A 451,758-nucleotide genomic window follows, 5' to 3' on the forward strand; every position below is an offset into this window, starting at 1 on the left:
GGTACTCCGGGGATAACAGGCTGATACCGCCCAAGAGTTCATATCGACGGCGGTGTTTGGCACCTCGATGTCGGCTCATCACATCCTGGGGCTGAAGCCGGTCCCAAGGGTATGGCTGTTCGCCATTTAAAGTGGTACGCGAGCTGGGTTTAGAACGTCGTGAGACAGTTCGGTCCCTATCTGCCGTGGACGTTTGAGATTTGAGAGGGGCTGCTCCTAGTACGAGAGGACCGGAGTGGACGAACCTCTGGTGTTCCGGTTGTCACGCCAGTGGCATTGCCGGGTAGCTATGTTCGGAAAAGATAACCGCTGAAAGCATCTAAGCGGGAAACTTGCCTCAAGATGAGATCTCACTGGAACCTTGAGTTCCCTAAAGGGCCGTCGAAGACTACGACGTTGATAGGTTGGGTGTGTAAGCGCTGTGAGGCGTTGAGCTAACCAATACTAATTGCCCGTGAGGCTTGACCATATAACACCCAAGCAATTTGCGTCGAATGACCAGATTGCGGTGTTGTGAAGATGACATGCACCGAAAGTTTGCAGATTCACAAATACCATCACATACCCGATTCGCTGGAATGCCTCCCAAGGCATCCTGGCTACAGAATTTCTTGACGACCATAGAGCATTGGAACCACCTGATCCCATCCCGAACTCAGCAGTGAAACGATGCATCGCCGATGGTAGTGTGGGGTTTCCCCATGTGAGAGTAGGTCATCGTCAAGATTAAATTCCGAAACCCCCAGTTGCGAAAGCAGCTGGGGGTTTTGTCTTTCTGGCGAGTCCAGGCGCTGAGCTGTACCGGCATATCTCCAATCCACGATGTTATTCCCGCTGAAAATGAATCATCGCGGCCGCTATGGTGTGGATGCTTTAAACCACATCAGGAGAAATTGAAATGGTATTCACCGAGCATCCCGAATTCAGCTTCAACGCGTTGATTCAGTGGCACCCGGACAGCCGCAGTAGCCGCACGATGGTCGTGATGGATGAATCATCGACTGCGCCGGGCCATCTGGTTGGATCAGTTGGCACCCCTGGAACCAACAGCGCAATGGCCCGGTTCACCTGCGGATCCGCCGGTGGGGTTTACTACTATGAGATCACTGGCGATCAACGGGTTGAAAGGTTGCAAGATACAGTACTGGTAGCCGGCGCCGACGGTTGGGTACGATTTGTTGACCTGGAGAGCGCAGTGCTGGGGCAGACGACATGGAGCCTCGGCGCAGACCCGAAAGCGTTCAAGATAGGATCACAGGTTGATATCGTATTGAAGGACGGTCGCGGACGGACTGTGAAAGGTGTAACAGAGGGCGGGACGGTTCATTTGAATCTGAACCGTGGCGAGCCAGTAAAGCTGTCGCTGGTCGTCAGGGGGCGTGAAGACGGGTCGTTCTTTGATAAAGTGACGCTTGGCTCCTGACAGACACTAGTGCCAAAGGCGCCCCCTTGAAGTAACCGAAAGGCTATTTAAGGGGGCGCCCTTTCACGCTGTTACTTCTTCAGCTTCACCATCTGCTACCACCGCCTTCACTACCTCATGACGACGAATGTACTTCCAGTCGGACTCATCAATGTAGATGCCGGCAGGCCCACTACCTCCTTCCAGGTCGATGGCCACATGCGCCGACACCTGCGGCTTCACGCTCGCCAGAATCGGCACGAAGCCTAGTTGCTGGCTGGTTTCCAGCAGCGCTGACTGGTTGCGCTCGTCGATGTCTGCCGCTTCGTCCAGGTAGTACGGCAAGCGAATGCGCCCGGCCAGGTCGCGGTCCATCAGGTGCAGCAACAAGTACATGTTGGTCAGCGCCTTGATGGTCATGGTGGTGCCGTTGGACGCCGCGCCGTCGATGTCGGTGTGGATGACCGGCTGGCCATTGACCTTGGTGATCTCGAACGCCAGCTCGAACAGGTCCTTGAGGCCCAACTGGTTATGGTTGGCGGCCACCAGGCGGGCCAGGTATTCCTTGGCCTCTTCGTTCTTGTTGTCCTGCTCGGCACTCTGGCTGAGGTCGAACACCGACAGGGTTTCGCCTTCTTCGTACTGGCCGGCGCTGTGGATGATCTGGTCGATGTGCTTGAGCGCTTCCTTGTTCGGTGCCAGCACGATACGGAAGCTTTGCAGGTTGGAGACCTGACGCTTGTTGATCTCGCGGTTGAACAGCGCCAGTTGGTGTTCCAGGCTGTCGTAGTCACTGCGGATATTGCGCAGGGTACGGGCGATATCGGTGACCGCCGCGCGGCGTGCCTTGGCCAAGGTCAGGGCTTCGTCAGTACGGTGGTCATAAGCGTTGATCAGCAGCTGCAGGCGGCGCTCCATGTCGTCTTCGCTGTCGAACTTGGCCACGCCCTTCAGGCGTACCTGGGCATAGAGCGCATCGATCTGGCCGTCGACGCGCTGCAGCCCTTGCCAGCTATCCTGATAGTCATTGAGCAGCGGCAGCAGGTTGTCCATGGAGTCATCCACTGCGTCCATGAACGGCGTGCCGAACGGCAGGTCCGCCGGCAGCAGTTGGCGACGGCGCAGGGCATCGTCCAGGGTGCGTTGCTTGGCTTCCATGTCGGCGATCTGCCGGCCTACCAGTTGCAGCTTGGCGGACAGTTGCTGGACGCGTTCGGTAAAGGCATCACTGGAACGCTTGAGTTCGTCCTGGGCGGCTTCCATCTGCGCCAGTTGCTCCAGCTTGTCGCCTTCCTCGGCGCTCAGGGTCTGGGTACGGCGGAAGTCTTCCAAGGCTTTCTGAGCATCGAGCACCTGTTGGTACAGGGTTTCGGTTTGCTCCTTGCTCGCCGCACGGTCGGAAGCCACGGCCTGTTGAGTCTTGAGCTGCTTGAGCTCTTTCTCCAGGCGCTCCTTCTGCTCGCGCAATGCGGCGCGGTCGGCCAGGGCCTGCAAGGCCGGCGGGTCGATGTGCGACAGGTCGATGGAAATGCCCGGCACTTCGAAGCGCTCGCCCTTGAAGCCGTCAAGAATGGCTTCCAGGGATTTGACCCACGCGTCGCTGTCGTCCAGGGCGATACCTTGCTCACCCAGCGGCAGGCTGAACAGTGCGCTGTTGAACAGACGCATAAGGCGCTCGACATCCTGCTGCGAGAATTCTTCGCGCAGGCGGGCGTAGCTGTTGTTGTCGGCGTGGTCGAGTTGCTGTTTCACCGACTTCAGGCGTTTTTCCAGGTCGCGCAAGCGCTCTTCCAGGTCTTCGGCACTGAACTGGCGCGATTGGGCCAGGGCGCCGGCCAATTCATCGTGAGCGTCCTTGGCGGCCAGCAGTTGCTGCTCCAGGGTTTTCACGTCGTTGACCAGGGCAAAGCGATGCTTGAGCACCGACAGCTCGCCCAGCCAGCGTTGCACGCCGGTGATCTCGCGCTCCAGGCGCATGAGCTCCTGGGTACCGCCGCGCTGGTTGTTCTGCAGGGCGTCCTGTTCCTTGCGGTAATGCTCGGCCTGGATGACCAGCTCTTCCTTGCGCGCGCCGGAATAGTCCTGCCAGGTGCCAAGCAACGAGTCGAGGACCGGCGAAATACGATGCAGCTTGCCGCGCAGGATATCGCGCTGGCGAACACCGTTCGCCAAGGCTTCCACCAGCGGCCCGGCGGACACCAGCGAGTTGTAGTCCTGCTCCATGCGACGCACGTCGCGGAAGGCTTCTTCGCAGGCAGCGATGTAGTCCACGCTGCCCGAGCGCAGGCTGTGCTCGAAGGCATCGAGGAACAGTTGCTTGAGCTTGGCGGCGGTGATCTCGCGCATGTGCAGCAAATTGATGAACAGGGCGCGGAAAGTCTTCAGGCTCTGCTCACTGGTGGAGCGCAGCGGAATCAGCGTCAGGTCCAGGGGCACCGACGTGTGGCCGCCAACCAGCAGGCGTCGCAGTTCATCAGGCTTGAGCTCGTAGGCTTTCAGGCCATTGCGCTCAAGGTTGGTGAACAGCTCTTTCTGCCGCAGGCAAGTATCGTTCTTCTGGTAGTGAGCCAGGTCCAGTTCGCCTTTGTAGGCGAAGAACTGGTGGCCGAAACCACCGCCGGGGCCGCGGCCCACCACACCGATGACGTGGGGGCCGTGGGGCAGGGAGACCTCGCAGAGGATATAGCTGGTGTCGCTGGCGAAGTAGAAGCGCCGCGACTGTTCCAGGCTGTATTTGCCGAAGCTCATGTCCGACATGCGTGCCAGAATCGGAAACTGCAGGGCGTTGATGGAGGCAGACTTGCCCAGGTTGTTGGCGCCGTACACCGATAGCGGGTTTTCCAGCGGGAACAGGCCCAGGCTGTAACCGGCGGTGTTCAGCAGGGCGAAGCGGCGGATGCCATAGCGTTCCTGGCTCATGCATCGATCTCCTGTTCTTCGGCAATGGCGCGTGCCAGGGCCTCTTCTTCCGACTCGTCGTTGTCCTCGATCACCACGATGTCGTCATCGTCCACCAGTACCGGGGTTGGCAGCGGCAGGTCGCTGTGCAGGCTGGCCGCCAGGTTGCGGTCCTGCTGCACCGACAGGCATACGTCGAGGAAGCGATGCATGGGCGGCAGGAAGCGGTACACACCGTTCTCTTCGCCGGCGAAGCCCAACTGGGTCATGCGGCGCATGATTTTCTCTTCCAGCTCTTCGGGCGTCTGCACTTCGGCCTGCAGGAACAGGTCGCGGTATTTCTCCAGCAGCGAAGGCAGTTCGTCGCGGCCGATGCTGCCGCCGTCCAGCACGGCCATGGGGTCGCGGCCCTGGTCTGCCAGGTGTTCCACCAGAATGAAGGTGAACAGCGAGAGGCGTTGGGCGGTCTTGTTGACCTGGGCGGCAGCCTGCTCGGGCACGAAGTAGAAGAAGCCACGGGTGTCGCATACCAGGTCGAAGCCCAGGGCGCGGAACAGGCCGCGGTACTGGTCCTGCAGGTTGGACAATTGCGCGTACAGCTCCGGGTCCCTGCGGCTGATGTGGAAACCTTTGAACAGCTCGCGAAAGATCGGCGCCAGCTGGGACATTTCGGACAGATCAAGATTCATGTGCAGTGCTCGCAGAGGGTTCCAGCGGCGCGGCCTGGGCCGCGGCGGCGCTGGAAAGCAGGGCGAAGGAGCGCAGGCTCACGCGGTGCTCCAGGGTGTGGTACTCGCGGCGCTCCAGGCGCTCACGGGCAAAGCGTTTGTCCCGGGACAGGCGCGAGAACCAGTACAGCAGTTCGTCAGTGGCGCCTTCGGGCTCCTGTTCCAGCAACCAGGTCATCAGGTCGGGCAGCGGCAGGGCGTCTTCGCAGCGATCGAGCATTTCCTTGACCGTGCGCGGCGCCTTGGGCGCATCGCCCTGGCGGGTCTTGTGCGCCTTGGGGAACTGCGCCGGCTTGGCTTCGAAGCGGGCCAGGGCGTAGACATAGGCTTCCACCTGGCTGGCACTGCCGAGAAACGTACTCTGGGGCCGGGTGAACATTGGCATCGCCGCTTGCGGTACCGCGTCCAGGCCCTTGCGGCGAATCGCTGACAGGGCCAGCGCGGCGCCACGGGTCACGGCGTTGTGCCGGCGCGCTTCTTCGCGCAGCGGCAGCAGCAATTCGCGGGCATGGCGCAGGGTCAGCTGGGCGCGGGTCTGCATTTCGAGGATGCGTGCGTGGGTGCGCAGCAACATGTCGTCATCCACCAGGTGGCCCAGGCGTTGCTGCTCGGTGAGCATGCGCAGCAGCACGTTCTCGACCTTGCGCACGCCTTGCTCGAATGCGCCGTCGGCGTTCACCAACTGGATCATCGGCTCGACGTACTCGTCCCAGGTGGCCAGCACTTCGGCGTAGCGCTGGCGCAGGGGAATCTGCCGGTCGCTGGTCTTGGCGCGTTCGGCCACGGCTACCAGGGCCTGCTCATCGTTGTCGAGCTTCTTCAGCACGTCGCGGATACGCATATCCAGCAAGCGCAGTTGGCGGGCCAGGTCGTTGCCGTCGCGAATATCGAACGCGTCCTGGATGTGCCCGGCCAGACGTTCCAGGTGGCGCAGGTAGGCTTCGATCTCCAGGCACAGGCCCAGGCGGTGCTCGCGGCGCAGGTAAGCGAGGAAGTCGTGGATCTGGGCGTTGAGCTCGAAGCGGTTCGGGCTCTTGGCCACCGGCACCAGGATATCCAGGCGGATCCACACGTCGAGCACGGCGGTGATGTCCTGCGGCGTGCTGTCCAATTGCTGGGCAGCGACCTGCTGGCGCAGTTCGCTGAGGCTCAGGGTGCCCTGGTCGAAATGGGAGCACAGCGGTTCGAGCAATGCCCAGTGTTCGGCGAGTGCGCGCAAGACGCGCTTGGGTTCGATCATTGGATGGCCGACTCGTTGCCAGATAAAAGGGGCGATTGTACTGCATCAGCCACCCGATCATTGAGCCCCTGATCGACTTGGCAGCGGTTTGTCGCGATCAACTGCGGCACGGCGCACAGAACGGCGGTAGAATTGGCGTTTAACTTATCCACAGATGGCCGCGCTTTGTTAATCGAGTCCAGTCGCCGCGCTTACCTGGCAGCCATGCAAGTGGTGCAATGGCTGCCCCGTACCGAATTGCCGTTCGCTGCGCCCTCGCGCCCTGAACTGCTGGCCCCGCCCACCCCGGTGGAACCGCCGCCACAGGCCGCCTCGCCAGCGCCGGCCAGCGCCGCCGTGCCCGTGGCGCGTGCACCGGAAAGGCTGAAAATCGAAGTGCCGCGACCCACGCCCAAGGTGGCCGCCAAGCCGGTACCCGAACCCGAGGCCGCCCCCTTGGCGCCGAAAGTGGTGCAGGCACCGCCGCCGCGCTTTGCCCTGCAACTGCTGCGCGCCGGCAGTTGCCTGGTTCTGGTCGAACTGCCCACTGGCGAACCGTTCCAGAGCCGCGACCCCGCCTACCTGCTGCTCAAGGACATGCTGCGCGCCGCCGGCCTGCCTGACGCCCCGCAGATCATCGGCGAGCCGGTGCGCTGGCCGCTGCTGGTGCGCGGCAACCTGGACCAGGGCCCGGAAGCTGCGCGCGATTTCGTCCAGGGCTTTGTCCTGGCGCGCCTGGAAGAAGCCCCATGCGCCTGTCTTTGGCTGGTGGGGTTGCCCGCCGTGCGGTTTGCCGGTGAAGCCAATGCCGAAGACTACAACCGTGATTTGCAGGTCGAGGGCCTGGGCGACGCCTGGTGCCTGCCGGGCCTGGAATTGTTGATGGACGAGCCGCAACGCAAGGCGGACGTCTGGAAAGCCATGCGCCGACTGATGGCGCGCTGGAAACCGAAGAATGACTGATGCCGTGACCTTCCGCCGGATGACCGAGGCGGACCTTGAAGCCGTGTTGAAGATCGAATACGCCGCCTACAGCCATCCGTGGACGCGGGGTATCTTCCTCGACGGGTTGAAGTCATACGAGATCTGGCTGATGTTCGAAGGGCAGCAGCAGGTGGGGCACGGGGTGATCAACGTGATCATCGATGAAGCGCACCTGCTCAACATCACCGTCAAGCCGGAAAGCCAGGGGCGCGGGTTGGGGTTGCGGCTGCTGGAGCGGCTTATGAGTCGTGCCTACGAAATGAATGGGCGTGAGTGCTTTCTGGAAGTGCGCGACAGCAATCGCTCTGCATACCGGTTGTATGAACGCTTCGGCTTCAACGAAATCGGCCGGCGCCGGGATTACTACCCGATAGCGGGCGGACGCGAAGATGCGCTGGTGATGGCCTGCACCTTGTTCGAATAACCTGGGTGCCCCGTCGCAGGACCGGGCGCTGCGGTGTATCAGGCGCAACGCGGTGAAGCCTTCCCGAGCTTCGCCCGGTCCCACAGGGTAATCCCCACCTCCGCGGCCATCCTCTGTGGGACCGGGCGCCAGCTCGGGAAGCCGTCGCCGCGGTGTATCAAGCGCAACGCGGTGAGGCCTTCCCGAGCTTCGCTCGGTCCCGCAGGAGCAGCATGTTCAGCGCCGTTCGGGTTTACCGTCCAATGGGTCCAACTGCGCCAGTTCAGCCTCGTCCAGGCCATCGCCGCCGCCTATGTCGTCCTCGTCGACAATGCTCAGCGCCAGGTCCGCCGGCCGGCCACTGCCGACTTCGTGGGGCGAGCGCGCGCCATCTTCATCGATCAGGGTTTCGGGGCTCATGTCGTCATCGGTGGGGTTGTGGTCGTCCATCGATGCGCCGGTCATGCCGGCTTCTCGCACCCGGCTGGGCGGCTGCTCCTGATCGATCTCGGCCTGGGTGATCTCGTCACCAATCTTTGCCGTGGGCTCGTCCTCGTCCAGATGCAGCTCCTCCATGGAGCCCATGCGGTCTTCGTTGTCATCGATGGGCGCCGGTTGCGGGGCGTGCATCGGGCGGTGTGACTCGGTCATGGTAATTCCTCATGTTTGGGGCCTTAATAGGGTGGACCCGTGGCCTTCATGAAGATTCCGCCTGTTTTGCATCGGCCATCGCCACCGCGCGTGACCCGCCAGGCGCGGCGCCAGTCATAGCTTGCGCACCAATATCGAGGCTAGAACATGAACGATCTACAGGAACTGATTGATAACAACGCCCGCTGGGCTGAAGGCATCAAGCAGAAGGATCCCGACTTCTTCGCCAAGCTGGCCCGCCAGCAGACGCCCGAGTTTCTCTGGATCGGCTGTTCCGATGCACGGGTACCAGCCAATGAAATCGTCGGCATGCTGCCGGGCGATCTGTTTGTACACCGCAACGTTGCCAACGTGGTGCTGCACACCGACCTCAACTGCCTGTCGGTCATCCAGTACGCGGTGGACGTGCTCAAGGTCAAACACATTCTGGTCACTGGCCACTACGGCTGCGGCGGCGTGCGAGCGTCCATGCAGGACCGCCAGTTCGGCTTGATCGACGGCTGGCTGCGTTCAATCCGCGACCTGTATTACGAGCACCGTCTGGCGTTGGCCGAATTGCCAACCGAGGAGGAGCAGGTCGACCGGCTGTGCGAACTGAACGTGATCCAGCAAGTGGCCAACGTTGCCCACACCAGCATCGTCCAGAACGCCTGGCACCGCGGTCAGAGCCTGTCGGTGCATGGTTGCATCTATGGCATCAAGGACGGCCGCTGGAAGAGCCTGGGCGCCAACATCAGCGGCTTCGAGCAACTGCCGCCGCAATACCGTTTGCGCCCGCTTTAATCTGTAACCTCCCGCAGACAGCTACAGGCTTGAGTCCGGCAGCGCCATTGGTGCTGCCAGGCTTTTCAACGCTCGGCTGGCCGGGGCCGCCGCGCACGCTTGCTTGGCCTTGTCTGGGGTATCGCCACGCACGCTGGTGTAGAACAGCTCACAGGTCTGCTGCTTCTGCGCTACCTGCCACTTCTGCGTGCAGCTACTCAAGGTAGCCTGGGCATCCGCTTTCGGGTTGCTGCCCATTCCCGCCTGCCAACAGGCCGCGCTCAAGTCCTGCCCCATCACTTTCAAACCGGCTTCGTCGGCCTGCTGCTGATTGCCATCGTGGTTGGCAGGGTCTGCCGCGTACCAGATATAGCTCGGGTGGTTCGCGCCCAGTACCGGGACATTCTTGCCAGGGTTGGGGCTGATGGTCGCAAGCCCGAGCACGGCCACGTTCTGGCCGTACTGTGCCTTGATCCAGTTGCGCACCGGTGCGCCGAACGCCACCATCGGCAAGGTCTGCCCCGCCAGGTTCTGGCTGACTTCCTTGACCATGGTGGTCTGGTAGTCCTTGAAGTAATCGTAGACACCGGCCAGGTCGCTGCCCGCGGTGGCGGGCGCGGCGATCGGGGCAATGTCTATGATGGTCTGGTAGCCGGGCGTCTGTTCGGCGGGCACGCCGTTCTCGGTCAGCAGGGTAGCCCAACGGTCGGTGGTCTTGGAGTTCAGGTAGTCCTGGAACTGGGTCAGCGAATAGTCTGGCGGGAAGTGCAGCAACTCGACGCTGCGGCGGTTCTCCAGGGCCATGCCCAGCGGCAGGAACAGCGACCAGTTGTAGGCCCACTTGTTGTCGGCATTGAGTTGGCTGGCACCCTTGTAGGCCAGGTCGCCGGCGTTGAGCAGTTGCGTCAGGGGCTGGTCGTAGTTGTCCGGCACCCCGCTCAGGGTCGCGAATACCTGCTGGTTGTCGCGGGTTACGGTCACCTTGGCCTGGGCATAACCGTCACGCTGCAGGCTTTGGGTCAGGTAGTGCTCCACGGTCTGCTCCAGCGTCCAGTTGCGGTAGCAGATAACGTTGCAGTTGTTGGGGTAGGCGAACAGCTGGCTTACACGCTGGGTACTGCCCAGGTCGATCTGGATATCGGCGTGGGCGGTGCCCGCCAGGGTCAGGGCGGCAAGGGCGGTGGCGAGCGCTGAGGCTTTTTGCATGCATAACTCCGTGTCAGTGTTGGCCCCCTGTGTGCGGGGTTGGCCGGTGCATAGTGCGCGAGTGCGGATGGCCGGGGAATGGCTGGAGGGGAAAAATTTTGCATGCAATCGTGAAAACCCTGTGGGTGGCGCTGGCACTCGCATGGTCAATGGTTGGCGCCGCTGATGAGCGCGATGAAACGCAGTTCGTGCACTGGTTTCGCGATCACGACACCGCCGCCTTCGAGCGGTTTCTGGTGCAGCGCAAGGTCGATGCTGTGGTGCCGCTTTATCAACTGTTGCGCAGTGCCAGCGACTGGCAATCTTGTCACGCCCAGCCCTTTGCGGTGCCTCCGCCCAGCCACTGGCCGGCAGTGGAGTCGACATTGCGGCTGCTGGATGCGTTGCGCCAACAGGGCGTACTGACACGGTTCGAGGTGGTCTCCGCTTACCGCAATACGCGTTTGAACGCTTGCGCGGGCGGCGCTGCCCATAGCGCCCACACCCAGGCATTCGCCGTGGACCTGGAGTTTCCCGATGCCAGCGCCCAGCCGCAGCGCCTGTGCGACTTCTGGAAACAGCATGGCGGTGAGTGGAACCTCGGCCTGAGCCGTTACCCTTCCGGGCGCGTGCACTTGGACACGACGGGCTACCGCACCTGGGGGGATGACTACCGCGCGGCGACGTCATATTGCCTGGCGCCGACGTCAGACCAGATGGGGCCTGAGCATACTCAGGACGTCCCGGGCCAGTGAGCCGCTGTGTTCGTTCACGCGCGCACGGAATTGCACGCTGGGCAGCGCCGGCAGTTGCCAGTGAGCCGGCACCGGGACCACGCCGGGCGGGATCGACGACTCATTCAGGCACGCCACCCCCAGCCCGGCGCTGAGGGCCGATTGCAGTCCTGCGACCCCCGATGCCGAATGCGCCACCAGGTAAGGCTGGCGCGCGCGCTGAAGGATATTCAAGGCCAACCCTTGCAGCGAGCAAGTGGCCGGCAGAATCACCAGCGGCAGGGTGGCGGGGCGGTCTTGCAGCAAGTGCTCGGCCACCACCCACTGCAGCTTTTCGTTGCGTACCGCCTCAACACCCTCGGCTGGCGCGGGTGTGTCCTCCAGCACGATCTGCATGTACAGGCCGATGTCGAAGTCATCAGGCTGGGCCTCGATCATCGCACTCTTGCGGATAGTGACGTGCAGGCGCAGGCCGGGGTAACGGTCGGTCAAGCGCTTGAGCAGCGGCGCTATAGCGTTGGGCCGGAAATAGTCGGTAATCAGCAAGCGCAGGTCACCGCTCAGGCGCGTGCCGCGCATGTCGTGAAACGCCTGTTCATTGAGGTCCAGCAACTGCCGGGCATGGGCCAGCAAGCGTTCGCCCATCGGGGTCAGGCGGGTGCCACGCTTGCTGCGGCTGAACAACTGCTGCCCGCAGAAAGCCTCCAGTTTCTGCAACTGTTCACTGACGGCGGACTGGGAGCGGTGCAGGCGCTCAGCGGCAGCCGACAGAGTACCGGCTTCGGCCACCACGGTGAGGGTATGCAACAGGTCCAGATCGAAACGACGCATGATTATCCAGCCATTTTCCGATGGATGTCTTCTGAATATCCCGCTTTTACGATGGTTGAGCAAGGGTGATCATCGCCCTCCATACCACACACGAAGGAGCGACATCATGCCTGGACTTTCCCTGTTGATTTCCGGTGAACCTAACCTCGACCTGATCCCTTTGCTGGCGCGGGAGTTGACCGAGCTGACCTGTGCAGTGCTCGACAAACAGCAGCAAAGCACCACGGTGTTGATTGATTTTTTGCCACGTACCCAGTGGTTTATCCACAACCGCAGCCTGGCCGAACTGGGCAAGGACGCCTTCCGCCTGCAAGTGACGATCACCGACGAGACCACCACCAAAGACCAGAAGGCGCGGTTCCAGCGTGAAGCCTATGCACTGCTGGCCGAGCGCATCGGCAATTTGCACTCGCACTCCAACGTACACCTGATCGATTGCCGTGCGGGTACCTACAGTTACGCGGGGGTTACCCAGGAGTACCGTTACCAGCACCCCCTGGCCTGAGACTCAAGGGTAGGGAATGGGCGTGAGCACCGGCTGGCCGGCGAAAAAAGCCAGCAGGTTCTGGTTCACCAGGCTCACGGTCGCTTCCGACGCCTGGGGCGACAGCGCGGCGACGTGCGGGGTCAGGACCACGTTATGCAGGGCCTTCAGGGCTTTGGGCACCTGTGGTTCGTCGTCGAATACATCCAGGGCGGCCCCGGCGATGGTGCCCTGCTGCAAGGCGTCGATCAGGTCGGCGGTGGCGATCACGCTGGCGCGCGCAATGTTGACCACGAAGCCGTGGGGGCCCAAGGCTTGCAAGGCGGTCTTGTCGATCACATGGCGCGTACCGGCGCCGCCTGGGGTGGCGATGATCAGGTAATCGCAGCTGGCCGCCAGCTCCATGGGCGAGGCGCAGTAGTGGTAGTCCACGTCCGTGCGCGGGCGACGGTTGTGATAGCTGACGGACATGTCGAAGCCCGCTGCCGCGCGCTTGGCGATGGCCATGCCCACAGCGCCAAGGCCGAGAATACCCAGGCGCATGCCCTCCAGGGTCGGCCGGCTCAGCTTGCGCCATTCGCCACGGCGCACCGAGGCATCGGCCTGGGGAATATCGCGCACCAGTGATAGCAGCAGGGCCATGGCGTGGTCGGCCACTGATGAAGCGTTGGCACCCGCACCGTTGGTCACGGTGATTCCTGCAGCGTGAGCGGCGGCCAGGTCAACCTGTTCATAACCGGCACCAATCACGCAAATGATCTTCAGGTACGGCAAGGCCGCCATCTCGTCGGCGAAAAAGCCCAGCGGGCCCCGGGTCAGCACGGCAGTGATGCTATTGCCATGTTCCTGGATGGCGGCGGCGCGCAGTTCGCGGCTTGGCGCGCGGATCAGGGTAAAACCACTGTCTTCCAGGATGTGCAGGTAGTCGTTGACGGCTTCGACCAGTACCAGAACCGTGGCGCTCATGAGTGCCCTCCGTGTGGGATGTCAGGAGTGATAAAGCGCCGGCTGAATCCGGGCGCGCGAGTGACGCTCCAAGGCTGTGAAAGCAAAGGAAGGCGCACGCCAGTCAGTATCCCCGAAAAAGCGCGAACGCAGCCTACGGCTTTGGTTTAATGTCAGGCGTTCAGGGGAGGGGGGCGATGTGCGGACTCGAGCAGCGGCCGCCAGGCCGCGTCTCGTTCGCCAGTATCACGCTTAACGCATGAGGGCAGACGCGGCTGTTGTCGCGCGGTTTAGAATTTCAGGGCATTGGTCAGGTCACCCATGGGTTTCTGCCCACGCGCCACCATGGCGTCGTCACGCTGCTTGAGGCCGTCCAGGGTCTCCAGCTTGAACACCCGGGTAATCAACCTCAGGATCGAAGCGGTGTCGTACACCGTGTGGTCCACCGTGCCCTTGCGGGCGAACGGCGACACCACCAGGGCGGGGATCCGTGTGCCCGGTCCCCAACGGTCGCCCTTGGGGGGCGCCACGTGGTCCCACCAGCCGCCGTTCTCGTCCACGGTCACGACCACCACCATGTTCTTCCATTGGGGGCTGTTGCGCAGCACCTTGAGGGCTGTGGCGATGTGGCGGTCGCCGGCGGCCACGTCGGCATACCCGGCGTGCATGTTCAGGTTGCCCTGGGGCTTGTAGAAGGTTACCGCCGGCAGCTTGCCCGCCGCGGCATCGGCGAAGAATCTGTTGGTGCCAGGTTCATCCCCCAGCCCGCCGTCGCGCAGGCGCTTCTGGCGCTCGGCCGGGTTTTCCGGGCCTTGCTGCTTGAAGTAGTTGAAGGGTTGGTGGTGGTACTGGAAGTTCGGGATCTTGGGAATGCCGCCCGAGTCCTTGAATTCGTCCAGGGTGGCCTGCCAGGCGCCGGCATACCAGGCCCAGTCGACGTTCTTCTTGCTCAGCTTGTCGCCGATGTGTTCGTGGCTCTGGGGCACCAGCACGCTGGGCAGGTCCGGTTTGGAATAGTCCGGGCGTTCGGGGTCGCGGATCCAGGTGGGCCAGTAGGGCGGGGCCATGGTGTTCACGGCGAAACCGTCCGGGGTCAGGGCGCTGGGGCCGAACGCCGGGGCGCCGGTCATGGCACTGGCTGGGGTCTTGTCCAGCGGCTTGAGGCGTGGGTCGAGCGGGTCATCGCTCTGCAGCGTGGCGATCTGCTCCTTGGCCGCCGAGGTGGTGGCGTTGGGGTAGAACGGCGCCGTCGCACTGATCAGATACTGATGGTTCAGGAACGAACCGCCAAACGCGCCCTGGAAGAAGTTGTCGCACAGCACGAATTCCCGGGCCACGTCCCACAGGCGCAGGGCATATTGCGTCTGGTCGTAGTAGCCCATGGTCAGGCCGCCAGAGTCGGCCCAGGCAACGAACTGATCGTTTTTGCCGCCATTGATCTGCATCTGGTTCTGGTAGAACACATGCCACAGGTCGCGGGTGATGATACCCAGCGGCAGGTCTTCCTTGTTCGGGCCTTTCAGCGCGAACGGTGCATTGGGCAGGTTTTCCTGGTACTGCACGCCGGCGGTGTAGGTCACTCCATCCACGGACTGGGGGCCGATCTGCAGGGTGCCGCCCCAGGCCGGTGGCAAGGTCTTGAGCAGGCTGCCGTCGCGGTCGCGCTGCTGGTAGTCCTCGGGTTTGAGCGACGACAAGGGCTTTTCCACCCCGGGGAAATTGCCGAACAGGTTGTTGAAGCTGCGGTTCTCGGCGTAGATCACCACCACGGTCTTCACATTGTCGGCCAGCGCCTTGTCCAGGTCGGTGGCCGACAGCGGATGCTCGTCCGGTTTGCCGGGCTGGTCACTGGCGCTGCCGCAGCCGCTCAGCGCTGCGGCACCGACGCCCAGCACCGCCACGCCGCCCAGGAAGCGGCGGCGGCTGGTGTCGGGAAGTCGGGGGGTGGTGGCGTCTTTCGTCTCGTCGGTCTTGTCGCTCATTACGGCATCCCTGGTCAGGTGCAACAAAATAATTCTGGCGGCGAGGCTAGCAGTGGATTGTGACGGTTTTGCGGCGGGTTGATGTCCGTGGCCCTGGGGCTCAATGAGCTGGGGTCATTGAGGGCCGGGCGCGAGCACCATGCCTCACTGATGGAGGTTGCGCCATGGGGCAGGCCCGAAAGAAGGGTAGGAGATTTCCGAAAGCGCCTGATGGCTTCCGTTTTCGACCCACAAAAAAAAGAGCCTACCTTTCGGTAAGCTCTTTTTCGTACTTGGTGGTTACACAGTCTGGCACGGCGTGTAATACAGCCTGGTGTTGCTCGCAAGCATGAAGGTCGCGTCGCTGTTGCTACTAGCAACACTCGATGGGGTTCCGATGGGTTTGAATTTCGCTGCGACGACGGCGTCAAGTTGAGTGTGAGCTTCGCCTTGGACTGCTGCGACCGAGAGGCGATTGGCTGGGTGGCCAGTCCAACCGGCTACAGTGGCGACGATGTTCGTGACCTCATGCTGGAAAGCGTAGAGAAGCGGTTTGGTGATCAGCTCCCCAGCACGCCTGTGCAGTGGATGAGCGATAATGGCTCGGCCTATGTCGCAGAGCAGACTCGGCTCTTTGCACAGCAAATCGGCTTGCAGTCTGTAACGACGCCGGTTCGCAGCCCGCAGAGTAACGGGATGGCCGAGAGCTCCGTGAAGACCATCAAGCGCGACTACGTGGCCCCCATGCCTCGCCCGAACCGCGAAACGGCGTTACGCAACCTGGCAATCGCTTTCGAGCATTACAACGAGCAGCATCCACACAGCGCGCTGAAATACCGCTCTCCCAGAGAGTTCAGGCGTATGAAGACGGCATCAAGTTAACGGGGTGGCGGTGTCCGGTTTTGTAGGGGGCAGTCCAGGTTGCTAAGAGCAGTCTCTATTCAACACGCTATACCGTGGAGGGGCATTGTGTGTCTTTGCCTATTACTTGTAGATCACTAATCTGCGTTTCAAGGTCGCTAGACTTCGTCCAATGAATAGCGTTCCACCCTGACTCACGTGCGGCTTGAACATTAGCTTTAGTATCATCTATCAAGAGTAACTCTTCCGGTAGAAATCCGGACAGTTCGGTAATTTTTTTATAAAAATCAAGGCTTGGCTTTCGGCAAGACAGCGCCGCCGAGTAAAAGATGCCATCGCAGTAGTGCTCCAGACCAAGCGATTTCATTAAAAAATTTGCGCGTAGGTGTTCTTGATTGGACGCGAGAAATACTTTCACACCACGACGACGATGACGGGCCAGATCCGACAGCAACCCAAGGTTGAGCCGAGCATCGTTTTCAAACCAATAACTCAATAATCTATGCCGAGAAAGTTTCGGAGCAATGTCTGCCAGCACTGACTCAAGCCTCTCCTCCAGGCATAACTTGCCTGTAACTATAGCATCCCAGTAAGGCTCGAAGAGCGCCTTGTGGAGATCTGAGCTTGCTAGCCCGAGATCTTCCTCAAGAGATGAATCCCAGCCCTCACCGTCGGAGGGGCGACCATCAACGACGACACCATCCACATCAACCATAAAAGCTTGAATCAACGTAGCCTCCGTCTGGCATCCCGTACTCCGCATTGCGAACAGATCCCAATGCTTTCAGTTGGCATACTTCCCGAGTCGCAAGCATATGAGAACGGCTTGGATAGGTATAAGACTTGTTATGCATAACCTTAGCGCGCACTCAGTTGCCAAGTGAGTTCGCCGAACGCTTACGGTCGATCTCCATTCGTCATACCACTCTTATGATTACTAAGGCAGTGCCTTCCTAGAGGTAAGAAGCGACTCTATCCGCAGTCATGACGATTCGCCAATTTGATGGGGGGCGGTTACTTTGTTGTTTCCAAATTGTCGAGATGATCGGCGTACCACTGCATCATCGTTGTACGTTGCTCCAGGTACTGAGCCTTGTAGATGCCTCTAACGCCTGGAGCCTTATGACTGAGTTGCGCCTCAATGTGGTCCGCTGGAAAACCGTGCTCGTTGAGTACGGTGCTTGCAATATGACGGAAGCCATGTCCAGTCTGTCGTCCATAGTAACCAAGGCGCCTTAGCACCATCAGAAAAACGGTTACGACGCCGAAGCGCTACGCCGCTACTGCGACCAATATCGAATGCAACCCGTCATCCCGTTGCGCTCGATGAAGCGCAAAGCCAAGCCTGGCTTACCAAGACTGTTTGATCGGCCCAAGTACCGACAGCGCAACATCATCGAGCGCATGTCGGAATGGCGGAAAGAGAACCGCCGGATCGTAACGCGCTTCGACAAGCTTGCAAAAAGCTATTCCGCTATGGTTTCGCTGGCTTGTTCCATGCGGTGTTTGCGACAGCTGTTTTCGTACAGAGCCTAGTGCGGTATCGGAAAGAGGACGGCGTTGAACATCGCTGCGTTTCATCCGTGTATGCCTCCCGTTCAATTTTTATTGAAGCATGGGGGCATACAGGATGTGAAAGGATGTGGGTGGATCAGTTTGGATGTCCAGACACAAGAAAGCCCGCACGAGGCGGGCTTCTTGAGGTGATTCATAGACTGCTGTAGACATCTATGGATCGGCACTTGGTGGCTACACAGGGACTTGAACCCCGGACCCCAGCATTATGAATGCTATGCTCTAACCAACTGAGCTATGTAGCCAAGATGGCGCGCATTATTCCCTCAGAACGAAGATGCGTCAAGCATCTTTTTGAAATTTTTTTACGCCTGATCAAAAGCTTAGCCCAAAACGCACAAATGGCCACCGCCGGAGCGCGTGCGACAGGGTGGCTTCAGCCCCGGGGTCAGACATAATTTGTTTCATTGTTAGCAATCGCGCATAGAAAAATGGCACATTAGCGATTCCTTGCGCTGGCCGTGCACCCGTATGCGGCACGCTGAACAGCGTTCCTCCCTGTTGTCCGGAAGACTGCTCCATGGCCCTCACCAACATTCAACCCAGCGCTACCGCGGCTACCGCAGCGCCGCCCCAGACCAGCCCGCTGGTGATGCGCATCATCGGCGCCTGCGCACTGGCGCATCTGATCAATGACCTGATCCAGTCGGTGCTGCCGTCGATCTACCCGATGCTCAAGGCCAACTATGGCCTGAGCTTCACCCAGATTGGCCTGATTACCCTGACGTTCCAGATCACTGCCTCGCTGTTGCAGCCGTGGGTGGGTTTTTACACCGACCGTCATCCCAAGCCCAACCTGTTGCCCCTGGGCACTATCTGCACCCTGGTGGGCATCGTCATGCTGGCGTTCGTTGGCAGCTTCCCGATGATCCTGCTGGCGTCGGCGCTGGTAGGCATCGGCTCTTCGACCTTCCACCCGGAGACCTCGCGTATCGCCCGTCTGGCCTCCGGTGGCCGTTATGGACTGGCGCAATCCACCTTCCAGGTAGGCGGCAACGCCGGCTCGGCGTTCGGCCCGCTGCTGGCGGCGGCGTTGATCATTCCGTTCGGGCAGGGCAACGTGGCGCTGTTCGGCATTTTCGCGTTGTTCGCCCTGGGCGTGACCTGGGGGCTGAGCCGCTGGTACAAGGAACACCTGAACCTGTTCAAGGCCAAGAAGGGTGGCCAGGCCACTCATGGCCTGTCTCGGCGCCGGGTCACGTGGGCACTGGTGGTGCTCGGCCTGCTCGTGTTCTCCAAGTACTTCTACATGGCCAGCTTCACCAGCTACTTCACCTTCTACCTGATCGAGAAATTCCACCTGTCGGTCGCCAGCTCCCAGATGCATCTGTTCCTGTTCCTGGGCGCAGTCGCGGCAGGCACGTTCTTCGGGGGCCCCATCGGCGACAAGATCGGCCGCAAGGCAGTGATCTGGTTCTCGATCCTGGGCGTGGCGCCGTTCACCCTGGCGCTGCCTTACGTGGACCTGTTCTGGACCACGGTGCTGAGCATCGTTATCGGGTTCATCCTGGCGTCGGCGTTCTCGGCCATCGTCGTGTATGCCCAGGAACTGGTGCCCGGCAACGTCGGCATGATCGCCGGCGTGTTCTTCGGGCTGATGTTCGGCTTCGGCGGTATCGGCGCGGCGCTGCTCGGGCATCTGGCCGACATTCGCGGTATCGAATACGTGTACGGGCTGTGTTCGTTCCTGCCGTTGTTCGGCATATTGACGATTCTATTGCCCAATACTCGCAAGGTGTAAGCCAACAGCAAGCCCGCATGAAGCGGGCTTGCTGTCAGACAGCTTGCGCAGCTTTCCAGGCAGTGAATTCTGACAGACGCAACCCATAGCGTGCCAACACGCCTTCATGCAACCTGCGAAGCTCTTCGATGATCAAGGCTTGCACATTCGGCTGCTCTGGCGTCGGCACGCTGGCCATGACATGCCGCTCAATGATTGCCACAGCATCTTCGCCAGGGGCGACTACCACGTCTCGGATGGTTTGCTTGATCAAGTTGCGCCACGCCAACCGCAACGGATCTGGTGCTGCCAGTTCCTGGCGAATGGCCAGATACTCCTGCGTGGATCGTTCGTATGCCCATACATAGAGATCCCTGAGAAGCTCCACCCGCGTCAGTTCGTACAGTCCCAGGGTCGCCCTGCTATAGGCCTGTTCAGGTACGTCGAGAAAGGTCAGCGGACACAGATTGGCGCGAAACAGAGGCAGGTTGGCCGCCAGCCGCGAGGTGCGTTTGTTGATGTCTGCAAAGGGTTGCAGGTAGGGAATGTGGACCATGATGAAAAACGATTGCTCGAAGGGGTCTTCAATAGCGGCAGCCTTGGCCAGCACTTCATCCAATGCTTCATCGATCTGCTGTGGAGCGGCCAGTGGGCGGTACACGCTCTGGCCGATTTCCACCCCGTGTTGGCGCACGCGGCCTTCGTCGGCGCTGTTGGGCAGCAGGTTTTCCGAAAGCGCGCTGTGCAAGTTCAGCAATGTGTAGCGATTGAATCCAACACTATCGATATTCTCCACCAGCAACTCGATAGCCGATTTGTGATTCAGGATCATCTGCGTCTCGAGTGTCGCCTTGCCTTGCGCCACTCTGCCGAAGTCAATCAACTCCACCGTATCCAACCGGGTGTAGGTGTTGCCCTCCAGGTGACTGGATGCCCAGGACAAGTCGATCAACAGACGGTTGAGAATGGCGCGGCTATAGGTGCCGGCCGGGGCATGGGCATCAGGGGTTTTGCCAATGCTGTGCAACTGGCGCCGTTGGCTGGCCGACAGATAGAAAGTAGCGTTAGGCTGGTAAGCGTGCAGAAATTCCCGCTGGTAGCCCACTGGTTTACGCGCCTGGAGAGGCTGATCTACGTAAGCCAGGATGTCACGGCTGTCGACCGACAAGGGGATGAAGGTGGGAAAGCTAATTTCCTGCGGTGCAGGCCAGGCGGCTTTGGCACTGGCGTGATAACGGCGCGAGGGGCCATTGCCGGTAGGGATCACCTGGCCATTCCTGACTAGTTCGCTAGCCCATCGCTGCGCAGTGCGCCTCGGCACACTCGGGTGTTTTGCCAGCCAGTCGCTCAGCATCAGGCCCGCGGGTGAAGCGTGGATTTCATCGAGCAGGTCGGTCAGTGTACTCATGGCAGTGGCGCGATTTCAGTGAGGAGATGGCGCAATTGTGGCGCGATTACTGGAATCGCGCCACTCCAAGGACCTATCGCGCCATAATCGCGCCACTCGCCACCCCTATCGCGCCACCAGCAACGGCGACCGCACCCGTGCAAACCACTGGCTCACCTGTTCGTAGGCATGCGCCATCTGCAGCACCGCCATGTCCGCCTGGGGCCGGCCGATAATCTGAAGGCCCATGGGCAGGCCCTGTTGATTGAACCCTGCCTGTACGTTGGCCACCGGGCAACCGCTGAGCGAGCCAGGTATCACGACTTCCATCCAGCGGTGATACGTGTCCATGGCATGGCCGCCGATTTCAGTGGGCCAATGCACGCTTTTGTCGAACGGGAATACCTGGGCGCTGGGCAGCAGCAGGTAGTCGTAGCGCTCGAACAGCCTGCGGATGGCGCGGTACCAGTCGGTGCGGGTGGCGGACGCCTGGGCGATATCGCTGGCGCTGAGGCGCAGGCCATTTTCCACCTCCCAGCACGCCTCGGGTTTGAGCAGCTCGCGTTTGCCGGGTGTGTGGTAGTGCTTGCCCAATGACGCGGCCACCAGCCAGTTGCGCAAGGTACGCCAGCAGTCCCATAAGCGTGCCGGGTCAAACCCCAGGGTGGCGTGCTCCACGTCGCAGCCCAGTGCCTTGAAATCGCCCAAGGCTTTTTCGCACAACGCCAGCACGCCATTTTCCATGGGCAGGTAACCATTCAGGTCGCCCAGCCAGCCTATTCGTGCACCCTTGAAGTCGCGGCCCAGGGGGGCGGTGAATTCGCTGCCGTCGCCCGCCAGCGACAAGGGCGCGCGTGGATCGTGGCCTGCCTGTACCGAAAGGAGCAGGGCGGTGTCCTGAACAGTGCGACCCATGGGGCCTTCGTAGCCCAGCTGGTCGAAGAACAGGTCGGCGGCGTCATCGAAGGGTACGCGACCCTGGGACGGGCGAAAGCCGATGATGTTGTTGAACGCGGCGGGGTTGCGCAGCGAGCCCATCATGTCGCTGCCGTCAGCCACCGGTACCAGGTGCATGGCCAATGCCGCGGCCGCACCGCCGCTGCTGCCACCCGCGGTGCGGGACGGATCGAAGGCACAGCCGGTAGCCCCGAACAGCGGGTTGTAGGTTTGTGAGCCCAGGCCGAACTCCGGGGTGTTGGTCTTGCCGATGATGATCGCACCGGCCGCCTTGATCCGCTCCGGCATGATGCCGTCATGCTCGGGCACGAAGTCGCGGTAAAGGGGCGAGCCCAGGGTAGTGCGTATGCCGCGGGTGAGCGACAGGTCCTTGATGGCATGAGGCAGGCCGTGCATCCAGCCCAGGTAGTGCCCCCGTGCCAGTTGCCTGTCGCGCTCGTCGGCCTGGGCCAGCAGTACGTCGGCCGGTTGCAGGCTGATCAGGGCATTCACCTGTGGGTTGAAACGCTCGATATGGGCCAGGTAGGCCTGCATCACTTCACGGCACGACAGTTCCCGCCCGTGGATCTTGCTCGCCAGTTCGTGGGCGGGCAGCAGCACTACGTCGTCGAGGGGTTGAGTATTCATGGCTGACCCTTTTCGGCTGGGATATCCCCATCGGGCGATGGGCTATTGTTGTTATGCACTGCCGGGATTATCAGCCGGGGGATTGCCGGCGCGAAACTTCAATTTTAACATGGCAGCTGTCAGGAAATTTAATAGCCAGCGAGGCCCGGAACGGATGTCGAACCTGCGTTTGCCTCCCTTGAATGCAGTGCGCGCCTTCGATGCTGCAGCGCGCCTGGGCAGCTACGTGGAGGCCGCCAAGGCCTTGCACGTGACCCAGCCAGCGGTGGGCCGGCACGTGAAACTGCTGGAAGACTGGCTAGGCGTGCAGTTGTTCGAGCGCACCCCGCGCGGTGTGGTGTTGACCCCTGCCGGGCGCCAATACCACCACAAGATTTCCCGCGCGCTGCAACAGATCGCCGACGCCAGTGAGGCGTTGCAGCCCATCCCCAGCGAACGCTGGTTGCGCATCCTGGTGGTGCCCGGGTTGGCCAAGCGCTGGTTGACCTCGCACATCGAAGCGCTGCGCCAGGCGCGCCCCGGGCTGAAGGTGGCCATTGAGCCCAACTCCACGTTCACCGAGGTCGATGCTCGTACCGCGGACCTGGGGATCGCCTATGGCATGCCGGGGCAGTACGCCAACAGCCGCGCCACGCTGATGTGCCCCCGGGTATTTCCGGTGTGCACGCCCAGGTATCTGGCGAGCATCAAGCCCGTTCGCCGGCTGGAAGACCTGATGAGCCTGGACCTGATCCACTTCGATGATGGCGAATGGTGGAACATGTGGTTCAACGCCTTGGGCATTGATTCGCAGCTGTCCTGTGACGTGCTTTACGTCAGCAATGATCATGCGCTGGCGGTGGCCGAGAGCGGGCAGGGCATCGCCCTGGCTAACGAGGTACTGGTTCGCGATGAATTGAAGGCCGGCACGCTGGTGCGCGCCGTGGAGGCCGAAGTGGCCCTGGAGAGCTACCAATTGCTGACGCCCGCGGGGCAGATGTCAGCGGATGTGCAATGGTTTTCGCAGTGGTTGAGCGATGCACTGCGTGCCGAGTTCCCGCAGGCATTCGCTGTGGCCGAGCGCGACCCTTTATAGGCGCTGGTTTATTTCGAGCGCGCAGCGGCGCTGAAGATGGGGCGAATGCCACGGCACTTGGGGTAGTCGGCACAGCCCCAGAAGTCGCCACCGGCGTTGCGGCCGCTGCGGGCCACACGCACCACCATGGTCTTGCGACAGTGCGGGCAGGCCGGGGCCTGGGGCGCCTCCGAGGGCGCTGGCGCCTCCGGCTGCGGCTTCGCGATGGGCGCCTGGGTTTTGGCGGCGGGTGCCGGATTTTTCGCCGCCGCGATCCACCGGCGAAGGCGGGCGCCATCGACCAGTTTCAGGTTGCGCCCACTGGCGAATTCCCGCGCAGGTTCCGTGAAGCGCCCACTGGTCACCACGAAACCACCCACCGCACCTTCGGCGGCCATGGCGCCGTACAGCTCACGCACCACCGGCACGCCCACCTGCAGCGCGCGCCAATGCTTGCATTGCACCAGGTACTTCTCACCGTCCTTGCGGGCGATCAGGTCGATGCCGTCATCGGCGCCGCTGCCGCCGGTTTCCTGAATGCTGTAGCCCTGGCGGCGCAACGCTTCGCCTACCAGCAGTTCGAACTCCTGCCAGGTGAAATCGTTGACCGCGTGACCCGTGTTCAGCAGCGCCTGGCGCTTGCGGCGGCCCAGCACGGAGGTAATGGCCCCAATGACGAAAATCAGGGGAACCAGGTATTGGCCGACGGCGGCCAGCGTCTTGAACATGCTGTGCATCATCATGGACTGCAGGTGCTGCACGTCATTGATCATTGCAACGGGGGCTGCCGCCACACCATGCAGGTAGACACCGAAGGCCACCGCCAGTATCAGGCTGGACCACCAGGGGAGCTTGCTGGCGATGAAGATGAGATCGTCGAAGGTGGAGGTTTTCTTGGCCATGTCCGTGGTCTGGTAGGTTGTGGATGGATCTGCAATTCCAAGGCGTGCCCCGTGCTCGCCGGCCCTCACCCGCGTAGCAGCGGACCTGGCCGTCCAGAGCCCCGAACAAGGCCCCAGTGAGCCGCATCACGAAAAAGCCCCGGCTCTCACGAGACCGGGGCTTCGACACTGCCGTGCGTGGTTACACGTTAAATCGGAAGTGCATCACATCGCCGTCCTTGACGATGTATTCCTTGCCTTCCAAGCGCCACTTGCCGGCTTCCTTGGTGCCCGCTTCACCCTTGTACTGGATGAAGTCGTTGTAGGCGATGACTTCGGCGCGGATGAAGCCTTTTTCGAAGTCGGTGTGGATCACACCCGCGGCCTGTGGCGCGGTGGCGCCGACCTTCACGGTCCAGGCGCGTACTTCTTCGACGCCGGCGGTGAAGTAGGTCTGCAGGTTCAGCAGCTCGTAACCGGCGCGGATCACGCGGTTCAGGCCAGGTTCTTCCAGGCCCAGGGCCTCGAGGAACATGTCCTTTTCCTCGCCATCGTCCAGCTCGGCGATTTCGGCTTCGATCTTGTTGCACACCGGCACCACGATGGCGCCTTCTTCTTCGGCGATGGCGCGGACCACGTCCAGGTGCGGGTTGTTGTCGAAGCCGTCTTCAGCGACGTTGGCAATGTACATGACCGGCTTGGTGGTCAGCAGGTGGAAGCCACGGATGATGGCCTTCTCGTCGGCCCCCATGTTCTTCATCAGGCTGCGAGCGGGCTTGCCGTCGGTGAAGTGGGCGATCAGCTTTTCCAGCAGGCCTTTCTGGGCCACGGCGTCCTTGTCACCCCCCTTGGCGTTACGCGCGACCTTCTGCAGTTGCTTCTCGCAGCTGTCCAGGTCGGCGAAGATCAGTTCCAGGTCGATGATCTCGATGTCGCGCTTGGGGTCGACGCTGTTGGAGACGTGAATCACGTTCTCGTCTTCGAAGCAGCGCACCACGTGGGCGATGGCGTCGGTCTCGCGGATGTTGGCCAGGAACTTGTTGCCCAGGCCTTCACCTTTCGAAGCACCAGCCACCAGGCCAGCGATGTCGACGAATTCCATGGTGGTCGGCAGGATGCGCTTGGGGTTGACGATGGCCGCCAGGGCGTCCAGGCGGGCGTCAGGCATCGGCACGATACCGCTGTTGGGCTCGATGGTGCAGAAGGGGAAGTTCTCGGCCGCGATACCCGATTTGGTCAGGGCGTTGAACAGTGTGGACTTGCCGACGTTGGGCAGGCCGACGATACCGCAATTGAAACCCATGGTGATTCCCTCTTCGTGGAGTCAGGCCTTTTGGCTGTGCAGGTTTTTCATCGCGCGATTCCACTCGCCGGCGAAGATATCCGGCAACACGCCGAGGGCAAAATCGATACTGGCGTCCAGCTTGTCCTGTTCGGCGCGCGGCGCCCGGCCCAGAACGAAGTTGGATACCTGACTGGCCACACCCGGGTGGCCGATGCCAAGCCGCAGACGGTGAAAGCCGTTGTTGTTGCCCAGCTGCGCGATGATGTCGCGCAAGCCGTTATGCCCGCCATGGCCGCCGCCGAGCTTGAGCTTGGCAACGCCGGGGGGCAGGTCGAGTTCGTCGTGGGCCACCAGGATGGCGTCTACCGGAATGCGGTAGAAATTCGCCAAGGCCGCGACGGCCTGGCCGCTACGGTTCATGTAGGTGGTGGGGATCAACAGACGAACATCATGGCCCTGATGGCTGAAACGCGCCGTCAGGCCGAAATACTTGCGATCGGCTACCAGGCTGACGCCGTGTTTGGCAGCAATGCGCTCAACGAAAAGAGCCCCTGCGTTATGCCGGGTCTGTTCGTATTCCTGGCCGGGGTTACCCAGGCCAACGATCAGTTGAATGGCGGTCACGACAGGGGCTCTTCCTTGGAATCGAATTGAACATCGCCACCGGCAGGGCCGGTGGCACGGGTGGACGAGTCGGTTGTGTAAACTTCGCGATCTCGTCCGCTCATACTACCGCGATGTCATTACAACTCCGGCGTACCGAGTGAATTACTCGGCAGCGCCTTCTTCAGCTTCTGGAGCTACACGTGGCGCGTGGACGTTGGCGACAGCCAGGTCGTTGCCGTGAGCCAGGGCTACGAATTCAACGCCTTTAGGGGCCTTGAGGTCGGACAGGTGAATGATCGAACCGATCTCGGAGGCAGCCAGGTCCACTTCGATGAACTCAGGCAGATCCTTGGCTTCGCAGGAAACTTCGATCTCGTTGACAACGTGGGAGATCTCGCCGCCTTTCTTCACGGGTGCTTCTTCGTTGATGAAGTGCACAGGAACGATAGCGGTCAGTTTCTGGCCGGCAACAACGCGTACGAAGTCAGCGTGCAGGATGAACTGCTTGGCTGGGTGACGCTGCATGGCCTTGACCACGACGTTCTGCTTCTTGCCGTCGACGTTCAGTTCGATGATGTGGCTGTAGGCAGCCTCGTTTTCGAACAGCTTGGCGATTTCCTTGGCCAGGATGCTTACGGATTCAGCTTCTTTGTCGCCACCGTAGATAACGGCAGGAACTTGGGAGGCGAGACGACGCAGGCGGCGGCTCGCACCTTTCCCCAGGTCGGTACGCGCTTGGGCGTTCAGGATGAAATCAGTCATTTTACATCTCCAAAATAGCCATCCCCGGGTGACGTTTGCGACCAGCGTCAAAGCGGGGTGGGCAAAAAAGCCCCGCCCCAACGGTATTGTTGGGGCGGGGCGCTTTTCGTCAACGGGGTGTTCGCGGGGCAGGGCCCTTAGCGGAACATCGCGCTGATCGATTCTTCGTTGCTGATGCGGCGAACCGCTTCGGCCACGACCGGTGCGATATCCAGTTGGCGGATACGTACACAGGCTTGTGCTGCAGCGGACAGCGGGATGGTGTTGGTCACCACCAGCTCGTCCAGCACGGAGTTTTCAATGTTCTCGATCGCCCGGCCCGACAGCACAGGGTGTGTGCAGTAGGCAAAGACCTTGGCAGCGCCATGCTCTTTCAGGGCTTTCGCCGCGTGGCACAGGGTGCCGGCGGTGTCGACCATGTCATCGACCAGAATACAGGTACGCCCTTCGACGTCGCCGATGATATGCATCACTTCGGAGTGATTGGCTTTCTCACGGCGCTTGTCGATGATACCCAGATCGACGCCCAGGGACTTGGCAACAGCACGTGCACGCACGACGCCGCCGATGTCCGGGGACACGATCATCAGGTTCTCGAAGCGTTGATCTTCGATGTCATCCACCAGAACGGGGGAACCGTAGATGTTATCTACTGGAATATCGAAGAAACCCTGGATTTGGTCAGCATGCAGATCCACCGTGAGAACACGGTCGATCCCCACCACGGTGAGCATGTCAGCGACGACTTTCGCGCTGATAGCCACACGCGCGGAACGCGGACGGCGATCCTGGCGGGCATAACCAAAGTACGGAATCACCGCAGTGATTCGGGACGCTGAGGAGCGGCGGAAGGCATCGGCCATCACTACCAGTTCCATCAGGTTATCGTTGGTCGGAGCGCAAGTCGGCTGAATGATAAAGACGTCTTTACCGCGGACGTTTTCATTAATCTCAGTGCTGATTTCACCGTCGGAGAATTTACCGACAGAGACGTCACCCAGTGGGATATGCAGCTGACGTACGACACGCCGAGCCAGATCGGGGTTAGCGTTCCCCGTAAAGACCATCATCTTGGACACGCGCAGTACCTGCCGGCTGAGGGTATACCTGGATGAGTATAAGGAAAATGGCAGGGGCGGCTGGATTCGAACCAACGCATGGCAGGATCAAAACCTGCTGCCTTACCGCTTGGCGACGCCCCTGTATCTATTGCTACGAGTGGATGGCACTCGTTTCCTGTGACAGATTTTGCAGCGTGCGATGCAACATCGAAATGTTGCTTCCCTTTGCTACAAACCCTGTAAGGGTCTCTGCAAGAAGGTGCGAAACTTTATCAGCTTCCGCTTTGCTTGGGAAGGCCCCAAACACACAACTTCCAGTTCCGGTGAGTCTTGCTTCAGTGAATTTCTTCAATGAATTCAATGCGTTAAGTACTTCTGGATAACGCCTTGAGACTACCGCTTCGCAGTCATTTCTGCTGTTTCCCTTGGGAACGGGGCGCACTTTAATGGGAAGTGAATCGCGTGTCAACAACGGATCTGAAAAAATTTCTGCTGTACTTACAGAGACTTGCGGAATCAGCACCAGGTACCAGGGTTCCTCGGGCTCCACCGGGGTGAGGATTTCCCCCACGCCCTCGGCGAAAGCCGCGTGGCCGCGGACGAAAACCGGCACGTCGGCGCCCAGGCCCAAGCCCAGTGCGGCCAGGCGGTCGACGTCGATGCCCGTGTTCCACAGGTGGTTGAGGCCCAGCAGTGTGGTAGCGGCATCCGAGCTGCCACCGCCAATGCCGCCGCCCATGGGCAGCACTTTGCGCAACCAGATGTCGGCCCCCAGGGCGGTGCCCGACAAGTCCTGGAGTTTGCGCGCCGCTTTCACGATCAGGTTGCTGTCGTGGGGCACGCCCTCGATTTCAGTGTGCAGGCGGATTTCGCCATCCTGGCGCAGGGCGAAATCCAGCTCGTCACCGTAGTCAAGAAACTGAAACAGGGTTTGCAGCTCGTGGTAGCCATCGGCGCGGCGGCCAAGGATGTGCAGCATCAGGTTGAGCTTGGCCGGGGCGGGCAGGGTCAGGCGTGGGTGGGTCATGTCAGTGCCCCAGTTGCCGTGGTTGCCAGCTCTTGACCACCAGGGTCACGTCCAGGTCGTGGCCGTGCAGCTTGATGCGCTCGGGCAGGGCGTAGCCGTTCTGCTCGGTATAGCTGAGGTATTCCACGCTCCAGCCGTCCTGTTCCAGGCTGGCCAGGCGGCTGTCGCCGTCCAGGGTGAGCTTGCTCCTGGTGTCGGGAGCGGGCAGGCCACGGACCCACCAGACCAGGTGCGACACGGGCAGGTCCCAGCCCAGTTGCTCGCCCAGCAATTGCTCGGGGCTTGGGGCTTCATAACGACCCTGATTGGCGACCTCCAGCACCACCTGGCCCGGACGGCCAGTCAGGCGGGCGGCGCCACGGCCCAAGGGGCCCGAGAGGCGAATGTCGTAGTAGTCCTGGCGTTGCAGCCAGAACAGGGTGCCACTCCCGGAGTCCTTGGGGGCGCGAATGCCGACCTTGCCATCTATCTGCCAGCCATCGAGCTGGGTGAGTTGCGCCTTGTGGGCGCTCCATTGCTGGGGGTTGCCCTGGCCCTGCAGGGCCTCGCGGGAACCGAAGCCGGCACAGCCGGCGAGCAGGGCGATCAGGGTGAACGTAACTACATGGCGCAAAAACATAAGCTTATAAAGTCTCGGATCCGGTCAGGCGCAGCACGGTGTTGCGCAGGGTAGGGCTCTCGGGTTGTTCTTTCAGGTACTTGGCCCATACCTGGCGGGCTTCGCGCTGCTTGCCGTTGGCCCACAGCACTTCGCCCAGGTGGGCTGCCACTTCCTGGTCGGGGAAGCTGTCCAGCGCCTTGCGCAGGTAGGTTTCGGCCTCGTTCAGATGACCCAGGCGGTAATTGACCCAGCCCAGGCTGTCGAGCACGGCCGGGTCGTCGGGGTTGATCTTGTGGGCCCGTTCGATCAGGTCCTTGGCTTCGGCATAGCGCGTGGTGCGGTCCGACAGCGTGTAGCCCAGGGCATTGAGTGCCATGGCGTTGTCGGGTTCGCGCTTGATGATGGCCCGCAGGTCCGCTTCCATCTGCGTCAGGTCGTTGCGCTTTTCGGCCAGCATGGCGCGGGTGTAGAGCAAGTTCAGGTCATCGGGGTAAAGCGTCAGCGCCTTGGCCAGCAGTTGCCAAGCGGCTTGTTGCTGGTCGTTGTTGGCCAGGGTTTCGGCTTCCACCAGGTACAGCTGGATGGCGTAGTCGGGCTGGGCCTCGCGGGCGGCTGCCAGGCGCTTGCGCGCTTCGGCGACACGGCCGCTGGCCATGAGGATGTCGGCTTGGCGCAGCTGCGCGGGCAGGTAGTCATTGCCGCCACCTACTTGCTCGTATTCGGCCAGGGCGCCCTGTGGGTCACCTTTTTCTTCGGCGATGCGGCCCAGGTTCAGGTGAGCGGAGTCGACGTGGGCGCCGCGGTCCACCAATTCCTGCAGGTAGCCGGCCGCTTCGTCCCATGCCTTGGCTTCCAGGCAGACCAGGGCCAGGGAATAGCGCAGTTCGTCATCCTCGGGGTACTGCTGCACCAGGCTGGCGAACTGCACCTTGGCGTCGGCCATGCGGTTCTGTTCCACCAGCATGCGGGCGTAGGTCAGGCGCAGGCGCTTGTCATCCGGGTTCTGGCGAATGCTTTTTTCCAGCAGCGGCAGCGCTTCCTTGCCACGGTCGAGCAGTTGCAGCAAGCGCGCATGCAGCAGGATCGGGGCGATTTCACCATTTTGTGGCGGGTGGTCTTCCAGCAGTTTCAGCGAGCCCTGATTGTCGCCGTCCTGTTGCAGGAGCAGGGCCTTGCCAAAGATCAGCTGGTTGTTGTCCGGGTATTTGGCCAACAGGCGGTCAAAACTTTGCAACAAGCCGTTGCGGGTGTCCTGGTCGGTGTCGGCCGCCGACAGTGCCAGGAAGTCGAAATGGGTGTCGCCCTGCCCTTGCAGGACTTTCTCCATGTACACCATGGCCTCGTCGTAACGGCCGTTGCGCGCCAGCTGGATGGCGGCGGCGCGCTGGGCGTCGAGGTCCTTGGGCGCGTTTTTCGCCCACACCAGCGACGTGTCCAGGGCTGCCTGGTCGGCGCCCACGTACTCGGCGATGCGGAACGCGCGCTCGGAGACGCCAGGGTCCTGGGTCTTGTTGGCCTGGTCCACGTAGTTGCCCAGCGCAATGTCGAAGCGATTGCGCTGGCCGGCCAGCTCTGCCGTCAACAGGCTGAACACCGTGTCTTCGCTGAACGAACCATACACCTGCGGTTTTTCCGCCGGTTTGGGCGTGCTGTCCTGCACGGCGACGGTGTCTTGGTGCTTGCCGGGCGGCCAGGCCTGACAGCCGTTGAGCAAGACAAAAGCTAGAAACAACGCGGAGGATCTATTCATAAGGACTTTTGGCGACTTACCTGCGGTCGGATCATCATGACACAAGCCTGTGGGCAAACCCATAAGCGATGGCATCTGCGGGGGTAGACTATTAGGACAATAGACTGCGGTAGTTGTTCTGGGGCGGACTAAGTAGGACAATTGTCGGCTTATCTACATCATCAGCGACCTTGAATGGCCTTCCTTGCCCTCGGTATCAACCATAAGACTGCTTCGGTGGACGTGCGCGAACGCGTGGCCTTCACCCCTGAACAGCTGGTTGAAGCCTTGCAGCAGCTCTGCCGCCTGACCGACAGCCGCGAAGCTGCGATCCTCTCTACCTGCAACCGTAGTGAGCTGTACATAGAACAGGACCACCTGGCCGCGGAGACCGTGCTGCGCTGGCTGGCCGACTATCACCAGCTCAGTTACGAGGAATTGCGTGCCAGTGCCTACGTGCACGAGGACGATGCGGCCGTGCGCCACATGATGCGCGTGGCCTCGGGCCTCGACTCGCTGGTGCTGGGCGAGCCGCAGATCCTCGGCCAGATGAAATCGGCCTATGCCGTGGCCCGCGAGGCCGGCACCATCGGCCCATTGCTGGGGCGGCTGTTCCAGGCCACTTTCAGCGCCGCCAAGCAGGTGCGTACCGACACGGCCATCGGCGAAAACCCGGTGTCGGTGGCCTTCGCCGCCGTGAGCCTGGCCAAGCAGATCTTCAGCGACCTGCAGCGCAGCCAGGCCTTGCTGATCGGCGCGGGTGAAACCATTACCCTGGTCGCCCGCCACCTGCATGAGCAGGGCGTGAAGCGTATCGTGGTGGCCAACCGCACCCTGGAACGCGCCAGTATCCTGGCCGAGCAGTTCGGTGCCCATGCGGTACTGCTGGCCGACATTCCCCAGGAACTGGTCAACAGCGACATCGTCATCAGTTCCACCGCTAGCCAGTTGCCGATCCTGGGCAAGGGCGCGGTGGAAAGTGCCTTGAAGTTGCGCAAGCACAAGCCCATCTTCATGGTCGACATCGCTGTTCCACGGGATATCGAGCCGGAAGTCGGCGAGCTGGATGACGTCTATCTGTATAGCGTCGATGACTTGCACGACGTAGTGGCCGAGAACCTCAAGAGCCGGCAGGGCGCTGCCCAGGCCGCCGAGCAACTGGTCAGCGGGGGTGTCGACGACTTCATGGCCCGCCTGCGCGAGTTGGCGGCGGTAGACGTGCTCAAGGCGTACCGGCAGCAGAGCGAACGCCTGCGCGACGAGGAATTGCAAAAAGCCCAGCGTATGCTGGCCAACGGTAGCAGCGCCGAAGAGGTGCTGGTGCAACTGGCCCGCGGCCTGACCAACAAATTGCTGCATGCCCCCAGCGTGCAGCTCAAGAAGCTGTCCGCCGAAGGCCGCGTCGATGCGCTGGCCATGGCCCAGGAACTCTTTGCCCTCAACGAGGGCTCCACGGATAAACCCCCGCAATGAAAGCGTCACTGCTCAATAAACTGGATACCATCCAGGACCGATTCGAGGAACTGACCGCCCTGTTGGGCGATGCCGAGATCATTTCCGATCAGGCCCGCTTCCGCACCTTTTCCCGCGAGTACGCCGAACTCGAGCCGGTCGTGGCCGGTTACAAGGAGTGGCTCAAGGTACAGGCCGACCTGGAAGGTGCCCAGGCACTGCTCAAGGACAGCGACCCGGACATGCGTGAAATGGCCGTGGAGGAAGTGCGCGAGGCCAAGGATCAGTTGGTGGTGCTGGAGGGCAACCTGCAGCGCATGCTGCTGCCCAAGGACCCCAACGACGGGCGCAATGTGTTCCTGGAAATTCGCGCCGGCACCGGTGGCGACGAGGCGGCGATTTTCTCCGGCGACCTGTTCCGCATGTACTCGCGTTACGCTGAGCGCCGTGGCTGGCGGGTCGAGATCCTGTCGGAAAACGAAGGTGAACACGGCGGCTATAAAGAGGTGATCGCCCGCGTCGAGGGCGAGAACGTGTACGGCAAGCTGAAGTTCGAATCCGGCGCCCACCGCGTGCAGCGCGTGCCGGAGACCGAGTCCCAGGGCCGTATCCACACTTCGGCCTGCACCGTCGCCGTGTTGCCAGAACCCGACGAGCGCGTGGCCATCGAGATCAACCCGGCGGACCTGCGCATCGATACTTTCCGGTCCTCGGGCGCGGGCGGCCAGCACGTCAACACCACCGACTCGGCCATCCGTATCACCCACTTGCCGACTGGCACGGTGGTGGAGTGCCAGGAAGAACGCTCGCAGCACAAGAACCGTGCCCGCGCCATGGCCTGGCTGTCGGCCAAGCTCAACGACATGCAGACCAGCGCTGCGGCGAATGCCATCGCCAGCGAGCGCAAGCTGCTCGTAGGCTCGGGCGACCGTTCCGAGCGCATTCGCACCTACAATTTCCCCCAGGGCCGGGTAACGGACCATCGCGTCAACCTGACCCTGTATTCCCTGGACGACATTCTCGCGGGTGGCGTGGAAGCGGTGATCGAGCCGCTCCTGGCCGAGTATCAGGCGGACCAACTTGCGGCATTGGGTGAGTAAATGACGATCATTGCCAGCCTGCTCAGAAACGCCGAACTGCCGGAGTCGCCGACGGCGCGCCTGGACATCGAATTGCTATTGGCCGCGGCCCTGGGCAAGAACCGCAGCTACCTGCACACCTGGCCGGAGCGCATCGTCACCACCGAGGCGGCAGCTACCTTCGACGATTACCTGCAACGGCGCCGCCGTGGCGAGCCGGTGGCCTATATCCTGGGCCAGCAGGGATTCTGGAAACTCGACCTGGAAGTGGCGCCACACACCCTGATCCCGCGCCCGGAAACCGAATTGCTGGTGGAAACCGCGCTGCAGTTGCTACCCGCCACGCCTGCCAAGGTGCTGGACCTGGGCACCGGCACCGGTGCCATCGCCCTGGCGTTGGCCAGCGAGCGTGGCGGCTGGCAGGTGACCGCGGTCGACCGGGTGGCCGAGGCCGTGGCCCTGGCCGAGCGCAACCGCGAACGCCTGCGCCTGGGCAACGTGCGGGTGCTGGAAAGCCATTGGTACGGCGCGCTGGCCGGCGAGCGCTTTCACATCATAATCAGCAACCCGCCATACATCCGGGCCACCGACCCGCATCTGGTCGCCGGCGATGTACGTTTCGAACCCGCCAGTGCCCTGGTGGCCGGCACCGACGGCCTGGACGACCTGCGCACCATCATCGCCCAGGCGCCGGCGCACCTGGAGCCGGGCGGCTGGTTGTTGCTGGAACATGGTTACGACCAGGCCGCGGCGGTGCGCGAGCTGTTGGCCAAGCACGACTTCGAACAGATCGAAAGCCGCGAAGACCTCGGTGGCCATGAGCGCATCACCCTGGGGCGCCTCACATGCTGAGCGACGAGGAGCTGCTGCGCTATAGCCGGCAGGTGCTGCTGTCGCAGGTCGATATCGACGGCCAACTGAAACTCAAGGCCGGCCGTGCGCTGATCGTCGGCCTCGGGGGCCTGGGGTCCCCGGTGGCGCTGTACCTGGCGGCAGCCGGTGTGGGGGAGTTGCACCTGGCAGACTTCGACACCGTGGACCTGACCAACCTGCAACGTCAGGTGCTGCATGACACCGCCAGCGTTGGCATGAGCAAGGTCGACTCGGCGTTGCAGCGGCTGGCGGCGATCAATCCCCAGGTCAAGCTGGTGGCCCACCGCCAAGCGCTGGATGAAGACTCCCTGGCTGCCGCGGTCGCCGCGGTGGACCTGGTGCTCGACTGTTCCGACAACTTCGGCACCCGCGAGGCGGTCAACGCTGCCTGCGTGGCGGCTGGCAAGCCACTGGTCAGCGGCGCGGCCATTCGCCTGGAAGGGCAGCTGTCGGTGTTTGACCCGCGCCGCCCCGAGAGCCCCTGCTACCACTGCCTGTACGGCCATGGCAGCGAAGCCGAACTGACCTGCAGCGAAGCGGGTGTGGTCGGCCCATTGGTAGGTCTGGTGGGCAGCTTGCAGGCCCTGGAGGCGCTGAAGCTGCTGGCCGGTTTCGGTGACCCGCTGGTGGGCCGCCTGCTGCTGGTGGACGCCTTGGGCACGCGGTTTCGCGAGTTGCGCGTCAAGCGCGACCCGGCGTGCAGTGTCTGTGGGCCGGCCCATGGCTGAGGCACCGGTCGGCGTCTTCGACTCCGGCGTCGGTGGCCTGTCGGTGCTGGGCGAGATACACGCCCTGCTACCCCAGGAGTCGCTGCTCTATGTAGCCGACTGTGGACACATCCCCTACGGCGAGAAGTCCCCGGTGTTCATCCGTGAACGCTGCGTGGCGGTCGCCGAGTTCTTCCGCGAGCAAGGCGCCAAAGCCCTGGTGCTGGCGTGCAACACCGCGACCGTGGCGGCGGTGGCTGACCTGCGCGAGCGTTACCCCGACTGGCCCATCGTCGGCATGGAACCCGCGGTGAAGCCGGCAGCAGCAGCCACTCGCAGTGGGGTGGTGGGCGTGCTGGCCACCACCGGTACCCTGCAGAGTGCCAAGTTCGCCGCCTTGCTCGACCGCTTCGCCAATGACGTGAAAGTGGTCACCCAGCCGTGCCCAGGCCTGGTCGAGCTGATCGAGACCGGGCACCTGCACAGCGACGCATTGCGTACCCTGCTGCGCCGATACGTGGAGCCGCTACTGGCTGCCGGTTGCGACACACTGATCCTCGGTTGTACGCATTATCCCTTCCTCAAACCGCTGCTCAGGGGCATGATCCCGGCCAACGTTATCCTGATCGATACGGGCGCGGCCGTGGCCCGGCAACTCCAGCGGCTACTGGCCCAACGCGACCTGCTCGCCAGCGGGCCGGCGCGGCCAGCGCAGTTCTGGACCAGTGCCGATCCGCAACACTTTCGTGAAATCCTACCTATGCTTTGGAAAAAATCCGACATTGTCAGTAGCTTTGTACGATAAATAATCGTAAAAAAACCGTAGGTGGCAATGAACCATCACCGATGTCCGGATTTCTATAGCGTGTCTTTTCCAGACGTATAAAACCAAAAACGGTATTACAGACATAGGATGTTCCCTGATGAAAAAACTGGTCGGCTTGGTTGCGCTTGCAGCCTTAACGTTTGGGCAGAGCATGGCCGCGCATGCGCTGGATGGGTCGGTGTCGGTAGGGACCACAGGTGATGGGGGGATGGTGTACCGGCTGGGGTTGCAGTCGGACTGGGACAAAAGCTGGCTGCAGTCCAGCACGGGTCGGCTGACCGGCTACTGGGACGGTGGTTACACCTATTGGGGGTCGTCCAGCCACGGACCGTCGAACAACACATTGTCGTTCGCACCGGTCTTTCGCTATGAATTCGATGGTGGCTCGGTGAAGCCATTCGTGGAGGCGGGCATCGGCGTGGCGTTCTTCTCCAGTCTGGAAGTGGGTGACAACAAACTCGGGACTTCCTTCAACTTCGAAGACCGTGTCGGCTTCGGCCTGCGTTTTGCCGGCAACCAGGAAGTGTCGGTCCGTGGCATCCACTATTCCAACGGTGGTATCAGGGAGCCGAACGACGGTATCGAGGCCTACTCGCTGAACTACCGGATGCCGCTGAACTTCTGAACACCCAGGTTTACCCCGTGGGCCTGATCCCACGGGGTAACCCGATGCTACAGGGGTTGCTCAGCTTGCCAGGGCCATTGCTCGCCGGTGCAAGCATACGAACACCACCGCCCAGATCAGCGCCAATACCCCCACTGTGACCCCCGTACCATGGGGAAACCCCACTCCCGCCAACCGCCCGCCAGCGTAGTACGACATTGGCCCCGCTACCGCCCCAAGCCCCGCTGCCAGCCACCACGGCCGTGCCGTCCAGGCCAGGCAATGGCGCAACGTGGATGCCAGCAACGGCCACAGCAATGCCAGCCACAGGGGCACCCATTTGCCGTTGGGGTTGAAGTCGAACAGGTTCAGCCACATCAGTGCACTGTCCAGCAACAGGCCGAATAAAAAGGCTTCGGCCATCAGGCGGCCCTCACCGTGCCAGATCCAATGGGCGACCAGTATCACCACGGGCACTATCAACCAGCCGCTATTGCCCCCCAGCACGCAGGCAAACCAGCCGGCCTGGAACAGCACTGCATTGGCGGCCTTTTCAAGCATCGAAGCGCCCGAGCAATGGCTGCGGTTGCGCCGACGGCTTGGCCAGCAGCAATTGCGCGGTGCCGATGGTGCGCTCCAGGAACCCGCCTTCGCAGTAGCACAGGTAGAACTCCCACAGGCGCAGGAAATAATCGTCGTAGCCCAGTTCCCGCAGACGGTTGTGGGCCCGGCGGAAGTTGTCGTGCCATAGCCGCAAGGTGCGCGCGTAGTGCAGGCCAAAGTCCTCCATGTGCAACAGGTTCATGTCGGTGTCGCGCCCCACGATCTGCAACATCGCTTGCACCGAAGGCAAGGCACCGCCTGGAAAGATGTAGCGCTGAATGAAGTCGACGCTGTGTCGGGCCTGCTCGTAGCGTTGTTCGCGGATGGTGATGGCCTGCAGCAGCATCACCCCGTCGGGTTTGAGCAGGTCGGCACATTTCTGGAAATAGGTGGGCAGGAAGCGGTGGCCCACGGCCTCGATCATTTCGATGGACACCAGTTTGTCATAGCTGCCCGTGAGGTCCCGGTAGTCGGACAGCAATAGCGTGACACGGTCTTGCAGGCCTTGGGCATCGATGCGCTGGCGGGTGTACTCGTACTGCTCGCGCGACAGCGTGGTGGTTGTGACCCGGCAGCCATAGTGGCTGGCCGCGTACAGCGCCATGCTGCCCCAGCCGGTGCCGATTTCCAGCAGGTGGTCGCTGGGCACCAACGCCAGTTTCTGGCAGATGCGCTCCAGTTTGTTCAGCTGCGCCTGTTCCAGGCTATCTTCGGGACCGGCGAACTGCGCGGCCGAGTACATCATGGTCGGGTCGAGGAACTGCTCGAACAGCTCGTTGCCCAGATCGTAGTGGGCGGCGATGTTCTTCTGCGAGCCTTTGCGGGTATTGCGGTTGAGCCAGTGCAGGGCCCGCACCAGCGGCCGATTCAGGCGCGCCAGGCCGCGCTCCATGGCGTCGAGCACGTCAAGGTTGCTGACGAATACCCGAACCACCGCCGTCAGATCCGGGCTGGTCCAGTAACCATGGATGAACGCCTCGCCCGCGCCGATGGAACCGCCGCTGGCCACCAAGCCCCAGGCCGCGCTGTCATGCACATGAATCTCGCCTACCAGTGGCGAGCTGGCGTTGCCGAACTGCAATCGGTCATCACCTTCCACGATCAGCAATTGCCCATGGCGCAGTGAGTTCAATTGGTTTAGAACCCCGCGGCGCAATAGCGAGCTGGTCAGGCCATGGGTGCTGAATGGGAGGGCCTTGGCCGGTGAACTATTCATGGCGTCGTTCCTTTGCTTGGGCGGTGGCTGCGCGATATGAACCGTCCGCCGCGCGATGGTCGAAAAGGGGCATTCGTTTGAGGGCCAGGCGCAACGCTTGCCAATAGATGGCCAGGCAGGTCTTGGCGGTCATCCAGGGGAAACTCGCCAGTTGCCGATGCAGGCTGGCGCCGCTCATGGCCTGGCGTTGCAGGTTCAGGGTGGCGTCGAATACTTTGTTTTCACCCTGCCAGTCAGCCATGTGCACGCCGAGGCGTTCGCCGGGCGGGCTGAAGCTCATGCGGTATTCCAGGTCGCGAGGCAGGAAGGGTGAAACGTGGAAGGCCTTGGCCACGGCAAAATGCTCGAAACCCTCGCCCTGGGCGGGCAGCACGTAGTGGTAGCGTTCGCGCCATGGGGTGTTGGTCACTTCGCACAGGATCGCCGCCAGCCGCTCATCGGCATCGAAACAGTAGAAAAAGCTGACCGGGTTGAACGCCAGGCCGAAGCTGCGTGCCTGGGTCAGCAGGCGGACGGCCCCCTGGGGCTCAGCCCCCAGCGCCTTGCCCACGCACTGGCGCACAGCGGTGGCCAGGGGCGTGCCCTGGCGGGTGTATTCACGCAGATAATCCGTTTCCCGGAACGCGAACGGGGCCCAGCGGCTGGTTCCTGACAACGGTGACAGGCCCAGCACCTGTGCCTGTTCAGCCAGGTCCAGGTACAGCAGCCCGATGCGGTAGCGGAACTGGTGGCCGCGGGGCAGAAAGCGCCGGTGGCTCACCCAGCCGCTGTACAGGGCACTGTTCACAGGGCTTCACCGAACGCGTGCGCTACCCGCAGGGCGCTGGTAACGCCGTCCTCGTGGAAGCCGTTGGCCCAGTAGGCGCCGCAATAATAGCTGTGGCGTGCCCCCAGCAATTCCTGCCAGCGTGCCTGGGCGGCCATGCCCGCCAGGCTGTATTGCGGGTGTGCGTAGGTGTAGCGGGCCAGGATGCTGGCCGGGTCGATGTGCGCGGTCTGGTTCAGGCTAACGCAGAAGGTGGTATCGCTGCGCAGCCCCTGCAGGATGTTCATGTCGTAGGTGACCGCGGCCGCCTGGCCTTCAGTCAAGCGGTAGTTCCAGCTGGCCCAGGCCAGCCGGCGTTGCGGCAACCGGCGCGTGTCGGTGTGCAGCACCACGTCATTGTCGGCATAGGGCAGGGCGCCGAGGATCTGGCTCTCTGCCGTGCTGGGTTCGGCCAGCAACCTCAGGGCCTGGTCGCTGTGGCAGGCAAACACCACCTTGTCGAAACGCTCGGCGCCGCGGGGGCTGTGCACGGTCACGCCGTCGTCGTCCCGCTCGACGCGGCTGACCGGGCAGTGCAGGTGAATGCGCTCGGCGAAACTGGCGGTCAGCGGCGCTATATAGCGGCTGGAACCGCCTTGAACCACATACCACTGGGGGCGATGGGTGACCGAGAGCAGCCCGTGGTTCTTGAAGAAGCGCACGAAAAACTGCAGCGGAAAATTCAGCATGTCCTGCAGCGACATCGACCAGATCGCCGCGCCCATGGGCACGATGTAATGGTCGATGAACCGTTGCCCGTAACCCTTCACCCTCAGGTACTGGCCAAGCGTGGTCTGCGCGGTGATGCGGTGGTTGGCCAGGTCGTCGATGGCTTCGCGGTTGAAGCGCAGGATGTCCTTGAGCATGCCCCAGAAGCCCGCCGACAACAGGTTGCGGCGCTGGGCGAACAGGCTGTTGAGGTTGTTGCCGTTGTACTCCAGGCCGCTGGCCGGGTCGCATACTGAGAAGCTCATTTCGGTAGGCTTGAATGCGACGCCCAGTTGTTCGAGCAGGGCGATGAAATTCGGGTAGGTCCATTCATTGAACACGATGAAGCCCGTATCGATGGCGTGGCGTTCGCCCTGGTGTTCAATGTCCAGCGTGTGGGTATGGCCGCCGATCCAGGCGCCGGCCTCAAACACCTGTATCTCATGGCGGCGGTTCAGCAGGTAGGCGCAAGTAAGGCCAGCGATGCCACTGCCGACGATGGCAATTTTCATCAGGCGTCCCCCTGCGTGGTGGCCTGGCGCACCAGACGCTTGCCTATCCACACGCGCAGCCAGGCGGGCAGCCAGGCCAGCAAGCGCAGCGCGCCGATGAACAGCGTGGGAAAGGCAATTTCCAGCGGGCGGCGTTCCAGGCGCGCAGCAATATAGGCTGCCGCCTGACGGGCGCTGACCAGCATGGGCATGGGGAAGTCGTTCTTGCGCGTCAGTGGGGTGTCGATGAAGCCCGGGCTCACTACCGTGACGTCGATATGTTCGTGGGCCAGGTCCAGGCGCAGGGATTCGAACAGGTAGCGCTGACCGGCCTTGGACGCGCCATAGGCTTCCGACCGTGGCAGCGGCAGGTAGGTCACGCTGCTGGCCACCCCGACCAGGTGCGGGCGCACGCCTTGGCGCAGCAAGGGCAGGGCGGCCTCGATGCAGTAGCCGGTGGCGAACAGGTTGGTGCGGATCACCCGTTCGAACAGTTCGGCGTCGAAGTGCCGGGTGTCCACGTACTCACAGGTGCCGGCGTTGAGGATCACGGTGTCGACGCCACCCCAATGTTGCTCGATCGCGGCGCCCATGGCCTGCACCTGCTGGCGGTCGGTCAGGTCGCCGGCCACCACCAGTACCTGGCCGGGAAAGCGCAGGGCCAGTTGCGCCAGGGGCGCTTCGGTGCGCGCGCTCAGGGCCAGGTGGGCACCGCTGTGCAGCAATGCCTCGGCCAAGGCCGCGCCCAGGCCACTGCTGGCGCCGGTCAGCCAGATGCGCCGCGGGGTTTCAGCCATGCTGGCCACCGCTGACCTGCCGGCTGGGCAGGTTCTTGAAGGCACTCAGCGCCCGGGCTCGGCTTTCGCTCAGGTCAACGATAGGCTGGGGGTAGCCCGCCGGGCCGAACAGGCCGCCCGCCTTGGCCGGGTTGTGGATTTCCTTGCTGCCCAACCCGTTGAGTTCCGGCAGCCATTGCTTGAGAAACACGCCGTGGGTGTCGAAGCGCTCGGACTGGCTGTGGGGGTTGAATATGCGGAAATAAGGCGCCGAGTCGGTGCCGGTGGAAGCGCTCCACTGCCAGCCGCCGTTGTTGGCCGCCAGGTCGCCATCGATCAGATGGCGCATGAAGAAGCGCTCGCCTTCACGCCAGTCGATCAACAGGTTCTTGGTCAGGAACATCGCCACGACCATGCGCAGGCGGTTGTGCATCCAGCCAGTTTCGACCAGTTGGCGCATGGCCGCATCGATGATCGGAATGCCGGTACGGCCTCGCTGCCAGGCTTCCAGTTCCCGTGGGGCATGGCGCCACGCCAAGGCCTCGGTTTCACTGCGGAAGGCGCGGTGCATGGATACCTGCGGGTAGCCCACCAGAATGTGCTTGTAGAACTCGCGCCACAGCAGTTCGTTGACCCAGGTGGTAACGCCGACATTGCCGCTGTCGAATTCGCCGTGGTTATGGCTGAGCGCGGCATGCAGGCATTGCCGCGGGGATATGACCCCGGCCGCGAGGTAAGCGGACAGTTGGCTGGTGCCAGGGCGCGCCGGCAGGTCGCGTTCTACGTGGTAGTCCTCGATGGGCTGGTCGACGAAGTGCGTCAGCCGCCGCCGCGCTTCGTCTTCGCCGGCCGGCCACAAGGCTTGCAGCGCTGCGCTGGGGGCTGGAAAACTGTCGACGTGCCCGGGTACCTTGTCGGCAGCGATGTGCAGCGGTTGCTGGGCCTGAGGCGCGCGGACAATGGCGGGAACACCGTGGTGCAGGCGTTCGTAGCACACCTTGCGAAACTGGCTGAACACCTGGAAGTAATTGCCGCTCTTGGTCAGGATACTGCCGGGCTGAAAGAGCAACTGGTCCAGACAGCTATGGAAGTCGATGCCTGCCTTTTCCAGGGCGGCGGCCACCGCCTGGTCACGGCGGGTCTCGTTCACCCCATATTCCTGGTTGCAGTGCACGGCTTGCACCTGATGCTCTCGGCACAGGTCCAGCACCACGTCGGCCGCCTGGTCCCAGGTCTCGGCATGCCGAATCAGCAGGGGAATGTGCTTGGTGGCCAGGGCCCTGCTCAGCTCATCGACGTTGCGCAACCAGAAATCGACCTTGCAGGCGGCGTCGTCATGCCGCTGCCACTGGGTGGGGCTCACCAGCCATACGGCCAGCGTCGGCCCCTTGGCGCACGCGGCGGCGAGGGCGGTGTTGTCATGCAGGCGCAGGTCGCTGCGTAGCCAGATCAGTTGCATGGGGCTTCCTGTTCGGGTCATGTCAGAGCACCCCCAGTTGCTGCAGACGCTGGTGCGCGGCCAAGGGGGTGTCGAGCAGGTGCAAGTGTTCGGTCTCCTGTTGATGTACGGCCCAGTCAGCTCGGTGGATGCATACCGTTGGTCCGACGATCAGGGTGGGCGCGGTGATGCCCGCCAGCAGGCGCGGCAGCTGCGGCAGGTTCAGCGGCTTGCGCGAATACAACAGCACCGCGCGGGCGTTGAGGCGCTCGGCGGCCAGCGCCAGTTCGCCGCCGGGCAGCGGCCAGTCGAAGACTTCCACCGGGCAGTCGGCACTGCTGGCCAGCCAGGCACATAGCCACAGGCACGGCTCCAGCGCCAGGTCGCTCTGGTTCACCAGCAACAGCGGCGCGCCGTTGAGCTGGCGGTTATTGTGATAGATGCGCGCCCCGAGTTTGCTGCGCAGCCAGGACAGGAAAAACACCCGCTCCATCTGTGCGCCGAACTGCCCTTGCCAGCGTCGTTCCAGGTCGGCCAGCAAGGGCAGCAACAGGTGCTCGCACAAAGTGATGGGCGGGTACAGGGCCATGGCCTGGTTGAAGGTGTCGTCCACCCGGCGTTCGGCCAACTCGCCAATGGCCTGCATCAGGCTGGCGCGCAGCGGCTGCCAGTCACCACCCCCCAGGTTGACGGCCAGGGGCGCCTGGGCATCATCGAGCAGCGCCTTCACCTGGCTTACCGCCACGCCGCGGCCCAACCAGGTGAGAATCTGCTGGATACGCTGCACATGGTCCGTGCCGTACAAGCGATGGCCCTTGGCGGTGCGGTGCGGCACGATCAACCCATAACGGCGTTCCCACGCGCGCAGAGTCACAGGGTTCACGCCGGTCTGGCGTGCCACTTCGCGAATGGGCAGCCAGCCATCGTGCATGGCTTCGATGGCATCGTCGTCGTGGGCAGGCGGGTTGTGCATGGTGTCAGATCGCATTTCGAAGGCTGAGGTTTTCCGGGTGCGGCTGCAGGTAGACCTGCTGGCTTACATACGGGTCGGGGTGCAGGCGAAAGTGGTGCTTGAGCAAGGTCAGGGGAACGACCAGGGGCACGATGCCCTCGCGGTACTGTTCGATCAGGTGCTGTATCTCTTGCTTGTCGGCACTGCTCAGGGACTGTTTCAGGTAGCCGCTCAGGTGTTGCAGCACGTTGCTGTGGGTGCCGCGGGTGGCGCAGCGTTTCAACGCTGCCATCAGCTGGCTGAAATAGCGTGGGCCTATCTCACTGGCATCGCCGCGGCCCATGGTCCCCAGCAGGTGGCCGATCACCTTGTACTGCACGGGGTTGTTGGCCATCAGTTGGTACTTGTAGCGCGAGTGGAAGCGCATCAGGCCACCACGGCTCAGCCCTTCGGCGAGCAGCGCCTGCCAGTCGGCGTAGGCATACACCCGCACCATGAAGTTTTCCCGCAACACGGCATCGCACAGGCGGCCATCTTCTTCCACGGGCAGGTCGGGGTGGGCCGCGCAGAACGCCTGGGCGTAGATACCGCGGCCGCCTTCATGCTGGGGGGCGCCATTGTCGCGGTACACCTTCACGCGTTCCAGCCCACAGGACGGCGACTTATGCATGAAGATGTAGCCGCTCAGGTCCTGGAGTTCATCGGCCATCTGCTGGCCGTAGGCAGCCAACGGGGCGGTGACGTTGAGCGCGGGATCCACGGTGCCCAGCGCTTGCGGTTGGCTGGCGTCGCCAACCAGGCGAATGGGTTGGCGGGGTATGCCCATGCCGATGGCGACTTCGGGGCATACCGGCACGAACTCGAAGTGCTCGGCCAAGCTGTGGGTGCACAGCCGCGACTCCTTGTGGCCGCCGTTGTAGCGCACTTCAGCGCCCAGCAGGCAGGCGCTGATACCGATACGGGGTTTGGCCGTGATGGACATTGGGCAGGCCCTTGTACGTATGGAAATATTTGTACAGCTTCACTCCATGTTAGGAGTTAACTTGTACAAGTCAAACCATTTGTACAATTTTATGGCGCCTGCGGCTCAGCGCCAACCCAGCAACCAGGTCTCGGCGTCCTGCAGGCGCTGCCAGGCCAGGCGTTCAGTGCGTTGGGTGAGCACCGCCTGCAATTCGATATCGATGACGGTGCCTTCTTCGTCACGAAACAGAGCCGTGACCAGAAAATGCTTTTCGCGGTTCACGGGGTGAGCTGCCGTCCATTTGGACAGCAGCAGTTTGCGCGGGTTGAGGCGGTGGGGCGCGGTCGTCATTCCAGGTGTTCAAGCAGCCGTCGCGAGGCTTCCAGGCCGCTGAGCCAGGCGCCCTCCACGCGGCCCGACAGGCACCAGTCACCGCAGGCGTACAAGCCAAGGTCAGCGTCCGCCAAGGCGCCCCACTCATGGGACGACGCCGGCCTGGCGTAGAGCCAGCGGTGGGCAATGCTGAACACCGGGGCCGGCATGGCGCAGTTGGCCAGTTCGGCGAACGCGCCGTGCAAGTGCTCGATCACGTCTTCCTTGGGCAGGTCGATGTGCTGCTTGCTCCAACTGCTGGTGGCGTGCAGCACCCAGGTATCCAGGGCCGTCTCGCGTCCCGGCTTGCTGCGGTTGCAGGCCAGCCAGTCCAACGGGCTGTCCTGCACGAAGCAGCCCTGCATGGCGGTCTCCAAGGGCTTGTCGAAGGCCAGGGCGATGGCCCACGTGGGTTCCATCTGCACGCTGGCGGCTACTCCAGCCAGCTTGGGTGCGGCGGCCAGCAGTGCCGTCGCCTGGGGGGCGGGCAGGGCGATGATCACATGGCTGAACGGTCCATGGCTGCAGCCTTCGGCGTCCAGCAGGTGCCAGTGATGCTTGCCACGAAACACCTCGGTGATGCGGCAGCCGAACACCGCGTTCATGTCCCCGAGCATGGCCTTGGCGATGGCACCCATGCGTGGCGTGCCGACCCAACGGGTCTGCTCGTCGGGGGAGGGGCTGAGCTGCCCGCCATGGGAGTTGAACAGTTGCGGTTTCCACTCCTCGACGCAGCCACTGGCTTGCCAGCGCTGCACCTGGTCGACGAAGCGCCGGTCGCGGGCGGTGAAGTATTGCGCGCCAAGGTCCAGGGACCCGGCGTCGCTGCGTTTGCTGGACGCGCGCCCGCCTGGGCCGCGGCTCTTGTCAAACACATGGGGCGTGTGCCCGGCCTTGAGTAGCGCCTGGGCGGCAGAGAGTCCGGCGATGCCGGCACCGATGATGGCAATAGGTACGGTCATGGTGGCCTCGTTACTTCTTTGCACAGACTACGCTGAAGGACAAACCTGTACAATAATCATTATTGGTATAAGTTGTTGCTGTCCTTTTTTCGCTTGCTCTGTATCTGATCTGAGAGCTGTCCGTTGGCAAAAGTGCCTCTCTCTTAAAAATAGACTAGCGATTTGCCGTCAACGCCACAGGAGGAACCCGTCATGCACATTTTGCTGACCGGCGGTACAGGCCTCATCGGCCGCAAGCTGTGCCAGCACTGGCTGGCGCAGGGGCATCAGCTGACCGTATGGAGCCGACAGCCGGCAAGCGTTGCCCGCTTGTGCGGGCGCGCCGTGCGCGGCATTGGCCGGCTGGAGGACCTGGGCAGTGAGCCTGTCGACGCCATCGTAAACCTGGCCGGCGCCCCGATCGCCGACCGGCCCTGGACCGACACCCGTCGCCAGTTGCTATGGAAGAGCCGCATAGGCCTCACCGAGCAGTTGCTGGCCTGGTTGGAGCAGCGCGAGCAGCGGCCAGCGGTGCTGGTATCGGGGTCGGCGGTTGGGTATTACGGCGACGGCGGCGAACGCGAACTCACGGAGCAGTCGCAACCGGTGCGCAAGGACTTCGCCAGTGACCTGTGCATCGCTTGGGAAGAGACGGCGCAGCGCGCCGAGGCGCTGGGCATCCGCGTGGTGCTGGTGCGCACCGGCCTGGTACTGGCGAGCGAAGGCGGCATGCTCAAGCGTCTGAAAGTACCCTTCAAGCTGGGGCTGGGCGGGCCCATCGGCAATGGTCGACAGTTCATGCCCTGGGTGCATATCGATGATCAAATCGCCCTGATTGATTTTCTTGTGCACAAGGCCGACGCCAGCGGTCCTTATAATGCCTGTGCGCCAGAGCCGGTGCGCAATCGCGAGTTTGCCCGGCGCCTGGGCCGGGCATTGCATCGCCCGGCCTTCATGCCGCTCCCTGGGCTGGTGCTGCGCGCCACCCTGGGCGAAATGTCTGATTTATTGCTGGGCGGCCAACGTGCACGCCCGGTGCGTTTACTGGCGGAAGGCTTCGGCTTCCGTTTCAATGACCTGCAAACGGCGCTGGACGACCTCGCCCGGCGCCTCTGAAATTAGGATGTTGCATGACCGATCACGCTTTGCTGCTGGTCAACCTGGGCTCCCCGGCTTCCACCTCGGTGGCCGATGTACGCAGCTACCTGAACCAGTTTCTCATGGACCCCTATGTCATCGACCTGCCGTGGCCGGTGCGCCGGCTGCTGGTGTCGCTGATCCTCATCAAGCGCCCGGAACAGTCGGCCCACGCTTACGCCAGCATCTGGTGGGACGAAGGCTCGCCGCTGGTAGTACTCACCCGCCGCTTGCAGGCGGTGATGCGCGAACAGTGGGCCCACGGCCCGGTGGAGATCGCCATGCGCTACGGCGAGCCGTCGCTGGACACCGTCCTCACGCGTTTGTCTTCTCAAGGCGTGCGCAACATCACATTGGCGCCGCTGTACCCGCAATTCGCCGACAGCACCGTGACCACGGTGATCGAGGAAGCGAAGAAAGTGGTGCAGGCGAAAAAGCTGCCGGTGCAGTTCAAGCTGTTGCCGCCGTTCTATGACCAGCCCGAGTACATTGATGCGCTGGTGGCCAGTACGTCCGCTTACCTGGAGCAATCGTTCGACCACCTGCTGCTCAGCTTCCATGGCCTGCCCGAGCGCCACCTCACCAAGCTCGATCCCACCGGCAGCCACTGTTTCAAGGACGCCGACTGCTGTCGCAACGCCTCGCCGGCGGTGCTTGCCACCTGTTACCGGGCGCAATGCATGCGCACCGCTGCAGCCTTCGCCGAGAAAATGGGGCTGCCGGAGGGCAAGTGGTCGGTATCGTTCCAATCGCGGCTGGGTCGTGCCAAATGGATCGAACCCTACACAGAGGCGCGCCTGGACGAGTTGGCCAAGCAGGGGGTCAAGCGCCTGCTGGTCATGTGCCCGGCGTTCGTGGCGGACTGCATCGAGACGCTGGAAGAAATTGGCGATCGCGGCAGGGAGCAATTTGTCGAAGCAGGGGGCCAGGAACTGGTCCTGGTGCCATGCCTGAATGACAACCGGCAGTGGGGTGAAGCCCTGAACCTACTGTGCGAACGCGCACCCGCCATGGCCTGAGGCCGAACGCCCTGGCATTCAGGCAGGCGCGGGTGAAGGTTGAGAGTCAGGTGGCGCGGTCTGCCTGACCCCACGCTCCACCTCGTTCTCGGCGCGGCAAGCGCTCACGTCATGGCAGTTGAGTTTCTGTCGGCGTGGGAAGTAGCTGACATTGTAGGAAACTTCAACAGATATAGTTAAGTGGTTCCTACGTCCTACTCGGATTAGACCCTCTTCCGTATCGGAGTCGTCGCGCATACAAATGGTTTAATCAAGACCATTATTATTCCAGAAGTGTCAGTGCTGCAGCGCTATACATGAGTGGAAGAAGGTGCCGGGCCGTCCGAAGTAGGGTAGGCCTGCTGAACGGGCGCGTCGACAACTCAAGGCGTTGGCGGAAAAAAAAGGGCTGGTCAAATGACGGTTTCCATAATTGATTATATTAATGGGCTGGGGAAGCGATGGCGCGTGCTTGCAGAAAATGGCACCTTGACTAATCAGCGTCCCGTTGGGCTTTATGCGGGCGCGCAGGTGCTTTGCCTCTTTCCAGTTACCGGCGTGGCGCTGGAATTCGACCTCGAGGATGAAATTCTTCAACGGGTTCATGTGATTACGCAGGCGTCTGAATTAAGAGGGCCTTCCTATCAAGGAGCGCTCCCAGGTGACCTGGACGGTGTTTGTAATAAAGCCGAGGTCAGGGCCAAATTGGGAAAAGCTGTGAAGGAGGTAGGCCCGGTGAAACTTTCAGAGCCCGTAGGTATGGTGGGTGGATGGGATGGGTTTCATTACGCAATGAAAGACGGTGAAGTGTTATTTCTGATGGTGCGATACACCTTGAGTGATAGTGTTGAATCAATCACCTTTGAGAAAGCGCGTGCCCTACAGCATTAACTATTGTGAGTGCCCGGGGCTTTAAGGTGTGAAATGAAGTTTCGGAAATATGGCTCGGTCAGCGAAGGTGGCGATAGGGGGCGGCGCGAAGGTCATAACCTACTCGGCAACCCGTTGTCGATATATTAAAGGCGCAAAGTGGAGGTCAGCGGATACTCAAGGGCGAACAACCGCAACCCCTGCGAACGACTTGCCTGAGCGTTAAAGAGGTCCAAGTAAAATGGCTAACGCTAATTGCGAGCCTCGCTTTTACCTGTCAAGCGTCCAACACTTGCCGAAGGGAAAACAAAAAGCTCTTCACGGAAGCCTGGGGAAGTTGGTGATGCCGCCACAGATATGCAGTGAACAAACATAGCGGACCAGGTGATGCCTCAGGCATAACTGGCCCGAAATAGATGTGGGACCGGCCTTGGCCGGGAAGCGCCGCGCGGGCGGCGCTCGATTTAAAGGGCGCAGGAGAAACCAAGACATGCACCTAGTGGCCCTGTTGCGGATTTCAAGCCGTGCCAACAGAATGTTCAGCGGAGCTTCTGGCTGGAGATTGCAGCAGGGCTACCAAGCGCCAGGCGATGTTGTTGTCTCGCTGTTAAGATCGAGCGCCGTCCGCACGGCGCTTCCCGGGCAAGGGCTTGGCGCCCTGCCATTCCTACATCTGTTTCGGGTCAGTTATGGCTGTGAGATCACCTCGCCCGCCTTGTTTGCTCACTACAGATCTTTGTAAGCACCACTAACTTTCCCGGCAATCCGTGAAAAACCAAACAAAACGGGTACGAATTATGAATTTCAAGGCAGTTGTGGATGGCTTGTCGCCTGAGGAGGTCGTTAGATTTTTGGCAGGTTTGAAAACTGGAATGAACTACCCGCATATTGATCGGATGCTAACGTGGCATCGTACTCCAAAGTTAGGTAATGTCGAAGTCTTGAGATTAGTGAAGGGGTTAGTAGACCGAGGTGTGATACAGCACGATTCGACTGGTGCTCGATATGTTAAAGGTATGAATTGGAGCCCCGTGGATATCTCTCGGTTCATCGAAAATGACGATAGCGTGGCTGGCTCCGCGCCTTCAAGTCAATAAGGAGTCCAGGTATGAGTAGGTTGGCTTATTTAGACCTTTTTACCCCACAGGAAATAGTCCAGGTGCTCGCGGGTGCTGAGAACGGTATTGATTACCCGCATCTTGACCGACTATTAACGCAAGTTCGCTTGCCAAATTTGGGGGTGGTCGAGGTCATGAGGTTGCTGGATGATATGGTCGACGCGGAGGTCATAATTTACTCTGGAACCCTTGGGCGTTATGTCAAAGGCGCAAAGTGGACGCCAGTGGATACCTCAAGGGCAAAAAAATCGAAACCTCCAAGTGACTTGTCTGAGCCTTGATGAGGTCAAGGTGAAATGGCTAACGGGAGTGGCTAACCCTGGTAGCAGAAGTTTCTGCAAAAAGTGATGCAATCACTACTCGGCCGCATCGTTAGCTTTTTTTGCAGCCTTGAAATAGCTGGGATGCAGTACGCCCATTTTGGGGAGTGGTGTAGCTGCGTAAATCCCGGGAGTCTGTTTGAACCAGTCCGAATCAAACGGGATTTTATGGTGGTTGCCCAGATCGAAATTTGTTCGGAGACTTAACCCGCTTGCGGGGAAGCCTGCGTCGCTTGGGTCCATGACAAACTCGCACGGATAAACGGGCTCAGTCTTCTGACTTGTACCGTATGCGACCTGTACCTCGTTGGTCGAGGGTGACACCGAAAGAACGATAGCAGGGCGCGGTTTGGGTCCAGGCTTCCCTACTTGCTGACGAAAATGACGCTTTCGTCGTAGAGGCGTGCTTCAGAGGCTCCAAGATTGCCGAGTGCCCGCGCCACTTTAGGTGCGTCTGCCACCCAATGAAAACGCCGCTATCCCGTCACGTGCGGATAGCGGCGTCGAATGCAGCAAAGCATCAGGTCAGAAGATCACTCCCCCACCTTCTCCTTCCACTCTCCATTCCCTGGCAGCAGCAGGTTCAACGCAATCGCCACCACCGCGCACAGCGCGATCCCTTTCAGCCCGAAGTCGTGCGGGCCGGTGCCGGTGCCGATCAGCACCCCACCGATACCAAACACCAGTGTCACCGAGATGATCACCAGGTTACGGGCTTCGCTGAGGTCGATCTTGTGGCGGATCAGGGTGTTCATGCCCACGGCGGCGATGGAGCCGAACAGCAGGCACAGGATGCCGCCCATCACCGGCACCGGGATGCTTTGCAGCAGGGCGCCGAACTTGCCGATGAACGCCAGGCTGATGGCGAAGATCGCCGCCCAGGTCATGATTTTCGGGTTGTAGGCTTTGGTCAGCATTACCGCGCCAGTGACTTCGGCGTAGGTGGTGTTGGGCGGGCCGCCGAACAGGCCGGCGGCGGTGGTGGCGATGCCATCACCCAGCAGGGTGCGGTGCAGCCCTGGGGTTTTCAGGTAGTCGCGGCCGGTCACGGTGCCCACGGCGATGACACCGCCGATGTGCTCGATGGCCGGTGCCAACGCCACCGGCACGATGAACAGGATGGCTTGCCAGTTGAACGCCGGCGCGGTGAAGTGCGGCAGTGCCAACCACGGGGCGGCGGCGATCTTGACGGTGTCGACCACGCCGAAGGCGAACGACAGGGCGAAGCCCACCAGCACGCCAGCGATGATCGGCACCAGGCGGAAGATGCCCTTGCCGAAGACCGCGACGATCAAGGTGGTAAGCAGCGCCGGCATGGAAATGAACATGGCGGTGCTGTACGGCAGCAGTTCGGTGCCGTCACCGGCCTTGCCCATGGCCATGTTGGCCGCGATCGGCGCCATGGCCAGGCCGATGGAGATCACCACCGGGCCGATCACCACGGGAGGCAGCAGCTTGTCGATGAAACCGGTGCCCTTGATCTTCACGGCCAGGCCCAGGAACGTATAGACGAAGCCGGCGGCCATCACCCCGCCCATGGTCTCGGCCAGGCCGAACTGGCCCTTGGCGAGGATGATGGGGGTGATGAAGGCAAAGCTCGATGCCAGGAACACCGGTACCTTGCGGCCGGTGACGATCTGGAACAGCAACGTGCCGAGGCCTGCGGTAAACAGGGCGACGTTCGGGTCCAGGCCGGTGATCAGCGGCATCAGCACCAGGGCGCCGAAGGCGACGAAGAGCATTTGCGCGCCGGACAGCACCTGGCGCCAGAGCGGGTCGTTGAACTCGTCGGCCATGCTCAGGCGTCCTTCTGCTTGGTGCCGAAGATCTTGTCGCCGGCATCGCCCAGGCCAGGGATGATGTAGCCGTGTTCGTTCAGGCGCTCATCGACCGAGGCGGTGTAGATCTGTACATCCGGGTGGGCCTTCTCGACCACGGCGATGCCTTCGGGGGCGGCGACCAGGACCATCGCGCGAATGTCCTTGCAGCCGGCTTTCTTCAGCAGGTCGATGGTGGCGACCATGGAACCGCCGGTGGCCAGCATCGGGTCGATGATCATGGCCAGGCGCTCGTCGATCTCGGGCACCAGTTTTTCCAGGTAGGTGTGAGCTTCCAGGGTTTCTTCGTTGCGGGCCACGCCCACGGCGCTGACCTTGGCGCCCGGGATCAGGCTGAGCACGCCGTCGAGCATGCCGATACCGGCGCGCAGGATCGGCACCACGGTAATCTTCTTGCCGGCGATTTTCTCGACCTGGACGGTACCGCACCAGCCTTCGATGTCGTAGGTCTCCAGCGGCAGGTCCTTGGTGGCTTCATAGGTCAACAACGCGCCGACTTCCTGGGCGAGTTCGCGAAAGTTCTTGGTGCTGATGTCGGCACGGCGCATCAGGCCGAGCTTGTGGCGGATCAGCGGGTGGCGAATCTCGAGGATTGGCATGGGGAAAGACTCCGGGCGGGCAAAAAAATCGCGCTAGATTAATCTATTCAGGTGGCACTGTCGTGCAGACATACTGGACGTTAGTCCAGAAAAGCTTGATCTGTACCGAGCGGATGCGTACCTTTGCCCGCTTTTCTCAGACCACCCCCCTTTGGAGAGCGTCATGTCCGCTGATCTCGAGCATATCCGTCAAGTCATGGACGAAGCCGACTGCCTGTACACCGAAGCAGAAGTCGAGGCGGCCATCGTCCGTGTGGGCGCACAGATCACGGCCGAGATGGCCGACAGCAACCCGGTGGTCTTCTGCGTGATGAACGGGGGCCTGATCTTCGCTGGCAAACTGCTCACCCAGCTGCGTTTCCCGCTGGAAGCCAGCTACCTGCACGCCACCCGCTACCGCAACGAAACCAGCGGCGGCGACCTGTTCTGGAAAGCCAAGCCGGAAGTTTCGTTCATTGACCGTGACGTGCTGATCATCGACGACATCCTCGACGAAGGCCACACCCTGAGCGCCATCATCGACTTCTGCAAGCACGCCGGCGCCCGTGCCGTGCACACTGCGGTGCTGATCGACAAGGAACACGAGCGCAAGGCCAGCCCGGGCCTCAAGGCCACCTATTCGGGCCTGCCGTGCATCGACCGCTACATCTTCGGCTATGGCATGGATTACAAGGGCTACTGGCGCAATGCGGCCGGCATCTATGCCGTGAAAGGCATGTAAAAAACCGCATCGGCCGGTTTCTTCTGGTCGCGGCCGCCCGGCCGCGTCACGAACACCGCGCAACATCACGCCCACCGCATGCACCGCCGACGCGGCCAGGTCCGCTGCTACGCGGACGGGGTAGCAGCGGACCCGGCCGCGTCACGAACACCGCGCAACATCAGGCCCACCGCGTGCACCGCCGACGCGGCCAGGTCCGCTGCTACGCGGACGGGGTAGCAGCGGACCTGGCCGGGTCACGAACGCCGCGCAGCACCAGGCCCACCGCACGCACCGCCGACGCGGCCAGGTCCGCTGCTACGCGGACGGGGTAGCAGCGGACCCGGCCGCGTCACGAATGCCGCGCAGCACCAGGCCCACCGCGTGCACCGCCGACGCGGCCAGGTCCGCTGCTACGCGGACGGGGTAGCAGCGGACCCGGCCGCGTCACGAACGCCGCGCAGCACCAGGCCCACCGCATGCACCGCCGACGCGGCCAGGTCCGCTGCTACACAGAGAGGTGGCTCCCGGATGTATCTGCTAGAGTGCTGGGCTGCCTTCCAGGAGCTCGCCCATGCGTTTGATGATCGCCGCACTTGTCCTGCTTACCAGCCTTCCCCTGGCCGCCGCGCCGCTGCATTCCCAGTTCCTGCCGCCCGATGACCTGGGCCTGCGCAAGGAGCAGCCCGAGCAACAGCAACTGCTGCAGGTAACCGACTATTCGGTAGTGGTGGGCAACCAGCGCCAGTCCAATCAGCAACCCATTCCGGTGACGTCCTCGCTGCTGGTGCGCCTCAAGGGCAAGCCGCTGAACAAGGGCGCGACCATCGCGCAGGTGCTGCTGACCTTCGATGCCGAGAGCAAGAGCCTGAAGAAGCCCGCGTTCGACGAGGCCAGCAAGACCCTGACCCTCAACTACCCGCTGGGCCAGTACCGCACCATCGTCGACCTGTTGCGCAATGGCACTGTATACGTGCAATTTCTCAGCTACCCCAACGGCCACATCTGGGCGGACCTGCACACCGGTGCCGAACACGCGCGTTGAGCCGTCAGGCCCGCGGGGGTAAACTCGCGCTCTTTCCAGGAGCTGGCCAGCCAGCTCTCACCCCCATAGCAGCGAAGTTGGAGTGGGCAATGCGTAAAGACAAGAAGCAGCTGATTGGTGATGAAATCGGCGACGAGCAGGTCAAGTTGTTCCTGGAGTTCGAACCGGTCGACGCTACTTCGCCGTCGCTGCACAAGCTGATCAAGGCCTATCGTGGGCTGCGCGTCGATGACTTCGAGCGTTTCGTGGGCTTTTTCGTCGAGGCCGGCTATGACCTGAACGGCAAGGACGAGCACGGCAATGACTTCATCGCCCTGATCCGTGACCAGCGCAACGCGCCGGAATACATCGAGATCATCGAGAAAGCCCGCGGCTGATTTGCCCCCGGCCATGAAAAAACGCCCCGAGGGGCGTTTTTTCATGGCCAGCGCCTACACGATCAAGCGTAGTGTTCGGCGGCGGTGTTGGCGGGCGCCAATTCCAGCGCTGCGTCACTCTGCGCGCTCACCCGGCGGTACAGTGCCGCGTCGGTTTCCAGGGCCTTTTCACGGGCCGGGAAGATTTCCTTGAGCTTGGTGGTCCAGGCTTCGGAGCGATACTGCTCGGGGAAGCAACGCTCGATCAGTTCCAGCATGATCGACACGGTCACCGAGGCGCCAGGGGACGCACCCAGCAGGGCCGCCAGCGAACCATCGGCCGCCGAGACCAGCTCGGTGCCGAACTGCAGCACGCCGCCTTTCTTCGGGTCTTTCTTGATGATCTGCACCCGTTGGCCGGCCACTTCCAGGCGCCAGTCCTCGGCCTTGGCCTCGGGGTAGAAGCGGCGCAGGGATTCCAGGCGCTGCTCCATGGACTGCATCACTTCGCTCATCAGGTACTTGGTGAGGTCCATGTTGTCCCGCGCCACGGCCAGCATCGGGCCGATGTTGCCAGCACGCACGGACTTGGGCAGGTCCAGGAACGAACCGTGCTTGAGGAACTTGGTGGTGAAGCCGGCGTAAGGGCCGAACAGCAGGGACGTCTTGCCGTCCACCACGCGGGTGTCCAGGTGCGGCACGGACATGGGCGGCGAGCCCACGGCGGCCTGGCTGTAGACCTTGGCCTGGTGGTGCTTGACCACCTCAGGGTTGTCGCAGCGCAGCCACTGGCCGCTGACCGGGAAGCCGCCGAAGCCCTTGCCTTCCTCGATGCCCGACTGCTGCAGCAGCGGCAAGGCCGCGCCGCCGGCGCCCAGGAAAACGAACCTGGCGTCGACTTTACGGCTGTTGCCGCTGTTGACGTCCTTGATGGTCACGGTCCAGCCGCTGCCGTTGCGGGTCAGGTCGGTAACGCGCTTGCAGTACTTGACCTGGGCGTCGGCACCGCTGGCCAGGTGCTTGAGCAGCTTGTTGGTGAGGGCCCCGAAATTGACGTCGGTACCGTGCATGACGCGGGTGGCGGCGATGTGCTGGTCGGCCGGGCGGCCAGGCATCATCAGCGGCATCCACTCGTTCATCTTCGCCTTGTCTTCGGTGTACTCCATGGTTTCGAAGGCATGGTGCTGCTTGAGCATCTCATAGCGCTTCTTCAGGAAGTCGATACCCTTGTCGCCTTCGACGTAGCTCAGGTGCGGCACCGGGTTGATGAAGGCACGGGCCGAGCCGAAAGTGCCTTTCTTCGCCAGGTAGGCCCAGAACTGCTTGGACACCTCGAACTGGGCGTTGATGTGCACGGCTTTCTTGATGTCGACCGACCCGTCCTTGGCCTGCGGCGTGTAGTTCAGCTCGCAGAGGCCCGCGTGGCCGGTACCCGCGTTGTTCCACGGGTTGGAGCTTTCCGCCGCACCGGAGTCCATCAGCTCGACGACTTCCAGCTTGATCGTCGGGTCCAGCTCTTTGAGCAGTACTGCCAGGGTGGCACTCATGATGCCGGCCCCTACCAATACCACGTCGACTGCTTCGTTATGCGCCATTAACGCGTCTCCAAAATCTTCAGCACCAAATTGACAGCACGGCTCCCGGTACACCATCAGCAGGCCAGGAATGCCATGTCCGACTTTTCGCAAAATTCGCAAGCTCGCGCGGACGCTACCAACCGGTCCAACAAGTCCCTATGAACTCATTTCAAGGGCCGGCAGGCAATTCGACTTAGGTCAATGCGCCCGCGTTGCAGTTCAATCGACCTCAGGCTCCTGACTGGCAGGCGCGGCAGGGCCGACCGTACGGTGCTGAACCGGACGTTGTTGATGCATGTACAGATGCAAAACTGTTCATTTGCTCGCCACACTCTTGTGAAGTTGTGAAAACCGTTTTTTTTCACGCTCTTTTGGAGTCGTGAACCTCAAAAAGGCTGCCATGAAGACGCGGGCAGCGGCAGGTCCAACGAAGGGCGAAGTGCCGAAAGCGCGGGCACACCGGCTTCGAATGGCCTGTGTGGGCGGCTCTCTGTGGGCATTGGCTGGGCTGGATGCAGGGCATCAGCGGTGTTGCGGGGCCCGATCAGGAGACGTCCTTATAATCGGGGGGAGATTATAACGATGAAACGCGCAGAAAAGATCCTTATTCCTGGAGTTTTCTTGCGGTGGGCGTCAAGCGGCGCCGCCGTGACCGATTATCGCACCCTTCCTGCCTTTTTACCCTGCGTTTGAACGCTGGTTCCCGATACGCGGGGGCCGTTATACTGCGGCACTATCAATGCCTATTCCCGGAGAGATGAGCATGTTGCAACGCCTGTTGTTCGGTTTGATCGCTGTGACCACCCTGACGCTGGCCGGTTGTGCCAACAGTCCGCAGCAACTCAGCCCGCAACCCGTGCTGACCTCGCAACTGGCGCCTGTCGGCCAGGGCCAGCAAGTGGTCGTGCGCGTGGTGGATGGCCGTCCGTCGCCGGTGCTGGGTACCCGTGGCGGCCTGTACCCCGAGACCAGCTCGGTGACCGTACAGGCCAATGACATCATCCCCAAGCTGCAAGCCCAGGCTGAAGCCGCCGTGCGCCTGCTGGGCTACACGCCGTCGGCCAATGCGGGCGGTGCCCCGGTGTTGACCGTGACCCTGGCCAACCTCAGCTACCAGTCACCCAAGGAGGGCATGTACGTGACCGAGGCCACCATCGGCGCCAACTTCAAGGCTGACGTGAACAACAACGGCCGTCACTATGCGGGTGCCTACGGTGCTTCGCTGAACCAGCGTTTCGGCATGGCGCCGAACGTCGACACCAACACCAAGCTGGTCAGCGACGTGTTGAGCGATGCCTTGACCCGTGTGTTCAAGGACCCAAGCATCGGTCGTACCCTGAGCAACTGATCGCCCGTAAAAAAGCCCGCGTTCCCTCATGGGGGCCGCGGGCTTTTTCATGGCCGCGGTTCAGGCGGCTTCCACATAGAACTCCAGGAAACTGATGCCGGTGTCGGCATCCAGTTCGGGCCCGTCATCGTGGGGGCAGCCGGCCAGGGCGCAGTACACCAACCAGTGGCGGTCGTGAACATTGAAAGACAACCCGTTGATCAGCGCTTCCTGCTCGTCACTCGGGGGATCAGGTAAAGGCGGTCCTGGTTCTGTGCATGCAACATGACAAGCTCCATGTCGTGGGCGAGGGAACACAGGGTGACCGGTTCTGATGACGGCTGTATGACGCCCGCGCCTGCCGCAAGGGGCCGTGGCCGCGGCGTTCATGACACGGCCAGGACCGCTGCCTGTCAGAGTGGGAGGCCGGCCTTTACGCGGTACTGATTGCGCACAGGCGTGGCGTACTGCAGCACCAGGTAGGGCCGCTGCTCCGGTGGGCAGGCTTCCAGGCGGCGTGTCCATTCGGCGCGGGCCTTTTCCAGCTCCTCGGCGCCGAACACTTCGCTGGCCGCAGGCACCGCCAGGCTCGCGTCGGCGTCAGCCCACTGGGCGTAGGCCAGGTAGTGCACCGGGAACAGGCGATAACCGGCCAGGATCTGCCGGTCGATCTCGGCCGCCAGTTGCTTGGTGTCCTCGAACGCCTGGCTTACCGGCGGGGCGAAGTTGATGTGCACCCGGCCCTTATAGCCGGTGATGCCCTGGGCGATGCTGATGTCGTCTTCGCCGGGGGCCTTGGTGTAGCTGCCCGTGGTGGCGCGGGTGTACAGCTCGCGGGCCTTGGCCAGGTCGCACGGGTCGTACTCGTAGCTGATCGACACCGGGGTCAGGTTCAGTGACTGGATCACCTCGCCGAACGCCTCGTCCTTGCGGCTCATGTGGAACATCTTGAGGATGGCCGAGTCGGTGCGGTCGTCACCGTCCTTGGCGCGGCCTTCGGCCTGGGCGATCCAGATCGACTGGCAGTCGTTGCGGATCGAGTGGTTGATGTAGGCCGACAGCAACTGGTAGGCGGCCAGTTTCTCGCGCCGGCCGCTGAGCGAGCGGTGCACGATGAAGCTCTTGTTCAAGCGCATCAGGTCGCTGACGAAGGGCTTCTGCAGCAGGTTGTCGCCGATGGCGATGCGCGGCGTGGGCAACCCGGCGTGGTACACGGCGTAGTTGACGAAGGCCGGGTCCATCACGATGTCGCGGTGGTTGGCCAGGAACAGGTAGGCACTGCCGGACTTGAACTGCTCGACGCCGGTGTAGGTCACACCGTCGGTGGCACGGTCGATGGTGTGGTCGACGTAGACCTCCACCTTGTCCTGCAGGGTGGCCACGCTCTGGATGCCGGCGAACTCTTTGCGCAGCCGATGAGCTATAAGAGGTTTGAGCAGCCAGCCGAATGCACCGGCCATGCGCGGAAAGCGGAAGTGGGTGAGGATATCGAGGAACGCCGGGTCGCTGAGCAGGCGTGCCAGAACGGCAGGGACCTCGGCGTCGTCGTACGGTCGGATGGCATCGAATTCGCCCATCATGCTCTCTTGTTGGAAACGGCTAGGGTAATAAGGTAAGGGTCTAACGATAGCCCTTCAAATAGACCGGCGATTATACGCACAAGTCACCACGGGGAGACGGCCATGCTGTTTCAGGAAAGTGAAGACATCGAATGCCCATACTGTGGTGAAACGATTCCGGTATTGCTGGACCTGTCCGGCGGCGATCAGGAGTACATTGAAGATTGTTCCGTATGCTGCAAGCCGATCCGTTTCATCTTGCAGGTGCACGACGATGAATGGATGTTGGATGTGAAAGGCGAGAACGATTGATGCAAAGAATCTACGACCCGGAGAGCCTGCTAGAAGCGGAAATGCTGATCGGCATGCTCGATAGCGAAGGGGTGGCGGCCCATCTTGTGGGGCGCGACCTGGTGGGCGGCATCGGTGACCTGCCGGCCATCGGGCTGCTGGGCCTGACCGTGGCCAATGACCAGGCCGATTACGCACGCCAGCTCATCGCCGCGTACAATGCCGCCTTGCCGCTGCCGGGCGAAGAACCGGAGAGTTTCCAGGGCGTGCTGGTGTGTTGAACCGTGCGCCTGTCATCTGAAGAGTCTTTTGCCCCATGTGTGGACGTTATGCGCTGTTTCGCTGGTCGCCGTCTTTTGCCGCGCTGCCTGGTTTCCCTGCCGACCAGCAGGCGCAATGGAATATCTCCCCGGGCGATTCGGTGCTCATCCAGCGCCAATTGGAAGGCCGCCTGCAACTGGCGCGCGCCCGCTGGGGGCTGACCCCGCCGTGGTTGACCGACCTGTCGCGCACCCCTGCCCATGCCCGTGCCGAGACGGTGGCCGAGCAGCCGATGTTTCGCGAGGCGCTGCGGTTGCGGCGTTGCCTGCTGCCGGCGAATGGTTTCTATGAATGGCGCGGCACTGTGCGCAAGCGGCCGTTCTGGCTGACGCCGGGGGAGGGCAGTTCGCTGTTCTTCGCGGCGGTGTGGGAAGCCTACCCCGTGCAGGAGCAGGTGTGGCTGAGCACCGCGGTGGTCACCCAGCCGGCCATGAACCAGCGCCGCCCGCTGATTCTCGATGCGGCCGGCCAGCAGGCCTGGCTGGACCCCGAGACGCCCATGCCGGTGTTGCAGTCCTTGCTGGCCAGCAACCCTGTCGCCTTGCGTGAAAGGCCGCTGGCCAACCTGGTCAATGATCCGAAGCTCAACGCCCCGGAATGCCTGACCCCGGCATGACCCAACGCCCGTAGCAGCGGACCCGGCCGCGTCCAGGACGTCGCATAGTCGCAGGTGTCCCCACGCGGTCAGCCTACCCAGCCGCTGACTTGCATGGCCTTGTAGACGGCCACCACCGCCAGCACGAAGAACGCCGTGGCTGCCAGGCGACGGATCAGGGTCAACGGTAGTTTCTCGGCGGCGAAGTTGCCCGCCAGTACCACCGGCACGTTGGCCAGCAGCATGCCCAGGGTGGTACCCAGGATCACCAGCAGCAGGTGCGGGTATTGCGCAGCCAGCATGACGGTAGCCACCTGGGTCTTGTCACCGATCTCCGCCAGGAAGAAGGCGATCAGGGTGGTCAGGAACGGGCCGAACTTGCGCTTGGTGCTGGCTTCGTCGTCGTCCATCTTGTCGGGGACCAGGGTCCACAACGCCGTCGCCGTGAAGCTCGCGGCCAGGATCCAGTGCAGTGTCGCGTCCGAGAAGAAACTGCCGAACCAGGCCCCTACGGCACCAGCGGCGGCGTGGTTGGCGAGGGTGGCGGCAACGATACCGGCGATGATCGGCCAGGGCTTGCGGAAGCGAGCGGCCAGGATCAGCGCGAGCAATTGGGTCTTGTCGCCGATCTCCGCCAGGGCAACGATCGCGGTAGGGACAAGAAGTGATTCCAGCATCAGGGTTTCCTATGGGGGCGGGTCGACACGGCTATGACACGTACAGCCTCCCCGCCCCGGGTAAGGTGTGCGTGTCATAGGTCTTGTCAAACCCTGAGCCCGTCTGATGCGGACTGTGGGTCGCATGCGCCATGGTCTGTGGACCAAGTATGTTGACGCATGCCATGCGAGCAAGTGGGCTCGGCGGGAGACTACTCCCCTAGGACGGAGCGGATTCTGCCTAGGGTTTTTCGTTTGGGCAAGCGAAGTTTTTCAGCCGCGTTTGGCCCGGTAGATTCTGAAACCCTGCCCCTCGGCGCGTATTGCGCACACGCCCAGATGTTCTTCGATCAATGGCTGGTAGCGCAGGAAGCTATTGGCGACGATTCGCAGTTCGCCTCCTTTTCTCAGGTGTTTAGCCGCTTTTCGCAGCAAATTTTCCGAAGCCTGATAGTTGGTGTGCACCCCCGTATGGAAGGGAGGGTTACTCACGATGGCATCCAGATGAAGGGGCGCGGCATCGATGCCATCACCGGTGATGACCTCGGCCTCCAGGCCATTGGCCTCAAGGGTCATGCGACTGCTTGCCGCAGCAAAGGCGTCCACGTCGAGCAAGGTCAGCTGGCTTTGCGGGTAGCGGCGCTTGAGGCTGGCACCCACCACCCCGGCACCGCAACCGAAGTCCAGGACCTGGCCGCCGGGCAGGCCGTCCAGGTGTTCCAGCAGCAGCGCGGTGCCACGGTCCAGGCGGCCATGGCTGAACACGCCCGGCAGGCTGATGACGGTCATTGGGCCATCGGCCAGGGCCAGTTCGTAGCGCTGGGCCAGGCTTGCCAGCGGCACGCCGACTGGGGCAGATTCGACCGTGACCTGCCACAGCTGGCAATGCCGTGCACTGTCGAGTTTGCGTGGCTTGCCCAAGGCATGCAGCTGCTTGGCCGCGCCCTCGATGCCGCCGCGCTTCTCGCCTACCAGGTACAGGTTTTTGCCCGCCAAACGTGAGGCCAGGGCATTGAGCAGGTAGTTGGCCAGCTCACGGGACTTTGGCAGGAAGATCACCGCGGCGTCGAAATCCGCCTGTGGCGCTTCGGTGCCGAAGTGGCTGCGTTCGCCAAAGCGGGCCGCCAGGGCCTGCTGGTCCCCTGCGTGCCAGCACCAGCCCTGGGCTTCGGGCAATGTGCCCAGCAGGTCGTCAGCGGGCAGGCCTGCCAGCAGCACGCGGCCCTGGAACAAGTCGGCCTGGCGAAGCAGCACTTCACTGCGCGGGTCCATGGTGGGGGCTCCTGGTCAAAAAAGCACCCATTCTACCAGAGCCTCCGGCCCTCAGTTGACCTGGCGTACCGGCGTACCGCTGAAATGCCCCTGGGCGTTTTCGGCCACCTGGGCGACGATGCGCTGGCGCGCCTCGCGGCTGCCCCAGGCACTGTGGGGCGTGACGATCAGGCGCGGAATGTCATCGGCCAGCAGCGGGTTCCCGTTCACCGGTGGCTCGACGCCGAGCACATCAGTGGCGGCGCCGCCCAGGTGCCCGGCCCGTAGCGCGTCGGCCAATGCCTGCTCATCCACGATGCCGCCGCGGGCGGTGTTGACCAGGAAGGCTCCCGGCTTGAGCAGCGCCAGTTCAGCGGCGCCAATCATGTTGCGGGTGCTGTCATTGAGCGGGCAGTGCAGGGTCAGAGCGTCGACCTGGGGCAGCAACTGTGCCAGTGCAATACGATCTTCTCGCGGCGGCCTGCCGGGGATCTGGCCCAACAGCACGCGCATGCCGAAGGCTTCGGCCAGCCGTGCCACCGCGCCGCCCAGTTCGCCGTGACCCAGCAGGCCCAGGGTCTTGCCTTCCAGTTCGACAATGGGGAAGTCCAGCAGGCAGAACTGGCTGGAGCGCTGCCATTGGCCGGCGGCGATGGCCTTCTGGTAGTCCGGCAGCCGCGTGGCCAGGGCCAGCAACAGCATCAAGGTATGCTGGGCCACCGACGGTGTGCCGTAACCCTGGCAATTGCACACGGCGATGCCACGGCTGCGGGCGGCGGCCAGGTCGACGTTGTTGGTGCCGGTGGCGGTGATCAGGATCAGTTGCAGGTCCGGGCAGGCCGCGATGGTGTCGGCGTCGACCACCACCTTATTGGTGATGATGACCTGGGCGTCGCGGCAGCGCTCGATCACGTGCTGCGGCGGGGTGGCGGCGTGCAGGTCCAGGGGGCTGAAGGCCTGGTGCAGCGGGCCCAGGTCGAGGTCCCCCAGGTCCAGTGAGCTGTAGTCGAGAAACACGGCGCGGCGCGGATCGGTCATCGGGGCAGACTCCTTGTGATTGGCGAAAAAGCCTACATGAAATTTGGGCGTATGGGCGTCCGTCCAGGTTTCTTGGCCCCGCCTCGATGGCCTGCACCCGGAGCGCGGGGTCCCCGCTTTCACAGCCGGTGCTACATTGGGTGCACCGGGCCATGGCCCGTCAGTTGGCGTGCGCGCTTTGTCGTCATTCAGGATTACACCATGAACAAGCAGTCTTCGAGCTCCTCGGCCCACCCCGACCTGTTGAGTGAGGTCCGCGCCTTTCGCGCCGCCCACCCGCAGGTGCGTTACGTCGACCTGATCGCCCTGGACATTCCCGGGCATTTCTACGGCAAACGTTACCCGGTGGAGATGCTCGAGAAAGTGGCCGCCGGCAGTCCCCTCAAACTGCCGCAAAACTGCGTGCTGCTCGGCGCCCAGGGCGGGCTGCACCCCATTGGCGATTACTGCTTCAACGACGGCGACCCGGACGCGCCGCGGCGCTTGATACCCGGCACCCTCAAACCCGTGCGCTGGGAAGGCCAACCGCTGGGGCAAATGCTGATCAGTTCGGATGGCACCGCGGCGCCCATCGAATTCGAGCCGCGTGAAGTGCTGGCGCGGGTACTTGAGCGGCTGGCACGGCGCGGCATCTACCCGGTGGTGGCCTTCGAACTGGAGTTCTACCTGTTCGACCGCGCGCTGGACAAAGGCTTGCCGCAATTTCCGCGTGACGGTTTGAGCGGCGATGAAGATGACCAGCCCAACATGCACATCGAACGCCTGTCGCGTTTCGCCCCGGTGCTGCACGACATGGTCGAGGCCGCCAATGAACAGGGCGTGGAAGCCAATGTGATCACCGCAGAGCTGGGGCCGGGCCAGTTCGAGATCAATTTTGCCCATTGCGACGACGGCCTGCGCGCTGCCGATTGGGCGGCGCTGTTCTGCCGCAGTACCCGTGGCGTGGCGCTCAAGCATGGCCACCGCGCCAGTTTCATGAGCAAGCCCTACCTGCATGCCCCGGGCAGCGGCATGCATGTGCATGTCAGCCTGTATGACGCCGCGGGCCACAACGTGCTGGCCGCCGACGACCAGCAGCCGCTGCGGCACGCCGTCGCGGGCTGCCTGGCATTGCTGCCCCACTGCATGCCGATCTTCGCCCCCAACCACAACGCGTTTCGCCGCTACGGAGCCATGGTCAACGCAGCCAGCCGTGCCAGCTGGGGGTTCGAAGACCGTGACGCCTGCATCCGGATCCCCGAGTCCGACCCGCGCAACGTGCGCATCGAGCACCGCCTGGCCGGGGCCGACGCCAACCCCTACCTGGTGCTGGCGGCGATCCTCAGCGGCATGGAGCATGGTCTGGACGCGAAGCTCGAGCCCATCGCCCCGCTCAACGAAAACCGCCACAGCGGTATCGACTTCCCCAAGGACATGCTCGACGCCGTGCGGCACATGCAGGGCCACCCGGCGGTGCGCGAGGGGCTGGGAAGCGAGTTCGTGATGGTCTACTGCGAGAACAAACGCCATGACCACCTGGCGTTCCTCGATGAAATCAGCGCCCGGGAGTATCGTTGGTTCCTGTGAACCTGAGCCTGCCGGGCTGGACGAGCAGAAGCGCCCCGCACGCCCCGCGCAGCTTTGGTAAGGTAGGCGTCTTGTAACTGCCTATGACAATGCCTTGGGAGGCCCCATGTACTGGACGGAGTTCTTGACCGTTGCCTTGATTCACCTGCTCGCCGTGGCCAGCCCCGGCCCGGACTTCGCCGTGGTCGTGCGCGAAAGCGTGGCCCACGGCCGTCGCGCCGGCACCTGGACCGCCCTGGGCGTGGGCACGGCGATTTTCCTGCATGTGGGCTATTCCCTGCTGGGCATCGGCCTGATCGTCTCCCAGTCCATCGTGCTGTTCAACGCCCTGAAATGGCTGGCCGCCGCCTACCTGCTGTACATCGGCTTCAAGGCGATTCGCGCGAAACCGGCGGCACCGGGGGCTGAAACCCTGAAGGCTGAACCGGTTGAGCGCACTGCCAGGGGCGCCTATGTGGCCGGTTTCATGACCAATGGCCTGAACCCCAAGGCCACGCTGTTTTTCCTGTCGCTGTTCACCGTGGTCATCAACCCCCATACACCGCTGTGGGTACAGGCTGGCTACGGTGTGTACCTGGCGTTCGCCACTGCCGCCTGGTTCTGCCTGGTGGCCATGCTGTTCAGCCAGCAACGCGTGCGCGCAGGCTTCGCGCGCATGGGGCACTGGTTCGATCGCACCATGGGCGCGGTGCTGATTGCCCTGGGCGTGAAGATCGCTTTGACAGAAATGCATTGAGCATCAAGGGGTAACGCTCCCCGGCAACATCGCCATTCATTTGTCCGATGAATGCTCTGCGTCAGAGGGTCTAAAGTGTGAAAGTATTTGCCATGCTCTTGCACTCATTAAAGGGATCCTCATGATGCAGACTCGCGTTATTCCGCCGGCCGAAGGTGCGTATCAATACCCTCTGTTGATCAAGCGGCTGCTGCTGTCGGGCAGCCGTTACGAGAAAACCCGCGAGATTGTCTACCGGGATCAGCTGCGCTACACCTACCCGACCCTGTCCGAGCGCATCGCGCGCCTGGCCAATGTGCTCACCGCAGCCGGGGTCAAGGCGGGGGATACCGTGGCCGTGATGGACTGGGACAGCCACCGCTACCTGGAAGCGATGTTTGCCATCCCGATGATTGGCGCGGTGGTGCACACGGTCAACGTCAGGCTCTCCCCGGAGCAGATCCTGTTCACCATGAACCACGCCGACGACAAGCTGGTGCTGGTCAACAGCGATTTCGTCGGCCTGTACCAGGCGATCGCGCCGCACCTGACCACTGTCGAGAAGACCCTGCTGCTCACCGACGGGCCGCAGAAGACGGCGGAGCTGCCGAACCTGGTCGGCGAGTACGAGCAACTACTGGCGGCTGCCAGCCCCACCTACGACTTCCCCGATTTCGATGAAAACTCGGTGGCCACCACCTTCTACACCACGGGCACCACCGGCAACCCCAAGGGGGTGTATTTCACCCACCGCCAACTGGTGCTGCACACCCTGAGCCTGGCCACTGTCACCGGCAGTGTCGACAGCACGCGCTTCATGGGCACCAACGACGTCTACATGCCCATCACGCCCATGTTCCATGTGCATGCCTGGGGTGTGCCCTATGTCGCCACCATGCTGGGTATCAAGCAGGTCTACCCTGGTCGCTACGAACCCGACATGCTGGTGCAGCTGTGGAAAACCGAGAAAGTCTCGTTCTCCCACTGCGTGCCGACCATTCTGCAGATGCTGCTCAACTGCAAGAACTCCCAAGGGGTGGATTTCAAAGGCTGGAAAATCATCATCGGCGGCAGTTCGCTGAACCGCGCCCTGTATGAGGCGGCCAAGGGCCATGGCATTCAGCTGACGGCCGCCTACGGCATGTCCGAGACTTGCCCGCTGATTTCTGCTGCCCACATCAACGAAGAATTGCTCGCGGGCCTGGAAGACGACCGCACCACCTACCGCATCAAGGCGGGTGTGCCGGTGCCGCTGGTGGAGCCTGCGATCATCGACGCCGACGGCAACTTCCTGCCCGCCGACGGTGAGACGCAAGGCGAACTGGTGCTGCGTGCGCCCTGGCTTACCATGGGCTACTACCGCGAACCGGAGAAGGGCGCGGAGCTGTGGAAAGGCGGCTGGTTGCACACCGGCGACGTGGCGACCCTGGACGGCAATGGCGCGATCGATATTCGCGACCGCATCAAGGATGTGATCAAGACCGGCGGCGAGTGGGTATCGTCGCTGGAGCTTGAAGACCTGATCAGCCGTCACCCGGCCGTGCGCGAAGTGGCGGTGGTGGGTATCCCCGACCCGCAGTGGGGCGAGCGGCCCTTCGCCCTGCTGGTGGCGCGTGACGGGCAGGGCGTCGATGCGCGAGGCATCAAGGACCACCTGCAGCCTTTCGTCGAATTGGGCCACATCAACAAGTGGGCCATTCCCAGCCAGATCGCCGTCGTGGGCGAGATCCCCAAGACCAGCGTCGGCAAACTCGACAAGAAGAAAATCCGTCTCGACATCGCCCAGTGGCAGGCCGAAAACAGCGGCGTACTGTCCAGCCTCTGACGCCTCGCCTACACGCGGCGCTCCTGGGCCTTACGGCTCAGGGGCGCGTGGCTGACATACAGCCATGCGGCCCGGACCTAGAGTGCATTCCTTTGCCAGGCAAGGGAATGCATATGACACTTCAACGCTCTCACGCCCCCGACGTTTTGCGCGTCGGGTTGTTCTTCGACGGTACCGGCAACCACGCCGCCAACGCGCCTTTCGACGATGTAGTGCCTGCAGGCATGGACGGTAGCCACGCTTCGGCGCTGACGAATGTTCATAAGTTGTATCAGCTCTACGGCGGGCCGGTGGGCACGCTGGCCATTTATGTCCCAGGCATCGGCACCGACGCCGGTGAAGCCGACAGTTTGCTGGGCAGTGCGCTGGGCCGTGGGCGTACCGGGGTGCTGGCGCGGGTGGAATACGCGATGGCCCAGCTGCGCCAGGCCATGGGTGCCAGCGGTTCCAAGGCCGAGGTGACGGTCGATCTGTTCGGCTTCAGCCGCGGCGCCACGGCGGCACGCCATTGCGTCAACCAACTGCGGTCCCTGCCGGGCGTGCGGGTGGGCTTCGTGGGGCTGTTCGACACCGTGGCCGCCGTGGCGGGCGCCCGCAAGCTGGACCTCGCTCTGGACCCCGCGCACGTCCCGCAGGTGGTGCACCTGGTGGCACGCGACGAGTACCGGCGCAATTTTGCCTTGGCGCAAGTGCACCTGTCCCACACTGAAATCGAGCTGCCCGGCGCCCATGCGGATATTGGCGGCGGCTACCTGGGCCAGATGCGCGAGCAGGTGCTGGTCTGGCCCATGCAGGCCCTGACAGTGGTGAAGGGCACGAAGGTGGAGACCACCTCCATCTACCGTGCCGCCGAACAGGAAAGGCAACTCTGGTTGGCGCGCGGGTGGCCGGCGCACTGGCTCACGGTGCTCACCCCGGCCCCGACCCTGGTAGTCGACCGTACCCAGGTCCCGCAACAGCAGGTGTACGCGGCATTGCAACTGGAGCGTGACGTTCGCGGCGAGCTGTCGCGGGTCTACCTGCGGGTCATGCACGGGCTGGCGCTGGCCCAGGGGGTACCGATGCGGCCGGTGCCCGCCACGGGGGATTGCGCCGTGCCGGCCGAACTTGAGCCCCTGTGCCAGCGTTTCCTGCAGGGCGATTACCGGGTCAGCCCCGAGGAAGACCTGCGCCTGCGGCTGGGCTATATCCACGTGTCGGCCCACTGGACACCGCCGGAGGGAGTGCGGGGCAACCAGCCGCGGCTTGGCAGCCGGCTGCTGTACATCAACGCACCGGCTGCCGATGGCGTGCGCGAACGCTATCGTTGCTGAGCGTGCAGCACCGGATAGCGCTTGAGCGCCTGCATCGAACTGTATTTGTGGTGCGGTGATCGGCGGGCTATCGTTGGTTGCATCAAGGAACGGTTGTACCGCCTGGATGAAGACCCCACCGTGGTGCCCGGCCATGGTCCGGGGACTCGTCTGGGTGATGAAGTGGGTGAAATCCATTCGTTCGTAACTGAATGTATCTTCACTGAATTATTGGCTGCGACGAGGTCTAATCGTCGCAGCAGTCCGTTCGCCAACAGCCGCTGCTTCACAACTGTAAGTACAGGAGTTTCCTGAATGTCGCGTCGTCTGATTATCGCCGCCACTGCCGTTGCCCTGCTGGCCGGCTGTGCGTCACAAAACCCCTATGACAACCAGGGCCAGGGCTCTGGTGTGAACAAGACCGCCACCTACGGTGGCCTCGGCGCCCTGGCAGGTGCCGTGGCCGGTGCCGCCATCGACCACAACAACCGTGGCAAGGGCGCGCTGATCGGCGCGGCATTGGGCGGTGCCGGCGGTGCCGGTTACGGCTATTACGCCGACAAGCAGGAAAAGGCCCTGCGTGCGTCGATGGCCAACACCGGTGTGCAGGTGCAGCGCGAGGGTGACCAGATCAAGCTGATCATGCCGGGCAACATCACCTTCGCCACCGATTCGTCGGCCATCGCGCCCAGCTTCTACACCCCGCTGAACAACCTCGCCGGTTCGTTCAAGCAGTACAACCAGAACCTGATCGAGATCGTCGGCTACACCGACAGCACCGGCAGCCGCCAGCACAACATGGACCTGTCCCAGGCCCGTGCGCAGAGTGTGGCTACCTACCTGACGTCCCAGGGTGTGGACCCTTCCCACGTATCGGTACGCGGCGCCGGCCCTGACCAGCCGATCGCCTCCAACGCCGATGCCAACGGCCGGGCGCAGAACCGCCGCGTCGAGGTCAACCTCAAGCCGTTGCCGGGCGCCACCTACCAGCAACAGCAGTAAGCACCCCCCGCTTTGCAGCGGCCTCCTGGCCGCTGCAAGTCAGCCCTTCATGCGGTCGAGCAGGCTATCCTTGGCCACCCACAGCTCATTGACCCACTGCTGAAACTGCGCCCGGTACTGCACGTCCTGGTCATAACTGCGGCCAATGAATGCCGCGGGTATGGCGATCTCCTCGAAATGCACCACCACCGTGCGCACACGCCCGCACAGCAGGTCCCAGAACCCTGGGCGGCCGTCGGGGTAGCTGAGCGTCACGTTGACGATCGACTGCAGTTGCTCGCCCATGGCATCCAGCACAAAGGCAATGCCGCCGGCCTTGGGTTTGAGCAGGTGGCGGAACGGGGATTGCTGCTGCGCGTGTTTGCCCGGGGTGAAGCGCGTGCCTTCGGCGAAGTTGAAGATGGCCGTGGGTTTGCCAGCGAATTTCGCGCAGGTGCGGCGGGTGGTTTCCAGGTCCTTGCCCTGTTTTTCCGGGTGCTTGGCCAGGTAGGCCTTGGAGTAGCGCTTCATGAAGGGGAAGCCCAGGGCCCACCACGCCAGGCCGATCACCGGTACCCAGATCAACGCCTGCTTGAGGAAGAACTTCAGCGGGCGGATGCGGCGGTTCAGCACGTACTGCAGCGCCAGGATATCCACCCAGCTCTGGTGGTTGCTGGTCACCAGGTACGAGTGCTGGTAGTCCAGGCCTTCGAGCCCGGTCACCTGCCAACGGGTGCCGGTCAACAGTTTCATCCAGCCCTTGTTCAAGGTGATCCACAACTCGTGAATGTGCCGCAGCAGTTCGTCACAGATTTTCTGCGCCATGGGGAACGGCAGGCACAGCTTGAACAGGCTGACGATGAACAGCGGGGTGCAACACAGTACGGTATTGCACGCCAACAGCAGCGAGGCGACCACGCCTCGCAGTGGCGGTAAAAAGTCCTTCATGGGGTTTCCTGAGTGGCCACGCTACGGTGGGCTTGAATGGCAGTGAGGGCGATGGTGTAGACGATGTCGTCGACCTGGGCGCCACGGGGCAGGTCGTTGACCGGTTTGCGCAGGCCTTGCAGCATCGGCCCCAGGCTGACGCAGTCGGCACTGCGCTGCACCGCCTTGTGGGTGGTGTTGCCGGTGTTGAGGTCCGGGAACACGAACACCGTGGCCCGGCCGGCCACTTCACTGTCGGGCGCCAGTTGCCGGGCGATGGTTTCATTGGCGGCGGCATCATACTGCAGCGGCCCATCGATCAGCAGGTCCCGTTGGCTTTCGCGGGCCAATTGGGTGGCCTCGCGTACCTTCTCCACCTCTTCGCCGCTGGCTGAGTTGCCGCTGGAATAGCTGATCATCGCCACCCGGGCCGGTATGCCGAACGCCTCGGCGGAGTCCGCGCTCTGGCGGGCGATTTCCGCCAGTTCCTCGGCGCTGGGGTGCGGGTTCATCACGCAGTCGCCGTACACCAGCACCTGGTCGGGAAACAGCATGAAGAACACCGACGACACCAGGCTGCAGCCGGGTGCGGTCTTGATCAATTGCAATGCCGGGCGAATGGTATTGGCGGTGGAGTGCACCAGCCCCGAGACCAGGCCGTCGACCTCGTCCAGGGCCAGCATCACGGTACCGATCACCACCGGGTCTTCCAGTTGCTGTTCGGCCATGGGGGCATTCAGGCTCTTGCTCTTGCGCAGGGCCACCATGGGCTCCACGTAGCGTTCGCGAATCACTTCCGGGTCGAGGATTTCCAGGCCTTCGGGCAACACGATGCCCTGGGCGCTGGCCACCGCATGGACGTCCTCGGGCTTGGCCAGCAACACGCAGCGGGCGATACCCCGCGCCTGGCAGATGGCGGCGGCCTGCACGGTCATGGGCTCGGCGCCCTCGGGCAGCACGATGCGCTTGTTGGCCTGCTGCGCGCGCTGGATCAACTGGTAGCGGAACACCGCCGGCGACAGGCGCAATTCCCGTGGTGCGCCGCAGCGCTGGTGCAGCCAGTGCGCGTCCAGGTGGCTGGCGACGAAATCGGTGATGATCTCCGCGCGTTCGCGGTCATCGATGGGAATCTCATTGTTCAGCTGGTTCAGCCGCGTAGCGGTGTCGTAGGAACCAGTGCTCACCGACAGTACCGGCAGGCCGGCCTGCAGGGCGCCACGGCACAGTTCCATCAAACGCGGGTCGGGCACGGTGTCGCTGGTCAATAGCAGGCCGGCCAGGGGCACGCCGTTGAGGGCCGCCAGGCTCACGGCCAGAATGATGTCCTCGCGGTCGCCCGGGGTCACCACCAGTACGCCCGGCTTGAGCAGTTGCAGGGTGTTGAGCACGGTGCGCGCGCAGATGATGATCTTGGACATGCGCCGGGTTTCGTAGTCCCCGGCGTTGATGACCTGCGCGCCCAGCAACTCGGCCACGTCACGGGTGCGCGGCGCGTTGAGGTCGGCCTGGTAGGGAATGCAGCCCAGCAGGCGGAAGTCGCCGCCACGCAGCAGCGGGGAGTGTTCCTTCAAGCGCGCGGCGAAGGTTTCCAGGCTCTCGTCGGTACGCACCTTGTTGAGGATCACGCCCAGCACCTTGGGGTCGCGCGGGCCGCCGAACAACTGTGCCTGCAACTCCACGCGGCCGGACAGCTCGGCCAGCACTTCGGTCTCGCTGGCCGCCGACACCAGAATCACATCGGCGTCCATGCTCTTGGCCAGGTGTTGGTTGACCCGCGCCGCGTAGCTGGCATGGCGGGTGGGCACCATGCCTTCGACGATCAGCACGTCCTTGCCCACGGCTGCCTGCTGGTACAGCGTGATGATCTCTTCGAGCAGCTCGTCGAGCTGGCCGTCGCCGAGCATGCGCTCCACATGGGCCAACCCCAGGGGCTTGGGTGGGTTGAGGCCGTGGGTGCGGGCCATCAATTCGGTGGAGCGTTCCGGCCCCGTATCGCCGGGGTGCGGCTGGGCAATGGGCTTGAAGAAGCCCACGGTCAGGCCGGCGCGCTCCAGGGTGCGCACCAGGCCCAGGCTGATGGAGGTGAGGCCGACGCCGAAATCCGTGGGCGCGATAAAAAATGTCTGCATGCGAGCTTCCCGAAGTGAGCACTGCAAGGGCCTCGGCCTATGGCTGGCCGATGGCGAAATCAAGCGCCAAGGGTATCGTTATCCAGCCCCTGTGCGCACCAGCCACAGTGAAAGGTTTTGCCGATCATGGCCGCGCGTTGCGCCGGGTCCAGCACCCAGGGGCGTGACTGCCAGGGCGGCTGGTGGCGCAGGTGCTGGGTATGGCCGCACGCGAGCACCGCCACCCAGTGGCCGTGCTCGTCGCGGATGAAATCTTTGATGAAGGTGTTTGCCATCGGGTCCGTCTGTCCGGGTTGCGTTCGCTTTCGGGCGGCGCGTTGGTTACACTTGTTCGTTCTACATACTTATGCAAAAAGGTGTCGCCCCATGCCGATCGCTGCCAACAAGGCTGTCTCCATCGACTATACCCTGACCAACGACGCTGGTGAGGTCATCGACAGCTCCGCCGGCGGCGCGCCGCTGGTGTACCTGCAAGGCGCAGGTAACATCATTCCTGGCTTGGAAAAGGCCCTGGAAGGCAAGGACGTCGGTGAAGAACTGACCGTTGCCATTGAACCTGAAGAAGCCTACGGCGAGTACTCGGCCGAACTGGTCAGCACCCTGAGCCGCAGCATGTTCGAAGGCGTCGACGAGCTGGAAGTGGGCATGCAGTTCCACGCTTCCGCGCCGGACGGCCAGATGCAGATCGTCACCATCCGTGACCTGGACGGCGACGACGTCACCGTCGACGGCAACCACCCGCTGGCCGGCCAGCGCCTGAACTTCCAGGTCAAGGTCGTCGCCATCCGTGACGCCAGCCAGGAAGAAATCGCCCACGGCCACGTGCACGGCGAAGGTGGTCACCACCACTGATCGGAGCGCTTGAGCCCGATTAGCCAAGGGGCGCCCGTTCAAGCAGGATGAAATCTCCACACGGGGATCATCTGGCTTGGACGGGCGCCTTTTTTGTCTGCTAGTGTTCCACTCGCAGAGCGCTTTCGCGCCACAGGGATATGGATAGGGGAGTCCGTCATGAGTATTTTCCACGACCTTAAACTGCAGGCGCTCGATGGCCGGGAATTGCCCCTGGCGCCCTTCAAGGGCAAGGTGGTGCTGGTGGTCAACGTGGCGTCCAAGTGCGGCCTGACGCCGCAATACGCTGCCTTGGAGAACCTGTATAACACCTACAAGGACAAGGGCTTCAGCGTGCTGGGCCTGCCCTGCAACCAGTTCGCCGGGCAGGAGCCGGGCACCGAGCAGGACATCCAGCAGTTCTGCAGCCTCAATTACGGCGTCACCTTTCCGCTGAGCAGCAAGCTGGAAGTCAACGGCCCGGGCCGTCACCGGCTGTATCAACTGCTGGCGGGCGAGGGTGCCGAATTCCCGGGCGATATCACCTGGAACTTCGAGAAATTCCTGGTCGGCAAGGATGGCCGCGTGCTCGCGCGTTTTTCCCCGCGCACCACCCCGGATGACCCCACTGTCGTGCACGCCATCGAAAAAGCCCTGGGCTAGGCCGAGTGTGGCCGGGCCCTGCGCCCGGCATCACGCATATCAATAGTGCTGGGCCGTGCCCTGGCGGCGTTCTATGCTGCGGATCTTTGAACCCACCCTTCAGAGGATCTGCACATGTCGGTCAACGCTCTGTTCAAACCCTTCCAGCTGGGTGCGCTGCGCCTGCCGAGCCGCGTGGTCATGGCGCCCATGACCCGCTCGTTCTCGCCAGGGGGCATTCCCACGGCCAAGGTCATCGAGTACTACCGCCGCCGTGCAGCCGCCGGTGTAGGCCTGATCGTCACGGAGGGCACCACCGTGGGCCACAAGGCCGCCAATGGTTACCCCCATGTGCCGCGTTTTTATGGTGAAGATGCCCTGGCCGCGTGGAAACAGGTCGTCGACGCCGTGCACGCGGAGGGCGCCAAGATCGTCCCGCAACTCTGGCATGTGGGCAACGTGCGCCGCCTGGGTACCGAGCCGGACGGCGATGTACCGGGTTACGGTCCCATGGCCAAGGTCAAGGATGGCAAGGAGTTGGTGCATGGCATGAGTCATGAGGACATCAATGACGTGATCAGGGCCTTCGCCCAGGCCGCTGCGGATGCCAAGGCCATCGGCATGGACGGCGTGGAAATCCACGGCGCCCACGGCTACCTGGTGGACCAGTTCTTCTGGGAAGGCACCAACCAGCGCGATGACGAATACGGTGGCAGCCTGGCCAAGCGCTCGCGTTTCGCCATCGAGCTTATCCGCGCGGTGCGCGTCGCGGTGGGCGAGGGCTTTCCGATCATCTTTCGCTTCTCTCAGTGGAAGCAGCAGGACTACAGCGCCCGCCTGGTAGATACCCCCGAAGCGCTGGGGGCGTTCCTGCAACCGCTGGCCGATGCTGGGGTGGACATTTTCCACTGCTCCACCCGGCGCTTCTGGGAGCCGGAATTCGAAGGTTCCAACCTCAACCTGGCCGGCTGGACCCGCCAACTCACGGGCAAGCCGACCATCACCGTGGGCAGCGTGGGCCTGGACGGGGAGTTCCTGCAATTCATGGTCGATACCGACAAAGTGGCGCAGCCAGCCAGCCTGGAAAACCTGCTCACGCGTCTGGAGAACGATGAGTTCGACCTGGTGGCCGTGGGCCGTGCGCTGCTGGTGGACCCGGACTGGGCCGCCAAGGTGCGCGATGGCCACGAGCAGGACATTCTGCCCTTCAGCCGGGAAGCGTTGACGACCCTGGTTTGAGGCCAAAGCTACCCATGCGCTGCGCGGCGGCCTGGCAGGCGCCGCGCAGTTGCGCCTCGAACTGCTCGATGATCGTGGCCCAACCCTGGCGGCTGGCGTGCTGGCGGGCATTGAGGCGGATGCGGCGCAGGGTTTCACCGTCTTCCAGCAGCCAACCGGCCGCATCGATGAACGCTTCTTCGTCGCCGGGCATGGCCAGGGCGCCGTTGTGGCCGTGGCGAATATGCTGCCCGGCGGCGGCTTCGTCATAGGCCACGACCCCCAGGCCCGAGGCCAGGGCTTCCAGGACCACATTGCCGAAAGTCTCGCTCAGGCTCGGGAACAGGAAGATGTCGCCGCTGGCGTAGTGCACCGCGAGCTCCTCGCCGCGTTTGGCGCCGCAGAAAATCGCCTCGGGGATTTGCTGCTGCAACTGGGCCCGCTGTGGGCCATCACCGACGATGACCAGCCGCAGGCGCTGCAGCGGGTGGTGCAACTGCAAGGTATCGAGGCTGTGCTTGAGCAGCCCGAGGTTCTTTTCCGGTGCGAGGCGGCCCACATGGATCAGCGCAATGTCATCGGGCGCCAGGCCCCAGCGGTCGCGTAGCGCCTCGCTGCGCCGGGCAGGGTGAAACAGTTGGCTGTCCACACCGCGGGACAACAGCGCCAGGCGCTCGAACCCGCGTCGTTCCAGGCTGTGCCGCAGGGTAGCGCTGGGCACCAGGGTCAGTTGCGTGCGGTTGTGGAACCAGCGCAAGTAGCCGGTGAGCACACGCGTCAGCAAGCCCAGGCCGTAGTCGCGGGTGTACTGCTGGAAGTTGGTGTGAAAGCCGCTGACCACGGCAATCTTCAAGCGCCGCGCAGCGCGCAGGGCGCTGAGCCCCAGCGGGCCTTCGGTGGCGATATACAGCACGTCGGGCCGTGCCCGGCGCCAGCGCCGCAATAGCTTGTGCATCGATGCCTGGCCCCACTGCAACCCTGGGTAGCCCGGCAGCGGCCAGCCGCGGCACAACAGCACGTGGTCGTCCACCCGGCTGCTTTCGTCAGCGGTTTGCCGTGGCCGGACGATTTCCACGTAGTGCCCCCGGGCGCGCAGGCCCTCGCTCAAGCGGCCAAGCGTATTGGCCACCCCATTGATTTCGGATGGGTAGGTTTCGGTGACCAGGGTGATGCGTAGCGAAGGCTCTGTCATGTAACCAGTGTCGGATCAACCGATTGCGACTATGTGTCATAGCGATGACGAATTAATGACGCACTCCGGGCGGCTGGAAATCGCCTACCGTAAAAGGACCACCTGCGCGCACCTGGGTAATCGCCATGTCCGATAACCTCTACGCACCGCCCCAGGCGGACTTGCGTATGCCCGCGGTCAGGGAGCCCGCGTTCTACACCGTTTCGGAAGGAAAATTCTTCACCTTGTTCTTCGCCAGCCTGGGCCTGTACCTGGTGTACTGGTCGTGGAAGCATTGGCGCCGGTACCGTCGGTTCACAGGGGCGCAGGTGTCGCCACTGGCCCGTGGGTTATTACCGGTGTTCTTTACCCATGCCCTGTTGTTCAGCGCCCAGGACCTGCTGCACCAGCGCGGCCTGCACTATAGCGAGCCGCCCCAGCGCTGGGCCAACCGCTTCGTGCTGTCCACGGTAATGGGGCTGGTGCTCAATGCCCTGGCGCGAAACGACATCGGTTACCCGCTCACCGACCTGGGCTGCCTGGCGATGCTGGTGCTGCAGGGGTTGGCGGCGTGCAAGGGCCAGCAACTGCTCAACTTCGCCGCCGATGACCCGCTGGGGGAGAGCAACGCCCGGTTGAGCTGGGTGGATTACCTGTGCCTGCTGCCGGGGTTGCTGGTGTGGGTGTTCATCCTGCTGGTGTACTGGGCCGACGCGGCCTGACAGCCGCTTGCCTCAACCGCGCTCGCGCACCCAGAACAGCGTGGCGCCGGCCACGGCGGCGGGCATCATCAGCAGGTTGACCACCGGAATCAGCAGCACCAGGTAAACGATGCCGCCAAAGCCCAGGCTCTGCCAGCGCTTGTGCCGCAGCCAGGCGAGCATGTCGGGCCAGCTCATCTTGTGGTTGTCGGCCGGGTAGTCGATGTACTGGATGGCCATCATCCACACGCCGAACAGCAGCCACAGTGGCGCGGCGATGACGTTGACCACCGGGATCAATGAGAGCACGAACAGCGCCAGCGTGCGCGGCAGGAAATAACCCAGCTTGCGCATCTCGCGGTTCAGCGTGCGTGGCACTTCGCGGCTCAGCTCGCTCCACTTGAACGGCGGGAAATCGTCCTTGCCGCGCACCACCACTTCCACTTTCTCGGCCAGGAAGCTGTTGAAGGGCGCCGAGACGATGTTGGCCACCAGGGTGAAGCAGAAGAACACCATCAGCACCACCAGTGCCACGAACAGCGGCCACAGGATATAGCTCAGGAAGCTCAGCCACGAGGGCAGGGTGGGCATCAGGTGGTTCACCCATTGGCTGAACGCGTGGCCGGCGAAGTAGATCAGTGCGGTGAACAACACCAGGTTGATCGCCAGCGGCAGCAGGACAAATAGCCGCAGGCCGGGACTCAGGACCAGTTTAAGGCCTTCGCGCAGGTATTGCGGGCCAGACAGGACAGGGGCTTGCATGGTGTGCTCCGTGTAGAAAACTCGCCGACATTAGCGCCTTTGCCGCCCGCGGGAAAGTGAACCCTGCACGCCGAAATGCACTGTAACAAAGCGGCCGGTCGACATCAGGGGTATGAATAGAGGTGGCCTATGAGGTGGATTGTGAAACGATATTTCCTTACCCTTGGCCCCCTCGCTACAGTGCGCACATCACATTTCAAACCCTTCCCAAGTCTTCAGCTCCAAGGAGTTTTCATGAGCATTCTGGTCAACAAGCAGGCCCCCGACTTCGACGCCCCGGCCGTGCTGGGTGATGGTTCGATCGTCGACAGCTTCAAACTGTCCTCGCTGCATGGCAAGTACGTGGTGCTGTTCTTCTGGCCCCTGGACTTCACCTTCGTGTGCCCGTCCGAGATCATCGCCCACAACAACCGCATCGCCAAATTCCGCGAGCTGGGCGTTGAAGTCGTTGGCGTTTCGGTCGACTCGCAGTTCACTCACTACGCCTGGCGCAGCACGCCGGTGGAGAAAGGCGGCATCGGTGAGGTCGAATTCACCATGGTGGCCGACGTCAAGCACGAGATCACCCGTGCCTACGGCATCGAGCACGAAGACGGCGTGGCCCTGCGTGCCTCGTTCCTGATCGACCAGAAAGGCGTCGTGCAGCACCAGGTGGTCAACAACCTGCCGCTGGGCCGGGAAGTCGACGAGATGGTACGCCTGGTCGAGGCGCTACAATTCACCGAGCAGTATGGCGAAGTCTGCCCGGCGGGCTGGCGCCCAGGCCAGAAAGGCATGAAGGCCGACGCCAAGGGCGTGGCCGACTACCTGGCCGAGAACGCCACCAGCCTGTAACGGTTTCCAGGACGGGTGAGCAATAGCCTTCCCCAAGGTGTCAGCCGTCCTTTTTTAATTCCAGCCGGTTCGCCGGCACTGCGGCCCTGGCGCTACAATGGCCGGTCCAAAGGAGTCAGCCATGTCTGAAGCACGTCATTCCCGAGTGATCATCCTCGGTTCCGGCCCTGCCGGTTACAGCGCCGCCGTGTATGCGGCTCGCGCCAACCTCAAGCCACTGCTGATCACCGGCATGCAGGCCGGCGGTCAACTGACCACCACCACCGAAGTCGACAACTGGCCGGGCGACGTCCATGGCCTGACCGGCCCGGCGCTGATGGAGCGCATGCGCGAGCACGCCGAGCGTTTCGAGACCGAGATTGTCTTCGACCACATCAACTCGGTTGATCTGGCCGGCAAACCCTTCTCGCTGACCGGCGACAGCGGCACCTACACCTGCGACGCACTGATCATCGCCACGGGCGCAAGCGCCCGGTACCTGGGCTTGCCGTCGGAAGAAACCTTCATGGGCAAAGGCGTTTCGGCCTGCGCGACCTGCGACGGTTTCTTCTACCGCAACAAGCCGGTGGCCGTGGTGGGCGGTGGCAACACCGCCGTGGAAGAGGCGCTGTACCTGGCCAACATCGCCAGCAAGGTGACCCTGGTGCACCGCCGCGAGACGTTCCGCGCCGAGAAGATCCTGATCGACAAGCTGCACGCCCGTGTGGCCGAAGGCAAGATCGAACTCAAGCTCAATGCCACCCTGGACGAAGTGCTGGGTGACAACATGGGCGTCACCGGTGCCCGCCTGAAGAACAACGATGGCAGCTTCGACGAATTGAAAGTCGACGGCGTGTTCATCGCCATCGGCCACACGCCGAACACTGCTTTGTTCGAAGGCCAGCTGGCCCTGAAGGACGGCTACATGGTGGTCAGCGGCGGCCGTGAAGGCAACGCCACCGCCACCAGCGTGGAAGGTGTATTCGCCGCTGGCGACGTGGCCGACCATGTTTACCGCCAGGCCATTACCTCGGCGGGTGCTGGCTGCATGGCGGCGCTGGACGTGGAACGCTACCTGGACGGCCTGCAGAACGCTTCGTTCTGATAGGCCTTGTATGGGCCCGGTCCTGCAAAGGGCCGCGCCAGGCACAAAAAAACCGGCCACGCAGGCCGGTTTTTTTGTGCCTGGGTTTCAGGCCTTGCGGGTCAGTGGCTGCGCGGCAAACTTCACCCCGGCCAGGCCGTGGGCGATCAGGTTGCGGATGTTGCCGTGGTCAGTGCCCTCGGGAGTGGCCACTACCGAGCGGTAATGCTCGCCGAACGCCAGTAGCGCGTGCTGGTCGCTCCAGCCTTCCAGCACCGCCAGGCCCAGGGTCTTGCAGGAACCTTCGTTCTGGCCAGCGGCGTTTTCCAGCGCGCCATTGGTGAAGGCCTGGGGCTGGTAGTCGTAGTGCGCGGCCACGAAGGCCAGGGTGTCGGCGAACAGGTGTTCGCCGCTGTCGAGGCTGGCGCGCAGGGTGTTCAAGTCAGTCATGCTGTTTTCCTTTGGCGAACGCCGCTTGCTGCTCGGCGCTGGCTTCTTTCTGATAGAGATTTTTCCACTCGTTGTACGGCATCCCGTACACCACTTCGCGGGCGTCATCGAGGCTCACCTCGATCTGGCGCTCGTCGGCCTCGGCCTTGTACCACTTGGACAGACAGTTGCGGCAGAACCCGGCCAGGTTCATCAGGTCGATGTTCTGCACGTCGGTGCGCTTGCCCAGGTGCTCCACCAGGCGGCGAAAGGCCGCGGCTTCGAGCTCCAGGCGTTGTTGCTCGTTCATGTTGATTTCCTGTCAGCGGCGCCCGGCGAGGGTGATGGACACCGACTCGGCGAAGCGCAGGGCATGGGGCTTGTCGACCTCGACCTCGGCGTACTGCACGGCTTCATTGGCCATGACCAGGTCCAGCAGTTCCTGGGTCAGGCGCTCGAGCAGCGCGAAACGATTGCCCTCCACGTGCTGGATCACCGCCTTGGTGATGGTGCGGTAGTTCAGCGCGTGGTCGATGTCATTGTCGCGCACGGCTTCCTGAGCCGCATAGAGGATGGTCAGGTTGATCAGTACATCCTGCTTGTTGAGGATTTCTTCCTCGTTGATCCCGATAAACGTGCGCAGGCGCAGGTCCTTGACCCGGATACGCGCGGTTCCTGGCTCCAGTTGTGGCATTGCTACTTGCTCCGTCCAATCAATTGCAGGAATTCCTGGCGGGTGGTGCTGGAGTCGCGGAAGGCGCCCAGCATCACCGAGGTGTTCATCACCGAGTTCTGTTTTTCCACACCGCGCATCATCATGCACATGTGCTGGGCCTCGATCACCACGGCCACGCCGGCGGCCTGGGTCACGTCACGCACAGCCTCAGCGATCTGGCGTGTCAGGTTCTCCTGGATCTGCAGGCGGCGGGCGAACATGTCGACGATGCGCGCGATCTTCGACAGCCCCAGTACTTTGCCCGTAGGGATGTAGGCCACATGTGCCTTGCCGATGAAGGGCAGCAGGTGGTGTTCGCACAGCGAGTACAGTTCGATGTCCTTGACGATCACCATCTCGTCGTTGTCCGAAGCGAACAACGCACCGTTGACGATCTGCTCCAGCGTCTGCTCGTAGCCATGACACAGGTACTGCATGGCCTTGGCGGCGCGCTTGGGCGTGTCCACCAGGCCTTCGCGGTCCGGGTCTTCACCCAGGTCCTTGAGAATCTCGCGGTAATGCTGCGGCAGGCTTGAATTCATGAAGGCTGCTTCCTCGCGCCAAGCGCTTATTTTACGTGCCGGCCGCCGTTGACGGTCAAGGTAGTGCCGGTGACATAGGGGTTGTCCAATAGGTAGCGCAGGCTCTGGTAGATCACCTGCGGCCCGGGCTCGATGCCCATGGCCGACTTGGCCAGGGTCTTGGCGCGGTACGCCGCGTCGTCGTCTTCGTTGAACAGCAGCAGCGCCGGAGCGATGCCGTTGACCTTGATGCGCGGCGCATACTTGGCCGCGAACGACAGGGTCAAGCTGTCCAGCCCGGCCTTGCTCGCGCAGTAGGCAATGTGCTTGCTGCTGCCCTTGCGGGTCACGTCGTCGCTGATGTGCACGATGTCGGCCCGAGGGCTGGCGTGCAGCAGGTCGGCGCAATGCAGGTTGATCAGGTACGGTGCCAGCATGTGCACGTTGACCATCTGCGCGAACGCCTGGGTTTCCTGGCCCGGCGTCTCGGCCTGCCAGCTGGAGGCATTATGAACGATGGCGCGCAGGGCGTCGGTGTGTTTCTTCAGGGCGACGATGAACGCCAGGATGCCGGCCTCGTCGCTGAAGTCGGCGAACAGGGTCGTGGCCCCGCGCTCGCGCAGGCGCTCAAGGCTTTCACGTTCGCGGCGGTAGCTGACGATCACCGGTTGGCCATCGTCCAGCAGGCGCTCGGCGCAATGCAGGCCGACGCGCTGGCTGGCGCCGGTGATCAGAATGGGGGCGGTAGGCATGCAGAAGCTCGCGGCAGAGGGCTACCGGAAACTTATACCAGTGGGCCCTCAAGTACAACGCATGCGCAGTGTGGGGAGCTGGCCCGCCAGCCAAGCGCCGAATTCAGCGTGGCTGTGCGGCGAGCGGGCGTTGAGGTGCCGCATGCAGCCACGGGTGCAACAGGCGCGTGGACAATGGAATGAAGAAATACACCATGAGCGGCGTCAGAGCCAAGGTGCTGACGAAGATGCGCGGCACCAGGCTCAACTCGCCCAGCAGCGGCGCCAGCACGAAGTTGAACAGCAGCGACACCGGGAAAAACGCGATCCAGATGGCCACCGCCTGTTTCCAGCGCGGCGGTCGCGCGTGGCCGGTATCGCCAAACCAGCCGTCGATGCCACTGACCCGATGTTCATGGGGCTGGGCGAACAGGCCGCTGCCACGAGCCAGCCAGGCGCTGCGCGACGCCGAATGCTCCCAGGCATGCAGCGTGCTTTCATCGGCAAAGCGGAAAATGATCTGGAATTCGTCGTCATCGGGGGGCGGGGCCAAAACACCCGAACCCAGGTAGCCAGCAAAGTCGGTGGCCAATTGTTCGCCTTCGCGTAGCCAGGCAATCAGGTCGTGGTAGCGGCCATGGGCAACGCGGCGCGCGACCATCAGTGTGACGGGAGCAGACATGGTATATCTCCGTGCAAATCGGCCTCCCGGGTAGGGCATGCCTCTGTGGTGCAGGCCGGGGTGGTGGCCTGCACGCAATATCAAGCAAGGATTATTCCTGTTCGACGAAATTACGCCAGCGTTGTTTTCGTGGCGCCAATATTTTAGCGTCTTGGGTGCTCGGCCAAAGGCGCGGTACACTAGTGCGGTGTCCCTCAAACCCCCGGCAAACCGACGATGTCAGATACCGTTCCCGCTTCCACCGCTGCCAGCGAGTTCTCGCGCCAGGAACTGTTTCCCATCCGTGAAGTAGCGCGCCTGACCGGCATCAACCCGGTAACGCTGCGCGCCTGGGAGCGCCGTTATGGCCTCATTCAGCCCACGCGCACCGAAAGCGGGCACCGCTTGTATTCCCAGGCCGATATCGATGAGGTGCGCAGCATCCTGGGTTGGATCGAGCGCGGCGTGGCGGTCAGCAAGGTGGGCAAGATCCTGGCTCGCAGCCAGGCCCTCAAGGTGCAGGCGGCACCAGTTCGGCGCCCGCCGGCCAGCGGCGAATGGGACGAATGGCGGCAACAGGTGCGGCGCGCCGTGCACGGCTTCGACGAGCGCCGCCTGGAACAGATCTATGGCCAAGTGTTCTCCAGCTACCCGATGGTGGTGGTGTTCCAGGACGTGTTGATGCCGGTATGGCACGAGCTGCTGGTACGGCAAGAGGCATTTGGCCAGACCAGCGAGTGGCTGATGCTGGACAGTTTCCTGCGTGCCCGCACGCTGCAGCGGCTGCAATGGCTTCAAAGCCAGGGGCAGGATTGCACCGTGTTGCTGGCCGCCGTGCCCGGCCAATGCCGTGAGCTGGAGCTACTGGTAACGGGCTTGCTGATGGGCAGCAATGAGGTCGCCGTACAGGTCCTGGCGCTGGGCCAACCACTGGAGGAATTGAGCCTGGTGGCCGAGAAGCGCGGCCCGCAGGCCGTGGTGCTCTACTCCAACCATCCGCCGACGGTCGACATGCCCAAGCGGCTGCGCAAACTGGGCCTGACCCTGGACTGCCCGCTGATGTTGGCCGGAGACGCCAGCGACCTGATTCAGGACGCTTTGGCAGGGACTGAAATTGCCTGCCTGGGCAGCGAAGGTCAACTGATGCAGCGCCGTTTGCAGCAATACCTGACCGGCCACCTGGATACCTGAAGGCTCAGGCGTGCATCTGCGGGTGGGTGCGACGGTGCTGGGCGAGAATGTACTGGCGCAGTCGCTCGGTTTCCTGGGGGTTGTCCTGGCGCAACTGGTAGGCGTAGTGGCCCTGTTCGGTTTTGCGCCGCAAGGTACCGTGCAGCGGCATCGGCTCATGCCCCTCGGGGCTGAACCACAGGGAAAACCGCCGCGGCGGGCGGTGGCCGTCGCGCACTTCCAGCAGCACGCCTTCGCAGGATATCTCCCGCACCCAGTAGTGGCTGATCTGGCCCTTTTCCGTTTCCAGCACCACCGGCTCCTTGAGCATCAGTCGCCAGGGGCGAACCATCGGGCCTTCTTCATAGATGCTGGGCGCGCCGAGTTGCAGGTGCAGGGCATGGAATTCGTCCTCCACCAGCTGCAGCGGGAAGCTCATCTGCTGGTTTTCGAACTGCGCCTGGATGGTGACCTGCTCGTTGGCAGCCAGGCGTGTCAGCAGGTCGCGAATCTGTGTGCCGCCATTGACCAGCAGGCTCGCGGTAGTGTCGCGAACATTGAGCTGCGGGTTGTGCTGCATCGTTCGAATGAAGTCCAGCTCATCCTGGGTCAGGAGGGCATCAACTGGCATGATCGGGCTCAAAGGCTATTAAGACGGTTGTTCGAAGGGTAGACAACGGGATGGGGCTTTAGTTACCGCCGCTGGTCGTTTTCCAGCGCACGCACCCGCGCTTGTGCTTCATCGAGCTGCCGTTGCAGTTCGGCAACGCGCTCAAGGGCCTCGACCTGCTCGGTGACATCCTTCTGGATACCGATGAAATAGGTGAGCTTGTCTGCTTCGTTGTACACCGGGGTAATCGATAACTCGTTCCAGAATGCCGTGCCGTCCTTGCGGTAATTACGCAGGCGCTGGCGGCATGGCTGGCCATTGGTAATGGCCAGGCGGATCAGCTCCAGCACCGGCTCGTCGCGCTCGCCGTTTTGCAGAAAGCGGCAGTCCTGGTAGAGGATTTCATTGGAGCTGTAGCCCGTCAGGCGTTCAAACGCACTGTTGACGTAGATGAGAATGGTGTCACTGCCTTCCTGTTCGGCCACGACAATCCCGTCGTTAGAGGCATCCACCATCCGTTGCAGCAGCTTGGCGTTGATCATTTGCAGGGCGTTCCACGGCAATCAGGCCGTCATTCTAGAGCATCGCCAAGCGTTGGCACATCCCCATCAGTGGCCGTTTGCCATAGGCCTGAGCGTCTGCAGGTTCGGCGATCGCCTGATATGATCGGGCTTTTTCCGCCCTGCCCAGGATTCCCTTGATGAAAGTCGCCTTGTTGTCCGGCTCCGTGTACGGCACCGCCGAAGAAGTCGCTCGCCACGCCAAGCAACTGCTTGAGGCCGAAGGTTTCCGGACCTTCTACAACCCCCGCGCCAGCCTGGAGGAACTGCTCAATGAAGCGCCGCAGGCGTTGTTGGCGGTGACCTCGACCACCGGCATGGGCGAGTTGCCCGATAACCTCATGCCGCTGTATTCGCAGTTGCGTGAGCAACTGCCGGCTGCATTGCGCGGTCTTCCGGGCGCGGTCATCGGCCTGGGCGACGCCAGTTATGGCGACACCTTCTGCGGTGGCGGCGAGCAGCTACGCGAGTTGTTCGCGGAGCTGGGCGTCAACGACGTGCAGGACATGCTGCGCCTGGACGCCAGCGAGTCGGTCACCCCGGAAACGGACGCCGAGCCCTGGCTGGCGGAGTTCATCGGTCATCTGCGCAGGAGGTGATCACGCCGCGCCTGGGCAGGCCCGTTCGCCTGTTCAGGCGTCTGACTCGCAAGGCCAATAAGCTGGCTGCCAATGCAATTACTCCCAGGCGAGCGGCTGAGTAGACTGCTGCCCAGAGAGCACGAGACAGTGCCGAGGGAATTGCCGTGACCATAGCCCCTGTTCCGTCCACCACCGGTGGCCGTGCCCGCACCCAGCGTGCCGACTGCGTGGCGCAAGCCGCGGGCCTGGGGCTGGGCCCCAGGCCCGTGAACCCCTTGAGCGAAATACCCCTGAGCGTGTGGCGCAGCCGCGGGCAGACCTTCGATTTCAAGGGGCACGCCATTCGCTACTGGGTCGCGGGGCAGGGCGAGCCATTGTTGTTGCTGCACGGTTTTCCTACCGCCAGCTGGGACTGGCATTACCTGTGGCAACCCCTGGCACGGCATTATCGGTTGATTGCCTGCGACATGCTCGGCTTCGGCGATTCCAGCAAACCGCAGGAGCACCGCTACAGCCTGCTGGAACAGGCCGACCTGCAGCAGGCGTTGCTGGCGCATGTGCGCGTCGACACCCCCGTGCACGTCCTGGCCCATGACTATGGCGACAGCGTGGCCCAGGAGTTGTTGGCGCGCCATCGCGATGGCCTGGCGAGTATTGCCAGCTGTGTGTTTCTCAATGGCGGCCTGTTTCCCGAGGCGCACCATGCTGTGCTGATCCAGAAGCTGTTGATCAGCCCCCTGGGGTGGCTGGCCGCCCGCGCCTTCAGCCGCGATACCCTGGTCAACAGCGTGACGCGCATTTACGGCCCTGCTACCCGGCCCAGCGAAAGCGCGCTGGATGATTGCTGGAGCCTGATCCAGAGCAACCAGGGTACGCGTGTGCTGCACCGCCTGGCGTGTTACCTGATCGAGCGGCGCCTTCGGCGTGACCGCTGGGTGACTGCCATGCAACATGCCGGTGTGCCCATGCGGTTCATCAACGGTGGGTGGGACCCGGTGTGCGGCAAAGCCATGCTGGTGCGCTACCGCGAACTGATCTACAGGGCCGACACCATCTTGCTGCCCGACATCGGCCACTACCCGCATACCGAAGCGCCGGTTCAGGTGCTGCGCCATTACCTGGCGTTCCGCGCCGGCCTGCGCCCAGCCGGCATCTGCCACACCGGGTAGGGGCAATGCCGGGCCATCATCCCGAGGCCTTATCACCGCCCATTCATCAGGCCGCCACATCGTTGTTCCAGGCACGCACGTACCGGAAACTGCCCCCATGACCTAATCCGGCCGGGAGTTGCAGCATGAGCGATGCCATCCGTTTCGAAGATAAAGTAGTGATTGTCACGGGCGCCGGTGGTGGCCTTGGCCGCGCTCATGCGCTGTTGTTCGCCCGCCACGGTGCACGGGTGGTCGTCAACGACCTGGGTGGCACCGCCAACGGCCAGGGCGCCAACGCTTCGGCGGCCAACCTGGTGGTGGCGCAGATTCGCGAGGCCGGCGGCACGGCGGTGGCCAGCCATGACTCGGTCACCGCGGGCGACAGAATCGTCGAACAGGCGCTGGATACCTTCGGCCGCGTCGACGTGCTGGTCAATAACGCCGGCATTCTGCGTGACAAGACGTTCCACAAGATGGACGACGCTGACTGGGATCAGGTCTACCAGGTGCACGTGCAGGGCGCCTACAAGCTTACTCATGCGGCCTGGCCGCACCTGCGTGAGCAGAACTTTGGCCGGGTGATCTTCACGTCATCCACGTCCGGCATCTACGGCAACTTCGGCCAGTCCAACTACGCCATGGCCAAATTGGGCCTTTACGGCCTCACCCGCACCCTGGCCCTGGAAGGGCGCCGCCATAACATCCTGGTCAACGCCATCGCCCCTACTGGCGGCACACGGATGACCGAGGGGTTGATGTCCCCGGAGGTATTCGCCCTGCTCAAGCCCGAACTGGTCAGCCCCGTGGTGGTGTACCTGGGCAGCGAACAGTGCCAGGACACCGGCGACCTTTATGAAGTGGGCGGCGGGTGGGTGGGCAAAGTCCGCTGGGAACGCAGTCTGGGCGTGGGCTTTGATCCGCATCAGGGCATGAGTGTCGACGCCATTGCCAAAGAGTGGGCGAATATCGGCAACTTCGAGGATGCGGTACACCCACGCGATAACGTGGAAGCCCTGGAACAAATGATGGTGAACCTGAAGAAATATTAAGAAAAGCGCGTGCGTCGCCCGATGGCACTATCCTGTGGGCATAAAAAAGGCCGCTGTAACACAGCGGCCAAGTAAGACGTTAGATCAAGGAGCTTCAAATCAACGTCGGTGAACAGGGTGTCGCCAGGCCAGGCAGGCCGGGGATATGCAACGGACAGTACACAGTGAAAATTAACTCAACATTAACCTTTGGGGTTCAGGTTAGTTCCCTGGGCGACTGCACAAATATTAAGCGTTAGTTGTAGATTGAAAAATAGCAGTTTGCGACAATGACTATTACCGTCACTGCAATAGTCCTGACATGTCGCCCAAACGATCGCCACGCATTGCTATTCGCCCCGTATGTTTCGTGGCTGCCGCCGTCTTCTTCACGCCAGCCGCCCAGGCGTTGCCGTTCAATGTCGGCGACGTGGAAGGTGCATTCGACACCCGGCTCACCTTCACCACCGACTGGGGCCTGGCCAACCGTGATCATGCTCTGGTGGGCGCGGCGAATGGCGGTAGCGGCCACGCCAGCCTGGGTGACGATGGGCGCTTGAACTTCGACCGCGGCCAGGCGTTCTCCAAACGCCTGCAAGGCGAGCACGCGTTGACGCTCAAGTACGGGGACAGCGGCGTTTACGTGCGTGGGCGGTATTGGTACGACTTCGCCGAGCAGGACGGCGCCCAGGATTTCAAATCCATCAGCGACCATGGGCGCGAGGAGGGCGCGCGTGCCGCAGGCGGCCAGTGGCTCGATGCCTATGTTTACCACCATTACAGCCTGGGCGGGCAGCCCGCTACCGTCAGGGCGGGGCGCCAGGTGGTGAACTGGGGCGAAAGCCTGTTCATCGGCAACGGTATCAACAGTATCAACCCCGTGGACCTCGCCACTGTGCACGCGCCCGCGCAGAAGGTCAGTGACAGCCTGCTGCCCACCAACCTGCTGTATGTGTCCCAGGGGCTGACGGATACCCTGACGCTCGACGCTTTCTACCAACTGCAGTGGGACGCCTCCGAGGCGGAAAACTGCGGCACTTATTTCGCCGATGACATCACTGCCCGGGGTTGCAGCCGTGGCTTTACCCTGGCCTCGCCGCTGGCACCACAGACCGGCCCCGGCTACGTGGTCACCTCCGAGGGCGTGGTGGTACCCCGTGGGCACGACCAGCGCGCCCGCGATGGTGGGCAATGGGGCACAGCGTTGCACTGGCTGGCCAGCGACGTGGATTACGGCCTGTACTTCATGAACTACCACAGCCGCCAGGCGTTCCTGCAGACCCGCAACGCCAGCGCGGCCACGCTGGCCAGCCTGTCGGCCATCAGCGATAGCGCCGTGGCCCAGGCGACCCAGTTGGGTGGCAGCAGCTACAACCTGCAATATCCCGACAATATCCAGCTATACGGCGCCAGTTTTTCCACGACCCTGGCCGCGGGTGCTACGTGGCGTGGCGAGTTCAGTTACCGGCCCGATGCCCCTGTGCAGCGCAACCTGGCCGACCTGAGCGCGGCGTTGCTTGACCCTGTGGCCGGGCAGGTCAACAGCGGCTATGAGCGCAAACCCACCACCCAAGTGCAGAGCAGCCTGGAGCAGGTATTCGACCAGGTCATGGGAGCCGAGCGCTTGACCGTGGCGGGGGAGGCCGCGTGGGTACACGTGGGTGACCTGTCCGGCAGCGACCGCCTGGGCCGCGACGCGGTCTATGGCACGGCCGGTGACAATGGTTTCGTCACCCCCAACGCCTGGGGCTACCGGCTGCGGGCCGAGTTGGACTACGCGAACGTGTTCCAGGGGGTGTCACTCAAGCCCAGCCTCGCCTGGTCCCATGACGTCGAGGGCTACGGCCCCAACGGCCTGTTCGTGCAGGGCGCCAAGGCCGTGACCCTGGGCGTGGCGGCCGACTACCAGAAAACCTACACCGCCAGCCTGGCCTATACGGATTTCTTCGGTGGGCAGTACAACGTGCTCAAAGACCGCGATTATCTGGCCATGACCCTCGGCCTGAATTTCTGAAGCAGCGCTTCAGGATTCATGACCCATGCGCCAGCTCACGGTTCGGCTGGCCGCCAGCAGGCGCTCCGCAGCAGGGCCGTGGGCATCGGCATGGAACATCGAGGTAGGGCCTACCACGGTCAACACGGCAGCGAGGCGCCCAGTGGCGTCGAACACCGGCGCCGACAAGGCATCCACCCCCGGCAGCAGCAAGCCATGCACGTGGTGCAGGCCGCGCGCGCGAATCTCCTGCAACAACGCCGCAGGGTCTTCCACACCCTCCTGCAAGCGTTCCGCAGCCACCAGGTCGGCCGTTTCCCGCTCGGGCAGGTAGGCCGTGAACACCAGCCCCGTGGAGGACGTCAGCAGCGGCAATACCGAGCCCACCTGGGTGACCACGGTCACCGCGCGCACCGCCGACTCCACCTGCACCACGGTGGGCCCGCGGTTACCCCACACTGCCAGAAAACAGGTTTCGTTGAGCGCGTCGCGCAAGTCCGAGAGGGGCATCGCCGCCAGCTTCAGCACGTCCATGCTGCCCAGCGCGGCCAGCCCCACCCGCAAGGCCTCCCGGCCCAAGCCATAGTGGTTGGTGGCCGGGTTCTGCTCGGCGAAGCCGCTGGCGATCAGTGCTTGCAGGTAGCGGTGCACCTTGCTGGCAGGCATTTGCACGTGCTCGGCCAGGCGTGACAGCGACGTGGACGGCGAGAGCTCGGCCAGCGCCTTGAGAATGTCCGTGCCGACCTCCGCCGAGCGGACTTTCTGCTTATTGGGTCCTTCGGCGGGCGGGGTGGGGGCTGGCATGGTGGCAGTATCTCGGAAACAGGTGGGCGCCTTTATAACTTGACGGCCTGGGGCAATCAAATTACGTTATTCGTAATTGGATTACGATAAAAATAATAGCAGCCTCGCTTCGCGCCGTGTGCTGCCCAACCCGGAGGTTTCATGGACGTTGATCCTGGCACCGTCGCGCCCCGCTACCACAGCGGCTTTGGTAACCAGTTCAGCAGCGAGGCCCTGCCCGGCGCGCTGCCGACAGGGCAGAATTCACCGCAGAAGGCCCCCTATGGCCTGTATGCCGAACAATTCTCCGGCACTGCATTCACCGTGCCGCGGCACGAGGCTCGGCGCACCTGGCTGTACCGCATCCGTCCCTCGGCCCTGCACCCGCGTTTCGAACCCCTGGCGCGCCAACTGCAAGGCGGGCCCCTGGGTGAACCCACGCCCAATCGCCTGCGCTGGGACCCGCTGCCGTTACCTGCCAGCCCTACTGATTTCGTCGACGGCTGGGTGGCCATGGCCGCCAACGCCGCGCCCGATCAACCCGCCGGCTGCAGCCTTTACCACTACGCCGCCAACCGCGACATGGACCGCGTGTTCTACAACGCCGATGGCGAACTGCTGCTGGTGCCGGAACTGGGCCGCTTGCGTGTGCTCACCGAGCTGGGCGTACTGGACATCCAGCCGCTGGAAATCGCCGTCATCCCCCGCGGGTTGAAATTCCGCGTGCATCTGCCCGATGGTCAGGCCCGTGGTTACCTGGCAGAAAACCACGGCATGGCACTGCGCTTGCCCGACCTGGGGCCCATCGGCAGCAACGGTCTGGCCAACCCACGGGACTTCCTGGCGCCGGTGGCACAGTTCCAGGACAGCAGCGCGAGCACAGTTCTCGTGCAGAAGTTCCTTGGCCGCCTATGGGGCTGTGAACTCGACCACTCGCCGCTGGATGTGGTGGCCTGGCATGGCAACAACGTGCCGTACAAATACGACCTGCGGCTGTTCAATACCCTGGGCACGGTGAGCTATGACCACCCCGACCCCTCCATCTTTACCGTCCTGACCTCGCCCGGCACCGTGCCCGGCATGGCCAACATGGATTTCGTGATTTTCCCGCCGCGCTGGATGGTGGCGGACAACACCTTTCGCCCGCCCTGGTTCCACCGCAACCTGATGAACGAATACATGGGCCTGATCCAGGGGGCGTACGACGCCAAGGCTGAAGGCTTCGTGCCGGGCGGCGCGTCGCTGCACAGTTGCATGAGCGCACATGGGCCTGACGCCGAGACCTGTGCCAAGGCGGTGGCGGCCACACTGACGCCCAGCCGGATCGAGCAGACCATGGCATTCATGTTCGAGACCAGCCAGGTGCTGCGCCCCAGCCGCCATGCCCTTGAATGCGCGCAACTGCAACCTGGCTATGACGCGTGCTGGGCATCCTTGCCCAGTACCTTCGACCCGAACCGGAGAACACCATGAACGAGCAGCACAGCTGGGTCGCCAGCGCCAACGGCCATGCCGATTTCCCCTTGCAGAACCTGCCCCTGGGTATCTTCAGCCCACCGGGTGGGCGGCCCCGCGCCGGGGTGGCCATTGGCGATTCGATACTGGACCTGGAGGCGCTGCTCGCCACCGGGCTGCTGCAAGGCGACGCTGCCACCGCGGCACTGGCCTGCGAAGGCGGGCGCCTCAACGGGTTCTTCGCCCTCGGCCGCCAGCCGCGCCTGGCCCTGCGCGAACGGTTGTCCGTGCTGCTCAGCGAGGGCAATGACAGCCGTGCGGTGGTGCGGGACTGCCTGCACCTGGCCAGCGAGTGTGAAATGGCACTGCCGGCAAGCATCGGCGACTACACCGATTTCTACGTAGGCATCGAGCATGCGAAAAACGTCGGCAAACTGTTCCGCCCCGACAACCCCTTGCTGCCCAATTACAAGTACGTGCCCATCGGCTACCACGGCCGCGCATCCACCGTGCGCCCCTCTGGCACACCGGTGCGGCGGCCGAAGGGCCAAACGCCACCCAAGGAGCAGGGCGGTGGCCCGGGTTTCGGCCCTTGCGCACGGTTGGACTTCGAGCTGGAACTGGGCATCTGGATCGGCCGCGGCAATGCCATGGGCGAATCCATTCCTCTCGACCGGGCCGAAGAGCACGTGGCCGGTTACTGCCTGCTCAACGATTGGTCGGCACGCGACATACAGGCCTGGGAGTACCAGCCGCTAGGGCCGTTTCTGTCGAAAAGCTTCATCACCAGCCTGTCTCCCTGGGTGGTCACGGCCGAAGCGCTGGAGCCCTTCCGCTGCGCCCAGGCCCCGCGCCCCGAAGGCGACCCGCAGCCGTTGCCGTACCTGTGGAACGCTGCCGACCAGGCCGAAGGCGCACTGGATATTCAGTTGGAAGTGCTGCTGCAAACCGCGCACATGCGCGAGCAGGGCCTGGCGGCCGAGCGCATCAGTCTCAGCAACACGCGCAGCATGTACTGGACCGTGGCCCAGCTCGTCGCCCACCACAGCGTCAACGGCTGCCAGTTGCAACCGGGTGACCTGTTTGGCTCCGGTACGTTGTCAGGCGCTGCGCCTGGCCAGTTCGGCAGCCTGCTGGAGATCACCGAGGGTGGCAAGCAACCGTTGCTGTTGGCCTCGGGTGAAAGCCGGCGTTTCCTTGAAGATGGCGACGAGGTGATCCTGCGTGCCCGGTGCGTGGCCCCCGGCCAGGTGTCCATCGGTTTTGGCGAGTGCCGTGGGCGGATAGTCGCCGCATCCTGAGGGCCGGACCATGCAGCTGTACACCTATTACCGCTCCACATCGTCCTACCGGGTACGCATCGCCCTGGCGCTGAAGGGGCTGGCGTACGAGGCGGTGCCGGTCAACCTGCTGGCCGGTGAGCAGCGCCAGCCTGCCTACCGGGCCATCGACCCGCAGGGCCGGGTGCCCGCGCTGCGGGTCGATGGCGGACCTGTGCTGATCCAGTCAGGTGCCATTCTGGAGTACCTGGAAGAACGCTACCAACAGGTGCCCTTGCTGCCGGCTGAACCCCTGGCACGGGCGCAGGTGCGCGGGGTCGCGGCCTTGATCGGCTGTGATATTCACCCCCTGCACAATGTCAGCGTGCTCAACCAGTTGCGTAGCCTGGGCCATGATGAGCCGCAAGTGCAGGCCTGGATAAGCGCGTGGATCACCGAGGGGCTGGCGGCCGTGGAGCGCTTGATAGGGGACCAGGGCTTCTGTTTCGGACCCGAGCCGGGGCTGGCCGACGTGTACCTGATACCCCAGGCCTACGCGGCCCAGCGCTTCAATGTGTCGTTGGCGGCCTGGCCGCGCATACAGCGGGTGGTTGGCCTGGCAGCGGTGCACCCGGCGTTCGTCCAGGCGCACCCTTCCTGCCAGGTGGATACCCCCTGAGGTCAATGCAGCGATGACGGCGGCAGCGGCAGTTCCTGCAGGCGGGTGGTCAAGCGCAGGCGCTGGATGGGGTCTTCACTGAGCAGCAACGCATGCTCCAGGTCGAAGCGCTCGCCGCGCGGGCATTCCAGCCGCTGGTAGATGCTGGCGCGCGCCACATAGTCGGCTGCGCTGGGCGGCGCCAGCTGCAACACTCGCTCGGCGTCCTTGAGCGCCGCTACGTCATCCTCATGGCTGCTGTGCAGCTGGCGCAGGTTGCGCGAAAGGCGTTGCAGCATTTCCCGCGGGCTGGCCTGCGCCATGTGCTCGGCCAGCAGCGGCACTTGCGGGCCGAACTGGCGGCCCAGCAGCTCGCGGCAGTCGGCGGGGTACAGGCGCCTGCCGCCGCACGGGTCCAGTTGGTGATCGGCACCGGGAACGCGCAGCAGGAAATGGCCGGGGAAATTCACCCCCACCAAAGGAATGGCCAGGCGCCGGGCCATCTCCAGGGCCAGCAACGCCAATGCCAAGGGTTGCCCACGCTTGCGTTCCAGCACCTTGTTCATTAATGCGGCCTGGGGGCGCAGGGGGTGGAAGTCATCGGCCTGGTAGCCCAGCGACGCGATGCGCCGCAGCAGCGGTTGCGCCAGTTCATTGACCGGCAGCATGGGCAGGCCGACGCTGATCTGCAGTTGCAATTCACGCAGGGTTTCGTCGCACTGTTGTGGTTGGAAGCCGCTTTCATGTTCGGCAGCCACCCACAACGCGGCCTCGAAAGTCGCGGGCGGGCTTTGCTCAAGGCACCCCAGGCAAGCCTGGCGTGCGGCATCGAAGGTGGGCTTCATAGCTTCTCTTGTAGCCCCGGCGCGCCGATCCGTCCAGTGGAGCCGCGTCGACGGCGCAGGTCTGCCTGCGTGGCCATCGACTACACTGGGTGAAATAACAAGATCGGGAGCCTGTCGATGTTCGCTCTCATGCAAAGCACCCGTACCCACGCCCTGCACTTGGCTGTCGACCCGGTGACCGGCCTGCGCGCCGTGGTGGCCATTCACGACTGCCGTGCCGGGCCGGCGCTGGGCGGGTGCCGTTACCTGGCCTACCCCGACGACGAAAGCGCCATGGTCGACGCCATTCGTCTGGCCCAGGGCATGAGCTTCAAAGCGGCGCTGGCCGGGTTGCCGTTCGGCGGTGGCAAGGCTGTGATCATCCGCAGCCCTCACGTGGAAAACCGCGCCGGGCTGTTCGAAGCCTTTGGTCGTTTCATCGAAAGCCTGGATGGCCGGTATATAACGGCGGTGGACAGCGGCACCTCGACCACCGACATGGACTGCGTGGCCCAGCAGACCCGCCATGTCACCAGCACCACTGCCGCCGGCGACCCCGCTCCTCACGCGGCCATGGGCGTGTTCGCCGGCATTCGCGCCACCGCCATGGCCCGCCTGGGCACTGACAACCTTGAAGGGCTGCGCATCGCCGTGCAAGGGCTGGGCAACGTTGGCTACGCCGTGGCCGAGCAGCTGCATGCCGCCGGGGCGGAACTGCTGGTCAGCGACCTGGACCAGGGCAAGGTGCAATTGGCCATGGAGCAACTGGCCGCCCACCCCATAGAACCCAGCGCCTTGCCCAGCACCCCCTGCGATATTTTCGCACCCTGTGGCCTGGGTTCGATCCTCAATGGCCAGAGCGTGTCGCAACTGCGCTGCGCCGCGGTGGCCGGTTCAGCCAACAACCAGCTGACCAGCCTGCAAGTGGCCGACCAGCTGGAAAAGCGCGGCATTCTCTATGCCCCGGACTACGTCATCAATTCCGGCGGGCTGATCTACGTGGCGCTCAAGCATCAGGGCGAAGCGGTGGGCACCATCACCGCGCACCTGGCGCGCATTGGCACCCGCCTTACCGAAGTCTATGCCCATGCCCAGGCCGAAAAGCGCTCACCCGCGCGGGTGGCCGAGGCCCTGGCGGAGAAACTGATTTACGCTTGACAGCGAGCCGGCGCCCGACCGGCGCCAGCTCCGAAAAAAGCCTGCGGCCACAAGCGGCAGGTCAATGAAACCACACCCACCCGGTGTGTTCAGGAGTTGTGCAATGACCTCAAACAAGATCGAGCTTGCCTTCACCCGTTATCTATCCCCCGATGGCCGCCTGCTTGGCCCGTTGCCCGAATGGGCCGATGACTTCAACCTGCTTACCCGCCTGTACCGGCAAATGGTGCTGACTCGGCTCTTCGACCAGAAGGCCGTGGCCCTGCAGCGCACCGGCCGCATCGGTACCTATGCGCCCACCCTGGGCCAGGAGGCCATAGGCGTCGCCATCGGCAGCCTCATGCAGCCCCAGGACGTGCTGATCCCCTACTACCGCGACACCGCCGTGCAATTGATGCGTGGCGTGCGCATGGAGGAGATTTTGCTGTACTGGGGCGGCGACGAGCGGGGCAGCGATTACGCCGAGCCCGCGGTGGCCCAGGACTTTCCTCTGTGCGTGCCCATCGCCACCCAGGCCCTGCATGCCTGCGGCGTGGCCAGCGCCTTCAAGATTCGCGGCGAACACCGGGTGGCAGTCACCACCTGCGGTGATGGCGCCACCAGCAAGGGCGATTTCCTCGAAGCCTTGAATGTCGCCGGTGCCTGGCAGCTGCCGGTGGTGTTCGTGATCAACAACAACCAATGGGCCATCTCGGTGCCGAGGCGTATCCAGTGCGGCGCCCCCACCCTGGCGCAGAAGGCCATCGGGGCCGGCTTCCACGGTGAACAAGTGGACGGCAACGATATCCTCGCCGTCTACGACCGCATGGGCGTGGCCATCGAACGTGCCCGCCAGGGCAAGGGCCCCGTGCTGCTGGAATGCCTGAGCTATCGCCTGGGCGACCACACCACCGCCGACGACGCCACGCGTTACCGCAGTGCCGAAGAGGTCAAGCAGGCCTGGCAGGAAGAGCCGATCAAGCGCCTGCAGTCGTTCATGGCCGGGCAGGGCGTATGGGACGAGGGGCGTGAGCAGGCACTGATCGGCGAATGCCAGGCGCTGGTGCAGCAGTCGGTGGACAACTTCGAGGCCGCGGGCACCCAGGCGCCGGCGTCGGTGATGGATCATGTCTACGCCAAATGGCCGGCGGTGCTGGCCGATCAGCGTGAAGACTTCCTCGAACGGGTGGCGCGCCGCGAGGGAGGGCAGGGCCATGAATAATGAAAAAGTCAGCCTGCTGGAGGCGGTAAACCTGGCCATGCACCGGGCCATGGCCGAAGACGACAACGTGGTGGTGCTGGGCGAGGACGTGGGCGTCAACGGTGGTGTGTTTCGTGCCACCCAGGGGTTGCGCGACAGCTTCGGTTTCAAGCGCGTGATCGACTCGCCCCTGGCCGAAACCATGCTGGGCGGGCTGGTCGTGGGCATGGCCGCCCAAGGTCTCAAGCCTGTCGTCGAAATCCAGTTCATGGGCTTCATCTACGCCACCATGGAGCATCTGGTGTCCCACGCCAGCCGCCTGCGCAACCGCACCCGTGGCCGGTTGAGTTGCCCCATGGTGTTGCGCACGCCCATGGGCGCTGGCATCCGCGCGCCCGAACACCACAGCGAGAGCACCGAGGCGTTGTTCGCGCACATTCCCGGCCTGCGGGTGGTCATTCCCTCATCCCCGGCCCGCGCCTATGGCTTGCTGCTGGCGGCCATCGATGACCCGGATCCGGTGCTGTTCCTGGAGCCCACGCGGCTGTACCGCATGAACCCGCAACCCCTCATGGACGATGGCAAGCGTTTGCCCCTGGACACCTGCTTCACCCTGCGCGAAGGCAGCGACCTGACGCTGATCAGTTGGGGCGCCAGTGTGCATGAAACCCTGCAAGCGGCCGATGCCCTCGCCGAACGCGGGGTGTCGGCGGAAGTCATCGATGTCGCGTGCGTGAAACCGCTGGACCTGGATACCCTGGAAGCGTCAGTGCGCAAGACTGGCCGCTGCGTCATCGTCCATGAAGCGCCGCGCTCCTGCGGTGTCGGCGCTGAAATCGCCGCCAGCCTCTACGAGCGGGCACTGCTGGATCTGCAGGCACCCATTCAACGGGTCACGGCCCCGGACATCCCGCCCCCGCTGTACAAGCTCGAACAGCTCTACATTCCGGCGGTGGCTGACATTCTCCACGCCTGCGACACCGTGCTGACATTCGCCTGAGGAGGCTGCGATGAAATATTTCAAATTGCCCGACCTGGGCGAAGGCTTGCAAGAAGCTGAAATCGTGCAATGGCACGTCAAGGCCGGCGACACGGTCAAGGCCGACCAGCTGTTGGTGTCGGTGGAAACTGCCAAGGCCCTGGTGGATATCCCGGCGCCCTACGACGGCGTGGTCGCCAAGACCTTCGGCGGCGAAGGCGACCTGCTGCACGTGGGCGAACCCCTGCTCGGGTATGAAGGCGAGGCCGACGCGGGCACCGTGGTGGGCCGCCTGGAAGGTGGGGGCACTGCCAGCGCCGATCAGTTCTTCGTCGGTGCGGCCCCCTCCACCCGCGAACACCTGGCCACCCGTGCCACCCCGGCGGTACGCCAATTGGCGCGTCAGCTGGGTGTGGACCTGACGGCGTTGTCCGGTTCTGGCAGCGACGGCCTGATCACCCGCGCTGACGTCGAGGCTGCGGCCCAGAGCGCCCAGGACCGTTTCGGCGGCGAAAAGCTGCGCGGTGTGCGCCGCAGCATGGCGTTGAACATGGCCAAGTCCCATGCCGAAGTGGTACCGGTTACCCTTTTCGGCGACGCCGACCTGCACCGCTGGGGCCAAGCCCGCGACCCTTTGATCCGCTTGGGCAAAGCCATGGCCGCCGCCTGCAAGGTAGAACCGGTGCTCAACAGCTGGTTCGACGGCCGCAGCCTGTCGATCCGCACCCACGAAACCCTGGACCTGGGCATCGCGGTCGACACCCCGGACGGCTTGTTCGTGCCGGTATTGCGCGACGTCGGCAACCGCAGCGCCGAAGACCTCCGGGAGGGCATGAGCCGGCTGCGCGCCGACGTCAAGGCGCGCTCCATACCGCCACGGGAAATGATGGGCGCCACGATTACCTTGTCCAACTTCGGTACCTTGTTCGGGCGCTACGCCAACCCCGTGGTGGTACCGCCTCAGGTGGCGATCATTGGCGCAGGGGGCATCCGTGAAGAACCGGTGGCGGTGGAAGGGAAGGTGGTGGTGCACCCGATACTGCCGCTGTCGCTGACGTTCGACCACCGGGCGGTGACGGGCGGGGAAGCGGCGCGGTTCATGCGGGCGCTGGTGGAGGCATTGCAAGCGCCCGAGTGAGACCTGCCCGCATCCACCACCGACGCGGCCCGGGCCGCTGTTACAGGCCCTGGCCGTTATTCGGCGCCTTCGCCGCTGATCAGCTCGTTCAGCGCATCCGGCTGGCTCTTGAACGCCTTGGCGAACACATCGCGGTTCTTGGCCATGTAGATGCCCGCGTCTTCAACCTGCTGCTCACTCAGGGACGGGACGGCCTTTTTCAGGACTTCTGCGAGCAGTTCAGCCAGCTCGAGCATTTTGTCATGACGGTCAGCTTCGGCTTTATCCATGAACAAACGCTCCAGATCTCGGCTGCTGCGGTATACCACTTCGACGGCCATTCACCACCTCACATGCCTTTACGATAGTTGTCGGTTACGACTACTGTTTGTTTATACAGTGAAAGGATAAGGGATTTCGTTGCCGCTGGATAGTGGCAATTTACCTGGAGCTTTGTGACAGGGTGAGACAAATTGCCGTCACTGCAAGGCCAGGCCGCTGATGCACAATGACCTGGCCTTTTACCTGCATGGCGTGGGTGTGCCTGTAGATGAAAGCATCCGTTACCCACGAGTCAAGGAACCTGTACCGTGAAAAACAATTGGGCTGATGCCATGCGCAAGAATGTCCACCACCTGGCCGGGTCGCTGGGCAACCTGCTGGTCGAGAGCTTTCACTACCTGGCGTTGTTCGCCATTGGCGGTATCACGGCCTGGGCGGCGGTGATGGCGTTTCTGGGCATGATGGAGAAGGGCAACATCACGGTCGATGACATCCTGTTGCTGTTCATCTACCTGGAGCTGGGGGCCATGGTGGGTATCTATTTCAAGACCAACCACATGCCCGTGCGCTTTCTGATCTACGTGGCCATCACCGCGCTGACGCGCCTGCTGATCTCCGACGTGTCCCACCACGGGCCTGCGGACCTGGGTGTGGTTTACCTCTCCGGCGCGATCCTGCTCCTGGCGTTTGCCATCCTGGTGGTGCGCTATGCCTCGTCGCGCTTCCCCTCGGCCAAGGTGCCGGACCCGGACGCCACGGTGAAGGGGGCTTTGACCGAAGAGAAAGGTGAGACTTAAGGCAACTGCACCTTGAGGCCCCGGGCTATCTGATCCGCGATATAGAACGCATCCTTGAGCGCTTCGCACAGTTCGGGGTCGGTTTCCTCGAACTCCTTGACCGCTATGGCGCCCAGGGTGAGGTCATGCAGGCGTGCCTTGTCCGTTTCACGCTTTTCCAGGATGGCCTTGATGAAGTAAAGCTGGTCGAGGGCCGATGCATAGACCTCGAAAGCCGGGATGCGGCGATAGCGGTCCTGGGCGATGGCGATGGCTTTGTCGATGAAGTCTAGGGCGGTCATGGGCTTCCTGGGTTGAACAGGGTTTTCTGGTTGGAGAACAGCTGCTGCGCGCCACCCTCGGCCGGGAAGGGCTGGCCCTTCACGGACCAGGTGTCGATGACTTTGGCCGAGGTGCTGCGCAGCACCTGTATCTTGTCGGCGGTCTGGTAGCTGTTGAGCACCTTGGGCTCGATGATGTTCAGGGCGCGGTTGGTACCCATGGGGTTGATGCCCAACTGCGTGGGTTGCACCGTGGGGCTCAGGGAGTACCAGTTGCCTTGCGGGGCGCCGGGTGACTGATATTGCCACAGGTTCTTGCTGCTGTTGAATGTCTGCACCTGCACGGGGTAGTCGAAGTCCAGGCCATTCATGTATGAGGCGGCATCCCTGGCGCTATAGCCCTGCTCCTTGAAGAAGTTGGCCGCCACTTCGCGATTGGCGCGGATGTTGATGTCGCGGTTGATGTCACCGGTGCGCTGGTAGCGCTGGTTGAGGTATTCGCGGCGCGACAACTGCGGTTTCGCCGGCTCGGCGGTCGGTGGTAGCGGCTCCACCGGCTTGGCCGTCTCGGCCTTGGGTTGCAGGCGGATGGGCTCTTCGGCCTGCTTGACCGGGGCGCTGGTGCGCGGTTGCAGTGAACGCTCTGCCAGCAGTTGCTGTTCATTGCGCGCCAGCCAGTCGGCCAGGCGGCGCTCGCTGATCTGTTGTTGCAGCAGCGCCGAACGGGCTGCGATGCCTTCGGCGCTGCTGGCAAGGGCGCCCTTGACCTGCCCGCGTGTCAGGTAAGTAACGATCGCGGTCAACAGCAGCATGACCAGTTGTTCCTGGCCGCGGGCCAGCTCGCGGGCGGCCTGGTTGATGCGTGCCTGGCGCGTGCTGGCGTGGCCGCCGCCGGGTTCCAGCCGGCTACCACTGGTCTTGTTGTCCACCCGCCAGGCGGTGACGATGCCGTTCTGCAGGGTTTCCAGGCAGGCGGGAAGGCCGTCGTAGAAGTACTCGGCAATCGCCGACAAGCCCAGCCCCAGCAAAATCAGATTGCCTATTTCCAGGCCGATACCGGCGCCGGCTGCCGCACCTGGGGCGGCGCCTACGCCTGCGCCCAGTACGCCGCCGGCCACACCGCCGGCAATGCTGCCCAGCGTCACGCTGCAACCCAGGATGAGTACAACCTGTTTCACCAGGTCGAGCAGTACATCGACAATGTCCTCGATGTGGAGGCTGGCCCAGCGATGAGTGAGGTCGTGACGGATGAGCGGGTAGGATTGTTGCAGTGCCTGGCGCACTACTTCTATTCGTTGGCCGCCCAATTGCGCATAGACATGGCTGGCGCCGTGTTCCAGGCGCTGGCTGACGCCATTCCAGGTGGCGTGCAGGCCGCTGCTGGCGCTGCTCAAGCCGTGATCAAGGGTGTGGTGGAAATCGCTGAACCGGTGGTTCAGATTACGCTCGATCTCCGCCCAACTGGGAATGCGCGAGGAAAAATCCATTGCCGTGATGCTGTCCATGATGGGTTCGCAGGGCGAACCTCATCATGAACCGGCGAACGTTGCAACGTTTGGCAATGAAAAAACGAGAGGGTCAGATACCCACTTGCAGGCCCGGTTTATCGCTCAGCCAGCCCTTGGCCGGGGGGGTGGGCAGCTTCAAGGCATCGCCGTCGGTCATGGCGGCGAGGATTGCCATGGCGCTGTGCCCCTGCTCGATGGCAATGCCGAACTTGATGCTGTCGATCAGGCGTTTGACCCGCTTGGGGTCATTGCGCTGGGCGGCGCTGATCATGCGTTTAGCCACGACCCCGGTTTCATTGGACAGGGTCAGCATGATGCTGCCGTCCAGACGCTCGATGCTGAGGTTGACCCGGTACTCGGGCTGAAAGGCATCACTGATCACTTGAAAGGGGTTTTCCATGGTGCGTCACCTGAAAATATAAGACCTGCATCAATTGACTGGGTTGGGGCGTGTTAGTTCGACAACCCGGGCCACATGGGTCAGTGCAAGCGCCATGCCGCCGCCTGGGAAACTTCGCGTGCGCGGGCGTGTGTGCGGACGGGGGTGGGGCGGGCTGGGAGGGCGCGCGGTGTCTGGGACGCGGCCAGGTCCGCTGCTGCAAGCGGTTTGAGCATGAAAAAGGCGAGCCTTTGGCTCGCCTTCTTTTGTTGCAGCATGTGTTTAGCTGTTCAAGGCCTGTTCGTTTTCCAGGAATTCTTCCTGTAACAGGGCATCGGCCTCGCCTGTCGCACCATTCTGGCTATTGACCGCACGCTTGCTGCGCAGCTTGCCGAACAAGTGCTCAAGGGCGTTGTGCAATTTGCTGGCGGCCCCTTCCACTGCCTGATCCAGCGTGGCGGCCTTGTGGGTCACGGAAATCGGTTGGTGGCCTTTTGGCCGCGCTTCCATCTGGCAGCGCTTGTCGTGGGGGCCGGGCTTGTCGCCGTTTTCATCGGCCAGGTGAACCTCGATGCGCGTGAGGTCTTCTTCGAAACGGTCGAGCGTGCTCTCTACGGTACTGCGTACCCACTCCTCCAGTCGAATGCTGCTTTGAATATGGTTGTCGCTATTGACTTGGATTTGCATAGTTCATCCCTTATTCAGCTAGCTCGCAAGAGATGCGCCGAGGGTGGAAATCAGCGCCTCTTGATTACAAGGTCGGGCAGTTGGACGAACAATTCAACCCCCCGGTGAAGATAAATATTTTGCAACCTATTGGATCAAGGCGCGGGTTTATTTCAGCCACCGCCGATCGTTTCGTAGGAGCGGATGCGCTTTGCTTTGCGCATGAGAATATTTATCATTAATATCGAGTCATTGTGTTCCAGCCTTCGAGCCTGCCACCTTCATGAAAACCACCTCCGTCGGTCTGCCGGTCGTCTACCGCCTCGGGGTCTGCTCGCGCATCGTCGCCGCGGCCCTGGGCGGGTATCTGCTTGCCTCGTTGACGGGCATCAGCCTGGCCGCGCTCGTACCCCTGGCGCGTGGCGAGGCGATGATCAGCGGCATGATGCTGTCGTTCCTGGTGTACGTGGTGGCGGTGCTGTGGTGCTTCGCCTGCCATTCGGCCTGGCGTGCCTGGTTGGGGCTGCTGGTGCCGAGCCTGGTGCTGGCGGCGCTCAATGGCTTGCTGTTGTGGGGGCGCCACTGATGAAAGAGGGCTTTCGTCAGGCCATGGCCTGGCTGCACACCTGGGCCGGGCTGGTGTTCGGCTGGCTGCTGTTCGCCATCTTTCTGACCGGTACGCTGAGTTACTTCAAGGACGAGGTCAACCACTGGACCCACCCGGAAATCGTCCTCCATCCACTGGACGACGCGGCGGCCCTGGACAAGGCCCAGCGCTACCTGGAGCAGCACGCCGCGGGGGCGAAGACCTGGTACATGAACCTGCCGGATGAGCGCCAGCCGTATATCCAGGTCATGTACCAAGAACCGTCCGGGCGCTTCGCCAACCAGCTCCTGGACGCCGCCAGTGGCCAGCTTGCGGCGGCGCGGTCGTCCATGGGGGGTGAGTTCTTTTACCAGTTCCACTATCAATTGCAGCTTCCGTACCCCTGGGGCCGCTGGCTGGCCAGCCTGTGCGCGCTGGTGATGCTGGTGACCCTGGTCAGCGGCATCATCACCCACAAGAAGATCTTCAAGGAGTTCTTCACCTTCCGCCCGCGCAAGGGGCAGCGTTCGTGGCTCGACGGCCATAATGCCGTGGGGGTACTGGTCTTGCCGTTTCATCTGATGATCACCTACAGCAGCCTGGTGATTTTCATGACCATGCTGCTGCCGGGCAACATCCTGGCCCAGTACGGCAAGCAGACCAGCGCCATCTACGATGACCTGATGCCAAGCAGGGGCGTGCCAGCCGCTGCCAACCAGCCGGCACCGCTGGTACCCCTGTCGGAGCTGTACCGAGACTTCCAGCAGCAGGCCCCCGGCAGTCGTCTCGGCCTGATCGAAGTGGACCACCCCGGCGACGCCAATGCCTCGGTGGTGTTCGGCCGTCACGGCGGCGACCGCATCGTTCACCAGATCGGCTATGGGCGCGTGTATGACGGCGTTTCGGGGGCACTGCGTTTCGATCGTCAGGTCAGCTCGGTGCCCATGATGATCGCCGGTGGTTTGTATGGCATGCACATGGGCCACTTCGCCGGGCCGGGGCTGCGCTGGCTGTATTTCCTGGCGGGTATCGGGGGCACCGCGATGATCGGCACCGGCCTGGTGATGTGGCTGGGCAAGCGCCAGCTCAAACATGCCAAGAGCGCCCGCCAGCCGTTCCACTTGCGCCTGGTGGCAGTGCTCAATGTGATGAGCATGGGCGGCCTGATGCTGGCGGTCATCGGCTTCTTTTACGCCAACCGCTTGCTGCCGCTCGAACTGGCGGGGCGCAGCGGCCTGGAGGTGCGAGTGTTCTTCTGGATCTGGGCATTGTCGGCGCTGCACGCGGCCCTGCGCCCGGCACGTCAGGCGTGGCTCGAACAATTGGGGCTGGCGGCGCTGCTGTACGCCGGGTTGCCGTTGCTCAATGCCCTGACCACCGACCAGGGCCTGAACCACTCAGTGATAGAGGGCGACTGGGCCATGGCGGGCGTCGACCTTGCCGCGCTGGCCTGGGGCCTGCTGCTGGCCTGGGCGGTGCACAAGTTGTGGCGCAACGTGCCGGTCGTCAAGGCACGCAAGGTCGCCATGCGCGCGGAGGGTGAGCCCACATGATGGCGGTCGTCGGCTTGCTGTGTTATTCGGGCTTCGCTGCCCTCTGCCTGGGCATGGAGCGCCACTACCGCGACCTGGTCGGGCGCCCCCCGCAGGCCCGTGTCAGCCTGGCCCTGCGCCTGGTGGGCGGGATGCTGCTGGCGGCGGGGTTATGGCTGGCCGTGGTGCTGGATCACGGCTGGAGCATGGGCTTGGTGCATGGGTGCGCCGCGCTCATGGCCAGCGTGATGCTCTGGGTGTTCATGCTGCCGTACCGGCCACGGCTGGCGGTGGGGCTGGCCGGTGCCGCCGGGGTGCTGGGGCCGATACTCGGGGTGGTCCTGTAGGGGGCCGGGCGCCGGTGTGGCGCCCAGCGTTACTCAACCCTTGAAGGTCTGCGGGTTCACCAGGTCCTGTGGGCGCTGGCCTTTCAAGGCCGCGGTCAGGTTGCTGATGGCGCGGTTGGCCATGGCTTCGCGGGTTTCCGAGGTGGCCGAACCGATGTGCGGCAGGGTCACCGCATTCTTGAGTTGGAACAGCGGCGATTCGGCCAGGGGTTCCTTTTCGTAGACGTCCAGGCCGGCACCGCGGAGAGTGCCGTTCTGCAGCGCTTCGATCAGCGCCGGTTCGTCCACGATCGGCCCGCGGGCGATGTTCACCAGGATGGCCGACGGCTTCATCAGCGCCAGCTCGCGGCGGCTGATCAGGTGCTTGGTCTTCTCGCTCAATGGCACTACCAGGCAGACGAAGTCAGCTTCGGCCAGCAACTGGTCCAGGCTGCGGAACTGCGCGCCCAGTTCCTGTTCCAGGGCCGGCTTGCGGCTGTTGCCGCTGTACAGGATGGGCATGTTGAAGCCCAGGCGCCCACGGCGCGCAATGGCCGCGCCAATGTTGCCCATGCCGACGATACCCAGGGTCTTGCCGTACACGTCGGTACCGAAGTGGGAGGGGGCGATGGTGGCTTTCCACTCTCCGGCCTTGGTCCAGGCGTCCAGCTCGGCGACCCGGCGGGCGCTGCTCATGATCAGCGAAAAGCCCAGGTCGGCGGTGCTTTCGGTGAGCACGTCGGGGGTGTTGGTGAGCATGATGCCGCGTTCGTTGAAGTAGGCCACGTCGTAGTTGTCGTAGCCCACCGATACGCTGGACACCACTTCCAGGTTCGCCGCGTTGGCCAGTTGCCTGGCGCCCAAGGGGCGACCGGCGCCGATCAGGCCGTGGGCATTGGGCAAGGCTTCATCGAACTGGGCGGCGATGTCGCCCTTTTTCGGATCAGGCACGATCACGTCGAAGTCCTGCTCCAGGCGCTCGACCATGGGTGGGGTGATGCGGCTGAAGGCCAGTACGGTCTTTTTCATTGGACTTGTTCTCCTGAGGGCAGCGTTTAAGCGACAGGCTGCAAGCTACAAGCTTCAAGTGGCGAGTCGCAAGACCCCACTTGCAATGCAATCAGCGTGAAGCTCGAAACCTGGCGCCTGGGGCTGCCTCACAGGGCCATGTTCAGTTCATGGATCTTCAGGTCCGCCTCATGGGCCGCCAGAATGTCCGGCAACGACCCGCGCAGGTATTCCACCCAGGTCTTGATCTTGGCATCCAGGTACTGGCGCGACGGGTAGATGGCGTACAGGTTCAGCTCCTGCAACCGGTAGTCGGGCAACATGCGCACCAGGGTGCCGTTACGCAGGCCATCGATGGCCGCGTAGATCGGCAACACGCCCACGCCCATGCCGCTGATGATCGCGCTTTTCATGGCGTCGGCGGAATTGACCTGGAAGGGTGCGTTGCTGATGTTGACCATCTCCTGCCCTTCGGGCCCGTCGAACAGCCATTTTTCCAGTTGCACCACGGGGCTGATCAAGCGCAGGCAGGCATGGGCCATCAGGTCGCTGGGCTTGCGCGCGGCGCCGTGGGCCTTCACGTACTCGGGTGAGGCGCAGACGATGCTGTAGGTGATGCCCAGGCGCTGGGACACGAAACCCGAGTCCGGCAGCTCGCTGGCCAGCACGATGGACACGTCATAGCCTTCATCCAGCAGGTCGGGCACGCGGTTCGCCAGTGTGAGGTCGAAGGTCACGTCCGGGTGCGTCTTGCGGTAACGGGCGATGGCGTCGATGACGAAGTGCATGCCGATGCCGGTCATGGTGTGCACTTTCAACTGCCCGGCCGGACGGGCGTGGGCGTCGCTGGCCTCGGCCTCGGCCTCTTCGACGTAGGCCAGGATCTGCTCGCAGCGCATCAGGTAGCGCTTGCCCGCTTCGGTCAGGGCAATGCGTCGGGTGGTGCGGTTGAGCAGGCGGGTTTGCAGGTGCGCTTCAAGGTTGGAAACCGCCCGCGAGACGTTCGCGGTGGTGGTATCGAGCTGCACGGCGGCGGCAGTGAAACTGCCCGCTTCGGCCACGCAACTGAAAGCACGCATGTTTTGCAGGGTGTCCATGGGTCACTCTCTAAATAGACGGCAAATTGTCGCATGAAGTAACAATTGTCGTCTCGCGGCTTTACACCGATTATCGCTTTTTCCGTAACAAAGAATCGCACGAATACCCGCTTATCGGCACCCGTTTCACCCCCTAGAATCGGCGCCTCAAGGTAATCCCCTCTCTTTCAGTCAGGAATTAGCAGCTGTGCCGCGTCGCCTATTTGCAAAGCTGAATGCTTTCAGCGTTTTGGCCTTAACTTTGACCATCAGCGGCTGCATCGGTACCGGAGGCATTGCCCCACAGGGCAAGGCCCTGTCTGCCAACACCCTGGCCACCGACGAGGCCATCCAGGCCGCCGCCAAGGACGCCCATTGGCCAGCCAGCCAATGGTGGCGCGCCTATGGTGACGCGCAATTGAACCAGTGGGTGGACCTGGCGCTGCAAGGCAGCCCGACCCTGGCCATGGCCGCCGCGCGCGTGCGTCAGGCCAAGGCAGCCGCGGGCGTAGCCGAATCGGCTGAATCGCTGCAGGTCAATGGCAAGGGCTCGATGACCCGGCACAAGTGGCCGACGGATAATTTCTATGGCCCGGGCGAGCTCAGCGGCGTGACCGACTGGGACAACAGCGCCGGGCTCGGCCTGAGCTATTCCCTGGACCTGTGGGGCCGCGAAAGCAACGCCACCGAACAGGCCGTGGACATGGCCCACATGGGGGTGGCCCAGGCGCGGCAGGCCCAATTGGAACTGACCAACAACATCGTCAAGGTGTACATCCAGTTGTCCCTGCATTTCGCCCAGCGCGACATCGCCGAGGCCACCCTTGCCCAACAGGAGCAGATCCTGCAACTGGCCGAGAAACGCCTGGCCCATGGCATCGGTACCCAGTTCGAGGTCAGCCAGGCGCAGACGCCGCTGCCCGAAACCCACCGGCAGATCGACGCGCTGGATGAAGAGATCGCCCTGAGCCGCAACCAGCTGGCCGCCCTGGCCGGCAAAGGCCCCGGCGAGGGCGCGCGCCTGCAACGGCCGAGCCTGGCCCTGGCGGCACCGCTGAAGTTGCCGTCGGCTCTGCCGGCCGACTTGCTGGGCCAGCGTCCTGACGTGGTCGCCAGCCGTTGGCAGGTGGCCGCCCAGGCCCGCGGCATCGACGTGGCCCACGCCGGCTTCTACCCCAATGTCGATCTCACGGCCAGCTTGGGCTACATGGCCACCGGCGGGACGATGCTCGGCTTTCTCAATGCCTCCAAGCTTAGCTACACCGCAGGCCCGGCCGTCAGCCTGCCGATTTTCGACGGTGGCCGCCTGCGCAGCCAGTTGGGTGAGGCTTCGGCCGGCTACGACATCGCCGTGGCACATTACAACCAGACCCTGGTCGAAGCGCTGAAAAGCATTTCCGACCAGTTGATCCGCCGCGAGTCCATGGACAAGCAGCAGGCGTTCGCCGCCCAGTCCGTGGCCTCGGCGCAGAAAACCTATGACATTGCCCAGGTAGCCTTCCAGCGTGGCCTCACGGACTTTCTCAACGTGCTCAACGCCCAGACCCAGCTGTTCCACCAGCAGGAAATCCAGCAGCAGGTACAGGCCGCGCGCCTGACCGCTCAAGCTGAGCTGGTGACCGCCCTGGGCGGTGGCCTGGGTGCCGGCAATGACGTGCCGACCGAGCAGCAGACCGTGGCGCCGAAAACCCCGGCGGCCCTGGCCATCCTCAACCACTGACGGACCGAACATGACTTCTCTGTCTGCACCGTTGCGCCGCCTCGGTGAATTGCAGTGGCGCCGTGGCCTCTTCGAATGGGCGCGCAGCGACGGCGTCACCTGGGTCTACATCTTCAAGACCCTGTTGGCCGCGTTCGTGACCCTGTGGTTGGCGATGCGCCTGGAATTGCCGCAACCGCGCACCGCGATGATCACCGTGTTCATCGTCATGCAACTGCAAAGCGGCCACGTGTTCGCCAAGAGCTTCTACCGGTTCCTGGGCACCATTGCCGGGTCGGTGGTGACCGTGGCGCTGATCGCGCTGTTCGCCCAGAACACCGTGCTGTTCCTGCCCAGCCTGATGATCTGGTTTGGCATCTGTTCGGCCGGCGCGGTACGCCATCGCAATTTCAAGGGCTATGGCTTTGTGCTGGCCGGCTACACCGCGGCCTTCATCGGCCTGCCGGCCCTGGCGCACCCGGAAGGGGCGTTCATGGCCGCCATGTGGCGGGTGCTGGAAATTTCCCTGGGCTTGATCGTTTCCACCGCCGTCAGCGCGGCGGTCCTGCCGCAGTCAGCCAGTGCGTCGATGCGCAATGCGCTGTATCAGCGCTTTGGCGTGTTCGCCGGTTTCGTCGCCAGTGGCCTGCGCGGCGATAGCCAGCGCGAGGCGTTCGAGAGCACGAACGTGCGCTTCATCTCCGAGGCCGTGGGCCTGGAAAGCCTGCGCGGCGTGGTGGCCTTCGAAGACCCGCACATGCGTCGGCGCAGTGGCCGTGTCAGCCGCCTGAACAGTGAGTTCATGGCTATCACCACGCGCTTCAACGCCCTGCACCAGTTGCTCGAACGCATCCGCGCCCGCGGCCACGCCGAGGTGGTCACTGCCATCGAGCCTGGCTTGCAGGCACTGGCCACGTTGCTGGACGGCTATGCCGGCCGTGCGCTCACCGATGCCGACGCCAAGCAACTGGCCGAGCAGATGGCGCTGTACAAGGAGGAACTGCCCTCCCATGTGCGCCGGTTGCGGGCAATCTTCGTGGAGAGCGCCCCCAGCGAAGACGATCTGCTGGATTTCCACACGGCCTATGAGCTGCTGTACCGCTTTGTCGATGAGCTGCTCAGTTACGCTCAGACCCACGCCTCGTTGGCCGACCATAGCCACGTCAGGGAAAAGTGGGACGAACCGTTCATGCCCCAGACCAGCTGGTGGGTGTCGGCCGCCGCTGCCTTGCGCGCGATGTCGGTACTGGGCCTGCTGGGCAGCTACTGGGTCGCCACCGCCTGGCCCAGCGGCGCCACCATGACCCTGGTGGCCGCGGCCACGGTGGGCCTGTCGGCGGCAGCGCCAAACCCCAAGCGCATGTCGTTCCAGATGGCCTGCGGGACCATGCTGGGCGCGGTAGTGGGGTTTGCCGAAACCTTTTTCGTGTTCCCGTGGATCGACGGTTTTCCGCTGCTGTGCATGGTGCTGGCCCCGGTGATCGTCTTCGGTGCTTTCCTGGCCTCCCGGCCCCAGTGGGCGGGTTACGGCCTGGGCCTGCTGATTTTCTTCAGTATCGGTTCGGTGCCTGACAACGTCACGGTGTACAACGCCTACGCCTTCATCAACGACTACATCGGCATGATCCTGGGCATGCTAGCCTGCGCCGCCGCAGGCGCCATCATCCTGCCGCCCAACAGCCGCTGGCTGTGGAGCCGCCTGGAGCACAACCTGCGTGAGCAGGTGGTGTTCGCCATCAGCGGCAAATTGCGAGGCCTGGGCTCGGCGTTCGAAAGCCGCACCCGTGACGTGCTCAACCAGGCCTATGGCCTGGCGGCGGGCAAGCCCGAAGTGCAGCGCAACCTGCTGCGCTGGATGTTCGTGGTGCTGGAAGTGGGCCATGCCATCATCGAGCTGCGCCGCGAACAGGCCATTCTGCCCGTGCACCCGGCCTATGCCGAATCGCAGCCGTGGCGCCAGGCCATCCGGGTGATGGGCCGTTCGCTGATCCGCCTGTTCATCCAGCCCAGCCGCGCCAACCTCGAGCGCAGCCTGGCCGCGGTAGATCAGGCCATTTATTGCGTGCGCGACACCGACGAGCCGTTCGCCCGCCACTTCGATACCTCGGCGCTGCGCCGGGTGCAGAGCTACCTGCACTTCATCCGCAGCAGCCTGCTGGACCCGCAATCACCGCTCGCCGAGCTGGCGCCGCCGCGCCCGCCCAAGGACTGACCCATGCCGCGTGAAATAGCCTTTCATGGTGTGTACATGCCCACCATGACCCTGATGTTCCTGATTGCCCTGGGCGTGGGCTGGGCCCTGGACCGCTTCATCAGCGGCCTGGACCTGTACCGCTTCTTCTGGCACCCGGCGCTGCTGCGCCTGAGCCTGTTCGTTTGCCTGTTCGGCGCCATGGCGCTGACCGTTTACCGTTGAGACTGACTTGATGAAAAAGTTTTTCAGCCTGATCGCCACCTTGCTGATCCTGGCCCTGGCCGTGTTCATCGGCCGCGAGCTGTGGGTGCACTACATGGAAACACCCTGGACCCGCGACGGCCGGGTGCGCGCCGACATCATCAACGTCGCCCCCGACGTGACCGGTTACGTGGTGGCCGTGCCGGTGCGTGACAACCAGTTGGTGAAAAAGGGCGACGTGCTGTTGCAGATCGACCCCGAGCACTACCAGATCGCCGTCAAGCAGGCCCAGGCCCTGGTTGCCTCGCGCAAGGCCACCTGGGAAATGCGCAAGGTCAACGCCAGCCGCCGGGCCGACATGGACAACCTGGTAGTGTCCAAGGAAAGCCGCGAAGACGCCGGCAACATCGCCAGCAGCGCCGAGGCCGACTACCAGCAGGCCGTGGCTGCCCTGGAGGCCGCGCAGTTGAACCTGTCGCGAACCAAAGTGCTGGCCACCGTTGACGGTTATGTCACCAACCTCAACGTCCACGTAGGCGATTACGCCCGCACGGGGGAAGCGAAGATGGCGGTGGTCGACAAGCACTCGTTCTGGGTTTATGGGTTCTTCGAAGAGACCAAGCTGCCGAATGTGCACCTGGGCGACAAGGCTGATTTGCAGATGATGAGTGGCGAGGTCTTGAAGGGGCACGTCGAGAGTATTTCTCGCGGTATCTACGACCGGGACAACCCTGAAAGCCGTGAGCTGGTGGCGGACGTGAACCCGACGTTCAACTGGGTGAGGCTGGCGCAGCGGGTGCCGGTGCGGATTCATATTGATGAAGTGCCGGACGGGTTTTTGCTGGCGGCCGGGACGACGTGCACAGTGGTGGTCAAGCAGGGAACGGCTGGGGCTCTGTAAGATTTCTCGACTTGGCAGCAGGTGTGGGATGACGACCCGCTGCCAGGTGAAGATGTTCTGGCGCCCTTGAGATCAGGCGTTCTCGAAATGCCTCAACTCATCGAGAAGCGGGCTTCGCGCCTCAGCACATCTGCTACCCACTGGTTGATGCTCTTGTGGGCCAATTCGGCTTCGACCGCCACGCTTGCATGGAGACCAAGCTCCAGGCGCAAGCTCAATTTTCCGGAATAGATCGCTGTTGTGGGAAAAATCTGAGATTTCCCCCTGTCCCCCACAAGCGTCAACAGGGCCTCTGGAACGTCTAGAGCACCCGATCCAACCCGAACCTGCGCTTCAACACCCCCTCCAGAACCCCCGCGGGTACCCACCGCGCCAGCCACGGCAACGCCCGGCTGCCGTTGCCGATGCGCACTACCCGCGCCGGCGCGGGTTTTTCCACCGCCGCCAGCAACGCCTGGGCGAACTCCAGCGCCGGTGTCGGCCGGTTCTGCGAGGCCTTGGCCCGGGCGCGGATCTGCGCTGCGAGCGGCCACCACGGCGAGCCCTCGGCGATGACCTGCTCGGCCTCGCGGCTGGCGTTGTTGGCGAATTGAGTGTCGATGGCCCCCGGCTGAACTTCCATGACCCGCACCCCGAACGGCGCCAGTTCCATGCGCAGTGCTTCGCTCAGGCCATGCACCGCGGCCTTGGACGCGCAGTAGGCACCGGCGAACGGCGTGACCAGCACGCCGGAAACGCTACCGATGTTCACCACCAGGCCGCGGCTGGCCCGCAGGTGGGGGAACAGGGCGCGGGTGACGCCGACGATGGAAAACACGTTGGTTTCGAACTGCTGGCGGATGCCGGCCACGCCGCCGTCCAGCAGCGGGCCCATGGCGCCGTAGCCGGCGTTGTTGATCAGGATGTCCAGGTTCGGCAACTCGGCCGCCAGGGCGGCCGCGGCAGCTTCATCGTTGACGTCGAGCTGGCGGGCCTGGAAGCCTTCGGCGGCCAGGCGGTCTACGTCCTGCGGTCGCCGCGCGGTTGCCCAGACGCTGTGGCCAGCTTGCTGGAACGCCCGTGCGAGGGCGAGGCCGATGCCGCTGGAACAGCCGGTGATGAGGGTGACGGGCATACGGGGTCCTTGTTCTGCGAGTCCGGTGTGAGGTCAATCAGGGCGCAGTTTAGCTGTTCATCCTTGCCCCCTGTGATCAATAACCCGCGGCCATCGGCGTGCACCACGAATTGCGCCGGCACCCCGGTCACGCCCAGGGGCTGCCACAAGGCGCCATTGCCTTCGGTGGGCATGCTGAAAATGTCGACGTCCGGGTGCTGGCTGGCGATGGCCGTGAGGTGTTGTAGGCGCATGCTGCAGCTCGGGCAGCCAGCCGAGTGCAATAACAACAGGCGCCCCCGGCGTGCCGGGGCAAAGGCATATTCATTGGCGCCGGTCTGCTTGCCTTCGCCGAAATGTTCGACGAAGGCTGCAGCGTTTTCGAGCGGTTTGATGGCGTTCATCTCGCTGTCCCCATGATGAATAACGTGACGAGCTATTCAACGCTGATGGGGGCGCAACGCGAAACTGTAAGAACTGACAGGTACCCCGTCAGTTGGCAAAGCTGCCTTGCACCCGCTCGGCACGCCATTCCAGGGTCTGCGCGCGGTAGCCGGGGCGCAACGGCGGCACCGGCAGGCAGTCGGCCCATTCGGCACCGGGCTGCAACTGCCCTGGCCCTCGATAGCGCGGGGCGTCGTAGTCGTCCTGTACCAGGTTCACGCTGTCGCCAGGGGCGAAGGCCGCCAGGCGCCATTGCAGCTCCACCAGTGGCACGCTGTTGCCGTTCTTCATGCTCACCCGCACCGGCCGGTCGGCTGCGCACTGCTCGGTGTCGTACTGGAAGTGCAAGCCCATGCGCGCCAGCTGCGCCAGTTCGCGGTTGTCTTGCCACAGCACGCTGAGGCCGACCATGGCCAGGCCCGCCAGGGCGACCAGGGAAATGGGCAAGGCTTTTTTCGGGTAGCGCACCAGCAGGAACAGCCAGGCGATGATGAGGAGGGTGCCGATTAGCATGGGGTGACCACAGGTGAATAGACAGGCCTGTCATCCTACCCTGTGACAGCACGGCTTGTGTAGGCGAACCCAGAGCCGGCGCCCATGAAAAAGCCCCTGCCTCACTGGCTGCGGATAGGGGACGCAGCGAATGAGGCAGGGGCTTTCATACCCGCGGTGATGCCTTATTGAGCGATGGTTTTCACCGACACGCCACGCTCGATCGGAGTGGAACGACCGTAGATGTCCTCGAAGCGCTCGATGTCGTCTTCACCCAGGTAGCTGCCCGACTGCACTTCGATGATTTCCAGCGGGATCTTGCCCGGGTTGCGCAGGCGGTGCACCGAGGCGATCGGGATGTAGGTGGACTGGTTTTCGGTGAGCAGGAACACGTTCTCGTCACAGGTGACTTCGGCGGTGCCCGATACCACGATCCAGTGTTCGGCGCGGTGGTGGTGCATCTGCAGGCTCAGGCAGGCGCCCGGCTTGACCGAGATGTGCTTGACCTGGAAGCGGCCACCCATGTCCACCGAGTCGTACGAGCCCCACGGGCGGTACACTTCACAGTGGTTCTGGGTTTCGCTGCGACCCTGTTCGTTGAGGGTGGCGACCATCTGCTTCACGCCCTGGACCTTGTCCTTGTGGGCGATCATCATGGCGTCCTTGGTTTCCACCACTACGATGTTTTCCAGGCCGATCACCGACACCAGCTTGCCGTTGCCGTGGATCATGCAGTTGCGGCTGTCCTGTACCACCACATCGCCCTTGGTGACGTTGCCGTTGCTGTCTTTCTCGTGCACGTCCCACAGCGACGACCAGCAGCCCACGTCGCTCCAGCCGGCAGTCAGCGGCACCACGCAGGCGCGCTGGGTTTTTTCCATCACCGCGTAGTCGATGGAGTTGTCCGGGCAGCAGGCGAAGGTGGCTTCATCGATCTCGATGCTGTCGCCATCCTTCACGCTGCGTTCCAGGGTCAGCATGCAGGTGTCGTAGATGTCCGGGTCATGCTTTTTCAGCTCTTCCAGGAAGCGGCTGGCGCGGAACAGGAACATGCCGCTGTTCCAGAAGTAGCCCCCGGCCTGGACGAATTCGGTGGCGCGTTTTTCGTCCGGTTTTTCCACGAAGTGCGACACGCGGCTGACGCCTTCAGGCAGCAGGGCATCGTTGCTGGACTTGATGTAGCCATAGCCGGTTTCCGGCTTGGTGGCCGGCACGCCAAACAGCACCATCTCGCCACGCTCGGCGGCCACGGTGGCCAGGGCCAGGGCGCGCTGCAGGGCTTTCTGGTCGTCGATGACGTGGTCGGCCGGCAGCACCAGCATCAGTTCGTCGCGGCCTTCGTTGACCAGCTTCATGGCGGTCAGGGCCACGGCCGGCGCGGTGTTGCGGCCGAAGGGTTCCATGAGGATGCCCTGGGTTTCCAGCTTCAGGTTGCTCAGCTGTTCATTGACGATGAAGCGGTGGTCTTTGTTGCAGACCACGATGGGGGTGTCCATGCCTTCGAACACCAGGCGCTCCAGGGTTTGCTGGAACAGGGTGTGCTCGCCGGTCAGGGCCAGGAATTGCTTGGGGAATTGCTTGCGCGAAAGCGGCCACAGACGAGAGCCACTACCACCTGACAAGATCACCGGAATCATGTTGTTTCTCCAATAAAGCGAATGGTTGTTAGACGTTTGCGTTGCCGTTTCTGTCTTGTTTTTGTTCCCTGTCAGCCACCCGCTTTCACGGGTGGCCAACTCGATTCATTCAGCGCGTGGACACCGGGCGCTGTACCCACACCGGCGACAGGCTGGAGCCTTCGCCGGTCACGTACAGCACGGCCGCTTCGCCGCGCTCCAGGGCCACCGGCTTGAGGTCGCTGACCTTCTTGTCGCCTTCGTACAGCGCCAGGCTGACCTTCACCGGGTTGATCTCGCGTTCGCCGGTGCCCTTGGCGGCCACGTCCTTGACCACGTCGGTCTTGCCGTCGGCGGTCTTCAGGGTCAGGGGCTTGTCGCTGAGGTTCTGCACGCGTACCAGCGACTTCTGCTTGTTCTTGAACGGCGGCTCCTCAACCAGTTGCGGGTTGCCGTTGGTGTTGTTGACCACGGTGTAGTAGTGGTCGGAGGCCAGCTTCACCGGCAGGGTCTTGGCGCCTACCTTGGCGCTGTAGTCGCCCTGGGGCAGGAAGCTGAAATCGCTGCTGGCCAGCGGCGCGACTTCGTTGAGGTTGGTGTTGCCGACGCTGGCGCTGACTTCCTGGTTGCTGGCGTTGTAGACGCGAACGAAGGCGGAGCCTTTGGGCGCGGTAGGGCCGTAGAGCGCGGCGTCGCCACCGGCGAACGCCTGGGTGGAGAGCAGGCCGGCAGCGGCGATGACAGCGGCGGCGAGACGGGTTTTGACGGTACGTGCGGTCATGTGCGATTCCTCTTTGCTTGTAAAGTCGAGCGCTCTTGACGAAGGCTCAGTTGGATTGGCCCACAGCCAGGTTCTGGTTGGTGTTCGGGTCTTTTTTCAGCTCGCCGATCCAGTTCGGATCAAAGTCGCTGAGGTCGTTTTTCATCGGCAGATATCGTTCCGGGAATTCCCAGATCAGCACTTGTGGAGGGCTGTTCTTGAATGCGTCGGTTTGCAGGTACTTGAGCATTGGCAGGATCGGGCCGTGGCCGTCTTCGGCGTAATTGACCACGTCGCTGTGCAGCGACTGCTGCAGGGCGCCCAGGAAATTCCAGTGCGGGTTGGCGCTGTAGCTGGTGCCCACCAGGGCGACCGGAATTTCGCTGCCACCGAACAGGGCGTCACCGCTGGCGGCCTTGTCACCGGCCTGGGTGGTGGTGCGCTGGGCCAGTTCATCGGGCTTGGGCAGCAGGTTGCTGAACAGCGGGTCCAGGGGCAGGAAGTTGGTCAGGTCACCCTTGTAGGGCTTGGCCTGCTCGCTGGCGGTGACGAAGGTTTGCGGGTCGCCGCTCAGCGGCGCCTTCTGGGCAATGGCGGTGCTCAGGTTGTGCGCCACCACTTCGGCGCCCATGGGCGTCCAGTGGGTGTCAGTGCGCAGGAACACCTGGCCCTGGGCCTTGGCCTGTTGCAGCGGGGCCAGCAGGTCGGGGGCGAGGATGCCCGCGGCCGCAGCCTGGGCGTGGAACTGCTGGTACAGGTCCTTGTGCAGTTCGGCCGGTGCGGTGGCACCGATGTGTTCGGGGTACAGGCGGGCCTTGGCCGGAACGATGGCCAGTACCAGTTGCACACCGTGTTGCTTGAGCTGGTCACGCACGCCTTTGATCAGGGCGAAGTTGTCGGCCTCGATCTGCTGGCCGCCGGCCACCGGGTCGAACTCCTCGTCGCTGTACAGCCACTGGTCGCGGCCCAGCACCACGCCGGGGCGGCCTTCGTTGAACAGCTTGAAGTCCACCGCGGCCCACAGGTTGGTGCCCAGGCGCTTGATCGGGAACTGGTCGTCGTAGTGGGTTTCCACCGCCTTGGTGAACTTGCCGTTGAGCACGGTCATCTGTGCGGTTCGGTTGAAGCTGGCGAAGCTCCACAGCGACCAGATGCCCAGGCCCAGCAGCACGGCCAGGAACAGCAGAATGTAGAGGATGCGTAATGATCGGGTCATGGTCGGCTCGCTCAAAACTGGAAGTAAAGGAATGGCGAGAAACTCTGCGCCGACAGCTTCAGGATCGAGGCCACGAACAGCAGCAGCACCAGGGCGCGCATCAGGTAGCGGCTCCAGTCCACGGTCCAGTACGAGGCTTGCACCTGATGGCCATGGGCATGGGCGGCCAGGGCAGCCGGGTTGTCGCCCGGGGTGGCGCGGTACAGGCCAGGTTGCGCGGTGGCCGGGCCGTTGGCTTCGGCCACCGGCGCTTTGGCTTTGGGCTTGGGCGGGTTGCTGTACAGGTCACGCAGGCCGAAGAACGCCAGGGTGAGGTAGGCGACCACCAGGGTGGCGACTTGCAGCCCGGTGAGGCTGGCGGCGTTGAGTTCCGACAGGTGCCAGTCGCCGAAGCTGAACATGGCGCCGTACATACGGTAGGCCACGTGCAGGTTCTCGGCGCGGAAGATTACCCAGCCCATGATCACCAGCAGGAAGGTCAGCGCCCAGCGGATGGGGTTCAGCGAGCGTGGCGTGGTGTTGATGCCCAGCAGCCGTTCGATGGCCAGCCAGGCGCCGTGCCAGGCACCCCAGATGATGTAGGTGAAGTTGGCGCCGTGCCACAGGCCGCCCAGCAGCATGGTCAGGAACAGGTTGCGGTAGGTGGCCAGGGTGCCTTTGCGGTTGCCGCCCAGGGTGATGTACAGGTAGTCGCGCAGCCAGGTCGACAGGCTGATGTGCCAGCGGCGCCAGAACTCGGTGATCGACTGGCTGATGTAGGGTTGCTTGAAGTTTTCCATGAAGCGGAAACCCATCATCAGGCCCAGGCCGATGGCCATGTCGCTGTAACCGGAGAAGTCGAAGTACAGTTGCGCGGTATAGGACAGCGCACCCAGCCAGGCGTCGCCGGTGGTGGGGTTGGTCAGCGCGAAGCAGTGGTCCGAGACAGTGGCCAGGGTATCGGCGATGAACACCTTCTTGATGAAGCCCTGCATGAAGCGGGTGGCGCCTTCGCTGAACTTGTCCAGGGTGTGGGTGCGGTTGTTGAACTGGTCCACCAGGTCGGCGAAGCGCAATACCGGCCCGGCGATCAGGTGCGGGAAGATGGCCACGAACGCGGCGAAGTCGATCAGGTTGCGCGTGGCCGGGGTGTCGCCACGGTACACGTCGATGATGTAGCTGATCGATTCGAAAATGTAGAACGAGATGCCGATGGGCAGCAGCACGTGGGTAAGAATGAACGGCTGCATGCCGAACGAGGTAATGATGGCGTTGATGCTTTCCACGCCGAAGTTGGCGTACTTGAAGTAGCCCAGCACGCACAGGTCCACGGCCACGCCCAGCAGCAGCCAGCGCTGCGCGGGTTTGGTGCGGATGCCGGCGGCGCCTACGCGCAGGCCGATCCAGTAGTTCCATAGGGTGACCGCGGCGAACAGCGCCAGGAAATCCACGCGCCACCAGGCGTAGAACACATAGCTGGCGACCAATAACAGCAGGTTGCGGTAACGATTGCCGCACAGGTAGTACAAGCCGAGAAAGACCGGCAAGAACAGGAACAGGAACACGTTAGATGAGAAAACCATCCCGATCTCTCCTTGTTTGATCCATACACAAGGGCCTAAGCCCCCCCAAACCCCCCATTTATTCCAGGGGGTGATTACGTCCGGTTACCGCCTGTAGCCGCTGCCTGACGGCAGCGGCTACAAGTGCTATGAGCCCTTGTTACCTTTCTCATGCTCGGGGTCGTAGACCTTGGTCAGGTCGCCGCCCAGGCGGAAGGTCTTGAACGGCTGGCCTTCATGCTTGCGCTGCAACGCATCGGGTGGGCAGCTGTAAAGGCTGCACCAGGGTTCGAGCCAGGCGAATTTGCTATCCACCTTCAGGTCGGTCATGTCCTGGTCCTTGCCGTTCTTCGCTTCGAAGATGCTCGGGTCTTTCACCCCTGCCAGCACCTTGTCGCCCAGGCGCTTGAGAGCACCATTGTTTTCCTGGCGCAAGTCCACACCGTTGGCCTGGGCAAAGCTGGCGATCATCGACAGCGGTGGCAGGGCGTAGTTGTGGTAGGCCAGGGCGCGCTGCTGGCGCTTGACTTCATTGGGCAGGAAACCGTCGGCATCGACCTGGTTGGCGCCGATCTTGTATTCCTTCACTGCCCAGTCGAACAGGTCGCGGCGGTCCAAAGCCACGGAGGTAGCCATGACCGACCAGGCCGCCCAGTACGAGTGGTTATTGGTGTGGTCCAGCGGCAGGTTGTTCCAGTCGCTTACCACCTGGTCGGCCAGGCGCCCGAACCAGGCTTCGATGACCTGGGTCTGCTGCTGGTGGTTGGCCAGTGGGTGGGAATCGGAGAACTTCAGGCGCACGTAGGCCGAGGCCATGCTACCCAGTGCCCATTTGCGCATGGACTTGCCGGTGTGGTTGAAGTCCTTGGACATCAGCGCGTCGGCCTGGGCCCAGGCGGTCAGCCAGTTCAAGGTGCAGTCCAGTTCCTGCGGGTTGCCGTCGCGCATGTACACCATCACCTGCTTGCTGATGCCGCGCTCCATGTTGGTGATGTCTTTGGTGGCATCACGGAAGGCTTTATCGGACGAGGCATTGAAGGTCGAACGGGTCTTGTCCGAACCTTCGTACTTGCTGCGAAACTGCAGGCTCTGGGTGTAGGGCGCCGGCATGGCCTGGCAGCCCTGGTCGTTGGGGCTGGTCTTGAACTTGTCCACGGCCGCCAGGTAACCCTGTGGCGGGTGCAAGGGCGCGGCAGCCTGGGCGTTGGCGGCGAACATGGCCAGGCCCAACAGGGTCGGGGCCAGCAGGTGCTTGAGTACGTTGGCGCGGTTCATGATTGACCTCACAGTCCGGCTTGGGCGTTCTGTTGTTTCGGTGATTGCTGAACGCCGGGGAAGACGTTGCGCTTGCACACGGTGGCTTCGACTTTCTGCGGTGCCTGCCCGGCGTCCGGGCCTTGCACCTCAAGGGCCAGCAGGTTCTGCGAAGCCCAGTCCTCGTCGTTGCGCAACTCGAAGGCAAAGCGCCCGTCGGTTTCGGATGTTTCGGGTTTCTCGATTTTCAGGTCCTCGTGGCGGCCGTTCAGGTACCAGAGGGTGGCGTGCAGGGTTTTCACCGAGGTGTCGGCGAACTTGATGTCGATCTGGTGGTTGCCGTTGTGCAGGTCCTTGATGCCGTTGCGCCCGTTCACCAGCAGTTCGTTCTTGCCGGTCTTCAGCGTGGCACTGGCTTGCAGTTCGGCCGGCTTGCCTTCGCAACCGTTGTCCAGCATCGACATCATCTGCCGGTAGATGGTCTCCTGGTCCAGGCGGTACAGCGGCGAGAATTCCCAGATGAGGATCTTCGGCGGGTGCTTCTGGAAGTCGTCGCTGCCCAGGTACTGCAGCATCGACCCTTCCAGGCCGCCGCCGGGGAAGGCCACGTTGAGGATGTCGGCGCCAATGTCCTGTTCCAGGAACCCGGAGAAGTTGTAGTTCTTGCCACTGTGGCTGGTGCCCACCAGGGTGATCTGCGGGGTACCGGCGTCGCTGAACAGGTCGCTGTCGGAAGCCTCGCCCTTGGGTTCGGTGGTGAACTGGTCCATGTACTGGATGGCGTAGCTGGTGCCGCACAGCTGGCCTGCCATGTTGTGCAAGGTGCCGGTCTTGCCCATGCGCCCGGACAGGTGGGTTTCGAATTCACGCTTGGGCACGTCGGCGAACGCCGGCATCTTCTTCACGGTCTCGGCCACGATCTTGGCGGTGCGCTGGGCGCCATACGGGGTCCAGTGCTGGTCGCCGCGGAAATAGAAGTCGTGGGCCTGCTGTTCGTTGGTCAGCGGCGACAGGTCCGGCACGTTGTAGCCCATGCTGGCGAAGCGCTTGAGCATGGCCTGGTAGTTTTTCAGCGCCTTGTCGTAGTCGAACTTGTCGCGGTCGGCCGGGAACAGTTTGTTGCGGTCCACCAGGCCACGGGTGGGCTGGTACACCAGCACCAGCTCGATGCCCTTGCTCTTGAACGCGTCGTGCAGTTGCTGCAGGCGGCGGTAGCCTTCGGGGGTGGTGTCGAACTCGGTACGCAGGTCTTCCTGGGTACGGAATAGCCAGTCGCCCTGGGCCTGTACCAGGGTGGTGAAGTTCTGCTGGTAGCGGGTCACGTAGTTCTTGGCGTCATGGGCCGCCGGGCACAGGCTGCAGCAGGGGGCGGCTTCGTATTTGGGCGCGGCGAAGTCCTGGGCCTTGGCGCCGTTGGCGGCCAGCATCGCGGCGGCAAGGCCCGACAGGCTGAGCAGCTTGATCAATGTGGGGTGCATGAAATTCATCCTCAGTCCTGCATTTCGGTCTGGCGTTCGACGGGGTCGATCAGCACGGCTTTTTGTTGGCGTACCATCAGGTCCATGATTTCCGCCTGGCGGTCACCCAGGATGCCGGTGAAGCTGATGCCGCTGGATTTGGTCGGCGCGAGCATCGACACCCGGTACATCTCCACCGACAAGGGCGAGTCGATGGACAATGGCCCGGTACCGTTGCCGGCCAGTTCGCCGCCCACCAGGATCAGCGACACCTGTGCATCGAAGGGGTCGAGCTTGATGTTGCGGTCGGTGTTGCTCAGGTCCTTGATGTGCCCGTACACACCGGTCAGGCCGTTGGCCAGCGCCTTGTTCTCGTAGAGGCGGATGTTGGTGCTGTTGCGCACGCGAATGCCGTGGCGCTTGTTGCCCAGCAGCTCGTTGCCCCACAGCAGGTTGTCGGCGCTCTCGTACAGGGTGATGCCGTCGGTGTGGTTCTTGTAGATCTTGTTGTAGGCCACCAGGTTGCCCACGCTGTTACGGTCGATCACCACGCCCGAGAGATGGTTGTCGTAGCTGCGGTTGTTGATGATGAAGCTGTCGTTCACTTCCCGTGACACGATGATGCCGTGCTTCTTCTTCGTCCCGTACACGGTGTTGTCGGCGATGATCAGGCCGTGGGAACGGTCGTGGGGGTCGATGCCGTAGATGATGTTGTCGTGGTAGGTGTTGCTCTTGACCACGAAGTCGCGGGTTTCATAGCAGTAGAAGCCGTACCACATGTCCGAGAAGGTGCTGCCGATGATCCAGCCGGTGGGCTGGCCGCGGCCCATCTGTGCACTCATGTTCGGGGTGTACTGGGAAATGCTCACGCCGTAGGACTTGGACTGGTTGTAGCCCATGCTCGCCATCACGGTGTTGACCATGTAGGTCTCGGTGCCGCCCCAGGCCAGCAGGAACGGGCGGAACTCCTTGGGCTCGCGGAAGGTGGAGGGGCCGTTGTCAGCCTCGCGCCAGCCCGTTACCCGCGTATCCCGGATGAACAGCTTGCCGTCGTTGACGATGAACGAGCCACCTTCCTGGGACAGGCGCAGCTCCTTGGCCTGCTTGTCGATCTCGAACACGGCGTTGTGCCCGACCACGATCGGCAGCCGTGCCAGGTAGACGCCCGGCGCGGTTTCGCGGATGTACTGCTTGGGCAGCTTCTTGACCAGTTCGGTGAGGTTGACGTAGCCGTCTTCGACGAAAATGGCCTGGGGAATGCCGTGCTGGCGGTTCACCCATTCGGCCATCTTGTTGTCGCCGCCGATGAACTCCTTGAGCACGTCTTCCTGCAGCATGCGCTTGACCATGATCTTGCCCGGCTTGCGACGGTCGATCTTGGCGGCCACGGCCTGGGCGGTGTAGCCCGTCAGGTCGGGCAGTTTCGGCGCCGCCAGTTCCAGCGACTCCGGTGGCGCGGTGGTCACGGTGTAGGTCTTGGCCTGTTGCAAGGTCTTGGCCTCATCGGCCGCCGGCGCGGGCGCAACAGCCGGGTGCGCGGCCGGCGCGCTGGCCAGGGCAGCGCCACTGGCCAGCAGCAGGGCAGTGACCAGCAACGTCCTGGGCAACGGTAATCTGTGGGTGTTCATCATGTCATCGCACTCCCTTCGCAGTCGCATCAGAAGCGCCAGATCACGTCGATGAAGGCGCGGTGCATGTAGCTGTCCACTTCGCTGCCATACGCCGAGCCCGGTTTGAATACACCGGCGCGCAAGCGCACCAGCGCCGATGGCTCGTCGAGGGACTGGCTCAAGGCTGCCGGCAGCAGGCCTTGCTTGAAGTACTTGGACACCACCAGGTCCATTTCCTGGCCCAGGTCCTTGTCCCCGTCAGCCAGTGGTAGCGAGCTGATGGAGGTGACGTCCGTGGGGTTTTCCGGGTCGAAGGTGGTGTTCACCGCGTCCAGGGTGTTGGTGCCGATGCCCTGGTTGCCGTCGACACGCCAGAATTTGTGGTAGATCAGGCTGGCGTCGTATTCGTCGCGCAGTTGCCAGGAGGCGAACAGCGAGGCGGTCTGGGTGTTGGCCATCTCGGCCTGGTAGGCTTCGCCGAAGCGGGCGACGCGGGCACGGGTACCGGTCCAGGTCGAGCGGTTGCTTTGCAGGCCGTTCTGTTCGTAGTCGCGGCTGGCACGCGAGTAGGCGCCGCCTACCTGCCAGTTCGGGTCAAGGTGCACGCGCAGGCCCAGGTCGGTGGCCCAGCCGTTGACGTGGCCGCTGCTCTTGTCGCCGGCCACGGTCTGGCCGTTCACCACGTTGCTGCCGATGCTGTCGCGGTTGCCGGACATGAACGTCAGGCTGCCCCAGTAGTTGATGTTGTTCAGGTTGTCGTGGTTGTAGGCGTCGCTGTCGGCTTCAAGGCCCAGCCAGGTCAGGTCGCCGGTGCTGCTCTTGTCCGAATCGTCGATGGCCTCGCCGGTATGGGGCAGGCTGCCGCTGTCATGGGTGTGGTGGGCGCGCAGGCCGACCCATTGGCCGGGGGTCCACTGGTACGAGACATCGCCGTAAGCGTGCAGCACGTCCTTGTCGCTGGCCGACAGCTCGGTGAGGTCGGTGCGGTATTCGCTGAAGCGCTCGGCAACGCCGGCATGGGCACGCAGCAGGGTGGTGTCGAAGTCCCAGTTCAGGGCTTCGATGTTGGTGTCTTTCCATTCGCCGTCGTCGTTGCGCAGGCGTTGGCGGCCGAACTTCAGGATCTCGCCGGGGTAGGGCGTGAAGCCGCTGTAGCCGACCCAGAATTCGCGCATGGCCAGGTAGTTCTTTTTCTGCTCGCGGCCTTTGGCGGTGCTGTCGCTGGTGACATTGGATTCTTGCAAGGTATCGGTCTGGATGGTGTCGGTGGCGGTGACCAACTGGCCCATCGCATAGGCGCTCCAGTCACCCCATTGGCCGTAGGCCCAAGGGCGCAGGTCCAGGCCCAGGCCGTTGACGTCGCCGCCGGAACGGGTGCCCAGGTCGCGGTCATCTTCCGATTGCAGGGTACCTTTGATCTCGATACCGAAATTCTGGTCGGCGGTCAGTGCCGCCAATGTCGGGCAGGACCACAGGGCGGCGAAGCCGAGGCCGATGCCGGCCTTCATCCATTGGTTCAACTTCATAGCGATTTGTCCTCACCGTCTTCGTCTTCCAGCGTCTGCAGGGCAATGCTGCTGTTCTGGTTCATGGCACCGCGCACTCGCTGTTCTTGCTGCAGCAGTTGCTGGGCCTGGGCGCGCTGGTCAGGTGACAGGGTGGTTTCCAGTTGCGTGGCCAGGTCCAGCACCGGCTGGGCCGGTTCGGGCTGGGCCTTGGCCAGTTGCACGAACAGGTAGGCGTACACCGGGTTTGGCTGGGTGCCACGGCCGCCCGAATACAGCTGGGCCAGGGCGAAGTCGGCGCTGGCCTGGCCACCGCGGGCCGCGACCAGCAGGTTGTCCACGGCCTTCTGTGGCTCGGGTTCGCCCAGGTAGCCACGGCGGTAGATCTGGCCCAGGTAGTAATGAGCGCTGACCTGGGTGGGCGCGGCAGCCTTGAGGTGCTGCTCGGCCTTCTTCGCGTCCGGCAGCACCAGCTTGCCTTCGTAGTAGACCTTGCCCAGCAGTAGCTCGGCGCGCGGCTGGTCGGCGTTGCGGCCCTTGTCCAGGTATTCCATCATCTTGTCGACGTCACCCAGTTCCGGGAAGTCGTACAGCAACTGCGCCAGGCTGACCCACGAGGCCGGGTACACCGGGGCGATCTTTTCCAGCATCGCCTGGGCGGTTTTTTCGTCGGTCTGGCCCAGGGTGGCATCCCCCAGCACGCGAGCGACGGCGTCCACGCGCATCGCTGGAACCGCGCCGCGAGCGTAGGCGGCCTGCAACTGCGCGAGCAAGGCTTGCTGGCGGTCGGTCTGCTGGCGTTTCTGGTACACGGTGGCCAGTTCCACGTAGCACACGTCAGCCACGTTCAAGGCCTTGCGGCACAGGTTTTCGACGTCGTCCAGGTGCTGGTCGTAGGTGCCCTGGATGCGGTACACCAGGACTTGCGCCAGGTTGGCTTCGGCGTAGCCGGCGGCCTGCCACTGGTTGATCTTTTCCTGGGCGTTCACGCCCGGGAAGGTATTGGGGTATTGCAGGTAGAGCATGGCCAGTGGCGTCAGGGTGTTGCCCTCGCCATTGGCAAACGCTTTCTTCAGCAGGCCTTCGGCTTCACGCTGTTCGGCCTCGGTGGGGTGCGGCTTGAGGGCCAGCAGGCGGCCCAGGCGAGCCTGGGCCCGCGGCGAGGTATCGGCCGCGGCGCGGTAGGTGGCCTCGGCCTGGCGCAGTTGCTCGGGGTCGCGGGTGCCCACCTGGATATCGGCCAGGCCCACCTGGGCTTCGGTGTAGCCCAGGTCTGCCAGTTGCTGATAGTTCTGCTGGGCCAGCGCCGTGTCGCCACGTTTCAAGGCTTCGTTGGCCAGACGCTGGTCCGGCAGGCCCGCGCAACCGGCCAGGCCGATGGCGACGGCCAGGCCCAACAGCGCCGATCCTGGCAATATTCTTAGAGTGCTAGCCACAGGTGTTCTCCTCGATTCCGGCTTACTGGCCAGCGGCCATGGCTTTGTCCATCAGCCAGTTCAGCGACGGCCCACGGTCGCTGCTGACATCGACGGCACGGCCGGTGAGGTTGCTGTTCAGTGGCTCGTCGGGCTGGATCTGCACGCGCAGGTCCGAGGACAGGTCCAGTGGGTTGATGCTGGTGGCGTTGACCACCTTGCCGTGGCGTACGGTGTCGTCGCCGGCCACCTGGAAGTTCACCGCGGTGCCCGGGGTGATGTCGCCGAACTGCCGGTAGGCAAAGCGTGCTTCGACGTTGGCGGTGGTGTTGCGCGGTACCAGGGTGAAGATCACATCGCCCTTGCTGGCGTACTGGCCGTCGGCGACCAGTTGCTGGCCCACGGTGCAGTCGCAGGGCGAGGTGAGGGTGCCGGTCATTTGCTTGCCGAACAGTTCGGTGATCTTCTCGGGTTGCAGCTGGTCGGGGTCCAGGTTGCCTTTGAGCACGTCGAGCATGCTGGTGCTGAACGTGGCCAACGGTGCGCCCTTGGGGGCCACGCCGTTGGCGCCTACCAGACTTTGCACAGTGCCGTCGCGTGGCATGGTGATGTTCATCGAGGGCGCCGACACCAGGCCCGCCTGGGCATGGGTCACGAAATACAGGCCATACACCGACTTGAGCACGAAACCGAAAGCTGCCAGGCCCACCACGAACACGCCGGCGCTGAAGGTCACGGCGCGCAGCCGGGCCATGGCCGACTGGCCGGCACCGACTTTCTTGTCGCGGCGGGCCTTGGTGAAGTTGTCACGTTGCAGGGTGCCCAGCACGTCGCCGACGCTGATGATCTCGCCACTCAGGTGCGAGGTGATCAGGTGGCGCATGGTGGCGATGTCCTGCTGTTCCAGGTTCTGGAACTGGCAACCGACACGGCCGGTGGCATCGTTGTAGGAGCGCACCTGGAATTCGATATCCATGCCCAGGCCCAGGGTGTCGATGACGAACATCAGGCGCCCGCGGTGCACTTCGCCTTCTTTCAGCGGCTTGGGCGCGTTGAACGCCAGGCCGCCGGCCGACAGGTCTTCGATGCGAACCTCGATGGTTTCGCGGTTGGGCCCCTGGTAGCGCAGCTTGGCGGGCAGCTTGACCCGGGCATGCTGGCGCTGGGCTTCGGATTCATGCACAACGTTCACGTTCACGGCATTATTCATGGCGGTATTTCCTACTTAATCCATTAGTGTCCGGCTCACACGATCACGAACAGCACAGCGACGAAGATGCTGGCGGCCGAGAACGTCATGGTCCGGGAAGACCAGGTGTTGAACCATTGTTGAAAGCTGGCGAGATCACGTTTGAGCACGGTGGGCTGGCGCGTCCAGGACTGCTTGTCGAGGCGGAAGAAGACATAGATCTTCATCAGTGCGCCGACGATCTGGTTGTAATACAGGATCACCGGATAGGCAGGCCCCACCGAGTGCCCTGAGCACAACAACATGACGGTCAGGATCAATCGGGTGATGCCGATCCACAGCAGGTAACCCAGCAGGAACGCGATGTTGAATTTCAACGTGGCGATGATGGCCACGGTCAGGCCCAGCAGGCTGGTCCACATGGACACACGCTGGTCGAACAGCACGATGCTGGTGAACACCCCCAGGCGGCGCACGCCCAGGCCCAGGGCACGGGAGTTCTGGCGCAGGTTGTTGCCATACCAGCGGTACATCAGTTTGCGGCTGGCCTTCAGGAAGCTCTTTTCCGGCGGGTGTTCCACGGTGTTGATCGCGGCATCCGGCACGTAGAAGGTGTCGTAGCCAAGGCGCATCAGGCTGAACCAGCTCGACTTGTCGTCGCCGGTCAGGAACTTGAAGCGGCCCAGGCGCCAATGTTCAAGCGAGTCGCTTTCCACATCGGCGATGAACTCGGGGTTGGTGACCACGGTGGCGCGGAACACCGACATGCGCCCGGTCATGGTCAGCACGCGCTTGGACAGGGCCATCGAGCACATGTTGATGTGGCGCTGGGCGAAACGCAGCTTGTGCCATTCGCTCATGATGTAGCCGCCGCGCACTTCGCAGAATTCGTTGGTGGTCAGGCCGCCGACGTTTTCGTAGAGCTTGAACCAGGGCACGGTCTTGCGCACGCAGCCCTCGGCCAGCACGGTGTCGCCGTCGATCACCGCCACTACCGCGTTTTCGTCGGGCAGGTGGCGGGAGATGGCACGGAAACCGAAGGCCAGGCCATCGCGCTTGCCGGTACCGGCGATGCGCACGAAGTCCAGGGAGACGCGGTCAGGCGGGGCCATCTTGGCCCACAGCGCCTTGACCAGCAGTTCATCGGACATTTCCACCAGCGAGCAGACCACCGTGGTGGGGTAGCCACACTCGATGGCCTCGCGGATCACCGAGCTGTACACCTGGGCGGTGGTCAGCGCGTCGATGCGAAAACTGGTGACCATCAGGAACACATGGCTGGGGGCGGCGGCGTCGCCCAGTTTCTGCACCTTGCGGCGCAGGTGCGGGTAGACCACGTACAGGAACAGCATGCCCCGCACGAAGTGCGTGGCGCCCATGGAGTAGCGCCAGATACCCACGGCGCCCACCAGGAAAATGAAGTCTTTCGACTGCGAGTCGAAAAGAGTCGTTGGCAACGCCAAGGCGATTGCCATCAGCAATGTCAGGTAGAACAACCATCCGGCGGCCTGGAGAAGACCGTGTTTTAGCCTGTGCATGATCTGCGTCCGTATCGATTGTCGGGCAAGGGGTAGAGCGGGCCTGCCGGCGAACCGGCAGGCCCCGCGGCCTTACCAGCAGATGCCTTCGGTGCGAGCTTCCGGGCAGGTGGTCTTGGGCATGAAGCCCACCAGGTCGATGACCTGCTTGCCGTGCGGCACCGCCTCGACCAGCGAACGGAATTTCTCGTCGCGGTTACCCAGGATGATCACGTCGGAGTTGTTGATCACGCCGTCGAAGTCCGAGTCCAGCAGCGAGGACACGTGCGGGATCTTCGATTCGATGTAGTCCTTGTTGGCACCGTGGACGCGGGCGTATTCGACGTTGCTGTCGTAGATCTTCAGCTCGAAGCCCTTGCCGATCAGCATCTCGGCCAGTTCCACCAGCGGGCTTTCGCGCAGGTCGTCGGTGCCGGCCTTGAAGCTCAGGCCCAGCAGGGCGACCTTGCGCTTGTCGTGGCTGGAGATGATGTCGAAGGCGTTCTGCACCTGGGACACGTTGCTGCGCATCAGCGAGTTGAGCAGCGGGGCATCCACGTCCAGGGAGCTGGCGCGGTAGGTCAGGGCACGCACATCCTTGGGCAGGCACGAACCGCCAAAGGCGAAGCCTGGGCGCATGTAGTACTGGGACAGGTTCAGGGCCTTGTCCTGGCAGACCACGTCCATCACTTCACGGCCATCGACGCCCACGGCCTTGGCGATGTTGCCGATCTCGTTGGCGAAGGTCACCTTGGTGGCGTGCCATACGTTGCAGGTGTACTTGATCATCTCGGCCACTTCGATGTCCTTGCGGATGATCGGTGCGTCGAGTTCTTCGTACAGCGATTGCAGGGCATCGCCAGAGGCCTGGTCGAACTCGCCGATGACGGTCATCGGTGGGTGGTCGTAGTCCTTGATGGCGGTGGATTCCCGCAGGAACTCAGGGTTTACGGCCACGCCGAAGTCGACGCCGGCTTTCTTGCCCGAGCAGTCTTCCAGAATCGGGATGACCACGTTCTTGACGGTGCCTGGCAACACGGTGCTGCGCACGACGATGGTGTGGCGCGACGTCTTTTCACGCAGCACGAAACCGATTTCACGGCACACCGATTCGATGTAGTTGAGTTCCAGGTCGCCATTCTTTTTGCTGGGGGTACCGACGCAGAGCATCGACAGGTCAGTGGCGCGAATGGCCTCCGAAAAGTCGGTGGTACCGCGCAGGCGGCCGCTCTGAATCCCTTGTGCCAGAAGTGCTTCCAGGCCCGGTTCGACGATAGGCGATTTGCCGTTGTTGATTAGGTCAATCTTGGCCTTGGAAATATCCACGCCAACAACGTCGTGACCGCGTGCAGACAGGCAACCGGCACAGACTGCACCGACATAACCCAAACCGAAGATGCTGATACGCATCGCATTCACCTCATGTGTTATCGCGCCGACTCAACAAGTAAGAGCCGGACCGGGTTTTAATTAACCAGCAGTATTCGCGCACTCGGAAACGTGACAAATAGATGTCATGGTCCCGCTTGCAGGCATATTTAAATATTGAGTGCGCACCATAATGCACTCAACAAGAGCAGCGCTTGGCCGTTTAGTGGGCGTGTGCCCTGATGTGTAGCCAGCCTGTATTACAAAGACGACTTCCCAGCTTGCAGTGCCGACTGCGATCTTGGCGGAACGCCAATGAAATCAAGCACTAAGACGCTTTGCAGGAGCTCGGTATACGAGGCTCTGGCCTGGCCAATTCGAAGACTACTTTTGGTGCGTTCTCTCCTGAGATCAACTTTGGGTCATTCACACTCTGTGTAATCAAAGTTTCACGAGCTCCCTGCTCAACACTATTTCCCATCTTGCTGTAGGTCATCTCTCACATGGCGCTCAAGAATCGTTACGGGTGGTATGAGCAGCAGTCTTTGCGATTAGTTCCTGACCCCATTCGCGGCCAATGACAAAATCTTCACGTTTTTCATCTGTACAAATACTTGCACAGTGATAGCACGGTCAGGTTTCGCCCTTTGGATCAGGGGAGTTGCGCGAGCGTCATATTTTTGTGCCAGTACTCAAAAAAAAGTCGTCAAAAAAAGCGAAGTTTCCTGAACCTGAGCTGAATAGCGGACGGCAATCATCTAATTTGACGACTTATTGGCGCCAAAATACTGACCGGTAGTGGCAATGTGGACTTTTTGGTGGGGGTAACGGTGCGCGTTTTGTAGGACAAAAACACGCACCGAAAAGAGGCTTCAGTCGGCGGGATGGTCGCGCAGAAACACCAGATGATCCGGTTTGGAATGGTCGGCACTGAAGTAGTATCCGTGCGCGTCGAAACGCTTCAGTGATTCCACGTCGTTGATGCGTTCCTGGATGACAAAACGGCTCATCATGCCCCGCGCTTTCTTGGCATAGAAACTGATGATCTTGTAGTGGCCGTTCTTCAGGTCCCTGAATTCGGTGTTGATGATGCGTGCCTTCAGAGCCGTTCGCTTCACCGCCGAGAAGTACTCGGTGGAAGCCAGGTTCAGCAGCAGGTCGTCCCCTTGCTCGGCCAGCGCCTCGTTCAGCCATTCGCTGATGCGTGTGCCCCAGAAGGCATACAGGTCCTTGCCACGGGCGTTGGCCAGCTTGGTGCCCATTTCCAGGCGATAGGGCTGCATCAGGTCCAGCGGGCGCAGGAGGCCATACAGGCCGGACAGCATGCGCAAGTGATCTTGGGCATAGGTGAAATCGGCGTCGGCCAGCGTGGTGGCATCGAGCCCGGTGTACACATCCCCCTTGAACGCCAGCAGCGCCTGCTTGGCGTTGTCGGGCGTGAACGCGGGGTTCCAGCTGCCGAAGCGCGCGGCGTTCAGGCCGGCCAGTTTGTCGGACAGGTGCATCAGCTCGCTGATCTGCGCCGGCGCCAGCTCGCGCAGGATCTGGATCAGTTCCTGGCTGTGGTCCAGGTACTGGGGTTGGGTAAAACGGTCGGTGACCGGGGTTGTTTCGTAATCCAGGGTCTTGGCGGGGGAAATCACCGTCAGCATGAAATCGTCTCCATTTATCGTGGGCGCGATTTTAGGGGGTGGGGGCTGGGAACTCCATCTATTAGGGTAATAGCGTTTATGATCCCCACACCCCCGATCATGGAGCGTTCGCCCTTGCGCATTGCCAGCCTGTTCTTCGCCGCCCTTGCCAGCTTCCAGGCCCAGGCCGCCGTGCCGCCTGCCGTGGCCACCATCGACCGCAGCACCTGGCCGGAAACCCTCAGCTCGCCGGCGCTGTTCGACGTGGCTTCGCGGGCCGAGATTCTCATGTTCGCGCACACCCTGCTGCAGTCCGAGGCCCTGGATGACGCCGCCCTGGCCGACCGTCTGGACCTGCGCACGGTGAACATGCCAGCCATCAAGGATCTGCGCCAGCAGCTCTGGCAGCGACTGTGGCAGAACTACAACCAGGCCCAGCAGAGCTGCGGGCAGGACGCTTCCTTCTGTTTCGCCGTCGATAGCCTGGACGACCTGCGCACTCAGGCCAACAACTTCGCGGTAGCCCCTGACTCTTTTTATGCCAACTGGGGAGCGCCGGCACGCGTGTTCGACCTGATCTACCTGGACGAGCTGCTGCGCAAGGCGGCCCTGTCACCACAGATCAGCAGTGAAGTGCTGAAAGTTTCTGCGGATGAAATCAACGGCAGCGACTTCAACGACCGGGTATTCCTGCTCACGTTCGACAGCGGTCCCAGCATTGCGGTCGGCAGCACCGAGTGGGTCGCCGACTTCCTGCGCACCCAGAGCATCAATGCCACGTTCTTCGTTCTGGGGCAGAACTTCGCCGGGCGCCGTGAACAAGGCGAGCCAGGCAGCCTGGAAGCCCTGTACAAGGGCCAATGCGTAGGCATCCAGGGTTGGCAGTACCGCTCACATGCCGACTGGAATGACTGGGAAGGCTCGATCACCCGCACCACCACGGTGGTTGAGAATGAATTGCCCGACAATTATGTACCCCTGTTCCGACCGCCATACGGTACCCGCCGAGCAGACGCGGGGGTGTTCCTGGGGACGCAACAAATGAAGGTGGCCCTCTGGGACATTGACTCGCAGGACAGCAACAGCCAGCTGACGGCCGAGCAGAGTGCTCAGCGGGTGCTGACCTTGATGCTGCTGTGGCGCCACGGGGTCATCGCATTCCACGATACCCAGGCGAAGGTGCAGACGGCATTACCCTGGTTGCTCACGCAGACCGCGCAGGCAGGCATCGGTTGGCAGGAATGTCGGCAATTTCAGTGAACGTCGGGAAACGCCGAGAAAAATAAGCGTGAAGGGCGGGGCTGAAAAGGATTTGAAACAGCGTTGGGGTGGGGTGGACTTTTGACTTTACCGGTGCTTTTCGCCTGCGCCAAGCGTTATTCGTCATGCAGAAAAATAAACTTCAAAAAAGCGTCAAAGTGCTTTTTAACGTCATGGGTTTTGCGGTATTACGAAGACAGATCGCCGAACCCTGCAGCACAGGTGGCGTCACCCGGCCCACCGTCCATTGCAGTTCCGTTCGTCCACAGCCCTCTGGGTCGTGCGGAAACGGCGGTCACTTCGCGGCGCAGCACCGTTCAGGTATTGCGTCGAACGGCTCTCTCAAAGGTGACCGAGTATGGATGATCAAGGACGCACCATTTCTTCCGACAAGCCAATCCTTTATGTGCTCGATACCAATGTACTGATCCACGATCCAAACGCGCTGCTGAATTTCGAAGAACACCACGTCGCCGTCCCCATGACCGTGCTGGAGGAACTGGACAAACTCAAAAGCGGCAAGCAATCGGTGGCTGCCGAATGCCGTCAGGCGATCCGCCTGATCGATCAGACCCTGGGCGATGCCAGCCCGGCCGATGTCGAGCTGGGCGTGCCTATCCAGCGCGGCAAGGGGGCCCCGAAAGGCTTCCTGTCCATCCTCATGACCAAGGGCGGCCCACCCACCACCGTGCTGCCGGGCAACCTCAACGACAACATCATCATCAACCAGCTGGTCGACCTGCACGAGCGCAAGAAGGACTGGGACGTGGTCCTGGTCACCAAAGACATCAACATGCGCCTCAAGGCCCGTGCCTGCGGTATCGCGGCCGAGGACTACAGCACCGACCAGTTGGTGGATGACGTCTCGCTGCTGTCGCGTGGCTACCACGAGATGACCGGCTCCTTCTGGGACCGCGTCAGCAAGGTCGAGACCCGCCAGGACCACGGCCGCACCTGGCACCGCGTGCAATTGCAGGAGCAGTTGCCCGCCGTGCACATCAATGAATTCATCATTGATGAACAGGGGTTCGTGGGCTGGATCAAGGGCGTGAAAGACGACGAACTGATGCTGCTGGACCTGCACCAGGAGCCGTTGCTGCACCAGGAAGCCTGGGGCCTGAAACCCCGTGACATCCACCAGGCGTTGGCGCTGTTCGCCTTGCTCGACCCGGACATCCACCTGGTCAACCTGACCGGCGCCGCCGGTTCCGGCAAAACCATCCTGGCCCTGGCCGCGGCCATCGAGCAGACCATGGTCAGCAAGCGCTACCGGCGCATCATCGCCACCCGCAGCGTGCAGGGGCTGGACCAGGAAATCGGCTTCCTGCCGGGCACCGAAGCCGAGAAGATGGAGCCTTGGCTGGGCGCCATCACCGATAACCTCGAAGCGTTGCACATGGACGATGAGAACACCCATGGCAGTGTCGATTACATCCTCAGCAAGGTGCCGCTGCAGTTCAAATCCCTGAACTACATTCGCGGCCGCTCGTTCCAGCAGAGCCTGATCCTGATCGACGAATGCCAGAACCTGACCCCGCACCAGATGAAAACCATCATCACCCGTGCCGGTGCCGGTTCCAAGGTGATCTGCTTGGGCAACCTCGCGCAGATCGACACCCCATACCTGTCGGCGCCCAGCTCGGGCCTCACCTACCTGACCGAGCGTTTCAAGGACTTCCCCAACGGCGTGCACATTACCCTGCAAGGCGTACCGCGCTCGATACTGGCCGAGTACGCGGAGTCGCATCTGTAACCCATGCCCAAGGCATCGCCCGCTCCCGTACGGGGCGGGCGGTGGCCTTTTACCCGTCGAACGCTTCTTCGCGGCGCTGCGCGCCTTCCTCGATGATAAATCGGTAGCTGCGCCCAGTCTGTTTTTCGAATACCAGGCGTCTGCCCGGCAGCACGTGGTGCTTGGTGGGTGGCCGACAGTCCTTGCCGTCCATGGAGCAATCGTTGAAGTGGTCGATCACCACCGTGGCGTTACCGCCGTTGGGCACGATGAAGCGCTGGGGCTCATGAACCACCTGGGTGTCATAGCGCGCTTGGGCCGGTTTCACGAACACTACCGCGCCGTAGCCGGCCAGAATACTCACCCCGGCCTGGAGTGAGTCGTCATATTCCCGTGCTTCCTCGACCGTGAGCCCGAAACCGTCATTGATCTCCGGCAATACCGGGATAAACCGCAAGCGGAAGTAGCGTTCCCTGTCCCGCGTCCCGCGGTACAGCAGGCGCACCTGCTGCATGCCCTTGGCTGGCACGATCAGCCGCGCCGGGCTGGCCACCAACGCGCGTTCATCCACCCCCAGCCCGTCCATCGACACCTCGGTGGCCTTGCCGTCGGCGCCATAAACCAGTTCGGCGACCATCACCTTGACGAAGGCCGTGCGGTCGCCGCCGTTGTAGATCTTTTTCAGCGATGTGCTGCGCTGTGGGTCCAGATAATCGTAAAGGCTGCCGATGTTCAGTTCCGGGCCGGCCTGAACGGAGAGTGACATCAAGCCAAGCAGTAACAGCGCGTATTTCATGGAAGCGACCTCAAGGGTTGGCGTCGAATATCAGGATGATGTTGCCTTGGTACTTTTCACCCCGGTACCGGATCATCGCGGCCAGGTTGCTGCCGTCCACGTCAAAATGCAGCGTGCCGGGCTGACTGGACGCCTGGGCGGGGGGCGTGATCAACGTGGCGTTGGCCGCGCCCACATACAGACGGGCACGCTCTACGGCCTGGGGTCCCATGCTGAACGTCCCGGGCAGGGTGAGGGCAGTGGTGACCGGTACGTATTCGTCCAGACGCGGATGTTTCATGGCGCAGCGGGCGTTGCTCACGTACTGGCAGGTGAGGTACACGGCAAAGGTACCGCTGGCCCACAACCGCAGTGGCGCGTTGTGGTACAGGCGCTCGGGCAGTCGGTTGGTCATCAGGTAACTCTGCCAGCCGCCGGGCGGGTTCAGCGCCACTTCGGTATTGGCGGCGGGCAGGTCCACGCGGATGTCGTGCATCACGGTGAACCGGTAGCGGAAGGTAATGGTGTCGCCGCCCTCGCGGAGGGTGCCGAAGTCGAACCCTTCTCCTGCCAGCAGGGGGTAGTCGACGGTGCCCTCCCAGGTGCCCGGGCTTAGGGTGGCTACCTCCGGGAATTGCGGCTCGAACGCTACGCCATTGTCACTGATGACCACCTCCTCTATCCGCCCGTTGCCTGTGGCCATGCTGCTGCAAGGAGCGGGATTGGTGGGCGAGGACACTATCCACAGGTATTGGGTCCAGCCGCCGCCGTCGATGGGGCTGCTGGCCCTGGAACAACCGCCGGTGACATCGATCAGCATGGTCACTCCGGACAGGTAGGTAACCTTCTGGCTGATGGAGCTGAAGGTCATGTTCATGGTGGCCGTTTCGCCGTTGCTCAGGTTACGCAAGGTCAACTGCCGCTTGGGGGGCAGGTGAGCGTAGACCCTGTCCCGGGCATTGGTGGAAGCGAGGTCGACGGATTTGCTGAAGCTGCCGGGCAAATCGACCGTCCACCTGACGTTGCAGTAACCAGGGCCGAACCGGTTGCAGAAGGCTGCCTGCGGGGTGGTATTGACGTATTTGCTGCCCTCTACCCGAGCAGTGACCAAAACCTCGGCGGCACTGGCCCACGGTCCGGCCAGGCAGGCCATGGCGAGGGCGAGGCCAAGTGCCGCGCGGGTGAGCATGGCCCCGGGCCGTCTGAACATGTTCTTCATCCTGCGTCCTCTTCGTCGTTCACCCCAGCTGCGGCCAGGTTATCGGGGCTGCAGCGCTGGTCGCCGACCAACAGCACCTCGTTTTCGCGGCGGGTGTTCTTGCCGTCGAGTTTGAGCAGGCACAGGTGGGTGCCGCGGTGGCGCACTTCCAGCGTTGGGGTCGATTCGCTCATTTCCACCGCGAAGAAGCCGTCCGCTTCGCTCAGCCCGCGGCTGGCATGGTTGATCACCAGTGCGCCCTTGATAGGGGCGCCACCGGCATCGAGCAGGCGCCCCAGCACGGTCACCGTGCGCATGATGCGTACCTTCTTGTAGGCGACACCGCCGCGGTTGAGGTGGTAGCTCAGGCTCGTGGGTTGAAGGGTTGCGGCATGGGCATGGGGGCCGTCGAAGTCCAGATTGACCTGCCCGGGGCGGTAGGCGCTGACCGGGATGATATTGCGCCCCGGGCGTAGTTCGGCGCTGGGACCGTTGCGGTCGTCGGCGCGCAGCCTGACGGCGTCGAAGTCGGTCTCCACATCAACGATCATGCCCGCCTCATAGGGTTGCAGGTCACCGCTGATAGCCATTTTTCCTGCGCCCAGGGCCACGGTGCTCTCCAGGTTGATGCCTGCGCTCAGCTCATTGTCGTAGGATGAGTTCTGCAGGTAGGAATCGCCATATACCGCGCGGTTCTGGACCTGCGCCATCGCCGCCAGTCCCGTGCCATAGCGATCCGCGCTGACGGTACCCAGCACATTGCGTAAGGTGTGGTGTTCTACCGGTTGCTGGTAGGTGATTGAGACGTTCTGGTCGCGTGTGCCGTCTCGGGCCGTGGTGGTGCCCAGGGTGCCGGACAGTCGGCGACCGTCAGTGCCCAAGCTCATGCTCAGGGTGAGATTGACACCACGGTTACGCTCGCCGTTGGTGCCTGGGGTGGCGGGTCGGTCGAACACCGACGCTCGCCAATGGGCGTTGGAACCCAGCAACCGTCCGTGATACATCAGGCCCAGGTCCAATGAGGTACCACCGTACAGTCCATCGCTGCGGCCGACCCGAGCAGTGGTGCTGATTCTGCTGTCCACCCGATGCAGCCACGACAGCGAGCTCTGCGTGACAACCTGGTCAGGCGGGCGCTGCCGTTCGCCAATTAGCCTTGGGTAGCGCTGCCAGCTCTGGCTCTGGCTCAAGACCAGGTTGCCGGCGGCGTAGGTCCATAAGCCTTGCAGGTCATAGCCCTGGCCATGGTGATCGGTCTGGAACAGGTTGGCGTACAACTTGAGGCTGTTGGCCGCATCCCAGTCGATCGAGGTGCCGTACTGGTCGTAGCCACTGACCTGCTGTAGATATCCACCCACCACGACCCGCGAGTGCAGCAAGTAGTTGAACAACGCACCCGCACTGAGGCTGTGGTCGTTGTCGTCTTCCCAATTGCTGAGCAGCGTGCTTCGTTGCCCCAGGTAGAGGTTGTAGCGCCAGCGCTCCAGGGGGTTATGCCAGTTCGCGGGTTTGTAGATGAACGCCTCGTTGCTGGCTGTGACTTGGCCGTCTTCCAGCACTCGCACCTCCACGTCATAAATACCCCCAGGTAGTACCCTGGTATCGATGGCTTGCAGACCGGGTTGCACAGGCTGGCTGTTGATCAATACGCCGTCACGGTAGATTTCTACCACGCCAGGCCGGTTGGGAGTGACATGGATGGGGGTTGCGGAGGGGCTCGCGTTATTGACCGCCAGACTGTCGCTGGTGCCATACATCAGGCCCAGCGTGGTATCGGGCGTGTCACCCAGCAGGCGTGGCTGGCGCACCAAGCCTTGGGCATTCGGGGTGAAATAGCCGAGGCGGTAGAAGCGGTCCTGGTCCAGTCGTTCGGCATAAAGCTGGTCCAGGCGGTGCCGGGTCCGGTCCAGGCTGTCGCTGCTACGATCTACCTGGGCCTGGCCCAGGGTGGTCCAGGCGCCCAGGCTGCCCTTGCCTTGCAGGGCGTAGCGGCCGTTCTGCTCGCGATCACCGCCGGCGATGTTGAGCTGGTTGCGCAAGAGCAGGCCATGGCTGCCGTGGGCAGGTGGGGCGTGGTAAAGCGCCGCGGTAGTGGGCTGCTCCACGGCCTGGGTCAGAATCGAGAGTTGCGAATTGCTGAGGTCGTAGTGCAGGGCCACCAGGCCGTTATCGCAGTGCTGGCTACAGTTGCCCAGGGGTTTTGCCGTGGCGAGATACTGGGCCCAGCGCTGGCGCTGGCTGTCGGGTTCCTGACTGTCCTCGGTGGCGGTGAACTCGATCAGTTGCACTTGCTCACGGCGGTCCAGGGTGATCATGGCTTCGCCCAGCAACCGGCTGTCCAGGTCGACGCGCACTGCCAGGGGCACTTCGAAGAAATGCTCGGAGAATTCGCGCGGCAGTCCTTCGGCCTGGCTGAGCAGGCCTGACGGCGCGCGCGGCGCAGGCACGCTGTCCGCCCAGGCGGGTGCGATTGGCAGGGTCAGCAACAGCAGGGCCATTGCCGTGCGTTCGGCTTTCGCCAAGGTGCAGGTGATCAACATAGGTTTACACAGGCGAAGGGCCGCCGAACCTGCCGCTGGGGCAAGGGCAGGCTGGAGGGCAAGGGGTATTCAGGAAGGGGCAGGGCTCATCGACTCACGGGTCCGGCGTTTCAAAGACGACGTTGACGATGCCCTGATAGTTACCGGCCACGTACCCGGTGCCAGGTTTCGCGCCGGCGGTCACGCGGAAGTCGACGACGGTGCCCGCCGACGCATCAGCGGCAGCGACCACGTCCTGTCCGGCCAGCGTCAAGTTCTTGCCGCCCACCGAAACGGTCAACGGAATGCTGTTGGTGCCGCTGGTCATGGACGCCTGGTTCAGTACCTTGGCCTGGATGGCACCCGTGCTGCTCTTGACCGATAGTTGCTTGTGGATGGGTTCAAGGCCGCCGTCCGCGGGGCGGAAGCTCATGTTTTGCGGGTCGTTCATCCAGTTGCCACCCAGTGGTTCCACGTAGAAGGTATCGGTGGGGATCGTGGCGGTGACGGTGACGGTGTGGTCGATGCGCTGTGCGGCAAATGCTGAACCGGCGACCAGCAGGGCCAAGGGTAAAGCGAGCAAGCTGCGTTTCATGGGTTGAAAACTCCTGTCAGGGTGAGGTCGCGATGGCGTGGCAGTGCCATGGGGCATGCTTGCCAACAGACAGTTAAGAATTGTCCAGTGGGCGGATCAGTAGGAAAGTCGGACAAATCCCAAACTTTCTGCGAAATTTCCTACAGGCGCTTCAAGGGGCTCATGCACGGTTCGGGCATCGGGTTTACAATCGAACATTCATTCTCAGGAGCAGGCCCCGTGCTGACCCATCTCGATTCCCAAGGCCGTGCCAACATGGTTGATGTCACCGACAAGGCGGTGACGTCACGTGAAGCGGTGGCCGAGGCCCGGGTGCGGATGCGCCCGCAAACGCTGAAAATGATCGTCGACGGCGAGCACCCCAAGGGCGACGTGTTCGCCGTGGCGCGTATCGCCGGCATCCAGGCGGCAAAGAAGACCAGTGACCTGATTCCCCTGTGCCACCCGCTGATGCTCACCAGCGTCAAGGTCGAGCTGAGCGCCGACGGCGAAGACGCCGTGCTGATCCGCGCCCGCTGCAAGCTGGCCGGGCAGACCGGGGTGGAAATGGAGGCGTTGACGGCCGCCAGCATCGCCGCCTTGACGATCTATGACATGTGCAAGGCCGTGGACAAGGGCATGGTCATCGACACCGTGCGGCTGCTGGAAAAGCTCGGCGGCAAGAGCGGCCACTACCAGGCGGACCCGGCATGAAGATCAAGGTGGTGTACTTTGCTCGTTACCGGGAAGCCATGGGCATGGATGGCGAGGAATTGGTGGGTACTTTCGCTACCCTGGCGGACGTGCGCCAGGAGTTGCTGGAGCGTGGCGGCAACTGGAGCGTGCTGGGCGAGAGCGCTGTGATGTGCGCCCGCAACCAGGATCTGTGCAAGCTCGAAGAGCCGGTAGCCGACGGCGATGAAGTGGCTTTCTTTCCACCCGTGACCGGAGGCTGACCATGGCCGTGCGAGTTCAGCCAGGCGCATTCGACCCCGGGGCCGAGGTCAATGCCATGCACGCAGCCAACGTCGGCGTCGGCGCGGTGGTGAGTTTCGTCGGGTATGTGCGCGACTTCAACGATGGGCTGGAGGTGTCAGGGATGTTCCTGGAACACTACCCGGGCATGACCGAAAAGGCCCTGGGCAAGATCATCGTCGAGGCCGAGCAGCGCTGGCCGTTGCTCAAGGTCGAAGTGTTGCACCGCATCGGCGCCCTCGAGCCGGGGGAGCCGATCGTGTTCGTCGGCGTGGCAAGCGCCCACCGCCAGGCGGCGTTCGATGCCTGCAACTTCATCATGGATTACCTGAAGACCCGCGCGCCGTTCTGGAAGAAAGAGCAGACCACCCACGGTGAGCGGTGGGTAGACGGCAAGGCCAGCGACGACCAGGCGGCCGAACGCTGGCAGCAGCGGTAATCGTTCCCGAGCGTTGCTCGGGAAGCAGGCGGTCAGGAATGCTTGCGCTGCACCGGCCGCAACAGTTCGGTCGGCGGCATCTCGCAGCTGATCTTGCGCCCCAGCAGCGCCTCGATCGACGGCAGCTGATAGGAGTCGTCCTCGCCGGCAAAGCTGATCGACACACCGTTCGCCCCCGCGCGGCCGGTGCGACCAATGCGGTGCACGTAGTCGTCCGGGTCTTCCGGCAGGGTGAAGTTGATCACATGGCTGATGCCGTCGATGTGGATGCCACGGCCGGCCACGTCGGTGGCCACCAGCACGCGGATCTTGCCTTCGCGGAAGCCTTCCAGGGTCTTGATGCGCTTGTGCTGCGGCACGTCGCCTGACAGCTGCGCGGCGTTGACGCCGTCACGCACCAGCTTTTCCTCGATGCGCCGTACCTCGTCCTTGCGGTTGGCGAACACCATCACCCGCTCCCAGCCGTTGTCGTTGACCAGGTTGTACAGCAGCTTGTACTTGTCGCTGCCGGCCACGGCGTAGACATGCTGCTCCACGGTTTCGCTGGCGACGTTCTCTGGCTCGATCTCGACGATGGCAGGGTCGGTGGTCCACTGCTTGGCCAGGTTCATCACGTCGTCGGTGAAGGTGGCGGAGAACAGCAGGGTCTGGCGCTCGCTTTTCGGCGGGGTCTGGCGAATGATCTGGCGGACCTGTGGAATGAAACCCATGTCCAGCATGCGATCGGCTTCGTCCAGCACCATCACCTCGACCATGTCCAGGTGCACCTCGCCGCGCTGGTTGAAGTCCAGCAGGCGGCCAGGGGTAGCGACCAGGATGTCGCAGTGGCGGGCTTCCAGCTGCTTGAGCTGCTTGTCGAAGTCCATGCCACCGACGAAGGTCATGACGTTCAGGCCGGTGTACTTGGTCAGCGCCGCGGCGTCCTTGGCGATCTGCACCACGAGTTCGCGGGTCGGGGCGATGATCAATGCCCGCGGCTCGCCCATGTAGCGTTCCTTGGGCGGTGGGGTCTGCTGCAACTGGGTGATGATCGAGATCAGGAACGCGGCGGTCTTGCCGGTACCGGTCTGGGCCCGGCCGATCGCGTCCTTGCCCTTGAGGGTAAAGCCCAGCACCTGCGCCTGGATCGGCGTGCAGTAGGGGAACCCCAGGTCATGAATGGCGTGCATCAGGTCCGCGGATAGCTTGAAGTCGTGAAAGCGGGTCTTGCCTTCCTGCGGTTCGACCTTGAACTCTTCCAGTTTCCACAGGGCGCGGGGAGGCTTGGGCTTGCGCTCGCGAGGGGAGGGTTTGACCCGCTCGGCGTCCAGGTTTGGCTGGGGGGCGACGGCAGTTGCTTCCCGTGCTGGCGCCAGCACGACAGGGGCTGGGGCCTCTGGCTCCGGCGGTTGGGGGATGGCCGCTTCCCGAGCCGGGCTCGGTGCCACAGGAGCAGTCATTTCGGCTGCGAGCGGCTCAGCCCCGCTTTTTCCGAACAGGTTCTTGAGTGCTTTGAGCACGGTCTTCTCATTAATTGGTTAAGGAATGTACGCCGGGCAGTGTAATGCAAGAATCGGGCGCGGTGTAGCAGCGGCCGCATGGCCGCGTCACAAGCGCCCAGGTTACCAGGCGAGGCGCGGGGCGCTGGGCGCAGCCTGGCGGCAGCCGCTGCGGATCACGCCAGTTTTTTGCCCAGCCAGGTGGCGATGTCGCGAATTTCCTCGATCACCACCTCATGCCCCATGGGGTACTCGTGCCATTCAAGCTGCACGCCTTGGACGGCGAGGAAGTCGTGAGCCATGCGCCCCATGGCGTGGAATACCACCTCGTCCTGGGTGCCGTGCAGGCACAGCACCGGCGTGGCCTTCTGGGCTGCACTGGGTCGCACGCCATCATGGAACCCGGGCGCATAGGTAGACAGGGCGAGCACGCCGCCCAACGTCCCGGGGTATCGGGAAAACGCCGTGTGGTACACCACTGCGCCGCCCTGGGAGAACCCGGCGATGAATACGCGTGAGGCCGGGACGCCCGCGGCCACTTGCGCTTCGATCAAGCCCTTGACCATGTCGGCGGACTCATCCAGCTGGTGTTCGTCAATGGCCCGCGCGGGCGTCATTGCCTTTATGTCGTACCAGCTCGGCATTTCATAGCCGCCGTTGATGGTCACTGGCCGCTTAGGCGCCTGGGGCAGGATGAACCGGGTGCTGGGCAGGTTGGCCTGCAGCGCTTCGGCCACTGGCAGGAAGTCGTAGCGGTCGGCGCCAAGGCCGTGCAACCAGATCACACAGGCATCGGCCGGCTGGGTAGGTTCGAGGATCATCGGGTTGCTCATGGCTGCTCCAAAAAAGTGCGAACGCTCCCATAAAGTGCGTTGCAAAGGGGCGTATCAGGGCGATACAGGAAAAAGATGTCGCACGGTGGCAAGTTTTCCCATTGACGAGGGCTGAAACGCTTGCGCGCTGTAACGTGGTACGCGCTTTGCTATGTATCCGCCAAGTGGAAGGAAAACCCCATCCGGTAACACTAACAGGCTGGGAGCCGGGAGGCCAAAGCGGTTCAACCGCCATTGGGTGGTCTACCTTCCACGGGTCACGCGAAACGACAGGGGCGAAGCATAACGCCTCATCTGTTCGACCGATCAAGGAGCCGTGAGTTTGCACAACGCCCGAAGGCGGCCTGCGCTCACACAATCAAAAAATGAGTCCTGAAACGCTTGACCCAAAAACAAGCCGGCACGGGGTCGAAATCGCCTCAAAAGGGTGCGACAGGACACACGCTCTACACAACAAGAGCAATTTGGAGGTTTGAATGAAAATGCTGAAATCCACCCTGGCTGTCCTGACTGCCGCCACCGTTCTGGGGGTAAGCGGTTTCGCCCAGGCAGGCGCCACTCTGGACGCGATTCAGAAGAAAGGTTTCATTCAGTGCGGCGTCAGTGACGGCTTGCCTGGCTTCTCGGTTCCGGACTCCACCGGCAAGATCCAGGGCATCGACGCCGACGTCTGCCGCGCCGTGGCCGCCGCCGTGTTCGGTGATGCTACCAAGGTCAAGTTCAGCCAGCTGAACGCCAAGGAGCGCTTCACCGCCTTGCAGTCCGGTGAAATCGATGTGCTGTCGCGCAACACCACCTGGACCAGCTCCCGTGACGCCGGCATGGGCCTGATGTTCACCGGTGTCACCTATTACGACGGCGTGGGCTTCCTGGCCAACAAGAAACTGGGCGTCAAGAGTGCCAAGGAACTGGACGGTGCAACCATCTGCATCCAGGCCGGTACGACCACCGAACTGAACGTGTCGGACTACTTCCGCGCCAATGGCCTGAAGTACACCCCGATCACCTTCGACACCTCCGATGAAAGCGCCAAGTCCCTGGAAAGCGGCCGTTGCGACGTGCTGACCTCCGACAAATCGCAGCTTTACGCACAGCGTTCCAAGCTGGGTACGCCGGGCGACTACGTGGTATTGCCGGAAACCATCTCCAAGGAGCCTCTGGGCCCGGTCGTGCGCAAGGGCGACGAAGAGTGGTTCAGCATCGTCAAGTGGACCCTGTTCGCCATGCTCAACGCTGAAGAGGCAGGCATCACGTCCAAGAACGTGATGGAAGAAGCCAAGTCCACCAAAAACCCTGACGTGGCGCGCCTGCTGGGCGGCGACGGCGAGTATGGCAAGGACCTGAAGCTGCCCAAGGACTGGGTCGTGAAGATCGTTTCGCAAGTGGGCAACTACGGCGAAGTGTTCGAGAAAAACCTGGGCAAGAGCACGCCGCTGGCCATTGACCGCGGTTTGAACGCCCTGTGGAACAACGGCGGTATCCAGTACGCACCACCCGTACGTTAAGCCGGCCCCGCGCCTGGCGGCCCGTATGCCGCCAGGCGCTGTTACATTCCCTTTCTTCCGGGGCACTTCATGCAAAATCAAATCGGCGCACCCAAAGGGTTTTCCCTGACCGATCCACGTGTGCGTGCGTGGCTATTCCAGATCATCACCATCGTGGTGGTGGTCAGCCTGGGCTGGTACCTGTTCCACAACACCCAGACCAACCTGCAACATCGCGGCATCACTTCCGGTTTCGACTTCCTTGAACGCAGTGCCGGCTTCGGCATCGCCCAGCACCTGATCGACTACACCGAGTCGGACAGCTACGCGCGAGTGTTCGTCATCGGCCTGCTCAACACCCTGCTGGTGACCTTCATCGGCGTCATCCTGGCTACCTTGCTGGGTTTTATCATCGGCGTGGCACGGCTGTCGCCGAACTGGATGATCAGCAAGCTGGCCACTGTGTACGTGGAAACCTTCCGCAACATTCCGCCGCTGCTGCAAATTCTGTTCTGGTATTTCGCCGTGTTCCTGACCATGCCAGGGCCACGGGGCAGCCATAACCTGTGGAACATGTTCTACGTCAGTAACCGCGGGCTGAACATGCCTGCCGCCCTCAAGGCAGATGGCATGTGGCCGTTCCTGATTGCCGTGGTGGTGGCGTTCGTGGCCATTGGCGTGATGGTCAAGTGGGCCAACAAGCGTTTCGAAGACACCGGCGTGCCGTTCCACAAGTTCTGGGCCGGCCTTGGCCTGCTGGTGGTTATCCCGGCGTTGAGCGTGCTGGTGTTCGGCAGCCCCGTGCATTGGGAAATGCCAGAGCTGCGCGGCTTCAACTTCGTCGGTGGCTGGGTGATGATCCCGGAACTGCTGGCCCTGACCCTGGCCCTGACGGTGTACACCGCGGCGTTCATTGCCGAGATCGTGCGTTCGGGCATCAAGTCGGTGAGCCACGGCCAGACCGAGGCAGCGCGCTCCCTGGGCCTGCGCCCCGGGCCGACACTGCGCAAGGTGATCATCCCCCAGGCGCTGCGGGTCATCATTCCGCCGCTGACCAGCCAGTACCTGAACCTGGCGAAGAACTCTTCCCTGGCCGCCGGTATCGGCTACCCGGAAATGGTCTCGCTGTTCGCCGGCACGGTGCTCAACCAGACCGGCCAGGCCATCGAAGTCATCGCCATTACCATGAGCGTGTACCTGGCGATCAGCATCAGCATTTCCTTGCTGATGAACTGGTACAACAAGCGCATTGCGCTGATCGAGCGGTGAGGAAACGCCCATGACGACGTCGCACGTATTCAAACCCAATATGCCCCCGCCCAACCTGGCGGTCGGCCCTGTCGCCTGGATGCGCACCAACCTGTTTTCCAGCTGGTTCAACACCCTGTTGACCCTGCTGGCGCTGTACCTGATCTACCTGATCGTGCCGCCGCTGCTGAGCTGGGCGTTCCTGGACGCCAACTGGGTGGGCACCACCCGCGAAGACTGCACCAAGGCGGGCGCCTGCTGGGTGTTCATCGAGCAGCGCTTCGGCCAGTTCATGTACGGTTACTACCCGCCTGAACTGCGCTGGCGCGTGGACCTGACCGTGTGGCTGGCCGTGCTGGGCGCCGCGCCGCTGTTCATCCCGCGCATCCCGCGCAAGGTGGTGTACGGCCTGAGCTTCCTGGTGGTCTACCCGATCGTTGCCTTCATCCTGCTGCGCGGTGGTTTCTTCGGCCTGGAGAACGTGGCGACCAGCCAATGGGGCGGCCTGATGCTGACCCTGGTGATTGCCACCGTGGGCATCGCCGGCGCCTTGCCGCTGGGTATTGTGCTGGCCCTGGGCCGGCGCTCGAAGATGCCGGCGGTGAAGGTGGTGTGCGTGACCTTCATCGAGTTCTGGCGCGGCGTGCCGTTGATTACCGTGCTGTTCATGTCCTCGGTGATGCTGCCGTTGTTCCTGCCCGAAGGCATGAGCTTCGACAAGCTGCTGCGAGCGCTGATCGGCGTCATCATGTTCCAGTCGGCCTACGTGGCCGAGGTGGTGCGTGGCGGCCTGCAGGCGATTCCCAAGGGTCAGTACGAAGCCGCTTCGGCCATGGGCCTGGGTTACTGGCGCAGCATGGGCCTGGTGATTCTGCCGCAAGCGCTCAAGCTGGTGATTCCGGGTATCGTCAATACCCTGATCGCGTTGTTCAAGGACACGAGCCTGGTGATCATCATCGGCCTGTTCGACCTGCTCAACAGCGTCAAGCAAGCCGCCGCCGACCCCAAATGGCTGGGCATGGCCACCGAAGGCTATGTGTTTGCCGCCGTCGTTTTCTGGATTTTCTGTTTCAGTATGTCCCGCTACTCCGTGCACCTGGAGCGCAAGCTGGACACTGGCCACAAGCGCTAGGAGTGTCATCATGAGCGAAGCAATCAAACAGCCTGTGGGCGCCGATGGCATTATCCAGATGCAGGGCGTGAACAAGTGGTATGGCCAGTTCCACGTATTGAAAGACATCAACCTGAACGTCAGGCAGGGCGAGCGTATCGTGCTGTGCGGCCCGTCGGGCTCGGGCAAATCCACCACCATCCGCTGCCTCAACCGCCTGGAAGAGCACCAGCAGGGCCGCATCGTGGTCGATGGCGTGGAGCTGACCAACGACCTCAAGCAGATCGAAGCGATCCGCCGGGAAGTGGGCATGGTGTTCCAGCACTTCAACCTGTTCCCGCACCTGACCATTCTGCAGAACTGCACCCTGGCCCCCATGTGGGTGCGCAAGATGCCCAAGCGCAAGGCCGAGGAAATCGCCATGCATTACCTGGAGCGCGTGCGTATCCCGGAGCAGGCCAACAAGTTTCCGGGCCAGCTCTCCGGTGGTCAGCAGCAGCGCGTGGCCATCGCCCGGGCCCTGTGCATGAAGCCCAAGATCATGCTGTTCGACGAGCCGACCTCGGCGCTGGACCCGGAAATGGTGAAAGAAGTACTCGACACCATGATCGGTCTGGCCGAAGACGGCATGACCATGCTGTGCGTGACCCACGAAATGGGCTTCGCCCGCACCGTGGCCAACCGCGTGATCTTCATGGACAAGGGTGAGATCGTCGAGCAGGCAGCACCCAATGACTTCTTCGACAACCCGCAGAACGAGCGGACGAAGTTGTTCTTGAGTCAGATTTTGCACTGACCTACCCCTCCCAGAACCCGGCCACTCGCCGGGTTTTTTATTCCCATGATCCGGTAGCAGCGGACCCGGCCGCGTCGACGGTCCATTCGGTTTGCCTGATGCTGCGCGGTGACCGTGACGCGGCCAGGTCCGCTGCTACCAGGCTGGACTCTCCTGCCGACAAATGGCTAGCAATTTTTCTTGCCTAGCTATGCCGCGTTCTTTACCCTACCTATCTACTTGAATTCATCGGATGATTGGACGATGTCCACCCTGATAAAACGTTCCCTGGTTGACCAGGCCCTGGACCAGTTGCGCGAGCGCATTACCCGTGGCCACTGGGCGGTAGGCCAGCGCCTGCCCACCGAGCCGGAGCTTGCCCTGGAACTGGGTATCAGCCGCAACACCGTGCGTGAAGCCATGCGTGTGCTGGCCTTCAGCGGCATGATCGATATTCGCCAGGGCGACGGCAGCTACCTGCGCGGCAGCGTCGACCCGTTCGATACGCTGAGGGTGCTGTCCAATTGCTCCATCGAACAGGCACGGGAAACCCGGCGCATCATCGAGGTGGAAGCCATCGGCCTGGCCGCTCGGCGGCGCACTGAGCAAGACCTGCAAGCGCTGCATGCCGCGCTCGAGCACAGTAGCGCCCACTACCACACTGACCTCGACAGTTACATTGCCTGCGACCTGGTGTTTCACCGCTTGCTGGTGGACGCCGCGCACAACCCCACGTTGAGTCAGCTGTACCGGTTTTTCTCCAGCGTTGTCGGCGAGGCGATTCTGCATTCGCTCAACCACACCCCACGCAACCTTCACGTATTCGACTTGCACGGCGAACTGCTGGCCGCCATTGAAGCAAGCGACCCGGAACGGGCCATGTCGATCTGCCGCGAGCTGATCGACTGCCCGGACCTTTGATCGAGGAACTGCCTTATGTCCACTCCAACCACCGAGGCGCTGAAGATGCCTGCCGATCAAACTGCCGCCGTGCCGCGGCCCTGGCTGTTGCTGCTGGGCCTGGTGCTGGTGGCCCTGAACCTGCGCCCGGCGCTTTCGAGCATGGCGCCGTTGCTGGGGCAGGTTTCCCATGACCTGGGCCTGAGTGGTTCAACCGCGGGGCTTTTGACCACACTGCCCGTGTTGTGCCTGGGGTTGTTCGCGCCGTTGGCGCCCCTGCTGTCCCGGCGTTTTGGCGCCGAACGCGTGGTGTTGGGCATTCTGCTGGTGCTGGCGGCGGGCATCGCCCTGCGCAGCCAGCTGGGGGTGGTTGGGCTGTTCGCCGGCAGTATCCTGTCCGGGGCCAGTATTGGCATCATCGGTGTGCTACTGCCCGGCATCGTCAAGCGCGACTTTGCCAAGCAAGCGGGCACCATGACCGGCGTTTACACCATGGCGCTGTGCCTGGGCGCGGCCCTTGCCGCAGGCGCCAGCGTGCCCCTGGCCGAGGCCTTTGGCCACCGCTGGGCCATGGGGCTAGGGTTCTGGGTAGTGCCCGCACTGCTGGCCGCGGTGTTCTGGTTGCCCCAGACGCGGGCCCGGCATGGCGCCCACCATGCGCGCTACCGGGTGCGTGGCCTGTTTCGTGACCGCCTGGCGTGGCAGGTGACCCTGTTCATGGGGCTGCAGTCGTCGTTGGCCTACATCGTGTTTGGCTGGTTGCCGTCGATGTTGATGGGGCGCGGCCTGGATGCTGCCGAAGCGGGGCTGGTGCTGTCGTTCTCCATCCTTGTTCAGCTGGGCAGCTCGTTGATCGCACCGTGGTTGGCCACCCGCGGTCGTGACCAGCGCATCGCCATCGTTACCGTGATGGGCTTGACCCTGGCGGGCTTGTTCGGCTGCCTCTACGCGCCGCTGGGCGGGCTGTGGTTCTGGGCCGTGGTGCTGGGGTTGGGGCAGGGCGCCATGTTCGCCGTGGCCCTGACCTTGATCGTGCTGCGCGCCAGCGATGCCCACGTGGCAGCCAACCTGTCGAGTATGGCCCAGGGTATCGGCTACACGCTGGCCTCTATGGGCCCGCTGGCCGTGGGCCTGGTGCATGACTGGAGTGGCGGCTGGAACGCGGTAGGCTGGATCTTCGCGGTGATCGGCACCCTGGCGATCATCGCGGGCATGGGCGCCGGGCGGTCGCTGCACGTGAACGTCACCAGCGAAAAGATCTGAAACCGACATGCCCTGGTCCTGCATCTGAAAGGGCATGTGGCGCGATGCGGTGCATTGCCGGACGGAACTGCTAGGATGGCAGGACTTCAACCAGAGTCCTGCCCATGAGCGAAGCCAACGCAGCCCTGATCACCCGTTTCTACCTGGCTTTCCAGCGCCTGGATGCCGAGGCCATGGCCGCCAGCTACACCGACGACGTGGTGTTCAGCGACCCGGCGTTCGGGACGTTGCGCGGCCAGGACGCAGGCGACATGTGGCGGATGCTGGCAGCGCGGGCCAAGGACTTTTCTCTGACCTTCGACCATGTCCACGCCGGTGACCACCACGGCAGTGCCAACTGGACGGCGACGTACCTGTTCAGCCAGACCGGCCGCACGGTGGTGAACCACATCCATGCCCGCTTCGTTTTCCGTGACGGCAAGATCTGCGAACACCACGATCACTTCGACTTCTGGCGCTGGTCGCGCCAGGCCCTGGGTACCCCCGGCCTGCTGCTGGGCTGGACGCCGTTGCTCAAGGGCAAGGTGCGCGGCCAGGCACTCAAGGGCCTGCGCGCCTTCCAGGCAGGCCGCTGAGCAAACGGGCCATGAGTGAAGTGACTTCCCTGTGCAAACCTTGGTACGTCTATCTGGTGCGCGCCGCGAACGGTTCGCTCTACTGCGGGATCAGCGATAACCCCCAGCGCCGCTTCACCCAGCACCAGAGCGGCAAGGGCGCGCGTTTCTTCAGTTCCAGCCCCGCCGTGGCGCTGGTGTACGTGGAGTGCTGGCCGGACAAGGGCGAGGCGTTGCGCCAGGAACGCTTGATCAAGCGCCTGCGCAAAAGCGCCAAGGAGCGCCTGGTGGCGTCCTGGGTGCCAATTGATCCGGTTGATGAGCCACTATCGGCGTGAGTGGCTAGGCCCTGTCGGGGCGGGCGAGTAAGCTTGGGCTTTTAGCCCTGCGGCGGAGCCGAAGATGACCGAGCTGATCCTTCACCATTACCCCACGTCCCCGTTCGCCGAAAAGACCCGCCTGATGCTGGGGTTCAAGGGCCTGTCCTGGCGTTCCGTGCTGATCTCACCGGTCATGCCCAAGCCTGATCTGGTGGCGCTCACCGGTGGCTACCGCAAGACCCCGGTGCTGCAGGTAGGCGCGGACATCTATTGCGACACCGCGCTGATCGCTCGCCGCCTGGATCAGGAAAAAGCCCTGCCGGCGTTTTTTCCGGAGGGCCAGGAAATGACCGTGGCGACCTTCGCCGCCTGGGCCGATTCGGAGTTGTTCAAACACGCGGTCAGCCTGGTATTCCAACCCGAATCCGTGGCCGTGCGCTTCGCGCGCCTGCCCCCGGAAGCGGTGAAAGCGTTCATTGCCGACCGTACCCAGCTGTTCAGCGGTGGCTCGGCCACGCGCGTCCCGTTGGAACAGGCCAAGCACCAATGGCCGGTGTTCATGGCGCGCCTGGAGCAGCAACTGCAACGCGAGGAGGGCGACTACCTGTTCGGCGAGCCGTCGGTGGCCGACTTCGCGCTGGCTCATCCCCTGTGGTTCCTCAAAGGCACCCCGGTGACGTCACCCCTGGTGGACGAATACCCGGCGGTGCACGGTTGGCTGGGCCGGGTGCTGGGCTTCGGCCATGGCGCCAACAGTGAGCTGAGTGCCGAAGAGGCATTGACAGTGGCGCGCACCAGTGTGCCGGCGCCGTTGCCGGATGATGATTTTGTCGACCCCAATGGCTTCAAGGCGGGCGATCAGGTGACCATTGCTGCGATCGACTACGGCGTTGACCCCGTGGCAGGCGAGTTGCTGTTCGCGGGGCGTGAGGCATTGATTCTGCGCCGCGAAGACCCACGCGCCGGGACCGTGCATGTGCACTTTCCGCGGCTGGGTTTCAAGCTCGACAAACACTGAGGCGCGGCGCACCACAGTGACATCGTAGTCACGGGGTAGTTTGACAGGGAATCCATGGTCGAGTTGTCAGACCGTGACTTCCCTGCGTGCATTGACTATAAATCAACAATGATATCAACCTTGGACTCTAAGTTGATGCGTATGTAAGGCAAGTTGCTGGCGCCCATGGTTACGTCCAATAGCCAGCCTGCTGGGATCATACCTTGGACGACCGGTCCTTTCTTGACCAGCGCCACGCCCCCTTCTTCCCAGCTTGCTATGAAATGACCCACCTGCCATCCCGACGCAGCGTCCAGAGTTTGTACATCGGAGGTCCCATAGTGGTACTCGGGATCATCCCAGAATTTCAGCAGTACCCGGAAGAAGATGCCTGTCACGGAGGTAGGATAGTCGATGGTATTAGGAATGTATTGCCCAAGATAGTTTCGATTGACGGCTTGCAGCGGCAGGCTGTCAACACGGACGAAGGTCTTGCGTTGCAGTGGCGCTACCGATTGAAAAAGAGGTAGCTGATCCTCCGTCGCTCTGGTGATGGTTATGCTTGTAGGAGGGGAGATTGAGATTACATTCATGCTTGATTCCGCTGCATAACTTGCAGCGCCTACAAGAGCGGGCTCGTCGATGAAAGGCTGACCGCGCTGTGCTGCAGCCGCAGGGTTAAGGGTAACCACGCTGCCGGGAACAAATTGCTTTGTCATATTCCACCTCGGAAATTACAATATGGCGCGCCAAAGGCGTGTGTTTGGTCGTGCGAATAAGGATGCCGTCAACACGTCCGAAGGTACCCGAGAGAGGCGGGCATGAGTACTGCTATATTTGACAGTAAATAAAGTGTGTGCGGTCTGATGTGATGGACATTTCAATCGTTATTTCTTGAATGAAATTGTTCGGTTTTCGTGGGTCGTAATAAAGCGCGTCGATATGAGCAACGGTTCCTCCAGGTGTTGTGCCAGTTCGCTTTTCAGCATTTCCATATGTCCAGTTGCGTACCGGCTCGCGTCGAGGTCTCCTTCATCGGCAAAAGTTGACAGGCATTATGAGGTGGGTTGTAGGTTTCTATTCACCATCAATAGGATGCATTGATATATACAGGATCGCTATCGAGTGGTGCTGGAGTTGGTTTGGAATGATTGAAGGGCATGAATGATATCCGCTTCTCTATACTGTCGCAGCAGCACGCCATTGACATCCAGCACGGGAATACCCCGCCCGCCCAGTGCTTCATAGCGCTGGCGGGCCTCTGCGTTCTTGTCGATGTCGAACTCCTGGTACGCCACGCCCTGGCGGTCCAGGAACCGGCGAAAGTCCTTGCAGTACCCGCACCAGTCAGTCGAGTACAACGTTACCTGGGCGTGGGCGCGTGCCTGCGCGGTCAGCTGCGAGGTGGGGCTGAAGAACGCTTCGATCTTGCCCCACTGCTGGGCGATCACCACCACCAGCAGTATGGGCAACACACGTTTCAGGGTCTTGTTCAGCACCTGCTCAGTCCTTGCGGCGCTTGAGCTGGTCGGTCAGCTGGGTGGGCAGGCCCTTGATGATCAAGGTGCCGGCCTCTTCGTCGTACTCAATCTTGGAGCCCAACAGGTGGGCTTCGAAGCTGATGGACAGACCCTCGGCGCGGCCGGTGAAGCGGCGGAACTGGTTCAAGGTGCGCTTGTCGGCCGGTATCTCCGGGGACAACCCGTAGTCTTTGTTGCGGATGTGGTCGTAGAAGGCGCGCGGACGGTCTTCGTCGATCAGCCCCGACAGCTCTTCCAGGGCCACGGGTTCGCCGTGCTTGGTCTGGCTGGTGGCGTACTCCACCAGGGCCTGGGTCTTCTCGCGGGCGGCTTCCTCGGGCAGGTCTTCGCTTTCGACGAAGTCGCTGAAGGCCTTGAGCAGGGTGCGGGTTTCGCCCGGGCCGTCAACCCCTTCCTGGCAGCCGATGAAGTCGCGGAAGTACTCCGAGACTTTCTTGCCGTTCTTGCCCTTGATGAACGAGATGTATTGCTTGGAGTTCTTGTTGTTCTGCCACTCGGAGATGTTGATGCGCGCGGCCAGGTGCAGCTGGCCCAGGTCCAGGTGGCGCGACGGCGTCACGTCGAGCTCGGCGTTCACCGCCACGCCTTCGCTGTGGTGCAGCAGGGCGATGGCCAGGTAGTCGGTCATGCCCTGCTGGTAGTGGGCGAACAGCACGTGGCCGCCGGTGGACAGATTGGACTCTTCCATCAGTTTTTGCAGGTGCTCGACAGCCTGGCGGCTGAAGCGGGTGAAGTCCTGCTCGGCGTCCAGGTACTGCTTCAGCCAGCCGCTGAAAGGGTGGGCCCCGGACTCGGCATGAAACAGGCCCCAGGCTTTGCCTTGCTTGGCGTTGTAGTTGTCGTTGAGGTCGGCCAGCAGGTTTTCGATGGCCTGGGATTCGCCCAATTCCGAATCACGGGCGTGCAGCACGGCAGGGGTGCCGTCGGGTTTCTTTTCGATCAAATGGACAATGCTGTGACGGATCGGCATGGGCTTCTCGGTGCGTCGAAAGGGGAAGGCCAAGGGCGAGCGTGTCGGCCTTGTGCAAAGGCGCCAAGTGTAACGCAACTGGGGGTTTGGCGGCCTGGCGCGGTAGTTTCAGCCCGTGAAATCGAGACTTTTGTCTATTTTTCAATCAATCAGGCGATAAACCTGAACAAATGGCCAGGTAGTGGCGGATATTTCTGTTTCTGTGTGCTAGTTTTGCCCGGTCTTGCGCTCCATAAGGGCGCATCGCCCGCAGATAGCTGCCGTCAGGTCGAACCAAATACCGATTTGTGCATCTACATTCGCGATTGGCGTGGCTGTAGACCGATTGCCGAACCCTGGGGGTTACGGCGTTTTTGACTGATGTTGCACTCTGCAATCCAACTGAATTTGATAGGGAAGGAACACCACCATGGCATTGACCAAAGACCAACTGATCGCCGACATCGCTGAAGCCATCGACGCGCCAAAAACCACCGCGCGCAATGCTCTCGAGCAACTGGGCCAGATCGTTGCCGACCAGCTGGAAAATGGCAGCGAAATCACTCTGCCAGGCATTGGCAAGCTGAAAATCACCGAGCGTCCTGCTCGCACCGGCCGCAACCCTTCGACTGGCGCCCCGATCGAAATCGCCGCCAAGAAAGTCGTCAAGTTTGTTCCAGCCAAAGTGCTGACCGATTCGGTTAACAAGTAATTTTGTAACCAGTCGTTAAAAAGCCGTGGCCGGGCAACCGGTCACGGCTTTTTTGTACCTGCGAGTTTCGCCCAGCGGCTACCGGGTGTTGGGTGTGTACCAGGCTTTCTGCTGTGCCTCGGTCTGGAAGGTCCAGGCCACGAAGCGGCTCTGCTTCTGCCCTTGGCCCATTTCCACCACCCGCACTTGCACCGCACCGGCCTTTTTCAGCGCCGATTGAATCGGCGGCAGGTTCGATGCCTTGGACACCAGGGTGCTGAACCACAGCACTTGTGAGCCCACCGCCACGCTTTCGTTGATCAACTGAGTAACGAAGCGAATTTCCCCGCCTTCGCACCACAGTTCATTGTGCTGCCCACCGAAGTTGAGCACCGGCAGCTTGCGCTTGGGGTCTGCCTTGCCCAGCGCGCGCCATTTGCGTTGGCTGCCGCGCGTGGCCTCTTCCAGTGAGGCGTGGAAGGGTGGGTTGCACAGGGTCAGGTCGAAACGCTCATCGGCCTTCAGCAGGCCGTTGAGGATGTGCTGGGTGTTGCCTTGCTGGCGCAAGCTGATGGCCTTGTCGAGCTTGTTGGCCTGGACGATGGCCTTGGCCGAGGCCAGGGCCACCGGGTCGATGTCCGAGCCCACGAACTGCCAGCGGTAGTCGCTGTGGCCCAGCAGCGGGTAGATGCAGTTGGCACCCACGCCGATGTCCAGTACGCGCACCGAGGCGCCGCGGGGTATTTCGCCGCCGCTGAGTTCGGCCAGCAGGTCGGCGGCAGCGTGGATGTAGTCGGCGCGCCCGGGGATGGGCGGGCACAGGTAGCCGTCGGGGATGTTCCAGTGCTGGATGCCGTAAAGCGCCTTGAGCAAGGCGCGGTTGAACACCTTGACCGCCGCCGGGTTGGCGAAGTCGATGCTTTCCTTGCCGTACGGGTTGAGGATCACGAACTGGCCGAGCTCAGGGCTGCTCTTGATCAACTGGGGGAAGTCGTAACGGCCCTGATGGCGGTTGCGGGGGTGAAAGCCGGGTTTGCTGGGGGCGGACATGTGCGCGCTCCGGTAGAAGTGAATGTGGGACCGGGCGAAGCTCGGGAAGGGGGCGCCGCGGTATATCTGCTATACCGCGGCGCCCCCTTCCCGAGCTCCGCCCGGTCCCACATGGGCCCGCTGAAGATTTACAGGCTGGCGATGCGCGCGTGCTGTTCGGCGAGCTTGCTCAGGGCCTGCTCGGCTTCAGCCAGCTTGGCGCGCTCTTTGTCGATGACCGCCGGTGGTGCCTTGTCGACGAAGGCGGCGTTGGACAGCTTGCCGCCCACCCGTTGCACTTCGCCCTGCAGGCGCTGAATTTCCTTGTCCAGACGGGCCAGCTCCGCGTCCTTGTCGATCAGACCGGCCATGGGTACCAGCACTTCCAGCTCGCCCACCAGTGCCGTGGCGCTCAACGGCGCTTCGGCGCCGGCTTGCAGCACGGTGATGGATTCCAGCTTCGCCAGCTTCTTGAGCAGGGCCTCGTTTTCCACCAGGCGGCGCTGGTCTTCGGCGTTGGCGTTTTTCAGGAACAGCGCCAGGGGCTTGCCCGGGCCGATGTTCATCTCGCCACGAATGTTGCGCACGCCCAGCATCAGGCCTTTGAGCCATTCGATGTCGTCTTCGGCCGCCTGGTCGATGCGTGCTTCCACGGCCACTGGCCACGGTTGCAGCATGATGGTCTTGCCTTCGGCACCGACCAGCGGCGCCAGGCGCTGCCAGATTTCTTCGGTGATGAATGGCATGAACGGATGCGCCAGGCGCATGGCCACTTCCAGCACGCGCACCAGGGTGCGGCGGGTGCCGCGCTGACGCTCGACCGGCGCGTTCTCGTCCCACAGCACAGGCTTGGACAGTTCCAGGTACCAGTCGCAGTACTGGTTCCAGATGAACTCGTACAGGGCTTGGGCGGCCAGGTCGAAGCGGAACTGGTCCAACTGGCGGGTCACTTCGGCTTCGGTGCGCTGCAGTTGCGAGATGATCCAGCGGTCCGCCAGCGACAGCTCGTAGGCTTCACCGTTCTGGCCGCAGTCTTCGCCCTTGTCCAGCACGTAGCGCGCCGCGTTCCAGATCTTGTTGCAGAAGTTGCGGTAGCCTTCGACACGGCCCATGTCGAACTTGATGTCGCGGCCAGTGGAAGCCAGCGAGCAGAACGTGAAGCGCAGGGCGTCTGTACCGTAGCTGGCGATGCCGTCGGCGAATTCGGCGCGGGTCTGCTTCTCGATGGCTTTCTGCAGCTTGGGCTGCATCAGGCCGGTGGTGCGCTTCTGCACCAGGGCTTCGAGTTCGATGCCGTCGATGATGTCCAGCGGGTCAAGCACGTTGCCCTTGGACTTGGACATCTTCTGGCCCTGGCCGTCGCGCACCAGGCCGTGCACGTAAACGGTCTTGAACGGCACTTGCGGGGTGCCGTCCTCGTCCTTCACCAGGTGCATGGTCAGCATGATCATCCGGGCGACCCAGAAGAAAATGATGTCGAAACCGGTCACCAGCACGTCGGTGGAGTGGAATTTCTTCAGGAACTCGGTCTGTTCCGGCCAGCCCAGGGTGGAGAATGTCCACAGGCCCGAGCTGAACCAGGTGTCCAGTACGTCGTTGTCCTGGTTCAGGACCACGTCGGCGCCCAGGCCGTTGCTGGCACGCACTTCCTCTTCGCTGCGGCCGACGTAGACCTTGCCGGCCTCGTCGTACCAGGCGGGAATGCGGTGGCCCCACCACAGCTGACGGCTGATGCACCAGTCCTGGATATCGCGCATCCACGAGAAGTACATGTTCTCGTACTGCTTGGGCACGAACTGGATACGACCGTCTTCAACGGCAGCGATCGCAGGCTCGGCCAGGGGTTTGGTGGACACGTACCACTGGTCGGTGAGCCACGGCTCGATGATGGTGCCCGAGCGGTCGCCCTTCGGCACTTTCAGCGCGTGGTCGTCGACGCTGACCAACAGGCCGGCGGCGTCGAAGGCTGCGACGATCTGCTTGCGCGCTTCAAAGCGATCCAGGCCGGCGTACTCGGCCGGGATCTTGCCGTCGATGCTTTCGTTCAGCGTGCCGTCCAGGTTGAACACCTGGCAGGCCGGCAGCACGGCGGCATTCTTGTCGAAAATGTTCAGCAACGGAAGATTGTGGCGCTTGCCGACTTCGTAGTCGTTGAAGTCGTGGGCCGGGGTGATCTTCACGCAGCCGGTACCGAACTCGGGGTCGCAGTAATCATCGGCGATGATCGGGATGCGGCGGCCCACCAGGGGCAGCTCGACGAACTGGCCGATCAGGGCCTGATAGCGCGGGTCGTTCGGGTTCACGGCCACGGCGGCGTCGCCGAGCATGGTTTCCGGGCGGGTGGTGGCGACGATCAGGTAATCCAAGCCTTCAGCGGTCTTGGCGCCGTCGGCCAGCGGGTAGCGCAGGTTCCACAGCGAGCCCTTCTCGTCGTGGTTTTCCACTTCCAGGTCGGAAATGGCGGTGTGCAGCTTGGTGTCCCAGTTGACCAGGCGCTTGCCGCGGTAGATCAGGCCGTCTTCATGCAGGCGCACGAAGGCTTCCTTGACCGCTTCCGACAGGCCGTCGTCCATGGTGAAACGCTCGCGGCTCCAGTCCACGGACGAGCCCAGGCGGCGGATCTGGCGGCTGATGTTACCGCCGGACTGGTCCTTCCATTCCCAGACCTTCTCCAGGAATTTCTCGCGGCCCAGGTCGTGGCGGTTCTGGCCCTGGGCTTCGAGTTGACGCTCTACCAGCATCTGGGTGGCGATACCGGCGTGGTCGGTACCCGGTTGCCACAAGGTGTTGCGGCCCTGCATGCGGCGGAAACGGATCAGGGCATCCATGATCGCGTTGTTGAAACCATGGCCCATGTGCAGGCTGCCGGTGACGTTCGGCGGCGGGATCATGATGGTGTACGGGTCGCCCGCCCCTTGCGGAGCGAAATAGTTCTCGGACTCCCAGGTCTGGTACCAGGAAGTTTCAATGGCGTGCGGCTGGTAGGTCTTATCCATGCTCGGCGGGACCCTAATAGGCATTTATTCAGGAAAGCCGATTAGTATAGCGGCAGCTGCAAGCTTCAAGCTACCAGCGGCAAGAAGGTCCTTGCCATTCTTGCCGCTCGCAGCCCGCGGCTATGGCTGCTGCAGCAGCCGTTCCATCCGCGCTTCGAGGCGACGCTTGATTTCGGTTTCGATGTGCGGGGCGAAATCATCGATCACGTCTTGCATGATCAACTGGGCGGCGGCACGCAGTTCGGCGTCCAGGTGCAGCAGGGTGTCCTGGCGGTTCTGCGCCGGGGTGGCCGGCTCAGGGGCTGGCTTGATGGCGGCAGCCTCGGCCTGGGTTTGCGCTTCAAGCTGGTCGAAGAGCAAAGGGATCTGTTCGTCGCTGACCACGGTCTCGGTCAGCAGCGGCGGTTGCAGGGTGTCGTCGCCGAGCAGTTTGCGGATCGATTCCAGGTCGTCCAGCAGGTGCGCGGATCTAGGCATTTTTTTCGCAGTGTCCATCGTTGGCTCAGAGTCGCTGTAAGCGGTGATCTTGCAGAGGATAGCCCTGTTCGCGGTAGAAACGGAAACTCTCCCGTGCCGCCTGACGAATAGCAGGGTCTTCGACCACCACCTCGGCCACGCGGGCGAAGCGGCCGGCGAAGGTGGGCACCCTCAGGTCCAGGTTCACCAGCAGGTCCTGGTGCGACGCGGGCGCGTCCGCCAGCCCCAGGGCGATCACGGCATCGGGGTCTTCCTCGGCCAGGCTGTGGGGTACGAAGCTTTCGCCCTTGAACGCCCACAGGCGGGCATCGAGCTGCTCGCGCTGCGCGGGATCGCTGCAATGCAGGTACACCCGGTGGCCCAGGCGCCAGGCCTTTTCCACCAGCTTGCAGGCGAAGTCCAGCCGCGCCGCGGGCAGCGGGCTGGGCAGAATATAGAAATCGACTTTGGTCATTTCGGTCCTATCACACGTGCGGCCGGACCGCTCCCTGCCGGGGCGGTCTGGCCTGGCGTGCTTAAACGCCGGCGCGGTCCAGCAGGTACTGGGTCAGCAGGGGAACCGGGCGGCCGCTGGCGCCTTTGTCCTTGCCGCCGCTGACCCAGGCAGTGCCGGCGATGTCCAGATGCGCCCAGTGGTAGCTCTTGGCAAAGCGCGACAGGAAGCAGCCCGCGGTGATGGCGCCACCTTTAGGCCCGCCGATGTTGGCGATGTCGGCGAACGGCGAGTCCAGTTGCTCCTGGTATTCATCGAACAGCGGCAGTTGCCAGGCGCGGTCGTCGGCAGCCTTGCCGGCTTCCAGCAGCTGTTCCACCAGCTCGTCGTTGTTGCCCATCAGGCCCGAGGTATGGGCACCCAGGGCTACCATGCAGGCGCCGGTCAGGGTGGCGATGTCGATCACCGCCTGGGGCTTGAAGCGTTCGGCGTAGGTGAGGGTGTCGCACAGCACCAGGCGGCCTTCGGCGTCGGTGTTGAGGATTTCCACGGTCTGGCCGCTCATGGTGCTGACGATGTCGCCAGGGCGGGTGGCGCTGCCGCTGGGCATATTCTCGGCGCAGGCCAGCAGGCACACCAGGTTGACCGGCAACTTGAGTTCCAGCACGGCGCGCAGGGTGCCGAAGACGCTGGCGGCGCCGCACATGTCGTATTTCATCTCATCCATGCCGGCGGCCGGCTTGATGCTGATGCCGCCGGTGTCGAAGGTGATACCCTTGCCCACCAGCACGAATGGCTTCTCGGATTTCTTCGCGCCCTGGTAGTTGAGCACGATCAGCCGTGGTGGCTGTTCGCTGCCCTGGGCCACGGCCAGGAACGCGCCCATGCCCAGTTCCTTGAGTTTCTTCTCGTCGTGGATTTCCACCTTGAGGTTCTTGTGTTCCTTGCCCAGTTCCTTGGCCTGCTCGGCCAGGAAAGTGGGGTGGCACAGGTTGGGCGGCAGGTTGCCCAGGTCACGGGTGAAGCTCATGCCGGTGGCGATGGCGCTGGCGTGGGCCACGGCGCGTTCCACGTCGGCCTGGCTGGCCTTGTCGGTCAGCAGGGTGATTTTCTTCAGGGCACGGGGCTCGGCCTTCTTGCTCTTGAACCGGTCGAACACGTATTCGCCGTCCTGCAGGGTTTCGGCCAGCAGGCGCGCCTTGCCATAGGCGTCGCGGCCTTTCACGCCCAGTTCGTCCAGCGCCAGCACGGCGTCGGTGCCGCCCAGGTTCTTCAGCGCGCCCAGCACGGCGGCGCCCAGCTTGCGCCAGGCGCGGTCGCCCAGCAGCTCATCGGCACCGGTGCCTACCAGCAGCACGCGCTCGGCCTTCAGGCCAGGCAGGCTGTGCAGCAGCAGGGTCTGGCCCGGCTTGCCGGTCAGGTCGCCACGCTTGAGCACGGTGGTCAGGGCGCCGCCGCTGAGTTCGTCGACCTTCTTGCCGACGCTGCCCAGTACGCGACCTTCGCCAACGGCGACGACCAGGGTCGCGGTCTTCAGGCTTTCAGCGCTTACGCTTTTTACAACCAATTCCATTTCCGGGTCCCCTAATGAACTGTAAGTGTGCGCGGCCTCTAATGGGATGCGCCAAGATGAAACTGCCTGGCGCAACCCTGTGGCGGCCAGGCCAAAGTCCCCAGTTTGAGCCTTGCCGACGCGCGCTGACAACCCTTGGGCGCGGGTTTGCGCAACTGGATGCGTACGCGAAGTGACAGGCAGGCTCAATCACAGGATAATGCGCCGACTTTTTCCATGGTTCGCCCTGCGCGCGCCTGCCACCGGAGTGGCCGCTATGTATCCCTTGTTCGGCCATCTGAGCCTGACAACCCTGGAGTGTCTGGTTTGATCGTCTTCCGCTATCTGTCCCGTGAAGTCATGCTCACCCTCAGTGCCGTCAGCGCGGTACTGCTGGTGATCATCATGAGTGGGCGCTTCGTCAAGTACCTGGCCCAGGCCGCCTCGGGCGCCCTGGACCCAGGCGTGCTGTTCCTGATCATGGGCTACCGCCTGCCGGGTTTCCTGCAGTTGATCCTGCCCCTGGGCCTGTTCCTGGGTATCTTGCTGGCCTATGGTCGGCTGTATCTGGAAAGCGAGATGACCGTGCTGGCGGCCACTGGCATGAGCCAGCAACGGCTGCTGGCCTACACCATGGCCCCGGCCGCGGTGGTGGCCCTGGTCGTCGCCTGGCTTAGCCTGAGCCTGGCGCCGCTGGGCGCGCAGCAGTTCTCGCAGGTGCTCAACCAGCAGGACGCCATGACCGAGTTCGATACTCTGGAGCCCGGCCGCTTCCAGGCCTTGCGTGACGAAAGCCGGGTGACCTACACCGAGACCATGAGCGACGACCGCATCAACCTGGGCGGCGTGTTCATCTCGCAGAAGCGCCTGGGCCAGGACGCCAAGGACCGTGGCATCACCTTGTTGCTGGGTGAAAAAGGCCGCCAGGAGCGCCGCCCCGACGGCAGCCGCTACCTGATCCTGGACAACGGCTACCGGTATGACGGCATCCCGGGGCAGGCCGACTACCGCGCCATCCAGTACCAGACCTACGGGGTCATGCTGCCCAAGCCCGAAGTCAGTGAAGAAGTCACCGACCGTGATGCCATCCCCAGCAGCAAACTGTTCAGCGGCGAGTCCACTGACAAGGCCGAGCTGCAATGGCGGCTGTCGCTGCCGTTGCTGGTGTTCATCGTGACGCTGATGGCGGTCCCGTTGGCACGGGTCAACCCGCGCCAGGGTCGTTTCCTCAAGCTGCTGCCGGCGATTCTTCTGTATATGGCTTACCTCACCGTCCTGATTTCCGCCCGTGGCGCCATGGAGAAGGGCAAGCTGCATTCGGCCCTGGGGCTGTGGTGGGTGCACGGGTTGTTCCTGATCATCGGCCTTGGCCTGATGTACTGGGAACCGCTGCGCCTGAAGCTGGCCAGCCGTCGCGCAGCGCCGGAGGTGGCCCATGGTTAAGCTGGACCGCCACATCGGCAGCAGTGTGCTGATGGCTATCCTGGCCGTGCTGGGCGTCATCCTCGGCTTGGCCACTCTGTTTGCGTTCATCGACGAGATGAGCGACATCAGCGCCACCTATGGCCTGCTGGACATTTCCTGGTACGTGCTGCTTACCGCCCCGCGGCGTCTGTACGACATGTTGCCGATGGCCGCATTGATCGGTTGCCTGATCGGCCTGGGCAGCCTGGCCAGCAACAGCGAGCTGACCATCATCCGTGCGGCGGGCGTGTCCATCGCCCGTATCGTCTGGGCCGTGATGAAGCCCATGCTGGTGCTGATGGTGTGCGGCCTGCTGATCGGCGAGTACGTGGCGCCCGTCACGGAAGCCAAGGCCCAGGCCGACCGTTCCCTGGCCCAAGGCATCGGCGACGCGCAGAGCGGCCGCCATGGCCTGTGGCACCGCGAGGGCCAGCAGTTCATCCACATCAACACCGTGCAGCCGGCTGGCCTGCTGTATGGCGTTACCCGCTATACCTTCGATGACGAACGCCATATCAAGACCGCCAGTTTCGCCCGGAAGGCCCAGTACGCCGATGGCCACTGGAACCTCTCCGACGTGGCCACCACGGTGTTCCATGGAGACCGCACCGAGGTGGTCAACACCCCGACGGAGCAGTGGGATGTGTCGGTGACCCCGCAGTTGCTGAGCACCGTGATCATGGCGCCCGAGTCGCTGTCCATCAGCGGCTTGTGGGGCTATATCCACTATCTGTCTGACCAGGGCCTGAACAACACCAAGTACTGGTTGGCGTTCTGGACCAAGATCCTGCAGCCGCTGGTGACTGCGGCGCTGGTGTTGATGGCCATCTCGTTCATCTTCGGGCCGTTGCGTTCGGTAACTCTCGGGCAGCGGGTGTTCACGGGGGTGCTGGTGGGCTTTACCTTCCGTATCGTGCAGGACTTGCTGGGGCCGTCGAGCCTGGTGTTCGGGTTTCCGCCGTTGCTGGCGGTGGTGATTCCTTCGCTGGTGTGTGCGGTGCTTGGGTGGTGGTTGTTGCGTAGGGCGGGTTGAGTTCCGCGACTGGAAAAAGCCGACCTCAGGGTCGGTTTTTTTTGCGCTGGCGGTTACGGCTTGGCGTCGGATATGTACTCAGCCTGAAAGGCTACGCTTCTAGATGGATCGCACGCATATCCAATGGGTTGGGCGCGCCCACCGACGGTTTCGCCCTTACGGCGAGTCACTTTTTGGCAGACGCCCCAAAAAGTAACCAAAAAGGGCTCGCCCCTGCTGGGGCCCTGCGCTGCGCTCCGGGTACCCACCTTCCGGCGCCAACCAGGGGGCAAACGGCCCCGACTATAGAAGCGTGCCGGGGCCGTTTCCTCGGCTAAAGCCTCGGGCCCTGCGGGCAGCCCCCTGGTCGACGCCGGAAGGTGGCCCAGGCGCTTAACGGGGCGGCACGTCAAGAGCAAGATCAAAAGCCACAGCAAAAGCAAAGGCAAAAGCTAAGAGCCAAGGCGGAAGCTAACACTTGGCTGAAGTGCGTCGACGCTCGCGAACTGCGTTCTTGTAGAGAAAGCCGATCTCAAGGTTGGGGTTTTTGCTGGCCTTTGATCCTGCTTTTGATGTTGCTGTTGCTGTTGCTGTTGCTGTTGCTGTTGCTGTTGCTGTTGCTGTTGCTGTTGCTGTTGCTGTTGCTGTTGCTTTTGACGTGCCGCCCCGTAAAGCGCCTGGGCCTCCTTCCGGCGTCGACCAGAGGGCAGCCCGCAGGGCCCGAGGCTTTAGCCGAGGAACGGCCCCGGCACGCTTCTATAGCCGGGGTCGTTTGCCCTGTGGTCGGCGCCGGAAGGAGGGAACCCGGAGCGCAGCGCAGGGCCCCAGCAGGGGCGAGACTTTTTTGCTTACTTTTTTTGTCGTTTGAAAAAAAGTGAGCCGGCGTAAGGCCGGAACCGCCAGTTTGCGCACCCTGTGCAATGGATATGCGTGCGATCTTATTAGCAGCGTGGCTTTTCAATTCGAGTACATATCCAAGGGGGTGGCGGCCCGGCTGGCGGTTTCGCCCTTACGGCGAGTCACTTTTTGGCAGACGCCCCAAAAAGTAACCAAAAAGGGCTCGCCCCTGCTGGGGCCCTGCGCTGCGCTCCGGGTACCCACCTTTCGACGCCGACCAGGGGGCAAACGGCCCCGGCTATAGAAGCGTGCCGGGGCCGTTTCCTCGGCTGCCGCCTCGGGCCCTGCGGGCAGCCCCCTGGTCGGCGCCGAAAGGCGGCCCAGGCGCTTTACGGGGCGGTACATCAAAAGCAAGATCAAAAGCCACAGCAAAAGCAAAGGCAAAGGCAAAAGCAAAAGCAAAAGCAAAGGCAAAGGCAAAAGCAAAAGCAAAAGCAAAAGCAAAAGCAAAAGCAAAAGCAAAAGCAAAAGCAACAGCAACAGCAACAGCAACAGCAACAGCCAAGAACCACGGCGGAAGCCAACACTTGGCTGAGGTGCGCTCCCGTAGAGAAAGCCGATCTCAGGGTTGGGTTTTTCGCTGGCTTTTGATCCTGCTTTTGATGTTGCTTTTGCTTTTGCTTTTGACGTGCCGCCCCGTAAAGCGCCTGGGCCTCCTTCCGGTGTCGACCAGAGGGCAGCCCGCAGGGCCCGAGGCTTTAGCCGAGGAACGGCCCCGGCACGCTTCTATAGCCGGGGCCGTTTGCCCTATGGTCGGCGCCGGAAGGAGGGAACCCGGAGCGCAGCGTAGGGCCCCAGCAGGGGCGAGACTTTTTTGCTTACTTTTTTTGTCGTTTGAAAAAAAGTGAGCCGGAGTAAGGCCGGAACCGCCAGTTCGCGCACCCTGCTCAATGGATATGCGTGCGATCCTATTAGCAGCGTGGCTTTTCAATTCGAGTACATATCCAAAGGGGTGGCGGCCCGGCTGGCGGTTTCGCCCTTACGGCGAGTCACTTTTTGGCAGACGCCCCAAAAAGTAACCAAAAAGGCCTCGCCCCTGCTGGGGCCCTGCGCTGCGCTCCGGGTACCCACGCAGCCCCCTGGTCGGCGCCGAAAGGCGGCCCAGGCGCTTAACGGGGCGGTACGTCAAAAGCCAGATCAAAAGCCACAGCAAAAGCAAAAGCAAAAGCAAAAGCAAAAGCAAAAGCAAAAGCAAAAGCAAAAGCAAAAGCAAAAGCCACGATAGAAGCTAGCGCTTGGCTGCGTCAGCGCGCTTTCTTTGGAATGTGCACCAGTTGCGTCCCCGAATACAGGTCATGCCAGCCGCGTTTCTGCTTGTCCACCAGCGCCCACCAGAACCCCGCGCCAAAGCACAGCCATGAACCGATGGCTACCACGAACCGCAGCAGGGCCTGCCAGAGGGTGATGGCTGTGCCGTCAGGATTCTGCACTCGCACGCCCCATACCTGCATGCCCAAGGTCTGCCCCGCGTGCATCCAGAACTTGGCGAAGAAGGCAAACAGCGCGCAGAACAGCAGGGTGGACAGGAACGGGTCGCCGTCCAGCGAACCAGACTCGGACAACGCACGTAAACGCGCCTCGCCGATGAAGGCCATCATGACCAGCTTGTATACCAGCGTGGTCACCATCAACAGCGCCACGCACAGCAGGAAATCGTAGAACACCGCAGCCATGCGCCGGCCGAGGCCGGCCGGTTGGAAGTCGCCCTGGGGGCTGAGTCGTCGGGTCATCCTTGGCTCTCCAGTCGATCTTGAAACGCAGGCACAAAAAAGCCCCTGGCGTTCCCGGCAGGGGCTTTCTTTCGGGCATTCACCGGGCAATCAAGCCTCAGCGATAACCTCGTCAGCTTGCATGCCTTTCTGGCCTTGAACGGCGATGAAAGTCACTTTCTGGCCTTCTTTCAGGCTCTTGAAGCCGTTGCCCTGAATAGCGCGGAAGTGCACGAACAGATCCGGACCGCTTTCTGGAGTGATAAAACCAAAACCTTTCTCGTCGTTAAACCACTTGACGGTACCGCTCTGACGTTGGGACATTTTCTTATTTCCTTGGAACTTGAATTGATGACAGCTTCTTTCAGGTGAAAGAGATACTGGGCTGGGTTGCAGGAAAGTAAGAGACGTCGAACGGGTTGTAGCAAAGCTCAGAGCTACTGCCCAGGTCACGAACCATAGCGACCCATGCAAACACAGTGAGGAAACTCTACGCTAACTTCAGACAGAAAAACAAGCCCTCCGCTACGTCGCTTTTCCACCTTTTTTACCGCCGTTCGAGCCTTTTCCTACGGGCTTTTCCCACTATCCCCATCAGGTATTTTCGAATGGACTAAGCCCATTTCGATATCGCATAAAACAGGGGCAACATGTCAGCAAGGTGACAGCCCGACAGGCTGTCCCTGTGATCGCATTAACCGCGGTAGTAACGCTGTGCCACGAACGGCATTTTGCTGACTTTCATCGCCACGTGCTTGCCGCGCACGATAGCCCATACGGATGTATCAAGCGCGCCGTGAGCGGCGTCGACATAGCCCATGGCGACGGGGCCGCCCAGGGTAGGGCCGAAGCCGCCGCTGCAGACGACACCGATGACCGCGCCGCTTTCGTCGACGATTTCGGCGCCCTCGCGCACCGGGGTGCGTTCCTGTGGCAGCAGGCCCACGCGCTTGCGGGCCACGCCGGCTTGCTGCTGGGCGAAGATGGCCTGGGCGCCAGGGAAGCCACCGGCACGCATGCCGTCGGCACGGCGGGCCTTGGAGATGGCCCACAACAGGCTGGCTTCGATCGGTGTGGTGGCAGTGTCCATGTCATGGCCATACAGGCACAGGCCGGCTTCAAGGCGCAGCGAGTCGCGGGCGCCCAGGCCGATGGCAGCCACCTCGGGTTCGGCCAGCAGGCGACGGGCCAGGGCCTCGGCGCTGGCAGCGGGCACGGAAATTTCGAAGCCGTCTTCGCCGGTATAGCCTGAGCGGCTCACGTAGCAGTCCACGCCCAACAACGAAACCGGGGCAAACTGCATGAACGTCATCTGCGCCACCTGTGGTGCCAGGCGTGCCAGCACGGTGACCGCCGCCGGGCCCTGCAAGGCCAGCAGGGCGCGTTCCTCGAACAGCGGTTCAATGGTGCAGCGCTCGCCGATGTGGGCGCGCAGGTGGGCCAGGTCCTGGTCCTTGCAGGCGGCATTGACTACCAGGAACAGGGTGTCGTTGCCCAGGTTGGCGACCATCAGGTCGTCGAGGATACCGCCAGTCTCGTTGGTGAACATGGCGTAGCGCTGCATTCCCACGGGCAGGTCGACGATGTCGACGGGCACCAGGGTTTCCAGTGCACGGGCGGCATCGCTGCCGGTCAGGCGGATCTGGCCCATGTGCGAAACGTCGAACAGGCCGGCCTGTTCACGGCTGTGCAGGTGTTCTTTCATCACCCCGAGCGGATACTGCACGGGCATGTCGTAGCCGGCGAACGGCACCATGCGCGCACCCAGTTCCAGGTGCAAGGCGTGCAGCGGGGTCTTTTGCAGTTGTTCGGACATCGTGTGCTCCAGCATTCGAATAGGGTTGCCTCAACATTCGATGATGTTGACGGCCAGGCCGCCGCGGGCGGTCTCTTTGTATTTGCTTTTCATGTCGGCGCCGGTCTGGCGCATGGTGCGGATGACCTTGTCCAGCGAGACGAAGTGCACGCCGTCACCGCGCAGGGCCATGCGCACCGCATTGATGGCCTTCACCGAACCCATGGCGTTGCGCTCGATGCAGGGCACCTGCACCAGGCCGCCAATGGGGTCGCAGGTCAGCCCCAGATTGTGCTCCATGCCGATCTCGGCGGCGTTTTCCACTTGTTGCACGCTGCCGCCCAACACCTCGCACAACGCCCCGGCAGCCATGGAGCAGGCCACGCCGACCTCGCCCTGGCAGCCCACCTCGGCACCCGAGATAGAGGCGTTTTCCTTGTAGAGGATGCCGATGGCGGCGGCGGTGAGCAGGAAGCGCACCACGCCGTCTTCGCTGGCCCCGGGAATGAAGCGCATGTAGTAGTGCAGCACCGCCGGCACGATACCGGCCGCGCCATTGGTGGGCGCGGTGACCACGCGCCCACCGAAGGCGTTTTCCTCGTTGACGGCCAGGGCGTAGAGGTTGACCCAATCGAGCACCGACAAGGCATCGCGCAACGACGCCTCGGGGTTCTTGCACAATTGCCGGTGCAAGGCCGCGGCCCGGCGCTTGACCTTCAGCCCGCCGGGCAAGATGCCTTCGTTGCGGCAACCCGCCTCGACGCAGTCCTGCATCACCTGCCAGATGTTCAGCAGGCCGGCGCGGGTCTCGGCTTCCGGGCGCCAGGCGCCTTCATTGGCCAGCATCAATTGGCTGATGGAGAGCCCCTGGGTACTGCAATGGGCCAGCAGTTCCTTGGCGGTCTTGAAGGGGTAGGGCAGCACCGTGGTGTCTTCGACAATGCGGTCGGCGCCGGCCGCGCCCTCGTCCACCACGAAACCACCGCCCACCGAGTAGTACTCGCGGCTGCGCACCTGCAGGCCGCTTTCATCGAAGGCGCGGAAGATCATGCCGTTGGGGTGGAAAGGCAGTGGCTTGCGGATCATCGCCAGGTGCTGCTTTTCTTGGAAGGCGATGCTGTGCACGCCCAGCAGGTTGAGCCGGCCGCTGTCGCGGATGGCCTGCAGGCGGTCGTTCACGGTACGGGTGTCGACGGTATCCGGGTGCGAGCCTTCCAGCCCCAGCAACACGGCCTTGTCGCTGCCGTGGCCTTTGCCGGTGGCGCCCAGCGAGCCATACAGCTCGACCTTGACGCTGGTGGTGGCGCCGAGCAGGTCATCGCGTCGCAGGCCTTCGACGAAGCGTGCGGCGGCCCGCATGGGGCCCACCGTGTGGGAGCTGGAGGGGCCGATGCCGATCTTGAAGAGGTCGAAAACGCTTAGGGACATACAAGCTCCTGAGGCAGGCTGGGGATCGGTGTTGGCCTGTTCCAGAGCTTCGCCCAGCCCTGCAGGGCCGGGCAAAGCTCTGGAAGCAGGCGCCGCGGATCAGTCCTGGTAGGCCTCGATGGACGGGCAGGCGCACACCAGGTTGCGGTCACCGAACACGTTGTCCACACGCCCGACTGGTGGCCAGTATTTGCTTTCGATCAACGATGCCAGCGGGTACACCGCCTGTTCGCGGCTGTAGGCATGGGTCCATTCGCCCACCAGTTCGGCCGCGGTGTGCGGCGCGTTCTTCAGCGGGTTGTCGTCCTTGTCGAGGCTGCCACTTTCCACCGCGCGAATTTCCTCGCGAATGCGGATCATGGCATCGCAGAAGCGGTCCAGTTCAGCCTTGGATTCGCTCTCGGTCGGTTCGATCATCAAGGTGCCGGCCACCGGGAACGACATGGTCGGGGCATGGAAACCGAAGTCGATCAGGCGCTTGGCGACGTCATCGACGCTGATGCCGCTGCTGTCTTTCAATGGCCGCAGGTCCAGGATGCACTCGTGGGCCACCAGGCCGTTGCTGCCGGTGTACAACACAGGATAGTGCTCTTCCAGGCGGCGCGAGATGTAGTTGGCATTGAGAATGGCCAACTGCGAGGCGCGCTTGAGGCCTTCGCCGCCCATCATGCGGATGTACATCCAGGTGATGGGCAGGATCGAGGCGCTGCCGAACGGCGCGGCGCACACTGCACCTTCCTTGCGCTCCAGGGCGCCATGGCCGGGCAGGAACGGCGCCAGGTGCGATTTCACACCAATCGGGCCGACGCCCGGGCCGCCACCGCCGTGGGGAATGCAGAAGGTCTTGTGCAGGTTCAGGTGGGAAACGTCGCCACCGAACTTGCCGGGGGCGCACAGGCCGACCATGGCGTTCATGTTGGCACCGTCGATGTACACTTGGCCGCCATTGTCGTGGACGATGGCGCATATTTCGCGAATGCCTTCCTCGAACACGCCGTGGGTGGACGGGTAGGTGATCATGATCGCGGCCAGGCGGTCGCGGTGTTCGACCGCCTTGGCGCGCAGGTCCTCGATGTCGACGTTGCCGCGCTCGTCGCAGGCGGTCACCACCACGCGCATGCCAGCCATGTGAGCGGTAGCGGGGTTGGTACCGTGGGCCGAGGAGGGAATCAGGCAGATGTCGCGACGCTCGTCGCCACGGCTCTGGTGGTAGGCGCGAATGGCCAGCAAGCCTGCATATTCACCCTGGGAGCCGGCGTTGGGCTGCAGCGACACGGCGTCGTAGCCGGTGGCCTTGCACAGCATGGTTTCCAGTTCGCTGGTCAGCAGTTGGTAGCCCTTGCTCTGCTCGGCAGGCGCGAAGGGGTGCAGGCTGCCGAACTCAGGCCAGGTGATGGGGATCATCTCGCTGGCGGCGTTGAGCTTCATGGTGCACGAGCCCAGCGGGATCATGGTGCGGTCCAGGGCCAGGTCCTTGTCGGCCAGCTTGCGCAGGTAGCGCATCAGCTCGGTTTCGGAGTGGTAGCGGTTGAACACTTCATGGGCCAGGATCGCCGATTGGCGCAGCAGGGCGGCCGGCAGGCGGTCGCTGGTGCTGGCGGCCAGGGCGGTGAAGTCGGGCAGGTCGCTGCCAAACAGTGCCCACAGCTGCTCTACATCGGCTTGGCGGCTGGTTTCATCCAAAGACAGGCCCAGGCGCTGGGCGTCCACTTCGCGCAGGTTCAGGCCAGCGGCGCGGGCCTTGGCGTGCAGGTCGGCAGTGGCGTTGCCAGTGGCCAGGGTCAGGGTGTCGAAGAAGTGCGCCTGTTCAACTTTCACGCCCATGGCGATCAAGCCCTGGGCAAGGATGGCGGTGAGGCGGTGGGTGCGCTGGGCAATCTGGGCCAGGCCGGCCGGGCCGTGGTACACGGCATACATGCTGGCGATGTTGGCCAGCAGCACCTGGGCGGTGCAGATGTTGCTGGTGGCCTTTTCGCGGCGAATATGTTGTTCGCGGGTCTGCATGGCCAGGCGCAGGGCCGTCTTGCCATGGCGGTCGATGGACACACCCACCAGGCGGCCCGGCATGTCACGCTTGAACGCATCACGGGTGGAGAAATACGCCGCGTGCGGGCCACCGAAGCCCAGAGGCACGCCGAAGCGCTGGGCGCTGCCGATGGCCACGTCGGCGCCGAACTCGCCGGGTGGGGTGAGCAGGGTCAGGGCCAGCAGGTCGGCGGCCACGGCCACCAGCGCGTTGGCGGCGTGGAAGCGCTCGACCAGGGCGCGGTAGTCGAAGATGTCGCCATTGCTCGCCGGGTATTGCAGCAGGGCACCGAAGAACTCGCTGACATCGGTGAGGCCGGCTTCATCGGCCACCACCACTTCAATACCCAGTGGTTCGGCCCGGGTGCGCAGTACGTCGAGGGTTTGCGGGTGGCAATGGCTCGACGCGAAGAAGCGCTGGCTGGCCTTGTTCTTGCTCAGGCGTTTGCAGAAGGTCATGGCCTCGGCAGCGGCGGTGGCTTCGTCCAGCAGCGAGGCGTTGGCGATCGGCAGGCCGGTCAGGTCGCTGATCAGGGTCTGGAAGTTCAGCAAGGCTTCCAGGCGGCCCTGGGAAATTTCTGGCTGGTAGGGGGTATAGGCGGTGTACCAGGCCGGGTTTTCCAGCAGGTTGCGCAGGATCGGCGTCGGGGTATGGCAGTTGTAATAGCCCTGGCCGATGAAGGTCTTGAACAGCTGGTTCTGCGCGGCGATGGCCTTGATGGCGGCCAGTGCCTCGGCTTCACCCTGGCCGGCTGGCAGGTCCAGAACACTGGTGCCTTTGATGGTGTCGGGAATGACGCTGGCAGTCAGCGCGTCCAGGTCGTCGTAGCCCAGGGTGGCCAGCATGGCCTGCTCGTCAGCGGCGCGTGGGCCGATGTGGCGAGCGATGAATTCGTTGGCGGTGGTCAGTGGCGTGGTCATCGTCGGGTCCTCAGGCCTGGGCGGCGATCAGGTTGTCGTAGGCCTGCTGGTCCAGCAGTTCGGCCACCTGGCCGGCGTCCGCCGGAATGAACCGGAAGAACCAGCCGGCGCCCAGCGCGTCTTCGTTGACCAGCTCAGGGCTGGCGTCGAGTTCGGTATTCACTTCCACCACTTCGCCGTCCAGGGGCATGTTGATGCTGCTGGCGGCTTTGACCGATTCCAATACGGAGACTTCGGCATCGCGGGCGTAGGTGGTCAGTTCCGGCAATTGCACGAACACCACGTCACCCAGGGCGTTCTGGGCAAACGGGGTGATGCCGACCGTCACGCTGCCGTCTGCTTCGACGCGCAGCCATTCGTGTTCGACAGTAAAACGCAATTCGCTCATGGAAACTCCTCGGGCCAGATAACGGCTGGCGACGCAATGGGTGTGCCCGGGCCTGAAGCCCCGGGCGGGGTCTGGAAGTTCCATAGCAAGTTCGTTGCCAACCTGCGAAAGCCCACTAAAACCAAGGTGTCAGGGGATTTTTCGAAAGGTTTGGGAGTGGTGGCTGTAGCGAAACCGCTACAGGCGCCGGGGGTGAAAAAAGCCATTGCGGATCAGGCCCTTGAGAATGGGCCTCGGAGGAGTGTCGGAACGAAATCGTAACGGTGTTTCGATTTCGTTCCGGGCTACTTGCCGCTGATGCCGTATTTGCGCAGGCGATGGGCAATCGCGGTGTGCGACGTCTGCAAGCGGGTGGCCAGTTGGCGCGTGGAGGGGTAGCTGACGTAGAGCTTTTGCAGCAAAGCCTTTTCGAAGTCGTCCACCGCCTGTTCCAGGCTCTCCACCTGACCATCGCTGCCGTGGCGCGCCACGGACGTGCCGGCGATATCCAGGTCACCGATGTCCACCAGCGCCCCTTCGCAAATGGCGGCGGCGCGGAAGATGACGTTCTGCAACTGGCGCACGTTGCCCGGCCAGCGATTGCCCAGCAGCGCCGGGTAGGTGGCGGGCGCCAGGCGGCAAATGGGCCGCTGGATCTGGGTGCAGGCCTGCTGCATGAACGAACGTGCCAGCAAGAGGATGTCCTGCCCGCGCTCGCGCAGGGGCGGCACTTCCAGGTTGAGTACATTGAGGCGGTAGAACAGGTCTTCGCGGAACGCGCCTTCGCTGACCATCTTCTCCAGGTCGCGGTGCGTGGCGCTGAGGATGCGCACGTTGACCTTCACTTCGCGGTCGCCACCCACGCGGCGGAAGCTGCCGTCATTCAGGAACCGCAGTAGCTTGGCCTGCAGGTAGGGTGACATCTCGCCGATTTCGTCGAGAAACACCGTGCCCTGGTGGGCCAGTTCCATCAGCCCCGGCTTGCCGCCGCGCTGGGCGCCGGTGAAGGCACCGGGGGCATAGCCGAACAGCTCGCTTTCGGCGAGGTTTTCCGGCAGCGCCGCGCAGTTCAACGCCAGGAACGGGGCGCTGTGGCGCGCGCTGATGGCGTGGCAAGCGCGGGCCACCAACTCCTTGCCGGTGCCGGTTTCACCCTGGATCAGCAACGGTGCATCCAGCGTCGCCACCCGCTGGGCGCGGGCCTTCAGGGTACGAATGGCTGGCGAGTCGCCCAGCAGCGAGTCGAAGCCTTCAGCGTGGTCATGGTGCAGCGCGGCCAAGCGTTCGCCGATGCGGTTAGGCGGGTACAAGGTCAGCAAGGCGCCGGCGTCGGTGATCGGGGTGGCGTCCAGCAGCAAGGTCTCGCCGTTGACACTGACTTCACGCAGCGGCAAGCGAAAACCCTGGTCGAGCAAGGTGTCGAGCAGGTTGGGATCCTGGAACAGCTCGGTCACCGACTCGCCCGCCGGCTCGCGGCCATACAGGCTGATCAACGCCGGGTTGGCCAGCAGCACTTTGCCCGCGCTGTCCAGCGCCAGCACCGGGTCGGTCATGGCGGCCAGCAGGGCGTCGAGCTGCAAGTGGCGGCGCTGGCCGGGCAGGATGTCCACCACGCTCACCGACTGCACGCCACCCACGCTCAGCAAGGCGTCGCGCAATTCGTCGAGCACCTTGGGGCTGAGGGTGGGGGCGTCGATGTAGACATTGGGCGGCACCATCTCGACGGCATCGAGGTTGAGGTTGCGGGCGCCCAGCAGGGCCAGTACTTCCTGGGTGATACCGACTCGGTCGATGAAACTGACGTGAATACGCATGGCGGGGCAGGGGATCTGGACAGCAGGGAGCGCGAGTATGCCTTGGGGGTGGGGCGGGTGGGAATGGCCAGGGCGAGTCGGCGCTCAGTTCGCGAGCGTCGCACTGTCCTACGAAGCCCTACCAGCTCCGCTGTAGGAGTGGGCGACCTTCGTGACGTCGAACGACGTCAGGGTGGCGGATACTCTCTATTCGCATCTGAATTGTCTGATTTAATTCATTCGTATCTGGAGTATAGTGATTCGGGTCAAGACAACGGAGCCTCCCATGCCTCTACCGACGCCATTACCCAGCCCACGTCTCGACCCGGTTGAGACGGGGCGAGTTGCCCTGACGTTTTTCTTCAACCTCATGGCGCATTGGCAATGCACCACTGAGCAGCAACGCATTTTGCTAGGCAGTGTTGGCAATACCACCTATTTCAGTTGGAAGAAGCGCCCTGCGGTGCGCCTGCCCCATGACACGCTGGAACGTATTTCCTATTTGATGGGCATCCACAAGGCGTTGCGCATCCTGTTCAGCAACCAGCCGGAACGTGCTTACCAGTGGGCAACGAAGGAGAACGCCGCCGCCCCGTTCAATGGACGTTCGGCGCTGGCCTATATGCTGGGCGGCCGAGTCATGGACCTGGCGGATGTGCGGCGCTACCTGGATTCGGTGCGCGGCTGATGGCGTCACCCCTGTTACCTGCGTGGGACCAGGCCTACCGCATCGTCAATAGCGCCTTCCCGCCTATCGCTGTGTTCGAGGACACGCTTGATCCGGCGGACCTGGAAGTGGCGTTTTTAATCGAGGGCATGACCAACGATCGTTTGTGCGACGAGGCCGGGCAAATCCAGCGAGTCCCGCCGCAGGACCGGATCAGTGGCCCAGGGGCTACGCCGATCATGGCGGCTTTCACCCATATCGGCAGGGCAAGCCGCTTTACGGACGGCACCTTCGGTGTCTATTACTGCGCCAGTAGCCTGGCTGCCGCCCTCGCCGAAACCCGCCACCACCAGGAAGCGTTCTGGCGCGCCACGGCCGAAGCAAGCATCGAGGTCACGATGCGTACGTATGTGAACCAGGTCGTCAAGCCGATGGAAGATTTGCGTGGCGATGACGCGCTGCACCAGCCAGAGGCCGCCAGCTACCCGGCCACCCAGGCGGTGGCGCGACAATGTCGAGAAGCGGGCGCCTGGGGGCTGTTATACCGCAGCGTACGCGCGCCGGGGCACGAATGCGTTGCCGCGCTCCGCCCACCGGCGCTATCGCTGACCACGCAAGGCCCGCATTTTCGCTACCTGTGGGACGGCCGTGCCCAAGCGTTCAGCTATGTACTGGAAGTGCGCGAGGCGAGCGAGGCGATCTACCGGGAGCCCAAGTGATCTGGTGATACGCAATCGCCGGAATGAGCGCCGATCTTGCTGCGTATATCCTCGAATACGGCGTCATAATGATGATGCAGTGATACCGCCAGCACGTTGGTGGTCGGCAGGCCATTCTTGCGCGCAATATGGTCGGCGGCACTGGCGAAGTTGTACCAGTCGTCCTTGCCCAGTTGAAATTCATCCTGGAAGGTCTTTTCGTTGATATGCCCTTCGACTTTGAATTGCACGTAGCGGCCGCGGCCGGCGTCGTCCAGCACCTCGTAGTACAGGTTGATTTCGTAGCTCAAATCAGTGGGCTGCAGGGCGGTGTGCTGCAAGTGCAGGCGGCCGGGTTCGAACAGGGCCATGGTGGGGCTCCTTGTGGGCGGAAACGTAGAGGATAGACCTTATGAGCCCGCGCAGGGTTCAGGGCCTTGGCCTGGCACCTGCAATGGTCTGGTTCAGATGAAGGTGGCCGGCGAGGCACCCAGCTCGCTGGCGGGGCTGGCCCATTGCATGGGGGTGCCGTCGATACGCAGCGGCGGCACCAGGCGCTGCGCCGGGCCCCACGGCGTATGTTCGATCTGGCTGGCCAGGTCGCCGCTGCCTTCGGCACTCAGGGGAAGGTCGGCGGTTACCTGGCCGTGGTCGACCAAAGCCTTGGCCGTACGCGCCAGGGACAGCCGCGACGCGCTGCCTCGTCCACTGGCCAGGCGCTCGCGCACACCGTCGATGGCGGCGGCGGCAATCAGGTAGCCGGTGGCCATGTCTAGCGCCTGAACCGGCAGCGGTACCGGTTTGTCGGCCTGGCGCCACTGCTGCCCTGCTGCGGCAATGCCGGTACTCATCTGCACCAGGCTGTCGAAACCGCGGCGGTTGCGCCATGGCCCGGTCCAGCCGTAGGCGTTGAGGCTGACGTTGACCAGCCCTGGCGCCAGTCGCTGCAGGGATGCGCTGTCGTATCCGAGGTTTTCCAGCGCATCCGCACGGTAGCCGTGCACCAGTACGTCAGCCTGGGCCAGCAGGCGCTCGAAGCTGATACGGTCAAGGCTGTCGTGCAGGTCCAGGCGGGCACAGCGCTTGCCCAGGGTCACTTCGGCGACCAGTGAGGGTTCTTCCCAGCCAGGCGGGTCGATACGCAGCACGTCGGCGCCCATCGAGGCCAGGAAACGGGTCGCCACGGGCCCCGCGAGTATGCGGGTGAGGTCCAGTACCCTGATGCCCGCCAGCGGCTCGGTGCGGTTGCCGGACCACGCCATGCGGGGCTGCTCGGGGCCCGCTACGGTAGCGACCAGCGCTTCGGCGGCCACTGCCGTGCCTTGGGGGTGAGCACGCCACTGCGCCAGGTTCAGCATTTGCGCGGCGCAACCATGGGCCGCAACCACGGCACTTTCCAGGTCCTGGCCCTGCCATTGGCTGACCGCCGCGGCCACGGCATCCCGGTCGGCGCAGTCGCCCAGGACGCTCAACGCCGCCGCGCGGTGGTGCGGCGCATTGGTGTGCAGGCGAATCCAGCCATCGGCCGTGGGGTAGTCGCCGGCAATCGGGTCCCAGGGCGGCGCAGGCGCCCAACCCATGGGGCGCAGGCTGCTGGCGAACCAGAACGAAGCCAGCCGCCGGTCCACTTCCAGGTGGGTCACCGGCTGCCCCTGCTGGTGCAGCAGCTCGGCTACCGCCAGGCCGGCGACGCCGATACTGGCACTGGCAAAGTCGGTCACGGCGAAGGTAGAGGCCAGGGCCCCGGTACCAGGAAAGGTCACCAGGGGCCGGTGTTGCGAAGCCAAGCCCAGTGCCTGGGCAAGGCTGGCGAGTAAGTCAGGCATTGAATCGGTCCTCCTGGGTGGCCGGCAGAAGCTGGCTTGCCTCAGCTTATCATCGCCTGCCACACGGGAGTTGGACCCTTAAACGCGGAATTGATCCATCAATTTCATCTGCTGGCTCGCCAGGGCATTGAGCTGGCTGCTGACCTGGGCCGATTCGGTTGCCTGGCCGGTAAGGGTTTCGGTTACGGTGCGAATGGCCGAAACGTTGCGGTTGACCTCTTCGGCCACGGCGCTCTGCTCTTCGGCGGCACTGGCGATCTGCAGGTTCATGTCGCTGATCACCGTCACCGCTTCGCTGATCTTGCCCAGGGCCTGCACGGCCTGGTTGATCTGCACGGCGTTGTCCTGGGCCTTGGTCTGGCTGGAGTGCATGGTCTGCACCACACCGCGGGTACCGCTCTGGATGCGCTCGATTACGTGGCGAATTTCCTCCACCGAATCCTGGGTGCGCTTGGCCAGGTTGCGCACCTCGTCGGCCACCACGGCAAAGCCGCGGCCGCTCTCGCCGGCGCGGGCCGCCTCGATGGCGGCGTTCAGGGCCAGCAGGTTGGTCTGCTCGGCGATGCTGCGGATCACTTCCAGCACCGAGCCGATCTGTTCGCTGTTGACGGCCAATGCTTCTACCTCGCCCACCGCCTTGCTGACTTCCTCGGCCAGCGAGTTGATGTCGCGGGTGCTGCGCTCGATGATCGACAACCCGTCCTTGGCCGACTGGTCGGCGCGACGGGCCGCGGTGGCGGCATTGGACGCGCTGTTGGCGACATCATGGGCCGTGGCGCTCATTTCATTGGAAGCGGTGGCCACCTGGTCGATCTCGCGGAACTGCACCTGCATGCCGTCACTGGTGCGGCGGGCGATGTCCGAAGACTGGTCGGCGGTGCTGCGTGCATCGCTGACAGTCTGCTTGATCTTGGCGATGGTCGGTTGCAGCTTGTCCAGGAAGCGGTTGAACCAGTTGACCAATTCGCCCAGTTCGTCCTGTTTGCTGTACTTCAGGCGCTGGGTCAGGTCGCCATCGCCGCTGGCGATGTCCTTGAGCATGGCGGCCACGCTGTTGATGGGGCGGGTAACCCCGCTGGCGGTCAGCCACAGCAGCACCAGGCCCACCAGGGTGGCCAGTGCGCCGACTACGATCACGGTAACGGTGCCTCGGGTCTGGGCGCTGTCGAGTACCCCTTGCAGTGTGGTGGCGTCGGCCAGCAGGACTTTTTCCGGCAGGTCGATCACCACGCCCCATGGTGTGCCATCGGTGATGGCCGGGGCGGGGTAGATGGCGCGGATCAGCTCGCCCTGCTTGAGTACCTTGGGCTGGTTGGCGCCGATCAGTTGCACGATCTGGCGGCCGTCCTCGCCCAGCACCTGGTCGACTTTCTTGCCCAGCAGGCTGGCGTCGCCGCTGTTGGCCGCCAGGGCGCCGGCGGTGGAGACGATCATCATGTGCCCGGCGCCGTTGAACAGGTCACGCTGGGAGGTCTCGGCGGACGTCTGCAGCGAGTCCAGGGCTACGTCGACACCTACCACGCCGATCACTTTGCCTTGGTCGCGCAGGGGCACGGCAATGCTGCTCATCAGCATCAGCTTGCCGCCCACAGTGTCGGTGTAGGGTTGCAGCAGGCACGGTTTGCCGCTGTCACGCGCGCAGGTGTACCAGGCGTTGTAAGGCACGCCGGTGAGGGTCAGGTCTGTTTTGTTCATGTCACCTTCGGCGGTGACGGTGTTCAAGGCAGTACCGTTGGCGCGGCTCCAGTAGGGCGCGTAGCGGCCACTTTCGTTGGATGAGCGCTTGTCGTCGTTGACGAAGTCAGCGTCATGGCCGTCCAGGGCCTGGGGCTCGAAGGCCGCCCACACACCCAGCACTTTGGGGTTGCGCTCGAAGATGGCCTTGATGGCCTGGTTGATCTCCTCGCGCAGGGCGGCCGGCGGGAGGCCGCGGTGGCCGGCCAGGCTTCGCAGGCCAATGATCTGGTCCGCGGCGGCGTTGGCCACCAGCAGGTTGTCGCCGAAGGTTTTCTGCATTTGCGCGGCTTTTTCCGCCGCTTTCGTCTGTAGCAAATTCTGAACGCTTTCAGTGAGCATCTTGCGGCTCGAGGCGCTCACCAACGCGTTGTTCTCGCCAGTCTGGTACAGGTTTATCCCGACGATCAGCCCAGCAACGCCCAAAAGGCAAAGGCCGGCCAACAGCACGATTTTCAAGCGGATGGAGAGTTTGTCGAACATGGGCGCGCACTCACGAGTTGACCAGTCAGGACAGCGAGAGCCTAGCCCTTCAAGGCACGGCTCTGCCCGCCGGATCCTTCCAGCGTTAACGAGGCATCGGCGGCAAATGTTACAACTTTAAATATTTTTGACAGGCGGCGCCTCTGGGCGCGACCAGATCCACAGGTTCACCACCAGCATGCAGCCAATGGCGGCATACAGCGGCCAGGCATGCTTGAGGGTCAGGACCATGACCACGGAACACACGAGCATGCTCAGGGTGGCGCTGACCTTGGCCCGGCGCACGATCACCTTGCCATTGCGCCAGTTGCTGAGGATGGGCCCGAACAACCGGTGGTTTTCCAGCCAGGCACTCAGGCGCGGCGAGCTGCGGGTGGCGGCCCAGGCGGCCAGCAGGATGAACTCGGTGGTGGGCAAGCCGGGAATGACGATGGCCACCAGGCCGATGCCCAGGCTGACGTAGGCGAGCAGGCCGAAGAGGATGCGCGCGGTTTTGGAGGGCAGTGGGCGGGTCATGGGGTCAACGTGTGAAGGCAGCGGCCGGCCGGTGGCGAACCACCGGCCAGCTTCAACTCAGGCATGGGCGGAATAAGTGTGCTGCAAGAGTATTTGCAGACGGGAAAAGGCGTCAACCGCGGCCTGATCGGCGTCCGCTTCCTCGGTGGGGGTGAAGGGCAGTGCGTCGAAAATGGCGTTGAAGGCTTTCCAGCCACGCATGCGGCCACCTTCCGGCTCGGCCAGGTGGCGGGCGCCGAAGGTTTCGCTCAGGCCCATGGCCTCGGCGCGCTTGATCAGGATGGCGGCGCCGAGCTTGGAGCCTTCGGACACGCGAATCCAGGTCAGGGCCGTGGCGCGGTTGGGGGCGATCAGCGCGCCCGGCACCGCGGCCGGCACGGCCAGGCCCAGGTCGTTGAGGTCGGCCAGGGCGGCATCGGCTCGGCAGCGCGAGGCCAGGTCCGGGAACAACTGGTTCAGTTCCGGGTCGTTGTACAGGCCCTTTAGCTCGGACTGGAACAGGTACTGCATCTGCAGGAAGCGGCCGTAGCTTTCACGGCTTTCGAACGGTGCGTGGGCACCCACGGCATGTTCCAGTTGGTCGTGCAGTACCGCGCTGGCCTGGCGCAGGCGCGCCGAGCGCAGGGCCGGCTGCTCGGCGGCGGCGGGGTTTTGGATGGCACTCATGGCAGGGGTCCTTGAAAACAGTAGAGGTTGCCTTACTAGACGTTCCAGCGCGGCAAACTCAGTAAAAAAACTTCGCGGTACCGTCACCTGGGGCAACGGTACCGCGAATGGCCTCAGATGTCCCAGACCACGTTGATGGAGAAGTTGCGGCCAGGCGCGGTCAGGCGGTCCATGTTGGCCGGCTGCGTCACACCGGCTTCGCCGACGCCGTCGTAGCCGCGCACGTCATCCCACAGCCAGTATTTCTTGTCGGCGAGGTTGTACAGGCCGGCGCTGAGGGTCACGTCCTGGGTGACCTTGTAGTAGCCGGTCAGGTCCAGAACGCCGAAGCCCGGGGTCTTGAACTGGCTGCTGGTGCCATCGGGGGCGTGGAAGGTGGAATCGTCGACCCGGTCTTTGCGCTTGACCACGGTCCAGCTCAGCAGGCCGCCATAGTTGTCTTGGTCGTAGCCCAGGCCGAACACGCCGGTCAGCGGGTTGATGCTGTTAAGCGGCTGGCCGGTATCGTCGTTGCGGCCGTAGGCATAGCTCACCGACCCTTGGGTATACAGGCCGGCCGGCAGGCCGAAATAGTCCAGGTTCAGGCGGCCCTTGGCCTCGGCGCCCTTGATGGTGGCCTTCTTGATGTTGACGCTCTGGAAGGTCGTCTCGGTGTAGCCTGGGGTCAGCGAGTTTTCGTCGATGAAGTCGTGGTACTTGTTGTAGAACACCGCCAGGTCGAAGTTGCCATGCTCGAACTGGCCGCGCAGGCCGGTCTCGAAACTCTTGCTGCTTTCAGGCTTGAGGTTCGGGTTGGGCGCCACGGTGTAGCCCTGGGAGGTATTGGTGAAGCGACCGTACAGCGCCTTGGCGGTCGGCGTGCGGAAACCCTCGGCGTATTGCCCGTACCAGGTGTAGTTGTCATTGAAGGCGTAGGTCAGGCCCAGTTTTGGCGTGGCCTTGTGCCAGCGCTTCTCCTCGGTGCTGATGGCGTCGCCGCTCTGGGCAGCGGTGTTGAGGAACTCCTGGGTCACGTGCGGCTTCATCTGGGTGTAGTCGTAGCGCACGCTCGGCAGGAAGGTCCACTGGTTCCACTTGATCTCGTCCTGGGCGAACAGGCTGTAGGTGTTGACCGTCGGGTCCGGGAAGTCGCTGGCCGGTGTCAGGGTGTCGGAGGTGTTGGTGCTGGTGGCGCCGATGGCGCTGCAGTACGCGGCCACGCTCAGGCAGGTGCCGGTACCGGTGCGCAGCCCGGTCACTTTCTGCTGCTTGAGGGTGGTGCCGTAGGTCAGGTGGTGGTCGGTATCGGCGATGGCGAAGGACTTGTCCAACTGGCCATCGAATACCCACTGGCGTTCCTTGTACTGGGTATCACGCAGGCGTTGCACCACCCGCGACGGCGCGTAGATTTCGTTGGTGCTTTCGTCGGTCTTGGCCAACTGGTAGTTCAGGGTCCACTTCACGTGGTCGGCCAGCACGCTGTCCAGGCCGAACGTGTTCTCGATGCCGAAGCGTTCGCGCGAAGTGGTGGTGTTGCCACTGCGAGCCCTGTACATCCCGAAGCCCGCGCCGTTGACGAATGGGCCCCCAACCGCGCTTTTCTGGTTGGTGTCGCGGTCGTCCTTGTATTTTTCGTAGGTGAGGGCCAGGCGTGCGTCATCGCCGTAGTTCCAGCCCAGCTTGGCCAATACGTTGGTGGTGGTGGCGTCTTCGGGGTTGGCGGCGGTGCGGCCCAGGCCGGTGCCGCCGTGGCTGCCATACGACTCGGTTTCGTGGCCGTCGCGCTGGCTGAAATGCAGCAAGGCGTCGAAGTCGCCTTCACGGCCCGCTACGGTGCCGGATTTCAGCCAGCTGCGGTCTGCGGAGCTGTAGCCGGCCTTCAGGCGCGCGCCCACGTCCTTGCCAGGCTTGATGATGTCGTCCGGGTCCAGGGTGTAGTAGCTCACCGCACCGCCGATGGCGTTGCTGCCATACAGGGACGAGGCCGGGCCGCGCAGGATTTCCACGCGCTTGACGATCTCCGGGTCCACGTAGTTTCGGTTGGTCTGGGCGTAGGGGCCGTTGAAGAAACTGTCGGGAATTTCCACGCCGTCGACCTGGGTCAGTACCCGGTCGCCATCGATGCCGCGGATGTTATAGCCGCTGATACCCGCGCGCTGGCCAGTGCCGCCTACCGATACACCCGGTTCATAGCGCACCAGTTCCTTGATGTTGTTGACGTTGTTGCGGTCCAGGGCATCGCGGTCCTGGACGGTGACGGTGCTGGGCACGCTGTTCACGTCCTGGGCGCTGCGCGTGGCGCTGACGGTCACTTGCTGCAGGGCCAGGGCGCCGGTGTTGCGGCGTTCCAGCACCACGTTGTTGGGGCCCACCTTGTGCACGCTCAGGTTGGTGCCGATCAACAGGCGGTCCAGGGCCTGGTCAGGTTTCAGGGAACCGCGCACACCGGGTGACTGCACGTCACGCGCTAGGTCGGCCGACAGCCCCACCTGCCAACCGGTCACCTGGGTGAAAGCGTTGATGGCCGAGACCAGCGACTGCTGGCCGATGGCAAACGTGTAATTGCCCATGGCCTGGGTGCTGCCAGCGGGTTCGGCGGCCACGGCCGGGGTGACCTGGGTGGCGGCGAGCAGGATGGCCATGGTCAGCACGGACAACGTGCGAGGGCCGGGGGTGGCAATGCTGGAATGCTTGAAACCTGAGGACATCGAAGGGCGCTCCCTGTCGCGCGGCGTTATAGTGTTGAGCGGATTCAAAATGCGAATCACTTTCATTGGCTATAACGAGACGTGGCAGGGTAGGCAATCGCGTAAAAATAATTTTGGCCGCCGCTGGCGGCGGGTGCCGTCGCCCGGACGGGCTCCGGTTGTCGCACCACTGCAGATTTGTGATGGTGCCACCAACTTTCCCAAAAATCCGTGAAGAACCTTTTTTTCAGTTGAGAATAACCAGCGCCGGGTACTCGCGTATCGACGCCGAGGTGATATGCGCCAGCGAGCGAACCACGTCCAAGGGGTTCTCCAGCCGATAGTTACCCGTTACCTCGACCTGGGCCAGGCGGTCATTGGTGTTGACGATCCAGCCAGGGTAGTACCGGCGCAGTTCGTCCAACACCTGGCTCAGGGGGCAGTTTTCAAACACCAGTCGGCCCTGTACCCACGCCAGGTCCTTTTGCGGGTCCAGGTGCTGGCGCTGGCCGAAACCTGATGGGCCAATGCGGATGCTGTCGCCGGCGTTCAAGCGCACCCGCGCGTCATTACCGCCCAGCAGGTCGACATTGCCGCGCTGCACCTCGACCTGGGCGACGCCGTCCAGCAGGCGCACGGCGAAGTCGGTGTCGCGCACGCTGGCACGCACCGGACCTGCCTGCAGTTCCAGCGGCTGCTGACGGCTGTCGGCGACCTGGAAGAAGGCTTCGCCCTGGTACAACCTGGCTTCACGCTGGGCCTTGTCGATGTGGGCCGAGAACGCCGTGTTGGTGTTTAGCAGCACCTTGGAGCCATCGTCCAGTTGCAGGCGCTGGCGTTCGCCTACCACGGTCAGGTGGTCCGCTTCCAGGCGCAGGGGCAGGTTGGTAAAGCTGAACACGCCGACCAGTATCACCGCCGCGGCCGCCATGGGCTTGAGATACGGGCGCAGCCGCACGCGCCACGAACGCGTAGCCACCGTGTGCAATTGCTGCGCCGCCTGGTTCACCGCTGTGCCGTTCCACACGGCGCTGGCCTGGGCAAACGCCTGAGCATTGGCAGGCTCGGCGGCCAGCCACTGCTCAAAGGCCAGGCGCTCAGCCGCGCTGGCACAGTCCAGGCGAATCAGCCAGTCCAGGGCCTGGTCCATGGCGCTGTCGTGAGCGGGGGGGTGTTCGGTCACGCGGGTTCCTCGGGCATCGAGTTCATGACGGCGAATGGCACGTTGAGAGAGCTTATCAAAGACTCGTGGCGCTTGCGGTGAAGCTAGCGTCATTTCGCACACTGTCCTGGCGAGCTTCTGTCAGACTTCTCATTGTTCCATACGTTGCGCCACGCCCACGCAAATGGCCATGATCAGTTTCAGTTCCTTCTGCACCGTGCTTGCCGATACCTGCAGTTGCCCAGCGATCTCCAGGTAGCTGCAGCCATGCAGCCGGCTGAGGATGAAGATGCGTTGCTGGCGGGCGGTCAACTGCCCCAGGCTGGTGTTGAGGCGCATCAGCAATTGCTCGGCATGGGCGGCTTCTTCCGGCGTACTCTGGATCGCGGCGACGCTGTACACCACTTCGCTGGGCACGTCTTCGAGCAGTGTGCGTTCCTGCACCTTGCGGGCGCGCAGGTGGTCCAGCGCCAGATTGCGCGCAGTTTGAAAGACAAAGGGTTCCAGGTGTTCGATGGCCCGCTCGCTGAGCGCACGGGTAACCCGCAGGTAGGTTTCCTGCAGCAGGTCTTCAGCCGTGCTGGGGTTGTCGACCATGCGCTGCAAGGTGCGCAGCAAACTGAGCCGCTGGGTGAGGAAGACAGAGTTGAAGTGTGACTGACTCACAGCGATACCGAACCAATGGGATGTTAATGATAATGCTTATCATCTAGTCCCAAGGTCAAGTACAAGAATGTAAATGTTGAAGCGCCACCGCTTTCAAGACGGGCGAACAAGGCGGTCGAGGCTACCGCACAGGACCTTGCCCGCCTTGTTAGCAAGCAGATGGCATCACTGCGCGTTGAACAGCGCCAGGCAATTATCCAGCATGCGGTTCGAGAAGCCCCATTCGTTGTCGTACCAGGCCATGACCTTCAGCATCTTCCCAGAGACCTTGGTGTGATTGGCGTCGAAAATCGAAGAGAGCGGGTTGTGGTTGAAGTCGCACGACACCAGCGGCAGGGTGTTGTAGCCCAGGATCTTGGAGTGCTGGCTGGCTTCCTTCATCAGCGCATTGACCTCGTCGGCAGAGGTCTCGCGCGACAGGTTCACGGTCAGGTCAACCAGCGATACGTTGATCACCGGCACCCGTACGGCCATGCCGGTCAGCTTGCCGGCCAGTTCCGGCAGTACCAGGCCGACCGCCTCGGCAGCGCCGGTCTTGCTGGGGATCATCGACTGGGTGGCCGAGCGCGCCCGGAACGGGTCGCTGTGGTACATGTCGGTCAGCACCTGGTCGTTGGTATAGGCGTGTATGGTGGTCATCAGGCCCTGTTCGATGCCCAGCTCGCGGTGCAGTACCTGCGCCACCGGGGCCAGGCAATTGGTGGTGCACGATGCGTTGGAGATGATCTGGTGCGAGGCGCGCAGGATGTCGTGGTTGACCCCGTATACAACGGTGGCGTCCACGCCCTTGGCCGGGGCCGAGATGATCACCTTGCGGGCGCCGGCCTCGATGTGGGCGGCAGCCTTGGCGCGGTCGGTGAACAGGCCGGTGCATTCGAACACCACGTCAATGCGTTCGGCTTTCCACGGCAGGTCGGCTGGGTTGCGAATGGCGCTGACCGCGATGCGGTCGCCATTGACCGTGATGCTTTCCTGGTCGGACTCGACCGTAGCGTCGAAGGCGCCATGCACGCTGTCGAACTTGAGCAGGTGGGCGTTCATCGCGCTGTCACCCAGGTCATTGATCGCGACGACCTGCAGGTCTTGGCGGTAGCCTTGGGTATACAGTGCACGGAGCACGTTGCGGCCGATGCGGCCAAAACCGTTGATGGCAATTCGAAGCGTCATTGTCGGTACCTGCGTTCAGATTGTGTGCGCGGCCTTCTCAATATGAGGCGCTGGGCGAGGTAAATCGTTCACAGAATCTGTTTTGTTATTGGAATTACAAGATTATTCGCAAAAAAATAGAAAACAAGCCTTTTTTCATGGCAATATTTTGTCTTATCTACAACGAGTGACCGGCGCGGCTGTTCCTGTTGATCACAAGCAAGCCTGGGCCCGCAGCCTGGGCGGCGAGGGAAGAATGGGAAATTCGGTGCAGCGGTCACCCCCATAGCCTGGAGTTCTCCACATGCATCCCCGCGTTCTAGAGGTTACCCAACGGCTGATCGACCGCAGCCGCGCGACGCGCGAGCGTTACCTGCAACTGATCCGCGGGGCTGCCAGTGATGGCCCTATGCGTGCCAAACTCCAATGCGCCAACTTCGCCCACGGCGTGGCGGGCTGTGGTACCGAAGACAAGAACGCGCTGCGGATGATGAACTCCGCCAACGTCGCCATCGTGTCTTCCTACAACGACATGCTGTCGGCGCACCAGCCGTATGAAACCTACCCCGAGCAATTGAAGCAGGCCCTGCGCGAGATCGGCTCGGTCGGTCAGTTCGCCGGCGGCGTGCCCGCCATGTGCGACGGTGTCACCCAGGGTGAACCCGGCATGGAACTGGGCATCGCCAGCCGCGAGACCATCGCCATGTCCACGGCCGTGGCGCTGTCGCACAACATGTTCGACGCCGCGCTGATGCTGGGTATCTGCGACAAGATCGTGCCCGGCCTGATGATGGGCGCCTTGCGCTTTGGGCACCTGCCGATGATTTTCGTGCCGGGCGGGCCGATGCCTTCGGGCATTTCCAACAAGGAAAAAGCCGACGTAAGGCAGCGCTACGCGGAGGGCAAGGCCAGCCGCGAGGAGTTGCTGGAGTCGGAGATGAAGTCCTACCACAGCCCCGGCACCTGCACCTTCTACGGCACCGCCAACACCAACCAATTGCTGATGGAAGTGATGGGGCTGCACCTGCCGGGCGCGTCCTTCGTCAACCCCAACACCCCGCTGCGCGATGCCCTGACCGTGGAAGCGGCGCACCAGGTCACGCGCATGACCAAGGCCAGCGGCGCCAGCTTCACGCCCATCGGCGAGATCGTCGACGAGAAGGCGCTGGTCAACTCCATCGTCGCGCTGCACGCCACCGGCGGCTCGACCAACCACACCCTGCACATGCCGGCCATCGCCATGGCGGCGGGCATCATCCTGACCTGGCAGGACATGGCCGACCTTTCCGAGGTTGTCCCGACCCTGTCGCATGTCTACCCGAACGGCAAGGCTGACATCAACCACTTCCAGGCGGCGGGCGGCATGTCGTTCCTGATCCGCGAACTGCTGGCCGCAGGCCTGTTGCACGAAGACGTCAACACCGTGGCTGGCCGCGGCCTGAGCCGCTATACCCAGGAGCCGTTCCTGGACAACGGCAAGCTGGTATGGCGAGAAGGCCCCGAGCAAAGCCTGGATGAAAACATCCTGCGCCCTGTAGCCCGTGCGTTTTCCCCCGAAGGCGGCCTGCGGGTAATGGAAGGCAACCTCGGCCGCGGTGTGATGAAGGTCTCGGCCGTCGCGCCTGAGCACCAGGTAGTGGAAGCTCCGGCCCGGGTGTTCGAAGACCAGCAGGACCTGGCCGATGCGTTCAAGGCCGGCGAGCTGGAACATGACTTCGTCGCCGTGATGCGTTTCCAGGGCCCGCGCTCCAATGGCATGCCCGAGCTGCACAAGATGACGCCGTTCCTGGGCGTGCTGCAGGACCGCGGCTTCAAGGTCGCACTGGTAACCGACGGGCGCATGTCCGGCGCGTCGGGCAAGATTCCGGCGGCCATTCACGTGTGCCCCGAAGCCTTCGATGGTGGCGCGCTGGCCAAGGTGCGCGACGGTGATATGATCCGGGTCGACGGCGTCAAGGGCACCTTGGAGGTGCTGATGGACGCCGCTGAATTCGCCGCGCGTACCCCCGCCGTGGGCCAGTTGGCCAACGCCGTGGGCTGCGGGCGCGAACTGTTCGGTTTCATGCGGCTGGCCTTCAGCTCGGCGGAGCAAGGCGCCAGCGCCTTCACGTCTGGCCTGGAGAATCTCAAATGAAGCTCGCCCTTGTAGGCGATATCGGCGGCACCAATGCCCGCTTTGCGTTGTGGGAAAACAACGACCTGCACTCGGTGCGGGTGTTTCCCACGGCGGACTACACCAGCCCCGAGCAAGCCATCGGCGTCTATCTGAAAGACCTGGGGCACGAACGCGGCGCTATCGAAGCCGTTTGCCTGGCCGTGGCCGGGCCGGTCAGCGGTGATGAATTCCGCTTCACCAACAGTCATTGGCGTCTCAGCCGCAAGGCGTTCTGCGAAACCTTGCACGTAGAGCACCTGTTGCTGATCAATGATTTCACCGCCATGGCGCTGGGCATGACCCGCCTCAAGGACGGTGAATTCAAGACCGTTTGCCCTGGCACGGCCGACCCTCAGCGGGCGGCCGTGGTGATCGGCCCTGGTACGGGGCTCGGCGTGGGCACGCTGCTGCACACCGGCGAAGGCCAGTTCATGGCGCTGCCGGGTGAGGGCGGCCATGTCGACCTGCCCGTGGGCAATGCCCGCGAAGCGCAGCTGCGCCAGCACATTCAGGATGAAATCGGCCATGTCAGTGCCGAAACCATCCTCAGCGGTGGCGGCCTGTTGCGCCTGTATCAGGCTATCTGCGCCGTGGACGGCTACGCGCCGGCCCTCGACACCCCGGCGGCCATCACGTCAGCGGCCCTGGCGGGCGATCCGGTGGCCAGGGCGGTGATCGACCAGTTCTGCCGCTTCCTGGGCCGGGTGGCCGGCAATAACGTACTGACCGTGGGCGGCCGTGGCGGGGTTTACATTGTCGGCGGCGTCATCCCGCGTTTCATCGAGCTGTTCCTGGCCAGCGGCTTCGCCGAGAGCTTCACCGACAAGGGCTGCATGAGCGAATACTTCCAGGGCATTCCCGTGTGGGTTGTGACTGCCGAGTTCTCGGGCCTCATTGGTGCGGGTGTGGCCTTGCAGCAAGCACGGGGCTAGGCGTTTAATCTGTGCCTATTGATCGGGCGCCACGACCCGACGCTGGACACAAGGACGCAGCACGTGACCACTGCCGGCAAAACAATACTGCTGGTCGATGACGACCAGGAAATTCGCGAACTGCTGGACACCTACCTCACCCGCGCGGGCTTCACGGTCCGCACCACGGGTGACGGCCAGGCCTTCCGCCAGGCCCTCAACGAGGCCCCGGCGGACCTGGCCATCCTCGATGTCATGCTTCCCGACGAAGATGGCTTCAGCCTGTGCCGGTGGGTGCGCCAGCACCCGCGCCAGGCGCAGATGCCGATCATCATGCTCACCGCCAGCTCCGACGAAGCCGACCGGGTCATTGGCCTGGAGCTGGGTGCCGACGACTACCTGGGCAAGCCGTTCAGCCCGCGCGAGTTGCAGGCGCGCATCAAGGCGCTGCTTCGCCGCGCCCAGTTCGGCCAGGAGCGCGCCGGCGAGGTGGTAGCGTTCGATGACTGGCGGCTGGACATGATCAGCCATCGCTTGTTTCATGCCGACGGCGAGGAAGTGTTCCTTTCCGGCGCCGATTTCGCCTTGCTCAAGCTGTTCCTCGACAACCCCCAGCAAATCCTCGACCGCGATACCATCGGCAATGCCACCCGTGGCCGCGACCTGATGCCCCTGGATCGTATCGTCGACATGGCCGTGAGCCGCCTGCGCCAGCGCCTGCGCGACACCGACAAACCGCCCCGGCTGATCCGCACCGTGCGCGGCAGTGGCTACCTGCTGGCGGCCAGCGTTGTCACGGCTTAAGGGCCTGGTGCCGCGCTCACTGCTGGGGCGCATGCTGCTGCTGACCTTGCTGGTGGTGCTGCTGGCTCAGGGGCTGTCGAGCCTGATCTGGGTCTCGCAGTTGCGCGCTACTCAGTTGGAAGGCCTGGTCACCACCGCTCGTAGCCTTGCCCACTCCATGTCGGCCAGCGTCAGTTACTTCCGCTCGCTGCCCCTGGCCTACCGGCCCATGGTGCTGGAACAGCTGCGCAGCATGGGTGGCACGCGCTTCGTGGTGTCGCTCAACAACCGCCCGCTGGACATGCAGGTGCTGCCCCCGACCGTGCGCAAGACGGCGGTCATCCAGGCCGTGGATAGCGTGTTGCGCGAGAGCCTGGGGGCGCCGGTGGACCTCTCGGTGCAATTCGTCAGCCCTCAGGACCTGCGCATTTTCAACAGCGGCCTGGCCCTGGATGAGCTGCCACGCTCCTGGGCGCACTATTCGCTGACCCTGGAGCCGGTGAACCCGCCGGTGCTGGTCACCCAGATCCGTCTGGGCGAAGGCGAATGGCTGTACATCGCCTCGTTGCTCCCCGAGCCCTACACCAGCTTGGAAGAAGAGGGGCTGCCCGCCCAGCAATGGTGGTTCATTCTGCTCACCAGCTCGTTTCTGTTGCTGTTCATCGGCCTGCTGGTGCACTGGCAGAGCCGCCCGCTCAAGCGCTTGGCCCGCGCGGCACGGGAGTTGTCCCTGGGTGCCGAGCCAGAAGAACCGGAGGTGGAAGGCGGCGGTAGCGAGGTGATCGAGGTCAGCCGCGCCTTCACCGCCATGCGCGAGCGCATCAGCCGCTACCTTACCGAGCGAAGTCAGCTGTTCAGTGCCATCTCCCACGACCTGCGAACCCCCATCACCCGCCTGCGCCTGCGGGTGGAGCTGCTGGAAGACGAGGCTCTGGAAGCCAAGTTCGGTCGCGACCTGGATGAGCTGGAACTACTGGTCAAAGGCGCGTTGCAATGCGTGAAGGACACCGACATTCACGAAAACATCGAGCCGGTGGACCTCAACCATGTCCTTGACTGCCTGATCGAACCGTTTCTCTCCCCGGGTGGCGACGGCCGTGTGACCCTGCATGGCGGCGCCTGGAAGCCCTACCCGGGTAAACCCCTGGCGCTGAAGCGCTGCATGGGCAACCTGATCGACAACGCGCTGAAATACGGCGACCGGGCGCACCTGCACGTGGAAGACGACCCCAAGGCGTTCATCCTCCACGTGGATGACGAAGGGCCCGGGGTACCGGCGTTGCGGTTGGAAAAGGTATTCGAGCCGCATTTCCGCTTGTCGGGCAACCAGCAGGGCTACGGGTTGGGGTTGGGCATCGCGCGCAACATCGCCCATAGCCATGGGGGGGAGGTGAGCCTGCGTAACCTGCCGGAGCGGGGGTTGCGAGTCACGCTGTACCTGCCGCGTTGATTTCACCGGTCTCCTCTGCGGGGGCCGGGCGGCGCGGCTGGCGTCGAACAGACACTTCCCCTAATAATCATTCCTTTCGCCATTATTTCCCTGGTTGGTAGGCTGCTCGCCTGCCGAGAGGGATCTCACTTGACTGAACACCCCCATGACAAGGCGTCACACGTCGTCGCCACCGCGCTATCACCTTCCCGCTACGAAGGTGTCGCAGGGAATCTTCAGGCTGAGCCTGGCTTCTACATCGTGCCCTACAGCATGTCGCCTGCCCAGCTGTACCGGAACTTGTTCACGGCCATGTCGCCTCCGTCAATGCCAACGTTCAGGGCATTGAACCTCGGCCTTGGCAGCGTCATAAAAGCAGGCTCGCTGATTGTCCTGAGCGACCCTGGCAACACCCGTTGTACCTTTGCAGAGGCGCAGCTGATGCAGGCTGCCGAGCGGGTCAAGATCGCCCTTGACCCGCTCACGCCGGACGAGGCGAATTTCATGGTTCGTCACCGTGCGGAAATTGGCAGTTTCATCGGTGAGGGTTCTACCTGGCTTGGCGTCAGTGCGGCGATGATGGAGAAGCATCTGGTCAGCCTGCGCGACACGCTGAAAAAGATGGAGCTTTTGCATCAGCACAGCTACCGCCAGCACGGCAACCTGAGATCTTCGGAGTTTCTTTTGCAGCGACGCCAGTTGCTGGCGCAGTTGGATGCGCACCTGTTGAGTTCGACTCGGCTCAGGGGGCTTACCACTTTTGGAGATAACCAAAAGCTGAAGACAGCGTTGGGTATTTCGAGTCAGAGTCTGGTACACCGGTGGAACAGGGCAGGCGCGCCGGGCCAGATACCGGGGTATGCGACGCATGTGAATGCAGTGAGCCGGGCGGCGAAGTATATGCAGGCAGGTGGGTATGTGGGTATAGGTCTTGGCGGCGTATCATCGTTGTTGTCGATTCGAGCCGTTTGCACGGATGATTTGTCCTCTCGGGCCTGTGAAAGAGTACGGCTCACGGAAGGTGGCAAGTTTATTGGGTCTACTGTCGCGGGCATTCGTGGCGCTTCGCTTGGGCTGCAAGCTTCTGGTTCTGCCTGTGTAGCTTTAGGTATCGCGGGTGGGATAGGGGGTGTTGCCTGCACGGCAGCGCTGGTTGGTGTCGGGGCTTGGGCAGGGGCGACCGGTGGTGGGCTGGTCGGCGAACACCTAGGTGATGTTGTATACGGGCTGACACGTTAATGGGCGTGGAACTTGGACAATCATGGTGGGCGGTGGCATTTTATGCCGGGCCGGTCGTTTTGTGTATCTCTGGGATAGTGCTGAGTGTTTACATCAGTTGGCGTTATCTTGATGAGATGGTGAATGCTTTAAAGGGCTCCAGGCAGTTTTCGCTAGCGGCGCGAAGTCTGGAAACGAGCGGATGGGTAAGTCGGTTTATACTCGCTACCAAAATTTCGGGAGCGGTTGCTTGGCCACGAGCAGGTATCCGGGCAGGTTTGCTTGATGCCTCAGAGATCGAGAATTTTCCATCGTATATTAGAAGGTTAATTCGGTTGAATAACTTCTTGACGTACGTGATGTTGGTTTGGGGTGGAGTAGCTTGTCTTCTGATTAGTCTCGGTGAGTGATAAACCGGGTTTTACATTGGCCTGATAACCTTGCCGGCATACCAGCGGCCACAGCAGGCGGTCGAGTTCGCTTCAGGTATCTGCCAATTCGGCCTCTTCTACCCGATCCCGTTGCAACTTCGCTCGGTACAAGGCTTGGTCCACGCTGCGCAGCAACCGCTCGAAATCCTGCTGGCCATGGAGACGTTCAGTCTGCGCCAGCCCGGCGCTGAACCGCAGGGTGAAAGGCAATTGCATCGATTCCACCTCAAGCGCCTCGCGTAGGCGGTCGAGTAACACCCTGGCTTCCCGGGTGGTGGTGCCGGGCATCACCAGCAGGAATTCTTCGCCACCCCAGCGGGAAAACAGGTCCGTCCTGCGCTTGAGCTGGGTGACGGTGCTGGCGAAGAGTTTCAGGCCGGTGTCGCCCGCGCCGTGGCCGTGCTGGTCGTTGATACGCTTGAAGTTGTCCAGGTCGATGAGGGCGATCGCCAGGGGGTAGCGCTGGGCGTCCTTGCGCAGAATGGCGGTGGTGGCGCCTGCGCGATTGAGGGCGCCGGTGAGGAAGTCGGTGACACTCAGGCGCAAGATTTCCAGGCGCACCTGTTCCTGCAGCATCAGGCCAAAGCACAAGGTGAACAGGAACGAGACCATGAAGTCCATGGCCAGCTCGGGCAGCGTGAACATGTCCGGGGTGTCGAAGGCCAGGGGCGGGGGCGGGCTAAGCAGCAGGCTGATCACGTTCCAGGCGTGGAAGGCGAGCAGGGCCAGTTGCCCGACCGCCAAGCCCCAGGCGCCGCGGTAACGGGCCGTAAGGCTAAGGGCGAGGCGGCACTGGATGCCGATGGTGATGAAGCAAATCAGGAAGAACCACGGCAGCAGGTAGCTGCTGTGTATCAGCATGCTGGCGCCAAGGGCATAGGTCATCGGCGTACCCAGCAGCAGCGCAGCCTGGGCGGTACGGCTGCCCGCGCGACCGGCCAGATGCAGCAGCGCCAGGGTATGCCCGCCGATGGCTGCCAGCAGCAGGGTAGTGTTGAGCAGGAACGCCGGCATCGGCGCAAGCACCCCGAGCCAGGCGTACGCCCCCGTGGCCACATCGGGTTGCAGCAAATCGACGATACGGTAGGCGGCAAGCAGCAGGTCCCCGCCCAGCCACCACCACAGGGCGGTGTGCCGCTCGCTCAAACCGATGCCCGACAAGCACAGCATCAAGGCGGTCAGCAGGCCGAACGGGGTGATGATCAGCAGCAGGGTGATGGGATCGTTCAGCAACATGGCGCGTATTCAGGGCCGGGGCAGTGGCTTCCATCATGTCACTGTAGACGTCTGGCGTGCCAGTCAGCTTTCATTGCGGCCTTGATGCAATCCTTTTTTGGCGTTCTTGAGATCGATCTTGGCCCGCCCTGACAAACCCTGTCACCAGACAGTGACATTTGGTTACCTGCGAATTCCCCTCCCTTGATTAAACTGCGTACGCAAATAACAAAAAACCAAGGACACCCATGGAACGGTTGCAACTGGAATTCAGCAGTTGGCTCAATACCCCCTCCCATCACCACTGGCTGGCGGCCGAGGGGCTGCGTTTGCTGGATTTCGCCCGGGCCTCGAAGCTGCAAGAAGGCTTCGGCCACCTGGATGAACGCGGCTGGCTGCCCGATGCCCCGGCGCAAACGCTGATCACCGCCCGCATGACCCACAGCTTTGCCCTGGCCAGCGTGCAAGGCCTGCCCGGTTTCGCCGCGCTGGTCGACCATGGCCTGGCGGCGCTGGCTGGCAGCCTGCGCGATGCCGAGCAGGGCGGTTGGTATGCCGTGGCCCATGCCGCCGACGGGGACATGGGCAAGGCTGCCTACCTGCATGCCTTCGTGGCCCTGGCCGCCAGCAGTGCGGTGGCGGCGGGGCGCCCGGGGGCGCAGGCGTTGCTCGACCAGGCGGTGGAGGTGATCCTGGCGCGGTTCTGGAGCGAGGAGGAAGGCGCCATGCGCGAGTCCTTCGACCGCCTGTGGAGCCGCGCCGAGCCCTATCGCGGCGCCAACAGCAACATGCACAGCGTCGAGGCCTTCCTCGCCCTGGCCGATGTCACCCATGACCCGCACTGGCTCGAACGCGCCCTGCGGATCGCCGAACGGGTGATTCACCAGCATGCCGTCCCTAACCAATACCGGGTAATCGAACACTTCCACCCCGACTGGTCTGCCGACCTGACGTACAACCAGGCGCAACCGGCCGACCCGTTTCGGCCTTTCGGCAGCACGCCGGGGCATGCCTTCGAATGGGCACGGCTGTTGCTGCACCTCGAAGCCGCGTTGCTGGACGCCGTGCGTCCGGCGCCAACCTGGCTGCTGGCCAGCGCCCGCGGCCTGTTCGAACAGGCCTGCCGCACCGCCTGGCACGCCGACGGCGCGCCGGGGCTGGTCTATACCCTGGACTGGAGCGACAAGCCGGTGGTGCGCCAACGCATGCATTGGGTCACCGCCGAAGCCATCGCCGCCTCGGCCGCGCTGCTGCGCCGAACCGGCGATGCCCAATACGAGCACTGGTACCGCGACTTCTGGGAGTACGCCGCCGTGCACCTGCTGGACCGGGAACACGGTAGCTGGCACCACGAACTGGACCCGTGCAACAAGCCTTCGGCGACCGTCTGGGCCGGTAAACCGGACCTCTATCACGCCCTGCAGGCCGTGCTGTTGCCGCGCGTGCCGCTGGCGCCAAGCCTGGCCTGCAACCTTGCGCGCCTCGGCGGGCAACACATTGTCACCGGTTGGTGACATTTGCGCGTCGCTTCGTTACCTGTCGCACTAAATACCCTGTTTACACTCCACGCAGCGCAAGCATCAGACTTGCAATGCATAACAACAAAAAAGGACCTCCGATGAACGCGATCAATCGCCTCGCCGCTGTCATTTCCCTCGCCTCCCTGTTCCCGCTCGCCGCGCACGCCGCCGATTCCAAAGGCACGGTGGAAGTGGTGCACTGGTGGACGTCCGGTGGCGAACACGCCGCGGTCAAAGTATTGCAACAGCAGGTCGAAAAAGACGGCTTCACCTGGAAAGACGGTGCCGTGGCCGGTGGCGGTGGTGCCACTGCCATGACCGTGCTCAAGTCCCGCTCCGTGGCTGGCAACCCGCCCGGTGTCGCCCAGATCAAAGGCCCCGACATTCAGGAGTGGGCCACCACCGGTCTGCTGGACCCGGACACCCTGAAAAGCGTTGCCGAGAGCGAGCACTGGGACAAGCTGCTGAGCAAGACCGTCGCCGACACCATGAAGTACGAGGGTGACTACGTGGCAGTGCCGGTGGACATTCACCGGGTCAACTGGCTGTGGATCAACCCCGAAGCCTTCAAGAAGGCCGGTATCGCCAAAGCGCCTGCCACCCTCGAAGAACTCTACGCCGCCGCCGACAAGCTGAAGGCCGCCGGCATCATCCCGATCGCCCATGGTGGTCAGCCATGGCAGGACGCTACCGTCTTCGAGGACGTGGTGCTCAGCGTCATGGGGGCCGATGGCTTCAAGAAAGCCTTCGTGGACCTGGACGAGAAGACGCTGACGGGTCCGAAGATGGCTGAGGTGTTCACCCAGCTGAAGAAAATCAAGGGCTACATGGACCCGGACGGCGCAGGCCAGGACTGGAACCTGGAGGCCGGCAAGGTCATTCAGGGCAAGGCCGGCATGCAGTTCATGGGTGACTGGGCCAAGAGCGAGTGGACCCAGGCGGGCAAGAAAGCCGGTACCGACTACGAGTGCGTGCCGTTCCCGGGTACCGCGGGCAGCTTCACCTATAACATCGACTCCCTGGCCGTGTTCAAGGTGAAGGACAAAGGCAGTGTCGCAGCCGCCCAGGACCTGGCCAAGATCGCCATGGGCAAGGACTTCCAGGAAATCTTCAACAAGGCCAAGGGCTCCATTCCGGTTCGCAATGACATGGACCTGAGCCAGTTCGACAGCTGTGCCCAGGCCTCGGCCAAGGACTTCGCCGAAGCTGACAAGGCCGGCAAGCTGGAACCGAGCATGGCGCACAACATGGCCACCACTCTGGCGGTGCAAGGTGCGATCTTCGACGTGGTCACCAACTTCATGAGCGACAAGAACGCCGACGCGACCGATACCGCCAAGAAACTGGGTAGCGCGATTTCCGCCGCCAAGTGACGCTGCGTTCGTAGTACGGCCGATGCCTGCGTCGGGGTTTCTCCGCCCCCGGCGCAGGCATTCGGTACCGATTGATCTTCACACTGGATTTCTCCGATGAGCTCTGTGGCTGTGTTCAGCAAGGCCTCGCCGTTCGATGCGTTGCAACGCTGGCTCCCCAAAGTGGTGCTGGCGCCAAGCATGCTGATCGTGCTGGTCGGTTTCTACGGTTACATTTTCTGGACGTTCATTCTTTCGTTCACCACCTCCACGTTCATGCCGACGTACACCTTCGCCGGCCTGGCGCAGTATGAGCGTCTGCTCAACAACGACCGCTGGTGGGTGGCGAGCAAGAACCTGGCCGTGTTCGGCGGCATGTTCATCGCCATCAGCCTGGTGCTGGGGGTGTTCCTGGCGGTGCTGCTGGACCAGCGCATCCGCCGCGAAGGCTTCCTGCGCACCATTTACCTGTACCCCATGGCGTTGTCGATGATCGTCACCGGCACGGCCTGGAAATGGCTGCTCAACCCGGGCCTGGGCCTGGACAAGATGCTGCGTGACTGGGGCTGGGAAGGCTTCCGCCTGGACTGGCTGATCGACCAGGATCGCGTGGTGTACTGCCTGGTGATCGCCGCGGTGTGGCAGGCCTCGGGCTTCGTCATGGCGCTGTTCCTGGCAGGCCTGCGTGGGGTCGACCAGTCGATCATCCGCGCCGCCCAGGTGGACGGCGCCAGCCTGCCGACCATCTACCTGAAAATTGTGTTGCCCAGCCTGCGGCCGGTGTTCTTCAGCGCCTTCATGATCCTGGCGCACATCGCCATCAAGAGCTTCGACCTGGTAGCTGCGATGACTGCCGGTGGCCCCGGCTACTCCTCGGACCTGCCCGCCATGTTCATGTATTCGTTCACCTTCAGCCGTGGCCAGATGGGCGTGGGTTCTGCCAGCGCCATGCTGATGCTGGGGGCGATCCTGGCGATCCTGGTGCCGTATCTGTATTCGGAATTGAGGAACAAGCGCCATGACTAGTGCCTATGGCAAACCTGCGCTGACCTTCAGCCGCGTGGCCATCTACGCCACCCTGATCCTGGCCGCCGCCGTCTACCTGGTGCCCTTGGTGGTCATGCTGCTCACCAGCTTCAAGACCCCGGATGACATCCGTACCGGCAACCTGTTGAGCTTGCCCGAGGTGTTCACCGGCATCGGCTGGTTGAAGGCCTGGGACATCGTCGGCGGGTTCTTCTGGAACTCGGTGAAGATCACCGTGCCCGCGGTGCTGATCTCGACTTTCGTCGGTGCCATGAACGGATACGTGCTGTCCATGTGGCGCTTCCGCGGTTCGCAGCTATTCTTCGGGCTGCTGCTGTTCGGCTGCTTCCTGCCGTTCCAGACGGTGTTGCTGCCGGCTTCGTTTACGTTGGGCAAGCTCGGCCTGGCCAATACCACCACTGGCCTGGTCATCGTACACATCGTGTACGGGTTGGCCTTTACCACGCTGTTCTTTCGCAATTACTACGTCAGCGTGCCCGATGCGCTGGTCAAGGCCGCGCGGCTGGATGGGGCAGGGTTCTTCACCATCTTCAACAAAATCCTGCTGCCCATGTCGATCCCGATCATCATGGTCTGCCTGATCTGGCAGTTCACCCAGATCTGGAACGACTTCCTGTTCGGCGTGGTGTTCGCCAGTGGTGATGCGCAGCCGATCACCGTGGCGCTCAACAACCTGGTCAATACCAGCACGGGCGCCAAGGAATACAACGTAGACATGGCCGCGGCGATGATCGCCGGCCTTCCGACATTGCTGGTGTACATCATGGCCGGCAAGTATTTCCTGCGTGGGCTAACCGCCGGCGCGGTCAAGGGGTAGAAACATGGCAACGCTCGAACTGCGCAACGTAATCAAGACCTATGGCAGCGGCCTGCCGGACACCTTGAAAGATATCCAGCTGAGTATCGACTCCGGCGAATTCCTGATCCTGGTCGGCCCGTCTGGCTGTGGCAAGTCCACCCTGATGAATTGCATTGCGGGCCTGGAGAACATTACCGGCGGCGCCATCCTGGTGGACGGTGCCGACATCAGCGGCATGAGCCCCAAGGACCGGGACATCGCCATGGTGTTCCAGTCCTACGCCCTGTACCCGACCATGACCGTGCGCGAGAACATCGCCTTCGGCCTGAAAATTCGCAAGATGTCCGCCGCCGCCATTGACGAAGAAGTGGCACGCGTTGCCAAACTGCTGCAGATCGAACACCTGCTCAACCGCAAGCCGGGCCAGCTATCCGGTGGTCAGCAGCAGCGCGTGGCCATGGGCCGGGCGCTGGCGCGGCGGCCCAAGATCTACCTGTTCGACGAACCGCTGTCCAACCTCGACGCCAAGCTGCGTGTGGAGATGCGCACAGAAATCAAGCTGATGCACCAACGCCTCAAGACCACCACCGTGTACGTCACCCATGACCAGATCGAGGCCATGACCCTGGGCGACAAGGTGGCGGTGATGAAGGATGGCATCATCCAGCAGTTCGGCACGCCCAAGGACATCTACAACGACCCGGCCAACCTGTTCGTGGCCAGCTTCATCGGTTCGCCGCCGATGAACTTCATCCCCCTGCGCCTGCAGCGCAAGGATGGCCGCCTGGTGGCCCTGCTCGACAGCGGCCAGGCCCGGTGCGAACTGCCCCTGGCCATGAGCGACGCGGGCCTGGAAGACCGCGAAGTGATCCTGGGCATGCGCCCCGAACAGATCCTGCTGGCCGGTGCCCAGGACGGAGGCTTGCCGAGCATCCGCGCCGAAGTTCACATTACCGAGCCGACAGGCCCGGATACCCTGGTCTTCGTCACCCTCAATGACACCAAGGTCTGCTGCCGCCTGGCGCCCGATGTGGCGCCACGGGTGGGCGAGACCCTGAACCTCCAATTCGACCCGGCGAAGGTGTTGCTGTTCGACGCCCAGACCGGCGAACGCTTGGGGGCGGTGGGGCGTGCACAGGCATCCCTGGCAGGCGACAACGTCGCGCAGTTCAAGGGGCGCTGAATTCGTGCCGGGTGGCGTGCTGCCCGGCATCACCGAAGTACACCGCGTTTATCAACAGCCAATAACAATAAGACGAGGAAGCAAAGGATGAAAAAGCGCATGAACAAGTCAGCACGCAATCGTTTGTTGCAGGTCTCGGTGCTCAGCGCACTGGGTCTCGCTACGAGCGCCCATGCGTACGACGCTTTCGACCCGGAATCGCCGTGGATGCTCGGTGACTGGGGCGGGGAACGTACGGAACTGTTGAAAAAGGGCTATGACTTCACCCTGGAATACGTCGGGGAGGCGGGCAGCAACCTGGGTGGTGGCTACGACAAGGACGTGACCGCGCGCTACAGCGATCAGTTCGCCCTGGGCGTGGACATGGACCTGAACAAGATCCTGGGCTGGAAGGATGCCGAGTTCAAGCTGACGGTCACCGAGCGTAGTGGCCGTAACATCTCCAACGACCGCATCGGCGACCCACGTGCTGGCACCCTCAGCTCTTCGCAGGAAGTGTGGGGCCGCGGCCAGACCTGGCGTTTGACCCAGATGTGGTACAAGCAGAAATTCTTCGACGGCGCCCTGGACGTCAAGGTCGGCCGCTTTGGCCCGGGCGAAGACTTCAACAGCTTCCCCTGCGACTTCCAGAACCTGACCTTCTGCGGCTCGCAGGTCGGTAACTGGGTGGGCGGCATCTGGTACAACTGGCCTGTCAGCCAGTGGGCTGGCCGCGTGAAGTACAACCTGACCCCCGAGTTCTACATGCAGGTCGGTGCGTACAACCAGAACCCGTCGAACCTGGAAACCGGCAACGGCTTCAAGCTCAACGGCAGCGGCACCAAGGGCACCATCCTGCCGGTGGAGGGCGTATGGTCGCCACAGGTCAATGGCCTGCCGGGTGAATACCGCCTGGGTTACTACTACAGCACCGCCAAGGCTGACGACGTCTACGACGGCATCGATGGCCAGCCACAACCGGTGTCGGGTGCCTACAAGACCCACGGCAGCAAGCACGGCTGGTGGATCGTGGCACAGCAGCAACTGACCGCTCACAACGGTGATGCCAGCCGCGGCCTGAGTGTGTTTGCCAACTTCACCGTGCATGACAAGGCTACCAACTACATCGACAACTACCAGCAGGTAGGCCTGGTGTACAAAGGCCCGTTCGACGCCCGCCCCAAGGATGACATCGGTGTAGGTATCGGCCGTATCCACGTCAACGACGATGCCCAGGACCGCGCCAAACTGGTCAACCAGCTCAATGGGATCGACGACTACGACAACCCCGGCTACCTGCCTGTGCAGGACACCGAGTACGACGCCGAGATCTACTATGGCTTCCACGTGACCAACTGGCTCACCGTGCGCCCCAACCTGCAATACATCAAGCACCCGGGTGGTGTTGACCAGGTGGACAATGCGGTGGTGGCTGGCCTGAAACTGCAAAGCAAGTTCTAACGCAAAAAGGGCGCTGAACCCGCCTTGTAGGCGCTGGCCTGCCAGCGAGCTTTTCAAGCCTTGGAAAAGCTCGCTGGCAAGCCGGCTCCTGCGCCCCGCGTGAATCCCCGCTTACCCCAATGCGGCAAAAAGCTCGGCGAAAAACTGGTTTATATCGGTAAGATAGCGCTACCTCGAATAATATCAGCCGACCTCGGTGAGCTTTACTTCCATGTCTACTGTCATGCACGACCACCCGCTCCAGCGTTTCTTCAAGTCGCAGCGGCCTCGGCCCACCTTTGAGTGGGAGCGTTTTCAGCAGCGCGACGTGCTGGTCATCGACCACCCCAAATGCCAGGCGGTATTCAGCCGCCAGGGCGCGCAATTGCTGCACTTTCGCCCCCAGGGGCAAAAACCCTGGCTATGGTGCTCGGCCCATTGGCCCCAGGCCGGCGCCATCCGTGGTGGTGTACCGGTATGCTGGCCCTGGTATGGCCGCCACCCCAGTGAAGGCATGTGGCCGGCCCACGGCTGGGGCCGCCTGGTGGATTGGAAGCTGCACGACAGCAGCGAAGACAATGACGGTGTGACCCTGCACTGGCGGCTGATGCTGTGTGACTGGCAGGTAGACCTGCATGCGCGGCTGGGTGAGCAAATGGAATTGCGCCTGAGCACCGAGCACCAGGACAGCCTGCCGTGCCAGCTGAGCCATGCCCTGCTGGCCTACTGGCGCATCGGCGATGTGAACGAAGTGAGCCTGGAAGGCCTGGACGGCGTGCGCAGTTACGACAAGCTGAGCCGCAAGACCACCACGCACACTGGCGAACTGGAAGTCACCGGCGCCTGCCAGCGTGTGTTCAGCGGGGCCAGCCAGGTGCACCTCAAAGACCATGCCTGGGCCCGGAAGCTGGCCATCCACACGGCTGACAGCGAGGACACCGTGGTGTGGCACCCCGGGTCGCGGCCGCTGCTGGGTGTGGCGGGTAACGAAAGCCAGGGGTTCCTGTGCGTGGAGGCCACCAGTGGCAGCCAGGACAACCTGAGCCTGGCGCCAGGTGAAAAAGCCCACCTGACCCTGCAGGCGCGGCTGCTCAACTGAAGGGTGAGACAGCGCGGCGCGCGATGGACCTGATGCGGCGGCGGGGCCTTAATTCAATTCGTCGTCGATGGGGTAGCGGCTCGCGTTCAGGCTTTCCTTGATCTTGCGCAGGTGCGGCTGGAAATCGGCGCCGCGACGAAGGGTCATGCCCGTGGCCAGCACATCGAGTACGGTTAACTGAATGATGCGGGAAGTCATCGGCATATAAATGTCGGTGTCCTCAGGCAGCGGAATGTTCAGGCTCAGGCTGCTGGCCTTCGCCAGCGGCGAGTCCTTGGCGGTCAGGCCTAGCACCGATGCGCCGTTTTCCCGTGCCACCCGGGCCACTTCCACCAGCTCGCGGGTGCGGCCGGTGTAGGAAATGATCACAAACAGCTCGCCGGTATGGGCGACCGACGCCAGCATTCGCTGCATCAGCACATCGGCATGAGCCGACACGGCCAGGTTGAAACGGAAGAACTTGTGCTGGGCATCCAGCGCCACCGGCGCCGAGGCGCCCAGGCCGAAGAAATGGATCTGCCGGGCCTGTATCAGCATGTCCACGGCGCGGCTGATCAACTGAGGATCCAGTTGCTGACAGGCGCTGTCCAATGATGCAATGGCACTGCCGAAAATCTTCTGCGTATAGGCGGCCGGGTCATCATCGGCTTCCACCGCGCGGCTGACGTAGGCAGCGCCGCTGGCCAGGCTCTGGGCCAGTTGCAGCTTCAGCTCGGGGTAACCACTGACCCCGAACGAACGGCAGAACCGGTTGACCGTCGGTTCGCTGACCGAGGCGGCCTGGGCCAGCGCGGCGATACTGAAGCGGGTGGCTTGCTGGGGGTTGAGCAAAATAACTTCGGCGACTTTGCGTTCAGCCTTGTTCAGCTCTTCGAGGCGGCCCTGGATTTGCTCCAGGAGATTACGCACGCGGTCCATGTTATGTCCTTGGGTCGAGGATGCAGCCAGTACAGCTGTCTGGCGCGGCTGTATTCACGGGTGGCCTATCGTACTGAGGGCTTGGTGCGATCACCACTCGAATCTGCTGTACCGGGAAAATGTTGTGTTTATTACTACATTTTCCCTTGAATGGTGCCTTGAAAAAAGGTATTTCTAGTCTAACTTGATAAAAGAACAAACATCATGCCTTCGACTTCCGTAGAACCCTGCACTTTTGCCTTGTTTGGCGCCTTGGGCGACCTGGCATTGCGCAAGCTGTTCCCGGCGCTCTACCAGCTTGATCGAGCCCAGTTGCTGCACGACGACACGCGCATTCTGGCGCTGGCCCGCGAGGCCGGCACGCCCGAGCAGCACTTGGCCAATATCGAGGAACACCTGCGGCTGTATGTGGCCAAGGCGCAGGTCGAAGAAGAGCCGCTGCGCCGCTTCCTGGCGCGGCTGAGCTACGTGCATGTTGATTTCATGAAAGCCGAGGACTATGCCCAGTTGGCCGAGCGTGTGGGCGCCAGCGAGCAATTGATCGCCTACTTCGCCACGCCCGCGGCCGTGTACGGCGGCATCTGCGAGAACCTGGCCAAAGTCGGCCTGGCTGACCGTATCCGCGTTGTTCTGGAAAAGCCCATCGGCCACGACCTGGCTTCCTCGCGTCGGGTCAATGACGCGGTTGCGCAGTATTTCCCGGAAAACCGCATCTACCGTATCGACCACTACCTGGGCAAGGAGACGGTACAGAACCTGATCGCCCTGCGGTTCGCCAACAGCCTGTTCGAAACCCAGTGGAACCAGAACTACATTTCCCACGTGGAAATCACTGTGGCCGAGGAAGTCGGCATCGAGGGACGTTGGGGCTATTTCGACCAGGCCGGCCAGTTACGCGACATGATCCAGAACCACCTGCTGCAACTGTTGTGCCTGATCGCCATGGACCCGCCTGCCGAACTTTCGGCCGACAGTATCCGTGACGAGAAGGTCAAGGTGCTCAAGGCGCTGGCGCCCATCAGCGGCGAAGGCCTGGCCACTCAGGTAGTGCGTGGCCAGTACATTGCCGGCTACAGCCGCGGCAAGGCGGTGCCCGGTTACCTGGAAGAAGAGAATTCCAACACCCAGAGCGACACCGAGACGTTCGTCGCCCTGCGTGCCGATATCCGCAACTGGCGTTGGGCCGGCGTGCCGTTCTACCTGCGTACCGGCAAGCGCATGCCGCAGAAGCTGTCGCAGATCGTCATCCACTTCAAGGAACCGCAGCACTACATCTTCGCCCCCGAACAGCGCCTGCAGATCAGCAACAAGCTGATCATCCGCCTGCAACCGGACGAAGGCATCTCCCTGCGGGTGATGACCAAGGACCAAGGCCTGGACAAAGGCATGCAACTGCGCAGCGGCCCGCTGCAACTGAACTTCTCCGATACCTACCGCAGCGCGCGCATCCCCGATGCCTACGAGCGGTTGTTGCTGGAGGTGATGCAGGGCAATCAGAACCTGTTTGTCCGTAAAGATGAAATCGAATATGCGTGGAAGTGGTGCGACCAGTTGATCGCCGGCTGGAAGAAGTCGGGCGATGCGCCCAAGCCGTACGCGGCCGGGTCGTGGGGGCCTATGAGCTCCATTGCACTGATTACCCGCGATGGGAGGTCCTGGTATGGCGATATCTGAACTCAAACTGCCAAGCGAAGTGGTTCCACGCGACTTCGCCAGCTCACCTCTGCTGGCCGAAGGGCTGGCAGCCACGGTGGCCGACAAACTGCGTGCTGCCATCGAGCAGCGCAGCGTCGCCACCCTGGTGGTCTCCGGTGGCCGCAGCCCGGTGATGTTTTTCCAGTGCCTGGCGCGCCAGGCACTGGACTGGTCCAAGGTAGTGGTCAGCCTGGCCGACGAGCGCTGGGTACCGGTCGAGCATGCCGACAGCAACGCCGGCCTGCTCAAGCGCTACCTGTTGGTGGGCGCCGTGGCCAAGGCGCGTTTCGTCAGCCTGTACAGCCCCGCCCAGAACCTGGAACTGGCCGCTGATGAGGCCGACGCCGTGCTCGGCGAGCTGCCGGCTATCGACGTGCTGATTCTGGGCATGGGCGACGACGGTCATACCGCGTCGCTGTTTCCCAACAGCCCGAACCTGGCCCAGGCGCTGGAGCCGGCCGGCAGCCGCCGCTGCCTGCCCATGCTGGCACCCACCGTGCCGCACCAGCGCCTGACCATGACCCGCGCCCTGTTGGCCACGGCCGGTTACACCGCGCTGTCGCTGCAAGGGCAGGGCAAATTGAACACGCTGCGTGACGCGCTGGCGGGTGATGACATTGCCCAGATGCCGGTGCGCGCCTTCTTACACTCTCCACTGGATATCTACTGGTGCCCCTGAGCCAAGGATCAGCCGCTATGACGACACTCGAAAAACAACAACTGGTGCAAAACCGCATGGCGGACAAGGTGGCCCTGATCGACACCCTGGCCGCCAAGGCGAAGATTCTTCCGGTGATCACCATCGCCCGTGAAGAAGACATTCTGCCGTTGGCCGATGCCTTGGCTGCCGGCGGCCTGACTGCACTGGAAGTGACCTTGCGTTCGGAGCTGGGCCTGAAGGCCATCAAGCTGCTGCGCCAGGAGCGCCCCGAGTTGATCGTCGGTGCCGGCACCGTGCTGGACCGCCACATGCTGGCGGCCACCGAGGCCGCGGGCTCGCAGTTTACCGTGACCCCGGGCGTGACCCAGGACATGCTCGAAGCGGGCGTCGAAAGCCCGTTGCCGCTGTTGCCAGGCATCAGCAGTCCATCGGAGCTGATGATGGGCTACGCCCTGGGCTACCGTCGCTTCAAGCTGTTCCCGGCGGAAGTGAGCGGGGGCGTGGCGGCGATCAAGGCATTTGGCGGCCCTTTCCCCTCGGTGCGTTTCTGCCCGACGGGGGGCGTTGGCCCAGCCAACCTGAAAAGTTACATGGCCCAACCCAACGTGATGTGCGTGGGCGGCTCCTGGATGCTGGACAGCGCGTGGATCAAGAACCGTGACTGGGCGCGCATCCAGGAATGCACGGCCGAGGCGGTGGCGCTGTTCGACTGATTATTGGCTTGCTGTTGGTTGTTTTACGGCTTTTGGGGGCGCTTGGTCGGCGCCCCTTTTTTTTGGTTCTTCACGGATTGCCGGGAATGTTGGTGGTGCTTACGAAGATCTTTAGTGGACAAACAAGGCGGCCCAGGTGATCTCACAGGCATAACTGGCCCGAAACAGATGTGGGACCGGGCTTGCCCGGGAAGCGCCGTGCGGACGGCGCTCGATCTCGACAGCGACACTACAACATCGCCTGGCGCCTCGTAGCCCTGCTGCAATCTCCAGCCAGGAGCTCCGACGGACATTCTATCGGCCCGCCTTCAACCGCATGAAGGCCACCAAATACCTGTCTTGGCATTTCCTGCGCCCTTGAAATCGAGCGCCGCCCGCGCGGCGCTTCCCGGGCAAGCCCGGTCCCACATCTGTTTCGGGCCAGTTATGCCTGGGGCATTACCTGGTCCGCTCTGTTTGCTCACTGCGGATCTGTGGTGGTGCCACACCTTCCCGGGATTCCGTGAAGAACCTTTTTTTGCCCGGCATTCCTGTGCCGGGCTTGCGGGCCGAAAGCGGGAACCAGGCGGCGCATTTCAATGCTTGGGTGCCGGCCGGTTGTGCTTCTTGCGCAGCGGCTCCAGCAGGTCCGACAGCCCGTTGTGGTCGATCTCCTGCATCAATGCCAGCAGCCCACCGAGTTCCCCTTTGGGAAACCCCTCGCGTGCGAACCAGTTCAAATAAGGACCTGGCAGGTCGGCCAGAATACGCCCTTTGTATTTGCCGAAAGGCATTTCACGAGTAATCAATAATTCAAGTTTTTCCGGATTCATGGGCATCAAATACTGGGGTGCAAAAGGAAATCGAAGATACATGCATTCTGCATGACCGCCAAACCCGTTTCATGCAGAACGCGCGACACGTGAAATTTAATGTTGTCGTAACCAATTGAATTTAAAGGTTTTTATAAAACGTAGTAATTGGCACAAACCCTGCGATATACCTTCGTAACCTTTCAACCCACGAGGGAATCGAAAATGTCCAATCCAAACAAAGAAGTTATCTCTGTACTGAACGACCTGATCGAAACCAGCAAGGACGGCCAGAAAGGTTTTCAAACCTGCGCCGAAGACATCAAGAACGCCGAGCTGAAAGCCCTGTTCGTCAAGCACGCTCAGGAATGCGGTGAGGCGGCGGCAGAGCTGCAACGCGAAGTGCGTGCGCTGGGTGGTGACCCGGAAGACTCTACCAGTGTTGCCGGTGACCTGCACCGCCGTTGGGTAGACGTGAAGTCGCTGTTCACCGGCAAAGATGAAGAAGCGGTGCTGAACGAAGCTGAGCGCGGTGAAGACCACGCCATCAAGGCTTACAAGGAGGCCTTGGCCAAGCCACTGCCTGCCAACATCTACGCCATTGTCGAGCGCCAATTCCACGGTGTGCAGCGCAACCATGACCAAGTCAAGGCACTGCGCAACATTGCTCGCGCCAGCTGATAGACCATAGCCAACGCTACGCTGGCTTCCTTGGGAGCTGGCTTTCCAGCAGGTTTTCGGATTCCCCGGAAGCTCGCTGGCAAGCCAGCTCCCTTTGCTGTTTTCAACCCACTGCTCTTTCGCGGAAACCCACCTGGTTCCGGCCGTTGTCCTTGGCTTGATACAAGGCCACGTCCGCCGCTGCCAGCAAATCCTCCAGCTTCAGCCCGGAGCGTGACCTGTGCGTGCCTATGCCCACGCTGACCGTTACCGGCCTGTCATCGTTGCCATAAGGCGGCTGATGCTCGACCGCGTTGCGGATGGTCTCGGCGATGATCAGCGCGCCATTCAAGTCGGTCTCGGCCAGCACGACCATGAACTCCTCGCCGCCATAGCGTGCTGCAAGGTCGGCAGGCCGGCGTATGCAGCCGGCAATGACCTTGGCTACGCGCCGCAAAGCCTCGTCACCGCCTGGGTGCCCGTGGCGTTCATTGAAGGCCTTGAAATGGTCCACGTCGATCATCAGCAACGACAGCGGTTTGCCATTGCGCTGCGCCCGTGCCCATTCGGTGCGCAAGGTGCGGTCGAGGCTGCGGCGGTTGGCCAGCCCCGTCAAGCTATCGGTGGACGCCAGGGTGGCCAGTTCACGCTCCGCACTGAGGCGCCGCCGCAGCTCACGGCCCATCATCAGGCACAGCCATGACAAGGCCAGGCACAGCAGCGCGGTGGCGGTACCGACGAAGGCAACGGTACGGCGCCATGGCGCATAGACTTCTTCGGTGGACAGAGCAACGATCACGACCAGCGGCAACTGCCCGACCTTGGCGAAGGTATACAGGCGTTCCTTGTTGTCCAGGCTCGAGGTGGAAACGAAACTGCCACTGCCTTCGCGCACGACACGGCGGAAGTTCGGCCGCTGGCTGAAGTCCTGGCCTATCAGGTTCTGGCCGGGCATCTCTGGCTCGCGGGCCAGGAACAGCCCTTCTTCACTGATCAGGTTGACGTTGCTGTCCTTGCCGATGCTCAGGCTTTTGAACAGCTCGGCGAAGTAAGCCAGTTGCAGCGCGCCGGAGGCCACGCCAAGAAACTCGCCGCTGGGCGAGGACATGCGCCGGCTGAAGCTGATACACCACCCCAGATTGCCAATACGGTCGTGAAAAGGCGCGCTGATCTCCAGGCCGGCGTCGGGATGGTCGCGCAGATACTGAAAGTTGGGGCGGTCGCTGAAGTTGGCCTGGCGCGGCGGGTAGCGGCGCGAGTCGGCGACGATGTCCCCCGCGGGGTTCAACCACAAGATGTCCCCGCGAAACGGCCCGGTAACGGCGGCATCGAATAGCACTCGGTGACGCAGGCTCTGGGGGATGCGCTGGAAGTCAGGGTGCTGGGTAGCTTCGATCAGCCCTTTGATCGACTGGTCATACAGGTCGACATTGCGCTGCACATCCAGGTTGATCAGCTGCACGATGTTATTGGCCGAGCGCGCGGCCGAACGCTCGGCGCTGGCGTGCTCACGCACCAGGAGGAAGGTGACGATACCGACAATCGCGAGGATGGCCAGCGCGCAGCCGATATATAAATACCGAAGCGGCGCGCGCGATTGCCGCCGTGAAGTTGGATGGGTAAGGCGCACGTCAGCGGGCTCTGATCATTTTTAATCGCCGCGGCACTTGCGTCGTTCCATGGCACGACTGGCGCGGGCGGGGCCGGTAAAACCGGGATGTCAGCGGCGCGCTGAATAGCATCGGAAGCAGTGAATATCACGACTGCAAGGGGGGCTGGGGCGCGCTAGGCGGCGGTATTCTAGGAGGGATGAAAATGCAGGACAAGGGTGATTGGAAAATAATGGCACTGTTTGAGACGAACGTACTGATTATTCAGTCAGGATTATTACCGATTTCTTTTTAGTTTCTGGAAGTTAGCGAGGAAATAAAGAGCCGGCATTAACTGCCGGCTCGTGGATCATTTAAACGTTTGTTTTAGAAGATGTTGATCGGGTAATCAACGATGACCCGGTATTCGTCCGCATTGTGGTCCACTGCCTTGTAGCCGTCGCCACCCCGGTTGGTGGCCCAGCGCAGGCGCACGCCCAAGTTCTTGGCGGGGCCTTCCTGAACCACGTACTTGAGGTCCACGTCGCGCTCCCAGTGCTTGGCGTCTTTGCCGTCGGCGCTGTAATAGCTGTAGCCCGATTCCGGGTTCTGAGTGGCTTTGGTCAGGTCCATGGTACCGCGGGTGTAGGACACCGCCGAGGTCAGGCCCGGCAAACCCCAGCCCACGAAGTCATAAGCGTATTGCAGCTTCCACGACTTCTCGCCGGGAGCGTTGAAGTCCGAATACTGCTGCGAGTTGTCGAGGAAGATGCTGTCGCCGTCCTGGATGTAGTCGAACGGTGTGTTGCCGTTGACCTTCTGCATGGACGCGGTCACGGTCTGGTGGCCCACGGTCACGCCCAGGTGCAGGCTGAAGGTGTTGTTGTCGATCGGCCCCAGCAGGGCCTGGCCGCTATCCTGGGTGTGGTAGTAGTGGAAGCCGGGGTTCAAGCTGACCAGGTCGTTGAGTGCCCAGGTGTAGTCCAGGTCGTAGTAGTACTGGTTCCAGATGTCCTTGAGCTGCGAAGCATACAGGCTGGTGGTCACGCCCGGCAGGCCGGTGTAGGTGCCGCCCGCCCAGTCCATGTGCTTGCTTTCCTTGCCGTCGGGCAGGGCACCGTAGTAGGTGCCGATGCGGCCATTGCCGCTCTGGTTGAACAGCTTGTCGAAACTGACCTGGCCGGCGTCCAGGGTCAGGTGGTCGATGCTGGTATTGGTGGCCTCGAAGCCGCGGAAGGTCATGGGCAGCATGCGGGTCGAGCCGCCGGCGATGACCGGGTTGTTGAGGAACAGGTCACCGGCGCGGACGATGGTGTTGAAGGCGCGCATCTTCACTGCGCCGCCGGCCGAGGAGAACGAGTCCGGCGCATCGCCGTACAGGTTGTCGGGTTTCGTCGAAGCCGTGGTCGGCAGGATGCTCGAACCACCGCTACCGCCACCGCCGTCCAGTTTCAGGCCCAGCATGGCATTGAGGTCTACACCAAAGCCCACGGTGCCTTCGGTGAAGCCCGACTGGAAGATGCCGATGAAGCCCTGGCCCCATTCCTTGCTGTCCTGCTTGCCGTCGTGGCGGTCGTGGTTGAAGTAGTAATTCTTGAGGTCCAGCGTCAGGCTGGAGCCGGCGATGAAACCGTCCTGGTTGTTGGTGGCCGGGGCGTCGTCAGCGAACGCGGCGCCGGACATCGTTGCAGCCAATGCAACGAAAAGGGGGGTAAAGCGGAATGTCGATTTCACTGCTGTTAAACTCCTTGGTAAATATTATTTAACTTTGGCAGTTGTTATTTTCATCAGCTCAGTTTTTTGTAATAGGTAAAATAAAAGGTAAGTGTATTTCCAGAGGGCAAAAAAAAGCCGCTGAATCAGCGGCTTTAAGATCAATCGCTCGGACAACCATCATCTGAGCAACGTCGAGGGAAAAAGTTTCGTCAGCAACTTAGCTCGCCTTGATATCTTCGGCTTGAGGCTTCGCGGCCTCGGCCTGCTGGCTGTTTTCGTGCTGTTGGGTCTTCTGCGCCAAGGCTTCCTGATGCTGTTGCAAGTTGGCTTGAATAGCCTCATTGCGTGCCGCGAATGCCGGCGATTCCTCAGCCATGGCGAACGGGGACAACAACAGGGAGGACAGAATAAATGCGCTGGCAATACCCATTGAGTTGGACATCTGGAGAAGCCTTCTTGCGTCTGCAAGTTCGTTTGTGTGGCGCCAATATATAAAGCGTACGGCCACCGAACAAGTGAAAATAAAGATAAGAGCCTTTACAGAACTTGCAACAGTAGCCGTGGATCAAGCGGGAAGGCTGATGCCAAAGGTGTTGGCGCCATTCTCGCTGCGCACGAAAACAGCGCCACCGTGCATCAGGGCGATGGCCTTGACGATGGCCAGGCCCAGGCCGTGGTTGGCGCCGCTGTTGCTGCGCGAGGCATCCACCCGGTAAAAGCGCTCGAACAACATGGGCAGGTGTTCGTCGTTGATGCGCGGGCCCGGGTTACTGACTTCGATGTCCACATGATCGCCCAGGGACTGGATGCGCACGTCGATGTGCTGGCCGGCAGCGGTGTGTTGCACGGCGTTGTTGAGCAGGTTGATCAGCGCCCGCCGCAAGTGCGCGCGTTCGATGTGGACCAGGGCATCGCCGCTGACCCGGACGCTGATCTGTGCGTCCTCGAGAATGAAGTCCAGGTACTCGACGGTGGTGGCCACTTCCTCGGCCAGGGAACTGGCGGTCAGTTGCGTGGCCTTGCTGCCCTGGTCGGCACTGGCCAGGAACAGCATGTCGTTGATGATGCTGCGCAGGCGCTCCAGTTCTTCGAGGTTCGATTGCAGCACCTCGAAATAATGTTCGGCGGAACGACCGCGGGTCAGCGCCACCTGGGTCTGGCCGATAAGGTTGGTCAGGGGCGAGCGCAGTTCATGGGCGACATCGGCGTTGAAGGCTTCGAGGCGGCCATATGCCTGGTCAACCCGTTCGAGCGATGAGTTGAAGGCGGCCGCGAATTGGGCCAGCTCCGGCGGCAGGGAGGTCAGTTGCAGGCGCCCGGATAGCCGTGGGGGTGCGAGCTTCTGTGCTTCGCGCGACAGCCGCCCCAATGGCCGCAAACCCACGCGGGCGGCCCAGTGGCCCAGCCCCGTAGCCAGCAGTACACCCAGGGCGGCGAAGCTGACAAGGGCGGTGAGCAAGGTCTGCTGGGTTTGCGAAAACGTATCGGTTTCGATGGCTGCCAGGAAGTGCAGGGGCGGGCGTTGGTCGACCGCGGGCAACGTGTTCACCAGCACCTTGAGCGGGTAGGCGTGGTCGGCGAGGGTCAGGTCGCGCTTGCCGGTGTTGCCCTGGGCAAAGGCACGTACCTGCTGGTCAGGGTTGCCATATTCGAAGGCCGGGTTGGCGCTGACCACCCAGAAGTGCAGGCGCCGGTCTTCTTCCTCCAGCAGCTTGAGCTTGGCGACGATCTTGGCCCAGCGTTCGGGCGAGCCGTCACGGGTCAGTACCGATTCCAGCACGCTGTAGCGCGCGTCCAGTTCGGCTTCGGGCAACAGGCCCACGCTCTTGTCCACCTGGCGGTACAGCGCCCAGCCGATCAGCAGGAAGATCACCATGGCCACCAGGGTGAACAGCGCGCTCAGGCGCACGGCGATGGAGTCAGTACTCACGCCGGCTCTCCAGCACATAACCCATGCCGCGGATGGTGTGCAGCAGCTTTTCCTCGAACGGACCGTCGAGTTTGGCCCGCAGCCGCTTGATGGCCACCTCGACGACGTTGGTGTCGCTGTCGAAGTTGATGTCCCACACCAGCTCGGCAATGGCGGTTTTCGACAGGATCTCACCTTGACGCCGGGCCAGTACGCTGAGCAGGGAGAATTCCTTGGCGGTCAGGTCCAGGCGTTGGCCGCCGCGGCTGGCCTTGCGGCTGATCAGGTCGATCCACAGGTCGGCGACGCTGACCTGCACCGGTTCGTGGCCGCCGCTGCGCCGGGTCAGCGCCTGCAGCCGCGCCACCAGTTCCAGGAACGAAAAGGGTTTGCCCAGGTAGTCGTCGGCGCCTTCGCGCAGGCCGCGAATGCGGTCTTCCACCCGTTCGCGGGCGGTAAGCATGATCACCGGGGTCTGTTTGCGCGCACGCAAGGCGCGCAGTACGCCGTAGCCGTCCAGGCCGGGCAGCATCACGTCAAGGACGATCACCGCGTAGTCGCTCTCCAGGGCCAGGTGCAGTCCTTCGATGCCGTCCGGGGCCACATCCACGGTAAAGCCTTGTTCGGTGAGACCGCGGTACAGGTAGTCGGCGGTCTTTTCTTCGTCTTCGATAATCAGGATACGCATGGTCCGCTCTCAATGGCCGGCTGGCAGCGCCGGGGCAGTTGCCACCTCGCGCCGGTGAAATAGCCGTTCCAGCTGCAAGTATATGACCGGCGTGGTGAACAGTGTCAGCGCCTGGCTCACCAGCAGCCCGCCCACCACCGCCATGCCCAGCGGCTGGCGCAGCTCGGCGCCGGCACCGAAACCGAACATCAGCGGCAGCGCGCCGAGCAACGCGGCGAGAGTGGTCATGATGATGGGCCGGAAGCGCGTCAGGCAGGCCTTGAAGATGGCGTCCCGGGGCGAAAGGCCCTCTTGGCGCTGGGCTTCAAGGGCGAAGTCGACCATCAGGATGCCATTTTTCTTGACGATACCGATCAGCAGCACCAGGCCGATCAGCGCCATGATCGAGAAGTCCTGGCCGCATAGCCACAGCATGATCAACGCCCCGAGGCCCGCCGAGGGCAGTGTGGAGATAATGGTCAGTGGGTGCACGAAGCTTTCGTACAGCACCCCCAGAATGATGTACACCGCCACCAGGGCCGCCAGGATCAACCAGGGTTGGCTGGCCAGGGAGCTCTGGAAGGCCTGCGCGGCGCCCTGGAAGGTCCCGGTGATAGACGCCGGCATGCCGATTTCGCCCTGGGCGCGGTTGAGGATCTGCACCGCGTCGCCGAGGGCCACGCCAGGGGCCAGGTTGAAAGACAGGTTGGCGGCCGGGAACATGCCGTCGTGGGCGATAGAAAGGGGCCCGGTGGTGGGCGCATCCACCCGGGCCAGGGCCGAGAGGGGGACCATTTCGTTGGTCAGCGGCGAGCGCAGGTAAAAGTAGTTCAGGCTTTCGGCTTTGCCGCGTTGGGCCGCGTCCAGTTCCAGGACCACTTTGTACTGGTTGGTCTCGGTCTGGAATTCGTTGATCTGGCGTTGGCCGAAGGCATCGTACAGGGCCTGGTCAACGTCGGCGGTACTCAGGCCAAAACGCGCGGCGGCGCTGCGGTCGATGCTGATGTGGGTAATACTGCCACCCAGTTGCAGGTCGTTGGACAGGTCGCGAAAGGCCGGCAGCGAGCGCAGTTTATCGGTCAGGCGCTGGGCCCACAGGTTCAGCGTGGGCCCATCGTTGCTTTTGAGCACGTATTGGTATTGGGCGCGGCTGGGGCCGGAGCTCAGGTTGATGTCCTGGCCGGCACGCAGATACAGGACAATGCCAGGCACCCTGGCCAGTTTCGGCCGCAAACGGTCGATGAACTCGCTGGCCGAGACGTCACGGTCCCCTCGATCCTTCAGGGCGATCCAGAACCGGCCGTTGGCGATGGTCTGGTTGCTGCCGGTTACGCCCACCGAATGCGAGTAAGCCATCACCGCCGGGTCGGCGCCGACGATCTTCGCCAGTTCCAGGTGCTTCTTGATCATGTCGGGGTAGGACACGTCGGCCGCGGCCTCGGTGGTGCCCAGCACGAAACCGGTGTCCTGCACGGGGAAGAAGCCCTTGGGGATCAGCACGTAGCCACACGCCGCCAGGGCCACGGACAGGCCGAAGATGCCCAGCATCAAGCGCTGGTGCGCCAGGGCCTTGCGCAGGTAGTGCTCGTAGCCGGCCAGCAGGCGTTCGCTGAAGCCTGGCTTCGCATCGGGTTTGTGAGCCGGCGCGCGCATGAACTTGGCCGCCAGGGTAGGGGCCAGGGTCAGCGACACCACCACGGAAATCAGGATGGTGGAGGTGGCCGTGAGGGCGAACTCCTTGAACAAACGGCCCACCACGCCACCCATGAACAAGAGTGGAATGAAGGCGGCGACCAGTGAAAAGCTGATGGACACCACCGTGAAGCCGATCTCCCCGGCGCCCTTGACCGCGGCATCGCGCATGCTCTCGCCAGCCTCCAGGTGGCGGTGGATGTTCTCCACCACCACGATGGCATCGTCCACCACGAACCCTACCGCTACCACGATGGCCACCAGCGTCAAATTGTTGAGGCTGAACCCCAAGGCGTACATCAGCGCGAAGCTGGCGACCAGCGACACCGCCAGCACGCTGGAGACGATGAGCGTGGCCGACCATTGGCGCAGGAACAGCGCCATCACCGCTACCACCAGCAGCACGGCGATCAGCAAGGTGGTTTCCACTTCATGCAGCGAGGCGCGGATGGTACGGGTTCGGTCGATCAGCGTGGTCACCTTCACCGAAGCCGGCAACAAGGCTTGCAGGCCGGGGAGGGCGGCCTGCACCCGCTCCACGGTGTCGACGATATTGGCCCCGGGCTGGCGAGTGATGACCAGGTTCAGGCCAGGCTGGTCGCCCGACCACGCCTGCACGTAGGCGTTTTCTGAACCGTGGATGATTTTCGCCACGTCGGTGAGGTGCACCGGCGCACCGTCCTTGTAGGAAATAATCACTTGGGAGTAGTCCGCCGGTTCGAACAGCTGGTCGTTGGCCGAGAACGTGGAAACGCTGGAGTCGCTGTACAGCGCACCCTTGGCCAGGTTCAAGCTGGTGTTCTGCAGCGCCACGCGAACATCGGCCAGGGTCAGGCCGATGGCGGCCAGCTTGTCCGCCGACGCTTGCACGCGAATCGCCGGGCGTTGCTGGCCGGTAATGTTGACCAGGCCCACGCCCTCGATCTGGCTGATCTGCCGGGCCAGCAGCGACTCGGCGTAGTCGCTCAGCTCGGTACCGGGCATCTGCGAAGAACTGATGCTATAGATGAGCACCGGGCTGTCCGCCGGGTTGACCTTTTTCCAGGTCGGCAGGGTTGGCATGTCCTTGGGCAGCAGGCCGGCCGCCGTATTGATGGCGGCCTGCACTTCCTGGGCGGCGGTGTCGATGCTCTTGTCCAGCGTGAACTGCAGCGTCAGGTTGGTCGTGCCCAGGGCGCTGGTGGAGGTCATTTGCGACACCCCGGGAATGGCGCTGAACTGTACTTCCAGTGGCGTCGCCACCGATGACGCCATGGTCTGGGGGCTGGCGCCGGGCAGGGTGGCGCTGACCTGAATGGTGGGGAACTCCGCCTCCGGCAGTGGCGCCACCGCCAGGCGCGGGAAGGCGATGCTCCCCAGCAACACCAGGGCGAAGGTCAACAGCAGGGTTGCCACTGGGTGGTCGATGCACCACCCCGAAACGCCGCCGCGTACGCTCATGGCTGTGGCTCCGATGCACGGTCGGCGACATCGGCCTGTTGCGGGTGGACCACCTCGATATGGCTGCCGGGCTTGAGCCGCGACTGGCCGTCACTGACCAGGGTGTCACCGGCGGCAACACCTTCGATCACCGTGAGGTTGCTGTCCTGGTAGGCAATCTTGACGGGCACCGACTCCACCGCCTCGGCCTTGACCCGGTAGACGTAGTGGTTGTCGATGCCGCGCTGGACTACCTGCGGCGGCACTACCAGCGCACCGCGCAACAGCTCGCTCTGCACGCTGATGTTCACCAGTTGGCCAGGCCAGAGCTTCTGCGCCCCGTTGTCGAACTCGGCTTTGGCGCGGATGGTGCCAGTGCTGGCCGATACTTGGTTGTCGATCAGGGTCAGGTGCCCCTGGCCGAGCAAGGTGCCATTGTCATGGTCGCCGTCGACGAAGGCTTTTACCGGCGCTTGCTGGTTGCCGTGCACCAGCGCCTGGAGGATCGGCAGGCTTTGCTGGGGCAGCGCGAACTCCACCGAAATAGGATCGATCTGGGTCACGGTGAACAGGCCCTGGGTGTCGGTGACACGCAGGAAGTTGCCTTCATCCACGGTGCGAATACCCACGCGGCCAGTCACTGGCGAGCGGATCTGGGTGTAGGACAACTGAACCTGAGCGGCGGCGATGGCGGCCTGGTTGCCTTGAATGGTGGCCTTCAGCTGGTCGAACAGCGCTTGCTGCTGGTCGAGGGTCTGGCGCGAGACGCCGTTATCCACGCTCAGGTCCTTGTAGCGCTTGAGGTTGACCCCGGCTACCTGCAACTGCGCCTGGCTTTGCCCCAGTTGCGCGCGGGCCTGGTCGAGGTTGGCGCGGATGGCGCGGTCATCGATGCTGGCCAGCAGGTCGCCCTGTTTTACCCATTGGCCTTCCTTGACCGCGAGCTTGCTGAGAATGCCGTCGATCTGTGGGCGGATGGTGACGCTTTGCAGCGATTGCACCGTGCCAATCCCAGACAGCGACTTCGCCACGTCCTGGCGCTGCACCTGGATCACCCGCACAGGTATCGCGGCCACGCTGGTGGCCTTGTGTTCCGGGCGTTTCCAGTAGAACAGGGCAGCGCCGAGGAGGGCGATGATGAGCAGGGCCAACAGCAGTTTTTTTGTTATCGAGTTGCGCATGCGAAGACTACGCCGGGGTTCAGGGCTGGGAAGGGGGTAATGCTGCCTTTATATAGCGGCAACCCGGTCGGGAGCGTGACACCTTGCTGTCAGCTTTGTCAGGAAACGCGGTGGCAAGCCTGTCAGACAGGCTGGCGCGGGGCATCGCATCTCAGAAATAGGGCATTTTCCTACAACGAAAAGGGAAACGGCTAATGGCACCTGTGCCCTGATGTCGAGACACTTGGTTACGTACATATTCCCTTACAAGAGGCACCCCGTGCTCCGTCAGAATTCGGGCAAATGGTTTATCCCCGCTGCACTGTGCCTGCTGACACCCCTCGGGTTGGTGGCGCTGCTCATCGATGGAGAGCGGGTGCATCACTGGCTGCCGCTGGTGCAGGTGTTCATCCAGCTGTGATTCAGGGCTTGCGCACGCTGATGATCGAGTCCCACTCGCTGACATGGGCGCTGCGGCTGCGTTTGTCGTACAGGCACAACTCGCGCCCGGTCCGGTTCTTCATGTGCGCTTGCGGGTAGCGGCCCTGCAACAGCAAGGCGCTGTAGCCGACGCTGTCATCGAACTCGGCCGGGCGGCCGACCGCTTGCGTGTCGCTGAGCTGGCTGGCCGCCACGCACGCCTGAAGTACCCGCTGGTCATGCTCGGCCCAGGCGTCTTCACTGGAGGCTTGGGCGCTGCCGAGGGTAGCAATGAGTGTCAAGCCTAGGGCAACGCGGTTGAGCATGGGAGTCTCCGGGGCAAAGGGGTGAAGTATGCCCGAGCCAGTCGCGAAGCTTGCAGCCTGGCGTTGTTACAGAGTATATCGACGAAATTCAAACATGCCCGCCCGGGCATACAGGCGCCGGGCGTCGGTGTTGTCGGCGCGCAGGGTCAGGTCGACAAAGGCTTCGCCTCGCTGGCTATAGAGAAAGAACAACTGGGTCAGGAGCGCAGCGCCCAGGCCGTGCCGGCGCGCATGGGGTTGCACGGCCAAATGGCGGATGAAGGTGCTGGCCCAGCCCATGGCAAAACCCGCCAGGCCGCTAGCGTCGAACACACTCAGGCATAGCCGAGGGCAAACTTCCGGGTCAGCCTGAAGCTGCTCCAGCCATTGCGCGCAGTCCAGGCTGGGCTCCAGCTGCCCGGTGGCCAGCAGCAGGGCATGGGCTGCCGGCGCGCTGGCCGGGCTCCAGGGCCGCAACTCGCCGCCTTGGGGCCAGCGGGGTACCGCTTGTTCGGCCCCCAGGGCCTTGCGCAGCATCAGGCACTCCACGGGGGCGGCTCGCTCAGTCGTCCAGGCCGTTGACCACGCGGGCGGCGCGAATCAGGCACTGGGTCAGCTCGGGTGAGGAGAACTTGGTGAGTACCGCGTTGGCGCCGGCGGCGCGGGCTTTCTCGCTGTTCATCTTGCTGTCCAGGGAGGTGTGCAGCAGCACGTACAGGTCATGATAGTCAGGGGTTTCGCGCAGGGTGCGGGTCAGCGCATAGCCGTCCATTTCCGACATCTCGATATCTGACACCAGCACATTGATCTGTTCGGGCGTGCCCTGCAATTCCAGCAGCAGGTCGATGGCCTCCCGGGCGCTGCGGGCGGTGTGGCAATGCAGGCCAAGGTTGCGCAGGGTCAGCACCGATTGCTGCAGGGCCACCTGGCTGTCGTCCACCACCAGAATCTTGGCAGTGGCCAGCAACTGCGCGTCATTTTCATCCAGTTGCTCGGGCACGGCCACGATGGGCGCCGGGGTAATGCCGTGGATGACCTTCTCGATATCCAGCACCTGCACCAACTTGTCGTCTACCCGTGTGACACCTGTGATGAATGATTTCAGGCCCGCGCCGTAGGGCGGGGGGCGGATGTCGGTCGTCAGGCAGTGCACGATCTTGCTCACGGCCTGCACATGCAGGCCCTGTTTGGAGCGGCTGATGTCGGTGACAATCAGGCAGCCGCCGTTGGGGTCCAGCAAAGGTTGCTCACCAATGGCTCGGCTGAGGTCGATGACCGACAACGAATTGCCGCGCAGGGTCGCCACGCCTTTGACGTGCGGGTGCGACTCGGGCAGCCGGGTCAGGGAGGGCATCGGGATGATTTCGCTGACTTTCAGCAGGTTGATGGCCATCAGCTTGCCGCTGCGCAAGGTAAACAGCAGGAGTGAAAGTGAATCTGCGCGGGCATTCTTGGACGACATGGGGACCTTCTTTGTCATACCGGTTCTATTCATTGCCAAGTGTATCGACCCGGTGACCCCGGTCTTTAGGCTCGGTACGAAATGCATCCCAACTCGGCCATGCTGCGTCAGCCTTCGCTGGAATACATTTCAGACAGACCCTCGCGCCATTGGGCCATTACTTGAGCCCCAGCCGCTTGGCCAGGCGGTTGAGGTTGGCACGGTCCAGGCCCAGTTCTCGCGCCGCCGCTGCCCAGTTTCCAGGGTGCCGCGCCAGGCTGGCCTCGACCAGGCGCCGCTGGAACGCATCGGTGGCCTGGCGCAGGTCGGCATCGCCAGTCGCTACCGGCAGGTCGACCGATTCGTCGGCGGCTACGGGCACTTCGCGGGGACGCAGGCCCAGGTCACGGGCGCTCAGGGTGAGGATAGGCGGGCGCTTGCCCTGCTGTCCCAGGGCCTTGAGTGCAGCGCGGCCTATCAGGTGTTCCAGTTCCCGCACATTGCCCGGCCAGGGGTAGGCCAGTAGCGCCTGCTGGGCGTCACTGCTCAGGCGCAGGCTATTGAGGCCCAGGCGGGAGCGGTTCTGTTCCAGGAAAAAGCCGCTCAACAGCAAGACATCCGCACCGCGCTCGCGCAGGGGCGGTACCAGCAACGGGTAAACGCTGAGGCGATGGTAGAAGTCGGCGCGGTAACGGCCTTCGCGCACTTCTTCGGCCAGGTCGCGGTTGGTCGCGGCGATCAGGCGTACATCCACCCGGTGCTCGCGGTCAGAGCCCAGGCGTTGCAACTGGCCACTTTGCAGCACGCGCAGCAATTTGGCCTGCACCGTCAATGACAGTTCGCCCACTTCATCCAGGAACAGGGTGCCGCCATTGGCCAGTTCGAACTTGCCCCGGCGCTCGCTCGTGGCCCCAGTGAACGCGCCACGCACATGGCCAAACAGTTCGCTTTCCACGAGGGTATCGGGCAGGGCCGCGCAGTTGAGGCTGATCATCGGGTGCCCGGCACGGCTGGAGGCTTGATGAATGGCCTGGGCCACCAGCTCCTTGCCTACCCCGGTCTCGCCTGTGATCAACACGGTCAGGTCGCTGCTGCCGACCAACTGGGTCTCGGCCACCAGGCGTTTGAGGGCGGGGCTCTGGCCGATCATTTCCCGTGCCAGCGGGCCATTGGCCTGGCGGTAGAACTCGGCGCGCTGGTGTTCGTTCTCTGCGCGCAGCGCCAGGTGGTCGATGCGTTGCGCCACCGTAACGGTCGCCGCGGCCATGCTGGCGAATGCCTCCAGGGCGTCCAGGTCGAGGCTGTCGAACCGCTGCGGGTCCAGGGCGTCGAGGGTCAGCAGGCCCCAGGGCAGTTCGTCGACGAACAGTGGGCAGCCCAGGCAGTCATGTACGTGCAGGTCTTCGTGCAGGCCTTCCACCAGGCCGTCGTAGGGGTCGGGCAGGGTCGTGTCGGCATCGAAACGGGTCGGGCCGGGGTTGGCCAGCAGAATCTCGAAGCGCGGGTGTTCGCTGACCTTGAAGCGTCGGCCCAAGGTGTCGGTGCTCAGGCCATCGACGGCGAGCGGGACCAGGGCGTCCCCCTCGAGCCGCAGCAGGGCGGTGGCGTCACAGGGCAGCAGGGTGCGCAAGGCCTGTAGCAGGCGGCGGTAGCGCTCCTGTTCAGGCAGGTCGCGGGACAGGTCCGAAACCAGGGGCAGCAAGGCGGTGAGGAGGGGTTTGGCAGTCATATTGACCTCGAGTAGTCAAACTGACTATACGCGGGTTGTGGTCAATTTGACTTCTATCCACGCAACTTGTTGATTTAACAAAAGAAAATATTTGGCATGAATACTGATATAGCCGGCGTAACGTTTTTATCCTGCCAAGGAGTCATCCCATGCTCAGTGCCCATGACCGCGCCATTGTCAAAGCTACCGTTCCGCTGCTGGAAAGCGGCGGCGAAGCGCTGACCACTCACTTCTACCGCACCCTGCTGGAAGAGAACCCGGCTGTGCGCCCGCTGTTCAACCAGGCCCACCAGGCCAATGGTGACCAACCGCGCGCCTTGGCCAATGGTGTGCTGATGTACGCCCGCCATATCGACGAACTGGACCAACTGGGCGGCCTGGTGGCGCGGATCATCAATAAACACGTCGCCTTGCAAATTCAGCCCGAGCACTACCCGATTGTCGGGGCGTGCCTGCTACGCGCGATCAAGGACGTGCTGGGCAGTGAAATCGCCACCCCTGAGGTGCTGGCCGCCTGGGGCAACGCCTACCAGCAACTGGCCGATATCCTGATAGGCGCCGAGGCCGAGGTGTACCAGCACAAGGCACAGGCCCCGGGCGGTTGGCGCGGTGGTCGCGCCTTCAGGCTGGCGGCGCGGGTCGAGGAAAGCACGGAAATCGTGTCCTTCTATTTCGAGCCCGTCGACGGCCAGGCGATTCTCGACTTCGCCGCCGGGCAGTACATCGGCATCAAGGTGCTGATCGATGGCGAGGAACACCGCCGCACGTATTCCTTGTCGGCGCTGGCCAAGGACGGCCAGTACCGTATCAGCGTCAAGCGTGAAGCGGGCGGCAAGGTGTCGGGGTTTCTGCATGACCACCTGCACGTGGGCGATCAGGTCGAGCTGTTTCCCCCAGCGGGCGAGTTCGTGCTGCGCAGTGGCAGCAAGCCGCTGGTGCTGATCAGCGGCGGCGTGGGTATCACCCCGACCCTGGCCATGCTGGAGGCGGCGCTGCCGACTGGCCGGCCCATCCATTTCATCCACTGCGCGCGCAACCGCGCGGTCCATGGGTTCCGCGACTGGGTCGACAACCTGGCGGCGTGCCACCCGCAACTCAAGGCCTTCTATTGCTACGATGACGTCGACGGGGTGCTGACCCGGGACAGGCTCGCCGGCTGGATGCCGGCGGACCGCGACCTCGATGCCTATTTCCTGGGCCCCAAGGGTTTCATGAAAGCGGTGCAGGATAATCTCGTCGCCCTGGGCGTTCCGCGAGGCCAGGCGCACCACGAGTTCTTCGGCCCCGCGGCTGCCCTGGAATAAAGGCTCCGCAAGGCGCCGGGGATTGGCGGGCGTTAATGCTGGGATAATTTCCCTGTCATTAACTCCAATGTCCTGCGCAGGTTTAGGAACCTTCCTGTTTTTTCAGGGTCAGGGGGAGCGTGTAGACTGGCAGGCGAAATGACTCGGTACGCCGATCCACATATATGAAAGGACAAGCAATGAGCGAAGTGACAGTGCTGCTGAGCCGCGAAAAGCGTTTTCTGGTCTTGCTGGGCATCATCTGCCTGGCGCTGGTGGGCGGTGCGCTGTACATGCAGGTAGTGCTTCAGGAAATGCCCTGCCCGCTGTGCATCCTGCAACGCTATGCGCTGCTGTTCATTGCCTTGTTCGCCTTCATCGGCGCCGCCATGCCTGGGCGGCGCAGTCTCACGGTGTTCGAAGCCCTGGTGGTGGTGAGCGCCATCGGCGGCGCGGTGGCCGCCGGCAACCACGTCTACGTGCTCGCCAACCCATCGGTCAGCTGTGGTGTGGATGTGCTGCAACCCTTCGTCGATGGCCTGCCGCTGGCCAATGCCTGGCCCCTGGTGTTCCAGGTGGGCGGTTTCTGCACCACGGCCTATCCGCCGGTATTAGGACTGTCGCTGGCCCAGTGGGCTCTGGTAGCCTTCGTGCTGACCATCGTTCTGGTGCCGCTGGGCGTGTTGCGCAACCGTCGAAACGGCTGAAAAGGCACTCGGTTACAAATCATTATTCGTGCCTGATTTCCCGCGCCTTGGGGGCGTGACCGATAAGCACAGACCTTTTGTATGGGCTTTATCCCTAGTAAAAATAGGCTTTTAGCGGTGCGGCAGGGGGTGCGACATCGTGTCGCAAGGCCTTGAAATCAGGGATCATTGTTACATAATCAGAAACTTATTGTTGCTAAATAAGCCATAGTCAATGATTCCTGAGGTATCTACAATCCCCGCAAAATCGCTCGGCCAGGCTCCGCGAGCCGCCGGAACAGAAGGCCAACCGCCTTCTTGAACGGCCCTCAAGGCCACGTCGGGCGCGGGGTTCCAGAACCCGCCTTGTGAATGCGCACCCAAATGGATGTGGGCTGCAGACAGGCTATTGCCGACTGACCGACTTGGCCTGGCAACGGCACGATAAGAATTTACCGCACCACACAGGTCTGCCAAACAGCAGCAGCTGATCTCTAGGCATGCCCGTATCCAACTCGATAAATGCTGACGCTTGGCAGGACGAAGTGTTGGCGATCAAAACACAATTGCACTGATGCAAGCTGCTTAGAGGTCGTGAGATGAGCAAAAAGCGTTACCCCAGACTGTTTGGCATATTGCCCTTTTTCGGCATGCTTTTTCTCGGTGGTTGCAAGTGGACCCTGCTTGACCCGAAAGGGCCTATCGGTCTCGACGAGAGAAACCTGATCATTACCGCTACCCTGCTGATGCTGCTGGTGGTGGTACCTGTCATTGTCATGACCGTTGTGTTCGCGTGGAAGTATCGCGCTACCAACACCGCGGCCAAGTACACGCCGGACTGGAACCACTCCACCAAGATCGAAGCCGTGGTGTGGGGTATCCCGCTCTGCCTGCTGATCGTGCTGGGCGTGATCACCTACAAGTCGACCCACGCTCTCGACCCGTATCGCCCGATCGAGTCCGACGTCAAGCCGATCACCATCCAGGTTGTCTCGCTGGACTGGAAGTGGCTGTTCATCTACCCGGACCAGGGCATCGCCACCGTCAACAAGGTGGTCTTCCCGGCCAACACCCCGGTGAACTTCCGCATTACCTCGGATTCGGTGATGAACTCGTTCTTCATCCCGGGCCTGGGCGGCCAGATCTACTCGATGGCCGGCATGACCACCCAGTTGCACCTGCTGGCCAGCCAGCCGCATGAATTCGATGGTATCTCCGCCAACTACAGCGGCGAAGGTTTCACCGGCATGAAGTTCAAGGCACTCGCCACCACCCAGGCGGATTTCGATGCATGGGTCAGCGAAGCAAAGAATTCACCTAAACAGCTTGATTCGGCTGAGTACGCTGCCCTGGCCAAACCAAGCGAGAAAAATCCTGTCGAGCTTTATTCCTCGTACGCGCCAAACCTGTTCCAGGCCATCATCAAGAAGTATGAAGGCATGAACCCAGGTCACATCGCGCATGAAGGCAAAGAAGTCGCCGGCATGGAAGGTATGGAAGGTATGGACATGGGTTCGCATTCAGCTGCTGGGGCAGAGGAGTAAACGATGTTTGGTAAATTAACTTTGGAAGCGATCCCCTTCCATGTCCCGATAGTCATGGTGACGCTCGCCGTCATCGCACTGGGTGGACTGGCGTTGGTCGGGGCGATCACTTACTTCAAGAAATGGTCCTACCTGTGGACCGAATGGCTGACCTCGGTCGACCACAAGAAAATTGGCGTGATGTACGTCATCGTGGCCATGGTCATGCTGATCCGTGGTTTTGCCGACGCCATCATGATGCGTTCGCAGCTTGCCTTGTCCGCCAATGGCGGTGAGGGCTACCTGCCGCCTGAGCACTATGACCAGATCTTCACCGCGCACGGTGTGATCATGATCATCTTCATGGCGATGCCTTTCTTCACCGGCCTGATGAACCTGGCTCTGCCTCTGCAGATCGGCGCCCGTGACGTTGCGTTCCCGTTCCTGAACTCCCTGAGCTTCTGGCTGCTGGTATCCGGTGTGGTACTGGTGAACCTGTCGCTGGGCGTCGGCGAATTCGCACGTACCGGTTGGGTTGCCTATCCGCCGCTGTCTGAACTGGGCTACAGCCCTGGCGTGGGTGTCGACTACTACATCTGGGCGCTGCAGCTGTCGGGTATCGGTACGACCCTGACTGGTGTGAACTTCCTGGTGACCGTGCTGAAAATGCGCACCCCTGGCATGAAACTGATGGACATGCCTATCTTCACCTGGACCTGCACCTGGGCCAACGTCCTGATCGTGGCTTCGTTCCCGATCCTGGCCGCCACCATGGCGCTGCTGACCCTTGACCGTTACCTGGACTTCCACATCTTCACGAACGAATTGGGTGGTAACCCGATGATGTACGTGAACCTGTTCTGGGCATGGGGTCACCCTGAGGTATACATCCTGATCCTGCCGGCCTTCGGCGTGTTCTCGGAAGTGGTATCGACCTTCTCCGGCAAGCGTCTGTTCGGCCACGTGTCGATGATTCTGGCTTCCGGCTGCATCGCGGTACTGGGCTTCATGGTATGGCTGCACCACTTCTTCACCATGGGTTCGGGCGCCAGCGTCAACTCCTTCTTCGGGTTGGCAACGATGCTCATTGCGATCCCGACGGGTGTGAAGCTGTTCAACTGGCTGTTCACCATCTACCAGGGCCGCCTGCGCTTCACCGCGCCGGTCATGTGGACCCTGGGCTTCATGATCACCTTCTCGATCGGCGGCATGACCGGCGTACTGCTGGCCATTCCGGGTGCTGACTTCGTTCTGCACAACAGCCTGTTCGTCGTGGCTCACTTCCACAACGTGATCATCGGTGGTGCTGTATTCGGTTACATCGCAGGTTTCGGCTTCTGGTTCCCTAAAGCCTTCGGCTTCACCCTGTGCGAGAAGTGGGGCAAGCGTGCCTTCTGGTTCTGGCTGTCGGGCTTCTACGTAGCCTTCATGCCACTGTACGCGCTGGGCTTCATGGGCATGACTCGTCGTCTGAACCACACCGACAACCCGGACTGGACCCCGTACCTGTACGTGGCCATGGGCGGTGCGGTACTGATCCTGTTCGGTATCCTGTGCCAGTTCATCCAGCTGTACGTTTCCATCCGTGACCGCGAGCAGAACCGCGACGTGACCGGTGACCCATGGAACGGCCACACCCTGGAATGGCAGACTTCGTCGCCACCTCCGTTCTACAACTTCGCTACCCTGCCAGTTGTAAGCGACATCGACGCATTCACCGATGCCAAGCGCAAAGGTATCGCCTACTCGGTTCCGGCCAAGTACACCGATATCCACATGCCTAACAACACCGCCAGCGGCCTGGTCATCAGCGCCTTCCTGACCGTGTTCGGTTTCGCCATGATCTGGCATATCTTCTGGCTGGCCGCCATTGGCCTGGCCGGTGCAGTGATCTACTTCATCATCCACGCTGCGCGTGATGATCAAGGCTACATGGTCCCTGCAGCAGAAGTGGCTCGCATCGAAGGCGAACGTCAACAAATCTTGGCGAAAGCAAACGTGGCCGGTGTCTCCAAGACCCCCGTCAACGCGCTTGAACAGGCTTAAACAATGTCGAACATAGTATTGAACGCTGGAACTGCCCATGGTCACGACCATGGGCACGACGACCACGAACACCACGATGCGGGTCCGATGACCGTATTTGGTTTCTGGATCTACCTGATGACGGACTGCATTCTGTTCGCATCGATCTTCGCTACCTACGCCGTGCTGTCGGGTAACGTTGCCGGTGGTCCGTCGGGTCACGACATCTTCGAACTGCCTTATGTACTGGGCGAAACCGCTTGCCTGCTGCTCAGCTCCATCACCTACGGCTTCGCCATGCTGGCGCTGCACAAGGGTAACAAGGGCGGCGTGCTGGGTTGGTTGTTCATCACCTTCCTGTTCGGCCTGGGCTTCATCGGCATGGAAGTGAACGAGTTCCACAAGCTGATCGCCGAGGGCTTCGGCCCGTCGCGCAGCGGCTTCCTGTCGGGCTTCTTCACCCTGGTGGGTACTCACGGCGCGCACGTTACCAGCGGTCTGCTGTGGATGGCGGTGATGATGTACCAGGTCTCGAAACACGGCCTGACGCCGACCGTCAACACCCGCCTGAGCTGCCTGAGCCTGTTCTGGCACTTCCTGGATGTGGTCTGGATCTGCGTGTTCACCGTTGTCTACCTGATGGGGGTTCTGTAATGGCTAACGCTCATTCCCACGACACTGGCAGCCACGGCAGCTTCAAGTCGTACATGATCGGTTTCGTGCTGTCGATCATCCTGACCGCCATTCCGTTTGGCCTGGTGATGTACCCGACGTTCTCCAAGTCCGCGACCCTGGTCCTGGTCCTGGCGTTCGCCGTTATCCAGGTGCTGGTGCACCTGGTGTACTTCCTGCACCTGGATCGCAGCGAAGCGCAGCGTAACAACGTGATTGCCTTCGTGTTCGCCGGGCTCGTGATCGCGCTCCTGGTGGGTCTGGCGCTGTGGATCATGTTCAGCATCCATACCGTCATGATGGCGCACTGAGGAAAACTGCATGTCCGTTAAGCACTTTATCCAAATCACCAAACCGGGGATCATTTTCGGTAACGTGCTTTCTGTGGCAGGCGGCTTTTTCCTGGCCTCGCAAGGGCATGTCGATTTCGCCCTTTTCCTGGCCACGGTGATTGGCACTTCACTGGTGGTGGCGTCCGGTTGTGCATTCAACAATTGCATCGACCGCGACATCGACGTGAAGATGGAACGCACCAAGAACCGCGCACTGGTCCAGGGCCTGATCTCGTTGAAGGTCGCCCTGGCCTACGCCACCCTGCTGGGTGTGGCGGGCCTGGCCATGCTGTACAAGATGGCCAACCCGCTGGCGGCCTTGGGCGGCCTGATCGGCTTCATCATCTACGTGGGTTTCTACAGCCTGTATCTGAAGCGCAAATCGGTACACGGTACCCTGGTCGGCAGCCTCTCCGGAGCCATGCCGCCCGTCATCGGGTACGTTGCCGTCAGCGGCCACTTCGATATGGCAGCACTGACCCTGCTGGTGATGTTCAGCCTCTGGCAGATGCCGCATTCCTATGCCATCGCGATCTTCCGCTTCAACGACTACCTGGCCGCATCGATTCCGGTGCTGCCAGTCAAGCGTGGCATCGTTGTAGCCAAGAAACACATCCTGCTCTACATCCTGGCGTTCCTGCTGGCGACCCTCATGCTGACCCTCGGTGGTTATGCAGGCATGAGCTACCTGGCCGTGGCGGCAGCGATGGGCATGTACTGGCTGTACATGGCCTGGACCGGCTACAAGGCAGTTGATGACAAGGTGTGGGCACGCAAGCTGTTCGTGTTCTCCATCTTCACCATCACGGCCCTGAGTGTGATGATGTCCCTGGACTTCAAGGCGCCGACGGAGCTGTTGCTGACCTACGCTCACTGAGTGTCGGCCAGCTGACTCGATCGCTGTCCTGCTGCACTGATGAAACGCCCCGTACCGAAAGGTCCGGGGCGTTTTTGTTTGTGCATGGCCTTGAGGCAAATCCCGCTGATTTCATTTTTTCAGTGAAAAATCCTGTTTTATTGATTTTTATCAGTTAATTAGCCTGATAAAAACCAAATAAATTCACTTATCCCTGAATTGGCCTTTACAGTACAGTGGCCTCCGCATTATCGTGAAACCCAGGCCAGCACACTGGCCGCGTCGCTCGGACGGTTCCGGGCGCTTACGTTTCGAGGTTTCATCATGGCTGAACACGGTTCTTCGCCGCGCCGCTTTTCGCGTATCGATCGGCTCCCCCCTTACGTCTTCAATATCACCGCCGAGCTCAAGATGGCTGCCCGCCGCCGTGGCGAGGACATCATCGACCTGAGCATGGGTAACCCCGACGGCGCCACCCCGCCGCACATTGTCGAAAAACTGGTCAGCGTCGCCCAACGTGAGGACACTCACGGCTACTCGACTTCGCGTGGCATCCCGCGCCTGCGCCGGGCTATATCGCGCTGGTACGCTGACCGCTATCAGGTCGAGATCGACCCCGAGAACGAAGCCATCGTCACCATCGGCTCCAAGGAAGGGCTGGCGCACCTGATGCTGGCTACCCTTGACCAGGGCGATACGGTGCTGGTGCCCAACCCCAGCTACCCGATCCACATCTACGGTGCCGTGATTGCCGGCGCCCAGGTGCGCTCGGTGCCCCTGGTACCGGGCGTGGATTTCTTCGACGAGCTGGAGCGCGCCATTCGCGGTTCCATCCCCAAGCCGAAGATGATGATCCTGGGGTTCCCGTCCAATCCCACCGCCCAGTGCGTGGAACTGGACTTCTTCGAGCGCGTGGTGGCCCTGGCCAAGCAGTACGATGTGCTGGTGGTGCACGACCTGGCCTACGCCGACATCGTCTACGATGGCTGGAAAGCCCCCTCGATCATGCAGGTACCGGGGGCCAAGGACATCGCGGTGGAGTTCTTCACCCTGTCCAAGAGCTACAACATGGCCGGCTGGCGTATCGGCTTCATGGTCGGCAACCCCGAGTTGGTCAACGCCCTGGCGCGCATCAAGAGCTACCACGACTACGGTACCTTCACGCCGCTACAGGTAGCCGCCATCGCTGCCCTGGAAGGTGACCAGCAGTGCGTGCTGGACATCGCCGAGCAGTATCGCCAGCGCCGCAATGTGCTGGTCAAGGGCCTGCACGAGTTGGGCTGGATGGTCGAGAACCCCAAGGCGTCGATGTACGTCTGGGCCAAGATTCCCGAGCAATATGCCCACCTCGGCTCACTGGAATTTGCCAAGAAGCTATTGGCCGACGCCAAGGTGTGCGTGTCGCCGGGTATCGGTTTCGGCGAATACGGCGATGACCATGTGCGCTTTGCCCTGATCGAAAACCAGGACCGTATCCGCCAGGCGTTGCGTGGCATCCGTCAGATGTTTCGTGCCGACGGCTTCATCAAGGCGGCGAAGGGTTAATAGACCTGCACGACGACCTCGGCGAGACCGTCCTGGGGCTCGCCGAGGGGCTGCACCTGCAACTGCGCCACCCCGCCGGTGCCTTCACAGCCTGGCCCCTGGGCTTCGAGCCTGGGGACCGGGTCGTCGGTCGCCACCCTCAGAGGGCAGGTTGGTACCGTCACCGCACCGCTGAACGTGATCAACCCTTCGCTGGCCATCAGGGCGGGGCTTGCGAGGGCCAGCAGCAGAAGGGTGAGGCGGCGTGCAGGAAGGCGCATTGTTTCTTACCGTTACCAAATATGAGGCGCGGCATTATCCAGCTACGGTAGCGGCGGCGTAACCGGATGCTTCCGGTAAACGCCTAGGACATCTCCGAATCACTCCCTATCCTGCCACTCATACTGCATCTGTCGCGCCGTGCGCCGGGCGCTTTCGGTGCCCAGCAGGCGGCCCACGATGTGCAGGCTCATGTCGATACCGGCTGAAATGCCTGCCGAGGTGATCAGTTCCCCCAGGTCCACGTACGGCACCCCGCTGACCACGGTCAGCGCCGGATAGTCCCGCCGCAGTTGCTCGATATCATCCCAGTGGGTGGTCACCGCTTGATCGCTCAGCACCCCGGCCTTGGCCAGGATGAAAGCGCCGGTGCACACCGAGGTGACCAGCGACGTGCGGGCCGCGGTGGCTGCTACCCAGTCCAGGGTGGGTGGGTGTGCCAGCGGTTGGTCAACGACACCGCCCGGAACGATCAGTATGTCGCAGGCATTGGCGGTCACCAGGCTGGCATCGGCCTGCACCCGCAGCCCATGGCGCGCAGCTACCAGGCCGGGCGCCGCTGCCACTGTCTGCACCCTGAAGGGGGCGTGGGGCAACAGCTTGTCGCGCAACGCAACCCGGCTGGCCACGCTGAACACTTCGTAAGGGCCGGCGAAGTCGAGAATCTCGACATCCGGGTACAGCAGCAGGTTGATAGTCAGGGTGCGCTGGCGGATCAGGTCAGTCAGGGCGATGGCCATGAGGGGCTCCTTGGATGAGTGTCCTCAGCATGCCTGTTCTGCCGGTGGCGGTTGTGACAAGAACCCCACGGATCTTGCCATTTCCCTGTTTGACCCCGTCGCCGCCCTTACATCGTCAGCGCGCCAACGACATTGGTGCTTTTGATCATGGAAGGCTCGCGCAAGCTGGTGTCGGCCCGGCAGGCGGCGAGGGTGCGGGCGGTGGCCGTGGTAATGGCGTTGACGGTATGGGTGCGCTCGTCCACGTCACCCGACAGGCAGGCGCAGCCATAGCCATAGTCGCCATTGGTGCGAACCCACTGGCTGGAACGGAACACCGGTTTCTGCCCCGGGGCGGTATAACCGTCGGCGGTGGCCACCTTCCAGTTACCTTCGCGGTCGACCAGGTTGACGACCCTGGGGGCCGGGTTCTCGTACCAGCCACACAGGTGATCTTCGCCGCTGTCGGCGGCCTGGGCCAGTGGGATGAGGGCGGTAGTCAGCAGCAGGGCGCTAGCCGTGAAAAGGGAAGGGCGCATAAGACCTCCGTGTCTTGTGAAATGAGAATGGGATTGGCTACTCTAAAACCACACTATTAGTAACATTATATTGACGGTTTTGAGTGTCAAAAATGTAGCGTCAAGGTTACTTTTGATGGCCCTGTGCTAAAAATGACGATAGGGTCACAAAATGGATGATGGCGTTTTGAAAGCGTCCACTGCGTCCGGCGGCATCGGAAAAGCAAGCAGGCGCTTAGATCATGAGCCTGAAGTCGCTGCGCTCAAGGCTTCGGCCAGAGCGGTGACGCATTCCAGCGGGCGATCCAGGCAGGCAGCGCGTCACCGGGCATAGGTTCGGCAATGCCGAAGCCTTGGGCCAGGTCGCAGCCCAGTTGCAGCAGGCGGGAGGCCTGCGCGGCGCTGTCCACGCCTTCGGCGATGATTTCGCGGCGGAACGCAATGGCCAGGCCGAGAATCGCCTGCAGGATGGAGATGTCCTCGGGTGCATGGAGCATGCCCTGGATGAACGTCTGGTCGATCTTCAACTGGGCCACCGGCAAGCGCTTGAGGTAGCTCAGCGATGAATACCCGGTGCCGAAGTCATCCAGTGCAAAGCGCACGCCCATGGCCGCGCAGGCGCGGATGGTATGGGACACCCCCTCGATGTCCTCCAGGGCGCTGGTTTCCAGGATTTCGATCATCAGCATCTGTGGGTCCAGGTCCGGGTGGGCGCCCAGGCGCTCCACCAGGTTGGCGACGAAGTCCGGGTGCTGCAGTTGCCGGGCACCGACGTTGATGCTGACCGGTACCCTGACGCCCGCCTGTTGCCAGGTGTGCACCTGGCTCAGGGCGCTGTCCAGCACCCAGTCGCCGATGATTTCCGACAATGCGTTGCCTTCGATCAGGGGCAGGAAGCTTTCCGGCATCAGCAGGCCTTTTTCCGGGTGCAACCAGCGCACCAGGGCTTCGGCGCCCACCACTTCACCGGTGCGCAGATTCACCTTGGGCTGGTAGTACAAGCGCAGTTCGTGCTCGCGTATGGCCCGGTCGATACGGTCCAGTCGTGCGTTGTGGCCACGCAGGTCGAGGTCGTGCTGGGCATCGAACACATGGTAGCGGTTCTTGCCGGCCAGCTTGGCCTGGTACATGGCCTGGTCAGCCTGGCGCAAGAGCTGGTCAGCGCTGACGTCGCCTTCCTGAGGGTAGTAGCTGACGCCGATGCTGGCAGACAGTTGCAGGTCCAGGGCACCAATGTGCAGCGGCTCGCTGGCTGCCGATAACAGCCTTTCCAGCATCGGCGCACTGTCGCACACCTGGTCCAGGTCGACGATCAGCGCCACGAATTCATCGCCGCCCAGACGCGCCAGGGTGCAAGCGTCGCGCAGGGTATGTTTCATGCGCCGGGCCACGGTGGTCAGCACCTTGTCCCCCGTTTCATGACCGTGCAGGTCATTGATGGCCTTGAACCCGTCCAGGTCAAGGTACGCCAGGGCCACTTTGCAGCCCGTGCCGAGGGCCCGGCTCATGGCCTGCTGCAGGCGGGAAGCCAGCAGCACGCGGTTGGGCAGGTGGGTGAGGGGGTCGTAGTGGGCGATGTACTCCAGCTGGCGCTGGTGTTCGTGCAGGTCGGTGACGTCGGTGAACAGTGATATGTAATTCTGGATATGCCCGCGTACGTCGAGGATGGCGGTGATGGTCTGTCGGGTGGCGAAGGTTTCGCCGTTGCGTCGCCGGTTCCACAGGTCGCCCTGCCAGTAGTGCTCCTCGCGCAGGCCGCGCCACAGGTCCATGTAAAGCGAGCGTTCGGTCAGCCCCGACGCCAGGAACCGGGGGTTCATGCCCAGCGCTTCTTCCCGGGTATAGCCGGTGATGGTGCTGAAGGCGTCGTTGACCTCAATGATGGTGCCACCGGCATCGGTGATCATAATGCCCTCGCGGGCGTGGGTGAACACGCTGGCGGCCAGGCTGAGGCGGCTTTCGATCTGCCGCCGGGCGGTCAGGTCGGTAAGGCTGACGCGCACGCTGGCCGGTTGGCTACCGTAGCGCACGCAATTGAGCCGAGCGGGCCAATGGCTGCCATCGGCGCGGGTCAGGGCCAGCTCACATTCCTCAGCCTGGCCGCTGCGGCAGACTCTGACAAACACCTGATGCCAGCGGTCGCGCTCTGGCATTGCCACGCGGCTGGCAAAGCGCCGTTGCAACAAATGGCCGCGCTGGCAGCCCAGCAGTTGCTCGCCCGTCTGGTTGACCGCCTCGATCACGCCATCGACATTGAGCGTGAGGTAGCCCACCGGGGCGTGTTCGTACAGGTCAAGGTACAGGTCACGAGACGCTTCCAGCGCGTTATGAGCGTGGCGCAGCTCTTCGTTCTGCATTTGCAGTTCGAGCTGGTGCAACTGCAGTTCCTGCAGCAGGTGGGTGTCTTCACCCCTGACGCCGACCCGCTCCATTTTCAAGGAAATACTGTGCGCGGATGTCGGCTTTTTCATCGTGATCCAGCCTCTAGGTTCTCGACGGTTGGTGCTGCATGGCCAGCAAAATCAGGTGGGGCCGCGCGCCCTGGCCGTTGACGCGTCGCGCATTCAAGGTGATGGTCCGTGGGCCCAGGCCCGGGAGGTCCTGCAGCATCTCGAATCCTTCAAAACTAGTGTTGCGCTCCAGAATAGTGCCCAGTTTGTCCCGCAGTGCCACGATATCCCATTGGCCGTCGCCCAGTTCGTAGAATTTGTGGCCGTTGGTCTGGGCCGCCGACGTATTGAAGGTGCGGTGGTAGGAGCGGCTGGCTGAAACCACGCGCAGCTCATGGTCCAGAACCAGCAAAGGCTCCAGCACCGTGTCGACGATGGCTTCGGCGAGCTCGCGGGCCGCCTGCACGGCCTGTTCATTGGCCACCCGGGTGTTGATGTCGTGGAAAGTCATCACTACGCCGTCTATCACGTTGTCCAGGGTTCGGTAAGGCAGCAGCCGGGCAAGGAACCAATTGCCGGAGGTGGTGCGCAGTTCTATTTCCCGCGGGATCAGGGTGTCCAGCACTTCCTGCGCCGGCACCAGCAGATCGAGCGCGTCCAGGTAGGAGGTGATGTCAGCCAGCGGTCGTCCTATGTCCTTGGGTATCAGCCGGTAAATCTTCACGGCATCGCGGGTAAAACGCCGGATGGTGAGGTGGGTATCCAGAAATATAGTGCCGATATTGATGCTGTCGAGGAGGTTTTTCATGTCGTTCTGCATGTCGCCCAACTGCTCGATCTTGGCTTGCAGTTCGGCGTTGACGGTCACCAGTTCCTCATTGACCGACTGCAGCTCCTCGCGGGAGGTTTCCAGCTCTTCGTTGGACGATTGCAGCTCTTCATTGGTGGACTGCATCTCCTCGTTGGCCGAGCTGAGCTCCTCGTTGGCGTCCTGCAGCTCGTCGATGCTGGCCTGCAGGTTCTCGCGGGTGTAGGCCAGGTCGCGTTCCAATTGGGTGACGCGTTCGCGGGTCGGCGCTGCGCTGCGCTTGCTGGCTTGCGCCGCCGGGGCATGGCCCGGTTGGGCCTGTTCCTGGAAGGTCACCAGCAGCAAGCGCTCGCCGGCGGGGGTGTCGGCCATGCGCCGCACGCTCAGGCGCACCAGGCGCACGGCATCATCGCTGACCACGCTCAGGGGCGGTGTCACGATGGTCTCGGTGCTGCCAGCGGCGCGGTGCACGGCGTTGCGCAACTCCAGTTGCAGGCCTTCGCGAGCCATGTCCACGACATTCAGGCTGGCCTGGCCGGGCGCCGGGCGCAGGTAGCGGCTGGTATCGCCGTGGATGTACTGAATGGTGCCGGCCAGGTCGGTGACTACCGAGGCAGGGCCGAACTCTTGCAGCAGGGCACGCCGGGTCAATTCGGCGAGGTTGGTGTCCTTGGTCATTTTCGCGGGGTGTCCCGGTAGTTTGCTGGTCCGTTCCGGCACCCACGACAGGCTGCTGTCCAACGGTATGGATTTGGCCACCGTGCCCTTGATGGCACGGTAGAACTTCCATTTGCGGTGCAGCGGGCTGAACAGCGCCGCATGGCCGCCGATGCTTTCCGAAGGAGATAGGAACAGCACGCCGCCGGCCTTGAGTGCGTAATGGAAGGTGGGAATGAGGCGGTTCTGCAGGGTCGGCCCCAGGTAGATCATGAGATTGCGGCAGCACAGCAGGTCCAGACGGGTGAAAGGCGGGTCCTTGATCACGTTCTGCACGGCAAAGACGATCATTTCGCGGATTTCCTTTCTCACCCGGTAGCCGCCTTCCTCTTTGCTGAAGTAACGCTTTAGCCGTTCGTCGCCTACGTCCGCAGCGATGGCTTCCGGGTACAGGCCGGCGCGCGCCAGGTGGATGGCGTCGGCGTCCAGGTCGGTGGCGAAAAACTGCACGGTCAGCGCCAGGGAATGGGCCTGCAGCAGTTCGTGCAGCACCATGGCCACTGAGTAGGCTTCCTCACCACTGGCGCAGCCGGCTACCCATACGCGAAACACGCCATCGCGAGGGGTGCTGGCCAGCATGGGCTCCAGAATGTGCGCCTTCATCACCTCGAAGGCTTGAGGATCGCGGAAGAACTGGGTGACATTGATCAATAGCTCGTTGAACAGCACCTGGCTTTCCGTCGCGCTGCCGTGCAGCAACGTCAGGTACTGCGCCTGGTCGTCGATCTGCTGAACCTGCATGCGCCGTTCGATACGCCGTGCGATGGTGCTTTTCTTGTATTGCGTGAAGTCGTGCCCGGTCGCCTGGCGCAGGTGCAACAGAATCTGCAGCAGCGCATCGCTGGCGCCCGGGTCCGGCACACCGCCCATCAGCGCTGCGGGCATCTGCTCGAGCGCTAGCACCTGACTGGCGTTGTCCGCTTCCACGACATGCCGGGGCATGGCGTCATACGCTGCTTCGCTGGGCAGCTGTACCAAAGTCCGGCCGCCGTGGTCCAGAATCGCCCGGCAGCCCAGGGTGCCGTCGGCGCCCGTGCCAGAGAGCACCACGCCTATGGCATGGCCTTTCAGTTGTTCTGCCAGCGAGGTGAAGCACGTATCGATGGGCAAATGGTGGCCGCGCGGCGCCTTCCAGGGGCGCACCACCAGGCGGCGGCCGGTCAAGGTCAGGTCATGGTTGGGCGGGATCACGTACACCATGTTCGCCTGTACGGGGTTGCCGTGCACGGCCTGCATCACCGGCATGCTGGTGGCCCGGCCGAGAATCTCGCTCAGCAGGCTGGGCCGCGCCGGGTCAAGGTGCTGCACCACCAGGAAACACAGACCCGAATCGGCAGGCATCAGGCGCAACAGGCGCTCCATCGCTTCCAGGCCCCCGGCAGAGGCGCCCAGGGCGACGATGGTCTGGTATTTGCCGGCAGGCAGGGTCTTGATCGGGGGCACGAGGCGGCCTGCGGCAATAGTCGGGGATCGCCTATCTTAGCGGGTTTCCGTGGCCATCAGGGTTGCAGATAGTCTTGTAGCTCGCGGGTACGTTGCTCGGCCCGGTTGCGCTTGCAGCCCAGCGCCGCTAGCCCGCGCAGAGTGCCGCCACTGTTGGCCTGGTAGATGGCCTCGCAGTCGGCGTCGCGGAACTTGATCCAGGCGCGCTGAGCGATTTGCAGCTTCTGGCGGGTTTCGCTGTATTGCTCGGACTCGGTGTCCGGCTGGCTGAGGTTCTGGATCAGCTGTTTATAGGTGGCGTTGAGCTTGGCTTCGGCCGCGTCGGCGTCCAGGGCTGCGCACTGGGTCATTTCGGGGGTAGTGCTGGCGTTGGCGCAGTCGGGTTTCGGCGCCGCGGCCAGGGCGCCGAAAGCCATGAACAGGGTGGTTAACAGCAGATGACGAGGGTGCATGGGCAACATCCATGAAAAAGGGGGCGCTACGTTACCGTGACACTCGCAGCCCCGCTGGGGGAATAGGTGTAGGGATATTACCCCTTGATAGCGAATGCTACGGCAGGTATAGCCAATGTCTTACACGCGTTGGTTCTGATGTCCTCTAGGGGAAAGCCGTCCGCGGGCTTAATCTAGCCCCATCAGCTGAGGCAAAGGATTTGCCCGGCGTCACGGATGACAGGCCAGAAAGGATTCGCTTCGACAGGGAGTTGAACAGGCCAAACGAAAAACCCGCTTCGGCGGGTTTTTTGTTGCCTGGCTTTTGACCGCGTGTCGGCCACGGCGCGAGGCATAAAACCTGCGATGACCCGCAGCAGCGGACCCGGCCGCGTCGGCGGTACATGCGGTGTACCTGCTGCGCCGCGGCGTTGGTGACGCGGCCAGGTCCGCTGCTACGAGGCAAGACGGAAGTCATTTGTGCTTTTCGCGGTAACTCGTGTGCCTTTCAGCTTGAGGCTCGCTCAGCCCGGATATTGATCCGAACGCACCCACTCCCCAAGCCCCACGTTTCGCCAGCCCGGCGCCACCGCGCTCTGCCGCGCTCCCGGCCCGGTACGCGAGGTATCCAGGCTGCCGATATCCGAAATCGCCACCGTGCTGCGCTGGCCGGAATACACCGTGCTTCTGAGCACGAATGAGCCGTTCTTCTCGTCGATGCTTTCCAGTATCCCTTGTTCGGCCAACGGGTTGCCGCCGCCGGTGGTGGTCTTGCGCCACACCAGCAGGTAGGTGTTGAGCAGGCCTTTGAGGGTGTCCACCAAGCGGGCTCGCTCCACCTGTTCGTTGAGGTAGGCGCTGGCGGCGTACCTGACCGGGTTCAGGAATTGCTCCAGTTGCAGCACCAGGTGCAGGTTGGCCGGCGTGATCTGCCCTCCCGCCACGGCAGCCATGTAGGGCTCCGCGTCCTGGCAGGCCTCCGCCGCAGCGTTGGCGTCTGCCACGGCATCGGCGGGGCTTCCCGACGCGGCAGCCTTGGCGTCGCTCCACACGGCGGACGAAGCGGCTTCCAGCGCCAAACCTCGGGATTCCTGGGCGTTGATGAGGTTGGCAAAGTCCGCATCATTGCCCTCGGCATAGGATTCGATGGCGATGCTGGCCACGGCATCGTCGTGGCTGGTCACCGCCACACCCCATACCCGTGCGTAGACCTCGGCATCCCGGAGCGCCCGCTTGACATCGGGGTCGTCGGCCGCAGCCTTTTGTTCGGTGATGACGGCGAGGCGTGCCTTGACGGCATCGTAGGTCTGACAGGCGCGAATGCTGGCCAGTAGCTCGTTGAATGGTTTCTCCATGATCGCAATCTCCTGTGGTTGAACATTCCATGGGTCGTGCTTCCTGCGGTTTTTAACCATAGCCCGCAGTACGGCCCAAGCAAGGTTGGAGGTAACGCCAGGAGGTGCTCTCGCAGTGGCTGTGGAGGGCGTGATGTACGCAAACCCCCGCCCGACGGGGGCGAAGCAAGAATGGCGACCGAGCCAAAAACCATACAGTTTTTTCCGGGGGATCGCCTCGGCAGCATTCCGGCAGCGTTTGCGGCGCATCTGCTACAACTGATAGCTCTCCCCATTCGTCAAGGCCCGCGCCATGCAAACCCTCGACAAAGCCCTGGCGTTCCAGGCACTGCACAACCGTCGTGAGTTGTTCATTCTCCCGAACGCCTGGGATGCCGGCAGCGCGAAAGTCCTCGCGGCCCTGGGGTACAAAGCCCTGGCCACTACCAGCGCTGGCTTGGCCTTCGCCCTCGGCCGGCGTGACGGCGAGGGCGCCGTATCACGTGACGAGACACTGGCCAACGCCCTGAGCATTGTCCAGGCCACAGACCTGCCGGTGAGCGCCGACCTGGAAAACGGTTTTGGTCCGCGTCCCGAAGATGTCGCCACCACCCTTCGCATGGCCGGCGATATCGGCCTGGTGGGCGGCTCCATCGAAGACGCCACAGGCGATCCTTCAGCGCCCATCTATGACTTCAACCACGCCCTGGAGCGGGTCATCGCCGGCGTCGAGGCGGCGCGCAGCCTGCCGTTCCCGTTCACCTTCGTGGCGCGTGCGGAGAACTTCAGCCATGGGGTTCTGGACCTCGACGACACGATTCACCGCCTGGTCGCGTTTGAGCGGGCTGGGGCGGATGTGCTGTTTGCGCCGTCATTGCCGAACCTGGAGGCGATACGCCAGGTATGCGCTGCGCTCGGCAAACCGGTGAACGTGGTGATGGGGTTGGCAGGTTCGAAGCTCACGGCTGCCGAGCTGGAAGGCGCAGGTGTGCGGCGGGTCAGCCTGGGGAGTTCGTTTGCCAGGGCGGCGCTGGGGGCATTCATTCGTGCGGCGCGGGAAGTGAAGGAGGGTGGGACGTTCGAGTTCGCGGATGAGGCGGTTGGGTTTCGGGAGGCGAATGGGTTGATGGGGGGGCAGAATCGAGGCGGCTGATATTTCAACCGAGCACACGTAGGCGCAGATGGCGCAATGTCAGATCAGCCCGAACCCCAAATTGCTTGCGCACACTGCGTGACAGGTGCGCCGAGTCCGAGAACCCGGCCGCCATGGCCGCGGCCGTCAACGTGCTGCCGGCCAGCGCCAGTGCCAGCGCGCGGCGAAGCCGGTGCCACAGCACCAAACGCCTGACCGATACCCCAAGGCTGCCGGTGAACAGGCGCTCAAGCTGGCTGATCGACAGGGCTGCTTCCCGGGCCAGCACCTCGGCGGGCAGTGTCTCATCTTCAAGGGCACGGACCCGGTGCAGCGCTTTGGCCAGCCGTGCATCCAGGGTGCGGCGCGGCAGGTCGTCGATCCGCTTAGCCAACCGCTCCATGCTGGCACCCGCTTCGATGCAGCACTGGTGCACCGCCTGCAGCTCGAAGGCCAGGGGTTCGGCGAACAGGGTGAGGGTGGGTTGCTCCGGCGCAAGGATCGCGTGCTCCACGCCAGATTCGATCACCAGCACCGGGGCGCATTGCAGCTGCCCGCCAATCAACGCCTGCACCTCGCCCCTTTGCGCGATGAGGAACTGGTGGGCGTAATGGGCATGGGGCTGGGTGGTGCCAGCGGTCCCTGCGAGCAGGCCGTAGTCGCTGGCTAGCCACAGCTCGCCTTGCCATGACGGGGTAGGGTTCATCGATCTCCGCCTGTATCAGGGCACCCTTTCTCGACGCCTCGGCCAGCAGCGCTGGATGGGTGTTTCCCTATTCTGACATGTCGTGCCGGTTACTTGCTGTATCATTCAAGTTGCCAAAACAGCCAAGGAAGTAGGCTCATGCACACCACCCCTGCACCCACCGGCAAGCTCATCAAGACCTTCAGGCATGGCAAGACGCTACCCGTGTTCACCGCGCTCTTCGGCGTGGTGCTGCTGGCCCTGGCCATCTTCGTGCTGTACCTGCAAACCGCCCACCTGATTGCCAGTACCGGACCCGTCGAGCTGCAAACCAACCGCGGTCTCAACATTACCTTTTCCAGCCAGGCGATGATGCTTTACGCCACCGCTGGCCTGCTTGCGGCACTGGCTGCTGGCATGCTGGGCCTGGCCCTATGGCAACGCAACCTGCGCCGGGCCAGCTATGAAGTCCATGAGCACGGCATCACGCAGATCATTGGCCGCCAGCGCGACTACACGCCTTTCAGCGAGATCCAGGACCTGTACCTGTTCAGCTCCGGCCAAACCGCCATCAGCGGGCTGATCACCAACCTGGCCTACCGCCGCGACGCCAGCGAACCGTTCAAGCGCGTCAGCCTGCACCTCAAGGACTTCCTGGCCTTCGTGCAATGGGTGCGCGAACTCTACCTGCGCGAGCGCCTGCCCGCCGTCATGCAAACGCTGGAAGCCGGTGGCGCCGTGACCTTCAACTACATCAGCACCGGCCAGGTGTGGGGCAAACGCATCAGCGGCAACTTCCTGAACGTGAGCACCCAACCCATCGTGCTCACCCGCGAGCAGTTGGAAGTGGACGGGCAGAAGGTATCCATGGCCAGCCTGCGCGGCGTGGACCTGAATGCCTGGACTGAAAAAGTGGTGATCAAAGGCGCCGTGGGCAAGACCGTGTTCGTCGCCAATGCCAGCGGCATCATGAGCCACGACCTGCTGCTCGCCACCCTGGCGACCCTGATGCAGACGGGCGACGCCCAAGGGCAGCCGGCCCCGGGCACCGTGGCCGAACTTTTACGATTTGGAGATCGAGCGTGGCAGAAATCAATCCAGTAACCGCCGAGCTTGCGGCGCAGATCAACGACCTGGCCAACCAGGGCCTGGAACTCCTGGGGCTGACAGCCGCCACCCCACCAGAGGACGTGGTTGCGGCCATCACCCAAAGGGTGCGGGACTGCAAGGCGGCGGGTACGGTATTGCCCGAGGAACAGACCTTCGCCCTGGGTGCCTTGCTCGGCAACCAGTACGTGCTGGGGCACGATTGGCACTGGGGTGGCGTGGTATGGGACTTCGATGAAGAAAACGGCGCAGTGGGCGTGCTGAACCACGATGATTCGTTGTTCATGAACCCCATTGGCTGGGTGGCCGAAACGCTGGAATCGGAAGGTGGCGTAGGGTTCATGCTCAACTACAACCTGGTGGCCGCCAATGAAGTCCCGGTGCGCGACCCGGGCAGTGCCACGGGATTGTATTGAGTCCCCGCTGCAACGCCCGGTGAGGGAGAGCCCCGCCTTCCGCAGACAACCCCGGTCACCAAGGCTGAACCCTGTGGGACCGGGCGAAGCTCGGGAAGCAGCCACCGAAAACTCTCAGACAAACCGCGTCGCCTGTTTCAGGAGCTGGCGCCTGGTCCTGCAGATGTTTATCTGCCGTTACCTCAAACGCCACTGCGACTTGCTCCCGCGGGGTCCTGCGCGGCTTGCTGGCGGCTTCCTGCTGCGCCTAGGCCAGTAGGCTCACGCCCATGCGCGGATAGGAGATGCGCCATCCACGATCCCGTCCAGTCGCCAATGGCCTGTTCCAGCCCAAAACGCCGAACCAGCCGCTAATCCAGCCCGGCGTCCCCAGCACGATCAGACTGCGCTGTTGCAAGCCACCGGTATCGTCAAATCACTCAAGATCGCTTGAGCCATTTCCCCCAGGTAAGCCGCAGCCCACGCCAGATGAGGGCCGTCGTCGCCCATGGCGGCGTCTGTCATCAATTGGTTGGCGACGAGTTGCAGGTTGGAGCTGTGGGCCAGGGCATCCACGAGCGGGATGTCAGGATTGACGGTGAACAGAGGGGCTGCTGTGGAACCGCAAGGGGCAAAGGTGGTTTGGCCTTGGGTGTGGTGCGGGATTGGATCATTCATCGGTGAATCTCCTATCGCAAGATGGATCATCACCCAAACCTGCCGCCAAGCAGGAAGAGGGTGACGGGTTACACAAGGTTGGCGGACCGGGCAATAGGCAAACCGGCACTTCCGAAGAAGTCCCTGCGCAACCCGCCATAACACAGCATCGCGGGCACGAGACCGTGCTTGCGATGGTGAGGTGCGGCGCTGTTGCGCCTTATTGCTAGTCGAGCCGCCAAGCTCGGTTGCCTTTTGGCAACTTGGCAAGGCTACCGGGGTGTTCTGCTTAGCGTCAACCGTTCCTCTCCCAGAGGTCCTCGAAGTGGTGCGGCACCCGTCCCGGGACGCGATCCCGGATTCCGTGAAGAACCAATTGAAAGCGGCTGGCAGGCCATCACAGGGTGTGGCCAAGGGCGAGGTGGTTTTGGCAGTGTCGGCCTTTCGCAGGCAAGCCTTGCTCTCACACTGACCATGGCGCCTGCGCAGGCTGCGTCCAAATCCCAGGCACAAAAAAACCGACTCAAGGTCGGTTTCTTTGCTGCAATCCCCGGTAGAAGGGATTTGAATCTTGGTGCCCCGAGGGAGACTCGAACTCCCACTCCTTTCGAAAACGGATTTTGAATCCGCCGCGTCTACCAATTCCGCCATCAGGGCTCAATGGCCGCGGAGTATAGAGAGCCCTCGACCGTTGGTCAACTCTCTCGCGTGGTCAATTTGTGTGTTTTGAGCTAAACTTCGCGGCCCTGTCAGACCGAACACCATCATGCGCGTCGCCGATTTCTCCTTCGAGCTTCCCGATTCCCTGATTGCACGCCACCCGCTGGCCGAGCGTCATGGCAGTCGTTTGTTGACCCTGGACGGGCCCAGCGGTGCGCTGGCCCATCGTCAATTCACCGATTTGCTGGAGCACCTGCGCCCCGGCGACCTGATGGTGTTCAATAACACCCGGGTCATTCCTGCGCGTGTGTTCGGCCAGAAGGCTTCCGGCGGCAAGCTGGAAATTCTGGTGGAGCGCGTGCTGGACACCCACTCGGTGCTGGCCCACGTGCGTGCCAGCAAGGCGCCCAAGCCGGGGTCGATGATTCTCATCGACGGCGGCGGCGAGGCCGAGATGGTGGCGCGCCACGATGCGCTGTTCGAGCTGCGCTTCAATGAAGAGGTGCTGCCGCTGCTGGACCGCGTTGGCCATATGCCGCTGCCGCCTTATATCGACCGCCCCGACGAGGGCGCCGACCGCGAGCGCTATCAGACCGTGTACGCCGAGCGCGCGGGCGCGGTGGCGGCGCCTACCGCAGGCCTGCACTTCGATGAAGGCCTGTTGGCGCAGATCAAGGCCAAGGGCGTGGAGTCGGCCTTCGTGACCCTGCACGTGGGCGCGGGTACGTTCCAGCCCGTGCGGGTGGAGAACATTGAAGACCACCACATGCATAAAGAGTGGCTGGAGGTCAGCCAGGACGTGGTGGACGCGGTCAATGCCTGCAAGGCCCGTGGCGGCCGTGTGGTGGCCGTGGGCACCACCAGTGTGCGCTCGCTGGAAAGCGCGGCACGCGATGGCGTGCTCAAGCCGTTCAGCGGCGACACCGACATTTTCATTTTCCCGGGCCGGCCGTTCCACGTGGTCGATTGCCTGGTCACCAATTTCCATTTGCCGGAATCCACGCTGTTGATGCTGGTGTCGGCCTTCGCCGGTTATCCCGAGACCATGGCGGCCTACCAGGCCGCGGTGAGCAACGGTTACCGCTTCTTCAGTTACGGTGATGCCATGTTCATCACCCGCAATCCGGCGCCCCGCGGTCCTAGCGAAGCGGCGCCAGGGGATCACGCATGAGTCGCACCTGTCGTATGTCGTTCGAACTGCTGGCCACCGACGGCAAGGCCCGTCGCGGCCGCCTGACCTTCCCGCGTGGCGTGGTGGAAACCCCGGCATTCATGCCGGTGGGCACCTACGGCACGGTGAAGGGCATGCTGCCTCGGGATATCGAGGCCATCGGCGCGCACATGATCCTGGGCAACACCTTCCATCTGTGGCTACGCCCGGGCATGGAAGTGATCAAGGCCCACGGCGACCTGCACGATTTCATGAAGTGGCAGGGCCCTATCCTGACCGACTCGGGCGGCTTCCAGGTGTTCAGCCTGGGCGCCATGCGCAAGATCAAGGAGGAGGGCGTGACCTTCGCCTCGCCGGTGGACGGCTCGAAGGTGTTCATGGGCCCCGAGGAGTCCATGCAGGTGCAGCGCGACCTGGGCTCTGACGTAGTCATGATCTTCGACGAATGCACTCCGTACCCGGCCGACGAAGATGTGGCGCGCGTGTCCATGGAGCTGTCCCTGCGCTGGGCTCAGCGCTCCAAGAACGCCCACGGCGACAACACCGCCGCACTGTTCGGCATCGTGCAGGGCGGCATGCACCAGAACCTGCGCATGCGTTCGCTGGAAGGCCTGGACAAGATCGGCTTCGACGGCCTGGCCATCGGTGGCCTGTCGGTGGGCGAGCCCAAGCACGAAATGATCAAGGTGCTGGACTACCTGCCAGGCCGGATGCCTGCTGACAAACCTCGTTACCTTATGGGTGTTGGCAAGCCGGAAGATCTGGTTGAGGGTGTGCGCCGCGGGGTGGACATGTTCGATTGCGTGATGCCAACCCGCAATGCCCGCAATGGGCACCTGTTCATCGACACCGGCGTGCTGAAAATCCGCAACGCGTTTCATCGCCACGATAATTCGCCGCTGGACCCGACCTGCGACTGCTACACCTGCCAGAACTTCTCCCGTGCTTATCTGCACCATTTGGACAAGTGCGGCGAAATGCTGGGGAGCATGTTGAATACGATCCACAATTTGCGTCATTACCAGGTGCTGATGGCTGGTTTGCGCGAGGCTATTCAACAAGGTACATTGGCCGCCTTTGTCGATGCCTTCTACGCCAAACGCGGGCTTGTAACGCCGCCTTTGGACTGAGTTCGTGACCCTTTTGAGTCAACAATTTTGCAACTGGAGTGCTAAATGAGCTTTTTTATCTCTGATGCTTTGGCCGACGCTGGTGCGCCGGCAGCGGCAGGCCCGATGGGCGGCGGCTTCGAGTGGATTTTCCTGGTCGGCTTCCTGGTCATCTTCTACCTGATGATCTGGCGCCCGCAGGCCAAGCGTGCCAAAGAGCAGAAGAACCTGCTGGGCAACCTGCAGAAAGGTGACGAAGTTGTGACCACCGGTGGTATCGCCGGCAAGATCAACAAAGTGACCGAAGACTTCGTGGTTATCGAGGTTTCGGACACCGTAGAGCTGAAAATCCAGAAGGGCGCCATTGCCGCGACCCTGCCGAAAGGCACGCTCAAAGCGATCTAAGCTTCAGACTTTTACCAATCGACGGGGCGCGCAAGGCGCCCCGCGTCTTGAACGGGCGGCGTGATGCTGAACAAATACCCTCTGTGGAAATACCTACTGATCCTGGCGGTGCTGGCGGTCGGTTTTATTTATTCCGCACCCAATCTCTATCCTGATGACGCGGCCATCCAGGTCTCGGGCGCGAGTTCCGCGCTGCAAGTCACCCAGGCTGAACTGGACCGCAGCGCCAAGGCGCTGACCGATGCCGGTATCGAGGTCAAGGCGGCAACGCTGGCCGAGAATGGCAAGGGCGGTTTGTTGCGTCTGGCCAAGCGTGATGACCAGTTGCCTGCCAAGGACGTGGTCCGCAAGGCACTGGGCGACGACTATGTAGTGGCCTTGAACCTGGCTGCCACCACGCCCCAGTGGTTGCGCAACATTGGCGCGCACCCCATGAAACTGGGCCTGGACTTGTCTGGTGGCGTGCACTTCCTGCTGGCCGTGGACATGGACAAGGCCATCGATGCCCGTCTGAAAATCTACGAAGCCGACGTCAAGACCGAGCTGCGCAAGGAAAAGATCCGCTACCGCAGCCTGCCTCAGCAGGCGTCTGCCATTCAGCTGGGCTTCGCCGATGCCGACAGCCTGAGCCAGGCGCAGGCCATCATTCGCAAGGCCTACACCGACTTCGACCTGACCACGTCTACCCGTGGCGAGCTGCAAGTGCTGTCGCTGTCGCTGACCCCGGCCAAGCTGGCCGAGATCCGCGAATACTCGATCAAGCAGAACCTGACCACCGTGCGTAACCGGGTCAACGAGCTGGGCGTGGCCGAGCCGCTGGTACAGCGCCAGGGTGCCAACCGCATCGTGGTCGAGCTGCCAGGCGTGCAGGACACCGCTGAAGCCAAGCGTATCCTGGGCAAGACCGCCAGCCTGGAATTCCGCCTGGGCGCAGGCCCGGATGATTCGCGTGCCACCACCGAAACCTTCGAGTTCCGTGATGGCAGCCGTCCGCCAGCCGCCGTGGAGCGCAGCCTGATCATTACCGGTGACCAGGTCACCGACGCCTCGGCCAGCTTCGACGAACACGGCCAGCCACAAGTGAACATCAAGCTCGATGGTCACGGTGGCGACCTGATGAGCCGTGCTACCCGCACCAACGTCGGCCGTAGCATGGCGGTGCTGTTCATCGAGCAGAAACCGTTCACCCGCTACGAAAAACAGACGGTCGATGGTGTCGAGAAAGACGTGGCCGTGCAGGACTTCTCCGAAGAGAAGAAGATCATCAGCCTGGCGACCATCCAGTCGCCGCTGGGCAGCCAGTTCCGCATCACCGGCCTGAACGGCCAGGGCGAATCCTCGGAACTGGCCCTGCTGCTGCGTGCCGGTGGTCTGGCCGCGCCGATGTACTTCGCTGAAGAGCGCACCATTGGTCCAAGCCTGGGTGCCGACAACATCACCAAGGGTATCCATGCGTCCCTGTGGGGTATGCTGTTCGTCTCGCTGTTCATCATCGCCATCTACCGCTTCTTCGGCATCATCGCCACCGTGGCGCTGGCGTTGAACATGGTGGTGCTGCTGGCCCTGATGTCGGTGCTGGGCGCTACCCTGACCTTGCCGGGTATTGCCGGTATCGTGCTGACCATGGGTATGGCGGTGGACGCCAACGTGCTGATCTTCTCGCGTATTCGCGAGGAAATCGCCGCGGGGATGAGCGTGCAGCGGGCGATCAACGAAGGTTTCGGCCGCGCATTCACCGCGATCGTCGACGCCAACCTGACCACCTTGCTGGTAGGCGGCATTCTTTTCGCCATGGGCACCGGCCCGGTGAAAGGCTTCGCCGTGACCATGTCCCTGGGTATCTTTACCTCGATGTTCACAGCCATCATGGTGACCCGCGCAATGGTCAACCTGATCTACGGCGGTCGTGACTTCAAGAAGTTGTGGATTTAAGGGGCTGCCATGAAACGTACCATCAACTTCATGGGCGTTCGCAATATTGCGTTCGCCTTAACACTGTTCCTGACGGTGCTGGCGCTGTTCAGCTGGTTCCACAAGGGCCTGAACTTCGGCCTGGACTTCACCGGCGGCACGCTGATCGAGCTGAACTACGAGAAGCCTGCCGACCTGACCCAGGTGCGTAGTGAACTGGCTGCCGCCGGTTACCACGAAGCCATCGTGCAGAGCTTCGGTGACACCACCGACCTGCTGGTGCGCATGCCGGGTGACGACCCGAAACTGGGTGCCCAGGTAGCTGACGCCCTGCGCAAGGTGGGCGGCGACAACCCGGCCACGGTCAGCCGCACCGAGTTCGTCGGCCCGCAGGTGGGTGAAGAGCTGCGTGACCAGGGCGGCCTGGGCATGCTCATGGCCCTGGGCGGCGTGTTGATCTACCTGGCGTTCCGCTTCCAGTGGAAGTTCGCGGTAGGCGCCATCGCTTCCCTGGTGCACGACGTGGTCGTGACCATGGGTATCCTGTCGTTCTTCCAGATCACCTTCGACCTGACGGTGCTGGCGGCGGTACTGGCCATCATCGGCTACTCGCTCAACGACACCATCGTGGTGTTCGACCGGGTGCGGGAGAACTTCCGGGTGCTGCGCAAAGCGTCGCTGATCGAGAACATCAACGTCTCGACCACCCAGACCCTGCTGCGTACCCTGGCGACGTCCATCTCGACGTTGCTGGCCATCGCTGCGCTGCTGTTCTTCGGCGGCGACAACCTGTTCGGTTTCTCCATCGCGCTGTTCATCGGCGTGCTGGCGGGTACCTATTCTTCGATCTACATCGCCAACGTGGTGCTGATCTGGCTGAACCTGAACAGCGAAGACCTGATCGCCCCGGTCACCAAGGACAAGGTCGACGATCGCCCATAATGTGATTGGCGTACCGCTACTGCCCTGAAAAGGCGCGAGTTTTGAACTCGCGCCTTTTTTTTTACTCCAAGGCTGGGAGAAGCGCGGACTTTGATCCGCATAAGAAGGTCAGGAGGTTCAAGTGAACAAATCGTTGCTGGTTGGTGCAGTGTTGGGCGCCGTGGCGGTCACCGCCGGTGGTGCTGTCGCGACCTACAGCCTCGTGAAAAGTGGCCCGGAGTATGCCGATGTACTGGCTGTAGAACCCATTAATCAACAGATCAAGACGCCACGCAAAGAGTGCCACGACGTGGCGGTAACCCATCGCCGGGCGGTGCAGGACCAGCACCAGGTCGCCGGTACCGTGCTGGGTGCGGTGGGTGGCGGCTTGCTGGGCCATATGGTTGGCGGCGGCAAGGGCAAGACCCTGGCCACCGTCGCGGGCGCAGTGGGTGGCGGTTACGCCGGTAACAAGGTGCAGGAGCACATGCAGAACGGCGATACCTACACCACCACCGAAAGCCGTTGTACCACGGTCAATGATGTCAGCGACAAGACCGTTGGCTACAACGTGAAGTACGAGCTCAACGGTAAGGTCGCGCAGGTGCGCATGGACCGTGATCCAGGGTCCAAGATCCCGGTGGACAAGCAGGGCCAGTTGGTGCTGAACGACCAGCAGGCGCAGTAAAGTCGCAATCGCGTCAAGGCAGCCAGACGCATGTCTTGGGTTTTCTTGCGCCCTTGAAACCAAGCGCCGCCCGCGCGGCGCTTCCCGGCCAAGGCCGGTCCCACATTTGTTTCGGGCCAGTCATGTCTGTCAGATCACCTGGTCCGCCTTGTTTGTTCACTACAGATCTTTGTAAGGGCCACCCATTTTCCCCACAATCCGTGAGGAAGCAAAAAAAGCACCCGAAGGTGCTTTTTTTGTGGCTGGCGAAAGCTTAGCGCTTTACGGAAGCCGGCAGGTGCGGCTGGATGGCCGTCAGTACTGCCTTGAAGCACTTGATGTTGCCCGCTACCACGTGGCCCTTTTCCAGGAAGTCGTGACCACCGGTGAAGTCGCTCACCAGGCCGCCGGCTTCTTGAATCAGCAGCGCGCCCGCGGCCATGTCCCACTCGCTCAGGCCCGACTCCCAGAAGGCGTCGAAACGGCCGGCGGCGACGTAGGCCAGGTCCAGGCTGGCGGCACCGGCGCGGCGGATGCCGGCGGTCTGGCCTACCAGGCTGCGGAACATGCCCAGGTAGTTGTCCAGGTCGGCCATCTGGTTGTCGCGGAACGGGAACCCGGTACCCAGCAGGGCGCCGTCCAGGCTGGTGCGGCCGCTGACGCGCAGGCGACGGCCGTTCAGTTGGGCGCCACGGCCACGGCTGGCGGTGAATTCTTCCTGGCGAACCGGGTCCAGGACCACGGCGTGCTCCAGGCGGCCGCGGTATTTGCAGGCGATGCTGACGGCAAAGTGCGGGATGCCGCGCAGGAAGTTGGTGGTGCCGTCCAGTGGGTCGATGATCCACTCGTATTCGGCGCCTTCGCCGCTGCCGGCGTGCAGGCCGGTTTCCTCACCACGGATGGTGTGGGTCGGGTAGGCCTTGCGCAGGGCGTCGATGATCTTCTGTTCGGCCGCGCGGTCGACTTCCGAGACGTAATCCTTGGCGTCCTTCTCATCAACCTTGATGGTATCCAGGCGCTCGATGGAGCGGAAAATCAATTCACTGGCGCTGCGGGCGGCGCGCAGCGCGATATTCAGCATGGGCTGCATGGACGTTTCACCTAGGTCGTTAAAGAAAGCCGAACATTCTAGCAGAAAACTTCCCGCGAAGAAGAGGCTCATCACCTTTCGTAGCGTTAGCGGTATCTGTTCGGTAAGATTTCGTTTCTTTCCCCGTGTCTGTGAGCGCTCGCCTTGCTGGAAAATATTCGTGTCGTCCTGGTCAATACCAGCCACCCCGGCAATATCGGTGGGGCCGCGCGCGCCATGAAGAACATGGGCCTGTCGCGGCTGGTGCTGGTCGATCCGCTGGATTTCCCGTCCCACGAGGCCAATGCCCGTGCCTCTGGTGCCGATGATGTGCTGGCCAGTGCCCAGGTGGTGGCCACCCTGGAAGAAGCCCTGGTGGGCACCACCGTGGTGCTGGGCACCAGTGCCCGTGACCGGCGCATCCCCTGGCCCCTGCTGGACCCCCGTGAATGCGGTGCCAAGAGCATCGAGGAGGCTGCCCGGGGCGGCGAGATCGCATTGGTGTTCGGCCGTGAACACGCCGGCCTCACCAATGAAGAGCTGCAGCGATGTCATTTCCACGTGCATATCCCGTCGAACCCTGATTTCAGTTCGCTGAACCTGGGCGCGGCGGTGCAGGTGCTGGCCTATGAAGTGCGCATGGCCTGGCTGGCGGCCGAGGGTCAGGCGTCGAAGACCGAGAAGGTCGAAGTGGCGTCGGTCAAGAGCGCGGAGCTTGCGACCAGCGACGAGATGGAGCGTTTCTATGACCACCTGGAGCAGAGCCTGGTGGACATCGGCTTCCTCGACCCGCAAAGCCCTCGGCACCTGATGGCGCGTTTGCGCCGCCTGTACGGTCGCAGCTCGGTCAACCGGGCGGAAATGAACATATTGCGCGGCATCCTCACGGAGACCCAGAAAGCGGCCCGTGGCGAGCTGCATAAGCGTAAGGATTGAGCCATGTTCGAACGTCTTCGCGAAGACATCCAAAGCGTGTTCCACCGGGACCCTGCGGCCCGTAACGCTTTCGAAGTAGTGACCAGCTACCCCGGCATGCATGCCATCTGGCTGCACCGCGGCGCCCACAAGCTATGGAAGGCCGACTTCAAGTGGCTGGCGCGGATGGTGTCCAACTTCGGGCGCTGGATGACCGGCATCGAAATCCATCCCGGGGCCAGGATCGGTCGACGGTTTTTCATCGACCACGGCATGGGTATCGTCATTGGCGAAACCGCCGAGATCGGCAATGACGTCACGATCTACCAAGGCGTGACGCTGGGTGGCACCAGCTGGAACAAGGGCAAGCGCCACCCCACGCTGGAGGATGGCGTGGTGGTGGGGGCGGGCGCCAAGGTGCTGGGACCGTTCACGGTAGGGGCCGGGGCCAAGATCGGCTCCAACGCTGTGGTCACCAAGGCGGTGCCCGCCGGTGCCACGGCGGTGGGTATTCCCGGGCGCATCATCGTCAAGAGCGATGATGCCGTGGACGCCAAGCGCAAGGCCATGGCCGAGAAAATCGGTTTCGATGCCTATGGCGTGACCGAGGACATGCCAGACCCGGTGGCCCGCGCCATTGGCCAGCTGCTGGACCACCTGCACGCCGTTGACGGGCGCCTGGAGGACATGTGCGGGGCCATGACCCGCATGGGCAGTGACTACTGCGCCAAGGAGCTGCCCCAATTGCGCGACGAAGACTTCGAGTGCGTGAAGGGTGAGGTCGAGGCGCCTGCCGTCGACGTTCGCTAAGCGTTGGGTTGTGCCATTCCGCGCTTCGCCTGGCACTGCGGGGTTTTGTGGTTCCCTGCAGGGCCGGGCAAAGCGCGGGCCCCAGGCGCCACAAATCCCCATCGGCTCAAACCTGTGCTACAGTACGCCGCCCGTTTTGCGGCTAATCCCGACTAAAGTGGTAGGTCTTATAGTTGACTTAAACACTCGGGAATTGCATACTTCATAGCAATCCGCTACTCCCTTTTTTCGTGGTACTCGCCATGCGACTGACAACTAAAGGCCGATACGCCGTGACCGCCATGCTTGACCTGGCGTTGCACGCGCAGCATGGGCCGGTCTCATTGGCCGATATCTCCGAGCGCCAAGGCATCTCCCTGTCGTACCTGGAGCAACTGTTCGCCAAGCTGCGTCGCAGCAACCTGGTGTCCAGTGTTCGCGGGCCGGGTGGTGGCTACCAGCTGTCCCGTGAAATGGACGGCATCCAGGTGGCTCAGGTTATCGATGCAGTCAATGAATCGGTCGACGCAACACGTTGCCAGGGACTGGGCGATTGCCATGCTGGCGACACCTGTCTCACCCACCATTTGTGGTGCGACCTCAGCCAGCAGATCCATGAGTTTTTGAGCGGTATCAGTCTGGCTGACCTTGTCACTCGCCGTGAAGTGCAAGAGGTCGCCCAGCGCCAGGACCTGCGCCGTTGCAACACCACCAAGAGCCAGCGCCTGGACAAGATCGAAACGTCCTTCGTCGAGTGACGCAGTGACCATGGCTAGCCCGCCTGATAGGAGAATTTCAATGAAGTTGCCGATTTACCTCGATTACTCCGCTACCACGCCGGTCGACCCGCGTGTGGCGCAAAAGATGATTGAATGCCTGACCAACGACGGAAACTTCGGCAACCCGGCCTCCCGCTCCCACGTGTTCGGCTGGAAAGCCGAGGAAGCGGTCGAGAATGCCCGTCGCCAAGTGGCCGACCTGGTCAACGCCGACCCGCGTGAAATCGTCTGGACCAGCGGTGCCACCGAGTCCGACAACCTGGCCATCAAGGGTGTCGCGCACTTCTATCACACCAAGGGCAAGCACCTGATCACCTCCAAGATCGAGCACAAGGCTGTCCTGGACACCATGCGCCAGCTGGAGCGTGAAGGCTTCGAGGTCACCTACATCGAGCCCGGCGACGACGGCCTGATCACCCCGGCCATGGTCGAAGCCGCCCTGCGCGACGACACCATCCTGGTCTCGATCATGCACGTGAACAACGAAATCGGCACGGTCAACGACATCGCCGCCATTGGTGAGCTGACCCGCTCGCGCGGTGTGATGTTCCACGTCGACGGCGCCCAGTCCACCGGCAAGGTCGACATCGACCTGAGCAAGCTGAAGGTCGACCTGATGTCGTTCTCGGCCCACAAGACCTACGGCCCGAAAGGTATCGGCGCACTTTACGTCAGCCGCAAGCCTCGCGTTCGCCTGGAAGCCACCATGCACGGCGGTGGTCACGAGCGCGGCATGCGTTCGGGCACCCTGGCTACCCACCAGATCGTCGGCATGGGTGAAGCGTTTGCCATCGCCAAGCAGGAAATGGCCAGCGAGAACGTGCGCATCAAGGCCCTGAGCGACCGCTTCTTCAAGCAGGTCGAGCACCTGGAAGAGCTGTACGTGAACGGCAGCCTGATCGCCCGCGTACCGCACAACCTGAACCTGAGCTTCAACTATGTCGAAGGCGAGTCGCTGATCATGGCGCTCAAGGACCTGGCTGTTTCGTCCGGTTCGGCCTGTACCTCGGCCTCCCTGGAGCCGTCTTACGTGCTGCGCGCCCTGGGCCGCAACGACGAGCTGGCACACAGCTCGATCCGCTTCACCTTCGGCCGTTTCAGCACCGAAGAAGAAATCGACTACGCCGCGCAGAAAGTCTGCGAGGCCGTGACCAAGCTGCGCGCACTGTCGCCGCTGTGGGACATGTACAAAGACGGCGTCGACATCTCGAAGATCGAGTGGGCGGCACACTAAACAAAGAAGCCGCCACCATCCGGATCCTGTAGCGACGTGGCGATAAACGCAGGCGTATCTGCAGGGTCTTCAGAGCGGCCCTGATGAGTGAGGATTGAGAATCATGGCTTACAGCGAAAAGGTCATCGACCACTACGAAAACCCACGTAACGTCGGCAAGATGAATGCCGAAGACCCGGACGTGGGCACCGGCATGGTTGGCGCTCCAGCCTGCGGCGACGTGATGCGCCTGCAGATCAAGGTCAACGAGCAGGGCATCATCGAAGATGCCAAGTTCAAGACCTATGGCTGTGGCTCCGCCATTGCTTCCAGCTCCCTGGCCACCGAGTGGATGAAGGGCAAGTCGCTGGACGAGGCTGTCACCATCAGCAACACCCAGCTGGCTGAAGAGCTGGCTCTGCCGCCGGTGAAAATTCACTGCTCCGTACTCGCCGAAGACGCCATCAAGGCTGCTGTTCGCGACTACAAGCAGAAGAAAGGTTTGCTCTAACAGCACGCATCGCACGATGTAAGGAGTCACGATGGCTATCAGCATGACAGAAGCTGCCGCCCAGCATATTCGCCGTTCCCTGAACGGGCGCGGCAAAGGCGAAGGCATTCGCCTGGGCGTGCGCACCACCGGCTGCTCGGGTCTGGCCTATGTGCTGGAATTCGTCGATTCGCTGGGCGAGGATGACCAGGTGTTCGAGAGTCACGGCGAGAAAGTGATCATCGACCCCAAGAGCCTGTCGTACCTTGACGGCACGGAACTCGATTTCGTCAAGGAAGGGTTGAACGAAGGCTTCAAGTTCAACAACCCCAACGTGCGCGGTGAATGTGGCTGCGGCGAAAGCTTCAACGTTTGAGGCTATCCGTGGGTACTCCTTGTCATTTTGCCTTGTTTGACCTGCAGCCGAGCTTCCGCCTGGACCTCGAGCAGTTGGCCACGCGCTATCGTGAATTGGCGCGCGCCGTGCACCCGGACCGCTTTGCCGATGGCTCCGAGCGCGAGCAGCGCCTGGCGCTCGAGCAGTCCGCGGGCCTCAACGAGGCCTACCAGACCCTCAAGAACGCGCCCAAGCGCGCGCGCTACCTGCTGGCCATCAGTGGCCACGAAGTGCCCCAGGAAGCCACGGTCCACGACCCTGAGTTCCTGATGCAGCAGATGCAGTTGCGCGAAGAGCTTGAAGACCTGCAGGACAGCGCTGACCTTGACGGTGTGGCGCAGTTCAAGCGGCGCGTGAAGGTTGCCCAGGAACAACTGAACGAAAGCTTCGCCAGCTGTTGGGATGACGCGGCGCAACGCGAACAGGCCGAACGCCTGATGCGGCGCATGCAGTTTCTCGACAAGCTCTCCTACGAAGTGCGCCAGTTAGAAGAGCGCCTCGACGATTAACCCAGTGTCGCTACGGCTGCACGCCTGATATTCAGATAAGCATGGCCCTACTGCAGATCGCCGAACCCGGCCAGAGTCCCCAGCCACACCAGCGTCGTCTGGCCGTGGGTATCGACCTTGGCACCACCAATTCGCTGGTCGCTGCCTTGCGCAGTGGTCTGTCCGAGCCACTGGCCGACGAACAGGGTCAGGTTATCCTGCCGTCCGCCGTTCGCTATCACGCCGACCGCGTCGAAGTGGGTGCCGCCGCCAAGGCTGCCGCCGCTACCGACCCGTTCAACACCATCGTTTCGGTCAAGCGCCTGATGGGGCGTGGCCTGGCCGACGTCAAACAGCTGGGCGAGCAGCTGCCTTACCGCTTCGTCGGCGGCGAGTCGCACATGCCGTTCATCGAGACCGTGCAGGGCGCCAAGAGCCCGGTGGAGGTGTCCGCCGACATCCTCAAGGTGCTGCGCGTGCGCGCCGAAGCGGCCCTGGGCGGCGAGCTGGTGGGCGCGGTGATCACCGTGCCGGCCTATTTCGACGACGCCCAGCGCCAGGCCACCAAAGACGCTGCCAAGCTGGCGGGTCTCAATGTGCTGCGCCTGCTCAACGAACCTACCGCAGCCGCTGTCGCCTACGGGCTGGACCAGCATGCCGAAGGCCTGGTGGCCATCTATGACCTGGGTGGCGGCACCTTCGACATTTCCATCCTGCGCCTGACTGGCGGCGTCTTCGAAGTACTGGCTACCGGTGGCGACAGCGCCCTGGGTGGCGACGACTTCGACCATGCCATTGCCAATTGGGTGGTGGAGCAGGCCGGTATTTCCTCCGACCTGGCGCCGGGGGCTCAGCGCCAACTGCTGCAAGTGGCCTGCGATGCCAAGGAAGCCCTGACCGATGCCGACACTGCCGAGCTGGTGTATGGCGACTGGAAAGGCAGCCTGAGCCGCGATGCCTTCAACGCGCTGATCGAGCCCATGGTGGCTCGCAGCCTGAAAGCCTGCCGCCGCGCCGTGCGTGATTCCGGCGTGGAGCTGGAAGAAGTGGGTGCCGTGGTCATGGTTGGCGGTTCTACTCGCGTGCCGCGCGTGCGCGAAGCGGTGGGCGAACTGTTCGGTCGCGAGCCGTTGACGTCCATCGACCCGGACCAGGTGGTGGCCATCGGCGCTGCCATCCAGGCCGATACGCTGGCGGGCAACAAGCGTGACGGCGGCGAGCTGTTGCTGCTGGACGTGATTCCGTTGTCCCTGGGCCTGGAAACCATGGGCGGGCTGATGGAAAAGGTGATCCCGCGCAACACCACCATCCCCGTCGCCCGTGCCCAGGATTTCACTACGTATAAAGACGGCCAGTCGGCCATGATGATTCATGTGCTGCAAGGCGAGCGTGAATTGATCAGTGACTGCCGCTCGCTGGCGCGCTTCGAATTGCGGGGCATTCCGGCCATGGTCGCCGGTGCGGCGAAAATTCGCGTCACCTTCCAGGTGGACGCCGACGGCCTGCTCAGCGTTTCGGCGCGCGAGCTGGGTTCGGGCGTGGAAGCCAGCATTCAGGTCAAGCCGTCCTACGGCCTGACCGACGGCGAAATCGCGCGCATGCTCAAGGACTCGTTCCAGTACGCCGGCGACGACAAGGTGGCGCGCCAGTTGCGCGAGCACCAGGTCGACGCCGAGCGCCTGATCGAAGCCGTGCAGGCCGCCATCGAGGCTGATGGCGACCGTCTGCTGGATGCCGAAGAGCGCCTGGTGATCGAGCTGCAAGTGACCGAACTGCGTGAACTGATGAGCGGTACCGACGGCGCGGCCATCGAGCAGCAGACCAAGCGTCTGTCGCAGGTCACCGACGCCTTCGCGGCCCGCCGCCTCGACTCGACGGTGAAAGCCGCGTTGGCCGGGCGCAACCTGAACGAGATTGAGGAATAACAATGCCGCAGATCATCTTTCTGCCCCACGCAGAACACTGCCCGGACGGCATGGTCGTCGAGGCTGAGCCCGGCAAGACCTTGCTGGAAGTCGCCCACGACAACCACATCGAGATCGAAAGCGCCTGTGGCGGCGTGTGTGCCTGCACCACTTGTCACTGCATCATTCGCGAAGGCTTCGATTCGCTGGAAGAAGCTGACGAGCTGGAAGAAGATTACCTGGACAAGGCCTGGGGGCTGGAGCGCCAGTCGCGCCTGTCGTGCCAGACCATCATCGGTGAGGATGACCTGACGGTCGAGATCCCGAAATATTCGCTCAACCATGCTGCCGAAGCGCCGCACTGATCGGAAAGCTGTCATGACTTACGGTTGGAATGATGTACAGCGTATTGCAGAAGAGCTGGCCGAAGCCAAGCCGGGTGTGAACCCATACTCGGTAAACTTCGTCGAACTGCAGCAATGGATCAAGGAATTGCCTGGTTTTGACAGCACCTCCGGCCGTGTTGGCGAGAAGGTGCTGGAAGCGGTCCAGACCCTCTGGGCCGACGAAATAGACTGATCATCTTTGCAGGTTAGGCATTACCCCAGAACCCGCGTATAATTCGCGGGTTTAATTTTTCGCAACAATCACTGTTTTCTGGAGTTTCACCATGGCTGTTCAACGTACTTTCTCCATCATCAAGCCTGACGCCGTTGCCAAGAACGTAATCGGCGAGATCACCACTCGTTTCGAGAAAGCCGGTCTGCGCGTCGTTGCCTCGAAACTGAAGCAACTGTCCAAGGCCGAAGCTGAAGGCTTCTACGCTGAGCACAGCGCTCGTGGCTTCTTCGGTGAACTGGTTGCCTTCATGACTTCCGGCCCGGTTGTCGTCCAGGTTCTGGAAGGCGAAAACGCCATCGCTCTGAACCGCGAGCTGATGGGCGCCACCAACCCTAAAGAAGCGGCTGCCGGCACCATCCGTGCTGACTTCGCTGAATCCATCGACGCCAACGCTGTCCACGGTTCGGACTCCGAAGCCGCCGCTGCTCGCGAAATCGCATACTTCTTCGCAACTACCGAAGTAACCACTCGCTAAGCCACGGCTGATGAGTGAAGGTGAAACCATGACTGCAATGACTGGCAAGACAAACCTCTTGGGCTTGACCCAACCAGAGATGGAACAGTTCTTCGACTCGATCGGGGAGAAGCGCTTTCGTGCCGGTCAGGTCATGAAGTGGATTCACCATTTTGGCGTCGATGATTTCGATGCCATGACGAACGTCGGCAAGGCCTTGCGCGAAAAGCTCAAGGCCTGTGCCGAAATTCGTGGTCCCGAAGTGGTCAGCGAGGACATCTCCAGCGACGGCACCCGCAAGTGGGTGGTGCGCGTTGAGTCCGGCAGCTGCGTCGAGACCGTCTACATTCCCCAGGGCAAACGCGGCACCTTGTGCGTTTCGTCCCAGGCAGGCTGTGCCCTGGACTGCAGTTTCTGCTCCACCGGCAAGCAAGGCTTCAACAGCAACCTCACCGCCGCCGAAGTCATCGGCCAGGTGTGGATTGCCAACAAATCCTTCGGCAGTGTCCCGGCTACCATCGACCGCGCCATCACCAACGTGGTGATGATGGGCATGGGCGAGCCATTGCTGAACTTCGACAACGTCATCGCCGCCATGCGGCTGATGATGGATGACCTGGGCTATGGCATCTCCAAACGCCGGGTCACCCTGTCCACTTCGGGCGTGGTCCCGATGATCGACGTGCTCGCCGATCACATCGACGTGTCCCTGGCTTTGTCGCTGCACGCGCCCAACGACGCGCTGCGCAACCAGCTGGTGCCGATCAACAAGAAGTACCCGCTCAAGATGCTGCTCGAGTCGTGCCAGCGCTACATGTCCCAACTGGGCGAGAAGCGCGTGCTGACCATCGAGTACACCCTGCTCAAGGACGTCAACGACAAGCTCGAGCACGCCGTCGAAATGGTCGAGCTGCTCAAGAACGTACCCTGCAAGGTCAACCTGATCCCGTTCAACCCGTTCCCGCATTCCGGTTACGAGCGGCCAAGCAACAACGCCATCCGCCGCTTCCAGGACCACCTGCACCAGGCGGGCTTCAACGTGACCGTGCGTACCACCCGTGGCGAAGACATCGACGCCGCCTGTGGCCAATTGGTAGGGCAGGTAATGGACCGTACCCGCCGTAGCGAACGCTATATCGCCGTGCGCCAGTTGGCCGCCGATGCCGATATGCCGCTCAACGCCGAAAACCGGCCCTGAGAGAGGATCTCCATGACCGTGCGCGCCGCGCTGTTGCTATTGCTCTTCAACCTGCTGGTTGGCTGCGTCACCACGGGTAAAGTCAACCCCATGGACACCAGCAAGGGACGCGAAGAGGCGCGCAAGGCCTATGTGCAGTTGGGCATAGGCTACCTGCAGACGGGGCAGGCCGAGCGCGCCAAGGTGCCGCTCAAGCAGGCGCTGGACCTGGACAGTTCCGATGCCGACGCCAACGCTGCCCTGGGCCTGGTGTTCCAGGCCGAGATGGAGCCCAAGCTGGCCGAGCAGTATTTCAGGAAGGCCCTGTCCAGCCGCCCTGGCGATGCGCGCATCCTCAATAACTACGGCGGTTTCCTGTACGAGCAGAAACGTTATCAGGACGCTTACGAAACCTTTGAGAAAGCCGCCGCCGATTCCCTGTATCCTGAGCGCTCGCGGGTATTCGAGAACATGGGCCTCACGGCCCTGGCCATGGGCAACAAGCCCCAGGCCATGCAACTGTTCGACAAGTCGCTGCGCCTGAACCCGGACCAGCCCAAGGCCACGTTCGAAATGGCGCAACTGTCTTACGAAAACAGGCAATATGTGCCGGCGCGCGGTTATTACGAGCGCTTCAGCAAGATGAGCGAACAGGACGCCCGTAGCCTGCTGCTGGGCACGCGCCTGGCGCGCATCTTCCAGGACAAGAACAAGGCCGCCAGTTTCGGCCTGCAACTCAGAAGACTCTATCCCGGTACGCCGGAATATCAGCAATACCTGTCGGAGCAATGATGAAAGCGGCGCATCCCGAAGTTGTAGCAGCGACTCGCGTCAACCCTGGTGAAACCCTGCGCCAGGCCCGCGAAAGCAAAGGCTGGTCGCTGGCTGACGTGGCGGTGAAACTGAACCTGACGGCCACGTCGTTGGGCAACCTGGAAGCGGGCGCCTTCGACAAGCTGCCCGGGCATACCTTCGCCCGTGGTTATATCCGCGCCTACGCCAAACTGCTGGGCATGGACCAGGCGCCCCTGGTGCAAGCGTTCGACCAGGCCACCGGCAGCCATGCCCAGGGCCATGAAGTGCATGCCCTGGGCCGCATCGAAGAGCCCGTACGCCTGTCCCACAACATTCTGCGTGGCGTGAGCCTGCTGTTGCTGGTGGCCGTGGTCGGCGGTGGCTTCTTCTGGTGGCAGGACCAGAATGGCCAGCACGGCAAGGACCAGGCGGGCCTGGCCATGGAGCACGTCGAGGTCGAAAGCGCCGACGGCACCACCCAGATCCACCCCATCGACGAGCCTGAAGACCAGGCCGTGACCGACGCGCAGCAAGCGCCGGCGGCCACCGAGCCGGCCACCGAAGCCACCACCGCGTCGCCGGCCGCCCCGGCGACAGCCGCGGTTCAGCCGGCCGCGCCTACCGTGGCCCCGGCACCCGTGGTCACCGCCCCGGCTCCGGCCCAGGCGGCGCCAAGCGCGCCGGTCGCCGCCGTGCACCAGCCCGCTGCCCCTGTGGCCGCGCCGGCTGCCACCCCGGTGGCCCCGCCGGCCGCAGGCGAAGGCCAGTTGCACGTGCAATTCAGCGCCGATTGCTGGACCCAGGTCACCGATGGCAACGGCAAAGTGCTGCTCAGCGCCCTCAAGCGCAAGGGCGACACCCTCGAACTCAACGGCAAGCCGCCTTTCGCGGTGCGCCTGGGCTACGCCCGTGGTGCCCAGGTCAGCTACAACGGCCAGCCTGTTGATGTTGCACCTTTCACCTCTGGCGAGACTGCTCGCATGAAAGTGGGACAATAGATCATGCACGGCGAATCCCCGATCAAGCGTCGCGAATCCCGTAAAATCTGGGTTGGCAATGTGCCCGTGGGTGGTGACGCGCCCATTGCGGTGCAGAGCATGACCAACACCGACACCAACGACGTGGCCGCCACCGTGGCGCAGATCAAGCGCCTGGAAGAAGCCGGCGCCGACATCGTGCGCGTCTCGGTGCCGGACATGGATGCTGCCGAAGCCTTCGGCAAGATCAAGCTGCAGACCAACGTGCCGCTGGTGGCCGACATCCATTTCGACTACCGCATCGCCTTGCGCGTGGCCGAGCTGGGCGTTGACTGCCTGCGCATCAACCCGGGCAACATCGGCCGTGAAGACCGTGTGCGCGCCGTGGTCGATGCTGCCCGCGACCGTGGTATCCCGATCCGTATCGGCGTCAACGCGGGCTCCCTGGAAAAGGACCTGCAGAAGAAATACGGCGAGCCAACCCCCGAAGCCCTGGTGGAATCGGCGCTGCGCCACGTGGAGCACCTGGACCGCCTGAACTTCCCCGACTTCAAGGTCAGCGTGAAGGCCTCCGACGTGTTCATGGCCGTCGCCGCCTACCGCCTGCTGGCCACCCAGATCGTGCAGCCGCTGCACCTGGGCATCACCGAAGCCGGTGGTTTGCGCTCCGGCACAGTGAAATCCGCCGTGGGCCTAGGTATGCTGCTGGCCGATGGCATCGGCGACACCATCCGTATCTCGCTGGCGGCCGACCCGGTGGAAGAGGTCAAGGTCGGTTACGACATCCTCAAGTCCCTGCGCCTGCGTTCGCGTGGCATCAACTTCATCGCCTGCCCGAGCTGCTCGCGGCAGAACTTCGATGTGGTCAAGACCATGAACGAACTGGAAGGGCGCCTGGAAGACCTGCTGGTGCCGCTGGACGTGGCGGTGATCGGTTGCGTGGTCAACGGCCCTGGCGAAGCCAAGGAAGCCCATGTGGGCCTTACCGGTGGCACGCCGAACCTGATCTACATCGACGGCAAGCCGGCGCAGAAGCTGACCAACGACAACCTGGTGCAAGAGCTCGAGAAGCTGATTCGCCAGAAGGCGGCCGAGAAGGTCGAAGCCGACGCGGCGCTGATCGCCCGCGGCTGACAGAAGAATACTAAGGATTACTCGTGAGTAAGACGCTGCAAGCCATCCGTGGCATGAACGACATCCTGCCCGAGCAGACGCCCCTGTGGCGCTATTTCGAAGGCACCGTGGCAGGGCTGCTGGACACCTACGGCTACCGGCAGATCCGCATGCCGATCGTCGAGTTCACCGACCTGTTCAAGCGCTCCATCGGCGAAGTCACCGACATCGTCGAGAAAGAGATGTACACCTTCGAGGACCGCAACGGCGACTCGCTGACCCTGCGCCCCGAAGGCACCGCGGCCTGCGTGCGCGCCGTGCTGGAGCATGGCATCACCGGCGGTGGCCAGGTACAGAAGCTGTGGTACGTGGGCCCGATGTTCCGCCACGAGCGCCCGCAGAAAGGCCGCTATCGCCAGTTCCACCAGATCGGCTGCGAAGTGTTCAACCTCGACGGCCCGGACATCGATGCCGAACTGATCGTGCTGACCTGGCGCCTGTGGGGTGCCCTGGGTATTCGTGACGCGGTGAAACTGGAGCTCAACAGCCTGGGTACCAGCGAAGCCCGTGGCCGCTATCGCGAAGCGCTGGTGGCGTTCCTGACCGAGCATCTGGACCAGATCGACGAAGACAGCCAGCGTCGCCTGAAGACCAACCCGCTGCGCGTGCTGGACACCAAGCACCCTGAAACCCAGGCGGTGCTGGTGAACGCACCGAAGCTGGCCGATTACCTGGACGAAGAGTCGCGCGTGCACTTCGAGGGCCTCAAGGCTCGCCTGGACGCCGCCGGCATTCCCTACGTGATCAACCCCAAGCTGGTGCGTGGCCTGGACTACTACAGCAAGACCGTATTCGAGTGGGTCACCGACAAGCTCGGCGCCCAGGGCACCGTGTGCGCCGGTGGCCGCTACGACGGCCTGGTCGAGCAGATGGGCGGCAAGCCGACCCCGGGCGTAGGTTTCGCCATGGGCATCGAGCGCCTGATCCTGCTGCTCGAAACCCTGGAGCAGGTACCCGAGTCCATTGCCCGTACCGTCGATGTCTACCTGTGCGCCTTTGGCGAGCAGGCGGAACTGGCCGGCCTGGCCTTGACCGAGCGCCTGCGCGATGCATTGCCGCAGCTGCGCATTCAGGTCAACGCCGGCGCTGGCAGCTTCAAGAGCCAGTTCAAGAAGGCGGACAAGAGCGGCGCGCTCTACGCCTTGATCCTGGGGGACGACGAACTGGCGCAACAAGTGGTAGGTTTCAAACCCCTGCGTGGCCAGGGCGAACAACAAAACATTGCCTGGGATGCTCTGGGTGAGCATCTGGCGACTTGCGTCGTGCAGGGTTGAGGCAGGCTTCAGGCCGAATTTGCGAAATAGGAGTATTGGGGTGTCGAGTACCGAAGATGAACAACTCGCCGAGTTGAAGGACTTTTGGCAGCGTAACGGCAAGCCTCTGGTCACCGGCGTCCTGCTGGCCCTGGTCGTGGTGTTTGGCTGGCAGGCCTGGCACAAATACCAGGCCAACCAGTCGCAAGGCGCGTCCAGCCTGTATCAGCAACTGCTGGAAACCGCGCTGAACCCGACCGGCAAGCCGGACACCGCCCAGGTCGCTGACCTGGCCAACAAGCTCAAGACCGAGTACGGCAACAGCGAATACGCCCAGTACGGCAGCCTGTTCGTGGCCAAGGTGGCCGTGGACAACGGCAAGCTGGACGACGCCGCCACCGAGCTCAAGGCCGTGGTCGACAAGCCCAAGGACGCCATGCTGGGTGAAATCGCCCGTCAGCGCCTGGCGCAGGTACTGGCCGCGCAGAACAAGGCCGATGACGCCCTGAAACTGCTGGAAGGCGATGCCGACAAGGCATTCCTGGCCAGCCGCGAAGAGCTCAAGGGTGACCTGCTGGTGCAGCTGGGCCGTACCGATGACGCTTACGCGGCCTATCAGAAAGCCAAGGCAGCCCTGTCCGACGAGGCAGCGGTAGGTGGCTTGCAAATCAAACTCGACGACCTGGCGAAAAAAGATGCGTGACGTGATCCGTTGGAAACATGCAGCATTGCTGGCGCTGGCCATTCTGGCCGCGGGTTGCAGCAGTAACAGCAAAAAGGAATTGCCTCCTGCCGAGTTGACCGACTTCAAACCGGAAGTCGCGTTGCACAAGGAATGGAGTCGCTCGGTCGGTGACGGCCAGGGCGAGACTTACAACATGCTGGTTCCAGCGATCGAAAACGACAGCATCTTCGCCGCTGACGTCACCGGCGTGGTCATGGACCTCAACCGCCTCAATGGCGACGTGATCTGGAAGAAAGACCTGAACACGTCGGTGTCCGGCGCGGTCGGTGTCGGCTACGGCCTGGTCATGCTGGGTACCATCAGCGGTGACGTGATCGCCCTGGACGCCACCAACGGTGAAGTGAAGTGGCGCGCCAAGGTCAACAGCGAAGTGCTGGCACCGCCAGCCAACAACGGTGACGTCGTGGTCGTGCAAACCCAGGACGACCGCCTGGTTGGCCTGGACGCCGCCACCGGCACCCAGCGCTGGATCTACGACAGCACCCCGGCGGTACTGACCCTGCGCGGCACCAGTGCCCCGCTGGTCACCAACCACCTGGCCATCGCTGGTCTGTCGACCGGCAAGGTCGTGGCCGTGGACATCAGCAATGGTGTGCCGGTGTGGGAACAGCGCGTAGCCGTGCCGCAAGGCCGTTCCGAGCTTGAGCGTGTGGTTGACATCGACGGCGGCCTGCTGCTGTCCGGTGGTACCCTGTACGTCTCCAGCTACCAGGGCCGCATGGCCGGCCTGGACCTGGAAAGCGGCCGTGTGCTGTGGCAGCGTGATGCGTCCAGCTACGCCGGCGTGGCCCAGGGCTTTGGCAGCGTGTACGTGGCCCAGGCCAACGGCACTGTCGAAGGCGTGGACGAGCGCACCACCACCGCGTTGTGGAGCAACGACAAACTGGCCCGCCGCCAATTGTCGGCACCGGAAGTGTTCTCCAGCTACGTGGCCGTGGGTGACTTCGAAGGTTACCTGCACCTGCTCAGCCAGGTTGACGGCCGCTTCGTTGGCCGTGAGAAAATCGATGGTGACGGCCTGCGTGCCCGTCCGCTGGTCGCCGGCAACATGATTTACGTGTACGGCAACAGCGGCAAGCTCGAAGCCCTGACCATCAAGTAAGGCTTTGACTATGCTGGAGGTCATGTGGCCTCCAGCGGCCCCGCCCAAGTGGGGCCAGCGGCATGCGTGCATGCCGTCCCGAACTCCGGCCGCTGCCTGCAGCGGCCTTTGTATTTTCTGAAATAACGCAGTGGAGAGCCTAATGGTTCCCGTAATCGCCCTGGTGGGCCGACCGAACGTCGGCAAGTCCACCATGTTCAACCGCCTGACCAAAAGCCGCGACGCCATCGTTGGCGACCTGTCTGGTCTTACCCGTGATCGCCAATACGGAGAGGCGCGCTGGCAAGGGCGTTCCTACATCCTGATCGACACCGGTGGTATTTCCGGTGACGAACACGGCATGGACGAAAAAATGGCCGAGCAGTCGCTGCTGGCCATCGAAGAAGCCGATGTCGTGCTGTTCCTGGTCGATGCCCGCGCCGGTTTCACCGCCGCCGACCAGATGATTGCCGAGCACTTGCGCAAGCGTAACAAGCGCTCGATCCTGGTGGCCAACAAGATCGACAACATCGATCCGGAAATGGCCCGCGCCGAATTCGCCCCGCTGGGCATGGGCCACGCCATTGGTGTCGCCGGTGCGCAGGGTCGTGGCGTCAATACCTTGCTGGAAGCCGCCCTGGGCGAATTCCCGCGTGATATTGAAGAGGAAGACCTGGCCGAAGGTGTCGCCGAAGGCGAAGAGCAGGTGCGCATCCCTGGCCCGAGCGAGAAGGATGGCATCAAGATCGCCATCATCGGCCGCCCGAACGTGGGCAAGTCGACCCTGGTCAACCGCATGCTCGGTGAAGAGCGGGTCATCGTCTACGATCAGCCTGGCACCACCCGCGACAGTATCTACATCCCGTTCGAGCGCAACGGCGAGAAGTACACCTTCATCGACACCGCCGGTGTGCGCAAGCGCGGCAAGATCCATGAAGAAGTCGAGAAGTTCTCGGTGGTCAAGACGCTGCAGGCCATCAAGGATGCCAACGTCGTGATCTTCGTCATGGACGCCCGCGAAGGCGTGGTGGACCACGACCTGAACCTGCTGGGCTTCGCCCTTGAGTCGGGCCGTGCCATCGTCATCGCCCTGAACAAGTGGGACGGCATGCAGCCGAGCGAGCGCGACTACGTGAAGACCGAGCTGGAACGTCGGTTGTTCTTCGTCGACTTCGCCGACATCCACTTCATTTCGGCGCTGCACGGCACCGGCGTGGGCAACCTGTACGGTTCGGTGCAGGCCTCGTTCAAGTCGGCGATCACTCGCTGGCCGACCAGCCGCCTGACCCAGATCCTCGAAGACGCGGTGCAAGAGCACCAGCCGCCGATGGTCAACAGCCGCCGCATCAAGCTGCGCTATGCCCACCTGGGTGGTGCCAACCCGCCGCTGATCGTGATCCACGGCAACCAGGTGGAGAAGGTGCCGAACTCCTACGTTCGTTACCTGGAAAACACCTACCGCCGTGTGCTCAAGCTGGTCGGCACACCGATCCGCATCGAGTTCAAGGGCAGTGACAACCCGTACGAAGGCAACAAGAACACGCTCACCGACCGCCAGGTCAACAAGAAGCGCCGCCTGATGTCGCACCACAAGAAAGCCGAGAAAAAGCGCCGCGACAAGCGCTGACTTCGGTTTCGCAATACCCTGTGGGATCGGGCGAGGCTCGGTCCCACACTGGTATCTGCGCAACACCCTGGGCTATCCTGCTCAGCTCCCCAGCTGTCAGGGTCAGGCCCGATGATCACCAGCAAACTGCCGAATGTCGGCACGACCATCTTCACCACCATGTCCCAGCTCGCCACCCAGACCGGCGCGCTCAACCTGTCCCAAGGTTTCCCCGACTACGACGGCCCCCAAGGCCTGCGTGATGCCGTGGTGCGCCACATTCAGGCGGGGCACAACCAGTACGCGCCCATGGCCGGCTTGCCGGCCCTGCGCGAACAAGTGGCCGCGAAGGTCGCCCGCCAGTACGGCGCCATCGTCGACGCCGACGCCGAGGTGACCATCACCCCCGGTGCCACTGAGGCCATCTTCTGCGCCGTGCAAGCCGTGATCCGCGCCGGTGACGAAGTGATCGTCTTCGATCCTTGCTACGACAGCTACGAGCCCTCCGTGGAGCTGGCTGGCGGCCGCTGCGTGCATGTGCAGCTCGATGCCCGGACGTTTACCATCGACTGGCAGAAGCTGGCGGACGCCCTCAGCCCGCGTACGCGGATGATCATCCTCAACAGCCCGCATAACCCCAGCGGCGCACTCATCAGCCGCGCCGACCTGGACCAGCTGGCACAGCTGATCGAAGGTCGCGATATCTACCTGATCAGTGATGAAGTCTATGAACACCTGGTCTACGATGGGGTCATACACGCCAGCGTGCTGGCGCACGAAGCGCTCTATTCCAAGGCTTTCGTGGTCAGCTCGTTTGGCAAGACCTACCATGTCACCGGTTGGAAGACCGGGTATGTGATTGCGCCGCCGGCCTTGACCGTCGAGCTGCGCAAGGTCCATCAGTATGTGAATTTCTGTGGTGTCACTCCGCTGCAATGGGCATTGGCCGACTTCATGGCCGCCTGCCCCGAGCATGTGGAGCAACTGCCGGCGTTCTACCAGGCCAAGCGCGATCTGTTCTGCGACCTGCTGGCGCCTTCGCGTTTCAGCTTCAGCCGGGCGGCAGGCACCTACTTTCAGTTGGTGGACTACTCGCAGATTCGCCCTGACCTGAACGACGTCGACATGGCGCTATGGATGACCCGCGAACACGGCGTGGCGACCATTCCGGTTTCGGTGTTCTACCAGACACCGAATCCCGAACAGCGGTTGGTACGCCTGTGCTTCGCCAAACGCGAGGAGACGCTGCGGGAAGCGGCGATAAAGTTATGCGCGATCTGAGTGAACTGGACAACCTGAACATCGCTCTGGTGCAGACCACATTGGCGTGGCACGACCGCACGGCCAATTTCGAACACTTCGATACCCTGCTGGAGCAGGCTCGGGGTGCCGACCTGGTGATACTGCCCGAGATGTTCACCACCGGCTTTTCCATGGATTCGGCCAGCCTGTGTGAACCGGAAAACGGCCCTGCCAGCAAATGGCTGCTGGGCCAGGCGGCGCGGCTGAACGCGGTGGTCACCGGCTCGGTGATCATCCAGGCCGCCGACGGCAGCCATCGCAACCGCCTGCTGTGGGCACGGCCCGATGGCACCTTGCTGCACTATGACAAACGCCACCTGTTCCGCATGGCCGGCGAGCACAAGCACTACACACCGGGTGAGCGCCAGGTGCAGTTCGAGGTCAAGGGCTGGCGCATACGGCCGCTGATTTGCTATGACCTGCGTTTTCCGGTGTGGAGCCGTGATGCCCAGGACACCGACCTGCTGCTGTATACCGCCAACTGGCCAGGGGCGCGCCGGCTGCACTGGAACCGCTTGCTACCGGCGCGAGCCATCGAGAACCTGTGCTACGTGGCGGCGGTGAACCGTGTCGGCACCGACGGCAAGGGCTTCGCCTACACCGGTGACAGCCAGGTGCTGGATTTCCAGGGCGAGAGCCTGCTGAGCGCAGGGGAGGCCGATGGCGTGTTCCACGTGGCCCTCAGCGCCTGCGAGTTGGCCGCCTACCGCACCCGCTTCCCTGCCCACCTGGATGCCGACACCTTCGACCTCCACTGACGCACTTACATGTAGCAGCGGACCTGACCGCGTCCCGGCGCCGCATCATCCCTGATGCGCCGCACGGGCACAGGCGTCCAATGAGCAGCGACAAAAAAACCGGCCACGTGGGCCGGTTTTCTCAGGGCAGGGCGAAGGCTCAGGCAGCCTTGGCTTCCTGCTGGCTCAACGAGCGGTTCAGCGCGCTGAACAGCGCCTTGAAGCTGGCGGTGGTGATGTTCTCGTCCACACCCACACCGTGCACCGCCCGGCCACCGGCCACGCGCAACTCGATGTAGGCCGCCGCCTTGGCGTGGGTGCCCGCACCAATGGCATGCTCGTTGTAGTCCATGATCTCCACGGCCACCGGCATGGCCGACGCCAGGGCTTCCAGGGCGCCGTTGCCCTTGCCGCGCCAGTGCACGGTCTCGCCGTCGCTGTGCACTTCGACGTCGACCTTGCTGCTGCCGTTCTCTTCCTGCAGGCGGTGGCTGACCAGCGCGTACGGCGTGTTGGCTTGCAGGTATTCCTTGTGCAGCAGGCTGTAGATCTGCTGGGCGGTCATTTCCAGGCCCAGGCGGTCGGTCTCACCCTGCACCACCTGGCTGAACTCGATCTGCATGCGGCGCGGCAGGCTGATGCCGTATTCCTGTTCCAGCAGGTAGGTGATGCCCCCTTTGCCCGACTGGCTGTTGACGCGGATCACCGCCTCGTAGCTGCGGCCGATGTCGGCCGGGTCGATCGGCAGGTACGGCACTTCCCACAGGGTGCCTTCTTTCTGCTGGGTGAAGCCTTTGCGGATGGCGTCCTGGTGCGAGCCGGAGAACGCGGTGTGAACCAGGTCGCCCACATACGGGTGACGTGGGTGCACCGGGATCTGGTTGCACTCTTCGACCACTTTGCGCACGCCGTCGATGTCCGAGAAATCCAGCTCGGGGTCCACGCCCTGGGTGTAGAGGTTCAGGGCCAGGGTCACCAGGTCGACGTTGCCGGTGCGCTCGCCGTTGCCGAACAGGCAGCCTTCGACGCGGTCGGCGCCGGCCATCAGGCCCAGCTCGGTGGCGGCTACGCCGGTGCCACGGTCGTTGTGGGTGTGCAGGCTGATGATCACGCTGTCACGGCGCGACACATGGCGGCCGAACCACTCGATCTGGTCGGCGTAGATGTTCGGCGTGCTGACTTCCACGGTGGCCGGCAGGTTGAGGATGATCTTGTGCTCGGGCGTCGGGTTCCACACCTCGATCACCGCGTCGCACACTTCCTTGGCAAACTCCAGTTCAGTGGCGCTGAAGGTTTCCGGCGAGTACTGGAACGTCCACTGGGTTTCCGGCTGCTGGGCGGCGTACTTGACGAACAGCTTGGCGGCGTTGACCGCGATGTCCTTCACGCCCTGCTTGTCCTGGTTGAAGACGATCTTGCGGAAGGACGGCGAAGTGGCGTTGTAGAGGTGCACGATGGCCTTCTTGGCGCCCTTGAGCGATTCGAAGGTGCGCGCGATCAAGTCTTCACGGGCCTGGGTCAGCACCTGAATGGTGGTGTCTTCCGGGATGTGGTTGTCTTCGATGAGGGTGCGAACGAAGTCGAAGTCGGTTTGCGATGCCGAAGGGAACGAGGCCTCGATCTCTTTCACGCCCACGCTGACCAGGGTCTTCCAGAAGCGCAGCTTCTTGGCCGAGTCCATCGGCTCGATCAGCGACTGGTTGCCGTCACGCAGGTCCGAGCTGCACCAGATAGGCGCGGCGGTGATGGTCTGGTTCGGCCAGGTGCGGTCAGGCAGGTTCACCTGAGCGAAGGCGCGGTATTTGGACGACGGGTCTTTGAGCATGGTCATGGTGAGCAATCCTTGTTATGCGGCCTTGAAAAGGGCCTGCCGAATGAAAACGAGAGAAAAGGGCGAGGCGACGCGATTCAGCTTGGCAGTCGTGCACTGACCAGGCTTAGGCAGCGGTGTTGACGAAGGAGAATGAGGGTGTGAAGAGTTTTCATGCTTCAAACTTAACCATTGCGGCAGTGGATGGCAAGCATCTGGCGAAAATTGAGATAAGTTATCTGCTATGGGGGTTATATGGTTATTTCTGCTTCTTTATTGACGTATTTTGAGTAAGGATTGTTCGCGCGTTTGTGCTCGCGCAATCGGGTGGAGGCGGCCATCCGGGGCTGTAGCGCGTAACCGGCACGTCAGGGCTGGAACGCGCCGATGAAGATAGCGGGGTCCACCCGGGCGTCGTTGAGGCTGACGTTCCAGTGCATGTGCGGCCCCGTCGCCCGGCCAGTCATGCCCACGCGCCCGACCACGGCGCCCCGGGCCAGGTCCTGGCCGACCTTCACGTCGATTTTCGACATATGGCAGAACATGCTGATGAAGCCCTGGCCATGGTCGACGAACACGGTGTTGCCGTTGAAGAAGTAGTTGCCGATGAGAATGACCTTGCCCGCCGCCGGGGTCTTGATTGGCGTGCCCGCCGGCACGGCGAAGTCCAGTCCGGCATGAGGGTTGCGTTCTTCACCGTTGAAGAAGCGGCGCACCCCGAAACGGCTAGACAGCGGGCCGTTCACCGGCTTGTCCAGCAACAGGTTGCTGGGCGTGCCAGGGCTGAAGCTGCGGTAGGCCTTCAACTGCTCGGCCAACTCGACTTCGAAGCGCTTGAGGTCCGCCGGGTTGGGGTTGACTTGCCGGTTGTTCTTCAAGGTGATGTGTTGCTCGGGGTAGTGCTTGCTGCCCACCATGAAACCCAGGCTGCGCTGGTCGCCCGTGGTGATGCGGGCGGCGCCCGGTTTCTGCGTCAGTGGCAGGCCGACGATGGCGCGCCAGTTCTGTTGCTCGCGCACCACCAGCACCGGCTTGCCGTCGAAGAACGCCTTGGGCGCCTGCGCCGCCGTACCCAGGTCGATCACGGCCACGCCGCCTGGCACGGGCTTGTTCAGCAGGCGGGTGATGTAGCTGTCAGCCTGGGCGTTGAAGGCCAGGCACAGCAAAAGCAACGTGGGCAGCAAGCGGGGCATGGCTCAATCCAGTAGCGACAGGGTGACCGGGGTCAGGTGGTTGTCTTCGACACGTACCTGCAGTTCGCCTTCGCCCAGCCTGGCGGTCAGGCGTTGGCCGGTACGGGTCTGCCCGGCACTGCGGATGGCGTTGCCGCGCTCGTCCAGCAGGATGCTGTAACCACGACTCAGGGTCGCCAGCGGGCTGACGATGTGCAGGGTCTGCATCTGGTTCTGCAGCTGGAGGCGACGGGCCTTGAGGCCCTCACGCATGGCTCGCGGCAAGCGTTCCGCCAGGCTGTCGATGCGCTGGCGCAGCATCGCCAGGGTGCGGCCCGGGTGCTGGCCGGCCAGGCGGGTTTCCAGGTGGGCCAGGCGATGCTTGCGCAGGTTCAGGCGCTGCTCGAAGGCACGGCGCAGGCGCATGTCCAGGTCGTCCAGGCGCTGGGCCTGCTGGCGCAGCCGTTCGCCGGGGTGGCGCAGGCGTTTGCTCAAGCCTTCCAGGCGCAGGCGGTCGTGGGCCAGGCGGTTCTGCATGCGCATCAGCAGCCGGCGTTGCAGGCTTTCCAGGCGCCGGTGCAGGTCGCTGCTGTCAGGCGCCAGCAGCTCGGCGGCGGCCGAAGGGGTAGGTGCGCGCACGTCGGCGACGAAGTCACTGATGGACACGTCGGTTTCATGGCCCACGGCACTGACGATCGGCGTCACGCAGGCGGCGATGGCGCGGGCCACGGCCTCTTCGTTGAAGCACCACAGGTCTTCCAGCGAGCCGCCACCACGGGCCAGGATGATGGCGTCGAAACCGCCGGCATCGGCCAGGCGAATGCCCCGCACGATCTGGTTGATGGCCTCGCGGCCCTGCACGGCGGTAGGGATCAGGGTCAGTTCGACCTGGGGCGCGCGGCGGCGGAACACACTGATGATGTCGCGAATCACCGCGCCGGTGGGCGAGCTGACGATGCCGATGCGCTGGGGGTGGGCGGGCAGGGCGACCTTGCGCTCGGCACTGAACAGCCCTTCGGCGCTGAGCTTTTCCTTCAGGGCGTCGAAGGCCAGGCGAAGGGCGCCGTCACCGGCAGGCTCCACGGTGTCGAGAATCAGCTGGTAGTCGCCGCGGCCTTCGAACAGCGAGACCTTGCCCCGCACTTTCACCGCCAGGCCATCCTTGAGCGCCTGGCGCACACGCTGGGCGTTCTGGCGGAACAGCGCGCAACGCACTTGGGCGCCGCTGTCCTTGAGGGTGAAATACACGTGGCCCGAGGCCGGGCGAGCGAGGTTGGAGATCTCGCCCTCTACCCAGATGCTGCTGAAGACGTCTTCCAGCAGCACGCGCGCGCGGCCGTTGAGCTGGCTGACAGTGAGGACCTCGCGGTCCAGGCCGAGTACGGCGAAAGGGTCTCTGTTCATGGGGGCATGATAAGGGTATTGCGGCGATGTCGCGATAGGCGCGCGCACGTCGCTCACCTGCTTTCGACACCTGGAAAATCTCGCTAACATCCGCAGCCTTGGAGCAGACAAGGCAAAGGAACGTCATATGCAACCTATCGTCGCCAGCATCGAGGCCATGGCCGCCTCGCGCGGTTACCAGTTGGACGAACAGCAGGGGGCGTGCATCAACCGCCTCGCCCACCTGGCCGAGCGGGTGATGCACCCACCATTGCTGCCCTCGCGAAAACCCAAGGGCCTTTATATATGGGGCCCCGTGGGCAGGGGCAAAAGCTTTCTGCTGGATGCCTTCTTCGACCGCCTGGCGCTCGCGGAAAAAAAGCGCTTCCACTTTCATGAGTTTTTCCGCGAGTTGCACGCGCGCATCTTCGCCAATGCCAGTAGTGAGCGCAGCATGGAGGACGCCCTGGATGACATGCTCGAGGGCTGCAAGCTGCTGTGCTTCGACGAGTTCCACTTGCATGACATCGGTGATGCGATGCTGATCAGTCGGGTGTTCAGCGCGATCTTCGCGCGCCAGTGCGCGCTGGTGACCACCTCCAACTACCCGCCCGAAGGCTTGCTGCCCAACCCCCTCTACCATGAGCGTTTTCTGCCGACCATCCGCTTGATCGAAGCGCACATGGACGTGGTATCAATCGCCGGGGGCGTCGACTACCGCAGCTTGGGCGGCGAGGGCGATGCGTTCGGGCTCGGCGCATTCGTCTCTCCGGGCAACGCCACCCAACGCCACCAACTGGGCCTGCCCGAGGTCACGGCCACCTTTGTCGAACTAAAAGTCAACCACCGGCCGCTGCGGGTGATGGCAGCCTCGCAAGGGGCGCTTCATGTCGGTTTCAGTGATATCTGCGAGGCTCCCACGGCGACCATGGACTACCTGGTGCTGGTCAAGACGTACCCGCGCTGGATCATCGAAGGTATTCCGCGTATTTCCACGGCGTCCCCCGCGGCGCAACAGCGTTTCCTCAACCTGGTGGATGTGTTGTATGACACGCGCTGCGAAGTGTTCATGATCAGTGCGTTGCCGTTGAATGAAGCGGTTGATCATTGTGATATCGCCGATATTGTACGAACCCGCAGTCGGCTCTCACAAATGAAACAGTTACATGTTAAAAACGATACAGAAGTGGCGTTTGGCCATTAGTACCAAGGTATGATTGGTGCGCATGAAACTTTTGGTTAGCGTACGGTCAATCGGCAGGAACGCCAGATAACAAGAACAACACGAATGGAGTCATGCAATGAGCGACGCGTTTGCAGTCGGGTTGCCCGGCTATGCGATCATTTTCGCCGCACTGTTATGTGCGTATATCATTTTCGGCATCGCCGGATTTGGTACCGCTCTTATCGCCAGCCCTGTGCTGGTGCTGTATATCCCCATCGCCAAGATCGTTCCGTTACTCGCGTTGATGGACTTGTGCGCCGCACTGGTCAATGTCAGCCGTGATGGCCGCAAGGCCGACTGGCGCGAGCTCAGGCGGCTGGTACCGCTGATGGTGGTGGGCAGCCTGATCGGGGCGGCCATTCTGCTGAAGGCCAGGCCCGATATCCTGCTGCTGGCGCTGGGCATCTTCGTGGTGGGCTACTCACTGTATTCACTCAGTGGGCTCAAGCCAGACCGCACCTTTTCTCCGGCATCGGCCATTCCCTTCGGCTCGGTGGGTGGCGTGTTCAGCGCCTTGTTCGGCAGCGGCGGTTTCATTTACGCCATTTATCTCAGCGGCCGGATCAAAGACAAGAATGCCATGCGCATCACGCAAACCACACTCATCGGTTTGAGTACCCTGACCCGGGTGGTGCTGTTTGCCCTGGCAGGGGTGTACCTGGACAGCAGCCTGTTGTGGCTGGCACTGTTTCTCGCCCCGGGCATGTTGCTCGGCACGGCCATAGGTCGCCGGCTGACATTGAAGATGTCCCGGGAACAATTCCTCAAACTTATCAATATTGTCGTGCTCGCCTCTGGCGTGGCATTGATCATCCGTTACTTCAGCTGAACCCGTACAGGGCCTGAGCGCCCCTGATGACCTGTGCCTGTTCGTCCAACTTCCGAGTTGGGCGGCGGGTTGTGCCGTGCCTGAAAACCGCAAGCTTCGCCAATAACGATAATAGGAGAACGCGTTTGGACAACAATCACCCGAATGAAATGATGACGGGCTCAGAGTTTCTGGACAGCCTTGATGACGGTCGCCATGTGTATATCTATGGTGAGCGTGTCGAGAATGTTTGCGAACACCGGGCGTTTCGTAACAGTGCGCATTCATTGTCTCGCTTATACGATGCCCTGCATGATCCTGCCAGCCAGGAGGTGATGACCGATATCGACCCGGATGGTTACCGGACCCACCGCTACTTCATGCCCTCGCGTTCCGCGCAGGACTTGCTCAAGGCTCGGGATGCCATTGCCCATTGGTCACGGTTGTCTTACGGCTTCATGGGCCGCACACCGGATTACAAAGCAGGTTTCACCGCCACCCTGCACTCGGACCCGGACTTGTACGCGCCGTTTCATGACAATGCGCAAAGCTGGTACAGGAAGTCGGCGCACAAGGTCATGTTCCTCAACCACGTCCTGGTCAACCCACCGGTGGGCAGGGCACGGCAGATCGCCGACATGCGCGACATTTATCTGCATGTGGAAAAAGAGACTGACGCTGGAATCATCGTGCGCGGCGTGAAAATGGTCGCCACCACCGCAGCGCTGTCCAATGCCACGTTTGTCGCGCAGAACAGCGCCACCCATTATCAGGCCGGGGCCGAGGAAGATTTCGCCTTGTGCTTCATCCTGCCGATGAACGCACCCAACCTCAAGATCATGTGCCGCCGCTCATTCGAGGCGGCGTCGCTGAGCCCGTTCGACCACCCGCTTTCCAGCCGCTTCGACGAAAACGATTCGGTGCTGATCTTCGACGGCGTACTGGTGCCTTGGGAAAACGTGCTGATCTACCGCGATATCGAGCGGGCGCGCAGCTTTTACGCCGCGTCCGGTTTCCTCAACCGTTACCCGCTGCAGTCAGGCACGCGGTTGGCGGTGAAGATGGACTTCATCTGCGGGCTATTGAGCAAGGTGCTGGAGTCCAATGGTTCGGCGCAGTTCCGTGGCATTCGCACACGCCTGGCGGACATCGTCGCGTTGCGCAACCTGATGTGGTCGTTGACCGAGAACTTGTGCCTGAACCCCGAGACCCGGCGCGACGGCTCGGTAGTGCCACGCCTGGAGGCTGCGGCGACGGTGCGTTACTTCGGCACGCAGATGATGAGCCAGCTCAAACCGGTGTTCAACACCATCCTGGGCGGCTCGCCCATCATGCAGACCGCCAGTTGGCTGGATATGGGCAACCCGGACGTTCGTCCCTTGATAGACCTCTATTACCAGGGCACCGACCAGAGCGCCGGTGAGCGAATGAAGCTGATCAAGCTGCTATGGGACGCCTTGGGCAGTGAGTTCGCCGGTCGCCACGAACTCTACGAGCACAACTACGCCGGCAACAATGAGCAGGTGCGCCTGGACATGCTGCGCCACTGCGAAAGCGCCGGGGTGCTGGCCCAGTGTACCGACCTGGTCGATCGCTGCCTCGCCGATTACAACGAGCAGGGCTGGGCCCCGGGCTCGGGCTGGCGCTTCGACCCCGCGCAACACGAAGTCCGTTAAGCCACCACGCTGGTCCCGGCAGCCCCCCGAAAGGCTGTCACGGGCAGGTTCAGACTGAAAATGGAGCGGGACATGCTTTACGACAGTGGATGGAATCGCGAAGAACTGGATTACAAAGCCTTGGAGAACCAATGGCACGTGGTTGCGCGCAGTGAAGATGTCAGCGCCGAGCGGCCCACGGCTGTCAGGCTGCTGGGCGAAGACCTGGTGTTGTGGCGCGACGGCAGCGGGCGCATCCATGCCTGGAAAGACTACTGCGGCCACCGCGGCGCACGGCTCTCGCTGGGCTGCGTGAAGAAAGGCGAGATCGAATGCCCGTATCACGGCTGGCGCTATGACGGGCAGGGGGACTGCACCCTGGTGCCGGCTCACCCCGACCGACATGCCCCGGCTTCGGACCGGCTGATCTTCAAGCACTATGCCGAGGAGCGTTACGGTTATGTCTGGGCCAGCCTGGTGCGGCCCGAACGGCCACTGCCCGAACTGCCACAGTGGGACGACGATAGTTTTCGCAAGGTCTATGCCGGGCCTTATCACTATCAGGCCAATGCGCTGCGGGCACTGGAGAACTTCATCGATGCCTCGCATTTTCCTTTTGTGCACGCCCACCTCAACGGCTTGCCGGATGCACCGGAGCCGCTGAAGAAATACACCGTCAGCCAGGACGAGCGCGGCCTGCATTCATCGGAAATCAGTGTATTCCAACCTTTCGGCGACCACCGCGGCATCCCGGTGACTGCACGGTACACCTATTCGGTGTTCAACCCGACCACGGCCTACTTCAAGAAGAAGACCGGAGAAGTCGAGCGCTTCTGCACCTTCTTCAATGCCACTCCGGTCGATGAGAAGGCCTGCATCATCTGGTTGATCGTGGCGATCAACTTCGGCCCCGAGTTGACCCTTGAGCAGATCCTGGCGCGGCAAAACACCGTGTTCGAGCAGGACCGCCATATCGTCGAGTCACAACGCCCCGCCCGCCTGCCCCTGGACCCCAAGGCCGAGATGCACGTGACCAGCGACCGCCTGGGCTTTGAATACCGGCGTTGGTTGCGCGAGCTGGGCGAGGCCCGGCGCGCCCCCGGGCAACTTGAACAGACCATCCGCGCGGTATCACTGTGAGCAGGAGCCAGCCATGACCATGCAGTCACTTGAGCGTTTCATTGAGCGTGAATCCAATGCCAGAACCTATTCGCGCAACTTCCCGGGGGTATTGAGCCATGGCGCACTTGCCCAGGTGACCGACAGCGAAGGGCGTCAGTACCTCGATTGCCTGTGCTGCGCCGGGGCATTGGCCCTGGGCCACAATCATCCCTTCATCCAGCAGCGGGTGATCGAATTTCTGCAGTCGGGCCAGTTGCAGCAGGCACTGGACCTGGCGACGCCAGCGCGGCTGGCATTCGTGGATAAACTGTTCCAGTGTTTGCCCCGCGCTTTTGCCACGCAGGCCAAGGTGCAGTTCTGCGGCCCCACGGGCGCCGATGGGGTGGAGGCCGCCCTGAAGCTGTTCAAGACCGCCACCGGCCGCCGTTCGGTGTTGGTGTTCCAGGGCGCCTACCACGGCATGACCCATGGCACGCTCGGCATGATGGGCAACATCGCCCCGCGCCAGGCCATTTCGGGAGTGCCCGGCGAGATCCAGTTTCTGCCTTACCCCTACACCTTCCGCAGCCCCTTCGGTGCGCAGGTGGATGCACTTGAAACCGAGCGGCTGAGCCTGGCCATGCTGGAAACGGCACTCAGCGATCCGGAAAGCGGGGTATGCAAACCGGCGCTGGTGCTGCTGGAGGCGGTTCAGGGGGAAGGGGGCTGCATTCCCGCCAGTGCGCCTTGGCTCAAGGGGGTCAGGGAGATCACCGAGCGCCATGGCGTACCCCTGGTCATCGATGAAGTGCAGTCCGGGATCGGTCGTACCGGTGATATGTTCGCGTTCGAGCACGCCGGTATCGTTCCCGATGCCATCGTTGTATCCAAAGCCATCGGTGGCGGCTATCCATTGTCGTTGCTGTTGTACCGGGACGCGTACGACCAGTGGAAACCCGGCGCCCATGCAGGCACCTTCCGCGGAAACCAGATTGCCCTGGTCAGCGGCCTGGCGACGCTGGAGTACATCGAGCAGACCAACCTGCTGGCCCATGTTCGCCAGGTGGGTGCGCAACTCAAGGAGGGCTTGCTGGACATCCAGAGCCGGTACCCCTGTATCGGCGATGTGCGTGGGCGCGGCCTGATGCTGGGCGTGGAACTGGTGGATGCCGATGCGCAGCCCGATGCCCTTGGCCACCCGCGCGGCGCTACGCAACTGGCCGCCAGCGTCAAGAAGGCCTGCCTGCAGGCGGGGCTGATCATTGAAAGCGGTGGGCGCAACAATGCGGTGCTGCGCTTCCTGCCGCCGCTGGTGATCACTGCGCTGGAAATCCAGACGTTGCTGGCGCGCTTTGAGCAAGCATTGGCCGCGTGTGCTCCGGCCCGCGCACGGCCGTTGTCGGCACCGGGTTTCGCCGAGGTGCAGCCATGAGCGGTCGCGACCCGTTGCATGATGTGCTGGGCATCGGTTTCGGCCCGGCTAACATTGCCCTGGCGGTAGCGTTCGAAGAGCTGGCGCCGGACTTGAGCGTGCGGTTTATCGAGCGCAGGCCGCGGGCCGCCTGGCAACCGAACATGTTGCTGGCGGGGTCCGATATCCAGAACCACCCGTTGCGGGACCTGGTGACGCCGCGCAATCCACGCAGCCGCTATTCGTTCACCAACTTTCTGTTCGAGAACGGGCGCCTGTACGAGCATTTGAACTTGCCCTTGCACTACCCACTGCGGCTCGAATACGCCCAGTATGTCAGTTGGGTAGCCGGTTTCTTCGCTTCCCGCGTGGATTACGGCCGCACCGCGCAGCAGGTGGAACTGGTCGAAGCCCAGCCCCAGGTACCCCGCCATTATCGGGTGACCACGGCTGAAGGGCAGGTGTACCGGGCCAGGAGCCTGGTCCTGGCGCCAGGACGTACGCCCCATATACCGGCGCCGTTCGCCGATGTGCGGGACGCCCGCGTGCAGCACCTGAACCATTACCTGCCAGCGCTGGAGGCGGCAGTGGCGGCCACTGGCTCGCGTTGCCGTGTCGCTGTCATTGGTGGCAGCCAGAGCGCGGTGGAAATTCTCCTGCATGCCGAACAGCACCCCGGGGTGAGCCAGGTTACGGGCTATACCCGCAACTTCGGTTTTCGTCAGAAGGACACCAGCCCGTTCTCCGACGAAGTGTATTTTCCGGCCTTCGTCGACACCTTCCATCAGGCCAGCCCTGCCAACAAGCGACGCCTGCGCAACGAATTGGCGGCCACCAACTATTCCTCGGCCGATATCGACGTGCTCAACCAGCTTTACCTGCGCCGTTACGAGCAGCAGTTGCTGGGCGGGGACCGCTTGCGGATCAATACCTGCCAGGAAATCATCGAGTGCGCGGCGACGCCCGACGCTGTGACGGTACAGGCGCGGCACTTTCTGCAGGGCACCGTCCAGCAGGATGCGTTTGACCTGGTGATACTGGCCACCGGTTTTCTCGACCTGGGCGACGGCGAGCGTCAGGAGCCCTGCCCGCCGCTGTTGCTCGGGGTGGCAGGCGACAGGGACGCCCTGGCCATTGGCCGAGATTATCAGGTGCAACTGCAGGGCGGCCTCCCGGCCTACCTCAACGGCTTGTGCGAGTCTTCCCATGGCATGGGCGATGCGGGGTCGTTCAGTTTGCTGGCGATCCGGTCGCAGACCATCGTCGACTCGCTGTTGGGCCAATTCGAGCATGGAGCGGAGCGCCAGCGCTATGGTTGATGCCGCATTGCAGGCTTTGCTGGACGCGCCCTCGGCGTGGCAAGGCAGCGTTCCTGGGGGGCGCGGCGCCGGCCCGTTGCCTGCGCACAGCGACATGGTGGTCGTGGGGGGCGGCATCGGCGGGCTCAGCGCTGCCCTGCATGCACTGCGCCGCGGGTGCAGCGTCACGGTATTGGAGGCGGGGGAGTTGGGAGCAGGGGCCAGTGGCCGTAATTCAGGCTTTGTCGTGCCCGTGCCGGCCCGGCATGGCCCCGACACACTCAACGCATTGCTGGGCGACGCCGCGGGGCCGTATGTGCGGGCCTTGCAACAGGCCGCACGGCAGGCACTGAGCCGGGGCGGCCCGCAGGTGGTGCGCCAGGGCTGGTTACAGCCCTTTGCGCAACCGCCCCTGGGCAGCCTTCGGCACCTGGCCAGGCAATGGCAGGCGCTGGGCATTGACGCTGAATGCGTGGAGGGCCAGCGCCTGGGCGCACTCGCAGGCACGCGATATTACCCCGAAGCCTTGCTGTTCAAGAGTGGGGGCGGTGTAGATCCATTTGCCCTGCTGCACCAGTTGGCTGACGCCGTGATAGCGCTGGGTGGCTGTATCGTTGAGCAGTGCAGCGCATTGAATACCACGGTGCGCGGGCAGGGGGTCACCGTCCATACCCCACAAGGAGACATCCGCGCCGGCCGCGTGCTCCTGGCTGCAAATGCCTATGGTACGGGCGCGAGCCAAGCGACTCGGCGGCCCATCGGCCGTATCGCCCTGGGCCTGGGGACGTTTAGCTGCGAGGACCTGCCGCCCGAAACCGCCTGTCTGCCCTTTTCCGACGCCCGCAAGGATATGTGGTTTTGCCGGCGCTTGACGGGCAACCGCTTGATGACGGGGGCGTTCATCCTGCCGGGCGCGGGCGGGACAGCGGCGGCCGCAGGGCTGATGAGCAGGCGCTTGCAGGCCCTCTTCGGTCCAGGCCCATGGTCACCAGGGCAGCTATGGGCCGGTTACGTGGGCGTGACCCGCACGGGGATGCCGGTGGTGCGCCAGCACGGCCCAAGGATCATTCGGTGGAGCGGCTGCAATGGGCGCGGTATCGCCTTGTCGAGCCTGATGGCGCAGCGGTTGGTGGACCACCTGATGGGTGAGCCCATGCCGACGCTGCCGCAAGCCACGTTCAACAGTGCGCTGCTGGTCCGCTGGTTGGCGCACTCGGTTATCCAACGCGACCGCCGCCGCCAGAAGAAAGCGGCGATGGCCCAGCCCTCCAGTTTTTCACGCGAGATCATTTCATGAGCCTGTGCCCGTTTCATTATCAGGAACATCGGTCCAGCGATGCCGACCTGATCGGCCGCTTCATCGATGCATTTCCGCTGGCGTTGATCACTTCATCAGTGGCAGGCAAGCATCACAGCAGTTACATCCCCTTGCTGCGTGACCACGACCAATCTCTGTTCGGCCATGCCGACCGCCGCAACCCCCAGTTCGCCGGGGAAACGTTCAATGCGCAAATCTTTTTCGTCGGGCCCAATGCCTACATTCCCCCGGAAGGCTACAGCAGTGCGCAACTGCCTACCTGGAATTACCTGGCGGTGCACATGCAAGCCCAGGTCCAGATGGTGGAGGACGATCGGTACGCCCTGGATATCCTGCGCCGCACCGCCCAGGCAATGGGGGCCCAGGGTTCCCGATACCGCGTCGATGAGGCAGACCCCCGGGTGCAGAACAACCTTGCCCATATTGTCGGGCTGCGGTTGGTGCCCAGTGAGGTCGAGGCGCGCTTCAAACTGTCGCAAAACAAGGCGCAGAAAGACCGAGATGCCGCTCTGGACTGGTTTTTGAGTGGCGATCTGGAGCAACACCGGCAACTGTTCGAAGACCTTCTGCGCCATACCTCCGGCGCCCGGGAATAAGGGGAAGACCATGCCTATTGTCAGAATCGAAGATGCAACCCAGCGCTCCCTGGCCGAGCAGCGGATATTGGTCGAGGCGGTCTATGCCAGCCTCAGGCAGCAATTTGGGGTCAGCGATGAAGAGCTGCAGGCTCGCTACCATTACCTGCCAGCCACTTGCCTGCGCACCCCCGGTGACCGAGACGGCTATGTGCAGATCACCATTACCCTGTTCAAGGGGAGAAAAGCGGCCACCAAACGCAAGCTGTACGCCGATATCGTCGAGCGGCTGGCGCGGGAGCTGGCCATCGAGCCGGGGGCAGTGCTGATCCTGCTGGACGAGCATGATGCCGAGAATTGGGGCATGCGCGGCGGTATCGCAGCCAGCGACATCGATTTCGGCTATGCCGTGCAGGTCTAGATAGCGCCAGTGGGGGCGCGCGCTTGACCTGCGGCCCCACGGCATTATGCTGCGCGTATTTACGTTACCCGCAGGCCTGCCTTCATGAGTTCGCAAAGCATTGTCGTCCCGTTGATCTCCAGCTTTCCCGGACGCGAAGCCAAGGCCCGGCGAGTGCTGCGCTGGCTGTGGCAGAAAAACATCATCGAAGAACAACTGACCACCTGCGGGCGCACCGGCAACGGCATGGGCTACGCAATCGGGCCGGGCGCCCGCAACGTGGTGGAGCACCCGGACCTGTTGCCTTATGGCCAGGCAGTGAACGGCCTCGAACTGGTGACCAAGCGCTGCATCTTCACCCCCACCAAAGACTTCAAGGAAGAAGCGGGCTGCCCCGAGTGCCGCCAGGAAATCGGCGAGGCGCTGTTCGACAGCCTGGAAGACTGGATGCCCGGCCACACCGACAACTTCATGTGCCCCGAATGCCGGCATGAGGATGACATCAACGGCTTCCTGTTCCTGCAGCCCTGCGCGTTTTCCAACCTGGGCTTCATCTTCAATGGCTGGGCCGACGCACGGTTCAAGCCTGAGTTCCTGTACGAGTTCGGCGAGCGGCTGGAACGCAAGGTGCGTGTGGTACGCGTCGATCTTTAGGGTGCGACGCAATTGCCCTGATGTTTACATTGAGCATCGGGGCATGTATGAGTATAATGGCGCGCTTCCATTTTTCCCGCTCGGGAGCCCCCGCGATGCTGCGTATCAGCCAAGAAGCTCTGACCTTCGACGACATTCTCCTTGTACCCGGTTATTCCGAAGTACTGCCTAATGAAGTCAGCCTCAAGACCCGTTTGACCCGTGGCATCGAGCTGAATATTCCCTTGGTCTCGGCGGCCATGGATACCGTGACCGAAGCCCGTCTGGCCATTGCCATGGCCCAGGAAGGCGGCATCGGCATCATCCACAAGAACATGACCATCGAGCAGCAAGCTGCCGAAGTGCGCAAGGTCAAGAAGTTCGAAGCCGGCGTGGTCAAGGACCCGATCACCATCGAGGCCGACGCCACCGTCCGCGACCTGTTCGAACTGACCCGCCAGCACAATATCTCCGGCGTGCCCGTGCTGCACGACGGCGACCTGGTCGGTATCGTCACCTCCCGTGACGTGCGTTTCGAAACCCGTCTGGAAGCCACCGTTCGCGAAGTGATGACGCCCAAAGAGCGCCTGGTCACCGTGCGCGAAGGCGCCGACAAGAATGAAGTGCGCGAGCTGCTGCACAAGCACCGCCTGGAAAAAGTCCTGATCGTGGACGACAAGTTCCAGCTCAAGGGCATGATGACCGTCAAGGACATCGAAAAAGCCAAGGCCTACCCACTGGCCAGCAAGGACGACCAGGCCCGCCTGCGCGTCGGTGCTGCCGTCGGTACCGGCAAGGACACCGGTGAGCGCGTTGCCGCCCTGGTCGCCGCCGGCGTCGACGTGGTGGTGGTCGATACCGCCCACGGTCACTCCAAAGGCGTGATCGACCGCGTTCGCTGGGTCAAGGACAACTACCCGCACGTCCAGGTCATCGGTGGCAACATCGCCACTGGCGCCGCGGCCAAGGCCCTGGTTGAAGCCGGCGCCGATGCGGTCAAGGTCGGTATCGGCCCAGGCTCCATCTGCACCACCCGTATCGTCGCTGGCGTGGGCGTGCCGCAGATCAGCGCCATCGCCAACGTCGCCGCCGCCCTGGAAGGTTCGGGCGTGCCGCTGATCGCCGACGGCGGTATCCGCTTCTCCGGTGACCTGTCCAAGGCCATCGTCGCGGGCGCTTCGTGCGTGATGATGGGTTCGATGTTCGCCGGTACCGAAGAAGCCCCGGGCGAGATCGAGCTGTTCCAGGGCCGTTCGTACAAGGCTTACCGCGGCATGGGTTCGCTGGGCGCCATGTCCCAGGCCCAGGGCTCGTCCGACCGTTACTTCCAGGATTCGGCCGCTGGCGCCGAGAAGCTGGTACCGGAAGGCATCGAAGGCCGCGTACCGTACAAGGGTACCCTGACCGCGATCATCCACCAGTTGATGGGTGGCCTGCGTTCCTCCATGGGTTACACCGGCAGCGCCAACATCGAAGAGATGCGCACCAAGCCTGAATTCGTGCGTATCACCGGTGCCGGCATGGCCGAATCTCACGTCCACGACGTGCAGATCACCAAGGAAGCGCCGAACTATCGCGTCGGCTGACGCCCAGGCGCCCGTGGCCATTGCTCCGGGTGCCTGCTGAATTTAAAGGCGGGGCTGTTCAATGCAGCCCCGTGTTGTTTCCGATTACCACTGACGAGAAATAGTCATGGCCCTCGACATTCACGCCCACCGAATCCTGATTCTGGACTTCGGTTCCCAGTACACCCAGCTGATCGCCCGTCGCGTGCGCGAAATCGGCGTGTACTGCGAGCTGCACCCCTTCGACATGGACGACGAAGCGATTCGCGAATTCGCCCCGCGCGGCATCATCCTGGCCGGTGGCCCGGAGTCCGTGCACGAAGCCAACAGCCCGCGCGCACCGCAAGCGGTGTGGGACCTGGGCGTGCCGGTATTCGGCATCTGCTACGGCATGCAGACCATGGCCGAGCAACTGGGCGGCAAGGTAGAGGGTTCCGAGCTGCGTGAGTTCGGCTACGCTCGTGTCGACGTGGTTGGCAAGAGCCGCATCCTGGACGGCATCGAAGACCATGTCGACGCCGATGGCGTCTTCGGCCTGGACGTGTGGATGAGCCACGGTGACAAGGTCACCAAGATCCCGGAAGGCTTCCACGTGCTGGCCAGCACCCCGAGCTGCCCGATCGCCGGCATGGCCGACGACAGCCGCGGCTACTACGGCGTGCAGTTCCACCCGGAAGTGACCCACACCAAGCAGGGCGGTCGCATCCTGTCGCGTTTCATCCTCGACATCTGCGGCTGCGAAGCCCTGTGGACGCCTTCGCACATCGCTGAAGACGCCATCGCTACCATCCGCGCCCAGGTCGGCACCGACAACGTCCTGCTGGGCCTGTCCGGCGGCGTCGACTCTTCGGTGGTCGCGGCCCTGCTGCACAAGGCCATCGGCGACCAGCTGACCTGCGTATTCGTCGACAACGGCCTGCTGCGCCTGCACGAAGGCGAGCAAGTGATGGCCATGTTCGCCGAGAACATGGGCGTCAAGGTGATCCGCGCCAACGCCGAAGACCAGTTCCTGAACAACCTGGCCGGTGAAGCCGACCCGGAGAAGAAGCGCAAGATCATCGGCCGTACCTTCATCGACGTGTTCGATGCCGAATCCTGCAAGCTGGAAAACATCAAGTACCTGGCCCAGGGCACCATCTACCCCGACGTCATCGAGTCGGCTGGCGCCAAGAGCGGCAAGGCTCACGTGATCAAGTCCCACCACAACGTGGGTGGCCTGCCTGAGGAAATGAACCTCAAGCTGGTCGAGCCGCTGCGTGAACTGTTCAAGGACGAGGTTCGTCGCCTTGGCCTGGAACTGGGCCTGCCGTACGACATGGTCTACCGCCACCCATTCCCGGGCCCGGGCCTGGGTGTGCGTATCCTGGGTGAAGTGAAGAAAGAGTACGCCGACCTGCTGCGTCGCGCCGACCACATCTTCATCGAGGAGCTGCGCAAGGCTGACTGGTACCACAAGGTCAGCCAGGCGTTCGTGGTGTTCCAACCGGTGAAATCGGTAGGCGTGGTAGGTGACGGCCGTCGTTACGCCTGGGTAGTTGCCCTGCGTGCGGTGGAAACCATCGACTTCATGACTGCTCGTTGGGCACACCTGCCGTACGAGCTGCTGGAGACTGTCAGCGGCCGTATCATCAACGAGATCGAAGGCATTTCGCGCGTGACGTACGACGTGTCGAGCAAGCCGCCTGCGACGATCGAGTGGGAGTGAGCCTACGCCTGCGATGGGCCCTGCGCTGACTAACAGAAACGCCCGCTGAGTTGCGGGCGTTTTGCATTCGTCACCGCCCGAAATTGGCACATGTGTGTAAGGGCTGCTCAACACGGTCGCAGCCTGGAGGCTGAGATGCGAGGCATTTTTGGGTCTATCGGTGAAACCACCAGGCCGGGTCAGGCTGGGCAAACGGCGTACGCTCAATAGGCAGCTCGGTGTATCTTGCCTCCCAGTGTGCTACCGTAGCGGCAGAAGATTATCGAACCGTTTGGGGTACTAAAGTTATGAGCCACAAGCTGGACACCTATGGCGTATCCATAGTAGAGAGGCCTAAAGTTAAAGCCATCAAGAAGCTGGACTTGGGTGGCGACTCGGGTAAGCAGATCGTTTATTCAGAAACCAAGCTCGTTCTCAGGACTCACAAGAAGACCTTTCAGAAGTTGGCTGACATGTAATGGAATTGATCTTCTTTCCATTTGAACGTGTTATTGAAATAAATACTCAAATCTTGACTACCGAGCCCGGCATGAAGGGGGCGGTGAATATCCCGACCTTGCAAGGCGCGCTGGCACGAATCGATAATGCGATCGCTTATAATGGCCTTGACGATGTATTTGAAATTGCCGCTAAGTACACTGCCAGTATCGCGCAAGGCCACGCACTGCCTGATGCGAACAAGCGTACCGGGCTTGCAGTCGGCTTGGAGTACCTTTCGCTCAATGATTATGAAATTACTTTAGATAATGATTTGATAGCAGATGCCGTTAGGGATTTGGTTGTCGGCGATATCAATGAGCATGATTTTGCCGATATTCTCTACTCTTGCTTCATCGCTTCTCAACACCAGGTTTAGCACCTGGAATGCCTGTCAAATCCGCCAGCTCGATTAGCCGTATTCATGACTAAGCGGCAGCGAAGTGTTCCAGGCTGATACATCATTAATGCCCGCCGGTCCCGGAGCGTCAGTTACCGGCTGCCATTGCTGTGAAGGATGTTGGCTTGGCCCCATGGGTAGTACTTTTGGTCGTCATGGTACTGTTCATGGGTCCTTGAAATAGGTAGGTGTTATCCTATTGATTCATATGGTCTTTCATCGTCTGTTGATAACTGAGTGGGAATGATCCCGCGTCCGGCATAGCCCGGCATCAAGTGGCAAGAAACACCCCGCAAGCCCGCGTAATTGCGGGCTTTCTTGTTTCCGGGTGCCGTGTTTCAGCAGTAATGGCATCAGGCTATAGCACACCTGCACTATGGCTAAGCCAGCCTCCTTCTCTCTAAGCTCTAGCCGTCATAACAAAAAATTTCTGCTAAACGTACAGGCAAGGTAAGAGCATGTCCGCGATTCATGGAAAGACGTTCAGGAACCGGGTTGGGTTGTGTCTGTTGGTTGGCGTGTTGGCCGGCTGTGCGAACTCTAACGATCTGATGGGCAATATGAACCCCTTCGGTGTCGGCGCGAAAAAGTACGATATGGATTACCTGAACACGACGCTCATTGCGGGTAAAACCACCAAGGCTCAGGTGCTGGAACTGTTTGGAAAACCAACAAGGGGCGGGTCCGATTTGAGCGCGCAGAGCAAGTGGACCTATGAAAAGCGTGAGGAGGGGGTCGAGAAGTATCTGAACATGGCCCATGGCTATGTGGCGCCGGAAGTCGGTCAGACGTTGAGTGATGCCCAGGGGCAGGTGTTCAAGGCACAAGGCGCCTTGAATGACGCGGGTAGCGTCGTCGGTGGCACACCCGCCAGGCAGGGCCTTATCCTGGATATCTTTTTCGATAACGACGTGGTTCAGGCATTCAGCGTGATCTAACGGCGCCACGTGACTCGCCTTTCGATTTTCTGTAGCAGCGGACCTGGCCGCGTCATAACCGCCGCGTAGTGTCAGGCATACCGCATTCACTGCCGACGCGGCCAGGTCCGCTGCTACAAGGCCGTGGAACGCCGGGCCAAGCGGGGATTATTTGCGAACCCCTCTGCTCATCCGGCCTACTTCACGTTCGGCGCTGCGATAACTTCGAAAGCTGAAAATCAGGGGCTCCCATGAGTCGGGATCAACCCCGGCGCCGTCTGCCAACGCGATAGATTCGTGCACGTGCATGGCCTCGACGCGTGCGGCAACGACCACGAAGCCTTCAGGCGCTTCATCAATCAGCATCGTACTTTCCACCACGGCTTCCATCTGGATCGGGCATTCGCTGATTCGGCCCGGGCGCACGCCTGTCGACGCGGTGCGGTTGAGCTCAGCGGCGTGCCACTTGTCTGGTTCGAAGCGAAACTGCCCGGCCTTGTGTTCCGGTACCTCAGGCATTCCTGTCAGCCCTGAAAGCCTTTCGACCTGCTGCCACATGGAGGCGCTTGGAAGGTTGATGGTCAATTCGGGGAGGCGTCGCAAGTTGGCGACGGTCCTGGAAGCCGCACCCATGCCCAGCACAATCCGGTTGCGCAGTGACCATGTCGACGACATGGGCGCAATGTTTTCCGAGCCGTCTTCATTGAGCGTTACCAGCAGGGCAACGCAGCTGCCGTAGTACATGCTTCTCGGGGTCACTTCTAGGGTTGTCAAAACACCGGTTCCTCGACATGAAAAAGAAGGCTGCAGGTGTGCGCCCCGGGACCTCGGGCGCATGCCAGGACGATGCCCGCCGCCTCATGGTGCTCTTTGCTCAGGTATTGATAAATGCCCCAGCGCGCAAGGTTGCATTGCACCGGACGCACGACAGCGACAGGCCCGGGGCGGCTAGCTGAGGAATTTCACTGCCGCAGCCGCCCGGGAGGGTACGTCAAGGCTGCGCAACAGCGAGGAGACATGGATGCGCACGGTAAACGGCGAGATCTTCAGTGCCCGGGCGATTTCCTTGTTGGTCATGCCTTGGGCGATGAGGCGCAACACTGACTGCTGGCGGGGGCTCAGTGCATGGGTGGCCAGCGGGCATAGCCCTGATGGCGGGTTCTTGACCAGCACTTCACCGTTGCGGATGGCCAGCAGCGCCTGCATGAATTCGCCCGGCGACGTGTTCTTGCTGATGAAACCGTTGATGCCGTGGCCCATCACCTGGTGGATCAGCTCGCTGTCTTCGACCATAGACACCACGATGAGGGTAGTGCGCGGCAACTGTCGACGTAATTCACCCAGCTGGCTCATGCAGGTCAAACCAGGGAAGCGCAGGTCGAGCAGCAAGGTGTCGACCTGGGCTCCGGTCAATGCGAGTGCGCAAACGGCATCGAAGTCGCCCGCTTCCTCTGTCGCCGCCTCGGGCACAAGCCTCTGCACGGTGTGGACCAGGGCCTGGCGAAACATGGGGTGGTCGTCGGCAACGATGATCCGGCATGACATGGCGTGTCCTCCCTGGCCTGTTCCGAGGCAGGGTACGTCAACGACCCGCCGGATAGTATCGGTGGTGTGTGACGGTCAGTTGCGCCGAGACACTGCGGACCGCCAGCCGGCGTCGCTTACTGCTTGGTACATTGGGCACCCATCCCCATGCCCATCGACCCCAGCGCAACCATCGCACCGCTCGGCAGCTCGCATGAATATTCAGCGGTCGCAGTGTTGGCGGTGAAGTAGGTGGTACTGCTGTCGTCGCGCACGTTCGAGATCTTCGTGACGGGCTTGCCGATGCTGGTCTGGGCGCGGCTCTTGAGGTCATCTGGTGTTGGCTTCATGACCTGGCAGCCGGCAAGCCCGAGTGTCGATGAGGCCAGTATTATCAGCGTGATCGATGTGCAGCGTAGGTTCATTAGATCCTTCCTGGGTCGTGGTGGCGAGGGTCGTGACTTGGGCGGATGAGCGGCCCCGACGAAGACCCTCGGTTTGACGGCATTTAATGTCGAAGGGCCGTGAGCATCAATTAGGGCAGATGGGCTAATGGCTCTTTGCCTGACAGCGGTGGCAATCGCCTCCAGCCCAAGGCGGGAAACGCTGCGGGGGCCAGCCCCGCAGCGGCTGCTGTCATGGGGTCCACTTGAGCCCGACCATCTTCAGGCCCTTGGCCAACTCATTGACGCTGTCGAACCGCCGGTCATGCAGGAACGACCATTGGGGGCGTTGGATGTAATAGTGCACACCGTCCCGCTTGATCGGTGTACGCACCAGGACGCCTTCACGGCTGCGGTGCACGATGTCCATGGTGGTGGCGTCGATCGCGAACATCCCCGGGTTGGGCAGGCGCGCCTCGAAGCTCGGGGCGACGGAGGGCGTCGGGACTTTGCCGCCGTAATACACCAGGTCACTCTTGACGCGGCGATCACTCCCCATCAGCCCCCCTGATTCAACCGCGCCGGGGTCCGGCTTGAGACCCTGGAAGCCGCCGGGGGCGGGGTCCTGAATGCGTAGCCCGATGGCGCCTTCCAGTTCGGCGACACCCGCGATGCCCTCATAGGTGTTGGCGTGTGCACTGCCAACCAGGGCAACCCAGTTACCCCCGTTTCGAATCCGTTGTTCGGCACGGATGACCTTGTTGGCGTAGAAGTTCATCATCTTGATGCGTGGGTTGAAAACGCCGCGCGCTTCGAGGCCGCCCATGTAATAACTGGGCAGGCAGTCAATGGCCTGGATGCGTACGTGATGCTTGGCCGCGGCCTGCACCACGGCCGTGAAGTTGTAACGGCCGCTGGGGTCGGTCAGGTGCCCCTCGTCCAGGCCGCCCAGGTATGTGCTCAGCTGATCCGACATCTTTCCGGTGCGGGCAAAGGCCTCCAGGTCGGCCTGGTGGAAATCAGTGAACAGGTGCTCCATGTACAGGGTGCGTACATCCTGACTGGCCAGCAGCTCCATGTTCTCGATCAGGAATCGCTTGCTGGCGATGCAGTTATGGGCCTCGCCGATCACGATGCCGGGGGACTCAGTCAGCAGGTGGGTGATGATCTCCCTTTCGCTGGCGTTTTCCGCAAGGGTCGGTATCTGAGGGCGTGGAGGTAGGTCGATGGCCTTGAAGAAGGCCTGGGCGTCGGCCGCCAGTTTTTCGCGCGAATTGATAGCGACACCGGCCGCTTCTGCTTCGCTGCCCAGGTTGTGGTAGCCCTCCATGATCTTGCGGGACTTCCAGGCGTCCGATGCTGCTTCCTTGAGGGCCGCGCGGTGTGCCTTGGGCACTTCGTAGGGGTATTCGGGGATCAGGGCGGCCGCCTCGGTAGACCGGGCCCCCATTCCCCATGGCAATTTGCCGAAGAATTTGCCGCCGCCCTTGAGCGAACCGGGGGCGAGGGGCGTCCAGGTGCCTTCGGGGGTCAGCCGTACCGGCACGTTCTTGTAAAACGAGAACGGGTTCGCCGGGTCGACGATGACCCAGGTGTTCATCTCCTTGACGAAGCGTACCTGATAGGTCAGCCCTTGGATCTCGACGCAGGTATCGCCCTGGGCATTGAACTGGATGCCGCGCAGCTTGCCCTCCACCGCGAGGTCGGGGGCGCCCGCCAGAACTTCGTTGGTTTCGAACGGCTTGAGCAGCACGTCCTCAGCGGTCGGCTTCAGTGGGGTGGGCAAACTGGCCTCGACTTTGGTCGCCGTTACTGCGCCTTCCAGCGGCTTGAGCTCAGCGACTGCGGCGCCGGCCTCGGTGACCAGGAAGGCGCCGTTGAACAGCACGTCGATGCCGTTGAGGACGGCCCCCAGGATGCCCGCCTTGCGTTCGGCCGTGGTGTGCGCGTGCACGGCCTGGTCGATGTTGAGCCCCATGTCGGCCAGGCTGGCGCCCACCAGTGCCAGAGAAACCGGCCAGTCGACCGCGGCCATGCCGCCAAAGGTCTTGCCAAAGGTGTCCAGGTAACCGATCCACATCTGCTTGCGGATCTGGGCGTTGGAAACCAGGCAGTGGTCCGCGTCGGCATGCATGCGTGTGCGCATGGCGGCGGCCAGGTAGGTGAAGGCGTCCTGGGTCAGCGCCTTGTCCTGGGTATTGACGGGCTTGGCATGGTTGCCCCAGCCGTACACCAGCAAGTCCAGCAAATGATTCACGCCCTGGCTGTCGTCGTCGGACTCACCTTGGGATTGCTTGGAAAAATGGCTCAGGAACCGTGCACGGTTCTCTGCCTGGTTGGTTTCGTTGATGACCCACCAGTACAGGTCCCGCCAGGTCTCGAACACATGGAAAGCGACGGTATCGCCGGGCACGTACAGGTATTGGTAGCCGTCGGGGGCAACGATGCGCAGGATATCCGTGGCCACGTGGCCGCCGATGTCGAAGGCGCAGACCTTCAGGCCGTGGCGGGTATCTGCCTTGCCCTCGCTGGTCAGGGTATCCAACGTCACTGGCCAGGAGATATCGCCGGCGACGGCGTGCACCACGACGTGAAACTCGTTGAGCGTCAGGTGCTTGGCGTCCAGTGCCTGAAGTGCCCTGGCCAGGTAGTTGGCTTTTGCCAGGGTGCGGTAGTTGCCGGTGTTGTGTTGCCAGAAACTATCCAGCTGGCGGCCGTAGCGGGATTTGAAATCCATGGCCCAGAAGCTGTTCAGGACATCGGCGGGCAGCAGCCGTACTTCGGTTTTTTCGTCGTGGATCCCGCCATGGGGCCCGCAGTCATAGAACCCGGCCATCTGCTGCAGGTTATCGGCGTTGTCCTGATCGGTGGGGTAGAACCGGTGCATGACCAGTTGCGGCAGGGTCAGTGATTCGCGGGGCCAACCACGGTGCTCCCAGCCGGTGAAGGTCCTGGGGCTGGCGTGGGCATTGTCCCAACGGTGGAACCAAACATGGTCGGGCTCCAGGTGCCCTTGGCCGTGTTGTTGCAAAATGGACTGGCTGATGCTGCGTGCCTGCTCGCGTAGGTCCGGGCACTGCGGCGCCAGGGACCGGGCAAGCGCCTTGAGCGCTTCTCGGGCGGCGGATGTATCGACCGAATCAGTCATTGGCTCGCTCCTGATGGTAGGTGAGCGAGTAAGGTGGCAGCCGCCATGAGCGCGCGGTGGTAGCTATATAGCGGAGTAGTTTTTCAAACTGTTTCAGCGGCGGGAACCGGGCCGGACGCGGGTGTATGGTGTGAGCCCTTTTCTCATGGCCAGGTGTTCGGCATGTCCTTTTCCCGTCGGCAAATACTCGTGGGCCTCAGCGGGTTGGCGGTGGTCGGCGTCGCGGCGGGCACCGGGACCCGCTACTGGTTGGGGCGGCGTGGCGATCAGGCGGTCGCCGACTATGAGCTGATAGCCGCGCCCCTGGATATTGAACTGGTCCCCGGTGTTGCCACGCCGGCCTGGGCATTCGGTGGCTCGGTCCCTGGCGCCGAACTGCGGGTGCGCCAAGGCCAATGGTTGCGCGTGCGCTTCATCAACCGCTTGCCGGTGCCCACCACGATTCACTGGCATGGCATCCGCCTGCCGCTGGAGATGGATGGCGTGCCCCACGTCTCCCAGTTGCCGGTACTCCCGGGGGAATATTTCGATTATCGGTTCCGGGTGCCCGATGCGGGCAGCTTCTGGTACCACCCCCACCTGGCCAGTGCGGAGCAACTGGGACGCGGGTTGGTGGGGCCGTTGATCGTTGAAGAGCGAGCGCCCAGCGGTTTCAGCCACGAGGCTACCCTGTGCCTGAAGAATTGGCATGTGGACGAGCAAGGTGCGTTCCTGCCGTTCAGCGTGCCGCGGGAAGCGGCGCGCAATGGCACCCTGGGGCGCCTGTCGACGATCAATGGCGTGCCCCAGGGAACCGTGGATTTGCCTGCGGGGCAGATCGTTCGGGTGCGCCTGCTCAATGTCGACAACAGCGCCACGTACCGTGTGAACTTCCGGGGCGCCCCCCAGGCTCGGTTGTATGCCCTGGACGGCAACCCCATCGAGCCCCGCGACTTCGGCAAGGAATATTGGCTGGGGCCCGGCATGCGCGCTTGCGTGGCGGTGAAGATGCCAGCGGCTGGCGCGCAGATTGCCTTGCGCGACGGCCCGGTGCGCCTGGGTACCCTGCGGTCGGTGGCCAGCAGCCTGCCCGCCGGCGACTGGCCTGCGGCGCTGCCCCCCAACCCGGTGGCCGAGCCGGACCTGGCCCGCGCGGAAAAACTGCTTTTCAACTTCGAATGGGTGGGCTCGCTGTCAGTTGCAGGGGATAATGGCCGCCCGCCCAGCTTCTGGCAGATCAACGGCCAGGCTTGGGACATCACCGACAAGACCTGCGCCGACCGGCCCATCGCCCGGCTGGCGCTGGGCAAGAGCTATATTTTCGAATTGAAGAACATGAGCCAGTATCAGCACCCGATCCACTTGCACGGCATGACTTTCAAGGTGCTGGGTTCCAGCCACCGCAAGGTCGTGCCGTATTTCACCGACACCTACCTGCTGGGCCGCAACGAGCGCGCCCAGGTGGCCCTGGTGGCGGATAACCCCGGGGTGTGGATGTTTCATTGCCATGTGGTGGACCACATGGAAACCGGCCTGATGGCTGCGATCGAGGTGGTGTGAAAATGCGTCAACCGCAGATCATCGACCGCAGCCGCGACCAGCACTTCATGCGCGAGGCCCTGGCCCTGGCGGCCCAGGGCGCGGCCATGGGCGAGGTGCCGGTGGGCGCCGTGCTGGTGCACGACGGTGAAATCATCGGGCGAGGCTTCAACTGCCCGATCAGTGGCAGCGACCCCAGCGCCCACGCCGAAATGGTCGCCATTCGCGCGGCGGCCCAGGCGGTGAGCAATTATCGCCTACCGGGTAGTACCCTGTATGTGACGCTGGAGCCGTGCAGCATGTGCGCGGGGCTGATCGTGCATTCGCGGGTCAGCCGCGTGGTGTACGGCGCCTTGGAGCCGAAGGCAGGGGTGGCGCAGAGCCAGGGGCAGTTCTTTACCCAGGGGTTTCTCAACCATCGGGTACTGATCGAGGGTGGAGTATTGGCCGAGGAGTGCGGGGCAATACTCAGCGCGTTCTTCAAAGCGCGCAGGGCCAAGGGCTAGCGGAGGAGCAAAGATTGGGAATGGAAGCTGGCCGCCAGCTCCCGCGCCAAAGCTAGAGCGAAGGATTGTCCTGCGCCGGCTTGTCCTTGTTCACCCCAGGCGTGTGCAGGTTGCTTTCGGCCACCTGACCGCCTTCCAGTTGCGGCTGGGTTACCCAGGTCAGAATGTCGTAGTAACGACGGATGTTGGCGACGAAATGCACCGGCTCACCGCCGCGGGCGTAGCCGTAGCGGGTCTTGCTGTACCACTGTTTCTGCGAGAGGCGTGGCAGCATTTTCTTCACGTCCAGCCACTTGTTGGGGTCCAGGCCCTCGTTCTTCGCCAGGGTGCGGGCGTCTTCCAGGTGGCCGCTGCCGACGTTGTAGGCCGCCAGGGCGAACCAGGTGCGGTCCGGTTCGGTGATCTTGTCGTCGAGCTGATCGCGGACCACGGCGAAATACTTGGCGCCGCCTTCAATGCTCTGTTTCGGGTCCAGGCGGTTGGACACGCCCATGGCCTGGGCAGTGTTCTGGGTCAGCATCATCAGCCCGCGCACCCCGGTCTTGGACGTCACGTCCGCCTGCCACATGGACTCCTGGTAGCCGATGGCGGCCAGGAGGCGCCAGTCCACCTGTTCGTTCTTCGCCGAGGCGTGGAAGTTTTTCTCGAAGTGCGGCAGGCGTTGCTGCAGGTGTTGGGCGAAGGTGTAGGCGCCCACGTAGCCGAGCACGTCCACGTGGCCGTAGTAGCGGTCTTTCAGCCGCTGCAGGGTGCCGTTCTTCTGCACTTTGTCCAGGTAGCTGTTGATTTCGTTGAGCAGGCTGTTGTCTTCGCCCGCCGCCACGGCCCAACGCTGTTGCTGGGCGTCGCCGAGGTCGAAGGCCACCCGTACGTTGGGGAAGTAGACCTGGTTCATCGCCAGCTCGTTGGAGTCCACCAACGTCAGATCGATCTGACCTTCATCCACCATGCGCAGCAGGTCAACGACTTCGACCGCGTCGGACTCTTCGTATTGGATGGCGGGATTCTGCTTTTTCAACTCGGCCAACTGTGCCGCGTGGCTGCTACCCTTGAGCACCATGATCTTCTTGCCGACCAGGTCGGCGGCATCGGTGGGGCGGGATTGGCCGTTGCGGTAGATGACCTGCGGGGTCACTTCAAGGTAGGGGTGGGAAAAACGCACCTGCGCCTTGCGCTGGTCATCGCTGACCAGGCCGGCGGCGGCCAGCACCGGGCCGTTGGGTTTGCCTACCTGGTTGAACAGATCGTCGAGGTTGTCGGCGGTCTCGATCTTCAGCTGCACCCCCAGGTCATCGGCGAAGCGCTTGACCAATTCGTACTCGAAACCGGTTTCGCCGTTGCGATCCTGGAAGTAGGTAGCGGGGCTGTTGCGGGTTATCACGCGCAATACCCCGTCCTCCTTGACTCGCTCGAGCGTGCTGGGTTTGTCGACGCAGCCGCTGAGCAACAGGAGTAGACCGGTAGCGATCAGCCATTTGGCATAACGCGGGCGTGAGGCAGTCTTTGAATGCATGGGTGCAGTATACGCAAAGCGGGTCGGGCGCCATATCTCGACAGCATCGCGCGAGTCTGCTAGGCAATTTGCGCAAGCGCGGGTTCGTATTCCCGGTCTCCACGCAGGCACGTTGCCAGGCGCTCTGGAGGTCGGAAATATTTGACTCTGGAGACAGGATATGCCCTCCGACGCCCGGCTTGCGCCGTCAGTAGCGTTTTGGGTGCCTGCGGCGGCGGTTTAGGCTAGAATGCACGGCCTCTAAGCACACCCCTTCCTGAGGCTGTCCCGACGATGTTGATCCTGCGCGGCGCTCCTGCCCTTTCTGCCTTTCGCCACGGTAAATTACTCGAGCAACTGAGCCAGAAAGTCCCCGCTGTTAGTGGCTTGTACGCTGAATTTGCCCACTTCGCCGAAGTGTCCGGTGAACTGTCCGCTGACGAGCAGCAAGTCCTTGCTCGTCTTCTCAAGTACGGCCCGAGCGTGCCGGTACAGGAGCCCAACGGCCGCCTGTTCCTGGTCATGCCGCGCTTCGGCACCATTTCGCCATGGTCGAGCAAGGCCAGCGATATCGCCCATAACTGCGGCCTGGGCAATGTCCAGCGCCTGGAACGTGGTATTGCCTTTTATGTTGCCGGTGAACTCAGCGACGACGACGCTCAGGTAGTCGCCGGCCTGCTGCACGACCGCATGACCCAGGTGGTGCTGAGCAAGCTGGAAGAGGCCGCCGGCCTGTTCAGCCACGCCGAGCCCAAGCCACTGACCGCGGTGGACGTGCTGGGCGGCGGCCGCGCCGCGCTGGAAAAGGCCAACGTCGAGCTGGGCCTGGCGCTGGCCGAAGACGAGATCGACTACCTGGTCAAGAGCTTCGAAGGCCTGGGGCGCAACCCCCATGACATCGAACTGATGATGTTCGCCCAGGCCAACTCCGAGCATTGCCGTCACAAGATTTTCAACGCCAGTTGGGACATCGACGGCCAGAGCCAGGAAAAAAGCCTGTTCGGCATGATCAAGAACACCTACCAGATGCACAGCGAAGGCGTGTTGTCGGCTTACAAGGACAACGCCTCTGTCATCGTCGGTAGCGTGGCCGGCCGTTTCTTCCCGAACCCCGAGACCCGCCAGTACGGCGCGGTGCAGGAGCCGGTGCACATCCTGATGAAGGTGGAAACCCACAACCACCCGACCGCCATCGCGCCATTCCCTGGGGCCTCCACCGGTTCTGGCGGCGAGATCCGCGACGAAGGGGCTACCGGCCGCGGTGCCAAGCCCAAGGCCGGCCTCACCGGTTTCACCGTATCGAACCTGAACATCCCGGGCTTCGAACAGCCCTGGGAAAAGGCCTACGGCAAACCCGAGCGCATCGTTACCCCGCTGGACATCATGATCGATGGCCCGCTGGGCGGCGCCGCGTTCAACAACGAATTCGGTCGCCCGGCCCTGACCGGCTACTTCCGGACCTTCGAGCAGGCCATCGACACCCCGCACGGTGAAGAAGTGCGCGGTTACCACAAGCCGATCATGCTCGCAGGCGGCATGGGCAACATCCGCGCCGAACACGTGCAGAAAGGCGAGATCACCGTCGGCTCCAAGCTGATCGTGCTCGGCGGCCCGGCCATGCTCATCGGCCTGGGCGGCGGCGCTGCTTCCTCCATGGCCACCGGCACCAGCTCGGCCGACCTGGACTTTGCCTCGGTACAGCGCGAAAACCCGGAAATGGAACGCCGCTGCCAGGAGGTCATCGACCGCTGCTGGCAGCTGGGTGACAAGAACCCCATCAGCTTCATCCACGACGTGGGCGCGGGCGGTCTGTCCAACGCCTTCCCGGAACTGGTGAACGATGGTGGCCGTGGCGGCCGCTTCGAGCTGCGCAACGTGCCCAACGACGAACCGGGCATGGCGCCGCTGGAAATCTGGAGCAACGAATCCCAGGAACGCTACGTGCTGGCCGTCGACGCTGCCGACTTCGAGCGCTTCCAGGCTATCTGCGAACGTGAGCGCTGCCCGTTCGCGGTCGTCGGCGAGGCCACTGCCGAGCCACAACTGACCGTGACCGACAGCCACTTCGGCAACAACGCCGTGGACATGCCACTGGAAGTGCTGCTGGGCAAGGCCCCGCGCATGCACCGTTCGGCCGTGCGCGAAAGCGAGCTGGGCGATGCCTTCGACCCGGCCCAGCTCGACCTGGGCGAGTCCATCGAGCGCGTGCTGCACCACCCGGCCGTGGCCAGCAAGAGCTTCCTGATCACCATCGGCGACCGCACCATCACCGGCCTGGTCAACCGCGACCAGATGGTTGGCCCGTGGCAGGTTCCGGTAGCCGACGTCGCCGTCACCGCCACCAGCTTCGACGTGTACACCGGTGAAGCCATGGCCATGGGCGAGCGCACGCCGCTGGCGCTGCTCGATGCCCCGGCATCGGCGCGCATGGCGGTGGGTGAGACGCTGACCAACATCGCCGCTTCGTCCATCGCGAAAATCTCCGACATCAAGCTGTCGGCCAACTGGATGTCCGCCGCGGGCCACCCAGGTGAAGACGCGCGCCTGTACGACGCGGTCAAGGCCGTGGGCATGGAACTGTGCCCCGAGCTGGGCCTGACCATTCCGGTGGGCAAGGACTCCATGTCCATGAAGACCCGCTGGAGCGACGAAGGCGCCGAGAAGAGCGTGACCTCGCCGATGTCGCTGATCATCACCGGCTTCGCCCCGGTGGTCGATATTCGCAAGACCCTGACCCCGCAACTGCGCATGGACAAGGGCCTGACCGATTTGGTGTTGATCGACCTGGGCCGTGGCCAGAACCGCATGGGCGCCTCGATCCTGGCCCAGGCCCACGCCAAGCTGGCCAAGGCTGCCCCGGACGTCGACGATCCGGAAGACCTGAAGGCGTTCTTCGCCGTGATCCAGGGCCTGAACGCCGACGGCCATCTGCTGGCCTACCACGACCGTTCCGATGGCGGCCTGCTGACCACCGTGATGGAAATGGCCTTTGCCGGCCACTGTGGCCTGGACCTGCAACTGGACACCCTGGCCCATGGCCGGGACGAGATCAACGCCATCCTCTTCAACGAAGAGCTGGGCGCCGTGATTCAGGTTCGCCAGGACGCCACCGCCGACATCCTCGCGCAGTTCAGCGCTGCCGGCCTGGGCGACTGTGTGGCCGTGATCGGCCAGCCAGTGAACAATGGCCACGTGAGCATCAGCTTCAATGGCGATGTGCTGTTCGAGGGCGACCGCCGGCTGCTGCAGCGCCAGTGGGCCGAGACCAGCTACCAGATCCAGCGCCTGCGCGACAACGCCGAGTGCGCGGACCAGGAGTTCGACGCCCTGCTGGAAGAAGACAACCCGGGCCTGAGCGTCAAGCTGGGCTTCGACGTCAACGACAACATCAGTGCGCCGTACATCAAGAAAGGCGTTCGTCCCCAGGTTGCCGTGCTGCGCGAGCAGGGCGTCAACGGCCAGGTGGAAATGGCTGCCGCGTTCGACCGCGCCGGCTTCAATGCCATCGACGTGCACATGAGCGATATCCTCGCGGGCCGCGTCGACCTGAACGAGTTCAAGGGCCTGGTGGCCTGTGGTGGCTTCAGCTACGGCGACGTGCTGGGTGCGGGCGAAGGCTGGGCCAAGTCGGCGCTGTTCAACGCCCGTGCCCGTGATGCGTTCCAGCAGTACTTCGAACGCAACGACACGTTCACCCTGGGTGTGTGCAACGGTTGCCAGATGATGTCCAACCTGCATGAGCTGATCCCGGGCACCGAGTTCTGGCCACACTTCGTGCGCAACCGCTCCGAGCAGTTCGAAGCGCGCGTGGCGATGGTCGAGGTGCAGAAGTCCAACTCGGTGTTCCTGCAGGGCATGGCCGGTTCGCGCATGCCGATCGCCATAGCCCACGGCGAAGGCCATGCGGAGTTCGCCAACGAGCAGGCGCTGATCGAAGCTGATGTCTCGGGTTGCGTGGCACTGCGTTTCGTCGACAACCACGGCAAGGTCACCGAAGCCTACCCGGCCAACCCGAACGGCTCGCCGCGCGGGATTACCGGCCTGACCAGCCGCGACGGGCGCGTCACCATCATGATGCCGCACCCTGAGCGTGTGTTCCGTGCCGTGCAGAACTCGTGGCGTCCGGATGACTGGAACGAAGACGCGGCGTGGATGCGCATGTTCCGCAACGCGCGCGTCTGGGTGAACTGAGGCCGTGTACAAGCTCGCCTTCTTCGTCCCGCCCAGCCATGTGGAGGCTGTCAAGGACGCCGTGTTTGCCGCCGGTGGCGGCCGCATCGGCGACTACGACAGTTGCGCATGGCAGGCCCTGGGCCAGGGGCAGTTCCGCCCCAGGGACGGTGCAACGCCGTTCCTGGGGCAGAGCGGACAACTGGAACGGGTAGAGGAGTGGAAGGTCGAGCTGGTGGTGGCTGATGATTTGATCGAAGCAGTGGTGGCGGCGCTCAAGCGCAGCCACCCCTACGAGACGCCCGCCTACGAAGCCTGGCGCCTCGCCGATATCTGAACCTGCACCTGAAGCAGCGGCCGTGTGGCGGCCACTGCGCCATCGTCAGGTCAGCCTTCCTTGTGCTTTATTCCCCCTTGCAATGTCTGCTCCCGATCATGGCCCTTGGTGCGAATCAGCCCCAGGTCCGAGGTCTGGTCCTTGCTGTCCTGTGGACCAGTGAAGGCATTGAGCAGGTTCTGGGTCATTTCCTCCGGCACGATCGATAGTTTTCCTTCAATGCCGAACACGTGATCGCTGCCGCTCAGGCTGCGGGTGTTGACTGCGCTGCTCCCCAGGTCGACCTGGCCGCGGGCGCTGGCCAGCAGGGCGCCATTGAGTTGCGTGTTGCCTTCGACGGCCAGGGCGATGCCTTCGCGGCCGTTGAGCACGGTCTGGGCGCTAGCGGTATCGCGGGCGGTCTTGCTCACGTCCAGATGCAGGGTAGGGGCGAAGCCCGGGTCGGCTTTCTGGATGCCTTTGGCGACGTTGGTCGGAATCTTGCCGGCCGCCGGCCCGGCCAGGGCGCTGGCGCCGTTGAGCAGGCCCTGCGGGTTCTGGTCGGCGTTGAGCCGGGCGTCCACTGCCACTTTGTAGCCGTTGACCTGGTCCTGGCGGGTTTCCACCACCAGGTCGCCGGCGACGGTGCCCTTGATGGTGTCGGCGTGCACTTGCACGCCGCTCAGCAAGGCATCGCGCCGGGTATCGAGTTGCAGCGATTCGCTCCGCAACGAGCTATTGGCGTGGGTGGTGCTCGCTAACTTGTCCAGCCCCAGGGTGACGCGGCCGTGAATGGCGCTGTTGCCCTTGGTGGATTCGGTGGCGGTGGCGCCGTTGAGGCTCAGGCCCACGCCCACGCTGCGGTTGTCGCGCTTTTCCTCGGACGTGGCCGCAGTAATGGCCAGGCCGCCTTTGCTGGCGTCCAGCACCAGGCGCTTGGCGTCCAGCGTCAGGCCCTTGATCTCGATGGCCTTATCGTCGCTGGCGCCCGCCGCGACCTGCACCGGGCCCGCTACCTGCCAGTGCGACCCTGTGGCGGTTGTGCTCTGCTCATCGGTGCGCGCAAGCTCCAGGCTTGCCCCCACGCCGCCGCCCTTGGCGCCCGACGGCGCCTTGCCGGCCACGCTCAGTTGCACACCGCCGCCATAGACACTGCCACTGGCCTGGTGGGTGTCGGTGGTGGCGCTGACCTGCGCGCGCCCGCCGGCCTTGATATCGACACTGGCAACCTGCTGTTCAGCACTGCCCACGGCGGTGCCCTCCATCAGCACCTGCTTGCCGGCGCCAATGCTTACCGCCCCCGGGGTGTTTATCCGTGCACCATGGCCCTGGCTGTCGGTGGTGCTGGCTGTGGTGTATTTGCCAATCACGCTGCCCCCGCCGCTCTTGCCGATGTCGGCGCCGCTGCCCACCTTGGCCCATGATGAACCGTTGAGGGTGGTTTCCTGAATGCTTTGCTGATCCCGTGCCTGTTCCAGCGCCACGGTGCCGCCGGCCTTGAGGCTGATGTCGCCCGCCGTGCTATTGAAGCGGCTGCCCTCGTAGCGGCCGTCAGTGCCCAGTTGTACCTGGATACCGGCCTTGCCTTCGATCAGGCTCGGCACGGTCGTCTGCTGGTGAGCCTGTTTGTCGATGGAGCCACCACTGCCAACCACTTTCACGTTGAGGTCAGCCCCGGTGTTGGTGTCGAGCCGGGTGCGAACATCCACATCCAGACGCTTGAGGCTGTCGCTGGTGCGAGTCACCGCAGCCGCCTGGTCATGGTTGCCGGCGGTGATGAGTACCTTGCCCTCGGTGGCCTGGTAATGGGTGCCGACGTCTTTCAGGCGCTCAGCCACCTCGACCTGCACCTCGGTGCCGCTGATCTTCGCCACCTTGGCGGTTTCGTCCACCTTGACGCTGTCGCGTTGCAGGTGGCTGACCATCAGGTCGGCGCCCAGGCTGGGGGCGTACAGGTTGTCTTCCACGGCCTGGTTCTGGAAGCGGCTCTGGTCCTCGCCCTTCACCACTTTTTCGATTGGCCGGGTGATGTCGGTGTATTCAACGCTGGCACCGAGCGAGCCGCGGGTGGTCTGGCGGTGTTCTTCGGTGGTCACCTTGTCGGTTACCGCCAGGTGGCTGGCCTGCTGGAACGCCAGTCGGGTCTTGCCCTTGCTGGCCATCGAGGTTCCCTCATGGGTGAGTGTGTCGCCTTTGAGGGACTGGGTGCCATTGCTGGTCATGACGGTACCGACAGCGCTCGTTTCGTCACGCGTCAGGGCCGTTTTCGAATAGCCGCCGTCGAAGCTGCTGCCGGCGCGATCCATCCCGCCGGTCACCCGCAATGCGCCATCGCCGACGGTGGTGGTGCTGGCTTCATGTTTCGTGGCCTGGCCGGCAAGAAACTGTTGGACGGGGGCCTCGACGTGCGTGCCGGTTTCGCTGTGCACCTTGCCGGCAATCACCTTGACGATGCCGTCGCTTTTCAGGTTGACCGTGTCGCCCTTGATTTCCGCGCCCAGCGGCGTGCGGGTGGCGCGGTCGCTTTCGGTGTTTTCCACCTTGTAGCCAACCTCGGCGTAGTACTGCTTGCTGCTGTCCTTGCCATCGCCCGCCAGCTTGGTTTCACCGGCATCAACGGCAAAGCCTTGTTGGCGCGCCTGGCGGTTGTGCTGCTCGGTTTCAATGGCGGGGTGCAGCTCGATGCCCTTGGGCGCCGTGACGTTCAGCGAGCCTTTGGCCTCGAGGCGCGAACCGGTCAGCACGGCCTTGTCGACCACTTCAACACGCAGGTTGGACGCCGACTGCATCTCGCTGCCTTTCTGGTTCACCTGGGTGCTGTTGTCGTTGGCGGTCTTGCCGAAGAAGAAACCGCCCGCCAGGTCACCACGGTAGTCGGCCTTGCGCTGCGTACCGGTCAGTGCCTGGCTGTCCAGGGTCGCTGACCCCGCGGTGCGCAGTGTCCCGTCGCCCTGGCTGTGCAGGCGGCTGCCAACGATGGTCACGTCACCGACGCTGTCGACGTTGACGACGCCCCCCTCCAGCACGGTGGGGCGCAGGGTCTGGTGGGTGTCGGTGGTATTGCTGTCGCCGCGCCACAGGTGCTTGCGGTGGCGCACGGTTTCGAACACCTCCCTGCTGTCCACCAGCGCTTCAACCGTGGTGGTGCCTTTGCTTTCCAGGGTCAGGGTTTTGCCGGCCTTGACGGTGGCGCCGCTCACATGTAGCGAGGTGCCGGCCGCCAGGCGCACGTCACCCGGTGTCTGCAGGTCGGTGGCCAGGTGCTCGCGGGTGGTCGTGGTGGTGCGCTTGGAGTACTCCTCGGTGGGGATGAACCAGGCTTTGCGGTCATGCTGCTCGTGGTCTCGGCTGACTTGCTCGCGGGTGCGGGTGTCCAGGCGCAATGCCTTGCCCGCCGTGATGTCGATGTTTTCGCCCTTGACCTTGACGGCGGTCAGGCGCATGTCAGCGCTGGTGGTCAGGTGCACATCGCCCTGGGCCGCGCTGACCACGCCCTCTCCCAGTTGCACGTTGCCCCGGGCATTGATGGCCACGCCTTCGCGGCCTACCAGGTGAGTGCCGGGCATCTTCACCCCGGCGCCTTCTGCGGTGCTGACGATGTTGATGCGCCCTGCGCGCATGGCCCCCAGCAGGTGAGCGTCGACGGGAGGAGCCGTCGCAGCGGCGGTGTGCAGCAGCGCACGGTCGGCATAGGCCAGGGTGTTGTGCCCCAAGGTGATGTCCAGTGCGTCGCGGCTGCTCAATACACCGCGGCCATCGATAACCGGGGTAATCAACTCCAGCGCCCCCTGGGGGTTGCTGATGCCTCCTTCACCGACCGCCAGTACCGCTTGGTCATGGCCGGCAGCCAGGCGTACGATACGGCCATCCTCCAGCTCCGGGATGCCCACCAGGAAAGTGGCGCGGTTGGTGTTGATGAAGCTGGCACCGTTGGCGCTGATGCCGTTGGGGTTGGCCAGGATGTAATCGGCACGCTGGCCGAATATCTCCTGGGCGCCATCGATGCGCGAGCTGCTCATGCCCGTCACTTCGAAGACGATGGCGCTGGCGGCCTGGCCCTGGAAGTGCCGGTTGGCCTCCAGCGCCGGCCCCAAGTGCGACTGTCCGCCTTGCAGGGCATTGTTGATGACCAGGCCCTGGGCGTCGACGTTGTAGTCACCGAAGCGGTTGTGTGACGTGCCCTGGGCATCGGGCCGGACGATGTCCACCGCAGGGATGCCCTGATGGTCGGCGACCACGGGCATGCCTGCCGGCCCGGCCACGGGCGTCACACCCTCGCTCAGGGCCGGCAGGCTGTAGCCCAGCAACGCGCTGGCAATGGCCCAGCCCAGGGGGTTGAGGGTAAAACGAAAGGCGTGCTGATTCACGTTGTTATCTCTTTTGTCGATGAGTCAGAAGTCCAGTTTCAGCTCCGTGTTCCAGAAGCCCGGCTCTGAGGGAGGGCCGTCCTTGATCACCATGGCATGGCGATATTCGAGTGTCAGTTCACCGCCTGGCCAGCCGAGGCGGGCGCCGCCGCTGAGGGCGGCCAGGGCGGGGTACTGTTGTTCGCGGATGTAGGTGCCCCAGCCGCGGCCGTAGTCCAGGCCCACCTGGGGCGTCAGCGTCAGGCCCTGGCCCAGCGGCAGGGTCACCCCCAGGTTATTGCGCCAGACCAGGGCGCTGCTGGCGGCAATGTTGCTGTCGCGAAAACCGCGCACGCTGTTGGGGCTGCTCAGCAGCGCCTGTTCGCTGGCGGGCAAGGGGTGGGGGCTGTACTGCGCCTCCAGGCTGCTGTCCCAGCGCCAGGGGTAGCCCTTGGCTGGCCATGCCCGGGTACGCATGACCGCCGCGCGCCAGCGCTGGTGCGGGCGGGCGGTTGCACTGAGCCAGGGCAGGCTGTGGTCGTAGCCCAGTTGCCCGCTCCACGTGGCCCGGCCCAGCCACAGCACGTTCAGGTCCAGGCTGGCACTGGTCAACTGGTCATCGGCGCGGGTGTAGTGGCGGCCCGCTATCCAGCGGTCCTGGTGCTTCTGGGTCAGGCGCAGGCCGGCGCCTATCAGGGTGTGCTGGTTGCGCCACAGGGTCCGGTTCAGGCGCAGGCTGTTGCTGGCGCCCCGGGCTTCGCTGCGGGTGCGGTTGACCGGCGCAAAGGCGATCTGCTGGCTGCGCGCCAGACTGGCGCCCAGGGTCCAGGGGCCATAAGGCACGCTGTAGTAAAGGCCCAGGCCCGTGGTATGACTGGGGTCGGCACCGGCGGTGCGGAACAGGCCCACCTGCAGCGAATCGTTGAGGTGCAGCGGGCTGTCATGGCTGACCACCAGGTTCACGCCATGGCGGCCGGTGAACCGGTCGCCGCCATTGCCGTATCGAACGCCCAGCCCCCAGCGAGCCTGGTGCCCGCGTGGTACCAGCAGGATCCGCGACCCTCCTGGCAGTTCACCCGGTGCTATCTGCGCCTGCAGGTCGATGCTGCGCAGGCGGTTGAGCTGGTCCAGGCCCTGCTCCAGGGCCGGCAGGTGCAACGGCCGGCCGAGCAAGTCGGGGAAAGCGTTCTTGAGCGACACCGGCAGGCTGTCATCACTCAGCTCGATGGACTCGACGAAACCTTCCTCCACCGTTATCTCCAGCGGTTCCCCGGCCACTGGCGGCCCGGCCGGGTAGGCGCGGGCGGCGATGTAGCCCCGTTGCACATAAGCGTGGGTGATGGCGGCGAGCACCTGGCGGATGGCGCCCACGTCCATGCACGGACGCAGGTGGGGCGTTACTTCCCGGGCCAGGGCCGGGTCGGCGATGAGGCGGTTGCCGCGCAAGCGCAGGCCGGGCAGAGACCAGCAGGCCACTTCGCGGTCCTCGGCCCTCGGCTGGGGCAGGGGCGGCGGCACCGGGGCCTGGCGTTGCAGTTGGCGCAGGCGCTCGTCACGTTCCAGGCCGTCGCGCTCGCGGCGCTGCTGGTCCAGCCAGCGCAGGGTTTCGTCCGCCTGCGCCGTGGAGGCCAGCAGGGTGCAGCAGGTCAGCAGGCGGAGAAGTGCGCGCATCTTGTTATTCTTCTGAGTGGGTAAAGACATCCGGTAAGGAAGAATTTACCTATTTACACACTCGTTCGAATTCAGATGCATCCAGGATTTATGTAGGACGAATCCGGAACTATCGTTCCATTTTGTTCAAGGCGCGAGGGAGTCGGCGGTATCCCTCAAGGGCGAATTTCAATCAGGGTACCGTCCTTGACCATGCTCCACAGCTCGCGCATGTCCTGGTTCTTCATGGCGATGCAGCCGTCGGTCCAGTCCAGGCTGTTGAAATACCACTCGGGGTAGTCCTCGCTGTCCGGGGTGCCGTGGATCATGATCATGCCACCTGCCGGGACGCCGGCATTGCGCGCGCGTGCCGCGTCGGTGGTGTTGGGGTAGGAAACGTGGATGGCCAGGTTGAAGCGGTCGCTGACCTTGCGCCAGTCCAGCCAGTAGAAGCCTTCGGGGGTGCGCATGTCACCCTCGTACTCCTTGGGCCCGCGCGGGCGCTTGCCCAGGGACACGCGGTAGGTCTTGAGCGGCTGGCCGTCACTGAGCAATTGCAACTGGTGCGCCGATTTGATCACCAGCACCTTGTCGACCACGGCGTTGGCGAGATTTCTCGGCACGCTGGGCGTCACGCCATGCACGGGGTCGATGACGTTGCCGGGTAATTGCGACACCGGCTTTTTCTCGATGGTGACGGTGAAGGCAGCCGAGGACACGGTGGCGAACGACAGACAGAAGAGGGCAAGCAACCAGCGCATTTAACGATCAATCCTGCAGGTAAACGCACCCCGCTTGCGCCGGTGCCGCGTGACACGGTCGGGTTCAGGTCTGCGCCAGCCCGTGCAGCGGCGGCAGATATTCATTGCGAACCGGGTAGTCGTGACCCTGGCGGTCGGCAAAGTAGCATTCTAAGGTACGGCTTACCGTGGGAAAAGCCAGCTCCGCCCAAGGGACTTCGTGCTGGGCAAACAGGCGTACCTCCAGGCTCTCCTCGCCGACGGCGAAATCCAGGTCGGCCAGTTCGGCGCGGAAGAACACGTGGACCTGGCTAATGTGCGGCAAGTCGAACAGCGTGTACAGCGCCAGTTGGCGCACGCGTGCGCACGCTTCTTCGTCGGTCTCGCGGGCGGCGGCCTGCTCCAGGGTCTCGCCATTTTCCATGAAGCCGGCCGGCAGGGTCCAGTAGCCGCGGCGCGGTTCGATGGCGCGCCGGCACAGCAAGATGCGATCGCCCCACACGGGCAGGCAACCGGCGACTATATTGGGGTTCTGGTAGTGAATGAATTCACAGTGCCCGCACACGTACCGCAGGCGGTTGTCGCCCTGGGGGATGAGCTGGCTGACCGGGTTGCCGCACTGGCTGCAGAATTTCATCTCGGGTTTCCTGTTCGCTGCGCCTATCTTGGCGCCAGCGGGCGCGTCGAGCAAGGGGGTTGGGCAGGGCGCGGGTTTGGTGCATGATTGCCCCAGGGCATCGAAAAGAGAGAGACCATGCTGGACGAGCTACTGCGTCGGATGAGCAGCCACAGGCCACGGACCCTGGAGACCGATCGTCGTTTTCCCGAGGCTGCCGTGCTGATGCCCATTACCCGCAGTGACGAGCCCGAGCTGGTGCTGACCCTGCGCGCCAAGGGTCTTTCCACTCACGGCGGCGAAGTGGCGTTCCCTGGTGGCCGCCGCGACCCCGAGGACCCGGACCTGGTCTTCACCGCCCTGCGCGAGGCTGAGGAGGAGATCGGCCTGCCGCCGGGCCTGGTCGAGGTGCTGGGGCCCTTGAGCCCGCTGGTGTCCAAGCATGGCCTGAAGGTCACGCCCTTCGTGGGCATCATTCCCGATTTCGTCGAATACCGCGCCAATGACGCCGAGATCGCCGCGGTGTTCAACGTGCCGCTGGCGTTCTTCCGCCAGGACCCGCGCGAACATACCCACCGTATCGATTACCAGGGCCGCAGTTGGTACGTGCCCAGCTATCGTTTTGGCGAGTACAAGATCTGGGGCTTGTCGGCGATCATGATCGTGGAATTGGTGAACCTGATCTACGACGCGCAAATCAGCCTGCACCGGCCCCCTGAGCGTTTCACCTCAACCTGAGCGGACCTGCGAGCCGCCCTCTGCCTGCCTGAGGACTTACCGATGAAATACCGCCTGGGCGATGCCCGTGTCGAGACGCACCCCGACAGTTGGACAGCTCCCACTGCCACCCTGATCGGCCGCGTGCGCCTGCAGCAAAACGCCAGCGTGTGGTTCGGCGCCGTGTTGCGGGGTGATAACGAGCTGATCGACATAGGCCCCGACAGCAACGTGCAGGACGGCACCGTGATCCACACTGACATGGGCTCGCCCCTGACCCTGGGGCGCGGTGTTACAATTGGCCATAACGCCATGCTGCATGGCTGCACGGTGGGCGACTATAGCCTGATCGGCATCAATGCGGTGATTCTCAACGGCGCGAAGATCGGCAAATACTGCATCATCGGCGCCAACGCGCTGATCGCCGAAGGCAAGGAGATCCCCGACGGTTCGTTGGTGATGGGCTCGCCTGGCAAGGTCATACGCGAGCTGACCGAGGCGCAGAAAAAGATGCTCGAAGGCAGTGCTGCCCACTATGTCCACAATGCCCGGCGCTATGCCCGGGAGCTTGAGCCCCAGGAAGACTGATGACCCAAGAACGCCCCGTCGCCTCGCCCTGCGTGCAGGTGTGTGCCCTGGATGACGACGATATCTGCACTGGTTGCCAACGCACGGCCGCCGAAATCACCCGCTGGGGGCGCATGAGCAACGACGAGCGCCGCGAAGTGCTGGTCAAATGCCACGAGCGCGCCGTGGCCGGCGGTATGATGTTCGTCGCCGGCGCCTGATTTTTGCTCTTGTGGGCGACCGGCCCTGTTCATTGATGGCATCCGCACCGAGGCACCATGCTTTTCCTGCTTTCCTATATCGCCAGCGTCGTGCTGATCAACTTCGCCTTCAGTGCCGCGCCGCATCTGGATGTCATCTGGTCGGCCTGGGGCGGGCTGGTGTTCATCTTGCGCGACATGGTGCAGGCCCGCTTCGGGCACGGCGCGTTCGTCGCCATGCTGGTGGCGCTGGTGCTGTCCTATGTCACCTCGGACCCGGCCATCGCCCTGGCCAGTGCCACCGCGTTCGGCCTGTCCGAGCTGATCGACTGGCTGGTGTTCACGGTCACCAGGCGCCCCCTGCACGACCGTCTGTGGATCAGCTCGGCGCTGAGCATTCCGCTGGATACCTTTATCTTCTTCGGCATGATTGGCGCTTTGACCCCGCCGGTGGTCCTCACTGCACTGGGTTCCAAGTTTGCCGGGGTCACCTGCGTCTGGCTGGCCATGGCCTGGCGGTCGCGTCGCACCACGGCGGCCAGCCGATTGATGTAAAATGGCCGCTTCGGTGGGCCGCAGCTGGCGGCCTGCGATAACCTCGTTCCCCTTAAGGACCTGAAATGACCCGTATCGGAACTCCACTGTCGCCTACCGCGACGCGCGTACTGCTGTGTGGCTGCGGCGAGCTGGGCAAGGAAGTCGTGATCGAACTGCAACGCCTGGGCGTTGAAGTGATCGCCGTCGACCGTTATGCCAATGCCCCGGCCATGCAGGTCGCCCACCGCAGCCATGTGATCAACATGCTCGATGGCGCCGCGCTGCGTGCGGTGATCGAGGCCGAGAAGCCGCACTACATCGTGCCGGAAATCGAAGCCATCGCCACCGCTACCCTGGTGGAACTGGAGTCCGAAGGCTTTACCGTGGTGCCGACCGCCCGCGCCGCGCAGTTGACCATGAACCGCGAAGGCATCCGCCGCCTGGCCGCCGAAGAGCTGGACCTGCCGACCTCGCCGTACCACTTCGCCGACACCTTCGAAGAGTACCGCAACGCGGTGCAGGACCTGGGTTTCCCGTGCGTGGTCAAGCCGGTGATGAGTTCGTCGGGCAAGGGCCAGAGCCTGATCAAGCGCGCCGACGATGTGCAGAAGGCCTGGGACTATGCCCAGGAAGGCGGCCGTGCCGGCAAGGGTCGGGTGATCATCGAAGGCTTCATCGACTTCGACTACGAGATCACCCTGCTGACCGTGCGCCACGTCGGTGGTACCACCTTCCTGGCTCCGGTGGGCCACCGCCAGGAGAAGGGCGATTATCAGGAGTCCTGGCAGCCCCAGGCCATGAGCCCGGTGGCCCTGGCCGAGTCCGAGCGCGTGGCCAAGGCCGTGACCGAGGCCCTGGGTGGCCGTGGCCTGTTCGGCGTCGAGCTGTTCGTGAAGGGTGATCAGGTGTGGTTCAGCGAAGTCTCGCCGCGCCCCCACGACACCGGCCTGGTGACCCTGATTTCCCAGGACCTGTCGCAGTTCGCCCTGCACGCCCGCGCCATCCTCGGCCTGCCGATTCCGCTGGTGCGCCAGTTCGGCCCGTCGGCGTCGGCGGTGATCCTGGTGGAAGGCAACTCCACCCAGACCGCGTTCGCCAACCTGGGCGCGGCCCTGAGCGAGCCGGACACGGCCTTGCGCCTGTTCGGCAAGCCGGAAGTGGCCGGCCAACGCCGCATGGGCGTGGCCTTGGCGCGTGACGAGTCCATCGAGGCGGCCCGCTCCAAGGCGACCCGCGCAGCCCAGGCTGTAAACGTAGAGCTGTAATCGACCGGACGCCGCTTGCGGCAGCTTGCTACCTGCTCCCACCCCAGGCAGTCGCTGCGACTAGTTGCAGCGGCCGCTAAGCCGTGTCGCGACACCGAACTCAAATCCTCATCCCGAATTTCTTTCAGGCACGGTAGCAGCCTGGCCTTCCCTCCCGATCTCATGCCCACTCGATGCCATACGTGTGAAGGCATTTCCTACAGAAAATTCGCGCTAGCGCTCTGAAATGTCTGACTTGAAGGCTTAATCACCAACGGTAGATTCAAGGCTCAGGTGAGACGTGTGACCGGAAAAATTCCGCCCATTTGGGCACTGAGGACAAACCAGTCGAGGCGTGCTGATATGACAGAGAATGGCCGATTCAGTTTATCCAGTGCGGAACTGGAAACATTTCATGAGCAAGGATTCATCGGACCCTTTGATGTGTATCCAGAGGAGGAGATGGAGCGCATTCTGCGAGAATTACGCCCCAAGCTGCTTGATCAAAGCAATGCGGCTTTCGCAAACCCAAAGTCCTTGTCAGGAAACACCAACCTGTCCAGTTATGACAGGCATCTAGATGTGCCGTTTCTAGATGCCCATATCCATCGGCCAGAAATAATTGACAGGGTTCGGAGTATTCTGGGCGACAACTTATTGTGCTGGAGGACTGAGTTTTTCCCCAAATACCCCGGAAATGAAGGCACTGACTGGCACCAGGCTTCTAATTTTGCCAACGTCGCAGGCGATAAAAGGCCCCAGATCGAGTGGCCCAACGGGTCCGACTTTGGCGGCACCATCACCGTGTGGACGGCGATCACCGACTCAACCATAGACAATGGTTGTCTTCAGTTCATCCCGGGAACGCACCGGGAAATGAACTATGACGAGTCCAAGGAAATGGAGTACCAATCGGCCAGCATCGATTCGCTTGAAAAAGATGGCGTCAAACGTGGTTTTTTTGGCTACGACTACCGGCAACTGCAAATTGATCCAGATTGGCGCCCCGACGAGGCTGCGGCGCGGTCGATGGTGATGAAAGCAGGCCAGTGCATCATTTTCTGGTCAACCTTGATGCACGCTTCTCATCCTCACAGCGGTAAGACGCAAGCTATGCGCTTGGGGTTCGCCGCCAGGTATGTTCCGACCAGTGTGAAAGTCTATCCGTACTCGAAGAAATTGAGCGAGTTTGGTGGCCAAGCTGATCTTGAGAAACATGCCTGCGTGTTAGTGAGTGGTAGTAACGAGTACGGGCATAATGTGGTGATAAATTCTACCTTCAAAAAGTGAAATTGGGAGGGGACAGGAATGCCTGAATTGTCGCCATTGATATCTCGGGTAGAGGGTGTTGATCATATTGCTTACGCCACGCGTGACGCAAAAAAAACCGCTGGGGTTTTTCGGGGGTTGGGTTATGAGATCATTATCGACGGACAGCTTGTTGAGTCACTCAATATTTTCGCTACGAAACTTCAGAACCCAAACGGGGATGTGATTGAGCTGGTTGAGCCAACAGGGATAGCTCGTTCGCCTGTGGATGGGCTGTTGCTAAATAAGGAATGTTGCCTTTACCACGTGTGTCATCGGGTCATGGACTTCGATAAAAGCCTGGAGCGCCTAAAGTCGGCCGGCGCTCTGCTGATCAGCCAACCCTTCGAAAGTCATCTATTTAACGGGTATCGGCACGTCCACGTGTATCACCCCATGGTGGGGGTGCTCGAGCTGTTTTCGACCCTGGAAAAAGGAGAAATCAAGTGAACGACAGTGCGGTGGTCGCGGTGTGGGAAGACGTGTTAGGTCAGAAAGGTGCCAGCATGAACGATGATTTTTTTGAAAGCGGAGGTACATCAATCCAATTGCTTAAATTGTTGCATGAAGTACAGAGTCAGTTCAGCGTTACTATTGATTTTAACGAATTTTATCTGGCTCCTACACTTGAGCGCTTTGTGCAGTTAGTGAGGGAAAAACAGTGAAGTGCACGCCGCGGAGGCGGAGATGAATAGGCGCAAAGTCCAAGATGGGGCCGGGGACAGTGTCAATCTCATTTGCCTGCCTTACGGTGGTGCCGGCGCGGCGCTGTTTGATACTTGGCAAAGTAAACTTCCAGTGGGGGTCCAGGTGCATGGCCTGGACTTGCCTGGAAGAGGCCGTCGCTACAAAGAACCGCCGATCGACGATATGGCTGAACTGACTGAGTTTTTGTACTCAACGATTCGTGGTTTGATTGCGGAGCCCTACGTCATTTTTGGGCATAGCCTCGGCGCATTATGTGGTTATCACTTATTAAAATTCTTGCAGGCGCGGGAAGAACGCCTTCCCTATCATTATATCGCCTCAGGTTGTAGGCCACCTCATCTCCCGTATGCCCATGAAGGCATGTGGCGAGAGAGTGATGAGACGTTCCTGAAAAAGGTTGCGAGATTTGGCGGTACACCTAAAGAGGTGATCGCTCAGCCAGCGCTATTCAACGTATTCAGTTCAGTGCTGAAGGCCGACTTCAGACTGGCGGATTGGTTGTCGGAGAGGCCGGTTGCGCCTATGAAGGATGTGGAGTGCACAGTGTTATATGGTCGTCGTGATCCCATCGTCCCAGTCGAGCGCTTGAATGAATGGGCTGGTTATTTTGAAAGTGTGAGTTTTGAAATGTTCGATGGTGATCATTTTTTTATGACGTCGAAGGCTGATGAAGTGCTCTTGGCAGTACGGAGAATTTTGACTCATGGACGGTGGGGGTAGAGCGATGAAAGTTTTTGTGTTCTGTGGAGGCATGTCATCGGAGCGCGAGGTTTCCCTCAAGTCGGGCGCGATGGTAAGGCTTATTCTCGAAAATGCCGGCCGTGACGTCGTGCTCGTCGATACGGCCGCCACGCCCCTAGAGTCGCTAGTGATAACGGGCGAAGACTTTGTTTTTTTGGCGCTACATGGAGGTGACGGAGAGAATGGAACGCTACAAAATTATTTGGAGTTACGGGGAATCTGTTATTCGGGGAGCGGTCCTTTAGCATCGGCGTTGGCCATGCGCAAAGATATCAGCAAAAAAGTCTGGCAGGCGGAAGGTATAGTAACTCCAAGCGCAAGAGTGCTTACCGATGGTTGGGTGGACGGTGCTTTGGATACTATCCGGTTTCCGGCGGTTGTGAAGCCGACTAGCGAGGGCTGCAGCGTTGGCCTGAGGATAGTGGACAACAAAGCAGAGTTGCGTCACGCGGTATCAGCGGGTGTTGTTGATTTTGGACGGGTGATGGTGGAGGAGTATATTCAAGGAGATGAATATACGGTGGCCATCCTGGGCGACAAGGTGTTTTGCCCTGTATTGGTGAAAGCGCCAAGGCGAGCATTTGATTTCTACTCGAAATTCGAATCATTGGAAACTGAATACATTTATGCGCCTGAAGTGCCCGAGGACGACTTACAGGCGATAAAAGACACCGCCTGGCGCGCCTATACAGCACTTGAGTGTTCGGGTTTCGCTCGGGTCGACATCATTTTTTGCCGTCGACGCCGCAAACCGTATGTGCTGGAAGTCAATACCCTGCCAGGCATGACGAATCGCAGTATTTTCCTCCAGGCATCATTGCGTGCTGGCTACTCGGCGGCTCGCGTTATGGAGTTGATTATGGCATATGGTGTCGCCCAGCGTAGTACGAACTCACTCAATTGATTTCAGGAGGGCAGTCATGGATAGTATTGGGTCGGAAACCGTGGCTTCCGTATTCGATAAAGTCGCAAGAGCGCGTCTGCATGACGTTGCAGTCATTTATGATGGGCAGTCTGCAACCTATGCCGAACTGAACTCGCGTGCCAACAGCATTGCTTCGGGACTTCGTAAGTTGGGTCTTGATCAGCTATCCTCTATTGCAATACTGCTGCCACGGTCAACTGATTTGATTGCCACCATTTTGGGGGTCGTGAAGGCAGGTATGGTTTATGTTCCATTGGATGCCCAAGCGCCTTTGGAGCGGATAAGGAGAGTATTTAGAAGCGCAGACTGCCAGCTCGTTATCACTTCTACTGATGGCAGGGCCAAGCTTATTGATTTTCCCTGTTGCGAAGTCGATGAGCTTGAGCGCGCAGGAAGGGGGGCGGTCGCTTTTACCGAAACTGCAGCATTGGTCGATATGCCGCTATATATAAACTACACCTCTGGGTCAACGGGTAGTCCCAAAGGTGTTATCGTTCGCCATGTGAACGTCCTGAACTTGGTGCGCGAGCAGCATTACTGCGAGCTGGGGCCGGGAGTGAAGGTATTGCATTTGGCGAATGTTGCCTTCGATGCCACCACGTTTGAAATTTGGGGGCCACTGCTCAATGGAGGGGTCGTGGTCGTTTGCCCTGAGCAGTCGTTTTCACTTGCGACTATAGCGTCTGTATTACGCCGATATCAGGTCGATATTGCCTTTTTGACGACCTCTTTGTTCAATCTGGTCGTTGATAGCTGCCCTAGCGCATTCGAGCCCTTGAAACAGGTGCTGACGGGTGGGGAGATCATGTCTGCCACGCACGTAAAGCGGTTAGCGGAGCAATATCCCGGGTTGCGCATTACAAACGTATATGGCCCTACTGAATGCACTACGTTTTCTACTTATCATGATGTACAGGTGGGGGATTGCCAAGCAGCCAATGTCCCCATAGGGCGGCCGATTGAAAACACAGTCGTTCAAGTAATGGACGATCAGAACGCGCTCGTACCGATCGGTGGCGAGGGCGAGATATGGATTGGTGGCCGGGGAGTGTCCAGCGGTTACATCAACAATCCCGCCCTGACGTCAGACGTTTTTATTTTTCTTCCCCACGGCACGTTTTACCGCACGGGAGACCTTGGGCGAGTCGGCCGATCTGGGAATATCGAATACATTGGCAGATCGGATGATCAAGTCAAGGTACGTGGCTTCCGTATCGAATTGGCTGAAGTGCTGAGTGGATTGCTGCGTTGCGCCGCCATCGACCAAGCTTATGTAAGCGTGGAGCTGAATCCGCGTAACGAGAAGGTCCTGGTCGCGTATGTCGTGGGGCTGGAGTTGGAGGGGGGGAGGATTTCAAGTCAGCTGGCCTCCATACTTCCGGCGTATATGATTCCGTCCGAAATTTACCGGGTACATCAAATTCCCCTCGGGCCGACCGGGAAGGCGGATCATGGCCAGCTCATCAGAAATCGAGAGCGCAAATTGGTGCTGAGGCCAGCGGAAACCTTCTTTGGTCCAGGGGACAACCATGATTAAAAAGACAGTGGCAGTCCTGTGCGGTGGTGCTTCTACTGAGCATAAAGTCTCATTGTTATCTGCCACAAATGTCGTCCGGGCAATTGATCGCAGTCGCTATGACATCGTGGTGATCGGCATTCGGGAAAGTGGCGAATGGTATGTGCTTGATGCGTCCTCATTCCTGATTGGCGGTAGCAATCTTGAGTCGGTTCGACCGGCGTTGGAGGGTGCGAGGGTGGCGGTATTGCCGGGTGGAGGGCCGGGCCAATTGCTGGATTTGTCGACCGGCCTTTTGCTGCCCAAGATTGATGTCGTATTCCCCGCGCTGCACGGAGGTGCTGGCGAAAATGGCGCTTTGCAAGGTCTGTTGTGTTGCCTGGGCATACCGTTTGTGGGGGCATCCGTACTGGGCTCGGCAATCTGCATGGACAAAGACGTCACCAAGACGCTGCTGGTTGCGGCCGGGTTGCCAGTGGTCCCCTACATACTGGTGACCCCTGATGCAATAACGACGTACGACGCCGCTGTGCAAGCGCTGGGCTGGCCTTTGTTCGTCAAGCCCGCCTGCCAGGGATCGTCAGTTGGCGTGCAAAAGGTAAAAAGCCGTGGCGCCTATGAGTCAGCGCTGGTCAAGGCCTTCCGGTATGACCGCAAAGTTTTGGTGGAGTCGGCAATTGACGGTAGAGAAATAGAGTGTGCCGCTACGGGGTATCGTGAATATGTAACCAGTGGCTGTGGCGAGATAACACCCCATGCCGATTTTTATGGCTATGAGGCCAAGTATTCAGTGTGTAGTCTGGCGGAGATTAAAGTGCCAGCAACGCTGCCTCCGCAAGTGTCCGAAGAAATCCACCGCCTAACCCAGATCGCTTGGCAGGTGCTTGAATGTTCGATCATGCTGCGGCTGGATTATTTCGTCACGGTTGATGGCGATGTGTATATCAATGAAGCAAACACTTTACCCGGGTTTACCGACAGCAGCATGTTTCCCAAGCTATGGAATGTGGAGGGTATCAGCAACGAGGCGTTGGTCAGCAGGTTGCTAGTGTTGGCCGAGGAACGCTTCGTAGACGAGCACAAGCGAAACTATCCCCGTCATGGCTGAGATTCTGATTTCCAGTATGGTGTTCCGATTCGCAGCAGGCGCAATGATTTTTTGCATCACTTGGCGATTTGCATCTCAGGCCGATGGGGATTACAGGTTGCTAGCGTTTATTCTCTTTTGCTCTTCGGTCCCGGCGCTGCTTGTGCCGATGCTTATGAGGGTGGGCGCTCAACGCAAGAGCGGTCGTGCATTGTCTGTCACTGCTATCGGGTTGATTGCAGTGGCCTGCGCCGCAGGGACGACTGCCCAAGACTTCGTCGAGGCGTGGGTCCTGCTTAGCTTTGTGTTGTGGTTGCTGTTTTATGTGTTAGATGCAAGTTTTGACATGTGGCTGGCGGCAGGTGTGTCTGGCCTGGCAGCGCCCGGTGCTCAAAAAGCAGTTGGTAAGTTTTCGATGCTGAACCAGCTTGCTGTAATGTCAGGTCCGCTCGTAGCAGCGGGGATTATGGCAGGTAGCGGCGACTCGTATGTGCTCGCCGTCCTGGCGCTGGTCATGCTCGTATTGTTCATCATCTTGAAGTTGCAAGCGAAGGATGGTGGCACTAGCCCACTCGAGTGCGTAGGGAGTCTAGCCAGAATTCCAATAGCTTTGAGACTTATGCTGGTTCTGTTATGGCCAATTGTTTCCGCAGTGAGCTTCACGCTGCCTGTTACGGTTAGTGAGACGCCTGGCTGGGGCGGTTTCCACCTAGCGGTGCTGGAAGCTTTTTTCGGTGCGGCAATGGCGTGTGCGGGAATCGTTGCAGGACGTTGGGAAAGCGAGCGCAGCGCCTGCATTGGGGTGTTTTCTTGTGCCGCATCTATCGTGGGTTCATTAGCGGCATGGACGCACATGGATCAACTAGCGCCGCGGATCCTGATGGTAATTGGGTTGGGCTTCGCGCTGGGGAGCATGCGGGTTGTAGCGAAGACGTTGTTGCTAAGAAGCCAGCCTGAGGCAAGCGTTGGTCGCATTGTGGCGCAGTGCAATGGGGTTGGCGTCTGGGTGACCGCGTTTTTCCTGCTGATGCAACTGGCGCTGGATGAATACTATGGGTTCGTACCCTTTGCACAGCTGCTGTTCGTGTGCCTGCTTGCATTTATGTTGATCTCCAAGGGTGGCTGGCATCACCGCTAGCGATCCGTTTTCAAGGATGTAATCGCGAGCGTATTGATATCAAGGAAGTGATATGTCAGGCCTCATATGTTTCCTGCTGTTTTCAGTCCCCGGTGCGTCTAATGTCCTGGTGTTTTTGCTATGCCGCCACGCGAAGACCAGTCGCGTGATGGCCGGCGTCTTGGCCGTTTTAGCTGGTGCGGGCGTATCGCTCACAATGTGGTCGGTACTTGCATCATTTGAGTGGCGCGGTGCGGTGGTCGTTGCGTTATTGCTTAAATTGGTTGCTGCTGGGGTCATTGCCGGGATGGCTGGAAAATGGTGGGTGAAATCTTGGTCCGATGAAGAGATGTTGACGGTTTCCGCGCCCGAATTGATCCCGCTATTCAGCGTTTCCTTGCTCAACCCCAAAATAATGATTGCTGCATTCTATTTTCTCTCACCCATGCCTGGCAGTGGGGAGGCGGGCATAGTGCTCGGAATCATGGCTTTCGCAGGTTCCATGGTGGTGTGGGGTACCGTGGGACGTCTATCCACCCGCTATGCTTTAGGAGGGCTCAAACCCAAGTGGGGCGCACGTCTGGTTTCCTGTTGCATGGCTTTCTTTTCGCTGTTCATCGTCTGGGAGGCGCTGTCTTGATTACCTTGCGCGGTACTTGGTACCCCGAGCGCCGGACGCCCACAGTCCAAGTTCCGGCGCTCGTATCAAGGTTATTTGACGAGGCTCAAATCCTCATTCCGCGTTTCCTTCAGGCACAGCACCGCCAGCACGCTGAGCAGTGCTGCCGCCGATACATACCCGCCCACCCAGCTTAGCCCCCCCAGGCTCACCAGCTTCTGCGCCGCGAACGGCGCGGCCGATGCGCCGACGATACCGCCCAGGTTATAGGCCGCCGAAGCCCCGGTGTAGCGCACTCGCGTAGGGAACAGTTCCGGCAGCAGGGCGCCCATGGGGGCGAAGGTAAAGCCCATCAGGAACAATTCGATGCTCAGGAACAGGGCCACGCTGGTGGTCGACCCCTGGGTCAGCAACGGCTCCATGGCGAAGCCCGAAGCAATCGCCAGCACACCGCCCAGTACCAGCACCGGCTTGCGCCCGAAGCGGTCGCTCAAGGCTGCGGAGATCGGTGTCGCCAGCGCCATGAACAGCACCGCGAAACACAGCATGCCCAGGAAGCTTTCACGGCTGTAACCCAGGGTGGCGACGCCGTAGCTCAGGGAAAACACCGTGGAGATGTAGAACAGCGCGTAGCACACCACCATGGAGGCCGCGCCCAGCAGCATGGGCCGCCAGTACTGGGCGAACAGTTCCACCAGGGGCAGTTTCAGCCGCTCGTGCTGGGCCATGGCCTTGGCGAATACCGGGGTTTCCTCCAGCTTCAGGCGTACATACAGGCCCACCATCACCAGCAGGGCGCTCAGCAAGAAGGGCAACCGCCAGCCCCAGGCGCGGAATTGCTCGTCGCTGAGCAGCACGGCCAGGCTCAGGAACAAGCCGTTGGCGGCGAGAAACCCGATGGATGGCCCCAACTGCGGGAACATCCCGAACCAGGCCCGCTTGCCCTTGGGAGCGTTTTCGGTGGCCAGCAGCGCCGCGCCGCCCCATTCGCCGCCCAGCCCCAGGCCCTGGCCGAACCGCAGCACGCACAGCAGAATCGGCGCCCAGGCGCCTATTTGGTCATACCCGGGCAGCACACCGATCAACGTGGTGCAAATGCCCATCAACAGCAACGAAGCCACCAGGGTCGACTTGCGCCCCACCCGGTCGCCGAAATGGCCGAACAACGCCGAACCCAAGGGGCGGGCCAGGAAGGCAATGCCAAAGGTGAGAAAGGCCGAGAGCATTTGCGCAGTGGCCGAACCCTGGGGGAAGAACACCGGGCCGATCACCAGGGCCGCGGCCGTGGCATACACGTAGAAGTCGTAGAACTCGATGGCCGTGCCGATGAAGCTGGCGGTCGCCACCCGGGCGGTGGAGTTGAGCGGCTGGTCGGTGCCGCTGGCAGCGTAGGTGCTGGTGCTCATTGCAGAATCCCTGGCAGTCGTGCTCCCGCGCTGGGGCGGGGCGAATTTATTATGTGTGCGGGGCAGGGTGGGCCGCAGGAGAAGGGCCGGTACACCTCCAGGCGGGTAGCAGGGGCGGCGGCAGTTGGCTGGGTAAGCCGGCTCGATTATAGGAAGGGGGGTGAAGGGCGTCCAGACCGACGGTGGTGGCGCCCACAAGGCGCCGCCCCTTCAGGCCAGTTTGGGCAAGCTGCTGGTGTGCCAGATCAGCACCCGGGTCACGCGGTTCTCCTCGGCCTGCAGAATCTCCAGCCGGTAGCGGCCGATCTTCAGGCACACCGCGCAGTCAGGAATGCTCTCCAGGGCTTCGGTGACCAGACCGTTGAGGGTCTTGGGACCGTCGCTGGGCAAGTGCCAGCCCAGGGTCTTGTTCAGCTCGCGTATGGACGCCGCGCCCTCCACCACGAAGCGCCCGTCGGGTTGAGGGTGTACGTGGGGGTTGTCCATGCTGTGTTCTTCTTCGAACTCGCCGACGATTTCCTCGAGGATGTCCTCCAGGGTGACGATACCCTGTACTTCGCCGTATTCGTCCACGACGATGCCCAAACGCCGTTGCTGCTTGTGGAAGTTCAGCAGTTGCAGGTGCAGCGGGGTGCTTTCCGGCACGAAGTAGGCGTCGTAACAGGCGGCCAGCAGGGCCTGCATGGTCAACTCGCCGTTGGGCAGCAAGTGGCTGACCTGACGGGTGTTGAGGACCTTTTCCACCTGGTTGATATCGTTGTGGTACACCGGCAGGCGGGTGTGGCGGCTGATGATCAACTGTTCAGCGATCTTTTCGATCGGGTCGTCCAGGTTCAGCCCGTCCACTTCACTGCGCGGCACCAGAATGTCGTTGACGGTGATGCGGTTCAGCGCCTGCAAGCCGCCGAGCAGGTGCGGTTCGTCTGGTGTTTCATCGTCCTGGTCGCCTTCGGGCTCGGGGTGATCGTCGTCATCGTGCTGCCGGGCAATGGGCGTGGCCACGGGGGCGAAGGGCTTGAGCAGCAGGCGGGCAATGCCGCTGAACGGCCACACCAGCGGGTACAGCAGCTTCAGTGGCAGACGCAGCAGCGAGTTGCCCAGGCCGATGAAGGGTTCGGGGTAGCGCCGTGCCAATAGGCGCGGCAGGTACTCGCAGAAGGTCACCAGCAGCGCGGCCATGATCAGGCCGCCCAGCCACAGGCCTTTGACGTGCCAGTGGTACACCGCCAGGAACACCCCCAGCACAACCACCAGCACCCGGCACAGGGTGTTGCACAGCACCAGGCTTTCCAGCGGAAACGCTAGGCTGGGCCGCTCGCCTACCTTGCGCCGGGTGCGCAGGGCGGCCAGGTGGTTGCGGGCTGTCTCGACACCCGTGAACAGGGCCGACCAGAGCATCGACAGCAGCACGACGCCCAGCATCGAGCCCAACGGCAGATTGTCCATTTACTCGCCCGTCAGATGTGCAGAATGTATTCGCGGACCAGCTTGCTGCCGAAATACGCCAGCATCAGCAGGCAGAAGCCGGCCAGGGTCCAGCGGATGGCCTTGTGGCCGCGCCAGCCCAGGCGGTTGCGGCCCCACAGCAGCACGCTGAACACGATCCAGGCCAGGCACGCCAGCAGGGTCTTGTGTACCAGGTGCTGGGCAAACAGGTTCTCGACGAACAGCCAGCCGGAAATCAGCGACATCGACAACAGCGCCCAGCCAGCCCAGAGGAAGCCGAACAGGAGGCTTTCCATGGTTTGCAGGGGCGGGAAGTTCCGGATCAGGCCGGCGGGGTGCTTATGCTTGAGCTGGTGGTTCTGCACCAGCAGCAACAGCGCCTGGAACACCGCGATGGTGAACATGCCGTAGGCCAGGATCGACAGCAGGATATGCGCGAGCATCCCCGGCTCTTCGTTGATGAGCGGCACGGTACCCTTGGGAATGAACTGCGCCACCAGGGTGGTCAGGGCGCCCAGCGGGAACAGCAACAGCAACAGGTTTTCCACCGGGATGCGCGTGCAGGCGATCAGTGTCAGGGCGATCACCGCCGCGGAAATCAGACTGGCGGCGCCGAAGAAGTCCAGGCTCAGGCCAAGCGGGGTCATCAGCTGGAATTTCAGCGCGATGCCCTGGGCCACCACGGCGAGGGTGCCGACGAGGTAGAGAAGGCGTTTGTCCACCGTCTCCCGCTGGTTCACGCGGGTGCCGTGGTAGACGGTCGCAGCGGCATAAAGGAAGGCGGCGGCGAGGCTGGGTAGCAAACTGGGTGACAAGGGGAGCATAAGTCCTGTGGAGCAAGCCCGAAAGTCGCTGAGTGTGGCATAGAACCGCTGTCACAAGAAAGACTGGCGCGGCACTGGTGTCCGTGGCGCGGAGTCTTCGCTATAATCGCCGACTGCCCTCGCCGCGCCTCTGCTTTATCACGGGCCAGGCTGCTTAACCTCGGTTCAATTGAGCCTGAAAGGATCGCGCATGTTTGAAAACCTTACCGAACGTCTTTCGCAGACGCTGCGCCATGTCACTGGCAAGGCCAAACTGACGGAAGACAACATCAAAGACACCCTGCGTGAAGTGCGCATGGCGTTGCTGGAGGCCGACGTGGCCTTGCCGGTGGTCAAGGACTTCGTCAACAAGGTCAAGGAGCGTGCGGTCGGCACCGAAGTGTCGCGCAGCCTGACCCCGGGCCAGGCGTTCGTGAAGATCGTCCAGATCGAGCTCGAAGGCCTGATGGGCGCAGCCAACGAAGACCTGGCGCTCAACGCCGCGCCACCGGCCGTGGTGCTGATGGCGGGCCTGCAGGGTGCGGGTAAAACCACCACTGCCGGCAAGCTGGCGCGCTTCCTCAAGGAGCGCAAGAAGAAGACCGTGATGGTAGTGTCGGCCGACGTCTACCGTCCGGCGGCCATCAAGCAGCTGGAAACCCTGGCCAACGACATCGGCGTGACTTTCTTCCCGTCCGATATCAGCCAGAAGCCGGTGGCCATCGCCGAAGCCGCCATCCGCGAAGCCAAGCTCAAGTTCATCGACGTGGTCATCGTCGACACCGCCGGCCGCCTGCACATCGACGCCGAGATGATGGGCGAGATCCAGGACCTGCACGCGGCCATCAAGCCGGTGGAAACCCTGTTCGTGGTCGACGCCATGACCGGCCAGGACGCCGCCAACACCGCCAAGGCCTTTGGCGACGCGCTGCCACTGACCGGCGTGATCCTGACCAAGGTCGACGGCGACGCTCGTGGCGGTGCCGCGCTGTCGGTGCGGGCCATCACCGGCAAGCCGATCAAGTTCATCGGCATGGGCGAGAAGAGCGAAGCGCTCGAGCCTTTCCACCCGGACCGTATCGCCTCGCGGATCCTGGGCATGGGCGACGTGCTCAGCCTGATCGAGCAGGCCGAACAGACCCTGGATAAAGAGAAGGCCGACAAACTGGCCAAGAAGCTGAAGAAGGGCAAGGGCTTCGACCTCGAAGACTTCCGTGACCAGCTGCAGCAAATGAAGAACATGGGCGGCCTGGGCGGCCTGATGGACAAGCTGCCGAGCATCGGCGGCATGAACCTGTCGCAAATGGGCAACGCCCAGAATGCCGCTGAAAAGCAGTTCAAGCAGATGGAAGCCATCATCAACTCCATGACCCCGGCCGAGCGCCGCGACCCTGACCTGATCAGCGGTTCGCGCAAACGCCGCATCGCCATCGGTTCCGGCACCCAGGTGCAGGACATTGGCCGCTTGATCAAGCAGCACAAGCAGATGCAGAAGATGATGAAGAAATTTTCCACCAAGGGTGGCATGGCCAAGATGATGCGCGGCATGGGCGGCATGCTGCCCGGCGGCGGTGGCATGCCCAAGATGTAAGAAATTGGCGCAGGCCTCGGCCTGCGCCGTTCGCAGTGATGCGGACACTGCTGTAACCCTGCTTCGGCAGGGCCCGCGGCCATCGTGATGATGGCTATATAAGGCAAATCGAACAGCCACACTGCATGTGCCGGAAAAAGGCATTTGCAAAAGTCCGGATATTCCTTGAGAATATGCGGCCTTTCGGGCACCCGTGTGCCCGCTGTGCATTATGATTTGCAGCACCGACTACAGGAACGATGTTCAATGCTAACCATCCGTCTTGCCCGTGGCGGCTCCAAAAAGCGCCCATTCTACCAACTGACCGTGACCGACTCGCGCAACCCGCGTGACGGCTCGCACAAAGAGCACGTTGGCTTCTTCAACCCAGTGGCTCGTGGCCAGGAAATCCGCCTGTCCGTGAACCAAGAGCGCGTCAACCACTGGTTGAGCGTTGGTGCACAGCCTTCTGAGCGCGTTGCTCAGTTGCTGAAGGAAGCTGCCAAGGCCGCGGCCTGAGCAATATGAACACGACGCCAGCTACTGCTGATGATTTGATCGTTATTGGCAAGATTTTCTCGGTTCACGGCGTTCGTGGCGAAGTGAAGGTTTACTCCTTTACTGATCCGATAGACAACCTGTTGGACTACAAGCACTGGACGCTCAAGCGCCAGGGCAGTGTGGACAAGCAGGTAGAGCTGGTCAGCGGGCGCTTGCAAAGCAAGTTCCTGGTCACGAAGCTCAAGGGTCTCGACGACCGTGATGAAGCCCAGCTTCTTTCCGGTTACGAAATCTGCGTGCCGCGTAACCAGTTTCCCGACCTGACTGAAGGCGAGTACTACTGGTACCAGCTGGAAGGCCTGCATGTCATCGACCAGCTCGGGCAATTGCTCGGGAAGATCGATCACCTGCTGGAGACCGGTTCGAATGATGTGATGGTGGTCAAGCCTTGTGCTGGCAGCCTGGATGATCGCGAGCGCCTGCTGCCCTATACGGAGCAGTGTGTGTTGGCCATCGACCTGGCGGCGGGTGAAATGAAGGTTGATTGGGACGCGGACTTCTAGGCAATGGCGAGCCTGCGCGTAGAAGTGATCAGTCTGTTCCCCGAGATGTTCTCGGCCATCAGCGAGTACGGCATTACCAGCCGCGCGGTGAAACAGGGGTTGTTGCAACTGACCTGCTGGAACCCGCGGGACTACACCACGGATCGTCACCACACGGTGGATGATCGGCCTTTTGGCGGTGGTCCGGGCATGGTGATGAAGATCAAGCCCCTGGAAGACGCGCTGGCCGAGGCCAGGAACGCAGCGGGGGAGTCGGCGAAGGTCATTTACCTGTCGCCGCAAGGCCGCCAGCTGACACAGCAGGGGGTACGCGAACTGGCCGAATCGGAGTCGTTGATTCTGATCGCAGGGCGCTATGAAGGCATCGACGAGCGGTTCATTCAGGCTCATGTCGATGAAGAGTGGTCGATTGGTGACTATGTCCTGTCTGGCGGTGAGCTGCCGGCGATGGTCCTGATCGATGCGGTTACACGACTGCTGCCCGGAGCTTTAGGGCATGCGGACTCCGCGGAGGAAGATTCCTTCACGGATGGGCTGCTGGATTGCCCGCACTACACCCGACCGGAGGTGTATGCGGATCAGCGTGTTCCCGACGTATTGCTAAGCGGCAATCATGCACACATCCGGCGCTGGCGTTTGCAGCAGTCCCTTGGGCGGACCTACGAACGACGTGCCGATCTTCTGGAAAGACGCTCGCTTTCTGGAGAAGAGAAGAAGCTGCTGACGGAGTACCTCCGTGAGCGGGACGATAGTTAACGTATCGATGGTAGATCAAAACGATTTACCTTAGGAGCACAGCATGACCAACAAAATCATTCTGCAACTCGAAGCCGAGCAGATGACCAAAGAAATCCCGGCCTTCGCCCCGGGCGACACCATCGTCGTTCAGGTTAAAGTGAAGGAAGGCGACCGCGCTCGTCTGCAGGCGTTCGAAGGCGTTGTCATCGCCAAGCGTAACCGTGGTGTGAACAGTGCTTTCACTGTTCGTAAAATCTCCAACGGCGTTGGCGTAGAGCGTACTTTCCAGACCTACAGCCCGCAAATTGACAGCATGGCCGTGAAACGTCGTGGTGACGTGCGTAAAGCCAAGCTGTACTACCTGCGCGACCTGTCGGGTAAAGCAGCTCGCATCAAGGAAAAACTGGCTTAATAGCCGTTTTACCGATGCAAGAAAAAAGCAGCCTGCGGGCTGCTTTTTTGTGCCTGAAATATATGCCAACTTCGGACAGGCAGCACCCATGACCCCACGCGATCAAGAGATCCAGCGCCGCACCGAACTGTCGGTAAGCCGCGTCACCAAGGCGGTATTCCCGCCCACCACCAATCACCACAACACCCTGTTCGGCGGCACGGCCCTGGCGTGGATGGATGAAGTGTCGTTCATCACCGCCACGCGCTTCTGCCGCCTGCCGCTGGTGACCGTGTCTACGGACCGCATCGACTTCAACCACCCGATTCCGGCTGGCACCATCGTCGAACTGATCGGCACGGTGGTCAAGGTTGGCAACACCAGCCTCAAGGTGCGGGTGGAAGTGTTCGTCGAGAGCATGAGCAGCGACGGCCGGGAAAAGGCGATCGAAGGCGTGTTCAGCTTCGTCGCCATCGACGACGACAAACGGCCGATCCCCGTGCTGCCGGGCGTCTGAGGTAAACTGCGGCTTTTACTCGCCCGGTTCGTCCTGATGCCTGCTGTAGACCACCCGCTCATCGATCAATACCTCGACGCCCTGTGGCTGGAAAAGGGGCTGTCGGACAACAGCCGCGACGCCTACCGCAGTGACCTGACGCTGTTCAATGGCTGGTTGCTGGAGCAGGGCGTGGCGTTGCCCCAGGCGGGGCGCGAGCTGATCCTCGACCACCTGGCCTGGCGCGTCGACCAGGCCTACAAACCACGCTCCACGGCGCGGTTTCTTTCAGGTGTGCGAGGCTTCTATCGCTACCTGTTGCGCGAAAAGCTGATCGCCGTGGACCCGACCCTGCAGGTGGACATGCCGCAGTTGGGCAGGCCGTTGCCCAAATCCCTATCGGAAGCCGACGTCGAGGCGCTGCTCAAGGCGCCCGACCTCAGCGAGCCCATCGGCCAGCGCGACCGCGCCATGCTGGAGGTGCTATACGCCTGCGGCCTGCGGGTGACCGAGCTGGTCAGCCTGACGCTGGACCAAGTCAACTTGCGCCAGGGGGTGCTGCGGGTGATGGGCAAGGGCAGCAAGGAACGGCTGGTGCCCATGGGCGAAGAGGCGGTGGTGTGGGTGGAGCGCTACCTGCGGGACGGGCGCAATGACTTGCTGGGCGGGCGCCCCAGCGATGTGCTGTTTCCCAGCCAGCGCGGCGAGCAGATGACCCGCCAGACCTTCTGGCACCGCATCAAGCACCAGGCCACGGTGGCCGGCATCGGCAAGTCGCTGTCACCCCATACCCTGCGTCATGCCTTCGCCACCCACCTGCTCAACCATGGCGCCGACCTGCGCGTGGTGCAGATGCTGCTGGGCCACAGCGACTTGTCCACGACCCAGATCTACACCCACGTGGCCCGCGCCCGCCTGCAAGACCTGCACGCCCGTCACCACCCCCGGGGCTGAGGCGAATACCGCACATCTCTTGTTGCCTTGCCAGTCGGACACGCCCGGCGAATGTGGTAGGCTTGGCCGGTTACCCAAGCGGGCATCGAATGCAGGTCGTTTCCGGACGGCCCACCCAGCACGATTGGCCCCTTCGTCCGCTGCCTCAGGAGTTCCCATGCGCGTGACCCGAATCTTCGCTGCTGCTGCCCTCGCGCTGCTCAGCACCGTCGCCCTGGCCGACGACAAGGCCGAGCAGGCCATCCGCAAGACCCTCGACACCCTGCACCTGGGTACCCCGGTGGACAGCATCTCCGCCAGCCCGCTCAGCGGCCTGTACGAAGTGAAGCTGCAGGGCAGCCGCGTGCTGTACGCCAGCGCCGACGGCAAGTTCGTGATGCAGGGCTACCTGTTCCAGGTGCAGGACGGCAAGCCGGTGAACCTTACCGAAGCCACCGAGCGCCAGGGCGTGGCGAAGACCATCAACGCCATTCCAGCCAATGAAATGGTGGTGTTCCCGGCCGTCGGCGAAACCAAGTCGCACATCACCGTGTTCACCGACACTACCTGCCCGTATTGCCACAAGCTGCACGAAGAAGTGCCGGCCTTGAACAAGATGGGTATCGAGGTGCGCTACCTCGCCTTCCCGCGCCAGGGCCTCGGCTCGCCGGGTGACGAGCAGCTGCAGGCCGTGTGGTGTTCCAAGGACCGCCAGGGCTCGCTGACCAAGCTGATCAACGGCAAGAGCGTCGATGCGCCCAAGTGCGCTAACCCGGTGAGCAAGCAGTTCGCCATGGGCCAGTCCATCGGTGTCAACGGCACGCCAGCCATCATCCTGGAAGACGGCCAGATGATTCCTGGCTACCAGCCGGCCCCGCAAGTGGCCAAGCTGGCCCTGGGTGCCAAAGGCTGATGGCCGCCTGCATGTCATCCAAGATCAAGGCCTGACGGGAATGCCCGCCAGGCCGTAAATACCAAGCCGCACGGGTGTGCGGCGGTTTGTCACGGCCGACCCTGTGTCGGCCGTTTTATGGGGAGTTCAGAGTGAAACCGGTCAAAGTAGGCATCTGTGGGTTAGGTACCGTCGGTGGCGGCACCTTCAACGTACTTCAGCGCAACGCCGAGGAGATTGCCCGCCGTGCCGGGCGTGGTATCCAGGTGGCTCAGATTGCCATGCGTTCGCACAACCCGAATTGCCAGATTACCGGTACCCCCATTACCAACGATGTCTTCGCAGTGGCCACCAACCCTGAGATCGACATCGTCATCGAATTGATCGGCGGCTACACCGTGGCCCGCGAACTGGTGCTCAAGGCCATCGAGAACGGCAAGCACGTGGTCACCGCCAACAAGGCGCTGATCGCCGTGCACGGCAACGAAATCTTCGCCAAGGCCCGGGAGAAGGGCGTGATAGTGGCGTTCGAAGCCGCCGTGGCCGGTGGCATTCCGGTGATCAAGGCCATTCGTGAAGGCCTGTCGGCCAACCGCATCAACTGGGTGGCCGGCATCATCAACGGCACCGGCAACTTCATCCTCACTGAAATGCGCGAGAAGGGCCGCACCTTCGAAGACGTGCTCGCCGAGGCCCAAGCCCTGGGTTACGCCGAAGCCGACCCGACCTTCGACGTGGAAGGCATCGACGCGGCGCACAAGCTGACCATCCTGGCGTCCATCGCCTTCGGTATCCCGCTGCAGTTCGACAAGGCCTACACCGAAGGCATCACCAAGCTGACCACCGCTGACGTGAACTACGCCGAGGCCCTGGGCTACCGCATCAAGCACCTGGGCGTGGCCCGCAGCACCGCCGCCGGCATCGAACTGCGCGTGCACCCGACGCTGATCCCGGCCGACCGCCTGATCGCCAACGTCAATGGCGTGATGAACGCGGTGATGGTCAACGGCGACGCCGCCGGTTCAACCCTGTTCTACGGTGCCGGGGCCGGCATGGAGCCTACCGCTTCCTCGGTCATCGCCGACCTGGTGGACGTGGTTCGCGCCATGACCAGTGACCCGGAGAACCGCGTGCCGCACCTGGCCTTCCAGCCCGATTCGCTGTCGGCGCACCCGATTCTGCCGATCGACCAATGCGAAACCGCCTACTACCTGCGCATCCAGGCCAAGGACCACCCGGGCGTGCTCGCCCAGGTCGCCAGCATCCTGTCCGAGCGCGGTATCAACATCGAGTCGGCCCTGCAGAAGGAAGTCGAGGAACAGGACGGCCTGGTGCCCATGATCCTGCTGACCCACCGGGTGCAGGAACAGCGCATGAACGACGCCATCAAGGCGCTTGAAGCGCTGGAAGGCGTGGTCGGCCAAGTGGTCCGCATCCGCGTCGAACACCTCAATTAACTGGCAGCGGCAAGCGGTGAGCGGCACGCTGCAAGCGAGGCACCGCACGTTCATGAATGTGCGCGTACCCACTTGCAGCGTGTAGCCTGAAGCTTGAAGCTCGAACCAAAGGTTGGAAAAAATGCGCTATATCAGCACCCGCGGCAAAGCCCCGGCCCTGAATTTCGAAGACGTGCTGCTGGCTGGCCTGGCCAGTGACGGCGGCCTGTACGTGCCGGAAAACCTGCCACGTTTCACCGTGGAAGAAATCGCCTCGTGGGCCGGCCTGCCGTACCACGAGCTGGCGTTCCGCATCATGCGCCCGTTCGTCACCGGCAGCATCCCGGACGCCGACTTCAAGAAGATCCTCGAAGAAACCTACGGTGTGTTCGCACACAACGCCGTGGCGCCGCTGCGCCAACTCAACGGCAACGAATGGGTGATGGAGCTGTTCCACGGCCCGACCCTGGCGTTCAAGGACTTCGCCCTGCAACTGCTCGGCCGCCTGCTGGACTACGTGCTGGCCAAGCGTGGCGAGCGTGTGGTGATCATCGGCGCCACCAGTGGTGATACCGGGTCGGCCGCCATCGAAGGCTGCAAGCACTGCGAAAACGTCGACATCTTCATCCTGCACCCGCACCAGCGCGTATCGGAAGTGCAGCGTCGGCAGATGACCACGCTGTTCGGCGACAACATTCACAACATCGCCATCGAAGGCAACTTCGACGACTGCCAGGAAATGGTCAAGAACAGCTTCGCTGACCAGAGCTTCCTGAAGGGCACGCGCCTGGTCGCCGTGAACTCGATCAACTGGGCGCGCATCATGGCCCAGATCGTCTACTACTTCCACGCGGCCCTGCAATTGGGCGGCCCGGCGCGCTCGGTGTCGTTCTCGGTGCCTACCGGCAACTTCGGCGATATTTTCGCCGGTTACCTGGCGCGCAACATGGGCCTGCCGATCAACCAGCTGATCGTGGCCACCAACCGCAACGACATCCTGCACCGCTTCATGAGCGGCAACCAGTACGTCAAGGAAACCCTGCACGCCACCCTGTCGCCGTCCATGGACATCATGGTGTCGTCCAACTTCGAACGCCTGCTGTTCGACCTGCACGGTCGCAACGGCGCAGCCATCGCCGAGCTGATGGACACCTTCAAGCAAGGGGGCGGTTTCAGCGTCGAGCAGGAGCGCTGGACCGAAGCGCGCAAGCTGTTCGACTCCCTGGCGGTCAGCGACGAAGCCACCTGCGAGACCATCGCCGAAGTCTTCGCCCAGACCGGCGAAGTGCTGGACCCGCACACCGCCATTGGCGTCAAGGCCGCGCGCGAATGCCGCCGCAGCCTGGACATTCCCATGGTGGTGCTGGGCACCGCGCACCCGGTCAAATTCCCGGACGCGGTAGTCAAGGCGGGCGTGGGCAAGGCGCTGGAACTGCCCGCGCACCTGACCGACCTGCTCAGCCGCGAAGAAAAGTGCACTGTGCTGCCCAACGACCTGAAGGCCGTGCAAGCCTTCGTCAGCCAGCATGGCAACCGCGGCAAGCCGCTGTGACGGACTAGTCCTGCAACACTTAAAGCCCGTCGCTGACGGGCTTTATCTTTTCTACGTGTCAAACTTGACCCTGGGAAACGGGTTCAAGGGCACGGGCATGAAGCACGCACACCACGCATCGAAACGCTGGCTGGCCGCCTGGCTGGCGTTGCTGTGCCTGGCGTCCTGTGGGCTGGCGCAGGCTGCCCAGAGCCTGCCTTTCACCCTGATGCCGGCTTTCACGCAGTTGACCCCCCTGGTACTGGCCCCCGCCGACCAGCAATGGTTGCAGCGCCATGGGGTGCTGCGGGTGGGGGTCTCCATCACCGATCATGAACCGGTGGACATCACCGTTGACCGCAACCGGTACCGCGGCATCAGCGCCGATTACCTCAACCTGATCGCCGGCCGCTTGGGCGCGCCCCTGCAGATTCAAGGCTTTGCCCGTCGTGAAGAAGCCGTGGAGGCGTTGCAGAACCGCGAAATCGATATTCTTACCGGTGCCAGCGGCTTCGAACGGCAAGTGCCCGGGCTTGCCTTTAGCCGCGCCTACATGCCTGACGATGCTGTGCTCGTGGTACGCGACACCGGGGCAGAGGCCGCCTTGCCTGCCGGCGGCAAGATCGCGGTGCTCGACGGTTACACTGACCTTGCGGTGCTGCATGATGCCTATCCCGGCCACCCGATCGTAGTCGCCCCGAGCCTGGCCAGCGGGCTGGAGGCCGTGGCGCAGGGGGACGTGCAGGGCTTCGTCGGCAATGAGGTGGTGGTACGTGCCTACAGTGCCCTGCGGCCGTTCATGGGGTTGCGCATCGCCGATAGCGGCCGTTTGCCTGCGGCCGGCTTTGCGTTTGCCGTGCGCCGCGGTGACGGCCCCCTGCAGGCAATGCTCGACCGCGCGCTGGGCAGTATCGAAGAACCGCTGCGCCGCGAGATCCTGGGGCGCTGGACCGCCGGGCTGGGGTCGGACATTGCTCAACCGCGGGTGCAATTGAGCGCCGAGGAAGCGCAATGGCGCCAGGCACACCCCAAGGTCCGGGTGATCGCCAGCGAGTACCCACCCTACTTGTACCGCGACCGCCAGGGCAATTGGGTCGGGCTCAACCGCGACGTGCTGGCCACGGTTTCGTCCATGACCGGCCTGCAGTTCGAATTCATCCCCTCCGGCTCCATCGCCCAGAACCTGCAGGCGTTGCGCAACGGCACCGCCGACATGAGCACCACGCTGTCGGAAAGCCCCGAGCGCAAGGTGTTCCTGGGCTTTAGCCACTCCTTCGGGGGGCAGGGCTGGGTGTTCGTGGTGCGCGGCAACGGCCCTGGCGTCGCGTCGCTGGATGACATGGCCGGGCGGGTTCTGGCCCTGCCACGCGAGCACGCGCTAGAAAGCCAGTTGCGCCAGCAATACCCGCGCATCCGCTTGCGCCTGGTGGACACCTACGACCAGGCTCGCGACCTGGTACGCAAGGGCGAAGCCGATGCCACCCTGGACAGCGAGGTCAGCGCCTGGCGCGCGGTGGCCCGTTACCCCCAGGGCGAACTCAGGGTGGGGCGCAGCGTGGAGGGTGGCTGGGCGGCAGACCATTTTGCGGTGCGCCTGGCCGAGCCTTACTTGCTCAGCATCCTCAACAAGTCGCTGGAGGCCTACCCGGTGGCCGAACTGCGCGCGGTGCGGATCAAATGGCTGGGGGCGGTCGATGGCCAGGCGCCGGTGTGGCAGCGCATCGCGCCCTGGGTATGGTGGGCCCTGGCGGCGGCGTTGTCGTTCGGCCTGGTGTCGCTGATGTGGAGCAGCCGCCTGAAAGCACAGATCCACCAGCGGGAACGGCTGGAGGCCGAACTGGTGAAGGCCCGGGAGGTGGCCGAGCAGGCCAGCCAAGCCAAGAGTGGGTTTCTGGCGACCATGAGCCATGAGATCCGAACCCCCATGGCGGCCATCATCGGCTTGCTGGAACTGGAGCGCGAAACCACCCGCCTGCGCGGCGGCGAGCCGTCGCGGGCCGTGGACGTGGCCTACCAGTCGGCCCGCGATCTGATCGCCTTGATCGGCGACAGCCTGGACCTCGCCAAGATCGAGTCCGGCAGCCTGCAACTGCTGCCCGAGGCCGTCGAGCTGCGCCCCTTCTTCGAAGCCATCGTGCAACTCTTCGCTGCCCAGGCCAGCCAAAGGCGCCTGGTGCTGGAGCTGACCCTTGCCCCCGAGGCCGACGGTGTCTACCGCTTCGACCCGTTGCGCCTGCGCCAAGTGATGCACAACCTGCTCAGCAACGCCCTCAAGTTCACTGCGCGGGGCGGCGTGTACATCGACGTGCAGGGCCGTCCAGGCAGCCCGCTGCAGGTCAGCGTGCGTGACACCGGGGTGGGCATCGACAGCGAGCAGCAGGGCCGGTTGTTCAAGCCGTTCGTGCAGGTGGGTGGGCAACCGGACGGGCAGGGCACGGGGCTGGGGTTGAGCATCTGCAAGCAACTGGTCAGCCTCATGGACGGGCAAATCCAGCTTAGTAGCGTCGTAGGCGAAGGCACCTGCGTGGTACTGCGCTTGCCGCTGCCTCGCGTGGCCGCGAAGCCTGGCACTGTCGTCGATGCGCCTCCTGACGTGCCCACGCGGGCCTTGCGCGTGCTGGTCGTGGATGACTTGTCGGCCAACCGGCTGGTGGTGGGCCAGCAAGTGGCCTTTTTCGGCCACGCGGTGCACACGGCCAGCAGCGGTGAAGAGGCCTTGGCCTGGTGGCGCGAGCACCCCGTGGACGTGATCATCACCGACTGCCGCATGCCGGGCATGAGCGGCTATGCCCTGACACAGGCCATTCGCAGGGCAGAAGCTGAAGCGGGGCGGCTGCCGGTGCCGATCTTTTGCTGTAGCGCCAATGGCCAGGCAGAGGAAGCCGAGCGCTGTCGCGAGGCGGGCATGAACCAGTTGCTGGTCAAACCGCTGGAGCTGCAAGCGCTGGGCCGGCTGCTGGCTGGCTTGGGCGTACCGCCAGCCTTCGACATGGATACCCTGCGGCGCATGACCCAGGCCGACGCCGAAGTGATGCGCCGGATGCTCGAAGAGCTCCAGCGCAACATCGCTCAGGAGCTGGAAGGGCTCGCCAGCGCCGTGTCCAAGGCCGACTGGCCGGCGTTGCGGGCGGCGCTGCATCGGCTCAAGGGGGTGGCCTGCCTGATCGACGCCGCGCCCATGGCCAAGGCCTGCGCGGCCCTTGACGTCAGCGCCCGAGAACAGCGTGCCCAAGCCCTGGAAGATGAATGGGCGGCCCTGCACGCACGCCTGGACGAGTTGGCCGAAGACATTGAGCGCCAACTCTGGGAAATGTCCTACCCAAAATAGGACTTGTCCTATGTGTCTGGCCTGTTACACGGCCTAGAGTGTGCCCCAGCGTCGCCACTGAAGTGGCGTATTGAGAGATAGGCACATGCACGCACTGAAAGTCCTGATTCTTGAAGACAGTCCGTTCCAGCTGATGGCACTGCACCAGATGCTCAATGCCAGCGGGGTGTTCGACGTTTTGACCGCCGACACCGTAGAGGGTGCGCTGGGCTCGCTTGAGCGGCGCGGGCCGGTGGACGTGGCCATCTGCGATCTGCAACTGGAGGAAGGTGACGGGCTGCAGGTGATCCGCCACCTGGCGCGGTACCGGCAAGCGCGTGCGCTGATCATTCTTTCCAGCCTGGGGCGCGACCTGCTCGACGGCGTCGGGCAACTGGCTCGGCACCTGGGGCTGCAGGTGCTCGGCGTGCTGGAGAAACCCGCCAGCCCGGCGGTGCTGCATGAACTGCTGCAAGGTTATGACCGAAACGCCGAGCAGCGGGCCATGCCGCTGGTTGAGGTCGACGAACTGGTGGCGCTGGACGAACTCACGGTTGACCGCCTGCCGCAGTTGCTTGAACAGTGGCAGCCGTACTTTCAGCCCAAGGTGGCCTTGGACGGCCGGTTACTGGGCGTCGAGGCGTTGGTGCGCTGGGAGCATCCGGCCCTGGGGCTGTTGTCGCCGGCCAGCTTTCTGCCATTGGTGAGCTACGCCGGTTTGCTGCCGCACCTCAGCTGGCACATGCTCGACTGCGCGCTGGCCTTGAGCGCGTCGGTGCGCGACGAACAGGGCGAGGCCTTGCCGGTAGCCGTCAACGTGCCCACCTCGCTGATCGAAAGCGAAGGGTTCGTGGAGCGGCTCAGGGGCTTGCTTCAGCCCCTGGGCCTGCCGGCGTCGGTATTGACCCTGGAGATTGTCGAAAGCCAGCAGGCCTGCACCAGCAGCGTGGCGCTGGAGGCTTTGCTGCGCCTGCGTTTGCTGGGCTGCGGGCTGGCCATCGATGATTTCGGCATGGGGGATTTCAACCTGCAACGGCTGCTGGCCCTGCCGTTTTCCGAGGTGAAGATACCCAGCCAGTTCGTGCGTGGCGTAGCCGAGGACGGCCGCAAGGCGGCAGTGGTGGCCGGTGCACTGATCATGGCTCGGCGCATGGGCCTGGCTGTGGTGGTGGAAGGCGTGGAAACCGCCAGTGACTTCCTGGCGCTGGAAACCCTGGGCCAGCCTGCACTGCAAGGCCATTATGTGGCCAGGCCCATGGCCGGCCCGGCATTGCGCACCTGGATGGGCACCCACGAGGCCAGCCAATGGCCCCGCCCCGGTGAGACCGGGGGAAGTTCGGAAACAGAACACCACAGTGCATCTGCTGAACCGCGGCAGCTGCTTCCCGAGCTTCGCCCGGTCCCACAGGGGAATGAATGAGCTCCCGATCGGCCTCCGGATGGTTGGCTTCCGTGAAGTCAGGCCAGGCCATGTTCCTGGAGGTAAATGAACAACGCCGCATCGTTGGCCACCCCCAGCTTGCGCATGGCACTGACCTTCTGGGCGCTGACCGTCTGCTTGCTGCGGTTGAGTTGCTGGGCTATCTCACCTACCGACAGCCCGCCAGCCAGCAGGCGGGTCACCTCCAGCTCCCGGGGTGACAGCGCCTCGCGCTCGAACAGGCGGTCGGGCCGCGCCTCGCCTTCCTGAAGCAGTACCTGGCTTACCGATTCGGCGATGAACACCTTGTTGCGGCGCAGTTGGGCAATGGCCTGCGGCAGTTCGCTGACCAGGCTGGCCTTGCCCAGCACGCCCTTCACGCCGGTTTCCAGCATGGAGCGGAACAAGCCGCCGTTGGTCAGCATGGTCACCACCAGAATGGGCAGCGCTGGCCAGCGACGGTGCAGGGTCTCCAACAACCGCAGGCCATCGTTCTGGTGTTCGGCCGGCATCATGAAATCGGTGATCAGCAGGTCACACTCGCCTTCCTCCAGCCATTGGGTCAGTTGTGAGGGCGTACTGGCCTCGCCGACCACCAGCAAGTCAGGGTCCTGCTGCAGCACGGCGCGCAGCCCGATCCGGAAGATGGGGTGGTCGTCTGCGATGAGTATGCGCAAGGGCGAGCGGCTATTCACGAGGGTTGCTCCGTGGCGAGGCTATCAGTCTGGCACATCCGCGAGCCTTTACGGGTCCACTGCCACCCGTGGGGCTGGCTTTTTCGGTATTTCAACTGTCATATTCCACGGGCAAGCTGAAACCGCACTTTCACTCCCCGCCGGGCGCATTAGAACTTTTTGCCCTTACGGCGGGTCATTGATAGACACCTTGATTTCGAACAACTGAGTGGTGATCGAATGGAAAATATCAACGAGCTGCTGACTGAAGCACTGACGCCTTACCACGTGGACGTGGTCGATGTGGGCGGCCCGCTTGAATGCCGGGTGATATTGCGCGATTCGACCGGCGCTCTGGTACTGGACCGGCGCTTCAGCCGTCGCCAGTTCGCCGACACCCGGGCGCTCACCGACGTCGTTGACGGCCTGCACCGGGACCTGATGGTCGTCGAAGGCCGCCTGCAACCCTGCATGCTGGCGGCGATGGCTGCCAGTGTGCAGGCACCTGTTGCTGGCGCGGTGATGAGCTAGGGAACCTTCCGCAAGCGTTACGTTCACATCACGTAAGGGCAGGGGGGCTGGCATTGTGCTCCGGTGCCTGCCACCTGTCGTACTGGCCCAGCAGTTGGGCCATGTTTGACCCCGGGTAGCCTCCCCACTGCCCGGGGTTTCTTTTTGCCTGCGATCTGCCTAGCGGGTTGCCGGGTCGGTGAAGAAACGCCGGGCGTCGCGCAGGTAGTCCTGGCGGCTGGCGGGGTCCAGCCACTCGGCGTAATAGCCCGGCAAGGTGGTGATGCGTAGCGTTGCCAACCGTTCGTTCAGGCGCCGGATCACGGCGCGGCCCTGGGCAGTGTTGGAGCAGGCCACGTAGACATTCTGGTAACGGGGCACCCCCAGCACGGGCAGGAATTCGAGGTCTTGCCCCGCGATGCGCTGTTGGGGCGCCAGGTACAATACTTCCGGCCAATAGCCCAATACCCCGTCCAGCCGACCCCGTTGCTGCATCTGCAACAGGCTGGCCACGGCATCGTCGCCATGGTGGGCATTGATCGCTGCCGGTGGCGCGGCCGCCAGCATGGTATCGATGGCCCCGCCATAGCTGCGCTCTGCCACGCGCCCCACCTTGATGTTGGGGCTGGCCAGCAGTGCCGGGAGGTCAAGGGCACCGTGGCGCATGAAACTGTTGAAACCATGGCGGTCCTGGTGACGAATGATCAGGCCGTTGGTCAAGGTGGCGAACATGGGGATGGAGTACACCGCTGCCTGGCTGCGGTCGGGCGTCCACAGTAACTCCGGGTCGCAACTCAGTGCCGGCTCTTGCAGCATCTGCAAGGCCCGGGCGCGGTTGACGCGGACCACGCTGTGGTCATGGTCCGGCAGCGCCTGCATCAGCAGCGGCAATACGCGGTCCACGGCGCCTTGGCCCACACGCGGGCCACTTTCGATGGTCAGCGGTGGCAGGTCGCGCACCAGCCAGGTCAAAGGTTCCCCGCCCCAGGCGACCAGTGGCACGGCCAGGCACAGCAACAACGTCAACGCTCGGCGGCGACCTTCCATGATGCGGGCTCCGAAACAACTCAATGGCCTGTGTAGCACAGGTCTGTGCCTGTCCGGTAATGTTGTCGGCTATCGACCTTAGTTGATTAGGCCACGATCGGTTAGACTGTGCGACTTTTCCTCGTAGCAAGAAGCCCCTCATGGCCCAGCCGTCCACGACCTACAAATTCGAACTCAACCTGACCGATCTCGACCGTGGTGTCTACGAAAGCGTCAAGCAGACCATCGCCCGGCACCCTTCCGAGACCGAGGAACGCATGGCCGTGCGCCTGCTGGCCTACGCCTTCTGGTACAACGAACAGTTGTCGTTCGGCCGTGGCCTGTCTGATGTAGACGAAGCGGCGCTGTGGGAAAAAAGCCTGGACGACCGCGTGGTGCACTGGATCGAAGTGGGCCAGCCTGACGCTGACCGCCTGACCTGGTGCTCGCGCCGTACCGAGCGCACCAGCCTGCTGGCTTACGGCAGCCTGCGCGTGTGGCAGACCAAGGTGGTGGACGCGGTCAAGAACCTCAAGAACGTCAACATCGCCGCCGTGCCCCAGGAGGTCCTGGAAACCCTGGCCAAGGACATGCCACGTGCCATCAAGTGGGACGTGATGATCAGCGAAGGCACCCTTTTCGTCACCGACGACCGCGGCCAGCACGAAGTGCAACTGGAATGGCTGATGGGCGAGCGCGGCTGAGCCGTACCGCCCGTTCCGATTTTTGCCCCTGAATAAGAAGCCCCATGCGTATCGAACCGCGTCAACTGCCTGCCACCCTGCCGTTTCTCGGTGACCTTCCGCCCTTGCTCACCCGCTTGTACGCGGCGCGGGGGGTGCAGTCGGAGGCCGAGCTGGACAAGAGCCTGGCGCGGCTGATCCCGTACCAGCAGCTCAAAGGCATCGACGCGGCCGTGGAGCTGCTGGTGGACGCCCTGGCCCAGCGCCAGCGCATCCTCATCGTCGGCGACTTCGATGCCGATGGTGCCACCGCCAGCAGCGTTGGCGTGTTGGGCCTGCGCTTGCTGGGCGCGGCTCATGTCGACTACCTGGTGCCCAACCGGTTCGAATACGGCTATGGCCTGACGCCGGAAATCGTCGCTGTGGCGCTGCAGCGCCAACCGGACCTGCTGGTGACCGTGGACAACGGAATTTCCAGTGTCGACGGCGTGGCCGCCGCCAAGGCCGCGGGGCTCAAGGTGCTGGTCACCGACCACCACTTGCCAGGCCCCGAATTGCCCGCCGCCGATGCCATCGTCAACCCCAACCAGCCCGGCTGCGAGTTTCCCAGCAAGTCGCTGGCCGGTGTCGGGGTGATTTTCTATGTGCTGATGGCCCTGCGCGCACGCCTGCGCAGCCTGGGCCATTACGACAGCAAGCCGCAGCCCAACATCGGCGAGCTGCTCGACCTGGTGGCCCTGGGCAGTGTCGCCGACGTGGTGCCGCTGGACGCCAACAATCGCATCCTGGTGCACCAGGGCCTGGAGCGCATTCGTGCCGGCCGCGCCCGGCCGGGCCTCAAGGCGATTCTGGAGGTAGCCAAGCGCGACCACCGGCGCATCACCTCCACCGACCTGGGCTTCATCCTCGGCCCGCGCCTGAACGCAGCGGGGCGCCTGGACGACATGAGCCTGGGCATCGAATGCCTGCTCAGCGACGACAGCGCCCTGGCCCAGGCCATGGCCGCGCAACTGGACGAACTGAACCAGGACCGCAAATCCATCGAGCAAGGGATGCAGCGGGAGGCGTTGGCCCAGCTCAAGGACTTGCCGCTGGAGGACATGCCCTTCGGCCTGTGCCTGTTCGACGCGGACTGGCACCAGGGGGTGATCGGCATCCTCGCCTCGCGCCTCAAGGAACGCTACCACCGGCCCACCATCGCCTTTGCCGATGCCGGCGAGGGCATGCTCAAGGGCTCGGCGCGTTCGGTCCCTGGCTTCCACATCCGCGATGCGCTGGACGCCGTGGCGGCGCGCCACCCGCAACTGATCAGCAAATTCGGTGGCCACGCCATGGCCGCAGGCCTGTCGTTGCCCGAAAGCAATTTCCCCGCCTTTGCCCAGGCCTTCGACGAAGAAGTACGCCGCCAGTTGCAGGAGGACGACCTCACCGGCCGCCTGCTGACCGACGGCAGCCTGGCCGTGGAAGAGTTCCACCTCGAATTGGCCCGCGCCCTGCGTCACGCCGGGCCCTGGGGCCAGCACTTCCCCGAGCCACTGTTTCACGGCGTGTTCCAGCTGGCCGAGCAACGAGTCGTGGGCGAGCGGCACCTGAAGGTGGTGCTCAAGAGCGAATGCGGTTCCGTGAAGCTTGATGGCATAGCCTTTGGCATCGACCGCGACGTGTGGCCCAACCCCACCGTGCGCTGGGTGGAACTGGCCTACAAGCTGGACGTCAACGAGTTCCGTGGCCAGGAAACCGTGCAGCTGTTGATTGCGCACATGGAGCCGCGTTGAAAAAACGCTGAACCCTGCTCGAGGTGAGGTTGTCGACTAGGCTCTAGACATTGTCTGCGCCCGACCCCAAGCCTTGAGAGGTGCCCCATGAGCGTGCTGCTGGAACCCTATACCCTGCGTCAACTGACACTGCCCAACCGTATCGCGGTCTCCCCCATGTGCCAATACTCCAGTGTCGATGGCCTGGCCAACGACTGGCACCTGGTGCACCTGGGCAGCCGCGCCGTGGGCGGTGCTGGCCTGGTGTTCACCGAAGCCACCGCCGTGACCGCTGACGGCCGTATCACCCCTGAAGACCTGGGCCTGTGGAACGATGAGCAGATCGAGCCACTGCAACGCATTACTCGCTTCATCACCGCCCAGGGCGCCGTGCCGGCGATTCAACTGGCCCATGCGGGGCGCAAGGCCAGCACCTACCGCCCCTGGCTCGGCAAGTCCGGCAGTATTCCAGTGAATGAAGGTGGCTGGGTGCCGGTGGGGCCGTCGAAGATCGCCTTCGACCCACGTCACACGGCGCCCACCGCGCTGGATGAAGGGCAGATCCAGGAAATCATCCTGGCGTTCGTCGAGGCGGCGAGAAGGGCACTGAAGGCCAACTTCAAGGTGGTGGAAGTGCATGCGGCCCATGGCTACCTGTTGCATCAGTTCCTGTCGCCGATCAGCAACCAGCGTCAGGACAGCTATGGTGGGTCGTTTGAAAACCGCATTCGCCTGACGCTGCAGGTCACCGAGGCGATTCGCACCGTCTGGCCCGAAGAATTGCCGGTGTTCGTGCGCGTGTCGGCCACCGACTGGGTCGAGGACGGCTGGAACCCGGATGAGACCGTTGAACTGGCCAAGCGCCTGAAGGCCCTGGGGGCGGACCTGGTGGATGTGTCGTCGGGCGGTACCGCGGCCAATGCCGAGATTCCCACAGGGCCCGGGTACCAGACCCGCTTCGCCGAGCGCGTGCGCAAGGAGGCGGGCATTGCCACCGGCACCGTCGGCATGATCACGGAACCTGCCCAGGCTGAGCACATCTTGCGCACCTGCCAGGCTGACATCATCCTGCTGGCCCGTGAACTGCTGCGCGACCCCTACTGGCCGCTGCACGCCGACGACGACCTCAACGGCCGCCAGGCCACCTGGCCCGCCCAATACCAGCGCGCCACCCACCGCGATCAGCCGATCCACGAGTCGGACCTGCGCGATTGACCGCACCGTTGCAGGATCGAGCGTCGCCCGGTCCTGCAACGGGTTACCGTCAGCTGTACTTGCGTTTTTCCGGCGCAGGCGGGAAGTATTGGTACAACCAGGTCTCGCTCAGAGTGCGGTCCTGGGTGCGGATGAACAGGCGCATTTCCACCGGCTCGACGCTGTCACTGGTGGGGTGCCAGTCGAACGTCACGCGGTAGCCCTTGTCCGGCAGTACCAGAATGTTGAAGTCCTGCACCTTGCCGCTGGACACGGTCACCACCGGCTCGATGCCGGTACCTTCCGGCAAGCGTTCCAGGCCACCGCCCTTGAAGTCCACGGCAAAGCGGCGGGCCCAGACGTCCGGGTAGTGTTCGCCCGGTGCCCAGCCTTCGGTAAAGCCGCCCATGCCCGAACGGGTCGCGTGCACCCGAGCCAGCGGCGTGCCCACCGGTGGCAGGGCGCTCCAGTACAGCTTGTAGCCGAAGTTCAGGGCGTCGCCGGCCTTGACCGGTTGCTTGGGCGTCCAGAACGCCACGATATTGTCCAGGGTCTCGCCGGTGGTGGGGATTTCCATCAGGCTGACCGCGCCTTCACCCCAGTTGGTGGTGGGCTCGACCCACAGGCTGGGGCGCTTGTCGTAGCCGTCCACGGTGTCTTCGTAGCTGGAAAACTCGTGGTCGGTCTGCACCAGGCCGAAACCCTTGGGGTTGTTGTCAGCGAAGGCGTTGAACTGCAGCGTGGCCGGGTTGTTCAGCGGGCGGCAGATCCACTCGCCATTGCCGCGCCACATGGCCAGCCGGTCCGAATCGTGGATTTGCGGGTGGATGGTGTCGCACATGCGTCGCTCATGGGTGCCGCAGCTGAACATGCTGGTCATCGCCGAGATACCCAACTGCTCGATGTCGGTACGGGCGAACACATGGGCATCGATGGCCATCACTACCTGTTGTGCCTGGCAGTCGATGTCGAACCTGTAGGCGCCCGTCGCGCTGGGTGACTCCAGCAGGGCATAGACGGTGAAGCGGGTGCTTTCCTTGTCCGGGGTTTCGAACCAGAACTTGGTGAAGTCGGGAAATTCCTCGCGCTTCCTGGCATAGGTATCGATGGCCAGGCCGCGGGCCGATAGGCCGTACTGGCCGGTGGAGTCCACTGCGCGGAAATAGCTGGCGCCCAGGAATGACAGGATGTCGTGCTTGTCCAGTTCCGGTGCCTTGAACATGCGGAAACCGGCGAAGCCCAGGTCGCCCTTGAGCTGCTTGGTGTCCACCCCGGTGTTGTCGTAGCGGAACAGCGGCGGGTGGAAGTGCACCTCGCGCGCCTGCTGCTTGGCCGCATCGACACTGTACATGCGCACCGGCAGCTTGAAGCCCATGCCCACGTGGAAGAACTGCACGTCCAGCTGGCCCTTGTTGTCGTACCAGAGCGAGTGCTTGGGGTCGTACTGAATGGCATTGAACTGCTGGGGTGTCATGTTCGCCAGGGTCGGCGGCAACACCTGCTTGCGGTCGGTATAACCCTGGGTGGCCAACTGCCGCGCCTGGGCTTGCAGCAAATCGAAACTGAATGGCTCGGCATCGCCATCGGCGGTGGCGGCCATCGCCTGTGCGGCCAGCAGCCCGGTGCCGGAAAGGCCGGTATAGGCGGCGAGCGCCATGGAGGCCTTGAGAAGGTGCCTGCGGTGCATAAGTAAACCTGTCTGCAAAGAATCCGGGCCACCTCCTGGCAGCCTGGCTGGATCGAGATAAAGGTCTGGACATGCCCTCGGCCAAACGCAACCAACTCCTAACAGATAACAAAGTGGGCGGTGGGTTCGCAAGAAGGGGTGAAAAAAGTCGTTCCGGGTGATCGCGGCCGTACGGTGAGCAGAGCAGCAGCGTCATAAGCCGCTTGCCCTATTGCTTGGGAAAATTCTTACAAATACGCCGGATTCTTCCTCGTTTTTCTCCTTGACGTCCCCTGAATAATCACGGCTTCGGCACTCGAACCAGAGAGGACAAGGTTGATGCCCAGGGTTAGATCGACACGGGTCACCGTGACCGGCCACGTCGTTTTTGATCAGAACTTCGGTGGTTGTGGGGATATATATCTGTATTGGCGTGACGTGCGCGCGCCGGCAGTGGAAGGTGACGCACCGAAGCGAACGGGGCAGCCAGGTTATGTGTGTGCGAGCATTTATGACGGCAGCGGCTGGTGCAAGCTGCACCTGGGCCGGCTGATGCCTTGCGAATACCGCAGCTGCCAGCGGGCGACTCAACGCAATAAAGTCACCGACTGCGTCAAGGGCATGGTCCAGAGCTGGCGCGGTGAGTGGGCGGATTACAGCGAGGACTCGCAAGGGTTTCGCTTGAGCGCGCTGGAGCTGCCCTAGGCGCGCGCCAGCTTCTGTGGGGCCGGGCAAAGCTCGGGAGGTGGCCACCGCGGTGGTTCGGGCTAACCGCGGCGCCTGGTTCCCGAGCTTGCGCCCGGTCCCACAGGGTTGCGCCTACAGGGCCGGTTGCGTCAACGTTTTATCTTCCAGGCGTCGCCCGCGGGGGCGGTGCCGTGGTCGTAGGGTTTGGCCAGCCACATGTACAGCAGCCCCAGGCCGATCACTACCGCCGTGGTCACGACCATGGCGTAGTTCACGTACCAGGCGGCGTCCGGGGTGCGCGGCCAGGCCATGTTGATGATGGCGCCCACGCCGTACACCAGTGCCCCGACGTTCACCAGCAACCCCCAGCGCCCCAGGTTGAACTGGCCACTGGGTTTCCAGCCGCGCAGGCGGGCGTACAGTGCGCCCAGGACGATCATCTGGAAGGCCAGGTAGATGCCGATCGCTGCGAAGCTGACGATGGTGGCCACGGCGTCCTGCAGGAAAAAACCGAGGATGATGATCAGCGCCGGCAACACGCCCGCCACCAGCAGGGCATTGACTGGCACCTGGGTAGTGGCCGACAGGCGCTTGAGCAACCGGCTGCCGATGACCATCTCGTCACGGGCGTAGGAGTACAGCAGACGGCTGGCGGCAGCCTGCAGGCTGATGACGCAGGAAATGAACGACACCATCACCACAGCCATCACCACCCGCGAACCGACGCTGCCAAATGCGTTGTTCAGTACGGTGGTCACCGGGTCCTTGTCAGTCCCGTTGATGACCGCCTGCATGTCCGGCACGGCGAGGATCAAGGCCAGGCAGGCGAACATCGCCGAGATGCCACCGATGTAGATGGTCATGCGCATCGCTACCGGAATGCGTTTGCTGGGGTTGGGGGTTTCCTCGGCCACGTCGCCGCAGGCTTCGAAGCCGTAGTACAGGAACATCCCTGCCAGCGAGGCGGTCAGGAAGGCCGGAAGGTAGGAACCGTCGACGCGGATGTCGAAGGTATTCCACAGTACGCTGAATGGCTGGTGGCGTTCGAAGATCAGCAGGTAGATACCGACGATCAACGCGCCCAGCAACTCGCACAGGAAGCCGAACATGGCGATACGCGCCAGCATCTTGGTGCCGCTGAGGTTGACCAGGGTGGCCAGCAGGGTCAGCACCAGGGCGATGACGATGTTGGTGCTGTTGCTCGGTTCGAAGCCCAGCATCACCGCCAGGTAGGGCCCGGCGCCCACGGCCACCGCGGCGATGGTCACGCACAAGGCGATGGAGTAGATCCAGCCCACCATCCACGCCCAGCGCTTGCCCACCAGGCGTCTGGCCCATGGGTACACACCCCCGGAAATCGGGAATTGCGACACCACTTCGCCGAAGATCAGGCACACCAGCATCTGGCCCAGGCCCACCAGCAGGTAGGCCCAGAACATCGGCGGCCCGCCCGCCGCCAGGCACAGGCCGAACAGGGTGTACACACCTACTACAGGTGACAGGTAGGTGAAGCCCAGGGCGAAGTTTTCCCATAGGCTCATGCTGCGGTTGAAGTTGGAGGTGTAGCCCAGTTGCCTGAGCTGCTCGGCATCGTGGTCGACGGCTGCCATGTCAGGGGTGACGCTCATGTGTGTGCTCCGAAAGAATCGGCAGATTCAGGTTGCAGGGTGCCCGGGGGTGGTGCCCGAAAGGCACACCCCGGATCATTGTTGTATGAGGTACGGGAGGCGATCAGTGCTTGAACATGACATGCCGCACAGTGGTGTAGTCCTCAAGGCCATACATGGACATGTCCTTGCCATACCCCGACAGCTTCTGCCCACCATGGGGCATCTCGCTGACAAGCATGAAATGCGTGTTTACCCAGGTGCAGCCGTATTGCAGGCGCGCGCTCAAGCGGTGGGCGCGGCCCACGTCGCGGGTCCATACCGAGGAAGCCAGGCCGTAGTCCGAATCGTTGGCCCAGCCCAGCACCTGCGCTTCGTCATCGAAGCGGGTCACCGACACCACCGGCCCGAACACCTCGCGGCGCACGATTTCGTCGTCCTGCTGGGCGTCAGCCAGTACCGTGGGCTGGAAGAAGTAGCCATCGCCGTCCACCGCCTTGCCGCCCGTGACCAGGCGAATGTGCGGCTGCGCCAGGGCGCGCTCGACGAAGGCGGCTACCCGATCACGATGCTGGGCGGTGATCAGCGGGCCCAGTTCAGTGTCGGGGTCGTCCTGCAAACCATGCTTGATGCCGCTGACCGCGGCGCCGAGCTTTTCCACGAACTGCTCGTAAATGCCTGCTTGCGCATAGATACGGCACGCCGCGGTGCAGTCCTGGCCGGCGTTGTAGAAACCGAAGGTGCGGATGCCTTCCACGGCTGCGTCGATGTCGGCGTCGTCGAAAATGATCACCGGCGCCTTGCCCCCCAGTTCCATGTGCATGCGTTTCACGCTGTCGCTGGTGCTGGAGATGATGTTCGAGCCGGTGGCGATGGACCCGGTCAGCGACACCATGCGCACCCTCGGGTGGGTCACCAGCGGCTGGCCCACGGTGTGGCCCCGGCCAAACACCAGGTTCAACACCCCGGCGGGGAAAATGTCGTTGGCCAGTTGCGCCAGGCGCAGGGCGGTCAACGGGGTTTGCTCGGACGGCTTGAGCACCACCGTGTTGCCGGCGGCCAGGGCTGGGGCGATCTTCCAGGCCACCATCATCAACGGGTAGTTCCACGGCGCGATGGAGGCGATGACACCCACCGGGTCGCGGCGAATCATCGAGGTGTGCCCCGGCAGGTATTCACCGGCCGCCGAGCCGCTCATGCAACGGGTGGCGCCGGCGAAAAAACGGAACACGTCGGCGATGGCCGGAATCTCGTCATTCAACGCCGCGTTGTAGGGCTTGCCGCAGTTGTCCGATTCCAGTTTGGCCAACTCTTCGCCATGGGCTTCGATGGCATCGGCCAGCTTGAGCAGTAGCAGGGCGCGGTCTTTGGGCGCGGTCTGCGACCAGCTGTCGAAGGCCGCATCGGCGGCACGCACCGCCGCATCCACCTGGCCTTCGGTGGCCTCGTTGATTTCAATCAGCACGCGGCCCAGGGCCGGGTTGAACACGGCCTGCGCCGGGCCCTCGCCGGTGACCAGGTGGCCGTTGATCAGCAGTTGCGTTTGCATGGTCTGTTCCCCTGTGAAGGTGTTATTTGCCGCCGCTGCCGGCCACGCTTTCACCGCCGCGTGTCAGGTCGTAGGCGCCCAGGATGGGCAGCATGGTCACCAGCATCACCAGCATGGCGACCACGTTGGTCACCGGTACGTCGCGCGGGCGGCTGAGCTGGTTGAGCAACCAGATGGGCAGCGTGCGCTCGTGGCCGGCGGTGAAGGTGGTGACGATGATCTCGTCGAATGACAGCGCGAACGCCAGCATGCCGCCGGCCAGCAGCGCCGAGCCCAGGTTGGGCAGGATGATGTAGCGAAAGGTCTGCCAGCCGTCGGCGCCCAGGTCCATGGACGCCTCGATCAGGCTGTGGGAGGTGCGGCGCAGGCGGGCGATGACGTTGTTGTAGACGATCACCACGCAGAACGTGGCGTGGCCGACGATGATGGTGAACATGCCCGGTTCGATGCCCAGGCGCTTGAACGCGGCCAGCAAAGCGATACCGGTGATGATGCCGGGCAGGGCGATGGGCAGGATCAGCATCAGCGAGATACCGTCCTTGCCGAAGAAGTCACGCCGGTACAGCGCCGCCGACGCCAGGGTGCCGAGCACGATGGCGATCAGCGTCGCCACGCACGCCACCTGCAGCGACAGCTTGATGGCCTCCAGCACGTCGGTGCGGGCGAAGGCCACGCTGAACCACTTCAGGGTGAAGCCCTGGGGCGGAAAGCTGAAGGCCGCGTCTTCGGTGTTGAAGGCGTACAGGAAGATGATCAGGATGGGGAAGTGCAGGAATACCAGTCCGCCCCAGGCGGCGAGGCGCAGGCCCCAGGAGGCTTTGTCAGAGTGCATCGAAGGCCCCCAGGCGTTTGACGATGGACAGGTACACCGCGATCAGCACGATGGGCACCAGGGTGAACGCCGCGGCCATGGGCATGTTGCCGATGGCCCCTTGCTGGGCGTAGACCATGCTGCCGATGAAGTAGCCGGGCGGGCCGATCAGTTGCGGCACGATGAAGTCGCCCAGCGTCAGCGAGAAGGTGAAGATGGAACCCGCCGCGATGCCGGGTACCGACAGCGGCAGCACCACTTGCAGGAAGGTCTGGCGCGGTGTCGCGCCCAAGTCCGCGGAGGCTTGCAGCAGCGAGGGCGGCAAGCGTTCCAGGGACGCCTGGATCGGCAGGATCATGAACGGCAGCCAGATGTACACGAACACCAGGAAACGCCCCAGGGTCGACGTGGACAATGTGCTGCCGCCAATGCCTGGCAATCCCAGCACGGCTTGCAGAACCGGCCCCAGCCCCAGGTGCTGGACAAACCACTGGGCCACGCCACCCTTGGCCAGCAGCAGGGTCCAGGCGTAGGCCTTGACGATGTAGCTGGCCCACATGGGCATCATCACCGCGATGTAGAAAAACGCCTTGGTCTTGCCCTGGGTGTAGCGCGCCATGTAGTAGGCGATGGGGAAGGCCACCACGGCGCTGGCGATGGACACCGCCACGGCCATGCCCAGGGTGCGCTGGATGATGTCGAAGTTCGACGGGTTGAACAGCGCGGCGAAGTTGGCCAGGGTCAGGTCAGGGGTGACCGTCATGCTGAAGTCGTCGAAGGTGTAGAAGCCCTGCCACAGCAGGTTCAGCAACGAGCCCAGGTAAATGGCGCCGAACCACAGCAGCGGCGGCACCAGCAGCAATGACAGGTACAAGTTGGGCTTGCGATACAGTAGGGTCCACAGCCGCCGCAGGGGCGGTACGTCCACCGTTGGTGCAGGTTTTTCCAAGACCAGGCTCATGTCACAGGCCCTCGGTTTCACGCAGCACGGTCATGGCGTCCCGGGCCCAGCGCGCATTCAGGCGCTGGCCGGGTTGCAGGACGATGCTCGGTTCCTGCCACTGGTTGTTGGCCTGGCTGATGGCGATGAGCTGGCCGTTGTCCAGCTTGAGTTCGTAGCGGGTCGAACTGCCCTGGTACTGAATGTCATGCAGCAGGCCGTTGACCTGTATTTCATGGGGCGTGGCCACTTCACCGAAGCGGATGTGCTCCGGGCGGATGGAGAAGGGCAACTCGCTGCCGGTCAGCTGCCGCGCCGTCTCGCCGCGCAGCACGTTGGAGGTGCCGACGAACTCGGCGACGAAGGTGGTGGCCGGTTTCATGTACAGGTTGCGCGGGCTGTCGACCTGCTCGATGCGGCCTTTGTTGAACACCGCCACCCGGTCGGACATGGAAAGGGCTTCAGTCTGGTCGTGGGTGACGAAAATGAAGGTGATGCCCAGCTGGCGCTGGAGTTTCTTCAGCTCGCCCTGCATCTGCTCGCGCAGTTTCAGGTCCAGGGCCCCCAAGGGTTCATCAAGCAGCAACACGCGAGGACGGTTGACCAGCGCCCGGGCCAGGGCCACGCGCTGGCGCTGGCCGCCCGACAGTTGTACCGGCTTGCGCTCGCCGTAGCCGCCCAGGGCGACCATGTTCAGCGCCTCCTCGGCCCGGGCCAGGCGTTCCTGCTTGCCCACACCCTTCACTTTCAGGCCGTAGGCCACGTTGTCACGCACGTTCATGTGGGGGAACAGCGCGTAATCCTGGAACACGGTGTTCACGTCACGCTGGTAGGGCGGCAACCCGGCCGCCTCGGCGCCATGAATGCGGATCGAGCCGGCGCTGGGCTGCTCGAACCCGGCGATCAGGCGCAGGCACGTGGTCTTGCCCGAGCCGGACGGGCCGAGCATGGAAAAGAACTCGCCGTCCTGGATATCGATAGAAACCCGGTCAACGGCCTTCACCTCGCCGAACACGCGGGAAACCTGGGTGAACTGGACTGCAAGCGTCATGATGCGCTACTCCGAAAGGTACGGCAGACACCGTCGTAGCCGCAGCCTGGGGCAGCGGCTACCAGGATGGGGGCCTCAGCGGCCGCCCATGATCGCGATGTAGTCCTGGGTCCAGCGGCTGTACGGCACGAACTTGCCGCCCTCGGCCTGCGGGGTTTTCCAGAAGGCGATCTTGTCGAACTGGTCGAAGCCGTTGGTCTTGCAACCTTCGGCCCCCAGCAGTTCGCTGCCCTGGCAGGCGGCCGGTACCGCTGGCAACGAGCCGAACCAGGCGGCCACGTCGCCCTGCACCTTGGGCTGCAGCGACCAGTCCATCCACTTGTAGGCGCAGTTGGGGTGCGCCGCTTCGGCGTGCAGCATGGTGGTGTCGGCCCAGCCGGTGGCGCCCTCTTTGGGAATGGTCGAGGCCACGGGCTGGTTGTCGGCTTTCAGGCCGTTGACCATGTAGCCCCAGGAGCTGGACGCTACTACGCCCTCGTTCTTGACGTCGCTCATCTGCACGGTCGCGTCATGCCAGTAGCGGTGCACCAGAGCGTGCTGGGCCCGCAGCAGGTCGAGCACGGCCTTGTACTGGGTTTCGGTCAATTCGTAGGGGTTCTGGATGCCCAGCGCGGGCTTGGCGCTCTTGAGGTACAGCGCCGCGTCAGCGATGTAGATCGGCCCGTCATAGGCCTGTACGCGGCCCTTGTTGGGCTTGCCGTCGGGCAGGTTCTGCGCGTCGAACACCACGCCCCAGCTGGTGGGCGCGGTCTTGAAGGTGTTGGTGTTGTACAGCAGAACATTGGGGCCCCATTGGTAAGGGGTGCCGTAGGTCTGGCCATTGACCACGTACCAGGGGCCATCTTTGAGGCGCGGGTCGAGGTTCTTCCAGTTGGGGATCAGCGCCGTGTTGATCGGCTGTACGCGCTTGCCGGCCACCAGCCGCAGGGAAGCATCGCCCGAGGCGGTCACCAGGTCGTAACCACCCTTGGCCATCAGGCTGACCATCTCGTCGGAGGTGGCCGCGGTCTTGACGTTGACCTTGCACCCGGTCTCTTTCTCGAAACCGGTCACCCAGTCGTAGTTTTTGTCGCTTTCGCCCCGTTCGATATAGCCCGGCCAGGCAACGATATCCAGCTGCCCCTCACCGGCACCCACCGCCTTGAGCGGTTCGGCGGCCTGCAGGCTGGCGCTGGCCAGCAAGGCGGTGGTCAAGGCGCTGAGCAATGCGGTCTTGTGCTGGTGCATGGTAACCCTCTTCTTCAAATTATGGTCGGGGCAGTAGCGAACAGGTGAAGCGGCCTTCAGGGAGGCTGATTATTAGCGTAGTGGTGTGCGGCGTTTCGTGGTCAGAGGTGCTCCCCGTGGCGGGCCATGATGTGGCGCACCACGCTGTAGTCGTGCAGTGAGTCGCTGGACAGGTCCTTGCCGTAGCCGGACCGTTTCAGGCCACCGTGGGGCATTTCGCTGGCCAGCATGAAATGGCTGTTGATCCAGGTGCAGCCGTATTGCAGGCGCGCGGCGACCTGCAGGGCCTTGTCCAGATTCTGCGTCCATACCGAGGACGCCAGGCCGTATTCGGAATCGTTGGCCCAATCCACTGCCTGACTCAGGTCGTCAAAGCGGGTGACGGTGACCACGGGGCCGAATACTTCGCGCTGCACGATCTCATCGGTTTGCCGGCAGCCGGCCAGCAGTGTCGGCTGGTAGAAAAAGCCGGGCCCGGAATGCACGGCGGCACCGCTGATACGCTCGATGTGCGGCTGGCTCAGGGCGCGTTCCACAAAGCTGGCGACCCGGTCGCGCTGGCGCGAACTGATCAGCGGGCCCAGTTCGTTGTCGGCGTCGCGCTTGCTGGCAAAGCGCAGCTTGCCAACGGCGGCGCCCAGTTCGCTGACCAGCCGATCATGGATGCCAGCCTGGGCATACACGCGGCAGGCGGCGGTGCAGTCCTGGCCGGCGTTGTAGTAGCCGTAATTGCGCACGCCTTCGACCACGGCCTGCAGGTCGGCGTCATCGCAGACGATCACCGGCGCCTTGCCGCCCAGTTCCAGGTGTGTGCGCTTGAGGGTCTTGGACGCCGCCTGGAGGATTTTCTGCCCGGTGACGATATCGCCGGTGAGCGACACCATGCGCACCTTGGCATGGCCCACCAGGTGGCTGCCCACGCCCTCACCGCCACCGCAGACAATGTTCAGCACGCCGCGCGGCAGAATTTGCGCCAAGGCCGGCGCCAGTGCCAGGATCGACAACGGCGTGTGCTCGGACGGCTTGAACACCAGGGTATTGCCGGCGGCCAGGGCCGGGGCGATCTTCCACGCGGCCATCATGATCGGGTAATTCCACGGTGCGATGGAGGCCACCACGCCGATGGGGTCACGGCGCACCATGCTGGTATAGCCGGGCACGTATTCGCCGGCCAACTGGCCGGTCTGGCAGCGCACGGCGCCAGCGAAGAAACGGAACACATCGACGGTGGCGTTGAGGTCATCCTGGCGGGCCAGATGCAGGGGCTTGCCGCAGTTCAATGCCTCCAGGCGGGCCAGGCGGTCGGCCTGGCGGGCCACGGCGTCGGCGATTTCCAGCAGCAGGTTGGCGCGTTGTTGTGGCGTGGTGCGCGACCAGCCGGCAAAGGCGTGGTGGGCGGCAAGGATGGCGCTTTCCACTTGCTCGGTGCTGGCTTCAGCGATATGGGTCAGTACTTCGGCGGTGGCCGGGTTGATGATGGCTTCCACCCGGCCATTACCGGCCACCAGCTCACCGTCGATCAGCAGCGCGGTACACAGCTCGGGGGGGAAGTGCCAGCCATTTTGCGAGGTCTCTGTTCTTTTGGGCTCACGGGCAGGTTCCTGGGAAACGGCCCGGGCACGGATTGTCTCGGTGGATAGAGACTAGTGCGCGGGCGGGTGGGCGACAAATTCTAAATACTGAATGCAGCGTTCGATTAAATCGATACCCTGCGGCCGTTGTGGGGTTGTTCACGGGCTACGGTCAGGAACGGGTCCACCAGGGCCGGCCGCGCCGTGCCACGGCGCCAGGCCAGGCCCACGTCCAGGGTCTGGGTCAGGTCGGCCAGGGGGCGCGCCTCGATAATGTCGCCTTCCAGCGACCAGGGGCGGTAGGTCATGTCGGGCTGGATGGATACGCCCAAGCCCGCCGCCACCAGGCTGCGCACGGCCTCGGTGGAGGCGGTGCGCAGGCTGATGCGCGGTGTCAGGCCCGCGCCGGTCCAGATGCGCTGGGCGTTGTGGTCCATCTCGTCGACGTTCAGCTGGATCAGCGGTTCGCGGGCCACGTCGGCCAGGTTGATGCTGTCGTGCTCCAGCAACGGGTGCTGGGCCGGCAGCCACAGGCGATGGGGCGAGTGGGTCAGCACTTCGGTCTGCAACGCGTGGCGGTCCTCCAGGTTGGAGAGGATCAGCACCCCCACGTCGATCTCGCCGCTCACCAGCAGGTGCTCGATGTAGGGGCGCTCGTCTTCCATCACCCGCAGCTCGACGTTGGGGTAGGCGCGCTGGAAGCGCGTCAGCAGGTCGGCCAGGTAATACCCGGCGACCAGGCTGGTCACGCCGATCACCAATTGGCCCGCCACCTGGTCGGTGCTCTGTTGCAGGCTGCGCTTGGCGTTGTCCACGGTGGCCAGGATCAGGTGCGCCTGGCGCAGGAACTGGTGGCCCTGGTGGGTCAGGGTCATGCCCTTGGCGTGGCGGTTGAACAGGGTCACGCCGATTTCCTGTTCCAGTTGCTGGATGGCCAGGGTCAGGGTCGACTGGGAAATGAACACCGCCTGGGCGGCGGCCGAGATCGAACCGGTCTCGGCCACGGCAATGAAGTGGCGGATCTGGCGCAAGGTCATCATGGCAGGCTTGCTCGGTAGTGAAGGGCGGGCTGCATTGAACGGACACGCCGCGCACCCTCGCGACCCGGCGAGCGCGGCGCGGCCAGAATCGAGTGTATATCTTTTTTTTCGAAGGCTGGCCGCTTCGCTCAGGTGGGCACGGCCGTCAGCAGCGCCAAAGCCGCCAGCAGGGCAGGTGGCATGACTAGCGCGCCGAGGCGCAGGAAGCCCAGGGCACTGACATGGCCGCCCTCGCGCCGCACCGCGATCAACCACAGCAACGTCGCCAAGGACCCCGTGACCGACAGGTTCGGCCCCAGGTCCACGCCAATCAGCAGCGCCGCGGTGGCCTGGGTGGGCAGCGGCGCGATATGGTTCATGGACCCGGCGATCAGCCCCGCGGGCAGGTTGTTGATCAGGTTGCTGGCGATGCCCACCAGCACTCCTCCCACCCAGCTCGCCTGCACGGGTGCCCGCTGCGCCAGGTCGGCCAGGGCGTGGGCGAGGTGGGCGGTCACGCCAGTCTGGGTCAGGCCGGCGACCAGCACGAACAACCCCGCCACCAGGGGCAATACCCCCCAGGCCACATGGCGCAGCACCGGCACCGGGCTGCTGCGCTCCAGCAGGTGCACGCCCAGCAAGGTCGTCAGGCCGGCGCAGAACGTTGGCAGCCCCAACTGCGCGTCCAATGCCGATGCCAGCAGCAACACCACGGCAGTCAGGCCGATGCCCCAGGCGGTGAGGCGGGCGCTGGTATTCAGGGGCTGTACGTCGAATTCGCGGGCCAAGGGTTGGCGCAGCGCATGTCGCTGGGTGAAGCGCAGCACCCCATAGGTCATGCCGATGGCGGCGAGTGAGGGCAGAGTGAAATGCCACAGCCAGGTCAGCAATGGCGGCATGTGGCTGCCGAATACCACCAGGTTGGCCGGGTTGGAAATGGGCAGCACGAAGCTGGCGGCGTTGGCAATGAAGGCGCACACGAACAGATACGGCAGTGGCTCGGCGCGGGCCGCGCGGGCGGCGGCATACACTGCCGGGGTCAGCACCACCGCCGTGGCGTCGTTGGACAGCAGCACGGTCACCAGCGTGCCCACCAGGAACACCAGGTCGAACAGACGCTGGCTGGAGCCCTTGGCATGCCGCGCCGCATACATCGCCAGCCAATCGAACAGGCCTTTTTGCCTCGCCAGTTCAGCCAGCACCATCATGCCGATGAGGAACAGATAGACATCACCGCCCTTGCCCACCGCGCGCAGGGCGTCCGGCCAGGGAATCACCCCGGTGGCCGTCAGCAGCACCGCGGCACCGGCCGCCCAGGCATACTCAGGCGAGCGCCACGGGCGCAGCAGAATGCCCAGGGTAGCGAGTATCGCCACCCCCCAGATAATCAATTGGCTTGTGGTGAAGGGCATTCAGCGGGCTCGGGCAAGGAGGGCGGGGGAAACCCGGGTAGCGGGCTGCAGTGTCTCCGGCATCTTCAACCACAGCAATAGCAGCGCCACGGCCGCGACGCCAGCCAGGGTCAGAAAACCTGCGCTGTAGCCAGCCCACTGCACCACGGTGCCGGCCAGACTGCCGCTTAGCGCGGCACCCAGCCCGAAGGCTGTGGTCACCGCGCCGAGGCTGACGTTGAAGTGGCCGGTGCCCTGGGTCAGGTCCTTGACCATCAAGGGCAACAGCGCGCCGAACAGGCCGGCACCGATGCCGTCTAGCATCTGGATAGCCACCAGCCAATACGGGTCATCGGACAGGGTATACAGCACCCCGCGCACCGGCAGAATCAGGAAACCGGCCAGCAGCAACGGCTTGCGCCCCCACTGGTCAGCGCGAGCACCCACCAGCCAGGCCATGGGAACCATCACGAGCTGTGCAGCGATGATGCAGGCAGAGGTCAACGGGGTGGCGAGTGTCAGGTCCTGCAGCGAAAGCTTCTGGCTCACCAGCGGTAGCATGGCGGCGTTGGCCAGGTGGAACAGGGCACAACACAGGGCTAGCAACAACAGGGGGCGGTTACCCAGCAACACATCGATCGCCGAGGGTTGGGCACGGTGCTGATCCGCCGGGTCGTCCAGCCCGCGGGCCTGGGCATGGTCAATGGCGGCGGGGTCCACCTGCCACACCGCCAGCACACTGGCCAGGGCCATGAAGGCCATCAGGTAGAACACGGCCACCGGGCCCAGCCAGAACGCCAACCCCCCGGCCAGCAACGCTGCCACGGCGTTGCCGGCATGGTTGAAGCTTTCGTTGCGGCCGGTACGCCGGGTAAACGCCCGTGGCCCCATCAGCCCCAGGGAAATCGCGGCAATGGCCGGTGCGAAGGCCGACGCTGCCACGGCGCTGAGGGCCTGGGTCATGGCCACGGCGGTGAACGAAGCGGTCCAGGGCAGCACCAGGCAACTGCCCGTCACCAGCAGCGCCGCCACCGTCACGACCGCACGCTTGGCGACGGTGCCGTCCACCAGCGCGCCAGCGGGCGTCTGCGCCACCAGCCCGGCCAGGCCTGCCAGGGTCATCACCCAGCCGATCTGCGCGGCGTTCCATTGGTGCACCGCCAACAGGTAGATGGCGAGGTAGGGGCCCAGGCCGTCGCGCACGTCAGCCAGAAAGAAGTTCAGCGCGTCCAGCGCCAAGCCGTTACGACGGGACGAAGGGATGGACAAGATGAAGGTCTCGAGTCAGAGCCCAGAGAAGTTCAGGGGCCTCTTCATCACTGACCGAAGGCCAGGTGCAATGGTTCACCCAGCACCGGCGGTACCTTCATGCCTTCCTTCATGTTGCTTTCGGCAGTGTAACAACGGGTATTTGCGGGTGACGAAGCCCATAACGATCACGCATGTCTTTGGGGCATAAAGTGTCGACCGCCCACCAGCCCGCGTTACGAAACTCCTGATACGGATCGTCGATGTACTGCGCCAACAGCTTGTCCCAGCATCTTCTAGCGTTCACCAGTTGATCATCAGCGATAAACAGGTCAACTTCTTCCCATAGGTTCTGGAGTCCCTTGAGCCGGCGATTGACAAAGTCCACTCGTCTGTCCAGATCCAGCACTTCTATCGTCATATCACCGAGGCTGTCCAGCCCCTCCAACGTCCATCTCCATTTTGCCTTGGGAAGCTGACGATCGACGGGTATCCACTGCAGATGGTCCAGCGGATCGTCCAATCGAGGGTCAAGCAATAATCTGCGTTCCATCGAGCAATCAAAAAATTCGGGGGTTACGGGACCGACGATGGGGCGGGTGGGCGTTTGTGCTCTGGCCGTGCCCGGCTCGATAGGGAATTTGTTGCCCTTTTTTCCTGCCATATTGCAGCTCTGACAGCTGAAATAGAGGTTCGACCATGTCCAGGCAAGCCACCAATAATGACCACTCGTGGTCACCCACCTGGCGTCGACCTTGTCCTGTGCACCTTTCTTCGGCCTGAAGTGTTCGACTGGACGAAACTCTGCATCTTCGCTGCGCTCACAGAAGGCGCACTTCTCATATTGCCGCTGGAACAGAACAGGCTTCGCCACTTGGTAGCCCGTTTCGAGCAGCTCCCTGAACTCTTTATGATCCACACCATGCTGGTTGAATAACAGTACCGCCGCAGGCCAATTCTCTTGGCGTGCGGCGACCAGTTCGTGCGGCTCATCGCCCAGTTCCAGTTTAATCATGGCTGTTCTGGCCCGGATCTACTGCTACTGGCTCAACCAGATCAGCCACCAACGCCGTGGTCAGTTGCAGTTTGAGCTTCTCCATCTTTTCCTGTTGGTAGGGCGTGCGGTAAGGGTTTGTCGCGAGTGCGGTATAGCTGCGCAGTTGCTCACCGTGCTCGTTGAGTGTGAGGCGGTCCAAACCGAAATACTCCTGATACATTTCGGTCCCCGTCATTGTGCGGGGATCGGGCTGGGTCAGCGCGCACGGCTCATCCTCGACCTCCTCCCATATCCCTGTTTCAGCGTCTGGCGCAATTCGGTGCACGTCTCCGGTGGCGGCGTCAGCCTGTACCCGAATGACCTCATCAGGTGCCAATGTTGCCAGCACGACCGGGCTATGAGTCGTCGCGACAAACTGTAGTTTGGGAAAGGTTTTGCGTAGTGCAGGTATCAGGCGAGCCTGCCACGTGGGGTGCAAGTACAAGTCGATCTCATCAATCAGCACAAGCCCTTCAAAGTCCTCTGGATGAAGATCACCCTTCGCCTCCAACAAAATGTGGCCAACCAAGTCGGCGATCCAGGCGATTGTCGACTGGTAACCGTGCGCCAACGCAACAGCCGGAATCTTTACTTTTTCAGATCCCATGGCCTGAAGGAATCGATCGCGATCGAGCAGGTCAGCAGCTTTCGAAACCCCGCCATAACCCCGCATTTCCAGATTCGCGATATCGTGGGGTAGGACACCCGTGTTGATTATGGCCTTCTTCAGTACAGTTGAATAAACCCTGGCTTTTGCCGAGCGACTGCCGTAGTGCCCGAGGAAGCTGGTACTGGTCAGTGGGTACTCCGGGCCGAACAGTGGTTTCATTCTGTCTACCGACGGCCGCGACAGCACTGATACCCGGCCAGACTCGGGGAGGGTGCGGTGTACGCCATACCCAATCACGAACCACAGATGAGATTCTTTTGCCCGGGCCTGATCCAGGGGATCTTGAGCGCCTCCAGGCTGCTCCTCATCGACGCCATACCAGGCATCGGCGCGGATGGACGTTTCCTTGGGGTCGAGGCTGACCTGCGAAGTCAGCCTCAAGTCGAGCGGCAACGTACCCTCATACAGAGGGTGACACTTGCGGTCTGCCAACGATGAAGGGGTGAAGCTGAATTGGGCCCGTATGCTCAGCGGTTGTTTATGCTTGTGCCGCCGGTCCACCAGATGAGCAAACGCGGTACTGGCAAGGTCGTTGACACGCAGCTTTCCAGCCGAAGCCAACGCGATTGCCTGCAAGATACTGGTTTTGCCGGTCCCATTTTCGCCGATGATGACAGTCCACATCCTAGGGTTGCCTTGGGCGTCGGTGAAGTCCAGTGTCAGGTCGCGAAGGCGCTTGAGATTTCTGACGCTCAGGGAACGGATATACATAGTCGCCTCATGGCATTGCTGAATCGGATTGCTGACATTGACCATAGCCAATGGTGGAAGTCACATCACTTCGGTCTGGAGAGTGTTTCCGAGGTCGGATGATACAGTCTGTCCTCTGCGTTTTCAGCGTTCATGTCCGTCGTATCAGTCTGGTTGCCAGTTATTGAAGCGCCGGTGCGCAGTCCAGTCTGAAGCAGGTAGGGCCACCGGGCGGGGACAACACGCTGATGGCCCAGCCCTGGCTCAGGCATATGCGCTTGACCAGCGACAGCCCCAGCCCCAGGTTATCGACGCTGGGCTGCGTGCCACGGGTGAAGGGCAGGAAGATGGCTTCATGCTGATGCGCGGGCACGCCGGGGCCGCTGTCCTGCACTTCGGCCCAGGTGTCGCCGACCCGGATCAGCAGTTCACTGCCGGTGCCCGCGTATTGCAGGGCATTGCGCAGCAGGTTGCCCAACACCGTGCGCAGCAAGGGCAGGGGGTAGGTTGGCGGCGTGGTGGCGCCAGGCAGGTGTTCCAACCTTGGCGCCAGGCCCAGGCGTTGTGCCCGTTCGCATGACCCCTGCCATTGCTCATCCACTGCCTGGGCTAGGCTGGCGTGGGGGAAACCCAGGCAGTCGCCTTCGCCGCGGGCGAGCATCAGGTAGGTGTCCAGGCGTTGGCGCATGTCCTGTATCGAGGCTTCGATACGCTGCAGTTGCGCGTCGGCAGGAGCGCTCAGGGGCTCTTCGTCGCGCAGCACTTCACAGGCACTCAGGGCGGCCATCATGGGGGTGCGCAGTTCATGGCCGACGTCGGCGGTGAACAGTCGCTCTCGCTGCAATGCCAGTTCCAGGTGGTTATAGGTCTCGTCGAAGGCGCGTGCCACGGTGCCGATTTCGTTCGCAGGGAAGTCCGTCGCCAGGCGGCTGCACGGCGGCAGGCTGGCGCGCATGGTCATGCGTGCGGCCAGGCGCTCGATGGGCCGTACCAGGCGCCGGGTGGTCACCAGCCCCAGTAGCACGGCCAGTACCACCAGGCCGCCGAGGCTGATGAGGCCCACCATCACCAGGGTGGTCTGGGTATGTTCGTAGTCGGTGTAGTCGCGCATCAACAGGAAGCGCTGGTTGTCCTCATCCAGCACACGCACGTGCCACAGCCGCTGGCCGCGCATGAGTTTGTAGAAGCCGGGTGCCAGTGGCCGCAGGTCGGCCGGGAAACGCTGCGAGCCAGGCGCGCCGACGAAGAAGCGCCCGGGCCGGCCCTCGCCGCCGTTGGCGACTTCCTCGCGTACCCGCTCGATGGCGATGCCCATGTCGATTTCCTGCAGGCTCATCTCCAGGCGGTTGAGGCTGAAATTCGACAGGCCCAGCACCAGCGCGCCGGTCAGCAGGCTGACCAGGCCATAGATCAGAATCAGCCGCCGGCCCAGGCTGTGGCGGCGCCCTTCACGCATCGGCGGCGAGCCGGTAACCGATGCCATGCACGGTGCGCAGCAGGGCGTGGGGGAAGGGCTTGTCGACCACGTGGCGCAGTTGATGGATATGGGTACGCAGGCTGTCGCTGTCGGGGGGTGAGTCATGCCACAACAGTTCTTCCAGTTTGCGCCGGGCTACCACGGCAGGGCTGGCTTGCATGAGAGCCATCAGCAGGCGCAAGGGCGCCGGTGGCAGTTTCAGCGCCTGGCCGGCGCGCGTCAGGGCCAGGGTGGTGGTGTCCAGGTACAGGTCGCCCACCTGCAGCACGGCTTTCTGCGCCGGGCTGGCGCGTAACAACACCGCGTTTACCCGCGCCGCCAGTTCCGCCAGGGCGAACGGCTTCACCAGGTAGTCGTCAGCCCCGGCCTCGAAGCCTTCCAGGCGATTTTCCAGGGTGTCACGGGCGGTGACCATGATCACCGGAATGCGCCGCCCGCTCTGTTCACGCAGGTGCCGACACAGGGTGTAACCGTCCAGCCGCGGCAGCATCAGGTCGAGCACGATCAGGTCGAAGTCGCCGGTCCGGGCCAATTCCAGGCCCTGCGCGCCGTTCTCGGCGCAGTCGACGATGTAGCCGCGGCGGGTCAGGTAACGGGTGATGTTGTCGAGGATAACCAGGTCGTCTTCGATGACCAGAATGTGCATGGCGGGCCACATGTAATAAGTGTGTCGAAGGTGAAATCTTCTTAACAAGATCTTGAGAAGGGTTATCGCACAATGCGCAAAAGCGAATCATTGTTGTTTACTTTAACCTGCTGGCCCCTCCCACGAGAACCCCATGAGCCGTCAATCCGCCCACCCACCTCGCCTGGAATTCACCCTGGGCATGGCCGTCGCCACCCTGAGCAGCATGACCTACGCCGCCGACCAGGTGCCCAACACGTTGCAGCTGGGCTCTACCGTTATCGACGCGACCCAGGACAACGCCGCGCCGTACCAGACCGAGAAGTTGTCGAGCAGCAAATTCACCGAAGCGCTGCGCGATACGCCGCAAAGCATCAGCGTGGTGCCCCAGCGCGTGCTGCAAGAGCAGAACGCTCAAGACCTCAAGGACGTGCTGCGCAACGTACCAGGCATCACCTTCAACTCCGGTGAAGGCGGTGGCGGGGTAGGGGACAGCATCAACATTCGCGGCTTCAGCGCCGACGGCAACATCTACCGTGACGGCGTGCGCGACCCGGCCAAATACACCCACGCCGAACTGTTCAACACCGAGCAGGTGGAAGTGCTCAAGGGCTCCAGCGGTTCGGGGTGGGGGGTAGGCGCGATCGGTGGCGCGGTGAACCTGGTGACCAAGAGTCCGGAGCTGAAAAACTCCGACACCCTCGACGTCGGCGTTGGCACCGCCAACTACAAACGCTCGACCCTGGACATCAACCACACCCTCGATGGCCTGGGCGACGGCGCGGCGTTTCGCGTCAACGTCGTCGGCTACAAGGGCGGCGAGAACGGCCGCGACTGGGTTCAACGCGAGCGCAACGGCTTCGCGCCGTCACTGTCCCTGGGCCTGGGCACCGACACCCGTTTCACCATCGCCTACGAATACCTGCACGACAATGGCAACACCGACTACGGCATCCCGACCGTCGACGGCCAGTACGGCGGCAGCCCGCACCGCTTGGGCAGCTGGAGCAGCTACTGGGGCTGGCGCAACCTGGACAAGGAAAACAACGAGTCGCACCGCTTGAACCTCAGGTTCGCCCACGACTTCAATGACAACGTCACCTTCGACAACCAGCTCACCTATTTCCACCTGGACCATGACTATTTCGTCACGACCCCCGGCGGCACCTACTACGGCGCCAATAGCCCTGCCCCGGGTGTGCAGGTCAACAAAGGCGTGTACCGTCGCAACATCAACACGCCGCTGCGCAACCAGACCAACGCCACCTGGAGCGACCAGAGCAACCTGACGTGGCGTTTCGATACGTTCGGCATCGGCCACACCCTGGTCACCGGCATCGAGTACAGCAAGCAGACGCTGCAGTCCGACACCGGCAAACTGACCGCCGCCGACGCCGCGCAGATGGGTAACCTGACGTCCGCCAGCAACGACTGGTCCAAGTACCCCTACTCAGCCGACAGCTACATCAGTTCCGAAATCGGTGCCGAGCAGACCGACGCGGCGTTCTACGCCCTCGACACGCTGAAGTTCGACGAGCAGTGGGAGCTGCACCTCGCGGCTCGCCAGGATCACTACGACTCGCGCATCACCAGCAGCTATTCGCGCAGCAGCCAGACCGCGGCCTGGGTGGACAATGGCACTTCATCGGCCAGCGAGAAACTCACCAGCGTGCACACCGCCCTGGTCTACAAACCGGTGGAAGAGGGCAGTATCTACCTCAGTTACGCCAACGCCCGCCAGCCCAGCAGCCTGACGGCGGTCGCCCAGACCGGCACCAGCACCGGCGACAGCACCCAGCGCGGCAAAACCATCGAACTGGGCACCAAGTGGGACGTGCTCAACGAAAACCTGAGCCTTACCGCCGCGTTGTACGAGACCAAACGCAACCTGACCTACACCGACGATGACACCGGCGCCACCCTCAACGTGGGCGGGGAGCAGCGCGTGCGCGGCCTCGAACTGGGCGTGGTGGGCAACATCACGGACAAATGGTCGGTCTACGCCGGCTATGCGTATCAGAACAGCAAGACCCTGAAGGCGGCCACCGATGGCTCTGAAGACGGCATTGGCATTGCCAACACGCCCAAACACACCATCAGCCTGTGGAATACCTGGAAACTGCCAGGCGACAACACCTTCAGTTATGGCGTGCGCTACGTCGACACCGTCGACATCTACACCGGTACCGGCACAGGTGCCGACTCGGTAACCTCGGCGCAATACAAGACCACCGTGCCTGACTACGTGGTTCACGACCTGGCCTTCACCCACGCCATCAACAAGGACATCGATGTGCGCCTGAACGTCACCAACCTCTTCGATAAGCGTTACTTCACCCAATACAACAGCCGCGGCTACGGGCTACCGGGTGATGGCCGCGGCGCGACGGTCACCGCCGAGTATCGCTTCTGATGCTGGCCGACCTGGTCCTGCGCCTTGGCGTGCAGGGCAGCCCCGCCGTTGCCCGCCTGTTGCTGGACCAGGCCGCCGCGGGCAACCTGGAGGCCCAGGCCCGCCTGGGCCAGGCGTTGCTCGACGGCCATGGCCTTGCGCGCGATCCGGTGCTGGCCTTGCGCTGGTTCCGGATCGCGGCAGGGCATGGGCACCTGGCGGCCTTGAACATGGTGGGCCGTTGCCTGGAGCTGGGTTGGGGCTGCGCGCCTGATCTGCCCGGCGCGGCGCGCCATTATCGCGCCGCCGCCGAGCGCGGGCTGGACTGGGGCCAGTACAACTACGCCAACCTGCTGAGCCAGGGCCGCGGCGTGGCCCGGGACATGCCCCAGGCGTTGGCGTGGTACCAGCGCGCCGCTGACGCCGGGCATGCCAAGGCCATGAACCTGGTGGGGCGGTTCCATGAGGAAGGTTGGGTCGGCGAGGCCGACGCGGACCTTGCTTTCAACTGGTTTCAGCGCTCGGCGCTGGCCGGGGATTTTCGCGGGCAATGCAGCTACGCCGCCATGCTGGTGCGCCGCGGCAACCCCGAAGCGGCGGCGAAGTGGGTCATGCGTGCAACGCGCACGGCCACGCCGGCGTTTCTGCGCACCATTCGCGAGGCCGTGGCCTGCCTGCCGGCGGCTTTGTTCGCGCCGGTCATCGACGCCATAGACCATCGCCTGGCCTGCGGCAATGTCCCTGCGGGGGCAGGTGAGACGGGGTAGCAGTTTTGTGCGAAGACGCGCCGCAGTGTGTCGGAAAGAAGTACGAAAGTAGCTAAAAACGACACAGTCAGCAGGGTTATCGCTGGGCTATACTCGCCCCATTTCGCCGGTAGACGTAGCACTCTCGAGGGATGACTGTGAAGAACTGGACATTGCGCCAACGGATTCTGGCGAGTTTCGCCGTGATTATCGCCATCATGCTGTTGATGGTGGTCGCTTCCTATACGCGCCTGAAGGCTATCGACGATGCCCAGCAGACGGTGCGTACCGACAGCGTTCCGGGTGTCTATTACAGTTCCATGATCCGCAGCGCCTGGGTGGACAGCTATGTCTACACCCAGCAACTGGTTGGCCTGAGTTACCAGCGCGAGTACGTCACTGCCGACGAAGAGCAGTACAAGGGCTTTGCCAGCCGCCTGGCCGAGCAGATGACCAACTACCAGAAAACCGTGTTCGACGCCGAAGACAAGGCCAACTTCGCCGAGTTCGCGCGCTTGAACGGCGAATATGTCCAGGTGCTGGCCAAAGTGCTGGATGCCTACCACCAGAAACACTTCACCCAGGCTCAGGACCTGCTCAATGATGCGCTCACCCCGGCGTGGATCGCCGGGCGCAAGCAGCTCAACACCCTCATCGAGCGCAACCGTGACGCGGCCGAGCAGGCTTCCCAGGCCAGCTCGCAGGCGGTCAGCGACGCCAAGCTGACCATGGGCATCGCCTTGGTGCTGGCCATCATCGCCGCCGGTATCTGCGGCCTGTTGCTGATGCGCGCGATCATGCAGCCGATGCAGAAAATCGTGAAGATTCTGGAAACCATGCGCAACGGTGACCTCAGCACCCGCCTCGACCTGTCGCGCCGGGACGAATTCGGCATGGTCGAGACCGGCTTCAACGACATGATGACCGAGCTTACCGCCCTGGTGTCCCAGGCCCAACGTTCCTCGGTGCAGGTGACCACTTCGGTGACCGAGATCGCCGCCACGTCCAAGCAGCAGCAGGCCACGGCCACGGAAACCGCTGCCACCACCACCGAGATCGGCGCTACCTCGCGGGAAATCGCCGCCACTTCCCGGGACCTGGTGCGCACCATGACCGAGGTCACCTCCGCCGCCGATGCGGCGTCGATGCTCGCCGGTTCCGGCCAGCAGGGGCTGTCACGCATGGAAGACACCATGCACCAGGTCATGGGCGCCGCCGATCTGGTCAATGCCAAGTTGGCGATCCTCAACGAGAAGGCCAGCAACATCAACCAGGTGGTGGTGACCATCGTCAAGGTGGCCGACCAGACCAACCTGCTGTCGCTCAACGCTGCCATCGAGGCCGAAAAGGCCGGTGAATATGGCCGCGGCTTCGCCGTGGTCGCCACTGAAGTGCGGCGCCTGGCCGACCAGACCGCGGTGGCCACCTACGACATCGAGCAGATGGTGCGCGAAATCCAGTCGGCGGTGTCGGCCGGCGTGATGGGCATGGACAAATTCTCCGAAGAAGTGCGCCGCGGCATGTTCGAGGTGCAGCAGGTCGGCGACCAGCTGTCGCAGATCATCCAGCAGGTGCAGGCCCTGGCGCCGCGGGTGCTGATGGTCAACGAGGGGATGCAGGCCCAGGCGACCGGGGCCGAACAGATCAACCATGCGTTGTCGCAGCTGGGCGACGCCAGCAGCCAGACCGTCGAGTCCTTGCGCCAGGCCAGCTTTGCCATCGACGAGCTGAGCCAGGTGGCGGCAGGCCTGCGCGGTGGCGTCTCGCGTTTCAAAGTCTGATGAGCGCACCGTTGCGGCCCCATGAAGCTGCGCCTGCCGCGCAGGGCAAACTGTTTCTGGTGTTCCGGGTGGGAGACCAGCGCTTTGCCTTGGCCGCCACCGACATCGGCGAGGTGCTGCCCTGTGTGGCGTTGAAGCCGGTGCCGCAGGCTCCCGCCTGGGTCGCCGGTATCTTTGCCCACCGCGGGCGGATAGTCCCGGTGGTCGACGTGAGCCAGTTGATGTTCGGCACCCCGGCCTCCCAGCGCACCAGCACGCGTCTGGTATTGGTGCATTACCACACCGGGCCGGGGCAGGGTGACCAGCGCCTGGGGCTGGTGCTTGAGCACGCCACGCAAACCCTGCGTTGCCCAGCGCAAGACTTTCGCCCCTATGGCGTGTCCAACCGAGAGGCGCCATACCTGGGGCCGGTGCGCGAGGACGAGCACGGTTTGCTGCAGTGGGTAGGCGTGCAGGACCTGCTCGATGAGCGCGTGCGCGACCTGCTGTTCGCCCCCCGATGGGCCGAGCAGCTCACGGACGGAAATGGGTGATGGACAACGACCCCCGCTTTTTCAAATACCTGCGTGATCGCATCGGCCTCGATGTGGCCTCGGTGGGCGCCCCCATGATCGAGCGCGCCGTGCGCCAGCGTTGCGCCGCCAGCGGTGCCGCCGACCTGGACGGCTATTGGGGCGTGTTGCAGCTCAGTGGCGCCGAACAGCAGGCCCTGATCGAAGCGGTGATCGTGCCTGAAACCTGGTTCATGCGTTACCCGGAAACCTTCGCTGCCTTGGTCCGTGTGGCCCAGGCGCGCCTGCTGGAGCTGAAGGCTACCCGGCCACTGCGCATCCTCAGCCTGCCCTGTTCCACTGGCGAGGAGCCTTACTCCATCGCCATGGCCTTGTTCGACGCGGGCATCAGTGCGGCGTCGTTCACCATCGATGGCGTGGACATCAGCCCGATTTCCGTGGCCAAGGCCCAGCGCGGCGTATATGGCCGCAATTCGTTCCGCGGCAGCGACCTGAGCTTCCGCGATCGCTACTTCGAAGCAGCGGACGACGGTTATTGCCTGCTCGCGCGGGTGCATCAGCAGGTTCGTTTGCACGTGGGCAATGTGCTCGACCCAGCCCTTCTCAAGGGTGAGGCACCCTACGATTTCGTGTTCTGCCGCAACCTGTTGATCTATTTCGATGTGGACACCCAGCGCCGTGTCTTCGAGGTGCTCAAGGGCTTCAACGACCCGGCCGGCGTGCTGTTCATCGGCCCTGCCGAGGGTAGCCTGCTGGCGCGCCTGGGCATGCGCCCGCTGGGCGTGCCCCAGTCGTTCGCCTTTGTGCGCACCGAACCGGCCCCCGTTGAACCCGCCGCCCCGGTGCGAGCGGTGGCGCCACCCCGGCCCGCTGCGCCGCCGGTGCGTGCGCGCCCTTCACTGCCCTTGCCTCCGGTAGCTCAAGTGAAACCGCCCGCGGCCGAAAAAGCAGTACAGGTGACGCTCGAACAGATCGCCAGCCTGGCCAACGAAGGCAAGCGCCTGGAGGCCATGCAGGCCTGCGACGCCTACCTCAAGCACCATGGGCCTGATGCACAGGCATTCTACTGGCTCGGTTTGCTCAACGATGTCGGTGGCGATGCGCGCAAGGCCCAGGATTTTTATCGCAAGGCGCTGTACCTGCAGCCGCAGCATCCTGAAGCACTGGCGCACCTGGCCATGCTGCTGGCCGCCCAGGGCGACAGCGTGGGCGCCCGCCGCCTGCAGGAACGCGCCGCGCGCAGTGAACGTACCGCCGACAGTGAGCGTAAACGATGATTGGCCTGGCTTCGCTGGATGTCATCCAAGGGGATGGCGAAGCGATTGACGATTGCTGGAACCGCATCGGTATCCACGGTGACAAGTCGTGCCCTTTGCTGGCCGACCATATCCATTGCCGTAATTGCCAGGTGTACGCGGCGGCCGCCGTGCGCCTGCTGGACCGCTATTCCCTGAGTCGCGACACCCTGCACGGCGAGGTGGCCCAAACCCCGGGGCAAGTGGCGTCGCGCTCGCTGGTGGTGTTCCGCCTGGCTGAAGAATGGCTGGCCCTGGCCACCCGCTGCCTGGTGGAAATTGCCCCGATGCAGCCCGTGCACTCGCTGCCGCACCAGCGCTCGCGGGCTTTGCAGGGCGTGGCTAACGTGCGTGGCGCGCTGGTACCCAGCCTGTCGCTGGCCGAGTTGCTGGGCGTGGACGTCAGTGTCAACCCGACGACCTCTGCGCGTATCGTCCCGCGCCTGTTGATCCTGGCGGCCGCCGGTGGTTCGGTGGTGGTGCCGGTGGATGAAGTGGACGGGATTCACCGTATCGACCTCGGCGAACTGGAGAAGGCTTCGCAGGCCGCTGGGCAGGCCGGCACGCGCTTCACCCGTTCAGTGCTGCCCTTCAAGGGGCGCAGCGTGCGGGTGCTGGACGAGACCCAACTGCTCGATGCCGTTTCCCGGAGCCTGACATGACCCCAGAGCAAATGCGCGATGCCTCGCTGCTGGAGCTGTTTGCCCTGGAAGCCGAGGCCCAGACCCAGGTGCTCAACGCCGGCTTGCTGGAGCTGGAGCGCAACCCCACCCAGGCCGAGCAATTGGAAGCCTGTATGCGCGCGGCCCACTCGCTCAAGGGCGCGGCGCGGATCGTCGGCGTCGATGCCGGGGTCAGCGTCGCCCATGTGATGGAGGATTGCCTGGTCAGCGCCCAGGAAGGCCGGCTGCTGCTGACGCCGGAGCACATCGACGCCCTGTTGCACGGCACCGACCTGCTGATGCGCATCGCCAGCCCTGAGGGTGCGCCCACCGCCGAGGACATCGCCGCCTATTCGGTGCGCATGACCGGCTTGCTCGACCCCTCGGCGCTGCCGCCGCCTGCGCGCCCCCCGGCACCACCCGCTCCGGTTGTCGAGGCGCCAGCGCCGCCGGCGTCGCTGGAGCCCGAACCCGAAGCGCTGCCCGAGACCGTGCCGGGCCCGGAGCCACGCCGCGCCAAGGGCGCGGTGGAGGGTGGCGAGCGGGTGCTGCGGGTCACCGCCGAGCGGCTCAACAGCCTGCTGGACCTGTCCAGCAAGTCGTTGGTGGAAACCCAGCGGCTCAAGCCTTACCTGGCCACCATGCAGCGCCTCAAGCGCATGCAGGGGCAAAGCCAGCGGGCGCTGGACGGCCTGCGCGAGCACCTGCAGGCCACGCAGCAGACCGACGAGGTCTACGACGCCCTGACCCTGGTGCAGGGCTTGCTGGCCGAAACCCAGCAAATGCTGGTGTACCAGACCAGCGAACTGGACGAGTTCGGCTGGCAGGCCAGCCAGCGCGCGCAACTGCTTTACGACACGGCCCTGGCCTGCCGCATGCGGCCGTTCGCCGACGTGCTGGGCGGGCAGGGGCGCATGGTCCGCGACCTGGGTCGCTCGCTGGGCAAACAGGTGCGCCTGGATATCGACGGTGAGAAAACCCAGGTCGACCGCGATGTGCTGGAAAAGCTCGAAGCGCCGTTGACCCACTTGTTGCGCAACGCTGTCGACCACGGTATCGAAAGCCCTGAACAGCGCTTGCTCGCCGGCAAGCCCGCCGAAGGCCGGGTACTGCTGCGCGCCGCGCACCAGGCCGGCCTGCTGGTGCTGGAACTGAGCGATGACGGCGGCGGCGTCGACCTGGAGCGCCTGCGCCGCAGCATTGTCGAGCGCAACCTGTCGCCCGCCGAGACCGCGGCCCAGCTCAGCGAAGAAGAGTTGCTGACGTTTCTGTTCCTGCCGGGCTTCAGCCTGCGCGACAAGGTCACCGAAGTCTCCGGGCGCGGTGTCGGGCTGGACGCGGTGCAGCACATGATGCGTCAGTTGCGCGGCTCGGTGGTGTTGACCCAGGTGCAGGGCCAGGGCAGCTGCTTTCACATCGAAGTGCCCTTGACCCTGTCGGTGGTGCGTAGCCTGGTGGTGGAGGTTGGCGACGAAGCCTATGCGTTTCCGCTGGCCCATATCGAGCACACGCTGGACTTGCCGGCCGAAGACATTGTCCAGCTCGAAGGCCGCCAGCACTTCTGGTACGAAGGCCGCCACGTGGGCCTGGTCGCCGCCAGCCAACTGCTGCAGCGTCCGGCGGGGCAGGGGGGCGGTGACTCCCTGCGGGTGGTGGTGATCCGGGAGCGCGACGCCATTTATGGCGTGGCGGTGGAGCGCTTCATCGGCGAACGCACCCTGGTGGTGCTGCCCCTGGATGCCCGCCTGGGCAAAGTCCAGGACATTTCCGCCGGCGCCCTGCTGGATGACGGCTCGGTGGTGTTGATCATCGACGTCGAGGACATGCTGCGCTCGGTGGAAAAACTGCTCAATACCGGGCGCCTGGAACGCATCGACCGGCGCAACCAGCGCGGCGTCGAGCAGGCGCGCAAGCGTGTGCTGGTGGTGGACGACTCGCTGACCGTGCGTGAACTGCAGCGCAAGCTGCTCAGCCATCGCGGCTACGACGTGGCGGTGGCGGTGGACGGCATGGATGGCTGGAACGCCCTGCGCGGCGAGGATTTCGACCTGCTGATCACCGACATCGACATGCCACGCATGGATGGCATCGAACTGGTGACCCTGGTGCGCCGCGACAGCCGCCTGCAATCGCTGCCGGTAATGGTGGTGTCCTACAAGGACCGTGAAGAAGACAGACGGCGTGGCCTGGACGCCGGCGCCGACTACTATCTGGCCAAGGCCAGTTTCCACGACGACGCCCTGCTCGACGCCGTGGTGGAGTTGATCGGGAGTGCCCAGGGATGAAAATTGCCATCGTCAACGACATGCCCATGGCCGTCGAGGCCTTGCGCCGGGCCGTGGCGTTCGAGCCGGCGCACCAGGTGATCTGGGTCGCCACCAATGGCGCCGAGGCTGTGGCACGCTGTGCCGAGCAACTGCCCGACCTGATCCTGATGGACCTGATCATGCCGGTCATGGATGGCGTTGAGGCCACGCGCCAGATCATGGCCGCCACGCCGTGCGCCATTGTCATCGTCACCGTCGATCGCCAGCAGAATGTGCATCGGGTGTTCGAAGCCATGGGCCACGGGGCCCTGGACGTGGTCGACACCCCGGCGCTGGGTGCCGGCAACCCTCGCGATGCCGCCGCGCCGCTGTTGCGCAAGATCCTCAACATCGGCTGGCTGATCGGCCAGCGCGGCACGCCCGTCAAGGCGGTGCCCACACCCTTGCGCAGCGGCACCCAGCGCAGCGGCTTGGTGGCCATCGGCTCCTCGGCCGGCGGGCCGGCAGCACTTGAAGTACTGCTCAAGGGCTTGCCGAAAAACTTTCCTGCGGCCATTGTGCTGGTGCAGCATGTGGACCAGGTGTTCGCCGCGGGCATGGCCGACTGGCTGGCCGGGGCTTCGGGCCTGAACGTGCGGCTTGCCAGGGCGGGCGAACCGCCGCAACCTGGCGTAGTATTGCTGGCGGGTACCAACCACCATATCCGCCTGCTCAACGACGGCACGCTGGCCTACACGGAGGAGCCGGTGAACGAGATCTACCGTCCATCCATCGACGTGTTCTTCGAGAGCGTCGCGCGTTTCTGGCGCGGTGACGCGGTTGGCGTATTGCTGACGGGCATGGGCCGCGATGGCGCCCAAGGGCTCAAACTGTTGCGCCAGCAGAATTTCCTGACCATCGCCCAGGACCAGCAAAGCAGTGCGGTGTATGGCATGCCCAAAGCGGCAGCGGCCATTGATGCGGCGGTGGAAATCCGCCCACTGGAGCGTATTGCTCCCAGACTGATGGAAATTTTTCAGCCATGACTCCAAGTAGCACGCCATGCCGACATACAGGCAGTGACCGGGTGGACAACGCATGATTGACCTGCAGATCGAAGAGTTCAAGGCCACCGACGAGAACAAGGCCATGGTGCTGCTCGTCGACGACCAGGCCATGATCGGCGAAGCGGTGCGTCGTGGCCTGGCCAGCGAAACCAATATCGACTTCCATTTCTGCGCCGACCCCCACCAGGCCATCGAGCAGGCCGTGCGGCTCAAGCCGACGGTGATCCTGCAGGACCTGGTGATGCCGGGGCTGGATGGCCTGACCCTGGTGCGCGATTACCGCAACCACCCGGCCACCAAGGACATCCCCATCATCGTGCTGTCCACCAAGGAAGACCCTCTGGTCAAGAGCGCGGCGTTTTCCGCCGGGGCCAACGACTACCTGGTCAAATTGCCGGACACCATCGAGCTGGTGGCCCGCATTCGCTACCACTCGCGCTCCTACCAGACCCTGCTGCAGCGCGACGAGGCCTACCGCGCCCTTCGTGTCAGCCAGCAGCAGTTGCTGGACACCAACCTGGTGCTGCAGCGGCTGATGAACTCCGACGGCCTTACCGGCCTGTCAAACCGCCGCCACTTCGACGAATACCTGGAACTGGAATGGCGGCGCGCGCTGCGTGACCAGACCCAGCTATCGCTGCTGATGATCGACGTCGACTACTTCAAGTCGTTCAACGACAGCTTTGGCCACCTGGACGGCGACGAGGCCCTGCGCCGTGTCGCCGACGCCATCCGCGACAGTTGCAGCCGCTCCACCGACCTGCCGGCGCGCTACGGCGGCGAAGAGTTCGCCCTGGTGCTGCCCAACACCTCGCCCGGCGGTGCGCGGCTGGTGGCGGAAAAGCTGCGCCAGAGCATCACCGCCCTGAAAATCCCGCATATTTCCCCCAGCGAAGGCGCGCACCTGACCGTCAGCATCGGCCTGTCCACCCAGGTGCCCCAGGCCGGCAGCCACTGCCGGCAATTGATCTCGGCGGCCGACAAGGGCCTGTACCAGGCCAAGCACAACGGCCGCAATCAGGTCGGTATCAGCGACTGAGCCGCCCGCTTGCAGGGCCGGGCGGGCTCGGCAGGTTCATGTCGCAAGTTTGCCGCCCAGCGGGCTGCCTCAGGGGCGCGAGTGCGTTATACTCTCCGGCTTTTGACACGTTACGTACGAGTGCTGCCCGCCATGGAAATCAACCCGATCCTGAACACCATCAAGGACCTGTCCGAGCGCTCCGAAACCATTCGGGGGTATCTTTGACTACGATCAAAAGCATGAGCGTCTGACCGAGGTCAACCGCGAGCTTGAAGATCCGGCAGTCTGGAACAACCCCGAGTATGCGCAGAACCTGGGCCGCGAGCGTTCGCTGCTGGCCCAGATCGTCGACACCCTGGACGAAATGTCCGCAGGCCTGGCCGATGCCAAGGACCTGCTGCTGATGGCTGCCGAGGAAGAAGACGAAGGCGCCGTCGCCGACGTCAGTGAAGAAGTCGACCGCTTGCGCGAGTCGCTGGAAAAGCTGGAATTCCGCCGCATGTTCAGCGGCGAGATGGACGCCAACAACGCCTACCTGGACATCCAGGCCGGTTCCGGCGGTACCGAAGCCCAGGACTGGGCCAACATCCTGCTGCGCATGTACCTGCGCTGGGCCGACAAGCGCGGCTTCGACACCACCATCATGGAGCTGTCGGCCGGTGAAGTGGCGGGTATCAAGGGCGCGACACTGCACATCAAGGGCGAGTATGCCTTTGGCTGGCTGCGCACCGAGATCGGCGTGCACCGCCTGGTGCGCAAGAGCCCGTTCGACTCGGGTAACCGCCGTCATACCTCGTTCTCGGCCGTGTTCGTGTCGCCGGAAATCGATGACAACATCGAAATCGACATCAACCCCGCGGACCTGCGCATCGACACCTACCGCTCCTCCGGTGCCGGTGGCCAGCACGTGAACACCACCGACTCGGCGGTTCGTATCACCCACGTGCCGACCAACACCGTGGTCAGCTGCCAGAACGAACGTTCCCAGCATGCGAACAAGGACACCGCCATGAAAATGCTGCGGGCGCGCCTTTACGAGCAGGAAGTGCAGAAACGCAACGCCGCCTCCCAGGCCATGGAAGACAGCAAGTCGGACATCGGCTGGGGCCACCAGATTCGTTCGTACGTACTGGATGCCTCGCGCATCAAGGACCTGCGCACCAACATCGAACGCAGTGACTGCGACAAGGTGCTGGACGGCGACATCGACGAATACCTGGTAGCAAGCCTCAAGCAAGGCCTGTAAGGCGAGCGCCCTGCGGGGCGCATTCGCCCGCGATCCCCGCCGCAAGGCGGGGGCAACAAACCCGTGATGGAATTTTTCAAGACATGAGCGACCAACAACTCGACCCGCAAGCCCTGCAACAGGAAGAAAACTCCCTGATCGCCCTGCGCAAGGAAAAGCTTGCTGCCGAGCGCGCCAAGGGCCAGGCCTTCCCCAATGACTTCCGCCGTGACAGCTATGCAGCCGACCTGCAGAAGCAGTACGTCGACAAGACCAAGGAAGAACTGGAAGGCCTGGCTATTCCGGTGAAGGTTGCCGGTCGCATCATGCTCAACCGTGGCTCGTTCATGGTGATCCAGGACATGACCGGTCGCATCCAGGTCTACGTCAACCGCAAGACCTTGCCCGAAGAAACCCTGGCCGCGGTGAAAACCTGGGACATGGGCGACATCATCGCCGCCGAAGGCACCCTGGCCCGTTCGGGCAAGGGCGACCTGTACGTGGAAATGACCAACGTGCGCCTGCTGACCAAGTCGCTGCGCCCGCTGCCGGACAAGCACCACGGCCTGTCCGACACCGAACAGCGCTACCGTCAGCGTTACGTTGACCTGATCGTCAACGAAGACGTGCGCCAGACTTTCCGTGTGCGTTCGCAGGTCATCGCCCACATCCGCAGCTTCCTGATGAAGCGCGATTTCCTGGAAGTGGAAACGCCGATGCTGCAGACCATTCCAGGTGGCGCGGCGGCCAAGCCGTTCGAAACCCACCACAATGCGCTGGACATGCCGATGTTCCTGCGTATCGCCCCGGAGCTGTACCTCAAGCGCCTGGTGGTCGGCGGTTTCGAGAAGGTCTTCGAGATCAACCGCAACTTCCGTAACGAAGGCGTTTCGACCCGGCACAACCCCGAGTTCACCATGCTCGAGTTCTACCAGGCCCACGCCGACTACGAAGACAACATGGACCTGACCGAGGAGCTGTTCCGCGAGCTGGCCCAACTGGTCCTGGGAACCACCGACGTGCCGTACGGCGACAAGGTGTTCCATTTCGGCGAGCCGTTCGTGCGCCTGTCGGTATTCGACTCGATTCTCAAGTACAACCCGGAACTGACCGCGGCTGACCTGACCGACATCGACAAGGCCCGCGAAATCGCCAAGAAAGCCGGCGCCAAGGTGCTGGGCTTCGAAGGCCTGGGCAAGCTGCAGGTGATGATTTTCGAAGAACTGGTCGAGCACAAGCTGGAGCAGCCGCACTTCATTACCCAGTACCCGTTCGAAGTGTCGCCACTGGCCCGTCGCAACGACGACAACCCGAACGTCACCGACCGCTTCGAGCTGTTCATCGGCGGCCGCGAGATCGCCAACGCCTACTCCGAGCTCAATGACGCGGAAGACCAGGCCGAGCGCTTCATGGCCCAGGTGGCCGACAAGGACGCCGGCGACGACGAAGCCATGCACTACGATGCCGACTTCGTCCGCGCGCTGGAATACGGCATGCCGCCAACGGCCGGTGAAGGCATCGGCATCGACCGCCTGGTGATGCTGCTGACCAACTCGCCGTCGATCCGCGACGTCATCCTGTTCCCGCACATGCGCCCGCAGGCCTGACCGCAGTCGAACAAGCCGCCCCTCGGGGCGGCTTTTTTATGGGTACAATTCACAGATGGCCGAGCAGACAACTGCCTGCCTGTAGACGCCCTCCGTGGGCGCGGGGTGAAGCCAGTTGTTGCATCGGCACCGACGGATCGGTTTCAACAAGAGGAATAGGGTAGTGACTCCTGCAATGGCTCAACAAGGTGCTGCCGGTGTAGCGACAGCAGTGGCGGAAAGTGTCCAGTATCAGGGCCGCAAGGCCAGCCGCCAGGGAAGTGAACAGCGTCGCCAGGAGATTCTCGACGCGGCCATGCGCATTGTCGTACGCGATGGCGTACGTGGGGTTCGGCACCGGGCCGTGGCCGCTGAAGCCGGCGTACCGCTGTCGGCCACCACCTACTATTTCAAGGATATCGAAGACCTGCTCACCGATACCTTCGCCCAGTACGTGGAGCGCAGCGCCGCGTACATGGCCAAGCTGTGGGCCACCACCGAGGACCTGTTGCGCAAGACCATGGCGCGCAACGATGGCAGCCCGGCGGCCCGCGCTGCGCTGGCCGATGATATCGCCCGCATGACCGCCGACTACGTGCACCGCCAATTGGTCACCCGTCGCGAGTACCTGATGGCCGAGCAGGCATTCCGCCAGGAAGCCTTGTTGAGCCCGCGCCTGGCCGAGCTGGTCCGTTCGCACCAGCAGATATTGTTGCAGGGCACCTGCCAGTTGCTGGAAGTGCTGGGCTCACGCGAACCCCACCAGGACGCCAAGGTGTTGACGGCCATCATCGGCCGCATGGAATATCAGGGCCTGCTCGACGGCGATGCCCCCATGGCCGACGACGATATGCTGGCCATCCTCAACCGCTACATGCACCTGGTGCTGGCCTCGGCCTGACCTGGGCCCCATCACCCCAAGGAGTGCTTGATGAAAGCCTGGCGCCTGTTGCTGATCGCCGTGTCGTCGTTGCTGCTGGGCGGTTGCCTGGTCAGCTTCGACGAACCGCTGCCTGCCGGGCAGACGGCCCCCGCGGCACTGGTGGGCCGCTGGGTGAGCAAGGACGCCTGGGGCCAGCACCTGAGCCTGCGCATCAAGCGCCAGGGCACGGACCATTACACCGCCATCAGCACCCCGGCGGGCCAGGCCCGCGACGTCGTCGATTTCACCGTGGCCGGCCATGGCAGCCGGTGGTATGCGTCGGCGCGAATGCCGGCCCAATACGGGGGGCAATACGCCCTGGTGGGGTTCGAGTTGACCGATGATGGCGCGCTGGTGGTCTATAACCTCGATGTCGAGCGCATTCAGCAGGCGTTGCAGCAGCACGCCCTGAACGGCGCGACCGTGGAAACGAAAGACGGTGAAGGTGTGCGGGTCGCCAGTGACCTGCCCCAGGTATTCGCCTACCTGGACGATCCGGCCAACTCGGACGTCTTCGTGGAAATGGCCCGCTATACCCGGGCCCCGTCAAAACGCTAGTCAGACAAGGAGTTGCCGGTGGACGAGTACCAGCAGACGATACGTGGCCTGTCCGATCGCATCGTGTTGGCCCAGGCACCTATCCGGGTGCTGGACGCAGTGAAGTGGGATGACAGCATCCGCCAGGAGTTTCTCAAGGCCAAGGGCAAGGCCATGCCAGTCGTTGACCGCGCCTATTACCAGAATCGGCCGTTGTCGTTCGACTCCAGTGCCGTGAAGCTGGAATTCCAGAATATCGAGCGCGACATCACCCGCCAGCTCGGCCAGTTCAACCCCGTGGGCCAGATCATGCGGCGCATGTGCAAGGAGTACCGCATGGTGGTGCGCATGCTCGAAGCGCGCGGCACCGAGGACTTCGGCCTGATTTCCCAGGAGCTGTACGGCGCGGCGTCCGATGCTTTCCACGCCGGTGACCCGACCCTGGCCGACCTCGGCCTGATGCTATCCGACTACCTGAACAACATCGACGGCCGCGGCGACCTCAAGGACGAACCCAAGACCCTCACCGCCAAGGACGCCGTGGGCATGCTGCAAAGCCGCCTGAACCGTACCTTCGGCGAGGCCGAGGGGACCATCCGGGTGTTCGAGTCGGACGGTATCGTCGCCGACGCCGCGGCGGGCGCGGACTATATCAAGATTCGCAGCGACGCCCTGTTCAACGAGCGTGACGTCCGCGCCCTGGAAGTTCATGAGGGGCTGGTGCACGTGGGCACCACGCTCAACGGCCTGAACCAGCCCATCTGCACGTTCCTGTCCAAGGGCCCGCCCTCGTCGACCGTGACCCAGGAGGGCCTGGCGATCCTGATGGAAGTGATCGCCTTCGCCTCGTACCCCAGCCGCTTGCGCAAGTTGACCAACCGTACCCGGGCCATCCATATGGTGGAGGAGGGGGCCGACTTTCTGCAGATCTTCGAGTTCTTCCGCGAACAGGGCTTCGGCATGCCTGAGAGCTACGGCAATGCCAGCCGCGTGTTTCGCGGTTCGGTGCCCAACGGCCTGCCGTTCACCAAGGACCTGTCCTACCTCAAGGGCTTCATCATGGTCTACAACTACATCCAGCTGGCGGTGCGCAAGGGCAAGCTGGAACAGATACCGCTGCTGTTCTGCGGCAAGACCACCCTGGAAGACATGCGCACCTTGCGCCAACTGGTGGACGAAGGCCTGGTGGCCCCGCCCAAATACCTGCCCGAGCAGTTTCGTGACCTCAACGCGCTGTCGGCGTGGATGTGTTTCTCCAACTTCCTCAACCACCTGAGCCTGGATCGCATTGAAGCGGACTATTCGAACATCCTTTGAGGCGCTGCTGCGCGCGCTGGCCGTGCTGGGGTTGCTGGCCAGCCTGGGCGGCTGCAGTTCGCTGCTGTTCTACCCGGTCAAGGACCAGCCATTCACACCGGCCAAGGCCGGCCTGGTGTTTCGCGACGTGACCATCACCGCCGCCGACGGCACCCGCCTGCACGGCTGGTGGCTGCCAGCCAAGGCCGGTGTAGCGGTCAAAGGGACGGTGCTGCACCTGCATGGCAACGGCGGCAACATGGCCTGGCACCTGGGTGGCAGTTGGTGGCTGCCGGAGCAGGGCTACCAGGTGCTGCTGCTTGACTATCGCGGCTACGGGCTGAGCGAGGGCGAACCGAGCCTGCCAGCCATTTACCAGGACATCGACGCCGCCTTCGCATGGCTGGACGCCCAACCTGACGTGCAGGGCAAGCCGCTGGTGCTGTTGGGCCAGAGCCTGGGGGGGGCATGGGCATCCATTACCTGGCTGATCACCCGCGCCAGCGTCAGCGCCTGCAAGCGATGGTGTTCGATGGCGTGCCGGCCAGTTACCGCGGGGTGGGTCAGTTCGCCTTGAGTACTTCTTGGCTGACCTGGCCGCTGCAAGTGCCGTTGTCATGGCTGGTGCCCGACGGGGACAGTGCCCTGTACGCCATCGACGCCCTGAAAGGCACGCCCATGCTGTTCTTCCAGAGCATGGACGACCCTATCGTGCCCCTGGCCAATGGTATCGAGCTTTACAAGAAAGCACCGCCGCCGCGGGTATTGCAGTTGACCCGTGGTGGCCATGTGCAGACCTTCGCCGACCCCACCTGGCGTACGGTGATGCTGCGTTTCCTGCAAGACCCCTCACACTTCAACGGCCTGCGCCGTCTGGGCGAAGTGCCCAACTACCCCGAGCCTGAGCCGCCCCATGAATGATGAACGCAATGCGATCCCGTTGATCCTCACCGGGATCGGCAGCATCTTCGCCACCGTGGCCTGCCTGTGGTACTACGGCTACCTGCACTTCGCCAAGCCCGAAGACGCCTTGCTGCTGAGTGAGTTCACCCTGCTCAAGACGGTGCCGGGCGAAGACTACAAGGTGTCCGCTACCCCGGCCGACGAAGTGGCCCAGTGCATCGACGGTGTGCTGGTGCTGTTCGATACCCGGCACAAGGGCCTGAGTGGCGTATTGGTGGATAGCCGCACACAGGCGGTGCACTGCATCACGCCGTAGCAGGAACCCCACGCCTGAAACGAACGTGCCGGCCCAGGGGCCGGCACGTTGAGCCGAGGTGAATCAGTTCGAGGAGGTGACCGACGAACGAGGCGCCACCGGCTGGTTGTCGTTGGAAATGGTCACTTCCACCCGACGGTTCATGGCCCGGCCAGACACGCTGGTGTTGTCGGCCACTGGGTAGTCCTTGCCGTAGCCCTGAGACACCACGCGGCTTGGGTCCACGCCCATTTTCACCAGGGCAGTGGCCACCGAGCCGGCGCGGCGATCGGACAGGCTCTGGTTATAGGAGGCGGTGCCGGTGCTGTCGGTGTAGCCCTCGACGATCACCTTGCGATCTGGGTTCTGTTGAAGGAACTGGGCCAGCTTGTTGACGTTCATCATGCCGCTGGATTTCAGCTCGGCCTTGTTCACGTCGAACAGTACGTCGCCAAAGGTGACCACGGTACCGCGGTCAGTCTGCTTGGCGTTCAGGCTGTCCTGCAGTTGCTTGATCTGCGCGTCACGGGCATCCAGGCGGGCCTGGGCACGCTGGGCAGCAGCGTTTTTCAGGTTGGCCTCCGCGGTACGCAGGGCGATGGTCTGCTTGGCCACTTCAACGCGCTGGTTGGTCAGGTAGGCCAGTTGGTCCACGTCACGGCTGTCGTCGTGGTTCAGGAAGGCTTTGTCGGCCTTGTCCATGTAGTCGGATGCATCCTTGGTTTCCAATGCCGCCACCTGGCTGGCTTTCGGGTTCGCCTGCAGGGCCTGGAAGTTGGTGCGAGCCTGCTCCAGGTTCGGGTTGGGCTTGGTGGCACAGGCAGCGAGAGCGACGCTGGCGGCCAACAGGGCAGGGATCATCAATTGTTTACGCATGGTCTTCATCCTTTGATCGAATACGAGTGGCGATGGCTGGGCGCGGCTTACTGCTGCTGCACGCTGCGCTGGCCTTCTTCACGCAGGTCCTGGACCCCGGCGCGAGCGTCTTGTACGGCCTTCTCGGCCTTGGCGGCCTGGGCCTTGCGCTCGGCGACACGGGCGTCCCACTCGGCCTGTTCGGCGAGCATGCGGGCCTTGTCGTATTGCTTGTCATGCATGGCTAGTTCGGCCTCTTTGAATTTATCCTGCGCCGCTTTCATCTCGACGGCGGCGAATTCGGTGCCGCCAGCGCTGACGGCGCTGTTGACCGCCGACTGCGTGACCGCGTATTGCTCGGTCGGTGGCTTGCCGGCGCAGCCGGCGAGGATGAAGCTGGTACCCAGCGCCAGGGCAGCCAGTTTCAGCCCACGCAGGTGTTTGGAAGGTTTGGCAGTGCTGGTCATCATGATTGCAACTCCATTGGCTAACTCCTGAAAAACGTCGCCCAAGACAGATCATCCTTGCGAGCCCACGACAGGGGGGCCGAAGCCACGATTCGAAGGGTTTTTCTGTGATGGCTTATTGGCTCCGACCAAACCGATTTTTAATTGGTTCACTCGAATTTTGCGAAGATCAGGAATTCTTGACTTTGGAGGCAGGGGGGAAGGCGGCGGCTTTTTCCCGCGCCTGGCCCGGTGCCGCACGGGGATGGCGGGCACCCTGGGCGACCGGGCAAAGCGTGGGAAGGCGGCGATAGGGACTAGTGCTGAGGCTCGTCCGCCTTGGCCGCCATGTCATGCAGGTAGCGCCGCGACAGCGCCAGGAACCGAGGGGTAGGGCCCACGTCTTCATACAACGGGTCGCCTTCCTCGTCGGTGGCGATCACCTTCTGCCCCTTGACGTAAGGGAAGCTGCCTTCCAGCTCTTCAAGCGCCGCGCCGATCAGCTCGCCCAGCAGTTCCTCCGGGTGGTGCTTGGGGTACATTTCGGTGATTGCCGCCAGCCGTGCCGCCGACTCCATGTCCAGGTGGATGGTATAACGGGTAGGGCTCAGGCGGCCCTTGGCGTTCTGTTCCCAATGTTGCGCAAGCTCGCGGATTTTCATGTCGACCTCATTGATCAGTCTGTTCGGGGCCATGGTGTGAGCGTAGCCCCGATCGGCCTTTTGAACACAGGTGGCCGTTGCCCTTGTAAGAATCGAGCGCGCTGGGCACTCTTGGGGTAGAACGGTTTTTCCTGTGCTTGTTCAATGGCAAGGTCGACAAACCTGCGATGGACGGCACCCCGAACAACAATCAAGGAGACTGTGCCGATGACCGAGATCGATGCGCGCCTGCGCGAAGATGTGCACCTGTTGGGCGAGTTGCTGGGCACTACCATTCGCGAGCAGTACGGCGAGGCGTTCCTGGACACCATCGAGCGTATCCGCGCCGACGCCAAGGCCGACCGCAACAGTGGCCCGGACAACGGCAAGACCGCCACCGAACAGCTCAGCAGCCGTCTCAACGACCTCGACGAGGAGCAATTGCTGCCCGTGGCCCGGGCCTTCAACCAGTTTCTCAACCTGGCCAACATCGCCGAACAGTACCAATTGATTCGCCGCCGCGACGAAGACCAACCGCCGCCCTTCGAAAACGTGGTGCTGGAGCAATTGCTGGAAAAGCTCAAGCAGGCCGGCCACAGCGCCGAATCCCTGGCCCGTCAGGTGGGCCGCCTGGAGATCGAGCTGGTGCTCACCGCCCATCCCACCGAAGTGGCGCGCCGTACCCTGATTCAGAAGTACGATGCCATTGCCGCGCAATTGGCCGCCCAGGACCACCGTGACCTGGTGCCCGCCGAACGCGAACAGATCCGCCAACGCCTGCAGCGACTGATCGCCGAAGCCTGGCACACCGAGGAAATCCGCCGCACCCGGCCTACCCCCGTGGACGAAGCCAAGTGGGGTTTCGCGGTGATCGAGCACTCCCTGTGGCACGCGGTGCCCAACCACCTGCGCAAGGTCGACCAAGCGCTGCATGCCGCCACTGGCCTGCACCTGCCCCTGGAGGCCGCGCCCGTGCGGTTTGCTTCGTGGATGGGCGGCGACCGCGACGGCAACCCCAATGTCACCGCGCCGGTCACCCGCGAAGTATTGCTGCTGGCCCGCTGGATGGCCGCCGACCTGTTCCTGCGCGACGTCGACCACCTGGCCGCCGAGCTGTCGATGCAGCAGGCTAGCCAGGCCTTGCGCAAGGCCGTGGGTGACAGCGCCGAGCCGTACCGCGCATTGCTCAAGCAACTGCGCGAACGTCTGCGAGCCACCCGTAACTGGGCACAGGCGTCATTGGCCCAGGCGCAACCGGCGCCCGCCGAGGTACTGAGCAACAACCGCGACCTGCTGGCGCCGCTGGAGCTGTGTTTCCAGTCCCTGCACGAGTGCGGCATGGGGGTGATCGCCGACGGCCCGCTGCTCGATTGCCTGCGCCGGGCTGTCACCTTCGGCCTGTTCCTGGTACGCCTGGACGTGCGCCAGGACTCGTCGCGCCACACCGCCGCGCTAAGCGAGATCACCGACTACCTGGGCCTGGGGCGTTACGCCGACTGGGACGAAGAAACCCGCATCACGTTCCTGTTGCAGGAGCTCAACAACCGTCGCCCGTTGCTGCCCGGCTATTTCAAGCCGGCTGCCGAGACCGCAGAGGTACTGGCCACCTGCCGGGAAATCGCCGCGGCGCCGGCGGCCTCGCTGGGCTCCTATGTCATCTCCATGGCGGGCGCCGCCTCGGACGTGCTGGCCGTGCAATTGCTGCTCAAGGAAGCGGGGGTGCAACGGCCCATGCGCGTGGTACCGCTGTTCGAGACCCTGGCCGACCTGGATAACGCAGGCCCGGTGATCGAACGGTTGCTGCTGTTGCCGGGGTACCGCAGCCGCCTGCATGGGCCCCAGGAAGTGATGATCGGCTATTCCGACTCGGCCAAGGACGCTGGCACCACCGCAGCCGCCTGGGCGCAGTACCGTGCCCAGGAAAACCTGGTGAGCATCTGCCACGCGCAGAGCGTCGAACTGCTGCTGTTCCACGGCCGTGGCGGCACGGTTGGCCGGGGTGGTGGTCCGGCGCACGCGGCCATTCTGTCGCAGCCGCCCGGGTCGGTGGCCGGGCGCTTCCGTACCACCGAGCAAGGCGAGATGATCCGTTTCAAGTTCGGCCTGCCGGACATCGCCGAGCAAAACCTCAATTTGTACCTGGCCGCCGTGCTGGAGGCCACGCTGTTGCCGCCGCCTCCGCCCGAGCCTGCCTGGCGCGCGCTGATGGACGAACTGGCCAGCGATGGCGTGAAGGCCTACCGCGATGTGGTGCGGGAAAACCCGCAATTCGTCGAGTACTTCCGCCAGTCCACCCCGGAACAGGAGCTGGGGCGCCTGCCGCTGGGCAGCCGCCCGGCCAAGCGCCGGCAGGGGGGGATCGAAAGCCTGCGGGCCATTCCGTGGATTTTCGGCTGGACCCAGACCCGGCTGATGCTGCCGGCCTGGTTGGGTTGGGAAGCGGCACTGAGCAAGGCGCTGGAGCGCGGGGAGGGCGAGCTGCTGGCCAGCATGCGTGAACACTGGCCGTTTTTCCGCACCCGCATCGACATGCTGGAGATGGTGCTGGCCAAGGCCGACGCCGACATCGCGCGGTTCTATGACGAGCGCCTGGTGCAGGATTCCCTCAAGCCGCTGGGTGCGCACCTGCGCGACCTATTGTCGCAGGCGTGCGCGGTAGTGCTGGGCCTGACCGGCCAGACGCAGCTACTGGCCCACAGCCCCGAAACCTTGAAATTCATCAGTTTACGCAACACCTACCTTGACCCGCTGCACCTGCTGCAGGCCGAGTTGCTGGCCCGATCGCGCGGGCGCGAGGCCGCTCAGGACAGCCCTCTGGAACAGGCGCTGCTGGTGACCGTGGCCGGTATCGCCGCCGGTCTGCGCAACACGGGCTGAGGCTGGCGGAGCGCCTCGGGCGCGTCCACTATCTGTGAGGGGACTTTGCCGTCACCCGGCACCGGGTCGCAACCGTCAGCGGTTGTACCCGGCGCTACCGGCAGGGGGCGTGCGCATGGGACGCAGGTTGTTCCTGCTTTGGACGGCTTGTGTGGCTGTGGCACGCTGTGTATCTTGATCAGCCTTTCGGCCGTTTTTGTGGCCACCAACCGATTTTGGGATTGGCTTCAAGCAGTTAGCTGCGCTGGGGCGGGTCTGACGATTTCATATAAAAAGTTGAGGAGCACATCGATGCGCGTAATTCTGCTGGGGGCTCCCGGGGCCGGCAAAGGCACTCAGGCCAAGTTCATCACTGAAAAGTTCGGCATTCCACAGATCTCCACCGGCGACATGCTGCGTGCCGCGGTCAAGGCTGGCACCGAACTGGGCATCAAGGCCAAGAGCGTGATGGACGCCGGTGGTCTGGTCTCCGACGACCTGATCATTGCCCTGGTCAAGGAGCGCATTGCCCAGGCCGATTGCGCCAAGGGTTTCCTGTTCGATGGTTTCCCGCGCACCATTCCCCAGGCTGAAGCCCTGGTGAGCGCCGGCGTCGAGCTGGACCACGTGGTGGAAATCGCCGTGAAGGACGAGGAAATCGTTCAGCGCATCGCCGGCCGCCGTGTCCACGAAGGTTCGGGCCGCGTCTACCACATCGTCTACAACCCGCCGAAGGTGGCTGGCAAGGACGACGAGACTGGCGAAGACCTGGTTCAGCGCAAGGACGACACCGAAGAAACCGTGCGCCACCGCCTGTCGGTGTACCACGAGCAGACCGAGCCGCTGGTGGCCTTCTACCAGAAGCTGGCCGCCGCCCAGGGCAAGCCGGTCTACAACCACATCGAAGGTGTGGGTTCGGTGGATGCCATTACCGCCAAGGTTCTGGCGGCACTGAGCTGATCGAAACCCTTCGATCAACTGACGGCCCGCTTGCGGGCCGTTGACGTTTATAATGCTGCACTTTTTTTCTGATGGATTGCCCGATGACCACCTTGCTGGCCCTGGATACCGCTACCGAAGCTTGCTCCGTTGCTCTGCTGCATGACGGCAAGGTGCTGAGCCACTACGAAGTGATTCCGCGCCTGCATGCGCAGAAGCTGCTGCCCATGATCCAGACCCTGCTGGGCGAGGCGGGTGTTGCCTTGTCGGCGGTGGACGCCATCGCCTTTGGCCGTGGCCCGGGGGCGTTCACCGGGGTTCGCATCGCCATCGGCGTGGTCCAGGGCCTGGCCTTCGGCCTGGACCGCCCGGTGCTGCCGGTGTCCAACCTGGCGTTGCTGGCCCAACGGGCGCTGCGTGAGCAGGGCGTGCGGCAGGTCGCCGCGGCCATCGATGCACGCATGGACGAGGTCTACTGGGGCTGCTACCAGGCCGACGGCGATGAAATGAAATTGCTGGGCGACGAGGCCGTGCTGGCCCCGGAAACCGTGAGCCTGCCAGCAGGCGCCCAGGGCGACTGGTACGGCGCCGGTACCGGCTGGGGTTACGGTGAGCGTCTGGCGGTCAAGCCCGCGGACTTCGATGCCACCTTGCTGCCCCATGCCCTGGACCTCATCGCGTTGGCCAAGGGGGCCTGGGCCCGCGGCGAAGCCGTTGCCGCCGACCTGGCGCAACCGGTGTACCTGCGCGATAAAGTGGCTACGCCAAAAGCCCGTTGAGCGACCAGTGGCGCCGCTAACTGCTCGTTTTTTGAGCAGTTCATCGGCTAAACGCGTGTAGGGGTAAACCTTTTCCGAGATCTGTGGTCTAGTTATCACTCGGGCAATTGCCAACCCTTCGGGGTGCCGCTAAATTGCCATCATCGGACAAGAGCCAGCAGTCATGCGTGTAGATGGTTATTCGTCGAGTTCCTACCCAGTCAAACGCAAGCCCCGCAAGGCGCAGGCGCGGGTGGACGACGCCGATGACCTGGAAGGCGAATTCGAGGTGCAACCATCGGCCCAGCGCAGCGCCCCGCGCAGTGCCGGCGCCACCAGCAATGTACCCGCCCGCCCGCAAGACATGATCTTCCCGCGCTCCATGAGCCGCCGTGTGGCTACCGCCCTGACCAGTTACCTGACCACCTCCACCTTCGTGGACTGGGATGGCGAAGTGCTGGGCCTGGACGTGCACATCTGACGGTGTCGGCGTTACCCTACTACCTCGGTTGCCCCTCATGGAGCGAGCCCGCCTGGCGCGACCACCTGTACCCGGCGGATGCCAGGCCCGCGGAATTTCTGCAGCTGTACGGCCAAGTGTTCAATGCCGTGGAAGGCAACACCACCTTCTACGCCCAGCCGGCTGCCAGCACCGTGGCGCGCTGGGCCCAGAGCATGCCCGCCCATCTGCGCTTCACGGCCAAATTCCCCCGCGAGATCAGCCACGGTGGCGACCTGCGCGAGCGCCTGCCGGCAGCCCATGCGTTCATGCAACTGCTGGAGCCCCTGGGCAGCCGTGTCGCACCCTACTGGCTGCAACTGCCTGCCGCCTTCGGGCCCGAGCGCCTGGCCGAGTTGGTGGCTTTCATCGATGACCTGCACCGCCCGGTTGCCGTGGAGGTGCGCAACCAAGCGTTCTTCGCCCGTGGCGACGAAGAGCGGATGCTCAACCGGCTGCTGATGGCCCGCCAGGTAGAGCGCATCTGCCTGGACCCGCGGGCGCTGTTCAGTTGCACCGAGCAGACGGCCGCCGTGCTCGATGCCCAGGCCAAGAAACCTCGGGTACCGCCGCGCCCGACGGCGTTCAGCCAAAGCCCGCAGGTGCGGTTCATTGGCCATCCGACCCTGGAGGCCAATGACCGGTTTCTGCGGCAATGGGTGGCGAAGATCGCCGAGTGGATCGAGGAGGGACGTACGCCCTGCATTTTCCTGCATACCTCCGACAACCACCGCGCGCCACTGTTGGCGCGGCGCTTTCATGAGCAGTTGATGGTGCGTTTGCCGGGATTGCCCGCACTCCCGGAAATACCGCGCGAGCCAGTGGCGGAGCAGTTGGGCCTGCTGTGACTGTCCTGCCGCGGGGGGCTCACTTGTGGATCAACTCGCCCGGCACCACCTCGCCAGTGCGCCGCAGCACTACGTCCCGACCAAACACCAGCCCGGTCTTCAACTCGCCTTCCAAGCGGTAAGGTATCGGCCTGTCCGGGTGGCGCAGCAGCTTCACCACGTCGCGCAAATGCTGCCAGAGGTTGGTGCGCACCGGCACATCGAAGGGTTCGCTGGCGTGGCCGTCCACGCTGAGCCACTGGTCGTATTCGTCATCAGCCAGCAGGATGCCGGCCAGATACACGCGATAGCGCAGCCCGCTCACGGTGAGGCTGTCGTCGTTGGGGTTGTCGATTCGGAAATGCAGCACGAATTCCTGCTGCAACAGCTTGGCCTTGACCACCTGCACGCTCAGCAAGTGCACTTCGGGGTCCTTGCCGTCGTCGCCAAACCAGCTCGCGCAGCCGCCCAGGCCCGCCCCGATGCACAGGCAGACGGTGATCCAGCGCAGTGTCCGTGAGGCCATGGCCAATCCCTCGTGATGCCTTGAGTCTAACAACCCTCGGCCGACTTGTTGGCAAAAACGCGGATAGGCCATACTGAGAGCCATTAATGTCGAAGCGCCATTGCTCAAAGGGCAGGAGGCACACTATGGGGCTGTTCGAAATCGTCTTTCGGGGCGAATTGGTAGCGGGGGCGCAACTGGCGCTGGTCAAGGCCAACTTGGCCAAACTGTTCCAGGCCGATAGCACGCGCATCGATGCGCTGTTTGGCGGGCGGCGTCTGGTGCTCAAGAGCGACCTGGACGCGCAAGCCGCGGAAAAATACCGTGCCACCCTGGAGCGCGCGGGCATCGTGGTCACCGTCGAGCCGGTACCGGTGCAGGTCGAGGAAATCGAAATGGCGCCGCCGCCGGATGCGCCCGGCTTCCAGCGTCGGCCGCCGAACAAGCTGGAGCAGCCTTGGGTGCCGCGCGATTGCTACATGGCCGCGTTCGTGGAAGTGCAGGCCCCGGCCTATGACATCGCCGAGGTGGGTGCCGACCTGCAGGCACGGAAACCAGCCGTGCAGGCGCCGAAGGTCAACCTGGCGCAATTCAGCCTGGCGCCCGCAGGCAGCGACATGGGCCAGGCGCGCGGGCCGGCCAGTCCGCCGGTGCCGGACACCAGCCATCTGAAACTCATGCCGTGACGTAGCTGGCGCAGCACTTCTTGAATTTCTGCCCGCTGGCGCACGGGCAGGCGTCATTGCGACCGGCCTTGAGCGGCACCGTCGGGTCGATGAAGTACCAGCGCCCGCCGTTCTGCACGAAGGACGAACGTTCGCGGTGGCTATGCTCGCCGCTGGCGTCGTGCCAGCGTGCGGTGAAGGTGACGAAGGCGTGCTCCGGCTGGCCACCGAAAACCTCGGCACTCTCAACGGTCAAGCCCAGCCAGGTACTCTGGGCACTCCAGTCGGCGATGGCCTGGCGGTCCAAGCCAGGCTGTTGCACCGTCAGCGTGGTGGCCACCAAGTAGTCGATCAGGCCCAGGACGTAAGCGCTGTAGCGCGAACGCATCAACGCCTGGGCATCCGGGGCTGGCAGGCCGGCGTGGTAGTGGCCACAGCAATTGTTCAGCAGGTTGCCGCTGCCGCAGGGGCAAATACTCGTGCTCATGGGGTTACCACCAATACTTCCCAAAGTTTTCCGGGTTGGCCCAAAACCGCGCGTTCAGCCAGTCGGGTACTTGCTTGTACTCGCGCAGGTCGTAGGTGAACAGCGTCAGCACTTGGTCGTCACGCTGGAAGCGTTCGCTTGCCTGCAGGGCCAAGGCGTAGAAATCAGTCTCCTGCCAGCCACTGGCGGTCAGGTCCACCAGCACGGCGATGCGGCTGGCGTTGAGGTTGCGAATGCCCCCCAGCAATTGCAGGGCGGTGCGCTTGGGCAAGTGCTCCAGGCAATCGACCACCACGGCCAAGTCAAAGCGCTGCCCGGCAAGGTCGGCAGGCAACACACCGGGCACGGCCTGGGCCACGATAGCCTCGGGGTGGGCCTGCCTGAAGGCGGCCAGGGCCGGGAAGTCAGCGGCACCCACCACCAGCAGGCGGGGTGGGGCATAGCGGTCCAGCAGCGCCGCGAGTGCCTGTTGCGGCGTGCGCGCCGAAAAGCTGTCAGTCATGGAACGTCCTCGATCAGAGCTGCCAAGGATAGGCTGGTTCGGCGTCGCAGCCTAGCCTGCATGGCTTATTGCTGGCGCATCTGCAAAGTGCCGTCTTTACTCCCATTGCATCGGTTATACGCCGATTCCCTTAGGAGAGAGACCTGATGAGCATAGTGAGTAAGGCATTACCCTTGGTACTGCTAACCAGTGTGTTGACTGGTTGCGCAGGGTTGCAGAAAACCGACTGGCCGAAATGCGCGGCGGTGGGTGGTGTTACCGGTGCGGCGTTGGGCTCTATCCAGAATTCGACCTTCGCCGGGTGGGGTGTACTGGTAGGCGGCGGTGTCGCAGCGGCCTATTGCTGGGTGCATGGCGATGGCGACGAGGACGGTGATGGCGTGCCGGATAGCCGCGACAAGTGTCCGCACACCCCGCACGGCACGCCGGTCGATGCCACGGGTTGCCCATTCCCGGCGCCAGCGCCGCCACCGGTGGCTGAACCTGCGCCGTTGCCCAAACAGGAAGTCATCGTCATCCGCGACGTGCACTTCGAGTTCGACTCGGCCAGGTTGACCGGGCCTGACAAAGGTGAACTCGACAAGGTCGCCACCAAGCTTCGGACCGAAGCGCCTTCCACCCAGTTGACCGTCACCGGCCACACCGACAGCGTCGGCAAACCGGCCTACAACCAGAAACTGTCGCAGCGCCGTGCTCACTCGGTGGTCGATTACCTGGTTAGCGTCGGCATTCCACGGGCCAGCTTCGTCTCGGTCAGTGGCGCCGGGGAAACCCAGCCGGTGGCTGACAACAAGACCGCTGACGGCCGCGCCCAGAACCGCCGCGTGGAGATCCGCCTGGACCGCTGAAAACGGTCGGGTAAGCGGCTTGTGAACTCTCACGGGCCGGTCTTTACTCCTGTGTGACCGGCAAGGGCCGGTGACACAGGAGCATTTCATATGAGATCAATCTGGCGGGCGGCACTCCCCGTTCTTCTGGTCAGCAGTGTTCTTTCCGGTTGCGCCACTACCAGTGATGGCAGTGCCCCGCTCAATCAGAGGAACTGGCCTATCTGCAGCGTCATCGGTGGTGTGGCAGGGGGCGGCCTCGGTGCCCTCAAGAGTTCGTCCTGGGCCGGTGGCCTGGGGGTTCTCGGTGCTATCACCGGCGGCCTGATCTGTTTTGCCCAGGACGGCGACGAGGACGGCGATGGCGTGTTCGACCGTCGCGATCATTGCCCGGGCACCCCACCCAATACCCCGGTCGACCACATGGGCTGCCCGTTGCCCCAGTACCCGGCGACGGCCAAGGCGCCCGAGCCGCCACCACCACCTGAAGAGGTGATTACCCTGAGCGACGCTGGCAACGTGCTCTTCGCCTTCGATTCGTCGGCGCTCACGGCCGAAGCCCGGAGCCAGCTCACGGCGCTGCTGGGCAAGCTCAAGGCGGCTGATGTGGTCAGTATCAAGGTGGTGGGCAACACCGACAGCAAGGGCAGCGACGCCTATAACCAGAAACTGTCGGAGCGACGCGCCGACAGTGTCGCGCAGTTCCTGATCAGCCAGGGCATACCGGCTGGCAAGGTGACTAGCGAGGGGGATGGTGAGCGCAAGCCGGTAGCGGATAACAGCACTGATGAGGGCCGCGCACAGAACCGCAGGGTGGAACTGCATATCAACCGCTGACCCGGCGACAAGCGATTGGCTGCAAGCTGCAAGCTGAGGGTTGCCTTTAGCTTGCAGCTTGCGGCTCCCCCCGTTACTGTGCTGGCAAACAACAATCATTCCAGGGGGGGCGGACATGGCATGGCTCTGGGGCCTGGGCAAAGGGCTGACGGTGCTGTTCTGGTGGGTGGTGCTGCTCAACCTGTTCACACCCGCGACCTACCCGTTCAACCTGCTGATCAACATCACCGGCGCCGCCTTGATGCTGTTGCATCTTCTGGAGGTGTTTCTGTTCCGCGCCAGCTTGCGTGGCCGCAGCCATCCCTGGTTTGACCGCTTGCAGATCCTGCTGGTGGGTATTTTTCATGTGCGTTCAATCCCGACCCGGTCGGTGCAGGAGAGCAACAATGCGTAGGCTGTGTCTGGTAGCGGCGCTGTTCACGCCTTTGGCGATGGCCGATAGCCTGAGTGTGGAACCCCATTCGTTGATGCGCCTGCCAGGCAAGGACGGGGTCCTGACCCTCGACCGCCTGGTGGTCGAGGATTACGCCACCCTGTTGGTGCCGGACAACCTGGTGGAACTGAAAGTGGGCCAATTGCAACTGGGCCACGAGGCGCGTATCGCCATCGTGCCCGGGGCCCAGGCGTTGCGCATCGAAGCGCGCCAAGCGGTATTGGGGGAGGGCAGCCAGATCCTGGCACGGGGTGCGCCAGGTACCTACGAGAAAGAAGCCCTGCCGGGCCGCGACCTGCAGTTGCAGCTGCAGTCGGTGCAAGGCGCGCCGCTGTCGGTGGACGCCCGTGGGGGCGCGGGTGCGCCAGGCTATTTCGGCCTCGACGGCGGTAGTGGTACCGAGCCGGGCTGCCTGTGGGGGCAGGCCGGTCGAGGCGCCAATGGCTTGAACGGCGGCAACGGTCACGATGGCGCCGCGGGGGCCCAGGTGCGCCTGCAACTACCCCGTGACTACCCGGCCGACGCCATCAAGGTACAGGTCGACGGCGGGGCTGGTGGACAGCCCGGCGCCCCCGGCAAGCCTGGCCCGGGCGGCAAATCCAAGGGCTGCTTCGTCTACGACACCGCTGGCGGCAAGGCTGGCCGTGCTGGCCAGCCGGGCGAACCTGGCGTGGCCGGGCATGCGGGCGCGGTCAGCGTACAGCGCCTCTGACGACGGTCAGAACGGTGGCCGCGCCGCGGCCACCGCTACTACCACGAAACCGATGATCAGGTTGATGCCCACCAGCCGGCGAATCTGCGCCAGGCTGGCAGCACCTGCCTGCCAGTCTTCGGCCTGCACCGCCTGGTTGAAGGTGGGCAGTTGCAGTGTGGTGATGCGAATGAACAGCGCCACCATCACCAGGTACAGGCCCATCATCACCTGTACGTAACGCGGCGCGGTCTCGAAGCCGCTGAAGCTGATCTGGATCATGCCGATGCCACTTATCGGAAGAATCAGCACGGCCAGCCAGACCCAGAGAAAAAAGCGTCGGAAAACTTCCGCCCACAGCTTCAGCCGTGCCGGCCCTTCCAAGGCTGTAACCACCGCCGGGCGCAGCACCAGCCAGGCGAAGAACATGCCGCCGACCCAGATCAGCGCTGCCCAGACATGCAAGGTGTAGAGGGGGGCAAAGGCTGCCATGTGGATCTCCGTTCAGCGCGCGAGGGTTTAGCGGGGTATGATAGCGGCCCAAATCGAAACACTGAAAATTTATCCAGGCGTCCATGCCCCAGAACCATGATCAGTAACGAACTCAAATCCCAGATCCAGGGCGCCTATTCGCGTTTCCTCGAAGCCAAGAGCCTCAAGCCGCGCTATGGCCAGCGCCTGATGATCGCCGAGGTCGCCAAGGTGCTGGGCGACATCGACTGCGACGACGAAGGCCGGCGCTCGGGCGACTGCGCGGTGGTCGCGGTGGAGGCGGGCACCGGTACCGGCAAGACCGTGGCCTACAGCCTGGCGTCGATCCCGGCTGCCAAGGCCGCAGGCAAGCGCCTGGTGATCGCCACGGCCACGGTCGCGCTGCAGGAGCAGATCGTCTACAAGGACCTGCCCGACCTGATGAAGAACAGCGGGTTGAGTTTCACCTTCTCGCTGGCCAAGGGGCGTGGACGCTACCTGTGCCTGTCCAAGCTCGACGTGCTGCTGCAGGAAGGCCACGCCCAGACGGCCACGGCGCAACTGTTCGAAGAGGAAGGGTTTCGCATCGAGGTTGATGAAGCCAGCCAGAAACTGTTCACCAGCATGATCGAGAAACTGGCCGGCAACAAATGGGACGGTGACCGCGACAGCTGGGCCACCGCCCTGGAGGACAAGGACTGGGCGCGGGTGACCACCGACCACAGCCAGTGCACCAACCGCCATTGCCCCAACTTCCAGCAGTGCGCCTTCTACAAGGCCCGCGAAGGCATGGGCAAGGTGGATGTGATCGTTACCAACCACGACATGGTGCTGGCCGACCTGGCCCTGGGCGGCGGCGCCGTGCTGCCTGACCCTCGCGATACCATCTACGTGTTCGACGAAGGCCACCACCTGCCGGACAAGGCCATCGGCCATTTCGCCCACTACACCCGCTTGCGCTCCACCGCCGACTGGCTGGAAAGCACGGCCAAGAACCTGACCAAGTTGCTGGCCCAGCACCCGTTGCCCGGCGACCTGGGCAAGCTGATCGAGCAGGTGCCGGAGCTGGCGCGCGAGATCAAGACCCACCAGCAGTTCATGTTCAGCGCCTGCGAACAGCTGGCTGACTTCCGTGCAGGTGAAGACATGGAAGGCCGCGAGCGGCCGCGCCATCGCTTCGAAGGCGGCGTGGTGCCTGAGCATATTCGCGAAATCGGCATCGAGCTGAAGAAGGGCTTCGCCCGCCTCAACGACCTGTTCACCCGCCTCGCCGAATTGCTCAAGGAAGGCATGGACGGTGAGAAGAACATCGGCATCGCCAGCCACCAGGCCGAGGAGTGGTACCCACTGTTCGGCAGCCTGCTGTCCCGCGCCCAGGGCAACTGGGAACTGTGGACCGCTTTCACCGCCGAAGACCCGGAAGAAAGCCCGCCCATGGCGCGCTGGCTGACCCTGGCCGAAAGCGGCGCGATGTTCGATATCGAAGTCAACGCCAGCCCTATCCTGGCGGCCGAGATGCTGCGCCGTACCTTGTGGAACGTCGCCCACGGCGCCCTGGTGACGTCGGCCACGCTGACCGCGCTGGGCAAGTTCGACCGCTTCCGCATGCGTGCCGGCCTGCCCAAGGCCGCGGTCACCGCCGTGGTGCCGAGCCCCTTCCACCACGCCGACGCCGGCGTGCTGCGGGTGCCGGACCTGCGCGCCGACCCCCGTGACGCGGCGGCCCACACCGCGGCGATCATTCGCGACCTGCCGGGTCTGGTGGAGGGCTCGCGAGGGACCCTGGTGCTGTTCTCCTCCCGCCGGCAGATGCAGGACGTGTTCGACGGCCTGGACCGCGACTGGCGGCGCCAGGTGTTCATCCAGGGCAACCTGTCCAAGCAGGAGACCCTGAACAAGCACAAGGCCCGTGTCGATGGCGGCGAGTCCAGCGTGCTGTTCGGCCTGGCCAGCTTCGCCGAAGGCGTGGATTTGCCCGGTGCCTATTGCGAGCACGTGGTCATCGCCAAGATCCCCTTCGCCGTACCGGATGACCCGGTGGAAGCAGCGTTGGCCGAGTGGATCGAGGCGCGCGGCGGCAACCCGTTCATGGAAATCGCCGTGCCCGATGCGTCGCTCAAGCTGATCCAGGCCTGTGGCCGGCTGCTGCGTACCGAGCAGGACCGCGGCACCATCACCCTGCTGGACCGCCGCCTGGTGACCCAGCGCTACGGCAAGGCGATCCTCAATGCCCTGCCGCCTTTTCGCCGCGAAATTTCCTGAAGCGGGCAGGGCTACAATGCCCTGTTACGCTGTCTATTGACCTGACCGAGGCCGACAACGGCCATCAAGGAGAGCTGGAATCCCATGATTCGCCGTTCGTTGCCCATTGTATTCGCAGTGCTGTTCACCACCCCGCTGATGGCAGCACCGGGTGCCCAGCAGACGCTGTTCAACTTCGTTCGTCCCGCCGACGTGGTGCAGGTGACGACCGCGGATGCCAGCCTGCCGCAGTACAATGCCGAACAGACGGCCGAAGGGGAAGTGTTGCGCCGGGTGACCTTCAACCCGGTGGCCGCCCCCAGCCTGACCCTCAAGCCGCAGACGGGCGCCTGGGACTGGTCGGCCGATGGGGCCATGACATTGCGCGCGCAAAGCGCCATGGACTGGGCCGTGACCCTGTACGTGAAAATCCAGAGCAACGACGGCAAGACCCTGACCAGCCGCATCGACCTGCCCGCGGGCCCGGCGCAGACCCTGGTCATCCCGTTGCAGGCCAACACGCCGTTGAGCCAGGGGATGCGCGCCGCGCCGCCCATGCCATGGGTACAAGATGGCCAGCGCACGCTGCTCGCCAGCAGTGCGGGCGAGCTGACCCCCAGCCAGGTGGTGTCGGTGACCGTGTCCATGGACAAGCCCGCCGTGGCGCAGAACATCCTGCTGGAACGCTTCGGCGTGGTGGAAGGCGATACCCTGCAGAAAGCCGCCTATGCCGGCATTGTCGACGAATACGGCCAATTCAGCCGCGGCCGCTGGCCAGAGAAGGTCACCAGTGACGACCAGCTGCGGGCTGCCGCCAGCCGCGAGCAGCAGCAGCTGAAGGGCTGGCTGGCCGAGCGCGAAAAGGCGCCGCTGGACAAGTTCGGCGGCCTGGTCCAAGGCCCGGTGTTCAATGCCAGCGGCTTTTTTCGCACTGAAAAGCGCGATGGCCGCTGGTACCTGGTAACCCCGGAAGGCCATCCGTTCTACTCCCTGGGCGTCAACGCCGTGGCTGCCGACGGCGACCGCACTTATGTGCAAGGCCGTGAATGGATGTTCGCCAACCTGCCCAAGGCTGATGAGCCCGAAGCCCAGTACTATGGTCAGAGCAACAACCAGGACGGCAATGGTTCATCGGTGGGCCGCGGCTTCGGCAGCGGGCGCTGGTTCGATTTCTACGGGGCCAACCTGCAGCGTACGTACGCCGAGCCGTGCACGCCCACGCCGCAGGCGCCGTGCCAGGCCAGGCCGTTCGATGCCATTCGCTGGCAGACCCATACCCTGGACCGCCTGCAGGCCTGGGGTTTCAATACCGTGGGCAACTGGAGCGCCCCGACCTTGGAGGGCAACCAGCGCGTCCCGTATACACTGCCGCTGTCGATCGTTGGTGACTACGCCAGCATCAGTACCGGCATGGACTGGTGGGGGCGGATGCCCGACCCGTTCGACCCGCGCTTTGCCATGGCCACCGAGCGCGCCGTCGCCATCGCCGCTCGCGACCACCGCGATGACCCGTGGCTGATCGGTTATTTCGCCGACAATGAGCTGGCCTGGGCAGGCCCTGGCAACGACCCCAAGGCTCGATACGCGCTGGCATATGGCACCCTGCGCCAGACCACCGACGTGCCGGCCAAGCGCGCGTTCCTCAAGCAGTTGCGCGACAAGTACCGCAACCAGGAGGGCTTGTCCAAGGCCTGGGGCATCAACCTGCCGGCCTGGGAGCTGATGGAAGACCCCGGCTTCGAAGCGCCGCAGCCCAACCCCGAGCACCCGGAGATCGAGGCCGACCTCAAGCATTTCCAGCGGGTATTCGCCGACACTTACTTCAAGACCATTTCCGATGCCCTCAAGTGGCACGCGCCCAACCAGTTGTTGCTGGGAGGCCGTTATGCCGTGTCCAGCCCCGAAGCCGTGGACTCCTGCGCCCAGTACTGCGATGTATTGAGCTTCAATTTCTATACGCCCACGCCCCAGGATGGCTATGACTTCGCGCGCCTGCGCGAGCTGGACAAGCCGGTACTGGTGTCCGAATTCACCTTTGGCTCCCGGGACCGCGGGCCGTTCTGGCCCGGGCCGATGGAAGTGGCCAAGGAAGAGGACCGCGGCAACGCCTACGCCACCTTCCTCAAGGCGGCGCTGCAGGAACCGACGATCGTCGGTGTGCACTGGTTCCAGTACCTGGACCAACCGGTGACGGGCCGGCTGCTCGACGGCGAGAACGGCCACTTCGGCCTGGTGGGCGTGACCGACGTGCCTTACCAGGGCTTCGTCGGCGCGGTGCGCAAGAGCAACCTCGACAGCCTGGACCAGCTGGCCAAGACCCTGAAAACCGCTCCCGCCCCGGAAGCCGGCGGCAAGAGCGCCGAAGGCCACAGGGGCGGCCGCCGCTGATAAACCCGCGCGCCGGGCTAAATCGTTCCCTGTCAGCAGAAAGTTGCCTGCCGGCTGGCAAGCAGCTGTTCACAAAAGCCTCAAGGGCTGGAACAATGCCTGCCACTTTGTTCAATGCTGTTCAGGGAGCGGTCGGGTGCAGATTCAAGGTCATTACGAGCTTCAGTTCGAGGCGGTGCGCGAAGCCTTCGCCGCCTTGTTCGACGATCCCCAGGAACGCGGTGCCGCGTTGTGCATCCAGGTGGGCGGGCGCACGGTCATCGACCTGTGGGCCGGCACCGCCGACAAGGACGGCCAAGAGGCGTGGCACAGCGATACCATTGCCAACCTGTTCTCCTGCACCAAGACGTTCACCGCTGTCACCGCGCTGCAGTTGGTAGGCGAGGGCAAGCTTGACCTGGATATTCCGGTGGCCCGCTACTGGCCCGAGTTCGCCGCCGCCGGAAAGGAAAGCGTTACCCTGCGCCAGTTGCTGTGCCATCAGGCAGGCCTGCCGGCATTGCGCGAGCTGTTGCCCGCCGAAGCCTTGTATGACTGGCAGGCCATGGTCGACGCGCTGGCGGCCGAGGCCCCCTGGTGGGAGCCCGGCACGGGCCATGGCTATGCGGCCATTACCTACGGTTGGCTGGTGGGCGAATTGCTGCGCCGCGCCGATGGTCGTGGCCCCGGCGAGTCCATCGTGGCCCGCGTGGCCCGCCCCCTGGGCCTGGATTTCCATGTCGGCCTGGCCGATGAAGAGTTTCGCCGCGTCGCGCACATTGCCCGTGGCAAGGGCAACATGGGCGATGAAGCTGCCCAGCGCTTGCTGCAAGTGACCATGCGTGAACCCACCGCCATGAGCACCCGTGCCTTCACCAACCCGCCGTCGGTACTGACCAGCACCAACAAGCCGGAATGGCGGCGCATGCAGCAGCCGGCGGCCAACGGCCATGGCAATGCCCGCAGCCTCGCCGGCTTCTACACCGGCTTGCTGGATGGCAGCCTGCTGGAAGCCGAACTGCTTAATGAATTGACCCGCGAACACAGTGTTGGCCCGGACAAGACTTTGCTTACGCCCACCCGTTTCGGCCTGGGCTGCATGCTTGACCAGCCGGACCTCGCCAATGCCACCTTCGGCCTGGGGGCCAAGGCTTTCGGCCACCCGGGTGCCGGTGGCTCGGTCGGTTTCGCCGACCCCGAACATGACGTAGCCTTCGGTTTCGTCACTAACACCCTGGGCCCGTATGTGCTCATGGACCCCCGTGCGCAGAAACTGGTGCGGGTACTTGCCACTTGTCTATAAATTGATCGAATCGACCGACGGACGTCCCGTGACGGCGGTTTCATCTACTATCAATCAATGGTTTAAGCGGGTTTGTTAACCCGTTTTGTATCAACCTCATTTTGTGGAAAGCTTATGTACTCCAATAAATCCATCGCGTTTGCCCTGTGCCTGGCTGTGACCGGCTGCGCTCAGACTCCACAGAACAACACGGCTGGCAACGGCGGTGGTTTCAACTGGTGGCCCTTCGGCGCCAGTGACCACGCGGTAGACAAGGATGTAGCAGGCGCGATCACCGACAAGGTCGCCAAGGACGAAGCCAAGGCTGCAGCTCCAGCCGCTGCGCCGGCCCCGGTCGCGGCTGCCGATACCGGCAAGCACTGGTGGTGGCCGTTCTCCAGCACGGCTGCCACCCCGGCCGCGGCTACCCCCGCAGTGGCCGCAGTGCCCAAGATCGACACCAAGATGACCCAGGCCTGGCTGGACAGCTACGAGCCAAAAGTGCGTGAAGCGGTCAAGGGCAGCAACTTCCAGGTTGAGCGTCGCGAAGACGTGCTGGTGGTTATCGCGCCGGTGGACGGCAGCTTCAACCCCAAGCGTCCTGAACTGCTGCTGCCGGTCACCCTGAGCCCGATCACCAATGTCGCCAAGGCCGTCGAGACCGACCCCAAGACCGCTGTGCTGGTGCTCGGCCACGGTGACGCCACGGGTGCCGCCGATGTGCAGCAGATCAGCCAGCAGCGCGCCCAGTCCATCGCGGCCATCTTCCACCTCAGCGGCCTGGACCGTAAGCGCCTGGCCATGCGTGGCATGGGTTCGGTGATGCCACGTGCCGCTAACGACAGCCCTCAGGGCCGTGCCCTGAACCGCCGTGTGGAAATCCTGCTGACCCCTCAGGAAACCATGGTGGCGCTGGTGGCGAAGTACAACTCGCCGACCCCGCCAGTGGCTGAAATGGTGGCGGTGCAGGACGTCAAGCCAGCCCCGGCCGCGGCCCCTGCCACCAAGAAAGCCGCTGCCAAGAAAGCCCCGGCCAGCCACAAGGCACCGGCCAAGGCCACCACCACCAAGAAAAAGGCCACCCCTGCCAAGGCAGCCGCCCCGGCCAAGAAGGTGACCGCTGACCAGGCCAAGAACTGAGCCTAACGTCCAAGGAAGCGCGCAATGACCCAGCCCCTGGCTGATATGCGGCGTGACTACACCCGTGACGGCTTGACCGAGGCCAACGCCCCGGTCGAGCCGTTCGCGTTGTTCACGCGCTGGTTCGAAGAAGCAGTGAAAACCGAGCAGCCACCGGTCGAGGCCAATGCCATGACCTTGGCCACCGTCGACGGTGAGGGGCGGCCCCATTGCCGGGTGTTGCTGCTCAAGGCCCTGGATGCCCAGGGCTTCACCTTTTTCACCAACTACGAAAGCGACAAGGGCCGCCATCTGCTGGCCAATCCTTTCGCGGCCATGACCTTCTTCTGGCCTACCCTGGAGCGTCAGGTACGCATCGAGGGGCGCGTCAGCAAGGTCAGCCACGAGGAGTCCGATGCCTACTTCCAGGTGCGCCCGCTGGGCAGTCGCCTGGGCGCCTGGGCCTCGCCCCAGAGCCGGGTGATCGCCGATCGCGCCGAGCTGGAAGGCTTGCTCAAAGCCACCGAGCAGCGTTTCAGCGATGGGCAGCCCCATTGCCCCGAACACTGGGGTGGGTACCGCCTGGTGCCCGAGCGCATCGAGTTCTGGCAGGGGCGCTCCAGCCGCCTGCACGACCGCCTCAACTACCGCCTGATCGACCAGGCCTGGCAGCGTGAACGCCTGGCTCCCTGATCGGCGCGGCTGACCTTTTCCTCTCCGCTGTTGTCCAGACGGTATGGCATGATTGCCTGGCAAACCTGCCATATCGTCGGCTTTGACAGCCCTGCGCGACGGCTGTACAAGGGCTGAATGGACGCAAATTATTACAGCTGGTGTCGTGACAGTCTGCGAACCCCAGCGTTTAATGGGTACATTAGTCCCACGGAGAAAATTCATGCGTAAATCTGCACTGCTCCTTGCCTGCTTCACCACGACGTCCCTGTTTCTGGGCGGCTGTGTCTCTGACCTGTCGGGTGATAGCTATTCGCGTGATGAAGCCCGTCGCGTGCAGACCGTGCGAATGGGTACCATCGAATCCTTGCGGCCAGTGAAAATCGAAGGCACCAAGACGCCAATCGGCGCTGGCGCCGGCGCGGTGGTCGGTGGTGTGGCCGGTAGCGCCATTGGTGGCGGCCGCGGCAGCATCATCACCGCGGTCATCGGCGCTGTGGCTGGCGGCCTGGTAGGTTCGGCGGCCGAGAACGGACTGACCCGCACCCAGGGTGTGGAAATCACCGTGCGTGAGGACGACGGCAGCATGCGCGCCTATGTGCAACAGGTTCAGGAAAACGAGATTTTCCGGGTTGGCGAACGTGTGCGCATCATGACCGTGGATGGCACCAGCCGCGTCACCCACTGATTGTCGCTGCATTGAAAGAACCCGGCCTCGGCCGGGTTTTTTCATTATCGGGCCGGTTACCCGGCGAGGAGCGCAGTGGGGATTATCGCCGCTTGGGGCTGGCGAGGGCGGTCACCGCATAGCCAATGAACGCCGCCAGGATAGACCCGGTGAGAATGCCCATGCGGTCCTCGCCAGCGAACGGGCTTTCGCCTGGCACGTACGCCAACGAGCCCACGAACAAGCTCATGGTGAAGCCGATGCCGCACAGGATCGACACCCCCAGCAGCTGTTTCCAGTTCGCGCCGCCTGGCAGGCTAGCCAAGCCGACCTTGATCGCCAGCCAGGTCAGCCCGAACACGCCCAGGGTCTTGCCCACCAGCAGCCCGGTAGCGATGCCCAGCGGCACGTGGTGGGTGAAGCTTTCCAGGGTCACACCCGCCAGGGGTACGCCGGCATTGGCGAAGGCGAAGAGCGGCAGAATGCCATAGGCGACCCAGGGGTGCAGGGCATGTTCCAGCGTGCGCGACGGCGAGGTTTCCGCGTGGCGGGTACGCAAGGGGATGCAGAACGCCAGCGTTACCCCGGCCAGCGTCGCGTGCACGCCACTCTTGAGCACGCACACCCACAGGATCGCGCCGATGATGAGGTAGGGGGCCAGCTTGATCACGCCGAGCCGGTTCATGGCGATCAGCGCCACCAGGCAGGCCGCCGCCAGCATCAGCGCCAGGCTCGACAAGGTGCCCGAGTAGAACAGCGCGATGACGATGATGGCCCCCAGGTCATCGATGATCGCCAGGGTCATCAGGAACAGCTTGAGCGATACCGGCACACGCTTGCCCAGCAACGCGAGCACGCCCAGGGCGAAGGCGATGTCGGTGGCCATGGGAATGGCCCAGCCGGCGGCGGCCGCGGGGTTGTCGCGGTTCATCGCCCAGAAGATCAAGGCGGGCACCACCATGCCGCCGATGGCCGCCGCGCCTGGCAGTACCACCTGGGACACCTTGGATAGCTGGCCTTCGAGTACCTCGCGCTTGACCTCAAGGCCGATGATCAGGAAAAACAGCGCCATCAGCCCGTCGTTGATCCACAGCAACAGCGGCTTGGCGATCTGCAGGCTGCCGACCTGGGCGACCACCGGCGTGTCCAGGAAACTGTTGTACAGGCCTGACAGCGGTGAATTATTGATGAACAGCGCCAGCACGGCGGCGGCGATCAGCAGCAGTCCGCTGGCGGCTTCCAGTTGGAAAAAACGTGTCAAAGTATTGCGCAGAGGCACGGGCGCTCTCCATCCTGAGTTCCAAGGGGCACACCCTAACCCGTACCGACGGTTGTTAAAACAAAAGTTATATTCGTTTTTGTTATAACAATTCTGATGGGTTGGGCGGGGCGGAGGAAGCTAACAGAAGGGGAAGAAAGGGGGATTAGGACGCGTCTGATTTCACTGTAGGAAAGCGTGTAGATACTACAGATTCGTGCTCCCTTGTGGGGCCGAGCTTTGCCCGGTCCAACAAGGGAGTCATGAACGGCTAGTCTAGCCCCAACATGCTGCGTGCCACCGCCTCGGCGATACGAATACCATCCACGCCCGCCGACAGAATACCGCCGGCATAACCGGCGCCTTCACCGGCCGGGAACAACCCTTTCATGTTCAGGCTCTGGTAGTCCGCACCCCGGGTGATGCGCAGTGGCGACGAGGTGCGCGTCTCGATACCGGTCAGGATCGCATCGGCACGGGCGAAGCCGCGGATTTGCTTGTCGAACGCCGGCAGTGCTTCCCGGATCGCCTCGATGGCGAAATCCGGCAGCGACAGGGCCAGGTCGCCCAGGGAAACGCCCGGCTTGTAGGATGGCTCCACCTCGCCCAGCGCCGTGGATGGCGTGTTGGCGATGAAGTCGCCTACCAGTTGCGCAGGGGCCTGGTAGTTGCTGCCGCCCAGCAGGTAGGCCTTGGATTCCAGCTGTTCCTGCAGTTCGATACCCGCCAGCGGGCCGCCCGGGTAGTCGACCTCCGGGGTGATGCCCACCACGATGCCGGAGTTGGCATTACGTTCGTTGCGCGAATACTGGCTCATGCCGTTGGTGACGACGCGGCCCGGCTCCGAGGTCGCGGCCACCACGGTGCCGCCCGGGCACATGCAGAAGCTGTACACCGAACGGCCGTTCTTGGCGTGGTGCACCAGCTTGTAGTCGGCAGCGCCGAGTTTCGGGTGGCCGGCGTACTTGCCCAGCCGCGCCTGGTCGATCAGGCCTTGGGGGTGTTCGATGCGGAAACCGATGGAGAAGGGCTTGGCCTCCATGAACACGCCGCGGGCATGCAGCATGCGGAAGGTGTCCCGGGCACTGTGCCCCAGCGCCATGACCACATGACGCGAGGCGATCTGCTCGCCGTTTTCCAGCACAACGCCGTGCAGCTGTTCGCCGTCGATCAGCAGGTCGGTAACCTTGTGCTCGAAGCGGATCTCGCCGCCCAGGGCCTCGATCTCCTGGCGCATGGTTTCCACCATGCCGGTCAGGCGGAAGGTGCCGATGTGCGGCTTGCTGACGTAGAGAATCTCTTCCGGCGCGCCGGCCTTGACGAACTCGTGCAGCACCTTGCGGCCGTGGTGCAGCGGGTCTTTGATCTGGCTGTACAGCTTGCCGTCGGAGAAGGTACCGGCACCGCCCTCGCCGAACTGCACGTTGGACTCAGGGTTCAGCACACTCTTGCGCCACAGGCCCCAGGTGTCCTTGGTGCGCTGGCGCACTTCCTTGCCGCGCTCCAGCACGATCGGACGAAAGCCCATCTGCGCCAGCAGCAGGCCGGCGAAGATACCGCACGGGCCGAAACCCACGACGACCGGGCGTTCGGTGAGGCCTTCGGGGGCGTGGCCCACTACCTTGTAGCTGACGTCCGGCGCCGGGCCGACGTTGCGGTCGTCGGCGAATTTTGCCAACAGCGCGGCTTCGTCGCGCACGTTCAGGTCGAGGGTATAGATGAATTGCAGTTCGCTGTTCTTCTTGCGCGCGTCGTAGCTGCGCTTGAACAGGGTGAAGTCCAGCAGATCGGCGTCAGCGATCCCCAGGCGCTGCACGATGGCTGGGCGCAGGGCCTCGTCCGCGTGGTCCAGGGGCAGTTTCAGTTCGGTGATTCGTAACATGACAGGGTCCAATATCCGGGCCACAGGGTTGACCCGGCAGCTTTGCACTAACCGGCCATTATAAGCGTTCACAGGGGGTTGCCGTCAGGTTTTAACTGCCCGACGGCAATTATTGCTCAGTCGTCCCGCGCGCCGCCAAAGTAGGCACAACCGCGGTAGGGCTGGTCGTTGACGCGCAATTCGGCAGTCATCTGCTGCACGCTGCCGGTGGCCGGGTCCACACAGCGCTGGGGCGCCACCCACAGTTCGACGCGCAGGCCGTTGGCCTCGGTGCTCAGGCTCAGGCGGCCGTCGGGCAGTTGTTCCTCAACGTAAGGCACGGCCAGCTTGGGTTGGTCGGCACGGCTCAGCTCCAGGCCCTTGCCGCTGGCCCGCAGCTCCCATTGGCTGGGATCCTGGCCGGCGGCGCGCAGGGTCAGCAACTTGAAGTTCGGGTCCTTGCAGCTGGCGGTTGAGCGCTCCAGGCGGTAGAACTGGTGCAGGTCAATGGTGCCGTCCATGCCGCCGGTCTTGCTGGCCTCGAAGCGGCCGCGCACATCGGCGTAGACCTGCCCGGACTGGCCAACGATGCCGTCGGCCTCCTGCAGCACGCCGGTGTGGCCGATGTCGGTCACAGCGTAATGACGCTGTTCACCGCAAGGCTGGAACAGCAGCTGGCCGTTATTGCCCATCAACACGCCTTGCATGCGGGTCATGCCGGCCGTGGACGGTTGGGTGGGTGTGGACGCGAACATCTGGCAACCGGCGAACAGCGGCAGCAGGGCACAGCACAGCAGGGAACGGGCAACGCGCATCGGGGGCCTCCAAGTCAATGGCGGGAACCCTAGCACAGCAAAAGTGAAAATTGTGCCCGCTGCGGGTGCTGGGCAGTGGCGCTAGCCGACGATGAACACTTGGCCGGTCTGCAGGCCTTCCACGCTTTTCGCATAGGCCAGCGCCACATCGGCGGCTGGCACCGGCTTGTAGCCGCGGAAATAAGGCGCGTAGCTGCCCATGGCCTCTTCCAGCACCGTGGGGCTCACGGCATTGATGCGCAGGCCGCGGGGTAGCTCGATGGCAGCGGCGCGGACGAAGGCGTCCAGTGCGCCATTGACCATGGCCGCCGAGGCGCCCGTGCGGATGGGGTCGCGGTTGAGGATACCGGAGGTCAGGGTGAACGATGCGCCGTCGTTGGCAAACTCGCGACCAATCAGCACCAGGTTCACCTGGCCCATCAGCTTGTTCTGCAGGCCCAGGCTGAAGTCACTGTCGTTCATTTCCCCAAGGGCCTTGAACGTAACGCTGCCCACCGCGCTGACCAAGGCATCGAAGGGGCCGACCTGTTCGAACAGCTGGCGGATGGACGTCGCGTCGGCGATGTCCACCTGATGATCGCCGCGGGTGCGGCCGACCTTGATCACCTCATGGCGCTGGTCCAGCTCGGTGGCTATGGCGGAGCCCACGGTGGTTGACTCATGCAGTGGATGTGCTGCCAGTCTAGGTGTTCTGTTTTTTGCGATAATCCTGCCAATAGGCAACCTTGGGTTTTCATGGGGAAACAATCGGATGAGCGAACTCGACGACCTGGCCGCGTTTGCGACACTGATCCAGGCAGGCAGTTTCATCCGCGCGGCCGGCCAGCTGGGCTGGAGCAAGGGCCAGCTGTCCAAGCGCATCAGCGCCCTGGAAGCCGGCCACGGTGTGCAATTACTGCACCGCAGTACCCGACGGCTGAGCCTGACGGCGGCTGGTGCCGCGCTGCTGCCTGAGGCCCAGGCACTGGTGGCGCAGATGACCCGGGCGCGCCAGGCGCTGGCGTTGCTCAAGGATGAACTGGCCGGGCCCGTGCGCGTGACCGTGCCGGTGTCACTGGGTGAGGCGTTCTTTGAAGGCTTGTTGAAGATGCTGGCCGGCGATTACCCTCAGCTCACCGTTGAGCTCGACCTCAGCAACAGCTACCGCGACCTGGCGGGTGAAGGCTTCGACCTGGCGATACGCGAGACTGTGGCCAATGACGAACGCTTGGTGGCGCGCCCCTTGCTGACCATGCAGGAGATTACCTGCGCCAGCCCGACGTACCTGGCTGTGCACGGGGTGCCGCGCGCACCACAGGACCTGGTCGAGCATGCCTGCCTGCTCAATAGCCATTACGGGGGGGGAGAAGAGTGGCGCTATCACCAGCGTCACGAGCTGATTCGGGTAGCGGTAGCGGGGCCGTTCGCGAGCAATCATTACAGCTTGCTGAAAAAGGCAGCGCTGGCGGGGGCGGGCATAGCACGGCTGCCTTCGTACCTGCTGCATGCGGAGTTGAGAGAGGGGCGGCTAGTGGGCTTGCTGGGTGAGTATGAAACGGCCAGTACGGCGCTGTATCTGGTTCACCCCTACCAGGGCGGCATGCCCCGGCGGGTGCAGGTAGTGGCGGATTACCTGATGGCCTGGGCAACCCGCGACCGGTAGCAGCGGACCTGGCCGCGTCACGAACGCCGCGCAACACCGGGCACACCGCATGCGCCGGCGACGCGGCCAGGTCCGCTGCTACGCGGACCGCGGCGAACCTGCCAGCACCGCCGACGCGCCCAGGCGTCAGCCGCCCAACCTGATGGCCTGGGCAACCCGCGACCGGTAGCAGCGGACCTGGCCGCGGCACCAACGCCGCGCAACACCAGGCACACCGCATGCGCCGGCGACGCGGCCAGGTCCGCTGCTACGCGGACCGCGGCGAACCTGCGAGCACCGCCGACGCGCCCAGGCGTCAGCCGCCCAACCTGATGGCCTGGGCAACCCGCGACCGGTAGCAGCGGACCTGGCCGCGTCACGAACGCCGCGCAACACCAGGCACACCGCATGCGCCGGCGACGCGGCCAGGTCCGCTGTTACGCGGACCGCGGCGAACCTGCCAGCACCGCCGACGCGCCCAGGCGTCAGCCGCCCAACCTGATGGCCTGGGCAACCCGCGACCGGTAGCAGCGGACCTGGCCGCGTCACGAACGCCGCGCAACACCAGGCACACCGCATGCGCCGGCGACGCGGCCAGGTCCGCTGCTACGCGGACCGCGGCGAACCTGCTAGCACCGCCGACGCGCCCAGGTGTCAGCCGCCCAGGTAGGCCTCGCGCACCTTCGGGTCGGTGAGCAGGGCTTCGCCAGTGCCTTGCATCACCACCCGGCCGTTTTCCAGCACGTAGGCACGGTCGGCGATTTTCAGGGCCTGGTTGGCGTTCTGCTCCACCAGGAACACCGTCACGCCATCCTTGCGCAACTGTTCGATGATGTCGAAGATCTGCTGGATGATGATCGGCGCCAACCCCAGCGACGGCTCGTCGAGCAGCAACAGCTTGGGCTTGCTCATCAGCGCTCGGCCGATGGCAAGCATTTGCTGTTCACCGCCCGACATGGTGCCGCCGCGCTGGTTGAAGCGTTCCTTGAGCCGCGGGAACAGCTGCAGCACCTTGTCCATCTGCTCCTGATAGTCGCCCTTGTCGGTGAAAAAACCGCCCATGGCCAGGTTCTCTTCCACGGTCAGGCGGGCGAACACGCGGCGGCCTTCCGGTACCACGGCAATGCTCTTGCGCATGATGTCGGAAGAATCCTGGCCCACCAGCTCTTCACCGAGGTAACGGATGCTGCCCGAATGAGCGCGGGGCGAGCCGCACAGGGTCATCAGCAAGGTCGATTTGCCGGCACCGTTGGCACCGATCAGGGTAACGATCTCGCCTTGCCGGACCTCCACGTTGACGCTGTGCAGCGCCTGGATCTTGCCGTAGAAGGTGGAAACGTTTTCGAACTGCAGCATTTACGCTTCCCCCAGGTAGGCTTTGATGACTTCAGGATTGTCGCGGATCTGCTCGGGCGTGCCGTCGGCCAGGGGCGTGCCTTGGTTGATCACCACGATGTGGTCGGAAATGCTCATGACCAGCTTCATGTCATGCTCGATCAGCAGCACCGTGGCGTTGTGGTCCTGGCGCAGGGTAGCGATCAGCGCCTTGAGGTCGTCGGTCTCGCGCGGGTTCAGCCCAGCCGCGGGTTCGTCGAGCATGAGGATGCGCGGACGCGTCATCATGCACCGGGCAATTTCCAGGCGCCGTTGCTGGCCGTAGGCGAGGGTGCCGGCGGGGCGGTTGGCGAACTCGGTGAGGTTGACCTTTTCCAGCCAGAACTCGGCGTACTCCATGGCCTCGCGCTCGCTGCGGCGAAACGCCGGCGTCTTGAACAGGCCCGACAGAAAGTTGGTGTTCAGGTGCCGGTGCTGGGCAATCAGCAGGTTTTCCACGGCGGTCATGTCCTTGAACAGCCGCACGTTCTGGAAGGTACGCACCACGCCCTTGCGGGCGATCTGGTGGCCGGGCATGCCCTGGATGGGCTGGCCGTCCAGCAGGATGGTGCCGCCGCTGGGCTTGTAGAAACCGGTCAGGCAGTTGAACACCGTGGTCTTGCCGGCGCCGTTGGGGCCGATCAGGGCCACCACCTGTTTTTCCTTCACCGTCAGGCCCACGCCATTGACGGCCAGCAGGCCGCCGAATCGCATGCTCAGGCCAGATACTTCAAGAATGTTCTGCGTCATTTTCGCAGCTCCATGTGGGGGCGCTGCATGGGCAACAGACCTTGAGGACGCCAGATCATCATCAGCACCATCATGGCGCCGAACATCAACATGCGGTAATCGCTGAACTCGCGCATCATTTCCGGCAGCAGGATCATCACGATCGCCGCCAGGATGACGCCCAGTTGCGAGCCCATGCCACCCAGCACGACGATGGCGAGGATGATGGCCGATTCGATGAAGGTGAACGATTCCGGCGTCACCAGGCCCTGGCGTGCGGCGAAAAAGCTACCGGCGAAACCGGCGAAACTGGCACCCAGGGTGAACGCCGAAAGCTTGATGATGGTAGGGTTCAAGCCCAGCGCGCGGCAGGCGATCTCGTCTTCACGCAGCGCTTCCCAGGCACGGCCGATGGGCATGCGCAGCAGGCGGTTGATGATGAACAGCGCGGCCAGGGCCAGCAGCAGGGCTACCAGGTAGAGGAAGATCACTTTGCCCACGGGGTTGTAGGTCAGCCCGAAGTACTCGTAGAACGTTTGCGCGCCGTCGGCGGCGGAACGGTCGAACGACAGGCCGAACAGGGTCGGCTTGGGGATGTTGCTGATGCCGTTGGGGCCACCGGTGAGGTCGGTGAGGTTGCGCAGGAACAGGCGAATGATCTCGCCGAAGCCCAGGGTCACGATGGCCAGGTAGTCACCGCGCAGGCGCAGCACCGGGAAGCCCAGCAGGAAGCCGAACGTGGCCGCCGCCAGGCCCGCCAAGGGCAGGCAGATCCAGAAACTGAAGCCATAGTAGTGCGATAGCATGGCGTAGGTGTACGCACCCACGGCATAGAACCCGACATAGCCCAGGTCCAGCAGCCCGGCCAGGCCCACGACGATGTTCAGGCCCAGGCCCAGCATCACGTAGATCAGTACCAGGGTGGCGAGGTCGACCGCGCCGCGCGAGCCGTAGAACGGCCAGATGGACGCGACCACGATCAGGCCCAGGATTACCCAGCGCTGGGTCTTGGGTTGGGTGAGAAAGTCACCGGCCCGGGCGGGCACCAAGGGCAGCCGCGGGGTGCTTTTCCATGCCGAGCTGATCTGCCGGTTGAACAGCACCCGCACGAACATCAGCACCGAGCAGGCGGCGATGATCAGCAGGGTCGTGGTGCTGGCGCCCTGGACGATCAGGTGGATGCCATCGATGGACAGTTTCAGGCCCAGCACCGGGTAGGCCACGGCCCACACCAGCAGCGCGCTGAAGAACGCCGAATTGAGAGTCTTGTTCATACTTTTTCAACCTCCGGACGGCCCAGGATGCCAGTCGGCCGGAACAGCAACACCAGAACCAAAAGACCGAACGCCACCACGTCCTTGTACTGGTCACCGAACACATCGGCGCCAAACGCTTCGGCCACACCCAGTACCAGCCCGCCGAGCATGGCGCCCGGAATGCTGCCGATACCGCCGAGCACGGCTGCGGTGAAGGCCTTCAGGCCCACCAGGAAGCCGGCGTTGGGGTTGATCACCCCGTATTGCATGCTCAACAGCACCGCGGCGATCGCGGCCAGGGCCGCGCCGATGACGAACGTCAGGGCGATGATGTTGTTGGTATTGATGCCCAGCAGGTTGGCCATCTTCATGTCCTCGGCGCAGGCGCGGCAGGCGCGGCCCAGGCGGGAGCGGGAGATGAACAGGGTCAGGCCCAGCATGGCGATCAGGGTCACCACGAATACCACGACCTGCATGTAGGAGATCAGCACTTCCTGTGCCCCCCTGGCCCGAAGCTGAAGCTGCCCGGGATCAGGTTGGGTATCGATTTGTCCTTGGAGTCTTGCGTCTGCAGCACCATGTTCTGCAGGAAGATTGACATGCCGATGGCCGAGATCAGCGGAATCAGGCGGTTGCTGCCGCGCAAGGGGCGGTAGGCGATCCGTTCGATGCTGTAGCCGTAGGCACTGGTGACGACGATGCTGGCGCAGAAGGCCGCGGTCATCAGCAATGGCACGTTGTCCAGGCCCAGCATGGCAAGGCCCGCGATGGCGATGAACGCCACGTACGAACCGATCATGTAGACCTCGCCGTGGGCGAAGTTGATCATTCCAATGATGCCGTAGACCATCGTGTAGCCGATGGCGATCAGGGCATACGTGCTGCCAACGGTCAGGCCGTTAACCAGCTGTTGGAAGAAGTGATAGATGTCAGGCATTACCGCGCGCTCCTAAAAACCTGATACGCATTTCACTGGTGGAGTCATTTTCCTGCCCGCACGGGCGGTCGTAGCCGCGGGTGCAAAGCTTTATGCCAGCGAACCGCTGGTGACGGTTTTGAGATTTTCAGGTGAGCCGCCTTCCGGATCGCGGAAACCCGGCCCATTACCTCGTAAAACAAAGCCCACTGCTCGCGCAGTGGGCTTCATCGGTTTCAAAGAGCGTTTACTGGGGGCTGACTTCGGTCTTCGGTTTGCCGAAGTGCCATTCGTAGATCACGAATTTGAAGTCCTTCAGGTCGCCCTTGGCGTCGAAGCTCAGGTCGCCGGTGGGGGTCTTGAAGGTGCCGGCGTGGATGGCGGCGGCGACCTTGGCGGTGTCTTCGCTCTTGGCAGTGGTGATCGCGTCGGCGATGACTTCCACGGCCGAGTAGGACGGGAACACGAACGGGCCGCTCGGGTCCTGCTTCTTGGCCTTGAACGCATCGGCGAGGGCGACGTTGGCCGGGTCCTGGTCAAACGATTTCGGCAAGGTGACCAGCAGGCCTTCGGCCGCGCCCTGGGCAATCTGCGAGATGGAGTCGTTGCCCACGCCCTCGGGGCCCATGAACTTGGCGTTCAGGCCTTTTTCCTTGGCCTGGCGCAGGATCAGGCCCAGCTCCGGGTGGTACCCGCCGTAGTAGACGAAGTCGACGTTGGCTTGCTTGAGCTTGGCGATCAGCGAAGAGAAGTCCTTGTCGCCGGCGTTGATGCCTTCGAACACCGGCACCTTGATGCCGTCTTTTTCCAGGGTGGCCTTCACGGCGGTCGCGATGCCTTCGCCGTACTGCTGCTTGTCGTGGATGACCGCGACGAGCTTGGGCTTCACGAACTTGGCGATGTAGTTGCCGGCCGCCGGGCCCTGGGCGCTGTCCAGGCCAATGGTACGGAACACCATCTTGTAGCCGCGGTTGGTGATGTCAGGGCTGGTGGCGGCCGGGGTGATCATGATCACGCCTTCGTCTTCGTAGATGTCCGAAGCCGGCTGGGTGGAGCTGGAGCACAGGTGGCCGACCACGAACTTGACGCCGTCGTTGACCACTTTGTTGGCGACCGCTACCGCCTGTTTCGGGTCACAGGCGTCATCGTATTCGACCGCTTCGAGCTTCTTGCCGTCGACCCCGCCCTTGGCGTTGATCTGCTCGATGGCCATTTTCGCGCCCATGAACTGCATGTCGCCGTATTGGGTCACGGGGCCGGTCTTGGGGCCGGCGATACCGATCTTGATGGTATCGGCAGCGAACGAATGGCTGGCAACCCCCGCCAGAACCAGTGCGGCGAACAGCTTGGAAATCTGCTTAGTCATAGTGCTCCACTCTAACTGTTGTATTTTTTATAGTCTTGCGGCGAAAGCTGCAGGACCGGGTCTTGTCGAAGCGAGCGTCGCGTGTTCCCACGACTGCCCGAAGCGAACGAAAAACACCCCGATCGGCCCCCGGTAACTGTACCGGTACAGTGTAGAGCGCCGCTCGATCCATTGAAAAGCTGGCGCCTGGGGGCAAATGGCCAGGGTGTCGCTTTATCGACAGGAAGTTACAGAATAACGGCGGCGCAAACCCCTGCAGCAGGTCGTCATCCTTGGCTTTTCCGAACTTGCCATCAATCACGCAATTGAAACCGGGTTTTTCCATGGCAATCCGGGGCGTTATCATTGCACCCGATATTCTTTTTGGTGAAACCCATGACTGAACAACCTAGCACCCTCTATGCCAAGCTGCTCGGCGAGACTGCCGTGATCGGATGGCAGGAGCTGCAACCCTTCTTTGCACGCGGTGCCCTGTTGTGGGTCGAGCCTGCGCTGGATTTGGTCGCCGCCGCCGAGGCCGTAGCCACGGACGATGGCGCAAAAGTGAAGCAGTGGATGGACGCTGGATTGCTCGCCAAGGTGTCTGAATCGCAGGCGCTGGACTGTGTGGAGCGTGACCCCACGCTGTGGGCGGTGGTGGTATCGCCTTGGGTGTTGATCCAGGAAAGGGCAGACGAAAAATAATGGCACTGTAATGGTGCGCATACGCTCCGCCGAGCGCTTGCGTCTCTCTATCGGGCGGGGCGCGCCACCGGCGGCTCGGCGAACAGGTCGCGTACCACCCGCTCGTCACCGGCCCGGTTCGCTACCGGCTGGTTGAACAGCGTACCGTTGGCATTGCGGTGCTGGTTCAACTGGTCGAGCACGGGGCGCAGCTCGCCCAGTGACACCGGCCGGCTCAACAGGTAACCCTGCACGTAATCGCAGCCATAGTTGGCGAGGAACTCATACTGTTGCACCGTCTCCACGCCTTCGGTTACCACTTGCAGGTGCAGCGTGTGGGCCATGACGATGATTGCCTGGACAATCTCCATGTCGGCGGCCGAGCGGGGGATGTCCTGGATGAACGATCGGTCGATTTTCAAGGTGTCCAGTGGCAAGCGCTTGAGGTACGCCAAGGAGGAGTAGCCGGTACCGAAGTCATCGATGGACAGTGACACCCCCAGCGCGCGGATCTGGTTGAGCAGGCTGATGGTGGTGGCAATGTTGCCCATCAGCGCATTTTCGGTCACCTCCAGCTCCAGGCGCTGAGGCGCTACCCCGGCATCGGCCAGGGCCGAACGGATCTCCCCCACCAACTCCTCGCGGGCCAGGTTCAGTGCCGAACAGTTGACCGTGATCTTCAACTGTTCGCAGCCATTGCGGCCCAGGTGTGCCAGGTCACGGCAAGCGCGCTGCAGTACCCAATTGTCCAGCTCGGCGATCAGGCCATTGGTTTCGGCGATGCTGATGAATCGATCCGGGCTCAGCAGGCCATGCTGGGGGTGGCGCCAGCGTATCAGCCCTTCGAGCTTCGCCACCTGGCCGCTGTGCAGGTCGAAGATAGGTTGGTAGAACAGGTCCAGTTCATTGCCGGCACGCAGGGCGTAGCGCAATTCCTCTTCCAGTTGCAGTTCGAGGGTGGCCTTGGTGCGCAGGTTGGCGCTGAAGAAGTGCAGGGCGTTGCGCCCGGCGCCCTTGGACTGGTACAGCGCCAGGTCAGCGTGCTTGAGCAGCTCTTCGCAGGTGTCGCCGTCGTCCGGGAACACACTGATGCCGATGCTGGTGGTCATCACCATGCGCCGGCCGGCCAGGTCGATGGGCTCCTTCATTTTCTGCATGATGCGCTGAGCCATGTGCCGGGCTTCGTCGCGGCTGTTCATGGCGATCAGGATGCAGAATTCGTCGCCGCCAAAGCGCGCCACCACATCGGCGTGGCTGCGGGTTGCGCTTTTGATATGGCTGGCAATGACCTTGAGCAGGTCGTCGCCGGCATCATGGCCCAGGCTGTCATTGATGCGCTTGAAGTGGTCGATGTCCAGAAACATCACCGCCAGCATGCCGCCGTTGAGCTTCTGCTCGATCAGTTTTTCGCCGAACAGCTGGTTGAAGCCGCGGCGGTTGATCAAATTGGTCAGGGCATCGTAGTGGGCCACCTGTTGCAGTGAAACCCGCGCCTGGTCCAGCTGGCTGAGTAAGGCATTGACCCGCCGCAGGTCGTGCTCCTTGCTTTGCAGCTTCTTGTCAGCCAACGCCGCACTGAGGCTGCTGGCAATGATCAGCAAGGTAATGAAGGCTACGGTGAGCCCTAGCTCCAGGCTGTTGTCGACCATGGGCGCGTGCAGGGGGCTGCCCAGGGGCACAGCCATGACCAGCGACCACATGCCGAGAAAATGAGTGGCGACGATGCCGGCGCCCATCAGCAGGCTGGCGCTGTACTTGAGTAGCTGATGGAAGGTGCCGCTGCCCGTACGAAAATGCCTGGCGAGGAGCAAGGCGGCGAAACTGGCGACGATGGCGACCACGATAGACAGGCCGAACAGCCCAGGCTGGAAATACTGGGTAGCGGGGGAGCGCATGGCGATCATGCCGACGTAGTGCATTCCGGCGATGCTCAGGCCAATGCCGGTAGCGCTTTTGGCGTAGCCGAACAGGGTGATCTCGTCGCGGCTCAGGGTGTTCATCGCCAATAACCCTGCGACCAGCGCGATCAACAGCGACACCACTGTCACAGGCAGGTCGAAATGCATCTCGATGGGGGTTTCGAAGGCCAGCATGCTGATGAAATGCATGGCCCAGATGCCGCCCGCCAGGCACAACGCGCCTATCCAGCGCCACTGGTGCCGTGCGCCTGGGCGCTCGACATGGCTGATGCGCTCGGCCATGTCCAGGGTGGCGAAGCTGCCGGCGCAGGCCACCAGGTAAGCCAGCAGCACCAGAAATGGGTTGTGGCTGCAATTAAGCAGGATCTGCCCCTGTGTCGGCAAATCGCTAATAAAGTGAAAACCGAGCCAATCCATAGCGTGCCTCTGAACGAATACTCCCGAGCCACCCAGGGATGGCGAGTTAGCCACAGTATAGAAGGTGGCTGCTGAGTACTGGCAAAGTGATGCTAACCATTTCGGAATTGACGCAATAGCCGACCGCGATAACCGTGTGTACGGCCGGGTCGCCAATGACACTGCCATAATAGACCAGTATCACGAGTCCTGATTCAGCGGACAACCGCCCATTCACGTTCTAAATTGCATGTGGCCTTCAACAACAATAATAGCGAGTGCCACCATGCCTTCATCTGCCCAGGCGCCCCATGCGTGGCGCATTCTGTTTCTGCTTTTTCTCGCCAACCTCTTCAACTTCTTCGACCGCACCATTCCGGCCATCATCATCGAGCCCCTGCGCCTGGAGTGGCACTTGAGCGATTTTGAGCTGGGCATTGTCGGTACCGCGTTTACGCTGGTCTATGCCGCCGCAGGCGTGCCCCTGGGGCGCATGGCCGACCGGGGTTCACGGCGCGGCATGATGGGCTGGGGCCTGGCGGTGTGGAGCGCGCTGACCGCGGTCAATGGCTTCGTGGGTGGGTTCTGGACGTTTCTGCTGGTGCGCATGGGCATTGGCATTGGCGAGGCCAGCTATGCGCCGGCGGCCAACTCGCTGATTGGCGACCTGTTCCCACCGCAGCGGCGCGGCCGCGCCATGGGGATATTCATGCTGGGGTTGCCATTGGGCCTGTTGCTGGCGTTCTTCACCATTGGTGCCATGGTCGAGTTTTTCGGCAGTTGGCGCGCGCCGTTCTTCGTGGCGGCGATACCGGGCCTGGTATTGGCCCTGTTCATGTTCAGCATCCGTGAACCCGCGCGTGGCGCCGCCGAGGCCGAGCCTGTGTCCCAGCAGCCGCTGGACAAACCCCTGCGTCGCCTTCTGGCGATTCCCACCTTCTGCTGGCTGGTGCTGGCGGGCCTGGCATTCAACTTTGCCACCTATGCCTGCAACAGCTTCATGGTGCCGATGTTGCAACGCTACTTCCACCTGCCGCTGCACCAGGCTGCGGTTTCGACCGGCGTCATCGTCGGCGTCACCGGCCTGGTCGGCCTGACCCTCGGTGGTTGGGTAGCGGACAAGGTCCAGCAGCGCCTGGCCAACGGCCGCCTGGTATTGGCGGCCAGTTGCATGGTGGTGGCCGCCAGTGCCACCGCCTGGGCCTTGGCGGCGGGGCGCATCGACATTGGCCTGTTCGTGACGGTGTTCGGCCTGGGCTGGTTTTTCAGCTATGCCTTCTACACCTGTGCCTACACTGCCATTCTGGAAGTGGTGCACCCGCGCATGCGCGCCACGGCCATGGCGCTGTTCTTCGCCGGGCTGTATCTGCTGGGCGGCTCCATGGGGCCGGTGGTGGCGGGGCTGCTGAGCGACCGCTTTGCTCGCCAGGCCATGGACGAAGCAGGCGCCGAGCAAATGAGCGAGGCGTTCAAGGCCGTGGGGTTGCATGACGCGATGTTCGCCATTCCGGTGGCGCTGGTGTTGACGCTGGTGTTTCTGGTGTTGGCGGCGCGCAGCTTCAAGCGGGATGCGCAGCGTATGCGGGAGGGGATGAGTGTGGTGGCGCCAGCGGGGGCGTCGGTAGTGGCGGGGGCTTGAATCAGCCAATCACAGGGTTTGAAAGCCTCCCTTCGGGGCCGAGCGCAGCGGGGGAAACGCCACACCGCGTACTGTCGGTCAGTACGCGGCGCCACGTTCCCGAGCTTCGCCCGGTTCCACAGGGAGCGCAGTAGCGGCAGGCTATCAGCCTGCGACGAGCACCCGGATCGCTTCCAGGCGCAGCGCAGCCTTCTCGAACATCGCCAGGCCCTGTTCACGCTGCTTGCGCAGGGCGTCCAGTTCGCTGTCGCGCACGGTCGGGTTGACCGCTTGCAGGGCGGTCAGGCGGGCCAGTTCTTCTTCGGTCTCGGCGGCCAGGCGGCGCTTGGCCTCGGCCACGCGCTCCACATGGCGTGGCAGCACCTTGGTTTCGCCTGCGTTGATGCGCGGGCCAAGGACATCGCGCTGGGCCTGGATGAACTTGTTGGCGCTGGCCTTCGGTACGCTTTCCAGTTGGTCATTGAGGGTTTCGAACGACACCCGCGACGACAGATCGTTGCCGTTGGCGTCCAGCAGGCAGCGCAGCGCCTGGGGCGGCAGGTAGCGGCCCAGTTGCAGGGCACGCGGGGCGACCACTTCGCTGACGTACAGCAGTTCAAGCAGTACCGTGCCGGGCTTGAGTGCCTTGTTCTTGATCAGCGCCACGGCGGTGTTGCCCATGGAACCGGACAGCACCAGGTCCATGCCGCCCTGCACCATGGGGTGTTCCCAGGTGATGAACTGCATGTCTTCACGCGACAGCGCCTGGTGGCGGTCGTAGGTGATGGTCACGCCTTCGTCGTCGCCCAGGGGGAAGCTGGCGTCGAGCATTTTTTCGCTCGGCTTCAGGATCAGGGCGTTGTCGGAGTGGTCTTCGCTGTCGATGCCGAAGGCGTCGAACAGGGTTTCCATGTAGATCGGCAGGGCGAACTGGTCGTCCTGCTCCTCGATGGCCTCGACCAGGGCCTTGCCTTCGCCGCCCCCGCCGGAGTTGAGCTCCAGCAAGCGGTCGCGGCCCGTGTGCAGCTCGCTTTCCAGGCGCTCGCGTTCAGTGCGGGCTTCGGCCACCAGGGCGTCCCAGTTGTCGTCGTCACCGCCTTCGAGCAACGGCAGCAGGCGGGGGCCGAACTGATGCTGCAGGGCGTTACCGGTCGGGCAGGTGTTGAGGAAGGCGTTCAGTGCCTGGTGGTACCACTGGTACAGGCGCTCTTGCGGGCTGTCCTGCAGGTACGGCACGTGCAGTTCGATGACGTGCTTCTGGCCGATACGGTCCAGACGGCCGATACGCTGTTCCAGCAGGTCCGGGTGGGCCGGCAGGTCGAACATCACCAGGTGGTGGGCGAACTGGAAGTTGCGGCCTTCACTGCCGATTTCCGAGCAGATCAGCACTTGCGCGCCGAACTCTTCGTCAGCGAAGTAGGCGGCGGCGCGGTCACGCTCCAGGATGTTCATGCCTTCGTGGAAGACGGTGGCCGGGATGCCGGAACGTACGCGCAGGGCGTCTTCCAGGTCCATGGCGGTCTCGGCGTGGGCGCAGATCACCAGCACCTTGGTGCGCTTGAGCATTTTCAGCTGGTCGATCAGCCATTCCACCCGCGGGTCGAAACGCCACCAGCGGTTTTCCTCGTCGGTTTCGGCCTGGGCCTGGAAGGCCACTTCCGGGTACAGCTCGGCGTGTTCGCCCAGCGGCAGCTCCATGTACTCGTCCGGGTTGGCCAGTGGGTACGGGTGCAGCTTGCGCTCCGGGAAGCCCTGCACGGCGGCACGGGTGTTGCGAAACAGCACGCGGCCGGTGCCGTGGCGGTCCAGCAGTTCGCGGATCAGGCGCGCGGCGGCTTCGGTGTCGCCGTCGTTGACAGCGGTCAGCAGGGCTTCACCCTCGGCGCCCAGGAAACCCTGGATGGTCGCGTGGGCCTTGGGCGAGAGGCGGCCTTTTTCCAGCAGTTCCTGTACGGCTTCGGCCACCGGGCGGTAGTGCTCGCTCTCGGCGCGGAAGGCGGCCAGGTCATGGAAACGGTTCGGGTCCAGCAGGCGCAGGCGCGCGAAGTGGCTGTCCTGGCCCAGCTGTTCGGGGGTAGCGGTGAGCAGCAGCACGCCGGGGATGACCTCGGCCAGTTGTTCGACCAGCGAATACTGTGGGCTGGCCGTGGTTTCGTGCCACACCAGGTGGTGGGCCTCGTCGACCACCAGCAGGTCCCAGCCGGCGGCGAACAGCGCGTCCTGGGCCTTTTCGTCCTCGGTCAGCCACTCCAGCGAGACCAGCGCCAGTTGCGCGTCTTCGAAGGGGTTGCCAGCGTCGCTCTCGATGAAACGCTCGGCGTCGAACAGGGCGACCTGCAGGTTGAAGCGGCGGCGCATTTCCACCAGCCATTGGTGCTGCAGGTTTTCCGGTACCAGGATCAGCACGCGGCTGGCGCGGCCCGACAGCAATTGGCGGTGAATGACCAGCCCGGCCTCGATGGTCTTGCCCAGGCCCACTTCGTCGGCCAGCAGCACGCGCGGGGCGATGCGGTCGGCCACTTCACGGGCGATGTGCAACTGGTGGGCGATAGGCTGCGCACGCACGCCGCCCAGGCCCCACAACGACGACTGCAACTGCTTGCTGGTGTGTTCCAGGGTGTTGTAGCGCAGCGAGAACCAGGCCAGCGGGTCGATCTGGCCGGCGAACAGGCGGTCGCTGGCCAGGCGGAACTGGATGAAGTTCGACAGTTGGGTTTCCGGCAGGCTGCACGGTTGGTTCTGGGCATCGAGACCGTGGTAGACGAGCAGGCCGTCGACGTCCTCGACTTCCTGCACGGTCAGCTTCCAGCCTTCGAAATGGGTGATCTGGTCACCCGGAGAGAACCGCACCCGAGTCAGCGGCGCGTTGCGCAGGGCATATTGGCGGGTGTCGCCAGTGGCCGGGTAGAGCACGGTCAGCAAGCGCCCGTCCTGTGCCAGAACGGTGCCTAGACCTAGCTCTGCTTCGCTGTCGCTAATCCAGCGTTGCCCCGGTTGATACTGCTGCGCCATGCTGCCTGACTCCCGCCATGAAAAAGCCGACTATGGTACCGGATGATAGCCCCGAGGGCCAAAGAGTCTCGTCGATTAAATGCAGCTGAAAGCTTCAGGTTTCACGCTGCACGCGCAGGAACTGCGCCGGACTCGCGTGCAACTATGCTTGTGTGACGTAGTCGATACTTCAGCTACAAACACCTCAAGCCGCCCCACCTGCCGCCGTTACCCCGGCAACAGGAGAGCCCAAGACCATGTTGCCACCTATCCTTCCCCTCAGCGTAGTGCCGGTGACGTCGCAGCTCGACCCGGTACGCCCGGCGCCGCCGATCGTGGCGCCGGTCACGCCCAGCCAGCCGACGTCGGATGAAACCGAGATCGACCTGCGCCAGCGCGATCAGGAAACCGCGGCATTGCTGCTGCGCGAGGAGGCGGAACGCCAACGCCGTCGTCAGCGCCAGCGCGAGGAAGCCGAGCACGACCCCGAGGCCCATTTGCCGGTGCCCGGCCATGAACTGAACGCCGACAACACCGTGCCGGTGGCGCCATTGATCGACGACGAACCGCGCCAGGGGCTGTGGGTAGACATAGAAGTTTGATCCGCGGGGCGTCTGCCCGCATTATGAATGCCTGACCCTCGCCCCACCTGACGTAGTGACCATGAGCCAGGACGACAAGCTGATTGATTTCACCGCCGAGCGTGCCAAGCGCGTGCACGACCTCAATGACAAGCGCCTGAACGAAATGCGTCAGCAGTTCGAGCAGGTCATGCCCCTGGGCAGCGGCAAGAAAAAACCCAAGAAGAAGCCCAAGAAGCGCTGAAAACTTGACCTGAGTCAGTTCGCGCAGGGCCACCCTTGGTTATCTTTGCTCCATCGAACGCAAGCAAGGCTTGCGCTTCAACAGAGCACGCAAGGCATTTAGGGCGACTTCGGTCGCCCATTTTTTTGCCTGTGTGAAACATCCTCGCTACGCGGGCTTGATCAGCCGATGGTAATGGCCGGTGGGCTCACCAGGTTCACGGTCTGCTCCTTGCGCGGGGCCAGGATCTCGGCCTCGCCATCCACCACCATCTCGTCACGCTGGTTGTACACCTGGGTGGCGATGCGCACGCGGAACTTGGGCAGCTTTTCCAGGATTTCCAGGCGCACGGTCAGGGTGTCACCGATTTTCACCGGTTTCTGGAAGCTCATTTTCTGCCCCAGGTAGATAGTGCCCGGGCCAGGCAGCTCGCAGGCCACGGCGGCGCTGATCAGGGCGCCGCTGAACATGCCATGGGCGATACGCTCCTTGAACATGGTGCTGGCGGCGAATTCCGGGTCCAGATGCACCGGGTTGTGGTCGCCGGACATGGCGGCGAACAGCTGGATGTCGCGTTCCTCCACGGTCTTGCTGAAAGTCGCTTTCTGGCCGACTTCAAGGGCTTCGTACGGCGTATTGGTAACCTGGGTCATGGGTGACTGTTCCTTATCGGGTTCGGTAACGGCGGTTGTTCGCTGCGGGCCGGGCACGGTGTGGCCAGGGCCTGTTGCAGCCAGGCGAGCAGGTCGGTGATGACCTCCTCGCGGTTGATCTCGTTGAGTATTTCGTGGCGCGCCTGGGCATACAGTTTCAGGGTGACAGGGCGGCCACCCGTTGCACCCCATGCGTGCGCCAGATCAGTGAGACGCTTGCCCTGGCTCACCGGATCACATGAACCGCCCACGATCAGGACCGGCAGGTGCGGATCGACCCGCGCCAGGTTGGCGGGAGAGCTGATCAGCACAAGCCCCTCGAGCAGGTCGAGCCACAATTGATTGGTGCAGCGAAACCCGCACAGCGGGTCATTGATGTAGGCGTCGACGGCGACCGGGTCGCGGTTCAGCCAGTCGAACCGGGTGCGCGTGGGCCTGAAGGCCTTGTTGAAGGCGCCGAACGACAGCCATTCGATCAGCGCGCTGCGGCCTTTTGCCCCTTGGCGCAGGCTCTCCAGCCGGGCGACCAGGCGCGCGGCGTGGTAGAAGCCGGGTGGCTGGTAGTTGGAACCGCTCAAAATCGCCCCCTGCAGATCGCTATCGTGGTGCAGCAGGTAGCCCTGGACCAGGTAGCTGCCCATGCTGTGCCCCATCAGCACCAACGGCGTGCCTGGGTGAATTCGGCGCAGGTGCCGGGCGAGTTCGGCCAGGTCGTCGAGCACCCGGCTCCAGCCGCCCCGGTCGCCGTAATGGCCCAACACCCCGGCCTCGGCCGTGCGGCCATGGCCGCGCAGGTCCGGGGCATACAGGGCGATGCCCGCCGTCGCCAGGGCCTGGCCCAGGTGGCCATAGCGGCCGGCATGTTCCGCCATGCCATGGGCCAGCATCACCAGGGCGCTCGGCGGCTCTGCCGGCAGCCAGGCATGGATGTGCAGGCGCGCATGGTCATTGGCGGTGAGCCAGAATGTCTGGGCGGGCATGGCGGTCCCCCGGAGGCCAGGAAAAACAAGGTCGCACCATTGTATAGCCCATGGCGCGTATCCAGCGCGGCGCAGCATTCTGATTCATGATGTTAATGACAGCGCCTGGCGTGTTTGCCGGGGCTTGCTTAACTGCTAACGTCGCAAAAGCACCCGCCATTGCCCAAGGAGGCGGCGGCACGATCGGCTCAGGCGAGAGGACAATAATAATGCAAGCTGAATTCTGGAACGATAAACGCCCCGTGGGGGTGCCCACGGCGCTGGATCTGGGCGCCTACAGCTCGGTGGTGGAGGTCTTCGAGCGTTCCTGCAAGAAGTTCGCTGACCGCCCGGCCTTCAGTAACCTGGGGGTCACCCTGACGTATGCGCAGTTGGATCATTACAGCGCCGAGTTCGCCGCCTACCTGCAGAACGAGACCGACCTGGTGCCCGGCGACCGTATCGCCGTACAGCTGCCCAACGTGTTGCAATACCCCATCGTGGTGTTCGGCGCCCTGCGCGCCGGGTTGATCGTGGTCAACACCAATCCCCTCTATACCGCGCGGGAAATGCGCCACCAGTTCACCGACTCCGGTGCCCGCGCGCTGGTTTACCTGAACATGTTCGGCAAGCTGGTGCAGGAAGTGCTGCCGGACACCCGCATCAACTACCTGATCGAGGCGCGCCTGGGTGACCTCATGCCGGCCGCCAAGGGCTGGCTGGTCAACACCCTGGTGGACAAGGTGAAGAAAAAGGTTCCTGCCTTCGACCTGCCCCAGGCCATCACCTTCAAACGGGCGCTGGCATTGGGCCGTGGCCAGGCACTCAAGCCGGTGCCGCTGACCCTGGACCATGTGGCGGTGCTGCAGTACACCGGCGGCACCACCGGCCTGTCCAAGGGCGCCATGCTGACCCACGGCAACCTGGTGGCCAACATGCAGCAGGTGCTGTGCTGCTTCGAACAGACTGACGAACACGGCGTGAAAATCCTCCGCGAAGGCCAGGAAGTGATGATCGCACCGTTGCCGCTCTACCATATCTATGCCTTCACCGCGAACTGCATGGGCATGATGGTCACCGGCAACCACAACGTGCTGATTAGCAACCCACGGGACATCCCGGCGTTCATCAAGGAGCTCAAGCAGTGGCACTTCACCGGGCTGCTGGGCCTCAATACCCTGTTCGTGGCATTGATGGAGCACCCCGACTTCAAGCACCTGGATTTCTCGCACCTCAAGGTCACCAATTCCGGCGGCACCGCGTTGGTGAAGGCCACGGCTGACCGCTGGGAGGCACTGACCCAGTGTCGTATCGTCGAGGGCTATGGCTTGACGGAAACCTCGCCGGTGGTGTGCACCAACCCTTATGGCGCCGCCGCCCGGTTGGGCACAGTCGGGCTGCCGGTGGTCGGCACAGCGCTGAAAATCATCGATGACCAGGGCAACGAGCTGCCCCTGGGCGAGCGGGGAGAACTGTGCGTGAAGGGCCCGCAGGTCATGAAGGGCTATTGGCAGCGCCCCGAGGCGACCGCCGAGGCGCTGGACGCCGAAGGCTGGTTGCGCACCGGGGATATCGGTGTCATCGACCCCGACGGCTTTACCCGCATTGTCGACCGCAAGAAGGACATGATCATCGTTTCGGGCTTCAACGTGTACCCCAACGAGATCGAAGACGTGGTCATGGCCCACCCCAAGGTCGCCAACTGCGCCTGCATCGGCATCCCCGACGACCGCTCCGGCGAGGCGGTGAAGCTGTTCGTGGTGCCGCGCGAAAGCGGGGTGAGCCTGGAAGAGCTCAAGGCCTACTGCAAGCAGAATTTCACGGGGTACAAGGTGCCCAAGCACATTGTGCTGCGCGAGTCGCTGCCGATGACGGCGGTGGGCAAGATCCTGCGCCGCGAGCTGCGCGATATCGCCTGAAGCGGCAGGTGCCGGGCTTGCTGCTTTTGAACCCCGTCCAGTGCGGGGTTTTTCATTTCACCCTTCGCTGTAAACCTGCCTGAACCTGTCGGAGTTGACAGGTTCGCAGTGCCATTTTTTCTTGCTTAATAGGCTTTCATTCATTAAGCAGGCGAGTCGGTCATGACCCAATCAGCGATTCATGCAGGAGGAGATCCGGACCCCGGTTTCGGCACTGAGGGCAGGAGGGAATTCCAATTCCATGCGCTCAGTGTGTCTGCACGGGGGCAGCGGTTATGCCTGGCGTACGGTGAAGTGAGGTATTTTTGGGCTCAGGTCACTGACCTGGCGGGTAATCCAGTGTCTTTGGGGGATGAGAATCGCGATGGCGCGTTCTTTATCAAGTTAGCCAACGCTCAGAACGAATTTGCCCGGACGGCGGGGGTTATTGAACTGCCTACGGGGCAGTGGTTGGGGTACGGTACGGTTGGCATCCAAGGTGCAGGCGATAGGGCTGCGCTGACACTGTACGACCGGAACGGTGTGGAGGATCAGGTGTTCAGGCGCAATGCCTACGAAACCTTGAAGGTGCATGCGGTCAATCAATTCAGTACCCACACACCGTTGACGGTCACTTGTATCGATGGTGGGGGCTTTTTCGTACCCTTCGGTAACCGGGTTTTCAAATTGAAAGCCGACGGTACGCCCGATACGAGTTTTGCGGAATTTGGAGTTCGCGCCCTGCGTGCTGGAGGCGATCTCAGTCGTAATGGCGTGCGCGCTTCATCCGTCAAGATCCTCGGCAATGGTAGTCTCGTGGTGGCCGCTGTCAGGATGGATACTGCACGCCACTCCTATATCGATGTTTACAAGTTTACCGCTGCCGGTGCGCCTGATACCACCTTTGGCCAGAGCGGGGTATCTTGGTTTCAATTCACTGGTCTCGCGTTTTCAGCGGAGGTCTTGGTTCGATCGGGTAATAGACTGGTGGCGGTGTCTTTCAGCCCTGGTCGTGAATGTATGATGTGGGGGCTGACGGCGTATGGGCAGCGCGACCAATCATTCAATGCCGGCCAGCCTCTGGGGATGGCAGCTGGTAACGGCACCCATCAGCAATGGCGCGGGGCATTCGTTGACTCGCAAGACTACATCAGCGCCATTGGCTGGAATGAAACGGGTCTCATCATGGGGGCGGTGACACCGGCCGGCCTGCCCGATACTCAGGCGTTCCCATCCAATGGCTGGCGGCAGATTGTGCGGACGCCTGGCATGATCATCAATGGCGTTGCCTGGCAAGACGATAGATTTCTCGTTTCTGTTATAGACCCAGATACAACCTGGCCAGTTTTCTTCCGATTCCAGGGACCGCAACGCGTAGTTGAACCGCAGCTTGCGGTGGCCGAGCGTGAAAATGGCCCTGCGAGTTCCCGGAGAGGCAAACAACGCAAGAAATAGTACTTTTACTCTAAAAGTGACCACTTAATTTGATCTGGTCATTATTGTGACCATGGAGCCCGTTTCGGGCTCTATGCGACCTATTCCAAAGCTGCTACTCTCGGCGCGCTTTCGATCGAAAGGCGCGCTCCCTGCGCCCGGTCATCCATCAATAATAATCGCATATGAAGCGGTGATGAATTCGCTGTGCTGGAGGAGTGGGCTTCCATGATCGAAAATTTCTGGAAGGATAAGTACCCAGCGGGTATTGCTGCGCACATCAATCCTGACGAATATCCGAATATCCAGGCTGTGTTGAAGCAGTCCTGCCAGCGCTTCGCCGACAAGCCGGCGTTCAGCAACCTGGGCAAGACGCTCACCTACGGCCAACTGTATGAGCTGTCGGGCGCTTTCGCGGCTTACCTGCAGCAGCATACCGACTTGCAGCCCGGTGATCGAATCGCCGTGCAACTGCCAAACGTTTTGCAGTATCCGGTGGTAGTGTTCGGCGCCATCCGTGCCGGCCTGATCGTGGTCAATACCAACCCGCTGTACACCGCCCGGGAAATGGAACACCAGTTCAACGACTCCGGTGCCAAGGCCCTGGTGTGCCTGGCCAACATGGCGCACCTGGCGCAGCACGTGGTGCCCAAGACGTCGGTGAAGCACGTGATCGTCACCCAGGTGGGCGACCTGTTGCCCCCGGTCAAGCGCCTGCTGGTGAACAGCGTCATCAAGTACGTGAAGAAAATGGTCCCGGCGTATCACTTGCCCAGCGCGGTGAAGTTCAACGACGTGATCGCCAAGGGGCACGGCCAGCCAGTGCGCGAGGCCAACCCCGACGCCAATGACGTGGCAGTGCTGCAATACACCGGTGGCACCACCGGGGTGGCCAAGGGCGCCATGCTGACCCATCGCAACCTGGTGGCCAACATGCTGCAGTGCAAGGCGCTGATGGCCTCGAACCTGAACGAAGGGTGCGAGATCCTCATTACGCCGTTGCCGCTGTACCACATCTACGCCTTCACCTTTCATTGCATGGCCATGATGCTGATCGGCAACCATAACGTGCTGATCAGCAACCCCCGCGACCTGCCGGCCATGGTCAAGGAGCTATCGAAATGGAAGTTCAGCGGTTTCGTAGGGCTTAACACCCTGTTCGTGGCCCTGTGCAACAACGCCGACTTCCGCAACCTGGACTTCTCCGCCCTGAAAGTGACCCTGTCCGGCGGCATGGCCCTGCAATTGGCGGCCGCCGACCGCTGGAAAGCCGTGACTGGCTGCGCCATCTGCGAAGGCTATGGCATGACCGAGACCAGCCCGGTGGCGTCGGTGAACCCGATCCAGAACATTCAGGTGGGCACCATCGGTATTCCGGTGCCGTCTACCCAATGCCGCGTGGTCGATGACAGCGGCCGTGAGCTGGGCCTGGGTGAAACCGGCGAGCTATGCGTCAAGGGCCCGCAAGTGATGAAAGGGTACTGGCAGCGCCAGGAGGCCACCGACGAAATGCTCGATGCCGATGGCTGGCTGAAAACTGGCGACATCGCGGTCATTCAGGACGATGGCTACATGCGCATTGTCGACCGCAAGAAAGACATGATCCTGGTCTCCGGTTTCAATGTGTATCCCAATGAACTGGAAGATGTGCTGGTCACCCTGCCCGGCGTGCTGCAATGCGCGGCCATCGGCATACCGGACGAAAAGTCCGGCGAGGCCATCAAGGTGTTCATCGTCGCCCGCCCCGGCGTGACCCTCACCAAGGATCAGGTCATGGAGCACATGCGCGCCAACGTCACCGGCTACAAGGTGCCTCGCGCCGTGGAGTTCCGCGAAGCGCTGCCGACCACCAACGTCGGCAAGATCCTGCGCCGTGAGCTGCGGGACGAAGAACTGAAAAAGCTGGGGCTGAAGAAGATCGCCTGACGGCAGAAGCACGCGGCAAGCTGCAAGCGGGGCGGTCCGCGTGCAGCTTGTCGCTGGCAGCTTCAGTTCACTGCACCTGGCCAATATGATTACGCTGCCCAAATCTGCGACAATCGCGGCCATTCTCTTTGCCGCGTAGCCATTTGCGTACCTGATGACTGACCAGACCCCCGTTATCGACACCCTGTTCAAGAACCTCGACCAGGCCATGATCAGCGACCGCCATCGCCTGCGCCGGCAGTTGCATGACCTGCGCAAGAAACCCGACGAGGGCAAGCTGGCCCAGTGGGTGGAGCGGGCGCAGGCGTCCATGGCCCAGGTCACTGCGCGGCGCCAGAGCGTGCCGACCATCCGCTACGATGACAGCCTGCCCATCGCCGCCAAACGCGATGAAATCAAGAAGATCCTGGCCGAACACCAGGTGCTGATCATTGCTGGCGAGACGGGCTCGGGCAAGACCACCCAGTTACCGAAGATCTGCCTGGAACTGGGCCGCGGCCAGCATGGCCTGATCGCCCATACCCAGCCACGCCGGATTGCCGCCCGCAGCGTCGCCACCCGGGTCGCCGAGGAGCTGGCCACGCCCTTGGGCGCGCTGGTGGGCTACCAGGTGCGCTTCGAAGACCAGAGCGACGCCAATACCCTGGTCAAGCTGATGACCGACGGCATCCTGCTGGCCGAAACCCAGCACGACCGCTTTCTGGAACGCTACGACACCATCATCGTCGACGAAGCCCATGAACGCAGCCTGAACATCGACTTTCTGCTGGGCTACCTCAAGACCCTGCTGCCGCGCCGACCCGACCTCAAGGTCATCATCACCTCGGCAACCATCGACCTGGAGCGTTTTTCCAAGCACTTCAACGACGCGCCGATCATCGAAGTGTCGGGGCGTACCTACCCGGTGGACGTCTGGTACCGCCCGCTCACCAGCGAGCAGGACGAGGAGGGCAACAGCGTCGAGGACGACCTGACCGTCGACCAGGCCATCATCGCCGCGCTGGATGAAATCGCCTCGTTCGAGCGCAGTGAAGGCAAGCGCCCGGGCGATGTGCTGGTGTTCCTGCCCGGTGAACGCGAGATCCGTGATGCCGCTGAAATGCTGCGCAAGGCCCAGCTCAAGCACACCGAGATTCTGCCGTTGTACGCGCGCCTGTCACCGGCCGAGCAGCAGAAGATTTTCCAGAGCCACCCGGGCCGTCGAGTGGTGCTGGCCACCAACGTCGCCGAAACCTCGCTGACCGTTCCCGGCATTCGCTACGTGATCGACAGTGGCACCGCGCGCATCAGCCGCTACAGCTACCGCGCCAAGGTGCAGCGCCTGCCCATCGAGGCGGTGTCCCAGGCCAGCGCCAACCAGCGCAAGGGCCGCTGCGGCCGCGTCGAGCCCGGCATCTGCATTCGCTTGTACAGCGAAGAGGACTTCACCAGCCGGCCGGAATTCACCGACCCCGAGATATTGCGCACCAACCTGGCGGCGGTGATCCTGCAGATGCTGCACCTGCGCCTGGGCGAGATCGACCAGTTCCCGTTCATCGAGCCCCCGGATGGCAAGGCCATCACCGATGGCTTCAACTTGCTGCAAGAGCTGTCGGCGGTCAACCGCGAGAACCAGCTGACCCCGATCGGCCGCCAGTTGGCGCGCCTGCCGGTGGACCCGCGCATGGGCCGCATGCTGCTGGAAGCAGCGAGGCAGGGCAGCCTGCAGGAAGTGCTGATCATCGCCAGTGCGCTGTCAGTGCAGGACGTGCGCGAGCGCCCGCCGGAGCGCCAGCAGGCCGCCGACCAGGCTCACGCTCAGTGGAAGGATGCCGATTCGGACTTCGCCGCGCTGGTCAACCTGTGGCGCGGCTTCGAGGAGCAGCGCCAGGCCCTGACCGCCAGCCCGCTGCGCAACTGGTGCCGCAAGAACTTCCTCAACTACCTGCGCCTGCGCGAATGGCGCGATGCCCATCGGCAGTTGAGCCTGATCTGCCGTGACCTGCAGTTGGCCATCAACAAGGAGCCGGCTGACTACCCCAAATTCCACAAGGCGATCCTCTCTGGCCTGCTCAGCCAGGTCGGCCAAAAAACCGAGGAAGGCGACTACCTGGGCGCGCGCCAGCGGCGTTTCTGGATTCACCCCTCGTCGGGCATCGGCAAGAAGCGCCCGCAATGGTTGATGACCGCCGAGCTGATGGAAACCACCAAGCTCTATGCGCGCATGGTGGCCAAGATCGACGCCGACTGGATCGAGCCCCTGGCTGGGCACCTGATCAAGAAGAACCACTTCGAACCCCATTGGGAGAAGAAGCGCGGCCAGGTAGTGGCCTACGAACAGATCACCCTGTTCGGCCTGATCGTGGTGGGCCGTCGCCCCGTGCATTACGGCCCCATCGACCCAGTGGTCGCGCGCGAACTGTTCATCCGCGAAGGCCTGGTGCGGGGCGAGATCCAGTCGCGGGCCAAGTGCCTCGTGGCCAACCGCGAACTGCTGGAGCAGCTCGACGCGCTGGAGGCCAAGGCGCGGCGCCGGGACATCCTGGCCGATGAAGAGACCCTGTACGCCTTCTACGATGCGCGGGTACCCGCCGAGATTCACCAGACGGCCACCTTCGACCAGTGGTACAAGACCGAGAGCCACAAGAACCCCAAGCTGCTGATCATGCGCGAGGAAGACGTGCTGGCCCGCGAGGCCAGTGAAGTCACTGCCGGCCAATACCCGGATACCTTGCGCCTGGGCGACCTGACCCTGGCCCTTAGCTACCACTTCGAGCCCAACCACCCGCGCGACGGCGTCACCGTCAGCGTGCCGGCACCGCTGTTGCCAGCGCTGCCCAACGAACGCCTGGAGTGGCTGGTACCCGGCTTGCTGGAAGCCAAGTGCATCGCGCTGGTGCGCAACCTGCCCAAGGCGATCCGCAAGAACTTCGTGCCGGTGCCGGACTTCGTCCGTGCTGCCCTGCAGCGCATCACCTTCGCCGAGGGCTCGCTGCCCCAGGCGCTGGGCCGCGAACTGCTGCGCATGACCGGCGCGAGGGTCGGCGACGAGGCCTGGGCCGAGTCCGAACAGCAAGTGGACAGCCACCTGCGCATGAACATCGAAGTGCTCGACGGCCAAGGCAAATTCCTCGGTGAGGGGCGCGACCTGGCCGAGCTGACCGCGCGTTTCGTGCAGGCCAGCCAGGCCGCCCTGGCCGCGCCGCCATCGGCCAAGGCCCAGCAGCCGGTGGAGGCCAAAGCGTTCGCCGCGGTGGCCGAGACCACCCAGCAGAAGATCGCCGGGCTGTCGATGACGGTCTACCCGGCGCTGGTGGAAGAGAACGGTACCGTCAAGGAAGGCCGTTTCTCCACCGCCGCCGAAGCCGAGTTCCAGCACCGCCGCGCCTTGCAGCGCCTGCTGTTGCAGCAATTAGCCGAGCCGGCCAAGTTTCTGCGTGGCAAGCTGCCCGGGCTGACCGAGCTGGGGTTGCTGTACCGCGAGCTGGGGCGCGTCGAGGCGCTGGTGGAAGATATCCTGCTGGCCAGCCTGGACACCTGCATTCTTGACGGCGAAGCCAGCTTGCCCCGTGACGGCGCCGGCCTGGCTGCCCTGGCCGAACGCAAGCGTGGTGCCTGGGCCGAGCACGCCGAACGCCTGGGGCGCCAGACCCTGGACATTCTCAAGCTGTGGCATGGCCTGCAGAAGCGCTTCAAGGGCAAGATCGACCTGGCCCAGGCCGTGGCCCTGAACGACATCAAGCAGCAACTGGGCAACCTGGTGTACCCGGGCTTCGTGCGCCAGACCCCATCAGCCTGGTTCAAGGAATTGCCGCGTTACCTCAAGGCCATCGAACTGCGCCTGGAAAAACTGGGCAGCCAGGTGCAGAAGGACCGGGTGTGGAGCATCGAGTTGGGCAACCTGTGGGCACAGTACCAGGCACGCCAGGCCAAGCATGGCCAGGAAGGCAAGCGTGACCCCGAACTCGAGGTTTACCGCTGGCTGATTGAGGAATACCGGGTTTCATTGTTCGCCCAGCAACTGGGCACCAAGGTGCCTATCTCTGACAAGCGCCTGGGTAAGCAATGGACCCAGGTGGAGGCCTGAGGCTCGGGGTGCCCTTTATCGTGTAAAGGGCACTTTCCCCGCGAATCTGGCACAATTGGCCACCGTTTCACCCGCGACCATGGGTTGCCTGACCCGTTTCGCGCCCGTGACAGTGCTTTCTTGAAATTGGTACGTTAGTGCCAGTTTATTGCGACTCACTCTGCCGCTGCCCAGGCAACGGCCCCGAATAATAGAGGAACGAGCGTGCATAACGTCGTCATCAGCGGCACCGGCCTGTACACCCCGGCCGACAGCATCTCCAACGAAGAGCTGGTTGCCTCCTTCAATGCTTGGGCGCACCAGTTCAACGTCGACAACGCCGCCGCCATCGAGCGCGGCGAATTGGCGGCGCAGACGGAATCCAGTGCCGCTTTCATCGAAAAAGCCTCGGGTATCAAGAGCCGCTTCGTCATGGACAAAGCCGGCATCCTCGACCCCGAGCGCATGAAACCGCGCCTGCCGGAGCGTTCCAACGACGAACAGTCCATCCTCTGCCAGATGGCCGTGGCGGCCGCCGAGCAGGCGCTGCAACGGGCGGGCAAGACCGCTGCCGACATCGACGCGGTGATCGTCGCCTGTTCGAACCTGCAGCGTCCCTACCCGGCGGTGGCCATTGAAGTGCAGCAGGCCCTGGGTATTCAGGGCTTTGGTTTCGACATGAACGTGGCCTGTTCCTCGGCCACCTTCGGTATCCAGACGGCGTTCAACGCTGTGGCCTTGGGCCAGGCACGGGCGGTGTTGGTGGTGGACCCCGAGATCTGTACCGGCCACCTGAACTTCCGTGACCGCGACAGCCACTTCATCTTCGGCGACGCCGCCACCGCGGTCATCGTCGAGCGTGCCGACCTGGCGACCTCGCCCTACCAGTTCGAGATCGTCGGCACCAAACTGCTGACCCAGTTCTCCAACAACATCCGCAACAACTTCGGCTTCCTCAACCGTGCGGCGGAAGAGGGTATCGACGCGGCCGACAAGCTGTTCGTGCAGGAAGGCCGCAAAGTGTTCCGCGAGGTGTGCCCGATGGTGGCGCAACTGATTGGCGAGCACCTCACCGAGAACCGTATCGACGTGGCTGACGTCAAGCGCTTCTGGTTGCACCAGGCCAACCTGAGCATGAACCACCTGATCGTGAAGAAGCTATTGGGCCGCGAGGCGTCCGTGGAGGAAGCGCCGGTGATTCTCGACACCTACGCCAATACCAGTTCGGCCGGGTCGGTGATTGCTTTCCATAAATACCAGGATGATTTGGGCAGGGGCGCCCTGGCGGTGCTCAGCTCGTTCGGTGCGGGTTACTCCATCGGCAGTGTGATCCTGCGCAAGCTGTAAGCCGGTCCTCGATGCGAACGCCACCTTCGGGTGGCTTTTTTTTTCAAAACATAGCCCTTGAAAATCGACCTCGACCTGTAAGAAGTGACAGTTGAGGCGCTTGCCCACCCCTCCGATACTCACTACTTCTCGACCGAGACAGTGGTGAACAACATGCATACCAAACGCGCGGCAGAACGGGCACTACCCGGTGACCTCGATACTTCGTTCAACTCAACCGGGGAAGTGCATCGGCCGTTTTCAGGTGTAGGCCTGGGGGCCTCCGCCTATAAGGACAGCGTATGTTTGACCAGCCGGCGTAGTGTCACAGGGACCGATGGCGTGTTCGAAGTGTGGGTGACGAACCTGGCAGGGCAGGCGCTGAAATCGTGGGAAGGGAAATTTTCCGCAGCAGGATTCCCGGGCTATGCACGCGCCGTGGAGTTGCCCAACCGACAATTCCTGGTGTATGGCCGCGATGACCACAACCCAGGGGGGGGTGGTAGGGTCTCCCAGGTAGCATTGGCGCTGTATGACTCGAATCGGCAACTCGTCGACACCTTTGGCACCAAAGGCGTTTTGTTGCTGGACGCGGGGGGCGAGGCGGCGGCGCTCGCGCTGCCGGTGGATGTGGCTCTTGTTCCCCGCAAAGACAGTGACGAGGTGGACTTCATTGTCGCGTGTTATCGCTACGTCTGGAAGGTAACCAGTGGTGGAAAGCTGGATGATGGTTTCGGCGATAGTGACCGTATTAATTTTTATCTCGGCCCGCAGTCCTCTACCCGTGCCTCGAGTGTAACGGTATTGCGTAACGGCAAGATCATGCTGGCAGGCGCGTTGCGCCAAAGTTCCAATGGCGACCATCATGCCTGCGTGCGCAAGGTGGATCAAACAGGCAAGCCGGATGACAGCTTTGCGATATACGTGGATTCCGGCCCCGGCGACCCGTTAGACATAGGGTTACTGGAATTGGCTAACGGCAAGCTGCTCGTCTATTACAAGTCACCCATGACCTACTGCTCCATGCGCGTGCTGAACGCCGACGGCAGTGTCGATACTGGCTTCGATAGCGAGATGTTGCAATGGCCGAAGACGGGTGATAGGCCCGATGGTTTTTTGAGCCGATGGGTAGGCGCCATAAACGGGAAGAATGGGGCAGTGTTCCTGATTGGCGAAACGCCAGATGGCATGATCATGGCCAGTGTCACTGCAGCGGGCAAGCCCGATACCGCCTTCGCTCCGTCCGGGTACAAAAGGCTGGGCACCGCGTACATTGTCGAGAGCTTTGCGCACTTCCAGCCCGACAACAAAGTAGTGGTCAGCCAGCACAGGTCCATGAATTTCCCCGGTGGCACCGGCCAGCCGTTTTTCTACCGCTACCACGCCGCGGATGGGGAAGGGGGCGGACCAGGGCCCGAAGGTCAATTGCGGCTGGACCCGGAATTCAATCAAACAGGGAAATTCCTGGGGAGGCTGGGCACCCAACGCTCCACATCGGTATCCGCAGGGGAGGATTACCTATGCTTGTCTGCAGTCGACGAGGAGCCCACCTCCAATCACGCCTACTATCTGTACATCACCGATTATCAAGGTGTCGAGCGGGTATCGGAGCCGGCGACAGGCAATCTGCCGGGCGGGGGGCCTACCCTGACGGTTCACGGGCGTTACGTGCCCAGCAGCGATTCGGAACCCCGGGAGTACATTTTGGTTGACGGTATCTGCGAGGTGACCACGGACCATGGGCTAAGCGAGAAGTTCGCCGCATCGGGGCACTTCGCCAATGGGATCAACCAGCAGAAGGTGAAGGAGGATGGCAAGCCCAATAGCGATTGGACCGTCATACCGGCCACGAGTGAGCACTTGTTTGAAATGGACCAGCCATGGCGTACCACCGAACGCCGCTTGATTCACCCAGCAACGGGCCATGCGCTCAATGCAACCCGTCTGGCAGGGGCTACTCTCCAGCGTAACGACCAGAAGACCTGGATTTACCGGCCTTGCCGGCGAGGCCTGCAAAAAGTCGATACGCAGGGCGCGTTCGACGAATTTTACGGCAGTGGCCAAGGTTTTGCGCCTGTCGACTACTATCCGGGGACCAAGTCCCAGTTCACCACCGTCAGTGCCGTGGTGTTCCCCGACCATCAGGCCGTTGTGTTGGGCTACGCCCTGTCAGTGGAGCAAGGCACGCCCTTGGGCATCGCCGTGGCACGGCTGAGCGCTACGGGGCAACTCGTTCCTGGGGAGAATGCTGGTAACTTCAACATAATTTCGACACTCAGCATCGACAACCTCGATCGCCAAACCGAGATCGGCGGCTTGCTGAAGAGACCAGGTAACGGGACGGTGTCGTTCTTGTACGATCCCGTGAGGAAACAGACTGTCCTTGTTGCCCTCAATGAACGGAACGGCTACGACAAGCACTTCCTGGGCGGGCACGAGTTACGCATGGAGCGTTTCCGGGCCTATGCCGGACATGTTGACGCGGCCGGTGCCATCACCTTGGTGGGCGCGAGTATCGACGACGCTGGCGAGCCGTTGGACGGGGTGGTACTGGCATCGGTATTGGCTGACGGCACCCTGGACAAGCGTTTCGGCGAGTACGGTATTTCCGACAACATGGCGGCCGGTATCGCGGTTGATGTCACGGTACAGGCCAACAAGCGCATCCTGGTAGCGGCACGATTGGAGCAAGGCCCGTGCTTCATGCGCTTTACGCTGGAGCCGGAGGAGACAGAATCGGTGTCCAGCCAGCTTGACCCCTTTATATGAGTAGGCTCTGCAGATAAGGCGATGGAGGGAACTGGCGAGCGTTTGCAGACTTAAACCTGCACGCATGACAGTTCCGCCGTTGCACGCTGCACGACCGCTCACTCGACCCTAAAAAAATGTTCACTTGGTTTACCGAGTTAGCCCCTGTTGCACCGCTGAACATTAACGAATCCTTCATGCTGGAAAGTTCCGCTGTCATCAAATCTTAATATTCGAGCCACCTCGCTGAAATATCCGCTGTTCAAGATGCCCTCCCATAAAGCTTGCCGGACTTGCGCCCGCATACCAGGCAGCGTCGCTGAAAAAACTCAAAAAGCAGTACTCAAAGGAGTAAATCAATGAACAAGTCCACCGTGGCCCTGACCATGGCCCTGGGCGTCATGGCACAGCAGGCTATGGCCGAAGGCTTTCTTGACGACAGCAAGGCGACCCTGAAGCTGCGCAACTATTACATCAACACCGACAACCGCGACTCGGCCGCCGCCAAGAATGCCAACTACACCGCTGAATGGGGCCAGGGCTTCCAGCTCGAATACCAATCGGGTTACACCGCCGGCACCGTCGGCTTCGGCGTGGATGCCATTGGCCTGCTGGGCGTGAAGCTGGACTCCAGCACCGCCAAGCACGGTAACCCTACCGGCACCCTGGACGGCGGTACCGTGTTCCCGAGCGATGGCAACCAGGCTGCCGACGATTTCGCCAGCCTGGGTCTGACCGCCAAGGCCAAGATCTCCAAGACCGAGCTGAAACTGGGCACCCTGATGCCCAAGCTGCCGGTCATCCAGTACAACGATGGTCGTCTGCTGCCGCAAACCTTCCAGGGCGGCCAGATCACCTCGAACGACATCAAGGACCTGACCCTGACCGCCGGCCAGATCAGCCAGGTCAAGGGGCGTAACTCCAGCAACAACGAGAACCTGTCCATCAGCGGCGCCAACGGCAGTGGCAACAGCAACATTGGCGAGCGCAGCAACAAGTTCTACTACGCCGGTGCCGACTACAAGATCACCAAGGACCTGCTGGTCCAGTACTACTACGGTGAGCTGGACCAATTCTACAAGCAGCACTTCCTGGGCCTGGTCCACAACTGGGCCATCGGCCCGGGCGTGCTGAAGTCCGACCTGCGCGTGTTCCACAGCACCGACGACGGCGCCAACGGCAACGATGCGGCCTACTACACCACCGGCAACTACAGCGGCGTGGCCAGCGGCAAGGGCCCGGTGGACAACAACCTGTACAGCGGCCTGTTCCTGTACACCGTGGCCGGCCACACCTTCGGCGGTGGCTACCAGGTCAGCAACGGCAGCTCGGACTTCCCGTGGCTGAACCAGGGCGACGGCTCGTCGAACTACACCATCACCGACATGCAGATCCAGAAGTTCGGCCGTGCCGGCGAGCGCACCTGGCAGGCGCGCTACTCGTATGACTTCTCGGCCATCGGCTTCCCTGGCGCTACAGCCGGCCTGGTGTACCTGCGTGGCGACAACATCGACACCGTGGCCACCAGCGGCGCGGTGGCCGGTTCCGGCCGTTCCGAGTGGGAGCGCGACCTGACCCTGGCCTACGTCGTACCGCAAGGCACCTTCAAGGGCCTGGGCCTGATGTGGAAAAACGCCATGTGGCGCAACGACATCCCTGGCCAACGCGACCAGGACGAAAACCGCGTGATCGTGAGCTACTCGATCCCGCTGTTGTAATGCGTTTCAGGTAACACCGTTTTTGCTCATCCGTTAAAGCTCATTAGCCCCGCCTGCGTGCGGGGCTTTTTTTGCCTGGAATTTTTCATTGCTCGGGAAGGAGGCGACAGCCAACCTGAATATGGCATCCTTGCACTATCCAAGGGGGAAATGCCATGCCACTGCACGTCACGCAAAGCCTGGGCGAGGTATCGGCCAGCGACTGGGATGCGTTGTTGCCGATTGATCAGCCCTTCCTGCGCCACGCATTCCTCAGCGCCCTGGAAGACAGCGGTAGCCTGAGCAAACAGTCGGGCTGGCGCCCAGAGCATTTGCTGCACATCGAAGACGGCCGCTTGATCGCGGCGATGCCGGCCTACCGCAAATGGCATTCCTACGGCGAATACATCTTTGACCACGGCTGGGCCGACGCTTGCCGCCGCGCCGGTATCGATTATTACCCCAAACTGCTCTGTGCCGTGCCGTTCAGCCCGGTCAGCGGCCCGCGGCTGCTGGGTGACGGGCTGGCGCTGTTGCAGGCGGTGCCTGGCTATGTGGAGGTCGAGGCGCTTTCGAGTGCGCACATCAACTTCACCGACCCTGCGCTGGATGCCCTGGTCGCCCAGGAGCCCGGCTGGCTGGAGCGCCTGGGGTGCCAATACCACTGGCATAACCGCGGCTACCGGGACTTCCAGGATTTCCTCGATAGCCTCAGTTCACGCAAGCGCAAGCAAATGCGCAAGGAGCGCGAGCAAGTGGCGGCCCAGGGTTTCGAGTTCGAGTGGCGCGAAGGCCGCAGCCTGGCCGAGACCGAATGGGATTTCGTGTATGCCTGTTACGCCAATACCTACGCAGTACGCCGCCAGGCACCCTACCTGACCCGGGCCTTCTTCAGCCTGCTGGCCGAGCGCATGCCCGAGGCTATCCGCGTGGTGTTTGCTCGCCAGGCGGGCCGGCCGGTGGCCATGGCGTTCAGCCTGGTGGGCGGGGATAGCTTCTATGGCCGTTACTGGGGCTGCCTGGCGGAGTTCGATCGCCTGCATTTCGAGACCTGCTTCTACCAGGGCATGGACTACGCCATTGCCCAGGGCTACCAGCGCTTCGACGCCGGAGCCCAGGGTGAACACAAGTTGATTCGTGGCTTTGAACCAGTGATTACCCGGTCTTGGCATTACCTCAGCCACCCAGGGTTGAAGGATGCGGTAGCCGACTTTCTGCAGGAAGAGCGTGCGGGCGTGCGGGCCTATGCCGAGCAGGCGCGCGCGGCGCTGCCCTATCGCCAGACGGCTGAATGACCGTAGCAGCGGACCCGGCCGCGTCCCGACCACCGCACCGACCCTGACCCAGCGCATGCGGCTCCAGGGTCAATCCATGCCGACGAACCCACCCGTCTGATGGTGCCACAGCCGCGCGTACAGCCCCTGATGCGCCAACAGCTCCTGATGGCTACCCAGCTCGACGATCCGACCATGCTCCAGCACCACCAGCCGGTCCATCTTGGCGATGGTCGACAGGCGGTGGGCGATGGCGATCACGGTTTTGCCCTGCATAAGGGTCTCCAGGCTTTCCTGAATCGCGGCTTCCACTTCCGAATCCAGCGCCGACGTCGCTTCGTCCATGATCAGGATCGGTGAATTCTTCAGCAGCACCCGGGCAATCGCGATGCGCTGGCGCTGGCCCCCGGACAGTTTCACCCCGCGCTCACCCACGTGGGCGTCCAGCCCCAGGCGGCCCTGGGCATCGGACAGATGGGGGATGAACTCGTCGGCACGGGCCTTGACCACCGCGTGCCAGAGTTGCTCGTCGCTGGCGCCGGGGCGGCCGTACAACAGGTTCTCGCGAATGGACCGGTGCAACAGCGACGTGTCCTGGGTAATCATGCCGATCTGCGCGCGCAGGCTTTCCTGGCTGACATGGGCAATGTCCTGGCCGTCGATGAGAATACGCCCGCCGGGCAGGTCATACAGGCGCAGCAACAGGTTCACCAAGGTCGATTTGCCGGCGCCCGACGGGCCTATCAGGCCGATCTTCTCGCCGGGGCGAATGTCCAGGGTCAGGCTTTCAATGATCTTGCTGCCCTTGCCATAGTGAAAGTCGACGTTCTCGAAACGCACGGCGCCGCGGTCCACTTTCAGCTTCGGTGCGCTTTTCACGTCGGTGACGCTGACCGGCTGGGCGATGGTCTGCAGGCCATCCTGGACCATCCCTATATTTTCGAAGATGCCGTTGACCACCCACATGATCCAGCCCGACATGTTGACGATACGGATCACCAGGCCCGTCGCCAGGGCAATGGCGCCCACCGAGATCAGCGACTGGGTCCACAGCCACAAGGCAAGGCCGGTGGTGCCGACGATCAGCAGGCCATTGAGGGCGGTGATGGCCACGTCCATGCTGGTGATGACGCGGCTGGCCATCTGCGACTTCTCGGTCTGCTCGGTGATGGCCTCGCGGGCGTAGTGCTGTTCCATGTTGGTGTGGGCGAACAGCTTGAGGGTGGCGATGTTGGTGTAGCCGTCGACGATGCGGCCCATGAGCTTGGAGCCAGCGTCGGAGGAAATCACCGAACGTTCCTTCACCCGCGGCACGAAGTAGTACAGGGCAATGATGTAGGCCACGATCCAGGCAATCAGCGGGATCATCAGCCGCCAGTCGGCTTCGGCGAACAGGATCAGTGAGCTGACCGCGTAGATCAGCACGTGCCAGAGCGCGTCCACCGCCTGCACCGACGAGTCGCGCAGGGCGTTGCCGGTCTGCATGATGCGCTGGGCAATGCGCCCGGCGAAATCGCTCTGGAAAAAATTCAGGCTCTGCTTGAGCACGTAGTTGTGGTTCTGCCAGCGAATCATGCTGGTCATGCCCGGGCTGATGGTCTGGTGCACCAGCAGGTCGTGCAGGCCGACGAAAATCGGCCGCAGCACCAGGGCCACCACGGCCATCCAGGCCAGTTCCCCGGCATGGTCGCCGAAGAAATGCACATTGGGCGCGCCTTGGGCCAGGTCGATGATGCGGCTGAGGTAGTTGAACAGCGCTACTTCGATCAGCGCGCCCACCAGCCCCACCACCAGCAAGGCAGCGAAGCTGGGCCATACCTGGCGCAGGTAGTACACGTAGAAGGCCAGTACCCGGGTAGGTGGCGCCTCGGTAGGCGCCTCACGGAAGATATCGATCCATTTTTCAAAACGACGGTACACCATGGGGCGAAAGCTCCTGCGTTAAAGGTCCTGGCCTTCAGGCCATCAGTCGACGCGCTTGGCGGACTTGATCAGCACCGGGTCGGAGGGCACATCCTGCATGCCCGCCTTGGTGGTGGTCGGGGAGTGCACGATCTGGTCGACGACGTCCATGCCGCTCACGACCTTGCCGAACACGGCATAGCCGAAGTCGCGGTTGCCGTGGTCGAGGATTTCGTTGTCGTTGACGTTGATGAAGAACTGGCTGGTGGCCGAATTGACAGCCGAAGTACGGGCCATCGACAGGGTGCCGCGCACGTTCTTGAGGCCGTTGTCAGCTTCGTTCTTGATCGGGTCGCGGGTCTGTTTTTCCTGCATCTGCGGGGTGAAGCCGCCGCCCTGGACCATGAAGCCCGGGATCACGCGGTGGAAGAGGGTGTTGTTGTAGAACCCGCTGTCCACGTAGGCCAGGAAGTTCTTGCTGCTGATCGGGGCCTTGACCATGTCCAGTTCGATTTCCACTTTGCCGAAGCTGGTGTCCATCAGCACGTGAGGGTGCTGGGCATCGGCGGCCATCAAGTGGCTGGCGAACATCAGGGAGCAGGCGGCGAGGGCGATTTTTTTCAGCATGGGACTCGTTGATCCTTGGGGGTGGAGGACACGGCGGCGAGGAAGTCCTTGAGTGTCCGGTTGAAGTGTTCCGGTTGGTCCAGCGGCGTAGCGTGCCGCGAATCGGTGATGACCGCCAGTCTTGCCTGGGGGATCAGCCTGACGTACTGCTCTTTGAGCGCCACCGGGGTGTAGTCGTGGTCAGCGCTGATGATTAAGGTGGGACAGCGGATCTGCCCGATGCGTTCCTGCACACCCCAGCCAACGATGGCATTGAAGCTGGCGATGTAGGCGTGTTTGTCGTTGCGCGCCCAGCGCTCGCTGATCATGCGCCGCAGGTCGGCCTGTTCCGGCCGAGGGAACAGTGACTGGCCCAGGCCCCGGCCAATGGCCCCCATGCTCACCAGGTGCATCAGGCTCCAGCGCTTGAACCACTGCCAGTAGTCCAGGGGCTTGCGCAGCTTCACTTCCGGGGCACTGTTGACGATGGTCAGGCTGCGCAGCAGGGCGGGGTGGTCCACCGCCATCTGGAAGCCCGTCATGCCGCCCATGGACAAGCCCACATAATGAACGGGGCCGGTAGCCAGGCGCTCGAGCAAGGCGGCGAGGTCGGCGGCGAAGCCGGCGATACTGTAGCGTTCGCGGGGTTTTTCCGAACGGCCATGGCCGCGCAGGTCGACCACGATCACGCGATAGCAGGGCGCCAGGGCCGGTACCTGGTATTCCCAGTCCTGGGCGCTGGAGCCCAGGCCGTGGACCAGCAGCAGGGGCTCACCCTGGCCGTACTCTTCGTAGTGCAGTGTGCAACCGTCATGTTCGAAAAAGGCCATGGCGACAATCCTGTCAGGCGGGTTGAGGGGCGGCGAAGGGGGTATCCAGGGGCGCGGTGTCGAACTGGCGCAGCAGTTCCACCAGGATCTGCGTGGCCGGGCCCAGGGGCTTGTCTTTGTTGGAGTAAAGGTAGAACACCGGATGGCGGCTGCCGCCTTGTTCCAGTGGCAATGGCTTGAGCACATTTTCCCGCAGCTGCCGTTCGATCAGGTGGCGCGGCAGCCAGGCGAAGCCCAGCCCCGAGCCGACGAACGTCGCGGCCGTGGCCAGGCTGCCCACTGTCCAGCGCTGCTCGGCGCCCAGCCAGCCGACGTCCTGGGGTTGCCGGCGACCGCTGTCGCGGATCACCACCTGCAACTGGCTTTCCAGGTCCTGGAAGCTCAAGGGGCGGTTGAGGCGATGCAGGGCATGGTCGGGGTGGGCCACGGCAACGAATTCCACGGCGCTCATTTCGGTGCCCAGGTAGCCAGCGATGGCGTACCCGCTGATCGCCAGATCGGCGACGCCCTCGGTCAGCACTTCATCCACCCCGGAGAGTACTTCTTCGCGCAGGCGCACGCGGCAGCCGCGGCTCTGCGGCATGAACGCGGTGAGCGCGCGCACCAGGCGGGCACTGGGGTAGGCGGCATCGACCACCAGGCGCACCTCGGCCTCCCAGCCTTGCTCCATGTGGTGGGCAAGGTCTTCCAGCTGGCTGGCGTTTTTCACCAGTTGTCGCGAACGGCGCAGCAGCACGCCGCCCGCTTCGGTGAGCACCGCCTTGCGCCCGTCGATGCGCAGCAGCGGCACGCCGAGCTGGTCCTGCATGCGCGCCACGGTATAGCTGACCGACGACTGGGAACGGTGCAAGGCTTCGGCGGCCTGGGCAAACCCGCCATGGTCGACCACCGCCTGCAGGGTTCGCCACTGATCCAGGGTAACGCGGGGCGCTTTCATCATCGGCTCCTGATGTCCTAAGCTGGCAGTTCCATCGTGGAGACTGCCGAATGAAAAGTTGCTGTGCGCTCTTGCTGACGCTGTTGCCGTTCACTGCCTTTGCCTACCCCATCGAGGTGGAGAAGCACCTGGCCGGAACGGGCATTTCCTTCACTACCGATGACACCGCTGGCGACATGGGCGCCATCACCTTGCGCAATGATGGCCCCCAGGCCGCGCAATGCACGGTGGAGTTCCGCAACGGGCCGGAAGCGCCACGCGTGCGCAGGGCGAGCGTGGAGCCCGGCAAGAGTGCCACGGTGTTGCAGCGGTTCAATCGGGACATTCTCAAGCTGCGGCTGAAGGTGACCTGTGAAGCCTCCTAGGGGGGCTTCTGAAAGAGTAGAGGAATGACCGTACAAATCAACTTAGTTGATGGATTAGTGGTCGTTTTCGAGATTTTTTATCAGCTTGGTGTCGCTGGAAGGGGCCGATTCGAGGCTTTCTGCGTTATCGAGACCGAGCGCCGCGCCGGCGGCCCCCCTAGGCAAACACCCCTGGCCCACACCAATCAGGGATTGCCCACCCCCGCCCAACCCGTTAAGGTCGCCGCCTCTAAGGCAAGGGGCACCCATGGGCTATCTACTTCTGGTTACATTGATTCAGGCGTTTTCCTTCAACCTCATCGGCGTGTACCTCGCCGGCCACGTCGACAGCTATTTCGCCGTGGTGGCGCGGGTGGTGATCGCCGGCCTGGTGTTCATTCCCTTGACCCGCTGGCGGCGGGTGGAGCCCGCCTTTCTGCGCTCGATGCTGGTGATCGGCGCCTTGCAGTTCGGCGTTACCTACGTGTGCCTGTACCTGAGCTTCCGAGTGCTTACGGTGCCCGAAGTGCTGCTGTTCACCATACTCACGCCCCTGCACGTGACCTTGATCGAAGATGCCCTCAACCGTCGCTTCAACGCCTGGGCACTGCTGGCGGCCGTGGTGGCGGTGGCGGGTGCGGCCATCATCCGTTTCGACCGGGTGAACCCGGATTTCTTCATGGGCTTTTTGCTGCTGCAACTGGCGAACTTCACCTATGCTGCTGGCCAGGTGCTATATAAGCGTCTGGTCGCCCGCTACCCCAGTGATGAACCGCAGTACCGTCGCTTCGGTTATTTCTTCGTTGGCGCGTTGCTGGTGGCCTTGCCGGCGTTCCTGGCGTTCGGTAACCCCCACCACCTGCCGGAAACCTCGCTGCAGTGGGGGGTGTTGGTGTTTCTCGGTCTGGTGGCCACGGCGTTGGGCATGTACGCATGGAACAAGGGCGCCAGCCAGGTCAGCGCCGCGACGCTGGCCGTGATGAACAACTTGCACATCCCCACGGGGTTGCTGCTCAACTTGCTGATCTGGAATCAGAGCGAACCGTTGGGGCGCCTGGCGCTGGGCGGCGTGGTCATCCTGGGGTCGCTGTGGATCAGCCGACGCGGTATGGCGACCAGCCGGTAGGTGTGTTGTATCGAGTTACCTTTTGCCCGGCGAGCGCACCGCCGCAGCCGTGGCAAAATCGTCAGGGCCAGCGCCCGTGAAAGTGTGGATCGAGGGGTGTGCCTGCAGGGGCGTGAAGATGGACAAGGTCGACAAGCAGATCATCGCCGCATTGCAAGAAGACGCCAGGGTCAGCCTGGCGCAACTGTCGCGCCAGGTGCACAAGTCGCGCACGGCGGTGGAGGCTCGCGTCCAGAAGCTGATCGACAATGGCGTGATCCTCGGTTTCACCATCAACGTGGCCAAGCCCGAGCAATCCGAACAGACGGCGTTCCTGATGCTGACCTTGCATGGCAACGTCTGCCACCTGGTGTTTCCGCAGATTCACGCCTACAGCGAAATCATCCATGCCTATTCGCTGTTCGGCGACACCGACATGATGTTGCAGGTCAGCTATCAGCAATTCGAGGAACTGATGGTCCTGAAGGACAACCTCATGGCCCTCGAACACGTGGCTGACGTGGTCATCAACCCTGTGCTCAAGGCCTGGCGCTGACCTTCAGGCAGCAGCCGATGGCAGGAAGTGGTGTTGCAGGCCGGGCAGGGTTTCGCGCAGCGTATCCACCAGTTCTTCCAGTACCCGCTGGTTGAAGGCGCGCGGTGTGTCGTGGTGGCCGAGCACTACCGCTACCAGGCGCGACGAACTGTCGGTCAGGCGGAACTCGTGGGCATCGGCGTCGGTTTTA

409 protein-coding genes, 3 tRNA genes, 2 rRNA genes, 10 pseudogenes and 1 riboswitch (2 of these 425 only partly in view) are annotated in these 451,758 nt (G+C 62.9%); of the genes and pseudogenes, 231 read left to right on the forward strand and 193 right to left on the reverse strand.

The window, feature by feature from the left end; all coding sequences use genetic code 11:
- The 3 genes from HWQ56_RS04370 to HWQ56_RS04380 all read left to right on the forward strand — a co-directional run.
- Window positions 1-469: ribosomal RNA gene (locus tag HWQ56_RS04370) — 23S ribosomal RNA — on the forward strand; it begins 2,423 nt to the left of the window's first position.
- A gap of 141 nt (window positions 470-610) precedes the next feature.
- Window positions 611-726: ribosomal RNA gene (gene rrf, locus HWQ56_RS04375) — 5S ribosomal RNA — on the forward strand.
- A gap of 172 nt (window positions 727-898) precedes the next feature.
- Window positions 899-1,423 (forward strand): hypothetical protein, encoded by a 525-nt coding sequence (locus HWQ56_RS04380; protein ID WP_176569877.1) that lies wholly within the window; start codon window positions 899-901, stop codon window positions 1,421-1,423.
- A gap of 63 nt (window positions 1,424-1,486) precedes the next feature.
- Here the strand turns inward: HWQ56_RS04380 and mksF are convergent, their stop codons facing one another.
- Genes mksF through mksB form a run of 3 tightly spaced genes read right to left on the reverse strand, consistent with a single transcriptional unit; the run spans window position 1,487 to window position 6,268 of the window.
- Entirely contained in the window at window positions 1,487-4,321 is a 2,835-nt protein-coding gene (gene mksF, locus HWQ56_RS04385; RefSeq protein WP_176569878.1) for an Mks condensin complex protein MksF, read from the reverse strand.
- Window positions 4,318-4,989 carry an Mks condensin complex protein MksE gene (mksE, locus tag HWQ56_RS04390; RefSeq protein ID WP_158154016.1) on the reverse strand — a complete coding sequence of 224 codons (672 nt, stop codon included), beginning with the start codon at window positions 4,987-4,989 and terminating at the stop codon, window positions 4,318-4,320. The genes mksF and mksE overlap by 4 nt, the downstream gene beginning before the upstream one ends.
- Window positions 4,979-6,268, reverse strand: a complete 1,290-nt coding sequence (gene mksB / locus HWQ56_RS04395) for an Mks condensin complex protein MksB (protein ID WP_176569879.1) — start codon at window positions 6,266-6,268, stop codon at window positions 4,979-4,981. Before mksB ends, mksE begins: the two co-directional genes overlap by 11 nt.
- A 165-nt stretch (window positions 6,269-6,433) precedes the next feature.
- On the opposite strand from mksB, the gene HWQ56_RS04400 reads away from it, so the two are divergent.
- Together HWQ56_RS04400 and rimI are read left to right on the forward strand one after the other, a co-directional pair.
- Complete coding sequence (locus HWQ56_RS04400; protein ID WP_176569880.1) at window positions 6,434-7,210, forward strand: energy transducer TonB; 777 nt, start codon at window positions 6,434-6,436, stop codon at window positions 7,208-7,210.
- Entirely contained in the window at window positions 7,203-7,655 is a 453-nt protein-coding gene (rimI, locus tag HWQ56_RS04405) for a ribosomal protein S18-alanine N-acetyltransferase (RefSeq protein ID WP_158154019.1), read from the forward strand. Before HWQ56_RS04400 ends, rimI begins: the two co-directional genes overlap by 8 nt.
- A gap of 216 nt (window positions 7,656-7,871) precedes the next feature.
- Here rimI and HWQ56_RS04410 read toward each other — a convergent pair whose 3' ends face one another.
- Window positions 7,872-8,285: a serine kinase/phosphatase gene (locus HWQ56_RS04410; RefSeq protein ID WP_176569881.1), complete on the reverse strand. Its 414-nt coding sequence runs from the start codon at window positions 8,283-8,285 to the stop codon at window positions 7,872-7,874.
- Between the two features lie 147 nt (window positions 8,286-8,432).
- Between HWQ56_RS04410 and can the strand changes: the two genes are divergently transcribed.
- Window positions 8,433-9,068: a carbonate dehydratase gene (can, locus tag HWQ56_RS04415; RefSeq protein ID WP_158154021.1), complete on the forward strand. Its 636-nt coding sequence runs from the start codon at window positions 8,433-8,435 to the stop codon at window positions 9,066-9,068.
- 21 nt (window positions 9,069-9,089) lie between these two features.
- On the opposite strand, the gene HWQ56_RS04420 is transcribed toward can, so the two are convergent.
- Window positions 9,090-10,253, reverse strand: coding sequence for a hypothetical protein (locus HWQ56_RS04420; protein ID WP_176569882.1), 1,164 nt, complete (start codon window positions 10,251-10,253; stop codon window positions 9,090-9,092).
- A 110-nt stretch (window positions 10,254-10,363) separates the two neighbouring features.
- Here HWQ56_RS04420 and HWQ56_RS04425 point away from each other — a divergent pair, with 110 nt between their 5' ends.
- Window positions 10,364-10,987, forward strand: coding sequence for a D-Ala-D-Ala carboxypeptidase family metallohydrolase (locus HWQ56_RS04425; protein WP_245217817.1), 624 nt, complete (start codon window positions 10,364-10,366; stop codon window positions 10,985-10,987).
- Here the strand turns inward: HWQ56_RS04425 and HWQ56_RS04430 are convergent.
- Window positions 10,940-11,797, reverse strand: a complete 858-nt coding sequence (locus HWQ56_RS04430; protein WP_176569883.1) for a LysR family transcriptional regulator — start codon at window positions 11,795-11,797, stop codon at window positions 10,940-10,942. The genes HWQ56_RS04425 and HWQ56_RS04430 overlap by 48 nt on opposite strands.
- 106 nt (window positions 11,798-11,903) lie before the next feature.
- On the opposite strand from HWQ56_RS04430, the gene HWQ56_RS04435 reads away from it, so the two are divergent.
- Complete coding sequence (locus HWQ56_RS04435; RefSeq protein WP_176569884.1) at window positions 11,904-12,302, forward strand: tautomerase family protein; 399 nt, start codon at window positions 11,904-11,906, stop codon at window positions 12,300-12,302.
- A 3-nt stretch (window positions 12,303-12,305) separates the two neighbouring features.
- Here HWQ56_RS04435 and HWQ56_RS04440 read toward each other — a convergent pair whose 3' ends face one another.
- The gene (locus HWQ56_RS04440) at window positions 12,306-13,247 is read right to left on the reverse strand and encodes a 2-hydroxyacid dehydrogenase (protein ID WP_176569885.1); all 942 of its coding nucleotides are present in this window, start codon (window positions 13,245-13,247) and stop codon (window positions 12,306-12,308) included.
- A 269-nt stretch (window positions 13,248-13,516) separates the two neighbouring features.
- Window positions 13,517-15,208 (reverse strand): acid phosphatase, encoded by a 1,692-nt coding sequence (locus tag HWQ56_RS04445; protein ID WP_176569886.1) that lies wholly within the window; start codon window positions 15,206-15,208, stop codon window positions 13,517-13,519.
- A 261-nt stretch (window positions 15,209-15,469) separates the two neighbouring features.
- Between HWQ56_RS04445 and HWQ56_RS04450 the strand changes: the two are divergent.
- Window positions 15,470-16,069: pseudogene (locus tag HWQ56_RS04450) on the forward strand (integrase core domain-containing protein); the annotation flags it as partial.
- Between the two features lie 67 nt (window positions 16,070-16,136).
- Here the strand turns inward: HWQ56_RS04450 and HWQ56_RS04455 are convergent.
- Both HWQ56_RS04455 and HWQ56_RS29000 read right to left on the reverse strand, forming a co-directional pair.
- Window positions 16,137-16,778, reverse strand: coding sequence for an HAD-IA family hydrolase (locus HWQ56_RS04455; protein ID WP_209008700.1), 642 nt, complete (start codon window positions 16,776-16,778; stop codon window positions 16,137-16,139).
- 284 nt (window positions 16,779-17,062) lie between these two features.
- Window positions 17,063-17,305 (reverse strand): annotated as a pseudogene (locus HWQ56_RS29000) (tyrosine-type recombinase/integrase); the annotation flags it as partial.
- Between HWQ56_RS29000 and HWQ56_RS04460 the strand changes: the two are divergent.
- Window positions 17,303-17,584, forward strand: a pseudogene (locus HWQ56_RS04460) (IS5/IS1182 family transposase); the annotation flags it as partial. The pseudogenes HWQ56_RS29000 and HWQ56_RS04460 overlap by 3 nt on opposite strands.
- Before the next feature lie 207 nt (window positions 17,585-17,791).
- On the opposite strand, the gene HWQ56_RS04465 reads toward HWQ56_RS04460, so the two are convergent.
- A tRNA-Met gene (locus HWQ56_RS04465) sits at window positions 17,792-17,868 on the reverse strand.
- 275 nt (window positions 17,869-18,143) lie between these two features.
- On the opposite strand from HWQ56_RS04465, the gene HWQ56_RS04470 reads away from it, so the two are divergent.
- Window positions 18,144-19,364, forward strand: a complete 1,221-nt coding sequence (locus HWQ56_RS04470) for an MFS transporter (RefSeq protein ID WP_176569887.1) — start codon at window positions 18,144-18,146, stop codon at window positions 19,362-19,364.
- Between the two features lie 34 nt (window positions 19,365-19,398).
- Here HWQ56_RS04470 and HWQ56_RS04475 read toward each other — a convergent pair whose 3' ends face one another.
- Together HWQ56_RS04475 and HWQ56_RS04480 are read right to left on the reverse strand one after the other, a co-directional pair.
- Window positions 19,399-20,751 (reverse strand): Fic family protein, encoded by a 1,353-nt coding sequence (locus HWQ56_RS04475; RefSeq protein ID WP_176569888.1) that lies wholly within the window; start codon window positions 20,749-20,751, stop codon window positions 19,399-19,401.
- Window positions 20,752-20,856: 105 nt separating this feature from the next.
- Window positions 20,857-22,314 carry an amidase gene (locus HWQ56_RS04480; RefSeq protein WP_176569889.1) on the reverse strand — a complete coding sequence of 486 codons (1,458 nt, stop codon included), beginning with the start codon at window positions 22,312-22,314 and terminating at the stop codon, window positions 20,857-20,859.
- A gap of 154 nt (window positions 22,315-22,468) precedes the next feature.
- Here HWQ56_RS04480 and HWQ56_RS04485 point away from each other — a divergent pair, with 154 nt between their 5' ends.
- Entirely contained in the window at window positions 22,469-23,389 is a 921-nt protein-coding gene (locus HWQ56_RS04485) for a LysR substrate-binding domain-containing protein (RefSeq protein WP_158154029.1), read from the forward strand.
- Between the two features lie 8 nt (window positions 23,390-23,397).
- Here HWQ56_RS04485 and HWQ56_RS04490 read toward each other — a convergent pair whose 3' ends face one another.
- The 9 genes from HWQ56_RS04490 to HWQ56_RS04530 form a co-directional block, all read right to left on the reverse strand.
- A complete protein-coding gene (locus tag HWQ56_RS04490; protein ID WP_158154030.1) occupies window positions 23,398-24,270 on the reverse strand; it encodes a restriction endonuclease in 873 nt (290 codons plus the stop codon).
- Window positions 24,271-24,451: 181 nt separating this feature from the next.
- Window positions 24,452-25,552: a redox-regulated ATPase YchF gene (ychF, locus tag HWQ56_RS04495; RefSeq protein ID WP_158154031.1), complete on the reverse strand. Its 1,101-nt coding sequence runs from the start codon at window positions 25,550-25,552 to the stop codon at window positions 24,452-24,454.
- A gap of 21 nt (window positions 25,553-25,573) precedes the next feature.
- On the reverse strand, window positions 25,574-26,158 hold the full coding sequence (gene pth, locus HWQ56_RS04500) for an aminoacyl-tRNA hydrolase (protein WP_158154032.1): 585 nt from the start codon (window positions 26,156-26,158) through the stop codon (window positions 25,574-25,576).
- A 144-nt stretch (window positions 26,159-26,302) separates the two neighbouring features.
- On the reverse strand, window positions 26,303-26,902 hold the full coding sequence (locus HWQ56_RS04505; RefSeq protein WP_158154033.1) for a 50S ribosomal protein L25/general stress protein Ctc: 600 nt from the start codon (window positions 26,900-26,902) through the stop codon (window positions 26,303-26,305).
- A gap of 137 nt (window positions 26,903-27,039) precedes the next feature.
- On the reverse strand, window positions 27,040-27,981 hold the full coding sequence (locus tag HWQ56_RS04510; RefSeq protein WP_008373254.1) for a ribose-phosphate pyrophosphokinase: 942 nt from the start codon (window positions 27,979-27,981) through the stop codon (window positions 27,040-27,042).
- A 48-nt stretch (window positions 27,982-28,029) separates the two neighbouring features.
- Window positions 28,030-28,104, reverse strand: a tRNA-Gln gene (locus HWQ56_RS04515).
- 10 nt (window positions 28,105-28,114) lie between these two features.
- A complete protein-coding gene (gene ispE / locus HWQ56_RS04520) occupies window positions 28,115-28,990 on the reverse strand; it encodes a 4-(cytidine 5'-diphospho)-2-C-methyl-D-erythritol kinase (protein ID WP_176569890.1) in 876 nt (291 codons plus the stop codon).
- 1 nt (window position 28,991) lies between these two features.
- A complete protein-coding gene (gene lolB, locus HWQ56_RS04525; RefSeq protein WP_158159018.1) occupies window positions 28,992-29,609 on the reverse strand; it encodes a lipoprotein insertase outer membrane protein LolB in 618 nt (205 codons plus the stop codon).
- A gap of 4 nt (window positions 29,610-29,613) precedes the next feature.
- On the reverse strand, window positions 29,614-31,341 hold the full coding sequence (locus HWQ56_RS04530; protein ID WP_158159016.1) for a tetratricopeptide repeat protein: 1,728 nt from the start codon (window positions 31,339-31,341) through the stop codon (window positions 29,614-29,616).
- A 174-nt stretch (window positions 31,342-31,515) separates the two neighbouring features.
- Between HWQ56_RS04530 and hemA the strand changes: the two genes are divergently transcribed.
- The 6 genes from hemA to HWQ56_RS04560 all read left to right on the forward strand — a co-directional run bounded on the left by hemA (window position 31,516) and on the right by HWQ56_RS04560 (window position 36,882).
- On the forward strand, window positions 31,516-32,793 hold the full coding sequence (hemA, locus tag HWQ56_RS04535; RefSeq protein WP_158159014.1) for a glutamyl-tRNA reductase: 1,278 nt from the start codon (window positions 31,516-31,518) through the stop codon (window positions 32,791-32,793).
- Entirely contained in the window at window positions 32,790-33,872 is a 1,083-nt protein-coding gene (gene prfA, locus HWQ56_RS04540; RefSeq protein ID WP_158159012.1) for a peptide chain release factor 1, read from the forward strand. Before hemA ends, prfA begins: the two co-directional genes overlap by 4 nt.
- Complete coding sequence (gene prmC, locus HWQ56_RS04545; RefSeq protein WP_158159010.1) at window positions 33,873-34,703, forward strand: peptide chain release factor N(5)-glutamine methyltransferase; 831 nt, start codon at window positions 33,873-33,875, stop codon at window positions 34,701-34,703.
- Window positions 34,697-35,452: a molybdopterin-synthase adenylyltransferase MoeB gene (locus HWQ56_RS04550; RefSeq protein WP_176569891.1), complete on the forward strand. Its 756-nt coding sequence runs from the start codon at window positions 34,697-34,699 to the stop codon at window positions 35,450-35,452. The genes prmC and HWQ56_RS04550 overlap by 7 nt, the downstream gene beginning before the upstream one ends.
- A complete protein-coding gene (murI, locus tag HWQ56_RS04555) occupies window positions 35,445-36,236 on the forward strand; it encodes a glutamate racemase (RefSeq protein ID WP_176569892.1) in 792 nt (263 codons plus the stop codon). Before HWQ56_RS04550 ends, murI begins: the two co-directional genes overlap by 8 nt.
- 118 nt (window positions 36,237-36,354) lie before the next feature.
- Window positions 36,355-36,882 (forward strand): acyloxyacyl hydrolase, encoded by a 528-nt coding sequence (locus HWQ56_RS04560; RefSeq protein WP_176569893.1) that lies wholly within the window; start codon window positions 36,355-36,357, stop codon window positions 36,880-36,882.
- Between the two features lie 60 nt (window positions 36,883-36,942).
- On the opposite strand, the gene HWQ56_RS04565 is transcribed toward HWQ56_RS04560, so the two are convergent.
- The 10 genes from HWQ56_RS04565 to HWQ56_RS04610 form a co-directional block, all read right to left on the reverse strand.
- Window positions 36,943-37,422: a DUF2878 domain-containing protein gene (locus HWQ56_RS04565; RefSeq protein ID WP_176569894.1), complete on the reverse strand. Its 480-nt coding sequence runs from the start codon at window positions 37,420-37,422 to the stop codon at window positions 36,943-36,945.
- Window positions 37,415-38,680 (reverse strand): SAM-dependent methyltransferase, encoded by a 1,266-nt coding sequence (locus tag HWQ56_RS04570; RefSeq protein WP_176569895.1) that lies wholly within the window; start codon window positions 38,678-38,680, stop codon window positions 37,415-37,417. Before HWQ56_RS04570 ends, HWQ56_RS04565 begins: the two co-directional genes overlap by 8 nt.
- Window positions 38,673-39,467, reverse strand: a complete 795-nt coding sequence (locus tag HWQ56_RS04575; protein WP_176569896.1) for a DUF1365 domain-containing protein — start codon at window positions 39,465-39,467, stop codon at window positions 38,673-38,675. Before HWQ56_RS04575 ends, HWQ56_RS04570 begins: the two co-directional genes overlap by 8 nt.
- Complete coding sequence (locus HWQ56_RS04580) at window positions 39,464-40,705, reverse strand: NAD(P)/FAD-dependent oxidoreductase (RefSeq protein WP_176569897.1); 1,242 nt, start codon at window positions 40,703-40,705, stop codon at window positions 39,464-39,466. Before HWQ56_RS04580 ends, HWQ56_RS04575 begins: the two co-directional genes overlap by 4 nt.
- Window positions 40,705-41,481: an SDR family NAD(P)-dependent oxidoreductase gene (locus tag HWQ56_RS04585; protein WP_176569898.1), complete on the reverse strand. Its 777-nt coding sequence runs from the start codon at window positions 41,479-41,481 to the stop codon at window positions 40,705-40,707. Before HWQ56_RS04585 ends, HWQ56_RS04580 begins: the two co-directional genes overlap by 1 nt.
- A complete protein-coding gene (gene phrB, locus HWQ56_RS04590; RefSeq protein WP_176569899.1) occupies window positions 41,474-42,919 on the reverse strand; it encodes a deoxyribodipyrimidine photo-lyase in 1,446 nt (481 codons plus the stop codon). Before phrB ends, HWQ56_RS04585 begins: the two co-directional genes overlap by 8 nt.
- 22 nt (window positions 42,920-42,941) lie before the next feature.
- Complete coding sequence (locus HWQ56_RS04595; RefSeq protein ID WP_176569900.1) at window positions 42,942-43,871, reverse strand: MerR family transcriptional regulator; 930 nt, start codon at window positions 43,869-43,871, stop codon at window positions 42,942-42,944.
- A gap of 4 nt (window positions 43,872-43,875) precedes the next feature.
- Window positions 43,876-44,832, reverse strand: coding sequence for a YbgA family protein (locus tag HWQ56_RS04600; RefSeq protein ID WP_176569901.1), 957 nt, complete (start codon window positions 44,830-44,832; stop codon window positions 43,876-43,878).
- A gap of 105 nt (window positions 44,833-44,937) precedes the next feature.
- Complete coding sequence (locus HWQ56_RS04605) at window positions 44,938-45,165, reverse strand: TIGR02450 family Trp-rich protein (protein ID WP_176569902.1); 228 nt, start codon at window positions 45,163-45,165, stop codon at window positions 44,938-44,940.
- Complete coding sequence (locus HWQ56_RS04610; RefSeq protein ID WP_158158369.1) at window positions 45,162-46,148, reverse strand: NAD(P)/FAD-dependent oxidoreductase; 987 nt, start codon at window positions 46,146-46,148, stop codon at window positions 45,162-45,164. Before HWQ56_RS04610 ends, HWQ56_RS04605 begins: the two co-directional genes overlap by 4 nt.
- 192 nt (window positions 46,149-46,340) lie before the next feature.
- Here HWQ56_RS04610 and HWQ56_RS04615 point away from each other — a divergent pair, with 192 nt between their 5' ends.
- From HWQ56_RS04615 to HWQ56_RS04625, 3 genes are all read left to right on the forward strand, one after another.
- The gene (locus tag HWQ56_RS04615) at window positions 46,341-47,243 is read left to right on the forward strand and encodes a TIGR01777 family oxidoreductase (RefSeq protein WP_176569903.1); all 903 of its coding nucleotides are present in this window, start codon (window positions 46,341-46,343) and stop codon (window positions 47,241-47,243) included.
- A gap of 14 nt (window positions 47,244-47,257) precedes the next feature.
- On the forward strand, window positions 47,258-48,283 hold the full coding sequence (gene hemH, locus HWQ56_RS04620) for a ferrochelatase (protein WP_176569904.1): 1,026 nt from the start codon (window positions 47,258-47,260) through the stop codon (window positions 48,281-48,283).
- Between the two features lie 396 nt (window positions 48,284-48,679).
- Complete coding sequence (locus HWQ56_RS04625; protein ID WP_176569905.1) at window positions 48,680-49,153, forward strand: DUF6392 family protein; 474 nt, start codon at window positions 48,680-48,682, stop codon at window positions 49,151-49,153.
- 1,950 nt (window positions 49,154-51,103) lie between these two features.
- Here the strand turns inward: HWQ56_RS04625 and HWQ56_RS04635 are convergent.
- Together HWQ56_RS04635 and upp are read right to left on the reverse strand one after the other, a co-directional pair.
- Entirely contained in the window at window positions 51,104-52,366 is a 1,263-nt protein-coding gene (locus HWQ56_RS04635) for a uracil-xanthine permease family protein (protein WP_176569907.1), read from the reverse strand.
- Between the two features lie 2 nt (window positions 52,367-52,368).
- A complete protein-coding gene (gene upp / locus HWQ56_RS04640; RefSeq protein WP_158158374.1) occupies window positions 52,369-53,007 on the reverse strand; it encodes a uracil phosphoribosyltransferase in 639 nt (212 codons plus the stop codon).
- Window positions 53,008-53,170: 163 nt separating this feature from the next.
- Between upp and HWQ56_RS04645 the strand changes: the two genes are divergently transcribed.
- From HWQ56_RS04645 to HWQ56_RS04655, 3 genes are all read left to right on the forward strand, one after another.
- Window positions 53,171-53,728: a hypoxanthine-guanine phosphoribosyltransferase gene (locus HWQ56_RS04645; RefSeq protein ID WP_158158375.1), complete on the forward strand. Its 558-nt coding sequence runs from the start codon at window positions 53,171-53,173 to the stop codon at window positions 53,726-53,728.
- A 553-nt stretch (window positions 53,729-54,281) separates the two neighbouring features.
- Complete coding sequence (locus HWQ56_RS04650) at window positions 54,282-54,752, forward strand: hypothetical protein (RefSeq protein WP_158153597.1); 471 nt, start codon at window positions 54,282-54,284, stop codon at window positions 54,750-54,752.
- Between the two features lie 89 nt (window positions 54,753-54,841).
- Complete coding sequence (locus HWQ56_RS04655; protein WP_158153598.1) at window positions 54,842-55,129, forward strand: PA4642 family protein; 288 nt, start codon at window positions 54,842-54,844, stop codon at window positions 55,127-55,129.
- A gap of 62 nt (window positions 55,130-55,191) precedes the next feature.
- Here HWQ56_RS04655 and mqo read toward each other — a convergent pair whose 3' ends face one another.
- Window positions 55,192-56,703: a malate dehydrogenase (quinone) gene (gene mqo / locus HWQ56_RS04660; RefSeq protein ID WP_176569908.1), complete on the reverse strand. Its 1,512-nt coding sequence runs from the start codon at window positions 56,701-56,703 to the stop codon at window positions 55,192-55,194.
- 745 nt (window positions 56,704-57,448) lie between these two features.
- On the opposite strand from mqo, the gene HWQ56_RS04665 reads away from it, so the two are divergent.
- Window positions 57,449-58,033, forward strand: a complete 585-nt coding sequence (locus HWQ56_RS04665; protein WP_158153600.1) for a YajG family lipoprotein — start codon at window positions 57,449-57,451, stop codon at window positions 58,031-58,033.
- Between the two features lie 60 nt (window positions 58,034-58,093).
- Here the strand turns inward: HWQ56_RS04665 and HWQ56_RS04670 are convergent.
- Window positions 58,094-58,299: pseudogene (locus tag HWQ56_RS04670) on the reverse strand (hypothetical protein).
- 126 nt (window positions 58,300-58,425) lie between these two features.
- Window positions 58,426-59,592 carry a 1-acyl-sn-glycerol-3-phosphate acyltransferase gene (locus tag HWQ56_RS04675; protein WP_158153602.1) on the reverse strand — a complete coding sequence of 389 codons (1,167 nt, stop codon included), beginning with the start codon at window positions 59,590-59,592 and terminating at the stop codon, window positions 58,426-58,428.
- A gap of 102 nt (window positions 59,593-59,694) precedes the next feature.
- Here HWQ56_RS04675 and HWQ56_RS04680 point away from each other — a divergent pair, with 102 nt between their 5' ends.
- Genes HWQ56_RS04680 through HWQ56_RS04690 form a run of 3 tightly spaced genes read left to right on the forward strand, consistent with a single transcriptional unit; the run spans window position 59,695 to window position 60,799 of the window.
- Entirely contained in the window at window positions 59,695-59,883 is a 189-nt protein-coding gene (locus HWQ56_RS04680) for a CPXCG motif-containing cysteine-rich protein (RefSeq protein WP_158153603.1), read from the forward strand.
- The gene (locus HWQ56_RS04685) at window positions 59,883-60,143 is read left to right on the forward strand and encodes a putative signal transducing protein (protein ID WP_158153604.1); all 261 of its coding nucleotides are present in this window, start codon (window positions 59,883-59,885) and stop codon (window positions 60,141-60,143) included. The genes HWQ56_RS04680 and HWQ56_RS04685 overlap by 1 nt, the downstream gene beginning before the upstream one ends.
- A gap of 35 nt (window positions 60,144-60,178) precedes the next feature.
- Entirely contained in the window at window positions 60,179-60,799 is a 621-nt protein-coding gene (locus HWQ56_RS04690; RefSeq protein WP_158153605.1) for an SOS response-associated peptidase, read from the forward strand.
- A 68-nt stretch (window positions 60,800-60,867) separates the two neighbouring features.
- Here the strand turns inward: HWQ56_RS04690 and HWQ56_RS04695 are convergent, their stop codons facing one another.
- From HWQ56_RS04695 to HWQ56_RS04705, 3 genes are all read right to left on the reverse strand, one after another.
- A complete protein-coding gene (locus HWQ56_RS04695) occupies window positions 60,868-61,455 on the reverse strand; it encodes a TMEM165/GDT1 family protein (protein ID WP_158153606.1) in 588 nt (195 codons plus the stop codon).
- Window positions 61,456-61,543: 88 nt separating this feature from the next.
- A riboswitch (yybP-ykoY riboswitch) is annotated at window positions 61,544-61,668 on the reverse strand.
- 39 nt (window positions 61,669-61,707) lie between these two features.
- Complete coding sequence (locus HWQ56_RS04700) at window positions 61,708-62,706, reverse strand: methyltransferase (RefSeq protein ID WP_158153607.1); 999 nt, start codon at window positions 62,704-62,706, stop codon at window positions 61,708-61,710.
- A 51-nt stretch (window positions 62,707-62,757) separates the two neighbouring features.
- A complete protein-coding gene (locus HWQ56_RS04705) occupies window positions 62,758-63,723 on the reverse strand; it encodes a 2-hydroxyacid dehydrogenase (RefSeq protein WP_176569909.1) in 966 nt (321 codons plus the stop codon).
- Between the two features lie 201 nt (window positions 63,724-63,924).
- On the opposite strand from HWQ56_RS04705, the gene HWQ56_RS04710 reads away from it, so the two are divergent.
- The 6 genes and pseudogenes from HWQ56_RS04710 (at window position 63,925) to HWQ56_RS04730 (ending at window position 70,123) form a co-directional block, all read left to right on the forward strand.
- Entirely contained in the window at window positions 63,925-65,289 is a 1,365-nt protein-coding gene (locus tag HWQ56_RS04710; protein WP_158153609.1) for a glutamine synthetase family protein, read from the forward strand.
- Between the two features lie 106 nt (window positions 65,290-65,395).
- Window positions 65,396-66,025, forward strand: a complete 630-nt coding sequence (locus tag HWQ56_RS04715; protein WP_158153610.1) for a LysE family translocator — start codon at window positions 65,396-65,398, stop codon at window positions 66,023-66,025.
- Between the two features lie 121 nt (window positions 66,026-66,146).
- On the forward strand, window positions 66,147-67,829 hold the full coding sequence (locus HWQ56_RS04720; RefSeq protein WP_158153611.1) for a fatty acid--CoA ligase: 1,683 nt from the start codon (window positions 66,147-66,149) through the stop codon (window positions 67,827-67,829).
- A 113-nt stretch (window positions 67,830-67,942) separates the two neighbouring features.
- The gene (locus HWQ56_RS04725; RefSeq protein ID WP_176569910.1) at window positions 67,943-69,142 is read left to right on the forward strand and encodes a phospholipase effector Tle1 domain-containing protein; all 1,200 of its coding nucleotides are present in this window, start codon (window positions 67,943-67,945) and stop codon (window positions 69,140-69,142) included.
- A gap of 45 nt (window positions 69,143-69,187) precedes the next feature.
- A pseudogene (locus tag HWQ56_RS29005) lies at window positions 69,188-69,313 on the forward strand (MBL fold metallo-hydrolase); the annotation flags it as partial.
- Between the two features lie 123 nt (window positions 69,314-69,436).
- Window positions 69,437-70,123 (forward strand): YiaD family glycine zipper/OmpA-like lipoprotein, encoded by a 687-nt coding sequence (locus HWQ56_RS04730; RefSeq protein WP_158153613.1) that lies wholly within the window; start codon window positions 69,437-69,439, stop codon window positions 70,121-70,123.
- 39 nt (window positions 70,124-70,162) lie between these two features.
- Here HWQ56_RS04730 and HWQ56_RS04735 read toward each other — a convergent pair whose 3' ends face one another.
- The 3 genes from HWQ56_RS04735 to HWQ56_RS29385 are packed head-to-tail and all read right to left on the reverse strand — an operon-like array spanning window position 70,163 to window position 73,433.
- Complete coding sequence (locus tag HWQ56_RS04735; protein WP_158153614.1) at window positions 70,163-71,050, reverse strand: acyltransferase; 888 nt, start codon at window positions 71,048-71,050, stop codon at window positions 70,163-70,165.
- The gene (gene pta, locus HWQ56_RS04740) at window positions 71,047-73,158 is read right to left on the reverse strand and encodes a phosphate acetyltransferase (RefSeq protein WP_176569911.1); all 2,112 of its coding nucleotides are present in this window, start codon (window positions 73,156-73,158) and stop codon (window positions 71,047-71,049) included. The genes HWQ56_RS04735 and pta overlap by 4 nt, the downstream gene beginning before the upstream one ends.
- Before the next feature lie 59 nt (window positions 73,159-73,217).
- Window positions 73,218-73,433, reverse strand: coding sequence for a DUF3565 domain-containing protein (locus tag HWQ56_RS29385; protein WP_176569912.1), 216 nt, complete (start codon window positions 73,431-73,433; stop codon window positions 73,218-73,220).
- Between the two features lie 91 nt (window positions 73,434-73,524).
- Between HWQ56_RS29385 and HWQ56_RS04750 the strand changes: the two genes are divergently transcribed.
- From HWQ56_RS04750 to HWQ56_RS04760, 3 genes are all read left to right on the forward strand, one after another.
- A complete protein-coding gene (locus HWQ56_RS04750) occupies window positions 73,525-74,010 on the forward strand; it encodes an FKBP-type peptidyl-prolyl cis-trans isomerase (RefSeq protein WP_158153616.1) in 486 nt (161 codons plus the stop codon).
- A 159-nt stretch (window positions 74,011-74,169) separates the two neighbouring features.
- On the forward strand, window positions 74,170-74,652 hold the full coding sequence (locus HWQ56_RS04755; protein ID WP_158153617.1) for a glutathione peroxidase: 483 nt from the start codon (window positions 74,170-74,172) through the stop codon (window positions 74,650-74,652).
- Window positions 74,653-74,766: 114 nt separating this feature from the next.
- Window positions 74,767-75,870 (forward strand): NADH:flavin oxidoreductase, encoded by a 1,104-nt coding sequence (locus HWQ56_RS04760; RefSeq protein ID WP_176569913.1) that lies wholly within the window; start codon window positions 74,767-74,769, stop codon window positions 75,868-75,870.
- Here the strand turns inward: HWQ56_RS04760 and HWQ56_RS04765 are convergent.
- Window positions 75,839-77,041, reverse strand: a complete 1,203-nt coding sequence (locus HWQ56_RS04765; protein WP_176569914.1) for a glycosyltransferase family 4 protein — start codon at window positions 77,039-77,041, stop codon at window positions 75,839-75,841. The genes HWQ56_RS04760 and HWQ56_RS04765 overlap by 32 nt on opposite strands.
- A gap of 125 nt (window positions 77,042-77,166) precedes the next feature.
- Here HWQ56_RS04765 and HWQ56_RS04770 point away from each other — a divergent pair, with 125 nt between their 5' ends.
- Window positions 77,167-77,742: a hypothetical protein gene (locus tag HWQ56_RS04770; RefSeq protein ID WP_158153620.1), complete on the forward strand. Its 576-nt coding sequence runs from the start codon at window positions 77,167-77,169 to the stop codon at window positions 77,740-77,742.
- Between the two features lie 12 nt (window positions 77,743-77,754).
- On the opposite strand, the gene cysZ is transcribed toward HWQ56_RS04770, so the two are convergent.
- Window positions 77,755-78,483: a sulfate transporter CysZ gene (gene cysZ, locus HWQ56_RS04775; RefSeq protein ID WP_158153621.1), complete on the reverse strand. Its 729-nt coding sequence runs from the start codon at window positions 78,481-78,483 to the stop codon at window positions 77,755-77,757.
- A gap of 234 nt (window positions 78,484-78,717) precedes the next feature.
- On the opposite strand from cysZ, the gene HWQ56_RS04780 reads away from it, so the two are divergent.
- Both HWQ56_RS04780 and trxB read left to right on the forward strand, forming a co-directional pair.
- Window positions 78,718-79,317, forward strand: a complete 600-nt coding sequence (locus HWQ56_RS04780) for a peroxiredoxin (RefSeq protein ID WP_158153622.1) — start codon at window positions 78,718-78,720, stop codon at window positions 79,315-79,317.
- Between the two features lie 121 nt (window positions 79,318-79,438).
- Entirely contained in the window at window positions 79,439-80,401 is a 963-nt protein-coding gene (gene trxB, locus HWQ56_RS04785) for a thioredoxin-disulfide reductase (protein ID WP_176569915.1), read from the forward strand.
- A gap of 87 nt (window positions 80,402-80,488) precedes the next feature.
- Here trxB and HWQ56_RS04790 read toward each other — a convergent pair whose 3' ends face one another.
- The 6 genes from HWQ56_RS04790 to HWQ56_RS04815 form a co-directional block, all read right to left on the reverse strand.
- Window positions 80,489-80,830, reverse strand: a complete 342-nt coding sequence (locus HWQ56_RS04790) for a HopJ type III effector protein (RefSeq protein ID WP_176569916.1) — start codon at window positions 80,828-80,830, stop codon at window positions 80,489-80,491.
- A complete protein-coding gene (locus HWQ56_RS04795; RefSeq protein ID WP_176569917.1) occupies window positions 80,823-81,119 on the reverse strand; it encodes a DUF1244 domain-containing protein in 297 nt (98 codons plus the stop codon). Before HWQ56_RS04795 ends, HWQ56_RS04790 begins: the two co-directional genes overlap by 8 nt.
- Before the next feature lie 12 nt (window positions 81,120-81,131).
- Complete coding sequence (gene folX / locus HWQ56_RS04800; protein ID WP_158153626.1) at window positions 81,132-81,503, reverse strand: dihydroneopterin triphosphate 2'-epimerase; 372 nt, start codon at window positions 81,501-81,503, stop codon at window positions 81,132-81,134.
- Between the two features lie 2 nt (window positions 81,504-81,505).
- Window positions 81,506-82,066, reverse strand: a complete 561-nt coding sequence (gene folE, locus HWQ56_RS04805) for a GTP cyclohydrolase I FolE (RefSeq protein ID WP_158153627.1) — start codon at window positions 82,064-82,066, stop codon at window positions 81,506-81,508.
- Window positions 82,067-82,092: 26 nt separating this feature from the next.
- Window positions 82,093-82,797 carry a dihydromonapterin reductase gene (gene folM, locus HWQ56_RS04810; RefSeq protein WP_158153628.1) on the reverse strand — a complete coding sequence of 235 codons (705 nt, stop codon included), beginning with the start codon at window positions 82,795-82,797 and terminating at the stop codon, window positions 82,093-82,095.
- Between the two features lie 103 nt (window positions 82,798-82,900).
- Window positions 82,901-83,458: a putative antibiotic biosynthesis monooxygenase gene (locus HWQ56_RS04815; RefSeq protein WP_158153629.1), complete on the reverse strand. Its 558-nt coding sequence runs from the start codon at window positions 83,456-83,458 to the stop codon at window positions 82,901-82,903.
- 216 nt (window positions 83,459-83,674) lie between these two features.
- On the opposite strand from HWQ56_RS04815, the gene HWQ56_RS04820 reads away from it, so the two are divergent.
- Entirely contained in the window at window positions 83,675-84,628 is a 954-nt protein-coding gene (locus tag HWQ56_RS04820) for a MerR family transcriptional regulator (protein ID WP_158153630.1), read from the forward strand.
- 4 nt (window positions 84,629-84,632) lie between these two features.
- Here the strand turns inward: HWQ56_RS04820 and HWQ56_RS04825 are convergent, their stop codons facing one another.
- Window positions 84,633-85,238 (reverse strand): PilZ domain-containing protein, encoded by a 606-nt coding sequence (locus tag HWQ56_RS04825; protein WP_158153631.1) that lies wholly within the window; start codon window positions 85,236-85,238, stop codon window positions 84,633-84,635.
- A gap of 62 nt (window positions 85,239-85,300) precedes the next feature.
- Window positions 85,301-85,759, reverse strand: coding sequence for a PAS domain-containing protein (locus HWQ56_RS04830; RefSeq protein ID WP_176569918.1), 459 nt, complete (start codon window positions 85,757-85,759; stop codon window positions 85,301-85,303).
- A 158-nt stretch (window positions 85,760-85,917) separates the two neighbouring features.
- Here HWQ56_RS04830 and HWQ56_RS04835 point away from each other — a divergent pair, with 158 nt between their 5' ends.
- From HWQ56_RS04835 to HWQ56_RS04850, 4 genes are all read left to right on the forward strand, one after another.
- The gene (locus HWQ56_RS04835; protein ID WP_176569919.1) at window positions 85,918-86,376 is read left to right on the forward strand and encodes a flavodoxin; all 459 of its coding nucleotides are present in this window, start codon (window positions 85,918-85,920) and stop codon (window positions 86,374-86,376) included.
- Window positions 86,377-86,624: 248 nt separating this feature from the next.
- Window positions 86,625-87,527 carry an alpha/beta fold hydrolase gene (locus HWQ56_RS04840; RefSeq protein ID WP_176572337.1) on the forward strand — a complete coding sequence of 301 codons (903 nt, stop codon included), beginning with the start codon at window positions 86,625-86,627 and terminating at the stop codon, window positions 87,525-87,527.
- 125 nt (window positions 87,528-87,652) lie between these two features.
- The gene (locus HWQ56_RS04845; RefSeq protein WP_176569920.1) at window positions 87,653-88,558 is read left to right on the forward strand and encodes an SDR family oxidoreductase; all 906 of its coding nucleotides are present in this window, start codon (window positions 87,653-87,655) and stop codon (window positions 88,556-88,558) included.
- Window positions 88,559-88,859: 301 nt separating this feature from the next.
- The gene (locus HWQ56_RS04850; RefSeq protein WP_158154550.1) at window positions 88,860-90,551 is read left to right on the forward strand and encodes a DUF1302 domain-containing protein; all 1,692 of its coding nucleotides are present in this window, start codon (window positions 88,860-88,862) and stop codon (window positions 90,549-90,551) included.
- 9 nt (window positions 90,552-90,560) lie between these two features.
- On the opposite strand, the gene HWQ56_RS04855 is transcribed toward HWQ56_RS04850, so the two are convergent.
- Window positions 90,561-91,334 carry an IclR family transcriptional regulator gene (locus HWQ56_RS04855; protein ID WP_158154551.1) on the reverse strand — a complete coding sequence of 258 codons (774 nt, stop codon included), beginning with the start codon at window positions 91,332-91,334 and terminating at the stop codon, window positions 90,561-90,563.
- 141 nt (window positions 91,335-91,475) lie between these two features.
- Between HWQ56_RS04855 and hmgA the strand changes: the two genes are divergently transcribed.
- The 3 genes from hmgA to maiA are packed head-to-tail and all read left to right on the forward strand — an operon-like array spanning window position 91,476 to window position 94,706.
- Window positions 91,476-92,786, forward strand: coding sequence for a homogentisate 1,2-dioxygenase (gene hmgA, locus HWQ56_RS04860; RefSeq protein WP_176569921.1), 1,311 nt, complete (start codon window positions 91,476-91,478; stop codon window positions 92,784-92,786).
- Window positions 92,783-94,069 carry a fumarylacetoacetase gene (gene fahA, locus HWQ56_RS04865; RefSeq protein WP_176569922.1) on the forward strand — a complete coding sequence of 429 codons (1,287 nt, stop codon included), beginning with the start codon at window positions 92,783-92,785 and terminating at the stop codon, window positions 94,067-94,069. The genes hmgA and fahA overlap by 4 nt, the downstream gene beginning before the upstream one ends.
- Window positions 94,070-94,079: 10 nt before the next feature.
- Window positions 94,080-94,706 (forward strand): maleylacetoacetate isomerase, encoded by a 627-nt coding sequence (gene maiA / locus HWQ56_RS04870; protein WP_176569923.1) that lies wholly within the window; start codon window positions 94,080-94,082, stop codon window positions 94,704-94,706.
- A gap of 2 nt (window positions 94,707-94,708) precedes the next feature.
- Here maiA and HWQ56_RS04875 read toward each other — a convergent pair whose 3' ends face one another.
- Entirely contained in the window at window positions 94,709-95,530 is an 822-nt protein-coding gene (locus HWQ56_RS04875; protein WP_176569924.1) for a SirB1 family protein, read from the reverse strand.
- A gap of 117 nt (window positions 95,531-95,647) precedes the next feature.
- Between HWQ56_RS04875 and HWQ56_RS04880 the strand changes: the two genes are divergently transcribed.
- The 4 genes from HWQ56_RS04880 to HWQ56_RS04895 all read left to right on the forward strand — a co-directional run bounded on the left by HWQ56_RS04880 (window position 95,648) and on the right by HWQ56_RS04895 (window position 99,964).
- Window positions 95,648-96,667, forward strand: a complete 1,020-nt coding sequence (locus HWQ56_RS04880) for a Leu/Phe/Val dehydrogenase (protein ID WP_158154556.1) — start codon at window positions 95,648-95,650, stop codon at window positions 96,665-96,667.
- 103 nt (window positions 96,668-96,770) lie between these two features.
- The gene (pdhA, locus tag HWQ56_RS04885) at window positions 96,771-97,868 is read left to right on the forward strand and encodes a pyruvate dehydrogenase (acetyl-transferring) E1 component subunit alpha (RefSeq protein WP_176569925.1); all 1,098 of its coding nucleotides are present in this window, start codon (window positions 96,771-96,773) and stop codon (window positions 97,866-97,868) included.
- Window positions 97,861-98,847: an alpha-ketoacid dehydrogenase subunit beta gene (locus HWQ56_RS04890; protein WP_176569926.1), complete on the forward strand. Its 987-nt coding sequence runs from the start codon at window positions 97,861-97,863 to the stop codon at window positions 98,845-98,847. The genes pdhA and HWQ56_RS04890 overlap by 8 nt, the downstream gene beginning before the upstream one ends.
- A gap of 10 nt (window positions 98,848-98,857) precedes the next feature.
- Window positions 98,858-99,964, forward strand: coding sequence for a dihydrolipoamide acetyltransferase family protein (locus tag HWQ56_RS04895; RefSeq protein WP_176569927.1), 1,107 nt, complete (start codon window positions 98,858-98,860; stop codon window positions 99,962-99,964).
- A 56-nt stretch (window positions 99,965-100,020) separates the two neighbouring features.
- Here the strand turns inward: HWQ56_RS04895 and HWQ56_RS04900 are convergent, their stop codons facing one another.
- Entirely contained in the window at window positions 100,021-100,284 is a 264-nt protein-coding gene (locus HWQ56_RS04900) for a YebG family protein (protein ID WP_158154560.1), read from the reverse strand.
- A 249-nt stretch (window positions 100,285-100,533) separates the two neighbouring features.
- Here HWQ56_RS04900 and HWQ56_RS04905 point away from each other — a divergent pair, with 249 nt between their 5' ends.
- A complete protein-coding gene (locus tag HWQ56_RS04905; protein WP_176569928.1) occupies window positions 100,534-101,022 on the forward strand; it encodes a phosphate-starvation-inducible protein PsiE in 489 nt (162 codons plus the stop codon).
- Here HWQ56_RS04905 and HWQ56_RS04910 read toward each other — a convergent pair.
- The 4 genes from HWQ56_RS04910 to HWQ56_RS04925 all read right to left on the reverse strand — a co-directional run bounded on the left by HWQ56_RS04910 (window position 101,019) and on the right by HWQ56_RS04925 (window position 103,856).
- Window positions 101,019-101,303, reverse strand: coding sequence for an immunity protein Tsi6 family protein (locus tag HWQ56_RS04910; protein ID WP_158154561.1), 285 nt, complete (start codon window positions 101,301-101,303; stop codon window positions 101,019-101,021). The two genes, HWQ56_RS04905 and HWQ56_RS04910, sit on opposite strands and share 4 nt — an antisense overlap.
- Entirely contained in the window at window positions 101,300-102,787 is a 1,488-nt protein-coding gene (locus HWQ56_RS29210; protein ID WP_280634419.1) for a polymorphic toxin type 46 domain-containing protein, read from the reverse strand. The genes HWQ56_RS04910 and HWQ56_RS29210 overlap by 4 nt, the downstream gene beginning before the upstream one ends.
- A 73-nt stretch (window positions 102,788-102,860) precedes the next feature.
- The gene (locus tag HWQ56_RS04920; protein WP_158154562.1) at window positions 102,861-103,190 is read right to left on the reverse strand and encodes a DUF3509 domain-containing protein; all 330 of its coding nucleotides are present in this window, start codon (window positions 103,188-103,190) and stop codon (window positions 102,861-102,863) included.
- A gap of 261 nt (window positions 103,191-103,451) precedes the next feature.
- Entirely contained in the window at window positions 103,452-103,856 is a 405-nt protein-coding gene (locus tag HWQ56_RS04925; protein WP_158153785.1) for an HPF/RaiA family ribosome-associated protein, read from the reverse strand.
- A gap of 262 nt (window positions 103,857-104,118) precedes the next feature.
- Here HWQ56_RS04925 and HWQ56_RS04930 point away from each other — a divergent pair, with 262 nt between their 5' ends.
- The 3 genes from HWQ56_RS04930 to HWQ56_RS04940 are packed head-to-tail and all read left to right on the forward strand — an operon-like array spanning window position 104,119 to window position 106,300.
- Entirely contained in the window at window positions 104,119-104,421 is a 303-nt protein-coding gene (locus tag HWQ56_RS04930) for a DUF3649 domain-containing protein (RefSeq protein WP_158153784.1), read from the forward strand.
- Window positions 104,421-105,974 (forward strand): PepSY-associated TM helix domain-containing protein, encoded by a 1,554-nt coding sequence (locus HWQ56_RS04935; protein WP_176569929.1) that lies wholly within the window; start codon window positions 104,421-104,423, stop codon window positions 105,972-105,974. The genes HWQ56_RS04930 and HWQ56_RS04935 overlap by 1 nt, the downstream gene beginning before the upstream one ends.
- On the forward strand, window positions 105,971-106,300 hold the full coding sequence (locus HWQ56_RS04940; RefSeq protein ID WP_425331933.1) for a DUF3325 domain-containing protein: 330 nt from the start codon (window positions 105,971-105,973) through the stop codon (window positions 106,298-106,300). The genes HWQ56_RS04935 and HWQ56_RS04940 overlap by 4 nt, the downstream gene beginning before the upstream one ends.
- 33 nt (window positions 106,301-106,333) lie before the next feature.
- Here HWQ56_RS04940 and HWQ56_RS04945 read toward each other — a convergent pair whose 3' ends face one another.
- Together HWQ56_RS04945 and HWQ56_RS04950 are read right to left on the reverse strand one after the other, a co-directional pair.
- Window positions 106,334-107,308, reverse strand: coding sequence for a 2-hydroxyacid dehydrogenase (locus HWQ56_RS04945; RefSeq protein WP_158153782.1), 975 nt, complete (start codon window positions 107,306-107,308; stop codon window positions 106,334-106,336).
- A gap of 128 nt (window positions 107,309-107,436) precedes the next feature.
- Window positions 107,437-108,384: a LysR family transcriptional regulator gene (locus HWQ56_RS04950; RefSeq protein WP_158153781.1), complete on the reverse strand. Its 948-nt coding sequence runs from the start codon at window positions 108,382-108,384 to the stop codon at window positions 107,437-107,439.
- Between the two features lie 187 nt (window positions 108,385-108,571).
- Here HWQ56_RS04950 and HWQ56_RS04955 point away from each other — a divergent pair, with 187 nt between their 5' ends.
- The 4 genes from HWQ56_RS04955 to HWQ56_RS04970 are packed head-to-tail and all read left to right on the forward strand — an operon-like array spanning window position 108,572 to window position 113,358.
- Window positions 108,572-110,083: an efflux transporter outer membrane subunit gene (locus HWQ56_RS04955; protein ID WP_176569930.1), complete on the forward strand. Its 1,512-nt coding sequence runs from the start codon at window positions 108,572-108,574 to the stop codon at window positions 110,081-110,083.
- A gap of 10 nt (window positions 110,084-110,093) precedes the next feature.
- Entirely contained in the window at window positions 110,094-112,274 is a 2,181-nt protein-coding gene (locus HWQ56_RS04960) for an FUSC family protein (protein ID WP_176569931.1), read from the forward strand.
- Between the two features lie 3 nt (window positions 112,275-112,277).
- Window positions 112,278-112,478 (forward strand): DUF1656 domain-containing protein, encoded by a 201-nt coding sequence (locus tag HWQ56_RS04965; protein WP_158153778.1) that lies wholly within the window; start codon window positions 112,278-112,280, stop codon window positions 112,476-112,478.
- A 10-nt stretch (window positions 112,479-112,488) separates the two neighbouring features.
- Window positions 112,489-113,358, forward strand: a complete 870-nt coding sequence (locus tag HWQ56_RS04970) for an efflux RND transporter periplasmic adaptor subunit (protein ID WP_158153777.1) — start codon at window positions 112,489-112,491, stop codon at window positions 113,356-113,358.
- Window positions 113,359-113,450: 92 nt separating this feature from the next.
- Here the strand turns inward: HWQ56_RS04970 and HWQ56_RS04975 are convergent.
- From HWQ56_RS04975 to yaaA, 17 genes and pseudogenes are all read right to left on the reverse strand, one after another.
- Window positions 113,451-113,588: pseudogene (locus tag HWQ56_RS04975) on the reverse strand (toxin-antitoxin system HicB family antitoxin); the annotation flags it as partial.
- A 71-nt stretch (window positions 113,589-113,659) separates the two neighbouring features.
- Window positions 113,660-114,472 (reverse strand): SDR family oxidoreductase, encoded by an 813-nt coding sequence (locus HWQ56_RS04980; RefSeq protein ID WP_176569932.1) that lies wholly within the window; start codon window positions 114,470-114,472, stop codon window positions 113,660-113,662.
- Window positions 114,358-114,855, reverse strand: a complete 498-nt coding sequence (locus HWQ56_RS04985) for a TlpA family protein disulfide reductase (protein ID WP_176569933.1) — start codon at window positions 114,853-114,855, stop codon at window positions 114,358-114,360. Before HWQ56_RS04985 ends, HWQ56_RS04980 begins: the two co-directional genes overlap by 115 nt.
- A gap of 88 nt (window positions 114,856-114,943) precedes the next feature.
- Window positions 114,944-115,408, reverse strand: coding sequence for a multidrug transporter (locus HWQ56_RS04990; RefSeq protein WP_176569934.1), 465 nt, complete (start codon window positions 115,406-115,408; stop codon window positions 114,944-114,946).
- Window positions 115,409-115,572: 164 nt separating this feature from the next.
- Entirely contained in the window at window positions 115,573-117,024 is a 1,452-nt protein-coding gene (locus HWQ56_RS04995; protein ID WP_158157143.1) for a mannose-1-phosphate guanylyltransferase/mannose-6-phosphate isomerase, read from the reverse strand.
- Between the two features lie 109 nt (window positions 117,025-117,133).
- Window positions 117,134-117,784, reverse strand: a complete 651-nt coding sequence (locus HWQ56_RS05000) for an alginate O-acetyltransferase AlgF (protein ID WP_158157141.1) — start codon at window positions 117,782-117,784, stop codon at window positions 117,134-117,136.
- Between the two features lie 46 nt (window positions 117,785-117,830).
- Complete coding sequence (locus HWQ56_RS05005) at window positions 117,831-118,979, reverse strand: alginate O-acetyltransferase (RefSeq protein WP_176569935.1); 1,149 nt, start codon at window positions 118,977-118,979, stop codon at window positions 117,831-117,833.
- A gap of 11 nt (window positions 118,980-118,990) precedes the next feature.
- Window positions 118,991-120,541 carry an MBOAT family O-acyltransferase gene (locus HWQ56_RS05010; RefSeq protein WP_176569936.1) on the reverse strand — a complete coding sequence of 517 codons (1,551 nt, stop codon included), beginning with the start codon at window positions 120,539-120,541 and terminating at the stop codon, window positions 118,991-118,993.
- A 126-nt stretch (window positions 120,542-120,667) separates the two neighbouring features.
- Window positions 120,668-121,795, reverse strand: a complete 1,128-nt coding sequence (locus HWQ56_RS05015; RefSeq protein ID WP_158157135.1) for a mannuronate-specific alginate lyase — start codon at window positions 121,793-121,795, stop codon at window positions 120,668-120,670.
- Window positions 121,796-121,803: 8 nt separating this feature from the next.
- Window positions 121,804-123,252, reverse strand: a complete 1,449-nt coding sequence (locus tag HWQ56_RS05020; RefSeq protein WP_158157133.1) for an alginate O-acetyltransferase — start codon at window positions 123,250-123,252, stop codon at window positions 121,804-121,806.
- 11 nt (window positions 123,253-123,263) lie between these two features.
- Complete coding sequence (gene algG / locus HWQ56_RS05025; RefSeq protein ID WP_425331934.1) at window positions 123,264-124,862, reverse strand: mannuronan 5-epimerase AlgG; 1,599 nt, start codon at window positions 124,860-124,862, stop codon at window positions 123,264-123,266.
- A 26-nt stretch (window positions 124,863-124,888) separates the two neighbouring features.
- Window positions 124,889-126,367, reverse strand: coding sequence for an alginate export family protein (locus tag HWQ56_RS05030; RefSeq protein ID WP_176569937.1), 1,479 nt, complete (start codon window positions 126,365-126,367; stop codon window positions 124,889-124,891).
- Window positions 126,364-127,782 (reverse strand): alginate biosynthesis TPR repeat lipoprotein AlgK, encoded by a 1,419-nt coding sequence (gene algK, locus HWQ56_RS05035; RefSeq protein ID WP_180229344.1) that lies wholly within the window; start codon window positions 127,780-127,782, stop codon window positions 126,364-126,366. The genes HWQ56_RS05030 and algK overlap by 4 nt, the downstream gene beginning before the upstream one ends.
- Before the next feature lie 22 nt (window positions 127,783-127,804).
- A complete protein-coding gene (locus HWQ56_RS05040) occupies window positions 127,805-128,971 on the reverse strand; it encodes an alginate biosynthesis protein Alg44 (protein ID WP_176569938.1) in 1,167 nt (388 codons plus the stop codon).
- A gap of 35 nt (window positions 128,972-129,006) precedes the next feature.
- On the reverse strand, window positions 129,007-130,488 hold the full coding sequence (alg8, locus tag HWQ56_RS05045; RefSeq protein WP_158157127.1) for a mannuronan synthase: 1,482 nt from the start codon (window positions 130,486-130,488) through the stop codon (window positions 129,007-129,009).
- Between the two features lie 72 nt (window positions 130,489-130,560).
- Window positions 130,561-131,877 (reverse strand): nucleotide sugar dehydrogenase, encoded by a 1,317-nt coding sequence (locus tag HWQ56_RS05050; RefSeq protein ID WP_158157125.1) that lies wholly within the window; start codon window positions 131,875-131,877, stop codon window positions 130,561-130,563.
- A gap of 830 nt (window positions 131,878-132,707) precedes the next feature.
- Window positions 132,708-133,487 carry a peroxide stress protein YaaA gene (yaaA, locus tag HWQ56_RS05055; protein ID WP_176569939.1) on the reverse strand — a complete coding sequence of 260 codons (780 nt, stop codon included), beginning with the start codon at window positions 133,485-133,487 and terminating at the stop codon, window positions 132,708-132,710.
- A gap of 114 nt (window positions 133,488-133,601) precedes the next feature.
- Between yaaA and HWQ56_RS05060 the strand changes: the two genes are divergently transcribed.
- Both HWQ56_RS05060 and HWQ56_RS05065 read left to right on the forward strand, forming a co-directional pair.
- Entirely contained in the window at window positions 133,602-134,726 is a 1,125-nt protein-coding gene (locus tag HWQ56_RS05060; RefSeq protein WP_425331953.1) for a polysaccharide deacetylase family protein, read from the forward strand.
- A 358-nt stretch (window positions 134,727-135,084) separates the two neighbouring features.
- Window positions 135,085-136,479, forward strand: coding sequence for a PhoH family protein (locus HWQ56_RS05065; protein WP_158157121.1), 1,395 nt, complete (start codon window positions 135,085-135,087; stop codon window positions 136,477-136,479).
- A 49-nt stretch (window positions 136,480-136,528) separates the two neighbouring features.
- Here the strand turns inward: HWQ56_RS05065 and HWQ56_RS05070 are convergent, their stop codons facing one another.
- From HWQ56_RS05070 to HWQ56_RS05085, 4 genes are all read right to left on the reverse strand, one after another.
- Window positions 136,529-137,254, reverse strand: coding sequence for a molecular chaperone (locus HWQ56_RS05070; RefSeq protein WP_176569940.1), 726 nt, complete (start codon window positions 137,252-137,254; stop codon window positions 136,529-136,531).
- A 10-nt stretch (window positions 137,255-137,264) separates the two neighbouring features.
- Window positions 137,265-138,443 carry a hypothetical protein gene (locus HWQ56_RS05075; RefSeq protein WP_176569941.1) on the reverse strand — a complete coding sequence of 393 codons (1,179 nt, stop codon included), beginning with the start codon at window positions 138,441-138,443 and terminating at the stop codon, window positions 137,265-137,267.
- 5 nt (window positions 138,444-138,448) lie between these two features.
- A complete protein-coding gene (locus tag HWQ56_RS05080) occupies window positions 138,449-140,971 on the reverse strand; it encodes a TcfC E-set like domain-containing protein (RefSeq protein ID WP_245217818.1) in 2,523 nt (840 codons plus the stop codon).
- 94 nt (window positions 140,972-141,065) lie between these two features.
- The gene (locus HWQ56_RS05085) at window positions 141,066-141,545 is read right to left on the reverse strand and encodes a CS1 type fimbrial major subunit (RefSeq protein ID WP_176569942.1); all 480 of its coding nucleotides are present in this window, start codon (window positions 141,543-141,545) and stop codon (window positions 141,066-141,068) included.
- A gap of 219 nt (window positions 141,546-141,764) precedes the next feature.
- Here HWQ56_RS05085 and moaC point away from each other — a divergent pair, with 219 nt between their 5' ends.
- From moaC to moaE, 3 genes are read left to right on the forward strand one after another with little or no spacing between them, the layout of a single operon-like run.
- On the forward strand, window positions 141,765-142,238 hold the full coding sequence (moaC, locus tag HWQ56_RS05090; RefSeq protein WP_176569943.1) for a cyclic pyranopterin monophosphate synthase MoaC: 474 nt from the start codon (window positions 141,765-141,767) through the stop codon (window positions 142,236-142,238).
- The gene (moaD, locus tag HWQ56_RS05095; protein WP_176569944.1) at window positions 142,235-142,480 is read left to right on the forward strand and encodes a molybdopterin converting factor subunit 1; all 246 of its coding nucleotides are present in this window, start codon (window positions 142,235-142,237) and stop codon (window positions 142,478-142,480) included. Before moaC ends, moaD begins: the two co-directional genes overlap by 4 nt.
- Before the next feature lie 2 nt (window positions 142,481-142,482).
- Window positions 142,483-142,938, forward strand: coding sequence for a molybdopterin synthase catalytic subunit MoaE (moaE, locus tag HWQ56_RS05100; RefSeq protein ID WP_158157115.1), 456 nt, complete (start codon window positions 142,483-142,485; stop codon window positions 142,936-142,938).
- A gap of 32 nt (window positions 142,939-142,970) precedes the next feature.
- Here moaE and rhlB read toward each other — a convergent pair whose 3' ends face one another.
- Both rhlB and HWQ56_RS05110 read right to left on the reverse strand, forming a co-directional pair.
- The gene (gene rhlB, locus HWQ56_RS05105) at window positions 142,971-144,437 is read right to left on the reverse strand and encodes an ATP-dependent RNA helicase RhlB (protein WP_176569945.1); all 1,467 of its coding nucleotides are present in this window, start codon (window positions 144,435-144,437) and stop codon (window positions 142,971-142,973) included.
- 155 nt (window positions 144,438-144,592) lie between these two features.
- The gene (locus HWQ56_RS05110; protein ID WP_158157111.1) at window positions 144,593-145,249 is read right to left on the reverse strand and encodes an alpha/beta hydrolase; all 657 of its coding nucleotides are present in this window, start codon (window positions 145,247-145,249) and stop codon (window positions 144,593-144,595) included.
- 476 nt (window positions 145,250-145,725) lie between these two features.
- Between HWQ56_RS05110 and HWQ56_RS05115 the strand changes: the two genes are divergently transcribed.
- From HWQ56_RS05115 to HWQ56_RS05155, 9 genes are all read left to right on the forward strand, one after another.
- A complete protein-coding gene (locus tag HWQ56_RS05115) occupies window positions 145,726-146,754 on the forward strand; it encodes an amino acid ABC transporter substrate-binding protein (protein WP_158157109.1) in 1,029 nt (342 codons plus the stop codon).
- A gap of 69 nt (window positions 146,755-146,823) precedes the next feature.
- Complete coding sequence (locus HWQ56_RS05120) at window positions 146,824-148,002, forward strand: amino acid ABC transporter permease (protein WP_158157107.1); 1,179 nt, start codon at window positions 146,824-146,826, stop codon at window positions 148,000-148,002.
- A gap of 10 nt (window positions 148,003-148,012) precedes the next feature.
- Complete coding sequence (locus HWQ56_RS05125; RefSeq protein ID WP_158157105.1) at window positions 148,013-149,113, forward strand: amino acid ABC transporter permease; 1,101 nt, start codon at window positions 148,013-148,015, stop codon at window positions 149,111-149,113.
- Between the two features lie 10 nt (window positions 149,114-149,123).
- Window positions 149,124-149,888, forward strand: a complete 765-nt coding sequence (locus HWQ56_RS05130; protein WP_176569946.1) for an amino acid ABC transporter ATP-binding protein — start codon at window positions 149,124-149,126, stop codon at window positions 149,886-149,888.
- A 243-nt stretch (window positions 149,889-150,131) separates the two neighbouring features.
- Window positions 150,132-150,788 carry a FadR/GntR family transcriptional regulator gene (locus HWQ56_RS05135; protein ID WP_176569947.1) on the forward strand — a complete coding sequence of 219 codons (657 nt, stop codon included), beginning with the start codon at window positions 150,132-150,134 and terminating at the stop codon, window positions 150,786-150,788.
- A gap of 15 nt (window positions 150,789-150,803) precedes the next feature.
- Window positions 150,804-152,030 carry a CynX/NimT family MFS transporter gene (locus tag HWQ56_RS05140; protein ID WP_158157099.1) on the forward strand — a complete coding sequence of 409 codons (1,227 nt, stop codon included), beginning with the start codon at window positions 150,804-150,806 and terminating at the stop codon, window positions 152,028-152,030.
- Window positions 152,031-152,134: 104 nt separating this feature from the next.
- The gene (locus HWQ56_RS05145; protein ID WP_176569948.1) at window positions 152,135-152,605 is read left to right on the forward strand and encodes a nuclear transport factor 2 family protein; all 471 of its coding nucleotides are present in this window, start codon (window positions 152,135-152,137) and stop codon (window positions 152,603-152,605) included.
- A gap of 11 nt (window positions 152,606-152,616) precedes the next feature.
- Window positions 152,617-152,922 carry a GIY-YIG nuclease family protein gene (locus tag HWQ56_RS05150; protein WP_158157095.1) on the forward strand — a complete coding sequence of 102 codons (306 nt, stop codon included), beginning with the start codon at window positions 152,617-152,619 and terminating at the stop codon, window positions 152,920-152,922.
- Window positions 152,923-152,986: 64 nt separating this feature from the next.
- Window positions 152,987-153,922, forward strand: a complete 936-nt coding sequence (locus HWQ56_RS05155; protein ID WP_176569949.1) for a glutathione S-transferase family protein — start codon at window positions 152,987-152,989, stop codon at window positions 153,920-153,922.
- A gap of 95 nt (window positions 153,923-154,017) precedes the next feature.
- Here HWQ56_RS05155 and HWQ56_RS05160 read toward each other — a convergent pair whose 3' ends face one another.
- The 3 genes from HWQ56_RS05160 to yejK form a co-directional block, all read right to left on the reverse strand.
- Window positions 154,018-154,620: a hypothetical protein gene (locus HWQ56_RS05160; RefSeq protein WP_158157091.1), complete on the reverse strand. Its 603-nt coding sequence runs from the start codon at window positions 154,618-154,620 to the stop codon at window positions 154,018-154,020.
- A 399-nt stretch (window positions 154,621-155,019) separates the two neighbouring features.
- Complete coding sequence (locus tag HWQ56_RS05165; RefSeq protein ID WP_158157089.1) at window positions 155,020-155,400, reverse strand: glutaredoxin family protein; 381 nt, start codon at window positions 155,398-155,400, stop codon at window positions 155,020-155,022.
- Between the two features lie 4 nt (window positions 155,401-155,404).
- Window positions 155,405-156,412 carry a nucleoid-associated protein YejK gene (gene yejK, locus HWQ56_RS05170; RefSeq protein ID WP_158157087.1) on the reverse strand — a complete coding sequence of 336 codons (1,008 nt, stop codon included), beginning with the start codon at window positions 156,410-156,412 and terminating at the stop codon, window positions 155,405-155,407.
- Window positions 156,413-156,821: 409 nt separating this feature from the next.
- Here yejK and HWQ56_RS05175 point away from each other — a divergent pair, with 409 nt between their 5' ends.
- Window positions 156,822-157,103 (forward strand): HU family DNA-binding protein, encoded by a 282-nt coding sequence (locus tag HWQ56_RS05175; RefSeq protein ID WP_008371316.1) that lies wholly within the window; start codon window positions 156,822-156,824, stop codon window positions 157,101-157,103.
- A 78-nt stretch (window positions 157,104-157,181) separates the two neighbouring features.
- On the opposite strand, the gene rlmF is transcribed toward HWQ56_RS05175, so the two are convergent.
- From rlmF to HWQ56_RS05200, 5 genes are all read right to left on the reverse strand, one after another.
- Entirely contained in the window at window positions 157,182-158,132 is a 951-nt protein-coding gene (rlmF, locus tag HWQ56_RS05180; RefSeq protein ID WP_176569950.1) for a 23S rRNA (adenine(1618)-N(6))-methyltransferase RlmF, read from the reverse strand.
- A 128-nt stretch (window positions 158,133-158,260) separates the two neighbouring features.
- Window positions 158,261-161,107, reverse strand: coding sequence for a valine--tRNA ligase (locus HWQ56_RS05185; RefSeq protein ID WP_176569951.1), 2,847 nt, complete (start codon window positions 161,105-161,107; stop codon window positions 158,261-158,263).
- 120 nt (window positions 161,108-161,227) lie between these two features.
- The gene (locus HWQ56_RS05190; RefSeq protein ID WP_176569952.1) at window positions 161,228-161,602 is read right to left on the reverse strand and encodes a DNA polymerase III subunit chi; all 375 of its coding nucleotides are present in this window, start codon (window positions 161,600-161,602) and stop codon (window positions 161,228-161,230) included.
- Between the two features lie 7 nt (window positions 161,603-161,609).
- On the reverse strand, window positions 161,610-162,038 hold the full coding sequence (locus tag HWQ56_RS05195) for a DNA polymerase III subunit chi (protein WP_176569953.1): 429 nt from the start codon (window positions 162,036-162,038) through the stop codon (window positions 161,610-161,612).
- Window positions 162,039-162,099: 61 nt separating this feature from the next.
- On the reverse strand, window positions 162,100-163,590 hold the full coding sequence (locus HWQ56_RS05200) for a leucyl aminopeptidase (RefSeq protein WP_158155955.1): 1,491 nt from the start codon (window positions 163,588-163,590) through the stop codon (window positions 162,100-162,102).
- A gap of 306 nt (window positions 163,591-163,896) precedes the next feature.
- Here HWQ56_RS05200 and lptF (HWQ56_RS05205) point away from each other — a divergent pair, with 306 nt between their 5' ends.
- Together lptF (HWQ56_RS05205) and lptG are read left to right on the forward strand one after the other, a co-directional pair.
- Entirely contained in the window at window positions 163,897-165,012 is a 1,116-nt protein-coding gene (gene lptF, locus HWQ56_RS05205) for an LPS export ABC transporter permease LptF (protein ID WP_158155953.1), read from the forward strand.
- Window positions 165,005-166,066, forward strand: a complete 1,062-nt coding sequence (gene lptG / locus HWQ56_RS05210; RefSeq protein ID WP_158155951.1) for an LPS export ABC transporter permease LptG — start codon at window positions 165,005-165,007, stop codon at window positions 166,064-166,066. The genes lptF (HWQ56_RS05205) and lptG overlap by 8 nt, the downstream gene beginning before the upstream one ends.
- A 1,114-nt stretch (window positions 166,067-167,180) precedes the next feature.
- On the opposite strand, the gene HWQ56_RS05215 is transcribed toward lptG, so the two are convergent.
- From HWQ56_RS05215 to HWQ56_RS05250, 8 genes are all read right to left on the reverse strand, one after another.
- Window positions 167,181-167,447, reverse strand: a complete 267-nt coding sequence (locus tag HWQ56_RS05215) for a hypothetical protein (protein WP_176569954.1) — start codon at window positions 167,445-167,447, stop codon at window positions 167,181-167,183.
- Window positions 167,448-168,186: 739 nt separating this feature from the next.
- Complete coding sequence (locus tag HWQ56_RS05220) at window positions 168,187-168,672, reverse strand: RDD family protein (protein ID WP_158153371.1); 486 nt, start codon at window positions 168,670-168,672, stop codon at window positions 168,187-168,189.
- Window positions 168,673-168,762: 90 nt separating this feature from the next.
- Window positions 168,763-168,975, reverse strand: a complete 213-nt coding sequence (locus HWQ56_RS05225; RefSeq protein ID WP_010220199.1) for a cold-shock protein — start codon at window positions 168,973-168,975, stop codon at window positions 168,763-168,765.
- A gap of 370 nt (window positions 168,976-169,345) precedes the next feature.
- On the reverse strand, window positions 169,346-170,467 hold the full coding sequence (gene gcvT / locus HWQ56_RS05230) for a glycine cleavage system aminomethyltransferase GcvT (protein WP_176569955.1): 1,122 nt from the start codon (window positions 170,465-170,467) through the stop codon (window positions 169,346-169,348).
- 30 nt (window positions 170,468-170,497) lie between these two features.
- Complete coding sequence (locus tag HWQ56_RS05235; protein ID WP_176569956.1) at window positions 170,498-171,874, reverse strand: L-serine ammonia-lyase; 1,377 nt, start codon at window positions 171,872-171,874, stop codon at window positions 170,498-170,500.
- Window positions 171,875-171,973: 99 nt separating this feature from the next.
- The gene (gcvP, locus tag HWQ56_RS05240) at window positions 171,974-174,820 is read right to left on the reverse strand and encodes an aminomethyl-transferring glycine dehydrogenase (protein ID WP_176569957.1); all 2,847 of its coding nucleotides are present in this window, start codon (window positions 174,818-174,820) and stop codon (window positions 171,974-171,976) included.
- 10 nt (window positions 174,821-174,830) lie between these two features.
- Window positions 174,831-175,208 carry a glycine cleavage system protein GcvH gene (gcvH, locus tag HWQ56_RS05245; RefSeq protein ID WP_158153375.1) on the reverse strand — a complete coding sequence of 126 codons (378 nt, stop codon included), beginning with the start codon at window positions 175,206-175,208 and terminating at the stop codon, window positions 174,831-174,833.
- A 284-nt stretch (window positions 175,209-175,492) separates the two neighbouring features.
- The gene (locus HWQ56_RS05250) at window positions 175,493-177,001 is read right to left on the reverse strand and encodes a sigma-54-dependent transcriptional regulator (protein WP_158153376.1); all 1,509 of its coding nucleotides are present in this window, start codon (window positions 176,999-177,001) and stop codon (window positions 175,493-175,495) included.
- Window positions 177,002-177,266: 265 nt separating this feature from the next.
- Here HWQ56_RS05250 and HWQ56_RS05255 point away from each other — a divergent pair, with 265 nt between their 5' ends.
- Together HWQ56_RS05255 and HWQ56_RS05260 are read left to right on the forward strand one after the other, a co-directional pair.
- On the forward strand, window positions 177,267-177,668 hold the full coding sequence (locus HWQ56_RS05255) for an MbcA/ParS/Xre antitoxin family protein (RefSeq protein ID WP_176569958.1): 402 nt from the start codon (window positions 177,267-177,269) through the stop codon (window positions 177,666-177,668).
- The gene (locus HWQ56_RS05260; RefSeq protein WP_176569959.1) at window positions 177,668-178,366 is read left to right on the forward strand and encodes an RES family NAD+ phosphorylase; all 699 of its coding nucleotides are present in this window, start codon (window positions 177,668-177,670) and stop codon (window positions 178,364-178,366) included. Before HWQ56_RS05255 ends, HWQ56_RS05260 begins: the two co-directional genes overlap by 1 nt.
- Here the strand turns inward: HWQ56_RS05260 and HWQ56_RS05265 are convergent.
- From HWQ56_RS05265 to gap, 10 genes and pseudogenes are all read right to left on the reverse strand, one after another.
- Window positions 178,348-178,716 carry a DUF5064 family protein gene (locus tag HWQ56_RS05265; protein ID WP_176569960.1) on the reverse strand — a complete coding sequence of 123 codons (369 nt, stop codon included), beginning with the start codon at window positions 178,714-178,716 and terminating at the stop codon, window positions 178,348-178,350. The two genes, HWQ56_RS05260 and HWQ56_RS05265, sit on opposite strands and share 19 nt — an antisense overlap.
- Before the next feature lie 93 nt (window positions 178,717-178,809).
- Window positions 178,810-180,171: a CoA transferase gene (locus HWQ56_RS05270; protein ID WP_176569961.1), complete on the reverse strand. Its 1,362-nt coding sequence runs from the start codon at window positions 180,169-180,171 to the stop codon at window positions 178,810-178,812.
- Window positions 180,172-180,249: 78 nt separating this feature from the next.
- On the reverse strand, window positions 180,250-181,005 hold the full coding sequence (locus tag HWQ56_RS29390; protein WP_425331954.1) for a methyl-accepting chemotaxis protein: 756 nt from the start codon (window positions 181,003-181,005) through the stop codon (window positions 180,250-180,252).
- Between the two features lie 150 nt (window positions 181,006-181,155).
- Window positions 181,156-182,388, reverse strand: a pseudogene (locus tag HWQ56_RS29395) (PDC sensor domain-containing protein); the annotation flags it as partial.
- A 117-nt stretch (window positions 182,389-182,505) separates the two neighbouring features.
- A complete protein-coding gene (locus HWQ56_RS05280; RefSeq protein ID WP_158158807.1) occupies window positions 182,506-182,904 on the reverse strand; it encodes a YbaN family protein in 399 nt (132 codons plus the stop codon).
- A 57-nt stretch (window positions 182,905-182,961) separates the two neighbouring features.
- Window positions 182,962-183,570, reverse strand: coding sequence for a biliverdin-producing heme oxygenase (locus HWQ56_RS05285; RefSeq protein WP_176569963.1), 609 nt, complete (start codon window positions 183,568-183,570; stop codon window positions 182,962-182,964).
- Between the two features lie 113 nt (window positions 183,571-183,683).
- Window positions 183,684-186,257, reverse strand: coding sequence for a TonB-dependent receptor (locus HWQ56_RS05290; RefSeq protein WP_176569964.1), 2,574 nt, complete (start codon window positions 186,255-186,257; stop codon window positions 183,684-183,686).
- A 226-nt stretch (window positions 186,258-186,483) separates the two neighbouring features.
- Window positions 186,484-187,386: a FecR family protein gene (locus HWQ56_RS05295; RefSeq protein ID WP_176572343.1), complete on the reverse strand. Its 903-nt coding sequence runs from the start codon at window positions 187,384-187,386 to the stop codon at window positions 186,484-186,486.
- Window positions 187,387-187,548: 162 nt separating this feature from the next.
- Window positions 187,549-188,064 (reverse strand): RNA polymerase sigma factor, encoded by a 516-nt coding sequence (locus HWQ56_RS05300; protein ID WP_158154391.1) that lies wholly within the window; start codon window positions 188,062-188,064, stop codon window positions 187,549-187,551.
- Window positions 188,065-188,229: 165 nt separating this feature from the next.
- Complete coding sequence (gene gap / locus HWQ56_RS05305) at window positions 188,230-189,231, reverse strand: type I glyceraldehyde-3-phosphate dehydrogenase (protein ID WP_176569965.1); 1,002 nt, start codon at window positions 189,229-189,231, stop codon at window positions 188,230-188,232.
- A gap of 283 nt (window positions 189,232-189,514) precedes the next feature.
- On the opposite strand from gap, the gene edd reads away from it, so the two are divergent.
- The 5 genes from edd (at window position 189,515) to HWQ56_RS05330 (ending at window position 195,727) form a co-directional block, all read left to right on the forward strand.
- Window positions 189,515-191,344 carry a phosphogluconate dehydratase gene (gene edd / locus HWQ56_RS05310; RefSeq protein ID WP_176569966.1) on the forward strand — a complete coding sequence of 610 codons (1,830 nt, stop codon included), beginning with the start codon at window positions 189,515-189,517 and terminating at the stop codon, window positions 191,342-191,344.
- Complete coding sequence (locus tag HWQ56_RS05315) at window positions 191,341-192,297, forward strand: glucokinase (protein WP_176569967.1); 957 nt, start codon at window positions 191,341-191,343, stop codon at window positions 192,295-192,297. Before edd ends, HWQ56_RS05315 begins: the two co-directional genes overlap by 4 nt.
- A gap of 63 nt (window positions 192,298-192,360) precedes the next feature.
- Entirely contained in the window at window positions 192,361-193,080 is a 720-nt protein-coding gene (locus tag HWQ56_RS05320; protein ID WP_158154395.1) for a response regulator, read from the forward strand.
- Between the two features lie 31 nt (window positions 193,081-193,111).
- Window positions 193,112-194,509 (forward strand): sensor histidine kinase, encoded by a 1,398-nt coding sequence (locus tag HWQ56_RS05325; protein ID WP_280634429.1) that lies wholly within the window; start codon window positions 193,112-193,114, stop codon window positions 194,507-194,509.
- Between the two features lie 129 nt (window positions 194,510-194,638).
- Entirely contained in the window at window positions 194,639-195,727 is a 1,089-nt protein-coding gene (locus tag HWQ56_RS05330) for a hypothetical protein (protein WP_245217819.1), read from the forward strand.
- A gap of 461 nt (window positions 195,728-196,188) precedes the next feature.
- Here the strand turns inward: HWQ56_RS05330 and HWQ56_RS05335 are convergent, their stop codons facing one another.
- Window positions 196,189-197,373, reverse strand: a complete 1,185-nt coding sequence (locus HWQ56_RS05335) for a GGDEF domain-containing protein (RefSeq protein ID WP_176569968.1) — start codon at window positions 197,371-197,373, stop codon at window positions 196,189-196,191.
- 227 nt (window positions 197,374-197,600) lie between these two features.
- On the opposite strand from HWQ56_RS05335, the gene HWQ56_RS05340 reads away from it, so the two are divergent.
- The 7 genes from HWQ56_RS05340 to HWQ56_RS05370 all read left to right on the forward strand — a co-directional run bounded on the left by HWQ56_RS05340 (window position 197,601) and on the right by HWQ56_RS05370 (window position 205,771).
- Entirely contained in the window at window positions 197,601-198,866 is a 1,266-nt protein-coding gene (locus tag HWQ56_RS05340) for a D-mannose isomerase (RefSeq protein ID WP_158154397.1), read from the forward strand.
- A 104-nt stretch (window positions 198,867-198,970) separates the two neighbouring features.
- The gene (locus tag HWQ56_RS05345; RefSeq protein WP_176569969.1) at window positions 198,971-200,245 is read left to right on the forward strand and encodes an ABC transporter substrate-binding protein; all 1,275 of its coding nucleotides are present in this window, start codon (window positions 198,971-198,973) and stop codon (window positions 200,243-200,245) included.
- Between the two features lie 96 nt (window positions 200,246-200,341).
- Window positions 200,342-201,250, forward strand: a complete 909-nt coding sequence (locus tag HWQ56_RS05350) for a carbohydrate ABC transporter permease (RefSeq protein WP_158154399.1) — start codon at window positions 200,342-200,344, stop codon at window positions 201,248-201,250.
- Window positions 201,243-202,088 (forward strand): carbohydrate ABC transporter permease, encoded by an 846-nt coding sequence (locus HWQ56_RS05355; protein ID WP_158154400.1) that lies wholly within the window; start codon window positions 201,243-201,245, stop codon window positions 202,086-202,088. The genes HWQ56_RS05350 and HWQ56_RS05355 overlap by 8 nt, the downstream gene beginning before the upstream one ends.
- A gap of 4 nt (window positions 202,089-202,092) precedes the next feature.
- Window positions 202,093-203,253 carry an ABC transporter ATP-binding protein gene (locus HWQ56_RS05360; RefSeq protein WP_158154401.1) on the forward strand — a complete coding sequence of 387 codons (1,161 nt, stop codon included), beginning with the start codon at window positions 202,093-202,095 and terminating at the stop codon, window positions 203,251-203,253.
- A gap of 99 nt (window positions 203,254-203,352) precedes the next feature.
- Window positions 203,353-204,693 (forward strand): carbohydrate porin, encoded by a 1,341-nt coding sequence (locus tag HWQ56_RS05365; RefSeq protein ID WP_425331935.1) that lies wholly within the window; start codon window positions 203,353-203,355, stop codon window positions 204,691-204,693.
- A 223-nt stretch (window positions 204,694-204,916) separates the two neighbouring features.
- Window positions 204,917-205,771, forward strand: a complete 855-nt coding sequence (locus tag HWQ56_RS05370; RefSeq protein WP_176572345.1) for a D-hexose-6-phosphate mutarotase — start codon at window positions 204,917-204,919, stop codon at window positions 205,769-205,771.
- Window positions 205,772-205,819: 48 nt separating this feature from the next.
- On the opposite strand, the gene hexR is transcribed toward HWQ56_RS05370, so the two are convergent.
- Window positions 205,820-206,680: a DNA-binding transcriptional regulator HexR gene (gene hexR / locus HWQ56_RS05375; RefSeq protein ID WP_176572346.1), complete on the reverse strand. Its 861-nt coding sequence runs from the start codon at window positions 206,678-206,680 to the stop codon at window positions 205,820-205,822.
- Between the two features lie 213 nt (window positions 206,681-206,893).
- Here hexR and zwf point away from each other — a divergent pair, with 213 nt between their 5' ends.
- From zwf to HWQ56_RS05390, 3 genes are read left to right on the forward strand one after another with little or no spacing between them, the layout of a single operon-like run.
- Window positions 206,894-208,363, forward strand: a complete 1,470-nt coding sequence (gene zwf / locus HWQ56_RS05380; RefSeq protein ID WP_176569970.1) for a glucose-6-phosphate dehydrogenase — start codon at window positions 206,894-206,896, stop codon at window positions 208,361-208,363.
- Window positions 208,350-209,063, forward strand: coding sequence for a 6-phosphogluconolactonase (gene pgl, locus HWQ56_RS05385; protein WP_176569971.1), 714 nt, complete (start codon window positions 208,350-208,352; stop codon window positions 209,061-209,063). Before zwf ends, pgl begins: the two co-directional genes overlap by 14 nt.
- 17 nt (window positions 209,064-209,080) lie before the next feature.
- The gene (locus tag HWQ56_RS05390) at window positions 209,081-209,758 is read left to right on the forward strand and encodes a bifunctional 4-hydroxy-2-oxoglutarate aldolase/2-dehydro-3-deoxy-phosphogluconate aldolase (protein WP_176569972.1); all 678 of its coding nucleotides are present in this window, start codon (window positions 209,081-209,083) and stop codon (window positions 209,756-209,758) included.
- A 575-nt stretch (window positions 209,759-210,333) separates the two neighbouring features.
- On the opposite strand, the gene HWQ56_RS05395 is transcribed toward HWQ56_RS05390, so the two are convergent.
- Entirely contained in the window at window positions 210,334-210,570 is a 237-nt protein-coding gene (locus HWQ56_RS05395; protein ID WP_176569973.1) for a DUF3820 family protein, read from the reverse strand.
- A gap of 204 nt (window positions 210,571-210,774) precedes the next feature.
- Here HWQ56_RS05395 and HWQ56_RS05400 point away from each other — a divergent pair, with 204 nt between their 5' ends.
- Complete coding sequence (locus HWQ56_RS05400; protein ID WP_158154408.1) at window positions 210,775-211,230, forward strand: PA2169 family four-helix-bundle protein; 456 nt, start codon at window positions 210,775-210,777, stop codon at window positions 211,228-211,230.
- A 103-nt stretch (window positions 211,231-211,333) separates the two neighbouring features.
- Here the strand turns inward: HWQ56_RS05400 and HWQ56_RS05405 are convergent, their stop codons facing one another.
- The 7 genes from HWQ56_RS05405 to HWQ56_RS05435 form a co-directional block, all read right to left on the reverse strand.
- Entirely contained in the window at window positions 211,334-212,839 is a 1,506-nt protein-coding gene (locus tag HWQ56_RS05405) for a GGDEF domain-containing protein (protein ID WP_158154409.1), read from the reverse strand.
- A gap of 346 nt (window positions 212,840-213,185) precedes the next feature.
- Window positions 213,186-214,532 (reverse strand): OprD family porin, encoded by a 1,347-nt coding sequence (locus HWQ56_RS05410; protein ID WP_158154410.1) that lies wholly within the window; start codon window positions 214,530-214,532, stop codon window positions 213,186-213,188.
- A 199-nt stretch (window positions 214,533-214,731) separates the two neighbouring features.
- Window positions 214,732-214,956 carry a hypothetical protein gene (locus HWQ56_RS05415; protein ID WP_176569974.1) on the reverse strand — a complete coding sequence of 75 codons (225 nt, stop codon included), beginning with the start codon at window positions 214,954-214,956 and terminating at the stop codon, window positions 214,732-214,734.
- Window positions 214,957-215,079: 123 nt separating this feature from the next.
- Window positions 215,080-216,444: a heavy metal sensor histidine kinase gene (locus HWQ56_RS05420; RefSeq protein ID WP_176569975.1), complete on the reverse strand. Its 1,365-nt coding sequence runs from the start codon at window positions 216,442-216,444 to the stop codon at window positions 215,080-215,082.
- Complete coding sequence (locus tag HWQ56_RS05425) at window positions 216,434-217,111, reverse strand: heavy metal response regulator transcription factor (RefSeq protein WP_158154413.1); 678 nt, start codon at window positions 217,109-217,111, stop codon at window positions 216,434-216,436. Before HWQ56_RS05425 ends, HWQ56_RS05420 begins: the two co-directional genes overlap by 11 nt.
- A 9-nt stretch (window positions 217,112-217,120) precedes the next feature.
- Entirely contained in the window at window positions 217,121-220,222 is a 3,102-nt protein-coding gene (locus HWQ56_RS05430; protein WP_176569976.1) for a multidrug efflux RND transporter permease subunit, read from the reverse strand.
- Complete coding sequence (locus tag HWQ56_RS05435; protein WP_176569977.1) at window positions 220,219-221,382, reverse strand: efflux RND transporter periplasmic adaptor subunit; 1,164 nt, start codon at window positions 221,380-221,382, stop codon at window positions 220,219-220,221. Before HWQ56_RS05435 ends, HWQ56_RS05430 begins: the two co-directional genes overlap by 4 nt.
- Window positions 221,383-221,641: 259 nt before the next feature.
- Between HWQ56_RS05435 and HWQ56_RS05440 the strand changes: the two genes are divergently transcribed.
- Entirely contained in the window at window positions 221,642-221,782 is a 141-nt protein-coding gene (locus tag HWQ56_RS05440; RefSeq protein WP_158154416.1) for a hypothetical protein, read from the forward strand.
- A gap of 1 nt (window position 221,783) precedes the next feature.
- Here the strand turns inward: HWQ56_RS05440 and HWQ56_RS05445 are convergent, their stop codons facing one another.
- The 4 genes from HWQ56_RS05445 to norR all read right to left on the reverse strand — a co-directional run bounded on the left by HWQ56_RS05445 (window position 221,784) and on the right by norR (window position 225,256).
- A complete protein-coding gene (locus tag HWQ56_RS05445; protein WP_158154417.1) occupies window positions 221,784-222,107 on the reverse strand; it encodes a hypothetical protein in 324 nt (107 codons plus the stop codon).
- A gap of 66 nt (window positions 222,108-222,173) precedes the next feature.
- On the reverse strand, window positions 222,174-222,623 hold the full coding sequence (locus tag HWQ56_RS05450) for a GNAT family N-acetyltransferase (protein WP_176569978.1): 450 nt from the start codon (window positions 222,621-222,623) through the stop codon (window positions 222,174-222,176).
- A gap of 25 nt (window positions 222,624-222,648) precedes the next feature.
- Complete coding sequence (locus HWQ56_RS05455) at window positions 222,649-223,548, reverse strand: chemotaxis protein (protein ID WP_176569979.1); 900 nt, start codon at window positions 223,546-223,548, stop codon at window positions 222,649-222,651.
- A 157-nt stretch (window positions 223,549-223,705) separates the two neighbouring features.
- On the reverse strand, window positions 223,706-225,256 hold the full coding sequence (gene norR / locus HWQ56_RS05460) for a nitric oxide reductase transcriptional regulator NorR (RefSeq protein ID WP_176569980.1): 1,551 nt from the start codon (window positions 225,254-225,256) through the stop codon (window positions 223,706-223,708).
- Window positions 225,257-225,405: 149 nt separating this feature from the next.
- Here norR and hmpA point away from each other — a divergent pair, with 149 nt between their 5' ends.
- The 8 genes from hmpA (at window position 225,406) to alaC (ending at window position 234,178) form a co-directional block, all read left to right on the forward strand.
- Complete coding sequence (gene hmpA / locus HWQ56_RS05465) at window positions 225,406-226,560, forward strand: NO-inducible flavohemoprotein (RefSeq protein ID WP_176569981.1); 1,155 nt, start codon at window positions 225,406-225,408, stop codon at window positions 226,558-226,560.
- A gap of 179 nt (window positions 226,561-226,739) precedes the next feature.
- The gene (locus tag HWQ56_RS05470) at window positions 226,740-227,246 is read left to right on the forward strand and encodes a disulfide bond formation protein B (protein WP_158154422.1); all 507 of its coding nucleotides are present in this window, start codon (window positions 226,740-226,742) and stop codon (window positions 227,244-227,246) included.
- 578 nt (window positions 227,247-227,824) lie between these two features.
- A complete protein-coding gene (gene cyoA, locus HWQ56_RS05475; RefSeq protein WP_176569982.1) occupies window positions 227,825-228,769 on the forward strand; it encodes a ubiquinol oxidase subunit II in 945 nt (314 codons plus the stop codon).
- Between the two features lie 3 nt (window positions 228,770-228,772).
- Window positions 228,773-230,794, forward strand: coding sequence for a cytochrome o ubiquinol oxidase subunit I (gene cyoB, locus HWQ56_RS05480; RefSeq protein ID WP_158154424.1), 2,022 nt, complete (start codon window positions 228,773-228,775; stop codon window positions 230,792-230,794).
- Between the two features lie 3 nt (window positions 230,795-230,797).
- Window positions 230,798-231,427 carry a cytochrome o ubiquinol oxidase subunit III gene (cyoC, locus tag HWQ56_RS05485; protein ID WP_158154425.1) on the forward strand — a complete coding sequence of 210 codons (630 nt, stop codon included), beginning with the start codon at window positions 230,798-230,800 and terminating at the stop codon, window positions 231,425-231,427.
- Entirely contained in the window at window positions 231,427-231,756 is a 330-nt protein-coding gene (gene cyoD, locus HWQ56_RS05490; protein ID WP_158154426.1) for a cytochrome o ubiquinol oxidase subunit IV, read from the forward strand. The genes cyoC and cyoD overlap by 1 nt, the downstream gene beginning before the upstream one ends.
- Before the next feature lie 10 nt (window positions 231,757-231,766).
- Window positions 231,767-232,654 carry a heme o synthase gene (cyoE, locus tag HWQ56_RS05495; protein ID WP_158154427.1) on the forward strand — a complete coding sequence of 296 codons (888 nt, stop codon included), beginning with the start codon at window positions 231,767-231,769 and terminating at the stop codon, window positions 232,652-232,654.
- A 303-nt stretch (window positions 232,655-232,957) separates the two neighbouring features.
- The gene (gene alaC / locus HWQ56_RS05500) at window positions 232,958-234,178 is read left to right on the forward strand and encodes an alanine transaminase (protein WP_158154428.1); all 1,221 of its coding nucleotides are present in this window, start codon (window positions 232,958-232,960) and stop codon (window positions 234,176-234,178) included.
- On the opposite strand, the gene HWQ56_RS05505 is transcribed toward alaC, so the two are convergent.
- The 7 genes from HWQ56_RS05505 to HWQ56_RS05535 form a co-directional block, all read right to left on the reverse strand.
- On the reverse strand, window positions 234,175-234,438 hold the full coding sequence (locus tag HWQ56_RS05505) for a hypothetical protein (protein ID WP_158154429.1): 264 nt from the start codon (window positions 234,436-234,438) through the stop codon (window positions 234,175-234,177). The genes alaC and HWQ56_RS05505 overlap by 4 nt on opposite strands.
- Before the next feature lie 99 nt (window positions 234,439-234,537).
- A complete protein-coding gene (locus tag HWQ56_RS05510) occupies window positions 234,538-235,176 on the reverse strand; it encodes a DJ-1/PfpI family protein (protein ID WP_158154430.1) in 639 nt (212 codons plus the stop codon).
- A gap of 107 nt (window positions 235,177-235,283) precedes the next feature.
- Window positions 235,284-235,694: a DUF4087 domain-containing protein gene (locus tag HWQ56_RS05515; RefSeq protein ID WP_158154431.1), complete on the reverse strand. Its 411-nt coding sequence runs from the start codon at window positions 235,692-235,694 to the stop codon at window positions 235,284-235,286.
- Between the two features lie 242 nt (window positions 235,695-235,936).
- Window positions 235,937-238,144: a putative bifunctional diguanylate cyclase/phosphodiesterase gene (locus tag HWQ56_RS05520; protein WP_176569983.1), complete on the reverse strand. Its 2,208-nt coding sequence runs from the start codon at window positions 238,142-238,144 to the stop codon at window positions 235,937-235,939.
- A gap of 13 nt (window positions 238,145-238,157) precedes the next feature.
- Window positions 238,158-241,031 carry a chemotaxis protein CheB gene (locus tag HWQ56_RS05525; protein WP_245217820.1) on the reverse strand — a complete coding sequence of 958 codons (2,874 nt, stop codon included), beginning with the start codon at window positions 241,029-241,031 and terminating at the stop codon, window positions 238,158-238,160.
- A 56-nt stretch (window positions 241,032-241,087) separates the two neighbouring features.
- Complete coding sequence (locus tag HWQ56_RS05530; RefSeq protein WP_176569984.1) at window positions 241,088-241,483, reverse strand: lysozyme inhibitor LprI family protein; 396 nt, start codon at window positions 241,481-241,483, stop codon at window positions 241,088-241,090.
- A 503-nt stretch (window positions 241,484-241,986) separates the two neighbouring features.
- Window positions 241,987-242,817, reverse strand: a complete 831-nt coding sequence (locus HWQ56_RS05535; protein WP_176569985.1) for a hypothetical protein — start codon at window positions 242,815-242,817, stop codon at window positions 241,987-241,989.
- Between the two features lie 292 nt (window positions 242,818-243,109).
- On the opposite strand from HWQ56_RS05535, the gene HWQ56_RS05540 reads away from it, so the two are divergent.
- Entirely contained in the window at window positions 243,110-243,949 is an 840-nt protein-coding gene (locus HWQ56_RS05540) for an isocitrate lyase/PEP mutase family protein (protein ID WP_176569986.1), read from the forward strand.
- Between the two features lie 4 nt (window positions 243,950-243,953).
- Here HWQ56_RS05540 and HWQ56_RS05545 read toward each other — a convergent pair whose 3' ends face one another.
- Window positions 243,954-244,634, reverse strand: a complete 681-nt coding sequence (locus HWQ56_RS05545) for an AraC family transcriptional regulator (RefSeq protein WP_158154436.1) — start codon at window positions 244,632-244,634, stop codon at window positions 243,954-243,956.
- A gap of 138 nt (window positions 244,635-244,772) precedes the next feature.
- Here HWQ56_RS05545 and HWQ56_RS05550 point away from each other — a divergent pair, with 138 nt between their 5' ends.
- Both HWQ56_RS05550 and HWQ56_RS05555 read left to right on the forward strand, forming a co-directional pair.
- Entirely contained in the window at window positions 244,773-245,717 is a 945-nt protein-coding gene (locus tag HWQ56_RS05550; RefSeq protein ID WP_176569987.1) for a hypothetical protein, read from the forward strand.
- Window positions 245,696-246,136 (forward strand): hypothetical protein, encoded by a 441-nt coding sequence (locus HWQ56_RS05555; protein ID WP_158154438.1) that lies wholly within the window; start codon window positions 245,696-245,698, stop codon window positions 246,134-246,136. The genes HWQ56_RS05550 and HWQ56_RS05555 overlap by 22 nt, the downstream gene beginning before the upstream one ends.
- A 378-nt stretch (window positions 246,137-246,514) precedes the next feature.
- On the opposite strand, the gene HWQ56_RS05560 is transcribed toward HWQ56_RS05555, so the two are convergent.
- Both HWQ56_RS05560 and HWQ56_RS05565 read right to left on the reverse strand, forming a co-directional pair.
- A complete protein-coding gene (locus tag HWQ56_RS05560) occupies window positions 246,515-246,823 on the reverse strand; it encodes a DUF3077 domain-containing protein (RefSeq protein ID WP_245217821.1) in 309 nt (102 codons plus the stop codon).
- A gap of 521 nt (window positions 246,824-247,344) precedes the next feature.
- Window positions 247,345-247,429: transfer RNA gene (locus tag HWQ56_RS05565), tRNA-Leu, on the reverse strand.
- Window positions 247,430-247,538: 109 nt separating this feature from the next.
- Between HWQ56_RS05565 and queA the strand changes: the two genes are divergently transcribed.
- From queA to HWQ56_RS05595, 6 genes are all read left to right on the forward strand, one after another.
- Window positions 247,539-248,603, forward strand: a complete 1,065-nt coding sequence (queA, locus tag HWQ56_RS05570) for a tRNA preQ1(34) S-adenosylmethionine ribosyltransferase-isomerase QueA (RefSeq protein ID WP_176569989.1) — start codon at window positions 247,539-247,541, stop codon at window positions 248,601-248,603.
- Between the two features lie 14 nt (window positions 248,604-248,617).
- Window positions 248,618-249,733, forward strand: a complete 1,116-nt coding sequence (gene tgt / locus HWQ56_RS05575) for a tRNA guanosine(34) transglycosylase Tgt (protein ID WP_176572348.1) — start codon at window positions 248,618-248,620, stop codon at window positions 249,731-249,733.
- Between the two features lie 45 nt (window positions 249,734-249,778).
- Window positions 249,779-250,117 carry a preprotein translocase subunit YajC gene (gene yajC / locus HWQ56_RS05580; protein WP_158154440.1) on the forward strand — a complete coding sequence of 113 codons (339 nt, stop codon included), beginning with the start codon at window positions 249,779-249,781 and terminating at the stop codon, window positions 250,115-250,117.
- Between the two features lie 63 nt (window positions 250,118-250,180).
- Entirely contained in the window at window positions 250,181-252,049 is a 1,869-nt protein-coding gene (gene secD / locus HWQ56_RS05585) for a protein translocase subunit SecD (protein ID WP_158154441.1), read from the forward strand.
- A gap of 9 nt (window positions 252,050-252,058) precedes the next feature.
- Window positions 252,059-252,970, forward strand: coding sequence for a protein translocase subunit SecF (secF, locus tag HWQ56_RS05590; protein WP_158154442.1), 912 nt, complete (start codon window positions 252,059-252,061; stop codon window positions 252,968-252,970).
- A gap of 121 nt (window positions 252,971-253,091) precedes the next feature.
- Entirely contained in the window at window positions 253,092-253,637 is a 546-nt protein-coding gene (locus HWQ56_RS05595; protein WP_158154443.1) for a glycine zipper 2TM domain-containing protein, read from the forward strand.
- 253 nt (window positions 253,638-253,890) lie between these two features.
- Here HWQ56_RS05595 and suhB read toward each other — a convergent pair whose 3' ends face one another.
- Window positions 253,891-254,706, reverse strand: a complete 816-nt coding sequence (suhB, locus tag HWQ56_RS05600; RefSeq protein WP_158154444.1) for a type III secretion system regulator SuhB — start codon at window positions 254,704-254,706, stop codon at window positions 253,891-253,893.
- A gap of 144 nt (window positions 254,707-254,850) precedes the next feature.
- Here suhB and trmJ point away from each other — a divergent pair, with 144 nt between their 5' ends.
- The 21 genes from trmJ to HWQ56_RS05705 all read left to right on the forward strand — a co-directional run bounded on the left by trmJ (window position 254,851) and on the right by HWQ56_RS05705 (window position 273,602).
- Entirely contained in the window at window positions 254,851-255,621 is a 771-nt protein-coding gene (trmJ, locus tag HWQ56_RS05605; RefSeq protein WP_158154445.1) for a tRNA (cytosine(32)/uridine(32)-2'-O)-methyltransferase TrmJ, read from the forward strand.
- 3 nt (window positions 255,622-255,624) lie between these two features.
- Window positions 255,625-256,410 carry a serine O-acetyltransferase gene (gene cysE, locus HWQ56_RS05610; RefSeq protein WP_176569990.1) on the forward strand — a complete coding sequence of 262 codons (786 nt, stop codon included), beginning with the start codon at window positions 255,625-255,627 and terminating at the stop codon, window positions 256,408-256,410.
- A 242-nt stretch (window positions 256,411-256,652) separates the two neighbouring features.
- Entirely contained in the window at window positions 256,653-257,147 is a 495-nt protein-coding gene (gene iscR, locus HWQ56_RS05615) for a Fe-S cluster assembly transcriptional regulator IscR (RefSeq protein WP_158157832.1), read from the forward strand.
- 40 nt (window positions 257,148-257,187) lie between these two features.
- Window positions 257,188-258,402, forward strand: a complete 1,215-nt coding sequence (locus HWQ56_RS05620; RefSeq protein WP_158157833.1) for an IscS subfamily cysteine desulfurase — start codon at window positions 257,188-257,190, stop codon at window positions 258,400-258,402.
- A gap of 103 nt (window positions 258,403-258,505) precedes the next feature.
- A complete protein-coding gene (iscU, locus tag HWQ56_RS05625) occupies window positions 258,506-258,892 on the forward strand; it encodes a Fe-S cluster assembly scaffold IscU (protein ID WP_158157834.1) in 387 nt (128 codons plus the stop codon).
- Between the two features lie 31 nt (window positions 258,893-258,923).
- The gene (gene iscA, locus HWQ56_RS05630; protein ID WP_158157835.1) at window positions 258,924-259,247 is read left to right on the forward strand and encodes an iron-sulfur cluster assembly protein IscA; all 324 of its coding nucleotides are present in this window, start codon (window positions 258,924-258,926) and stop codon (window positions 259,245-259,247) included.
- Window positions 259,248-259,255: 8 nt separating this feature from the next.
- The gene (gene hscB, locus HWQ56_RS05635; RefSeq protein ID WP_158157836.1) at window positions 259,256-259,777 is read left to right on the forward strand and encodes a co-chaperone HscB; all 522 of its coding nucleotides are present in this window, start codon (window positions 259,256-259,258) and stop codon (window positions 259,775-259,777) included.
- Window positions 259,778-259,818: 41 nt separating this feature from the next.
- Window positions 259,819-261,681 (forward strand): Fe-S protein assembly chaperone HscA, encoded by a 1,863-nt coding sequence (gene hscA / locus HWQ56_RS05640; RefSeq protein ID WP_176569991.1) that lies wholly within the window; start codon window positions 259,819-259,821, stop codon window positions 261,679-261,681.
- A gap of 2 nt (window positions 261,682-261,683) precedes the next feature.
- A complete protein-coding gene (gene fdx / locus HWQ56_RS05645; protein WP_176569992.1) occupies window positions 261,684-262,025 on the forward strand; it encodes an ISC system 2Fe-2S type ferredoxin in 342 nt (113 codons plus the stop codon).
- A gap of 13 nt (window positions 262,026-262,038) precedes the next feature.
- Entirely contained in the window at window positions 262,039-262,239 is a 201-nt protein-coding gene (gene iscX / locus HWQ56_RS05650) for a Fe-S cluster assembly protein IscX (protein WP_158157839.1), read from the forward strand.
- 91 nt (window positions 262,240-262,330) lie between these two features.
- Window positions 262,331-262,756 (forward strand): nucleoside-diphosphate kinase, encoded by a 426-nt coding sequence (ndk, locus tag HWQ56_RS05655; protein ID WP_043186559.1) that lies wholly within the window; start codon window positions 262,331-262,333, stop codon window positions 262,754-262,756.
- A 28-nt stretch (window positions 262,757-262,784) separates the two neighbouring features.
- Window positions 262,785-263,933, forward strand: a complete 1,149-nt coding sequence (gene rlmN, locus HWQ56_RS05660; protein ID WP_158157840.1) for a dual-specificity RNA methyltransferase RlmN — start codon at window positions 262,785-262,787, stop codon at window positions 263,931-263,933.
- A 12-nt stretch (window positions 263,934-263,945) separates the two neighbouring features.
- On the forward strand, window positions 263,946-264,704 hold the full coding sequence (pilW, locus tag HWQ56_RS05665) for a type IV pilus biogenesis/stability protein PilW (protein WP_158157841.1): 759 nt from the start codon (window positions 263,946-263,948) through the stop codon (window positions 264,702-264,704).
- Window positions 264,704-265,705 (forward strand): RodZ domain-containing protein, encoded by a 1,002-nt coding sequence (locus HWQ56_RS05670; RefSeq protein WP_158157842.1) that lies wholly within the window; start codon window positions 264,704-264,706, stop codon window positions 265,703-265,705. Before pilW ends, HWQ56_RS05670 begins: the two co-directional genes overlap by 1 nt.
- Before the next feature lie 3 nt (window positions 265,706-265,708).
- Complete coding sequence (ispG, locus tag HWQ56_RS05675; RefSeq protein ID WP_158157843.1) at window positions 265,709-266,818, forward strand: flavodoxin-dependent (E)-4-hydroxy-3-methylbut-2-enyl-diphosphate synthase; 1,110 nt, start codon at window positions 265,709-265,711, stop codon at window positions 266,816-266,818.
- 23 nt (window positions 266,819-266,841) lie between these two features.
- The gene (gene hisS, locus HWQ56_RS05680) at window positions 266,842-268,131 is read left to right on the forward strand and encodes a histidine--tRNA ligase (protein ID WP_158157844.1); all 1,290 of its coding nucleotides are present in this window, start codon (window positions 266,842-266,844) and stop codon (window positions 268,129-268,131) included.
- 40 nt (window positions 268,132-268,171) lie between these two features.
- Window positions 268,172-268,813: a YfgM family protein gene (locus HWQ56_RS05685; protein ID WP_158157845.1), complete on the forward strand. Its 642-nt coding sequence runs from the start codon at window positions 268,172-268,174 to the stop codon at window positions 268,811-268,813.
- Entirely contained in the window at window positions 268,806-269,957 is a 1,152-nt protein-coding gene (gene bamB / locus HWQ56_RS05690; RefSeq protein ID WP_176569993.1) for an outer membrane protein assembly factor BamB, read from the forward strand. The genes HWQ56_RS05685 and bamB overlap by 8 nt, the downstream gene beginning before the upstream one ends.
- A gap of 142 nt (window positions 269,958-270,099) precedes the next feature.
- The gene (gene der / locus HWQ56_RS05695; RefSeq protein WP_176569994.1) at window positions 270,100-271,563 is read left to right on the forward strand and encodes a ribosome biogenesis GTPase Der; all 1,464 of its coding nucleotides are present in this window, start codon (window positions 270,100-270,102) and stop codon (window positions 271,561-271,563) included.
- A 111-nt stretch (window positions 271,564-271,674) separates the two neighbouring features.
- Window positions 271,675-272,823: a pyridoxal phosphate-dependent aminotransferase gene (locus HWQ56_RS05700; protein WP_176569995.1), complete on the forward strand. Its 1,149-nt coding sequence runs from the start codon at window positions 271,675-271,677 to the stop codon at window positions 272,821-272,823.
- Window positions 272,811-273,602 carry an amidohydrolase gene (locus HWQ56_RS05705; protein ID WP_176569996.1) on the forward strand — a complete coding sequence of 264 codons (792 nt, stop codon included), beginning with the start codon at window positions 272,811-272,813 and terminating at the stop codon, window positions 273,600-273,602. The genes HWQ56_RS05700 and HWQ56_RS05705 overlap by 13 nt, the downstream gene beginning before the upstream one ends.
- A gap of 139 nt (window positions 273,603-273,741) precedes the next feature.
- On the opposite strand, the gene leuA is transcribed toward HWQ56_RS05705, so the two are convergent.
- The 3 genes from leuA to xseA form a co-directional block, all read right to left on the reverse strand.
- A complete protein-coding gene (gene leuA, locus HWQ56_RS05710; RefSeq protein WP_158157850.1) occupies window positions 273,742-275,412 on the reverse strand; it encodes a 2-isopropylmalate synthase in 1,671 nt (556 codons plus the stop codon).
- A gap of 347 nt (window positions 275,413-275,759) precedes the next feature.
- The gene (locus tag HWQ56_RS05715) at window positions 275,760-276,584 is read right to left on the reverse strand and encodes a peptidoglycan DD-metalloendopeptidase family protein (RefSeq protein ID WP_176569997.1); all 825 of its coding nucleotides are present in this window, start codon (window positions 276,582-276,584) and stop codon (window positions 275,760-275,762) included.
- 3 nt (window positions 276,585-276,587) lie between these two features.
- Entirely contained in the window at window positions 276,588-277,967 is a 1,380-nt protein-coding gene (gene xseA, locus HWQ56_RS05720; RefSeq protein ID WP_176569998.1) for an exodeoxyribonuclease VII large subunit, read from the reverse strand.
- A 127-nt stretch (window positions 277,968-278,094) separates the two neighbouring features.
- Here xseA and zapE point away from each other — a divergent pair, with 127 nt between their 5' ends.
- From zapE to HWQ56_RS05795, 14 genes are all read left to right on the forward strand, one after another.
- A complete protein-coding gene (gene zapE, locus HWQ56_RS05725; RefSeq protein WP_176569999.1) occupies window positions 278,095-279,150 on the forward strand; it encodes a cell division protein ZapE in 1,056 nt (351 codons plus the stop codon).
- A gap of 97 nt (window positions 279,151-279,247) precedes the next feature.
- A complete protein-coding gene (locus HWQ56_RS05730; protein ID WP_158154799.1) occupies window positions 279,248-280,000 on the forward strand; it encodes a sulfite exporter TauE/SafE family protein in 753 nt (250 codons plus the stop codon).
- A 152-nt stretch (window positions 280,001-280,152) separates the two neighbouring features.
- Window positions 280,153-281,655, forward strand: a complete 1,503-nt coding sequence (locus HWQ56_RS05735) for a 4-hydroxyphenylacetate 3-hydroxylase family protein (RefSeq protein ID WP_245217868.1) — start codon at window positions 280,153-280,155, stop codon at window positions 281,653-281,655.
- A gap of 72 nt (window positions 281,656-281,727) precedes the next feature.
- A complete protein-coding gene (locus tag HWQ56_RS05740; RefSeq protein WP_199267091.1) occupies window positions 281,728-282,774 on the forward strand; it encodes an aromatic ring-hydroxylating dioxygenase subunit alpha in 1,047 nt (348 codons plus the stop codon).
- Between the two features lie 13 nt (window positions 282,775-282,787).
- Entirely contained in the window at window positions 282,788-284,167 is a 1,380-nt protein-coding gene (locus HWQ56_RS05745; RefSeq protein WP_209008702.1) for a diaminobutyrate--2-oxoglutarate transaminase family protein, read from the forward strand.
- Window positions 284,164-285,465, forward strand: a complete 1,302-nt coding sequence (locus HWQ56_RS05750; protein WP_158154802.1) for a SidA/IucD/PvdA family monooxygenase — start codon at window positions 284,164-284,166, stop codon at window positions 285,463-285,465. Before HWQ56_RS05745 ends, HWQ56_RS05750 begins: the two co-directional genes overlap by 4 nt.
- Window positions 285,458-286,741, forward strand: coding sequence for an NAD(P)/FAD-dependent oxidoreductase (locus tag HWQ56_RS05755; RefSeq protein WP_158154803.1), 1,284 nt, complete (start codon window positions 285,458-285,460; stop codon window positions 286,739-286,741). The genes HWQ56_RS05750 and HWQ56_RS05755 overlap by 8 nt, the downstream gene beginning before the upstream one ends.
- Window positions 286,738-287,358, forward strand: coding sequence for an FMN-binding negative transcriptional regulator (locus tag HWQ56_RS05760; protein ID WP_158154804.1), 621 nt, complete (start codon window positions 286,738-286,740; stop codon window positions 287,356-287,358). The genes HWQ56_RS05755 and HWQ56_RS05760 overlap by 4 nt, the downstream gene beginning before the upstream one ends.
- A 10-nt stretch (window positions 287,359-287,368) precedes the next feature.
- Window positions 287,369-287,758 (forward strand): tautomerase family protein, encoded by a 390-nt coding sequence (locus tag HWQ56_RS05765; protein ID WP_158154805.1) that lies wholly within the window; start codon window positions 287,369-287,371, stop codon window positions 287,756-287,758.
- Window positions 287,759-287,842: 84 nt separating this feature from the next.
- Entirely contained in the window at window positions 287,843-288,391 is a 549-nt protein-coding gene (locus tag HWQ56_RS05770) for a sugar ABC transporter ATPase (RefSeq protein WP_158154806.1), read from the forward strand.
- A 95-nt stretch (window positions 288,392-288,486) separates the two neighbouring features.
- Window positions 288,487-289,956, forward strand: a complete 1,470-nt coding sequence (gene guaB / locus HWQ56_RS05775; protein ID WP_158154807.1) for an IMP dehydrogenase — start codon at window positions 288,487-288,489, stop codon at window positions 289,954-289,956.
- A 106-nt stretch (window positions 289,957-290,062) separates the two neighbouring features.
- Complete coding sequence (gene guaA, locus HWQ56_RS05780) at window positions 290,063-291,640, forward strand: glutamine-hydrolyzing GMP synthase (RefSeq protein WP_158154808.1); 1,578 nt, start codon at window positions 290,063-290,065, stop codon at window positions 291,638-291,640.
- A gap of 457 nt (window positions 291,641-292,097) precedes the next feature.
- A complete protein-coding gene (locus HWQ56_RS05790) occupies window positions 292,098-292,496 on the forward strand; it encodes a type II toxin-antitoxin system death-on-curing family toxin (RefSeq protein ID WP_176570000.1) in 399 nt (132 codons plus the stop codon).
- A gap of 479 nt (window positions 292,497-292,975) precedes the next feature.
- Window positions 292,976-293,455: a hypothetical protein gene (locus HWQ56_RS05795; RefSeq protein ID WP_158154809.1), complete on the forward strand. Its 480-nt coding sequence runs from the start codon at window positions 292,976-292,978 to the stop codon at window positions 293,453-293,455.
- A gap of 147 nt (window positions 293,456-293,602) precedes the next feature.
- Here HWQ56_RS05795 and HWQ56_RS05800 read toward each other — a convergent pair whose 3' ends face one another.
- The 4 genes from HWQ56_RS05800 to HWQ56_RS05815 form a co-directional block, all read right to left on the reverse strand.
- The gene (locus HWQ56_RS05800) at window positions 293,603-294,178 is read right to left on the reverse strand and encodes a flavin reductase family protein (RefSeq protein ID WP_176570001.1); all 576 of its coding nucleotides are present in this window, start codon (window positions 294,176-294,178) and stop codon (window positions 293,603-293,605) included.
- A 204-nt stretch (window positions 294,179-294,382) separates the two neighbouring features.
- Entirely contained in the window at window positions 294,383-294,979 is a 597-nt protein-coding gene (locus tag HWQ56_RS05805) for a LuxR C-terminal-related transcriptional regulator (RefSeq protein WP_158154811.1), read from the reverse strand.
- A 116-nt stretch (window positions 294,980-295,095) separates the two neighbouring features.
- On the reverse strand, window positions 295,096-295,383 hold the full coding sequence (locus HWQ56_RS05810) for a hypothetical protein (RefSeq protein ID WP_176570002.1): 288 nt from the start codon (window positions 295,381-295,383) through the stop codon (window positions 295,096-295,098).
- Window positions 295,384-295,594: 211 nt separating this feature from the next.
- Window positions 295,595-298,489: a membrane-targeted effector domain-containing toxin gene (locus HWQ56_RS05815; protein ID WP_158154813.1), complete on the reverse strand. Its 2,895-nt coding sequence runs from the start codon at window positions 298,487-298,489 to the stop codon at window positions 295,595-295,597.
- Window positions 298,490-298,651: 162 nt separating this feature from the next.
- On the opposite strand from HWQ56_RS05815, the gene HWQ56_RS05820 reads away from it, so the two are divergent.
- A complete protein-coding gene (locus HWQ56_RS05820) occupies window positions 298,652-300,028 on the forward strand; it encodes a multicopper oxidase family protein (RefSeq protein ID WP_176570003.1) in 1,377 nt (458 codons plus the stop codon).
- A gap of 2 nt (window positions 300,029-300,030) precedes the next feature.
- The gene (tadA, locus tag HWQ56_RS05825; protein WP_176570004.1) at window positions 300,031-300,513 is read left to right on the forward strand and encodes a tRNA adenosine(34) deaminase TadA; all 483 of its coding nucleotides are present in this window, start codon (window positions 300,031-300,033) and stop codon (window positions 300,511-300,513) included.
- Window positions 300,514-300,565: 52 nt separating this feature from the next.
- On the opposite strand, the gene mltF is transcribed toward tadA, so the two are convergent.
- Window positions 300,566-302,026, reverse strand: coding sequence for a membrane-bound lytic murein transglycosylase MltF (mltF, locus tag HWQ56_RS05830; protein WP_158154816.1), 1,461 nt, complete (start codon window positions 302,024-302,026; stop codon window positions 300,566-300,568).
- Window positions 302,027-302,299: 273 nt separating this feature from the next.
- Here mltF and purL point away from each other — a divergent pair, with 273 nt between their 5' ends.
- Complete coding sequence (purL, locus tag HWQ56_RS05835; RefSeq protein WP_176570005.1) at window positions 302,300-306,196, forward strand: phosphoribosylformylglycinamidine synthase; 3,897 nt, start codon at window positions 302,300-302,302, stop codon at window positions 306,194-306,196.
- Between the two features lie 4 nt (window positions 306,197-306,200).
- Window positions 306,201-306,512: a YqfO family protein gene (locus HWQ56_RS05840; RefSeq protein WP_158154818.1), complete on the forward strand. Its 312-nt coding sequence runs from the start codon at window positions 306,201-306,203 to the stop codon at window positions 306,510-306,512.
- 50 nt (window positions 306,513-306,562) lie between these two features.
- Here HWQ56_RS05840 and HWQ56_RS05845 read toward each other — a convergent pair whose 3' ends face one another.
- The 4 genes from HWQ56_RS05845 to HWQ56_RS05860 all read right to left on the reverse strand — a co-directional run bounded on the left by HWQ56_RS05845 (window position 306,563) and on the right by HWQ56_RS05860 (window position 313,864).
- A complete protein-coding gene (locus tag HWQ56_RS05845; RefSeq protein ID WP_176570006.1) occupies window positions 306,563-310,858 on the reverse strand; it encodes a two-partner secretion domain-containing protein in 4,296 nt (1,431 codons plus the stop codon).
- A 24-nt stretch (window positions 310,859-310,882) separates the two neighbouring features.
- Window positions 310,883-312,508, reverse strand: coding sequence for a ShlB/FhaC/HecB family hemolysin secretion/activation protein (locus HWQ56_RS05850; protein WP_176570007.1), 1,626 nt, complete (start codon window positions 312,506-312,508; stop codon window positions 310,883-310,885).
- Between the two features lie 155 nt (window positions 312,509-312,663).
- Window positions 312,664-313,248 carry a L,D-transpeptidase family protein gene (locus HWQ56_RS05855; protein ID WP_158154821.1) on the reverse strand — a complete coding sequence of 195 codons (585 nt, stop codon included), beginning with the start codon at window positions 313,246-313,248 and terminating at the stop codon, window positions 312,664-312,666.
- Between the two features lie 64 nt (window positions 313,249-313,312).
- Window positions 313,313-313,864, reverse strand: coding sequence for an NUDIX hydrolase (locus tag HWQ56_RS05860; RefSeq protein WP_158154822.1), 552 nt, complete (start codon window positions 313,862-313,864; stop codon window positions 313,313-313,315).
- 117 nt (window positions 313,865-313,981) lie between these two features.
- On the opposite strand from HWQ56_RS05860, the gene HWQ56_RS05865 reads away from it, so the two are divergent.
- The 14 genes from HWQ56_RS05865 to HWQ56_RS05930 all read left to right on the forward strand — a co-directional run bounded on the left by HWQ56_RS05865 (window position 313,982) and on the right by HWQ56_RS05930 (window position 325,150).
- Complete coding sequence (locus HWQ56_RS05865; protein ID WP_158154823.1) at window positions 313,982-314,581, forward strand: CoA pyrophosphatase; 600 nt, start codon at window positions 313,982-313,984, stop codon at window positions 314,579-314,581.
- 42 nt (window positions 314,582-314,623) lie between these two features.
- Window positions 314,624-315,148: a gamma carbonic anhydrase family protein gene (locus HWQ56_RS05870; RefSeq protein WP_176570008.1), complete on the forward strand. Its 525-nt coding sequence runs from the start codon at window positions 314,624-314,626 to the stop codon at window positions 315,146-315,148.
- A complete protein-coding gene (locus HWQ56_RS05875) occupies window positions 315,148-315,348 on the forward strand; it encodes a DUF1289 domain-containing protein (RefSeq protein WP_176570009.1) in 201 nt (66 codons plus the stop codon). The genes HWQ56_RS05870 and HWQ56_RS05875 overlap by 1 nt, the downstream gene beginning before the upstream one ends.
- 57 nt (window positions 315,349-315,405) lie before the next feature.
- Window positions 315,406-315,882 (forward strand): preQ0 transporter, encoded by a 477-nt coding sequence (locus tag HWQ56_RS05880; protein ID WP_176570010.1) that lies wholly within the window; start codon window positions 315,406-315,408, stop codon window positions 315,880-315,882.
- Window positions 315,883-315,947: 65 nt separating this feature from the next.
- Complete coding sequence (gene purT, locus HWQ56_RS05885) at window positions 315,948-317,129, forward strand: formate-dependent phosphoribosylglycinamide formyltransferase (protein WP_176570011.1); 1,182 nt, start codon at window positions 315,948-315,950, stop codon at window positions 317,127-317,129.
- 342 nt (window positions 317,130-317,471) lie between these two features.
- Entirely contained in the window at window positions 317,472-318,398 is a 927-nt protein-coding gene (locus HWQ56_RS05890) for a chlorinating enzyme (RefSeq protein WP_158154837.1), read from the forward strand.
- An 18-nt stretch (window positions 318,399-318,416) separates the two neighbouring features.
- Window positions 318,417-318,866, forward strand: coding sequence for a VOC family protein (locus tag HWQ56_RS05895; protein WP_158154827.1), 450 nt, complete (start codon window positions 318,417-318,419; stop codon window positions 318,864-318,866).
- A complete protein-coding gene (locus tag HWQ56_RS05900) occupies window positions 318,863-319,081 on the forward strand; it encodes an acyl carrier protein (RefSeq protein WP_158154828.1) in 219 nt (72 codons plus the stop codon). Before HWQ56_RS05895 ends, HWQ56_RS05900 begins: the two co-directional genes overlap by 4 nt.
- A 22-nt stretch (window positions 319,082-319,103) precedes the next feature.
- Window positions 319,104-319,844, forward strand: coding sequence for a thioesterase II family protein (locus tag HWQ56_RS05905; protein WP_176570012.1), 741 nt, complete (start codon window positions 319,104-319,106; stop codon window positions 319,842-319,844).
- A gap of 4 nt (window positions 319,845-319,848) precedes the next feature.
- On the forward strand, window positions 319,849-320,769 hold the full coding sequence (locus tag HWQ56_RS05910; RefSeq protein WP_158154830.1) for a D-alanine--D-alanine ligase: 921 nt from the start codon (window positions 319,849-319,851) through the stop codon (window positions 320,767-320,769).
- A 16-nt stretch (window positions 320,770-320,785) separates the two neighbouring features.
- Window positions 320,786-322,327, forward strand: a complete 1,542-nt coding sequence (locus HWQ56_RS05915) for an amino acid adenylation domain-containing protein (protein ID WP_176570013.1) — start codon at window positions 320,786-320,788, stop codon at window positions 322,325-322,327.
- Window positions 322,320-323,414 (forward strand): D-alanine--D-alanine ligase family protein, encoded by a 1,095-nt coding sequence (locus HWQ56_RS05920; RefSeq protein ID WP_176570014.1) that lies wholly within the window; start codon window positions 322,320-322,322, stop codon window positions 323,412-323,414. The genes HWQ56_RS05915 and HWQ56_RS05920 overlap by 8 nt, the downstream gene beginning before the upstream one ends.
- On the forward strand, window positions 323,407-324,531 hold the full coding sequence (locus HWQ56_RS05925) for an MFS transporter (protein ID WP_158154833.1): 1,125 nt from the start codon (window positions 323,407-323,409) through the stop codon (window positions 324,529-324,531). The genes HWQ56_RS05920 and HWQ56_RS05925 overlap by 8 nt, the downstream gene beginning before the upstream one ends.
- 52 nt (window positions 324,532-324,583) lie before the next feature.
- On the forward strand, window positions 324,584-325,150 hold the full coding sequence (locus HWQ56_RS05930) for a hypothetical protein (RefSeq protein WP_158154834.1): 567 nt from the start codon (window positions 324,584-324,586) through the stop codon (window positions 325,148-325,150).
- Between the two features lie 71 nt (window positions 325,151-325,221).
- Here HWQ56_RS05930 and HWQ56_RS05935 read toward each other — a convergent pair whose 3' ends face one another.
- From HWQ56_RS05935 to HWQ56_RS05945, 3 genes are all read right to left on the reverse strand, one after another.
- The gene (locus HWQ56_RS05935) at window positions 325,222-326,535 is read right to left on the reverse strand and encodes an MFS transporter (protein WP_176570015.1); all 1,314 of its coding nucleotides are present in this window, start codon (window positions 326,533-326,535) and stop codon (window positions 325,222-325,224) included.
- Window positions 326,536-326,745: 210 nt separating this feature from the next.
- Entirely contained in the window at window positions 326,746-327,981 is a 1,236-nt protein-coding gene (locus HWQ56_RS05940; RefSeq protein WP_158157767.1) for a transporter associated domain-containing protein, read from the reverse strand.
- Window positions 327,982-327,992: 11 nt separating this feature from the next.
- Window positions 327,993-328,805 carry a cytochrome C assembly family protein gene (locus HWQ56_RS05945; RefSeq protein WP_158157768.1) on the reverse strand — a complete coding sequence of 271 codons (813 nt, stop codon included), beginning with the start codon at window positions 328,803-328,805 and terminating at the stop codon, window positions 327,993-327,995.
- Between the two features lie 190 nt (window positions 328,806-328,995).
- Here HWQ56_RS05945 and ffh point away from each other — a divergent pair, with 190 nt between their 5' ends.
- The 12 genes from ffh (at window position 328,996) to HWQ56_RS06005 (ending at window position 342,562) form a co-directional block, all read left to right on the forward strand.
- Window positions 328,996-330,375 (forward strand): signal recognition particle protein, encoded by a 1,380-nt coding sequence (ffh, locus tag HWQ56_RS05950; RefSeq protein WP_158157769.1) that lies wholly within the window; start codon window positions 328,996-328,998, stop codon window positions 330,373-330,375.
- Between the two features lie 246 nt (window positions 330,376-330,621).
- Window positions 330,622-330,873, forward strand: coding sequence for a 30S ribosomal protein S16 (gene rpsP, locus HWQ56_RS05955; RefSeq protein ID WP_008366201.1), 252 nt, complete (start codon window positions 330,622-330,624; stop codon window positions 330,871-330,873).
- A 5-nt stretch (window positions 330,874-330,878) separates the two neighbouring features.
- Window positions 330,879-331,418: a ribosome maturation factor RimM gene (gene rimM / locus HWQ56_RS05960; RefSeq protein ID WP_158157770.1), complete on the forward strand. Its 540-nt coding sequence runs from the start codon at window positions 330,879-330,881 to the stop codon at window positions 331,416-331,418.
- 3 nt (window positions 331,419-331,421) lie between these two features.
- On the forward strand, window positions 331,422-332,174 hold the full coding sequence (trmD, locus tag HWQ56_RS05965; RefSeq protein WP_027978896.1) for a tRNA (guanosine(37)-N1)-methyltransferase TrmD: 753 nt from the start codon (window positions 331,422-331,424) through the stop codon (window positions 332,172-332,174).
- A gap of 43 nt (window positions 332,175-332,217) precedes the next feature.
- Window positions 332,218-332,568, forward strand: coding sequence for a 50S ribosomal protein L19 (gene rplS / locus HWQ56_RS05970; protein WP_027978895.1), 351 nt, complete (start codon window positions 332,218-332,220; stop codon window positions 332,566-332,568).
- A gap of 88 nt (window positions 332,569-332,656) precedes the next feature.
- Window positions 332,657-333,064: an acyl-CoA thioesterase gene (locus HWQ56_RS05975; protein ID WP_158157771.1), complete on the forward strand. Its 408-nt coding sequence runs from the start codon at window positions 332,657-332,659 to the stop codon at window positions 333,062-333,064.
- Window positions 333,065-333,100: 36 nt separating this feature from the next.
- Window positions 333,101-333,997, forward strand: a complete 897-nt coding sequence (xerD, locus tag HWQ56_RS05980; protein ID WP_176570017.1) for a site-specific tyrosine recombinase XerD — start codon at window positions 333,101-333,103, stop codon at window positions 333,995-333,997.
- A gap of 157 nt (window positions 333,998-334,154) precedes the next feature.
- Window positions 334,155-334,889 carry a DsbC family protein gene (locus tag HWQ56_RS05985; RefSeq protein ID WP_176570018.1) on the forward strand — a complete coding sequence of 245 codons (735 nt, stop codon included), beginning with the start codon at window positions 334,155-334,157 and terminating at the stop codon, window positions 334,887-334,889.
- Window positions 334,890-335,020: 131 nt separating this feature from the next.
- Window positions 335,021-336,325 carry a homoserine dehydrogenase gene (locus tag HWQ56_RS05990; protein WP_158157774.1) on the forward strand — a complete coding sequence of 435 codons (1,305 nt, stop codon included), beginning with the start codon at window positions 335,021-335,023 and terminating at the stop codon, window positions 336,323-336,325.
- Window positions 336,326-336,446: 121 nt separating this feature from the next.
- A complete protein-coding gene (gene thrC / locus HWQ56_RS05995; protein ID WP_158157775.1) occupies window positions 336,447-337,856 on the forward strand; it encodes a threonine synthase in 1,410 nt (469 codons plus the stop codon).
- Window positions 337,857-337,953: 97 nt separating this feature from the next.
- Complete coding sequence (locus HWQ56_RS06000; protein WP_176570019.1) at window positions 337,954-341,163, forward strand: ATP-binding protein; 3,210 nt, start codon at window positions 337,954-337,956, stop codon at window positions 341,161-341,163.
- An 85-nt stretch (window positions 341,164-341,248) separates the two neighbouring features.
- Entirely contained in the window at window positions 341,249-342,562 is a 1,314-nt protein-coding gene (locus HWQ56_RS06005; RefSeq protein ID WP_158157777.1) for an EAL domain-containing response regulator, read from the forward strand.
- A 38-nt stretch (window positions 342,563-342,600) separates the two neighbouring features.
- Here HWQ56_RS06005 and HWQ56_RS06010 read toward each other — a convergent pair whose 3' ends face one another.
- Window positions 342,601-343,257 (reverse strand): response regulator, encoded by a 657-nt coding sequence (locus tag HWQ56_RS06010; RefSeq protein ID WP_176570020.1) that lies wholly within the window; start codon window positions 343,255-343,257, stop codon window positions 342,601-342,603.
- Window positions 343,258-343,476: 219 nt separating this feature from the next.
- Between HWQ56_RS06010 and HWQ56_RS06015 the strand changes: the two genes are divergently transcribed.
- Window positions 343,477-343,767 carry a DUF3509 domain-containing protein gene (locus HWQ56_RS06015; protein WP_158157778.1) on the forward strand — a complete coding sequence of 97 codons (291 nt, stop codon included), beginning with the start codon at window positions 343,477-343,479 and terminating at the stop codon, window positions 343,765-343,767.
- A 159-nt stretch (window positions 343,768-343,926) separates the two neighbouring features.
- On the opposite strand, the gene HWQ56_RS06020 is transcribed toward HWQ56_RS06015, so the two are convergent.
- The gene (locus tag HWQ56_RS06020) at window positions 343,927-344,793 is read right to left on the reverse strand and encodes a TIGR02285 family protein (protein WP_176570021.1); all 867 of its coding nucleotides are present in this window, start codon (window positions 344,791-344,793) and stop codon (window positions 343,927-343,929) included.
- A 140-nt stretch (window positions 344,794-344,933) separates the two neighbouring features.
- Between HWQ56_RS06020 and HWQ56_RS06025 the strand changes: the two genes are divergently transcribed.
- The 3 genes from HWQ56_RS06025 to HWQ56_RS06035 all read left to right on the forward strand — a co-directional run bounded on the left by HWQ56_RS06025 (window position 344,934) and on the right by HWQ56_RS06035 (window position 348,424).
- On the forward strand, window positions 344,934-345,476 hold the full coding sequence (locus HWQ56_RS06025) for a YaeQ family protein (protein WP_158157780.1): 543 nt from the start codon (window positions 344,934-344,936) through the stop codon (window positions 345,474-345,476).
- Between the two features lie 44 nt (window positions 345,477-345,520).
- Window positions 345,521-347,230, forward strand: coding sequence for a single-stranded-DNA-specific exonuclease RecJ (gene recJ / locus HWQ56_RS06030; RefSeq protein ID WP_176570022.1), 1,710 nt, complete (start codon window positions 345,521-345,523; stop codon window positions 347,228-347,230).
- 87 nt (window positions 347,231-347,317) lie between these two features.
- Window positions 347,318-348,424, forward strand: coding sequence for an NADH:flavin oxidoreductase/NADH oxidase (locus tag HWQ56_RS06035; protein ID WP_158157782.1), 1,107 nt, complete (start codon window positions 347,318-347,320; stop codon window positions 348,422-348,424).
- Window positions 348,425-348,473: 49 nt separating this feature from the next.
- On the opposite strand, the gene HWQ56_RS06040 is transcribed toward HWQ56_RS06035, so the two are convergent.
- Window positions 348,474-350,090, reverse strand: a complete 1,617-nt coding sequence (locus HWQ56_RS06040) for a glucan biosynthesis protein D (RefSeq protein WP_176570023.1) — start codon at window positions 350,088-350,090, stop codon at window positions 348,474-348,476.
- A 348-nt stretch (window positions 350,091-350,438) separates the two neighbouring features.
- Here HWQ56_RS06040 and HWQ56_RS06045 point away from each other — a divergent pair, with 348 nt between their 5' ends.
- Window positions 350,439-350,774: a hypothetical protein gene (locus HWQ56_RS06045; RefSeq protein ID WP_176570024.1), complete on the forward strand. Its 336-nt coding sequence runs from the start codon at window positions 350,439-350,441 to the stop codon at window positions 350,772-350,774.
- Window positions 350,775-350,905: 131 nt separating this feature from the next.
- Here HWQ56_RS06045 and HWQ56_RS06050 read toward each other — a convergent pair whose 3' ends face one another.
- From HWQ56_RS06050 to HWQ56_RS06115, 14 genes and pseudogenes are all read right to left on the reverse strand, one after another.
- The gene (locus HWQ56_RS06050) at window positions 350,906-352,384 is read right to left on the reverse strand and encodes an APC family permease (RefSeq protein WP_158157785.1); all 1,479 of its coding nucleotides are present in this window, start codon (window positions 352,382-352,384) and stop codon (window positions 350,906-350,908) included.
- Window positions 352,385-352,487: 103 nt separating this feature from the next.
- Window positions 352,488-353,912: a gamma-aminobutyraldehyde dehydrogenase gene (locus HWQ56_RS06055; RefSeq protein ID WP_176570025.1), complete on the reverse strand. Its 1,425-nt coding sequence runs from the start codon at window positions 353,910-353,912 to the stop codon at window positions 352,488-352,490.
- Window positions 353,913-353,934: 22 nt separating this feature from the next.
- Window positions 353,935-354,744 (reverse strand): ABC transporter permease, encoded by an 810-nt coding sequence (locus HWQ56_RS06060; RefSeq protein ID WP_176570026.1) that lies wholly within the window; start codon window positions 354,742-354,744, stop codon window positions 353,935-353,937.
- Window positions 354,734-355,684 carry an ABC transporter permease gene (locus HWQ56_RS06065; protein ID WP_158157788.1) on the reverse strand — a complete coding sequence of 317 codons (951 nt, stop codon included), beginning with the start codon at window positions 355,682-355,684 and terminating at the stop codon, window positions 354,734-354,736. The genes HWQ56_RS06060 and HWQ56_RS06065 overlap by 11 nt, the downstream gene beginning before the upstream one ends.
- Before the next feature lies 1 nt (window position 355,685).
- The gene (locus HWQ56_RS06070) at window positions 355,686-356,714 is read right to left on the reverse strand and encodes an ABC transporter ATP-binding protein (RefSeq protein ID WP_158157789.1); all 1,029 of its coding nucleotides are present in this window, start codon (window positions 356,712-356,714) and stop codon (window positions 355,686-355,688) included.
- Between the two features lie 75 nt (window positions 356,715-356,789).
- Window positions 356,790-357,941 carry a putative ABC transporter substrate-binding protein YdcS gene (ydcS, locus tag HWQ56_RS06075; RefSeq protein ID WP_158157790.1) on the reverse strand — a complete coding sequence of 384 codons (1,152 nt, stop codon included), beginning with the start codon at window positions 357,939-357,941 and terminating at the stop codon, window positions 356,790-356,792.
- A 101-nt stretch (window positions 357,942-358,042) separates the two neighbouring features.
- Window positions 358,043-359,502, reverse strand: a pseudogene (locus HWQ56_RS06080) (gamma-aminobutyraldehyde dehydrogenase).
- 135 nt (window positions 359,503-359,637) lie between these two features.
- Window positions 359,638-360,552 carry a LysR family transcriptional regulator gene (locus HWQ56_RS06085; RefSeq protein ID WP_176570027.1) on the reverse strand — a complete coding sequence of 305 codons (915 nt, stop codon included), beginning with the start codon at window positions 360,550-360,552 and terminating at the stop codon, window positions 359,638-359,640.
- A 128-nt stretch (window positions 360,553-360,680) separates the two neighbouring features.
- Entirely contained in the window at window positions 360,681-361,943 is a 1,263-nt protein-coding gene (locus HWQ56_RS06090; RefSeq protein WP_176570028.1) for an arsenic transporter, read from the reverse strand.
- Window positions 361,944-363,191 carry an MFS transporter gene (locus tag HWQ56_RS06095; protein ID WP_176570029.1) on the reverse strand — a complete coding sequence of 416 codons (1,248 nt, stop codon included), beginning with the start codon at window positions 363,189-363,191 and terminating at the stop codon, window positions 361,944-361,946.
- Between the two features lie 109 nt (window positions 363,192-363,300).
- Window positions 363,301-364,185, reverse strand: coding sequence for an HNH endonuclease family protein (locus HWQ56_RS06100; protein ID WP_176570030.1), 885 nt, complete (start codon window positions 364,183-364,185; stop codon window positions 363,301-363,303).
- A complete protein-coding gene (locus HWQ56_RS06105; protein WP_176570031.1) occupies window positions 364,178-365,587 on the reverse strand; it encodes an AAA family ATPase in 1,410 nt (469 codons plus the stop codon). The genes HWQ56_RS06100 and HWQ56_RS06105 overlap by 8 nt, the downstream gene beginning before the upstream one ends.
- A gap of 160 nt (window positions 365,588-365,747) precedes the next feature.
- Window positions 365,748-367,049: a sensor histidine kinase gene (locus HWQ56_RS06110; RefSeq protein ID WP_209008703.1), complete on the reverse strand. Its 1,302-nt coding sequence runs from the start codon at window positions 367,047-367,049 to the stop codon at window positions 365,748-365,750.
- The gene (locus tag HWQ56_RS06115) at window positions 367,015-367,689 is read right to left on the reverse strand and encodes a response regulator transcription factor (protein WP_158157796.1); all 675 of its coding nucleotides are present in this window, start codon (window positions 367,687-367,689) and stop codon (window positions 367,015-367,017) included. The genes HWQ56_RS06110 and HWQ56_RS06115 overlap by 35 nt, the downstream gene beginning before the upstream one ends.
- Window positions 367,690-367,822: 133 nt before the next feature.
- Between HWQ56_RS06115 and HWQ56_RS06120 the strand changes: the two genes are divergently transcribed.
- From HWQ56_RS06120 to HWQ56_RS06195, 16 genes and pseudogenes are all read left to right on the forward strand, one after another.
- Window positions 367,823-370,081: a TonB-dependent receptor gene (locus tag HWQ56_RS06120; protein ID WP_176570032.1), complete on the forward strand. Its 2,259-nt coding sequence runs from the start codon at window positions 367,823-367,825 to the stop codon at window positions 370,079-370,081.
- Window positions 370,081-370,827, forward strand: coding sequence for a tetratricopeptide repeat protein (locus HWQ56_RS06125; RefSeq protein ID WP_176570033.1), 747 nt, complete (start codon window positions 370,081-370,083; stop codon window positions 370,825-370,827). Before HWQ56_RS06120 ends, HWQ56_RS06125 begins: the two co-directional genes overlap by 1 nt.
- Before the next feature lie 137 nt (window positions 370,828-370,964).
- Window positions 370,965-372,587 carry a methyl-accepting chemotaxis protein gene (locus tag HWQ56_RS06130; protein ID WP_158157799.1) on the forward strand — a complete coding sequence of 541 codons (1,623 nt, stop codon included), beginning with the start codon at window positions 370,965-370,967 and terminating at the stop codon, window positions 372,585-372,587.
- A complete protein-coding gene (locus HWQ56_RS06135) occupies window positions 372,587-373,120 on the forward strand; it encodes a chemotaxis protein CheW (protein ID WP_176570034.1) in 534 nt (177 codons plus the stop codon). Before HWQ56_RS06130 ends, HWQ56_RS06135 begins: the two co-directional genes overlap by 1 nt.
- Window positions 373,120-374,376 (forward strand): CheR family methyltransferase, encoded by a 1,257-nt coding sequence (locus HWQ56_RS06140; protein WP_176570035.1) that lies wholly within the window; start codon window positions 373,120-373,122, stop codon window positions 374,374-374,376. The genes HWQ56_RS06135 and HWQ56_RS06140 overlap by 1 nt, the downstream gene beginning before the upstream one ends.
- Window positions 374,373-375,056, forward strand: a complete 684-nt coding sequence (locus tag HWQ56_RS06145; protein ID WP_176570036.1) for a chemotaxis protein CheW — start codon at window positions 374,373-374,375, stop codon at window positions 375,054-375,056. Before HWQ56_RS06140 ends, HWQ56_RS06145 begins: the two co-directional genes overlap by 4 nt.
- Complete coding sequence (locus tag HWQ56_RS06150; RefSeq protein WP_176570037.1) at window positions 375,053-377,341, forward strand: hybrid sensor histidine kinase/response regulator; 2,289 nt, start codon at window positions 375,053-375,055, stop codon at window positions 377,339-377,341. Before HWQ56_RS06145 ends, HWQ56_RS06150 begins: the two co-directional genes overlap by 4 nt.
- Complete coding sequence (cheB, locus tag HWQ56_RS06155; RefSeq protein WP_158155682.1) at window positions 377,338-378,348, forward strand: chemotaxis response regulator protein-glutamate methylesterase; 1,011 nt, start codon at window positions 377,338-377,340, stop codon at window positions 378,346-378,348. The genes HWQ56_RS06150 and cheB overlap by 4 nt, the downstream gene beginning before the upstream one ends.
- Before the next feature lie 52 nt (window positions 378,349-378,400).
- On the forward strand, window positions 378,401-379,408 hold the full coding sequence (locus HWQ56_RS06160) for a response regulator (protein ID WP_158155684.1): 1,008 nt from the start codon (window positions 378,401-378,403) through the stop codon (window positions 379,406-379,408).
- 132 nt (window positions 379,409-379,540) lie between these two features.
- A protein-coding gene (gene prfB / locus HWQ56_RS06165) for a peptide chain release factor 2 (RefSeq protein WP_158155686.1) occupies window positions 379,541-380,636 on the forward strand; the annotation gives its coding sequence in 2 pieces (ribosomal slippage) (window positions 379,541-379,612 and window positions 379,614-380,636; 1,095 coding nt in all).
- Window positions 380,637-380,719: 83 nt separating this feature from the next.
- A complete protein-coding gene (gene lysS, locus HWQ56_RS06170; protein WP_158155688.1) occupies window positions 380,720-382,222 on the forward strand; it encodes a lysine--tRNA ligase in 1,503 nt (500 codons plus the stop codon).
- Window positions 382,223-382,397: 175 nt separating this feature from the next.
- The gene (locus tag HWQ56_RS06175) at window positions 382,398-383,102 is read left to right on the forward strand and encodes a TetR/AcrR family transcriptional regulator (RefSeq protein WP_176570038.1); all 705 of its coding nucleotides are present in this window, start codon (window positions 382,398-382,400) and stop codon (window positions 383,100-383,102) included.
- A gap of 30 nt (window positions 383,103-383,132) precedes the next feature.
- Window positions 383,133-383,681 carry a hypothetical protein gene (locus tag HWQ56_RS06180; RefSeq protein ID WP_158155692.1) on the forward strand — a complete coding sequence of 183 codons (549 nt, stop codon included), beginning with the start codon at window positions 383,133-383,135 and terminating at the stop codon, window positions 383,679-383,681.
- Between the two features lie 18 nt (window positions 383,682-383,699).
- Entirely contained in the window at window positions 383,700-384,977 is a 1,278-nt protein-coding gene (locus tag HWQ56_RS06185) for a flavohemoglobin expression-modulating QEGLA motif protein (protein WP_158155694.1), read from the forward strand.
- Window positions 384,949-385,877, forward strand: a pseudogene (locus HWQ56_RS06190) (alpha/beta hydrolase). Before HWQ56_RS06185 ends, HWQ56_RS06190 begins: the two are co-directional and overlap by 29 nt.
- Window positions 385,870-386,175: a PA3694 family proteiin gene (locus HWQ56_RS06195; protein ID WP_158155696.1), complete on the forward strand. Its 306-nt coding sequence runs from the start codon at window positions 385,870-385,872 to the stop codon at window positions 386,173-386,175. Before HWQ56_RS06190 ends, HWQ56_RS06195 begins: the two are co-directional and overlap by 8 nt.
- Before the next feature lie 63 nt (window positions 386,176-386,238).
- Here HWQ56_RS06195 and lptF (HWQ56_RS06200) read toward each other — a convergent pair whose 3' ends face one another.
- The 3 genes from lptF (HWQ56_RS06200) to HWQ56_RS06210 all read right to left on the reverse strand — a co-directional run bounded on the left by lptF (HWQ56_RS06200) (window position 386,239) and on the right by HWQ56_RS06210 (window position 388,117).
- Entirely contained in the window at window positions 386,239-387,030 is a 792-nt protein-coding gene (gene lptF, locus HWQ56_RS06200; RefSeq protein WP_158155698.1) for a lipotoxin F family OmpA-related lipoprotein LptF, read from the reverse strand.
- Between the two features lie 47 nt (window positions 387,031-387,077).
- On the reverse strand, window positions 387,078-387,479 hold the full coding sequence (locus HWQ56_RS06205) for a DUF4398 domain-containing protein (protein WP_158155700.1): 402 nt from the start codon (window positions 387,477-387,479) through the stop codon (window positions 387,078-387,080).
- A 293-nt stretch (window positions 387,480-387,772) separates the two neighbouring features.
- On the reverse strand, window positions 387,773-388,117 hold the full coding sequence (locus tag HWQ56_RS06210) for a pilin assembly protein (protein WP_158155769.1): 345 nt from the start codon (window positions 388,115-388,117) through the stop codon (window positions 387,773-387,775).
- Window positions 388,118-388,324: 207 nt separating this feature from the next.
- Between HWQ56_RS06210 and ppc the strand changes: the two genes are divergently transcribed.
- From ppc to HWQ56_RS06235, 5 genes are all read left to right on the forward strand, one after another.
- On the forward strand, window positions 388,325-390,973 hold the full coding sequence (ppc, locus tag HWQ56_RS06215) for a phosphoenolpyruvate carboxylase (RefSeq protein ID WP_176570039.1): 2,649 nt from the start codon (window positions 388,325-388,327) through the stop codon (window positions 390,971-390,973).
- A gap of 291 nt (window positions 390,974-391,264) precedes the next feature.
- Window positions 391,265-391,912, forward strand: a complete 648-nt coding sequence (gene adk / locus HWQ56_RS06220) for an adenylate kinase (protein WP_158155704.1) — start codon at window positions 391,265-391,267, stop codon at window positions 391,910-391,912.
- 83 nt (window positions 391,913-391,995) lie between these two features.
- On the forward strand, window positions 391,996-392,670 hold the full coding sequence (gene tsaB, locus HWQ56_RS06225) for a tRNA (adenosine(37)-N6)-threonylcarbamoyltransferase complex dimerization subunit type 1 TsaB (RefSeq protein WP_158155706.1): 675 nt from the start codon (window positions 391,996-391,998) through the stop codon (window positions 392,668-392,670).
- 163 nt (window positions 392,671-392,833) lie between these two features.
- Window positions 392,834-393,130: a hypothetical protein gene (locus HWQ56_RS06230; RefSeq protein WP_158155708.1), complete on the forward strand. Its 297-nt coding sequence runs from the start codon at window positions 392,834-392,836 to the stop codon at window positions 393,128-393,130.
- Window positions 393,127-393,996 (forward strand): DUF72 domain-containing protein, encoded by an 870-nt coding sequence (locus tag HWQ56_RS06235; RefSeq protein WP_176572353.1) that lies wholly within the window; start codon window positions 393,127-393,129, stop codon window positions 393,994-393,996. Before HWQ56_RS06230 ends, HWQ56_RS06235 begins: the two co-directional genes overlap by 4 nt.
- A gap of 19 nt (window positions 393,997-394,015) precedes the next feature.
- Here HWQ56_RS06235 and HWQ56_RS06240 read toward each other — a convergent pair whose 3' ends face one another.
- The gene (locus HWQ56_RS06240; RefSeq protein WP_176570040.1) at window positions 394,016-394,501 is read right to left on the reverse strand and encodes an LEA/WHy family protein; all 486 of its coding nucleotides are present in this window, start codon (window positions 394,499-394,501) and stop codon (window positions 394,016-394,018) included.
- A 125-nt stretch (window positions 394,502-394,626) separates the two neighbouring features.
- Here HWQ56_RS06240 and HWQ56_RS06245 point away from each other — a divergent pair, with 125 nt between their 5' ends.
- Window positions 394,627-395,166 (forward strand): hypothetical protein, encoded by a 540-nt coding sequence (locus HWQ56_RS06245; RefSeq protein WP_158155711.1) that lies wholly within the window; start codon window positions 394,627-394,629, stop codon window positions 395,164-395,166.
- Here HWQ56_RS06245 and HWQ56_RS06250 read toward each other — a convergent pair.
- Both HWQ56_RS06250 and HWQ56_RS06255 read right to left on the reverse strand, forming a co-directional pair.
- Window positions 395,156-395,632 (reverse strand): YchJ family protein, encoded by a 477-nt coding sequence (locus HWQ56_RS06250; RefSeq protein ID WP_158155713.1) that lies wholly within the window; start codon window positions 395,630-395,632, stop codon window positions 395,156-395,158. The genes HWQ56_RS06245 and HWQ56_RS06250 overlap by 11 nt on opposite strands.
- 4 nt (window positions 395,633-395,636) lie before the next feature.
- A complete protein-coding gene (locus HWQ56_RS06255) occupies window positions 395,637-396,134 on the reverse strand; it encodes a DUF6231 family protein (RefSeq protein ID WP_158155715.1) in 498 nt (165 codons plus the stop codon).
- A gap of 146 nt (window positions 396,135-396,280) precedes the next feature.
- Here HWQ56_RS06255 and HWQ56_RS06260 point away from each other — a divergent pair, with 146 nt between their 5' ends.
- From HWQ56_RS06260 to HWQ56_RS06275, 4 genes are all read left to right on the forward strand, one after another.
- Entirely contained in the window at window positions 396,281-396,982 is a 702-nt protein-coding gene (locus tag HWQ56_RS06260; protein WP_158155717.1) for a PA1041 family peptidoglycan-binding anchor lipoprotein, read from the forward strand.
- A gap of 90 nt (window positions 396,983-397,072) precedes the next feature.
- Window positions 397,073-397,798, forward strand: coding sequence for a PA1041 family peptidoglycan-binding anchor lipoprotein (locus HWQ56_RS06265; protein WP_158155719.1), 726 nt, complete (start codon window positions 397,073-397,075; stop codon window positions 397,796-397,798).
- A 115-nt stretch (window positions 397,799-397,913) separates the two neighbouring features.
- Window positions 397,914-398,192: a DUF1145 domain-containing protein gene (locus HWQ56_RS06270; protein ID WP_158155721.1), complete on the forward strand. Its 279-nt coding sequence runs from the start codon at window positions 397,914-397,916 to the stop codon at window positions 398,190-398,192.
- Window positions 398,185-398,943 (forward strand): collagen-like protein, encoded by a 759-nt coding sequence (locus HWQ56_RS06275; protein ID WP_158155723.1) that lies wholly within the window; start codon window positions 398,185-398,187, stop codon window positions 398,941-398,943. The genes HWQ56_RS06270 and HWQ56_RS06275 overlap by 8 nt, the downstream gene beginning before the upstream one ends.
- Before the next feature lie 6 nt (window positions 398,944-398,949).
- Here the strand turns inward: HWQ56_RS06275 and HWQ56_RS06280 are convergent, their stop codons facing one another.
- A complete protein-coding gene (locus HWQ56_RS06280; RefSeq protein ID WP_158155725.1) occupies window positions 398,950-399,414 on the reverse strand; it encodes a CopD family protein in 465 nt (154 codons plus the stop codon).
- Window positions 399,415-399,510: 96 nt separating this feature from the next.
- On the opposite strand from HWQ56_RS06280, the gene dinG reads away from it, so the two are divergent.
- The 6 genes from dinG (at window position 399,511) to HWQ56_RS06310 (ending at window position 407,762) form a co-directional block, all read left to right on the forward strand.
- Window positions 399,511-401,655, forward strand: coding sequence for an ATP-dependent DNA helicase DinG (dinG, locus tag HWQ56_RS06285; protein WP_158155727.1), 2,145 nt, complete (start codon window positions 399,511-399,513; stop codon window positions 401,653-401,655).
- A gap of 84 nt (window positions 401,656-401,739) precedes the next feature.
- On the forward strand, window positions 401,740-404,022 hold the full coding sequence (locus tag HWQ56_RS06290; protein WP_158155729.1) for a beta-galactosidase: 2,283 nt from the start codon (window positions 401,740-401,742) through the stop codon (window positions 404,020-404,022).
- A gap of 136 nt (window positions 404,023-404,158) precedes the next feature.
- Entirely contained in the window at window positions 404,159-405,304 is a 1,146-nt protein-coding gene (locus HWQ56_RS06295; RefSeq protein ID WP_158155731.1) for a serine hydrolase domain-containing protein, read from the forward strand.
- Window positions 405,305-405,418: 114 nt separating this feature from the next.
- Window positions 405,419-406,423: an OmpA family protein gene (locus tag HWQ56_RS06300; protein WP_158155733.1), complete on the forward strand. Its 1,005-nt coding sequence runs from the start codon at window positions 405,419-405,421 to the stop codon at window positions 406,421-406,423.
- 24 nt (window positions 406,424-406,447) lie between these two features.
- On the forward strand, window positions 406,448-407,095 hold the full coding sequence (gene pdxH / locus HWQ56_RS06305) for a pyridoxamine 5'-phosphate oxidase (RefSeq protein WP_158155735.1): 648 nt from the start codon (window positions 406,448-406,450) through the stop codon (window positions 407,093-407,095).
- Between the two features lie 202 nt (window positions 407,096-407,297).
- Window positions 407,298-407,762 (forward strand): outer membrane lipoprotein, encoded by a 465-nt coding sequence (locus tag HWQ56_RS06310; RefSeq protein WP_158155737.1) that lies wholly within the window; start codon window positions 407,298-407,300, stop codon window positions 407,760-407,762.
- Between the two features lie 82 nt (window positions 407,763-407,844).
- Here HWQ56_RS06310 and nhaA read toward each other — a convergent pair whose 3' ends face one another.
- The 4 genes from nhaA to HWQ56_RS06330 all read right to left on the reverse strand — a co-directional run bounded on the left by nhaA (window position 407,845) and on the right by HWQ56_RS06330 (window position 412,356).
- Window positions 407,845-409,020, reverse strand: coding sequence for a Na+/H+ antiporter NhaA (gene nhaA, locus HWQ56_RS06315; RefSeq protein WP_158155739.1), 1,176 nt, complete (start codon window positions 409,018-409,020; stop codon window positions 407,845-407,847).
- Between the two features lie 250 nt (window positions 409,021-409,270).
- A complete protein-coding gene (locus HWQ56_RS06320) occupies window positions 409,271-410,881 on the reverse strand; it encodes an NAD(P)/FAD-dependent oxidoreductase (RefSeq protein WP_158155741.1) in 1,611 nt (536 codons plus the stop codon).
- A 116-nt stretch (window positions 410,882-410,997) separates the two neighbouring features.
- Window positions 410,998-411,675, reverse strand: a complete 678-nt coding sequence (locus HWQ56_RS06325) for a COG3650 family protein (protein ID WP_158155743.1) — start codon at window positions 411,673-411,675, stop codon at window positions 410,998-411,000.
- Between the two features lie 81 nt (window positions 411,676-411,756).
- On the reverse strand, window positions 411,757-412,356 hold the full coding sequence (locus HWQ56_RS06330) for a short chain dehydrogenase (RefSeq protein WP_245217869.1): 600 nt from the start codon (window positions 412,354-412,356) through the stop codon (window positions 411,757-411,759).
- A gap of 70 nt (window positions 412,357-412,426) precedes the next feature.
- Between HWQ56_RS06330 and HWQ56_RS06335 the strand changes: the two genes are divergently transcribed.
- The gene (locus HWQ56_RS06335) at window positions 412,427-413,317 is read left to right on the forward strand and encodes a LysR family transcriptional regulator (RefSeq protein WP_176570042.1); all 891 of its coding nucleotides are present in this window, start codon (window positions 412,427-412,429) and stop codon (window positions 413,315-413,317) included.
- Between the two features lie 633 nt (window positions 413,318-413,950).
- Here the strand turns inward: HWQ56_RS06335 and HWQ56_RS06340 are convergent.
- The 5 genes and pseudogenes from HWQ56_RS06340 to HWQ56_RS06360 all read right to left on the reverse strand — a co-directional run bounded on the left by HWQ56_RS06340 (window position 413,951) and on the right by HWQ56_RS06360 (window position 418,937).
- Entirely contained in the window at window positions 413,951-414,652 is a 702-nt protein-coding gene (locus HWQ56_RS06340; protein WP_158155749.1) for an ABC transporter ATP-binding protein, read from the reverse strand.
- Window positions 414,653-415,420, reverse strand: a complete 768-nt coding sequence (gene livG, locus HWQ56_RS06345; protein WP_158155751.1) for a high-affinity branched-chain amino acid ABC transporter ATP-binding protein LivG — start codon at window positions 415,418-415,420, stop codon at window positions 414,653-414,655.
- Window positions 415,417-416,673 (reverse strand): high-affinity branched-chain amino acid ABC transporter permease LivM, encoded by a 1,257-nt coding sequence (locus tag HWQ56_RS06350; RefSeq protein ID WP_176570043.1) that lies wholly within the window; start codon window positions 416,671-416,673, stop codon window positions 415,417-415,419. The genes livG and HWQ56_RS06350 overlap by 4 nt, the downstream gene beginning before the upstream one ends.
- Window positions 416,670-417,592: pseudogene (gene livH / locus HWQ56_RS06355) on the reverse strand (high-affinity branched-chain amino acid ABC transporter permease LivH). Before livH ends, HWQ56_RS06350 begins: the two are co-directional and overlap by 4 nt.
- Window positions 417,593-417,818: 226 nt before the next feature.
- The gene (locus HWQ56_RS06360; RefSeq protein ID WP_158155757.1) at window positions 417,819-418,937 is read right to left on the reverse strand and encodes a branched-chain amino acid ABC transporter substrate-binding protein; all 1,119 of its coding nucleotides are present in this window, start codon (window positions 418,935-418,937) and stop codon (window positions 417,819-417,821) included.
- 375 nt (window positions 418,938-419,312) lie between these two features.
- On the opposite strand from HWQ56_RS06360, the gene HWQ56_RS06365 reads away from it, so the two are divergent.
- Window positions 419,313-419,621: a DUF2288 domain-containing protein gene (locus HWQ56_RS06365; protein WP_176570044.1), complete on the forward strand. Its 309-nt coding sequence runs from the start codon at window positions 419,313-419,315 to the stop codon at window positions 419,619-419,621.
- A gap of 47 nt (window positions 419,622-419,668) precedes the next feature.
- On the opposite strand, the gene HWQ56_RS06370 is transcribed toward HWQ56_RS06365, so the two are convergent.
- Window positions 419,669-421,936, reverse strand: a complete 2,268-nt coding sequence (locus HWQ56_RS06370) for a putative bifunctional diguanylate cyclase/phosphodiesterase (RefSeq protein WP_176570045.1) — start codon at window positions 421,934-421,936, stop codon at window positions 419,669-419,671.
- A 265-nt stretch (window positions 421,937-422,201) separates the two neighbouring features.
- On the opposite strand from HWQ56_RS06370, the gene HWQ56_RS06375 reads away from it, so the two are divergent.
- A complete protein-coding gene (locus HWQ56_RS06375) occupies window positions 422,202-423,554 on the forward strand; it encodes a spinster family MFS transporter (protein ID WP_176570046.1) in 1,353 nt (450 codons plus the stop codon).
- Window positions 423,555-423,698: 144 nt separating this feature from the next.
- Here the strand turns inward: HWQ56_RS06375 and rapA are convergent, their stop codons facing one another.
- Entirely contained in the window at window positions 423,699-426,545 is a 2,847-nt protein-coding gene (gene rapA / locus HWQ56_RS06380) for an RNA polymerase-associated protein RapA (RefSeq protein ID WP_176570047.1), read from the reverse strand.
- Between the two features lie 236 nt (window positions 426,546-426,781).
- Between rapA and HWQ56_RS06385 the strand changes: the two genes are divergently transcribed.
- Window positions 426,782-427,126, forward strand: a complete 345-nt coding sequence (locus HWQ56_RS06385; protein ID WP_176570048.1) for an aspartate-semialdehyde dehydrogenase — start codon at window positions 426,782-426,784, stop codon at window positions 427,124-427,126.
- 61 nt (window positions 427,127-427,187) lie between these two features.
- A complete protein-coding gene (locus HWQ56_RS06390; protein WP_176570049.1) occupies window positions 427,188-427,349 on the forward strand; it encodes a hypothetical protein in 162 nt (53 codons plus the stop codon).
- A 161-nt stretch (window positions 427,350-427,510) separates the two neighbouring features.
- Here HWQ56_RS06390 and HWQ56_RS06395 read toward each other — a convergent pair whose 3' ends face one another.
- Both HWQ56_RS06395 and HWQ56_RS06400 read right to left on the reverse strand, forming a co-directional pair.
- Window positions 427,511-427,981 (reverse strand): MaoC family dehydratase, encoded by a 471-nt coding sequence (locus HWQ56_RS06395; protein ID WP_176570050.1) that lies wholly within the window; start codon window positions 427,979-427,981, stop codon window positions 427,511-427,513.
- Window positions 427,978-428,961, reverse strand: coding sequence for an alpha/beta hydrolase (locus tag HWQ56_RS06400; protein ID WP_176570051.1), 984 nt, complete (start codon window positions 428,959-428,961; stop codon window positions 427,978-427,980). Before HWQ56_RS06400 ends, HWQ56_RS06395 begins: the two co-directional genes overlap by 4 nt.
- A gap of 209 nt (window positions 428,962-429,170) precedes the next feature.
- On the opposite strand from HWQ56_RS06400, the gene fadD2 reads away from it, so the two are divergent.
- The 8 genes from fadD2 to HWQ56_RS06440 all read left to right on the forward strand — a co-directional run bounded on the left by fadD2 (window position 429,171) and on the right by HWQ56_RS06440 (window position 445,309).
- Complete coding sequence (fadD2, locus tag HWQ56_RS06405) at window positions 429,171-430,859, forward strand: long-chain-fatty-acid--CoA ligase FadD2 (RefSeq protein ID WP_158154457.1); 1,689 nt, start codon at window positions 429,171-429,173, stop codon at window positions 430,857-430,859.
- 162 nt (window positions 430,860-431,021) lie between these two features.
- A complete protein-coding gene (locus HWQ56_RS06410; RefSeq protein ID WP_176570052.1) occupies window positions 431,022-432,293 on the forward strand; it encodes an NHL repeat-containing protein in 1,272 nt (423 codons plus the stop codon).
- Window positions 432,294-432,500: 207 nt separating this feature from the next.
- The gene (fadD1, locus tag HWQ56_RS06415; protein ID WP_158154455.1) at window positions 432,501-434,198 is read left to right on the forward strand and encodes a long-chain-fatty-acid--CoA ligase FadD1; all 1,698 of its coding nucleotides are present in this window, start codon (window positions 432,501-432,503) and stop codon (window positions 434,196-434,198) included.
- Window positions 434,199-434,352: 154 nt separating this feature from the next.
- Window positions 434,353-438,264, forward strand: a complete 3,912-nt coding sequence (hrpA, locus tag HWQ56_RS06420) for an ATP-dependent RNA helicase HrpA (protein ID WP_176570053.1) — start codon at window positions 434,353-434,355, stop codon at window positions 438,262-438,264.
- Between the two features lie 204 nt (window positions 438,265-438,468).
- Window positions 438,469-439,590, forward strand: coding sequence for a beta-ketoacyl-ACP synthase III (locus tag HWQ56_RS06425; protein WP_176570054.1), 1,122 nt, complete (start codon window positions 438,469-438,471; stop codon window positions 439,588-439,590).
- Window positions 439,591-439,743: 153 nt separating this feature from the next.
- Window positions 439,744-442,338, forward strand: a complete 2,595-nt coding sequence (locus tag HWQ56_RS06430; protein ID WP_176570055.1) for a hypothetical protein — start codon at window positions 439,744-439,746, stop codon at window positions 442,336-442,338.
- A gap of 338 nt (window positions 442,339-442,676) precedes the next feature.
- Window positions 442,677-444,035 carry an OprD family porin gene (locus HWQ56_RS06435; RefSeq protein WP_176570056.1) on the forward strand — a complete coding sequence of 453 codons (1,359 nt, stop codon included), beginning with the start codon at window positions 442,677-442,679 and terminating at the stop codon, window positions 444,033-444,035.
- Between the two features lie 155 nt (window positions 444,036-444,190).
- Window positions 444,191-445,309, forward strand: coding sequence for a GNAT family N-acetyltransferase (locus HWQ56_RS06440; protein WP_176570057.1), 1,119 nt, complete (start codon window positions 444,191-444,193; stop codon window positions 445,307-445,309).
- Window positions 445,310-445,378: 69 nt separating this feature from the next.
- On the opposite strand, the gene HWQ56_RS06445 is transcribed toward HWQ56_RS06440, so the two are convergent.
- Genes HWQ56_RS06445 through HWQ56_RS06460 form a run of 4 tightly spaced genes read right to left on the reverse strand, consistent with a single transcriptional unit; the run spans window position 445,379 to window position 449,563 of the window.
- The gene (locus HWQ56_RS06445) at window positions 445,379-447,211 is read right to left on the reverse strand and encodes an ABC transporter ATP-binding protein (protein WP_158158913.1); all 1,833 of its coding nucleotides are present in this window, start codon (window positions 447,209-447,211) and stop codon (window positions 445,379-445,381) included.
- Between the two features lie 42 nt (window positions 447,212-447,253).
- Window positions 447,254-447,817, reverse strand: a complete 564-nt coding sequence (locus HWQ56_RS06450) for a peptidylprolyl isomerase (RefSeq protein WP_176570058.1) — start codon at window positions 447,815-447,817, stop codon at window positions 447,254-447,256.
- Window positions 447,811-448,626: an alpha/beta fold hydrolase gene (locus HWQ56_RS06455; protein ID WP_158158909.1), complete on the reverse strand. Its 816-nt coding sequence runs from the start codon at window positions 448,624-448,626 to the stop codon at window positions 447,811-447,813. The genes HWQ56_RS06450 and HWQ56_RS06455 overlap by 7 nt, the downstream gene beginning before the upstream one ends.
- Before the next feature lie 13 nt (window positions 448,627-448,639).
- Window positions 448,640-449,563 carry a LysR family transcriptional regulator gene (locus HWQ56_RS06460; RefSeq protein WP_158158907.1) on the reverse strand — a complete coding sequence of 308 codons (924 nt, stop codon included), beginning with the start codon at window positions 449,561-449,563 and terminating at the stop codon, window positions 448,640-448,642.
- Window positions 449,564-449,613: 50 nt separating this feature from the next.
- On the opposite strand from HWQ56_RS06460, the gene HWQ56_RS06465 reads away from it, so the two are divergent.
- The 3 genes from HWQ56_RS06465 to HWQ56_RS06475 all read left to right on the forward strand — a co-directional run bounded on the left by HWQ56_RS06465 (window position 449,614) and on the right by HWQ56_RS06475 (window position 451,568).
- Window positions 449,614-449,928, forward strand: coding sequence for a 3-phosphoglycerate kinase (locus tag HWQ56_RS06465; protein ID WP_176570059.1), 315 nt, complete (start codon window positions 449,614-449,616; stop codon window positions 449,926-449,928).
- A 247-nt stretch (window positions 449,929-450,175) separates the two neighbouring features.
- Window positions 450,176-451,033, forward strand: coding sequence for a carboxylate/amino acid/amine transporter (locus tag HWQ56_RS06470; protein WP_158153845.1), 858 nt, complete (start codon window positions 450,176-450,178; stop codon window positions 451,031-451,033).
- Between the two features lie 118 nt (window positions 451,034-451,151).
- A complete protein-coding gene (locus HWQ56_RS06475; protein WP_158153846.1) occupies window positions 451,152-451,568 on the forward strand; it encodes an Lrp/AsnC family transcriptional regulator in 417 nt (138 codons plus the stop codon).
- A gap of 3 nt (window positions 451,569-451,571) precedes the next feature.
- On the opposite strand, the gene HWQ56_RS06480 is transcribed toward HWQ56_RS06475, so the two are convergent.
- Window positions 451,572-451,758, reverse strand: partial view of a phenylalanine--tRNA ligase beta subunit-related protein gene (locus HWQ56_RS06480; protein WP_158153847.1) — the 3' end only. Its footprint extends 485 nt past the window's final position; only the last 187 of its 672 coding nucleotides appear in the window; its start codon lies beyond the right edge, outside the window — the gene reads right to left on this strand; its stop codon occupies window positions 451,572-451,574.

It is taken from the genome of Pseudomonas eucalypticola (assembly GCF_013374995.1).
GTDB lineage: Bacteria > Pseudomonadota > Gammaproteobacteria > Pseudomonadales > Pseudomonadaceae > Aquipseudomonas > Aquipseudomonas eucalypticola.

What these genes read in the sequence shown, in the direction of transcription:
- HWQ56_RS04380 (WP_176569877.1), top strand. Translation starts at nt 899, where the DNA reads ATGGTATTCACCGAGCATCCCGAATTCAGCTTCAACGCGTTGATTCAG.
- mksF (WP_176569878.1), bottom strand. Translation starts at nt 4,321, where the DNA reads ATGAGCCAGGAACGCTATGGCATCCGCCGCTTCGCCCTGCTGAACACC.
- mksE (WP_158154016.1), bottom strand. Translation starts at nt 4,989, where the DNA reads ATGAATCTTGATCTGTCCGAAATGTCCCAGCTGGCGCCGATCTTTCGC.
- mksB (WP_176569879.1), bottom strand. Translation starts at nt 6,268, where the DNA reads ATGATCGAACCCAAGCGCGTCTTGCGCGCACTCGCCGAACACTGGGCA.
- rimI (WP_158154019.1), top strand. Translation starts at nt 7,203, where the DNA reads ATGACTGATGCCGTGACCTTCCGCCGGATGACCGAGGCGGACCTTGAA.
- HWQ56_RS04410 (WP_176569881.1), bottom strand. Translation starts at nt 8,285, where the DNA reads ATGACCGAGTCACACCGCCCGATGCACGCCCCGCAACCGGCGCCCATC.
- can (WP_158154021.1), top strand. Translation starts at nt 8,433, where the DNA reads ATGAACGATCTACAGGAACTGATTGATAACAACGCCCGCTGGGCTGAA.
- HWQ56_RS04420 (WP_176569882.1), bottom strand. Translation starts at nt 10,253, where the DNA reads ATGCAAAAAGCCTCAGCGCTCGCCACCGCCCTTGCCGCCCTGACCCTG.
- HWQ56_RS04430 (WP_176569883.1), bottom strand. Translation starts at nt 11,797, where the DNA reads ATGCGTCGTTTCGATCTGGACCTGTTGCATACCCTCACCGTGGTGGCC.
- HWQ56_RS04435 (WP_176569884.1), top strand. Translation starts at nt 11,904, where the DNA reads ATGCCTGGACTTTCCCTGTTGATTTCCGGTGAACCTAACCTCGACCTG.
- HWQ56_RS04440 (WP_176569885.1), bottom strand. Translation starts at nt 13,247, where the DNA reads ATGAGCGCCACGGTTCTGGTACTGGTCGAAGCCGTCAACGACTACCTG.
- HWQ56_RS04445 (WP_176569886.1), bottom strand. Translation starts at nt 15,208, where the DNA reads ATGAGCGACAAGACCGACGAGACGAAAGACGCCACCACCCCCCGACTT.
- HWQ56_RS04470 (WP_176569887.1), top strand. Translation starts at nt 18,144, where the DNA reads ATGGCCCTCACCAACATTCAACCCAGCGCTACCGCGGCTACCGCAGCG.
- HWQ56_RS04475 (WP_176569888.1), bottom strand. Translation starts at nt 20,751, where the DNA reads ATGAGTACACTGACCGACCTGCTCGATGAAATCCACGCTTCACCCGCG.
- HWQ56_RS04480 (WP_176569889.1), bottom strand. Translation starts at nt 22,314, where the DNA reads ATGAATACTCAACCCCTCGACGACGTAGTGCTGCTGCCCGCCCACGAA.
- HWQ56_RS04485 (WP_158154029.1), top strand. Translation starts at nt 22,469, where the DNA reads ATGTCGAACCTGCGTTTGCCTCCCTTGAATGCAGTGCGCGCCTTCGAT.
- HWQ56_RS04490 (WP_158154030.1), bottom strand. Translation starts at nt 24,270, where the DNA reads ATGGCCAAGAAAACCTCCACCTTCGACGATCTCATCTTCATCGCCAGC.
- ychF (WP_158154031.1), bottom strand. Translation starts at nt 25,552, where the DNA reads ATGGGTTTCAATTGCGGTATCGTCGGCCTGCCCAACGTCGGCAAGTCC.
- HWQ56_RS04505 (WP_158154033.1), bottom strand. Translation starts at nt 26,902, where the DNA reads ATGACTGATTTCATCCTGAACGCCCAAGCGCGTACCGACCTGGGGAAA.
- ispE (WP_176569890.1), bottom strand. Translation starts at nt 28,990, where the DNA reads ATGACCCACCCACGCCTGACCCTGCCCGCCCCGGCCAAGCTCAACCTG.
- lolB (WP_158159018.1), bottom strand. Translation starts at nt 29,609, where the DNA reads ATGTTTTTGCGCCATGTAGTTACGTTCACCCTGATCGCCCTGCTCGCC.
- HWQ56_RS04530 (WP_158159016.1), bottom strand. Translation starts at nt 31,341, where the DNA reads ATGAATAGATCCTCCGCGTTGTTTCTAGCTTTTGTCTTGCTCAACGGC.
- hemA (WP_158159014.1), top strand. Translation starts at nt 31,516, where the DNA reads ATGGCCTTCCTTGCCCTCGGTATCAACCATAAGACTGCTTCGGTGGAC.
- prfA (WP_158159012.1), top strand. Translation starts at nt 32,790, where the DNA reads ATGAAAGCGTCACTGCTCAATAAACTGGATACCATCCAGGACCGATTC.
- prmC (WP_158159010.1), top strand. Translation starts at nt 33,873, where the DNA reads ATGACGATCATTGCCAGCCTGCTCAGAAACGCCGAACTGCCGGAGTCG.
- HWQ56_RS04550 (WP_176569891.1), top strand. Translation starts at nt 34,697, where the DNA reads ATGCTGAGCGACGAGGAGCTGCTGCGCTATAGCCGGCAGGTGCTGCTG.
- murI (WP_176569892.1), top strand. Translation starts at nt 35,445, where the DNA reads ATGGCTGAGGCACCGGTCGGCGTCTTCGACTCCGGCGTCGGTGGCCTG.
- HWQ56_RS04560 (WP_176569893.1), top strand. Translation starts at nt 36,355, where the DNA reads ATGAAAAAACTGGTCGGCTTGGTTGCGCTTGCAGCCTTAACGTTTGGG.
- HWQ56_RS04565 (WP_176569894.1), bottom strand. Translation starts at nt 37,422, where the DNA reads ATGCTTGAAAAGGCCGCCAATGCAGTGCTGTTCCAGGCCGGCTGGTTT.
- HWQ56_RS04570 (WP_176569895.1), bottom strand. Translation starts at nt 38,680, where the DNA reads ATGAATAGTTCACCGGCCAAGGCCCTCCCATTCAGCACCCATGGCCTG.
- HWQ56_RS04580 (WP_176569897.1), bottom strand. Translation starts at nt 40,705, where the DNA reads ATGAAAATTGCCATCGTCGGCAGTGGCATCGCTGGCCTTACTTGCGCC.
- HWQ56_RS04585 (WP_176569898.1), bottom strand. Translation starts at nt 41,481, where the DNA reads ATGGCTGAAACCCCGCGGCGCATCTGGCTGACCGGCGCCAGCAGTGGC.
- phrB (WP_176569899.1), bottom strand. Translation starts at nt 42,919, where the DNA reads ATGCAACTGATCTGGCTACGCAGCGACCTGCGCCTGCATGACAACACC.
- HWQ56_RS04595 (WP_176569900.1), bottom strand. Translation starts at nt 43,871, where the DNA reads ATGCACAACCCGCCTGCCCACGACGACGATGCCATCGAAGCCATGCAC.
- HWQ56_RS04600 (WP_176569901.1), bottom strand. Translation starts at nt 44,832, where the DNA reads ATGTCCATCACGGCCAAACCCCGTATCGGTATCAGCGCCTGCCTGCTG.
- HWQ56_RS04605 (WP_176569902.1), bottom strand. Translation starts at nt 45,165, where the DNA reads ATGACGACCGCGCCCCACCGCCTCAACCCGCGCAAACTGCTGCTGTCC.
- HWQ56_RS04610 (WP_158158369.1), bottom strand. Translation starts at nt 46,148, where the DNA reads ATGACCGTACCTATTGCCATCATCGGTGCCGGCATCGCCGGACTCTCT.
- HWQ56_RS04615 (WP_176569903.1), top strand. Translation starts at nt 46,341, where the DNA reads ATGCACATTTTGCTGACCGGCGGTACAGGCCTCATCGGCCGCAAGCTG.
- hemH (WP_176569904.1), top strand. Translation starts at nt 47,258, where the DNA reads ATGACCGATCACGCTTTGCTGCTGGTCAACCTGGGCTCCCCGGCTTCC.
- HWQ56_RS04625 (WP_176569905.1), top strand. Translation starts at nt 48,680, where the DNA reads ATGACGGTTTCCATAATTGATTATATTAATGGGCTGGGGAAGCGATGG.
- HWQ56_RS04635 (WP_176569907.1), bottom strand. Translation starts at nt 52,366, where the DNA reads ATGGCCGACGAGTTCAACGACCCGCTCTGGCGCCAGGTGCTGTCCGGC.
- upp (WP_158158374.1), bottom strand. Translation starts at nt 53,007, where the DNA reads ATGCCAATCCTCGAGATTCGCCACCCGCTGATCCGCCACAAGCTCGGC.
- HWQ56_RS04645 (WP_158158375.1), top strand. Translation starts at nt 53,171, where the DNA reads ATGTCCGCTGATCTCGAGCATATCCGTCAAGTCATGGACGAAGCCGAC.
- HWQ56_RS04650 (WP_158153597.1), top strand. Translation starts at nt 54,282, where the DNA reads ATGCGTTTGATGATCGCCGCACTTGTCCTGCTTACCAGCCTTCCCCTG.
- HWQ56_RS04655 (WP_158153598.1), top strand. Translation starts at nt 54,842, where the DNA reads ATGCGTAAAGACAAGAAGCAGCTGATTGGTGATGAAATCGGCGACGAG.
- mqo (WP_176569908.1), bottom strand. Translation starts at nt 56,703, where the DNA reads ATGGCGCATAACGAAGCAGTCGACGTGGTATTGGTAGGGGCCGGCATC.
- HWQ56_RS04665 (WP_158153600.1), top strand. Translation starts at nt 57,449, where the DNA reads ATGTTGCAACGCCTGTTGTTCGGTTTGATCGCTGTGACCACCCTGACG.
- HWQ56_RS04675 (WP_158153602.1), bottom strand. Translation starts at nt 59,592, where the DNA reads ATGATGGGCGAATTCGATGCCATCCGACCGTACGACGACGCCGAGGTC.
- HWQ56_RS04680 (WP_158153603.1), top strand. Translation starts at nt 59,695, where the DNA reads ATGCTGTTTCAGGAAAGTGAAGACATCGAATGCCCATACTGTGGTGAA.
- HWQ56_RS04685 (WP_158153604.1), top strand. Translation starts at nt 59,883, where the DNA reads ATGCAAAGAATCTACGACCCGGAGAGCCTGCTAGAAGCGGAAATGCTG.
- HWQ56_RS04690 (WP_158153605.1), top strand. Translation starts at nt 60,179, where the DNA reads ATGTGTGGACGTTATGCGCTGTTTCGCTGGTCGCCGTCTTTTGCCGCG.
- HWQ56_RS04695 (WP_158153606.1), bottom strand. Translation starts at nt 61,455, where the DNA reads ATGCTGGAATCACTTCTTGTCCCTACCGCGATCGTTGCCCTGGCGGAG.
- HWQ56_RS04700 (WP_158153607.1), bottom strand. Translation starts at nt 62,706, where the DNA reads ATGGACCCGCGCAGTGAAGTGCTGCTTCGCCAGGCCGACTTGTTCCAG.
- HWQ56_RS04705 (WP_176569909.1), bottom strand. Translation starts at nt 63,723, where the DNA reads ATGACCGATCCGCGCCGCGCCGTGTTTCTCGACTACAGCTCACTGGAC.
- HWQ56_RS04710 (WP_158153609.1), top strand. Translation starts at nt 63,925, where the DNA reads ATGAACAAGCAGTCTTCGAGCTCCTCGGCCCACCCCGACCTGTTGAGT.
- HWQ56_RS04715 (WP_158153610.1), top strand. Translation starts at nt 65,396, where the DNA reads ATGTACTGGACGGAGTTCTTGACCGTTGCCTTGATTCACCTGCTCGCC.
- HWQ56_RS04720 (WP_158153611.1), top strand. Translation starts at nt 66,147, where the DNA reads ATGATGCAGACTCGCGTTATTCCGCCGGCCGAAGGTGCGTATCAATAC.
- HWQ56_RS04725 (WP_176569910.1), top strand. Translation starts at nt 67,943, where the DNA reads ATGACACTTCAACGCTCTCACGCCCCCGACGTTTTGCGCGTCGGGTTG.
- HWQ56_RS04730 (WP_158153613.1), top strand. Translation starts at nt 69,437, where the DNA reads ATGTCGCGTCGTCTGATTATCGCCGCCACTGCCGTTGCCCTGCTGGCC.
- HWQ56_RS04735 (WP_158153614.1), bottom strand. Translation starts at nt 71,050, where the DNA reads ATGAAGGACTTTTTACCGCCACTGCGAGGCGTGGTCGCCTCGCTGCTG.
- pta (WP_176569911.1), bottom strand. Translation starts at nt 73,158, where the DNA reads ATGCAGACATTTTTTATCGCGCCCACGGATTTCGGCGTCGGCCTCACC.
- HWQ56_RS29385 (WP_176569912.1), bottom strand. Translation starts at nt 73,433, where the DNA reads ATGGCAAACACCTTCATCAAAGATTTCATCCGCGACGAGCACGGCCAC.
- HWQ56_RS04750 (WP_158153616.1), top strand. Translation starts at nt 73,525, where the DNA reads ATGCCGATCGCTGCCAACAAGGCTGTCTCCATCGACTATACCCTGACC.
- HWQ56_RS04755 (WP_158153617.1), top strand. Translation starts at nt 74,170, where the DNA reads ATGAGTATTTTCCACGACCTTAAACTGCAGGCGCTCGATGGCCGGGAA.
- HWQ56_RS04760 (WP_176569913.1), top strand. Translation starts at nt 74,767, where the DNA reads ATGTCGGTCAACGCTCTGTTCAAACCCTTCCAGCTGGGTGCGCTGCGC.
- HWQ56_RS04765 (WP_176569914.1), bottom strand. Translation starts at nt 77,041, where the DNA reads ATGACAGAGCCTTCGCTACGCATCACCCTGGTCACCGAAACCTACCCA.
- HWQ56_RS04770 (WP_158153620.1), top strand. Translation starts at nt 77,167, where the DNA reads ATGTCCGATAACCTCTACGCACCGCCCCAGGCGGACTTGCGTATGCCC.
- cysZ (WP_158153621.1), bottom strand. Translation starts at nt 78,483, where the DNA reads ATGCAAGCCCCTGTCCTGTCTGGCCCGCAATACCTGCGCGAAGGCCTT.
- HWQ56_RS04780 (WP_158153622.1), top strand. Translation starts at nt 78,718, where the DNA reads ATGAGCATTCTGGTCAACAAGCAGGCCCCCGACTTCGACGCCCCGGCC.
- trxB (WP_176569915.1), top strand. Translation starts at nt 79,439, where the DNA reads ATGTCTGAAGCACGTCATTCCCGAGTGATCATCCTCGGTTCCGGCCCT.
- HWQ56_RS04790 (WP_176569916.1), bottom strand. Translation starts at nt 80,830, where the DNA reads ATGACTGACTTGAACACCCTGCGCGCCAGCCTCGACAGCGGCGAACAC.
- HWQ56_RS04795 (WP_176569917.1), bottom strand. Translation starts at nt 81,119, where the DNA reads ATGAACGAGCAACAACGCCTGGAGCTCGAAGCCGCGGCCTTTCGCCGC.
- folX (WP_158153626.1), bottom strand. Translation starts at nt 81,503, where the DNA reads ATGCCACAACTGGAGCCAGGAACCGCGCGTATCCGGGTCAAGGACCTG.
- folE (WP_158153627.1), bottom strand. Translation starts at nt 82,066, where the DNA reads ATGAATTCAAGCCTGCCGCAGCATTACCGCGAGATTCTCAAGGACCTG.
- folM (WP_158153628.1), bottom strand. Translation starts at nt 82,797, where the DNA reads ATGCCTACCGCCCCCATTCTGATCACCGGCGCCAGCCAGCGCGTCGGC.
- HWQ56_RS04815 (WP_158153629.1), bottom strand. Translation starts at nt 83,458, where the DNA reads ATGTCTGCTCCCGTCACACTGATGGTCGCGCGCCGCGTTGCCCATGGC.
- HWQ56_RS04820 (WP_158153630.1), top strand. Translation starts at nt 83,675, where the DNA reads ATGTCAGATACCGTTCCCGCTTCCACCGCTGCCAGCGAGTTCTCGCGC.
- HWQ56_RS04825 (WP_158153631.1), bottom strand. Translation starts at nt 85,238, where the DNA reads ATGCCAGTTGATGCCCTCCTGACCCAGGATGAGCTGGACTTCATTCGA.
- HWQ56_RS04830 (WP_176569918.1), bottom strand. Translation starts at nt 85,759, where the DNA reads ATGATCAACGCCAAGCTGCTGCAACGGATGGTGGATGCCTCTAACGAC.
- HWQ56_RS04835 (WP_176569919.1), top strand. Translation starts at nt 85,918, where the DNA reads ATGAAAGTCGCCTTGTTGTCCGGCTCCGTGTACGGCACCGCCGAAGAA.
- HWQ56_RS04845 (WP_176569920.1), top strand. Translation starts at nt 87,653, where the DNA reads ATGAGCGATGCCATCCGTTTCGAAGATAAAGTAGTGATTGTCACGGGC.
- HWQ56_RS04850 (WP_158154550.1), top strand. Translation starts at nt 88,860, where the DNA reads ATGTCGCCCAAACGATCGCCACGCATTGCTATTCGCCCCGTATGTTTC.
- HWQ56_RS04855 (WP_158154551.1), bottom strand. Translation starts at nt 91,334, where the DNA reads ATGCCAGCCCCCACCCCGCCCGCCGAAGGACCCAATAAGCAGAAAGTC.
- hmgA (WP_176569921.1), top strand. Translation starts at nt 91,476, where the DNA reads ATGGACGTTGATCCTGGCACCGTCGCGCCCCGCTACCACAGCGGCTTT.
- fahA (WP_176569922.1), top strand. Translation starts at nt 92,783, where the DNA reads ATGAACGAGCAGCACAGCTGGGTCGCCAGCGCCAACGGCCATGCCGAT.
- maiA (WP_176569923.1), top strand. Translation starts at nt 94,080, where the DNA reads ATGCAGCTGTACACCTATTACCGCTCCACATCGTCCTACCGGGTACGC.
- HWQ56_RS04875 (WP_176569924.1), bottom strand. Translation starts at nt 95,530, where the DNA reads ATGAAGCCCACCTTCGATGCCGCACGCCAGGCTTGCCTGGGGTGCCTT.
- HWQ56_RS04880 (WP_158154556.1), top strand. Translation starts at nt 95,648, where the DNA reads ATGTTCGCTCTCATGCAAAGCACCCGTACCCACGCCCTGCACTTGGCT.
- pdhA (WP_176569925.1), top strand. Translation starts at nt 96,771, where the DNA reads ATGACCTCAAACAAGATCGAGCTTGCCTTCACCCGTTATCTATCCCCC.
- HWQ56_RS04890 (WP_176569926.1), top strand. Translation starts at nt 97,861, where the DNA reads ATGAATAATGAAAAAGTCAGCCTGCTGGAGGCGGTAAACCTGGCCATG.
- HWQ56_RS04895 (WP_176569927.1), top strand. Translation starts at nt 98,858, where the DNA reads ATGAAATATTTCAAATTGCCCGACCTGGGCGAAGGCTTGCAAGAAGCT.
- HWQ56_RS04900 (WP_158154560.1), bottom strand. Translation starts at nt 100,284, where the DNA reads ATGGCCGTCGAAGTGGTATACCGCAGCAGCCGAGATCTGGAGCGTTTG.
- HWQ56_RS04910 (WP_158154561.1), bottom strand. Translation starts at nt 101,303, where the DNA reads ATGACCGCCCTAGACTTCATCGACAAAGCCATCGCCATCGCCCAGGAC.
- HWQ56_RS29210 (WP_280634419.1), bottom strand. Translation starts at nt 102,787, where the DNA reads ATGGACAGCATCACGGCAATGGATTTTTCCTCGCGCATTCCCAGTTGG.
- HWQ56_RS04920 (WP_158154562.1), bottom strand. Translation starts at nt 103,190, where the DNA reads ATGGAAAACCCCTTTCAAGTGATCAGTGATGCCTTTCAGCCCGAGTAC.
- HWQ56_RS04925 (WP_158153785.1), bottom strand. Translation starts at nt 103,856, where the DNA reads ATGCAAATCCAAGTCAATAGCGACAACCATATTCAAAGCAGCATTCGA.
- HWQ56_RS04930 (WP_158153784.1), top strand. Translation starts at nt 104,119, where the DNA reads ATGAAAACCACCTCCGTCGGTCTGCCGGTCGTCTACCGCCTCGGGGTC.
- HWQ56_RS04935 (WP_176569929.1), top strand. Translation starts at nt 104,421, where the DNA reads ATGAAAGAGGGCTTTCGTCAGGCCATGGCCTGGCTGCACACCTGGGCC.
- HWQ56_RS04940 (WP_425331933.1), top strand. Translation starts at nt 105,971, where the DNA reads ATGATGGCGGTCGTCGGCTTGCTGTGTTATTCGGGCTTCGCTGCCCTC.
- HWQ56_RS04945 (WP_158153782.1), bottom strand. Translation starts at nt 107,308, where the DNA reads ATGAAAAAGACCGTACTGGCCTTCAGCCGCATCACCCCACCCATGGTC.
- HWQ56_RS04950 (WP_158153781.1), bottom strand. Translation starts at nt 108,384, where the DNA reads ATGGACACCCTGCAAAACATGCGTGCTTTCAGTTGCGTGGCCGAAGCG.
- HWQ56_RS04960 (WP_176569931.1), top strand. Translation starts at nt 110,094, where the DNA reads ATGACTTCTCTGTCTGCACCGTTGCGCCGCCTCGGTGAATTGCAGTGG.
- HWQ56_RS04965 (WP_158153778.1), top strand. Translation starts at nt 112,278, where the DNA reads ATGCCGCGTGAAATAGCCTTTCATGGTGTGTACATGCCCACCATGACC.
- HWQ56_RS04970 (WP_158153777.1), top strand. Translation starts at nt 112,489, where the DNA reads ATGAAAAAGTTTTTCAGCCTGATCGCCACCTTGCTGATCCTGGCCCTG.
- HWQ56_RS04980 (WP_176569932.1), bottom strand. Translation starts at nt 114,472, where the DNA reads ATGCCCGTCACCCTCATCACCGGCTGTTCCAGCGGCATCGGCCTCGCC.
- HWQ56_RS04985 (WP_176569933.1), bottom strand. Translation starts at nt 114,855, where the DNA reads ATGAACGCCATCAAACCGCTCGAAAACGCTGCAGCCTTCGTCGAACAT.
- HWQ56_RS04990 (WP_176569934.1), bottom strand. Translation starts at nt 115,408, where the DNA reads ATGCTAATCGGCACCCTCCTCATCATCGCCTGGCTGTTCCTGCTGGTG.
- HWQ56_RS04995 (WP_158157143.1), bottom strand. Translation starts at nt 117,024, where the DNA reads ATGATTCCGGTGATCTTGTCAGGTGGTAGTGGCTCTCGTCTGTGGCCG.
- HWQ56_RS05000 (WP_158157141.1), bottom strand. Translation starts at nt 117,784, where the DNA reads ATGACCGCACGTACCGTCAAAACCCGTCTCGCCGCCGCTGTCATCGCC.
- HWQ56_RS05005 (WP_176569935.1), bottom strand. Translation starts at nt 118,979, where the DNA reads ATGACCCGATCATTACGCATCCTCTACATTCTGCTGTTCCTGGCCGTG.
- HWQ56_RS05010 (WP_176569936.1), bottom strand. Translation starts at nt 120,541, where the DNA reads ATGGTTTTCTCATCTAACGTGTTCCTGTTCCTGTTCTTGCCGGTCTTT.
- HWQ56_RS05015 (WP_158157135.1), bottom strand. Translation starts at nt 121,795, where the DNA reads ATGAACCGCGCCAACGTACTCAAGCACCTGCTGGCCCCGACCCTGTTG.
- HWQ56_RS05020 (WP_158157133.1), bottom strand. Translation starts at nt 123,252, where the DNA reads ATGCACCCCACATTGATCAAGCTGCTCAGCCTGTCGGGCCTTGCCGCC.
- algG (WP_425331934.1), bottom strand. Translation starts at nt 124,862, where the DNA reads ATGATGAACACCCACAGATTACCGTTGCCCAGGACGTTGCTGGTCACT.
- HWQ56_RS05030 (WP_176569937.1), bottom strand. Translation starts at nt 126,367, where the DNA reads ATGAAGTTGAACCAATGGATGAAGGCCGGCATCGGCCTCGGCTTCGCC.
- HWQ56_RS05040 (WP_176569938.1), bottom strand. Translation starts at nt 128,971, where the DNA reads ATGAATAATGCCGTGAACGTGAACGTTGTGCATGAATCCGAAGCCCAG.
- alg8 (WP_158157127.1), bottom strand. Translation starts at nt 130,488, where the DNA reads ATGCACAGGCTAAAACACGGTCTTCTCCAGGCCGCCGGATGGTTGTTC.
- HWQ56_RS05050 (WP_158157125.1), bottom strand. Translation starts at nt 131,877, where the DNA reads ATGCGTATCAGCATCTTCGGTTTGGGTTATGTCGGTGCAGTCTGTGCC.
- yaaA (WP_176569939.1), bottom strand. Translation starts at nt 133,487, where the DNA reads ATGCTGACGGTGATTTCCCCCGCCAAGACCCTGGATTACGAAACAACC.
- HWQ56_RS05065 (WP_158157121.1), top strand. Translation starts at nt 135,085, where the DNA reads ATGGATGATCAAGGACGCACCATTTCTTCCGACAAGCCAATCCTTTAT.
- HWQ56_RS05070 (WP_176569940.1), bottom strand. Translation starts at nt 137,254, where the DNA reads ATGAAATACGCGCTGTTACTGCTTGGCTTGATGTCACTCTCCGTTCAG.
- HWQ56_RS05075 (WP_176569941.1), bottom strand. Translation starts at nt 138,443, where the DNA reads ATGTTCAGACGGCCCGGGGCCATGCTCACCCGCGCGGCACTTGGCCTC.
- HWQ56_RS05080 (WP_245217818.1), bottom strand. Translation starts at nt 140,971, where the DNA reads ATGTTGATCACCTGCACCTTGGCGAAAGCCGAACGCACGGCAATGGCC.
- HWQ56_RS05085 (WP_176569942.1), bottom strand. Translation starts at nt 141,545, where the DNA reads ATGAAACGCAGCTTGCTCGCTTTACCCTTGGCCCTGCTGGTCGCCGGT.
- moaD (WP_176569944.1), top strand. Translation starts at nt 142,235, where the DNA reads ATGAAGATCAAGGTGGTGTACTTTGCTCGTTACCGGGAAGCCATGGGC.
- moaE (WP_158157115.1), top strand. Translation starts at nt 142,483, where the DNA reads ATGGCCGTGCGAGTTCAGCCAGGCGCATTCGACCCCGGGGCCGAGGTC.
- HWQ56_RS05110 (WP_158157111.1), bottom strand. Translation starts at nt 145,249, where the DNA reads ATGAGCAACCCGATGATCCTCGAACCTACCCAGCCGGCCGATGCCTGT.
- HWQ56_RS05115 (WP_158157109.1), top strand. Translation starts at nt 145,726, where the DNA reads ATGAAAATGCTGAAATCCACCCTGGCTGTCCTGACTGCCGCCACCGTT.
- HWQ56_RS05120 (WP_158157107.1), top strand. Translation starts at nt 146,824, where the DNA reads ATGCAAAATCAAATCGGCGCACCCAAAGGGTTTTCCCTGACCGATCCA.
- HWQ56_RS05125 (WP_158157105.1), top strand. Translation starts at nt 148,013, where the DNA reads ATGACGACGTCGCACGTATTCAAACCCAATATGCCCCCGCCCAACCTG.
- HWQ56_RS05130 (WP_176569946.1), top strand. Translation starts at nt 149,124, where the DNA reads ATGAGCGAAGCAATCAAACAGCCTGTGGGCGCCGATGGCATTATCCAG.
- HWQ56_RS05135 (WP_176569947.1), top strand. Translation starts at nt 150,132, where the DNA reads ATGTCCACCCTGATAAAACGTTCCCTGGTTGACCAGGCCCTGGACCAG.
- HWQ56_RS05140 (WP_158157099.1), top strand. Translation starts at nt 150,804, where the DNA reads ATGTCCACTCCAACCACCGAGGCGCTGAAGATGCCTGCCGATCAAACT.
- HWQ56_RS05145 (WP_176569948.1), top strand. Translation starts at nt 152,135, where the DNA reads ATGAGCGAAGCCAACGCAGCCCTGATCACCCGTTTCTACCTGGCTTTC.
- HWQ56_RS05150 (WP_158157095.1), top strand. Translation starts at nt 152,617, where the DNA reads ATGAGTGAAGTGACTTCCCTGTGCAAACCTTGGTACGTCTATCTGGTG.
- HWQ56_RS05155 (WP_176569949.1), top strand. Translation starts at nt 152,987, where the DNA reads ATGACCGAGCTGATCCTTCACCATTACCCCACGTCCCCGTTCGCCGAA.
- HWQ56_RS05160 (WP_158157091.1), bottom strand. Translation starts at nt 154,620, where the DNA reads ATGACAAAGCAATTTGTTCCCGGCAGCGTGGTTACCCTTAACCCTGCG.
- yejK (WP_158157087.1), bottom strand. Translation starts at nt 156,412, where the DNA reads ATGCCGATCCGTCACAGCATTGTCCATTTGATCGAAAAGAAACCCGAC.
- HWQ56_RS05175 (WP_008371316.1), top strand. Translation starts at nt 156,822, where the DNA reads ATGGCATTGACCAAAGACCAACTGATCGCCGACATCGCTGAAGCCATC.
- rlmF (WP_176569950.1), bottom strand. Translation starts at nt 158,132, where the DNA reads ATGTCCGCCCCCAGCAAACCCGGCTTTCACCCCCGCAACCGCCATCAG.
- HWQ56_RS05185 (WP_176569951.1), bottom strand. Translation starts at nt 161,107, where the DNA reads ATGGATAAGACCTACCAGCCGCACGCCATTGAAACTTCCTGGTACCAG.
- HWQ56_RS05190 (WP_176569952.1), bottom strand. Translation starts at nt 161,602, where the DNA reads ATGGACACTGCGAAAAAAATGCCTAGATCCGCGCACCTGCTGGACGAC.
- HWQ56_RS05195 (WP_176569953.1), bottom strand. Translation starts at nt 162,038, where the DNA reads ATGACCAAAGTCGATTTCTATATTCTGCCCAGCCCGCTGCCCGCGGCG.
- HWQ56_RS05200 (WP_158155955.1), bottom strand. Translation starts at nt 163,590, where the DNA reads ATGGAATTGGTTGTAAAAAGCGTAAGCGCTGAAAGCCTGAAGACCGCG.
- lptG (WP_158155951.1), top strand. Translation starts at nt 165,005, where the DNA reads ATGGTTAAGCTGGACCGCCACATCGGCAGCAGTGTGCTGATGGCTATC.
- HWQ56_RS05220 (WP_158153371.1), bottom strand. Translation starts at nt 168,672, where the DNA reads ATGACCCGACGACTCAGCCCCCAGGGCGACTTCCAACCGGCCGGCCTC.
- HWQ56_RS05225 (WP_010220199.1), bottom strand. Translation starts at nt 168,975, where the DNA reads ATGTCCCAACGTCAGAGCGGTACCGTCAAGTGGTTTAACGACGAGAAA.
- gcvT (WP_176569955.1), bottom strand. Translation starts at nt 170,467, where the DNA reads ATGTCCGAACAACTGCAAAAGACCCCGCTGCACGCCTTGCACCTGGAA.
- HWQ56_RS05235 (WP_176569956.1), bottom strand. Translation starts at nt 171,874, where the DNA reads ATGTCCCTAAGCGTTTTCGACCTCTTCAAGATCGGCATCGGCCCCTCC.
- gcvP (WP_176569957.1), bottom strand. Translation starts at nt 174,820, where the DNA reads ATGACCACGCCACTGACCACCGCCAACGAATTCATCGCTCGCCACATC.
- gcvH (WP_158153375.1), bottom strand. Translation starts at nt 175,208, where the DNA reads ATGAGCGAATTGCGTTTTACTGTCGAACACGAATGGCTGCGCGTCGAA.
- HWQ56_RS05250 (WP_158153376.1), bottom strand. Translation starts at nt 177,001, where the DNA reads ATGCGTATTCACGTCAGTTTCATCGACCGAGTCGGTATCACCCAGGAA.
- HWQ56_RS05255 (WP_176569958.1), top strand. Translation starts at nt 177,267, where the DNA reads ATGCCTCTACCGACGCCATTACCCAGCCCACGTCTCGACCCGGTTGAG.
- HWQ56_RS05260 (WP_176569959.1), top strand. Translation starts at nt 177,668, where the DNA reads ATGGCGTCACCCCTGTTACCTGCGTGGGACCAGGCCTACCGCATCGTC.
- HWQ56_RS05265 (WP_176569960.1), bottom strand. Translation starts at nt 178,716, where the DNA reads ATGGCCCTGTTCGAACCCGGCCGCCTGCACTTGCAGCACACCGCCCTG.
- HWQ56_RS05270 (WP_176569961.1), bottom strand. Translation starts at nt 180,171, where the DNA reads ATGCCTGACTTACTCGCCAGCCTTGCCCAGGCACTGGGCTTGGCTTCG.
- HWQ56_RS29390 (WP_425331954.1), bottom strand. Translation starts at nt 181,005, where the DNA reads ATGCAGGTGCAGTTCCGCGAGATCGACCAGGTGGCCACCGCTTCCAAT.
- HWQ56_RS05280 (WP_158158807.1), bottom strand. Translation starts at nt 182,904, where the DNA reads ATGACCCGCCCACTGCCCTCCAAAACCGCGCGCATCCTCTTCGGCCTG.
- HWQ56_RS05285 (WP_176569963.1), bottom strand. Translation starts at nt 183,570, where the DNA reads ATGAGTGCCATCCAAAACCCCGCCGCCGCCGAGCAGCCGGCCCTGCGC.
- HWQ56_RS05290 (WP_176569964.1), bottom strand. Translation starts at nt 186,257, where the DNA reads ATGTCCTCAGGTTTCAAGCATTCCAGCATTGCCACCCCCGGCCCTCGC.
- HWQ56_RS05295 (WP_176572343.1), bottom strand. Translation starts at nt 187,386, where the DNA reads ATGGACCAGGCCCTGGACTGGCTGATTCGCCTGGACTGTGCCAGCGCG.
- gap (WP_176569965.1), bottom strand. Translation starts at nt 189,231, where the DNA reads ATGACGCTTCGAATTGCCATCAACGGTTTTGGCCGCATCGGCCGCAAC.
- edd (WP_176569966.1), top strand. Translation starts at nt 189,515, where the DNA reads ATGCATCCCCGCGTTCTAGAGGTTACCCAACGGCTGATCGACCGCAGC.
- HWQ56_RS05315 (WP_176569967.1), top strand. Translation starts at nt 191,341, where the DNA reads ATGAAGCTCGCCCTTGTAGGCGATATCGGCGGCACCAATGCCCGCTTT.
- HWQ56_RS05325 (WP_280634429.1), top strand. Translation starts at nt 193,112, where the DNA reads ATGCTGCTGCTGACCTTGCTGGTGGTGCTGCTGGCTCAGGGGCTGTCG.
- HWQ56_RS05335 (WP_176569968.1), bottom strand. Translation starts at nt 197,373, where the DNA reads ATGTTGCTGAACGATCCCATCACCCTGCTGCTGATCATCACCCCGTTC.
- HWQ56_RS05340 (WP_158154397.1), top strand. Translation starts at nt 197,601, where the DNA reads ATGGAACGGTTGCAACTGGAATTCAGCAGTTGGCTCAATACCCCCTCC.
- HWQ56_RS05345 (WP_176569969.1), top strand. Translation starts at nt 198,971, where the DNA reads ATGAACGCGATCAATCGCCTCGCCGCTGTCATTTCCCTCGCCTCCCTG.
- HWQ56_RS05350 (WP_158154399.1), top strand. Translation starts at nt 200,342, where the DNA reads ATGAGCTCTGTGGCTGTGTTCAGCAAGGCCTCGCCGTTCGATGCGTTG.
- HWQ56_RS05355 (WP_158154400.1), top strand. Translation starts at nt 201,243, where the DNA reads ATGACTAGTGCCTATGGCAAACCTGCGCTGACCTTCAGCCGCGTGGCC.
- HWQ56_RS05360 (WP_158154401.1), top strand. Translation starts at nt 202,093, where the DNA reads ATGGCAACGCTCGAACTGCGCAACGTAATCAAGACCTATGGCAGCGGC.
- HWQ56_RS05365 (WP_425331935.1), top strand. Translation starts at nt 203,353, where the DNA reads ATGAACAAGTCAGCACGCAATCGTTTGTTGCAGGTCTCGGTGCTCAGC.
- HWQ56_RS05370 (WP_176572345.1), top strand. Translation starts at nt 204,917, where the DNA reads ATGCACGACCACCCGCTCCAGCGTTTCTTCAAGTCGCAGCGGCCTCGG.
- zwf (WP_176569970.1), top strand. Translation starts at nt 206,894, where the DNA reads ATGCCTTCGACTTCCGTAGAACCCTGCACTTTTGCCTTGTTTGGCGCC.
- pgl (WP_176569971.1), top strand. Translation starts at nt 208,350, where the DNA reads ATGGCGATATCTGAACTCAAACTGCCAAGCGAAGTGGTTCCACGCGAC.
- HWQ56_RS05390 (WP_176569972.1), top strand. Translation starts at nt 209,081, where the DNA reads ATGACGACACTCGAAAAACAACAACTGGTGCAAAACCGCATGGCGGAC.
- HWQ56_RS05395 (WP_176569973.1), bottom strand. Translation starts at nt 210,570, where the DNA reads ATGAATCCGGAAAAACTTGAATTATTGATTACTCGTGAAATGCCTTTC.
- HWQ56_RS05400 (WP_158154408.1), top strand. Translation starts at nt 210,775, where the DNA reads ATGTCCAATCCAAACAAAGAAGTTATCTCTGTACTGAACGACCTGATC.
- HWQ56_RS05415 (WP_176569974.1), bottom strand. Translation starts at nt 214,956, where the DNA reads ATGTCCAACTCAATGGGTATTGCCAGCGCATTTATTCTGTCCTCCCTG.
- HWQ56_RS05425 (WP_158154413.1), bottom strand. Translation starts at nt 217,111, where the DNA reads ATGCGTATCCTGATTATCGAAGACGAAGAAAAGACCGCCGACTACCTG.
- HWQ56_RS05430 (WP_176569976.1), bottom strand. Translation starts at nt 220,222, where the DNA reads ATGAGCGTACGCGGCGGCGTTTCGGGGTGGTGCATCGACCACCCAGTG.
- HWQ56_RS05435 (WP_176569977.1), bottom strand. Translation starts at nt 221,382, where the DNA reads ATGCGCAACTCGATAACAAAAAAACTGCTGTTGGCCCTGCTCATCATC.
- HWQ56_RS05445 (WP_158154417.1), bottom strand. Translation starts at nt 222,107, where the DNA reads ATGCTCAACCGCGTTGCCCTAGGCTTGACACTCATTGCTACCCTCGGC.
- HWQ56_RS05450 (WP_176569978.1), bottom strand. Translation starts at nt 222,623, where the DNA reads ATGCTGCGCAAGGCCCTGGGGGCCGAACAAGCGGTACCCCGCTGGCCC.
- HWQ56_RS05455 (WP_176569979.1), bottom strand. Translation starts at nt 223,548, where the DNA reads ATGTCGTCCAAGAATGCCCGCGCAGATTCACTTTCACTCCTGCTGTTT.
- norR (WP_176569980.1), bottom strand. Translation starts at nt 225,256, where the DNA reads ATGACTGCCAAACCCCTCCTCACCGCCTTGCTGCCCCTGGTTTCGGAC.
- hmpA (WP_176569981.1), top strand. Translation starts at nt 225,406, where the DNA reads ATGCTCAGTGCCCATGACCGCGCCATTGTCAAAGCTACCGTTCCGCTG.
- HWQ56_RS05470 (WP_158154422.1), top strand. Translation starts at nt 226,740, where the DNA reads ATGAGCGAAGTGACAGTGCTGCTGAGCCGCGAAAAGCGTTTTCTGGTC.
- cyoA (WP_176569982.1), top strand. Translation starts at nt 227,825, where the DNA reads ATGAGCAAAAAGCGTTACCCCAGACTGTTTGGCATATTGCCCTTTTTC.
- cyoB (WP_158154424.1), top strand. Translation starts at nt 228,773, where the DNA reads ATGTTTGGTAAATTAACTTTGGAAGCGATCCCCTTCCATGTCCCGATA.
- cyoC (WP_158154425.1), top strand. Translation starts at nt 230,798, where the DNA reads ATGTCGAACATAGTATTGAACGCTGGAACTGCCCATGGTCACGACCAT.
- cyoD (WP_158154426.1), top strand. Translation starts at nt 231,427, where the DNA reads ATGGCTAACGCTCATTCCCACGACACTGGCAGCCACGGCAGCTTCAAG.
- cyoE (WP_158154427.1), top strand. Translation starts at nt 231,767, where the DNA reads ATGTCCGTTAAGCACTTTATCCAAATCACCAAACCGGGGATCATTTTC.
- alaC (WP_158154428.1), top strand. Translation starts at nt 232,958, where the DNA reads ATGGCTGAACACGGTTCTTCGCCGCGCCGCTTTTCGCGTATCGATCGG.
- HWQ56_RS05505 (WP_158154429.1), bottom strand. Translation starts at nt 234,438, where the DNA reads ATGCGCCTTCCTGCACGCCGCCTCACCCTTCTGCTGCTGGCCCTCGCA.
- HWQ56_RS05510 (WP_158154430.1), bottom strand. Translation starts at nt 235,176, where the DNA reads ATGGCCATCGCCCTGACTGACCTGATCCGCCAGCGCACCCTGACTATC.
- HWQ56_RS05515 (WP_158154431.1), bottom strand. Translation starts at nt 235,694, where the DNA reads ATGCGCCCTTCCCTTTTCACGGCTAGCGCCCTGCTGCTGACTACCGCC.
- HWQ56_RS05520 (WP_176569983.1), bottom strand. Translation starts at nt 238,144, where the DNA reads ATGAAAAAGCCGACATCCGCGCACAGTATTTCCTTGAAAATGGAGCGG.
- HWQ56_RS05530 (WP_176569984.1), bottom strand. Translation starts at nt 241,483, where the DNA reads ATGCACCCTCGTCATCTGCTGTTAACCACCCTGTTCATGGCTTTCGGC.
- HWQ56_RS05535 (WP_176569985.1), bottom strand. Translation starts at nt 242,817, where the DNA reads ATGGAGAAACCATTCAACGAGCTACTGGCCAGCATTCGCGCCTGTCAG.
- HWQ56_RS05540 (WP_176569986.1), top strand. Translation starts at nt 243,110, where the DNA reads ATGCAAACCCTCGACAAAGCCCTGGCGTTCCAGGCACTGCACAACCGT.
- HWQ56_RS05545 (WP_158154436.1), bottom strand. Translation starts at nt 244,634, where the DNA reads ATGAACCCTACCCCGTCATGGCAAGGCGAGCTGTGGCTAGCCAGCGAC.
- HWQ56_RS05550 (WP_176569987.1), top strand. Translation starts at nt 244,773, where the DNA reads ATGCACACCACCCCTGCACCCACCGGCAAGCTCATCAAGACCTTCAGG.
- HWQ56_RS05560 (WP_245217821.1), bottom strand. Translation starts at nt 246,823, where the DNA reads ATGATCCATCTTGCGATAGGAGATTCACCGATGAATGATCCAATCCCG.
- queA (WP_176569989.1), top strand. Translation starts at nt 247,539, where the DNA reads ATGCGCGTCGCCGATTTCTCCTTCGAGCTTCCCGATTCCCTGATTGCA.
- tgt (WP_176572348.1), top strand. Translation starts at nt 248,618, where the DNA reads ATGTCGTTCGAACTGCTGGCCACCGACGGCAAGGCCCGTCGCGGCCGC.
- yajC (WP_158154440.1), top strand. Translation starts at nt 249,779, where the DNA reads ATGAGCTTTTTTATCTCTGATGCTTTGGCCGACGCTGGTGCGCCGGCA.
- secD (WP_158154441.1), top strand. Translation starts at nt 250,181, where the DNA reads ATGCTGAACAAATACCCTCTGTGGAAATACCTACTGATCCTGGCGGTG.
- secF (WP_158154442.1), top strand. Translation starts at nt 252,059, where the DNA reads ATGAAACGTACCATCAACTTCATGGGCGTTCGCAATATTGCGTTCGCC.
- suhB (WP_158154444.1), bottom strand. Translation starts at nt 254,706, where the DNA reads ATGCAGCCCATGCTGAATATCGCGCTGCGCGCCGCCCGCAGCGCCAGT.
- cysE (WP_176569990.1), top strand. Translation starts at nt 255,625, where the DNA reads ATGTTCGAACGTCTTCGCGAAGACATCCAAAGCGTGTTCCACCGGGAC.
- iscR (WP_158157832.1), top strand. Translation starts at nt 256,653, where the DNA reads ATGCGACTGACAACTAAAGGCCGATACGCCGTGACCGCCATGCTTGAC.
- HWQ56_RS05620 (WP_158157833.1), top strand. Translation starts at nt 257,188, where the DNA reads ATGAAGTTGCCGATTTACCTCGATTACTCCGCTACCACGCCGGTCGAC.
- iscU (WP_158157834.1), top strand. Translation starts at nt 258,506, where the DNA reads ATGGCTTACAGCGAAAAGGTCATCGACCACTACGAAAACCCACGTAAC.
- iscA (WP_158157835.1), top strand. Translation starts at nt 258,924, where the DNA reads ATGGCTATCAGCATGACAGAAGCTGCCGCCCAGCATATTCGCCGTTCC.
- hscA (WP_176569991.1), top strand. Translation starts at nt 259,819, where the DNA reads ATGGCCCTACTGCAGATCGCCGAACCCGGCCAGAGTCCCCAGCCACAC.
- fdx (WP_176569992.1), top strand. Translation starts at nt 261,684, where the DNA reads ATGCCGCAGATCATCTTTCTGCCCCACGCAGAACACTGCCCGGACGGC.
- iscX (WP_158157839.1), top strand. Translation starts at nt 262,039, where the DNA reads ATGACTTACGGTTGGAATGATGTACAGCGTATTGCAGAAGAGCTGGCC.
- ndk (WP_043186559.1), top strand. Translation starts at nt 262,331, where the DNA reads ATGGCTGTTCAACGTACTTTCTCCATCATCAAGCCTGACGCCGTTGCC.
- rlmN (WP_158157840.1), top strand. Translation starts at nt 262,785, where the DNA reads ATGACTGCAATGACTGGCAAGACAAACCTCTTGGGCTTGACCCAACCA.
- pilW (WP_158157841.1), top strand. Translation starts at nt 263,946, where the DNA reads ATGACCGTGCGCGCCGCGCTGTTGCTATTGCTCTTCAACCTGCTGGTT.
- HWQ56_RS05670 (WP_158157842.1), top strand. Translation starts at nt 264,704, where the DNA reads ATGAAAGCGGCGCATCCCGAAGTTGTAGCAGCGACTCGCGTCAACCCT.
- ispG (WP_158157843.1), top strand. Translation starts at nt 265,709, where the DNA reads ATGCACGGCGAATCCCCGATCAAGCGTCGCGAATCCCGTAAAATCTGG.
- bamB (WP_176569993.1), top strand. Translation starts at nt 268,806, where the DNA reads ATGCGTGACGTGATCCGTTGGAAACATGCAGCATTGCTGGCGCTGGCC.
- der (WP_176569994.1), top strand. Translation starts at nt 270,100, where the DNA reads ATGGTTCCCGTAATCGCCCTGGTGGGCCGACCGAACGTCGGCAAGTCC.
- HWQ56_RS05700 (WP_176569995.1), top strand. Translation starts at nt 271,675, where the DNA reads ATGATCACCAGCAAACTGCCGAATGTCGGCACGACCATCTTCACCACC.
- HWQ56_RS05705 (WP_176569996.1), top strand. Translation starts at nt 272,811, where the DNA reads ATGCGCGATCTGAGTGAACTGGACAACCTGAACATCGCTCTGGTGCAG.
- leuA (WP_158157850.1), bottom strand. Translation starts at nt 275,412, where the DNA reads ATGACCATGCTCAAAGACCCGTCGTCCAAATACCGCGCCTTCGCTCAG.
- HWQ56_RS05715 (WP_176569997.1), bottom strand. Translation starts at nt 276,584, where the DNA reads ATGCCCCGCTTGCTGCCCACGTTGCTTTTGCTGTGCCTGGCCTTCAAC.
- xseA (WP_176569998.1), bottom strand. Translation starts at nt 277,967, where the DNA reads ATGAACAGAGACCCTTTCGCCGTACTCGGCCTGGACCGCGAGGTCCTC.
- zapE (WP_176569999.1), top strand. Translation starts at nt 278,095, where the DNA reads ATGCAACCTATCGTCGCCAGCATCGAGGCCATGGCCGCCTCGCGCGGT.
- HWQ56_RS05730 (WP_158154799.1), top strand. Translation starts at nt 279,248, where the DNA reads ATGAGCGACGCGTTTGCAGTCGGGTTGCCCGGCTATGCGATCATTTTC.
- HWQ56_RS05735 (WP_245217868.1), top strand. Translation starts at nt 280,153, where the DNA reads ATGACGGGCTCAGAGTTTCTGGACAGCCTTGATGACGGTCGCCATGTG.
- HWQ56_RS05740 (WP_199267091.1), top strand. Translation starts at nt 281,728, where the DNA reads ATGCTTTACGACAGTGGATGGAATCGCGAAGAACTGGATTACAAAGCC.
- HWQ56_RS05745 (WP_209008702.1), top strand. Translation starts at nt 282,788, where the DNA reads ATGACCATGCAGTCACTTGAGCGTTTCATTGAGCGTGAATCCAATGCC.
- HWQ56_RS05750 (WP_158154802.1), top strand. Translation starts at nt 284,164, where the DNA reads ATGAGCGGTCGCGACCCGTTGCATGATGTGCTGGGCATCGGTTTCGGC.
- HWQ56_RS05755 (WP_158154803.1), top strand. Translation starts at nt 285,458, where the DNA reads ATGGTTGATGCCGCATTGCAGGCTTTGCTGGACGCGCCCTCGGCGTGG.
- HWQ56_RS05760 (WP_158154804.1), top strand. Translation starts at nt 286,738, where the DNA reads ATGAGCCTGTGCCCGTTTCATTATCAGGAACATCGGTCCAGCGATGCC.
- HWQ56_RS05765 (WP_158154805.1), top strand. Translation starts at nt 287,369, where the DNA reads ATGCCTATTGTCAGAATCGAAGATGCAACCCAGCGCTCCCTGGCCGAG.
- HWQ56_RS05770 (WP_158154806.1), top strand. Translation starts at nt 287,843, where the DNA reads ATGAGTTCGCAAAGCATTGTCGTCCCGTTGATCTCCAGCTTTCCCGGA.
- guaB (WP_158154807.1), top strand. Translation starts at nt 288,487, where the DNA reads ATGCTGCGTATCAGCCAAGAAGCTCTGACCTTCGACGACATTCTCCTT.
- guaA (WP_158154808.1), top strand. Translation starts at nt 290,063, where the DNA reads ATGGCCCTCGACATTCACGCCCACCGAATCCTGATTCTGGACTTCGGT.
- HWQ56_RS05790 (WP_176570000.1), top strand. Translation starts at nt 292,098, where the DNA reads ATGGAATTGATCTTCTTTCCATTTGAACGTGTTATTGAAATAAATACT.
- HWQ56_RS05795 (WP_158154809.1), top strand. Translation starts at nt 292,976, where the DNA reads ATGTCCGCGATTCATGGAAAGACGTTCAGGAACCGGGTTGGGTTGTGT.
- HWQ56_RS05800 (WP_176570001.1), bottom strand. Translation starts at nt 294,178, where the DNA reads ATGTACTACGGCAGCTGCGTTGCCCTGCTGGTAACGCTCAATGAAGAC.
- HWQ56_RS05805 (WP_158154811.1), bottom strand. Translation starts at nt 294,979, where the DNA reads ATGTCATGCCGGATCATCGTTGCCGACGACCACCCCATGTTTCGCCAG.
- HWQ56_RS05810 (WP_176570002.1), bottom strand. Translation starts at nt 295,383, where the DNA reads ATGAACCTACGCTGCACATCGATCACGCTGATAATACTGGCCTCATCG.
- HWQ56_RS05815 (WP_158154813.1), bottom strand. Translation starts at nt 298,489, where the DNA reads ATGACTGATTCGGTCGATACATCCGCCGCCCGAGAAGCGCTCAAGGCG.
- HWQ56_RS05820 (WP_176570003.1), top strand. Translation starts at nt 298,652, where the DNA reads ATGTCCTTTTCCCGTCGGCAAATACTCGTGGGCCTCAGCGGGTTGGCG.
- tadA (WP_176570004.1), top strand. Translation starts at nt 300,031, where the DNA reads ATGCGTCAACCGCAGATCATCGACCGCAGCCGCGACCAGCACTTCATG.
- mltF (WP_158154816.1), bottom strand. Translation starts at nt 302,026, where the DNA reads ATGCATTCAAAGACTGCCTCACGCCCGCGTTATGCCAAATGGCTGATC.
- purL (WP_176570005.1), top strand. Translation starts at nt 302,300, where the DNA reads ATGTTGATCCTGCGCGGCGCTCCTGCCCTTTCTGCCTTTCGCCACGGT.
- HWQ56_RS05850 (WP_176570007.1), bottom strand. Translation starts at nt 312,508, where the DNA reads ATGCGCGCACTTCTCCGCCTGCTGACCTGCTGCACCCTGCTGGCCTCC.
- HWQ56_RS05855 (WP_158154821.1), bottom strand. Translation starts at nt 313,248, where the DNA reads ATGCGCTGGTTGCTTGCCCTCTTCTGTCTGTCGTTCGCCACCGTGTCC.
- HWQ56_RS05860 (WP_158154822.1), bottom strand. Translation starts at nt 313,864, where the DNA reads ATGAAATTCTGCAGCCAGTGCGGCAACCCGGTCAGCCAGCTCATCCCC.
- HWQ56_RS05865 (WP_158154823.1), top strand. Translation starts at nt 313,982, where the DNA reads ATGCTGGACGAGCTACTGCGTCGGATGAGCAGCCACAGGCCACGGACC.
- HWQ56_RS05870 (WP_176570008.1), top strand. Translation starts at nt 314,624, where the DNA reads ATGAAATACCGCCTGGGCGATGCCCGTGTCGAGACGCACCCCGACAGT.
- HWQ56_RS05875 (WP_176570009.1), top strand. Translation starts at nt 315,148, where the DNA reads ATGACCCAAGAACGCCCCGTCGCCTCGCCCTGCGTGCAGGTGTGTGCC.
- HWQ56_RS05880 (WP_176570010.1), top strand. Translation starts at nt 315,406, where the DNA reads ATGCTTTTCCTGCTTTCCTATATCGCCAGCGTCGTGCTGATCAACTTC.
- purT (WP_176570011.1), top strand. Translation starts at nt 315,948, where the DNA reads ATGACCCGTATCGGAACTCCACTGTCGCCTACCGCGACGCGCGTACTG.
- HWQ56_RS05890 (WP_158154837.1), top strand. Translation starts at nt 317,472, where the DNA reads ATGACAGAGAATGGCCGATTCAGTTTATCCAGTGCGGAACTGGAAACA.
- HWQ56_RS05895 (WP_158154827.1), top strand. Translation starts at nt 318,417, where the DNA reads ATGCCTGAATTGTCGCCATTGATATCTCGGGTAGAGGGTGTTGATCAT.
- HWQ56_RS05905 (WP_176570012.1), top strand. Translation starts at nt 319,104, where the DNA reads ATGAATAGGCGCAAAGTCCAAGATGGGGCCGGGGACAGTGTCAATCTC.
- HWQ56_RS05910 (WP_158154830.1), top strand. Translation starts at nt 319,849, where the DNA reads ATGAAAGTTTTTGTGTTCTGTGGAGGCATGTCATCGGAGCGCGAGGTT.
- HWQ56_RS05915 (WP_176570013.1), top strand. Translation starts at nt 320,786, where the DNA reads ATGGATAGTATTGGGTCGGAAACCGTGGCTTCCGTATTCGATAAAGTC.
- HWQ56_RS05920 (WP_176570014.1), top strand. Translation starts at nt 322,320, where the DNA reads ATGATTAAAAAGACAGTGGCAGTCCTGTGCGGTGGTGCTTCTACTGAG.
- HWQ56_RS05925 (WP_158154833.1), top strand. Translation starts at nt 323,407, where the DNA reads ATGGCTGAGATTCTGATTTCCAGTATGGTGTTCCGATTCGCAGCAGGC.
- HWQ56_RS05930 (WP_158154834.1), top strand. Translation starts at nt 324,584, where the DNA reads ATGTCAGGCCTCATATGTTTCCTGCTGTTTTCAGTCCCCGGTGCGTCT.
- HWQ56_RS05935 (WP_176570015.1), bottom strand. Translation starts at nt 326,535, where the DNA reads ATGAGCACCAGCACCTACGCTGCCAGCGGCACCGACCAGCCGCTCAAC.
- HWQ56_RS05940 (WP_158157767.1), bottom strand. Translation starts at nt 327,981, where the DNA reads ATGGACAATCTGCCGTTGGGCTCGATGCTGGGCGTCGTGCTGCTGTCG.
- HWQ56_RS05945 (WP_158157768.1), bottom strand. Translation starts at nt 328,805, where the DNA reads ATGCTCCCCTTGTCACCCAGTTTGCTACCCAGCCTCGCCGCCGCCTTC.
- ffh (WP_158157769.1), top strand. Translation starts at nt 328,996, where the DNA reads ATGTTTGAAAACCTTACCGAACGTCTTTCGCAGACGCTGCGCCATGTC.
- rpsP (WP_008366201.1), top strand. Translation starts at nt 330,622, where the DNA reads ATGCTAACCATCCGTCTTGCCCGTGGCGGCTCCAAAAAGCGCCCATTC.
- rimM (WP_158157770.1), top strand. Translation starts at nt 330,879, where the DNA reads ATGAACACGACGCCAGCTACTGCTGATGATTTGATCGTTATTGGCAAG.
- trmD (WP_027978896.1), top strand. Translation starts at nt 331,422, where the DNA reads ATGGCGAGCCTGCGCGTAGAAGTGATCAGTCTGTTCCCCGAGATGTTC.
- rplS (WP_027978895.1), top strand. Translation starts at nt 332,218, where the DNA reads ATGACCAACAAAATCATTCTGCAACTCGAAGCCGAGCAGATGACCAAA.
- HWQ56_RS05975 (WP_158157771.1), top strand. Translation starts at nt 332,657, where the DNA reads ATGACCCCACGCGATCAAGAGATCCAGCGCCGCACCGAACTGTCGGTA.
- xerD (WP_176570017.1), top strand. Translation starts at nt 333,101, where the DNA reads ATGCCTGCTGTAGACCACCCGCTCATCGATCAATACCTCGACGCCCTG.
- HWQ56_RS05985 (WP_176570018.1), top strand. Translation starts at nt 334,155, where the DNA reads ATGCGCGTGACCCGAATCTTCGCTGCTGCTGCCCTCGCGCTGCTCAGC.
- thrC (WP_158157775.1), top strand. Translation starts at nt 336,447, where the DNA reads ATGCGCTATATCAGCACCCGCGGCAAAGCCCCGGCCCTGAATTTCGAA.
- HWQ56_RS06000 (WP_176570019.1), top strand. Translation starts at nt 337,954, where the DNA reads ATGAAGCACGCACACCACGCATCGAAACGCTGGCTGGCCGCCTGGCTG.
- HWQ56_RS06005 (WP_158157777.1), top strand. Translation starts at nt 341,249, where the DNA reads ATGCACGCACTGAAAGTCCTGATTCTTGAAGACAGTCCGTTCCAGCTG.
- HWQ56_RS06015 (WP_158157778.1), top strand. Translation starts at nt 343,477, where the DNA reads ATGGAAAATATCAACGAGCTGCTGACTGAAGCACTGACGCCTTACCAC.
- HWQ56_RS06020 (WP_176570021.1), bottom strand. Translation starts at nt 344,793, where the DNA reads ATGGAAGGTCGCCGCCGAGCGTTGACGTTGTTGCTGTGCCTGGCCGTG.
- HWQ56_RS06025 (WP_158157780.1), top strand. Translation starts at nt 344,934, where the DNA reads ATGGCCCAGCCGTCCACGACCTACAAATTCGAACTCAACCTGACCGAT.
- recJ (WP_176570022.1), top strand. Translation starts at nt 345,521, where the DNA reads ATGCGTATCGAACCGCGTCAACTGCCTGCCACCCTGCCGTTTCTCGGT.
- HWQ56_RS06035 (WP_158157782.1), top strand. Translation starts at nt 347,318, where the DNA reads ATGAGCGTGCTGCTGGAACCCTATACCCTGCGTCAACTGACACTGCCC.
- HWQ56_RS06040 (WP_176570023.1), bottom strand. Translation starts at nt 350,090, where the DNA reads ATGCACCGCAGGCACCTTCTCAAGGCCTCCATGGCGCTCGCCGCCTAT.
- HWQ56_RS06050 (WP_158157785.1), bottom strand. Translation starts at nt 352,384, where the DNA reads ATGAGCGTCACCCCTGACATGGCAGCCGTCGACCACGATGCCGAGCAG.
- HWQ56_RS06055 (WP_176570025.1), bottom strand. Translation starts at nt 353,912, where the DNA reads ATGCAAACGCAACTGCTGATCAACGGCCACCTGGTCACCGGCGAGGGC.
- HWQ56_RS06060 (WP_176570026.1), bottom strand. Translation starts at nt 354,744, where the DNA reads ATGCACTCTGACAAAGCCTCCTGGGGCCTGCGCCTCGCCGCCTGGGGC.
- HWQ56_RS06065 (WP_158157788.1), bottom strand. Translation starts at nt 355,684, where the DNA reads ATGAGCCTGGTCTTGGAAAAACCTGCACCAACGGTGGACGTACCGCCC.
- HWQ56_RS06070 (WP_158157789.1), bottom strand. Translation starts at nt 356,714, where the DNA reads ATGACGCTTGCAGTCCAGTTCACCCAGGTTTCCCGCGTGTTCGGCGAG.
- ydcS (WP_158157790.1), bottom strand. Translation starts at nt 357,941, where the DNA reads ATGCACCAGCACAAGACCGCATTGCTCAGCGCCTTGACCACCGCCTTG.
- HWQ56_RS06085 (WP_176570027.1), bottom strand. Translation starts at nt 360,552, where the DNA reads ATGATGACCTTGCGCCAGATCCGCCACTTCATTGCCGTGGCCGAGACC.
- HWQ56_RS06090 (WP_176570028.1), bottom strand. Translation starts at nt 361,943, where the DNA reads ATGCCCTTCACCACAAGCCAATTGATTATCTGGGGGGTGGCGATACTC.
- HWQ56_RS06100 (WP_176570030.1), bottom strand. Translation starts at nt 364,185, where the DNA reads ATGATTAAACTGGAACTGGGCGATGAGCCGCACGAACTGGTCGCCGCA.
- HWQ56_RS06105 (WP_176570031.1), bottom strand. Translation starts at nt 365,587, where the DNA reads ATGTATATCCGTTCCCTGAGCGTCAGAAATCTCAAGCGCCTTCGCGAC.
- HWQ56_RS06110 (WP_209008703.1), bottom strand. Translation starts at nt 367,049, where the DNA reads ATGGCATCGGTTACCGGCTCGCCGCCGATGCGTGAAGGGCGCCGCCAC.
- HWQ56_RS06115 (WP_158157796.1), bottom strand. Translation starts at nt 367,689, where the DNA reads ATGCACATTCTGGTCATCGAAGACGACCTGGTTATCCTCGACAACATC.
- HWQ56_RS06120 (WP_176570032.1), top strand. Translation starts at nt 367,823, where the DNA reads ATGAGCCGTCAATCCGCCCACCCACCTCGCCTGGAATTCACCCTGGGC.
- HWQ56_RS06125 (WP_176570033.1), top strand. Translation starts at nt 370,081, where the DNA reads ATGCTGGCCGACCTGGTCCTGCGCCTTGGCGTGCAGGGCAGCCCCGCC.
- HWQ56_RS06135 (WP_176570034.1), top strand. Translation starts at nt 372,587, where the DNA reads ATGAGCGCACCGTTGCGGCCCCATGAAGCTGCGCCTGCCGCGCAGGGC.
- HWQ56_RS06140 (WP_176570035.1), top strand. Translation starts at nt 373,120, where the DNA reads ATGGACAACGACCCCCGCTTTTTCAAATACCTGCGTGATCGCATCGGC.
- HWQ56_RS06145 (WP_176570036.1), top strand. Translation starts at nt 374,373, where the DNA reads ATGATTGGCCTGGCTTCGCTGGATGTCATCCAAGGGGATGGCGAAGCG.
- HWQ56_RS06150 (WP_176570037.1), top strand. Translation starts at nt 375,053, where the DNA reads ATGACCCCAGAGCAAATGCGCGATGCCTCGCTGCTGGAGCTGTTTGCC.
- cheB (WP_158155682.1), top strand. Translation starts at nt 377,338, where the DNA reads ATGAAAATTGCCATCGTCAACGACATGCCCATGGCCGTCGAGGCCTTG.
- HWQ56_RS06160 (WP_158155684.1), top strand. Translation starts at nt 378,401, where the DNA reads ATGATTGACCTGCAGATCGAAGAGTTCAAGGCCACCGACGAGAACAAG.
- lysS (WP_158155688.1), top strand. Translation starts at nt 380,720, where the DNA reads ATGAGCGACCAACAACTCGACCCGCAAGCCCTGCAACAGGAAGAAAAC.
- HWQ56_RS06175 (WP_176570038.1), top strand. Translation starts at nt 382,398, where the DNA reads ATGGCTCAACAAGGTGCTGCCGGTGTAGCGACAGCAGTGGCGGAAAGT.
- HWQ56_RS06180 (WP_158155692.1), top strand. Translation starts at nt 383,133, where the DNA reads ATGAAAGCCTGGCGCCTGTTGCTGATCGCCGTGTCGTCGTTGCTGCTG.
- HWQ56_RS06195 (WP_158155696.1), top strand. Translation starts at nt 385,870, where the DNA reads ATGAATGATGAACGCAATGCGATCCCGTTGATCCTCACCGGGATCGGC.
- lptF (WP_158155698.1), bottom strand. Translation starts at nt 387,030, where the DNA reads ATGCGTAAACAATTGATGATCCCTGCCCTGTTGGCCGCCAGCGTCGCT.
- HWQ56_RS06205 (WP_158155700.1), bottom strand. Translation starts at nt 387,479, where the DNA reads ATGATGACCAGCACTGCCAAACCTTCCAAACACCTGCGTGGGCTGAAA.
- HWQ56_RS06210 (WP_158155769.1), bottom strand. Translation starts at nt 388,117, where the DNA reads ATGAAAATCCGCGAGCTTGCGCAACATTGGGAACAGAACGCCAAGGGC.
- ppc (WP_176570039.1), top strand. Translation starts at nt 388,325, where the DNA reads ATGACCGAGATCGATGCGCGCCTGCGCGAAGATGTGCACCTGTTGGGC.
- adk (WP_158155704.1), top strand. Translation starts at nt 391,265, where the DNA reads ATGCGCGTAATTCTGCTGGGGGCTCCCGGGGCCGGCAAAGGCACTCAG.
- tsaB (WP_158155706.1), top strand. Translation starts at nt 391,996, where the DNA reads ATGACCACCTTGCTGGCCCTGGATACCGCTACCGAAGCTTGCTCCGTT.
- HWQ56_RS06230 (WP_158155708.1), top strand. Translation starts at nt 392,834, where the DNA reads ATGCGTGTAGATGGTTATTCGTCGAGTTCCTACCCAGTCAAACGCAAG.
- HWQ56_RS06240 (WP_176570040.1), bottom strand. Translation starts at nt 394,501, where the DNA reads ATGGCCTCACGGACACTGCGCTGGATCACCGTCTGCCTGTGCATCGGG.
- HWQ56_RS06245 (WP_158155711.1), top strand. Translation starts at nt 394,627, where the DNA reads ATGGGGCTGTTCGAAATCGTCTTTCGGGGCGAATTGGTAGCGGGGGCG.
- HWQ56_RS06250 (WP_158155713.1), bottom strand. Translation starts at nt 395,632, where the DNA reads ATGAGCACGAGTATTTGCCCCTGCGGCAGCGGCAACCTGCTGAACAAT.
- HWQ56_RS06255 (WP_158155715.1), bottom strand. Translation starts at nt 396,134, where the DNA reads ATGACTGACAGCTTTTCGGCGCGCACGCCGCAACAGGCACTCGCGGCG.
- HWQ56_RS06260 (WP_158155717.1), top strand. Translation starts at nt 396,281, where the DNA reads ATGAGCATAGTGAGTAAGGCATTACCCTTGGTACTGCTAACCAGTGTG.
- HWQ56_RS06265 (WP_158155719.1), top strand. Translation starts at nt 397,073, where the DNA reads ATGAGATCAATCTGGCGGGCGGCACTCCCCGTTCTTCTGGTCAGCAGT.
- HWQ56_RS06270 (WP_158155721.1), top strand. Translation starts at nt 397,914, where the DNA reads ATGGCATGGCTCTGGGGCCTGGGCAAAGGGCTGACGGTGCTGTTCTGG.
- HWQ56_RS06275 (WP_158155723.1), top strand. Translation starts at nt 398,185, where the DNA reads ATGCGTAGGCTGTGTCTGGTAGCGGCGCTGTTCACGCCTTTGGCGATG.
- HWQ56_RS06280 (WP_158155725.1), bottom strand. Translation starts at nt 399,414, where the DNA reads ATGGCAGCCTTTGCCCCCCTCTACACCTTGCATGTCTGGGCAGCGCTG.
- dinG (WP_158155727.1), top strand. Translation starts at nt 399,511, where the DNA reads ATGATCAGTAACGAACTCAAATCCCAGATCCAGGGCGCCTATTCGCGT.
- HWQ56_RS06290 (WP_158155729.1), top strand. Translation starts at nt 401,740, where the DNA reads ATGATTCGCCGTTCGTTGCCCATTGTATTCGCAGTGCTGTTCACCACC.
- HWQ56_RS06300 (WP_158155733.1), top strand. Translation starts at nt 405,419, where the DNA reads ATGTACTCCAATAAATCCATCGCGTTTGCCCTGTGCCTGGCTGTGACC.
- pdxH (WP_158155735.1), top strand. Translation starts at nt 406,448, where the DNA reads ATGACCCAGCCCCTGGCTGATATGCGGCGTGACTACACCCGTGACGGC.
- HWQ56_RS06310 (WP_158155737.1), top strand. Translation starts at nt 407,298, where the DNA reads ATGCGTAAATCTGCACTGCTCCTTGCCTGCTTCACCACGACGTCCCTG.
- HWQ56_RS06320 (WP_158155741.1), bottom strand. Translation starts at nt 410,881, where the DNA reads ATGTTACGAATCACCGAACTGAAACTGCCCCTGGACCACGCGGACGAG.
- HWQ56_RS06325 (WP_158155743.1), bottom strand. Translation starts at nt 411,675, where the DNA reads ATGCGCGTTGCCCGTTCCCTGCTGTGCTGTGCCCTGCTGCCGCTGTTC.
- HWQ56_RS06335 (WP_176570042.1), top strand. Translation starts at nt 412,427, where the DNA reads ATGAGCGAACTCGACGACCTGGCCGCGTTTGCGACACTGATCCAGGCA.
- HWQ56_RS06340 (WP_158155749.1), bottom strand. Translation starts at nt 414,652, where the DNA reads ATGCTGCAGTTCGAAAACGTTTCCACCTTCTACGGCAAGATCCAGGCG.
- livG (WP_158155751.1), bottom strand. Translation starts at nt 415,420, where the DNA reads ATGACGCAGAACATTCTTGAAGTATCTGGCCTGAGCATGCGATTCGGC.
- HWQ56_RS06350 (WP_176570043.1), bottom strand. Translation starts at nt 416,673, where the DNA reads ATGAACAAGACTCTCAATTCGGCGTTCTTCAGCGCGCTGCTGGTGTGG.
- HWQ56_RS06360 (WP_158155757.1), bottom strand. Translation starts at nt 418,937, where the DNA reads ATGACTAAGCAGATTTCCAAGCTGTTCGCCGCACTGGTTCTGGCGGGG.
- HWQ56_RS06365 (WP_176570044.1), top strand. Translation starts at nt 419,313, where the DNA reads ATGACTGAACAACCTAGCACCCTCTATGCCAAGCTGCTCGGCGAGACT.
- HWQ56_RS06370 (WP_176570045.1), bottom strand. Translation starts at nt 421,936, where the DNA reads ATGGATTGGCTCGGTTTTCACTTTATTAGCGATTTGCCGACACAGGGG.
- HWQ56_RS06375 (WP_176570046.1), top strand. Translation starts at nt 422,202, where the DNA reads ATGCCTTCATCTGCCCAGGCGCCCCATGCGTGGCGCATTCTGTTTCTG.
- rapA (WP_176570047.1), bottom strand. Translation starts at nt 426,545, where the DNA reads ATGGCGCAGCAGTATCAACCGGGGCAACGCTGGATTAGCGACAGCGAA.
- HWQ56_RS06385 (WP_176570048.1), top strand. Translation starts at nt 426,782, where the DNA reads ATGTTGCCACCTATCCTTCCCCTCAGCGTAGTGCCGGTGACGTCGCAG.
- HWQ56_RS06390 (WP_176570049.1), top strand. Translation starts at nt 427,188, where the DNA reads ATGAGCCAGGACGACAAGCTGATTGATTTCACCGCCGAGCGTGCCAAG.
- HWQ56_RS06395 (WP_176570050.1), bottom strand. Translation starts at nt 427,981, where the DNA reads ATGACCCAGGTTACCAATACGCCGTACGAAGCCCTTGAAGTCGGCCAG.
- HWQ56_RS06400 (WP_176570051.1), bottom strand. Translation starts at nt 428,961, where the DNA reads ATGCCCGCCCAGACATTCTGGCTCACCGCCAATGACCATGCGCGCCTG.
- fadD2 (WP_158154457.1), top strand. Translation starts at nt 429,171, where the DNA reads ATGCAAGCTGAATTCTGGAACGATAAACGCCCCGTGGGGGTGCCCACG.
- HWQ56_RS06410 (WP_176570052.1), top strand. Translation starts at nt 431,022, where the DNA reads ATGACCCAATCAGCGATTCATGCAGGAGGAGATCCGGACCCCGGTTTC.
- fadD1 (WP_158154455.1), top strand. Translation starts at nt 432,501, where the DNA reads ATGATCGAAAATTTCTGGAAGGATAAGTACCCAGCGGGTATTGCTGCG.
- hrpA (WP_176570053.1), top strand. Translation starts at nt 434,353, where the DNA reads ATGACTGACCAGACCCCCGTTATCGACACCCTGTTCAAGAACCTCGAC.
- HWQ56_RS06430 (WP_176570055.1), top strand. Translation starts at nt 439,744, where the DNA reads ATGCATACCAAACGCGCGGCAGAACGGGCACTACCCGGTGACCTCGAT.
- HWQ56_RS06435 (WP_176570056.1), top strand. Translation starts at nt 442,677, where the DNA reads ATGAACAAGTCCACCGTGGCCCTGACCATGGCCCTGGGCGTCATGGCA.
- HWQ56_RS06440 (WP_176570057.1), top strand. Translation starts at nt 444,191, where the DNA reads ATGCCACTGCACGTCACGCAAAGCCTGGGCGAGGTATCGGCCAGCGAC.
- HWQ56_RS06445 (WP_158158913.1), bottom strand. Translation starts at nt 447,211, where the DNA reads ATGGTGTACCGTCGTTTTGAAAAATGGATCGATATCTTCCGTGAGGCG.
- HWQ56_RS06450 (WP_176570058.1), bottom strand. Translation starts at nt 447,817, where the DNA reads ATGCTGAAAAAAATCGCCCTCGCCGCCTGCTCCCTGATGTTCGCCAGC.
- HWQ56_RS06455 (WP_158158909.1), bottom strand. Translation starts at nt 448,626, where the DNA reads ATGGCCTTTTTCGAACATGACGGTTGCACACTGCACTACGAAGAGTAC.
- HWQ56_RS06460 (WP_158158907.1), bottom strand. Translation starts at nt 449,563, where the DNA reads ATGAAAGCGCCCCGCGTTACCCTGGATCAGTGGCGAACCCTGCAGGCG.
- HWQ56_RS06465 (WP_176570059.1), top strand. Translation starts at nt 449,614, where the DNA reads ATGAAAAGTTGCTGTGCGCTCTTGCTGACGCTGTTGCCGTTCACTGCC.
- HWQ56_RS06470 (WP_158153845.1), top strand. Translation starts at nt 450,176, where the DNA reads ATGGGCTATCTACTTCTGGTTACATTGATTCAGGCGTTTTCCTTCAAC.
- HWQ56_RS06475 (WP_158153846.1), top strand. Translation starts at nt 451,152, where the DNA reads ATGGACAAGGTCGACAAGCAGATCATCGCCGCATTGCAAGAAGACGCC.